This window comes from Nitratireductor sp. XY-223, from assembly GCF_004959855.1.
Taxonomy (GTDB): Bacteria; Pseudomonadota; Alphaproteobacteria; order Rhizobiales; family Rhizobiaceae; genus Hoeflea_A.
In genome coordinates this window covers 688074-1147505 of sequence record NZ_SPNT01000001.1, presented here as the reverse complement: position 1 = coordinate 1147505, position 459432 = coordinate 688074, and the positions used below count along the sequence as shown (strand labels likewise).

The following is a 459432-nucleotide window of genomic DNA, read 5'->3' as shown; positions in this document are numbered from 1 at the left end:
CCGACCTGGCTGAGCGCGCTTTCAAGTCTTTCGATCGAATGATTGAAATCCGTGCGCAGGCGCTCAAGCGATGGGATGAAAGGCGTTTCGATGCGCATCTGAAGGTCACCCTCGGCAAGGCTGTTCAGGCCGTCGCCGATTTCGTTGACTGCGCGAACTCTGCCGGTGATATCGGTCGCGAATTTCACAACCTTCATCACCTTGCCGTTCATGTCGAAGATCGGGTTGTAGGATGCCTGGATCCAGATTTCCTTGCCGCCCTTGGCGAAACGCTTGAATTCTTCGGATATGAACTCGCCGCCACCCAGACGCTGCCAGAACTGCTGATATTCGTGCGAATTGGCATATTCGGGATCCACGAACATCCGGTGGTGCCTGCCGACGATCTCGTCCAGGCCATACCCGACGGCTCCGCAGAAGTTCTCGTTGGCGGTCAGAATATTGCCGGTGACGTCAAACTCGATGACTGCCTGGGCACGCGAAATGGCCTCGATCTTACCGGCGTCATCGGCGGCTCTGAACTTTGCCTCCGTTATATCGGAGGCGAACTTGATCACCTTGTAGGCACGTCCGTTGCGTCCCAGCACCGGATTGTAGGTGGCCTGAATCCAGATTTCCTTGCCGTCCTTGCGGTACCGGCAGTATTCGCCGGCATCGAATTCGCCGTTTTTGAGCCGCGACCAGAAATCCTGATAGTCTTTCGATGCTGCTTCCTGCGGGTCGACGAAGATCCTGTGATGCCTGCCTACGATCTCGCTGTGGTCGTATCCGACCGCGCTGCAGAAATTCTGGTTCGCATCGAGAATATTGCCGTCGACATCGAACTCGATAATTGCCAGGGACTTGTGAAGCGCCGAAAGGACCGACGCGGAATCCGAAGAAAGAAAGCTTGTTTTGCCAATGCTCATGATGTCACCCCTTAGATCAATTACCGAGCATAACTTTCGGTAAGGTGACACCCGTATCCGTCCCGCAGTCAGCGACCGACACGCGGCACAATTGAATATCAATCATGCCGGGCGGTGCGTGCTGTGTGGCTGAAGATACTTGAGAGATGACCACCCAGTACCGAATGGCTCATCATGAACGTTGATATACTTTCGATCGATTTCATTCGACCGCATCCAAACCCGACCAAAGGCTAGCTTTATATTGGTAAATAAGAAGTTACCGAAGCAAACAAAACCAATACGCAGCAATTTTTACTTACTAATACTTGGTTGTATCTGGCGTATATTCAATTATCGGTTGGTGCATCGACAGGCGCGAGAAACCCCGCAGCGGGCATTGGAGGGCCTAGCTTTCGGGCCGCTCGATACGGATAACCTGTGGCTTGTCAATGAGATAGCCGTCAGAAGATATGGACTCGACGGCCTGGCGGACCGAGGCCTCCATCGTCGCATGGGTCACCAGGATGACGGTCTTCTTGTCGCCATTTCCGTTTTGGGTCGGACGCTGGACAATGGACTCCAGCGATATCCCGTTGTCCGACATGTGTTTGGCAAGGCTGGCGAACACGCCGGTCTTGTCCTCGACGGTCAGTCGAATGAAGTAACCGCCCTCATGGCTGCGCATGCGCGCCCGCACATAGGGATCGAGATGCACCGCCGGGCGCCCGAGGACGGGGCCGTGCTGGTGTCCCGGACGGCTCTTGGCGATGTCGGCGATATCGCCCATGACGGCCGACGCCGTTGCGTCGCCGCCGGCGCCCGGCCCGGACATCATCAGTTCGCCCAGAACGTCGGCATCGATCGCCACTGCGTTGGTCACGCCGTCCACCTGTGCGATGACGGAGTTCTTGGGCACCATCGTCGGATGGACCCGTTGCTCGATACCGGAATCGGTGCGCTGCGCAACGCCCAGCAGCTTGATGCGGAAACCCAGATCGTCGGCCGCACGGATGTCCTCGATCGAGATGTTGGAAATCCCTTCAAGGTAAATGTCGTCGGGGGCGATCCGTGTGCCGAAGGCAATGCTGGTCAGCAGCGCCAGCTTGTGCGCCGTGTCGTTGCCCTCGACGTCGAAGGTCGGGTCGGCCTCGGCGTAACCAAGACGCTGTGCTTCCTTCAGGCATTCCTCGAAGGACATGCCCGCCCGCTCCATCTCGGTAAGGATGTAGTTGCACGTTCCGTTCAGGATCCCGAATACACGCGAAATGCTGTTGCCGGTCAGCGATTCGCGCATCGCCTTGATTACCGGAATTCCGCCGGCGACGGCGGCTTCGAAATTCAGCAGGACGCCGCGCTCTTCGGCAATGCTGGCAAGGTCGACACCGTGACGCGCGAGCAGCGCCTTGTTGGCGGTTACCGCATGGCAGCCGCGTTGCAAAGCAGCGCGCACCGACGCCAATGCCGGATCCCCCTCCCCGCCGATCAGTTCGACGAAGACATCGATCTCGGCATCGCGCGCCATTTCGACCGGATCGGCATAGAACTGCGCACCCGAGAGGTCGACGCCACGATCCTTGCCCGGATCGCGTGCACTGACGGCGACGATGTCGATCGGCCTGCCGCAGATATCCGCCAGCTTGTTGTGGCGGCTCATGAGGATTCGGGCCAGCGACGCACCGACGGTTCCGAGGCCCGCAATGCCGATACGGAGGGCATCTGCCATAGTCACGCGATCCAATTGTTCAATTGCCGCGCCGCATTGCGCAATGCCGGCGCGCGAAGGGTTGATAAGTCTCGGCTAGCGCCGCGTGTTCAATTGGACGACGTTTTGCATGCTTTCGTCTTTGGACGCAAGAAAACGTTTGATGTTGCGCGCCGCCTGGCGGATGCGATGCTCGTTCTCGACAAGCGCGATGCGCACATAATCGTCCCCGTACTCGCCGAAACCGACGCCGGGAGCCACGGCGACGTCCGCCTTCTCGATCAGCAACTTGGAGAATTCCAGCGAGCCGATCTCCCGGAAACGCTCCGGCACCGGCGCCCAGGCGAACATGGTCGCCTGCGGTGCGGGTACGTCCCAGCCGGCATTGGCGAAGGATTCGACCATGACATCGCGGCGGCGGCGATAGGTGTCGCGCACCATCTCTATTTCCGATCCGTCGCCATTGAGCGCCGTTGTCGCCGCGACCTGGATCGGTGTGAAGGCGCCGTAGTCGAGATAGGATTTCACCCGCGACAGGGCCGCGATCAGACGTTCATTGCCGACGGCAAATCCCATGCGCCAGCCCGGCATTGAGAACGTTTTCGACATCGAGGTGAATTCCACCGCGACGTCGATGGCACCCGGAACCTCCAGAACCGACGGCGGCGGCGTATCGCAGTAGTAGAGTTCGGCATAGGCCAGGTCGGAAAGGATGATGATGTCGTGTCGACGCGCGAACGCGACAACGTCCTTGTAGAAATCCGGATCCGCCACATGCGCTGTCGGGTTCGAGGGGTAGTTGAGGATCAACGCCAGCGGTTTCGGGATCGAATGGCGCACAGCCCGTTCCAGGGAATAAAAGAAGCTGTCGTCCGGTTCGACTGTCATCGACCGGATCACGCCTCCCGACATGATGAATCCGAACGCGTGGATCGGATAGGTGGGATTGGGACACAGGACCACGTCGCCCGGCGCGGTGATCGCCTGCGCCATGTTGGCGAAGCCTTCCTTGGAGCCGAGCGTCGCGACGACCTGGGCATCGGGATCGAGCTTCACGCCGAAACGCCGCTCGTAATAACGCGCCTGCGCCTTGCGCAACCCCGGAATGCCCTTGGAGGTGGAGTAGCGGTGGGTGCGCGGGTCCTGCACGACCTCGCACAGCTTGTCGACGATCGATTGCGGCGTCGGCAGGTCCGGGTTGCCCATCCCCAGATCGATGATGTCGGCGCCGGCCGCTCGCGCGCTTGCCTTCAGGCGGTTGACCTGTTCGAAGACATAGGGCGGCAGGCGGCGGACTTTGTGAAACTCTTCCATGACATTCTCGATTGGTTTGAACGGCAAGGCCGGCTTATGCGCTTATTATGGCATAAAATGCAACATCACGCCGTTTCGGGGCCTATTCGTTCTCGATTTCGTCTTTTGTTTCAATACCGTGGGACTCGGCGATTTTCTTCAGCTCGTTGTAGCGCGCATTGTAGGCGGTGCTGGCGTCGCCGCCTCGACCGCGTGCCGCCTTGATGGCTTCCATTTCGGCCTGGATGGCCCGCTTGTCCGCTTCGCTCAGCTGTTCGGTCGCGCCTCTCGGCATCACGGCGAATGTCGGGAACGCCTCGTTGCGCAGCGCGCCCTCACTGACGAAACTGTTGTCGCGGACCGTCCGTTGCCCCTCGGGGCCGGATACGGAACCGTCGGCCTGCTTCGAATTGTCGCCGGTCTCGGCGAGCGGATCCGTGTTATCGGGGATGAAAGCGGACGGCGGCGCCGCCTCCTCCAGGTTGGCGGAAACGCAGCCTGCGAGAATCGCCATCGGGAGCAGTATCGCGCCAAGGATGGGACCGGCGCCTTTGTTTGCGGGCTTTTTCGACACGTGCATTGATCCGTTTTGTTGCAAAATACACCATTCGGCAGTGATTTGGGTGTATTATATTATTGTCCTAATTGCAGAATAAAGATGTCGGTCAAACAACCGGCCGTCGATATGGGGCGATGTCAGCTCCGGGGAGGAATAAGTGGCAGAGAAGAAGGACCGCACGCGCCGCGGAAATTCAAAGGGCGAGACCGCCGCCGGAAAACAGAATTCCAAGACTGCCAAGCGTGGGGACGCAAAGACGAAGGGTCAGACGGCGAAGCCGCGTGCTGCCAAGCCGAAGACTGCCGCGCGGGACACGGTCAAGCGCAAGACGGCCAAACCACAGGCGGCCAACACCCCGGCCGCCGAGCAGATTTCAGCCACGCAACGGAGCGAGAAGAAGACCGGCAACGGGCCGGACATCACCAGCCTTTCCGCGATCGAGCCCTTCGTCGTCAAGGATCCCGAGGCGATGGCCCGGAACATGGCGCACGTGGTCGAGGAACTCGGGCGCGCAGCCTCCGCCTGGGTGTCGCCCCGCGAAACCGGTGAAAAGAGGGACAGCATTGCCGGTCCCGCGACCGACATGGTCAAAACCTTCTCGAAACTCTCGGAATATTGGCTTTCCGATCCGAAACGCGCCGTCGAGGCGCAGACGCATCTTTTGGCCAGCTATTTCGACATCTGGTCGAGCTCCATCCGCAAAATGTCCGGCGAGGAGACCGAAGACCCGGCCGCCAGCCATCTCGGCGACAGGCGGTTTGCCGACGAGGACTGGCAGAACAACGCCTTTTTCAGCTTCCTGCGCCAGGCGTACTGGGTGACGGCCGACTGGGCCGACAAGCTCGTCAAGGACGCCGACGGGCTGGATGACCACACGCGGCACAAGGCGCAGTTTTACGTCAAGCAGCTGACAAGCGCGCTTTCGCCGACCAATTTCGTGCTGACCAATCCGGAGGTCTACAAGGAGACCGTCGCGCAGAGCGGCGAGAACCTGGTGCGCGGCATGCGCATGCTGGCCGAGGACATTGAGGCCGGCCACGGCGATCTGCGGCTGCGCCAGTCTGACTACAACAAGTTCGCCGTCGGCGAGAACCTCGCAATGACGCCAGGCAAAGTGATCGCCCAGAGCGATATCTGCCAGGTCATCCAGTACGAACCCGTCACCGACAGGGTGCTGAAACGGCCGCTGCTGATCTGTCCACCGTGGATCAACAAGTTCTATATTCTCGACCTCAATCCGCAAAAGTCCTTCATTCACTGGGCCGTCGAGCAAGGCCACACGGTCTTCGTGATATCGTGGGTCAACCCGGATGAGCGCCACGCGGACAAGGACTGGGAGGCCTATGGCCGCGAGGGCATTGGCTTTGCGGTGGACACGATCGAGAGAGTCACCGGCGAGGACAAGATCAACGCCATCGGCTACTGCGTCGGCGGCACGCTTCTGGCGGCGACGCTCGCCCTGTTGGCGAAGGAGGGCGACGACCGCATCGCCTCGGCGACATTCTTCACCACCCAGGTCGATTTCGTGAATGCCGGCGACCTCAAGGTGTTCGCCGATGCCGAAAACATCGATTCCATCGAGGCAAGCATGAAGGAGCACGGTTATCTCGACGGCTCCAAGATGGCGACCGCCTTCAACATGCTGCGCGCCTCGGAATTGATCTGGCCCTACGTGGTCAACAATTATCTGAAGGGCAAGGAGCCGATGCCCTTCGACCTGCTTTACTGGAACTCCGACGCGACCCGCATGCCGGCGGCGAACCACTCCTATTATCTGCGCAATTGCTACCTGGAGAACAACCTCTCCAACGACCGCATGGTGCTCGGCGGCAAGAAGATATCGCTGAAGGACGTGACGATCCCCGTCTACAACCTGGCGACCCGCGAGGACCATATCGCGCCGGCCAAGTCGGTCTTCATCGGCTGCCGCTCCTTCGGCGGCAAGGTCACCTATGTCATGGCGGGATCCGGTCATATTGCCGGTGTCGTCAATCCGCCCGAAAAGAAGAAATACCAGTACTGGACCGGCGGCAAACCGGCCGGCGATTTCGACGCCTGGGTTGAAAAGGCCAAGGAGCACCCCGGCTCCTGGTGGCCGCACTGGGACGCCTGGATCCGCAAGCAGGACGACGAGGAGGTCGATGCGCGTCAACCGGGCGGCGGCAAGCTGAACGCCATCGAGGACGCGCCGGGAAGTTTCGTGCGGGTGCGCGTCTGAGCGGTTCCCCTTGCGCCCCTCTTATAATATGAGGGGCCATGAAGTTCCCGAATCCGCTCGTTCCCGCTACGCTGATCAAACGCTACAAACGCTTCCTCGTCGATGCCGAGCTGGCGGACGGCAGCGCCATCACCGGCTCGTGCCCCAACACCGGATCGATGCTTGGCCTGACAACACCCGGATCGCGCATCTGGCTGTCCGAGCACGACAGCCCGACGCGCAAGTACCGCCACGCGCTGGAACTGGTCGAGGCCGATGGAACCACGGTCGGCATCAATACGGGGCTGCCCAACAAAATTGTCGAGGAAGCAATTGCCGAAGGCGCCGTCGCGCCGCTGGCTGACTACGGCGACATGCGGCGCGAGCAGAAATACGGCAAGAATTCCCGCATCGACCTGCTGCTGACGGACAGCGCTCGCCCGCCCGCCTATGTCGAGGTCAAGAACGTGCATTTCATCCGCTCGCCCGGGCTTGCCGAGTTTCCGGACAGCCCGACGAAGCGCGGCGCCAAGCACCTCGAGGAACTGGGGAACATGGTTGAAGCCGGCAATCGCGCCGTTATGGTCTACCTGATCCAGCGTTCCGACTGCGAAAAGTTGAAAATCTGCCGCGATCTCGATAGCAATTACGGGACGGCATTTGACAGGGCCATCGCGCGCGGGGTTGAAGCCATTGCCATGCGATGCCACATCACGCCCGAGGAAATCCGTTTCGACCGGCTGGTACCCATCGATGAGCCGGGTCTGTGAGGACATAAAGTGGTCAGTTACATCGAAGCCATCGCGGCACCGAAGAAGAACAACGGACAGGTCAAGCTGCACGGGCCGGAGGGATTTGCCGGCATGCGCAAGGCCGGCCAGCTCACGGCGCGGTGCCTCGACGAACTTGTGTCCATCGTCAAGCCGGGCGTGACCACGGCGTCGATCGACAGGTTCGTGTTCGAATTCGGCATGGACCACGGCGCCGTCCCCGCGACGCTAAACTATCGCGGCTACACGCACTCCTGCTGCACGTCGGTGAACCACGTGGTCTGTCACGGGTTTCCCAGCGAGAAGCCGCTGCGCGAGGGCGATATCGTCAATATCGATGTCACCTACGTCCTCGACGGCTGGCACGGCGATTCAAGCCGCATGTATCCGGTGGGCCAGATCAAACGGGCCGCCCAGAGGCTGATGGAAGTCACCCATGAATCGCTGATGCGCGGCATCGCGGCCGTGCGGCCGGGCGCCCGCACCGGCGCCATCGGCGAGGCGATCCAGCGCTATGCGGAAGCGGAACGCTGCTCGGTCGTCCGCGATTTTTGCGGACACGGTCTCGGCCAGCTTTTCCATGACGTCCCGAACATCCTGCACTACGGCCGCGCCCACGAGGGTGTCGAGCTGCGCGAAGGCATGATCTTCACCATCGAGCCGATGATCAATCTCGGCAAGCCGCATGTGAAGGTGCTGTCTGACGGCTGGACCGCGGTCACGCGCGACCGTTCGCTGACGGCGCAGTACGAGCACTCGGTCGGTGTGACCGCCGATGGCTGTGAAATCTTCACCCTCTCACCCGCCGGCCTGTTCGCGCCCGGTCTCGAACTTTCCGAAAAGTAGGAGACGCCCCTGCCCGAGCCCGCTGACAGTGCCCGGCACAAGGGTCACCGGGATCGGCTGAGGCAGCGTTTCCAGAACGCCGGGCCGGAAGCGCTGGCGGACTACGAGCTGCTGGAACTGCTGCTCTTCCGCCTGATTCCCAGGCGCGACACCAAGCCGGTCGCCAAGGCTTTGCTTGAAAAATTCGGCTCGCTTTCCGAAGTTCTCGGCGCGCCGGAGACCCTGTTGCGGGAAGTGCCGGGTGTCGGCGACACCGTGGCGGCCGATCTCAAGGTGATAGCCGCCCTCACCCGGCGCATGCTGCAGGCGCGCATCCTCGACCGCCCGGTTCTCGCTTCCTGGTCCGCGGTGGTCGAATACTGCAAATCGGCCATGGCTTATGAGCGGCGCGAGCAGTTCCGCATCCTGTTTCTGGACAAGAAGAACCGGCTGATCGCCGACGAGGTTCAGCAGAGCGGAACGGTCGATCACACGCCGGTCTACCCGCGCGAGGTCGTCCGCCGGGCCCTGGAGCTATCCGCAACCGCAATCATTCTGGTGCACAACCATCCGTCGGGTGATCCGACGCCGTCCCGCGCCGACGTGGAAATGACCCACCGCATCATCGAAGCCGCGAACCCGCTGGATATAACCATCCACGATCACATCATCATCGGCCGCGACGGCCATGCCAGCCTCAAGGGCCTGTCGCTGATTTGAGACGGGCACAAAAAAGGCCGCTGTCGCAAGCGGCCTTTTGTTTCCATTGCCCGACGCTTATTCCTTGTCGGCGGCCTTCTTGGCCGGTGCCTTTTTCTTTGCCGGCGCCTTCTTCTTCGGCGCGGCCTTCTTCTTGGCCGGCTTCGCCGCGGCTTTCACTTCCTCTTCGTCATCGGCCATCAGCTCTTCCTTGCTGACGGTCTGGTCGGTGACGTCCGCCTCGGCGATGATGTGGTCGATGACCTTTTCCTCGAAGATCGGCGCGCGCAGCTGGGCGACGGCATCCGGCGTCTTCTGGAAATACTCCATGACCTGCTGTTCCTGGCCCGGATACTGGCGCACCTGGTCGTAGACCGCGCGCTGCATTTCCTCGTCGGTTACGCTGATTTCGGCCTTCTCGCCGATCTGCGACAGAACCAGTCCGAGGCGAACCCGGCGCTCGGCCAGCTTGCGGTAATCTTCCCGTGCTGCCTCTTCGGTCGTGTCCTCGTCCTCGAAGCTCTTGCCCGACTGTTCCAGGTCCTGCGTGATCTGGCCCCAGATGTTGTTGAACTCGACTTCGAGCAGGCCTTCGGGCGTGTCGAACTTGTACTCTTCGTCAAGGGCATCGAGGATCTGGCGCTTGATCTTCTGGCGGGTGAACTGGCCGTACTGGCTCTCGATCTGCTCGCGCACGACCTCACGCAGGCGTTCTGCCGATTCCAGGCCGAGCGTCTTGGCAAGCTCGTCGTCGATGACCAGCTCGCCGGCCGCTGCAACGTCCTTGACCGTAACGTCGAAGGTCGCCTCCTTGCCTGCGAGATGCGCCGCCTGGTAGTCCTCGGGAAAGGTCACGGTGATGGTCTTCTCGTCGCCGGCCTTGACGCCGACGAGCTGCTCCTCGAAGCCGGGAATGAAGCTGCCGGATCCGAGGACGAGATTGGCGTCGTTGTCGGCGCCGCCGTCGAACGGCTCGCCGTCGACCTTGCCGACATAATCCATCGTCACACGGTCGCCGTCGGCGGCCTTGCCCTTCTTGGTCTCGTAGCTGCGGGCGCTCTCGGCAACCCGCTTAACCTGTTCTTCGACCTCGTCCTCGGGAATATCGACGACCTGGCGGTTCAGCTTCAGCTTGGAAACGTCGCCGACCTCGAACTCCGGGATCACCTCGTAGGACATGGAGAACTCGAAATCGGCCTTGGCGTCGAGAATCTCGTTGGCCTCGGCTTCGTCCTCGGTCATGGTGATCTGCGGACGCGTCGCCGACTTCTCGCCGCGCTCGGAGAGGATCTCGGTCGGCTTCTCGTTGATCATCTCGTTGACGAGTTCGGCCATGATCGACTTGCCGTAGACCTTGCGCAGATGGGCGATCGGCACCTTGCCGGGGCGAAAGCCGTTGAGACGGACCTTATCCTTGGCGTCGATGAGACGCTCGTTCATCTGCGTTTCCATGTCCTTGGCCGGAACCACGACCTTGATCTCGCGCTTCAGTCCTTCAGACAGCGTTTCTGTAACCTGCATTTTCCAACCTTCAATTTCCTGGCCGCCGCGACCGGCCGTTGCGGCGGCCGGTGCGATGCCCTTTTGCCTGCCAAGTGCGGCAGCGGTTTGTCCGGACGCCAATACCCGGGCATTCGCGGTACAGCGTCGTTGAATTTATTGACTTTTTCCACGTTGCGCCTGCCGGATCAAACGATCCGGCCACGCTTCTCGCGGTTGCCGCCAACGGGCGTTCGCCGGGCAATAGCAAATTGGTTGCATGCCCGCAACGTTAAACCGCCGCCCGACAGTCGCAGCGGCCAGTTTTTCCGCGTTACCGGGCGAGGCAGGTTATTGTAACACAGCGTATCGCCAGCCGCCGTAGCCAAGCTACGCTTCTTGGAGCAGCTGACTCTTAATCAGCGGGTCCAAACATCTACCGTCTTTCAGAGGGCTTTTCGTTTTTACGAAACCAGTCGGCAAGTGTCTTTTCGTCGACCGAACCATCGGCAACGCCCATGATCATTGTGAAAATGTCGCGTTGATCGGGAGCGCAGGTAACGCCGTTCCTTTGCAGGAAAGAGACGGCCACAAGATAAGCGACACGTTTGTTTCCATCGGTGAAGGGGTGTGTTGTGGCTATGCCGAAACAATACGCCGCCGCAAGGTCAAACAAATCCGGCGACGGCGTTTCGTAGAGCCACTTGTTCACGGGTCTGAAAAGAGCTGCATTGAGGCGGTTGTCGTCGGCGATATCCGGCGGTGCGCCGCCAAAAAGACGATGTGACTCCAGACTGATGCCTATTGCGGCGCTCGACGGAACCCAGTTCGGTTCTTTGGCGCCCGCCATCTATTTGGCGAGTTCCCGCAGTGCTTCACGGTCACGAGCCATGATGTCCCGCGCAATCTCCATATACTCAGCCAATTCGGGATCGTAGGGCGTCAGGAGCACACCGTCCCGCGTTTGTATTCCAAATAGCGTATCGCCCTCTTTTACATTCAGCTGACCAAGGATTTCCTTCGGTATCGTCGCAACGACGGAGTTACCTGCCTTTCGAAGTTTGAATTCGAGCATAGTTCCACCTCATTTGTATATACGAATAGTAATACAAATGTATATACAAGGCAAGGCCGGACCATTGCCGGTCGCCGCGGAATCTATCAGGCAAGCCGGGCCGGCAGCCGGCTGTAGCCGCGGAAACGGATGCGGCCGCTGCGCTCCGCACCGTCCGCGATGGTGTAATCGGGATAGCGCTCAAGGAATCGGCCGATGCCGATGCGGCCCTCCATCCTTGCAAGGCTCAGCCCGACGCAGGTGTGCGGGCCACTGGCGAAGGCGAGATGACGGTTCGGCCGCCGGTCGAGCATCACCACATCCGGATCGTCGAACTGTTTGGGGTCGCGGTTGGCGGCACCGATGCACAGATGCAGGTCCGTGCCGGCGGCGACCGGCTCACCGCCGATCGTCACTTCCTCCGTCGTCAGCCGGTTGCCGAACTGGTTGGGGCTTTCGAGCCGCAGGAACTCGTCCACCGCCGTCGGCATCAGTCCGGGGTTGTCGATCAGCGCCGCCCGCGCCTCCCGGTTCCGGTCGAGCAGCGCCAGCGCATTGCCGATCAGATTGGTGGTGGTCTCGTGGCCGGCATTCAGAATGAAGATGCAGTTCTGGTAGAGCTCGACCTCGCTGAGACCGCCGTCGATATCCGACTGGATCAGCCGCGTCAGCACGTCGACCTCCGGATCGCCCGGACGCGCCCGCCGTTCGGCGACGATCTCGCGCAGCAGGGCGACGAAGTCGGTGACCGCGCGGTTGCCCCTTTCGTGCTGTTCCGGCGTCAGCCTCGGCTCCAGCGCGCCGAGGATCGCCAGAGACCATTCGCGCAAGGGCTCGCGCGCCGGGCGCGGCAGGTCGAGAAGGTTGCCGATCACCTCGATCGGGATCGCCCCGGCAAAATCCGCGATCAGTTCGACGCTTTGCCGGCCCTCCATGCGCTCGAGCAGGTCGTCGACCAGGGCGATCAGCCCGGGCTCCATGTGTTTCAGCGCCCGCGGGTTCATCGCCCCGACCATCACCTGGCGCACGCGCGTGTGCAGCGGCGGGTCGTTGAACACCAGCGACGTGGTGTGGTGCTCGTAAAGCGGCGTCTCGGCGCCGTATTTGGGCGCGAATACCTTCTTCTTGTCCGAGATGAAACGCCGCGTGTCGCGGTAGATCGTCTCGAGATCGTCAAAGCGAGACAGCACAACCGACCCGTCGGCCTGGCGGCAGACCGGTGCCTCCTCGCGCAGGTACCGGTAGGTCGGATAGGGGTTGTCGACGAATTCAGCCGATGGCTTTGTGATATCAAACATGTGTCGCCAGTATTACCGTGCGCGGCCGGCCTCATCCCGCCGCGCGCCCAGCGAATACGACACATTTGCAACCGTCAAGACCGGAGGGATGGTGCGGGCGGAGGGACTTGAACCCCCACGCCTTGCGGCGCCAGATCCTAAATCTGGTGCGTCTGCCAATTCCGCCACGCCCGCACGGCAAAGAGCCGGTGATGTGCCACAGCTTTCCCTTGCTGGTCAAGCGTGCTTTGACGGCTCCGGCCGCCCCTCGAAGTACGCAATGGCGCCGCTACGCGGCTTTGACGTACCAATCGTCCATGTGGGACAGATCGGGATGCTTTCTTGCGTAACCCCTTGAGGACAGCATGTTGTGAATGTCCTCGCGTACAGGCGAGAATCCGTGTTCGCAGGCGATGACGCGGACATCGTAGGCGTCGAAGTCAAAGCTCTTCAGGATCTCGAATTCGCTGCCTTCCGTGTCGATCGACATGAAGTCGATCCGCTGCGGTGCGTCATGCGACTTCAGGAGGTCCATCAGGGAGATTGTCTCCACCTGATATTCCGTCGCGTCCTGGCGCAGGTGGTTCATGGTGTCGTCGCGCACAAACTGCGAGATTGCCGACAGCTGCGCCGCGGCATGCTCTCTGAACGTCAAGGTCTCGCCCGTTTCTCGCCAGACGCAGCGCGTGTCGATCGCGCACTTCCGGTATCGCTTGAGCTTGCGGTGCCAGCAGCGGGCCGGCTCGGCCAGAATGCCGGTCCACCCGTAAGTGTGCTCGAGCAGATGCGAATTGCTGTGCACCACCCCGTCCGCCGCACCGAATTCGACGAAGAACCCGTTTCGCTTGAAATCCAGTTCCATCAGCGCAAACAGGTCCTGCCCGCCCTGCGATTTGGATTTGCGCAAATCGGCAAGTGTCTTGACGAGGCGGCGCTGACCCAGGGTGCTGAGATAATGACGGCCCATTTCTCCGCACGGGAAACCGTCGTGGACATCCAGACGGTCGAAGCCTCGAACCGCCCCCTGGATCCCGATTCGGTAGATTTTGGCTGCCCTTGCGGAAGACAGCATCTTTTTCTTCAAGCGGCTCATGAATATTCCGTCTTTATACGGCCTGCATCATCAGGTCCGTTGCCTGGAGCGCTCTAGCAGGTGTGCCGCAATTTTTCACCCGGAAAATCGGCAAATCGCGGTTTCCCGCCGGCCCTCGCCTCGTGGAAATTGCCCTTTCGCAGGATCGAACGGGGAAACGGAACGATTCGGCGATTTGTGTCGGTTCTTGCATGGCTTGCCATGCAAAAAACGCAGAGCTCCTATGCGCATATTGCGCTGCACAATTTTTTTGAAACCACTATATTTTTACCAAGTGGACAATACGACTGCGGCAACGAGCAACACGGGGGATTGAAGACATGAACTTGATGCTTACATACCAGAAGTGGCGGAACTACAACCGCACCCGCGAGGCACTGGAACGCCTCGGAGACCGCGAACTGGCGGATCTGGGCATTGCTCGCGACAAGATTGACGATATCGCCCGCGGACGGGCGCTGTAAATAGAACACCGAGTTTCGCCGGGACATACTCCTCCTCCCAATGTCCCTGCGGATCGACTGGCAGCACTCCTCCTCCCAGCTGTCAGTCCACATAAATGACGCCCGCTGGACCTCCTCCCCCGGCGGGCGTTATTTTTTGCGCGATCGCCGGTTCCGGCAGTCGCAAACCCTCGCAAAAACGCATAGCGCATCTGCAAATATTGCACTGCACAATTGGAACGGATGTTCCTATATTGGGCTCAACGAAAAACCGCGGTGACGACACACCGCCCCCACACAGTGAAGGATAAAAAGATGGTATCCCTGAAACAGTCATTCAACAACTGGCGCCAGTACCGCAACACCTGCAACGAACTGTACCGGCTGTCCGACCGGGAACTGAACGATCTCGGCCTTTCGCGCGGCGACATTCCCTTCGTTGCCCGCCGCGGCAACTGACGCAGACAAAATACCGGGCCAATCCTCCTCCCATGGCCCGGATATAAGGCTGGCGGCATCTCCTCCTCCCAATCTTGCCGCCAGTCCTTCCTGAAACGCCCGCCGGACCTCCTCCCCCGGCGGGCGTTTTCTTTTACTCAGGCCTTTGACGAATCGGCCGAATTCACGGCCGGCGCAGTGCAATTTTCGCATAGCTGGTTTGCTGAAAACGGACTAACTCAGCCGCGCGAAATCGCTACATAGGGCGTGTTGTCAAACCCTGAGGAAGGAGAGAGAAATGAGCATCCTCAAAGACTACCAGAACTGGCGCAAGTACCGCCGCACCGTTGAGCAGCTCCGCAACCTGCCGGACAGCGTCCTCAGCGATATCGGTGTCGACCGCTACGCCATCGACGATTATGCCCGCAAGGCTTCGAAATACTGACCATGTCTGACAGCGGTCCTATTGGGGGCGCTGATCCGGTTCGATAAGTCACGGCAACGAACTTTACGACCGGCTCGGCGCCCGAATTGTATCCGGCCGCACTCCACGGACCAGACCCTCCCATTTGATTGGACGACGCCGGTCAAAGTGATAAAACCGCCGGCATGAAAAAGACCGAAAAGACACTTCACGTCATCGGCGGCGGTCTCGCCGGTTCCGAAGCCGCCTGGCAGGCGGCCCGCATGGGCGTTCCGGTGATCCTCCACGAGATGCGCCCTGTTCGCGGCACCGACGCCCACAAGACCGACGGTCTTGCCGAACTGGTCTGTTCCAACTCCTTCCGCTCCGATGATTGCCGCGCCAATGCCGTCGGCGTCCTGCACCAGGAAATGCGCCTGGCCGACTCGCTCATCATGGCGAGCGCCGACCGTCATCAGGTTCCCGCCGGAAGCGCCCTCGCCGTCGACCGCGACGGCTTTTCCGATGCCGTGACGAAAGCGCTCCAGGAGCACCCGCTCATCACCATCGAACGCGGCGAGGTCACCGGCCTGCCGCCCGCCGACTGGGAACAGTCCATCATCGCCACGGGCCCGCTGACCGCCCCTTCCCTGGCCGAGGCCATTCGCGAGGCGACCGGCGCCGAGGCTCTCGCCTTTTTCGACGCCATTGCGCCCATCGTGCATTTCGACAGCATCGACATGGATACCTGCTGGTTCCAGTCGCGCTACGACAAGGTCGGCCCCGGCGGCACCGGCAAGGACTACATCAACTGCCCGATGAGCGAGGCTCAGTACAACGCCTTCATCGATGCCCTGCTCGAGGGCGAGAAGACCGAGTTCAAAGAATGGGAGGGCACGCCCTATTTCGACGGCTGCCTGCCCATCGAGATCATGGCCGAGCGCGGCCGCGAGACCCTGCGCCACGGACCAATGAAACCGATGGGCCTGACCAACGCCCACGATCCCGACGTCAAACCCTACGCGGTCGTCCAGCTTCGCCAGGACAACGCGCTCGGAACGCTCTACAACATGGTCGGATTCCAGACCAAGCTGAAATACGGGGCCCAGAAGGACATCTTCCAGATGATTCCCGGACTTCAGAATGCCGAGTTTGCCCGCCTCGGCGGCCTGCACCGCAACACCTACATCAATTCGCCGCAGCTTCTCGACACAACGCTGCAACTCAAGGGCCGGCCGGGCCTGCGTTTCGCCGGCCAGATCACCGGTTGCGAGGGATATGTGGAGTCGGCGGCCATCGGCCTCATGACCGGGCGCTTCGCCGCCAGTGAACTGCTCGGCCGCGACATCTCCCTGCCGCCCCCCACAACGGCGTTCGGGGCGCTCATCGGCCACATTACCGGCGGCCACCTTGCCGCCGACGACGAGCCCGGCAAGCGTTCGTTCCAGCCCATGAATGTCAACTTCGGCCTGTTCCCGCCGGTCGAAATCGTCAAGCCGGAAGGCGTCAAGCGCTTCCGCGGCAAGGAAAAGGCACTGGCCAAGAAACATGCCATCGCCGCGCGGGCGCTCAACGACTGCAGTCGCTGGCTCGGTGTCGACAACAGCACCGCCGCGGCGGAATAGGAGACGTCATTGTCCGAACTCGATTCCTCATTTTTTCTTGTCCAGCGGCATGGCCCGGTCGTGCAGCTTTCCATGAACCGGCCGCAGAAGGCCAACGGCATGACCCCGGATTTCTGGACCGAGTTGCCGCGCCTGCTCGGCTTGCTGGATGCCGATGAGACCGTGCGGGCGGCCATACTGACCGGCGAAGGCAAACACTTTTCCGGAGGCATGGACCTGGCGTCGTTTTCCACGATCGCGGCGCTCTTCCAGCAGGAACCAGGTCGTGCGGCGTTCGCGTTCCGCAAGAAGATCATGCAGTTGCAGGATGCCTTTACCGCGATCGAGCGCGCGCGCTTCCCGGTCATTGCCGCGATCCACGGTGCCTGTATCGGCGGCGGCATCGACATGATCTCGGCCTGCGACATGCGCATCGCCAGCAGCGACGCCTATTTTGCGATCGAGGAAATCAATATCGGCATGGCCGCCGATGTCGGCACGCTGCAACGCCTGCCGAAGCTTATCGCGCCTGCCGTCGCCGCCGAACTTGCCTATACGGGGCGGCGCTTTGACGCTGAGGAGGCCCTGCGGATCGGATTGCTGAGCGCGGTTGCTGATAGCCGCGAACAGATAATTGAGCAGGCGCTTGCCCTCGGCGACCGCATCAGTTCCAAATCGCCGCTGGCGATGGCCGGCATCAAGGCCAACCTGACCTACAGCCGCGACCACGGCGTCGTCGATGGCCTCGACTACATGGCGACATGGAATGCCGGCATGCTGCGGCCGGAGGACATGATGAACGCGGTCCAGGCGGCCATGGCCCGGAAGGAAGCCGCGTTCGCAGATCTGCTTGCCGAGGACTCACTCGCGATCTGAATGCCCGGCCTGTCCCGTTGCCTCGGCCCCGGCTGCCGCGAACTCGCCGCAGAGCCACAGCGAAACCTCGGCCGCGTCCTCGACGCTCGCGAACTCGAAGTGTCCGTTGCCACCGGCCGCGCCGGGAAACGCGACATTGACCGTTCGCGTGTCGGACGATGGACCGACCGCAAGCTCCCGAGGCTCAAGCAGGCGCGCCGCTGCATGCAGCGCCGTGTGCTCGACGAAGCCGACGCGGCCGTCGGCAAGCCGCAGGAATGCGCTGTGCCCGTCCTTCGTCATGACGACATTCCGGACTGGAAGTTCGGGAAAGGCACGGGAGAACGTAACAATGGCTGATCCGGTATCGGCCATGCCATCGCCGGCCTCAGCCTCGCTGCGGCGCAGGCGCAGGTAAAAGACGATGGCGCCGCCGATGACGACGATGGCCGCGAGCAGCCAGAATCCGTCCGGAAATTCCATTGTTCCGTATCCAGATATCAGACACCGCCATTATGCGGCCGGCCGGAGCGATTAACAATCGCGCTAGAACCTGCCGCGACGCGCTGCACGCCAGTAGCGCAACTGGCGCCGCCACTGCGGCAACTGGAGCGGTTGCGTGAGCAATGCCGCGCCCATCCGGTCGGCACGGTCGAACGCCGGTTCGGCCATGGCAAGCGGCAGGAAGGCGGGAAAGCAGGCCGGCGGCAGCGTATCCGACTGTTTTCGCGCAGCCGCCAGGTGTTCCCGGCCCAGCGAAACATAGGCGGACAGGGCCTGGCCAATCGTGCGTCCATCCTGCCCCGCGAGGAACGTCTCCCGGTCGAGCCCTGTCGCCCGCAGGATGTCTCCCGGAATGTAGACCTGTCCCCGGGACCGGTGCACCGGGAGCAGCAGCAGTGTTCCGGCGACGAGCTGCGCCACACCGGCATGACCCGCGGCATCCGCCGAGCCGCTCGCAGCGTCCCGGTCAAGGACGGCGATGCAAAGCTGGATCAGGGTCGACGCGGTTTCGCCCGCATACCCCTCGAACGCGTTCCGGTCCGGCATCGGATCGTCGTAGAGATCGAACTGCCGCGCGGTGATCATGTTGAGAAACGGAGCAACGGAAAGCCCGTATGCGTCGATGGTCGCGGCCAGCGCGGCGGCGATCGGATTGGCCTGCGCCGCGCCGTGCGGATTGCCTTCCAGGAAATCGCGCCACCATTGCAGGCGAACCTCGCCCATGGTCGGCTCGGTGATGTTTTCGCGTATGCGGGCTATCTCCAGATTGAAGCCATAGAGCGCGCTGACGGCGCCGCGCGCGCCGTGCGGTGTAAGCAGCGCGCACAGATAGCGGTCCCGGTCGCCGGCGCGCAATGCGGCAAGGCACGCATCCTGGTGTGGAATCTCGCTTTCGGCCAACGGAGCCGGCTCACACCGCAATCAGTGCCGCGGCAACCGCGCGCGATTCCGCAAGCATGACATTGTAGGTCCGCACGGCAGCGCCGGTGTTCATCGGATCTGAAATGATGCCGGCATCCCGCAACCGGATCTTCAGTTCCGGCGGCAGGCGGCGGATTTCGGTGCCGGTGCCGACAAGCAGCACCTCGATATCGCCGGCTTCCTCGAGGACGCGCGCGAAGAGTTTCGGGTCAAGCGCACTCGCCTCAGTGGCGTCCCATCCGTGGATCCCGGAAGGCAGGCACAGCAGCGAACCGCGGTGCGACATGTCCGCGAACCGGAAACCGCCATTGCCATAGGCATCGATCGGCGCCCGGTCCGGGAAATGCGCATCACGAATTTCTATGCCTTTGCGCATCGCATCACGCGGTATCCGGCGCCGGCCCCTTGGTTTCCTTGTCGTCCTCCCCGGACCCCATGCCGGCCTGGAACGTCTCGCCGCGCAGCTTGAAGAGGATCAGCACGGGTGCCGCCACGAAAATCGACGAATAGGTGCCGATGACGACGCCGAATATCATCGCGAAGGTGAAGGACCGGATCACCTCTCCGCCGAAGATGAACAGCGACGAGAGCGCCAGCAGCGTGGTCACCGAGGTCAGCACGGTACGCGACAGCATCTGGTTGACAGAAAGGTCGAGCAGGTCGGGCAGCGGCATCTTCTTGTAGCGTCTGAGATTTTCCCTGACGCGGTCGTAGACCACCACCGTATCGTTGAGCGAATAGCCGATGATCGTCAGCACGGCGGCGATACTCGACAGGTTGAACTCGATCTGGGTGATCGCAAACATGCCGATAGTCAGCACCACGTCGTTGACGGTCGCGATGATGGCCCCCAGCGCAAACTGCCACTCGAAGCGGAACCAGATGTAGATCAAGATCGCAAAAAGCGCGGCCAGAAGCGCGATGGTGCCGGCGCGCGCCAGCTCGCCCGAGACGACCGGCCCGACGGATTCCACGCGAACGATGTTGTAATCGGATTGGAGGTCCGCACGGACCTTGGAGACCACCGTCTGCTCGGCGTTCTCGCCTGCGCCCTGCGACTGCACGCGGATCAGGACATGTTCGGGCGATCCGAACTCCTGGACCTGGACATCGCCGAGATTGAGACCGGACAGCCTGCCCCTTATGTCGCCGACATTGGCTGCACCGGATCTTGATTCCACCTCGATGACGGACCCGCCGGTGAAATCGATGCCGTAGTTCATGCCGACTGTGCCGAAAAGCACAAGCGACGCCAGCGCGGCCGCCGCGCTGAACATGAAGGTGAATTTGCGCAGCCACATGAAGCGGTAGTGTGCGCCGCTGAAGAGGTCCGTCAAAAGCCCATTGGGCAACTGCTTGGGGCGACGCCTGCGCACCCATTCGGCAATCATCCAGCGGGTGACCGTAAAGGCGGTGAAGACCGTGGTGACGATACCGATGGCCAGCGTGACCGCAAAGCCGCGCACCGGTCCCGATCCCAGGTAGAACAGGATCACGGCGGCGATCAGTGTCGTGATGTTCGCGTCGAGGATCGTTCCGAAAGCCCGCTGGAAGCCGGCGTCGATCGCCTGGACGAGCGAGCGCCCGCCGCGCCGTTCCTCGCGTATGCGCTCGTATATGAGCACGTTGGAGTCGACCGCCATGCCGACCGTCAGGACAATACCGGCAATGCCCGGCAGCGTCAGCGTCGCGCCGATGACCGTCAGAACGGCGATGATCATGATCACGTTGAAGATCAGCGCCAGATTGGCGATCAGGCCGAGGAAACCGTAGGCGACGAAGATGAAGGCGACCACCAGGATCGCGCCGATGATACCGGCGGTTTCGCCGGCGGCGATGGAATCGGCGCCGAGACCAGGCCCGACGGTCCGCTCTTCCATCACGGTCAGCGTTGCTGGCAGCGCACCGGCGCGCAGCAACACCGCCAGGTCGTTGGCCGATTCAACGGTGAAGTTGCCGGAAATCTGGCCGCTGCCGCCCAGGATCGGCTCATTGATGACGGGCGCCGTGATGACTTCGTCGTCGAGCACGATGGCGAACGGGTAGCCGACATTCTGCTGGGTGACCTGTCCGAAACGCTGGGCTCCTGCCGTGTCAAACCGGAAGGTGACGATCGGCTCGTTGGTGCGCTGGTCGAAACCGGCCTGCGCATCGACCAGGTTGTCACCGGAAAGCAGCGCCCGTTTCTGCAGGAGGAACGGGATCGGCGGATCGTCGTTCGAGAAAACGATTTCGGATGTTACCGGCGGTCTGCCGTTCAACGCTTCTTCCGCCGACATGGACCGGTCGACCAGGTGGAAGGTCAGCTTTGCCGTCTGATTGAGGATCAGCTTGAGACGTTCGGGATCGTCGAATCCGGGCACCTGGACCAGGATTCGGTCGGCGCCCTGGCGCGCGATAACCGGTTCGGTCGTGCCGAGTTCATCGACCCGTCGGCGCACCACCTCGATGGATTGCGAGACGGCCGAGGAGACCCGGTTGTTGATGCCCTCCTCGGTCAGCGTGATGCGCAGCAACCCGGGCTCGGGCTCCGAAAGCTCCGCCTCGCGGATGGCGCCGCCACCGAGCAGGCCGGCATTGACAAGCTGCGTCAGCTCGGAGAGCGCTTCCTTGGCGCGGTCGATGTTATCCGGATCGCGTATTCTTGCCTGGGCGGACATACCGCTGCCGGAAAGGCCCGTATAGCCGATACCCTCATCGCGCAGCAGCCGCCGCATGTCGTCGACCAGGGTCTCGAGACGTTCCTTCTCGATATCCTCGCGCTCGATACGCAAAAGGATGTGCGAGCCGCCCTGTAGGTCGAGGCCGAGTGTCAGTTGCTTTTTCGGCAGCCAGTCCGGGAGCGCGGCGAGTTGCTGCTGCGTGAACAGGTTAGGCGCCGCAAAGACAACGCCTGCCAATACGGCGAGCCAGATAAGGGTGGTTTTCCAGCGGGAAAAATACAGCATTGCGTTCTCAGCTCATCGGGCAATTATGCCAGTCAACCGACTGTTGGCGGCAATAGATTGACGCCACGTATCGATTTACTTTTTTTGTGCCGATTCTTGGACAGGCTCGCCCTTCACTTTCACGTCAGCCAGAAGCGAGCGCACGACACGGACTTTCAGGCCATCGGCGATCTCGACTTCGACCTCGTTGTCGTCGACGACCTTGGTCACCTTCCCGGTAATACCGCCACCCGTCACCACCTGGTCGCCGCGCCGCACGTTGTTCAGCATTTCCTGGCGCTTTTTCATCTGCTGGCGCTGCGGCCGGATGATCAGGAAATACATGATAACAAAAATCAGGATGAACGGCATGATCGACACGAGTATGTCGCCGCCGCCACCCCCTGCAGCCTGCGCATATGCCGGTGTTACAAACATCGAGTGGCTCCTTTTGGGAATTCTCTATTATTGACATCGAGGCGGTCACGACCGGCCCTTTGTTGTGCCAGATATAGTGTCGCGGCCGCTATTGCAACTGCCGACGAGAGGTCTCAACCCTTTTCGTATGCGTGCCTTCGTGCTACCGCACCTTGCGATGACGACAAAAGGGAAATGTCTTGGCAAAGGCAACACTGCAAAATCTGCTTGAGGAAATCCAAAGGCTTACGGCCGCGGTCGAGTCTCTCGGGACGCCGCAGCAGGCGACAAACGACTTTGCCGCGGCCGATTGTTTCATCTGGGAACCGGCCAGCGGATACCTGCAACCGGTCGCCAAGCCCAACCGCATCGACATCGGCCTGATACGCGGTGTCGACCGCGTCCGGGACATTCTGCACGACAACACGCAGCGCTTTGCCGGGGGCTATCCGGCCAACAATGTGCTGTTATGGGGCGCGCGCGGCATGGGCAAGTCGTCGCTGGTGAAGGCGACGCATGCGGCGATCAACGAGGAAGGGCCGGTCGATGCCTCGCACCCGCTGAAACTCGTGGAAATCCACCGCGAGGACATCGACAGCCTGCCGCAGCTGATGACGCTGCTGCGCGACCGTCCGGAACGCTTCATCCTATTTTGCGACGACCTGTCCTTCGATCACGATGACACCACCTACAAATCGCTCAAGGCCGCTCTTGAGGGCGGGTTGGAGGGCCGCGCCGAGAATGTTGTCTTCTACGCGACATCCAACCGCCGTCATCTGATGCCGCGCGACATGATGGAAAACGAACGCTCCACCGCCATCAATCCTTCGGAAGCGGTCGAGGAAAAGGTCTCGCTGTCGGATCGATTCGGCCTGTGGCTCGGCTTTCACAAATGCAGCCAGGACGAATACCTGGAGATGATCGACGGTTACGCGAGATACTACGGGCTCGAAATCGATGACGATCGGCTGCGCGCCGAGGCGCTCGAGTGGGCAACCACGCGCGGCGCACGCTCCGGACGTGTTGCCTGGCAGTACATCCAGGACCTTGCCGGCCGCCTCGGAAAGCGCTTCAGCGATCCGTAAGCCGTTGATCGTAATGCATTATTTATCTTCCAGCTGCCACACGCCGTGCCAGTCATCCGGCGCACCCTCCCGCCGGATGATCGCCAGTCTGTCCAGATAGGCTTCCGCGGCGGGATCGCCGAACTCCCGGCAGCCTTTGAAGCCAGCCTCTGCCTTCATCCAGTCTCCGATCCGGAACGCCTCCAGCGCTTCTTCGAAACGTTCCTTGATCTCGATAGCCGATTCCCGCAGGGCAGAATGCCAACCCAGCGGCTCGTAAATGGAAACCGGCTCTGTCTTTCCCTTGACGATCAGATTGTCGATCTTCCGGAATTCGAACTCCCCGGAGGCCATCGCACAGGTCCGGCTGCACACAAGCACGTTCGTTCCGTAAATCTTGTTCGCCGCCTCCAGGCGCGCGCCGAGGTTCACCGTGTCGCCCATGACGGTATAGTTCTTGGTTTTCTCCGAACCGATCGATCCCACCACCGCCTCGCCCGTGGCGATGCCGATGCGCATATTGACCTCCGGCAGGTCGCGGCGCAGGCCCGTCAGGTCGGGCAGTTCCTTGCGCAGTGTTTCGATAAGGGCTTCGTCCTTCAGTGCCGCGGCGACCGCAAGCGACGCCTGCCGGCCGTCCTCGCAGAACGGCGTTGTCCAGAACGCCATGATCGCATCGCCGATATATTTGTCGATCAGACCGTGCTGCTCGGTGATCGGCTCCGACATCATCGACAGGTACCGGTTGGTCAAGTTGACCAGGCCGCCGGGCGTGAAGCGTTCCGAGATGCCGGTGAAATTGGCAATATCGGCGAAGAAGACCGAGACCACCTTCTTTTCGCCGTTGACGAGTTCCGTGTTCGCATCGCCGATCAGGCCGGAAACCACCCGGGGATCGACATATTGCCCGAACGTGTCCTTGATTTCCTCGGTTTTGCGCAGGCCCTCGACCATTCCGTTGAAGCTGCGGGCAAGATCGCCGATCTCGTCGCTGGTCGATGCCTCGAGATGCCCCGACAGGTTGCCCGCCTCGACCTCGTGTGTCCCGGCAATGAGCTCACGCAGCGGCTTCAGCATGTTCCTGATCACGATGCTGCACAGAATCAGCGCAAGAACGCCGGAGACCGCGGCCAGGACAATATTGATCCAGAGCGCTTCCCGCTCATGTTCCTCTGCGCTGAGCGCGGCTTTCTCCGTGAACCGGGCGATCGTCTCCCAGGTCTCGCGCATGTGGGCGGCCAATTGGTCCTCTTCCTGCTCGATAAGCCGCTCCAGTTCGAACCGCATCGGGCTGTCCTGGCGGAATGCCTCGATCAAGAGGGTTAGCTGCGCGTGCAGGTTCGAGTGCTGCTGGTCCACCGACTGCAACTGCGGCAGCAGCGTCTTGAGTGTGTCGCGCCCCTCCTCCGTATGGGTGGTGCTGACAGCTTGAGCCACGAGCGCCTCAGCCCGCTTGATTGCATCGTCGACCTTGGCCTCGCGCGTCTCGAACTCGCTCTGCTCCCGATCTACGACCGTCTGCAGTTCCGATCGCTCCGCCTCCAGCCGCTCGGTCTTCTCCTCGATGGTCTCGAATCCGCTGATAAGGTGTCTCGGCACGATGCCCGACGCCAGTTCCTGAAGCTCCTCGTCGATCAGCTTGATGCTGGTCATATGCTTCTCGAGCCGTTCGACGTGGATTTCCTGCTGCGCGATTTCCAGATCGATCTCGGCAATCCGGTCGGAGAGCGGAATGAAGACCTCGGCAAGGTCTGTCACTTCCTTGCTGACGAGATAGAGCTTGTATGTGGAATAGGTGATTGAGGCGCCCATGATCACAAAAACCAGGGCCGCAATGCCAAATATCTTGTGCGGAATTTTCATGAAGTATCGGCTCCGGAACCAGCCATTTGCCCGATTCGCTTTGAAAATGGTCGGGCGAGGATCGCCCATTTTCCCCTAAAGGCAAAATTCCAATTCGCTAAATGAATGAAATTTAATGCAATCCCGTCAATGCCGCTTGTCCCGGGGAACGACGGATTTCCGCGCATTTTCCGCCGGACAACGTAAAACCGGGCCCGCAGGGAACAACGGACCCGGTCTTTCCTGCCTGAGACTGGAGAGCCTCTATTCGAGATATGTCAGCGGATCGACAGGTTTGGCGTCTTTCCTGATCTCGAAGTGCAGCTTGGGACGGGTCGCCTGCCCGCTCATTCCAGACAGCGCCACAACCTGACCCCGCGAGACCTGGTCGCCGCGCTCCACAATCAGTTCGCTCGCGTGACCGTAAACGCTCACCAATCCGTTTCCATGACGCACGAGCACCGTCTTGCCGAACTCCTTGAGGCCGGTGCCCGCATAGATCACAACACCGTTTTCCGCGGCCTTGACCGGCGTTCCCTTGGGAAGGGAGATATCGATCCCGTCGTTTCGCGCTCCGCCGTCAACCGAGCCGAACGAGCTCATGATCTGACCCCGCGCCGGCCATCTCAGCTTGTCGATCCCGGTGGTTTTCGGCGTCGGAGTCGCGACGGTGGTTGCCTGCACCGGCCTGTCGTCGGCGTAACTTTTGACCGTCGATGCCGCGTCGCCATTGGCCGGAACGCTGGCGGTCTGCAGGCCATCGACACGGCCGCCTGAACGCGGCACGACCAGGGTTTGCCCTATCCTGATCGTCGAATTGTCAAGGCCGTTGGCATTCTTGAGCGCGTTGACACTGATACCGGCGCGCGAGGCGATTGTACTCAGGGAATCGCCGGGCTGAACCTTGTAGGTTTCACGCGACACGGGCTCGCCGTTTCGCTCCGAGGCGGCATTGTTTGCCGTAAACAGCTGCGTGGTCGGCCTTGGCGTCGGAGCCTTCGGCAAAACGGCGACCTGCTGGCGGGCCGGCGCCGGCGTCGGAACGGGTACGTTGCCCGGCTGCGCCTCGCCTTGGTAACCGATGCTCGCACGTGCGGCCCGGGTCTTCGGATTGTTGTCGGGCGCGGAAACCGGTGTCGTGCGCGAATAGACGTAGGTCGGGATGATGACGACTTGGCCGGCGTTGACCCTCGATGGGTCGGCGATGTTGTTGGCCTTCATGATTTCGCGGGCCGGCACGCCGTAACGCCGCGACAGGTTGTAGAGCGTTTCTCCCGGCGCGATCTTGACGCGCGTTCCGCCGGTGGTTGTCCAGCCGCCGATTGTATCGGACGAAGCATGATTGCGCGCCGCGGCGCTCGTCGGCGTCGTCCCGGTGATGATCGGGTCCGGCTCATACGACGCATAGTGTTTGGGCGCCGAGACCGGGGTCGGGATCCGCTGAACAGGTATTTCGACCGTCCTGGTCTCTGTCGGGCGCGGTGCTGATCTGGGTGAAACCACGGGCACCGGCGCCAGTTTCACGTCCTGGACGGGCGGCTCGATGGCCGGTGCCTGCCGCAGCGGCCTGCGCTCCACCGCGGGCTGCGGCACAAAGACGGGCTGCTGCTGGCTGGTTGCCGGATAAGGCTGCGCGATCGATCCAGTGTAGGTGCGGTCATAGCCGGGCGCGGTATCCCCGGGATAGGGCTGCGCCAGCGCCGGCTCGCCTGGGGCCGGCCCCTCAACGGGCGCGCGCGCTGCGTTTCTTTCTCCGACTGGCTCCGGCACGGTGCCGGTAAACAGGCCGTGGTCGAAGCGCGTTGCCTCCGAGCTGCAGCCTGCGGCAAGGCTTGCCAAACAGACAGCGCCCGCCAGCCGTCTGGCGGATTTCGACGAGATGGCTGATAGTCTGATACGCATCATACGAGCCCATGTACGCAAAACAACACGGGCCCATTTAACTGAGTTAAGGTTACTGCCGGGTTAAGCCGATTGTGAAATTTTCAATGGCCTGAATCACCTGTTTTGCCGGGAATCGGTAAAATGCTGACGGCCGCGAGGCGGCATCAAAGGACCGCCGCACCGCCCTTCAACAGCGGCTGGAAGCGGACCGGAAACAGATCTTCCTTTTCGAAGCGGCTGCCGATCTTCGTCAGCCGGACAACGGTCTGCGGCTGGTCGGCCTCGCCGATCGCCGCGATCATTTTTCCGCCCGAGACCAACCGTTCGGCAAAGGCGCGGGGCATGTCGTTGAACGCCGCCGTGACCAGGATACGGTCGAACGTGCCTTCCTGCGGCGTGCGTTCCTGACCGTCGCCGGTTTCCACGACGATGTTGGAGAAGCCGAGACGGGAGAACCGCTGCGCGGCATATTGCGACAGGGTCCGGTAGCGGTCGACCGTCACGACCCGCTCGACGATCCGCGACATCGCGGCGGCTGTAAAACCGGAACCCGTGCCCACTTCGAGGACGCGCTGGCCTGCCTCGAGCTCCATGTTGTGCAGGAGACGCAGGCTGAGATCGGCCCCCTCCATGTACTCGCCGCATTCGATGGGAATACTGCGCGGCGAATAAGCGAGGTCCAGATAGGCAGGCGGCGTGAACATGCTGCGCGGCGTCTGTTCGACCGCCGCAACGAGGCGATTGTCAGCAATGCCTTCCGCGCGCAGCCGCAGAACGAGCGATGCTAATCCTTCTTTTTCACTCAGGGCGCCGTTCAACCAAGGGCCTCCGCAATCCGCTGCTGGACGGAATAGTCGGTGAAATCCAACTTGAGCGGCGTTATCGAGATCTTGTTGTCGCCCAGGGCTTCCAGATCCGTGCCGGCCTTGAACTCCTTGGTCCTGTGAGAAAACCGAAGCCAGTAGTAAGGAACGCCACGGGCATCCTCGCGGCGGTCCAGATCAATTCCGTGAACCAGCTTTCCCTGCGACGTCACCGCGATACCGTCGATGTCCTCGGGCCGGCTGTAGGGAAAATTGACATTCAAAAAGGTGCCCGCGGGCAGGTCTATGTCAATGAGTTTGCTCAGCAATTCCGGTGCCACGGCCTCGGTCGTCTCCCAAGGCACGATGCGCCCGTCGTCCCACTTGTAGGCCTGGCTCAGGGCAATCGAGCGGATACCCAGGAGCGTGCCTTCGATGGCGCCCGCGACGGTGCCGGAATAGGTGACGCCATCGGCGACGTTGACCCCGTCATTCACCCCGGAAAGGACAAGATCCGGCGGCGCATCCATCACGTCCCGCACGCCCATGATGACGCAATCGGTCGGCGTTCCGCGAAGCGCGTAGTGCCGGTCCGACACCTCGCGCAGCCGCAAGGGCTCCGAAAGTGTCAGCGAATGCGCAAGACCGCTCTGGTCGGTTTCCGGCGCCACCACCCAAATATCATCCGACAGGGTTCGCGCGATGCGCTCAAGCACGGCGAGACCCTCCGCGTGGATCCCGTCATCATTGGTCAGCAGTATCCGCATCCGAACATCTCTTTCCCGCTACGTTCCCGTCAATCGCCACGCTCGATGCGTGTCAGCCCTCCCATATAGGGCAGCAGAGCATCGGGCACCGTGACGGATCCGTCCTCGTTGAGATAGTTTTCCATGACCGCGATCAGCGCGCGCCCCACGGCGACGCCCGAACCGTTGAGCGTGTGCGCGAACTGAACACCTTTTTCACCCGCCCTACGGTACCGCGACTGCATGCGGCGTGCCTGGAAATCACCGCAAACCGAGCAGGACGAAATCTCGCGATAGGCGCCCTGCCCCGGCAGCCAGACCTCAAGGTCATAGGTCTTGCGCGCCGCAAAGCCCATATCGCCGGTGCACAGCGCCATGACGCGGTAGTGCAGGCCGAGGCGCTTCAACACCTCTTCGGCGCAGGACGTCATGCGCTCCAGTTCATCCCCCGACGTGTCGGCATCGGTGATCGAAACCAGCTCGACCTTGTTGAACTGGTGCTGGCGCAGCATGCCGCGCGTATCGCGGCCGGCGGCACCGGCTTCAAGCCGGAAACACGGCGTCAGTGCCGTGAAGCGCAGCGGCAGTTGTTCGTGCTCGAGAATTTCCTCGCGCACCAGATTTGTCAGCGAAACCTCCGCCGTCGGGATCAGCCAGCGGCCATCGGTCGTGTGGAACAGGTCGTCGGCAAATTTGGGGAGCTGGCCGGTGCCGAAGGCGACTTCGTCACGCACCAGCAGCGGAGGCTGGACCTCCGTATAGCCATGCTCGCTCGTGTGCAGGTCGAGCATGAATTGTCCAAGCGCGCGTTCGAGGCGCGCAAGCTGGCTCCGCAGCACCACGAAGCGGCTGCCGGAGAGCCGCGAAGCGGTCTCGAAATCCATCTGGCCGAGCGCTTCACCGATATCGAAATGCTCCAGGGCGGCGTGGTTCCAGCCGGGTTTCTCGCCCACTGTCCGCTCGACGACATTGTCCGCCTCGTCGGTGCCCACCGGGACATCGTCGAGCGGTATGTTCGGTATGGCGGCCAGCGCGTCCTCCAGCTGCGTGTCGAGGACCCGCGCCTCTTCCTCGGCGGCCTGCAGCGCAGATTTCAATTCGGCGACCTCGGCCTTGAGTTTATCGGCCGTCTCAAGGTCCTTGCGTCCCATCGCGGCGCCGATTTCCTTGGACGCCGCGTTTCTGCGTGCCTGCATGTCCTGCAGCTTCTGCACGTGTTGGCGGCGCTCCTCGTCAATCCTGATCAGTTCAGCCGCCGCGGGCTCTGCGCCCCGGTTGCCTAGGGCCGCATCGAGCGCACCGGCGTTTTCGCGTATCCATTTGATATCAAGCATGGTCGTGGCCTAGAGCCTTCGTTTCAGGCGAAGTGATCGAATGTCATCTTGCAGAACCGGTCTCGGACACCGGAATTCCGCCGCTAGGGAGTGGAGGCCTCGGAGGATGCGTCCTTGTCGTCCGACTGCGCGTCGGATTCATCCTCCGCCTCGCTCTCGGCGCGCCGTTTTTCCACGAGTCGGGCTGCATAGATGGCAATCTCGTAGAGAAGGATGGTGGGAAGTGCAAGACCGATCTGGCTCGCCGGATCGGGCGGGGTCAATATGGCGGCGGCGATAAAAGCGGCAACGATGGCGTATTTGCGTTTGGACGCAAGCCCGTCCGCTGTGACCAGTCCGACGCGCGCCAGCAGTGTCGTGACAACCGGCAACTGGAAGACCAGGCCGAAGGCGAAGATCAAGGTCATGATCAGGTCAAGATATTCCGAGACCTTCGGCAGCAGTTCGATCGCCACCTTGCCGCCTTCCGCCGGCTGCTCCATGGACAGGAAGAACCACAGCACCATCGGCGTGAAGAACAGGTAGACCAGCGCGCCGCCAAGCAGGAACAGCAGCGGAGAAGCGATCAGGAAGGGCAGGAACGCCGACCGCTCGTTCTTGTAGAGACCCGGCGCCACGAACTTGTAGACCTGTGCCGCGATCATCGGAAACGCGATGACAAGGCCGCCGAACATGGCGATCTTGATCTGGGTGAAGAAGAACTCCTGCGGCGCGGTGTAGATGAGCTCGATCTGGCGTCCCTCGAGTCCGGCCCATTCGACGGCCCAGGAAAACGGCACCACCAGCAGGTTGAATATCTGTTTGGCAAAGAAGAAGCAGATCAGAAAGGCGACAAAAAAACCGCCCACGGCCCACATCAGGCGCTGGCGCAGCTCGATCAGATGCGCAAGCAGCGGCTGCGCCGTGTCGTCCAGTTCCTCGGTTGTCACGCGGTGTCTCCGCTGGATTTCGCGGCCTTGGCAGCCGGGGCAGCCTTGCGGGTCGCCGCGCGCCGTGCCGGTTTTTTCGCCTCAGACGCCGGCTTTGCCGTGCTGTTTGTTTTCTTCGCGGCGGGCTTTCGCGTCGTACTCCGAGCCGGCTTCCCGGCTCCGGTTTTCGCGGTCTTGGACGCCGCTTTGCCGGTGGAAGGCTTCTTCGCGGATTTGGCTGCTTTCTTGCCGGCCGGTTTCGGCGCTTTGTCGGAACCCGGTTCCGATTTTACATTCGTCGCCGCTAGCTCGGGCTTGGCCGGTTCAGCCGGCTCCCTCATGGCCTTGTCGAGGTCCGCCTTGATTTCCTTTCCGGCGTCACGGATCGGATCGATCGCCTCTTTCAGGATGTTCTTGGGATTGAGCTGCTTGGCCTCGTCAAGGACATTCTTGACGTCTTCCAGTTCGGCTTCCTTGAGCGCCTCGTCAAACTGGCTGCGGAACTCGCCGGCCATGGAGCGGAGCTTGCGCGTCGTGCGCCCGAACGTGCGCAGCATTCCCGGCAGGTCCTTCGGCCCGACGACAATGATCAGCACCAGCGCTACGACCAGAAGTTCCGGCCAGCCAAGATCCAACATAGATGTGCCTCCCCGCAGCGTTTGCCGCGGTCAACATGCATGTGAAGAAAGCGTATTATCCTGTGGCTGCGCCCCGGTCAGCTTTTTTCCGCTTTTTCATCGGCCTTGTGTTCAACCGTCTTGGCGTTTTCGGAGGGCTCCTCTTCGCCCATGCCCTTGCGGAAGTTCTTGATGCCCTTCGCAACGTCGCCCATCAGTTCCGGAATCTTGCCTCGGCCAAACAGCAACAGCACCACGACCAGCACGATCAGCCAGTGCCAAATGCTAAAACTACCCATACTCTTTTCTCCCTGAGGATCTCATCGACTGATGTAGGTTCTTTCTACCCACTTTCAAACATCATTATGTCATGGTCGTTAACGCAAAGCATCACCTCGCGCAATCCTGTCGGCAGTTGCCCGGCCTTCAATCTGGCCTGTATCACCTGCTCGGTGCCCGGCACGGCAAGGCCCAGCTGTTCAACCACACCCAGAAAACGCCGGAACACCACACGCGCCGGAATGTCGCCGTCCCGCTCCCTGACCTCGACGCTGGGAAGCCTGACGGCAACCTCCAGCCGGTCTCCCTCGCGGGCGCCGTTCGCCTTGAACGTACCAAGCGGTGTTTCGACGCGTCCTTGGCGAACCCTGGCGTCAAACACGTTCAGCTCCGAAAAGAAAGCCGCGGTGAAAAGGTCTACCGGGTTGCAGTAAAGGTCCTCGGCCGACCCAACCTGGATCAGCCGCCCGTCCTTCAGCAGCGCGATCCTGTCAGCGACGCGCATGGCCTCTTCGGCATCGTGGGTTACCATCAACGCGGTCGCCCGCGTTTGCCGCAAAATGTCCAGGGTCTCGTTGCGGACCGTGTCTCTCAGGCGCGAGTCCAGGCCCGAGAATGGTTCGTCCATCAACAGGACCGACGGGCGCGGCGACAGCGCCCGGGCCAGCGCAACCCGCTGCTGCTCGCCCCCGGACAGGGCATGCGGATACTGGTCGGAGTAATGTGTAAGCCCGACCCTTTCCAGCGCGACCGTTGCCTCTTCTTTTGCCTCCGCCTCGGACAGGGCATTCAGGCCGAAGCATACATTCTCGAAGACGGTCATATGGGGAAACAGCGCAAAATCCTGGAACATCAGCCCGACGCCCCGCCGTTCCGGTGGAACGAAAACGTGCGGTCCGGAGACTTCCTGGCCGTTCAGCAATATGCGCCCTTCGCGCGGCACTTCCAGGCCCGCCGCCAGTCGCAACAGGGTCGTCTTGCCGGAGCCGGACGGCCCCAGTAGGCACAGCACCTCCCCCGGCGCCGCTTCCAGCGATACGCCGTCGAGCGTCGACTGGCCCTGGTAGTCGTGCCTGATATTCTCGAATGCCAGGTCGGCGGCGAAAGTCACGCCGGCGCTCGGCTGTACGCGAAATTGTGCTGAAGCTGGAGTCAACTGCTGCCTTCTGTCCTGGACTTAGAGCGGGTTCGGCCGTGGTTCAGCCTACTACTCGTCTCCTTCACCCAGCGGAGTCAAGAGGCCCAGCTCCTCCAAATCCATCTCGGTGATCGGATCCTCGTCCTCGGCAAGGTCGTCATTTGCCGGCGGAACCGGCACTTTGAAATTGGACGGAATCTGGGAAGACAGCAATCCGGCACCCTTCAATTCCTCCAGTCCCGGCAGATCGCGCAGCTCCTCGAGACCGAAATGGTCGAGGAAATCGAGCGTTGTTCCGTAGGTCACCGGCCGCCCCGGTGTCCGGCGTCGCCCGCGCATCTTTATCCAGCCGGATTCAAGCAGCACGTCGAGCGTCCCGCGTGAGGTCGCGACGCCCCGGATTTCTTCGATCTCGGCGCGCGTCACCGGCTGGTGGTAGGCGACGATGGCGAGAACCTCCAGCGCAGCCCGCGACAGTTTGCGAATGTCGGTCTGTTCGCGGTGGATCAGGAACGAAAGATCGTCCGCGGTCCGGAAAGCCCAGTGATCGTCAACACGGCGCAGATTGACACCGCGCAGGCTGTAAGACCCGGCGAGCCGTTTCATCACCGCCGAGACATCGGTTCCCTCGGGCAGCTTTTCGGCAATCGCCTTTTCCGACACCGGCTCCGCCGACGCGAATACCAGCGCCTCAGCGATGCGCTCCGCCTCGTGCAGGGCGCGCGGCGCGCTGCCTTCGTCCTCGGCCGTCCCGCCGACGGCGACCGCATCCTTGTCAAAGGGCACAATATTGGCCTGTGTTCCTTCCGACATCTTATGCCGTCTCCTCTGTCCCCTCCGGATCGGAGGTGTTTTGCCCGCGCCGCAGGTAGATCGGCGCGAAGGGAACTTCCTGCCGCATTTCCAGGCACCCTTCCCGCACCATTTCAAGCGAGGCCGCGAAGGAGCTTGCAATCGCCGTCGCCCGCTCCTCCGGATCGCTCAGGTAACGCACCAGGAAATGGTCGAGCGCCGTCCACTCGTGCATGTCGCCGATCATCCGCTGCAGGATGACGCGCGCGTCGCCCAGCGACCACACGCGGCGCTTCGAAATCGTCACCTGGGTGACCGATTGCCGCTGGCGCAGTCCCGCATAGGCGTTGAGCAGATCGTAGAGCGTTGCCTGGAAATCGGACTTGCGTTCGATGATGACCGGCTCCGGATCGCCGCGGACAAAAAGCTCGCGGCCGACGCGATTGCGGTTGACCAGCCGCGTGGCGACATCGCGCATGGCCTCGAGCCGCTTCAGCCGAAACGCCAGCTGCGCCGCCATCTCCTCGCCCGTCGGCTCGTCGCCGTCGCTTCTTTGTGGTATCAGCAGCTTGGATTTCAGGAAGGCAAGCCACGCCGCCATGACAAGGTAGTCGGCGGCAAGTTCGAGCCGCAGCCGCCGTGCGCTGTCGACGAAGGCCAGATATTGCTCGGCGAGCGCCAGAACCGATATGCGGGCCAGGTCGACCTTCTGGTTGCGCGCAAGATGAAGCAGCAGATCGAGCGGCCCCTCGAAGCCGTCGATGTCGACGACCAGCGCCGGTTCGCTCACACCGCGATCGGTCTTTTCAGGGTCTTCCCACGGCTGATCCGCGGAGCCATTCGCCTCCGCCGGACTTTGCTGTTTGCGTAGCGCGTCTACCATGGCAGGACCTCAGACAAGCGACATCTTCCGTGCAATCAGACCGTCGAATTCAGCACGCAATTCGGACGGATCGGCTGCATCGCCATCGTTGAAAAGAGACATGACGAAGCGCGCCCTGTCCGCTGCGGCACCCGCCAGCTCGGGCGTATGGGCACAAACTTCCGTCATCTCCTGCATCGAGCCGTTGCAGTGGAGCACTACATCGCACCCGGCCCTGAAGATTGCATCCGTCTTTGCGGCGAAATCCCCAGAAAGTGCCTTCATCGAGATGTCATCGGTCATCAGCAGTCCGTCGAACCCGATTTTCCCGCGGATGATCTCGTTGATGACGGTCGGCGACGACGTCGCCGGGTTCTCGGGGTCCAACGCCGTGAAGACGACATGTGCGGTCATCGCCATCGGTGTTTTCGAAAGTGCCGCGAACGGCACAAAGTCGCTTGCCTCCAGTTGCTCAAGCGTCGCGTCGACGACAGGCATGCGGTGATGGCTGTCGACAAGGGCCCGCCCATGGCCCGGCATGTGTTTCATTACCGGCTGCACGCCACCTGCGGAAAGCCCGTCGATCATCGCCCGCCCCAGTTTGGCGACCGCGCTGGGGTCCGCCGCCAGCGCCCGGTTCCCGATAACCTCGTGACCGTTCTGGGCGGGAACGTCGAGCACCGGAATGCAGTCGACATTGATGCCGTACGCCGACAGATCGCAGGCATGCAGGCGCCCCATCAGCCAGGCCGCACGCAGACCTTCGTCGTTGCTGTCCTCAAAAAGCGATCCGATCACCGAAGCCGGCGGATAGGCCGGAGCGAGAGGCGCCTTGATGCGCTGAACCCGTCCGCCCTCCTGATCGATCAGCACCGGCGCATCGCGCCGTCCCACGCAGTCGCGAAAATCGGCAACAAGATCTGTCAGTTGGTCATGTTCTTGGATGTTGCGGGCGAACAGGATCAGACCCCATGGGCTCTCCGCCCTGTACAAGGCCCTTTCCTCATCCGTTAGCGCTAATCCGCCGCATCCAAGGATCATCGCTTTTGATTCGGTCATGGACGAATCATACACCGCTGTCACACAAAGGATAGCCCACTAAAATATCCGCGGCGCTGCACGCCGCGGCCACCTTGGGAGGACGTGTCAGCGGGCGACGAAGCAACTTCCGCCCGCCGCCTTGTACTGGGCACAAAGACTGTTCGCCTCGGCTTTCGATCCGGCGGGTATGCGCACCCGGTAAAACACTCCGCGATTGGGTATGTCCGCGCGCTGGAAATCGACACCCTTGCCGCCGATGATCGAGGCATATCTCTGCGACAGGTTCTGATAGGACTGGCGTGCCGCTTCCTCGGACGGCTGCGACGAAATCTGCATCATGTATCCGCCCGGATTGGCGGTGGCAGTCGTGCCTGCCAGGTTGCCGCGTTCGGTAACGGCCTCGACGATATTGACCGGCTGTTCCGCAGGCCGCGTCTCCGGCACCGGTGCGGCGACGGCGGCGCGCAGGTCGGAATTGTTCGTCGTGGCTGCCGATGCCACCTGCGTCGGTTCCGCCGCATTGGCGGACGGGCGGCTGACCGGAAGCGGCAATGCGCCGCTGTCGCGCAGATTCTCATCGATAGGCGGCAGGGCGGCCGCCTGGTTCGTCGCGGAACTGGAATTCGTCGTGGCGGCCTGGCCCTCGGTGGCGGTTGCGGAAGGCAGTGCCGATGCAACGGCAACCGGTGCCTGCGCGGCAGTGCCGTTCGTTGCCGCCGTATCCGCATTCGCCGAGCCGTTTTGCGTCGCCGCGGCATTCCCCTGCTGGGTGGCCGCCGTCGTGGTGGCGGTGGCCGCGGTATCAGCCGGCGGCACTTCGCGCGCGACGATCGTTCCGTCGGGTTTTACGATCAGGGTGCGAACCTTGCGCGGCGCAACGCCGTTTGCCCCGCTGTCAGTCGCGGTTGGATCCGGATCGAGTTGCTCGGACGATGCAAGCCGCTCTTCGGATTTAGCCGCCGGCTCGACGGCATCGCCCCGGCCTTCCAGTGGCAGCGTTTCCGGATCCAGCGTACGCTGCACGACATCAACGGGCTCTTCTGTGGTCGTTACCAGGTTCTGGTCGGAATTGCCGGACGTGTCGTTTCCGGCGACTTTTTCGTAAACGGCGAGGTCCTGATTCGGGACTGTCTTGCCACCGGGATCTTCCGGCTTGATCTTAACGGGATCGTTGTCGGCCGAAATAATGGGCGGACCGTCGGATGCGCTGTCGCCGCCGAGCGAGCTGTTCCACAGATAGAAACCGCCGCCGCCGACCACTGCTATGCCAAGCACGACCGCGGCGGCGACGAGGCCGCGGCGGCCGGAGCGGTCGCCCTGTTCGTCCGACATGTCGTCAAAGGACGGCGCAGCCAGATCGTCGACGGTGAAATCGTCCCCGGGAAAGACATCGGACTCGTAGTCGTCCTGATAGCCCTCCATGCCCGGCTCGTCGTCATATTCCATCCGGGCCGCCGTTTCGCCCGAATCACCATAGGCCGCGGCGGGGTCGAGCGCGGTCGGCTCAAGGCTCGGATCCGTGTGCTCGGCCGGTGCCTGCCCCTGGTCCACAGCGGACGCGCTCGCCGCCTCGGACGGCTCAGGCGCGGTGAGAACATCCAGATCGTCCTCAAGCGGCAGTCCGAAATCGTTGTCCCGCGGGTCGGGTTCCGGCACTTCTTCTTCCGCATATTCGGGCACGCTGAGATTTGCCATGGCCTCGGGTGCCGAGTCCGTTTCCGCGATGCTTGCCGGATCAAACGGCATCGCCGATGCATCCGCGGTGGCTTCGGCTGCCTGCGCCTCGACTTCCGCCATCTCCGCCAGCAGCATTTCGGTCAATTCGCTGCCATCGCTGACCGGTGCTTCCTCCGGCTTGGCGGCATCGATGTCCTTCTGCAGCCGATCGTACGCTTCCTTCAGTTCATCGCTTTCGGAGATTGTATCGATCAGAGCCGCGGAAGCGGCCGGCATCCGGACTTCACCCGCAGGCTGCTGTGGCTGCGGCGGTTCCTCCTGCAGGACCGGCTCCGGCACGTGTTCGGGCTCAGGTTCGATTTCAGGTTCCGGCTCCAGCTTGGCGGTCCGGCCTTCGAGCGCGGAGAACGCGGCCTGTAATTCCGCCTCAAGGCTTGTCATCTGCGCTGCAGCGCCGACCGTCGCATGCGGCCAGGATTCCTTGGCGCCACCTGCCGCGCCCGCTTCGATGTCGGGCTGAATCGGCGTAACCTTTTCATTCATCTGTTTGGAAGCCGTCGTTTGGATGTCCTGCCGGACCTCTTCGTCCCTGGTGTCTTGCGGTTCGGAAGCGTCGTTGCCCTCGGGATCTTTCCCGGCCGTCACGTCAATCTCGAGTTTGCGCATCAATTCCGCTTCGAGGTCGAATCCCGAACCGGCCTGCTCGGTCCCGCTTTGGTCATCGGCAGCACTGTTGCCTTCGTCTTCAAATCCCACGATTCGCGCCAGTTCTGAAAGCGGATCATCGTTCTTTTGATCCTTGTCCGCCGGCTCGCGCGTCTCAGAAATTCGATTGTCGGCCATTCCGTTCACTCGCTACATTGAGCGTACTGTCATGCCAGCACATTGTGGGCAAAAGGTGACGCTCAACGCATCTCAATCGGGGCGTTTGTCCCGGCTATTTCAAGCCCTGACTTTAACACCGCGGCAACTGCTCTAACCAGTCCCAATCTGGCCAAGCTCAATTTTGGTTTCGTATTGTTAATAAACCGTAATTCCGCCGTTTCCTTGCCTCTGTTCCAGTGAGCATGAAACGCGCTCGCAACATCGTAAAGATAAAACGCTATCTTGTGCGGCTCGTGCGCCGCTGCAGCACTTTCCACGATCCTGGGGAATTCCGCAAGTTTTGCAACCAGCTGAATTTCATTTTCGTCCGTGATGAGACCATTCACCGCGTCCGCATAGTCCACGTTTTCGAGATCGATGTCCGTAAACGCTTCCGCTGCCTGGCGAAATACGGAGTGGCAGCGCGCATGCGCATACTGCACATAAAAGACCGGATTGTCCTTGGACTGTTCCGTGACCTTGGCGAAATCGAAGTCCAGCGGTTCGGAGTTTTTGCGGTAGAGCATCATGAAACGCACCGAATCACTGCCGACCTCTTCGACCACGTCCCGCAAGGTTATGAAGTCTCCCGACCGCTTGGACATGCGTACCGGTTCGCCGTCCCGAAAGAGCTTGACCAACTGGCAAAGCAGAACGGTGAGTTTCGCCTCGCCTTCCGAGACCGCCTTGGCAACGGCCTCCATGCGCTTCACATAGCCGCCGTGATCGGCGCCCAGCACATAGATCATTTCCTTGTAGCCGCGCTCGAACTTGTCGTGGAAATAGGCGACATCGGCAGCGAAATAGGTGTAGGAGCCGTCCGACTTGATCAGCGGCCTGTCGATATCGTCGCCGACATCCGTGGACTTGAAGAGCGTCTGTTCGCGATCCTCCCAGTCCTCCGGCTTCTGCCCCTTGGGCGGCGGCAGCTTGCCCTTGTAGACATGCCCCTTGAACGTCAGGTCGTTGATCGCCTCGCGGATCGCCTTGGCGTTGTTGCCGTGCAGCTTGCGCTCCGAATAGAACACCTCATGCGCGACATTGAGCGCCGCCAGGTCCTCGCGGATGATCGCCATCATCGCGTCGATCGCTCGGTCTTTGACGATCGGCATCCATTTGTCTTCCGGCATGCCGCGCAGCTTGGACCCGAACTCGTCTGCCAGCGCCGTGCCAACCGGCTTCAGATAGTCGCCCGGATAGAGACCGGCGGGGATCGCGCCGATGTCCTCGCCAAGCGCCTCGCGATAGCGCAGGAAGACCGAGCGGGCCAGAATGTCGATCTGGGTCCCGGCATCGTTGATGTAGTATTCCTTCGTTACGTCGTAGCCGACGAAGGATAGGAGGTTGGCGAGCGAATCCCCGACCACCGCGCCGCGGCAGTGTCCGACATGCATCGGCCCGGTCGGATTTGCCGAGACGTATTCGACATTGACCTTCTGGCCCTCACCCAGCGTGCTCCGGCCGTAGTTCTCGCCCTCCGCAATCATGGCCGACAGTGTGCGTTGCCAGTAGGCGGCGGAGAGCTTCATGTTGATGAAGCCGGGACCGGCAACGGAGATGCGTTCGATATCCGTGTCCTTTTCCAGGATGCCGGAGATCTCGTCAGCCAGTGCGCGCGGATTTGTACCCAGCGATTTGGCGAGCACCATGGCCGCGTTGGTTGCTACGTCGCCATGGCTCGGATCGCGCGGCGGTTCGACCGAGACCCGCGACAGGCTGATGTCGTCCTTTTTTTCCTGGATCCGCTCCAGTGCCTCAAGTGCACTGAGAACACGACCTTCAAAGTCTTGGAAAAGATTCATTTTTATTTCATCCGGGAGGCGCCGAGGCCGGGAACAATCACATGCTGTGGCCGGCAAGAGTTGCCGCTGACTATCTCAAATCGGGTGTTCGGTCAAACAGGGTTCGGTGCTGTTTGACCGCGTAGTTGTCGGTCATGCCGGCCAGATAGTCGGCGACCCGGCGGCAGATTTGCGCCTCGTCGAATCCGGAGACGCCCGTCCTCCAGTGGCCACCCATCAGGGACGGATCGCGTACATAGGCATCAAACAGGTCACGGACAATACCCGCCGCCTGCTCCCGCACCCGCATGACATCCGGATGCCGGTACAGATTGGCGTAAAGGAATGACTTTATGCTTCGATCCGCATCCTGAAGATCCGGTGAAAACCGCGCGAAGGCCTGTCCGGCCGACCTGATATCATCTGCATTCCGCGGTTTCAGGTGGGCGAGTTTGGCCTGGGCGACGGCGATCACATCCTCGACCATCAGCGTTATCTGTCGACGCATGATTTCGTGGATCATCCGGCTCTGCTCGAGCTCCGGGTACCGGTCTTTAACCTCTCGCAGCAATTCGCACAGGAACGGAACCTCCTCGAGCATCTCGAGCTGCAGCAGCCCGCTTCTCAGCCCGTCGTCGATGTCATGGGTGTTGTAGGCAATGTCGTCGGCGATGGCTGCGACCTGTGCTTCGAGGCTTGCAAAGGTCGCAATGTGCAGGTCCTGACGGGCGCAGTAGTCGAGGATCGGCTGTGGAACCGGCCCGTCCAGGCCATTGCCGGATTCGTCGGTCAGCGGGCCGTTGTGCTTGACCAGCCCCTCGAGGCTTTCCCAGGTGAGGTTGAGCCCGTCGAAGGCCGCGTAGCGGCGCTCCAGCTGGGTGACGACCCGCAGTGATTGCGCGTTGTGGTCAAACCCGCCATGGTCCTTCAGCAGCTCGTCGAGCGCATCCTCGCCGGTGTGGCCGAACGGCGTGTGGCCGAAATCGTGGACCAGGGCGACCCCCTCGGCGAGATCCTCGTCGATCCTCAGCGCCCGGGCCAGCGCCCGTGCGATCTGCGCCACCTCGATCGTGTGGGTCAGGCGCGTGCGGAAATGATCGCCCTCATGGGCGACGAAGACTTGGGTCTTGTGCTTCAGCCTGCGGAACGCCGTCGTATGGATAATGCGGTCCCGGTCGCGCTGGAACTCCGAGCGTGTCCGGCTGGTCTCTTCCGCATGCAGCCGCCCCCTGCTCTTTTCCGGGTCGCTTGCCCACACCGCCCGCGCGCCGGAACCGAAGCCGAGCGCACTCTCGTCGATGGTCATTGTTCCGCCTTCCCCGTTGACGCGGCCTGCCGTTGTTCATACCTATAGACCAACGATGACCAATCACAATCTCTCCGAGCCTTTAACTCGGTGAGGAGGTTGCATGACACAGACAAATGAAGTGACGCTGTCGGACGCCGCGGCCACCAGAATTGCCGACATACTGGCATCAGAAACCGGGAAATCGGCCCTTCGGGTTTCGGTCGAGGGTGGCGGCTGTTCCGGCTTCTCCTACAAGTTCGATCTCGCCGACGAGGCGGAAGACGACGATCTGGTGCTCGAAAAGGGCGATGCGCGGGTGCTCATTGATTCGCTGTCACTCGTCTACATGGGCGGTTCCGAGATCGACTTCGTCGACAATCTGATGGGCCAGTCCTTCCAGATCAACAATCCGAACGCCATCGCATCCTGCGGCTGCGGCACGAGTTTCACCATCTGAAGGCAGGTTCATGAAGGTCGCCAGCTGGAACATCAACGGCATCAAGGCGCGCCTTGACAATCTGGTTACCTGGCTGTCCGACAGCAGCCCGGACATTGCCTGCCTGCAGGAGATAAAATCCGTCGACGAGGCCTTCCCGCGCGAGGCCATCGAGGCCATCGGCTATCACGTCGAAACGCATGGCCAGAAGGGATTCAACGGCGTCGCCATCGTTTCCAGGAAGGCGCCGGACGAGGTCAACCGCGGCCTGCCGGCTCTGTCGCCGAATGACGAGCCCGACGAGCAGGCGCGCTTCATCGAAGGCGTCTTTTCGGTCGAAGGCGGTGTGCTGCGCGTGGTCTCGCTCTACCTTCCCAACGGCAACCCGGTGGATTCGGAAAAATTCCCTTATAAAATCAACTGGATGCAGCGTCTCGAAAAATGGGCTTCCGAACGCCTCGCCCTGGAGGAGCCGCTTGTTCTTGCCGGCGATTACAACGTCATCCCCGAACCGTACGACTGCTACGATCCGGCCGCCTGGGAGGGCGACGCCCTGTTCCGGGACGACACGCGTTCGGCATTCCGCCGGCTGGAAAATCTCAGCTTCACAGAAACACTCCGCAACGCAACGGATGAGGCCGGGATCTACACATTCTGGGACTATCAGGCCGGCGCATGGCCGAAGAACAACGGCATCCGCATCGATCACCTGCTTTTGTCGCCCGAGGCGGCAAACCGGTTGCGGTCGGCGGACGTCGAAAAACACGTGCGCGGCTGGGAAAAACCGTCGGATCACGTGCCGGTCGTCGCCGATTTGGCCTTTCAGTCCGCATAAACCGCGTGGATGTTCACAAACGCGCAGAATCCCCAATTCGCTGATCGCTTGCGGTACGCGGCCATTGGGTGCATCATATGCGCATGTTTGAATACCGCAGCCTACACCGGCCCGCAGCCGGTTTCCGGTCAATCTGCCGGCGATCCGCGGTCCTTGCCGGCGGCGTGCTTCTGACCTGCAGCCTTCTGACCGCATCGCCGGTAGCGGCCGGCGACGGCATCAACTGCAGTTGTGTGGCCAACGGCCAGCGTGTCCAGCTTGGCGAACTATTCTGCATCAGGACGGCATCCGGAAAGCAGTTCCTCGCCCGTTGCGAGCGGGTCCTCAACAACACGTCTTGGAAACGCCTCCAGGACGGTTGCCCGAGCGCACGCAACTGGAGTGAAATCCAGATAAGGCCGGTTCTCTAGCAGGAAATTCCCAGCGGCGCATTTGCGCCGTTTGGTGCCAGCCGGACGATCCGCCGGCCGGGCAGACGCCTAGTTCTTGCCCTTGGCGAGCATGTCCTCGGCAAGCGCGATTGCCGTGCGGCGGTCAGCTTCATCGGCGATCGAAAAGGCCTGTTCCTGTATTTCCCGGATCCAGCCGCGGTCGCCAATCGCCGCCCGCTCGAGCGCGACCGTCATATAGGCCAGGCCGCGCACCGTGTGGCCTTCCTGGAAGATCGTGTCGCCGAACAGGGCACCGGCACCCGGATGCCCCGACTTGCGGGCGCGGTTCAGCCACTTCTTGGCCTGCCGCAGGTCCGTGCGACCGCCCTCGCCCGCCAGCATCATGCTGCCGAGCTGATACTGGGCTTCGGGTATGCCGAACACCGATGCCGCCTGGAAATAGAGCTGCCTGGCCTGTGCAGGATCGGCGGTGACAGGGCTGTCGGGAATGCCGCGGCGGTAGTAGCTGGCAAGCTGAACCAGCGCATTGACGAAATAGCCGGTATCGCTGGAACCCGGCTCGATGCCCTCGCGGGCAATCCGGTCATAGATCTTGAATGCCTCGTAGTCGTCCTCGACGACGCCGTCACCGGCGGCATACATGTTGGCAAGTGCCCAGCGCGCGCCCGGGTGCCCCTGCTCGGCGGCGTGGCGATACGCCTCAACGGCGTCATCCTTCTGGCCCTTCTTGTAGGCGGAGAAGCCGAATTGGAAGAGGACGCGCGGCCCGGATTTCTCGTCGACACCAGCGTCGGGATCGAACGACAGTGCCGGTCCGGCAAAGCCGATCGTCAACGCAATCATGCAGGCAAATACGCGCCCTGCCGTCAAACTAGATATCTGCATAGCACTGTTTTTCTTTTGCTCCGCCCGGATGCGTTACCGCGCCCTTCTGCGCGGTCCCGACTGTCTGGGCGTATTTCCACAATACACCGGATGTGTAATCCGTTTCACGTGGTTGCCAGGCCCTACCCCTTTCGGCCAGCTCCTCGTCACTCAACTGCACATTGATCGTGCCTTCAACGGCGTCGATCTCGATGATGTCACCATCCTTCAACAGGCCGATGGGTCCGCCTACGGCGGCCTCGGGTCCGACATGTCCGATGCAAAAGCCCCGGGTTGCCCCGGAAAAGCGTCCATCGGTAATCAGTGCGACCTTGTCGCCGACACCCTGCCCGTATAGCGCTGCGGTCGTCGCCAGCATCTCTCGCATACCGGGTCCGCCTCTCGGCCCTTCGTAGCGAATGACCAGGACCTCACCTTCCTTGTATTGGCGTTTTGTCACGGCCTCGAAGCATTCTTCTTCGGAATCGAAACAACGCGCCGGCCCCGAGAAGACCTGATTGGCCATCCCGGCAACTTTCACGATCGCGCCTTCGGGAGCAAGATTGCCTTTCAGCCCTACCACGCCTCCGGTCTTGGTGATCGGATCATTGGCCGGACGAACGACATCCTGCTGGTCGTTCCATTCAACATATTCCATGTTTTCGGCAATTGTGCGGCCAGTCACCGTCATGCAATCGCCGTGCAGGTAACCGTGATCGAACAGCGTCTTCATCAGCAGCGGAATGCCGCCCGCTTCGAACATGTCCTTGGCGACGTACCGGCCACCCGGTTTCAGGTCGGCGACGTAAGGCGTCTTGCGGAAGATCTCGGCAACATCGAACAGATCGAATTCGATACCGCATTCGTGGGCGATCGCCGGCAGGTGGAGCGCCGCGTTGGTCGAGCCGCCGGAGGCGGCGACAACGGCTGCGGCATTTTCCAGCGCCTTGCGTGTAACGATATCGCGCGGGCGTATATTGCGCGCAATCAGCTCCATCACCTTTTCGCCGGATGCATAGCAGAAGCGGTCGCGGATTTCGTAGGGTGCGGGTGCGCCGCAGGAATAAGGCAGCGCCAGTCCGATGGCTTCGGCGACGGTCGCCATGGTGTTTGCCGTGAACTGGGCGCCGCAGGAACCGGCCGACGGGCAGGCCGCCTGCTCGATTTCGGAAAGGTCTTCGTCGGACAGGTCGCCGACGGAGTGCTGGCCGACCGCCTCGAACACGTCCTGCACCGTGATCTGCCGCCCCCTGAAGGTGCCCGGCAAAATCGATCCGCCGTAGATGAACACGGACGGTACATTGAGACGCACCATCGACATCATCATGCCCGGCAGGGACTTGTCGCAACCGGCAAGACCGACCAGCGCGTCATAACAGTGGCCGCGCATCGTCAGTTCGACCGAGTCGGCGATGACGTCGCGCGAGACCAGCGACGATTTCATGCCCTGGTGCCCCATGGCAATGCCGTCTGTCACGGTAATGGTGCAGAATTCGCGCGGTGTGCCGTTGGCCGCAGCCACACCTTTCTTGACCACCTGGGCCTGCCGCATCAGCGAGATATTGCAGGGCGCGGCCTCGTTCCAACAACTGGCGACGCCGACCAGCGGCTGTGCGATCTCCTTGGAGGACAGACCCATGGCATACAGGTAAGAGCGGTGCGGGGCCCGCGCCGGGCCCACCGTTGTGTGACGGCTCGGTAGCTTGGATTTGTCGAAAGTCTTGGCGTCCATCAAGGTCCTCAAAATGCAGAATGCGTATTCGCTTACACCGCGCAGGTCCGCATGGCAGACGGATGCGCCCGGTTTGTGGCCGGATATTGGCACCCGCTTCACACTGCGGTCATAGCAAACCTTTGACAAAAAAGTGTTGCCAATTCGTCACAGCTCAGATTCACATGGGGTTTTTGGAGTAAAAATTAAAGACCGGTGCACAGCCCGGTCCCCAGTTTATTTACCGTTCAACAATAGGTTGAAATCAACTCGCTTCTTCAACGCGGTCAAGCGCGACAGTCAGCTTTTCCATCTGCCCCTCGATTTCAGCAAGCCGATCCCGCTCGGCCTGCACCACCTCGGGACGTGCATTGGCGACGAATTTCTCGTTCTCAAGCTTCTTCGCGATCTTTGCCTGCTCGGCGGACAGCTTGCCGATCGCCTTTTGCAGACGTGCCTTTTCGGCATCGACATCGATCAGTGTTCCAAGCGGCAGGCAGTAGGTCGCCTCGCCGACGACGATCTGTGCGCAGCCCTTCGGTGCTTCCTGTTCGAGCACGATGTCCTCAACCCGCGCCAGGCGCTTGATCGCGGGATCGTGGCGCAGCAGCCTCACGCAGGTTTCCTCGCCCGCGCCGACAACGACAAGCGGCGCGACGGCTGACGGCGGAACGTTCATCTCGGCCCTGACGGAACGCAGCCCCGACACAAGGTCCACCAGCCAGTTGATTTCGTCGGCGGCCTCGTCGTCCTGGTAGCCGGGCGTCGGCCATGGCGCGTGACACAACAATCCCTTGCGGCCGGGGGTCTGGTCCCAGAGTTCCTCGGTCATGAACGGCATGAACGGATGCAGCAGCTTGTAGATCTCGTCGAGAACATAAGCGGCGCAGCCCTGGGACTCCTTCTTGGCCGCCTCGTCCTCGCCGCTGAAGACGGGTTTCAGGAGTTCCAGATACCAGTCGCAGAACTGGTTCCAGACAAACCGGTAGGCGGCGGCCGATGCCTCATTGAACCGGTAGCTCTCGATGCCGGAGGTGATGGCATGGACCGTGCGCGCCAGCTCGGTCAGGATCCACCGGTTGATCGTCAGATTGACCTTCAGCGGATCGAAGTCCTTTTGCAGCGCGACGCCGTTCATCTCGGCAAATCGCGCCGCGTTCCACAGCTTGGTGCCGAAATTGCGGTAGCCGGCAACCCGCTGCGGGTCGAGCTTCACGTCGCGGCCCTGCGCCGCCATGATGGCGAGCGTGAAGCGCAGCGCGTCGGCACCGTATTCGTCGATCAGCTCGAGCGGATCGATGACATTGCCCTTCGACTTGGACATCTTGGCACCGTGCTTGTCGCGCACCAGCGCATGCACATAGACCGTGTGGAAGGGCTCGATCGGCGTTCCGTCCTCATCCTTCATGAAATGAAGGCCCATCATCATCATGCGTGCAACCCAGAAGAAGATGATGTCGAATCCCGTGATCAGCACGTCGGTCTGGTAATACCGCGCAAGCTCCGGCGTCTCTTCGGGCCAGCCCAGTGTAGAAAAGGGCCACAGCGCCGAGGAGAACCAGGTGTCGAGCACATCCTCGTCGCGCGTCAGTTCCACCGGCTCATCGTAGTGATCGTTCGCGGCAGCCCTTGCCTCATCTTCGGTGCGCTCGACAAAAACGGTCCCGTCCGGTCCGTACCAGGCGGGAATCTGGTGCCCCCACCACAGCTGGCGCGAGATGCACCAGGGCTGGATGTTCTCCATCCACTCGAAATAGGTCTTTTCCCAGTTCTTGGGGACGAAATCCGTCCGCCCTTCCCGGACCGAAGCGATCGCCGGCTCGGCAAGGACCTTGGCGTTCACATACCACTGGTCGGTCAGGTACGGCTCGATGGGAACGCCGCCCCGGTCGCCGTGCGGGACCTTGTGACGGTGATCCTCGACCTTGTCCAGCAGTCCGAGTTCTTCCATGCGCGCGACGATTTTCTTGCGGACCTCGAAGCGCGGTCCGCCGTCACACTCGTCCAGCGTCCGGCTCAGTGCCTCGCTCTCCTCCAGTCCCTCGAGAAAATCGTCATTGCCGTTCAGCGTGATGTGGCCGTCCCTGGTCATGACGTTGACGGCCCGAAGGCCGGCGCGTTTGCCGACCTCGAAATCGTTGAAATCGTGGGCCGGTGTCATCTTGACCGCGCCGGTGCCCTCTTCCGGGTCCGGATACTCGTCGGCGACGATCGGGATGCGCCGGCCGACCAGCGGCAGGATGACGTGCTTGCCGACGATCGACGTGTAGCGCTTGTCGTCGGGATGGACGGCAACGCCGGTATCGCCGAGCATCGTTTCCGGCCGGGTCGTTGCGACGACCAGATAGTTCCGCGTCTCCCATTCGGTCGGCTTTCCATCATCGTCGAACGCCACCGGATGCTCGTAGGTGACTCCCTCTTCCAGCGGATAGCGGAAATGCCAAAGGTGGCCCTTGGTGTCGACCTGCTCGACCTCCAGGTCCGAGATCGCGGTCAGAAGTTTCGGATCCCAGTTGACCAGCCGCTTGTCCTTGTAGATCAGCCCCTCCTTGTAGAGGGAGACGAACACTTCAAGAACCGCCTTCGACAGCCCTTCGTCCATGGTGAAGCGCTCGCGCGACCAGTCGCAGGAGGCGCCCAGACGCCGCAGCTGATTGAAGATCGCGCCACCGGATTCGTCACGCCAGCGCCAGACCTCCTCGACGAATTTCTCGCGGCCCAGGTCGCGCCGGTGCTGTTGTTTTTCCATGAGCTGCCGCTCGACGACCATCTGCGTCGCGATGCCCGCATGGTCCATGCCCGGCTGCCAAAGAACGTCCTTGCCGCGCATCCGTTCGTAGCGCACCAGAATGTCCTGCAGCGTGTTGTTCAGGGCATGCCCCATGTGCAGGGAGCCAGTGACATTGGGGGGCGGAATGACGATGCAGAAGGTCTCGGCGCCGTCCTTGGCACCGGCGCCCGCCTTGAAGGCGCCCGCCGCTTCCCAGCGCTGGGCAATTTTTGGCTCGCTCTCGGCAGCGTTGTAGTTTTTTTCAAGCATTTGAACGGTCATCTGTGAGGGAGTGTCGCTGTGCGGTGTACCCTCACTGTCCGCGCCGTTCAAGCCATATTCCCGGACCGCCGTTCGGCAGTCCGGGATTCACCGGCAGGATAAGCAGCAGCGGCGGCGGCCGTTAGCGCCCGCGCGCAACCCGCTCGATTTCCTCGCGCACCAGCCGCTCCACGAGCGTCGGCAAATTGTCGTCGAGCCATTGCTGCAGCATCGGGCGCAGCATGTCCTCTGCGATTTCATCGAAAGAGCGGCTGGGACCATTCACGACAGCGTGGCTGAGATTGTCGAACGAAGCCGCCACCTTGTCGCCTGCTTCCTGCGAAATCAGCGCGCGGGAGTCCCGCGCATCGAGGAGGCTTGTATCCGATTGGGTTGTCATGGGTTCCTGGCCCTTTCCTGCCCCGGTTTTCTTCTCGGCGGCTCCGGCATGTTTCCGCGCTGTCGGCAGGACCTCGACTGCCGGTGGGTCGTTTGCCGGCTTCCCGCCGCCGAATTCGTCGTCCGATTCAGCCTCTCTTTCCACCTGCGCGGCCAGGTGCGCGAGAGACACGGGACGGGCCTGAGGCGCCGCGCTCGACTTTGTCGAACGACCTGGATCGCCCGGCAGGCCGCGTGGGGCAGTCGCCTTTTTTTCGTCCGTAGGTCGCGCCCCGGTGCTTCCGGCCTGCCCGTGCAAGGCGGTGTCCGACGCGGCAGGGGCCGCCTGTGCCGGCTCGCGTTTCTTCGCTTCGTTCGCCGCCTTGATAACGGCAACCGGAGGCTCCGGCTGATCGCCGGAATCCGTTTCGCCGGTTTTCATGGCAGCGGCCGCAGCGCTCGCCGCCTCGGTGCTTTCGGGATCGTCGTTGTCTTCAATGATTTTACGAATGGAGGCTAGGATTTCCTCCATACTCGGCTCTTGTGCCACATTTGCCTGTGCCATACCGTTCCTCGTAAATCTGCCGCATCAGGACCCGGGCCCGGTATGTCGGTCCCGAATCACAGCCTAAGTTTATGCTATTGAATTGCGGATGAGAATCCCACGCCGAGAAATGCGGATTCCGTTGCACAGATTTGTAGGTGAATTATCGGCGGCTGCGCCGGTTCAGCGGCCGTCCACGGTGCGCAGTCCGAACCACTTGTCCTTGACGGCATCGTAGTGTTTTTCGGGCCGGTATTTGGCCACCCTCAAGCCAAGCCGCGACACCGTCAGCCGGCCCATGGAACTCAGCAGGCTGTAGCTGGCGACGACCGCGTCGCGCTGGGACTGGGCAAGGCTTTCCTGCGCAGACAGCACATTGGACTGCGTCTCGAGCACATCGAGGGTCGTGCTTTGTCCGACCTTGCGCTCCTCGACAACGCCCTGCAATGCCAGTTGCGCGGCCTGGACCTGCGCAACGTTTGCCGCGATCGATGCCTTCGATGCTTCCAGTTGAGCCCAGTCGGTGACGATATTCTGCTGCACTTCGCGGCGCGCCGAATCGACCAGTATGCGCGCCTGCCCGAGCGTCTCCTTCGCCTGCCGCACGGTCGCCGAAGCGGCGCCGCCCTGGTAGATCGGAACGCTGAGCGCCGCCGAAACGCTGCTGGATGTCGTGCCGCCGTCTGCGTGGCTGACCGATCCCGAGAGCGAAACGCTCGGCAGCAGCGCGCCTTCCGCGGCCTTCACCGTGAACGCGGCCGCGTCTACCGAATATTGGGCGCTCAGAATGTTGGGATGCTCGCGCAGCCCGATCTCGACCGCACTGGACGACGATCCTGGAATGGCCTTGCGCGTCGGGCTCGGCGATTTCAGGTTCTTCGGCGCGATGCCGATGATCTGAACATAGACCGCAACGCTCGATTTGTACTGCGCCTGTGCGGAGAGCAGGGACGCGCGTGCCGATTCCAGCTGCGCCTGGGCAAGGGCGATGTCGGTTCGCGTGCCCTCGCCGACATCGAACCGCGCCTGCGCCGCGTTGCGCTGCTCGCGCAGGAATTCGAGATTCTGCCGCCGGACACGGACGATCTGCGCGTCGCGCACGACATTGGCATAGATCTGCGCCGCCGACAGCAGGATTGTCATTTCCGTGTTCAGCAGGCTCTGCTGGCCGCCGAACACATTGGCCTCCGCCGCGCGGACATTGTTTCTGGTCTGAAATCCGTCGAACAGCGATTGGGTGAACGTCACGCCGACCGACGAGTCGACGCTTTTCAAGGTGATCGGAGCACCGCCGACTTCGGTCCGGGTTCCGGAAACGCTGGCCGAACCGGTAATGACCGGGCGATACCCGGATTTTGCGATGGCAACGCCCTCGTCCGTAGCGCGAAGTCCGGCGCGCGCCGCGTTCAGGTCCGGGTTGTTTTCATAGGCTTTGGCCATGGCGCCGAGGATTGTTTCGGCTGAGACATTGACGGGTGCCAGTGCCGCCACGCTGAGTGCAGCGGTTAGCAGCAGTGTTCGACGCAATTTGGACAAAGCGAAATTCCCCTCAAGCGGCTGCATCAAAATCCTAGCACGGCAGCCATGTCCCATCTATCCGTACCCGTTGATATTATATGTTCGACCGGTGGTTACAATGGCCCTGTCGATTTCGCGATTACTGGCCCGCGTCCTGTGGCCGATAAAGCACAGTCACGGTTGTCTCAGAATATGAACTCTGCCGTCTTCTCAAACCCAGGCAAGGGCTTAACGGATGTGTTGAAGCCCCTGCGCGCCGATGTGTGACCGCCTTCGCTGACATAGAGCTTGGCTTTCGAGGCGTTCCCCTGCCCCTCTACGACGACCAATCGGCCGCCATCGCGCAGTTGATCAAATAATGTGTGCGGCAGTTGCTCTACGGACCCGCCGATGAAAATGACGTCGTAGGGCGCTTCCGGTTTGTAGCCTTCGGCCAGTTCGCCAGTCACCACGGCGACATTGTCGTAACCGAGTCTCGAAAGTGATTCGACCGCGGTCTCGGCCAGCGCCGGATCGGATTCCAGCGCTACAACCGAATCGGAAAGCAGCGAGAGCAGTGCCGATACGTAACCCGTGCCGCAACCGATCTCGAGCACGACGTCGCTCTTGCGGACTTCGGCGAGTTGCAGAAGCTTGGCAAGCGGCGACGGTTCCATCAGATAGCGGGCCGGTGTGCCGTCGTGGCCCGGTGCGATGCGGATGTCGTCGTCGATATAGGCAAGTTCCCGCATGTTGCTGGGCACGAAATCCTCGCGTGCTACCGACAGGAAAGCCTGGAGCACCGGATGGGACGTCACGTCAGTGGTGCGAATCTGGTTGTCGACCATTCTGGTGCGCGCCAGATCAAAATCGATGGTCATTCAACGACTCCGAATTGTTTGTTTTGCTAATAAAGCGCACCGGCGGCCGTTTCAAGCAGCCATTCGAATTCCGGGCAATTTGTCCCGACGGGAAAACGTGCGACGACATCCCCTTGGCCGACAGGCCCGTGTTCGAGCCGGAAATCGATGACCGGAAAATGGCCGTTACCGCCGTCAAGCCTGTCTTATCTCTGCGGTCCGCAGTGCCGCCAGGTTTGCCGATCCGGTGCAGAAACAAACGATGCGCAACTGGCGAACGGCATTCTCGAAATGCTGGATCAGCGTATCGGGCGAAGCGTTCGCCGCATGAACGAGCCCCGCCGCCTGACCGGCAATGTCGGCGCCGGCGCGTATCGCCTTGGCAACATCGATACCCGATCTGATGCCCCCGGAGGCGATGATCGTCGCATCCGGACAGGCCCCGCGCGCTTCGAACACGGCATCGGCCGTCGGTATTCCCCAGTCGGAAAAGGCGTTGGCAAGAGCTGCTTCGTTGGCGTCCGTCATGCGCGCGGCCTCGACGGCAGCCCAGTTGGTTCCGCCGGATCCGGCCACATCGATGATTGTTATCCCCGCGTCGACAAATCGGCGCGCAATCGCCGCGGAAATGCCCGATCCCACCTCCTTCACTGCAACCGGAACCGGTAGCGCCTCCGCGACCGTCACGATCTTGTCGAACAGGCCCGACCAGTCGCGGTCGCCCTCGGGTTGAACGGCTTCCTGCAGCGGATTGAGATGGATGTAGAGCGCGTCCGCCTCGATCATCTCGACAGCCTTGAGCGCCTCCGCCGGACCAAAACCGCGATTGAACTGGGCTGCGCCGAGATTGCCCAGAATGGGTACCGACGGGGCGAGCGAGCGCAGGCTGCGTCCCAGCCCGCCATCCTGCCCGTCCTCGATCGCGACGCGTTGGGAACCGACGGCAAACGGCAGTCTCAGGACCTCGCAGGCGCGGGCGATGTTCTCGTTGATCGTCACGGCGCGTTCCGGACCGCCGGTCATGGAACTCACCAGGATCGGCGCACTGATCCGTTTGCCCAAAAAGGACGTAGTAATGTCGACGTCGTCCAAATTGATTTCCGGCAGCGCACAATGGACAAACTCGATCTTCTCAAATCCGTTCGTCCCGGTGGATTTCTTCTGCCGCTGTCCGAGGACAATCGAGAGATGTTCGTCTTTTCTATTTGTCGGCATACGGCCCGAAATCCCGGTTATACTTCATCGAGGGCAAAAACCATTGCACACTGTTTCCAGGCCCGGCCCTTTGTGATCTGGCAGACAGTAGGTGTAAAAAATAGTTTGGCGGTCAAGTGCGATTGTGCATTGCTCCATCACTCGGCCATCGTTCGCCCTATAATGAACGGACGGGGTCAGGGGCGGCGAGCACCAATTGTTAGGGCAGTCGTTGGGATTGGAATTCGGAGGGACAGGACTATCAGCACATTCGCACAATCGCTTAAGCGAACCGGCCTTCGGTCTCCCGACAAGCACCTTGAAACTCTCCGCTTCGAGGTCAATGAATGTCTGGAACAGCTGCTTCCCGATTCGGCAAAGCATCCGACGACCCTTCATCGCGCCATGCGTTACAGCATTCTGGCAGGCGGGAAGCGTGTGCGGCCCGTCCTTTGTCTCCTCGTCAGCGAAGCGTCGGGCGGGCGCGGGCGCGATTTCGCGCTTCGTGCCGGCTGCGCCATCGAGTGTGTCCACACTGCCTCGCTGATTCTCGACGATCTGCCGAGCATGGACGATGCCGAAATGCGCAGGGGGCGCAGGACGACGCATCGGGAGTTCGGCGAGGCCACCGCGATTCTCGCCTCCATCGGTCTGCTGAATCTGGCCTACGCAATCGTCAACGAGCACCCGGAAACGGATCCCGCAGTCAAGACGCAGGCACTCGACGTTTTGTGCGCGGCCGTCGGATCGGAAGGGATGGTTGCCGGCCAGGAAATCGACCTGCATGAACGCCACCGCTTCAGCGAAGCGTCGCCGATTGAGAACATGAACTGGCTGAAGACCGGCGCCCTCTTTGTCGCCACGGCGCATATCGGCGCCCTTGCGGCGGGATTGCAACCTGCATCCGTGGAAGCGGTCAAGGACTTTGCAAAACATGTGGGCCTGGCGTTTCAAACGGCCGACGACATTATCGATCATTCCGGCGATACCGAAACAATCGGAAAGGACATCGGCAAGGACAGGGACGTACCGACGCTTGTGTCGCTCTCCGGGGACGAAGCGGCCCGCCTGTCATGCGAGCAAAATCTCGCTCTTGCACAGGAAGCGCTGCAAAGGGCCGAGTTGGAATCCGACGGACTGATGGCGCTTGTGGACAGCATCTTCGGTTCCAAAATATAATCCCGTCCCGACATGTTCGTGACCAGACAACCGACCGAGGGGACCCAGACGGATCACCCTCTGGAAGCGGCACCGCCGGCGCTCGAGATCAGCGGCCTGTCCGTCCGTTACGGCACACGCCGCGTAACAGACGCGCTTGACCTGACAATCGCGACCTCCGAGATCTTCGGACTGCTGGGCCCCAACGGATCGGGCAAGACAACGCTCGTGCGCGCGATCTGCAGGCGCCTCAAGCCCGCGGCCGGCCGAATCCGCATTGCCGGAGAGCAAAACACAAAACGCCGCGCATTGCGCCGCGTCGGTCTGGTGCCGCAGGAGATCGCCCTTTACCCGCATCTGACCGCGCGAGAGAACCTTGTGACTTTCGGACGGCTCTCGGGACTTTCCCACCAGCAGGCGATGAGCGCACTGGATTTCGCGGTCGAGGCGACCCGCCTGACAAAACATCTGGATGACGCCGTCCATACGCTCTCCGGCGGCTGGAAGCGCCGCGCCAATATAGCCGCCGCCCTCTTGCACGGTCCGTCTCTGCTGATCCTCGACGAGCCGACCGTCGGCGTCGATATCGACGCCCGCAACGCCCTACACACCGTGATCCGCAACCTGGGTCGTTCGGGCCTCGCCGTGCTGTTGACGACGCACGATCTGGACCAGGCCCAGGCGTTGTGCGGGCGGGTCGGGTTCCTGCGCGACGGGAAAGTCTCGCCCGTCGGCCGGCCGGTCGATCTCCTGAAGGACGCCTTCGGGACCCGTTGCGAACTGCTGGTCGATCTTTACGAACCGGCACGGACGGCGACGCGCGACATGCTCAAACGCCTCGGGTTTGCCAGCCGACAACTGGGCCTTGAATGGAGCCGGATGATCGACGCGTCCCCCGAGGCACAGGCCGGGCTGACCGACGCGCTTCACCGTACGGATCTGCGCATCAAGGAAATCCGGTTTCGCGAACCCGATCTCGACAGCCTCTTCACCAGGCTGACCGGCGAGGACACCCCTTCATGACCGGCGCTATCCTGAAAGTCATGGTGCTCGGTCTGTTACGCGACCGCGGTGCCTTTGCCATGGCGTTCATCCTGCCGCCGCTGATCTTCGTCATATTCGCCGCCATTTTCTCCGGCACGAGCGGCGATGAAATGCGGCTCAAGGTGGCCGTGCTCGACGACATCGGCACGGTCGAGACGAAAATGCTGATCGCGGCGATCGACGCCGAACCGGCCCTGCGGCTGCATGAACGCGAGTTCGATGACGAGCAGAGCCTGCGTGACGCCGTGCTTGCGAGCACCGCAGACGTCGGCCTGATCATCCGCGGACAGCTCTATGGCGAGGAAGGGGAAGCGCCCGTTCTCGTCATCGCAGACGCCGGCCGGGCCATGACCGGGCCGATACTTGCCGGTCATGTTCAGCGTCTCGTCGCCCGGGAGCTTCCCGGCGTATCGATGCGCCGGGTCGCCCCCACCATCGACGCCATGGCCGGTGGCCTTTCGCCGCAGCAACAAGCGCAGCTCGACAGCGCGATCGACGCGATGGGCAACGAAGGGTCCGCGGATGAATCCGGCGACGGAGCACTGGTGTCCGTCGAAACGATCGCCGGCCGCGGCGGTGGTGTCACGGTCAGCTACTATGCCGGCGCCGTCGCCGTGATGTTTCTGTTGTTTTCCGCCATGCAGGGCGCCGCCACGCTCATCGAGGAGCGCACATCCGGCATTATCGACCGCATCGCCGTCGGCCGGGCCGGAACCGACGTGATCGTTCTCGCCAAGTTCCTGTTCCTGACCATCCAGGGCATCTTCCAGGTCTCCCTGATTTTCCTCGTCGCATGGCTGGCCTACGGTGTCGACGTTCCATCGCACTTCCTGGCATGGCTGGCGACGACCGTTCTGGCCGCGACGGCCGCCGCGGGACTGGCGCTCGCCATGGCCTCCGCCTGCGTTTCCAGGCAACAGGCCAACACGATTTCCAGTTTTCTCGTGCTCGTCGCCTCCGCCGTCGGCGGCTCCATGGTCCCGCGTTTCATGATGCCGCCATGGCTGCAGGAGATCGGCTGGTATACGCCGAATGCGTGGGCGATCGAAGCCTATCAGGGCGCCCTGTGGCGGGGTGTCTCGCTGCAGGCGCTGCTGCCGACTTTCTGGCCGCTGGCGCTGACGGCACTCGCAGGGCTGGCGGCGGCGCTGATCCTGTCGCGGCTGCGGCTCCGGCTGGCGTAAGCCATGCGACGTTTGCCCACCTGCCGGCCGCGCGTTATTTTCGCTATAGTGCGCCGGACGATCCGCCCACGCGATCTCAACCGAAATGAGCGTCCGAAATGGTCTCGTTCCTGATTGCAGCAGCCCTGGTTTTGGCAACCATTGCCGGCATGGAGCTCTTTGCCTGGTGGGCGCACAAATATGTCATGCACGGCTGGGGATGGAACTGGCACCGCTCCCACCACGAGCCCCATGACGACCGGTTTGAAAGAAACGATCTCTATGCGCTTGTCTTCGCCAGCGTGGCGGTGCTGCTGTTCTGGATCGGTACCACCTATTGGGTGGTCTGGTGGATCGCGGTCGGCGTCACGGCCTACGGAGCGCTTTATTTCATCGCCCATGACGGGCTGGTCCATCATCGCTGGCCGTTCCGCTACGTTCCCAAAACAGGCTACCTGAAGCGCCTCTACCAGGCACACCGGCTTCACCACGCCGTCAAGGGTAAGGACGGATGCGTCTCCTTCGGCTTTCTGTGGGCGCCGGGTCTCGACGGCCTCAGGGCGCAACTGCGAAAGAACCGCGACGCCGAGGATCTGGAATTCTACGAAAGCGAGCGAGACGCCTTGGCGGACTGATCGGACTTGCACCGACACGCGCAGCATAGTAATCGTCCGCATATGGCGACGGAGTTCCTGTTCACGGCTCGAATATCCTGACGTCCGTTTTTCGGGCGTCAGCACTGGATGTGCGGGCGGGGTTTATACTCCTGTAGAAGCGCCAGATCAGCGTGCACGGCTGGGTTCGATTCCCAGGGCGCCTACCAACCATATTCGATTGAATGGTCCTTGAGCCCGCTCCCGCGGCGGGGAAGTCACGGCCTTTTGTAAAGACCGTTTCGCGGCGGGCCGCTGTCAGCGCCCCTGAACCGGGTGGTCAGCACATCGCCCAGCGACAACGCCAACAGCCAGGCCTTGCGACCCTTCGAGGTTGAAACCCGTTGCTCCCAGGCCTGCGGTCCCCGTGTTCGCAACACCTCGCCGATTTCCCGGTAGACGCGCCGCGCCGCCGCCACCGCCCAGGCCGAACGGAATGGCAGCGCCGACAGCCCCGCATAGGAGGACTCGTAATAGGGTTCGGCATGCTGGAGCAGGCGCAAGGCAAGCCCATGCAGCGCCGGCCATTGTTCCCGCCGCTCCGCGCTCACTTCGGAAAGGCCGACTTCGTCGAGCCATTCGGCCGGAAGATAAACCCGCCCTGCCCGCGCATCGTCGATGACATCGCGGGCGATGTTCGTAAGCTGGAAGGCAAGCCCGAGGTCGGATGCTCTGTCAAGAACAGCCTCATCGCGGACGCCCATGATCATCGCCATCATCACACCGACGACCCCGGCAACGTGATAACAATAGTCCAGCGTATCGTCAGCCGTTTGGTAGGCGCGCTGCCGGACGTCCATCTCGAAACCCGCCAGCAGTTCCTGCGGGTGGCGATGCGGTATCCGGTTGCGCGCCACCACCTGGCGAAGCGCCTCGAACACGGGATCGTCCGTCGCGGCGCCGTTGAGCGCCGCCTCCGTTTGTCGCTTCAGTTCCAAAAGCCGCTCGGGCTGACCGTCCGAAGCGGCGGTCCCCAAAGCGCCAGCGTGGCCCAGTTCCTGGCCGTCAATGACATCATCGGCATGCCGGCACCAGGCATAGAGCATGACCGCATCGGCGCGGGTCTGCGGCGCGAAAAGCCGGGCCGCCGCGGCGAAGCTCTTGGAGCCGTTGGCGATCATCTCCTCGCTGACCCGCAGGACATCGGCGTTCGCGGCGTCCTGCCCGATTTCCACCGTCATGACGAAACCGCCCGCGCCTGTTCGACGTCGCTGAGCATCAGCCCCGCGGTCGCCTTCGCGGACCCGATAACGCCCGGGATACCGGCGCCCGGGTGCGTGCCCGCACCGACGAGGTAGAGGTTCTCGATAACGTCGTCGCGGTTGTGCGGCCGGAACCAGGCGCTTTGCGTCAGTAGCGGCTCGACCGAGAAGGCCGATCCCAGATGGGCGTTCAACTCGTCCCGGAAATCGAAGGGTGTGAATATGCGGCAGGTCACGAGATCGCGTTTGAGGCCCGGTATGTAGCGGGCCTCCAGGTAGTCGAGGATCCGGTCCCTGTATCGCGGTCCTTCGACGTCCCAGTCGATGTCGGCCGTGCCGAGATGCGGCACCGGCGACAGGACATAGTGGGCACTGTGTCCGGGCGGCGCCAGGCTGTCGTCGGTGACCGACGGGCAGTGCAGGTAGAGCGAAAAGTCATCCGCGAGGATGTCCGTTTTGAAGATGTCGTCGATCAGCTCCCGGTAACGCGGACCGAACAACACCATGTGGTGCTTCAGATCGGCCGGCTGTCCGCGCAATCCGAAATAGATGACAAAGAGCGACATTGAAAAGCGCTTTTTCTTCAATGATTTCGCCTGTTGCGCACCGCGCGGGTCACCACGCAGGAGTTGGTCGTAAAGGTGCACGACATCTGCATTGACGGCAACCATTTCGGCATCCAGCCGATTGCCGTCGGCGACGACCCCGCGTGCCCGGCCGTTCTCCATCACGATCTCGTCGACGGGCGCGTTCAGCCGCAAGGTCCCGCCGAGGTCCTCGAACAGTTTTGCCATTGCCCGCACCAGCGCTCCGGTCCCGCCTTTGGCGAACCAGACGCCGCCGCGGCGCTCAAGCGCATGGATCAGCGCGTAGATGGAGGATGTGTCGAACGGGTTGCCGCCGACCAGAAGCGAATGGAAGGAAAAGGCCTGGCGAAGCTGCTCGTCCGAAATGAAGCTCGCCACCTTGGCATAGACGCTGCGATAGCTCTCCAGCCGGATCAGCTGCGGCGCGGCCCTGACCATGTCCCTGAAACTCAGAAACGGAACCGCGCCGAGCTTCTCGTAGCCTTCGCGGTAGACTTCGTTCGAATAGTCCAGAAACCGCTTGTAGCCCTCGACGTCACGGGGCGATTTTTGTCCGATCTGGCGGTCCAGCGACGCCTGATCGTTCGTGTAGTCGAACCGGAACCCGTCTTCCCAGCAAAGCTGGTAGAACGGATCGACCGGCAGCAGCGTGACGTAATCCTCCATGTCGCGGCCCGCCTCTGCCCACAACTCCCGCAATGCGGCGGGATCGGTGATGACGGTGGGGCCCGCATCGAACACGAATCCCTTGTCCTCGTAGACATAGGCGCGCCCCCCGGGACGGTCACGCTTTTCGAACACCGTGGTCGCAATGCCGCTGCTTTGCAGGCGGATCGCCAGCGCCAGACCGCCAAACCCCGATCCGACGACCACCGCTGTTCTGGCATTCTCCATCGCCGGCCCCCTATTTGCCTGCAAGCGCGCGTGTCTCACTTACGCAGCGAACCGCCTTTTGGATCGGTACAGGCGGCTTGCCGGCAATAATTCTGAGTTTGTCGGTGGGGCGGATGCGGCCGGCATAAAACCGCTGGATCAGCGATTGCGGCAGACGGTAGAACCGCTGCAGCACGAGATAACGCTTGCGCGGCGTTGCGGCGCGAAACAGCATCCGGTTCAAAAAGCGGTAGAAGGCCTGCTCCTGGTTGCGGTTGAGGGCATAGGCGTAAATCGCCTTGCGAACCGCCGCGGTCGTCAGCGGGCGGCCGAGGCCGGCGATCAGGTTGGCCGTCTCCACCGCGATCGGCAGGCTGTAGCCGGTGGTCGGATGAAACAGTGCCGCGCGCAGGCCGATCGGCGCCGAATGGAGCGGAACGCGGTCCCAGAATGCAAGGACGTCATGCGCCAATGCGATGGGCAGAATGCCCTTTTCCGTCCGTTTGAGCTGTTTGACGACCCAGCCGCGATTGGCCGCATAGGCAAGAACGTCCGAATGCAGCGCCTCGAAGTCCAGCGAGCCATCGTCGCTGTACCGCGTGTCTTCGATGAGCACCCGGGTGGGCGACAGCGGCAGCACGTAGAAGAAGCGGTATCCGTCCTTCTGATCGACGGCGGCATCCATGATCGTGGGCACGTCCTCGCCGTGCGGCCGGCCCAGTTCGACCTCAACGCCGACGAATTTCTGAAAGCCGAGCTTCAAGCCGTCGTCGGGTGCAAATCCGCGGCCGTCGATGACACAGGGCGCGTCGATCTCCACGCCTCCGTCCAGCACGACGCCGCCGGCGCGGATTTCCTCGACTTTCGCATTCTCGTGGGTTCGGATTTTTTCACAATCGTACACAGCCTGCCGCAACGCGTCTGATGTGATCGACGCGTAGGGGGTCGTCAGGCTGCGGGCAAAGCGCGGAAAGACCACCTTCTGGCCGGACCACTCGTGTGCGATGAGCGGTTGCAGGCGCGCGTAGTCGCCCGGCTCCAGATCGGTCCGGTGGAACGACCATGTGTGGTTGCCGCAGATCTGCTCGCCCGCTTCGACAATCGCAATGTGATGCCCGAGTTCCGCCAGCCGCAGGGCGACGATGCACGCGGCCAGGCCGCCGCCGGCTATCACGACATCGGTTTTGCGGTTCAGATTGGAATTGGTGTTACCCAGAGCCGAAGTTCCCTCTTGTGCCCGGCCCGTTGTTGTTCGGTTATCGGCCGAATTTTCGGTTCGCCTGCTTAAGCAGACCGCTGCCGCTGTAATATGGCTGAACACGCGACTTTCTCAACCCGGCATCAGCAACACCCAACTTAGACGTTTGTTGGGCCGACATCCAAACGAATTGCAGCGCTGCGAAACATTTGTTGCCCCACCCGAGCGCCGGTGCACGCGGTGAGTGCGACAGCGCTGCGTTGGGTCAGCCTTGGACAAGGGATCGCTAGGGAGCGGTGTCCCTCCCGCTGCCCGAAAGGCGGGGCAACTAAAACCGATGTGGGAAGGAAAATCCGCTCCGGCAACCACGAGTCGCCGTAAATGAGGCTTTTGCCGGATCACATTTTCGGGATCGTGGCCGGCATGAATTCAGCGCCTGTCGGGCAAAGGCAAAACACCACCAATACAGCACCTTGAAACGATCGCGCTTGCTCCCACTCGGTTCGATATGCTTCAACCGGATTCCGGAAACGGCAGCCCGGGGCCACACGGCTGACAGGATCGGGCCCGACAATCCGGCGATGGCGGCAATGCCGTTCGAGATATGACCAAACGTCGCGCACAACCACACGAAAGGAATTTCGCAGATGAAGGAACTCATTGATCACTTGCGCAATGTCGAGGAGAACGCTTCCCTCGATTGGCAGCACCATGTCACGCAAGCACGAGCGGCGGCGGATACGATTGAGCGCCTTGCAGCGGAACTGGAAAAGGCCGTCGAAGTCGCATTCGAGCACGGCGCCGCCGACTGGGTGAAAAGCAACCACCCCGACCACTACGGCCGGCTCAGCAAATAACCCGGCAGCGCCGGACGTGAACGCGTCAGGGAAGCCGCAGGCGTGATGCGCCGCGCCAGACTGTCAACTGTTTTGGAGGAATATGGAGGCCTGGCCCGGTCTTCCACACCCATTGTTTTCATTGGATTTTTTGTGTAACGTTGCTCTATTTTTTCGGGCCATTTTTTATAGATTGTGTAACGTGATGCAACCAGAAAATGAAAGCTGCGCCACCTGCAAATACTGGCTTCCGAATCCTCGGAACAAGCCGATCATTCTTGCAAAGATAACGGATCGACGCCTGCCCGTGGGCGTGTGCCGCCGATATCCGCCACCACCGCAAGGCTTCTGGCAAAAGGGCGTGCCGGTCGAAACCAATATCATGCAGTGGTGCGGCGAATGGAGCAATAAGCCGGGATATCCTGGCGACAGCGCCGTCACGCGCCCAGAAAAGGCCGCAGGCTGATGTGGGCTGCGATTGTCGCGATCGGGGTTTCATTCGCGGCGCTCGGCGTCTCGATCCTGTCTTGGCGCGCGATAGTGCAGACCAACCGGGCCTCGGTCTTCGAACACCGGATGCAGGTCTACCAGGACGTCGAGACATTTATCAGGCGATGGAGACAGCTCGGAACGCCCGACATGGCCATTCTCGCCGATCTCACAAATGCCCATCAGCGATCGAAATTTCTGTTTCCGGCCGAGGTCACAGAGGAAATCCGAACGCTCTGGACCGATGCCGTGCAGGCCGATTTCGACGCGATGGTCATCAACGGCGACACGCCGGGCGACCGGGACGAGGCGATCGAGCGCCGACAGGCCCTGACGCTCAAGCACACCGAGGACGGCAGCAGGATGCAGACACTGTTCGAAAAACAATTGAAGGTGCGGACGTAGGATCGATCAGAAAAACTCTCATGCCCTACTTCTGATCTTCCATCAGCCGCTCGATCCGCTCAAGGATCTTGGTGTTGTATTTGACCGAGGCGTCGGTGCCCTGCTGCTTGACGCGGATGTCGGAGACGTCGTCCTGAATCTCGTCGATCTTGCCGCGCAGCTCCCGCTCGATCATTTCGATCGTCTTGGCGTTCTCGGCGGGCTTTTCCTTGTTATTGGCGGCCTGGATCTGCAGGCCGCCATAGTCGATACCGGCGCCGACGATCGTCACCGCCAGGCCGATGGATATGTACCTCGGGGCACCGTTGCCATCGGTGGGCATGTGACGTCTCCTTTAGGCCGGTTCTTCGTCCGGATTTTCTTCCATCTGAGCTGATGGCCTATTTCGGCTGGAAGGACCGGAAGGAAGCGCGGCCCTATGTGAACGCCGCGGATCGGGAAAGCCTGGCTGAATCGGCCAGCGGAAAAGTACAATGTGTAACGTCTGAGCAATGATTGTGTAACTATGCGTGTAACGCGAGACGCTATATCATTGAAAATACGAAAGAATTCGGAGGAATATGGAGGCCTCGCCCGGAATCGAACCGGGATAGAAGGATTTGCAGTCCTCTGCGTAACCATTCCGCCACGAGGCCCCGATCGGCCGATCAGCCCGACCGAAGCACGCACTTAAAATGAAATCCACCGTTGCGCAAGGGGTGGCATTTGGAAATTTCCGCGTTTTGCCGTCTCACGGTTGCCGATTGGTTAGGGCGCGTGCAGCACATGCGCGCACCGCAGGCTCGCGGGTCTCAGACAAGCGCCCGGTAGATGTCGTAATTCTCATCGTCGAAACAGCAGAAAGTGACTGTGTCGACCGCCCCGGCCCCGGCAAAGTCCCGCACAATGCGAACCGCGATTTCGGCGGCGGGGCGTTTGGGATAGCCGTAAATGCCGGTGCTGATATTCGGGAACGCCACGGTGCGCAGGCCATGGTCGACGCAAAGCTGCAGGCTCGACGCGTAGCAGCTTGCCAGCAAAGCCGGCTCGCCGGCCTCGCCGCCGCGCCACACCGGACCGACCGTGTGGATGACATGGCGCGCCGGCAGGTCTCCCGCCGTGGTGATCACCGCCTGCCCCGGCTCGCACGGGCCGTTCTTTTCGACGATCTTGATGCATTCTTCCAGGATTTGCGGCCCGCCGCGCCGATGGATGGCGCCGTCGACCCCGCCGCCGCCGCGCAGCGAACTGTTCGCCGCATTGACGATCGCATCGACCTCGAGCGTGGTGATATCCGCCTTCAACAACTGCACTTCCATCAGCGCCTCCATGCGTTCCAGTACCGGCCGAACCGGACCGCGAGCCGGCGCCTCCCGCGCCTTACCGCGGGCAGATCATGAGACAGGATCAAAAGGCCGAGCGGGATCATCCAGAACCCGAGCACCGGCAAGAAGCCCAGGATGCCGCCGAACACCAGCGCGATGCCGAGCGCCATGCGCAGCATGCGGCTTTCCGGAAGCCTGATGCTGTGCGAGCCGATGCGCAGCACCCGTCTCGGCGCTTCCCCGGCCGTTTCCCGGTTACTGTTCAGCGAGCTCGTCAAAAGGCAATTCCCGGCGTTCAAACCCGCCACCATCATAGGCACATCCTGTTCCATTTGGGCACCGCCCGCGCGGAACGCAAGATCGAAAAATTTTTGACAAAATGGCTTGGCAACGGCGCAATTCTTTTCTATACGCCGTCCCACGCCACGATGTGGATCGTTCCCCGGTAGCTCAGTGGTAGAGCAGTTGACTGTTAATCAATTGGTCGCTGGTTCGAATCCGGCCCGGGGAGCCACTTTTCTTCAATCATTTCTGTAGCGTCCGCCTTGGGCGCAAGCCGTCAATCGTCGAGTTTCTTCCGCAGGATCTGGAAATCGGTGTCGAGATCGATTTCGTAAAGTGACTGGCCGCACACCACGTTATCGACCTCGTAGCGGTTGTCGTCATAGTCGAATTCCGCGATGCCGCCCGAACAGCCCTCGGCAGTCAGCACCGCGTCGATGCGCGCCCGCTCCTCAGCGTTCACCGGCCGTTCGCCGTCGACGATCACGAAATCCGTATTCAGTTCGAAGTCGTAGGTCTTCCCGTCGTCGCCGCAGCGTGCGTCGTCCACCTCGTAGCGGTTGTCACCGGTGTCGAATTCCAGGTCGGTCGCATGGCATCCGATGGCTGCGAGCGCCGCATTGATCTTCTCCCGTTCCGCTTCCGTGACGGGCCGGTCGGCAAGGGCCGGAAGGCACATCATTGCCAGTGCCGTTGCAGATAATATCGCTGTTCTCATCGTGCGTACTCCAATCGTTTTCGCATATGTTGCGCTGCAACCAATGTAGGAACGCCGCCGCCCCGATCCCACATCGACCGGGCCTCAAAAAACATTAAATTTCGGTCATTTATGCCCTTTGCGTACATAGGCAATACCGCAGAATCAGGTGCCCGGGGCCGGCGTTGCGGCTGGCCGTCTCCCCAATGCCGCCCTAATTTTCATCTCAGTGTGAGCGACCCGTGCGTTGACAAGTCGAGACACGGCTTGACCTGCATCAACACACCACGGGCCGACTATGGCAATATGGCTCCCAAGCGACGGAGGAGACGATGAAAGCCACGATGATTGTCGAACACGCGCGTCAATTGCTTGATGCCCACGGCGACAAGGCCGAGGCCGAGGCCGCGCAAAAAGCCAATGAACTGGATGCCAAGGGCAAGTCGGAAGATGCCGCGAACTGGCGGCGCGTCCGCGCAGCGATCCATGAGTTGCGCCCGCCGCACGTCAGTTGACAACCTGACTTTTCGGGGACGGCGGACAGCCGTCCCTCTCTTAAAGGCCTGCTGAAGCAAGTCCGTCCGAAATACGAAAAGCCATAGCCCGCGGAGTGTTTTCCAGCGCCGCGGCAAAGCTTTGCGCGGTCGGTGCGCAGTCGTAAATTTTCGCAAATACGTATAGTCTGCGAAAATGCATGATAAACGCCCAGTTCTATCAAGTCGTCTCGAAGAACTGATCCCGCCGGAGATCAACAACAATTCGTTTTACGCCGACCTGAAAGCTTTTGCGCGCCGACCGGATCTTATGACATTTCTTGAAATTGGCTCGTCCAGCGGCGAAGGAAGCACACACGCCCTTGTTAGCGGGATTCGCCAGCGCCCGGACAACAGGGATGTCCGCCTGTTTTGCATGGAAGTCAGCCGGCAGCGCGCGAAAGCGCTGACACGGCACTACAGGGATGACGGGTTCGTGCACTGCTACAACCTGTCGTCCGTGCCGGCTGCCTCGTTTCCCGATGACGAAGAGCTCATCCACTATTTCTGCAAGGTGCGTTACCCATTCAATCGCCGCAAGGCGGCAGCCAAACTCGGCGTGGCAAGGCGGGACCTGCGCAGGGACATTGAGTACATTGCCGAGAGTGGAAAAGACGGCCACGGAATCCGGACAATCAAGTCCGAAAACGGCATACGGCATTTTGATTTCGCACTGATCGACGGATCCGAATACACGGGGGAACGGGAGCTTTGGGAAGTCATCGGCGCGCGGATCATCGCGCTGGACGACATTCGAACCTTCAAGTGCTGGAATGCACATCGCATTATGAAGGCACACCCCGGCTACAAGCTTTTCCGGATGTCCCGCCGGGTTGGCAACGGATACTCCATTTTTGTTCGTAACCACTGACCGTCGACGCGGTTTCGGGCGACCGGCCTCAGGGGCCGTTGTCACCGCTTGTCACGATACGATTCGAAAAGTGCTGCCAAAGCGCGGCCAATTCCGTTGACTTCACCCCCAACTCTGATTGTCTGAACCGGTTCGGCGCCCAGCCGAAGCCTGTCTCCGATCTTGTCGGCGCCCCAGAATACTTGCGGCGACCGGCATCGCCGGTCCGCCGTTTGAGGGCTCGGGCGGACCGGCACGATGAACACAACCCGGTCGCAAAAAAAGTGGAAAAACCAATATCTTCGCGCCGCCACTTGCATATGCGCGCGCGTCCATGAAAGATGGTTGGTGGTAGCGCCCTGCCCGCACACGCTGATCCAACTGGTCAGGCTGATTGACTGCAGGGTTTGTATGCAAAGGCATCGGAGGCATGCAAATGACCGGGACAACGACAAATGCGGCGGATGACGGCGCTGTGGAACTGGTTTCGGCAAGCAATGTCGGCGAGCATCTGAGCGGACTGCCCTTCAAGGCCCAGCTGGCGCTGCGCGCCATCTCGCGATTGCGCCGCGGTGCGCTTGACCTGAAGCTCCCGGACGGTCGCCAATGGCGCATAGAGGGGCCAGAAAGCGGCCCGCGCGCCACCGCAGTGCTGCACAACTGGAACCTGCCCTATGCCGCCTTCCGCCGCGGCACGATCGGTGTGGCGGAATCCTACATGGACGGCGACTGGGAGAGCCCCGACATTCCGACCTTTCTCGAACTGTTCCTGGTCAACACCGATATCGGCAACCACATAGCCAGCGGCGCGAAGGGGCTGGCCAGCCTGATGGAGCGCCTGCGCCACCTGTTCCGCGCCAACACCAAGGCCCAGGCCAGGAAGAACATCGCCGCGCACTACGACCTTGGCAACGCGTTCTACGAAAAATGGCTCGATCCGAGCATGACCTACTCCTCGGCGCTGTTCCAGACCGGGGCCAACGACCTGCACAGCGGCCAGAAGGCGAAATACAAGGCGCTGGCCGATGCGATCGGCATCACCCCGGACAGCCACGTCCTTGAAATCGGCTGCGGATGGGGCGGCTTTGCGGAATATACGGCGAAGGAAATCGGTGCGCGCGTCACCGGCCTGACCATCAGCCGCGAACAGCTCGACTATGCGCAAAAGCGCATTCACGATGCCGGCCTGTCGGACCGGGTCGAACTCAAGTTCCAGGACTACCGCGAAGAGCGCGGCGTCTACGACCACATCGCCTCCATCGAGATGTTCGAGGCGGTCGGCGAAAAATACTGGACCGGCTATTTCTCCAAGCTGAGCGAGTGCCTGAAACCCGGCGGCCGCGCCGGGCTGCAGATCATCACCATCCATGAGGATGCCTTCGAAAACTACCGGCGCAATCCCGATTTCATTCAGCGCTACGTCTTTCCCGGCGGCATGTTGCCGACCTTCGAGATACTCGAGGAACTCGGCCGCAAGGCCAATCTCAAGCTCTCCGGTCACCGCGCCTTTGCCCAGGACTATGCGCGGACACTGTCCGAGTGGTGTTCGCGGTTCTGGGACGCCTGGCCGAACATCCGGCCCATGGGCTTCGACGAACGGTTCAAGCGGCTGTGGGAGTTCTACCTGCATTATTGCGAGGCTGGGTTCCGGGCCGAGAACATCAATGTGCGACAGATCATCTACCAGCGCGGCTGAACAGCAAGCGTTCCGACGCTCTGCAGCAGGTCTTCCCCGACCGGTTTGAAATTCTATTTTGCCAAACGGCAGCAGCGGCAAACGTCATTTCTTGCCGTTGCCCTTGTTGATAATCCACAACCGTCAAAATACTGTTGCAGCGACCCTAGTGAGGCAATCAGATGACCACGTTACAAACTGTGCTGGACGGCATCGGCAATACACCGCTGATCAAACTGAAGAAGGCGTCGGAGCTGACCGGCTGCACGATCCTGGGCAAGGCCGAGTTCCTCAATCCGGGACAGTCCGTGAAGGACCGCGCGGCGCTTTTCATCGTCCAGGACGCCGTCAAGAAGGGGCAGTTGCGGCCCGGCGGCGTTATCGTCGAGGGCACCGCCGGCAATACGGGCATCGGGCTGTCCATGGTGGCCAAGGCGCTCGGCTATCGCACGGTCATCGTCATTCCGGAGACCCAGAGCGAGGAGAAGAAGGACGCGCTGCGCCTTCTCGGTGCCGAGCTGGTCCAGGTGCCGGCCGTTCCCTATCGCAACCCCAACAACTACGTGCGCTTGTCGGGGCGCCTTGCCGAGCAGATCGCGCGCGAGGATCCGAACGGCGCCATCTGGGCCAACCAGTTCGACAATGTCGTCAACCGCCAGGCCCATATCGAGACGACGGCGCCGGAGATCTGGCACGACACGGACGGCAAGGTGGATGGCTTCATCTGCGCCGTCGGTTCGGGCGGCACGCTGGCCGGCGTCGCCGTCGGCCTTCGCGACAAGAACCCGTCCGTCAAGATCGGCATCGCCGACCCGATGGGCGCCGCGCTCTTCAACCACTATAAAAACGGCGAGATGAAGGCCGAGGGAAGCTCGATCACGGAAGGGATCGGCCAGGGCCGCATCACCGCGAACCTCGAGGGTTTCACGCCGGACTTCGCCTACCAGGTTCCGGACGCCGAGGCGTTCCCTTACGTCTATGACCTGATCGAGGACGAAGGCATGTGCCTTGGCGGCTCGTCCGGCATCAACATCGCCGGCGCGGTGAAGATGGCACAGGAGATGGGTCCCGGCCACACAATCGTCACCGTGCTTTGCGACTACGGCAACCGCTATCAGTCCAAGCTCTTCAATCCCGAATTCCTGCGCTCCAAGGAGCTGCCGGTTCCGGAGTGGATGGAAAAAACGCCGGATATTTCCGTGCCTTACGAAGAGGTGTGAGCCTTGCAGGAAACGCTTCCGCTGTTTCTCGACGACCCGTATCTCTCCACGGCCGAGGGCCGCGTCGCCGCCGTCAACGACCGCGGCGGCATCCTGCTGGACCGGACCTGTTTCTACGCGACGTCCGGCGGGCAGCCCGGCGATATCGGCTTCTTCGAGCGCGAGGACGGATCGAGGATCGAGATCGCGGCGACGGTCAACGGGCAGTCGAAAGCAGAGATCGTCCACGTGCCGTCCAACGAGCAGGCGGTGCCGGAGATCGGCGAGACCCTGGCACTTCATATCGACTGGCCGCGCCGCTACAAACTCATGCGCATGCACTCGGCCTGCCACCTGCTGACGGTGGTGTGCCCCTTTCCCATTACCGGCGCCTCTGTCGGCGAGGATGAGAGCCGCGTCGATTTTGACATGAGCGAGGCGATCGACAAGGCCTCGGTCAGCGAGAAGCTGATGGAACTGGTCGAAGGCAACCACCCGATCTTCGCCAAGTGGATCGACGAGGCGGAGCTTGCGGCCAATCCCGGCCTGGTGAAGTCGAAGAATGTGCGCCCGCCCAGCGGCAGCGGCCGCATCCGGCTGGTCTGTATCGGCGACGAGGCCGGTGTCGACAGCCAGCCGTGCGGCGGAACCCATGTTTCGGAGACCGCCGAGATCGGCGCGATCCATATCGGCAAGATCGAAAAGAAAGGGCGCGAGAACCGCCGCTTCCGCATTCGCTTCGGCGAACTGCCCGGCTGACGGTCGCGCGGCAAGTCCATGACAGAAAAGAGCGCATTCGTGGTTTCGGCCGACTGGCTGGAAGAAAGGCTGGGACAGGAGGGCCTGCGCATCGTAGACGCCTCCTGGTACCTGCCGGCGCAGGAGCGCGACGCCAGGGCCGAATACGACGCGGGCCACATACCGGGCGCCGTGTTCTTCGACCATGACGTCGTCGTCGAACCGGGCGTCGACCTTCCCCATGCCCTGCCGAGCCCCGGCGTCTTCGCGCAGCATGTGAGCGCGCTCGGCATTTCCGACACCGACACCATTGTCGTGTGCGACGGGCTCGGCATGTTCACCGCACCGCGCGTGTGGTGGAAGTTCCGCGTCATGGGCGCAGCCAATGTCCTTGTGCTCGACGGCGGCATCGACGGCTGGAAACGCGACGGGCGGCCCGTAAACACGGAGACGCCCTCACACCCGGAAGGCACGTTCAATCCGGTATTCGATGAGGAAGCGGTGGTCCGCATCGCCCAAATGCGCGAGGTGGTGGCCTCCGGCTCGCACCAGGTCGCCGATGCGCGCGGCGCCGGCCGCTTTACCGGCGAGGAGGCCGAACCGCGCGCAGGCATGCGCTCGGGCCACATGCCGGGCGCCTGCAACGTGCCGGTGTTCTCGCTTTCCGAGAACGGCCACCTCAAGCCGCTCGACGCCCTGCGCACGACGCTGGAAGAGGCCGGCATCGATCCGCAAGGACCGGTTGTCACCACCTGCGGCTCCGGCGTCACGGCGGCGGTCATCACGCTCGCCCTGCACTCGCTCGGCAACGAGAACACGCGCCTTTATGACGGATCCTGGTCCGAATGGGGCGCGCGGGACGACACGCCGGTGGCGACCGGAGACCCCTGATGGCCCGTGGACGCGCACCGAAAAAGGCGATCGTCACCTATCTGGAGCAGACCCAGCGACCGACGCAGCTCTGCCCGATGCCGGTCAATCTCCACGTCGCGCTGATGCGGCAGGCCGAGATCCCGCTGCATTTCTACCGCTACCTGCAGCTGCGCACCGGTCGTGAGTGGCACTGGGTGGCGCGGCTGCGCCTCAGCGACGACGCGCTGTCGAAGATCGTCCACGCGCCCGAGACATCGATCCACGTGCTTTACCTCAACGGCGCGCCTTCCGGCTTTTTCGAGCTGCGGCAGGTCAATGCCGAGACCGTTAATCTCGAATATTTCGGCCTGATGCCGCACGCACACGGCCACGGGCTCGGCCGCTGGCTGCTGGCGCAGGCGCTGGAAGCGGCCTGGGAGACGAGCCCCTTGAAGGTGACGGTCAACACCTGCACGCTCGACCACCCCGCCGCACTGCCGCTCTACCAGAAGCTCGGCTTCACCCCGATCGGCCAGAGCGAGACCTTCATCCATCCGCTCACCGACGCGGACCTGTTGCGCATCGTCAAGTCCGTCTAAGGCTTTCCCTTATCTGAACGGCCCGTTCATCGCAGCTTCAGCGACGCCCGACTACGCTTCCTCCATCAGATCAGCGGCCGGATGGTCCGGCCGGGACGAGAGAGGAAGACCGTTATGAAACGCCGCACGTTTTTGACCGCATTCGCCGCCGCGGTCGCCGCGCCCGCCGCGGCGTCTGCCGCACAGTTCAAGCTGACCATCGACAACGGCAAGATCCCCGAGAAGGTCTTTTATGCCAAGAAGATCAACAAGAAGGTGCCCGACGCGCTGACCATCGAAAAGAGCCTCAGCGCCCCGCCGGCCATGAAGATCAAGCCCTCGATGAAGGGCTCGGTGAAAGACGTCAAGCGCCGCCGGGCGCTGCGCCACATCGCGCCGTCGATCGAGATCCAGGCGATCAACTTCGCTTTCGGTTCGCCCCGCATCTCGTCGAACCAGCACTGGAAGGTGGAGCAGATTGCCGAGGCCATGCACAACATGCTCGGCCACAACCCGCACGAGCTGTTCCTGATCGAGGGTCACACCGACGCCGTCGGCTCCTACACCGCCAACCAGGTGCTGTCCGAACGCCGCGCCGCCTCGCTGCAGCGGGTGCTGACCGAATATTTCGGCGTGCCCTACCATGCGTTGGAGACCGTCGGCTACGGTGAAGAGGACCTATTGGTCGACACCCCCTACGCCGACTGGCGCAACCGCCGCGTTACGCTCCGCCGGATCACGGATATTGTTTATCAGTGAGTGAGCAAGAGGCTGCCCCGCCTAACGGTGGGGCGGCTATTTTGAAGTTGAGGTCAACGAATACACCCCGCTGAGACTTCAGATGCGATTCTGCTCGCCACGCTGGTTGAGACGATTGGCGACTGCTTTGTCCAGAATTTCTATGAGCGCTCTCGCTCGATTCTTAGCAGACTCGGGAAAGTGATCTGGATCTACAACTCTCTCTATGTCTTTTACATCTATATTCAGGGTCACTCTGTGTGATTTTTCAACTACGAAAAATTTCTTGGTATCGCCTTCTGGCGTAATACTAGCCAGACAAGAGAATCGACCGGTGACCTCATAATATGCAACAGTAAATTGAGCCCCATCTCCAAGAGAGCCGTAATGCGTATAACAGGTAACTATACCGTCAATATCGAAACTTAACCTTATTTGCGGCTCTTCTACTTTCACACCATGTGATTGGCCCCTAAAGTAACCTACCTCTTCTATCGCAATATTTGAGTCGACGTATTTTTTGTTGTTTTTCAGCTCGATGCGAACGTCAGGTGTTCCCGTTTTGTCAATATTCGTGCCACGAAACTCGTCCGAAAGAATGCTTGATATTACAAATACCTTCAGTTCCTGATGGTTCATATCAATCTCACATACTTATTCCAGACGATCTAGATCACACCGCGGTACGAAGGCCTTTTGTAGATGAGGCTTTTTGCCCAAAATACAACCCACCATTGTGACCAAGTCGTATGTCGCTCACTGTACATTTGGTATGGCGGCTCGGTTTAAGTCAATTACTGAATCAGTGCATATGTTCATATTATCTAGTCTACCTATGATTGAACAGGTCTGCGTAGTCCGTATGTTGAATTTACTACAGACCGGAACTTAGCGTCTCCGACGTTACAATAAGAGACAAATAAACCGATGAACTATAGAACAAGGCACAATTGGGGAGACCAATATGACGGGTTCAACAAACTTGGAATTCTGGCAACTAATGACCGTCGCACTGGGACCTGCGCTACTGACTAGTGTTGTCGCGATTTACGCACCTATTGCGGTAGAGTTTTTCAAATCCCGTTCGTCCAAAACCGAAATTCGAGAACAAAAGTTTCAAGAACTAGTAACGGCAGTTTTTGAATTCGACGACTGGTTATCGACGTTCATTACGAATACTGCAGGCTCTGAATTTCAAATACTCGAGTCTTCAGCATTAGCAAAAATGTACGCAATTTCAATACTGTATTTTCCTCAGTTTGAACAGAGCATACGTTCGCTTGAAGATTCGTCACTAACTGCCCGCAGAACTGCTGCTCGCTTACAGTATGACCGGATAGAAGGAAAAAACCATTCCTGGGATACGTTAAGTGAACCTCTGGAAGCGTACAACAAACACAAGCACCAGCTTTTACTTGAACTCTCACAGTTTGCTCGCAAAACCATCGCCGTCAAACACTTCAAATAGCACGGAAAACAAAATTCAGGCTAAGACCAAACAGCACCACAGCTATCACCTTCGGCCTCTCAGAATTAACTCTCGCATACGACATATTAAAGGCATCAAGCGGGACTTTCCTGTTGTGTAAACGCAATGCACCGAATTTATTACCCTGCCAACCGCACCCGCTCCCCGCTACCGCGCGCCCGGCCGTAGAACTCCAGCGTCTCAGCGTCGAAATAGACCCGGTCCGCAAGGGCCGAGCCGCCGCAATAGGTGAAATAGATGGGCCGATTGCGGTGGGTGCGCGATTTCGCCCAGCCGCCGCTCTGCCTAAGGTCGTATTCCGAACAGATGCCGGCCTCGTAGAGCCAGCGCGCCGCACCGCTGAAGGCGGTGCCGTAGCGCTCGAGGTCGTCCGACCGCGAGACCAGCGCTTCAAAGTCCCCTTCGGTCAGCGCGCGCGGCGGCAGGTTGGCGGCCGCGCCGACAAGGGCGGCGCCCAACAGGCCGACTGCGATGAACGAACCGATATTCACTAGACAAGCCCCCCATATCTAGTACATCGCAAGATTGTACCCGAGGGAGTTGAAGGTCCGATTGACGGATTGATTCAAATTCGAACGAAATAAGTGCAGGAATATCAACCGCCAGACCAGCGCCGATGACGCAAAAAACCGCCCGGCCCCGCGGCCGGACGGTTTCGTTCGAATTCCTGCAAAAGGCCTAGGCGACCTTGAGAACGGTGTCCGCTTCGGCAAGCTCGTAGCCGAGCGCATCGGCAACCGGCTTGTTGGTGATGCGGCCGCGATGGACATTGAGGCCGGCGCGCAGGTGCCGGTCCTCGGCAATCGCCTTCAGGCCCTTGTCGGCAAGCTGCAGTCCGTAGTGCAGCGTCGCATTGTTGAGCGCATGCGCGGACGTCACCGGAACGGCGCCCGGCATGTTGGCGACGCAGTAGTGGATGACCCCGTCCACCTCGAAGGTGGGTTCCGAATGCGTGGTGGGATGCGAGGTCTCGAAACAGCCACCCTGGTCGATGGCGACATCGACGATGACCGAGCCCTTCTTCATTCCCGAAAGCATCTCGCGGGTGACGAGCTTCGGCGCCGCGGCGCCGGCGATCAGCACCGCGCCGATCGTCAGGTCGGCCGAGAAGACCTCCTGCTCCAGCGCCTCGATCGTCGAAAAGCGCGTGCGGACCCGCCCGTTGAAGATATCGTCGAGCTGGCGCAGGCGCGGGATCGACCGGTCCAGCATCGTCACCTCGGCGCCGAGACCGGCGGCCATCTTGGCGGCATTCAGCCCGACGACGCCGCCGCCGATGATGGTGACCTTGCCCGGCAGGACGCCGGGAACGCCGCCCAGCATGACGCCGCGGCCCCCATAGACTTTTTCAAGGGCGGTCGCGCCGGCCTGGATAGCGAGCCGGCCGGCGACTTCAGACATCGGCGCGAGCAGCGGCAGGCCGCCGTGATCGTCCGTAACCGTTTCATAGGCAACCGCCGTGCAGCCGGATTCGACAAGACCCTTGGTCTGCTCGGGGTCGGGTGCCAGGTGCAGATAGGTGTAGAGGATCTGGTCCTCGCGCAGCATCGCCCATTCCGACGGCTGCGGCTCCTTGACCTTGACGATCATATCCGACTGGTCGAACACGTCCTTCGCCGTCGCCACGATCTTGGCGCCGGCCGCCTGGTAGACGCCGTCATCGGCGTCGATGCCGAGGCCGGCATTGGTTTCGACGATGACTTCGTGGCCATGGGCCACGTATTCACGCACCGATCCGGGCGTGAGACCAACGCGGAATTCGTTGTTCTTGATTTCCTTCGGGCATCCGACACGCATTGAGCGTCCTCCACATCTTTTCGCGCGATTCGCGCAACCTATTGTGGCTTATTGCACCACAGGAAGTGTGAAATGTCCTTGCGAAGTGCGCCTGTATAGGCGGATATTTTCGAATATTATTGCGAAAATCTAAAAAATATTGAAGAATCACCGAATGGATAAGCTTGACACAATCGATATCGCTATTTTGAGGACGCTGCAGGAGGACGGCCGAATCTCCAACGCCAACCTTGCGGAAAAGGTCGGCCTTTCGGCGTCCGCCTGCTCGCGCCGGCTCGATATCCTGGAAAAATCCGGCGTCATTCGCGGCTACCACGCGCGGCTGTCGAACAAGGCCCTCAACTACACGATGACGGCCATTGTGCACATCTCGCTCTCAGGCCAGTTCGAAAAGACGCTGAGCGAGTTCGAGGCCGCGGTCAAGCGTTGCCCGAACGTCCTTGTCTGCTACCTGATGTCGGGCGAATACGACTACATATTGCGTATCGCCGCCAAGGATCTGCAGGATTACGAGCGCATCCACAAGGAGTGGCTGTCCGCCCTGCCCCATGTCGTGCGCATCAATTCCGCCTTCGCGTTGCGCGAAGTCATCGACCGCCCGAATATCGACGTTGATATGCGCTAGTGTTCGCGCATAAGCTGTGAAAACCCAGACAGAGCCGGAGGTTGGCAATGGCGAAACGGTCTCGACTGACCAGGATTTTGTACGGCATAGTCGTACTGATTATCGCAGGCGCGATTTTGTATTACCTGGGACCGCGGACAGAAGTGAACGCAACCGTCAATTTCGATCCGGCCACCATCGGCGATGACGTCGAGGCGTTCCTCGAACGCGAGGAGGCCCGCTTCCAGGATATCAGGAACGGCCTGAACAAGCAGATTGTCTGGGCCTATCCGAACTCGCGCGCCAAGACGCCGCTCTCGCTGGTCTATATCCACGGCTTTTCCGCTTCGCCGGGAGAAATCCGCCCGGTGATGGACATCGTCGCCAAGGATATCGGTGCCAACCTCTTCTATACGCGGCTGGTCGGTCACGGCCGCACCAGCGACGCGATGGCGGAGGCAACGGTCGCGGGCTGGGTCAACGACGTGGCCGAAGCCATCGCCGTCGGCAGGCGGATCGGCGAACGCGTCATCCTCGTCGGAACGTCGACGGGCGGCACCCTGACGACCTGGGCCGCGACCCAGCCGGATCTCAGCGCCGATGTTGTCGGCATCGTCAACATCTCTCCGAACTACGGCATTCAGGCCGCCGGCGCCGGCCTGCTGACGATCCCCTGGGCGAAACAGATCCTCGGCATCATCGCCGGCGATCGTCGCTCGTTCGAGCCGAAGAACGAATTGCAACGGCACAACTGGACACACGAATATCCGTCCGAGGCCGTCCTGCCGATGGCCGAGCTGGTCAAGCTCGTGCAAAGCGCCGATATCGAGAAGATCACCGTCCCCGTGCTCTTCATCTTTTCGGAGAAAGACACCGTGGTGCAGCCGGACGCCACGAAGATCGTCGCCGGCCGATGGGGCGCCGACAGCGAGATCGTCATCGTCAATGACAGCGACGACAAGGACCATCACGTGATTGCCGGCGATTCCGTGTCGCCTTCGACCAACGAAAGCACCGTGAAGGTCATCGAGGAATGGATCGGAAAGCTGCCCGATGGCTCCTGATCAATCCGGTTTCTTGTCGGTCGAGAAGAAATAGATCGCGACGGTCACGGCAAGCAGAACGCCGTAGAAACCGAAGAGCAGCGAGAAGGTCGGCGCCGGATCGAGCGGATCGAAGTGCGCCTGCGCCATCTGCCCTGTCAGGAACTGGCCGAGGCCCACCCCGCCGATGGTAAAGAAGTTCATGAGCGTCACGCCGCGTCCCGTGAGCTCCCGCGGAAAGAAATCGCGGGCATGGGCCATCATCACACCGTAGCTGGCGCCGAAAAGGCCGACGGCGAACAGCAGCGCCGTCACCTGCCAGAGCGGCTGGATCGGGAAGGCAGCGAGCAACAGGAGCGCCACCGCTCCAAGAAGGTTGCCGAGGAACGAAACCCATTTGCGCGTTCCGAACAGGGTGTCGAGCGGACCGTAAAGGACGCTGCCGATGATCATCGAAATGGCCATGAACAGCGATATGGTCCCGATGAGCTGGGTCGACGCGCCGAACACATCCGCCAGATACGGTCCGACCCACAGGCCGCGCACACCGGCGGCAGGCGCATAGTTGATCGCGACGAGCGGAATGATCAGCCACAGCGCCGGTATCTTTAGCAAGGCCCAGTAACCGGCAAGCCCGATCCCGCCGGCCTCTTCCCGCTCAACCTTCGGATCTTTCACGAACACGTAGATCGCAATCGCAGTCAGCAGCGAAAGCACGCCGAGACCGAAGATCGTCTCCCGCCAGCCGAAGCTCTCGACGGCGATCGCCAGCGGTTTGGCGCCGATGACGTTGCCCGCCGTGCCCATGGCGACGAACCATGATGAGGCGACCGCGAAACGCGCCGGCCGGAACGTATAGGCGAAGATAAAGAACGCCGCCATCAGCACCGGCGAGCATCCGATGCCGATCAGGCCCATGGCGATGACGATTTCCAGTGGCGTGGTCGCCGCCGCGAACAGAAAGGCCCCGCCGCCGACGCCCACAGCGAACAGAACCGTGGCCGTCCGGCGCGGCCCGTACCGGTCGAGTGATACCCCGACGATGAACTGCATCAGCGCGAAGGTCAGGAACCAGAGGCCGGACGCCTGTGACAGGTCTGCTTTGCTGGTGCCCAGTTCCTCGGTGAGGATCGGCGTCAGCACGGCAAGGAACGAACGGTAGAACTGCGAAAAAATGTAGGCCGCGGCCAGCGCGGCGATTCCCGCCATCAGATTTGCCGGCTGTCGGCGGGCATCAGACCAGACCGTCCGCCAGAGCGTTCAACACCGCACGATGCGTCGATGGTACCGAGCATAATTCCCCCGCTCACAATGTTTGCCGGTTGGATAGTCAGGCTGGAAAGCACCTTCCTTACCGATTTTGTCCGCCGGCCGCAAACGCCGGGACGAAATCAGCCCAGGACGCCTTGAAACTGAAGCGATCCGCATCAGCGCGCTACATGCGGCGCGGGTTTTGCGGCCGCTGTCGGACCCGAAAAGGAATCAGGTCTTGCTGATTTCGCAGTGTTTTCTTGAACCAGGCGTCGGCGCGATTATGTTGGGCGGCACGGATGCGCCGCCGGATCGCCTTATTGCCGTTCCAATGCGGAATGGCGGAGTGAAATTCAGCGAAGCTCGACGGGACTCACGACAGGAAGCCAAGATGAAAGACAAAATCGCCAGGAAACGCGCCCACGCACCGTTGCCCAAAGGCGGGTTCGAACCGATTGATGTCCTGACGGCTGCCGTCGCCGGTTTCGCGATCATCTTCGCATTGCTGATGGCATGGGGATTCATCCAGGTATCCGGCCTTCGCGCACAACTGGCAGATGTCCGAACGGATCTCGAGGCGTCGCGGCAGGAGACCGCCACACTTCAGCAGAAGCTGGATGCGGTGACACAGAATCTGAGCACCGGCATCGCTCAGGATGCCGAGGATCTGCGAAACCAGATCGTCCAGTCGGCATCGGCCAAGCTCGACCACTCGATCAGCACGGCCATGGGTGAACTGTCCTCCTTCGGCAACTCCAATTTTATCTTCCAGATGGCCGAGTTCGAACGGCGTTCCTGCGTCAAGGGCGGCACGTTCGTCGGCGAGCAGCCGGACGGATCGCTCCAGGAAGAACCTTTCGACGCCAACCACATGGTTGAAATCCAGCCGTCTCACGAAGACATCCGCGGCATTCCGTTCTACCGGGTGACGATCAACGATCAGACATTGCAGTCCGGCGGCGGTCCCGGAGCCTACCGTCACGGAACCATGCGCATTTCGTGCAGCTGACGCGTTCTTTTAAAAAATGGCGTATAATCCCCCGTCGCTTGCATTCGGCAGCACGGGAGGAACGCCGATATGAAAAAGGACTCGATGAAACGCCGGCACCATCGCGCGAAGCGCGCCGCCAATGAAAAGAAGCGGAAAGCCAAGAAGAAGGCGAAATAGGAGCCGGCCGGCCCGACCGACCTGACGCCCGGGGATGCGAACGGTCGGGACCACCTTGGATCAGACCCTGTCAAGCGCTTCCCGGAGCTTGTCGCGCTCACCCTCGCGCATCTGGATCGACTGGCGCGCGTATGGAAACGTGCGGGCGTGCACTATTTTGTCCAGAGCTGCATGCGGCGCTGCTTGACCTCCGCATCGCCCTCCGGCGTTCCGTCATGGAAGGTTCGGAACCAGCCGTCCCACGGTGTTTCCCAGGTGCCGTAATTGCAGTCGAAGAACTTGTGGTGCAACTGGTGGAAGAAGTCCCCTACCTCGAAACTGTCGCGGCCGCCGACCTTCAGCCTCTCGAAGCCGGCGTGCGAGGTCGGTGCGCCGATGCCGTGGTGGAAGAGCAGGAAAAGCACATGGATCGGGTGCGCCGGCACGAGGAAAAAGATCATCGTGTCGAACATCAAAAAGAAGCTCTCGACCGGGTGCATCGCCAGACCCGACCAGGGGCCGGTATTGATGTTCTTGTGGTGCCAGGCGTGGACCCAGGTGTAGAGCCTGCCCACATGGAGCAGCCGGTGGAACCAGTAGAAATGAAAGCCCGCCCAGATGGGAATGAGCACGATGAGCGCGACGAACCATACCGGGTTGCGATCGAAGGTGATCATCGTCGCCCAGCCATTGGCGTAGGACCACCACATCAGGCACTCCCAGAATGTCCAGAACTGCAGGGCAACGAACGACCAGAACATGTTGTCGTAGACCTGGTTCTTGAAGGAAAACACCTTCGCGCCCCTGGCCATCGGCCGCAGGTCGTAGCGATAGTCGTCGCCCTGCAGCCTGAAACGCAGCAGGAAGAGGTGGAGACCCCCGGCAACGCCCGTCAGGATCAGGAAGTTGCGCAGCCAGACCTCGAACACCCAGCCGAACGCGACCGTTTTCGCTCGCTCGATATCCGGCGTGAACCAGAGCCACGTCGCGATGGCCGCGAGCAGCATGACAAAGCGCATGGCGACAGGGTTCCAGCTCTTCAGAAGATAAAACACCGATTCCAGCGGGCGCAACGGCCAGTCCCAGTAGGGCGCGAGCCGGATCGGCAGGGCCGGCGTGTAATTCCACGTCTTTCGGGCCGGCCGCTTGGCCGGTTGCACGGTGTCGCTCATGTCAGATCCTCAGGCTTCTGATCGCTCGGATGCGACGGCTGGATTCACCAGCGGTTCGCGCGCTCCGGGGCGGATGACATCCTTGTCGTAGGGGTCGCGGTCGAACACCGCGCGCACCATCGGAGCGAAGAATTCCAGCGGCAGGTCGTCATAGTCGGGATCGAAGCTCGCCTGGTCCCAGCGCTCGCAGAATTCGGCGCAGTCGTCGAAATACCGGTGGCCGCGGTGGCACTCGCGCTTGTGCTGGTCGAAGCCGTCCAGGTGATGGCCGTAATAGAGCATCTGGAAATCGCCGTGCGTCTGCACGCACCAGGTGCACTGCTCGCGCACGAAGGGCTTGAGGATGGCGGCCGCGTATTCGTCGTGATTATACGGCGCGTAGATATCGCCGATATCGTGCAGCAGGGCCGAGACCACCCAGTCGACATCCGCGCCGTCCCGCCAGGCGCGCGTCGCCGACTGTACCGAGTGCCCGAGGCGGGTGACCTGGTAGCCTGAAAGGCTCTCGTCAAGCTCGGTCATCGCCTTGAGCAGCCGGTCGGCCGTGTGCTTCGTGTGTCCGATTTCCTCGGCGACCAGGAACTCGTAGTCTTCCCGGGTGCCGTGCTTCATCTGGGTAAAGGTGACCTTCTTCATGGCGCGCGTATCCCTTGCGTTCCGTCACCCAAACATTAACGCATGGAAAAATTGCCGGATACGGCTGAAATTGATAGGCTGGCATAAGGAAATATTATTATGAGATCGGATCTCGCGATGCGCCGACGCCTGCCGCCGCTCAACGCCCTCCTCGCCTTCGAGGCTGCCGCCCGGCACAGCAATTTCACCCGCGCGGCCGAGGAACTTGGGGTGGCCCAGCCGGCCGTCACCCGGCACATCACCAACCTTGAAGCCTGGTTGGGCATCGACCTTTTTCACCGGACCGGCAATGCCGTCGCCCTGACGACAGAAGGCGAGACCGTCTCCGAGCTTGTCACCTCGGCCTTCGACCGTCTCGAGGTTTCCCTGGGCTCGGTCTCGGCACGCAAGAACAACGAGATCGTCATCGGCGCCTCGTTCGGCATCACCCATCTGTGGCTGATGCCGCAGATCACCGCGATGCGCGGCGCTGCCGGAGGCGCGGCCATCAACTTCGTCACCTCGGAGAACTACCACGATTTCGACGCGGGCAAGGTCGACTTCTCGATCCGCTTCGGTTCCGGCGACTGGCCGGGCAAGCGTGCGGATCTCCTCTTTACCGAGACAACCTACGTGATCGCCGCGCCGTCGTTCCTGGAACGCACGCCCGAGCTCGACCCCGACGACCTTGCCGCGACGCTGCAAACCGAATGGCTGCTCGAGCACGGCGACATGCACAATTACGGCTGGATGACCTGGAAGAAGTGGTTCGAGCACCACGGTGCGACGCTGCCCGGCGACCTGCGCAATGCCGATATCAGGAACTACCCGACCCTGCTCGACATGATCCGCTGCGGCGAAGGCGTCGCGCTAGGCTATGTCGGGCTGGATGACGATCTCGTCGAAGCCGGCGAGATCGTCCGCCTGGGAGAACCGGTCAGCCGCCCCGATCTCGGGTATTACATCCTGTCGAATGCCGGCGATGCCATGACCGGAGCAAGCAAGGAGCTTTGGCAGTATCTGACAGGCAACAGCATCTGACGGCAGGCACGTCAGACCGGCGGCGTTGTGGCAACCAAAATGGCTGGCATCACTTTCTAGTCCAGCACTCCCAAACGAAGTCATAGCACCAGACCATCTCATGGGTTTTGGCCAATTTCGACTGTATGTCCTCACGACGTGCCGCGGCGTTGTCCACAAAGCTGTGGAATTGTATCTGCAGGCGATCGATGTCTTTCACCATACCGACGTCAATCAGCCTGGGCAGCACCTCGTATTCGCCTCCTTCAATGTTGATTTCCATGAGATCAACACTTGAGATCCCGTTCTCTATGAAAGCCTCGTCAACCGCTCTGAGCCTGACCGTTTCAGCACCGCCATCGCTCCCCTTCGAACCACCGAATTCAGACGAACCATCGGCGTCTTGTGACAATGTGGTGTTTCGGTTTTGGCCTGAGAGACCATAGTTCCGACAAACGATCTTGGAGTTGGCCGCAAATCTTTCCACGCACTTTTGGTAGAATCGAGTGGATGGCTCAAACAAGAAAATATGACTGTTGAAGCAACGACTGATGGTGTCTGCGAAGTCCCCCAGATAACCGCCGGAGTCCACAACCGTCGAATTTGCATCCAACCTGTGGTCAAGCCGCAGCTTCTTGTCGCCCTCATCCTTGAACCAGCGCGAAAGCTCCAGAAGGTGAGGATCTCGGAGGATATTCTTCCTGTACGAACGAACAAGTTTTCGTGCAATTTTGGGTAGTGTGTTCATGCCGTTATGGAACAAAATGAACCGCTTCAGTCAAGGCGGATTTCTTCCCTGTTACGGTTCCCTCGCCTGCACCCGGGTCGTGGCCAAAACAACGATTGTTTGTTGATCGTCAATCACACTTTTAAAGGCTGGTGCCCCCTGCCGGACTTGAACCGGCAAACCCTTGCGGGTGACAGATTTTAAGTCTGTTGCGTATACCAATTTCGCCAAGGGGGCCCGCACCTACTGGTAATTATCCACGATAGGATTGCAAGTCCTTTAACGACCGACATCGCCGGGCCTGAGGCATCGCCGCGCCCGCGATCAATTTATTCAGCCAACTACGCAATGTGTTTTACTTCCACCGCGAATACGCATAGGATCACGCACAATGCATAATTCCTGAAAAACACCAAAAGTATATTCAACGGCTTCATAATTCCGCCATGTCTCATCTCAACACCAGACTGAAAGCCGCGCGGGAGGCGGCCGGATACAAGACCGCCGCCATCGCCGCCGAAGCGCTGGGCGTCAGCTACTCGACCTATGCATCGCACGAGAACGGTTCGCGCGGCGTAAGCCGCCCTGCCCTTACGCAATATGCGAAACGCTTCAAGGTGACGACCGACTGGCTGCTCTCCGGCAAGGGTGACGGCCCGGACGGCGATGCCGACGATTATCCGAACACCAGGCTGGTCTCCGCCAACGGGTCCGACACGGAGCTCGATCTCGAGCTGTTCGACCAGGCGACCCACGCAGCCGATATGATCATCGAGGACTACGGGCGGCAGGTCTCGCTGGAAAAGCGCCACAAGCTGATCCAGCAGCAGTACCGCCGGCTGCGCGCGCTGCGCTCGAAGAATCTAGTGAAGGACAGCAAATAGAAATTACCCTATCATCCAGGCGCCGGTAAATTTTTTGGGGAAATACAGGAAAACCATAAATGATAAAAAACATTAATGTGAACATGGTCGGATTTGACCATCCCGCCGCGCAAGCGATTTTCGACGCGCCTGACAGATACGGCAATGACCGCGAATATCTTGACGCGATGTGCGAGCACTACGGGTGTCACCTTTCGCGCGACATTATCGCCGTGACCGTCGCAAGCCACACCGACATCGAACGCTTCACCTCTGCCGAATGGGAAAGGTTTGCCGCTCTCTTCGGCCGCGTGATTGCCCAGTTCGTGGCCGCCGAAGAGGCAGGGTATGGCCGTCCACACTAAGCTCCTCGACGACTGCGTCTTCGACACGCCAGACGTTTCGAAGACGCAGCTCGAACTGTTCCAGACCTGGGATCGCAGCGGCGGCAGCGCTGATGAACGCCTGCACGCGAGCCTGTTCGGCATGGCCGACGAACTTGTTCTGTTCGGCATGCCCATGAAAACGGCGATTCCGGAGATCACCCATGTCGGAAAGCGTTCGCTGGCCGGACGGGTGATGGGAACAGGATGGCGCAATGACTTGAATGCCGGCGGCGGCAGCGACGCGGTCGCCGCCGCCTACTTGAAAGCCTGTGAAGGCGAGCCGGTCCTCGAGCACGTCACCTATGAAACGTTCCGGGACGGCAAGCGCTTTCAGCTGGAATACCGGCGGCTGGTCCTAATGATCAGGACACCAAAAGGTTTTCCATTTCTGGCGACATACTCGGAGCTTGAACAGCTGGACTGCGCAGTTCGTCCTTCAGCCAGCCCAGAAATTCGCTTCGGTTTATCGCACCGAGCCAATAATCATGTTTTGCTTGGCTCGGGTGCTGCACCCATTGCAGCGCATTCTTTATCTGCGTAGACAGTTCGATCGCCGCCATCAGGCCGCTGCGAACATCCTTGTTTTCCATGAAAATGTAGAAGAGATCCGTTTCGGGCCAGTAGCTCCAGGCAGCCGGCTTGATGTAGGCCGCGAGCAATTGTCCGATTCCCTGTTTCTGGAACTTCGGAAGCACCCGGTATTCGCCGCAATAACACAGCGTGCCGCGCATACGCTCCAGGAAAGGCTTCTGGTCCTTCTGGAAGACGACCGGGTTTTTCGAATCGGGCGTGTAGTAGCGCGTCCACGATCGCTTGGCGTAGCTGGCAAGCGTTTCCGAACCGAGCGGCTGGCGCTTGCAGGCCACCGTGGCAACGCACTTGGCCTGGTCGTAGATGCCGACCCAAAAGGCCTCGTCGCGGAAAAACGCGTTGAAGCGCGGCGCAAAATGCGGCGTCGGCTCAAAGCCCATGCGTTCGGTCTCGTCCATAAAGAGTTCGAAGTCGGTGGAATGACGCAACTCCAGACCAAGCTCTTCGATCTTCGAGCGGTAATGCCCCGCCACCCGATTTATCGGTTCCAAATATTCTTGCATAAAGGTCACCCAAACACGTTCGCTGAAGTATAGCCGTCTGGTAAAACCTGTACAATTTCAGGGGAGTTAAAGAATGGGCTTAACGTTAATTATGCATAATGCATAGAAACCGGAAGCGTTTGCATTTGAGATATTCCGGAAACCGGGAAGTCCACAAATCGGCGATTTGGCGGCGATTTGGGCGCCTCCGGTGCGATCTTTCTTAATGTGCGGCCGGGCGGACCGAGTCGGCCGGCGGGTTTAAAACCGGCATTGGGGCGTCGGGTCGCGCCCGGCCTTTCAACCACGAGACGGAAATAACGTGGTGTACTGTTTATGAGTGCGCAACCCCGGGTTGTCAAGACGCATTGTTTCCGCCCTTTCATCATCCACAATGAAACGTAAACCGCCGCATTTCGAACCCATCGCGGTCAGCCGACACCCCAGCCGCCGCCGCCCGGCGTCTTCATGCAGAACACATCGCCGGGCAGCACATCGGTGTGATCGTTGCCCGCCAGCGTCTGCTCCCGTCCGTCGCCCCGCAGCACGCTGTTCTCGCCGCAGGCGCCGTCCTCGCCGCCGTGCATGCCGAACGGATGCGTTTCGCGGTGCGAGGTCAGCGTCGTCACCGTCATAGCCTCGAGGAACCGCATCCTGCGGACGATGCCGTCGCCGCCCGAATGGGCACCACTGCCGCCGGATCCCCGGCGGATCGCGAATTCATCGACACGCACCGGGAACCGCTTTTCCAGGACCTCCGGATCGGTCATCCGCGTATTCGTCATGTGCGAGTGAACAGCGCTGGTGCCGGTGAAATCCGGCCCTGCCCCGGTTCCGCCGCAGATTGTCTCGTAGTTCTGCAGTTGGTCGTTGCCCCACACGAAATTGTTCATCGTGCCCTGCGAGCCGGCGATGACGCCGAGTGCACCGTAAAGGCAGTCGGCGATCGACTGGCTGACCTCGGTGTTACCGGCGATAACCGCTGCGGGATAGTCGGGATTGATCATCGTTCCGGACGGGGCGATGATCCTCAGCGGCTTCAGGCAACCTTCGTTCATCGGAATGTCGGCGCCGACCAGGGTGCGGAAGACGTAAAGGACCACGGCGGCGCAAATCGAAGCGGGCGCGTTGTAGTTATCCTCGTCCTGACGGGATGTGCCGGTAAAATCGATCATCGCCTCGCGGGCGTCCGGGTCCACCGTGATCGCGACGCTGATCTTCGCGCCGCTGTCCAGCGGATAGGTGAAGCGGCCGTTCTCCAGGCGCGTGATGACCCGCCGGACCGATTCCTCCGCATTGTCCTGGACATGCCCCATATAGGCGATCACCGCATCCTGCCCGTAGGTTCCGATCATCCGCCGCACCTCGCGCACGCCAGTTTCGTTGGCGGCGATCTGCGCCTCCAGGTCGGCCATGTTCTGGTCGATGTTGCGGCAGGGATAACGGCCCGATCCGAGCAGTGCCCGGGTCTCGTCGCCGCGCAGCCGGCCGGCCTCGACCAGCTTGAAGTTACTGATCAGGACGCCTTCCTCATCGATATGCCGGCTGTCCGGCGGCGCCGATCCCGGCGTGCGCCCGCCGATATCGGCATGATGGCCGCGCGATCCGACGAAGAACAGGATTTCCCTGCCCGCGTCGTCGAAGACGGGCGTTATCACCGTGACGTCCGGCAGATGCGTGCCGCCCTCGAACGGGTCGTTCAGCATGTAGCTGTCGCCGGGGCGGATCTTGCCGCGGTTCATCTCCAGAACCGTGCGCACGCTCTGGCTCATGGAACCGAGATGCACCGGAACATGCGGTGCGTTGGCCACCAGGCCGCCGGAGCCGTCGAACAGCGCGCAGGAAAAATCGAGACGTTCCTTGATGTTGACCGAATAGGCCGTGTTGGCCAGCGTCGCGCCCATCTGCTCGGCGATCGACATGAAGAGATTGTTGAAAACCTCCAGCATGATCGGGTCGGCCCCGGTGCCGAGTGCGGCCTGGCGGACCTTTTCGACCACGCGCGTCAAAACCAGGTTCCCGAAATTGTCGATGCGGGCCTGCCAGCCTTTTTCCACCACGTTGGTGCCCGTCCGCTCAGCGATGATGGCAGGACCCTCGACGATCTGACCGACGCAAAGGTCGTCGCGCTCGTAAAGCGGCGCATCGGTCCATTCCCCGTCGCTGCGCATGCGCACCGTCGCGCGCGGCATTGCATCTTCCAGCCGGCCGGCCGCCAGCGCATCGGACGCGGCCTCCGCCATCCCGATGGCTTCGGCGGCGAGCATGTCGACAATAAGCTCCCGGCTCGGCGAGGCGAAACCGTAGCGTGCCTCGTGCGCGGCATCGAAGCGGTCCTGCATTTCCGCCGGCGTACCGAACATCACCTCCAGTGTCTGGTGGGAACCGGCATAGCGCAGGTGCGCGCGCAACTCGGTGCGGATATTGCCTTCCCCAACTCCCTGTTCCGCCACCTCCGCGCGGACCTCACGCTCGATCCGGTCGAGCACCTTGCGGGCACGCCCCGCGTCACCCACTTCGCCGTCGAACTGCACCTCGCGCATCGCCCGGATTTCCGCAAGGCCCATGCCGTAGGCTGAAAGGACCCCGGCGAAGGGGTGGATGAAGACCGATGTCATGCCGAGCGCATCGGCGACGAGGCAGGCATGCTGTCCGCCCGCGCCGCCGAAGCAGTTGAGCGTGTATGCGGTGACGTTATAGCCGCGCTGCACCGAGATCTTCTTGATGGCGTTCGCCATGTTTTCGACCGCCACCCGCAGGAAGCCCTCCGCCGTCTCCTCGGCGGACAACGGCTCCAGCCCGGTCCGGTCGGCAATGTCCTGTGCCATTTCGGCGAATTTCTTTCGCACGATTTCACTGTCCAGCGGCTGGTCAGCGTGCGGCCCGAAGACGTGCGGAAAATGGTCCGGGTTGAGTTTGCCGAGCATGACGTTGCAGTCGGTGACGGTCAGCGGCCCGCCCCTGCGGTAGCAGGCCGGCCCGGGATTGGCGCCGGCGCTTTCCGGGCCGACCTGGTAGCGGCCGTCGCGAAAGCTCAGGATCGAACCACCGCCGGCGGCAACGGTATGAATGTTCATCATCGGTGCGCGCATGCGCACGCCGGCGACCTCGGTCTCGAAGCTGCGCTCGTACTCGCCGGCATAGTGGCACACATCGGTGGACGTGCCGCCCATGTCGAACCCGATCAGCTTGTCGAACCCGGCAAGCCCCGCGGTCTTGACCATGCCGACGACGCCGCCGGCAGGCCCGGACAGGATCGCGTCCTTGCCCTGGAAAAGCCGCGCGTCGGTCAGGCCGCCGCTGGACTGCATGAACATCAGCCGTTCGCAGGCCCCGCCCTCGACATCGAGCGCATCGGCAACCTGGTCGACATAGCGGCGCAGGATCGGCGTGAGGTAGGCGTCGACCACCGTCGTATCGCCGCGCGAGACCAGCTTGATCAGCTTGCTGGTGTCATGGCTGGTGGAAACCTGCGTGAAGCCCATCTCGCGCGCCAGAGCGGCGACCGCCTGCTCGTGCCGCGGGTTGAGGTATCCGTGCATGAAGGCGATGGCGACACCGCGCACGCCGTTGCCGTAGGCGCGCTCGAGCGCGATGCGCGCGGTCTCGAGATCAAGCGGCGTCACCACGTTGCCCTCGGCATCGAGGCGTTCGCGCACCTCGCCGACGTCGCAATAAAGGAGTTCCGGCAACTCGATCTTGAGATCGAACAGGCGCGGACGGTTCTGGTATCCGATGCGCAAAAGGTCGCCGAGCCCCTCGGTGATCAGCAGCAGAGTCGGATCGCCCTTGCGCTCAAGCAGTGCGTTGGTGGCAACCGTGGTGCCCATCTTGACGGCCGAGATGGTCGACAGCGGAAGCGGCGCGCCACCCGTTGCGCCGATCAGCTCGCGCACGCCCTGGACGGCGGCATCCTTGTACTGTTCGGGATTCTCCGAAAGCAGCTTGTGGGTGACGAGCGATCCGTCGGGCTTGCGCGCCACGATATCGGTGAATGTCCCACCGCGGTCTATCCAGAACTGCCACATATGGCATATCTCCATTCTTCGGCGGACCGTAACGTCCACCGTCTGCAATTTTTCGTTCTCGATCAAGCCTGTCGGCGCGCCGCCGGTATCAGTAGACCAGCGACGGAAGCCAGAGTGCCAGTTGCGGAAAGGCAAGCAGCAGCGCGATCATCGCGAACATGGTAATGACAAAGGGCGCCGCACCCTTCATGACGTCGACGATCTCGCCGCGGCCGCGAATGCCCTGAACGACGTAGAGGTTGATACCGATCGGCGGCGTGATCAGCGCCGTCTCCAAAAGCACCATCAGCAAGATGCCGAACCACACGGCGTCGTAGCCGAGCGCAATGACGATCGGCGTGATGATCGGCGCCGTCGTCAGCAGCATCGACAATGTCTCCATGAAACAGCCGAGGACCACGAGCACGGCGATGATCAGCAACATCGTCTGGAAGGGCGTCAGCCCGAGGCCGGAGACGAAGTCGGTGAGTGCCGTCGTCAGGCCGATGACAGACAGCACGAAATTCAGGAACACTGCCGCCAGGATGATGAGCATGATCATCGAGGTCGTTCGCATGGTGCCTTCGACCGCGTGGCGCAGCATGGTCAAGGTGAGCTTGCCGTTGAGTGCCGCGAGGATCATCGCCGCAACGACGCCCAGCGAAGCGGCCTCGGTCGGCGTGGCGAGACCCGCATAGATCGAGCCGACGACGACGAGAAAGATGCCGATCGGCGGAATAAGCGCCGGCAGCGCCGCCAAGCGCGCGCCCCAGTCCGTGCGGATCGCCTCACCGCCCCAGCCGCGCCGGACGAGGCACAGGAACACGACCGTGCCCATGAACAGGCTTGCCAGCAGGAAGCCTGGAATGAAGCCGGCCAAGTAAAGCTCCGGCACCGACGTGTCGGTCAGCAGCCCGTAAAGGATGAGATTGATCGACGGCGGGATCAGGATGCCGAGCGTGCCGCCGGCGGCGATCGTTCCCAGAAACAGCGGCTCGTTGTAGCCGCGCTTTTCGATCTGCGGGACGGCAACGGTGCCGATGGTCGCGGCAGTCGCAACGGACGAGCCGGACGTTGCCGCGAACAGGGCGCTCGATCCGATATTCGAATGCATCAGGCCGCCCGGCAGCCAGCCGACCCAGCGCACGATGCCCTCGTACATGCGCTCGGTGATGCCGGCGCGCAGCAGGATTTCGCCGAGGAGCACGAACATCGGGATGGCGACCAGCAGGAAGTCGGTGCCCGTCTGCCACACCATATCGCCGAGCGCCCGGTGCAGCGGCATGGGGCTTTCCAGATATTGCAGCGTCAGCCCGAGCCAGCCGAGCGAGGCGGCAACCGGTACGGCGAGCGCGATCAGCGCAATCAGAATGAGAAGGGTCTTGGCAAGCATGTCAGACCGCCTCGTCCTCGATCTGCTCTTCCACCGACTTTACGCCGATGAGCAGATTGGCGCCGGCGGCATCGCCGCGCAGCAGGCGCACCAGGGCGACCAGCCCCATCAGCACGCCGCAGAACACGAAGAACAGCCAGCCGAACAGCCACGGTATCTGCGGGATTGCCAGCGGCGTGCGCATCGGTGTGATCGACCGCGATCCGTGATCGAGCGTGTCGGCGACGAGCGACCAGGCCATGGCGGTCACGACCCCCGCGAAGCCGACCAGCAGGACGAGGCCTAGAAAATTGCTGAATGTCCGCAGCCATCCCGGAAAAAACGGAAACAGCGCATCGACACGAATGTGGGCCCGTTCGAAAAGGGCGAAGGAGAAACCGAGCGTCGTCGCGACGCCGAAGGCATAGCCCGAAAGCTCGTCGGCACCGCCGATGCTGACATTAAAGAGCTTGCGTAAGGCCACTTCCACGGTGACGAGCAGAGCCGAGCCGATGATCAGGACACCGCCGGTCCACACAAGGACCCGGCTCAGCCGCTCAGAAAGCAGCAACGACTTTTCCAACATGGTTTCCTCCCCGGATACACGGCCGGCGGAAAAGCCGGCCGTGGTCTTTGGCAGTTTGTTATTTGGCTTCGGCCTTCATGCCGAGAATGGAGCCGACGGTGTCGTTCCAGTTCCTGGCGCATTCCTCGCCGCAACGCTCCGCCCAGCGGGCAAGCACGACATCGCTGGCGATCTGGTCGCGCCGCTTCAGGTCGGCGTCGCTCGGGGAAACGAGCGTCATGGCGCCCGGCTCGCCGATCTCACAGGCCCCGCCTGTGATGCACGAAATCGCCACCTCGTCTTCCGTCGCCGTTTCCATCCACATGGCATCGGTCAGCGTGTCGAGTTCCTTCTTCAATGTCGCCTGCTGATCCGGCGAAAGCGAATTCCACTTGTCCATGTTCATGGCGCCGAACGCCAGGCCCCAGCCGACGCGCAGCGTGTAGGCATGGGTGGCCACCTGGTGCCACTTGGCCTTGTAGGCGGACATGGTTCCGGTGATCCCGCAATCGACGACGCCCTTCTCGAGCGCCGGAATGACCTCGGCGAACGGCACGGTCACTGAGGTGCCGCCGGCACCTTCGACAAAATCGCCCAGCGTCGTCGCATAGACGCGGATCTTCTTGCCGTTGAGGTCATCGAGGCCGGAAACCTCACCGTTGCACCAGAGCGTCTGGCTCGGAAACGGATAAAGCTGCAGGAGCTTGGCGTTGTAGATCTCGGCAAAGGCCTTCTCGAGGGTCGGGAAATAGGCCTCGGCAACTTTCCGCTGCGTCTCGATATCCTGGGTCAGCGACGAAAGATCGGCGCCCTCGAACACGGCGTTCTCCGCGGCCACGTAGCCCGGAAGGCCGAAGGCGTAGTCGAAGACGCCGTTCTTGACGAGACGCATAATCTCGAAGCCCTTCAGGCCGAGTTCCGTCTGCGGCCTGATCTCGCCGACGATCTGCCCGCCGGTCGCCTCGCTGATATGGTCGTTCCAGAACGGGCCCTCGTGTTTCTGGTAGTTCGTAAGGCTGCCCCAGGTGCCGACGGCCTTCACGGTCACAGGCTTGTCGGCAGCCTGGGTCGCCGTCGCGAGCATGGCGGCAAGGCCAACGCCGGCGGCGAGTGTTTTCAAGAGTTTCATGGGATGTGCTCCTTCCTTCATCATCCGGTTTCCTGTCATTTCACGTTGCTTCGTGGATTACGCATTTGCCGGCCTGTAGACCGGAACTTCCTGGCTCTCATCGATATCGGTGATCAGCATGCAGCCCGGCTTGTGGGTGATGCAGATCTGAGGACGGGCGTTCAGCACGGCGTTCTGCGGCGTCACCCCGCAGGCCCAGAAGACCGGCACCTCGTCGTCTCCGATCGTGCAGGCCTCGCCCCAGTCCGGCCGGTCGAGCGCATCGATGCCGATCGCCTCGGCCGGGCCGACATGCAGCGGCCCGCCATGGGCAAACGGATACCGCGCCGATATGGCGGCCGCCCGCTCGACATCGTCCCTCTTGATCGGCCGCATGGAGACAACGACGCCTCCGGAAAAAGGCCCGGCGGGCTCGGTCGGTATCGACGTGCGGTACATCGGGACCGTGATGTTCTTCTCGATATGCTGCAGGCGGATGCCATCCGCCATCAGCGCGCGCTCGAAAGTGAACGAGCAGCCGAGCGCGAAGGCCACGAGATCGTCGCGCCAGTACTCGCGAATGTCGGAGACTTCCTCCTGCGCCGTGCCATCGCGGTAAATCCGGTAGGACGGAACGTCGGTCCGGATGTCGATCTCGGCTCCCAGCGTATGCATCATCGGGTTCGCCCTGTCGGAGACGCCGACGAGCGGGCAGGCCTTGGCGTTGCGCTGGCAAAAGCGCAGGAAGTCGACGGCAAAATCCTCGGGCAGGATAACGATGTTGGCCTGCAGGCGTCCCGGCGCCAGCCCGGCCGTGTGGCCGCTGTATAGCCCGGACCGGATGATCTCGCGCAGCGATGCCGTCGGCAGGTTCCGCAGTTCGTCGTAGTTTTGCGCCAATGTCATGCGTGCCTCTGTGACGCCGGCCGTCCGGCTTTTGGTTGGTCACAGATCATTCGCAATTGGCATGATCACGTCAAATTGTAATTTTCTTTCACTTTTGATCGAAAATTGTGATCATCCCATATGGGCGGTCGCGACGTCCCGCGCGATATGCGCCGCCCGCTCCGCGAGGTGGCTTTTCGGCTCGCCCAGATACGATGCGGTGAACCGCAGCGTATCGGGCCGCCAGCCCGGATCGAAGGCCTCGAGCTCCCCGCTTTCGATCTGACCCCTGATCAGGTGGACGGGAAAGGCGCCGACGCCGAGGCCCGTCGCCACCATGCGGATACAGGCCGAAAGTGACGAAGCGGGAAACAGGCGCACATCGCCGCCATAGCGTTCGAGCAGCTTGACCTTCAGGTCCTGATAGGGCCGCGTGTTGCGGGCATAGGTAATGACCGGCGTGGTGCGCAGGATTTCCGTATCCGCGCCGTCGAAGCGCAGCGAAGGCGATTTGATCCAGGCAAGGTCGAACGACGGCAGCTCGATATTGTCGACGCTGAATTCGGAGATCGGCCCCATGAGGATTGCGAGGTCCAACGACCGGTTCAGAAGCTGGTCGCGCAGATTGTGCGAAACGTCAACGGTGATCTCGACATCGACCAGCGGGTATTCCGCGCGCAGGCCGGCCACGAATTCCGGGAGCCAGGACTGCACGACGGTTTCCGACACGCCGACCCGCAACTGGCCTTCGAGCCCCGCCGGATCGACGATATCGGCCTTGATGTCCTCCTGGATGCGGTGGATCTGTTCGGCGTAGCCCAGCAGCTTATCGCCGCGTTTCGTCAGGCGCATGCCGCTTTGCGCGCGGTCGAACAGCGTAGCGCCGAGTGCGGTTTCCAGCGCCGCGATCCGCGCCGAGACCGCGGGCTGCGAGAGGTTCATCTGCTCGGCCGCACGACGCACGCCGCCCAGGCGCGCCACCCACAGAAAAGTCCTAAGCTGCTCAAAAGTCATCGCTTCTTTCCGGTCGATATCGGCGCCGCCAAGATACACCGTTCCGCACATTCGGCCACATCTTCTTGCGGGCCGTCCCGATGCGCGCTACCTGTGAGGGCTGAACCGGCGTTGAGGACAAGGGTACGCATGTCAGAAAAAATCGTAACGGCGGCAATGGTCGCGATCGGCGACGAACTGCTTTCCGGGAAGACCAAGGACAAGAACATCGCGCACCTTGCCGACATGCTGACAACCGCGGGCATCGAGTTGAAGGAAGTGCGCATCGTCGGCGACGATGAGGCCGACATCGTCGCCGCGGTCAACGCGCTGCGCGAGCGCTATACCTATGTCTTCACCTCCGGCGGCATCGGCCCGACCCATGACGACATCACCGCCGAGGCGATCTCGGCGGCCTTCGGCGTTCCGTGCGAATATGACGACGAGGCGCTCAGGATCATGGGCGCGGTCTACGAGGCCCGCGACATGAAGTTCACCGAGGCCCGCAAGCGGATGGCGCGCATGCCGCGCGGCGCCGCCCATATCCGCAACCGCGTTTCCGTGGCCCCCGGCTTCACCATCGGCAATGTCCATGTCATGGCGGGCGTTCCCTCGATTTTCCAGGCGATGCTCGACTGGCTGCTGCCGCGGCTGGAAACCGGTGCGGTCATCCACTCTCGGATTGTCGACTGCCCCTACGGCGAAGGAACGATCGGCGAGGGCCTCGAGGCCATCCAGAACGATCATCCGGATACGGTCATCGGCTCCTACCCGAAATTCGACGGCGAGACCTATTCGACGCAGATCGTCGTGCGCTCCCGCGACACCGAGGCCATCGACAGGGCTGTGCTGGCGGTCAACGCAATGCTTTCCGAAATCAGCGCCGCGCAATCGACCAAGGTGCAGCGGTAGCGGACACAAAAAAACCGCCCAGCGAATGGGCGGTCTGATTGTGCAACTTTCATTGCCGGTTAGTCGAGGTGGCGGTTGCCTGCGACGACGCTCGGAATGTCGGCCCGGAAGATGCCGAGATCGGCAAGCTCGCGATCCGAGAGGTTGCTGAGTTCGCGGCAGGCCCGGTTGTGGGCGCGGCGCTGCTGCAGGTTCTTGAATACGGACTTCATTTTGTTTTCCTTTTCCGGCTGGTCCACGTTTCGTGTAATTCGTAACGCCATATGGGGCGTTAGGTGCTGAATTTGCAGTGTTTTGTCTGCAAGGGAGCTCTGCGTTTTTTGCATTGCACAACGCGCAGGCGCCGGCGCGGAGACCATGCGACGAAAGCACTAGGCCCGTCGTGCTCGAATTGACAGAAATCAACGCGCCGGAGGGCTATATCTGTAAAGGTACCGCCACCGGATCGCGGGGCGGACCGCCCGCAGCCGCGTTCTTATCTGAGACCCGAGGGAGACGAGCATGCCTTACAAGACCGTTTTGGTGATCCTGCGCAGCGAAGAGGATTGCGACCATGTTCTGGACGAAGCGCTGCAGCTGACACGCACCTTCGGCTCGCACCTGATCGGCTTGCATGCGGAAGCCGCGGTGAAGGTCTCCTACGCCGCGCCGATCGAGATCCCCGACGCCAGCGTCTTCAATGTCGACCAGGAAGAGATCGACGTGCGCATGAGCGAAATGGGCGCGAAGTTCAAGGAGAAATGCGAGCGCGAAGGCGTTTCCTGGGAATGGCGGCCGATCCGTTCGCTGTCCGGCGACAACGCCCTGTCGGCGCTGTCGAGCGCGCGCTGCGCCGACATCGTTGTGGTGCGCCAGCACGAGGAGGAAAAGGAAGAGGATTTCGCCGACCTGGAGGCATTGGTGCTCGAGGGCGGACGCCCGGTCCTGTTCGTTCCCTATATCAACCGCAAGGCCGAGCCCATAAAACAGGCGATCGTCGGATGGAACGGTTCGCGCGAGGCGGCCCGCGCGGTATGGGACGCCCTGCCCCTCCTCACCGCCGCCGAAAGCGTCGAGATCCTCTCCGTCGATCCGGAGGAAAACGCCGAGCAGAGCAAGGCCATGGCCGGCGCCGAGATCGCCGCGGCGCTGACCCGTCACGGTGCGAATGTGTCCGTCAACACGGAAATCTCCGATGGACTGCCGGCCGCCGCCATCATCCAGAACCGCATGGCCGACACGGGCGCGGACCTCCTGGTCATGGGCGCCTACAGCAAGTCGCGGCTGCGCGAATACCTGTTCGGCGGCGTGACCCGCACCATGCTGCAGTCGATGCCGAACCTGACGCTGATGTCACGCTGATCTGCGTGGACAGCTGATCCGGCAGGCCGGCCTGGCGGTTGACTGGGCCGGCCTCTTGCGCTGCTATTGCATTCCCGGCTAAAGCCGCGGCACGAGATCAACGCGGCTTTGACGCCAGATTTGCGCCAGGAGTGCCCCCGCCATGTCCCTTCCCGAAAAATCCTTCCCCGTATCCTGGGATCAGTTCCACCGCGACGCGCGGGCCCTGGCCTGGCGCATTTCGGGTTCGGAGAAAAAGTGGCGCGGCATCGTCTGCATTACCCGCGGCGGGCTGGTGCCGGCGGCGATTGTCGCCCGGGAGCTGAATATCCGCGTCATCGAGACCGTCTGCGTCGCCTCCTATCACGACTATACCAGCCAGGGCGAAATGACCGTGCTGAAGGAAATCTGCCAGGAGTTGTCGTCCGCCGATGGCGAGGATGTGCTGATCGTCGATGACCTGACCGATACCGGCAAGACGGCCGAAATCGTTCGCGCCATGTTGCCGAAGGCGCATTTCGCTACCGTTTACGCAAAACCCAAGGGCCGTCCCATGGTCGACACATTCGTGACGGAGGTTAGCCAGGATACTTGGATTTATTTTCCGTGGGACATGGGCTTTGCCTATCAGGAGCCCATCGCCAAGGACCACGCCGGTTAGTTTAAGTCTGGTTTAGCGTACCGTGAAGGGCACAAAGGCCTCTGTCGCATTCATATTCGTCGTCGTCGTCATCAACATGCTGGGCGTCGGCCTCGCCTGGCCGATCCTGCCCAAGCTGGTGCAGTCCTTCGAGGGCGGCAACATCTCGTCCGCCGCGTTCCAGTACGGCCTGCTCGCCTCGGCCTACGCGCTGGCGCAGTTTCTCTTTTCGCCCTTGATGGGCAATCTGTCCGACGCCTTCGGCCGCCGGCCGGTGCTGCTCCTGTCGCAGACCGGCCTTGCGATCGACTACGCCATCCTCGCTGTCGCACCCGACTACTGGTGGCTGCTGGCCGCGCGTCTCATCTCCGGTGTGCTGGGCGCGACCATCACCACCGCCAACGCCTATATGGCCGACATCTCGACGCCGCAGAACCGGGCCCGCAATTTCGGCCTTGTCGGCGCTGCCTTCGGCATCGGCTTCATCGCCGGGCCGGCGCTCGGCGGCCTGCTCGGCGAGATCGATATCCGCCTGCCATTCGTCGCCGCGGCGCTGCTCAGTCTTGGCAATACGCTCTACGGGTACTTCCTGCTGCCGGAATCGCTCGATCCTTCGAAGCGGCGCCCGGTCGGTCGGCTGTGGAAGAGCAATCCGGTCGGGGCGCTCGCCAACATGACCCGCTTCCCGGTCCTGCTGCCGCTCTTCCTGGCACTGTTCCTGACCGCCGTCGCCGCCCGGGGCCTGGAGGCGATCTGGGTGCTCTATACCGATTTCCGCTTCGGCTGGACATTGCGCGACTCGGCGCTGTCGCTGGCCTTTGTCGGCGTCATGTTCATCATCGTTCAGGGCCTGCTTGTCGGCCCTTCCGTGCGCCTGCTCGGCGAGCGCCGCGTGGTGCTGCTCGGCTATTTTGTCGCCATCGTCGCGCTCTTTCTGTTCGGCATTGCCGAGCGCGGCTGGATGCTGTTTCCGCTGACCGCGCTCTACATTGTCGGCGGCGCACTGGCGGAGCCGGCGCTGAAGGCCATCTGCTCACGCACCGTGCCGGACGATTATCAGGGCCTTCTGCAGGGCGTGCTTGCCAGCATCGGTTCCGTGGCGATCATCGCCGGGCCGCTGTCGGCTTCGATGATGCTGGCCCATGTCTCCGGCCCCTCGCCGATCGTCAACCTTCCGGGCATCTGGTTCCTGGTCGGTGCGCTGCTGTTCCTCATTGCGCTCGCCTCGGCCGCGCGGCGGGTCGTCCTCGCCCCGGCCGCGGACTGAGATCCGCACTGGCATTGTCGGCCGGCCAATCCTATCTATTTCAGGGTTGAACAAAATTGGGAGGAGTGTCATGGGCACCGCACGCGTCTTGCGCACGCCGGAGGACCGGTTCGAGAACCTGCCGGACTATCCGTTCGCGGCGAATTACCTGGAAATCGACGGCGGCGATCACGGCGCCCTGCGCATGCATTATGTCGACGAGGGCCCGAAGGACGGCCCGGCCGTGCTGCTCCTGCACGGCGAGCCGACCTGGTCCTATCTTTACCGCAAGATGATCCCGCCGATCGCCGCGGCCGGCTTTCGCGTGCTGGCGCCCGACTTCATCGGCTTCGGCAAGTCCGACAAGATCGACGACCGCGCCGCCTATTCCTATCTCGGCCATGTCGACTGGATGAAGCAGTTCATGGCGGCGCTCGATCTCAGGGACATTACCTTCTTCGGCCAGGACTGGGGCGGGCTGATCGGCCTGCGCCTGGTGGCCGAATCGCCGGAGCTCTTTGCCCGCGTGATGATCGGCAACACGGGGCTGCCGACCGGCGACCAGGATCTCGGCGACGCCTTCAAGCAGTGGCGCGAATACAGCCAGACGACGCCGGAGTTCAATATCGGCGGCATCGTCTCGCGCGGCACGGCGCGCGGCATGACCGAGGCCGTCGCTGCCGCCTACGACGCGCCCTTCCCCGACGAGAGCTTCAAGGCGGGCGCCCGCGCCTTCCCGATGCTGGTGCCGGCGAGCCCCGAGGATCCGGCGGCGCCCGCACAGCGCGCCGCGTGGGAGAGCCTGCGCCGGTTCGACAAGCCGTTCCTGACCTGTTTTTCCGACAAGGACATCATCATGCACGGCGGCGAGAAGGTTTTTCAGAAGCTGGTTCCGGGCACCGCCGGGCAGAATCACTTCATCACTGAAAACGCCTCCCACTTCCTGCAGGAGGATGCCGGGCCGCTGCTGGCGGGAAAACTCGTCGAGTTTGCAAGAAATAGCTGAATCGGACGGTAAATTCTTCTACCTTGAATTGAAAAGCGGCCGGCGGGTGATTCGCCGGCCCGCCCGCCCGGAACTGTCAAGGGACGGTGCGCACGCTGTGCATCACAAAATTTTTTTGGCCAACATATTTGGCTTCGAATCCGCTTGACGGGTGGCCAAGTGCGGGGTTTTCAAGGCATTGCGCTTTCCCCGCTTTCCACATCGCCCACCCACAACATCTGGTGTTCACAATTCTGTCTCAATCAAGCCCTTGACGGTCGAAAACGAGTCGCGTTGTACTGTACAGACGTTGTTCCAGCAGCGGCGGTCTGCGCGTTCAAGGCAGATCATCATCAGTTGTAATGTGTAAGGACATGAAGTCCCTGACGGGTCGGTTTCCAGTTCGGGACACGGGGAGTTTTTGCGCGTTTCACGGCTGAGGCTAATGGAAAAAACGTGATTGGCGAAAACAAGCTGTTAATACTATCTTTAGTGTTTGCAGCAAATATCGACACAAGATATAGCGTCATTAGCGAGGGGGGCTTCGCGAAACACGCTTCGATAGTTTAAGGTCTGCTGCAGTTCACTTTTGAGTAAACGGCACGCAGGAAGGGGAAATCGCGTCTTGTCGGCTTGGGCGGCGGCGAGGCAGTCTTGAGACGAGGATAGCAAGCATGCGCATTGAGCGTCGTTTTACAAAAGAAGGTCAGTCGCCATACGCGGAAATCGCGTTCCGCAAGGCGACGAGCGAAATCAAGAATCCCGACGGCTCCGTCGTCTTCCGCCTGGACAATATCGACGTGCCCACGCAGTTCTCGCAGGTCGCGAGCGACATCCTTGCGCAGAAATATTTCCGCAAGGCGGGCGTTCCCGCGCGGCTGAAAAAAGTTGAGGAAAACTCCGTCCCGTCCTGGTTGTGGCGCTCCACTGCGGACCTCGAGGCGCTGGAAGAGCTGCCCGAGGACGAACGCTACGGCTCCGAGACCGATGCGCGCCAGGTGTTCACGCGCCTTGCCGGCACCTGGACCTACTGGGGCTGGAAGGGCGGCTATTTCGACGGCGAGGACGACGCGCGCACCTTTTTCGACGAGCTTGCCTACATGCTCGCCACCCAGCGCGTCGCGCCCAACAGCCCGCAATGGTTCAACACCGGTCTCAACTGGGCCTACGGCATCGACGGCCCCGGCCAGGGCCATTTCTATGTCGATCCGTTCACCAACAAGCTGGTGAAGTCGAAATCGGCCTATGAGCATCCGCAGCCGCACGCCTGCTTCATCCAGTCGGTCGAGGACGACCTTGTCAACGACAACGGCATCATGGACCTGTGGGTGCGCGAGGCGCGGCTCTTCAAGTACGGCTCCGGCACCGGCTCCAACTTCTCGCACCTGCGCGGCGAAGGCGAGCAGCTCTCCGGCGGCGGCAAGTCCTCCGGCCTGATGTCGTTCCTGAAGATCGGCGACCGCGCCGCCGGCGCCATCAAGTCGGGCGGCACCACCCGCCGCGCCGCCAAGATGGTCGTCGTCGACATCGACCACCCGGATATCGAGGCCTACATCAACTGGAAGGTCAAGGAAGAGCAGAAGGTGGCGGCGCTCGTCACCGGCTCCAAGGTCGTGGCCTCCCACCTGAAAGCCATCATGAAGGCCTGCGTCAACTGCGACGGCCCGGACGGCGACTGCTTCGACCCGAAGAAGAACCCGGCGCTGAAGCGCGAGATCCGCGCCGCCAAGAAGGCGCAGGTTCCGGAGAACTACGTCAAGCGCGTCATCCAGTTCGCCGAGCAGGGCCACAAGGACATCGAGTTCACCACCTACGACACCGACTGGGATTCGGAAGCCTATCTCACCGTCTCCGGCCAGAACTCCAACAACTCGGTCTCGGTCAAGGACGATTTCCTCAACGCCGTCGAGGCAGACGGCAACTGGGATCTCATCGGCCGCATCTCGGGCGATGTGACGAAGACGGTCAAGGCGCGCGACCTGTGGGACCAGGTCGGCTACGCCGCATGGGCGTCGGCCGATCCGGGCCTCCACTTCAACACCACGATGAACGACTGGCACACCTGCCCGTCCGCCGGCCCGATCCGCGCCTCCAACCCGTGCTCGGAATACATGTTCCTGGACGACACAGCCTGCAACCTCGCGTCGCTGAACCTGCTGCAGTTCATGGAGAAGAAGTCCAACAAGTTCCAGATCGGTGAGTTCGAGCACGCAACGCGGCTGTGGACCGTCGTCCTCGAGGTCTCGGTGATGATGGCGCAGTTCCCGTCGAAGCAGATCGCCGAGCTCTCCTACAAGTACCGCACGCTGGGTCTCGGCTACGCCAATATCGGCGGCCTGTTGATGACCTCGGGCATTCCTTACGATTCCGAGGCCGGCCGCGCCATCTGCGGGGCGATTACCGCGATCATGACCGGCGTTGCCTACGCCACCTCCGCCGAGATGGCGGGCGAGCTCGGCCCCTTCCCCGGCTACAAGCCGAACCGGGCCAACATGCTGCGCGTCATGCGCAACCACCGCCGCGCCGCCCATGGCGAGACGGCCGGTTACGAGAAGCTTTCCACCAACCCGGTGGCGCTCGCCCATGACGACTGCCCGGACGAAGAGCTGGTGACCCACGCGAAGGCCGCCTGGGACAAGGCCGTGGAACTCGGCGAGAATAACGGCTACCGCAACGCCCAGGCGACGGTGATCGCGCCGACCGGCACGATCGGCCTCGTCATGGACTGCGACACCACCGGCATCGAGCCCGATTTCGCGCTGGTCAAGTTTAAGAAGCTCGCCGGCGGCGGTTATTTCAAGATCATCAACCGCGCGGTTCCCGAAGCCCTGCGCACGCTTGGCTATTCGGAAGCCGAGATCGCCGAGATCGAGGCCTATGCCGTCGGCCACGGCAATCTCAACCAGGCGCCGGCGATCAACCCGGCATCGCTGAAGGCCAAAGGCTTCACCGACGAAAAGATCGAGGCGCTGAACGGCGCGCTGGAGACGGCCTTCGACATCAAGTTCGCCTTCAACCAGTGGACGCTCGGCACCGATTTCTGCCGCGAGGTGCTGGAGATCTCCGAGGAGGCGCTGAACGATTTCGAGTTCAACATGCTGGATTACCTCGGTTTTTCGAAAAAGGACATCGACGCCGCCAACATTCACATCTGCGGGGCGATGACGCTGGAAGGCGCGCCGCACCTGAAAGAAGAGCACCTGCCCGTCTTCGACTGCGCCAACCCGTGCGGCAAGATCGGCAAGCGCTATCTTTCCACCGTAAGCCACATCCGCATGATGGCCGCGGCCCAGCCCTTCATCTCGGGCGCCATCTCCAAGACCATCAACATGCCGAACGAGGCGAGCATCGAGGACTGCAAGTCCGCCTACATGCTCTCCTGGAAGCTGGCGCTCAAGGCCAACGCGCTCTACCGCGACGGCTCCAAGCTCTCGCAGCCGCTCAACGCCGCGCTCATCGAGGACGATGACGACGAGGACGCGCTGGAGGAGCTGATCGAGGCGCCCGCCGCCGCCAAGGCCGTGGCCGTGACCGAGAAGATCGTCGAGCGGGTGGTGGAAAAGGTCGTGCGCGAGCGCGAGAAGCTGCCCAACCGGCGCAAGGGCTACACCCAGAAGGCGGTGGTCGGCGGCCACAAGGTCTATCTGCGCACCGGCGAGTTCGACGACGGCCGCATCGGCGAGATCTTCATCGACATGCACAAGGAAGGCGCCGCCTTCCGCGCCATGATGAACAATTTCGCCATCGCCATTTCGCTCGGCCTGCAATATGGCGTGCCGCTGGAGGAATATGTCGAGGCCTTCACCTTCACCAAGTTCGAGCCGGCCGGCATGGTCCAGGGCAACGACGCGATCAAGAACGCGACGTCGATCCTCGACTATGTCTTCCGCGAGCTTGCCGTCTCCTACCTGGAGCGCCACGACCTTGCCCATGTGGATACGTCCGACTTTTCCAACACGGCGCTCGGCAAAGGCATAAAGGAAGGCAAGACCGCGCCCGTCTCCAAGGGCTGGACCCGCGGCCACAAGCTCGAACTCGTCGCTCCCGGCGGCCAGCCGATGGGCGGCGCGCCCGCCGGCAGCGGCAGCTCCAACGTGACGGCGATCTCCGGCGGCGCGGCGCTCGTCTCCGAGGCCATCGCCGCGCAGAACGCCGAAGAGGCCCTCGCCTTCAAGCGCGACTATGAGGAGCGCGCCAAGCAGCTCTCCGAGGAGATCGCCGAGGAAGAAGAAGCCGACGAACTCTTCGACGGAGACGCCATCGAAGACGCCCGCGCCGACGCGCAAAAGGTCGAAGCCGACCGCCGCGCCAAGGCGATCATGCAGGGCTACACGGGCGATGCGTGTTCGGAGTGTTCGAACTTTACGATGGTCAGGAACGGGACGTGTTTGAAGTGCGACACGTGCGGGGCGACCAGCGGGTGTAGTTGATTAGGCGCTGAAATTTGCGAAACGAAAGAAACCCTCGCTGCGATGCGGGGGTTTTTGGTTGAACTGTCCGGCACCGAAATGCAACTTAGACGTAAAAATTGATCGGATATATACTCAAACGACAAGCAGGTGTATGTCATGGCCGCATGGTGGCAATCTGTTGAAACAGCTTTGCAGAACTTAAACGGAAAAGCACAGCTCAAACGCCTATATGAAGAAGTCAGATCAGTAAGAACAACCGCGGGGTTGAGCACGCCAACCAGCTTGAATGCAATAGTCAGAAAGGAACTTGAGTATAATTCTTCGGATTCCTCAAATTGGCAAGGCCGAAGAGATTTGTTCTTCAGTGTGGATGGTCTGGGAGCCGGGGTTTGGGGATTACGTAAATTGATCGAAGCCACACCCAGCGCGGTAGATTTAACCACCTCAGACAATAATTTGGAAACAGAGAGAGTTGAAACGAGCGTTTATCGAATACTACGCGACACCCCACTCGCTCGTAAACTCAAACTAGTTCATCAAAACAAATGCCAAATATGTGGTGAAACTATCCGTCTGTCCGATGGTCGAGAGTACTCTGAAGCACATCACATCATGCCACTTGGTAATCCACACAACGGCCCGGACATATCCACTAATATCATAATTCTGTGCCCGAACCATCACGTAATTCTGGACTACGGGGCAATGACGTTAGATCCAAAAAAAATAGTTTCAACATTGGGGCACAGAATTGGTGAACCTTATATTCAGTATCACAACGAGTTCGTCTGCGGAGCAAAAAAACCCTAAGTAAGTCTGGCAATCCTATTTATCTTTGCGTCTAACATTCGCCTATCAATCCTACGCCACAAACCTAACCTTCAGCCGGAACAACATACGATGATAGGGTGTCCCTAAGCAGGCGACTCTGTGCGTAAATTTTGTTCCCATGTGAATCCACTCTGCCATCAGATACGACTCCCCAGAAACTCAAAGGTCCACCTCTCCCACTGGTCGAATTCCATTTATCTATAAGAAGATTTTTCCAGCGAGTGCGTGGAGTTGGCTCTTTAGTGGAGACCAGTCGTTTACCACGTGATCGGGAATTAAGGTGACTAAATACACTCATCTTTGGCAACCACTCATCTTGCGGTAAGCAAAACTCAATCTTTTCGTTTGTCATTTGTCGCTTCAAAATTCCCAAGATGTTGCCCGAAAAGAAATTGCAATTATTCAGAAACAAATCTGCCGCATTGCAGCAAGAACTGAACTGATTCAGGTGCAAAAACTCGTTTTCCGCAAAACCAAACTTAAGTCCCATTGCGACCGCGTTATCCCGTAAAAAGAAAAGCCCTGGCGCTTTAACTTCGGTCGGCAAAACGAACTCTCTGCCTACTCTTTTCGCATCCAGAGAGTGGTAAGTATTCACTAAATCGGGAATGGCAGCAGAAAGGTAAGACGTTTGACGCGATCTACTTTCGATGGGCAGTTTAAGGTATTCAGCAGATACATGGCGCACGCCGGCTGAACCAGCAAGTTTGAGCACTCTCAGTGCATCTTCTTCTTGTCCAAATATTACCGGCTGAAATCTCAATGAAACCGGAATGCCTGTTGCAGAGAGGGCCTCAGCCATATCTATACGCGCGCTCAAGCTAGGTACGCCTTTTTCGATTTTTCGTACCGTGTCCAACGCCCCAACCGATATCGATATTCTTACATAGAAGTTTCCGGATTGTAGCACTTCAACATAGGGCTGTTTGGTCGCAAGATTGCCCTTTGTACTTATCAACGTTGGATACTGAAATTCCCTCAGCACCTTAAGCGTATCCAGGGTCCTCTTTCGATGAGCCTCCCAAGGACTAAATGGGTCATTCATTCCCCCGAGTTGCAGCGGCACTCTTCTAAGTAAAAATTCATCAACTGCACCAGAAAGTTTGCCGTTAAAGACACGTGCCAATCGCTTTCTAAGTTGTTCTGGCTCGATCTCTTGAAGTGTGTTTGAGGATACCGCACCCCCTCTCGCTTTGGAAAAACAGTAGGAGCAGGAAAACTGGCAGCCACTGTAAGTATCAATACGGAGCGGAACGCTACAAAAAGGAAGCTGACTGGTCAGCGCAAGATAGTATTTGTAAGACATCAGGACGTAAGAAATCGCAAAACAAACACGATGTTTTGCACAACGACAAGCGATACCAGAATCGCTGTTACTGCCAGAAGAATCCAAATTGTGTATCGAGCCCAAGAACGGCTCGCGGCATGTCTTGCCAATACCTCCCAGAACAGGTCTTTTTGCCTCTCAGCAGACATCGTTTCATCTATTCTTAACAACCGCTTGTGGTTCTTGTACTCAAAAACCCATTCAGTACCAGCACCTGTTACAGAAGGAGTGGTGTAGCACTGTGCCTCTGTCTCGCTTTCGCAGGAATAATTTTTTTCCGTCAAACGCCTGAATAACTTCAGTCTAGCTTTCTTTGAAATCGACTGCCATGCACGATAGACTTCCCACACCAACCATCGAGGCGAATGTCCTCTCTCTAGATAATCGGCATATTTCGGATATCGGCGAATAAATCCGGGACAAATAAGCGAGTGAATCACAAACGCAATCGCATATATCAATGATGCCCACCAAAGTACCGCCCAACTAAACGGCAACTCCAATGCTATGCTGTAGGTGTTTTGCCCGATGGAAACGTTGAGCGGGCTGGGCAAGCCATCAATGAACTTCACCGCAGCGGGCGCTAACGCAAACCACGAGATAAAAAATCGAGTAACCGCCGGCTTAAAGTACGAGTTGATGAACTGCCAATGGCTGGTTTCGTTGGCGAAGTTGGTGAAAAAATCACTAATTGACTTATACATTCAGTGGCTTTCTCCAATTGCTTTCTTGTTCTCGTATTGTTCCCACCGGAGCACAATAGAGTCAACGATTGTGTTTCATCGATGTGCCCGAGGGACATTTGGATGAAATCCAAAGACGTTGAATTTCATCAACATCAAACAATGGGCCCGCAATTTTCAGATTGCGAGGTCCGGATAACCAAAGTTGCCGGCCGCTATCTTTCACGCCGGACACCCTTAAATGGCTTCTTGTCTGCTTTCTGGTCCATGAACCTTCCGGTGGAAGTATCCCTTTTGGTCCAGTTTTCCGTTTTGGGATTATACACTTGAGACCGCTGCCGGACGGCACCCTTACGATGGCCATCTCCAATTGGTGGATTGGTTGCCATTTCTGAAATCTCCTATTGAGTGTGGCACAAGAGGCTGCAGTAAAAGCAACCATTTACCTGATGGAAGTACTGCCTTGCCTGCAGTACAGCCGATTGGCAGTTCGGATGATCGCCGAGATTGAGACGGTTTTCTGGTTCCGGTGGAAATGGACACCCCACAGTATGAACTTCATGATCGCCGTTCGGCTGTGCATTCCGATTCACAAAATACTGAGCCATGATCGGCCCTCCTTTTCTTTGTGAATTGATTTGAAGCCGAAGGCGTGCTGTTCTTGGATTGCGAGTCAGTACGCACGCTTCGGCAACTCGAGTCGCAGCTAGCTGCTGATTGTGGTCACATCAGATTGAGCTCTGATGTGACCATTTTTTATGTGCTCTTCTGTTCCTCCTTCAATCAAACAAATCCGGTTGAATGACATTTTCCTCTTCCTCAAGCAGGGCCGCTCCTCTCGGTGTCAAGTAATATGAACCGCGTTTCGAACCCTCTTTCGTTCGATACTCTGCAAGTCCCCTTTTTTCCAAAGTCCTGTGACTAACAAGATTTCGCACGACCTGACTGAAGCGGTCATCCTTTCTGCCGGTCAGGATCTCCCTATCGCCTACTGAAAGCGTAAGCTGCTCACGTAGCAGTTCATCCAATTTAGTCACGTTCAGACCGCCTTCATCATCTCCATGAAGCACAATCAACCGTAATACGGGTTCAATTAAGTCCCGTTCACGTATGCGTTGGTTTACCATATAAACCTATGTAATTAATGTGGTTTTTTCCAACGCCGCATTTACGAATCCGATTCGTTAAGGATTCATTTACCATGATTCTTTACGAAATTCAACCACGCTTGCAGTGACGGCGTTGTCGTCACTTGGATAGAATTTCGTATTCACGGAGACGTTCACTCAATCCATAATTGATGCCAACTTTCGGCTCATGGCACACTTGGCTTGCATCATTCATTGTTCGGTCCTCCCGCCACATCCCACTGAGCGAGCCGTAGCGGTAGCCGCACCGGCAAAGGCGTCTGATGCCACCGGGGCTTGGCCAGGAGTTATAGCTCCGTTTCATTTCGTCCTGCTGCGCACCCGGCAGGCGGCCCTTGCACAGCCCGGCGATACATTCGCAGAGCAGCGCCGCATGCAGGTTGACGGTGCCACTCGCCGGTTCTCAGCTATCGCCCGCTCGCACAAACCCGCCCCAAAATCCCACCCCCAACCCATCCTTGCCCTTGCCTGCGCACCCGATCTCCCTTAAGACCTTACTCAGCTATGTTACGTTGTAACATAACGACTTCTGAAACACGGATTGAGGTTCAAGATCATGCGTAAAAGCTTTGCCGGAATTTCCTGTGCGTTTCTTCTCAGTGGGGCGCTGCTGGCGCTGCCCGCGGTGGCGGAGACGAAGGACAGGTCTTCAGCCCACAGCCACAGCCACGGCGCGGAAAAGACCGTCTACAAGGGCTATTTCGAGGACGACCAGATCAAGCCGCGCCCGCTTGCCGACTGGCAGGGCGACTGGGCGAGCATCTATCCCCACTTGCAGGACGGCAAGCTGGACGAATGGATCGCGCACAAGGCCGAAAGCGGCGACAGCACCGCCGAGGAATACCGCGCCTATTATGACACCGGCTTCAAGACGGACGTGGAGCGCATCGTCATCGCCGATGGCAACGTGACCTTCTACCGGAACGGCGAGCCACTGCAGGCGCGCTATGAAAGCGACGGCTACGAGATCCTCACCTACAAGAAGGGAAATCGCGGCGTCCGCTTCATCTTCAGGAAGGCCGAAGGCGATGCCGCCGCGCCGCTCTTCATCCAGTTCAGCGACCACAAGATCGCGCCGGAGAAATCCGATCACTATCACCTCTACTGGGGCGACGACCGGGCGAAAATCCTTCAGGAACTCACCAACTGGCCGACCTACTGGCCGGCCGGCATGAGCGGCGACGCGATCGCCCATGCCATGATGGCCCACTGAGAGCCGACCATACACGCCTGACAGACCGCCGGCGGCCCGGTTCGCCGCCGCCGGCCAGTGGCGGGTCAACGCCGCCTTCCTACCCGCCCATCGGCAGGTTGGCGATCAACACCGCAACGGCGATGAAGAACAGCACGCTGCCCGCCAGCACGAAGACGTGCCAGATCGTGTTGTGGAAAGGCAGGCGCTCCGAAAGGTGGAACCCGACGCCTGCGGTGTAGACAATGCCGCCGGCGGTTACGATCCAGAAAACCGCCGGGGAAAGTCCCGCGATGATCGGGCCGCCGGCCAGCAAAACGGCCCAGCCCATGGCGAGGTAAAGCGCCAGCGCAAGCCACTTGAACCTGCCGGGTGCGAGCATTTTCAGGAGCGAGCCGACGGTCGCGGCGCCCCACAAGCCCGTCAGAAGCCCGGTCGCCGGAACGCCGGACACGAGCACGAAGGGCGTATAGGTTCCGGCAATTTTCATGTAGATCGCCGAGTGGTCGAGACGGCGGAGCAGGCCGGTCCACCGCGCGCTGTCGACCATGTTGTAGAGGGCCGAAAAGCACAGCATCGCCACCAGTGTCGTTCCATAGACCGAGACCCCGACAACGGGGCCGGGCTCCGAACGGAATAGGACCGTGAGCACGATCAGCAACGGAACCGCGATCATGGCGAGGCAAACGCCGACGACGTGAACCACGCCATCGCTGAACCGCTCGGCGCGGCTGTATGCGGGGCGGCTATGTGCGAAAGACAAATTCACGGGTCCCTCATTCTCGTTGCGAAGCGGCAGCAACTGCCGGTCCTTTCGATGGCCGTCGGCAAAACCGCGCCTCACCATCTGTGCAGCACCGCCATCAGATACCCGTTTTCGCCCAAGGGGCAACCGTTGGGAAATCACTTCAATGAAAGAAGGTGTCCACCCGCCCGACCTGCCGCCACATCTCGGCAACCGAGCCGTAGCGATGCCCGCGCCGCTAGAGGCGCCGGATGCCGCCGGAGGGCATCAGGCCCCTTTTCCGTCGTTGTGGTATTCTGACGCGTCCACAACCTTTTGGAGTGAGGGTGCAGATGGCGAGCGAAATCCCCGTTGAAATCGTCGAACAGATTACGTCGCAGTTCCCCGCTGCCGTCGTTCAATCGACCGAATTCCAGCTGTTGGCCCTGGCGGCGTTGATTGTCGTCACAGCCCTTGGCGTGTTCCTGGCGGCCTATCTGAAGGAGCTCGGCAAGAAATACGCGAGCAAGGAAGACATCGAGAAACTGCTGGACAAGACCGAAGCGCTCACAAAGGTGACCGAGGAGACCAAGCTTGAGGTCAAGGAGCGTTTCGACGACCGTCAATTGGGGCAGGAGCACATCATGCACCAGGAAATGGTTCTTCTTGAAGCAACACGGCTTGTCGCGCGCTTTGCGGAGATCTTCAAAAATCAACCCGATGAGGCCGGCGATTTCGCGGGTGACTACCTGAAACCGTGGAACCCCGCAACGGTTTCACGCACGTCGCTGGAGGAGAACAAGCGCGATACCTGCATATACAGGTTCCTTCGGTTCTTTTCCGCGATCGAAAGGTATCAGAACACGGTCACGGCCCTGCCCGCGCATCCGAAGCGCGGTTTCTTCGATTTCTACCTCACGCACAAGATAGACCCAGTCCTGGCCAACGATGATCTGCCGGGCGATTATGTCCTGTGGCGCGATGCGGCGATGGAGCTAGGCGAGGTGATCACCGAGAGATCGGCAAAGTGGGAGGACACGCGCCCCATCAGTTGGTCGATGTTCGTGGAGATCATCCAGAAAAACGACGCAACGGCCGATTTCATAAATGCCTATGCCGAGCGTATTTCCGCGTTTATTCGCACAAAGAACGTCCGCCTTGCCAATTTCGCGATCATCCTGATCGACCTCATTCAGGACACGCGCAACGAAGAGCCATGGGAAGATACCCGCAATCATCTTCTTTCCTATATCGCGGCCAAGGCACAGCCGAACCGGTTCTCCATCTGGGGCAGAACCGAGAACAAGGAAAACGACTGGGAGGTCATGGACATTGCCAGCGGCAAGGTTCCGCGAAATATCCGGTCTCCGCTGTTCAAGCTCGAGAATAACCTCGGCTATGCGCTGCCGAAATGGCTGATCGAAGCCAAGAAAAAACAGGCGGCCGATGAAGCCGCGGAGACGGGCAACGGAACCGCGGAGACCGCTGACGGAAGCCCCGCCTAATCCTGCATCCGCGCCCGCCCGACCTGCCGCCACATCTCGGCAACCGAGCCGTAGCGGTGGCCGCGCCGGTAGAGGCGCCGGATGCCGCCGGGGCTGGGCCAGGAATAGTAGCTCCGCTTCGTTTCATCCTGCGGCTCGCCCGGCACCCTGCCCCCGCGGAGTTTCGAAATGCATTCGAGCAGCAGGCCGGCGCCGCATTCGCTGCAGCGCTCGGACAGGGAAATCACCGATTCCCCTTCGTGAACGGGAACGCTGCCCTGCAGGATGATGTTGCCCGTGTCGAGGCTTTCATCCACCCAGTGGACCGTCGCGCCGGTGGTCGGATCGCCATTCGCCATCGCCCAGAAACACGGCATCAGGCCCCGGTTCCGAGGCAAGAGCGCCGGATGCATGTTGATCGTGCCGACCCTCGGGATCGCCAGCATCGGCCGGCGGATCACCTGGTTGAAATAGTTGGAGACGATCAGGTCCGGCGCCCACGACCGCACCCTTTCGAGGCACTCAACGCTGCCGGCGTCCCTTGTGGCGAACACTGGAATGCCCGCCTCCCGCGCCAGCGCCTTGAGCGAGCCGACACCGGCGGGCTTGCGCCGAAGGCGCAGGCTCAATGCACCGAGCCCTGCAAGCCACCGGTGAACCAGCCAGCTTCCGCCATAACGCCAACCCATGGCTTTCCCGAGACGCACGATTGCCACGCGGTCGGTCTTGCCGGCGATCATCGCGGTCGACGCGACGATGCCCGTCACCTCGCCGGGCAGCTCATGAAGCAGCGCGCGCGTGACGACATTCGCCTCCGGCAGATCGAAGGTCAGGATAACGATCTTCATGCAAGACCCTCCGCGCTGACAGTTTACTAATTTCCCGTTTAATGCCAGCCTCCCGCCATGGCACGGTTGCGGAATCGGAAAGACCGGTTTTTCCGACCGAAACACGGGAACGGGTAGATTCATGAAAGCCGATTTTACGGCAAGACTTGCGCTGGCCGTCGGCATGCTGCTTGCGGCGGTATCCGTGGCTCTCGCCACGGCGGACGGGCCCGACTTTTTCATGGTGCGCGGCGTCGCCGCAGATGACGTGCTCAATATCCGCCGGGAGCCGAACCCGAAGGCGGAGAAGATCGGCGAGATACCGCCGGACGGAAACGGTATCGAAAACCTCGGATGCGAGGGTGGACTGAGCTTTGCCGAATGGCTGGATGCAACCGAGGAGGAGCGCGAGGCGTCGGAACGCCGAACGTGGTGCAGGATCGCCTATGACGGCATCGAGGGCTGGGTGGCCGGGCGCTACCTTGAAGAAAGTGCCCAGCAGGCCCCCGCGAATGCGGCGGAGCAGCTGCGCTGGAGCCTGACGGCGCTCAACGGTGAGGCCCCGGTTGCCGAGGCCTTCGTGGCCTTCGCGCCCGACGGTGCGGTGTCCGGATCGACCGGCTGCAATCAATTCATAACCAGTGGCAGTTTCGACGGCCGAATTTTGCTGATCGACGGCCCGGTCACAATGACCAAGGCGGCCTGCCCCTCGGAGGCCCTGGCATCTCAGGAAAAAGCCATCCTGGCCGGTCTGCAGGGTCGGATTGACCAGGTGTTCAGCCCGTTTTCGCGGGAGCTGGTCCTATCCAATCCGGATGCCGGCGTGACCCTGCGCCTGTCGCCGCTGAGCCACTGAAGCAAGGTGGGACCGGGATCGATCACCCCCCGACGACGAAGGACGGCACGACGCTGCCCTCCTTGGAGACGTTGACGATCTCCATTTCCGAAACGCGCGTGAGATAACCGGCGAGCGTCCCCCTTGCGACCAGCGGGTCGGTGTCCTCGAACATCTCCCGTTCCGGCAGGCCGGGCTCGGCGGCGGGATAGGAGACGCTGCGCATCGGCACGCGCTCCTGGACAATGCAGTCGGCGTCGAGCGCCGCCCGCACCGCCGCTTCCCAGGAGGATGCATCGTGGTGCCAGCCGAGTTCGACACCCTCTCCCTTCGCCGCGTGGGTCGGCTTTAAAACGAGCGTCTCGCGGTTTTCCAGCACATGGTCGATCAGGTCGACCCGGCGCCCCTCGCGGTCGAGCGTCGCGGCCTCCCGCAATGGCCGCCCCCATGGCACGTGGTCGCGGACGGTCTCGCGCTCCGCCGCTGAAAGGCCGAGATCGACATCGGGATCGGTGATGAGGGCAAAGAGCGCCTTGTGGCCCATCAGCTCGGCACGGAACGGGTTCACCATGCACACGGCGTTCTTCCGCAGCGCCTCGAGCAGCGGCTTCAGCGTATCGCGTTGAACGAGGACGTCGCGCGTCAGCATGAGCCGGTAGACGAGATCGATCTCCGTCCCGCCGAGGCGCAATCTGCGGCCATCGAATTCAAGTGCTTCGGGATGGTCGGCGACAATGCCCGCGATCCCGGCATCGCGCAACGGCTCCGCATCGCTGGCGACGGCCTCGGCGGTGGTGCCGAAACTCTCGAACCATCCGATGATCCCCAGCACCGGCGGGCGGGCGCCGCCCCAGTCGCGCCAGGCATCCATCAGCGCCTTGCCCATGGCCGGCTGCAGCATCAGGGGCCGCAGGTCGAAATCGCCGCTAACGGCCTTGAAGGTCTCCAGCGCCTGGAAGACCTCCGCCAGCCCGTCATTGTGGCCGGCGCCGCCCGGGCAGTCGGCATTGAGTTCGATGAAATGCATCCCGGCACCGGCCCGGAAGCCGTCGAGGCGGGTGATCGCGCCGTGATCGGCCTCGCCCGGCTCCAGGTGCATGAGGTCGCCGATCCAGTCGTAATAGCGCCCGAGATGCGCGGCCTCGCGCTCGCGGTTGGCGACGACATAGTTGCGGGCATGGACCAGCGCGTTCGACAGGACGTTGACCACATGCCCGTGCCTTTGAAGTTCGCTGTCGCTGACAAAATGCGGCTTCGCCACCGTGCAGAGCGGGCGGTCGCGGATCAAAAGCCGCCTTTGCTGCTGCGTGCCGAGCAGGCGCTCGACGTCGCCCGGTCCGCTCTTCGCCAGTTGTTCGTTCCAGCGATCGCTCACGCGGCGGACCAGACTCATCTCAGCTCCGTTCCTGAATTGCGCCGACCGGCAGGTTGCATCGCCAGCCTGCGGCGAAGGTTAGCGGCGCAGAACCGGCGGATCAAGAAACGCGTCGGGTGGAGAAGCGCGGACGCTATGCTACAACTTCGGCAGACACGAAGAGGGAGGCAATCATGGGAACGATCGGCACCTTCTGGCGCGTGGCCTTGCTGTGGCTCGTCATGACCGCGCCGGGCATGGCGCAGCAGGAGACCGGCGTTATCGACGACACCGGCCGGATATTGCTGCCCTGCGACGCCGAAATCGGGCCCGGCTACGAGCTGCTGATCCTTTATGACGAAGACCTCAAGCCCAGTGACATGTGCCAGCTGGTTTATGTCGATGGGGTCGACATTCCCCTGCCTGATGTCGCGGAGAACCCGGTTGTAGAACTGCCGGCCGTCCCGGACGAAGGGCCGGAGGCGCTGGAAACGCTTGTTCATCTCAGCGAACTCGCCGTTTTTGCCGAGGAACTGGACCTTGAATTGCGGCCCTTGTTCAGCGACCTCGTTCCATTGCGCAGCCATGGGCATTTCCGGCGCTATCTGGCGCCGGCGATTTTGGCGCGCAATCCCGCCATCGACGGGCTGAACACGGGCGTGCAAAACTACTTTGACGAAATCACCAGGGCGCAAATCCGCGGGATGTTTTCGCTCGACAATTATTCGAACTTTATGGGGATCAACCAGAACTATCTGTCGCTGCTTTACGAGATGCGCGTCCTCGCGGATGCCGTGAGCGATGCCACCCTGTCGAGTGAATCGGGCATCCACGCAATCTGGCTGCCTGCCGCCGAGGCGGATCGCTACAAGCACGAGCTGAGGCTTTATGCTGACAAGATCAGCAAGGCGGCAAAGGACATTCACACCGCGTTCTACGAATGCGCCGCACCGGCAATCGCTACCGGTGCGAAATTCCTGGAGGCGGCGCAGGACGATCATGAAGGCAATCTGTGGGAGCGCGCGGGTCTTTATGCGTTTGACGACTTTCTTTTCTCCGACGGAGAAAAACAGGCATTCAAACACGCGGCAAGCAAGACAATCGAATGCATGCGCCCGTTCTTTCCGGAAACCGCCGGAGATATGAGCAAGGATGTCGGCAGCTTCACGCGCTACACCGAATTGCGCTATTGCAGAATGCCGTTCGACAAGGATGCCGACTGCACGCACCGGCCGCCAGGCGGCACATTCTAGGGCAGCTGAAAGCTGTCCGTGAAACCGGATGATCCGCGGGGGCTGTTGCCTGAGTGCCTAGAGCAGGGAAGTGGACAGAAAAGCCTGGCGTGGCGTAAAGGCCGCCTTCGACGCTGGGTTCCAGTTCGTGCGGATCCCGGCGGGCTCTGTCGGCTAAGACTTTGAAGTATAAGCACTAAAGCGCGCATGCACTGTCGGCCTGTCAGGAGCGACATCTCAAGACGCGGATCCGGCGATCACAAACGATTGCGCGTGGTCCATGGGCTCGCAACCGGACCGCCACGGGAATTAGGCACCCCACGTCAGCCGCGCACGGTCGGTCTGCATGAAGCGCGAGAGCTCCAGCCCGAGGTTCACCGCGATCCCGAAACGGATTTTCTCGAATTCGGATGGAATATCGGCGCCTTGTACTCGCTCGGATCCAGATCGGTTTTCCGGCAGTTGAGATAGCTGAATATGTTGCCATGCGGCAGATGAACGCCATCACTGTATTTCGGATCGTATATATCCGCGTATTTTTCGTCGGGCCGAATTCCGTAGTACAAGCCCTGTCTCAGGCCGGCCAGAATCAGGAAATCCAGACGCCCGTCCGCGTTGGCGTCGAGATCCTCGAGAATCGCCCTCGTGATTTCCTTGCCGGGTCTGACATCGTCGTGGGGCAGGAAATAGGCCTGCGGCGTGTAGTGGTCATCGATGACAAACAAACGGCAGACGACCTGCCCCTGCGAGCAGGAGAACAGGCCGTACATACGCAGCTTGATTTCCCTGGCTTTCCACAATTCCAGATAGGCGTTGGTTCCGTAGTGGGAGAACGTGTCGCCGAAGTAAAGCACCCAGCGCTCACCGCGTTGTTCTGTCGCCCAGATGATCCGGTTCCAATCGCAATTTGCCAGCGCCGGACCCGCCGACAGGACGAAAAGAAGGGCCGCGGATAAGAGGCGAAAGATTTTCGACATCCTCACAGTTCCGGAATGACACAATCTGCAATTGTTAGCACAAAGACCGCACTGCAACCAACACGGCCACCTCTGCCAGAGGCGGGGGCGTCCAATCAAGCAGGGTCGAAAATCGGCATAAAAAGTGATTGAGTAAGCAGCCGTTGCAATTGTACTGGGGGATGTTGTGCGAACAGAAGTAAAAGTTGCGCTCATTGCAGGCTTTGTTGCCATCGTCGTCGCGATAATTGAGAGTGACCGCATTTTTGAGCTGTTCGCGGGCGATCCGGATCCGGTGGCTCCGTCGCCCGACGAATTGACAATCCAGCTTGTCAACGACACCGCTCCGCAAGATGCGCAATTTGAGATGCAGCTCAGCATTGACGGCAAGAAATACACGTTCAACCGGCTTGGCAGCCACGTGGTTTCCGTTCCGTCACTCGGATATCACCGCATCGAATACTGGCAGCAATACAACGCCCCGAGCGAACACTTGTACTTTGTCGCGGAAGGCGATGTTGATTACGCCGGCCAGCGGACTCTGCGTGTTTACTGCCGCACTGCCGAGGATCCCGGAACCGACCGTTGCGACTTCACGTTACGGTAGTCTGCCAATTCGCGCCATCGGCTGAAGCACGGCCCAGCCCGCAATCGGGCCAGACCTGAAGACACCCTTCGAACCGGTACCACTATGGCGTCACATCAGCCGCGCGCGGGCGGTCTGCAGGAAGCGCGAGAGCTCCAGCCCGAGGCTCGCCTCGATGTCGACCTCGAGGCGCATGTCCTTGTCAAAAAGGGCCTCCAGCGCATCGAACCGCCATGCGATGATGCGGGTCTGCTCCGTCGTCGTGACGCTCACCGGCGCATCATAGGCACTGCCCCTGTGGAGAAACGCGTCGCCGCCGAGGAAACGGCCCTCGCCCAGCGTGTCCACTTCCTTGCCGTCCATCTCGACACTGACCTTGCCGGAAACGATGACCGAAAGATGCTTCACCGTCTCACCCTGGGTTAGAAGCGCCGTTCCCGGCCGGACGGATGACCAGGCGCCCATGCGGAAGAGCCGGAACGCCTCGCGCTCACGGATGTTGCGGAAGGCGATTCGGTAGATCCGCCGTTCCTCGTCGGTAAAGGGCACGGGCCTGCGGTCCAGCGCCAGCCGCACGATCCAGAAGAGATTGATCGTCATGAAGACGACGTTCCACCCGATCGGCGCCCAAAGCGGCGCCGCCTGGAGATAGTAGTAGGGCATTAAAAGCGTGGCGCCGACAACGGTCAGGATGCGCAGCCACAATATGTCCCGCACCGAATAGGATGCGAGATAAACGACGTTGGCGACGCTGACCAGTACATCCAGCCCAAACATGCTTTGCCCCCAATAACGGTTGTGTGCGGGACTCATCTTAGGTCAGCGTGTTCCGGGGTGATAGGGCGGTCGGCGGGGTGGAGCATCGGCAATGAGTGGTGTTGCAGCGTTTTGCGACAAGAGGCTATCGGAAGCAATTCAACAATGGGCTGCCAGCTTTCATATGTACTGATAAGTTGGTGGAATACCAAAGCCCCTACGCAACCACACCTGAAATTACTTATGCTGGCATTCAATCAAAATGGTATAGTTTTGGTTGCTGTACTATCCGCGCTGCAAATCTGCCGCTAACGAGTTTTGCTTGTACCGGCCAATTCCGACTACCCATTTCATTGAAGGGAAGGCAAATGGATAAAATTGTAGAGCTAATCAAAGACGCTTTGGAGATCGTGCATCAGGCCTTCCGTCCGTACGTTCTCGCAATGCTTGTTCTGTCGGTTATTACGTCCATGTTTTTATCTATGGATGTGATACTTTTTCCTTTTTTTGATTATCTACCAGCCACATTTTTAGCCGCGTTCCTTTTACTACTTATGATTGGGGTAGTATCCACAACTCATGAGGCCGAATATCGCCCAGCACTTGGCATGGTTTATGGATTTATTAGTGGAATTTTTGCATTTGCTGTTGGAGGTATACCGTACTATGCATTTGATTACGCTGGCGTTGCACCTAATGACTATTGGTGGGAAAAGATGCTCCGGTTATCATGGCTGGTACCTATCATGGGAACCTTTACGGGAATGGTAAACGGATTTATCGGCCTGCCTGTAATATTCCCTAAGTCTAAAACAAATGACTCTAATTTACGTTCCGATAATGCACAGTCTTCAAATCCTATACCAAAACGTTTACTGTACTTTATTTTTTCATTAATGTTTCTATGTCTGATAATGTATTTTATATATTTTATTGCTACAAATTATACTGATCACATTTCGAATCATTTGTATAGCGATGGAAAGAGGTTGCCAGATCAAGGGAACATTGCATACTGGCAGTTGCTTATTATTATCGGAGTATTTCAAGTTACATTTGTATCTTTTTGTGTATTTCAGAAAACAAATTATATAACTTTGGATATTTATAGCACGCCTATTGCACTTTATACGATATTTTCTTTGCTATCTATATTAAGTGTATTTGGCATAATTCTGTCTTTATTCCTATTCGATTGCGAATTGACGACAAAAAGTGACGTTAATCCTGGAAATGTATTTTGTAGAGGCTCAACTGGTCAGGACGTATTATTGATTCGCTTACTATTACTTGTTCTGTGGACTTTTGGTTCGTATCTATTAACTGTCCCCCACAATGCCCCGATAAAGAAGTTTTTGCTTCGAGCACTGGACGAGACGGCTGACTGATATCTCAATTGTGGGTAGCAAATGTACCAACTTCTGGCATCGACCCACGCTAGTCGCTGTTGTTGCTCGATCATTATGAAACTACCAGAGCAGTTTGACTTCCTTCAGCTGTAGGGAACGGCTGGCAGTTGGGACAAGCAGCTAGGTGCTAAACTGTTGATCGCCGCGCCAGTACCACGCACGAAATTCCCGCCGGCGGAATAAAACCCCTTCCCATCCGTTTTCCTTCCCGTCAGCGATCCGCACCCAGACGCGGAGCGTTGACTAACAGGGCGTTGGGCCGACCTCATGCACCGGTGTGAACGGCTCGGCGCCCGCAGCCGCCCCGATCGGGGCATGAAGGAGAACGTAGATGAAAAGGATATCCCGAATAGTCGGAGCGCTGCTTCTCGGCTCAGGCGCGGTCGCCCCGCCGGCGATGGCCGACGACGGCGGCAAGAACGGTCTTTCCCGCTTCATGAGCACATTCATCAAGGGCGGCGACAGCGATCGGCACCACCGCAGCGCGAGCAACACGAGCGCGGGTTCTAACGCGAGCTCGAATTCGAGCTCCAACTCAAGTTCTAACTCGAGTTCCAATTCCAGCTCGAACTCAAGCTCGAATTCCAGTTCCAACTCGAGCTCCAATTCCAGCTCGAATTCAAGCTCGAACTCAAGCTCAAATTCCAGTTCGAATTCCAGCTCAAACTCAAGCTCGAACAGCAGTTCGAATTCGAGCTCCAACTCAAGTTCGAACAGCTGAAGCGGGAACACACGCCTCCCCCGACTGGCCGGCGCAAGCCGGCCTTTTTTGGCCGGAGACCGTATACTCAGACCTGTTAAAATGCGGACTACGCGCGGCGTGCCCTGGCGTTGTCGCGATACCATCCGGGTGCGGCGCAGGTGCTGCGCAGGATGCGCTCGCGGTCGGCGCATTCACCCTCGGTTTCGGCCCGAATGTCCGCTTCGAGCGACGCCGCCTCCCGCCGGAACGGGATGACCTGAACGAGCGGTGAACCCCTCTCGATGACATGAAGGCCGTCGGCCCCGGTCGCCAGAAACGGGAAATGGATCTCCGAGACGTAGGTGTCGGTATCGACGACCCCGGAGATGACCTCGAATACGCCGTTCGGCCGGTTCAGCGGATCGACGAACAGGCAACTCCAGCCGGGCGGCGTGCGGATCGTCCAGTAGTTGTGGAACTTGCACGGCGGCAGATGGCTCTTCGGGTGCCCCCTGATCTGATGGGCGCCGTGGCCGCTCACCATTTCCCGGTCGAAATCCCATCCGGAATTCACAGTCGTTCCGCCATCGGCGATCTCGAGGCGGACCGTGGCCGCGAGCGGCAGTATCCAGCCCGTCGTCATGGCATCGAGAAACGGCATGCAGCGCTTGACCGTCAGCCCGCTGCTGGTCGGCGAGGCCGCCGCCTCGGTGATCGGCTTCAGCCTGCGGAACCAGTCCGGCAGGTATGACTTCGCCGGCACGGGCACCGGGATGACGCCCTCGTCCCGCGGCCGGCACAGGAATTCGATCTTGGGTTCGTCCACTCGGAAAAACATGTCGGCAGACCTTTCGCGTCACGCTGATCCGGGGAAAACGGTCGGCAAGGTAGTTTATTCCATCGCGGTGCGCCAAACCTCGCAACGCGGCGATGGCGTGGGGCACGGCCTGGCGGCAACCATTTGACATCCTTGCCAATTTGACCATCATCATTGGCGGTGCGGCACGGCTGGCAGTGGGGACGAGCAGCTTGGGTGCTAAACTGTTGATCATCGCGCTTGATGGCGCGGATTGCGGCATGCTCCTTGCGCTTGCCGAGGCTGGCCGGCTTCCCAACATCGCAAAATTGATGGCGCGCGGCTCCTTTTCCCGCATGGACAATTCAGGCGAGTTCACGGACGATTCCCCCTGGGCATCGTTCTGTTTCGGGGCGCCGCCGTCGAGCCACGGCCGCTTCAGCTTTCTGGAAAGGCGCGCGAACGGCAGGAACCGGATGGTCTTCCAGAGGGAAGACGGCCGCGCGACGTTCTGGGCGAAACTGTCGGGCGGCGGCAGGCGGGTCGCCGTCATCGATGTTCCCAAATGCCCCGACCCGGTGGAACTCGACGGATTCCAGATCTCGGACTGGCTCGTACACGGCAAGTATCGCGATGAACCCGTGAGTTTTCCCGCATCGCTCGCCGGCGAGACCGTCCGCGATTTCGGTGCCTCGCCGGAAAGCCGCTGCGACTATTATTCCCACGCGATCGACGGCGACGAAGGCCGCGATTTCGCCGATCACCTCAAGCGGACCGTCCGGCAGAAACTGCAATGCGGCCTGCACCACCTCGGCCGGGAGGACTGGGACCTCTTTATCATCGGCTTCAAGGAGGCCCACTGCGCCGGCCACATGTTGTGGCATCTGCACCGGCCGGGCGAAAAGCCCGATTACGATCCGGTTGCCGACATCCATTGCGCGCTCGACGAAGCGGTCGGAGAACTGGTGGATGCCGCGGGAGAAGATGCTGGCATCATGGTCTTTTCGCCCTACGATATGGTTCCGAACGGTTCGGTCTGGCATTTGAGCGAAGCGCTGTGCGCCGGTCTGGACACCGAATTGCGGCGCCGGTTCGAACGACCCGGTCTGGCGAGTGTTCAGGCGCTTGCAAGGCGGCTGAGAAAGCGGAGCACTGCCGTCTGTGAGCCGGTAACGGCCAACGACAACCTGTTGGCGGTCCACATCGCGCAGCCCTGGGGCAGCAGGAAAAGCGAGGTCTGCGTTTTTGCCGAGACCCTGCTGCGAGAATTACGGGACAAGGAGACCGGCGGGGAAGTGTTCGTCTCGGTTGAGCGCCCGCTGTGGAATACGCAGGGCAGGACTGACATTCTTTTCCCGGACATCGTCGCGACATGCGCCCCCGGCCGGTTTCCACACACGGTCTATTCCGCCGCGCTCGGCGAAATCACCGCCGATGCGCCGGCGATGCGGTCCGGCAACCATGTTTCGGGCGGCGCCTTGATCCTCTGCGGCGATACACTGAAGGAGGCCGGCGACGGCGTCAGCAACCTGTACCAGCTTGCCGGGCTGATCGAGACCGCCGTCGGCCGTTGACAGGGGCATGCCCTTTCCGGCGTACGCCCCGAGGCGTCTGCCTCTAGCACTTATAGGCGATCGTGCAGCTGTTGCTGTCGCTTGTGATCACCGATACGGGGCGGGCCGTGTTGGTGCGTCCGCAGCGTAAAAACCGTCCTTTCGCCTCCGGCACGCCGCCGTAGATCGGCAGCACAGTGCCGGTGCGCGTGCGCGTCTGCACGCGGCCCTGGGCCTCGTACATCGCCTTGGCCTGGGCGCAGGTCATGTTGTTGGTGAGCTGCTGCGCCTGGGCGTGCCCGGTCGCCGCAGTTCCGAGGAGGATTGTCGCCAGTGCGGCTGACGCCGAAGTCAGAACTTTCATTGCACATCTCCGTCGTCGGGAACGTCGATTGAAAGATACGGATGGGCCCGGCCAACGGATCAGTGCCGGGCAGTCCCTGACAGCAGTAACAGGACGGCTTACTCCAGCGCCCGTTTCGCGATCGCCGCGAACACGCCGTCCAGCTCCGCCGCGAGCGCCCGAAGATCCGCGCCGCCTTCATCCATATAGGGCGCGAAGACGAAACTCGGCGTTTTCCACGCAAGCGTTGCCCCGCCGTCCGGATCCTCGACGATGTAGAAACGGATGGGCGCCTCGATCCCGGCGGCGATGCTGGCTTCGAGCATGCGCCGCGCGTAGTCGTTGCGGTAGACGCCGATCACCCGGTTGCCGGCGATCTCGAAGCCTTGCGCCCTTGCACCCGCCGAGGCGCTCGCCTGGGTGACGAGGCCCATGTTTTCCGCCTTGATTGCCGCCTCGAGCCGCTCGACCAGTGCCGAAAAGGAAAGATCCGTGTCGAAGACCTGCCAGCCTTCGCGCGGCGCGATCGGCTGCGCATAGGCAAGGCTCGACGACAAAAGGAGGGCAAAAAATCCGCACAGCACAATTCGCATGGTTCCACCTCTTATACACCGCGGCTTCGGGTCGTCCGGATTATAGGGGCAGCAATGTGGCGGAACGCCGAAATCGGCTGGGACGGAGATCAACTCTTTGCGATTGGCGACGCACGCCGACAAACGGCATGTTTCCGGCCACCAGGGACCGGCACGGCTTCGCGGCCTCTAACGCGCCAACGTGGCGTAGGCAATGCGAAAACTGGCCGCGAGCAAGTCGTCTTCCTGGGCTGTCCGTTTCCGCCCGAGGCTCATGAGCCGTTCAACATTGTGCTGCGCGGCGCGCCGGCGCAGTTCCGAAACCGGTGTCGTCATGGTCGTGATCCGTATCCCTGGTTGCTTGCACGGGATGTGTTGATCGGATGGCGGAAGTTCAAATTAAAAATATGTAACGGGCACCGACCAGCCGGAACGGCCAAGCCCGGCCGCCGGCGATCGCTTCGCCGCGTGGGTAAAAATGAAAACAGCTGCCGTTTGGCTGCGCGCCCGGTTAGTGCGGCTTGACCGCGACGAGCACGACGCCAAGCCGCGATTCCAGTTCCTGCAGCTTCTTCAGCTTTTCGTCCGGCAGCGCGGCGGTCTCGGCGTCGACGCCCTCCAGCGCCACCACCGGGCTGCCGATTTCCTTCTCCAGTTTCTGGATCGCCTTGAGTTTGTCCGTTTCAAGATGGGCAAGCGAATAAAGCATGGCATCCTCCAGTGCGTGGATGTCGCCGCGACAACCGGCTGACCGGCGACCGGTCCTCCGGGCGACAATGAACAGCGCGATCAGGTTACCATAGCACCGTCCGGGAAATCCCGGAACATGCGCCTGGAATGTCGCGCGTTTCGCAATGGCCGCGGTACGGCGATCGTGTAAGATCGCCGTGCGGGCAGTTCAAAAACCGGAGGGCGATATGGAAGCAACAGCGGCTACGGATGCGGCCACACAGGCAGCCGGAAACATCTCCGCTTCAGGCATGGGCTGGAATGCCGTATTGCTGATCTTGGTCATGCTGCTGGCCGGTCTGCTGGGCGGCACGGTGAACTATTTTCTGCGCGTGCCGGAAAAGCCGGAAAACAAGGACGACGACGGAGCCGAGGACAACCGGAACTGGTGGCGGCGTTTTCGGGCAAACCGCCTGCTGCACCAGTGCCTGCTGATGGGCGTCGCCGCTTCCTTCGTTATTCCCGTATTCCTGCAGATCGCGGCGCTTGGGGTCGACAAGAACATACTGACGAATTTCCTCATGAGCGCAGGAAATACCAAAAATGCCGAAGCTTTGGCGTCAGCCTACACGAGCCTTGCTCTTATAGGCGGCTTTTGCGTCCTGGCGGCAATTTCATCGCCCACTTTTCTGCAGAACCTGTCAGCGAAGATTTTGCAGCAGGCGGCCGAGGCTTCTTCAGAGGCAAAGCAGGCCCGCGATGAAGCCGAAACCGCGCAGCAGCGCGCGGAGCTTCTGGAACAGGCGCGCGAGCCGGAAATCGATGCCCGGGTGGATGCCTTGCGCCAGGAACTGACGCGGCAATTTTCGGGAGAAAAGGTACAGCACGATGATCCCGACGACGACACAGGAAATGCCAATGAGCCGACCGACGAGGAACGCGCTGCCGAGCAACGAGCCCAAGCGGAGCAGAAGCAAGCCGACCAGATCCAGGGTTTCCAGCTCAGCGATTTGGACCGCCTCATTCTGAAGGCACTCGCTGCCAAGCCCAACACCCGGCGGTCCATCAAGGGAATCCGAACCGACCCCGTGCTAACCGAGACCGCCAACCACGCGAACGAGACCTACCGCTCCGTGCGCACGCGTCTTTTGCGCCTTGCGAGCGCCGGCTATGTCCGCGAGCTTGAGAGCACAAGACGCGGCCTGCCGCGATGGAAGCTCGCCACCAAGGGCTGGGCGGAAATGAAATAGCGCGCCCGTCCAGTCGCTCTGGCGGGTTCAGTTTTCGATGCGGATGGGCGCCTGGCTGCCGTCTCCTCCGACGGAGGAAAGCATGCGCGTCGGCAAAAGGATCAGCAGCGAGGCGGCGTCGCCGGCGTCGTTGACCACCGTCGCCGTCTGCTGGTTCTGCGCCGCGCTGTCAAAAGTCTGCCGCAACGCGTCGCTGCGCACCATCTCGATCAATGCCTGCGATCCGGCGAATGTCTCGTGGCCACCGCCATCGAGATCGGAGACATCGAGCACGATGATGCCCCGTTCCTGCAGGAACGCAGCCGTCTCGCTCTGGCCGACCCTCGGATGGCCGCCGCGCAGGGTGCTCGAGAGATTCAGCGCCCTGTCGTTATCTGAGACAAGCACCGCGAATTCCCGCGGCCTGTTCGGACCGATATCGGTGATCACGGCATCGAAGACATCGATATCGACATCCGGAGCCGCCAGCACCACTGTGTCGATCCCGGTCAGCGTGCGCCGGTCGCCGGCGGTCACCAGCGAACGCAAAGCCTGCACGGTGACGAGCGAACCCATTGAATGGGCGAACACGGTCACGTGCTCCGCGCGTGTCGAAACCGCAAGCCGCAGCACGTCGACCAGCCCGTCCTGCGCGAAGATGGCGCTGTCGCGGTCATAGACATAACCCTCGGGCCGGCTGGCCGACGGCCATGAATAGTTGAGCGCAACCACCTGCGCGCCGAAGTCGGTAAGCATCTGCGTCTGGCGGAACACGCCGCTCGGAAAACTGTTGTTGAAGCCGTGCACGAAGACGAAGAGCTCCCGTTCGCCGGCCGGAAGCCGGCCGAGTTCCCGGTTGAGATCGCGTCGCAGGGCCGCTTCGCCGGCGATGCTTCGCCGGTTGACCAGGGTGAAGTGCTTTGCCGGGTCGGGTTCCGTGGTCGCGCTCTCGACCCTTCCGGGCCGGTGTCCCTTCGGAATACCGACTTCGAGCTCCACATAGCTGAGCGCCTTGGACCGTTCCTCTGAGAACATCTGCGCCGGATCGCCGCTCGCCTTGCGGCTTGTCGCCGCGAACACGGTCTTGACCGCGGCCACCTCGGAGGCGTCCACATGTTTGGTGTTGAAGACGGCGGGGTCGCTCACGCAGCCCGAGACCAGGACCGAAAGCAGTATCACCAGTGCCGGAAGAAACCTTGGAGCGGTGAAGGCGGTCATGGTTGCGATCTACATCCCGGCGGGTATCAAACAAAACACTGTCTTCGAGATTGCACACGCCGCCCGCGAAATCAATGCACACCGGCAATGCGGCGTTGCCAAAGCCGCCGCGACCACCGAATATGCGTCCATGGGGGAATCCGTTGAACTGCCGCTATGGCTCGTGATGCTTGCCGGGGTTCTGGCGCTGGTCGGTCTGGTCGACCGGCTGCTGATCACAACCAAAATGTGAGATCGAAGGATGTTGCAGAGCATATTAGTTGTCATCTGCCTCATCGCTGCCGTATTGGTCGCCGAAAAATATTTAATTAAATCAAAAGCTAAAGGGAATTTTCTTAACAGAGAAATTCGGAAATTCGCTGACATGGTTAGAGCACAGTTCGCTGTCGTGCGGTTCCTTTCACCGCTGATCATTGCTTTGATAATCATTTTCTTTGTGGTGCGGTGCATCGGGCCAAGCGACCCCATGTAGTCGGATATGCGTAATAGCTGCCGCTCCAACAACACACGCCGTTGCCAAACGCGCGCCGCCAGCCGAATATGCGCCCCATGGGGGAATCCGTTGAACTGCCGCTGTGGCTCGTGGTGCTTGCCGGGGTTCTGGCGCTGGTCGGACTGGTCGACCGGCTGCTGACACCGTCGGTGCGCTGGTATCTGCACCGGCGCGCCAACCGCGCAATCGACGAGCTCAACACGCGCCTGAAGCTGAAGATCAGGCCGTTCCGCACCACCGGCCGGAGCATCGTCGTCGACCGCGTCGCGCATGATCCGGATGTGCTCGCCGCCGCCGAGGAATATGCGCGCGAGGAAGGCATGCCGGTCGAAGTCGCCATCGACACCGCCGAGCGCTATGCCCGCGAGATCGTGCCGGCCTTCAACGCCTATGTCTATTTCCGCATCGGCACCCGCCTTGCCCGCTGGCTATCGACCGCGCTCTACCGGGTCCGCCTTGGCTATTCCGATTCCGAGGCATTGTCCGCGGTCCCCGCCGACGCCTCGGTCGTCTTCGTCATGAACCACCGCTCCAATATGGATTATGTGCTTGTCACCTACCTCGCCTCGGCCACGTCCGCGCTGTCCTACGCGGTGGGCGAGTGGGCGCGACTGCCGGTGCTGCAGACGCTGATCCGCGCGACCGGCGCCTATTTCATCCGCCGCAACGCCCGCAACCGGCTCTACCGGCGCGTGCTGGCAAGCTATGTGCGCATGGCGACGGAATCGGGCGTCACCCAGGCAATCTTCCCCGAGGGCGGCCTGTCGCGTGACGGCAAGCTGCGGCCGGTCAAGCTCGGGCTCCTGTCCTACATATTGTCGGCCAGGGAAAATGCCCCGTACGACACCGTCTTCATCCCGGTCGGACTCAACTACGATCGCGTTCTGGAGGACCGCTCGCTGATGGCCGCGGACGACGGCAGCGCTCCGCGCACCACCAGGCAGAAGACGGCAACGACGCTGGCTTTTCTCTGGAAGAACCTGCGCCTGCGCCTCGCCGGCCGCTGGCACCGCTTCGGCTATGCCAGCGTCTCCTTCGGCCGGCCCGTCTCGCTGACGGCTTTCCTCAAAGAAAGGGATGTGACCCACTGGGCGGCGCTCGACGAAGCGGAGCACGCGGCACTGACGCTGGAACTCGGCGAATTGCTGATGGCGGATGTCGGCAAGCTGATTCCCGCCCTGCCCGTCTCGCTGGTTGCGCTGGCGCTCGATGAGGCCGGCGGTGAAAAGCTGGACCGGCTGGCTCTGAAGGCGCGTGTCGACGCATTGATCGACCGGCTGATCGAGGCCGGTGCCCATGTGCACATTGCCCATGACGATCGGGATTACGAGGTTTCCGTCGGCCTGCGCATGCTCACCCTGCGCCGGATCGTCACCGAGGATGCCGACGGCATGCTGCACATCGCACCCGGCGACGCCCCGCTGGTTGCCTATTACGCCAACGCCGTCCGGCATCTGGCTTGAACCGGACTAATCTCGGACTGTACTGCAGCAACCTCTGTTTACGTTAATTTGCAATAATACAAACACCGGTTGCACAACTTAAAAATTCACTGTTACCTGTCGGCAAGCAGTTATTACTGCAAACCAGATGCAGCGAGCCGCCAGGTCGGATGGCTTGGCAAATGGGCTCCTGCACGGCCTAAGGGGGAACTCATGGACAAAATGAGCGCCACAGCGATCGGCATTGCCATGATCGCAACGACCGCCATTACCGGATGCACAACGACCGGACCAAAGGGCGAGACACTTTCGGCACGGCAAATCAGGTCGGAAATTATCGGTACGGAGTTCTCGTACTTTGCGGGCGCCTATTCCGGCAGGCTGAAATACAAATCCAACGGCGTCATGAACTACAGCGCAGCCGGCAGAGCATACGGTGGCACCTGGAGGATGGACGGCGACCAGATGTGCACTGTTCTCGGAAGTTCCTTTCGCGCCGGACGGGAAGACTGTTTCCACTGGTATCGGACGGCGCCGGGGGAATACAGGACCGGATTCGGCTACAAGGTCTGGAAGGATTGACCCAGCCGGAAGTCACGACGGTTACCGCACGACGCCGCGAAGCCGCTCGACGATATCGGGGTTCGCCATTTCCCACGCCTTGAAGCGCTCGTAACCCTTTAGGGAAATCATGTAGCGTTCCGCCAGGGGCCGCCCCCGCATGTCTTCGATTTCGTTTGACGTCAGAAACCGCATTTTCACGGCCTCCTGATACTGCCCGCACTCGGTAATCTGCTGACGCGTCAGCGGCCCCTGCTCCGCCAGCAGGTTGCAAACGTAGAGCGCCCCGATCAAGTTCAGCATTTCCGGCATGGTTCGCGCATCCCGTCCTGTTCCACGGATTGAGAAGCCGGCTTCTTGTTTTTCGGCACGTAACGGATGCCGACGGCCGTTATTCGCCCGCCAGCACCTGGCCTGGGGCATGGCTTGCGGTTCCACGAACCTTAGCACGCGGTAAGCCGGCCTGGAAAACACTGGCCTGGTGGACCGATCATGGCTTCCATGAAAAAGCGTCCGTGCTAATGTCGCCGCCATGTCGCCCACGATCCGCGTGTTTTTGACGGCCGTTCTGCTCTTCGCGCTCGCAGGCTGCGAGAGCATCTCCTACTATTCCCAGTCGCTGGGCGGTCATCTGAGCCTCGTCAATGCCGGCCGGCCGGTCGATCGCCTGATTGACGATCCGGAGAGCGGGCCGGACCTCAGGGCCCAGCTCGGCGAAGCCCGCGCCATCCGCGCCTTCGCCTCAGAGCGCCTGGCCCTTCCCGACAACAGGAGCTACCGGTCCTATGTCGATACCGGGCGCGAATATGTCACCTGGGCCGTGTTCGCGACCCCGGAACTGTCGCTCGAGGTGCGCACCTGGTGTTTTCCGGTCGTCGGATGCGTGCCCTATCGCGGTTATTTTTCGAGGGAAGAGGCGTTCGAATACGCGCAGGGACTGGCCGACCAGGGCGACGACGTCTATGTCGCCGGCATCCCGGCCTATTCAACGCTCGGATGGACCAGCGATCCGCTATTGAACACCATGTTTCTGCGCGGCGAGACCTACCTCGCCAGCGTCATTTTCCACGAGCTTTCCCACCAGGTCGTCTACGTGCAGGGAGACAGCGCCTTCAACGAGGCGTTTGCCGTTTCCGTAGAAGACAGCGGCACGGTCCTGTGGCTTGAGCACAAGGGCGATACGGCCGCGCTCAGGCGTTATCGCCTGAGCCAACAACGCAATGCGGATTTCCAGGCGCTGATCGCGGAAACCCGTGAGGAACTCCACCGCATCTACACGGGCGGCGGCTCCGACGCGGACAAGCGCGCCCGAAAAGCCGCCGCCATCGAGCGGCTGCGTGCCCGCTACCGGCGCTTGAAGGCACGCAAGTGGGGCGGCTACAACGGCTACGACGCCTGGTTCAACGATCCGATAAACAACGCGAAGCTCGCGACCATCGCGGTCTACAACGAGCTGGAGCCCGCGTTCTCGCGCCTTCTCGAACTGTGCGATGGCGACTACCAGCGCTACTACGGCGCCGTCGAACGCATCGCCCGGCTTGGAAGCGACCGCCGCGTCCAGGCGCTGGAACGCGCGACGCGCTGCGAGAGATGAGCCGCCTCATCATCAGACCCGCGACGCCGTCGGATGCAGAGGAAATCGCGCGCATCCACAGGTCCGCCCGGTCGGCTGCCATGCCGTGGCTTCCCGATCTGCATTCGCCGGAGGAGGATTTCCGGTTCTTTGCGCACAACGTCCTGCCCGGCCAGGCGGTCAGCGTGGCCGAATTCGACGGCGCGCCTGCCGGCTTTATTGCCGTCAACGACGGCTGGATCCATCATCTATACGTGGCGCCGGCGTATTGGCGCCGGGAAATCGGCACGCGATTGATTCAGCACGCGATGCGCGATGCATCGTCGCTGCAGCTCTGGACGTTCCAGAACAACCGGGCGGCCCGCAAATTCTATGCGAAGTTCGGTTTCGAGGAAGTGGAATTCACCGACGGATCGGGAAACGAGGAGCGGATGCCGGACGTTCGAATGGTCTGGAAGTAGCCGGTGCCGCAAACGAAAAGGGCCACCCGAAAGGGTGGCCCCGCATTTTTCGTGTTCGGAAGGGACCGAACGCGGTCACCAGGTGACCCGTATCCGGTTTTCAGGCTGTGCTAGGAGGCTGCTCCTTCGCAGTACCCATAAACACTGTCCCAACGCGACACGTTAAAACGCTAGACATTGGACCACCTCCTTCCGTTGAATTGAACCTGACGGCCTTATACGCGGATTCCCGCCGCTGGTCCACCCGGACCACGCCCACCGCGGTTTGTGCGCCGCGCCTGTGGCGCTTTCCATTTTGCCGGCAATCGGATTAGTGTGGCGCAGTCGATCAAATGCCGGGGGTTCCCATATGATCATGTATTCTCGCGAACTAACGGTGAACTGGGGTGAATCGGACCCGTTCGGCCTGGTCTACTTCCCGCTCATGCTGGCCTGGTTCAACGACACGGAGCACGAACTCCTGCGCGCCATCGGCTTCCCGACGAACAGGATGATCGCCGAAAACCGCAGCGCCTTCGTCATGGGCGACGTGCACTTCAAGTTCATCGGCCCGGCGGCCTATGGCGACCGCGTCCGCACCGTCATCCAGCTTTCCAAGATGACACGCTCGACCTTGCACTGGGATTGCCGGGCCGAGCATTCCTCATCCGGCGACCTGATCACAATGGGCCGCGCCATCCGCATTCACGCCCAGATCCAAGAAGACGGCAACATCAAGTCGATCCCGATTCCCGAAGACATCAAGGACGCGCTGTCGAAGCCCGGCGCCCTCGTCGACATGGACAGCGGACACCCGCAGTCGGACTAGATCGGACTGGTTCACCGGTAAATCGCGTCAATGCGCCGCCCGTGTGCCGCGCACAGGCGGTGTCCGGCCCCGATTCCGTGCTAATGCGGGCAGAACGCATCAGGAGACGACAATGGCGAAATCCAATGCCTATAAGGGCCTTTCGACAACCGCGATCCACGCCGGGGAAGGCCCGGATCCGGCGACCGGCGCCTCGGCGCCCAACATTGTCATGTCGTCGACCTATGTTGCCGACGAGGTGGCCGGCTTTTCCGCGCATGATCTGACCGACGACAGCCCCTTCATCTACGGGCGCTGGGCGAACCCGTCGGTGCGTTCCCTCGAGGACAAGATCGCGGCGCTCGAGGGAACCGAGGCGTGCCTGTGCCTCGCCTCGGGCATGGCCGCGGCCAGCGCCATATTCCTCACCGTTCTTTCGGCCGGCGACCATGTCATCGTCTCGGATGTCTCCTATGCAGGCGTCGCCGAACTCGCACGGGACACGCTTCCGCGGCTCGGCATTGCCGTTTCGCTGATCGACATGACCGATCTCGACGCGGTCGCCGGGGCCGTTCGGCCGAACACGCGGTTGATCCATACCGAGACCCCGGCCAATCCGATCATGCGGCTGACCGACCTGGCGGCGATCTCCCGGATTGCCCGCGACGCGAACGCGAAGCACTCCTGCGATGCCACGTTCGCCTCGCCCATCGGTCAGCGGTCAGCCGAGCTCGGCGTCGACTATGTGATGCATTCGATCACCAAATATATAGGCGGCCACGGAGACGCCATCGGCGGCGCCGTCTGCGGGCGCGCCGAGGACATCAAGGCGCTGACCGTCGAGGCCGCCATCCACCATGGCGGCATCCTGTCGCCCTTCAATGCCTGGCTGATCGCCCGCGGCACCTCGACATTACCGCTGCGCATGCGCGCCCATCAGGAAGGCGCCATGGCGGTTGCGGCTTGGCTTGAGGATCACCCGAAGGTGAAGCGTGTCCTCTATCCGGGCCTTGCCAGCCATCCGCAGCATGAGCTCGCGGTGCGCCAGATGAACAATTTCTCCGCCATGATGGCCTTCCAGGTCGGCGATGCGAAAGCCGGCGACGCGCTCGCCGCGCGCATGGCCAATGAGTTGCAGGTGATCCACCACGCCGTCTCGCTCGGCCATCACCGCTCGCTCATCTGGTGGCTGCCGACTGACGGCATGATGGAAACGTCCTTCCGGCTGTCGGGAAAACAGTTCGCGCGCTACCGCGACTATGCCGGCGACGGCATCTTCCGCCTGTCGGTCGGCCTCGAGGACGCCGAGGACTTGATCGCGGACCTGGACCGGGTGCTGGGCTGATACGTCCTGTCACACACCCCGCCAAGCCCTGATCAGCCGGAAATTCGCTTCCTTGTTGATCGAGCAGGCGATCGTGTGGACCGGATTGGTCTTGTCGTCGCCGCCGAGCGTCTCGTTGAGTGCCTTGCCCTTGTCCGCCAGGTCGTTGTAGTTGGCGATATACTGCGAGGCATTTCGTATGCCCAGCTTGCGTAGTTTTTCGACTGTTGTATCACCCTTGTCCGCTTTTCCGTGTTTGGTGCCGAGCACACTGTACAGGATCGCCTGATCGACCCATGAGACCAGCCTTTCCGGCGGGATCTGGGTGCGCAGCATGACGTCGACCACGTCGACCGTCGCCATGTTGCCGACATTCTCGACGTCCTCCTCCTCCAGCCGCGCCGCGTGCCAGATGGTCAAGCCGTCGAGCTGGCTAAGCGGCTGGTCCTGGTCTGTCTCGGGCACAGCGACGGAGACGATCTTCGCTTTGGTGAACATCGCCTTGATGACCTGCCAGAGGACCTGCGGGAAAAAGCCAATGACGAAGGCGAGGACCAGCAGGAACGCCGGCCACTGATACTGGTTGCTCGACTGCGCGAGATTGGTCGCGATATTGGCATATGCGTTGGTTTCGCTGCCGAACGATCCCAGTATCTGCAGGCACAGGGCCGCCACCCAAACCGCGATCACGGAAAGCACGATGCGCACGGCGAAAGCCATGAAGGCGTTGGGGCTGAGGTCGCGGATGACGAAACGCCGGAAAAGCATCTGGATGCCGAAGAAATAGGCGCCGAAGAAGGCGAAATTGACCGGTGTCAGTTCGAGCGTCAGCCGGAAGTCTTCGGGGTTTGGCGTTCCGCCCGCGCCGCTGGTTGCAGCGGGAACCCAGGCCGGGTGGATCGACAGCATCCAGCCGACACCCGACAGGATGGTGACGAGGCCGATGGGGATGACGAGGTTGGCCTGGAAGATGTCGGCGATCCGCACCTGGCTTTCCGGCATGAAGATGCCGCCGTCCCCGGTGCCGGTCCGCTTGTCGGCTCCGCCCTTGTCGGAGGCCTGTCGCGGCTGCGACGCCTCGATGAGAGACGTCGCGAAACTGCGCAGATTGCGGCCGTCGTCAAAGCGCAATTGCCCGTACATCGCCTCGAAGCGCTGCAGATAGCCCTCGATGCGAAGCTGCCTTTCGCGGTTGGATTCGTGGCGCAGTGCCCGTCCAGCCTCGCCGTTCTCCTCCTGCTGCTCCCTGTCCGGATCATAGATCAGGCGGGGCTCGTAGAGCGAGAAATGGCCCAGATTGCCGATGAACTCGTTGAGAATGCCCAGCCGGCGCGAGCGCAGGAAGAGGTAATAGGTGGCCGCCGGAAGAATGCACACGACGGTGATGAACGTCGATTCGATGACATATTTCTGCTTGATCGGGTCGAGGAAAGTGATGCTGCCGAGCGCGATGATGATCAGCGGAATCGCGCCGAAAACCAGCACGAAATTCCTGGTGTTCTCCGACCATTGCGGAAACTTCTTCTCCGCCGCATTGACCGCCACGCCCAGAAGGGCAAATGCCGCCGTGCCGATTATGACGGTCAGCCAGTTGTCGCCCCAGAACGTGCGCGCGTTCCAGGCGTCGAAGAGCGCCCCAACCCGTGGATGACGAAAAACCAGAAACCGAGTCCGGCAATGATGATGAAGATCATCGTCAGCGCCCCCGGTTCGTCCTGAGCACTGATCTTCGCCTTCAGTTCCGTCGCTTCAATGGCTTGCGGACTATCCGGGAATTCCTCGATGACGCGCTCGCAGAGTTCTTTCGATTCAACCCGGTTGCCGCGCGTGAAGGCCGCCGTGGCGGCGCGCATGATATCGGCCGCCGTATTCAGGGTCGTCTTTTCGGTTGCCTCTTGTGTTCCGGCGCCCGTGCCGGTCTCATCTGTTACGCTTGTTGTTCCGTCGCCCGTGCCGGATTTACTCGGTTTTTTCGCATCCATCACACGCTCTCCGGTTGCCGCATGGAAATCTAACCGGCAAACGGAATATTACCAAGGTCGCGTGGCGCACCTTAGTTAAAATATACTTTAGATATTGAAATCAACACATTGTTATTACTGAAAATATTCTCCAGGGAGAAATAGAAGAGTCCCTCGCTTGCCAGAGCGAGGGTATCTTTTTTCAGGTCCGGCTATCGAGATCAGCCCATGGGGCCGCCATCCTTACGGGTGATGGCGATCACGGCCGAGCGCGGCACGGCGTCGCCGCCCTCGGGCCAATGGCTGCCGCCACGGTCACCCGGGTGCTGGATGCCGACAAACATGGTGCGCAGATCCGGGCTCCAGGTCAGGCCAGTGACTTCGCATTCCCTCGGGCCGACCAGGAAGCGGCGGATCTCGCCGGTCACCGGATCACCCGCAAGCATCTGGTTGTTGCCATGGCCGGCAAAGCCTTCCTCGTTGGAATAATTGCCGTCGGTCTGGATCCACAGGATACCGTTCGAGTCGAACTTCAGCCCGTCGGGCGAGTTGAACATGTTGTCCGCGTTGACGTTGTCCGAACCCCTGTTGGCGTCCTGGTGAACCGCCGGATTGCCGGCGAGCACGAAGAGATCCCAGGTAAAGTCCCTGGACGTATGGTCGCCGTCCTTCGGGCGCCAGCGCACGATCTGGCCGTAGTTGTTGGCCTCGCGCGGATTGGGTCCGCCGACCGGTGTCGGATCGCCGCCGGCGTTCGGCTTGATGCCGCGGTTCTTGTTGTTGGTCAGTGCGCAGTAGACCTCGGCCGAATTCGGATTGGAGGTCACCCATTCCGGACGGTCCATCGTCGTTGCGCCCACGGCCGATCCGGCCTGGCGGGTATGCACACAGATCTCGGCCTTGCTGCCCATGCCCGTGGTTTCCGGTGTCAGGTCCAGCCACTGGCCGGTGCCGTCATCGGCGAACTTGGCGACGGAAAGCGTGCCGTTGTTCAGCAGATCTTCCGTCGACGCGCCCGGCGCGAAGACGCCGTCGGAGACGTAGCGATAGAGGAACTCGCCGCGCTCGTCGTCACCCATATAGACGACGATGCGGCCGTCATTGTTGACGACGGTCTCGGCGTTTTCGTGCTTGAAGCGGCCGAGCGCCGTGCGCTTTTTCGGTACTGCGTTCGGGTCGCGCGGATCGATCTCGACGATGTAGCCGGCCCGGTTCGGTTCATTCGGATGCCTGGAGACGTCGAAGCGCTCGTCCACGCTGGCCCAGCCGTAACCCCGGTCTTTCGCCGACACGCCGTAGCGCTTGAGCTCGGGGGAAACCTGGTGATTTTCATCCACGGCGGAGAAGTAGCCGTTGAAGTTCTCCTCGCAGGTCAGGTAGGTGCCCCAGGGCGTGGAGCCGTTGCCGCAATTGTTCCAGGTGCCGAGTGACTTCGTACCCGTCGGGTCGGCGGCCGTCTTCAGAAGATCGTGACCCGATGCCGGTCCGGTGAGTTCCATCTCGGTATCCGGCGTAATACGGCGGTTGAACGGGCTGTCCTTGACGATGCTCCAGCCGCCGCTTTCGGGCCTGATCTCAACGACCGTCACGCCATGGGCCATCTTGCCCTTGTTGATGTCGTCGTCATTGACGGTCTCGCCTTCCTTGCGATTGCCCCAGATGATCCCGCGGTTGGTGTATTCATTGTTGACGACCAGCACCATCTTGTCGCCGACGGCGTAGACCTCCATGCCGTCGATATTGTCGCCGAACGCCGCCGCCTGGCTCTTGGCCGTGCCGCGCGTGGCAGGGTCGAACTCGGCCCCGTCGGACCACAGCGGATCGCCCCAGCGCACCAGCACCTCGGCGTTGTAGCCCTCGGGCACGGTGACTGTATCTTCGCTGTTGGCCGGAATCTGCGAAAATGCGAAACGGTCCGATGCGGCTCTTGCGCCGGCCGGAACCAGCGTTCCCCCGAGCAGCGCGAAGCTGCCGAAGGCGAGTGAGCCGCCGAGGAACCCGCGGCGTTCGATGGCGGCTTCGACGATGCGGTCGAAGTCGTTTTCTTCCGGACGCGGACTGACGATTTCGTCGAAATCGTCGAATGACAGGTTTTCGCTACGCGATGAAGACATGCGGGCTCCTCTCTGTTGGTCTACTCTATTCATGCCGATCCCGGCATCCGAGTTGCGGCGTGGTACTTTCCGCCGGCTCCTCCAGGGTATTGGGGGCATTTTTGCGCACAATTAGGGTCGGTCTCGTTACAGATTTACGACAGTTTTGCGACATAAGTTCATTCCCGGCGACAGAATAGCCCATGAGGTTGGGGTTGTGGCCGTTGAACTATCTTTGAATTGGTGAACCGGGCGCTTTGCCATAGGCTGATCTCCCATGATCAAGACCCTGCCCGTCATGCTGGTTTTGCTGATGCTGTGGCCCGCGGCCGCTTCGGCACAGGTTGAAACCGATCTGGAACTGGTGCTGCTGGCAGATGCGACCGGTTCGATCGACGACGCCGAGATCCTCTTCCAGCGCCGCGGCTATGCCGAGGCGATCACCAGCCAGCAGGTCCTCAACGCCATTGCCAACAACGCGCTGGGGAGCATAGCCGTAACCTATGTCGAATGGGGCAATGATGTCTGGCAGGACGTGGTCGTCGAGTGGACATTGGTGGACGGCGCGGACTCGGCACAGTCCTTTGCCGATAAGCTGATGGCCGCGCCACGCCGGGCGCGTGGCCGCAATGCCATCGGCTCGGCGCTTCTGTTCGGCAAGGCGTTGATCGAGGAGAATGATTTTGCCGGCCTGAGGCGGGTCATCGACCTGTCGGCCGACAGCGCCAACAACTGGAACGGACCGCCGATCGGTTTTGCCCGGCAGCAGGTGCTGGATGCCGGGATCGTGATCAACGGCCTTGCCATCCTGTGCCGACAGTGCAGCGGCCGTCCGGTCAGCTACGACCTGGAAGCCGCGTTCGCTGAGCGCATCATCGGCGGCCCGGGTTCGTTCATAATTACGGCGGAAAACGCCGCTAATTTCGCCGTTGCGGTACGGCGCAAGCTGGTGCTGGAAATCGGCGACACCGCTCCGGCCTCGCGCTACGCGCTAAGGAACAATGCCCCCGATACATTGCAACAGGGAGAGCGGCAATGACATTACAGACGCAAGCAAAACGATTGACGGCAGCGGATTTCGACCAGGAACTCCTCGATCTTTACGACTTCTACGCCCACGGGCTGATCACCAAACGCGAATTCCTCGACCGGGCCGGAAAATTCGCCGTCGGCGGCGTAACCGCCCTGGCGCTGCTGCGGACTCTGAGCCCGGACTACGCGCTGGCCCAGCAGGTCGCAGCGGATGATCCCGCGATCAGCACCGAATACGTCACCTACGACTCGCCGGAAGGCAACGGCGCCGTGCGCGGCTATCTCGTCAGGCCCGCCGATGCAACCGGTCCGCTTCCGGCCGTGCTGGTCGTCCATGAGAACCGCGGTCTCAATCCCTATATCGAGGATGTCGCCCGCCGCCTGGGCAAGGCCGGCTTCATGGCGCTCGCACCCGACGGGCTGACATCCGTCGGCGGATACCCCGGCAACGATGACGAAGGCCGGGCGCTGCAGCGGACCGTCGACCGGGAAAAGCTGATGAACGACTTTTTCGCCGGCTACGAATACCTCGTGGCCCGCGACGACAGCACGGGAAAGGTCGGCTGCGTCGGCTTCTGCTACGGTGGCGGGGTATGCAACGCGCTCGCCGTTGCCTATCCCGAGCTCTCGGCCTCGGTCCCATTTTACGGGCGCCAGCCACGCCCCGAGGACGTTGCGCGCATCCAGGCGCCGCTGCTGCTCCACTACGGCGAACTCGACCAGCGCATCAACGAGGGCTGGCCTGCCTACGAGGAAGCGCTCAAGGCGAACGGCAAGGAATACACCGCCCATTTCTACCCCGGCGCCAATCACGGCTTCCACAACGATACGACGCCGCGATACGACAATGATGCGGCCTCGCTGGCTGAGGAACGGACGATCGCGTTCTTCAGAGAGCATCTGAACTGACCCGGGGAGCGGCGGCGCATCAGGGCGGCGTCGCCACCAACACGACGATCTCTTTCACTCTGCCGTCGCGGTATTGGGAGAAAAAATCACGCGACGGATCGCGGTGCATGCCGATGCGGCGCGCGACCGCTTGCGATCGCTCGTTGTCCGGCGACGTCATAGCGATCACTTCCGTCAGCCCGGCGCGCGAAAAGGCGTCGCCCAGGGCCGCATGCGCCGCCTCCGGCGCATAGCCGTGGCCCCAGGCATGCCGGTTCAGCCGCCAGCCGATTTCGTCATGATCGCCGAGCGGATGCGGTCCGCGTCTCGGCATGACGCCGACGTAACCCAGAAACGTTCCGGAACGGTCCTCGACGGCCCAGCGGCTGAAACCGAATTCGTCGAGGGCCGCCAGGTACCGGTTGTACTTCCTGTCGCTGTGCGCGCGGCCGATCGGCCCGCCGAGATCGGCCATGACGACCGGGTCCGCATTCAAGGCGGCAAAGGCATCCCGGTCCGCGTCGCGCCACCAGCGCAACCTGAGCCGTGGGGTTTCGATCAGTGATTTTTCTGCAATCATTTTTCACTCCGCCCTTGCCGCCGCTGGTTTCACTCAACCTGCCCGGGATGTGCCTCCGCCCAGTCGGCAAGCAGTTCCGCCATGTCTTCGACGCCACAGAGGTCGATCTCCGATTGCCTTAGCACCGCGCCCTTTGCAAGCACCAGCCGCGCGCACGCCAGGTGATCGCGGCTGGCCCGCGCCGGGCAGAATTCCGCACCGTGGATAATCGTGCCGAGCAGGTCGCCGCCGTAATCGTTCTTGTGATTGTGGTCCGGATCAAGCGTCAGAAGCCATTCTACCGCGTCCGCATGCCCCTCCCAGCCGGCAACATGGATTGCTGTCATACCCATCTCATCGGTCCAATTCGGATCGATGCCGATCGCCTGAAGACGTTTGATGTGATCAAGCCGTCCGTCCATGCCGATCATGCGCGTCATGATCCGTCGCGATTCCGCCGTCAGCGCTTTCGGATCGACGCGCGAGGCAGTCCCGCCGTCTGCCGCATCGGCGAGTACGGCCTCGGCAGCGTCGAGCCTGGTCGCCTGACCGGCCCCGTCGATGACCCTGGCCACTGCGTGGTTTCCGAACATGCGCGCGAATGCATAGGCCGAATGACCATTGAAGCGCGCTGTGCCGTCCGCCCCGTGGTCGATCAGCAGTTGGGCGATTTCCCCGCTGCACATGCGCCGTGCCGCCTGATGCAGGGCATAGACAGTCATCATCGGTTGTCCCGAGGGATGAGGCGTAATGCCTTCATTGGGATCGGCGCCGCCCTCGAGGAGCAATTTCACGGCCTCAAGGTCGTTGAAGTCGAGTGCCCGCGGCAGCGCGTTCGTGCCGTCCGCGACGGCGCCATGCTTCAGGAGCAGCTTCAGCCCCTCGTGATGACCGAGTTCGGTCGAGTGATAGAGCGACTCGTTGTCGTTGGGATCGGCGCCGTTTTCCAAAAGCCATTGCGCCAGCCGCATATTGTCACCGTGGCCGAGCGCGCCGTAGAGGGCTGAGAGCCGGTGCTCGGCGCCGGGTTCGAACGGGTAGCTGTCATTGACATCGGCACCGCCGCGCAACAGTGCGTCCGCAATGGCGATCATATCGTCGGCGCGCGCAGGCTCGGCATGGATGTGTTTGGAAAAGGCAAGATGCAGGATGGGGCTTCTGATCCCGACCTGGCGGGTCGCCGCCTCCGGATCTTCGGCAAGCACGGCGTCCACGGCCGCGCGGTCGTAGAGCGCCACCTTAAGCCCGAAATTGGCGCTCCCAAGATCCGGATCCGCCTGGAGCAGCGCCTTCGTCACCCAGTGCTGTCCGTGATAGAGCGCGATCCTGAGCCGCTCGGCCTTCTGCTCGCGGTTCATTTTCGCGGTTTCAGCGGCAAGCTTGAGCCGCGGCCAGCTCTGATAGCCCTGCTCGCGTGCGATCACGTGCAGCGCCTGGGCGTGCTTGAGCGCCTCTGCATCCGGCAGAACGGCTCGCGTACGGGTGATCGCCTCTCGATCGCCCGCCGCATGGCTGCGTTTGAGTTGCTTTGCCTGACGGCGCAGATAGTCGATTGAATGGTTCATCGGTTCCCTCGCTTGGCCCGTCGATCCGCTGTTCGAGCCCGAGTTGACCGATTGAAGAGGTCAGTGTCTTGCGAGGTGCCGATACGGCTTTCCGCGGATCCGGATGCCGCCCCGAGCGGCAGCCGCAGACTAAGCGAAACGCTCCGGGCGGGCAAGCCGCACCTTCCCTATTTTCCTCCGTCGAGCACGCTGAAGATGCCGCTGGCCCTGGCGATGCGTTTGTCGCCGACATGCGCATAGGTATTGGCGAAGGCGACCATGCGGCCGACCTTTTGAACATCGGTCCTGAAGACCACCCAGTCGCCGAGCCTGGCGCTGCCGGCGAAGTCGATCGTGATGCTGGTTGTAACCATCGGCCTGTTGCCGTCGGGGAAATCGCCGGCGCTGTAGCCGAGTGCGATATCGGCGGCGGTGCTGAGCATGCCGCCATGCACGAACCCTCTCGAGTTGCAGTGTTTTTCCTCGGCGCGGAAAGCAACGAGAAGTCCCTCGTCCGATTGGCGGTAATAGAGCGGACCGACCATGTCGATATAGGGGCTGCTGCGGGATATGACCTGAAAGCCGGCAGGTATGTCGTCGGACATGGAGGTTCCTTCGCTGCTCGGGAAAAGAAAGGAGCGCCGACGAAGGTCGGCGCGCCCATTATTCTCCGGATCGACGAAACGTTGCAAGCCGCTGCCTCGGTCAGGTGCGGCCGGCGATGCCTACCACCACTTTTCCGCAGCGAAATGGCCGGCCGCCTGTTCGACGATGTGAGCCAGCCGGAAGAGCGTTTCTTCCTCGAACGGTTTGCCGATGAGCTGCAGGCCGAGCGGCAGGCCGTGGTCGTCGAGACCGGCCGGCACGGCAATGCCAGGAAGGCCGGCCATGTTGACGGTCACGGTGAAGATGTCGTTGAGATACATCTTGACCGGGTCGGCCGCCATGTCCTGGTCGGCAATGCCGAAGGCCGCCGACGGTGTTGCCGGCGTCAGGATCGCGTCGACGCCCGCATCGAAGACGGTCTCGAAGTCGCGCTTGATCAGCGTGCGGACTTTCTGCGCCCGCAGGTAATAGGCGTCGTAATAGCCGGCCGAAAGCACATAGGTTCCGATCATGACCCGGCGCTTGACCTCGGGCCCGAAGCCCTCAGCACGGGTCTTTTCATACATCTCGACAATGTCGCCGCCAGGCTCGCGCAGGCCGTAACGCACACCGTCGTACCGTGCCAGGTTGGACGACGCCTCGGCAGGCGCGACGATGTAGTAGGCCGGCAGGGCATATTTCGTGTGCGGCAGGGAGATCGGCACGATTTCCGCGCCCGCGTCCTTCATCCAGCCGATGCCCTTCTGCCACAGCGTCTCGATCTCGTCCGGCATGCCGTCCATGCGGTATTCTTCCGGGATGCCGATGCGCATGCCCTTGACCGATTGCCCGATCGCCGCCTCGTAATCGGGCACCGGCATGTCGACCGATGTGGTGTCCTTCGGGTCGCTCGAAGCCATGGACTTGAGCAGGATTGCCGAGTCCCGGACGTCGCGGGTGATGGGCCCAGCCTGATCGAGCGACGAGGCGAAGGCGACGACGCCCCAGCGCGAGCAGCGTCCGTAGGTCGGTTTGAATCCGACGGTTCCCGTAAACGCCGCGGGCTGACGGATCGAGCCGCCGGTGTCGGTTGCGGTCGCCCCGGCGCAAAGATGTGCGGCAACGGCAGCGGCCGAGCCGCCGGACGAGCCGCCGGGCACCAGCGCCTTGTTGTTGTCCTTGCCGCGCCAGGGATTGGTGACGGGTCCGTAGTAGGACGTCTCGTTAGACGATCCCATGGCGAATTCGTCCATGTTCAGCTTGCCGAGCATGACGGCTCCGTCGGCCCACAGGTTGGACGTCACCGTCGATTCGTAGCGCGGCTTGAAGCCGTCGAGGATGTGGCTGCAGGCCTGCGTATGCACGCCCTCGGTTCCGAAAAGGTCCTTGATGCCGAGCGGAATTCCCTCGAGCGCCCCGCCCTCACCCTTGTCGAGCCGCGCATCGGATCGCGCGGCCTGGCCTTTGGCATGCTCGCCGGTCACCGCCACATAGGCATTGAGGGCCGGGTTTGCCGCCTCGATCGCGTTCAAGTATGCGTCGGTCAGTTCAACGGACGTTATGTCCCTGTTTTTCAGCTTGTCCCGCGCGTCCGCGATGGTCAGGCGTGTCAGTTCGCTCATGTTTGTCTGGTCACTTTTCAGGCAACGGGCTTGTCCGGCCTCAGCCGGCGCATTCGGGTATCGGCGGTGCCGGTACTATTCGACGACCTTCGGGACGAGGAAGAAATTCTCGTCGCTTTCCGGCGCGTTGGCGACGATATCGGCCGCCTTGCCGCCGTCATTGACGACGTCCTGGCGCTTTTTCATCGGCATCGGCATGACCGACGTCATCGGCTCGACGCCGTCCACGTCCACCTCGTTCAATTGTTCGACGAAGCCCAGGATGGTATTGAGCTCGCCTTCCATTTTGGCCGCCTCCTCATCGCTGACAGCGATGCGGGCAAGGTGGGCAACGCGTTTGACGGTTGCAAGATCGACTGACATCAGGGTCAACTCCGGACGATGGATATTCAGCCCGTGGCTATAAACGCGCCTTGACGGAAGGGCAAGAGCATCCCGCCCTTCCGGTTCGCCGGCCTTAGACGTCAAGCACCCCGCCGACTTCCGGTGTTTGCACCAGCCCGGCGTCGCTTTCCATTGCGGCGATGAATTTGTCGGCCGTCTGGTCGATGATCGGAAATGTGCCGAAATGGCACGGGATGACGTTCGAGAACTTGAAATAACGTCGGCAGGCGAGCGCCGCCACGGCTCCGCCCATGGTGAACCGGTCGCCGATCGGCACGATCCCGATATCCGGCTGATGCAGTTCGTGGATGAGTGCCATGTCGGAAAAGATGTCGGTGTCGCCCATATGAAGCAGCGTCGGCTCGTCATCGATGTGCAAGACAACGCCGTTGGCGTTGCCCAGGCAGTGCGAAACGCCGTCGCTGGTGATGTGCGCCGAGGAATGCAGCGCGTTGACGTAGGTCACGGTAAACCCGTCATGGCCGACGGTGCCGCCGGTATTGGTCGGATCCAGTTTCTCGACGCCGCCATGGTGTCCGAGCCACATGGCCAGATCGTAATTGGCGATCACGGTCGCGCCGGTCTCCTTTGCGATATCCGCCGTGTCGCCGACATGATCGCCGTGACCATGGGTCAGGACGATATGGGTAACGCCCTTTGCCGCCGCCGCCCTGTCCTGCCCCTCGAAACTCGGATTGCCCGAAAAGAAGGGATCGATCAGGATGGTCGCCTTCGCGGTCTCCAGCCGAAACGCCGAATGTCCCAACCACTGGATTTTCATCAGTTCGCCTCACAAATCACTATGTAACTGGCGACAGCTTATGGGTTGACAGCGCCGGTGAAAAGCACCAACCCGACCAAAAAGGGATCGCAAAGCATGGGTGTAAAGTCGCTGCAAGAGCTCGCTGAAGACCTGCCGGAGGGCATGGTGCTCGCTGGACTCGATCTCGGGACCAAAACAATCGGCATCGCCGTCAGCGATCTCGGCCTGTCGCTCGCGACGCCACGCGAAGTGCTGCGACGCACGCGCTTCACGAAGGACGCCGACAAGCTGCTGGAACTCCTCGAGGCCGAACGGGTCGGAGGCTGCGTGATCGGACTGCCTGTCAACATGGACGGCAGCCACGGGCCGCGGGCTCAGGCGACCAGGGCTTTCGTGCGGAACCTGGAGGCGCGAACCGATCTCGGCTTTGCGTTTTGGGACGAGCGTCTTTCGACCGTGGCCGCCGAGCGCGCGCTTCTGGAGATGGATGTTTCGCGCAAGAAGCGTGCGCAGCGCATTGACGCCGCTGCGGCTGCCTTCATCCTTCAGGGTGCCCTGGACAGGCTCTCTTCGCTTTCGACGGGCAATTCGGAATAGACGGCCTCGACAGACGGCTCGGCTTCGACGGGCCACCGGCTCTGGACCCAGGCGATGATCTGCCGGCGCCAGCGGAAACAGGCGATACCGAGCACGATCAGGCTGTCCACGATAATGGCTTTGAGAAGCAGCGGCGGAATTGAGTCCGGCGGCATGCCCAGCATATCGCCATAGACCTGGAACACCAGGTCATGGACCTGCCGTGACAGCATGATAAATCCGAAATTGATGTCGTGATAGGAAAGACCGTACCACGACCCGATGAGCGCGACCGGCACAAACCACAATATCAAGAACCACTTCATGCGGCCTGCCCCCTTGCGAAAAGCCCCGTACATGGCAGGGCGGCATTGCTTATTCTCTGAAGCCGCCGCGGGCGCCTATCAGGGCACACGCGGTTAATAAAATTTGGAGCCTTTTGTATCCCGGCGCAACGTAAACCATTTGTTAAGGTTAATATTCACAGGCCCCGAAAACGGCCGGCGCTTGTGCACGCGGCGCACCGGCGCTAAGAGAAGGCACCCCTTCCGGCCGCGATTTTCCCGATGTTACCGATATTTGAGAGTATTCTGCCCATATTCCTGATTGTCCTTCTGGGTGTGATCCTGAAGCGGCTGCCGATTGTCGACCGCAATGTCTGGCACGGGCTCGAGGAAGTCGGCTTCTACGTTCTTTTTCCGGCACTGCTGTTTCTAACGCTCTACCGCGCCGACTTCAGCGGCCTGGAACTGACCGAGGTCAGCATCGGCACCTTCGTCACGCTGGCGATCATGTTCGCGCTTATGCTGGCGCTTTGGCCGATCATGAACAGGAGCGGCGTATCGGGCGCCGCCTATTCGACGGTCTTTCAAACCGCGACGCGGTGGAATGGCTTTGTTGCCCTGGCCATCGCCAACAAGCTCTTTGGCGAAACGGGCCTGGCGCTGACGGCGCTGGTGATGGCGCTCATCATCATCCCGATCAATCTGGGCAATGTCCTGATGTTGGCCTGGTTTGCCAGCCCCAACCGCGATTTGAAACAGCTTGGGTGGCGGCTGTTGACCAACCCGCTCATCATCTCCAGCGCCCTCGGACTTGTGTTCAACTACTTCTCGTTTCCGATCTATGCGCCCATCGAGCAGACGGTCGATCTGGTCGCCAGCGCCGCACTGGGAATGGGGCTTCTGATGGTCGGCGCGGGCCTGCGCATCCGCGACACCGTCAGGCCGAAACCGCTGGCCATCCTGCCGGTCTTCCTCAAGCTGATTCTGTACCCGCTGGCGCTCACCGTCATCTGCTGGCTCGCCGGAGCACGCGGCGACGAACTGGTGATCCTGGCGATCTGCGGCAGCGTTCCAACGGCCATGAACGGCTACCTCCTCGCCCGGCAGATGGGCGGCGACGCGACGCTCTACGCGACCGTCGCGACCCTTCAGACCGCGGCAGCCTTCTTCACGATACCGCTGGTCATCTACGCCGCCCGCTATTTCGCTTCCGGATAAAGCAGGGAAACGATCTGTCCGGCATCGAAACGCATGTCCAGCATGCCGTAGGTCGTTCGCCAAGCGCCGGCGAGACGCGATTCCGCGAAGGCATCCGCGATCCGTCCGGCACCCATTCTGTAGAGTTCGGCCGCAGCCGCAGAATAGGCAAGCTGCTCCGCGAGCAGTCGCGCGGCACTCTCATCGCGCTGGCACAGCGCGGTGGCCGCTGTCAGGACATCGACGGTGCGCTTCGAGAACGGTCCGAGATCGGCCGCTATCGTCGTAACCACGGCCTCGAGCTGGCGCGGGTCGGCGCTGAGCGTCCGCAACAGGTCGAGCGCCATGACGTTGCCCGACCCCTCCCAGATGGCATTGACCGGCGCCTCGCGATAGTGGCGCGCCAGCGCGCGCTCCTCGACATAGCCCGCGCCGCCCATGCTCTCCATGGCCTCGTAGATGAGCGCCGGCGCCATCTTGCAGATCCAGTATTTGATCACCGGCGTCATGACCCGCGCATAGGACGCCTCCTGTTCGTCATTGCCGGAATTGTCGAAGGCACGCGCCAGCCGCAGGACGAGCGCCGTCGCGGCAGCGACATCGAGCGCCATGTCCGCCTGCACCCGGGCCATCAGCGGCTGATCCGTCAATGCCTTGCCGAACACCTTGCGCTGCCTGCAGAAATGCACGGCCTCGGCCAGCGAGGCGCGCATGATGCCGGCCGACGCCAGCGCGCAGTCAAGGCGAGTCAGCGTCACCATCTCCAGGATCGTGCGCACGCCCTTTCCCGGCTCGCCGAGCAGGTAACCGTAGGAATTGGCGAACTCCACTTCGCTCGACGCGTTCGAGCGGTTGCCAAGCTTGTCCTTGAGCCTTTGGAACTGCAGGCCGTTCGCCTTGCCGTCCTCCAGGTATCGCGGCACCAGGAAGCAGCCGAGTCCCTCGGGCATCTGCGCGAGCATCAGGAACGCATCGCTCATCGGTGCAGACATGAACCACTTGTGCCCGGTCAGCCGGTAGACCCCCTCACCCGCCTTTTCGGCCCGGCTGGTATTGGCGCGCACATCCGTGCCGCCCTGTTTTTCCGTCATGCCCATACCGATCGTCACGGCATTCTTCGAGGCAACGGGCCGCTGCGAGGAATCGTAATTGCGCGTCAGCACCTTCGGCGCCCAGATCTGGTAGACGGCAGGGTTGACCCGAATGGACGCCAGCGAGGCGTTGGTCATCGTGATCGGGCACAGATGGCCGCTCTCGAGACCCGCGGTCATGAAGAACTTGATGGCCCGTACCTGCTGCGCGATGCCCTTTTCCTCCGGCCGGCCCTCCCAGATCGAACAATGGAGGCCGTTGCCGCAGGATCGCCGCATCAGCGCATGATAGGCGGGATGGAAATCCACCTGGTCGATACGGTGTCCGGCCGCGTCGAAGGTGCGGAGCTGCGGTGTCGATTCATTTGCGATGCGCGCCAGGTCCTGGGCCTCGGGCGAAGTGACGAAGCGCCCGAGCGCCGAAAACTCGTCGCGCACCTTCTTCGGCATCTGACTCGCAACCTCGTAAAGCATCGGATCGGACTGGTAGGCGTTGATGCCCGAATACGGCATCGGCTGGTTGAGAACCTCGTGCGTCGCGCGGTTCACGGTCGGCTTGGACATATGTGTCATGTTCCTGCTGGGGCTTCCCCCGGTTCTTTGCGGCAAGGCGGTCGTTTGATTCGGCCCGAACGCATCCCGCAATGCGGACTGGTAATAGGATGGGGATCATCCACACCCGGTGTGTCGTTTTCTTGCCCATTTCGACTATGACGCCTATAGAAGCGCCAAACAGCAAAATTTGCGAGTACTATCCATGGTTTTTCCCCATCGCCACCTGCTTGGCATAAACGGGCTTTCGGAACTGGATATCTCGTTTCTTCTCGACAAGGCGGACGAAGCTGTCAAGCTCAGCAGGCAGCGCGAGAAAAAAACCTCGACGCTGCGCGGCCTCACCCAGATCAACCTGTTTTTCGAGGCATCGACCCGCACCCAGGCCTCCTTCGAACTCGCCGGCAAGCGCCTCGGAGCCGATGTCATGAACATGTCGGTCGGCAACTCGTCGGTCAAGAAAGGCGAAACCCTCATCGACACGGCGATGACACTGAACGCCATGCACCCCGACATCCTTGTCGTGCGGCACTCCTCGGCCGGCGCGACCGCGCTGCTTGCCCAGAAGGTTGACTGCTCCGTGGTCAACGCAGGCGACGGCGCACACGAGCATCCGACACAGGCACTTCTCGACGCGCTGACCATCAGACGGGAAAAGGGATCCATCGCGGGGCTCACCGTCGCCATTTGCGGCGACATCCTGCACAGCCGGGTCGCGCGCTCGAACATGATCCTGCTCGGCGCCCTCGGTGCACGGCTGCGTGTCATAGCGCCCTCGACACTGCTGCCTTCCGGCATCGAGCGGATGGGTGTCGAGGTCTTCCACAACATGGAGGACGGCCTGCGCGACGCCGATGTCGTCATGATGCTGCGCCTGCAGCGCGAACGCATGTCCGGCTCCTTTGTGCCGTCCGTGCGCGAATATTTCCGGTTTTTCGGCCTCGACGCCAGCAAACTCGCGCTCGCGAAGCCAGATGCGCTGGTCATGCATCCGGGCCCGATGAACCGGGGCGTCGAGATCGCCTCGGAAATCGCCGACGGCCCGCAAAGTGTCATCGAGGCACAGGTCGAGATGGGCGTCGCGGTCCGCATGGCCGTCATGGAGGCCCTGTTGCTCTCCGGGAACGGAGGGCCGGCGCTATGACCGCAATTGCATTGAAGAATGCCCGTATCATCGATCCTTCGCAGGATTTGGACGAGAAAGGCGCGGTTCTGGTCAAGGGCGACCGTATCGCGGCCTTGGGCGACGTCGACATCCCGGCGGGCGCGCGCCAGATCGACTGCGGCGGAAAAATCATCATTCCCGGCCTTGTCGACGCGCGGGTGTTCGTCGGCGAACCGGGCGCCGAGCACCGCGAAACGATCGCATCCGTCAGTCAGGCGGCGGCGGCGGGCGGCGTTACGTCCCTGATCATGATGCCGGACACCGCGCCGCCGATCGACGATGTCGCGCTGGTCGAGTTCGTCATGCGCACGGCGCGCGAGCAGGCCTGCGTGCATGTCTATCCGTCGGCGGCCATGACCAAGGCGCTGAAGGGCACGGAACTGACTGAGTTCGGCCTTCTGCGCCATGCCGGCGCCGTCATGCTGACCGACGGCCGGGCATCCGTCGGCAACACGCTGGTCTTGCGGCGTGCCATGACATATGCCCGCGATTTCGGACTGGTGTTGGCCTGCGAGACCCAGGATCCCTACCTCGCCGCGCAGGGCGTGATGAACGAAGGCCTGTTTGCAAGCTGGCTCGGCCTTGAGGGCATACCACGCGAGGCGGAGATCATACCCCTGGAACGCGACCTGCGGCTCGCCCGGCTGACCGGCGCGCGCTACCACGCCGCCAAGATCTCGACCTCCGATTCGGTCGAGGCGATCCGCACCGCCCGCGCCCGCGGTGCCGACGTGACCTGCGGCGTTTCGATCAATCATCTGTCGCTGAATGAAAACGATATCGGCGAGTACCGCACGTTTTTCCGCCTGTCACCGCCGCTGCGCAGCGAGGACGACCGCCAGGCCATGGTCGCGGCGCTCGCCAGTGGCGATATCGACATTATCGTGTCGTCCCACGACCCACAGGACGTGGACACCAAGCGCCTTCCCTTCGACGACGCCGCCGACGGCGCCATCGGCCTGGAAACCCTGTTGGCGGCAGCGCTGCGCCTTCATCACAACGGTGACGTTCCCCTCATGCGGCTCATCGACGCGATGTCGACGCGTCCGGCAAACATATTCGGTCTTGAGGCGGGCTCGCTGAAAGCGGGCTGCCGGGCAGACCTTGCCATTGTCGATCCGGACGAGCCCTGGGTCGTCTCCAAGGACGATCTGCGCTCCCGGTCGAAGAACACGCCATTCGAGGATGCGCGGTTCCAGGGCCGCGTTTCGGCGACGATGGTCGCCGGCAGCTTTGTCTTCGGCGATCCGTAGGCATCGCCGGTGGATCGCCGGTATCGTGCGCTTTAAATGAGGCCGATCTTGCTCTAGGTTGCCCGCATTTCGAATTGCAGCTCACGCTTGTCAGAGTTTCACGGGAAGAGCGCCATGCCGGATCCGATCAATTGGCAACTCAGCCTGCCCTATTTCGCCGCGGCACTGGTCTTCGGCTACCTGCTCGGATCGATCCCGTTCGGACTGATCCTGACCCGCATGGCCGGCCTCGGGGACGTGCGCAAGATCGGTTCGGGAAACATCGGCGCGACCAATGTGCTGCGCACGGGAAACAAGGCGCTTGCGGCCGCGACACTGATTCTCGACGCACTCAAGGGCACGGCCGCCGTTCTGGTCGCCAGCATCTGGGGACCGGACACGGCCGTCATCGCCGGATTCGGCGCTTTCATGGGACATCTGTTTCCCGTTTGGCTGAAATTCCGCGGCGGCAAGGGTATCGCCACCTATGTCGGCGTGCTGCTCGGGCTCGTGCCGATCGGCGTCGTCATTTTTGCCGTCATCTGGCTGGCAACCGCGGCGATCACGCGCTACTCGTCGCTGGCCGCCCTGATATCCGCGATCGTCGTGCCTGTCGCCCTGTTCCTGCTTGGCCATATCCAGGTCGCCGAGCTCTTCACCGTCATGAGCGCCATGACCTTCATCAAGCACCGGGCGAACATCGCCCGTCTTCTGTCCGGCGAGGAAAGCCGGATCGGGGAAAAGGGCTGATGGCGGCCGGCGATCCCGGAATTCAGCCACTCACCGACGAGGAGCGCCTGGCCTGGTTGCGCCTCACCCGCAGCGAGAATGTCGGACCGGTGACGTTCAGGCGACTGCTTGGCCGGTTTGGAACGGCAGGCAGGGCGCTCGAACAGCTTCCAGACCTGTCGCGCCGAGGCGGCTCGAACAGGACGCTGCGCGTCTGCTCCGCCGAAGCGGCGACGCGCGAGATGGAAGCCGCCGACGAGTTGGGTTACCGTTTCATTTGCCTTTGCGAGCCGCAATATCCGGCGGCGTTGCGCGCCAGCGACGGCGCACCGCCGGTCCTGGCCGTTAGAGGCTCCGACAAGGCGCTGGCACGGTCGTGCGTCGCCATCGTCGGCTCCCGCAATGCATCGGCGGTCGGCGGGCGCATCGCCCGAACGCTCTCTGCCGATATCGGCCGGTCGGGTTACGGGATTGTCTCGGGCCTTGCCCGCGGCATCGACGCCGCCGCCCACGAGGCGGCATTGGAGACGGGCACCATCGCCGTCATGGCGGGCGGCCTCGACCGGCCCTACCCGCCGCAGAACGTCCCCCTGCTGGATGAGATCTGCACCAACGGCAAAGGCGCTGCAGTCAGCGAAATGCCGCTTGGCTGGGAGCCCCGCGCCCGCGATTTTCCGCGCCGTAACCGCATCATCGCGGGCCTGGCGCTGGGTCTCGTCGTCGTTGAGGCGGCAAAGAAATCGGGATCGCTTATCTCCGCGCGCCTGGCCGGGGAAATGGGCAGGCTTGTTTTCGCCGTGCCCGGTTCGCCGCTCGATCCGCGCGCCAGGGGCACCAACGACCTGATCAAGGACGGCGCCATCCTCACCACCGACGCCGAAGACGTTCTTGCCGCCCTGGCGCCGATGGACGGAAATATGCCGCGTTCCGGCAGCGAGCGGTTTGCTCTCGAGGAGGAACAGATTGCCACGGTGGCGCAGGACGGGCCGACGACCGAGGATCGCTCGCGGGTGACCGAAGCACTTGGCCCGGCGCCGGTCGCGATCGATGACATCGTACGTCACACCGGTCTTCCTCCGGCCGGAATTTATGTCGTTCTGCTCGAGCTCGATCTTGCGGGCAGACTCGCCCGGCATCCGGGCGGTCTGGTTTCGCTCCTGCCCGGTTCCGCGCATTAATCCTGTCGCGCGGAATTGCGGCAAGCCGGTTTCAATTGACGCGATCATGCATTAGGAATGCTGCTCAAACCCTTTGCCGGCAAGGGCTTACCCCTATGGCGTGCAAAGTGTTGCAAACGGGTTATCAGGGCAAAAATTCCGACGTCAGCCCTTGACCCGCGGCAATTCGGTGTTCATTTCGGAGCGATGAATTGCCGATTCAATTGGAAATCACGCAGCGGAATTTGCCCCTCGGGCACCACATCAGAGTTGATATATGAACGTAGTTGTCGTTGAGTCACCCGCCAAGGCCAAGACCATAAACAAGTATCTCGGCCCGGGTTACAAGGTCCTGGCGTCGTTCGGTCACGTCCGCGATTTGCCGGCCAAGGACGGGTCGGTCAACCCGGACGAAGACTTTGACATGACCTGGCAGGTCGACTCCGCATCCAACAAGCGGCTCAAGGAAATCTCCGACGCCGTAAAGTCTTCCGACGGTCTGATTCTGGCGACGGACCCAGACCGCGAGGGCGAGGCGATTTCGTGGCACGTGCTCGAAGTCCTGCGCAAGAAGCGCGGCGTGCTCGACGACAAGCCGGTCAAGCGCGTCGTCTTCAACGCGATCACCAAGCAGGCCGTTCTCGACGCTATGGCCCATCCGCGCGACATCGACGCATCGCTCGTCGACGCCTATCTCGCGCGCCGGGCGCTTGACTACCTCGTCGGCTTCAACCTGTCGCCGGTTCTGTGGCGCAAGCTGCCCGGTGCGCGATCAGCTGGCCGCGTACAGTCCGTGGCCCTGCGTCTGGTCTGCGACCGCGAAAGCGAAATCGAGCGCTTCGTGTCCGAGGAATACTGGCAGTTGGTCGCCCACCTGCAGACGCCGCGCGGTGACGGTTTCGAGGCACGCCTTGTCAGTGCCGACGGCAAGCGGCTGCAGAAAATGTCGATCGGCAACGCCGAACAGGCCGAATCGCTCAAGTCAATGCTCGAGGGCGCGCAGTTTTCCGTCGTCAGCGTCGAGGCGAAGCCGACACGGCGCAACCCGGCCCCGCCCTTCACCACCTCGACGCTCCAGCAGGCCGCGTCCTCCAAGCTCAGCTTTAATGCATCGCGGACGATGCAGGTCGCTCAGCGCCTTTATGAGGGCCTCGATATCGGCGGCGAGACCGTTGGCCTGATCACCTATATGCGGACCGACGGCGTGCAGATGGCGTCCGAGGCCATCGACGGCGCCCGCGTTGTCATTGCGTCCCATTTCGGCGAACGCTACCGTCCCGACGCGCCCCGCCACTACGCGACCAAGGCGAAGAACGCGCAGGAAGCGCACGAGGCCATCCGGCCCACCGATTTCAGCCGCACGCCCGAATCGATGAAGCAGTATCTCGACGGCGACCAGTACCGGCTCTACGAATTGGTCTGGAAAAGGGCGATCGCCAGCCAGATGGCACCGGCGGAAATCGAACGCACGGCCGTTGAGATTTCGGCCGACAACAATGGCGAGCACGCCGGCCTGAGGGCGACCGGATCGGTGATCCGGTTCGACGGCTTCATCGCCGCCTATACCGACCAGAAGGAAGATTCGGAGGCATCGGACGACAATGACGACGCCCGCCGGCTGCCGCCGATCAACGCGAACGAGGAGCTGGCGCGCGAGAAGATAAACGCCACGCAGCACTTTACCGAGCCGCCGCCGCGCTATTCGGAAGCGTCGCTCATCAAGAAGATGGAAGAGCTCGGTATCGGCCGGCCCTCCACCTATGCGGCGACCCTGGCGACCTTGCGCGACCGCGAATATGTGGCGATCGAAAGCCGCAAGCTGATCCCGGAAGCGAAGGGACGGCTGGTGACGGCGTTCCTGGAGAACTTCTTCGACCGCTACGTCGAATATGATTTCACCGCCGATCTTGAGGAAAAGCTGGACCGCATATCCGCCGGCGAACTGCAGTGGAAGGACGTTCTGCGCGATTTCTGGCGCGAATTTCTCCACCACATCGAGGGCACCAAGGAACTGCGCGTCAGCAATGTCCTCGACGCGCTCAACGAGGAACTGGCGCCTCTGGTGTTCCCTGCCCGCGAGGACGGCTCCGACCCGAGGATCTGTCCGAAATGCGGTACCGGAAACCTGTCGCTGAAACTCAGCCGCTACGGCGCCTTCGTCGGCTGTTCGAACTATCCCGATTGCGGCTACACGCGGCAGCTCTCGGCGGACGCGGCGTCCGACGAGGCGGCCGCCTCCAACGACCCCAAGGATCTCGGCAAGGATCCGCTGACCGGCGAGCAGATCACGTTGCGAACCGGCCGTTTCGGGCCCTATGTCCAAAGGGGCGACGGCAAGGGCGCGAAGCGTTCCAGCCTTCCGAAGAACTGGAAGCCCGAGGACATCGACCACGAAAAGGCGGTGGCGCTGCTCTCCCTGCCCCGCGACGTCGGCACCCATCCGGAATCCGGCAAGATGATCTCAGCCGGCCTCGGCCGCTACGGACCGTTCCTGCTGCATGACGGTGTCTACGCCAATCTGGAGACGATCGAAGACGTGTTCTCCATCGGCCTCAACCGCGCGGTCACCGTGCTGGCTGAAAAGCAGGCGAAAGGTCCCGGCCGCCGCGCAAAACCGGCAGCCCTCAAGGAACTGGGCGACCATCCGGACGGCGGCCCCATCACGGTGCGCGACGGACGCTACGGTCCCTACGTCAACTGGGGCAAGATCAACGCGACGCTGCCCAAGGACGCCGATCCGCAATCGATCACGGTCGAAAAGGCACTGGAACTGATTGCCGCCAAGGCTGCCAAGGGCGGCGGCAAAAAATCCGGTTCGACCCGCAAAAAGGCGTCGACGACGCGCAAGAAGACTGCAAAGAAGCCGGCCGCGCGCAAGAGCAAGACGGTCAAGGCCGAGGAGTAGACTTGCCCAAAAGAACGGCTCCCGGGAAAAGCAACCGGCCTGAGCGCGGCGTGCCTGACCGGGAGACGATCCTACGCTTTATCGCCGAGCACCCTTCCCGCGCCTCCAAGCGCGACATCGCCAAGGCATTCGCGGTCCGCGGCCACGACCGCGTTCTGCTGAAGGGCATTTTACGCGATCTCGAAGACGAAGGCCTTCTGGCACGGCGGCGCAAACAGCTGATCCGGCCCGGCGCCCTGCCCCCGGTGACCGTGCTCGACATCACCTCCCGCGACGACGATGGCGCCCTGATCGGCCGGCCGGCGGAGTGGCAGGATGACGGCACGGTGGCGCCGGCGGTCCTGATCCGGCAAACGAACCACAAAAGGGGCAAGGCCAGAGCACCGGCAGCGGGCGTGGGGGACCGGGTATTGGCCCGCATTTCAGCATCCGAGGACGGGGTCGGCCCGGCCCATACGGCCCGCATCATGAAGGTTCTGGACCATCAACGCGGAACGTTGATGGGCGTGTTCCGCGAAACGCCGGGCGGCGGCGGCCGCATGGAGCCGATCGAGCGCCGCGGCAAGGAGATCGTCATCGATCCCGAATTGGTCGGCAAGGCGAAAGACGGCGATCTTGTCGAGGTCGAGCCGAACCGGGGCGGCCGTTACGGAATACCGCGCGGCAAGGTCCTCAGCGTCGTCGGATCGGTCGCCAGCGAAAAGGCGATCTCGATGATTGCCATCCACGCGCACGGCATACCGTACCGGTTTCCCGCCAATGTGCTTGCGGAAGCCGAAAAGGCCAAGCCGGTGACGCTCGCAAAGCGCGAGGACTGGCGCAACCTTCCGCTGATCACGATCGACCCGGCGGACGCCAAGGATCACGACGACGCGGTGTTCGCCGAGGCCGACGACAATCCGTCCAATACCGGCGGCGTCGTCGTTTACGTGGCGATCGCCGATGTCGCCCATTATGTCCGCCCCGGGTCTGTGCTCGACCGCGAGGCGCTGAAACGCGGAAACTCGGTCTATTTTCCCGACCGGGTCGTGCCGATGCTGCCGGAACGCATCTCGAACGACCTTTGCTCCCTGAAGGAAGGCGTCGACCGGCCGGCACTCGCGGTGCGCATGGTGTTCTCGGCCGAGGGCCGCAAGATCGGCCACACGTTCCACCGGATCATGATGAAGAGCTTCGCCAGGCTGAGTTATGCGCAGGCGCAAGCGGCCGCCGACGGTGCGCCGGACGAAAAGACCGGGCCGCTTTTGAAAGACATCCTCAAGCCGCTGTGGCAGGCCTACGCCGTCCTTTCGCGCGGCCGCGACAGGCGTCAGCCGCTCGAACTCGACATTCCGGAACGCAAGCTGCGCCTCAATGAGGACGGCCGGGTCGACACGGTGGTCATTCCGGAGCGGCTCGACGCACACCGGCTGATCGAGGAATTCATGATCCAGGCCAACGTCGCCGCTGCCGAGACGCTGGAAAACAAGCGCCAACCGCTGGTGTACCGCGTCCACGACGCACCGTCGCTTGCCAAGCAGGAGGCGCTGCGCGATTTCCTCAAGACGCTGGACATACCGCTCGCCAAGGGCGGGCATCTGCGGGCGAACAGCTTCAACGGCATTCTCACCAAGGCGCGCAACAAGCCGCACGAGACCATGGTCAGCGAAATGGTCCTGCGCACCCAGAGTCAGGCAAACTACAGCCCTGAAAATATTGGCCATTTCGGCCTAAACCTGATGAAGTATGCGCATTTCACCTCTCCCATCAGGCGTTATGCGGACCTGATCGTACACCGGGCGCTGATCGGTTCGCTCGGGCTTGGCGAGGGCGGGATTACGCCGGAGGAAGAGGCCGCGCTGGAAGAGATTTCGGCGGAAATCTCAACCTTCGAGCGCCGCGCCATGGCGGCCGAGCGCGAGACGGTCGACCGGCTGATCGCCCACCACCTGGCCGACCGTGTCGGCGAGGAGTTCGAGGGGCGCGTATCCGGCGTCACCAAGGCAGGTCTCTTCGTCTCCCTGCAACAATTTGGCGCAGACGGCTTTATCCCGGTTTCAACACTCGGGCTGGACTATTATATCTACGACGAAGCGCACCAGGCCCTGGTCGGCGAGAAGACCGGCAGAGGCTATCGGTTGGGCGACGGCGTGGAGGTCCGGCTTGCCGAAGCCATTCCCCTCGCCGGAGCGCTGCGCTTCGAAATGCTGAGTGAGGGGCGCAAGCTCTCAGCCGCCACCCGGTCATTTCACAAGGCAAAGCGGGGTGCATCGCGTGGAAACGGCACCCGGAGAAAAAAACGCAGAGGATACTGACTTTGGCCGATCAACACGTCTATTCACAACGTCCCGCACCCGTCCGCCCATCGCGCGATCTGTGGCGCGCCATTGCCAAGGGCTGGTCGGGCCGCTGTCCGCATTGCGCCGAGGGCCGCTTGTTCCGGTCTTTCCTGAAGCCGGTGCACAACTGCGAGCGCTGCGGTGAGGAGATGCACCACCACCGGGCCGACGACCTGCCGCCCTACCTGGTCATCTTTATCGTCGGCCATATCGTGGTAGGCGGCTACATGATGGCTGAACCATTTCTCGACTGGAACAGCTGGCAGCATCTCGCCATGTGGATTCCGCTCACCCTTGTCATGGCGCTTGCCATGATCCAGCCCGTGAAGGGTGCTGTCATCGGCCTGCAATGGGCCAACTACATGCACGGCTTCGGTGGCGAGGAAGAGGATGCGGTCGAGATCGTGAGCGGCGGATAGCCGGCGCATCCGGGGGGTAACAAAAGACGATGGCGGAGCCGAAGAACGCAGAGCAGAACACCGATCCCGGTCTCGATAAAGAAGCCCGTCGCGGTTCCGGAAACGGCCCGAAACTGCGTCCAAGGGACGCGGCGACCCTGATCCTGATCGACCGGTCCGGCAGCGAACCCACCCTTCTGATGGGCAAACGCCACACCGCTCACGCCTTCATGCCCGACACTTACGTCTTTCCCGGCGGCCGGCGGGATCGCGGCGACGGATACATTGCGGCGGCCGACAACCTGCACCCTGCTGTTGAGGAGAGGCTTCTCAACAGGATGCCGAAACCGGCCAGCGCCTTTCGCGCCCGCGCATTGGCGATAACCGCCGTACGCGAGACCTTCGAAGAGGTCGGAATTCTGATGGGCGGACCCGGCCCGGTGAGCCGGCACCCGGACTGGTCGGGCTTTGCCAGCCGCCGGATGGCGCCAAGTATTTCACCGCTCCGCTACGTCGCACGGGCCATTACGCCACCGGGCAGAACGCGCCGCTTCGACACCCGTTTTTTTGCTTGTTTCCGCGACGAGATCGGCAATTCGGACGCCGAATCGAGCAACGAACTCCTGGACCTGAAATGGGTCGGGCTCTCCGAGGTCGGCCAGATCGAAATGCCGCGTATCACCCAGGCGATCATCACCGAGCTGGTGAACGAACTGAACCACGACCGGTCGCTGCCCTTTGGTCGCCCCGTTCCCTTCTACCAGGCACGCTACGGGCGCTTTGTCCGTGAACTGCTGTAGTCGTTTCGCCACATAGCGGCAAATCCGCTCGCGACGGGACTTGACATTTTCACCGCGAATTGTAGTTTCCGCGCAGATTTTCGCCGTGGAGGCTTCTAGGCTGTCCGCGGCTTCGTTTTTGCAAGGCAGGTAGATCAATGGCCAAAGCCACCACAATCAAAATCAAGCTGCAGTCGACTGCAGACACCGGCTACTTTTACGTGACCAAGAAGAACAGCCGCACGATGACGGAAAAGATGGTCAAGACCAAGTATGACCCGGTTGCCAGGAAGCACGTCGAGTTCAAGGAAACCAAGATCAAGTAGCAACAGGCTGCCGATTGGACAAAAAAAGGCCGCTTCGTTGCGAAGCGGCTTTTTTAATTGGGGGCTGGTCAGCACAGGTTGCGGTACGAGGAGGCCACATTTCCTTGTGCCGACCAGCCGACCCCACGACCCAGGAGATGCGGCGGACCTGAGCACCATGGGGTAGACGATTCGATAGGCTGTGCGCAGAACGGAATCCGTTCCACCCTCACCCCTATCCACAACATTTGCTCATCGGAGCAAAAAAATCAACGTTTTCTTAACCGTTTTGCCGCCGCAAATAAGCACATGGTAAACGGCGGAAACCGAGAAACCTGCGATAAATCTTAAGAATCAGACTTTTGTGACAGGATACGCTGACTTACCATCAGCGTCGAGACAAGGGCGCCATTGCACCGCCCAATGGCGTGAAGAGTTACGCTGCCTGCGCGACGACCCGGTTTCGACCCCTCGCCTTGGCCTCAAACAGCGCATTATCGGCCCTTTTAAGCAGTTGCGCGGGTGATTCGCCGGCTTCGGACAGCGATGCGACGCCGACGGAGGCGGTCACGGTGAGCTCCGGTCCTTCCGGTCCCGCCCGGAACGGCACCTCGGCAATCTCGCGGCGCAGCCTCTCGGCGATCGATTCGGCCACGGAACCTTCCGTATCGGGAAGAACGATGACGAATTCCTCGCCGCCGAGCCGGCAGGCCAGGTCGATGCCCCTGATTGCCGCGCGAACCCGGTTGGAAAACTCGCGCAGAACCTCGTCGCCAACATCGTGGCCATAGGTGTCGTTGACCGCCTTGAATCGATCAAGATCAATGGCCAGCACCGACAGCACCCGATCCCTCGCGACCGAGCGCTCCAGCAGGATGTGCATGTGCGAATCAAGATAGCGCCTGTTGTAGAGTCCGGTCAGCGGATCGGTAACGGCAAGCTCGATGGAATGCTGGACGCTGGACCGCAGGTAGTCGTTGTAGCGCTTGCGGCGGAACTGCGTGCTGCACCGGGCCACCAGTTCGTTCGGATCGATCGGACGGATGATGTAGTCGTTGACGCCGAGCTCAAGCGCCCGGTTGACGATATCCTCCTCACCCTGATCGCAGACCAGCAGCAGCGGCACGAAACGGGTCCGGTCGAGCGAACGCAGCTGCGAACACAGGCGCAGCGGATCGGAGTTCGAGAAATTCGAGCTGACCAGGATCAGCTCGTATGGGTTTTCCGCTGCCTCGAACAACGCGGACTGCGGATCCGACATGACTGTCAGGTCGGCCGTCTTGCGCAGGATCTGGGTGATGCGGTCCTGGGAGTTGCGGCGCTCGTCCACGAGCAGCGCCCGTCCCATGCCGTCTTCCATGGCCTTGCTGCCCAGAAGGCTGTTGATGCCGACATCGTGGGCGGCCTGGGCGCGAATGCGCAGCTCGTCGGTCAGTGCCTTCAGCCGCACCAGGCTCTTGACCCGGGCAAGCAGTTGCAGGTCGTTGACCGGCTTGGTCAGGAAATCGTCGGCGCCGGCACGAAGGCCCCTCACCCGGTCTGACGGCTGATCGAGCGCCGTGACCATGACGACCGGAATATGCGTCGTGGCGCTGTCGGCCTTCAGGCGCTCGCACACCTCGAAGCCATCCATGCCCGGCATCATGATATCGAGAAGCACCAGATCCACCTGGCCGTCGGCGCAAATCGCCAGGGCTTCCTCACCGTTCACCGCGGTAATGACATCGAAATATTCGGCCAACAGGCGCGCTTCCAGCAATTTTACATTGGCGGGAATGTCGTCCACGACCAGGATGCGGGCTGTCATCAGCAATCTTCCTCAGGTTATCCGTCGCCGAGATAAGTTTTTATGGTTTCAACAAATTTGGGGACCGATATCGGCTTGGACATATAAGCCTCGCAGCCACCCTGACGTATTCTTTCCTCGTCGCCCTTCATGGCAAAGGCGGTCACGGCGATAATCGGTATCGAATGCAGTTCGTCGTCCTCTTTCAGCCACTTCGTGACTTCAAGGCCGGAAACCTCCGGAAGCTGGATATCCATGAGGATGAGATCGGGCTTGTGCTTGCGGGCAAGATCAAGCGCTTCAAGCCCATTGCGGGTCTGAACCGTCTCGTAACCGGATGCTTCAATGAGATCGCGGAACAACTTCATATTCAGCTCGTTGTCCTCAACGATCATAACCCGTTTAGGCATTTACCACACTCAGCCCCCGTCAATCTTGCTCTTCCACCACCAGACATTATGCTGCCGCCGGACAGATTCTCAAAACTGATCCGATTTCAAACTAGCGCAATTTGGTTGAAGAAAAGCAAACCCGTGGGCTCAAATCGTAATCAATCGCACAAGGAAGCCGAAACCCAGGAACTGGCTGTCGATGTGCTGTCGTGGATTGCCAGCGACGGTGAGATGATGTCGCGGTTTCTGGCAATTTCCGGCCTGAGCGTCGACAATCTGCGCGCGGCTTCCTCTGAACCCGGATTTCTCGCCGGTGTTCTCGGTTTTCTGATGGCACATGAGCCGACCCTGCTCGCCTATTGCAGCGCGCGCGACATCGATCCCGAAACGGTCGTCGAAGCCTGGCGTGAGCTCGGCGGCGAGCAGCCCTTTGAAGGGAGCACCTGATGACCACGCAGGCAACGGTTGGTCATACGCAGATCGCGCTCGAGGACAAGCCGCTCGTTGTCTGCGACGTGGACGAAGTGGTTCTCGAGTTCCTGACGCCTCTCAACGCCTTCCTGAATGCCAATGGATACGAACTGTTGCCGCGTTCCTTTCGCCTGACGGGAAACATCATCGCCCTGGACAGCGGCGAGGCGGCCGAAAACGATGCCTGCCGGGAATTGCTGGAACGCTTCTTTTCGGAACAGCTGGATTGGCAAACGCCGACCACCGACGTCGAAACCGTCCTGTCTAGCCTTTCCGAACTGGCCGATATCGTGTTTCTTTCGGCCATGCCGCCGCACCACTACGACATCAGGCGGACGCTGCTCGACCGGCACGGCCTTACCTACCCGCTCGTTGCGACGAACGCCGAAAAGGGCCCGCTTATCCGCGAGATCCATGGCGAGCGCGAGCTGCCGCTGATCTTCATCGATGACATGATCTACAACCTGCATTCGGCGAAGAAACATGCACCGACCACGCAAGCCATCTACTACATGAGCAACGCCCAGTTCCGCTCCATGGCGCCGCATCCGGGTGACGATGTCATCGAGGCCGAGGACTGGCCCCATATCGAGCAGATCATTCGCGCCCACATGGGCGCTTGATTGCTACGCCGATGCGGCGTAAACCGAATATGTTCAATCTTTGTTCCGAACCGGTGGAGCAATGTCGGCCAACAACCGGGATCCGAAATTCGGCTTTTGCCGCGACTGCCTGACCTACCAGGAGGACAGTCAGCCCCGTTGCACGCAATGCGGCAGCCCCAGGGTCTTGCGGCACGACGAGCTCTATTCGCTGACGGTCGCCCATGTCGATTGCGACGCCTTTTACGCAACCGTCGAGAAGCGCGACAATCCGGAACTGGCGGACAAGCCGGTGATCATCGGCGGCGGCAAGCGCGGTGTGGTCTCGACGGCCTGCTATCTCGCCCGAATCCACGGCGTGCGCTCCGCCATGCCGATGTTCAAGGCCCTGAAGGCTTGCCCGCAGGCCGTGGTGGTCAAACCGGACATGGAAAAATACAGCCGCGTCGGCAAGCAGGTTCGCAGGATGATGGAGGAACTGACGCCGCTGGTGCAGCCGATCTCCATTGACGAGGCGTTCCTCGAACTCGCCGGTACCGAGACACTCCACCGCAACCCGCCGGCACGCACCCTCGCCGCCTTCGCCAGGCGCATCGAGGAGGAGATCGGCATCACGGTTTCCGTCGGCCTTTCCTATTGCAAGTTCCTGGCAAAGGTCGCCTCGGACCTGGAAAAGCCGCGCGGTTTCTCGGTGATCGGAGAAGCGGAAGCCATCGATTTCCTGAAGGACATGCCGGTCACGACGATCTGGGGCGTCGGCAAGGCCTTCGCGGCGACACTCGAGCGCGACGGAATCACCCGGATCGGCCAGTTGCAGGAGATGGAGGAAGGCGACCTGATGCGGCGTTACGGCGCCATCGGACAACGCCTTTTCCACCTCTCACGCGGTGAGGACGCGCGCCAGGTCCATACCCGCGACAGCGCCAAGAGCGTTTCGGCCGAAACGACCTTCAACAGCGACCACGCCGATCGCGAGACCCTGGTCGCCGTGCTCCGCTCGCTATCGGAAAAGGTATCGCGTCGTCTGAAGAAGAGCGACATTGCCGGCCAGACCATCGTGCTGAAACTCAAGAGCGCCGACTTCAAGATCCGCACGCGCAACCGCAGGCTCGACGATCCGACCTGCCTTGCCGACCGCATTTTCCACACAGGGCTTGCCCTGCTGGAAAAGGAGCTCGACGGCACCAGGTACCGGCTGCTCGGAATAGGCGTTTCGGACCTTTCCGCCGCCGACCTCGCCGATCCGCCCGATCTTGTCGACACCAAGGCCACCCAGCGGGCGGTCGCGGAGAAGGCGATCGACAAGGTCCGCGACCGTTTCGGCCGCGACGCCGTCGAGACCGGATACACGTTCGGCCGCCAGCGCAGCGCGCGGCCGCAGCGCGATCGCGACGCAACCGGTCCCAAACAGCGATAAACGCCTTTAGGGGATCAGAATCGTGCTTCCGGTGGTCTTGCGGCCTTCCAGCGCATCATGCGCGCTCGCCGCATCGCGCAGGCCGAAAGTCTGGTTCACATCGACCTTGATCGTGCCCTCGCCAATCAGCGCAAAGAGCTCCGATGAAGCCCGGTCGAGCCAACCCGGCAGAGCGGTGAAATGGAAGAGGATCGGCCGCGTCACGTGGAACGAGCCGGCCGCCAGGTCGGCGAGCTTGAAGTCCACGGCGACGCCCGAAGACTGTCCGAAGCTGACCATTGTTCCGTGCATTTTCAGGCAGTTGAGTGATCCGGGATAGGTGTCCCTGCCGACTGAATCATAGACCACCTCGACACCGTCCGGCACGAGCGCTCGCGTCTTTTCGACGAAGTCCTCGGATCTGTAGTCGATGACCTGCGCATAGCCGTGCTTCAGCGCCAGCGCGCATTTCTCCGGCCCGCCCGCCGTGCCGATCGCGCGGATTCCCATGGCGGCGAGCCACTGCCCGGCGATCTGTCCGACGCCGCCGGCGGCCGCGTGGAACAGCACGTTGTGGCCCTTCTCGACCTTGAAACTGTCGTGCAGCAGGTAGCGGGCCGTCAGCCCCTTGACCATGCAGCCGGCCGCCGTTTCGTCCGAAACGTTGTCCGGAAGCCGCACGAGCTGCGAGGCCTCGATCGTCCGGTGGCTTGCATAGGCCCCGTTGGCCGAAACATAGGCCACCCTGTCGCCCACTGAAAAGCCGTCAACATCCCGACCCACATCTTCGACAACGCCGGCAGCCTCGGCGCCGAGCACCAGGTCGCTGTCGACGGGCCACGGATAGAGCCCGGTCCGGAAGTAGGTGTCGATAAAGTTGACGCCGATGGCGGTGTGACGCAAAAGCACCTCGCCCGGCCCCGGTATCGGGGCCATGATCTCCCGGACTTCGAGAACATCACTTCCTCCGGCTTTCGACGCTACGACGGAATAGGCCACTAGCTCGTCTCCCTGTTGAATTGCGGATCGACCGGTATCTGCAAACCGTTCAGCAGCGCGTTGGTCTTCGAAGCCGTTGCGACGACGCGCAGCAGATCCGCATGTTCCTCGTCGCTCATCCCCTTAGCCCTTGCGGCCGCCGTGTGCGAATGGACGCAGTAGCTGCAGGAATTGGCGATCGATACCGCAACATAGATCATTTCCTTGGTCTTCGGATCAAGTGCCGACGGCGTCGCCATCACCGCCTTGACGTCCTCCCAGACCTGTTTGAGCAGCGGCGGATCGAAGGCCAGGTACGTCCAGAGCAGATTGACGAAATCACTGCCGCGCGTGGCGCGGATGTCGTCAAAAACCTGTTTGACGACCGGATCCGCTTCCGGATCGGCCGGCGGTGGTACAGTGGACATGGCTGGCACTCCTAAACGAGTTCGACGTCGACGATACCCTTGGCCGTTTTCAGCGCCGATGCAATCTGCGGCGATATCCGGTAGCGCTTCGGAAGTTCCACCTCGATCTCCTTGCGGCCGTCCTCCTTGATGACCACAAAGGAGACCAGCCCGTCGCCGCTGGCATTGAGATGGCCGGCGATCTGGGCGATCGGCGAACTGTCGCGCACGAAGATGCGCAGCGCCTTTTGCGTCTGCACGGCCCGCTCCTCCAGCGACTGGACAGTCTGAATGCGCAGGCTGATGCCCTCCGGCCGCTCCTCGGCGTCGACCGTGATCACCAGGGACTTGCCCGGCTCCAGGAGATCGCGGTACTGCGCAAGACCCTCTGAAAACAGGACCCCTTCGTATTGGCCGGACGAATCGGAAAAGACGATGATCCCCATCTTGTTGCCCGTGCGGGTCTTGCGCTCCTGCCTCGACGTCACCGTCCCGGCCAGCCGGCCGGCGGTGGCACCCTGCCGGACTGCATTGGAGAATTCCGCGAAGGTCTGGACCCGCATCTTTTCAAGAAGCTCACCGTAGGTGTCGAGCGGATGGGCCGAAAGATAGAAGCCGAGCGACTGGTATTCCCGATGGAGTTTTTCCGAAGGAACCCAAGGCGTTACGCCGTCCAGTTGAATCACTTCCGGACCGGTCCCGGCGCCGGCGCCGAACAGGGCGCCCTGCCCGGTGTCGCGGTCGCTGGCAGCCGTCTGGCAAAAGCCGAGCAGCCGGTCGATGCCGTTGACCAACTCCGCCCGGTCTCGGCCGAAACAGTCGAAGGCGCCGGCACAGATGAGATGCTCCAGCACCCGCCGGTTGATCAGCTTCGGATCGACGCGCAGGAAGAAATCCTCGATGCTCTCGAACGGTCTGTCGCCCCGCACCTCCACGATATGGTCGACAGCCGCCTCGCCGACGCCCTTGATCGCGGCGAGCGAATAGTGGATCCGGTTCTCCCGGGTCTTGAAGATCCGATGTGAGGTCTGCACGGATGGCGGCACGACCTCGATGCCGAGCCGGGCGGCGTCCTGACGGAAATCGTTGATCTTGTCCGTGTTGGACATGTCGAGCGTCATCGAAGCTGCGAGGAACGCGACCGGGTGGTGCGCCTTCAGATAGGCGGTCTGATAGGAAACGATGCCGTAGGCCGCGGCATGCGACTTGTTGAAGCCGTAATTGGCGAACTTGGCCAGGAGATCGAAGATCAGGTCGGCCTGCGGCTTGGTAACGCCGCCCTCCACCGCGCCGCTGACGAAGCGGCTGCGCTGCTTGTCCATCTCCTCCTTGATTTTCTTGCCCATGGCGCGGCGCAGCATGTCGGCTTCGCCGAGAGAATAGCCGGACAGCACCTGGGCGATCTGCATGACCTGCTCCTGGTAGACGATGACGCCCTGCGTCTCTTCCAGCAGATAGTCGATCTTCGGGTGGATGGAGGCCACCTCCTCCTCGCCGTGCTTGCGGGCATTGTAGACCGGGATGTTCTCCATCGGCCCCGGGCGGTACAGCGCCACCAGGGCAATGATGTCCTCGATGCGGTCCGGTCGCATACCGATGAGTGCCTTGCGCATGCCGGCGCTTTCCACCTGGAACACGCCCACAGTCTCGCCCCGCGCTAGCATCGCGTAGGTTTCATCGTCGTCCAGCGGCAGCGCGTTCAGATTGACCTCAACGCCCTGCTCGGCGATGAAATCGACCGCCGTCTTCAGAACGGTCAGCGTCTTGAGGCCGAGGAAATCGAATTTGACGAGGCCGGCCTGCTCGACCCATTTCATGTTGAACTGCGTGACCGGCATGTCCGAGCGCGGATCGCGGTACATCGGCACCAGTTGCGACAGCGGCCGGTCGCCGATGACGATACCTGCTGCATGGGTCGAGGCGTGCCGGTAGAGACCCTCGATCTTCTGGGCGATATCGAGGAGCCGTCCGACCACCGGCTCCTTTTCCGCCTCCTCGCGCAGTTTCGGTTCTTCCTCGATGGCCTTGTAGAGTGGTGTCGGATTGGCCGGATTGTTGGGTACGAGCTTGCAGATCCGGTCCACCTGCCCGTAAGGCATCTCGAGAACGCGGCCCACATCGCGCAGCGCAGCGCGCGCCTGCAGCGAACCGAAGGTAATGATCTGCGCGACCTGCTGGCGACCGTATTTCTCCTGGACGTAGCGGATGACTTCGTCGCGCCTGTCCTGGCAGAAATCGATATCGAAATCGGGCATCGACACGCGTTCCGGGTTGAGAAAGCGCTCGAATAGCAGCGAAAAGCGTAGCGGATCGACATCCGTCACCGTCAGCGCGTAGGCCACCAGCGATCCGGCGCCGGATCCGCGGCCCGGTCCCACCGGAATGTCGTGCGCCTTGGCCCATTTGATGAAGTCGGCAACGATCAGGAAGTAGCCGGGAAAGCGCATGCGCTCGATGATACCGAGTTCCACGTCGAGGCGTTCGCGGTAGTCCTCCTCCGAGAACCCCTCGGCAAAGCCGAGGTCTTTGAGGCGCTGGTCCAGTCCCTCCTCCGCCTGCCGCCGTAATTCCGCGGCCTCGGCGCGCTCGGCTTCCTCGGCATCGCCGGACCCGCCGGTAAAGCGCGGCAGGATCGGCGCGCGCGTGTTCAGCAGGAACGAGCAACGCCTGGCGATCTCGACGGTATTGTCCAGCGCCTCCGGCAGATCCTCGAACAGCGTGCACATGTCGGCACGGCTCTTCAGATAATGATCGGGCGTGAGCTGGAATCGGCTGTCGTCGGAAACCATCGCGTTGTGGGCCACCGCCATCAGCGCGTCGTGGGCATCGAAATCCGCCGGTGCGGGAAAGAACGCCTCGTTTGTCGCGACAATCGGCACCGCTTTCTCATAGGCAAGCTCGAGCATGTGGTTTTCGTGCGCGCGATCGAAACCCGCTTGCCGCTGCAGCTCGATGTAGAATCGGTCGCCGAACACCTCCATGAACCGGTCGATCCGCGTTTCCGCAAGATGCCGCTGATCCTGCGAGACGGCCTCGTCGACCGGTCCGCCGGAACCGCCGGAAAGGCAGATCAGGTCCTGCGCGCCGCCATCAGCGAGCCAGGAGAAGCAGATATGCGCCCGGTCCGCACCGGACCCGTCGAGATAGGCCCGGCTTACCAGTTCGACCAGCCGCCGGTACCCGTCCTCATTCATGGCGATGAGCACGACGGACGGCCGTTCCGCGACGTGTTCGCGATGGCCCTGGCGTCCCTCGTTGCCGCCGTCCTGCATGTCGATGTCGAGCTGGCACCCCAGGATCGGCTGCAGTCCCTCTTCCACGGCCTTGACCGAGAATTCCAGAGCGCCGAACAGATTGTTGGTATCTGCGATCCCGATGGCCGGCTGTCCGTCGGCGGCGGCCATGGCGATGATCTTCTTGAGTGGCAATGCGCCTTCCAGCAGCGAATAGGCCGAGTGCACGCGCAGATGAACAAATCCGGGGCCTGCCGGTTGTTCGCTCGCGGTCCTCGTTGTTTCCTCGGTCATGTCATCATCCCTGCTTCGCGGCTGCCCGATTGTAGAGCATCGGGCCCTTGTCCGCATGCGGTCCTGTAGTGGAATCCACACAGTAATGTCCCGATTCGGACGGAATGATAATCCCCCGATCGCCGCCTCCCGGATTATCGCTGGCACCCGATTTGGAATGGCGCTAGCTTCGCAATCTCTAATCGGGGGAATCCATGCGCGCTTCTGTTGTCATATCGGCGCTCGTCGCCGTGCTTGTCGGGTTCGGCAGTTCCGTTGCCATCGTCCTTGCGGCCGCCGAGGCGGTCGGCGCCGATGCGGCGCAGACCTCCTCCTGGATCGCGTCCATTTGCCTGGCCACCGCCGCGACAACCGCGATATTGAGCTTTCGCTACCGCATGCCGATCGTCGCCGCATGGTCGACACCGGGCGCAGCCCTCATCGCGCAGTCATCGGGCGAAACGATCGAAACCGCCGTCGGCGCGTTTTTCTTCGCCGCCGTTCTGACACTGCTGACCGCCATCTTCAAACCGATCGCGGCGATGATCGAGCGCATCCCCGGTTCCGTTGCCTCCGCCATGCTGGCCGGCGTTCTGTTCAGCTTCGTCCTGGGAGTGTTCGATCATCTGAAATCGGCGCCCGAACTGGTGCTGCCGCTTCTCGTCCTGTTTGTTTGCATCCGCCTGTTTTCACCGATCTGGGCGGTGCTGGCGGTTTTGGCGAGCGGCATTGCCCTGACCTACATCCTCGGCCTCGCCGGGTCGGTTGAGGGCCTGCGGATATCGCATCTTGTGTGGGTCACGCCGAAATTCGACATCGAACCGATGATCGGCCTCGGCCTGCCCCTCTACCTGGTCACCATGGCATCGCAGAACCTGCCGGGCTTTGCGGTCCTCAAGGCTTCCGGCTACGCGCCGCCGTCACGCCCCGTGCTGACGGTCACCGGACTTGCTTCCCTGGCATCGGCCGGGTTCGCAGCCCATGCCACCAACCTTGCCGCGATCACGGCCTCGATCTGCACCGGTCCCGACGCCCATCCGGACAAGGACAAACGCTGGCTGTGCGGTCCGTTCTATGCCGGCGGCTATGTTGTCATCGCCGCCTTCGGCGCGTCGCTCGTGGCGCTCTTCAACAGTTTTCCGAAAGCGTTGATTGCCACCGTGGCCAGCATCGCGCTGATCGGCGCGCTGGCCAACGCGCTCGGCAACAGCCTGGCCGAGAACGAGGACCGTTTCGTCGCCGTCGGAACGTTTGCCGTCACCGCCTCGGGTCTATCCGCGTTCGGCATCGGCTCCGCCTTTTGGGGATTGGCCGCGGGTTTGTTCATCTACGGCCTCGATCAGCTCTACCGGCATTATCGCACATAGGACGACACCGCATCGTTCCTGGCGGCTCATTGCGAACGCATTCGCGCAAGCCGTTCGAGGCCAAGCACGAAAAGGCCGGCCACCAGGCCCCAGAAGGCGGAGCCGATGCCGAACACCGACAATCCCGAAGCGGTGACGGCGAAGGTGACGACCGCAGCGAAGTGACCGTCCGTCGCGACCATGCTGCGGCTGAGCGACGTGGCAAGGGCGCTGACCAGGGCAAGCCCTGCAACGCTGATAATGAGCGCCTTCGGAAAACTGTGAAACAGCGTGACGAGCGACGCGCCGAAGAGCGCGAGGATGACGTTTCCGCCGGCATAGAACGGACCGCACATCCAGCGCTTGTCCTTGTCCGGATGGGCATCCGGACCGGAGCAGACCGATGCCGTGATTGCCGCAAGGTTGGATGCATGCGCGCCGAACCCGGCGGTCACAAGCGAAACAAGTCCCGTCACCGAAAGGACCGGCCGCCACGGCAATTCGTAGCCGGAGGCTTTCAGGGCGGCAAACCCCGGCAGGTTCTGAGACGTCATGGTCACGAGATAAAGCGGCAGGCCGAGACCGATGACCGCGTTGAGTTCGAACTTCGGTGCGATCCAGACAAGCCACGACACATGCAGCTGACCGACCGGCTGCGTCATACCAAGGAAATAGGCCAGGCCGATGCCGCCGACGAGAACGGCGAGGACGGCCCAGATCGGCGAGAAAACGCGGACAACCGCGAACAGCACAACCAGCGGCACGACCAATTCGGGCGCCGCCCTGATGTCCTCGAACACGGCGACAACGAAAGTGAACAGAATCCCCGCGAGCATCGCCGAGGCAATGGCACTCGGTATGCGTTCGACCAGCGTGCCGAGTTGCCGAATGGCGGATGTCAGGATCGTCAAAATGGCGGCGACGAAAAACGCCCCGACCGCCGTGGCGATAGTCTCCCCGCTTGTCGCGGCTATCACCGCGGCGCCGGTGGTTGAACCCGCGGCGATAACGGGCGCGCGGTAGCGCACGCTCAGCACCAGCGTTATGGCAGCTTTCGCAAGGAACAACGATGCCACCCAGGACGCGGTCTGTTCCGCATTGGCTCCGACGGCGGCAGCCGCGGCGAGGACAATCGCGATTGAACTGGTGAAACTGATGACCAGGGCCACCAGCGCCGATATCACAATGGACGGACGCATCGAATCCCTTCTGAAACAGCCCGAGGCTACCGGCAATTCACCTGGGACACCAGTTCGTTCCGCAATCGGCCGCGGCGGCGCGCCGATGGTGCGGTATGCGCCCGGCAGTCGAACAAAGGCGTGCTGCCGCTATGGGCTGAACACCGCCTATGTCATACGTTCATATGACAGAAATTCCATACGTTTGCTGCGATCCTTGAAGCAACAAGGGAGGAGCGCATGCGCAGTCTTTTTGCAGCCGTGCTGGCGGGTGCCGTCATTCTTGCGGCGTCCGCCCAGGCAACCGAGATCAAGCTTTCACATTTCATGTCGCCTCAACATCCCTTCCACGGAATGATATTCGAGTGGTGGGGCGACAAGGTCAGCGAGGCCACCGGTGGCGAGGTCACCGTGCGGATCTTTCCGGCCGGAGAGCTCGGCCAGGGGCCGCTGGAACAATACAGCCGGGCGATCGATGGAGTGGCCGACGTCGCCTTCGTCGTGCAGGCCTATACACCGGGCAATCCGTTCCCGCTGTCGCTGATTGCCGAGCAGCCGGGCGCCATTCAGCAACCGATGAAGGCGACAGAAGCGATGAACCGGGCGCAGGATCTGTTTGCCGACGAGTACAAACGGGTCAAACTGCTCGCCACCTGGGCAATGCCGCCGGCCGTACTCTTTACCCGTGATAATCCGGTGCAATCGATCGACGACGTCAAGGGTCTGAAAATCCGCGCCGGCTCAAAGGAAGCCGGCAGGCTGATCGAAGCCTGGGGTGCCACGCCGATTTTCATGCCGGTGACCGAGGTCTACACGGCCATGCAGACCGGTGTCGTCGACGCTGTGCTGATCAATGCCTCTGGTGCCGCCGGGTTCAAGCTGACCGAAGTCTCCCGCTACATGATAACCGGGTTCGACAGCCTGCCTGCAGTGTTCACGCTGGTGATGAACCGCGATACATATCGCGGCATGTCCGATGCCCAGAAATCGGCACTGGACTCGGTGTCCGGCGAGATGCTGGCTGCGCAGGCCAGTGAGGTCGGCAACCGCATCACACTCGGTTCGATCAAGGCATTTCTTGGCACCGACGGCCGCAGTGAAATCCAACTGACCGCGGAGGCCGCCGCTCCCTTCAACGAAGCCGCGGCCGTGGTTCTGGAAGAGGCGATGTCGAAACTCGAGAGCGAGGGGCTGCCGGCCCGTCAGGTCCTGGCGAAAATGCGCGGCGGGTAGAACCGCTTGCCGTTCGAAACCATCGACCGGATCATGCGCGCCGTATCGCTGCGTCTGGCGCAGTGCGCCTGCGGCCTGCTGCTTGCGATCATGTTGCTTACCGTTGCCGATACGGGCTTGCGCTATCTCGCCGGCCGGCCGATCGGCGGCAGCAACGAAATGATCGAGATCATGCTGTCCTTCCTGATCATGCTTGCGATCCCCTTCTGCACGGTCGAACGGGCCCATATCCGGGTTGATCTTCTCAGTAGCGCCCTCGGAACCGCCGGCCGCCGCCTCGGCGATCTGATAACCGGCGCGGTCGGTATCGTCACGTTGGCCTTCCTCAGCCGGCGCGCCTGGCGCAAGGCGGTCGATGCCTGGGCCTATGGCGACGGCACGATCTTCCTGGAGTTTCCGTTATGGACGCTCTACGGCGCCATCTGTGTGTCGATGGCGCTGTTTGCCGCGATACTCCTGTGGCAAACGTTGTGCTCGCTTCTGGGACGCGCCGATGACTGAGACCGGCGCCGGCATCCTCGGCATGATTGTGCTGGTTGGGCTGCTTGCCCTGAGAATGCCCGTTGGCCTGAGCCTGCTCGCCGTTGGTTTCGGCGGCATTTCGGTGCTCAACGGGATGCCGGCGGGAACCGCGACGATGGCATCCACCGCTCAAGCCCTGAGCGCCAACTACCTGTTGGTCATCGTGCCGCTGTTTGTGCTGATGGGAAACATCGCATCGGTGTCGGGTATGAGCCGCAGCCTTTTCGACGCTGCCTTTGCCTGGATCGGCGGGCTTCGCGGCGGCATGGCCTCGGCGGCAGTCGTGGGCTGCGCCGGCTTTTCCGCAGTGTCCGGCTCGTCCGTCGCGACGGCGCTGACCATGGGCCGGGTGGCGCTGCCGGAAATGGACCGGGTCGGCTATTCGCCGCGGCTCGCGACCGGTGCCGTGGCGGCCGGCGGGACCCTGGGCATCCTCATCCCGCCTTCCGCCGGCTTTGTAATCTACGCGCTGCTCACCGAGGCCAGCATCGGACGCCTTTTCATGGCGGGGATCGTGCCCGGGCTGCTCCTGACCCTGCTGTTCGTCGCCACCATCAGCCTGAATGTGCGGCTCAATCCGGAGATCGCCCCGCGTGCGCTCGCCATACCCTGGTCGGAGCGCTGGCGCACCCTCGGCGGTGCCCTGCCGCTGGTCTTCGTTGTCTGCGTGTCGATCGGCGGCATCTATCTCGGGGTATTTACACCGACCGAAGCGGCCGGCGTCGGCGCCTTCCTGATCACCGTTATCGCCTTCGCCATGGGCCGGCTGACGTTGCGGACCTTCGGGCCGGCGCTGCTCGACAGCGTCAGGACGACGGCGGCAGTATTCCTGATCGCAATCGGCGCCAGCGTGCTCGGCCCCTTCCTGGCACTCACCCACCTGCCGTCCGACCTATTGAACCTGCTGGTGGAGGCGGGTTTCGGACCGTACACGACACTGCTGCTCATCCTGGCGTGCTACATCCTGCTCGGGACGTTTCTGGAGGCCTTTTCGATGCTGGTCATAACGGTGCCCGTGTTCCTGCCCATCGTGGCCGGATACGGCTTCGATCTCGTCTGGTTCGGCGTGCTGATCGTCGTTGTCGTTGAAATGGGCCTGATCACGCCGCCGGTCGGGCTGAACGTGTTTGTCGTGAAGACCGTCGCCGAACGGACTCCCATGAGCGAGATATTCATCGGCGTCATGCCGTTCTGGGTGGCCATGGTTGTCGGCCTGGCGCTGCTCGTCGCCTTTCCGCAACTCAGCCTGTTCTTGCCTGACTCGATGTTCCGCTGACGGCCCGCAGGTTAGTCCGGTCGTTGATGATCAGTGCCATTAGTTCGCCGGCCGAGTTGATGCCGAGCTTGCGGTAGGCGCGCTGGCGCAGGGTGCGCACGGAACTGCCTGCAATGCCGAGTTCGATGGCGGTGCCCTCCACCGTCAGCCCGCGCACGATGCAGTCGCAGATCTCCGATTCCCTGCGCGACAATATCTCAAACGCCTGCACGCCGCGTTCGCGCAGGCTGGAAACGCTGAGCCCGGATGTGAACTGGAACGCTTCGGACCCGACGATCCTGTGGCGCAGGCCGATCAGTTCGTGGGCGACCGGCAATACATCGCGCAGCCGCTCGATCTCCTGCGGCTGCAGCGATCCGTCGGCGGCACTGCGCAGGAAAAAGCTCTGATATCCGGACCTGCCGCGCCTGGAAGCAACGGCAATGCGCTCCAGCATTCCCACGCGCCTGTACATCTCGTGACGGAAATCATCTTCCGGCGGCCGCCAAAGCTCGAAATGGACGCCGTCGGCCGGCGCCAGGGCGATCCGCTGGCGGATCTCCGCCTGGAATTGCGGCGAACTCAGAATATCCGCCGCATTGTTGCGGAACCAGTAGTCGCTGATTTTGCCGGACCACACCGACAGCACCGGGCGCGGGTCGCGCAGGTCCGCGAAGTAGAACGTGCCGAAATTGCGGATGACCGCCGCCGTCGAGACATAGTCCAGAAGCGCCTTTCCGAAATCGTCCGTGGACACCGAGGCTATAAGCTTCGCCTGGTCGCCGAGTGTCACGATATTGGGGTCCGTTTTGTCCGTCATGCGGATGACAGATTAGCCGTTTTGCCGTTCCCATAATAGTCCGCGTTCCAGGAGGAGACGGACATGAAACAGCAGTCGCTGCAACAAAAGATCGACGCCCACGGTGACGTTTTCGACATGATGTACAACGCCCGTGGCAGGCCGTTCGGTTTTCCCCTTCAGCCGGAATTCAGCAACTGGCAGGACGAGCAGCGGGCCTGGCGCCACGCGGCGATTTTTCAGGACATGTCCTACCACATGTGCGACGTCACCTTCGCGGGGCCGGACCTCTACCCGCTGCTTTCGTACCTCGGCATCAACAGCTTCACCGGATTCGGCGCGATGCAGGCCAAGCAATATGTCGTGTGCAACCCTGACGGCCACTATATCGGCGACGCCATCCTGTTCTGCGAGGAGGAAAACCGGGTCAGCATCGTCGGCAAGCCGGCGGTTGCCAATTGGGTGGCGTTCCATGCAGAGACCGGCCGTTACGACGTCCGGCTTGAACATTTCGACCCGCCGTCGCCGGACCTGGCGGCCCGCCGCCGCTTCCGTTTCCAGGTCCAGGGACCGAACGCCGACCGGATATTCGAGATCGTCAATGGCGGCCCGCTGCCGGAGATCGGGTTCTTCAAGATGGGAAAATTCAGGGTCGGCCCGCACGAAGTCACCGCGCTGAACCACCGTATGTCGGGCGCGCCCGGGCTGGAGTTCTGGGGACCGTCAGAAGACGGACAGGCGGTGAAGGACCTCATCATGGAGGCCGGCGCGGAATTCGGACTGCAGCCCATCGGATCGCGCATCTATCCCGTCACCGCGGTGGAGTCCGGCTGGGCCGGGTCTGTCGTTCCGGCGATCTACAGCGGTGACGCCATGCGGGCCTACCGCGAATGGCTGCCGGCCAACGGCTTCGAGGGATCGATGTCGGTCGGCGGCAGCAACAAGACAGGACGGATCGAGGCGCTCTACCAGACGCCCTACGAGCTCGGCTACGGCTTCATGATCAAATTCGACCACGACTTCATCGGCCGCCGGGCTTTGGAGGAGATGGCGCAGGCACCGCAACGCCGCAAGGTCCGGCTGGTCTGGAACGACAGCGACGTGGTCAATGTCTTCGCCAGTACGCTGGGCGGCGGCGAGCGCTACAAGTTCATGGAAATGCCGATGGCTAATTACACGACATCGCCGCAGGACAAGGTACTGCTCGATGGTCGCCAGGTCGGCGTATCCTATTACCCGGTCTACACCGTCCACCTGAACAGCTGGTTCTCGCTGGCGGCGATCGAATCGGATCTGGCGACAGACGGTCGCGAACTGACACTGATCTGGGGCGAACCGGACGGCGGCTCGGCCAAACCCACCGTCGAGCGCCATGTGCAGAAGGAGATCCGGGTGACCGTCGACGCCCGCCCGGTCAAGCGGGACTGACCGGCATCGGCCGGTCGCATCCCCTCGATTTGGCCCGCGCTTCCTGACCCGCGCACGACGACCGGGCGCGATGAAAAGCAGCGAAGCAAGAACGCGTGAAACCAGGCCGGAGATCAGCACGATTCCTGGAACTTTGAGCTTTCAGTTTCGGAAGAAATTGAGGCCTGAACAAAGTGGTCAGGCTTCAGCCGGACGGCCTGATGCCGCCCCGGCAATTACAGTGCCATCACCACCAGTGTAAGGCTTGTCACAAACATGAGCATGGAGGCGAACGCGGCACAGTCTTTTGCAAAGTCGAACATATGTTCCTCCTTATTCCGTCTATGTTTGTAGTTTGTTCCTTTCTTGTTCTCATGTCAAGCGAATAGCCTATTGTGCTTAAGGAAGCCTTAAGTCGCCACGACCGACCGGCTGCGGCGTTAACCGGCGGCTTGCAAATGCAACCGGAAACCGTCGTGATTTTGCTGTTTGCGGAGGGTTCTTCGTCTGAACGCTCAGTACTCGACCACCCTGCCCTCTTCGAGCGTCACCCGCCGGTCCATCAGCGAGGCGATATCGTGGTTGTGGGTTGCAATAAGGGCCGAGAGACCGGACTGACGCACCAGCGCCTCGAGCGCCTCGAAGACATAGCCGGCGGTTCCCGGATCGAGATTTCCGGTCGGCTCGTCGGCCAGGAGGACAAGCGGCGCATTCGACACCGACCGTGCGATCGCCACCCTCTGCTGTTCACCGCCCGACAGTTCAGCCGGACGGTGCTCGGCCCGGTGTCCGATGCGCATGTAGTCCAGCAACTGGTGCGCCCGTTCGGAAGCGGCCTTTTGCGTTAGGCCGGCGATCATCTGCGGCATCATGACATTCTCGAGCGCCGTGAATTCCGGCAGCAGGTGGTGGAACTGGTAGACGAAGCCGATATCGGATCTGCGCATGGCGGTGCGCGCGTCGTCGCTCAGCCCGCTCGACGCCTTGCCGTTCACGAAGACCTCGCCGCCATCGGGATGTTCCAGCAGGCCGGCGACATGAAGCAGCGTTGATTTTCCGGCGCCCGAGGGCGCGACGAGTGCGACAGTCTCGCCCTTGCGCAACGCGAATTCGGCGCCTTCGAGGATCGAAATGATGTTGTCGCCCTGCTGGTAATGCTTGCGCACGCCGTCGATCTGAAGAACCGTGTCAGCCATCGGATCGCCCTACTCGTAGCGCAGCGCGTCGACCGGATCGAGCCGCGACGCCCGCCAGGCCGGAAACAGCGTTGCAAGGAACGAAAGGCCGATGGCCATCAGCAGCACTGCGACCGTCTCTCCGGCATTCATGTCGGCCGGAAGCTGGCTGAGGAAATAGAGCTCGGGATCGAACAGCGTCGTTCCCGACAGCCAGGAGAAGAACTGGCGGATGGATTCGATGTTCCAGCAGACGATGACGCCGAGCAGGAATCCGGCAATCGTGCCGGTTACGCCGATGGCGGCACCGGTCATGAAGAAAATGCGAAGGATCGCGCCGGACGTGGCGCCCATGGTTCTGAGGATGGCGATGTCGTGTCCCTTGTCCTTGACCAGCATGATCAGGCCGGAAATGATGTTGAGCGCGGCCACCAGGACGATCAGGGTCAGGATCATGAACATGACGTTGCGCTCGACTTCGAGCGCCGAGAAGAATGTCCGGTTCTGCTGCCGCCAGTCGGAGATGTAGACCTGCCGGCCGGCCGCCGTCTCGAGCAGCGGCCGCACCGCGTCCACCGTATCCGGATCGTCGATAAAGAGTTCGATCGCCTGTACCAGCCCGTCGGAATTGAAATAGAGCTGGGCCTCCTCCAGCGGCATGAAGACCATCGACCCGTCATATTCCGACATGCCGATTTCGAAGATGCCGGACACCGGGTAGGATTTGATCCGCGGCGTCACGCCAAGCGGCGTCACATCGCCCTCCGGCGATATCAGCTTGATCGTATCGCCGACGCCAAGCCCCAGATTGGATGCCAGCCGTGAGCCGACCAGAAGTCCCTCGCCCGATGCGAAGCCGACAAGGTCGCCGCTCAGGATGTTGTCGGCAACCCCGCCGAGGCTGGTCAGGTCATCGGCGCGGATGCCGCGCACCAGCGCGCCGGTGCCGACGTCCCGGTATCCCGAGACAAGCGCCTGCCCGTCGATCATCGGGATTGCCGCGCGAACGCCCGGGACATCGGCAAGCCGGCCCGCGAGCGCATCGTAGTCATCGAACGGCTCGTCGATGGGCTGCACCAGTATGTGACCGTTGACACCCAGGATGCGATCGATCAGTTCGCCCCGGAACCCGTTCATCACCGCCATGACGATGATCAGCGTCGCCACGCCGAGCATGATCCCGAGAAAGGAGAAGCCGGCGATCACGGAGATGAAGGCCTCCTTGCGCCGCGAGCGCAGGTAACGCCAGGCGATCATACGCTCGTAGGCGCAGAACGCGCCGGCGAACGGCCGGCCGTTGCCCTTGGAAGTCCTGGTCGCCTCTGCGATGTCGCCGCTCATCGCCACTCCTTAAGTTTCCGAAACCAGCCGATTGACGGCTGCCTCAAGCGTGACATTTTCCCGTTCACCGGTCTTTCGGTCCTTGATCTCGACTTCACCGCCCGCGATCGACCGCGGCCCGACCACGATCTGTTGCGGAATTCCGATCAGGTCCGCCGTGGCGAACTTGGCACCCGCCCGCTCGTCCCGGTCGTCATAAAGCACGTCCAGCCCCGCCGCGCCCAGCTCGCGATAGAGCTTCTCGCTGGCGCCGTCGCACGCGTCATCGCCGACCTTCATGTTGATGATGCTGACATCGAACGGCGCGACGCTCTTCGGCCAGACAATGCCGTTATCATCGTGGGAGGCCTCAATGATCGCGGGAACCAGGCGTGTCGGTCCGATGCCGTACGATCCCATATGCACGAGATGCTCCTTGCCGTCCGGTCCCATCACCTTCGCGCCCATGGGCTCGGAATATTTGGTTCCGAAGTAGAAGATATGGCCGACCTCGATTCCCCGCGCCGACAGCTTAGCGTCATCGGCGACGGCGGCAAATGCTTCCGCGTCATGCATGTCGGACGTGGCGGCATAAAGCGACGTCCATTTGTCGACGATCGCCTGCAGCGCGCCGGCATCCTCGAAATCGGTCGTCTCGTCGGGAATCTCGAAGCCCAGGTAGTCGCGGTGGCAGAAAACTTCGGATTCGCCGGTGTCCGCGAGGATGATGAACTCGTGACTGAGGTCGCCGCCGATCGGGCCCGTATCGGCGCGCATGGGAACCGCCGACAGTCCCATGCGCGAAAAGGTTCGCAGGTAAGCAACGAACATCTTGTTGTAGGCACGACGGGCCCCTTCCTGGTCGATATCGAAGGAATAGGCATCCTTCATCAGGAATTCGCGCGAACGCATGGTGCCGAAGCGCGGCCGGATCTCGTCCCGGAACTTCAGCTGGATGTGATAGAGGTTGAGCGGCAGGTCCTTGTAGGAGCGGACATAACTGCGGAAAATGTCGGTGACCATCTCCTCGTTCGTGGGTCCGTAGAGCATGGGCCGGTCCTGACGGTCCGTGATGCGCAGCATCTCGCGGCCGTAGTCGTCATACCGCCCGCTTTCCTGCCACAGTTCGGCGGACTGGATCGTCGGCATCAGGATCTCGATGGCACCGGTGCGGTCCTGCTCCTCGCGGATGATCGTGTTGACCTTCTCCAGCACCCGCTTGCCGAGCGGCAGCCACGAGTAAATACCGGCGGCCTGCTGGCGGATCATTCCTGCGCGCAGCATCAGCCGGTGTGAGACGATCTCCGCCTCTTTGGGGTTTTCTTTGAGAATGGGTAGGAAATAGCGGGAAAGGCGCATCTTCGTGTCCGGTCGGGATTTGTCGCCCGATTCAGGAATCAGGCGATACAGCTATAAAACGACAGTTGTATTAGCGGCTTGGCGGTTGGAAGGGAAGCCGAACGCCCCATTGGCATGTCCGCTTATTGCAACGGTCTATGGTCAGATTACGCTTCGCTTAAAAAAAATTCTCGACAGCGATAAAAATGTCACTTTTCGGGTGACATCGAGCAAACAATGGGCTAGTTTCCACCACCAATGAGGCAGGGGCAATCGATCACTGTCCGTTTCGCGGTCAAAGTCTTGGGAGGATGGATCTAAGGCGCGGGTTGACCTGCAGCCGCCGAGTAACACCGGTTAAACGATCAACGCGATACTTACCATACAAGGCTTTATGCCTTGTTTTTTTTTGCTTTATCAAAATTCATTCTGAGCGTGCGCGGGATTTGTGTGACTGCGGCAGCGTCACTGTTTCTTCGCGGTATTCTCAGGCCGCGGCGCGGCGTTGATTGGACTGCGACAGTTTCTCGACAAATCCCACAAAGGTCCTGAGCGGCAGCGGCTTGGAAACGAGGAATCCCTGCCCCTTGTCGACACCCAATTGCGTGAGCGCCTCCAATTGCTCTTCGGTCTCGATGCCTTCCGCCACCGTCGTCATGCGCAGGTCGCCGGCCAGGCGCACCAGCATCTTGATGAGCGAGCGGGCGCTCGGATCGTGCACCACCTGGTCGACGAAGAAGCGGTCGATCTTGATGATATCGGCGCCGAGTTTCTGTATGTGGCTGAGCCCGCTGTGGCCGGTTCCCGCGTCATCGATTGCAATGTGGAACCCGTGGTCCTTCACGCGAGCGATGATTGCGGCGGCCACATCCATGTCGTTGAACTGTTGCCGCTCCGTCACCTCGATTGTGATCTGCCGGGACCCGAGGCGTGCTTCGCGCACATGGCTGCGCAGGTCCGAAATGAAGTCGGGCTGCATCAATTGCTGCGCGCCGACGTTGAACGCTGCCGTGAAGTGCTTGTTCTGCCTGAGGAAGGTACGCAGTCCGTTCAGCGCGTCATCCATCACCTGCCAGGTGATCGGTGCGATTTTGCCGGTCTGCTCCGCCAGCGGAACAAACTCGCTGGGCGGAATGACTGTTCCGTCTTTCAGCAATCTGCGCGCCAGGATCTCACATCCTGTAACGGCGCCGCTTTTCAGATCGAATATGGGCTGCGCATAGGCCTTGAACTGGCATTCCTTGAGGGCGTCGTCGATTTCGGCGGCAATGCCCCGGGGCTGCGAAACCGCGCGTATGGCAAGCAGGCCGAACAGGAATCCGAAAACGCCGCCGGTCAACGGATAAGCCGCGCCGATATGGTTGTTCCACTGCATCGCGAGATGATCGGATATCCGGATTTCGGCCCGAAGCGGATAACGCGCCGATTTGGCCTGGAATTTCAGCATTTGGGCGCCATCGCCCGAACTCCCGACCGAGCCGTGAACCACGCCGGCGTGGGATGCGATCGAGGGTCCTTCTCTCAGAACAACGCGAACTTCGTTGCCGGACCTGAGCGCCCGCGGCAGCACGTCGTAAACCAGCGTCCCGGTGCTGACCGTGGCAAGCAATATGGTATCCCGGTTCAGGATCCAGGCGACACCGAGCGCCATCTGTCCATGCAATTGCAGCGGCAGTAGCTTGATCTGCTCGTTGCGGGAGGCTCTCATGGTGTTGAGGTCGACGCGGACATCCGCGCCTCCGAGGACTTCCGGAAACGCCGCGCAGCGGGTAACCCCTTGCGCGTCCAGCATGCGGATATCCTTGACGATCGACCGTTGGTGTACCTGCGTCCGGAACATCTCCAATGAACTCTTGCCGCAGCTGATTTCGGAACGTTCCAGCAGCTCCGTCAGTGCGATGAACGCATAATCGGCCCCGAGTTCCGCTCGATTGAGCGTCGAATTGGCCAGTTCCTGAAGACGCGCCCGGTTCTGCGCCGCGTGAATGGACTGAACGACGGAATTGGTCGTATAGGCAAAGAAAGCCGCGCTCGCCAGTACCATGATGATCAGCGCCAGCAACTTCAGCGGCTTTAGTTTGTGCAACCGCATGCCCGCAAAAGTCCGCGGCCCGCGCGAGTCCCCAGACTTCCGCAGCATCCTCAAAACCGAATACAGCTTTTTCCTCTGTTTCAAGTCCGGCTGCCCGCTCTGGTAAAAATGCAATCAATTCAAGGTAACAGGGATGTCTTTCTAGTTCCTGAATCCGTTTGGTTGCCGCGAATAAGCTGCTAGTTTCAAAAAAATCCCATTTGAACGGACCGATAGCCGCCAGCATGACCACCCTCCGCCGCGCCGAAAAAGACGATGAGAATTCGATCGCCCTCTGCGCACGCAAGGCATATCAGAAATATGTCGAGCGGATCGGCCGCGAACCGGCGCCCATGACTGCTGATTTCGCCGCGCAGATTGCCGACGGCATGGTGTTTGTTCTGGCGGACGACGACGTTCTGTACGGCTTCGTCGCCTTTTATGAGGACGGGGACAGTGTCTTCCTGGAGAACATCGCCGTTGACCCGGTCCATCACGGCAAGGGTTTCGGGCGTATGCTCATCGACTTCGTCGAACAGTACGCCCGCAAGGGCAAATTCTGCTCGGTCAAGCTCTACACGAACATCCATATGTCCGAGAACCTGTCCATCTACCGGTCGCTGGGCTATTGCGAGACCGGACGCGGCCTGCAGGAAGGGTTCCACCGGGTTTTCTTTGAAAAGCGGATCTCCCGCTGACGGCGGGCCGGATCAGCGGTTGGAAAAGTCCGGAACGATGCGCGGTATCGAGTCGACGGACAGGCCGAACGCCACAGTCAGCACGAAATAGACCCCGAAGATCAAAGCCGACACCAGGCTGGTCAGCAGGACCTTCTTTCGCATCTGCAATTTGACCGGTGCGCTCTCGGTCGTTCCCAGTGTGACGTCCTGTTCCTCGGCTTGCGTGCGAACACCGATCGGCAGGATCGCGAACAGTGTGATCCACCAGATGATGAAATAGACTGCGAGGGCCGTAAGCAAACTCATTGGCGGGATTTGATCCGTTAGACCTGTTCCAGTTCCACAAGGGTGCCGCAGAAATCCTTGGGATGCAAAAAAAGCACCGGTTTGCCGTGCGCCCCGATCTTCGGTTCGCCGTCGCCGAGCACCCGCGCACCGCCGGCCTTCAGCCGCTCGCGCGCCGCAATGATGTCGTCCACCTCGTAGCAGATGTGATGCATGCCGCCGGACGGGTTCTTTTCGAGAAATGCCCCGATCGGCGAATTTTCCCCAAGCGGCTCCAGCAGTTCGACCTTGGTGTTGCCGAGTTCCACAAAGACAACGGTCACGCCGTGTTCGGCCAGCGCCTGGGGTTGCGAAACGGAAGCGCCCAACGTGTCCCTGTATTGTGCCGTCGCCGCCTCCAGATCAGGCACCGCAATCGCGACGTGGTTCAGCCTTCCAATCATTCCAGCCCGCTCCCTCTGGTTCCGGTCAGACGCGATTGACGAACACGGTCATGACCGGCTTCTTGCCCCACACGTCGCGCGCCGCCGCCCTGACGGCGCGGCGCACCGATTCATGAACGACGTCCAGGTCGCGCCGCCGCACGCGCGGGATGCTCTGCACGGCGCTGGCCGCTGCTTCCTCCAAACGGTCCGTGAGCAGCTCGCCTTCCTCGTCGGCCTCCGGTATGCCGTGCGCCCGCACCACCGGCTCGCGTACCAGTTCATGCTTGCCGTTGAGCAGCACATTGACCGCGATGTGGCCGACATACGAGAGTTTGCGCCTTTCGCCAATTCCCATTTCGTCGAAGCCGCCAATCAGGTCTCCGTCCTTGAAGATCCGGCCGTGCGGCACCGCGTCGATCACTTCCGCCGGCCCCGGCGCCAGACGCAGCAGGTCGCCATTGCGCACATGCGGCACCGTCTTGATGCCGCACTGGCGGGCAAACGCCGCGTGCCCGGTCAGATGCGCCGCCTCGCCATGCACCGGCACCAGGATTTCGGGCCGGATCCACTCGTACATGCGCTTGAGTTCATTGCGCCGGGGGTGTCCGGAAACGTGCACCAGGGCCTCGTCGTCGGTAATAATGTTGACGCCCTGGTCGATCAGACCGTTCTTGATTTCCAGGATCGCCTTTTCATTGCCCGGAATCGTCCGCGACGAGAAAACGACCGTGTCGCCGGCATTGAGCATCACATTGCGCATTTCGTCGCGCGCGATCTTGGCCAGCGCCGCACGGTTCTCGCCCTGGCTGCCGGTCAGGATGATGACGATCTTGTCGCGGTCGATCGTGTTGAACTCGTCTTCATCGATGAAGGGTGGGAGGCCCTCCATGTATCCGAGATCCGTCGCAACATCGACGACACGCTTTATGGAACTGCCGAGCAGGAGTACTTTCCTGCCCGCGTCCCTTGCCGCTTCGGCGACGGACCGGATGCGCCCGACATTGGAAGAAAACGTGGTCATCGCCACCCTGCCCCTGGCGGCGCTGACGATGTTCTCGAGGCTCTCGCTGACCTCTTTCTCCGAGGGCGATACGCCGTCGCGCAGCGCGTTGGTCGAATCGCAGATGAGCGCAAGGACACCCTCGTCGCCGATTTCACGGAACCGTTTTTCATCGGTCAGCGGTTCGAGCGAGGGCGCCTCGTCGATCTTCCAGTCGCCGGTGTGGATCACGCGCCCGGCCGGCGAAGAGATCACAAGGGAAACCGGCTCCGGTATGGAATGGTTGACCGGCACCGCCTCGATCGAGAACGGTCCGACCTCGAAGGTGTCGCCCGCCCTGTATATGGTGACCGGCACCTCGTTCATGTCGCCCTCATAGGCGCGTTTCGCCTCGAGCATGCCGGCAGTGAACGGTGTCACGTAAACCGGCGCGCCGAGATAGGGCCACAGCTCCGCGACGGCGCCGTAGTGATCCTCATGCGCATGGGTGATGATGATCGCCTTCAGGTCGATCTTCTCGTCCTCGATATAGCTGATGTCCGGCAGGATCAGATCGACGCCCGGCAGTTCCGGGCCGGCGAATGTGACGCCGCAATCCACCATGATCCATTCGCGCCGGCCCTTGGGGCCATAGCCGTAAAGCGCGAGATTCATGCCTATCTCGCCAACGCCGCCGAGCGGCAGGAATACCAGTTCGTTCTTTGAAGCCATTATGCTTTGGTCTGTTGTCGGAATGCCGTGCCCAACTCAGGGCCGCCCGAAGAAGACATCGCCAGCGGCGACGGTTTGAATATTGTTGTCATCGTCGACGAGAACGAGGCAGCCCGATGCATCGATGTTCCTGAAGGTTCCCGACAAGGTGCTGTCGGGCAGGTTTATCGTGATGGGACCGCCAATCCCTTCCGCCGCGTCGAGCCACGCCTCACGCACGGCGGCAATGCCTCTTCCCCGGTCCCAGCGCGCCAGTTCCTCCTGCATGGCCTGAAAGAGCCGTGCAAAGAGCTCGTCGGGCGAGACCGCGGACCCAGCGGCATGCAGTGTCGTGACGGGGTACATCACCTCGTCGGGCGCGTGTGCCACGTCGACACCGCAGCCAATAACAACGGCTTGCGTGCCATCAGGCAGCGCCTCGCTCTCCAGCAGGATGCCGGCAACCTTCTTGCCGCCGACCAGGATGTCGTTGGGCCACTTGATCGAGGCTTTGTTTCCGCCGGGGGGCAGGACTTGCGAAATCGCCTTGTAAACGGCGACGCCGACCGCAAGCGGCAGGCTGGCGAGCGCTTCCTGCGGCGCGACATCGATCAACAGCAGCGAAGCATAGAGATTGCCGGGCTCGGACACCCAGCCGCGGCCGCGCCGGCCGCGGCCCTTCAGCTGGCGATTGGCGGTGATCCAGAGATTACCCCTGTCGCCCTGCCGGGCGCGTTCCAGACATTCCAGATTGGTCGAATCCAAATCGCCCAGTGCTTCGTGCCTGTATTCTCCACCCGCGCTGCTCATCCAGTCATCCTGCCACGAACAGGGTCTGGGCCGCAACGCCGGCTGCCCGGCCGACCGGACCGCCGACCAGCACATAGCCGAGCACGAACAGACCAGAAACGCCCATGACGACGCGCAATTCTCCGGCAACCGGCACGAAGGATACGCCCGCCTCGTCGAACCACATGATCTTGACGATGCGCAGGTAGTAATAGGCACCGACTACCGATGCCAGGACACCGATGACCGCGAGCGCGTAGAGTCCGGATTCGATGGCCGCAAGGAATACGAAATACTTGGCGAAGAAGCCGGCAAGCGGCGGGATGCCGGCGAGCGAGAACATGAAGATCGTCAGGATCGTCGCCATCAGCGGATTGCTGGAGGCAAGGCCGGACAGATCATCGATCTGCTCGACATTGCCCTCTTCCTTGCGCCGCATGGCCAGGATGCAGGCGAATGTGCCGAGCGTGGTGATCATGTAGATCAGCATGTATATGACGACACCGCGCACCCCGACCTGGGAGCCGGCCGCGAGTCCCACCAGGGCGTAGCCCATATGGCCGATCGAGGAATAGGCCATCAGCCGCTTGATGTTGCGCTGGCCGATGGCAGCGAACGCACCAAGCACCATCGACGCGATCGACACGAAGACGATGATCTGCTGCCAGTCGGGCGCCACCGGCTCGAACGCACTGATCACCACACGCACCAGCATCGCCATCGCCGCGATCTTCGGCGCGGCGGCGAAAAAGGCCGTGACCGGCGTCGGCGCGCCCTCGTAGACGTCCGGGGTCCACATGTGGAACGGCACCGCCGAGATCTTGAAGGCGATACCGGCGAGCAGGAACACCAGTCCGAACACGACGCCGATCGAGCGCTCGCCCTCGGCTACGGCGGCGGCGATTTCCGGGAAACCGATGTGCCCGGTAAAGCCGTAGATCAGCGACGCGCCGTACAACAGCATGCCCGAAGACAGCGCGCCGAGGACGAAATATTTGAGGCCCGCTTCCGTCGAGCGGGTGCTGTCGCGATTGATCGCCGCCACCACGTAGAGCGCCAGCGACTGCAATTCGATGCCCAGATACAGCGCGATGAGATCGTCGGCGGAGATCATCAGCATCATGCCGAGCGTCGCCAGGACAATGAGCACCGGAAACTCGAACCGGTCGATCTGCTCTTCCTGCGCGTGACCGACGGCCATCGCCATCGCGGTGATCGAGCCGATCAGCGTGAGGACCTTCATGAAACGCGCGAAGGGATCCTGAACGAACGAGCCGCCATAGGCGACGCCCAGGTCGGATATCAGAACCATCCACACACCGGCCGCGATCAGCAGGGCGACCGCCAGCCCGGTCACCAGGGTCGAGGACTGCCGGCCGGAAAAGACCCCGATCATCAGGAGCACCATCGACCCGACGGCCAGGATGAGTTCCGGAGTGGAGAGCTGCAGGCTCGATACGAGGAGTTCAGCTGTCATATGGCCAGTGTCCTTCGTCAGTCCGCGAGCGCCAGGCCGTTGGCGGCCTCAAGCGCGATATTGTAGTTGTTGATCAGCGCATCGACCGTCACCGTCGTTACGTCAAAGACCGGCAGCGGATAAACGCCGAAGAAGATGATCAACGCCGCCAGCGGGTAGAGAATGATCTTCTCGCGCTGCGACAGGTCGAGCAGCGACTTCAGGCTCTCTTTCTCAAGCGGACCGAAGATCACGCGCCGGTACAGCCAGAGCATGTAGGCGGCCGACAGGATCACGCCGAGCGTCGCCAGGATGGCGATCCAGCTGCTGACCTGGAAAGCGCCGATCAGCACGAGGAACTCGCCGACAAAGCCGGATGTCCCCGGCAAGCCGACATTGGCCATGGAAAAGACCATGAAGACCACGGCGTATTTCGGCATGTTGTTTACCAGCCCGCCATAGTCGGCGATTGCGCGTGTGTGCATGCGGTCGTAAATCACGCCGACGCAAAGGAACAGCGCGGCGGAGACCAGTCCGTGCGAAAGCATCTGGAAAATCGCGCCGTTGACGCCCTGTGCGTTGGCCGAGAAGATCCCCATCTTCACGTAACCCATATGGGCGACCGAGGAATAGGCGATCAGCTTCTTGACGTCGTCCTGCATCAGCGCGACCAGCGAGGCCCAGATGATGGCGACGACCGACAGCGTGAAGATCAGCGGCCAAAGCTCGACCGAGGCGATCGGGAACATCGGCAACGAGAACCGGATGAAGCCGTAGCCGCCGAGTTTCAGCAGGATGCCCGCCAGCACCACGGACCCGGCCGTCGGCGCCTCGACGTGCGCATCCGGCAGCCATGTATGGACCGGCCACAGCGGCAGTTTGACGGCAAAGGATGCGAAGAAGGCCAGCCACAGCCATATCTGCATGTTTGCAGGGAAATTATGCGCCAGCATTTCCGGGATCGAGGTGGTGCCTGCATTCCAGTACATCGCCATGATGGCCAGCAGCATCAGCACCGAGCCGACCAGCGTATAGAGGAAGAACTTGAAGGCCGCGTAGATGCGCCGCTTGCCGCCCCACACCCCGATGATCAGGTACATCGGGATCAGCCCGCCCTCGAAGAAGACGTAGAACAGGACGATATCGAGCGCGCAGAAGGCGCCGATAACCAGCGTTTCCAGGATCAGGAACGCGATCATGTAGTCCTTGACGCGGTGCTGCACCGATTCCCAGCTTGCCAGGATGCATAGCGGCATGAGGAAGGCGGTCAGCACGACGAACAGCACTGAGATGCCGTCGACCCCCATGTGGTAGGAGATGCCCTCGCCCAGCCATTGCGCCTGCTCGACGAACTGGAAGCCGACTTTCGAGTCGTCGAAATTCGCCCAGATGAACAGCGAAAACAGGAAGTTGAACGTCGTGACGATCAGCGAAACATTCCGGATGTTTCGGCGGCCCGTCTCGCTGTCATCGCGGATCAGCAATATCAGGAGCACACCGACAAGCGGCACAAATGTGGCCACGGAAAGGATCGGCCAGTCGGTCATTACACAGCACTCCCGAGCATCATCCAGGTGACAAGTGCGGCAACACCAATCAACATCGCAAAGGCATAGTGATAGAGATATCCGGTCTGCAGCCGGACAATCCGGTTGGTAATCTGATGCACGCGTGCCGCGATGCCGTCAGGCCCGAAACCGTCAATCAGCCAGCCGTCACCCTTCGTCCACAGCAGATGGCCGAGCCACTTCGACGAACGCACGAACATCAGGTCGTAAAGCTCGTCGAAATACCATTTGTTGAGCAGGAACTGGTAGAGGCCGTTGTGCTGGGCGGCGAGCGCCTTCGGCGTCTCCGGCGAGCGTATGTAGAACTGCCATGCGAACAGGAAGCCGACGACCATGGCGGCAAACGGGCTCAGCTTCACCCAGGCCGGCACGTTGTGGAATTCATGCACGATGTGGTTGTCAGGCAGCGTGAACAGCGCCCCGTTCCAGAATTCCTCATAGTGGTGACCGAAGAAATCGCCGACGAATAGCATGCCGGCGAAGAGCGCACCGGCGGCGAGGATGTAGAGCGGCGCAAGCATGACCAGCGGCGATTCATGCACGTGGTGCATGACGTCGGACGACGCGCGCGGCTTGCCGTGGAAGGTCATGAAGATCAGCCGCCAGGAATAGAAGCTGGTAAAGGTCGCGGCGATCACCAGCAGCACGAAAGCAAATCCGGCGGCCGGATTATGGCCCACGAAGGAGGATTCGATGATCGCGTCCTTGGAGATGAACCCGGCGGTGCCGATCGGCGTGAACGGAATGCCGAAACCGGTCAGCGCGAGGGTTCCGATGACCATCAGCCAGTAGGTTATGGGAATGTGCTTGCGAAGCCCGCCCATGCGGCGCATGTCCTGCTCGTCCGACACGGCATGGATGACCGATCCGGCGCCAAGGAATAGCAGCGCCTTGAAGAAGGCGTGCGTGAACAGGTGGAAGATGCCGGCGCCGTATGCACCGACGCCGAGCGCGACGAACATGTAGCCGAGCTGCGAGCAGGTCGAATAGGCGATGACGCGCTTGATGTCGTTCTGCACCAGTCCGACGGTCGCCGCGAAGAACGCGGTCACCGCGCCGACGATCGTGACAACGGTCAGGGCGTCGGTCGACAGCTCGAAGATCGGCGACATGCGGGCGACGAGAAAGACACCGGCCGTAACCATCGTCGCGGCATGGATCAGGGCCGAGACCGGGGTCGGGCCTTCCATCGCATCCGGCAGCCAGGTGTGCAGCAGGAACTGGGCCGACTTGCCCATCGCGCCCATGAACAGGAGCAGGCAGACCGTGGTCAGCGCATCGCCCTTGTCCATCTCGATGCCGAAGAACTCGAAGAGCGCATCCGAATTGCGTGCCTCGGCGGCCGGCATGAAGTCCGCTGTGCCTGCGAAGATGACATCCATCGAGACCGAACCGAAGAGCACGAACAGGCCGAAGATGCCCAGCGAGAAGCCGAAATCGCCGACACGGTTGACGATGAAGGCCTTGATGGCAGCCGCATTGGCGGACGGTTTCTTGAACCAGAAGCCGATCAGCAGATAGGACGCGAGGCCGACGCCCTCCCAGCCGAAGAACATCTGCACCAGGTTGTCCGACGTCACCAGCATCAGCATGGCGAAGGTGAACAGCGACAGGTAGGAGAAGAAGCGCGGCCGGCTCGGATCGTGATGCATGTAGCCGATCGAGTAGATATGCACCAGGGACGAGACCGTGTTGACCACCACCAGCATCACCGCCGTCAGCGTGTCGATACGGAAGGCCCAGTCGATATTGAGCGTTCCGGCGACGATCCACGGCAACACCTCGATCTGGATGAGATCGCCATGGCCCAGCGCCACCTGGAAGAACGAGATCCACGACAGGAACGCCGCGATCACCATCAGCCCGCAGGTCACATATTCCGAAGCCCGCGCCCCGATCGAGCGGCCGAACAGCCCGGCAATGATTGCTCCCAAAAGCGGGAAGAAAACAATTGCGTGATACATGGTCCGCTCAGCCCTTCATCATGTTGATGTCTTCAACCGCGATGGAACCGCGGTTGCGATAAAAGACGACGAGGATCGCAAGCCCGATGGCCGCCTCGGCCGCGGCGACCGTTAGCACGAACAGCGCAAAGACCTGGCCGACAAGATCGTTGAGGTGCTCGGAGAACGCCACGAAGTTCAGATTGACGGCGAGCAGGATCAGTTCGATCGACATCAGGATGACGATGACGTTCTTGCGGTTCAGGAAAATGCCGAACACACCGAGCGTGAACAGGATGGCGGCAACCGTGAGATAATGGGAAAGTTCGATTTCCATGTCTGTTCCTAACCCCGCCTAGATGCCCTTTCCGGGCTTGACATCGACCACCTCGATGGCCGTTTCCGGCGTGCGGGCAACCTGCCTGGTCACATCCTGGCGTTTGACATTTTCCTTGTGGCGCAGTGTCAGGACGATCGCGCCGATCATCGCCACCAGGAGGATCATTCCTGCGGCCTGGAAGAAATGAATGTAGTCGGTGTAGAGAATGTCGCCGAGCGCCTGGATATTGGGCACTTCATTGAGATCGGGAATGGGCTGCGTCGGATCGGCCACCGGCTCGACGGTGAAGGCGTTGCCGGCAAGGACAAGGACCAGCTCGGCTGCCAGAATGAAACCGATCAGCGCGCCGACCGGGGCATATTCCATAACCCCGGAACGAAGTTCCGTGAAATCGATGTCCAGCATCATGACCACGAACAGGAACAGCACGGCGACGGCACCGACATAGACAACCACCAGGATGAGGGCGAGAAATTCCGCCCCGGTCAGCAGGAAAAGCCCCGCCGCGTTGAAGAATGTCAGGATCAGGAACAACACCGAGTGCACGGGATTGCGCGCCGAAATGACCATGAAGGCCGAGGCAATGGCAATCGCCGAGAACAGGTAGAAAAACAGAGCCTGGAGACCCATGATCTGTGCCTTTTTATTTCCCCCGAAACCCGCTGGGGACGCGGATTTCCGTAGATGAACCGCCGGTAAGCCCGGCGGCTGATTTCAGTTCCCGGCCCTGATGGACCGGTTGGATGTCGGACCGCCGCCTCCGCGGTCCGTTTCGACACTCACCGGTAGGGAGCGTCCAATTCTATGTTGCGGGCGATTTCCCGCTCCCACCGGTCGCCATTGTCGAGCAGCTTGTCCTTGTCGTAGTACAGCTCCTCGCGGGTCTCGGTGGCGAATTCGAAATTCGGTCCCTCGACGATCGCATCCACCGGGCAGGCCTCCTGGCAGAAACCGCAATAGATGCATTTGACCATGTCGATGTCGTAGCGAACGGTGCGGCGCGTTCCGTCATTGCGGCGCGGCCCGGCTTCGATGGTGATCGCCTGCGCCGGGCAGATCGCCTCGCACAGCTTGCAGGCGATGCAGCGCTCCTCGCCGTTCGGATAGCGGCGCAGCGCGTGCTCACCGCGGAAACGCGGACTGACCGGGCCTTTCTCGTAAGGGTAATTGACCGTCGACTTGGGCGCGAAGAAATAGCGCATCGACAGCAGGAATGCCTCGACGAACTCCTTCAGGAAGACGGACTTGGCGGCTTGTGCGAGCGACATTTCCCTTGATCTCCCGGTTCAGGCGGACCAGCCGGTCAGTTTGAGGACGAAAGCGACGATCACGACCATCGCCAGCGACAGCGGCAGGAACACCTTCCAGCCGAGCCGCATGAGCTGGTCGTAGCGGTAGCGCGGCACGAATGCCTTCACCATGGAGAACATGAAGAAGACGAAGCAGACCTTGAGGACGAACCAGAAAACACCCGGTATCCAGTTCAGGAACCAGATGTCGACCGGCGGCAGCCAGCCGCCGAGGAACAGGATCGTCGTCAGTGCGCACATCAGCACGATGGCTGCATATTCGCCGAGCATGAACAGCAGGTACGGCGTCGAGCCGTATTCGACCATGAAGCCGGCGACGAGTTCGGATTCGGCCTCCGGCAGGTCGAATGGGGGGCGGTTGGTCTCGGCCAGCGCCGAAATGAAGAACACGATGAACATCGGGAACAGCGCGAGCCAGTGCCAGTCAAGAAAGCTGTTGGGCAGCCCGAGCATCGTTCCGAGGCCGGTTTCCTGCGAAAGGACAATGTCGGTGAGATTGAGCGAGCCGACGCACAGGAGAACCGTGATGATCACGAAACCGATGGAAACCTCGTAGGACACCATCTGAGCCGCAGAGCGGAGCGCGCCCAGAAAGGCGTATTTCGAGTTCGACGCCCAGCCACCCATGATCACGCCGTAGACTTCCAGCGACGATATGGCGAAGACGTAAAGGATGCCGACATTGATAGACGCGACCGCCCAGCCCTCTGCAACGGGCACGACCGCCCACGCCGCCAGCGCCAGCGTGACCGAGATGAGCGGCGCCAGAAGGAAAACACCCTTGTTGGCGCCGGCCGGAATGATCGGCTCCTTGAACACGAATTTGAAGAAGTCGGCGAAGGACTGGAGCAGCCCGAAGGGGCCGACGACATTCGGCCCGCGCCGCATCTGCACCGCCGCCCAGACCTTACGGTCGGCGTACAGGATGTATGCGATGAAAATCAGCAGAGCGACCAGCAGCAGCAGCGACTGGCCGATCATGATCAGGGCCGGCCAGACATAGTTTGTGATGAACGCGTCGAATGTCATCGTGTCTCAGTTCCTATTCGGCCGCGACCTTGCCGGCGTCGCGGGCGAGTGCCGAGCACTCCGCCATCACCGCTGACGCGCGGGCTATCGGGTTGGTCAGGTAAAAATCCGCTACGGTGGATTGGAAGCCGGCCGTATCGAGCTTGCCACCCGCGGCTGCCAGCTTCGCGATATCGGCGCTGTCGGCCGGTACGGCGACATCGGCATCGGCGAAATGCGGATGCGCGTCGAAGAGCGCCGAGCGCAATTGGTGCAGCGAGTCGAATGGAAGCCTGTGGCCCAGAACGTCGGACAAGGCCCTCAGGATCGCCCAGTCCTCCTTGGCCTCGCCGGGCGCGAAGGCGGCGCGCACACCGTACTGCACGCGGCCCTCCGTATTTACATAAATGCCGGCTTTTTCCGTGTATGCCGCCGCCGGCAGGATGACATCCGCATGGTGGGCGCCGACATCGCCGTGGCTGCCGATATAGACCGTGAATCCGCTCTGGCGCTTCGTCATGTCCAATTCGTCGGCACCGAGAAGGAAGAGCACATCCGTATCCGCAAGCATGGACTGCGCCGGAATTCCGCCGCTGCCTGGTACGAAACCGACGTCAAGGCCGCCGACACGCCCGGCAGCCGTGTGGAGGACGGCGAGACCGTTCCAGTCGCCGGAAACCGCGCCGACCGCCTCGGCAAGCTTGGCCGCTTCCGCGAGGACTGCGACGCCGTCGGCGCGTGACAGGGCACCCTGGCCGACGATGATCATCGGCTTTTCGGCCCGTTTCAGCTTGGCTGCGAACTTGTTGATGCCGCTGGCGACCTCGGACAAGGTCTCGGCACCCGCGCCGAGATACTCGTACTCATAGCGCAGATCGGCATTCTCGCCGATCACGGCTATCGGGAAATCGCCCATGCGCCAGCGCTTGCGGATTCGCGCGTTAAGGACCGACGCCTCGTAGCGCGGATTTGCGCCGACGATAAGCAGCGCGTCGGCGTCCTCGATGCCTTCGATGGTCGGATTGAACAGGTAGCTGGCGCGACCAAACGACGGATCCAGCCTTGATCCGTCCTGCCGGCAGTCGACGTTTTGCGAGCCGAGCGACGCCATCAGTTGCTTGAGCGCGTACATCTCCTCGACGGTCGCGAGATCGCCGGCGATGGCACCGATGCGATTACCAGGAACACCGTCCACGGCGGATTTCACGGCGGCGAAAGCCTCCTGCCAGCTGGCCGCTTGCAGGCGGCCGTCCTTCTTGACGAAGGGCCGGTCGAGACGCTGGGTCTTGAGACCGTCCCAGACGAACCGCGTCTTGTCGGAGATCCACTCCTCGTTGATCGTCTCGTTGATGCGCGGCATGATACGCATGACCTCGCGGCCGCGCGTATCCACGCGGATCGCCGATCCGCAGGCATCCATCACATCGATCGTTTCCGTCTTGTTGAGCTCCCAGGGGCGCGCCTGGAACGCGTAGGGCTTTGAGGTCAGAGCGCCGACCGGACACAGGTCGATGACATTGCCCTGCAGCTCCGACGTCATGGCATGCTCGAGATAGGTCGTGATCTCGGCATCCTCGCCGCGCCCGATGAGCCCCAGCTCGGAAATGCCCGCGACTTCCGTTGTGAAGCGGACGCAGCGCGTGCAGTGAATGCAGCGGGTCATGATGGTCTTGACCAGCGGCCCGATATATTTGTCCTCCACGGCGCGCTTGTTTTCCTGGAAGCGCGAAGAATCGACCCCGAAGGCCATGGCCTGGTCCTGCAGGTCGCACTCGCCGCCCTGGTCGCAGATCGGGCAGTCCAGCGGATGGTTGATCAGCAGGAACTCCATGACGCCTTCGCGCGCCTTCTTGACCATCGGCGTATTGGTGAAGACTTCCGGCGGCTCGCCGTCCGGCCCCGGACGCAGGTCGCGCACGCCCATCGCACATGAGGCGGCGGGCTTCGGCGGTCCGCCTTTCACCTCGACGAGGCACATGCGGCAATTGCCGGCAATCGAAAGCCGCTCATGAAAACAGAAACGCGGAACCTGCGCACCCGCCTCCTCGCACGCCTGCAGAAGCGTGTAGTGGTCCGGCACCTCAATCTCGTTCCCGTCAACCTTGATCTTTGCCATCGTTCGTCCAGTTCCGCGGTCGCCCGCCTTCACCCCGTCCCCTGCCCGCGGCGCCTATTCGGCGGCCTCGAGCGCCGGCGCGTCGCCGGCGTTTTTGCGCGTATATTCGTCGATGCGCTTTTCCATCTCCGGCCGGAAATGCCGGATCAGTCCCTGGATCGGCCATGCGGCGGCATCGCCGAGTGCGCAGATCGTGTGCCCCTCGACCTGTTTGGTCACGTCGAAGAGCATGTCGATTTCCTTCTTGTGCGCATTGCCCTTGGCCATGCGCTCCATGACGCGCCACATCCAGCCTGTGCCCTCGCGGCACGGCGTGCACTGGCCGCAGCTTTCATGCTTGTAGAAATGGGCGAGGCGCGCGATCGCCTTGATGATGTCGGTGGACCTGTCCATGACGATCACCGCGGCCGTTCCGAGGCCCGATTTGAGATCGCGCAGGCTGTCGAAATCCATCGGGCAGTCGATGATCTGATCGGCCGGAACGCAAGGCACCGAGGAGCCGCCGGGAATGACAGCCAGCAGGTTGTCCCAGCCGCCGCGAATGCCGCCGCAATGGCGCTCGATCAGCTCCCGGAACGGGACCGACATGGCTTCTTCGAACGTCGAGGGCTGATTGACGTGACCGGATACGCAAAAAAGCTTGGTGCCGTGGTTGTTCGGCTTGCCGAAGCTTGCGAACCAGGCGCCGCCGCGGCGCAGGATGGTCGGCGCAACGGCGATGGATTCGACGTTGTTGACCGTCGTCGGACAGCCGTAAAGACCGACATTCGCGGGAAACGGCGGTTTCAGGCGGGGTTGGCCCTTCTTGCCCTCAAGGCTTTCGAGCAGCGCCGTCTCCTCGCCGCAGATATAGGCGCCGGCGCCGTGGTGGACGTAGACATCGAAATCCCAGCCGCACTTGTTGTTCTTGCCCAGCAGGCCGGCATCGTAGCACTCGTCGATCGCCGCCTGCAGCGCCTCGCGCTCGCGCATGTATTCGCCGCGTATGTAGATATAGGCGGTATGGGCGCCCATGGCGAAACCGGCGATCACGCAGCCCTCGATCAGCGTGTGCGGATCGTTGCGCATGATGTCGCGGTCCTTGCAGGTGCCGGGCTCGGACTCATCCGCATTGACGACAAGATAATGCGGCCGGCCATCGGATTCCTTCGGCATGAAGGACCATTTCAGGCCGGTCGGAAAACCGGCGCCGCCACGGCCGCGCAGGCCCGACGTCTTCATCTCGTCGATGATCCAGTCGCGGCCCTTCTCGATGATCCCCCTGGTGCCGTCCCAGTGGCCGCGCGCCATCGCGCCCTTCAGGCTCTTGTCCTTCAGGCCGTAGATATTGGTAAAGATGCGATCCTTGTCCTGCAGCATGCCTTGCCCCTTTACCGCGGTTTCTTGCCGAAGACGCGGACATATTCCTCGACGCCGCCCCTGGCGAGCGCGTCGGCCTGCTTGACCCATTCCTCGCGTTCGATGCGGCCCTTGAATTTCAGGAAGCCGTCGACCCAGGCACGCTCCTCCTCCTTCCAGCCGGCGATCTGCTCGAATTTGTAGATTCCGATGGAATGGAGCAGCGTCTCGATCTTCGAACCGACGCCGGAGAGCATCTTGAGGTCGTCCTTTTCCTCCGGCTCTTCCATCGCCGCCGGCTGGGTGCCTTCGCCGGGCTCGCCTGGCGCAGCGGGTGCTGCCTTGGCCACGCTTGCCGGTGCCGGTGCGTCTTCCTCGGTCAGGGTCGTCAGCCCGCCGGCCGGAGCCGAAAGGTGCCGGCCGTTCTGCGGTCCCGGGGTTACGGAATCGCCCTCGCCCGCCTCGAACCTGTCGATGATGTCTGCGAGCTGTTCCGCAGTCAGATCCTCGTAGGCATCCTTGAATATCATCACCATGGGCGCGTTGACGCATGCGCCCTGGCACTCGACCTCCTCCCAGGAGAGCGTGCCCGCATCATTCGTCTCGAACGGCTCGGCGTTGATCTTTTCCCTGCAGATCCGGATCAGGTCTTCCGATCCGCGCAGCATGCACGGCGTTGTGCCGCAAACCTGGACATGTGCCTTGGTGCCGACCGGCTTGAGCTGAAACTGGGTATAGAACGTCGCCACCTCCAGCGCACGGATATAGGGCATCTTCAGCATGTCGGCGACGTGTTCGATCGCCGCTCGCGTTACCCAGCCATCCTGTTCCTGCGCGCGCATGAGCAGCGGTATGACAGCCGATTGCTGGCGGCCCTTCGGATACTTCTTAATGGTCGCCTTTGCCCATGATGCATTGTCGCGGCTGAACCGGAACTCTGCGGGCTGGACGGCGTCTTCTGCAAGGCGGCGGACGGACATACTTATTCGGTTCCACTGTTGATGGCGCGGCACCGCGACTAGGTCACCGTTACGAATTCACACGCATAGGCCGCCTTGCCCTTTTGCAGCAGCACAACATACTGGCTGCCATTCGGTGCCATGGCCCTGATCTCGTACCCGTCCTGAAGCAACGCCTGCATTGTTGAATCCGCGCCGCCGGAAGACTGCGCCGCCGCCAACGGGACGGCGCCTGTCAGCGCGGCCGTGCAAAGGGCTGCCTTGAGAATTGTTCTGGTCATTAGCGGTCCACCTCTCCGAACACGATATCGAGCGAGCCGAGGATCGCGGACACATCGGCCAGCATGTGGTTGCGGCAAATGAAATCCATTGCCTGCAGGTGAGCGTAGCCCGGCGCCTTGATCTTGCATCGATAGGGTTTGTTGCTTCCGTCGGAAACAAGGTACACGCCGAATTCGCCCTTCGGCGCCTCCACCGCGGCATACACCTCGCCCTCCGGCACGTGATAACCCTCGGTATAGAGCTTGAAATGATGGATCAGCGCTTCCATCGAGCGTTTCATCTCGCCACGCTTCGGCGGCACGATCTTGCCGTCCGTCGAGGAGACCGGACCGGTGCGGTGGGCACCGAGAAGCAGCTCGACACATTGCTTCATGATCTTGACCGACTGGCGCATCTCCTCAACGCGGATGAGATAGCGGTCGTAGCAGTCGCCGTTCTTGCCGACCGGAATCTCGAACTCCAGATCGCTGTAACATTCATAGGGCTGGGCGCGCCGGAGGTCCCAGCGCGCGCCCGAGCCGCGGACCATCACACCAGAAAAGCCCCAGGCCCAGCAATCGTCCAGGCTGACCACGCCGATATCGACATTGCGCTGCTTGAAGATGCGGTTGTCGGTCAGCAGGCCCTCGATGTCGTCGCAGACCTTGAGGAACGGATCGCACCACTTGCCGATATCCTCGACCAGCTCCGGGGGCAGGTCCTGGTGAACGCCGCCCGGCCGGACATAAGCCGCATGGAACCTCGCCCCGCAGGCGCGCTCGTAGAACACACACAGCTTCTCGCGTTCCTCGAAGCCCCACAGCGGTGGCGTCAGCGCGCCGACATCCATGGCCTGGGTCGTGACATTGAGAAGATGCGCAAGGATGCGGCCCATTTCGGAATAGAGAACACGGATGAGCTGTCCGCGCATCGGGATCGTAACGTCGAGCAGCTTCTCGACCGCAAGGGCAAAGGCATGCTCCTGGTTCATCGGTGCGACATAGTCGAGCCGGTCGAAATAGGGAACGGCCTGAAGATAGGTCTTTGTCTCGATGAGTTTTTCGGTTCCGCGGTGCAGCAGGCCGATATGCGGATCGACGCGCTCGACGATCTCGCCGTCAAGTTCCAGGACAAGGCGCAGCACGCCGTGCGCAGCGGGGTGCTGCGGGCCGAAGTTGATGTTGAAATTGCGTACGCTGTGTTCCGTCATCGTGCTATTCCTGGCCCTCGGCGAACATGGCGAACACCTGCGCCCCGGTCAGTTTCTTGGTGTCGTTGGCAAACGCGTAGCAGTCCGGTTTTTCGTCGATGAAGATCTCATCGGTGAATTTTGCATCCGGCCTCGGCTCGAAGGCCGTCAGCGAGACATGGTAGTCCGCCTTGCCGCGCAGATTCCAGAACAGCGAGGTGCCGCACTTGCGGCAAAAGCCCCGTTCCGCCCACTGTGAGGATTCGAAGCGCTCCAGGTCGTCGCTCGTTTCGAATTCCACGGTGTCCCGGCAGTGCACGCCGAAGAAGGGACCGGCAGCCCAGCGCTGGCACATATGGCAATGGCACACGCTGGTGTTGGCGTTTGCCGGAACCGCGGAGAAGCGAACGGCCCCGCAAAGGCAACGTGCTTGCAGGCGTTCGCCGTCGGCAGTTGACTTTGTATCGGTCATATCCTGGCCTCGCTCAACAATGTCCTATTCATCCGCCTTCTCGTCCCCCGGAAGCACGTATTCGGCACTTTCCCAAGGCGACAGAAAATCGAAATTGCGAAATTCCTGCTTCAGTTTGACCGGCTCGTAGACGACCCGCTTGACCTCGTCGTCATAGCGGACCTCGACGAATCCGGTCGTCGGAAAATCCTTGCGGAGGGGATGCCCCTCGAAACCGTAATCCGTCAGGATCCGGCGCAGGTCCGGATGGCCGGTAAACAGGATGCCGTACATGTCGTAGGCCTCCCGTTCGAACCAATCCGCCCCCGGATAGACCGGTGTTGCAGAGGGAACCGTCTCTTCCTCGCCGACTTCGAGCTTCACCCGCACGCGCATGTTCTGTCGCGGCGAAAGCAGATGGTAGACCACATCGAAGCGCCGCATTCTCGACGGCCAGTCCACGCCGCAGATATCGGTGAAGTTGACAAACTGGCACTGGGCATCGTCGCGAAGGAATGTCAGCAGCGACAGCACGTTCTCCGGCGTGGTAACGACGGTCAGCTCGCCATAGCTGATTTCGGACGACACGATGCACTCGCCCCTGCGCTCGGCGAGATAGGATGCCAGTTCGTTCAGCGCTTCACTCATGGAACCGGCCTCTCCTATCGCTCGATCGTGCCGGTGCGGCGGATTTTCTTCTGCAGCAGCAGCACGCCGTAAAGAAGCGCCTCCGCCGTCGGCGGGCAGCCCGGAACGTAGATGTCGACGGGGACCACGCGATCGCAGCCGCGAACGACCGAGTAGGAATAGTGGTAATACCCGCCGCCGTTCGCACACGATCCCATGGAGATGACATAGCGCGGTTCCGGCATCTGGTCGTAGACCTTTCGCAGCGCCGGCGCCATCTTGTTGGTCAGCGTCCCGGCGACGATCATCACGTCGGATTGCCTGGGCGAAGCGCGCGGCGCGAAACCGAAGCGTTCCGCATCGTATCGCGGCATCGACATCTGCATCATTTCCACGGCGCAGCATGCCAGGCCGAAGGTCATCCACATCAGCGACCCGGTCCGCGCCCAGTTGATGAGCTCGTCCGTGGACGTGACCAGGAAACCCTTGTCCGCCAGCTCGTTGTTGATTTCACCGTAGAAAGGATCGTTCGAACCCGCCGGTTTGCCGGTGGCCGGGTCGATGATGCCGCGCGGTTGCGGTGCAACCAGGGTGGAACTGCCGTCGCCTACTGCCATTCCAGCGCTCCCTTCTTCCATTCGTAGATGAAACCGACGGTCAGGATCGCCAGAAACACCATCATGGACCAGAAACCGAACCAGCCGATGCCGTCAAAGGAAACCGCCCAGGGGAACAGGAACGCGACCTCAAGATCGAATATGATGAACAGGATCGCGACCAGGTAGAACCGGACATCGAACTTCATTCGGGCATCGTCGAAGGCGTTGAAGCCGCACTCGTATGCTGAGAGCTTTTCCGAATCGGGCGCCTTGTACGCAATCAGAAACGGAGCAACCAACAGCGCCAGTCCGATTACCAGGGAAATGCCGAGAAAAACCACAATCGGGAGATATGAACTCAACAGTTCAGTCATCTTGGTTTCCTTGCTGCTTCACGGCTGTTGCAGTCGCGAATGGTTCCAATGTGCCGGTTTACACATAAAGCCCGCCCAGTCAACGCAAATGCCCCCGGTCAAACACATAAATGCGACGAATTGACCCTCGCCATAGTGCACCGCAAAATTAACGCAAATCCGATGGCCCCGCACCCCCGATTGTGCACAGCCGTGCTGCCACTAAGCGAGTCCGAATCCCGACCTCGGCGTTTGGTGAGAAGCCCGGTCCGACACGCCGAGACGGATATCGCCTTCGCGGGCAGGCTACGTGCCGCACGAGGATCGCTCGCGCCACCGCAATAAAAAAGCGCCCGCCGAACAACGGCGGGCGCTTCTTTTTCGGTTTGGCTTCGGTGTCCGTTTCACCGGCACCGATGCCTGTTTCGCTCAAGCTCTAGCGGCAGTCGATTGTGCCGTCCGTCTGGAACCGTTCACAGTCGACCGGCTGGAGCTGAGGCGCAACGGGCTCCGGCCGCGGCTTCTTGCGACGGTGCTTGCGCTTCTTCTTTTTCTTCTTGGCATATTTACGCTTCTTTTTGTGCTTCTTGGCGTGCTTCTTCTTTTTCTTGTGCTTGTGAGCGTGCTTCTTCTTTTTCTTGTCGTACTTGTAAGCGTACTTCTTCTTTTTGCCGTCGCGCTTGTGAGCGTGTTTCTTCTTTTTGTCGTGGTGCTTGTGGGCATGCTTCTTCTTAGGCCCATGCCGCTTGCCGTACTTCTTCTTGGGACCGTCTTTCTTGTAGGCATATTTGCCTTTCTTGCCACGTTCCCATTCTTCACCACGTTTGCGGTCGCGTTTTACATCATCGCGCTTCTTGCGGCCGTCCTTCTTGGCGTAGTGCCGATCACTGTTCCAGTCTTTCTTGCTGAACTTCTGACCGCCTTTCTTCTTGCCGGAGCGATGCTTGTAGTGATGCTTGTCAGCGTAACGCTTCCATTCATCCTTCTTCTTGCCACGGCGCTGTTCGTTGCGCGGTGAATCATCGCGTTTCTTTTTCTGGCCGTATTCACGCTCACGCTTCTTCTTCTGGCCGTTTTCACGCTCGCGCTTCTTCTGGCCGTATTCACGCTCGCGCTTCTTCTTCTGGCCGTTTTCACGCTCACGCTTCTTCTGGCCGTATTCACGCTCGCGCTTCTTCTTCTGGCCGTTTTCACGCTCACGCTTCTTCTGGCCGTATTCGCGCTCGCGTTTTTTGTTCTGGCCGTTTTCGCGCTCACGCTTTTTATTCTGGCCGTATTCGCGCTCGCGCTTTTTGTTCTGGCCGTTTTCACGCTCACGCTTTTTGTTTTGACCGTATTCGCGCTCGCGCTTCTTGTCGCGGCCCGAACGGTGCTTGTAGTGATGTTTGTCGGCGTAGCGCTGCCATTCATCATTCTTCTTGCCACGGCGCTGTTCATTGCGCGGTGATTCACCGCGTTTCTTTTTCTGGCCGTATTCACGCTCACGCTTCTTCTTGCTCTGGCCGTTTTCGCGCTCGCGCTTCTTGTCGCGGCCCGAACGATGCTTGTAGTGGTGCTTGTCTCGGGTCTTAACCCTTGCGCCACCCTTCTTGGTGTAACGACCACGATCGCCTTTGTCCCAGCGGTCGCGATCCTTGTCTTTGTTATGCCAACCGGGTGTCCGATCGTCTTTTCCCCAGCCGCCATGTTTATTGTGCCTGCCGGCTCGGCCACGTTTGCCTTCACCGCCATTGCGCCGACCTTCCCGGCCAGCACGGTCACCACCGTTTCTGTTACCGTATCTGCCGTTTTCTTTGCCGCCACCCTTGTTATTGCGGCTTTCATTGTTGCGGCCACGGTTGCGGCTTTGTTCGTTGTCGCGGCCACGGTTACGGCTTTGTTCGTTGTTACGGCCGCGGTTGCGGCTTTGTTCATTGTTGCGGCCACGGTTGCGGCTTTGTTCATTGTCGCGGCCGCGGTTGCGGCTTTGTTCGTTGTTACGGCCGCGGTTGCGGCTTTGTTCGTTGCTGCGGCCGTTGTTGTTGTTTGCACCGCTGTTGCTGCTCGCTTGACCTGCAGAGCTTTCGGCACTGGCCGAACTCTCTGCACTTGCCGAGCTTTCGGAACCAGCGGAACTTTCAGAGCTCGATGCTCCTCCACTATTCGCTAGGGCACTACTAGGCCATACGACAGCGTACGCCGCGCCGAACAGCACGGCAGCCGCCAGCATGGCCGGCAGCTTTAATCGCCTGGAAAACTTCATGGCACTCCCCTTTCACGCTTCCCATCCGCGTGGCCTCCCCGCTGCAGAACGTTAAATTCTTCGCTTTATCAACAATTAATTCCCGCCTGACGATTTATAACAACTCTTAGTACTCTATAAGTCAATATTGACAGGCATTAATATTTAGAAGACTGAAATAGATAAAATTTTAATCAAATTTTATACATATTTTTATTATATATGTACTTAGCGATATTGACTTGTATGGTGATATTAACGTAAGACAGGTAACCAAATAAAATTAACTGCTTGAACTGCTTTATTCATCTCAATTGTGAGAAATGGATTGCGAGCGGCCGGGCGAAGACGGCTGCCGGGCGGCAGTATTCGCATCGCGACAGACAACGCCGCCGGCAAGCATTGATCCTCAAATGTTGGCCGGTGAGAGGCTGTTTTTGGCTCCCATCTCAAATATGTGATGTGTTTGTTTTTGCGGAAGATTGCCGAACACGACTGCCGGGCCGCCAATGCGGCGGGGCCGGCGCGTTAACCCTGTTTCTCAATATTTGCGGCCCAACCCCGAATTTGACCGACGCAAAAAGGCAGGACAATCAGTTTGCGTGTCGTCAGCACGCAAATCCTTCAAGGATGGAAAAGAGGTGGCTGTAATCATATACAGCACCGGAACAACACAGAACCAGACAGTCGTCGAACCGATATCTGACGACCCGATGAAATAGGAGTTTTCCGTTGGAGATCACCGGAAAGACACTGATCAAATGGGGCTTCAAGCCGGGTAAGTGGTTCCCCGATGCGATCGCCCATGCCAACAGGATGCGCTCCCAGGGCAACGACGACAACGAGATCTTTGCCGCCCTGCAGGACCTGCAACCCGTTGAAGTTCTCATGCGGACCAACGGGCTGGCCTATCAGGCGTTCATCGAGCCTGAGAACGATGTCGAGCGAGAGAATGTCGCCGCGGTCCACAAGGCAATGGACGAACTGATGCGGGTCCCAACGGTCAAGGCCGGCGCCATCATGCCGGATGCGTGTCCGGCGGGAACAATTCCCGTCGGCGCGGTCGTCGCGACCGAAAACGCCATTCACCCTGGATATCATTCGTCGGACATCTGCTGTTCGATGGCCATGACGGTGCTCAAGCGTGCGGACGATCCCGCCCGACTGCTGGATACGATCAATGAATTCGCACACTTCGGACCCACCAAACGCGCAAAGCATCCGATCACCGCGCCGGCGGAATTCCTGTCGAAGATGGAGAGCAATCCCTTCACGAATGGACTCGAGGATATCGCCTGGGGGCACTTCACCACCCAGGGCGACGGAAACCATTTTTACTACGTCGGACACCTGCGATCGACCGGTCAGCTGACCATCGTTTCACATCACGGCTCGAGGGGATTTGGGGCGCATCTGTACAAGCGCGGGATGTCCGCAGCGTATCGTCATACGCTGGCAATCGCGCCTCGTGTGTCGAAGGCCAATTCCTGGCTCGCGGCTGACACACGGGAAGGTCAGGATTACTGTCAAGCGCTTCAACTGGTCAGAGAATGGACCAAGCTCAACCACCTGTGCCTTCATGATGCCATCGCCGCGAATCTCGGGAACAAGATAGAAGACCAATTCTGGAATGAGCATAATTTTGTCTTCCAGAAGTCTGATGGCCTGTTCTATCACGCAAAGGGCGCCACACCGTCCTATGCCGGCTTCTCGCCGGACGACGATGGCCGCACGATCATCCCGATGAACATGGCTGAACCGATCCTCATCACGCAGCACGCGGACAATCGCGGTGCATTGGGTTTCGCGCCCCATGGAGCCGGTCGCAATATGAGCCGGACACGATTTCTGAAGGAATACGAACCTGTCATTCCGGCCGATATCGACGTGCGGTTCTACTGCGGAATTCCGGACAAGAGCGAACTTCCCGACGCATACAAGAGTGCTGATCAGGTCCGTGAACAGATTCGGAAGCACGAGCTCGCCAACGTTGTCGACATGGTGGATCCCTTCGGCTCGATCATGGCCGGCGATTGGGAACGGGATGCGCCCTGGCGGAAGAGGAAAAGACAGAAATAGTCGAAACCCGGCCTGGATTCCAACTATTCGAAATTTCGGGATTTGCTAAGTGCTTGATTTAATGGCGCGAGTGACGGGGCTCGAACCCGCGACCTCCGGCGTGACAGGCCGGCACTCTAACCAGCTGAGCTACACCCGCGCTTGGCTTTGCAAGTCTGCAAAACGTGAGCGGTGGATTAAGCTGTTCCCCCGATCCTGTCAAGCACCCATCCAGTGCTTTTGTCTCAAAACGGGCGACAAATTTTTGATTGCCCAAACGAGCTGCTGGTCGGGACAAAAACTTTGGCGTTTGCACGTCTTTTTCCTTGCACTCAACGGACGAAGCGCATAAACGGTGCCAAGATTTTCGACGGGCGGTTAGCTCAGCTGGTAGAGCGCCTCGTTTACACCGAGGATGTCGGGAGTTCGAGTCTCTCACCGCCCACCATTCGGTTTCGGAACAACCCTCCCCCAACCTTCAGTGAAAGCCGCGCCTTCGGCGCCAAGGGCGATACGTGCTTCTCTTCGCCGAGCCGTCCGGCACGCACAGCCGCCAAGGCAAAGAGAAGCACGCAACAGGCACCCAGTTGTTGCGCAAGGCCGGCGGAAGTGTTTTCTACAGGTGGCTCACCCGTGGACCCCGGATACAAGGAACAATGCCGCATCAGCATCGCATAACGCGGATCGAGGCGCTGTCCTGTCGCTGCCCGATCCACACGCCATTGGAAACGTCCTTCGGCCGCATGTCGGATCGTCCGGCGGTGTTCGTGCGGCTCGAGGCATCCGACGGCTGCTGCGGCTGGGGCGAGGTTTTCGCCAACTGGCCCGCGGCGGGAGCCGAACACCGGGTGAACCTTATTGCACGTGACATCGCGCCTTTGGTGCTTGGTCAAACGGTCGCAGACCCGGCCGCGTTCTTCCGCGACATCGAGGCCAAAACCCGCCTCATGGCCCTGCAAAGCCGCGAATGGGGGCCGTTCAGTCAGGCTATCGCCGGAATAGACACGGCACTCTGGGACATCAAGGCGCGCGCGGTGGGCCTCCCATTGCGCAAGCTTCTCAATCCAGACGCCGCCGACAACGTACGGGTTTACGCGAGCGGCATACATATCGATGCGGCGGACGCCGAGTTGGCACGGGCGCGAGATGCCGGATTCAACGCGTTCAAGGTCAAGGTTGGTTTCGAGCCGGGCCGCGACGCATCGGCCGTTCGATCGCTCATTGAGACGCTCGGGCCGGATGAGTCCCTCTTTGCGGACGCCAATCAGGCGTTTGACGCTGAGCGGGCCAAATCACTCCTGTTCGCATTGGCGGATACCCCATTGGGGTGGCTTGAAGAACCCATCGCCGCCGATGCGCCTGAGGCCGCCTGGAAAGACGTCGCCGCATCGACACAGATTCCGCTGGCCGGAGGTGAGAACATCGCCGGAACTGAAGCGTTCACCGATGCGATCAATGCCGGTTTCCTGACGTTCCTGCAGCCTGATGTCGCCAAGTGGGGCGGCATTTCGGGATGTTATGCCGTTGCCCGCGCGGCGACCGCGGCCGGCAGGACCTATTGCCCGCATTTTCTGGGCGGCGGCATCGGCCTTTCCGCCTCGGCCGAACTGCTCGCGGCGGTGGGCGGTAACGGTCTGTTGGAGGTGGACATCAACCCGAATCCGCTCCGCGAGGCGTTTCCAACCCCGGATATCGACAGCGCCACCGGGATGCGACCGGCCGTGTCGGGATCGGGTCTCGGCTGCGATGCTTTGCCCGCGGACCTTGACCGCTACGTGACCCACCGGATTGAGGTCAACATCTGACGGCAGATGCCGACGAGAACAGGAAACCATGCCTCAGGAATTCGACTACGTCATCGTTGGCTCGGGAACCGCCGGTTCGGTCCTGGCAACCAGGCTGAGCGAGGACGAGCGGTGCCGCGTCCTGGTGCTGGAGGCCGGCGGATCGGATCGCGGTTTCTGGCAGCGGCTTCCGGTCGGCTATTTCAAATCCATCTATGACAGCCGCGTCTCGCATCTCTACAGGGGCGCCCCAGATGACGGCATCGCCGGGCGTCGCATGGATGTGCCCCGCGGCCGCGTTGTTGGCGGTTCAAGCTCAATCAACGGCCTGATCTATATCCGCGGTCAACAGGAGGACTTCGACGACTGGGAGACGCTTGGTGCCAGCGGTTGGAGCTTCCGGGATGTCCTGCCCCATTTCAGGAGCATCGAAACCTATTCCGGCCCGCCATCCCAGTTTCGCGGCGCCCACGGCCCGCTGCAGGTCTCGGACCTTCGCAACGAAAACGCCGCCTGCGATGCCTGGCTGGAGGCGGCACGGCAGACCGGCCTGCCGGACAATCCGGACTTCAACGGCGTGTCGTCCTACGGCCTCGGCCGGTACCAGTTGACCCTGCGCGGACGCTGGCGCGACAGCGCGGCAACAGCATTTCTGAGGCCGGCGCTGCGCCGGGATAACCTCGAACTCAGGACGCACGCGCATGTGGTCGGCCTCGACTTCGACGGCGACCGGGCCATCGGCCTGCGCTACGCGCGCCGTGGCGCTACCGAAACCGTCCGGGCCGCGCGTGAGGTGATTCTGGCGGCCGGGTCGGTGCAAAGCCCCCAGATTCTGCAATTGTCGGGGATCGGGCCGGCTGATCTGCTGCGCGCGCACGGCATTGGCGTGCGTGTTGATGCGCCGGAGGTGGGCGCCAACCTTGCCGATCACCTGCAAATGCGCACGATCGTGGAACTGTCTTCGGGCAGGGACTGCCTGAACGACCACGTGCGCAATCCGCTGAAGCTCGCCAAGATGGGGCTGGACTGGCTGCTTTGGTCAAGGGGGCCGCTGACCGTCGGTGCGGGCCAGGTCGGCGGTGCGGTCTGCACACGTTATGCCGACGGGAACCGTCCGGACCTTCAGCTATTCGTTATGCCGCTCTCCGTCGACAGGCCCGGAACCCCGCTTCATCGGTACTCGGGCTTCACCACCTCCTACTGGCAGTGCCACCCGCAAAGCCGCGGCTCGGTCGCGATCACCTCGAGCGACCCGTTCGCGGATCCATTGATCCGCACCGACTACCTCAGCACCCAGTTGGACAGGGATGTGATGATCGAGGGCATGAAGATCGTGCGCGACATTTACCACCAGCCGGCATTCGCCGGCCTTTGGAAGAACGAGGTCGTCCCGGGCGCCGATGTGCGCTCTGATAAAGAAATCCTCGCCGCCATCCGCGAGCACGCAAGCACCGTTTATCACCTGGTCGGAACCTGCCGCATGGGAAATGACACGGCTTCCGTCGTCGATCCGCAACTGCGGGTCCGTGGCGTTGACGGATTGCGTGTCGTGGACGCTTCGGTGATGCCGAAGATCACATCCGCCAACACGAACGCGCCCACTTTCATGATTGCGGAAAAGGCGGCGGCGATGATCTGTCAGGTCTGACCACCGACCAGCCCGAGCCGTTCGCGCTGCTGGAAGCGCCAGTTCATCAGGATCGCGGCCAGCAACAGCCCGAGGGCCAAACCCCACCACACGCCGACGGCACCCAGATCCCAGTAGAAGGCAAGGAGATATGCGGCTGTCATGCCAAACGCCCAGTAGCTCAGCACCGCGAAAATCATCGGCACCTTCGTGTCCTTGAGGCCACGCAGCAAACCGGCGCCGATAACCTGCAGTCCGTCCACGGTCTGGAAGGCCGCCGCGACGGCCAGCAATGGGACCGCATGCTGCAAGACCACAACCGCGTCCTCGTTGTTTTCATCCAGATAGAGGCCGATCAGCGTTTCGGGAAAAATCCAGAAAACCGCCGCCAGGGACAGGGTGATGACCACAGCGAGCGCGATCGCCACCGTGCCCGCGCGGCCGAGCCCCACCCAGTCTCCGCGGCCATAGGCATTGCCGACACGCACGGTCGCGGCGCCGGAAAGGCCAAGCGGGAACATGAAGGCGATCGATGCGAGCTGCAATGCAATGCCGTGCGCCGCCAGTTCGATGGTCCCGATCCATCCGATCATCACCGAGGCTGCCGCGAAAAGGCTCGTTTCCGCCAGGATCGTGGCACTGATGGGCCACCCGAGCCGCAACACCTCGAAGAAGGCCTGCCAGTCCGGTCGCCAGAAACGCACCAGCAACTCATAGCGTCGCAGGTCTCCACGCGTGACTGTGTAGAGCGTCAACAGGACAAAAGTGACGGCCGCCGTGCCCACGGACGCCACCGCCGCACCGACGACCTCCATCCGCGGCGCACCGAAATTGCCGAAGATGAACATGTAGTTCAGGAAGGCATTGGCGATTGTTCCGGCAACCGTTGCCCAAAGCACCACCTGTGCACGCTCCAGTGCGCTGAGATATGACCGGAAAATCATGATCATCAGGCTGGGCGCCATCGCCCACTGCGCAACCCGCATGTAGTCGCCGGCGAGCGCCGCCGTCGCCGGCGGCTGTCCGAGCGCCAGCAAAATGGATTCCGTCATCCACAACGGCACCATGATGATGGCGCTGTAGATAAGGATGACCCACATGCCCATGCGCACGGAGCGGCGCACGCCCCGCACGTCGTCGCGGCCGTGCGCCTGCGCAGCAAGGGGCATGACGGCCAGCGTGAAGCCGGTGCCGAAGATAAAGAACAGAAAGAAGGACTGCGCGCCCAGGACCGCGGCCGCCAGTTCCGGCGCGCCGAGCCAGCCGATCATGACCGTGTCGGTCACGCCGATCGCCATCTGGGCGAGCTGCGCGCCGATCAGCGGCAGGCCCAGCACAAGTGTCGCCCGTGTGTGTCCGGCCCAGGAAAGGGTTTTCTGACTGCCCTTCCCGTTTGGGTCGCGCATGCTGTCCATGTTTCACCGAAGGATGAGTGCTGCTACCGGGTGCGCGCGATGCGCCGCACCCCGGTTCATCCATAGTGCAAAGACTGTTAGTCGGCAATCGCGCAGAACACAGGAAAGAAAAAGCCCGGCACGAATGCCGGGCTGAATGTCGAAAGAACCGTTTTTCGGGTTCGGGTCTAGCTGTTGACAGCGTCCTTCAGGCCCTTGCCAGCCGAAAACTTCGGAACATTACGGGCCGGGATGTCCACTTCCGCGCCAGTCATCGGATTGCGCCCCTTCGATGCTCCGCGGTGCGACACGGTGAAGTTACCGAATCCTACCAGACGAACGTCCCCGCCACCCTTCAGCTCGGATGTGATGGTGTCGAATACTGCTTCAACTGCAGAGCCGGCATCAGCCTTGCTCATACCGCTTTTGTCAGCAACGGCAGCCACCAATTCGTTCTTGTTCATTTTCCAACCCTCTCAGTGTGTAAGAATCGACTCACGCAAAGTCGAAGGGGATTGTACGTCGCAAACACAAAATCACAATGATTCAGTGCGGAAAACCCCCGTAATCCGGCGTTTTTTATGGGTTTTTACCCTTTAAAACGACGGAAACGGGCTTTCGCCCGTCCCCAAATCGCTTTGCCGGTTGAATTTTGACAGAATCAGTGGGCCACCGACGCACCCGTTTCATCACCGTTATTTTCGGTCGGAATCGGTGTTTCGGCCTCGTCCCAGTCGATCGGCTGGGGCTGACTCGTCAGCGCCCGCTCGAGAACCTCGCTCATATGCGAGACCGGAATGATCTCAAGCTCGTTCTTCACATTGTCCGGAATCTCGGCCAGGTCCTTGGCGTTCTCTTCCGGAATGAGGACCGTCTTGATGCCGCCGCGCAGCGCCGCGAGCAGCTTCTCCTTCAGCCCGCCGATCGGCAGCACACGGCCGCGCAGCGTGATCTCGCCGGTCATCGCGACGTCCTTGCGGACCGGGATCGACGTCATGGTCGATACAATGGATGTCGCCATCGCGACGCCGGCCGACGGACCGTCCTTTGGTGTCGCGCCCTCGGGCACGTGTACGTGGATGTCGCGTCGGTCGAACATCGGCGGCTCGATGCCGAAATCGACGGCACGCGAGCGCACGTAGGACGCGGCTGCTGAAATCGATTCCTTCATCACGTCGCGCAGGTTGCCGGTGACCGTCATCTTGCCCTTGCCGGGCATCATGACGCCCTCGATGGTCAGCAGCTCACCGCCGACCTCCGTCCAGGCAAGACCGGTAACGACACCGACCTGGTCGTCGCGCTCGGCCTCGCCGTAGCGGAACCGCGGCACGCCGAGATACTTGTCGAGGTTCTCTTCCGTCACGCTGACGGCTTCAACGCCGTCCTTGAGAATCTCGGTGACGACCTTGCGGGCGAGCGACATCAGCTCGCGCTCGAAATTGCGCACGCCTGCCTCACGGGTGTAGCGGCGGACAATCTCGCGCAGCGCGCCGTCGCTGACGGCAAATTCCTCGGACTGGAGCGCATGGTCGCGCAACGCCTTCGGCAACAGGTGACGGCGGGCGATCTCGAGCTTTTCGTCCTCCGTGTAGCCGGCGATACGGATGATCTCCATCCGGTCCATCAGGGGCGGCGGGATGTTGAGCGTGTTCGCCGTGGTGATGAACATCACGTTCGACAGGTCGTATTCCACTTCCAGATAGTGGTCCATGAAGGTGGAGTTCTGCTCCGGATCCAGCACCTCAAGCAGCGCCGAGGACGGATCGCCGCGGAAATCCATGCCCATCTTGTCGATTTCGTCGAACAGGAACAGCGGATTGGCCTTCTTCGCCTTTTTCATCGACTGGATGACCTTGCCCGGCATGGAGCCGATATAGGTCCGCCGGTGTCCGCGGATTTCCGCTTCGTCGCGAACGCCGCCCAGCGCCATGCGCACATATTCGCGGCCCGTGGCCCGGGCGATCGATTTGGCCAGCGACGTCTTGCCGACGCCGGGAGGTCCGACAAGGCACAGGATCGGGCCTTTGATCTTGTTCGACCGGCTTTGAACCGCGAGGTATTCGAGGATCCTCTCCTTGACCTTCTCGAGGCCGTAGTGGTCAGCCTCGAGAATGCCCTCGGCCTTGTTGAGATCGACCTTAATCCGCGATTTCTTGCCCCACGGAATGCCGAGCAGCCAGTCCAGGTAATTGCGCACGACCGTCGCTTCGGCCGACATCGGGCTCATCTGCTTCAGCTTCTTGAGCTCCGCATCGGCCTTTTCACGGGCTTCCTTGGACAGTTTCGTCTTCTCGATGCGCTCTTCCAGTTCGCTCATTTCGTCACGGCCTTCCTCGCCGTCACCGAGCTCCTTCTGGATCGCCTTCATCTGTTCGTTGAGATAGTACTCGCGCTGGGTCTTCTCCATCTGCCGCTTGACCCGCGAACGGATGCGCTTCTCGACCTGCAGGACGGAAATCTCGCCCTCCATGAAGCCGAGCGCCCGCTCAAGCCTTTCCTTGACGCTGACGGTCGCCAGCATCTCCTGCTTTTCGGGGATCTTGATCGACAGGTGCGATGCGACCGTGTCGGCGAGCTTGGAGTAGTCGTCGATCTGGCTCGCGGCCCCGACGACCTCGGGAGAGATCTTCTTGTTCAGCTTGACGTAGTTCTCGAATTCCGAAACCACGGAACGCGACAGCGCCTCGATTTCGACGGCATCCTCGTCCGGCTCCGGCAGGATATCGGCAAAGGCCGCGTAATATTCCTCATTCTGCTCAAATCCGGTGATCTGGGCACGCGCCTTGCCCTCGACCAGCACCTTCACGGTGCCGTCCGGCAGCTTCAGCAGCTGCAGAACGTTGGCAACCGTTCCGACCTCGTAGATATCGTCCGTCGCCGGATCGTCGTCACCGGCGTTGATCTGCGTCGCCAGCAGGATCTGCTTGTCAGCGCCCATGACCTCTTCAAGGGCGCGAATGGACTTTTCCCGACCCACAAACAGCGGCACGATCATGTGCGGAAACACAACGATATCGCGCAGCGGCAACACCGGATAGGTGGCCGCATCATTTTGCTGGGTGGCTATTTCATTCATCTTGTTTCCTTTCGGCCGCCGATTGGAGCATTTGAGAAGCTTCGCGGCCCCTTTTCACTTGTTCCTAAGTGGAGTGTTCAAATAGCCGTTTCAACCCCGCACGAACGCCACAAGACTACACCGACCGTACAATCGCACTCGAATCTCAACCTGTATGTATAGCCACCAGCTTTAGCGCAGCGCCGCCCCGAGTCAAACGCACAGAAACAAGAATTGACCGCATATTGCGCGCAAGGCCCGGAACCTCCGGAATTGCTGTGGAAAATCCAACGCACGTTCTATTTTCCGTGCACGCCTCGTTGTCAAGGCCGGGTCGTGACCGCCCGGCCACATGGCGGAACAAAATGGACCGTTTCGACGCTTTTCGAGGGGGTCCAGACAAAAAAACCCGCCCTTGCGGGCGGGTCTTGCAAATCACGTTGGGCCGGCTATGCCGTGGCGTTGCCCTTTTCCTCTTCCCGCTCGGAATAGATGTAGAGCGGACGCGCCGATCCCGACACCACCTCGTCGGAAATGACGACCTCCTGGACACCTTCCAGGGACGGCAGTTCGAACATGGTGTCGAGAAGGATCTTCTCCATGATCGAGCGCAGCCCGCGGGCGCCGGTCTTGCGCGCGATCGCCTTGCGCGCGATGCCGCGGAGCGCGTCCTCGTGGAAGGTCAGTTCGACGTCTTCCATCTCGAACAGGCGCTGATACTGCTTCACCAGCGCGTTCTTCGGTTCCGACAGGATCGAAATCAGCGCATCCTCGTCGAGGTCCTCGAGCGTGGCGATCACCGGCAGGCGGCCGATGAATTCCGGGATCAACCCGAACTTGACCATGTCCTCCGGCTCCAGCTCCCGCAGGATTTCGCCGACGCGGCGTTCGTCCTGCGCCTTGACCGTCGCGGCAAAGCCGATGGAGGTTCCCTCGCCCCGCGCCGAAATGATCTTGTCGAGGCCGGCGAAGGCGCCGCCGCAGATGAAAAGGATGTTGGTCGTATCGACCTGCAGGAATTCCTGTTGCGGGTGCTTGCGGCCGCCCTGCGGCGGAACCGATGCAACGGTGCCCTCCATGATCTTCAGGAGCGCCTGCTGGACCCCCTCGCCCGAGACGTCGCGGGTGATCGACGGATTGTCCGACTTGCGCGAGATCTTGTCGACCTCGTCGATATAGACGATGCCGCGCTGCGCGCGCTCGACATTGTAGTCCGCGGACTGAAGCAATTTGAGGATGATATTCTCGACGTCCTCGCCCACGTAACCGGCTTCGGTCAGCGTCGTCGCGTCGGCCATGGTGAACGGCACGTCGATGATACGGGCCAGCGTCTGCGCCAGGTAGGTCTTGCCGCAGCCGGTCGGACCGACCAGCATGATGTTGGATTTCGCGAGTTCGATATCGTTGCTCTTGCTGGCATGGGCAAGGCGCTTGTAGTGGTTGTGAACAGCAACCGAAAGGACGCGCTTGGCCTGGCCCTGGCCGATCACATATTCATCGAGCGTGTCGATGATTTCCTGGGGCGTCGGAACCCCATCGCTGGACTTCACCATCGAGGACTTGTTTTCCTCGCGGATGATGTCCATGCACAACTCGACGCACTCATCGCAGATGAAGACCGTCGGTCCCGCGATCAGCTTGCGAACCTCATGCTGGCTCTTGCCGCAAAACGAACAATAGAGCGTGTTTTTAGAGTCGCCGCCGCTACCACCGCTGACCTTGCTCATACTTATTTCCTTCCACCGGCCGCAACCAATGCCGGACCAAGTCCTTATGCCATCCGTCTCGATTGGCCATCGAACCTGCCAACCGGGACACTTTTTGACGGTGCCCCAAGGAGATATCCCATCGTCAATATACAGAGCACCAATTACAAAGCTATGCGCTTTGTCTTGAAAAATACCTTAACACTCAGAATTAACGTATCTTCCGAGCCGTTCCACCCCCATATACGTCAATATGTTGCTGTTTTGCAGCACCATTGTGTTGATCTGGCGGCAAGGACCTACTCCTTGGCCTCGTCCTCCATGGCCTCGCGCGACGATATTACCCGGTCCACGATACCGAAGTCCTTTGCCTCCTCGGCAGTCATGAAGTGGTCGCGGTCGAGCGTCGTCTCGATGGTGTCGTAGTCCTTGCCGGTATGCGCGACATAGACCTCGTTGAGCCGACGCTTCATCTTGATGATGTCCTGCGCGTGACGCTCGATGTCCGATGCCTGTCCCTGGAAACCGCCGGACGGCTGGTGCACCATGATGCGCGCGTTCGGCGTCGCGAAGCGCATGTCCTTGTGGCCGGCGCAAAGCAGCAGCGATCCCATGGAGGCCGCCTGGCCGATGCACAGTGTCGAGACAGCCGGCTTGATGAACTGCATCGTGTCGTAAATGGCCATGCCGGACGTCACCACGCCGCCGGGCGAATTGATGTAGAGCGCAATTTCCTTTTTCGGATTGTCCGCTTCCAGATAGAGGAGCTGCGCGCAGACCAGCGTCGCCATGGCGTCCTCAACCGGGCCGGTGATGAAAATGATGCGCTCCTTCAGCAGCCGTGAGAAAATGTCAAAGGCGCGCTCGCCACGGTTGGTCTGTTCGACCACCATGGGGACAAGCGACAGTGCGGTATCGACGGGATTGGACATTGCGTGGCCTTCTGTGCTGACCCCGTCTTTCGGATGAAGCGGGGAATCGGATCAATATTTGTCCCATACATAGGATGGCAAGGCGTTTCGGTTCAAGCCATGTTGACATCCGCGGGCCTTTGCCGTCCGTAAAGCGTTGAAGATAGTTAAGGCAGCGCGGCGTTTCCAGGCGCTGTTGAAATGGGGAAAAGAGGCGCCGAATGAAAATCGACAGACATGCGAAAACCGTGGATCTCGATCCGCGCGATCCGGCGTTTTTCAACGATCCCTATCCCGTTTACGAAGAGATCCGCACCGTCTCGCCGACATTTTTCTGGAACGAGTACGGCATGTGGTGTTTCACCGGCTTTGCCGACGTCAGCCGTCTCCTTCGCGACAAACGCTTTGGACGCCAGATCCTGCACGTCGCGACGCGCGAGGAGCTGGGACTTGCGCCGCCCAAGCCGCATCTTTCCGACTTCGATGCCGTCGAGGCCCACTCGCTGCTCGAGCTCGAGCCTCCGGCGCACACGCGGCTCAGGACCCTGGTCAACCGCGCGTTCGTGTCGCGCCAGGTGGAAAAGCTGCGGCCGGAAATCGCCGCCCTTACCCATGCGACGATCGACCGGTTCGCCGCCGACGGCGAAGTGGAACTCATCAAGGCCTTCGCCGAGCCGATCCCTGTATCTGTGATCGCGCGCATGCTTGGCGTTCCGCAGGAGCGCTGCGACGACCTGCTGGACTGGTCGCACGCCATGGTGCGCATGTACATGTTCGAGACCGACGAGGCCGCCGAGCACGCCGCCAACCAGGCGGCGCTGGACTTTGCGGACTGCCTCACTGAACTGATCGCCGAGCGGCGGCGCCATCCGACCGATGACCTGCTGAGCCACATGATCACTTCCGAGCGCGGCGGCGACCGGCTCAGCGATGCGGAACTGATATCGACGAGCGTGCTGCTGCTGAATGCCGGGCACGAGGCGACGGTCCACCAGACAGGCAACGCGGTGAAGGCGATCCTGGAAAACGGCCTCGACCACCAGGATCTGTTCAAGGACGACGGATCGACGGCGGCCGCGATCGAGGAATCGCTGCGCTACGACGCGCCCCTGCACATGTTCACCCGTTACGCGCTGGAAGATGTCGTCCTGGACGGCGGGATCGAGATAACGAAGGGCCAGGAAATCGGGCTGACGCTCGGCGCCGCCAACCGCGACCCTCGGCAATTCGCCGAGCCCGCCTCCTTCGTCGCCGGCCGGCCGGACCAGGCCAACGTGACCTTCGGCGCCGGAATTCACTTCTGCATCGGCGCGCCCCTCGCCCGGCTCGAACTGCAGGTGTCGCTGCCGATCCTGTTCGAGCGCCTGCCGGGATTGCGCCTCGCCGATACGCCACGTTATCGCGACGCCTATCACTTCCACGGCCTCGAGCGTCTCGATCTCGCCTGGTAAAGCGGGCCCCGCCTACTGGATCAGTGCCCGGAGCCGGTCGGTCACGAATTCCATCACCAGCACGATCACGAAGATCGCCAGGATGATGGCGGACGCGTTCTGATACTGGAACAGATCGAAAGCGACCTTCAGTTCCTGGCCGATGCCGCCGGCGCCGACGAGACCGAGCACCACCGATGACCGCACCGCCATTTCCAGCGCGAACAAGCCGGTGTTGATCATCGACGGCATGGCATCGGGAATGACGGCGCTGCAAAGGATGGAAAAGCGGCTGGCGCCATGGGCGGCAAGCGCCTCCTGGGACTGCTTGTCCGCGTCCTCCATGGCCTCGGCGAAGAAACGGCCGCAGAAACCGATCGTATCGACGATGATCGTCAGCGTGCCGGCCACCGCCCCGAGTCCGACCGCCGCCACGAACAGCAATGCCCAGACGAGATCGGGCACGGTTCTGAACAACGAAACCAGCGCCTTGAATGCATATCCGAAGACGCCGAACGGCGTGACGCCGCGCGCCGCCAGCCACGCGATCGGCAGGCTGATGATCAGACCGATGGCCGTGCCGACTAGGGCGATCTGAAAGGTCTCGAGGATGCGCCAGAAAATCCGGACCAGGAAAGCCGTGTCGGTGTTCGGCGGCATCATCCGGTCGACCAGGCTCGCCAGTCTCGGAAAACCGTCCGCCAGGCGTTGCACGGACGGGGCCACGTCGCCGGCCGAAACGATGATCAGCGCCCCCACCGCCACCGCGATTGTGAAACCGCCGGCCGAGATATTGGCGGTTCGTCTCGGCAAGACGCGCTCAACCATCGAACACCTCTGCCAGCATGGCCCGCGACACGGTAGAACTCGGCCGGTCGAAATGGACACGGCCGTCTCGCAGCGCGATGACCCGGTCGGAATAGCTCACCGCGTGTTCCATGTCGTGGGATGTATATAAAAGGGTGATTCCCTGGTCGCTGGCGAGGCGGCTGAAAACGGTCATCACATCGCGCCCCGCCGACGGATCGAGGCTGGCGGCCGGCTCGTCCGCGATCATCAGGCGCGGCCGGCGGACGAGCGCGCGGGCAATCGCCACACGCTGCTGCTGTCCCCCCGACAATGCATCGGCGCGTTCCAGCGCCTTCGCTTCGAGGTTGACGGCGGACAGGGCCTCCATGGCCCGCATCCGCCATTCGGCCGGCGCCATCATCTGGATCGCGGCGCGCCACGAGCCGGGATAGCCGAGCATTCCGTGGGTCACGTTCGAAAGCACGGACAGTTGCCGGACCAGCCCGTGATGCTGGAAGACAAACCCGATCTGCAGCCGGATGCGCCGAAGCTGCATCCTGGTCGGAGCGCCGCTGAAGGTCTCGCCGAGCGCCGTCACCGTCCCGCCGGTGCCCGGCAGCAACCCGATAAGGCATTTGAGCAATGTCGATTTTCCGGTTCCATTGGCACCGATCAGAGCGATGCGCTCGCGCGGACGGATATCGATATCAAGATCGCGAAGCACCGGCGTGCCGGAGCTGTAGCTTTTGGAGAAGCCGCTAGTGCGGATAATGCTGTTCTGTTCCATGGGAACCACCGGTGACGGAATAGAGGTGGAGAGGACCGGCCGGCCCTCTCCAAGGCATTTGTCTGCTTAAGCCGGCTTAGTTGCCGATAAAGTTCGAGAATGTGTCGACACCGATTGTCTTGTACATCGAGCGGACATAGTCGTAGTCGCTGTCCTTGACCTCGGTCAGGAAGAACCCGCCGGAGTATTTCTGGTTGTCGTCGCCCTTGAGAATCGCGGCCATCAACTCCGCGCCATTGTTGAGGAAAGCGCCGCGAACCTTGTCGACAACGTCCGCCGGAACGTCCTTGCCGGCAACGAGGATATCGTTCGGCAGATCGCGACCCCGCGCGACGACGGTAAAGGCCTGGTCCGGAAACGCATCGCGAATCTTGCGCAGGTGCCCGAGATTCATGCCGACGCCGGCAACGTCGCCGCGAATGAGCGCCTCGATGGCGACATTGCGCGAAATGATCTGCGGCTCGTAGTCCTTGCCGTAGTGGAGGCCCAGATCAGCCAGCGATTGCGCCGGTCCGAGATGCTGGGATGTCGAGCCGACGGAACCGAAAGTCACTTTCTTGCCCTTCAGATCGTGGGCCGCCTTGATCGGGCCGTCCGCCAGCACGACGATCTGCGCGAAATAGTCCGGACGCTGCCAGGCGACAACGATCTCGGGATCGGTAAGCTGCTTGATGACAACATACTCGGCCGGGCCGGTGAGAACGAAATCGACATGCCCCGCATTCATTGCTTCGACAGCGGCGGTCCTGGAATTGACCGGAAACAGCTCGATATCCATGCCGGCCGCCTTTTCGAGTGCGCTTTCGAAGGCGCCGAACTCCTGCTGCAGGGCCTCGAGCCCCTCAATATCGGTTACAGCAAATTTCACCGTGGAATCGGCCATGGCCGAAGCAGCCATCGCCACCGTGGCGAAGGCCGAAATAATCAGTTTACGAAACATTTTTCATCTCCCCACTTTCAAGCCTAGCCTGTCTAGACAGGTGGGGTGTCAATACGTTATGGACATGACGCGTATATGACAGGAATGCGATGGACACGTATTCTGCACCGGGCACGCTCTGTCCCGGATGTCGGTTGTTCGACCCGGAACCAACTCACGCGGCGGGGAAAGATGCGTATGGAGTCCCTGGATGAAGTCGAAAATCCGGACGTAATCGGCAGTCATGGTGCGTCGGACCTATCTCCGTGGCTGAGGATTTACCGGGCGTTACGCTCTGAGATCCTGTCGGACGATTTACCCAGCGGCAGCCGGCTGCCCAGCGAGAAGCAGCTTTGCGACCGGTTTTCGGTTACCCGCATGACCGTCCGGCGTGCGCTTCAGGCGCTGCAGCAGGAAGGCATGTTGATCGCCCGCAAGGGGGTCGGCGTCTTTGTGCGGCGGACACCGCCCTGTTACCAGATCACCGACGGCAACCGCTTCATCGACAACATCACCGCAGCCGGCGATACGGTCGGAACGACGACCCTGTCGATCGTGCGCGAGCGCGTGCTGGCGGAGCCGGCCGAGGCCCTCAAGGTGCCACGCGGCTCCCGCGTGATCGTCATCACCCGGCTCCGCCTCATCAACAATGAGCCGACATTCCTCAACTGCAAGCAGTTGCCGGCGCCCCTGTTTCCCGATTTCGACGCCGTCTACGCAAAACGCCAGTCGGTCGACGACGTATACCGCCACCACGGCATCGACAGCTACAGGCGCAGGGAAACACGAATCACCGGCGGGTTCGCCACCGAGGAAGAGGCTCGAATTCTCGGTTTGTCGGTCGGAGCGCCGCTGTTGCGCAGCCGTTCGGTCAACGAAGATGACCCGGGCACCCGAATAGAGTACAGCAACGGGTGCTGGCCGCTGACGGCGGTGGAGTTCGTGTTCCCCGGTCCATCGGAAAATATTCATCAACCGAACGGCAGTGGTGTCCAGGAATGAGCGAATTCTCGATTATCAACGGCCGGGTGCTTCTGCACGACGGTATCGCGGAGCTGCCTGTTCGTATCGCAGACGGCATCATTGCCGGCCTCGATGAAACAGGCGGCAATGTCATCGATGCGAAGGGCGCCTATGTCCTTCCCGGTATCGTCGACGTCCATGGCGACGCTTTCGAGCGTAATCTGATGCCGCGGCCGAAGGTCCATTTCCCGCCCGAGATCGCGCTGCAGGAATCCGACCGACAGCTCGTCTCCAACGGCATCACCACCGCCTATCACGGCCTGACGGTCTCCTGGGAGCCGGGATTGCGCAGCTTCGACCACACGCGGGAAATGTGCGATGCGATCGCGCGCAATCGAAAGACCCTCTCCTGCGACACGCTGGTGCATCTGCGGTGGGAGACATTCGCGCTGGATGAAGCGGAAGGTGTGCTGCAGATCCTTGAAGGCCAGCCGCACGCGATCCTCGCGTTCAACGACCACACGACCAAGTCGGCCCTCGGCAGGGAGAAACCGCACAAATTCGCGCAGATGGCGGAACGCTCCGGGCTGTCGCAGGACGAATTCCGCGCACGCCTCGAGGGTGTGTGGGAGCGGCGGGACGATGTCGAGCCGATGATTGCGCGGATGGCGCGGCGGGCCCGCGATGCCGGCGCCACGCTGCTTGCGCATGACGAGGCGAGTGTCGAGCAAAGGCGGTGGTTCCGCGGTCTCGGTGTGGTCGCCAGTGAATTCCCCCTCACCCACGAGACAGCGGAGGACGCCCGCGCCCATGGCGAGCATGTCGTGCTTGGCGCGCCGAACGTCGTGCGCGGCGGCAGCCACAACGGCGCAACGGACGCGACCTGGGCGGTGTCGGAGGGCCTGTGTTCCGTTCTTGCGACCGACTATTATTATCCCGCGCCGATCCTCGCCGCTTTCAAGCTGTCGCGCGAGGGCGTCTGCGATCTTGCAGTTGCCTGGGCGCTGGTTTCCAAAAATCCCGCCGAGGTCGCCGGCCTCGCCGACCGCGGCACAATCGCCCCCGGCCTGCGGGCCGACATGATCATGGTAGAGGCCGCCAAGGGAAACCAGCCGGCCGTAACGGCGACGTTCGTTGGCGGCAATCAAGTCTATGGCCGAAACTGAAGCGGCGCGTTATCCGCTCTTTTCGAGGTCCTCGATGAGCCTGTACTCCGTCGGCGGATCGGCACATACGGTCGGTCCGCATTCGATCAGCGTCGAAAACGCGTTGCCGACGGTCAGGACCAGCATCAGGAAGAACGCGAAGAGCGCCAGCTTGTGGCCCCCGAATTTCTCGTGGCCCGGCTCGTCCTTGAGGCCCTTGTACTGGCCCTCGAACAAGAGCATGACGGCGGTGCCGACCAGGACGAGGAAAAAACATATGCCGGCCCACGTGTAATAGTGAAGGCCCAAGACGGGTGACCCGTAGGCGCCGGTTCCCGGCACAATATGCAGCAGAATCTGCCGCACCGAGACGGATCCGCCGTAGAGCGCACCGATCAGCATGATGCCGTAATGGTGCGGCTTGGCCCCGTAGATCAGGTTCAGGCTGAGGCCGAATCCGACCATGACGAGTCCGACCCGCTGCAATAGGCACAGCGGACAGGGAAGCTCATCGAGTGCGAACTGGAACACGTAGGCGAATATGAGAACCCCGCAGATGACCAGCAGGCCGATCGAATTCAGTGTTCTTGATGGATGAGGTGCAACGATCATGGACCGGTCCTCAGAGGATGATCTTGAGTGGCGTGGTGGCGTGGTAGTCGAGCCAGTAGATGCTCAACAGCAGCGTCACGGCGAAAAGGATGTAGGACCAGCGCCAGTGATCGATCCAGGCAAGCACCATGGCAATCGCCAGCAGCGCGAACAAAAGGGCTATCATCGCCGGAGCCTCCCTGAGCGAATCGTGCAGGACCGATGATAGCAGATGCCGGCAGCCGCAAGAACCGGCACCGCACCGAATGGGGTGTTCCGGCCGCCGTGTGGGCGGCCGGATCCTCTCGTCGGGTTCCGGAGGCTCAGGCCTTGTCCAGCGCCTGGCTGAGATCGCCGATGATGTCGGCCACGTCCTCGATGCCGATCGACAGCCGAACGACGTCCGACCCGGCACCGGCGGCGACCTGCTGCTCCGGCGATAGCTGCCGGTGCGTTGTCGATGCCGGATGGATGACCAGCGAGCGCGTATCGCCAATATTGGCAAGGTGCGAGAAGATCTCCAGCGCTTCGACGAACTTCACGCCGGCCTCGTAACCGCCCTTGAGCCCGAAGGTGAAGACGGCGCCGGCGCCCTTCGGCGAATAGGCCTTCATCAGCGCGTGGTTGTCATCGTCCTCGAGGCCGGAATAGGAGACCCAGGCGACCTTGTCGTGGTTCTTGATCCAACTGGCGACCTCCAGCGTATTGTCGCAGTGACGCTGCATGCGCAGCGGCAGGGTCTCGACGCCGGTGAGGATGAGGAACGCGTTGAACGGCGAGATCGCCGGGCCGAAATCGCGCAGGCCAAGCACGCGGCAGGCGATCGCAAAGGCGAAATTGCCGAATGTCTCGTGCAGCACGATCCCTCCGTATTCGGGCCGCGGTTCCGACAGCATCGGGTAGTTGCCGGAAGCCGTCCAGTCGAAGGTGCCGCCGTCGACGATCACGCCGCCCATCGAATTGCCGTGGCCGCCGATGAATTTCGTCAGCGAATGAACCACCAGGTCCGCGCCATGCTCGATCGGGCGCACCAGGTAGGGGCTCGCCATCGTATTGTCGACAATCAGCGGAATGCCGTGCTTGTGCGCGATGTCCGCGAAGGCCTTGATGTCGACGAAGGTGCCCCCGGGGTTGGCGAGGCTTTCAATGAAGATGGCACGGGTTCGGTCGTCGATCTGGCTCTCGACGGAGTCCAGGTCACTCGGGTCGCACCAGCGCACGTGCCAGTCGAAACTCTTGAACGCATGGCCGAACTGATTGATCGAGCCGCCGTAAAGCTTGTTTGCCGCGATGAAGTTGTCGCCCGGCTGCATGATTGTGTGAAAGACCAGCAACTGGGCGCCATGTCCGGAGCCGGTCGCCAGGGCCGCGGTGCCACCCTCGAGCGCAGCGATGCGCTCCTCCAGGACGGCCTGTGTCGGATTCATGATCCGGGTGTAGATGTTGCCGAAGGCCTTCAGTCCGAAGAGCGAAGCGGCATGATCGGTGTCCTCAAAGACAAAGCTCGTTGTCTGGTAGATCGGCGTAGCACGCGCACCCGTGGTCGGATCCGGCTGCGCGCCGGCATGAATGGCCAGGGTGCTGAAACCCGGTTCGCTGTTCGACATGTAAAACCCCTCTGAGACAAAGACGCGAAAGCATGTTTATCCCGTAGGTGGGCCCTGAGGTCAAAGGGGTTTTTTTGACGCCGTATGCTGGCGCCGCGAGCCCTCACTGGGGGCGCGCACGTATCCCGAGCGCCTGGTAACCGCGCTGCAGGACCGGCTTCCTGGCCGAAATGATGCGGCTGTTGACGCCGTTCCACCCGATTTCTCCGGAGTGCCTTCCGTATTCGATTTTCGGACAGCGGTTCATGACCACTTTCAGGCCCGCCGCTTCCGCTTTCTCGGCCGCCGCGTCGTTGCGGACGGTCAGTTGCGCCCACAGCACCTGCGGTCTCGGGTCCAGGGCGAGCACATCGTCGACGATCGACGGTAGGGCATCGGAACCGCGGAACACGTCGACCATGTCGACCGGTTTCGGAATATCGGACAGCTTTGCATAGACCAACTGCCCGAGGATCTCCTTGCCGGCCTGGCCCGGATTGACCGGGATGACCTCGTATCCCTTCGCCAGCAGATACTTCATGGCGATGTAGCTCGGCCGGACATCCTTCGCCGACGCGCCGATCATGGCGATCGATTTGACCGAGTGCAGGATATTGGCAATATAGCTGTCGGGGTAACGGTCGTGGTTCATGAATATCTCAGTCATTCTGCAATCAAATTGCCCGCCGGTTTCTTATACGTGCGATCAACCGTTCGGAAAAGCACGCATGGGCGCTTGTCCGGAACCGGCAAGTCTTGTTCTGTTGACAGCCGCCGATGGCCGCACCATAAGGTCCCCCGGCCACACTGCCAATTGGCATAGCGGCACGGGAGGAGATCGCAAATGATGAAAAAGATACTGCTGTCATTATGTCTGCTTGTTGTCAGCCTGCCTGCCCACGCCATCAGCCGCTATGCGACACCGACCCTGACCTGCGAGCGCATACAGCAAATTCTCAAGGCTGAGAATGCCGCGATATTGCGTTATCCTTCTCCGCGCATTTCAGATCTGACACTATACGACATTTATGTCTCTGAAAGTCGCTTTTGCGCCGCCGGCGAACGCGGCGTCACGGCCTATGTCCCCGCCCGGGACACGCGGCAATGCCGCGTTCTGGAGTGCAAGCAGCGCACCGATGACGACCGTTAGCGCCGGCTAGATCAGCGGTCGGTCCATTTCGGATCGCGTTTGTCCAGGAAGGCACCGATCCCCTCCTCCGCATCGCGCGCCATCATGTTCTCGGTCATGACCCAGGCCGTGTAGTCATATGCCTCGGCCAGCGGTCTTTCGATCTGCTGGTAGAAAGCCTCTTTCCCGATCTTCAGTGTGAGCGAGGATTTCGACGCGATGGTGGACGCGTATTTGTCCGATACGGTGCGCAGGTATTCGCGCGGCACAATCCGGTTGACCAGACCGAATTCCTTGGCCGTGGACGCGTCGATCGCCTCTCCCGTCAGCAGCATTTCCATGGCCTGCTTGCGGTGAGCACCCCTGGAGACGGCAACCATAGGCGTCGAGCAGAACAGGCCGATGTTCACGCCCGGCGTGCAGAAGGTCGACGTATCGGTGCAGATGGCGAGATCGCAGGTCGCCACGAGTTGGCAACCGGCCGCCGTCGCCAATCCGTCCACTTCCGCGATCACCGGTTTCGGAAGCCGCGTGATGGTCATCATCACCTCGGAGCACTGCCGCATGGTCTTTTCGAAAAAGGCGCGGCCGCGATCCTCGTCGGCGCGGTGCGCAGTCAGTTCCTTAAGGTCGTGACCGGCGCAGAACACTTTTCCCGCGGCCGCAATGACGACCACACGGACGTCCGTGTCGGCTCCCGCATCGTCCAACGCCGTCTTCAGCACATCCAGCACGGCGATCGACAGCGCATTGGCCGGCGGGTTGTTCAATGTCAGTCTGAGGATGCCGTCGCTCAACTGGCGAACAACCAGCGCGCCCTCATCCGTGACTGGTACTGCGGTGGCTTCCGACATGACGTTCTCCCGCAAATTCGGTGGCAGCCGGTGCGGCCGCATTTCCATTTACTGGTATATCGCCGACGGCCCGCTTGGCAAGCGCCCCGCTTGCTTTTACGTTTACGTCAACGTTAGAGAGCAGAAATCGACTCGGGGAGGATATTTCGATGGCAAAGGTGGTGTTTGAAAAGGATGGCCGCATCGGCCGCATTACGCTCAACCGGCCGGAAGTGATGAACGCCATCGACGACGACCTGCCGTACGAACTGGAAGCCGCCGTTGCCCGCGCCAACGAGGACGACGGCGTGCATGTCATCGTCTTATCCGGCGCCGGCAAGGGCTTCTGCGCCGGCTATGATCTCGCCTATTACGCGGAGGCGCGCGAAGGCAAGGGATTCGAGGCCACCCAGGAAATGCCCTGGGATCCGATGAAGGACTACGCCTTCATGATGCGCAACACCGAAGCCTTCATGTCGCTGTGGCGGTCCCACATTCCGGTCATCGCCAAGGTTCACGGCTTTGCCGTCGCAGGCGGTTCCGACATCGCCTTGTGCGCCGACATGATCGTCATGGCGGACGATGCCCGCATCGGCTATATGCCGACCCGTGTGTGGGGCTGTCCGACGACCGCCATGTGGGTCTACCGGCTGGGTCCCGAGAAAGCCAAGCGCATGCTGTTTACCGGCGACACCGTCGACGGCAAGGAGGCCCAGGAAATGGGCCTGGTGCTCAAATCGGTTCCCGGCGAACAGCTGGACGAGGAAGTCGATGCGCTGGCCGAGCGCATGGCCGGCGTTCCGCTCAATCAGCTCATGATGCAGAAGCTTGTCGTCAACCAGGCCATCGAGGCAATGGGGCTGAAACAGACGCAGATGTTCGCAACGATATTCGACGGCATCACACGGCATTCGCCCGAAGGGTTGAATTTCAAGCATCGCGCCGAGGGGGTCGGCTGGAAACAGGCGGTCCGAGAACGCGATCTCGGCACATTCGACTGGACGAAGAACCGGCCGATCAACTCCGTCAACGACAGCTAGGACCAGGAAACGCCCATATGCATAAAGCCAATCCCGCACCCGTGATGACGGCCGAAGACCTCAACAAGTTCCTTTCGCAGGTCTATCCGCAGCTGAACGATCATCTCGCCGGTTACAGCGTGACCGAAGTCAGCCCCGGTGGCTGCACGGTCCGGCTGCATGCCACCGACCGGCACCTTCGGCCCGGCGGCACGGTGTCGGGGCCGTCCCTGTTCGCGCTTGCAGACATCGGCGGCTACGCCTGCGTGCTCTCCCATCTCGGTCCGGAAGCGCTCAGCGTGACCACCAATTTGAACATCAATTTCATGCGCAAGGCCGAGGCCGGGATGATCGACGGCCACTGCCGCATTCTGAAACTAGGCAAGTCGCTGATGGTTTTCGACGTCGAGATGACGACACCGGATAACGGCTTGACCGTCGCCCACGCCACGGGCACCTACTCCATTCCACCGCAAAAATAGGCCAAACGCTGGCGGCAATTGTGTGGTAATATAATACCTAAATTGCAAAATATTGATTTTAAAAGCTTTTCATGGATGCTTGCGCAAAAATTTCGCTTGCGCAGCCAAAAGGCATGCTCTATAACGCGCGCCATTATCGGTCCCTTTCGGGGCCGATCTGTTTTTGCCGGCCCCGGCCGGCAGCAAGCAACAAGAAGCGCCTTTGTCTCAAAGGTCCGAAGGAAAGAGCAATCCGATGAAAACCTTCTCGCAGAAGCCTGCCGAGGTGGAGAAGAAATGGGTGCTGATCGACGCCGAGGGTCTCGTCGTCGGACGCCTCGCTTCTCTCGTCGCCCTGCGCTTGCGCGGCAAGCACAAGCCCACCTATACACCGCATGTCGATGACGGCGACAATGTCATCATCATCAACGCGGACAAGGCCGTCTTCACCGGCCGCAAATACACCGACAAGAAATATTACTGGCACACCGGCTATCCCGGCGGCATCAAGGAGCGCACCGCGCGCCAGATTTTCGAGGGACGCTTTCCCGAGCGTGTCGTCGAGAAGGCCATTGAGCGCATGATCCCGCGCGGACCGCTCGGCCGTCGCCAGATGAAAAACCTTCGCGTCTATGCAGGTTCCGAACATCCGCATGAAGCACAGCAGCCGGTCGTCCTCGACGTCGCGGCGCTCAATGCCAAGAACAAGAGGAATGGCTGATCATGGCTGAACTCAACTCCCTCGAGGAACTCGGCGAGGCAACCGAGGCCGCAGAAGTCCAGGCACCGGTCCACGTCCAGAAGATCGACGAGCAAGGCCGCGCCTACGCGACCGGCAAGCGCAAGGACGCCGTCGCTCGCGTCTGGATCAAGCCAGGCACCGGCAAGATCACCGTGAACAAGAAAGATTTTACGGAGTATTTCGCACGGCCCGTCCTGCAGATGATCCTGCAGCAGCCGATCGTCGCGGCAGCCCGCGACGGCCAGTTCGACGTGATCGCCACGGTCACCGGCGGCGGCCTCTCAGGCCAGGCGGGCGCTGTCCGCCACGGCATCTCCAAGGCGCTGACCTACTACGAGCCGGCCCTGCGTGCCGTTCTCAAGAAGGGCGGCTTCCTGACCCGCGACAGCCGCGTCGTGGAGCGCAAGAAGTACGGCAAGGCCAAGGCCCGCCGCTCCTTCCAGTTCTCCAAGCGCTAAGTCACGGACGCCCCACAGATTTGCGAAAAGGCGCTGCCCCGGCAGCGCCTTTTCTTTTGCGCGCCGCCGAACAAGCGCGGCGAACCGGTCAGATTTTACTTGCCTTTCGAACGATTTCCCGCCAATCGCTCCCTATGCGCATGGTGCTGCGGATACTGATGGTTGCCGTGGCGGTCCTTGCAGTTGCCGGGACCTTCAGGCTGTCTTACGCCTATTTCCAGTCCGAGGAACTGTCCAAGGCCGACGAGAGGCTGTCGCTCTACCGCAGTTCGGTGGTTGCGGCTCTGGAGCGATTTTCCCACCTCACCTATGTGCTCGCCCGAGACCCGTTCGTGATCGCCACGGCCGGCGGCGACAACACGGACCGCCTGAACAGGCGGCTAAAGGGATTTGCCGAGCAGGCGGGACTCGACGCGATCTATCTGATGGCGCAGGACGGCGAAACGGTCTCCGCATCGAACGCAGGGGAACCGTCCAGCTTTGTCGGGCAGAACTACGCCTTCCGCCCCTATTTCAAGGACGCGATGTCAGGCCAACAGGGCCGCTTCTACGGCATCGGGGCCACGACGGGCGAACCGGGCTATTTCATCGCCGACGCGGTGCGCGGCGGCAACGGCACGGTGCTCGGCGTGATCGCCATCAAGATCGACCTGTCCCGGCTTCAGGAAAGCTGGCGCCGGGGCGGCGAGCAGGTCTTCATGACCAACGCTGACGGCGTGGTGCTTCTGTCCTCCGACAGGGCCTGGTCCTATCGCGTGCTGGCGCCGCTGACGGCCGAACAGCGCGACCTGATCCGCACGACCCGCCAGTTTCCCGGCCAGGATCTCGACCCGCTGGACTGGACGCCGCTTCCATCGCGGCGGGCAAGGATTAATGACATCGAGCGCCTGCACCTGACGGAGACCGGCCTGCCGCACGGTTGGCAGCTGCATTATCTTGCGAGCGACGACCGCGCAATCACCCGGGCCTGGCTGGCAACCGGTACCGCCGTGATCCTCGCCGGCCTCGTTTTGCTGCTGATGCAGATCCAGCGAACGCGGCGCATGAAGGCGGCGCTGAGGCGTTCCGAGGAAGAGGAAGCGCAATTGCGGCTGGCCAACGAGCGCCTGGCTGTCGAAATCGACGAACGCCGCACCGCCGAGCGCCGGCTCAAGCGCACCCAGGGCGAACTTGACCGGGCCAGCCGCCTGGCCGCTCTCGGCCAGCTCGCCGCTTCCGTCACCCACGAGCTCGGGCAGCCGATTGCTGCCATGCGCAACCACCTGGCCGCCGCTGAAATGTCCACACAAGGCAATGTCGCCCTCACCGGCGGATTGAGCGGGCTGGTCGAACGCATGGAAGGCATCACGCGCCAGCTCAAGTTCTTCGCGCGCACGGAAATGGAGAACTTCGAGAATGTCGATCTGCGCGAGGCAATGCAGGCCTCGATGGCACTGGTTCAGCCCAATCTTTCCGAGATCGACGCGAAGGTGGTGACTTCATTCGTGGGGCAAGCCGTTGTCGTGCGCGGAAACCGCCTGCGGCTCGAGCAGGTGATGACCAACCTGCTGCGCAACGCCGTCGATGCGATGGAGGAAACGGACGGCCCCGAAATCGACATCGGAATCGGCGTCGACGGGTCGACCGCATGGTTCGAAGTCCGCGACAACGGCCACGGGCTCGGCGAAGCGACATTGGCCGATATCAGGGAACCCTTTGTCACCACCCGCGAGAGCGGCCGCGGAATGGGCCTCGGGCTTGCCATAACCTCGACAATCGTCAATGACCACGGGGGTGTCATGACCGCCAGGAACGCCGAGGGCGGCGGCGCGGTGTTCCGGGTCGAGTTTCCGCTCTCCACCGACAGCGAGTCCCAATGACTGAGCAGCCCCAATTCTCCATTCTGATCGTCGACGACGACAAGTCGATGCGTCATTCCCTGATCGCGCTGCTTGAGGCCGCGGGCTGGCGCACGGATGCCGTCAACCGCGCCACCCTCGTTGCCGGCAGACTGGAAGAGGCTCGGCCCGATGTCATTCTTTCCGATGTGCGCATGCCGGGAATGTCCGGACTGGACCTGCTCGCATCGATGGACGTGAGCGCATCGCCGCCATTGGTGCTGATCTCGGCACACGGCGACATACCGATGGCCGTGCAGGCCATTCAGGACGGTGCCTACAGCTTTGTCGAAAAGCCGTACGAACCGCGAAGGCTGCTGACCATCCTTCGCCATGCGGCCGAACAGTCGCGCATGCGGCAAAGCAATTACCGTCTGAAAAACCGTCTACTGCAGCTCTCGGGCCTCGATCGGATCATGCTCGGCGAGACGGAAGAGATCCGGGACCTTCGCCGGAACATTCTGAACCTGGCGGAAACGGAAGCGGCGGTTCTCATCCAGGGTGAAACCGGAACCGGCAAGGAACTGGTCGCCCGCGCGCTGCACGACCTCGGGCCGAACGCCGACGGTCCGTTCCTGGCCCTGAATTGCGCTGCGCTGCCGCCCGACGGTTTTGAATCGGAGATGTTCGGCGTCAATGAAGGACCGGGCGGGCGTTTGCTCGCAGCATCCGCGGGAACCCTCTTTCTGGACGAGATCTGCGAATGCCCCGTCCCTGTCCAGGCCAAGCTGCTGCGCGTGATCGAGGACAAGCAGATCATGCCGGCCGGCGGTTCGGTTCCGATTCCGCTGAGTTTCCGGGTAATTTCGGCCACGAACGAGGATGTTCACGAGGCCGTCGAACAGAACCGGTTGCGCCAGGACTTTCTGTTCCGCATCAACACGGTGGTGCTGGATATTCCCGCACTGCGCCAGAGGCGTGATGACCTGGTGCTGCTGATCACCCACTTCCTTCAGGAATACGCCGATCTTTACGAGACCGCCGTTCCGGATTTGACACAGGACGACATCACAGCGCTGCTCGCGCATGACTGGCCCGGCAATGTGCGTGAACTGCGAAGCGTTGCTGAGCGTCGGATCCTGGCATCGCGGCGCGGCGGCGGAACCGTCGCGCAGGCCATCGCCACCGACCACCCGGTCGAGGACGTGCCCGACACGCTTCGCGAGGCCGTGGCCGCCTTCGAGCGCGAGTTGATCGGCAAGGCGATCAGGGCCCACAACGGGCGCATGGACGCCGTGGCCGAGGCGCTCGGCATCGGCCGGCGAACGCTCAACGACAAGATCGTCAAACTCGGCCTCGACAAGGAAGCACTGCTCTGATCCGGGCGCTTGCGGAAATCCGCAGGACACGGCGCAGACCGCGCGCGAATTTCTTCATAGGCAGATTGCACCCCCTCCTTGATGCTATAGTCGGGACAATCACAATCATCCGGGAGGATTATCATGCGCAAATTCTTTGGCCGCACGGCCGTTGCGGCACTCGCCGTTTCCATGGCTTCGGAGGCGCTGGCAACCGAGTGGAACGTTTCTTTGTGGGGCAAGCGCCGCGCGTTCACCGAACACGTCGAGAAGCTGGCTGAACTCGTCAGCCAGAAGACCAACGGCAATTTCACGCTCAACATCAGCTATGGGGGTCTTTCGAAGAACCGTGAGAACCTCGATGGCATTTCCATCGGCGCCTTCGAAATGGCGCAGTTCTGCGCCGGCTATCACCGGGACAAGAACCCGTCGATAACGGTGCTGGAATTGCCGTTCCTCGGCGTCGATTCCCTTGAGAAGGAGCGCGACATCTCGATGGCGCTCTACAAGCACCCGGCAGCCGTCAAGGACCTCGCCCGCTGGAACGCGACGCTGCTGATGCCGTCGCCCCTGCCCCAGTACAATCTCGTCGGCGTCGGCGACGCACCGAAGAGCCTTGCTGATTTCGACGGTCTGACGGTCCGTGCCACCGGCGGTATCGGCGCCGCGATGAAATCCGTCGGCGCGGTACCCACCTCCATGTCCGCGACCGAGGTGCGCCAGGCAATCGACAGCGGTGTTGTGAAAGCGGTCGCCTTCGCACCGCATGCCCACATGTCGTTCGGCGTCATTGAAAGCGGCAACTGGTGGACGACCAACCTCAATCCCGGCACCGTTAACTGCCCGGTTGTGGTCAATACCGACGCACTGAACGCCCTGTCCGACGAGGAGCGCGATGCGCTGCTGAGCTCCGTTGACGAGTCGCTCGACCACTACATCGACAATTACAACAACAAGACCATGAAGGCCTGGGGACCGGCTCTCGAAGAGCGCGGCATCGAACAGGTCACGTTCACGCAGGAAGAGATCGATGCATTCCGCGAGGCAGCAGCCGCGCCGGCCGCAGCGGCCTGGATCGAGGAAAACGGAGGGCGCGGGCTCCCCGCACAGGAGCTCTATGATTTCGTTGTCGAACAGATCAACCAGGGCAGCTAGGCCCTAAGCATGCCCGCGCCGCATTGGTTGCGGCGCGGCTCTAGCTCCAGATCCGATTTGCCGCATTCTGGGAGGTGGTTGTGGCAGGCTCATCCCTGGTGCTGTCCGACGGCAGCACACTCAGCAAAATAGACCGCCGGCTCTACCGGTTGGAAACGTTCATGGCGCTGCTCAGCGGCCTCGCGGTGTTCGCGCTCATGCTGCTCGCCGTCGTATCCGTCAGCGGCCGCAATTTCCTGAACCAGCCGCTACCCGGCTATGTCGACTGGATCGAGCAGGCGATGCCGCTCATCGCCTTCCTGGGAGTCTCATTCGTACAGCGCGACGGCGCCCATATCCGAATGGACATCGTCGCCGCCTCGCTTTCCGGCCGGACCCTCTACCTCGTCGAATTGATCACGACATTCGCGATCCTTGTCCTGATGGTGCTCATGGTCTGGGGAAGCTGGTCGCATTTCCTGCGCAGTTTCGATTTTGCCGCGCCGCTCTGGAGCCGGGACAGCTCGATGGACATCGCGCTGCCGATCTGGCCCGCCAAACTGCTTGCCCCGATCGCCTTTTCCGTTCTGTCCCTGCGCCTTGTCCTGCAGATCTATGCCTACGGGCTTGCCTTCTGGCGCAACGACGAACGTCCGGTGGCGGTGCCGTTGATCGCCGACGCGGCCACACAGGCAGCCATGGAAGCCGAGCATGTCTCCGGACGTGACGACTAGGGACACATTAAGTCATGGAACCCATTGAAATAGGCCTAATCGTCTCCGGCGGACTGCTGGTCCTTGTCCTGTTGGGCATGCGCGTCGCCTTTGCCGCTGGCCTTGCCGGGCTAGTCGGCCTGATATGGATCTTCTGGGCAAGGAAAGACTATGGCGCCGATGATTTCGGCTGGGCCCTGACCGTTGCCGTGAAAACCGCCGGACAGGTGCCGCATTCGAAGATTTCGAGCCAGGCGCTGAGCCTGATCCCGACCTTCATCCTGATCGGCTATCTCGCCTACTACGCCGGGCTGACCAAGGCCCTTTTCGAGGCAGCCAAGCGCTGGCTCGCCTGGGTCCCCGGCGGCCTCGCTGTCGCCACGGTGTTCGCCACCGCCGGCTTTGCCGCCGTCTCCGGCGCCTCCGTCGCGACGTCGGCCGTCTTCGCCCGCATTGCGATTCCCGAAATGCTGGCCATCGGATACGACAAGCGCTTTGCCGCCGGCGTCGTAGCCGCGGGCGGCACGCTCGCCTCGCTGATCCCGCCATCGGCAATCCTGGTTATTTACGCAATCATCGTCGAACAGGACGTCGGAAAACTGCTGCTCGCCGGCTTTATTCCCGGGGCATTCTCCGCCCTTATCTATGGCCTGCTGATCATAGGCCTGGCTCTGAGCATCCGCGGTTTCGGCCCGGCCGTGAAGGGCTTCACCTGGAAACAGCGCATCGTCTCTCTGCCGCCGGTGCTGCCCATATTCTTCGTTGTCATCACCATCATCTTGTTCGTATACAACCCCTTCGGCGGCGATGCCTGGGGCACGCCGACCGAGGGCGGCGCGATCGGCGCATTCGTAGTCTTCCTGATGGCGGCCTTCCGCGGCATGCGCTGGCCCGAGCTGAAGGACGCGCTCCTGGAGACGGCAAAGCTCAGCGTGATGATATTCACCATCATCTGGGGGGTGCTGATTTACGTCCGTTTCCTCGGCTTTGCCGACCTGCCCGGCGCCTTTGCCGACTGGATCACGTCCCTGACCATGTCGCCCATCCTGATCCTCATCTGCATCCTCCTGGCCTATGCGGTGCTCGGGATGTTCATGGATGCCATCGGCATGCTGCTGCTCACGCTGCCGGTTGTCTATCCCGCTGTCATGGCGCTCAACGGCGGGGAAGCCGTTTCGGCAGCCGAAAGCACGTTCGGCATGAGCGGCCCCATGTGCGCCATATGGTTCGGCATCCTGGTGGTGAAAATGGCCGAGTTCTGCCTGATAACGCCGCCCATCGGACTGAACTGCTTTGTCGTGGCGGGAGTCCGGGAAGATCTCAGCGTTCAGGACGTGTTCAAGGGCGTGACGCCCTTCTTCATCGCCGATGCGATCACCATCGCGTTGCTCGTCGCATTCCCGGCGATCGTCCTGTGGCTGCCGATGCGGGTCTGACAAGATATCGTGCGACGCGTCAAAGCCCCACGAGTTCCGTTCCGAAAAGATCCGGGCTATTCTGGCATGGTGCCTTCGATATAAAGTCGGCAGGCTATCAACCGGCGGATTGCGGAAACGATGCTGACAACTGCTGCGGTACTCTGCTTTGACACTGGCCGGGAAACCGGCAGTCCTCGAGCCCATGGCCAGCCTGCCGCGACCATGATTGGATCGACCTCGGTCTTCTTGTGGGCCCTGTGGCCGGCACTTGCCGTCTATTCCGCGCCGGCGCCGACTTTCCAGATCCTTGCGATGGGATTGACCATCGGCTTCATTCTGCTCGCCGCCCTGCGGATCGGCCGCGGAGAACCGCTCCGGGACATGTTCCCAAAGTCCTGGGGACTGCTGCTGGCCGGCATCATCGGCATACTCGGTACAAACGCCTTCAACTTTATTGCCGTGACACGCATTTCACCGGCCCAGGCAAGCGTCATTGCTTATCTTTGGCCAATGCTGGCGCTGGTGCTCGCGGCAGTGCTGGGGCTCAAGGCTCTACACCTGAGACATTACGCTGCCGTGATCCTCGGTTTCCTGGGCGCTGTGTTGGTGGTCAACCCGTTTTCCGGTGTCCAGCTGGACCTGATCGGCATCGGTTGCGCCTTTCTCGCCGGTCTGTCATTTGCCGCCTACACGACCTATCGCATGATCGACGATCGGTCTGCTTCGGATTCCGTTGGGGTTTATGGTGCGGTCGCGGCCCTCGTATGTGTTGCTATACACATGAATATCGAAACCACCCAAAGTCTAAACACAACGCAGATCGCAGCCGTAATCGCCTTGGGCGTGGCACCGATGGGGCTTGCAAATGCGGTTTGGGACTACGGCGTCGCGCGCGGCGATGCGCGTACGCTTTCGGTCCTCGCCTACGGCACCCCTCTGGTCGCGACCTTTCTGCTCGTCTTCCTTGGTCTTGCTGAAATCACGTATCTGCTTGTTGCGGGGGCGCTGTTGATCGTCCTCGGAGCAGCAATCGGTACCTGGCCCACACGATCCGACAGGTAGGCCGCCCGGCGGCGCCGTCGACCATCAGAAAACCGGTCTTTTTTGTCTAGGGCATTTGCTCGAGATACCGGGCGGAAACATAACCGCGCCCGCCGTTTTCCAGCCGGATCGCGGCCCAGCCGTTCTTCACTGTTTCGACGGCCACCAGGTCGCCCGTCGCGAGCCCGCCGATCCGGTCGAACGCCGTTCCGGGGCCGCGGCGGACATTGACCGCCGTTGTCGCCTTGAAGACCGTTCCCGGCTCTGCCTTTTCGATGAGTTCGGTCGCGTCCTGGGGCCGCCCCACCCTGGTGGCGCCGTCGCCCAGGAACCATTCCGAGAACGCCGCGTCTATTTCCTCCAGACTGCGGTCGTCCAGACTGGCCCGGACCACCGCCACGGCGTGGTCGCGCGGATCGACCTCGTAATCCTCTATTGCCCCCGGATCGCTCCGCTTCATCTCCTCGAAGATCCGCTTGAGCTTGCCGGTCTCCTGTAGATACATGGCGAAATAGCGAGCCGTCGCCATCATCGCGGCCTGGCGCGCCGACTCGTCCTCGCGGTAGATCAGTTCGTTCGGATTGCCCGCCGCTGCCTCGACCGCCTCGACCTGGGCCGGATCGTCGAAAAGGAACCAGTCGCTGCGGACAAGCTGCTCGACCGTCGGCCGGTACTCGCCCCACAGCCTTTTGAGGACGTTGCCGCGCCAGTTGTCGACACCCCAAAAACGCGTCCCGTTGCTAACAGAGACTTCGTAAAGTGAGGCTATGCCCTCGTCGAGCCATTGCGGGATGTTTCCGTATTCCGTCCGCACCATCAGGTGAAAGAGCTCGTGCAGCACCGTGCCGGACGCTGTCTCGGGAACGAAGGCGACCAGGCTGAGATCGTCCGCATAGGCGTATCCCAGCGTCGCCGCGCTGACATCCAGCCCGTGCAGATCGAGTGCCCGGTCCCTGAGCTGTTCCCGGTCGCCGACAAGGTGGATGGTCACGTAATGGTCGAGATTTCCGATACCGTATTCAGACGTCAGGAAGTCCGCGTAACGGTTCAGGGTCGATCCGATCTCTTCGAATTCAGCCCGCTCGTGGTCGTTTTCACTGACCAGGATCATCCGGCCCGATACCCACACGCGTCCGCCGGGCGACAGCCCCTTGGCCATCCGGTAGGCCGCCTCCTCGTCGTCGAGCCTGACAAGACGGTCGGTGAAATACGACCGCTCGAAATTCTCCACGCGTCGCATCGGATAGGACGTTACGGGCTGTGTGTCGTTGTCCCAGTAAAAGACCTTGAACACGGCACTCACGCCCGCGGGCGGCCAGTCGATCAGGGCGAGACGCAGCCGGTCGTCATCGCCGGCGGCAGCGCCCCCGCGGCATAGATCCAGCTCGCTCCTGACAACCTCCCGGCTCTCTGGAGTCAGCGGATAGGCGTAGAGCATCGCATTCAGCATGTTGACGCCGAAGGTCTGAAGGCCGTCGATACGGCAACCGCTGGTGCCGAGCATGTAGTCGACATCGGGTCGCCTGCCGAAATTGATCAATCTGTATTCGCGCAGCGGTGCATAGGCGCCCGGCCAAGCTTGCTGTTCCCATTCGTGCTTGCCTTCGTCGTAGAGCGCCTCGCCTTGTGCCCAGGCCGTACCGTGGCCGCCGAGCAGGCTGATGCAAAGAATGATCAGGACATGGCGCATCGCATTGCCTCCCATCGACAATCGCCTAGTTGCCGCCGTTCTCCGTGGGCGCGACCGGCAGAGGCGGCGGCACCGGCAGGTCCACCGCTCCGTTCGGTTGAAAGACCGGCTGGCCCGTCAGGAGCGGGCGAAGATAGACCGGGCTGTCGGTGGTCGCGATCCGTCCCGGAACAGCGATGGTCATGCCCATCAGTATCGCACCGAGCGTGGCCAGCACGATACCCGGGGAGGTCGTCGCCAGAGCCCCCGAGACCATGCCGCCTGCGGTTTCCGGACCCTGTCCCTTGGCGGACAGCGTCGTTTGCTTCACCTCTATGCGCCCCAGGATGAAGGCCGATCCGATCAGCGCCATCAGCATCCCGGTCAGAAAGCCCATCTGCCGTGTCCAGATCCGCGAGAGCATTGCAGCGTTGGCTTGCCGGTAACGGCTCTGCAGCGCATCGGCCTCGAGCAGCGTCAGGGTCTTGAACCTCAGGTACTCCAGATCTGCTGCCGCTTCCGGGCGTTCGGCTTCGAAGCTCTCGAAATACCCGGCGATCTCACTCGGCTGATGTTCCAGCCGGGGATAAAGGGTCCGGATTTCCTGAATGATCGCAACGGCGAAGAATATCCCGGCACCAATGACAGCGAACACCATGACGGGCAGCACCAGTCGCTGCCACCGCGCCAGCTCCTTGGGATCGGGCGGTTCCGGATCCTCGCGCTTCGCCTCTTCTGGGATTTGCTGATGCACTTTTGTCTGCAATGACAGCTCCCGGTTTCAACCGTAGATCAATGTAGCACAGTCGCATCTTTCCCAAAACGGACCCGCGGCGAGCGGTCCCGGTTGGGTGCCGGACGCCTTGGCGCGCCGGTGTTTACTGCCTTAGTGCATCCAGCACCTTAGGCAGGTTCTCCACGTATTTTCTGACATCAGCCAGCCTGCCCATGCTGACCCGGGAATAGTGCGTGTAATCGCGATAGATCCCATGAATGATCACGCCGCGCTCCTTCATCGCAACGCGGAAATTTTCAGCGTTCAGGGTACCGAGATTCACGAATATGAAGTTGGTGTGCGAGGGAATGTAGTCGAGGCCGTTCGCCTTGAGACCGTCCTCGACGATCTGCCGTGCTTCGAGGATCTCCTGCCTGGAGCGCTTTATGAAATCTTCGTCTTCATAACACGCCAGCGCGGCCGATATGCCGGCCTGGTTCATGACGTAGTTGCCGATATTGTACTGCTCCACCTTCTCGATGATCTCGGGCGTGCTGATCATGTATCCGATACGCATTCCGGCGAGCCCGTAGATCTTCGAGAACGTGCGGGAGACGGCCACCGAATGACCGTCGCGCACGAGATCGACCATGCTGTTGCCGTCCGGGTCCTCGGTAATCTCGTTGTAGGCTTCGTCCACCAGCACGATCGTCTTCTTGGCAGCGGCGATGCAGAACTGCCTGAGACGGGCCGGGTCGAGCAACAGGCCTGTCGGGTTGTTCGGATTGGTTACCTGGACCAGGCCCGTCCCGTCGATCCGCTCAAGCATTCCGTCGATGTCGATGGCGAAATCCTGTGTCTGCGGCATGCGCTCGAGTTTGGCGCCCTGGCGCTCGGCGGCCTTGCAGGTCGTGTCCCAGAAGAGGTTCGGCATCAGGATATGGCCGTTGCGCGAGGCGGCGACCGTCAGTTGCGTCAAGACGCCGCTGGATCCCGCGCTGAGGGCCACGTGATCGGTCGTCAGGCCGTGCCGCTCGGCAATCATCTCCGCAAGGCGCTTGAAGTTGTTGGTGATATATCGGGACCCATAGGTCGCCGATTCTTCAATCGCCCTTTTGGCCGCGGGACTGGGCCCGAACGGATTCTCATTGGCATTCAGCTTTGCGACACCCGGTGCCGGTTCCGCCAGCGCGGCCAGGGATTCGGCACTTTCCAAGGCGTTGGAGGTTATCGGCTGCACAACACCACCTGCCGCCGCCAGCGCGCCAGTGAGGAATTGTCGCCGGTTGGATCTCCAGATCATGATGTCACCATTCGATTGAGTGCAGGGATGGACTGGCGTCGACGGTAGCAGACAAGGCCGGACCCTGTAACCATGACTTGACCGAGATTTGATTGGCCGGCTTACGGCCTTTTCGCTCCAGCGGCCCTGTCCTCGAAGGTGTGTCGGCTTATTCCCGGAACGGACGCCTAGCGCTTGCCCTCGAGCAGATGCTCGTAGCGCGCATCGGTCAGCGTCTTCAAGAACGCCACCAGCGCATCGATACGCTGGTCGTCGAGTGCCGGGCCGACAGTCAGTTCCTCGACCGAAAGGGTCCTCGGGAACTGCGTGCGGCCCCAGGGGCGACCGGTTTCGGGATTGATCTTCGCGGACTCAGCCGTGGTGTTGTACTGATTGTAGAACGCCACCACGGTGCGCAGGTCCTTGAAGACCCCGTTATGCATATAGGGCCCGGTCACCGCCACATTGCGCAGTGTCGGCACCCTGAACTTGCCGGCATGCTCGACGCTGCTGACGGCAGTGTTGGCCAGCAGTCCGAGATCGGCGAACCGCTCGCCGCTGCCATTGGCAGCGCGCACCGCGGTGTGCACCGGCGTTCCGATATTGTGGAACTCGTAATTGGTGAAGGTCTCGCGTTCGGCGCCGGGTATCTGCCTCAATTGGTGGCACTCGTTGCAATTGCTGAACTGATCGGAAAAGAACAGCGTCCGCCCCAGTTCCTCTTGCTTGGTGAACTTCACCTCGCCCTTCAGGTAGCGGTCGTAGCGGGAATCGAAAGGCGCGAATTCGTCGGTCCGCTCGAAGGCCGCGATGCTCTTTGTCATTGCACCGTAGGCCGCTTGCGGATCTTCAAAAATGGAATCGCCGAAATAGACCTTGAATGCCGCGACGTAATCCGCATTTTCCTGCAGGCGCGCGACAACGTCCTCTTTGCTCGCCATGCCCATTTCAATCGGGTTGAGCGGCGGCCCACCCGCCTGGCCCTCGAGATCCGCCTCGCGGCCGTCCCAGAACTGCCCGCCGACATATTCGCCGTCTTCGCGAAGGTGGAATTTCGGGCTGAAGCGCGCATAGCTCGCTGTCGGCGCATTGCGGTCGCCGATCGACGTTCCGTCGTCGCCGAGCGAAACGGCCCGAGAGACCGGATCGTCAAATCCGTTGTTGCGCGGATCGGTGAAGCCGGCCTCCGGTGCATGGCAGGTGGAACAGGACTGGGTCCGGTTCCTGGACAGATTGGCATCAAAAAACAGCGCCTTGCCGAGTTCCTCGATCGAGCCGATCGACGGCCCGTCGGCACGGGTATCCTGTTGCGCAAACAGCACAACTGCTCCAAACAACGTAACATAAATGGCGCTTTTGACTGCCCGCATGGAACCAACCCTATTGAGTTTTGGCGCCCGTATAAATATAGGGGAGCGCGCACGAATGAAACGTTGTTATCGCCCAGTAAATACAATGTGTAGGCCATTCTCGCCGGCCGGGACATTGGCCAATTGACGCAGTTGGCGTATGGTTGCGGGTCTGCACGGCAAAATGGCGTTTGGCAGGAAACAGAAATCGAGACGGATATGAAACCGAAGATTTTCATTGATGGTGAGCATGGCACGACCGGTCTGCAGATCAGGACCCGTCTGGCCGGCCGCGATGATATCAACGTCATTTCGATTCCCGAAGCCGAGCGCCGCAACGAAGCCCTGCGCGAGGACCGTCTGAACGAGGCCGACATCGCCATATTGTGCCTGCCGGATACCGCGTCGAGGCAGGCCGTTGGCATGCTCGGCGGAAGCAACTCGACGCGGGTGATCGACACCAGCACCGCCTATCGCACGGATTCCGGCTGGGCCTACGGTTTCGCCGAGATGGAACGGGCCCAGGCAGAGCGGATCGCCAATGCGCGCTTCGTCGCCAATCCCGGATGCTATCCGACCGGGGCAGTTTCACTGATCCGGCCGCTGCGGATGGAAAACATCCTGCCCGCCGACTATCCGGTGACGGTCAATGCCGTATCCGGTTACACGGGCGGCGGTAAGCAGCTCATCGCCAAGATGGAGGACGAGAGCAGTCCGGACCATATCGCAGCGCCCCATTTCGCCTATGCGCTGACGCTCAGGCACAAGCACCTGCCGGAAATGCAGGAACACGGCCTGCTCGACCGCCTGCCGCTGTTTTCGCCGAGCGTCGGACGGTTCCCCCAGGGCATGATCGTCCAGGTTCCGCTTTTCCTCGACCTGTTGTCCGGAGGGGCGAGCATGGAAAAGATCCATGCGGTCCTTGAGGCGCATTATGCGGGCCAGCCGTTCGTCGAGGTGGCCTCGCCGGAAGAAAGCGCCTCGATAGAGCGGATCAACGCCGAGGAACTCGCCGGAACCGACGGCATGAAACTGTTCGTCTGCGGCAGTCCCGACGGCGCACATGTCAACCTGGTCGCGCTGCTGGACAATCTCGGCAAGGGCGCTTCCGGCGCCGCCGTCCAGAACATGAACCTGATGCTCGCAAGCTGATTGAGGGCGGCCCCGCCCTCGCCTTCACGCTATTGCACCGGCACTGAAGGGTCCGTTACGCGTGCCGCAATTCGGCGGCCGGCAGCGCGTAGCTGCCGTGAAATGCCCGCCAGTGCGCCACCGCAAAGCCGAGGACAACAAGGGCCATACCCTGATGCACCAGCGCCCAGGACACGGGCACCCGCTGCAACAGGGTCACGATGCCGAAAGCGGCCTGCAGGGTGACGAGGCCGAAAAGCACCACCGTGCGCCGTGCGTGGGTGGTGTTCGCCGCTCGGGCAACACTCGCGATCATGTGGATGAGAACAACCAGCCAAAGCAGATAGCCGAAGACCCGGTGCGTGAACTGTACGGTCTTGGCGTTCTCGAAGAAATTCGCGATGGCCGGCTTCATGGTGAACAGGTTGGACGGCACGATCGCGCCATCCATCAGCGGCCACGTGTTGTAGGCAAGTCCCGCGTCAAGGCCGGCGACAAGACCGCCGAGATAGATCTGGACGAGCACCATGATGGCGATCAGCCCGGCAGTCCTGGCCGATCCCGGGGAAGGCGCTGGATCGTCGCTGTAGTGCGCGAGCCCCCGGGAAACCCAGATGATGGCCGCGAATATGACGCAGGCGAGCGTCAGGTGCGTTGCGAGGCGGTATTGGCTGACATCCACCCTGTCGACGAGCCCGGACGTGACCATCCACCAGCCGATGAAACCCTGCAGTCCGCCGAGGGCCAGTATGCCGACAAGCGGCAGCCTCAGGCGCGGCTCGATCCGGCCGGCGAGCCAGAACACCGCCAGCGGCACTGCGAACAGCACCCCTACCCCGCGGGCAAGCAGCCGGTGCGCCCACTCCCACCAGTAGATATATTTGAACTCCGACAGGCTCATGCCCTTGTTGATCTGCTGGTACTCCGGAATTTGCCTGTAGAGCTCCAACTCCTCTTCCCACTGTGCTTCGCTGAGCGGCGGGATGACGCCGTGAATGGGCTTCCATTCCGTGATCGAAAGGCCGGAATCGGTCAGCCGTGTCGCCCCGCCGACGATGACTAGCGCGAAGATCGCGAGGCAAACGATTGCCAGCCAGATGCGAATGGCGATTCGGTTCGCGTCGGCATCACGGGGTGAAATGGACGTTGTCATCGGCAAATGGGCGACCCTGTGCTGTTGTCTGCGCACATTTGTAACAGTCCGCCAAAGAACGCAAGACACAGGTTGTCGGGAAGGATGCGGCAAAATAGGCTATCGCCATGGGAAAATAGGGCTTGAACGGCGCGCCGTTTCCTTTACTTGCAGCAGCAGACCAATAGCCGCAGAGCTCGAATGCCCGTTCGCCTCAGAAAACTGATCGGAATGATTGTCCTGATCGCACTGGTGGTGCTTTACGCCCTGATCGCGACCACCGTCGCGTCCTACAGGCTCGCCGAATCGCCCTGGTGGGTGCACCTGTTGTATTTCCTGGTGTCCGGCCTTTTGTGGATATTGCCCGCTATGCTTGTCATTCGCTGGATGGAAAGGCCTGCCGGCGGAGCACGCCGCGAACGCTGAACCGCCGCCGTCGATGCCAATTTACCCTGCAATCAGAGTTTTTTAAGTTCAATCGGTTAATATCGGTTGGGGCAAGAATTTGACCCTCCGGTTGAGAAGCCCAATTGTCGATGCACGCGCCTGTCGCGATGGATCGCGGAGAGGCTTGCGGGGGAGCAGGGTCGGCGGAGACGATTTCGATGCGAAAACCGGTTGAGGCAACCAGTTTTTCCCTCCAGTGTTCGAATGAGCTGGAGTCGATAGAGCCCGTGTGGCGCGCGCTTGAAGCAGCCCCCGAGTGCCCGGTACACCAGACCTACGACTGGTGCCGCGGCTGGATAATCGAGACCGGGGCCAAACCGCTGATCATCACGGCCGTATACGGATCCGGCGCCCGCTCCGGCGAGACGGCATTCATTTTGCCGCTTTACATCACGCGCCACGGTCCGCTGAAAGTGGCGAAGTACATTGCCGCGCCTTTCAACAATGTCAATTTCGGTGTGTTCTCGTCGCATTTCCTGGACGATGCCAACCCGGCAACCATGCTGGAACTGCGCAGAGAGCTCGCCAAATTGCCGCTTGGTGTGGATTTCGTGCACCTGGATCGGCAGCCGCTTGAATGGCACGGCTACCGAAACCCCTTCTCCCACTGGCCGAGTGTTGAAAACCAGAACCGCTCCTTTCATGTGACGTTGGACGGCGATTTCTCCGCCGTCCTGTCGCGCGGCAACGCCAAGCGGCGCCGCAAGCGGTTCCGAAAGTCCGAGCGAAAGCTCGATGAGATCGGCGGGTACGACTTCATCAAGGCGGGTACGGCCGACGAGGCCCGTGAGCTCCTCGAAGAGTTCTACCTGCAGAAATCCGCGCGCTTCGCCTATCAGGGATTGCCCGAGATTTTCGGCGATCCCGACATCCAGGCCTATTTCCACCGCCTGGCGCAGGAAAGTGTCGGCCAGGAGCGCAAGATGATCGAGATGTACGCAATCCGGCTGCGTCAGCACGACGGCCTGATCTGCGCGCTCGCGGCATTGTCGAGCAAGGGGCGCGACATCATCTGCCAGTTCAGCTCGATAGCCATGGGACCGACCGAACACGCAAGCCCCGGCGAGCTCTTGTTTTACCTCATCATCCGCGACGCCTGCGAATCCGGCGCGAACATGTTCGATTTCGGAGTCGGCGACGAGCCCTACAAGCGCAATTGGTGCGACGTGGAAACACGGCACTACGATACGTATCTGGCAGTCACGGCTGCAGGCCGCGTCGGGACGCTCTCGGCGCGTATAGCCACCGATGTGAAACGCTTCGTCAAATCGCGCCCGGGCGTGTTCAAACTGGCGAAAGCCGTCAGGCTCTGGATCACCAACGCCAGATAACGTCCTGTTTTGAAATGGCGACTACGCGGCGCTCCGGTCGGGCCGGTTCGGTGCACCGGCGCCCGGGCTCATCATCAGCAGCTCGCTGAAGCCTTCTGAATAAAAGTCCGTCAAGTACTCGGTCATCAGCGATTCGTCCGGCTGCACGACGGAAAAGATCATATCGACCTCCAGGCCGTCGAGCAGTCGCTTGACCCCGGCCGAGTTCGCCGGTCCGCATTCGATGACGACGATGTCGTAAACCTTGGAGACCTGCGAGATCACCTCCGGAAGACGCTCAGCATTGTGCATCGCCTCGGCCGGATCGATCCCCCCCTGTGGAAGGATGTGCGCGTTCGAGAGGCGGTCCGCATGCAAAGCCTCTGGAATTGTGCAGGCGTCGATCAGGACCTCGGTGATGCCCGGCAGATTCGACTGGGGAACCATCATGCGGCTTGGGCAGGCGGATCCGGTCATATCGATCAAGAGGGTCTGGCGGCCTTCATTGGCAAGCATGCGCGCCAGCATGACCGATGTGGTCGACCCCTTGTCGCCCTCCGGCGACACGACCACGGCGATATCAGTCCTTGCCGCGATCAGATGTCCGGTGATCGCACTGACGCTGTGCTCAGCCTCCCGGTCGACGATCAGCTGGTGCCCGCCGTCGAATTCGTCATTCGCTGCCGTGAGCGTTTCTCCGCCGTCTTCGGCAACAAGCTCGGCAAGATCGGCCGGGTCCGTTTCGTCTTCATGTGGCATCAGCACGTCGTCCGGCTGGATATCCTCGACCACGCCCTCTTCCGGCACGACAGCGTCGAAAACGGGAACATCCGGCTCTTCCTCGGGCGTCAAAGGCTCAGTCGGCGTCGCCGCTTCCGGCGGGTCCGCCGGGGGATCTTCCGCCAATTCGCCCACCGGGCTTTCGGGCAAATCGTCCGCCGGGCCGTCCGGCAGGCGCCTTTCGGTTGCCCGGGCGATGCGATCCGCCGCCAGAACCGGTGTGGTCGCCGCGACCTTTTGCGGTTCGGGTATCGCCGGTGAACTGTCAGGATCGCGGTCGTGCGCCGGCTTGAACACCCTGCCGCGCTCGGTCGGGCCGTAATCGACCGGTTTCAATGCCCTGCCGGAAAAGAGTTCCCGCAGCATGATGGTGATAGACGCTATCAGCAAAGTGATCAGACCGGCGATGACCGTGATCGGTATCGGCTTGGGAAAGTAGGCGCCGGTCGGAACCAGCGCTTCGGAGATGATGCGGGCATCGGCGGGCAGATTGCCCCGGTCGGACCGCGATGCCGCTTCGCGGTATCGGCTGAGATACACCTCAAGCAGCTCGCGCTGTGCGGTCGCCTCGCGTTCCAGGGCGCGCAGCTCGACCTCCTCGCTTCCCGCCCGCGCGGAATCGGCTTTCAGGTCATTGAGCTGAGCGGCAAGCTCATCCTCGCGCAACTGCGCAATCTCAGCCTCGTTCTCGAACCCGCGCAGGATATTGCGCGTTTCCGCCCGGATCTGCTTGTCGATATCCCGCAGCTGCGAACGCAGCCCCTTGATGCGCGGGTGGGCATCCAGCAGCGTGACCGAGAGATCCGCGATCTCGGCCTGGACCGCTGCCTGCCGCTCACGCAGGCGCTGGATCACCTCGGACTGGACCGCATTGGCGAAATCCCCGGTCGAGCGGCCGCTCTCGATGGCGTTCCTGACCGCGGTCGCCCGCGCCAGAGCCTCGGCCTTCTCGCCGCGCACGCGGCTGAGCTCGGTGGATATCTCGGCAAGCTGCTGGGTCGCGAGCGTCGCGGTATCGTCCACCAGCAGCAGGCCCGACTTCGCCCGGTAGTCGGCGACTTTCGCCTCGGCCACGCGGACTTTCTCGCGCAGGTTGGCGATTTCCGGCTCCAGCCACGCGGTGGTGTCGGCATTGGAAAGCAGTTTGGCGCCGCTCTGCATCGCCAGATAGGTTTCGGCCATCGCGTTGGCCACCTGCGCCGCAAGCTTCCTGTCCGTCGACCAGAACGCGATGACGATGACCCGCGAATTTTCCACCTGGAAAACCGTCAGATGCTCGCGGAACGTTTCGATGAGGCGCTCCTCGGGCGGCGCGTCATAGGGATCCGAAATCAGGCCCGCGCCCATGAGCACGCTGGTGATCATGGACGGTTTGGCGACCCCGCTGAATTCCCCCGTGTCGGCAAGATCGAGCTGGTCGGCAACCGATTTGATCAGGTTCGTGGAATTAATGATCTCGACCTGGCTGGTGATGCCCTGTGCGTCGAGGAATTGCGATTGTCCGGTATCCTGCTGCCCGCTTTGCGTGAACAGCGGTTCGCGCGCCTCGATCAGAATGCGGCTCTCGGCGCGGTACCGGGGCGCGATGTTCCCGGAGATCACGAACGCCGCGGCGCAAACGATCAGCATCAAGGACAGGATCGCAAGGCGGCGCTGCCAGACGGCAGCGAACAGCCGCGCTATATCGATATCCGCATCGTTGCCGTTTGACGGTTGGCGCGACATTACGTTGTTCTCCCTCTTAGCAGCCGAAGAGGTAAACAATTATGGTAACATAAGGGTTAAGCGCCTCTTTACGGATCATTTACATCTTCGCGCCGAAAACCCGCCATCACCGCCAATTGCACGTTGCAGCACGAAAATCGGATGCACTTTACCGGCCATTAACCTTAACCGGACGATAACAGGGCCACTTCGTTCGTCTCGTGTTGAAAGAGTAATTGCTGAATATGGCGCTTGAAAAACTGAGAACTGCGGCTGCCCTTTGCCTTATCGGCCTTGCGCTGACGCTATCCGGCTGCTCCGGATACCGGCCGGCGCCGGACGCATTTCACAAGGCGGTTGTCCAGCCCTATCGGCTCGATTCGGGCGACAATCTGCGCATAACGGTTTTCGAGCAGGACGATCTGACAAACACCTATGTGGTCGACCAGGCCGGCTACGTCTCGTTTCCGCTGATCGGTTCGGTGAGCGCCCGCGGCGACACGATCCAACAGCTCGAGACCAAGATTGCCGGCCAGTTGCGCAAAGGATACCTGCGCGATCCCGATGTATCCATCCAGGTCGACCGGCACCGGTCCTTCTTCATACTCGGCGAGGTCAACGCGGCCGGCCAGTATTCCTACGTTCCGGGGATGAATGTGCAAAACGCTATTGCAATCGCGGGCGGCTACACCGCGCGCGCCAACCAGTCAAACGTGGACATAACAAGAAAGGTCAGTGGCGAGGTCCTGACCGGGAGGGTGCCGATTTCGGATCCGATCCTGGCGGGCGACACCATCTACGTTCGCGAACGTCTCTTCTGACCGCAAAATCGGGACGGCAATGTCGGATTCGGATTCCTTGCGCATTCTGCACTGCTTCCGCTCCCCGGTGGGCGGAATCTTCCGGCACGTGCGCGACTTGACCGAACAGCATCACAAAGCCGGCCACAAGGTGGGGATCCTCTGCGACAGCACCACCGGAGGCGCCCATGAGGACGCGCTGTTCGATGGCATTCGCCCGTATCTGGACCTCGGACTGACGCGCACGCCCATCCGTCGCTCGATCGGGCCATCCGACTTTATCGCTCTTGCGAAATGCACCAATGAAATCAAGAAATTGCAGCCGGACATCATACACGGCCACGGCGCCAAGGGCGGCGCCATCGCCCGTTTGATCGGCTCAAGGTTGCGGGTTTCCAGGTCTCGCGTAGCCCGCTTTTACTCACCGCATGGAGGCAGCCTGCATTACAGCAGCGCCCGCCTGTCGGGCAAATTCTATTTCCTGCTGGAACGCCTGTTGGAGCGCTTTACCGACGGGCTCGCCTTCGTCAGCGACTACGAGCGCAGGGCCTACCTGGACAAGGTCGGCCGGGCGGCACCGCCCAACCGCCTGGTCTATAACGGACTGCTGGAATGCGAGTTCGAGGACATCCAACCGGCCAACGACGCGGCTGATTTCCTCTATATCGGCATGATGCGCCGGCTGAAGGGCCCGGACCTCTTTATCGAGGCCGTTGCCCGGGCAGAGCGCATTGTCGGCAGGCCGCTGACCGCCGTAATGATCGGCGACGGCGACGAGAAGGAAAGCTACCGGCAGATGCTTGTTCAGAGCGGCCTGCTGGAGCGTGTCACGCTGCACCCGGCCATGCCGGTTCGCGAGGCGCTGCGACTCGGCAAGACCGTAATCGTACCGTCTCGGGCGGAATCGCTTCCCTACCTGGTGCTGGAAGCGCTTGCCGCCGGCAGGCCCATGATTGCCGCCGATGTGGGCGGCATACCGGAAATCTTCGGCTCGGACAGCGGCGCGCTCGTCCCCGGAGACGATGTCGAAGCGCTTGCCGGCGCCATGGCACTGGCGGTCCGGCAACCGCACGACATCGAAAGGCACATGCCGACCAAGGCGGCGCTGCACGAGCGATTCTCTGCCGGGAAGATGGCGACCGACATGGTCGATTTTTACAGGGCCTGCCTTGCCTGAGGGGAGCCTCATCGGCCTCGCCCGGGATCAAACAATAATTAACAGCTCGGTGGTAGTCCTGTTCTCAGGAAGCCAGGAACCATAGCTGAGAACATGACCGCAGAACGTTCCATGAAAGCGGACGCGACAGACACGCAGCACCCTGATCAGGCCGGCACCGGCGGAAACGCGGCCGGTGAACCGGCGGAGAAGGTCAGCAAGCTGGCGCGACAGATTGCCCGGCAGCTTGGCGACGACAGCTATTCGCCGGCCATGATCACCGGTTTCACCCGGTTGTTCGAGATCATCGGCCTGAGTCTTTGCGGCATCGCCGTTTTCCTGTTCTACGTCCTGCCGAAATCCGGCTTCGAAACGTACTACCTGTTCACGACCGTCGCCGGTGCGCTGTTTGCATTTCTGCTCTTCCAGCTCTGCGATGCCTATCAGGTGCAATCATTGCGCAGTGTCTTCAGAACGCTCTCCAAGCTCATCCTGTGCTGGACGATTACGTTCGCGACGATGACGGCGGTCGCATTCTTCCTGAAGATCGGTGCCGAGTACTCCCGCGTCTGGTTCGGTTCCTGGTTCCTGTCCGGGATTCTCTTTCTGTTCGCCAACCGCTACTTCGTCGCCTTCGCCATTCGCCGCTGGGCCCGCGACGGAACCATGGAGCGCCGCGCGGTCATCGTCGGCGGCGGCCCGGCCGCCGAACACCTCATCCGCGCACTGGAGCAGCAACCGGACAACGATGTCAGGATCTGCGGCATCTTCGATGATCGCAGCGAGCGGCGGTCGCCTGCCATTGTCGCCGGGTACCCGAAGCTCGGCAATGTTTCCGAACTTGTCGAATTCGCTCGTTTGGCGCGCATCGACATGCTGATCCTGTCGCTTCCCCTGACCGCCGAAAAGCGCGTCATGGAGCTTTTGAAGAAGCTATGGGTGCTGCCTGTCGACATTCGCCTTGCAGCCCATTCAAGCGAGCTGCGCTTTCGACCCCGCGCCTATTCCAGCATCGGCTCGGTCCGCATGCTGGACATATTCGACCGGCCGATCAACGACTGGGATTCGGTCGCCAAGCGCATGTTCGACATCGTCTTCAGCATTCTCGGCATCATTGTGTTCTCGCCGGTGATGCTGGCAACGGCGATCGCCGTCAAGGCGACCTCGAGGGGACCGGTTTTCTTCACGCAAAAGCGTCACGGTTTCAACAATGAGGTCATCAATGTCTACAAGTTCCGCTCGATGTACGCGGATCAGTCGGATCCGACGGCACGCAACGCAGTCACCAAGAACGACCCGCGCGTGACCCCGGTCGGACGGTTCATCCGCCGCACCTCCATCGATGAACTGCCGCAGTTCTTCAACGCGCTCAAGGGTGATCTTTCCCTTGTCGGACCGCGACCACACGCCGTTCACGCCCAGTCGCATGACCGTATGTTCGCCGAGGTGGTCGACGGCTATTTCGCCCGCCACCGCGTTAAGCCGGGCGTGACGGGATGGGCCCAGATCAATGGCTGGCGCGGCGAGATCGACGACGACGAGAAAATCAAGCAGCGCACCGCCTACGACCTCTACTACATCGAAAACTGGTCGCTGCTGTTCGATCTCAAGATTCTGTTCCTCACGCCGATCCGGCTGTTCGGTTCGGAAACCGCATACTAGGCCGATGCACGAAGCAGCGATCGACCACAGGACCCACCCGGCCGTCATAGCGGCCGTTGCGAAGTTCTCCCTGGCGATAGGCGCATTCCTTGCCGGCTTCGTCATCTACGAGCCGGCGCCTTACGAAATCTACATGGTCGCACTGATCGCGATCTGGTTCATATTCGGGCTGCGGCTGTCGCGTAACAGTGCCATCCTTCTCGCCATTCTCATGTGCTTCAACATCGGCGGTCTCATTTCGCTGACGACCGTCGGCGAGCTGGGCACCAAGCTGCCGCTCTACATGGCCGTGTCGGTCTTTCTTGCTTTGTCCTCTGTCTTCTTCGCCGCCGTCATCGAAGCGGACGACCGGCGCCTGAAGGTGATCTTCACCGCCTATCTGGTCGGTGCGCTGGCGACGGGCCTGCTTGGTATTCTGGGGTATTTTCAGCTGTTGCCGAACAGCGAATTGTTCCTGCGCTACGGCCGCGCCAAGGGCGCCTTCCAGGATCCGAACGTCTTCGGCCCGTTCCTGGTGCTGCCCGCCTGTTTTCTTGTCCACCAGACCCTGACCGGGGGATTCGCCGCCAGCATTCCGCGCATCGCCGCGCTCTTTGTCCTGACGCTGGCCGTTTTCCTGGCGTTTTCCCGCGCTGCGTGGGGTCTTTACGCCTTCTCCATGCTGCTGCTGGTCTTCCTGATGCTGATCAAGGAACGCTCGACCGCCTTCCGCATGCGCATCCTCTTCGCCGGCGCGATCGGTTTTGTCCTGCTCGTCGTGACGCTGTTGATCCTCCTTCAGTTCGAGCAGATTTCGGAGCTCTTCACAACGCGCGCGCAACTGGTCCAGGAGTATGACGCCGGCCAGTTCGGCCGGTTCAATCGCTACTGGCTGGGACTGCAGGTTGCCATGCTGCACCCGCTCGGCATCGGGCCGCTCGAATTCGGCAAGATGTTCGGCGAGGACACCCACAATATCTGGCTCAAGGCGCTGCTCGACTACGGGTGGCTCGGTTTCGTGTCCTACCTGACGCTCACGGTCTGGACCTTGTTCGCCGGGTTCAAGTGCTTGCTGCGCGAGCGCCCATGGCAGCCCTATTTTCTGTGCACCTATGTTGTCTTTGTCGGTCACGTCCTCGTATCGACCTTCATCGATACCGACCATTGGCGGCACTACTACATCCTGCTCGGAATCCTCTGGGGCTGTATGGGCCTTGAATACCGGTACATGCGCGAACGGCGTCGCAACGGCTGGTAAGCCTCAGGAATCCGCTGCCCGGACCAGCTCGAATGCATCGACATCGAACATGCCGTGGTCGGTGATCTTGAGATGCGGGATCACCGGCAACGGCAGGAACGCCACCTGCAGGAAAGGCTCCTCAAGGACCGTACCCAGTGACTTTGCCGCCTCCCGCAGCTTCACCAGCTTCTCGTGCACCGCCTCATACGGCTCGATGCTCATGAGTCCGGCGACCGGCAGGCTGATTTCCGCAAGCACCTTTCCGCCGTCGACCACGACAAATCCGCCTTCGATCTCCCGCAGACGGTTGGCCGCCGCGGCCATGTCGTCCTCGTTCGCGCCGACCACGCAGATATTGTGGCTGTCGTGGCCGACCGTCGAGGCGATGGCGCCGTGCCTGATGCCGAATCCCTTGACGAAACCGACGCCGATATTGCCGGTCTTGCCATGCCGCTCAATCACCGCGGTCTTGACGACATCCTGCTCGAGATCGACCTGCGGCCGCCCCTCTTTCAGGGGAAGGTCCATGCGCAGGTGCTCGGTGATGATCTTGCCGGGTATGATGCCGATGACGGGAATGTCGCCATTATAGGCGGGAGAGACGAGCTGGCCCGCGCCGACCGTTTCCGCCTTGACGCTGTTGCGCCCGATCGGCGGCACGGTCTGCCGTTTCTCGAATTCGGCATCCGTCACGACGACGCCGCCGCAGATCACATCGCTCACAGCGCAGTTTTCCAGGTCGTCGAGTATGACCATATCGGCGCGCCAGCCCGGCCCGACGAGACCCCTGTCCCGCAGGCCGAAGATGCGGGCACCCGAAATACTCGCGGCCCGGTAGATGGCGAGCGGCTCGACCCCGGACGCGATGGCCGTGCGGATCATGTGGTCCAGATGGCCCCACTCGCCGATATCGAGCGGGTTCCGGTCGTCCGTGCACAGCGCGATGAAGGGCGAATTGCGCTCGGTGATGATCGGCATGAGCGCTTCGAGATCCTTGGAGACCGAACCCTCGCGCACCAGGATATGCATGCCCTTGCGCAGCTTTTCCAGCGCCTCGTCCGCGGTCGTCGCCTCATGATCGGTGCGGATGCCGGCGGCCAGGTAACCGTTGAGGTCGTATCCGCGGACCTGCGGCGCGTGGCCGTCGATCGGCACGTCGGAGAAAGCCGCGATCTTCGCAAGGCACGCCGGGTCCTTGGCCAGGACACCCGGATAGTTCATGAACTCGGCAAGCCCGATCACCTTCGGATGGTCCCTGAAGGGCAGCAGGTCGTCGATTTCAAGAACGGCTCCGGCGGTTTCGAAAGCGGTGGCGGGCACACAGCTGCTGAGCTGTATGCGCACGTCCATGAGCGTGTTTTCGGCGCAGTCGAGGAAATAGCGGATGCCGTCTGACCCGGTGACATTGGCGATCTCGTGCGGGTCGCAGATCGCCGTCGTCACGCCGCGCGGCAGAACGCAGCGATCGAACTCGAAGGGCGTCACCAGTGACGATTCGATATGAAGGTGCGTGTCGATGAAACCCGGCACCACGGTCTTGCCGGCAATATCGATCTCCGTTGCGCCGCTGTAATTTCCGCATGTTCCGACAATCGTGTCGCCGCACACCGCGACATCGGTTTCGATCATCTCGCCGGTGACGAGATCGAAGAGCGTCCCGCCCTTGAGAACGAGGTCGGCCGGCTCGTTGCCGGCACCCTGGTCGATACGCCGCCTCAATTCCTCGCTCATGGATCACCCCGCTGCTCGAATGCCGCCCGCTTCAGGCCGGCAACCTGCATTTGCCATATATGCCAACAATTTAAGGGGATATTGATAGCAATTTGATGACCGCCGCAACAGCGCAAAAGGCGGCGCGTCAGTAATCACGCTCGAAAAATATGCCCGCCTTGGAGTTGCCGTCGGTATCGGCTTCGCCGCGGGCCTTGAGATGGTCCGTCAGGTCCATGTCGATGGTAACCCGGCCCGAGCCACCCGACACGCCCTGCTCGACATTCAGATAGGTCCGGTCGTTGATGTAGCGGCCGATGCCGATGGACGTGCTGCCGTCCTCCTGGTCCGTGTTGATGTCGATATCCGCAAGGCCGGTCAGATTGCGCAGACGGTCAAGGACACCGCCGCGCGTGTTCGCACCGCCCAGCGATGCGAGCGCGTTGGCGATCTGCGCGATCTGGATGGCCGACAGGTTGGAGAGGCTCTTGCCGAAAAAGAGATTGGCGAGAATCTCGTCCTCGGGCAGCGACGGTGACGACGTGAAATTGATCTCGGGATCCGACGCCGTTCCGGTGACGACGATTGAATAAGATGTGCTGCCGCGCGTGGTCGTTGCGGTGAAGTTGAGCGACGGATCGAGCGGCCCGGCAAAAGTGATCGAACCGCTGTCGAAACTGAAGCGCTTGGTCAGAAGGTCGATGCGGCCCCTGACCATGGTGAAGGTTCCCTTCACGCGCGGCGCGCGGCTGGAGCCGGTCACATCGACGGAGCCTCCGAACTCGGCGTCGATGCCGCGGCCGCGCAGGAATATGCGCGCCGGCGAATTCACGCTGATGTCGAGTTGCAGGCCGCCGGCGTCCGCCTCCGTGCCGCCGGACTGGGATTCCCGCGGCTCCAGTTCCCGGGCCTGCTCAACCACCCGCCGCGGTGCATGAATGTGCTTGACGTCGATAAAGGGGATGGACGCCGGAAGCTTGTCGGGAATGCTGATATCCGTCCGCTCGAGCGAAATCGTGCCGCCGATCTTGCCGGACCGCAGCAGCGCGCCCTCCACTTTCAGATCGGCGTCGAACTGCGCCGTGACGATCTCGCTGTTCGTGTAGGTTCCGTTTCGTACGGTAATGGTCAGATCGGCAGGAAGACCGGTCGACGGATCGGTCTGTACCGATCCCGTAACCGTGATCGTGCCCCCCGAGCCGAGCCGGCCGGTCAGTTGCGAGACCCGGGCGGTGGAGCCGTCAAACGTGATATTCGCGTTGATATCCCGGATTGTCAGCGCCGTGTTGGTCTCGATGAAGTCGGCACCTGTTGTGGTCAGCGTTCCGCTGATCGCCGGGCTCCGCGCGGAGCCGGTGATCGCCACCGAGACCTGCGCGGTTCCTTCGAGCTGCACGCCGGCTTCGGCCGCCGGCAGGGTCGCCAGTTCGAGCGGCGCCTTGCCGCTCACCTTGAGATCAAGCCGCTGGCCGTCCGCGATATCCACGCTTCCGGTGATATTAAAATCGATGCCGCTTCCGGACGCCTGGGTGTTCAGCGTCAGCCGGTTTGACTGGTAGCGTCCGGACGACTGCACCGACAGCGACGGCATGCGTGCGCCCCGGCTCGCCTCGACCGAGAAATTGGCGACCCTGAGATCGTAGGAGACCGTCGGGTCCGAGGCATTGCCGGAGATTGTGGCGGTGCCCGACAGGGTGCCGTTCTGCCCGAGGCCCGTCGGCGCGACGTTTTCAAACAACGCCACCGGGAAGCTGTTCACCGCGACGTCGAAATCCAGCTCGTCCCCTGCCGTTCCCTTGACGACGATCGTGCCGCCGCCGACCCGCAGCGTCGCGGTTTCCACGTTGGCGCCGCTTTGCGCGATGGTCAGCGAGACCGGCTCGGAAAGCCGCACCGGGACCGACCGGAAGGTGGCGCTCGCCTCGCTGACTTCGACCGTCGTCGTTCCGTGCTGCGAGGACAGCTCACCCTCCATCGACATGGGGGCATTGAACACGGTGCCGGACACCGAAAACGGCATCTGTTCCGGCCCGCCGCTGATGCTCGCCCTGGCATCGCTGATCTCGGTTCCGGAAATTGTCACGCTGCTCGCCGTCGCCGAGGCCGAAAGGTCCCGCGCCTCCCGCAGGTCCTCCAGGACCACGTCGAGAACAAGGCCGTTGGCGGAAACCGGGCCGGTGGCGAAATCCGGCGACGTCAGCTTCGCTGTGACATTCTGTTTCCCGTCAACGCCCGCAAATGTCACGGTCCCGGAAGCCGATCCGCTGAGCCCTTCCTGCAGGATCAGCGGCCCCAGCTCCTCCAGCGACGTGATGTCGACATCCAGTTGCCCGGTGAGGATGCCGCTGGTATCGGCGTTCACCTTGCCTGTCGCGCGCGCTCCCGGCACCGTCAGGTCGAGCGTTTCGACGACGGGTACGCCATCGCCGCCGGAAACGCTCGCCGACACGGTGACTGGATGTCCTTCGTAACGCCCGTCCACCTTGAGATCGGCGCGTGGCCGATCAGCGGACGCGACGCCGCTGGCCGAAACCGAGAAGTCCTCCAGCGGCTTGTCGAGCAGCGAAATATCGACACCCTGCGCGTTCAGGCTGAAATCGGGCGCCGCCGGCTGGCCGGAAAGGCCGAGTTCAATGTTGAAGCCGCCTTGCAACTCCTGGCGGAACCGCGACAGGTCGGTCAGCGACATCCTGGAATTGAAGGCGATCGATCCGTCGCCGAGTTCGCCGCTCCCGCTTGCCGTCAGGTTATCGCTTTCGAGGCTGAGATCGGTCAGGACAAGCGCGCCGTCGCCCTGCCTCGTTGCCCGGCCTGAAAGATCCGCCTGCCGCGACCCCAGCAGCGCGGGCAGCGGCGTATCGGTCGGCGCGTTGACCTTCGCCTGGAGGCGCATGTCGAAATAGCGTTCCGCCACATTGACCTGCCCGGTCGCCGTCGCATCGACCGAAGACGTGACAAGATCCAGCCGCTTGAATGTGATTTGGCTGCCCTGGAGGGTTCCGTCGGCCGAAATGCGCGGCGAACCCGCGATCAGCCCGTCGACCGTATCCTGACCGGTCGTCACCGATTGCGCGGACAGTTCGACCGTCGCCTCCCCGGAAACCGCCAGGAAATTCACATTCGACGAACGGCCGCTGACAACGGCGTCCTCGACCGAGATCCGCCCGTCCGACAGGGACTTCACCGAGCCGTTCAGGCTCCATTCGGCCTCCTCGAGACTCCCCTTCAGGGAGGAACTGAGCTGAACATGGCCGATATCCAGCGATTGGTCCTCTGCCACCTGGAATGCGACCTGCGAACCGTCGCTTCCGAATTCGATATCAGCGGTCAGGTCGACGGAGTTTTCGCTGGCCAGGACATTGCCCGAGGCAGCGATCGACAGCAGCGCCGAACGGGCATTCAGCTTTTCCAGCCGGACCGTGTTCTCGCCGTCCCGCTCGGCAGTGAGTTCTATCTGCGTGTCGCCCGCAAAAAGCGGCGCAAGCCGCCGCGGCACGAGCGGCGCCAGATAGCCCTTCAATACGCCGTCAACCGCCTGCCGCTGATCGGTGATGGACAAGGACACGTCGCCTTCCACCGTTTTTTCACCATCAAGCTCGACGGCGAGGTTTGCCTGCCATGCGTCGAGCGGCCCGCTGCCCGAGAGATCGACGTTGACGGCAGGAAGGCCGTAAATGTTGAGAGCCCGCGCCACGAGCCCGTCCGCGGGCTCGCTGGCGTTCAGTTTCAGTTCGAGTTCATTGCTGTCCGGCGAGATCTTCCACGCCGCCGAGACCTCGCCGGCGGTTCCGTCGATGCGCAGGATGTCGAGCGTGCCGGACATATCGACAGGCGAATCCCGCAGAAGAACGGAACCCGTCAGTTGAAGCGCGGCCTTCTCGCCGAGCACCGGCTCGGCCAGGTCGATCGAGCGCAGGAAGATATTGTCGACCCGGATGGGAATGGCCGGCAGCGAGGGAGCACCTCCCCCGGTTTGCGCGTCCCGTGAAGCAACCGGCCGCCGCGATACCGCGACGGTTCCCGCATGCAGGCGACTGACATCGACTGCCCCCGTCAGCAACCGGCCGAGCGCGATATCGGCCTCGACATCGTTAGCCACCAGCCAGGTGCCGGTTTCATCCGCGACCGTGATCTGGCCGATGCGGGGCGAACCGCCGATCACACCCTCCAGATCCGAGATGATCACTGTCCGCCCCTGCCCGCTTGCCGCAGATCCGATCATGGACGCCGTCAGGGACAGTCCCGGCCCGGTCCCGACCAGCGCCAATGCCGCCAGCAACACTGCGGCGACGATGAGGATCAGGACGATCAGGAGGCGAAGGACGGTTTTCATTCTGCCGTTCCGGAAAAGGGATTCGCGTAACTATTATAGCGCATTAAGAAAAAATAGCGCAGTGCGGTCAGAATGCCTGTCCGAGGCCAAGATAAATGCCGAAGTCCGGATCGCCGCTGATCTTGTCGAGCGGCACGCCCACATCGACGCGCAGCGGCCCGACCGGTGTCAGGTAACGACCGCCGACGCCGACGCCGGTAAACCAGCGGCCGCCCTGCCCGGGCGTCGAGGAGGTGAAGGCTCCGCCGCTGTCGACAAAGGCCGCCAGTCCGAATTTCTCCGTAAGCCGGTAGCGCGCCTCGACCGACGTTTCGATGACCGACAAGCCGCCCGTCGGGCTGCCGCCGCTTCGCGGACCGGCATGCTGGAATTCATAGCCGCGGATCGAGCCGCCGCCGCCTGCATAGAACCGCCTGTCCGCCGGCACCTCCGTCAGGCTGGCACCGAGAATGGAGCCCACGGCGACGCGGCCCGCCAGCACCAGCCTGTCGTCCTCACTGACGGACCGGTAGATGCTGAATGCCCCTTGCGTTTTGAAAAACGCGTTACCGTTGTGCACGTCGTAGGTCGGCTCCGCCGCCAGGAGCACCCGGTAACCGGTGGTCGGATTGAGCCTGTTGTCGCGCGTGTCCAGCACCAGTTGCCCGGGAACAGAGACAAGCACGCTTGTCGATGGGCCGCTCGTGTCTTCGAATCGGGCATATTCGACCACGACATCGACCTGGCCGGTCAGTTCGTCGCTGAACTCGCGCTCCAGGCCTGCGCTGCCGCTGACCGAATTCTTGTTGAACGCATCGGTGTCCTGGACCTGCGCTTCGAGACGCGAGCGGAAAGACGTGGTCGGTCCCCAGACACCGGGCTTGGTGAAGGTCGCCGCGACATGATAGTCGAGCGATGTCGAGAAATTGTTGCGGCCGATCCCCGAAACCGCGCCCTCGATGCGAAGCGTCTCGGCCCTGCCGAACAGGTTGCGGTGCACCCAGAAGGCCTCGGCACCGAGGCCGTCCTCGGTGGCCGCTGTGACACCGACACCGATCGTGCGGGGCTTGCGTTCACTGACCTCGATGGAAATCGGCACCGAGTTGTTCGGCCCGGGCGTTTCCGATTCGACGATGACAACGCTGTCGAACACACCCAGCCCGCGCAGACGCGTGCTGGCATCCTTCAGCCGCTTCGGATTGTAGACGGTCCCGACGGGAATATTGGCCTGCTGGATGATAAAGGCCGGGTCCACATCCTCCGCGCCGGAGACCGTTACCGTACCGAAAACCGCGAGCGGCCCGGGTTTGAGCCGCAGGTCCACCTCCAGCGTCCGGCTTTCGTGGTCGGCGATCATCTCACGGCTGGCGATCTTCGAAAAGGCATAGCCCTGCTCATGCCAGGCAACGACGAGCTTGCGCTCGGCCTCGACGATCAGGTCCGAGCGCGCCGGCTGTCCCGCGACGACGCCGTATTGCGAAAGATCGATCGGCTCGCCCGTTGTCGTCGCCGCATTCGGCTGGGCAAACGTGAAGGACGGCCCCGCCTGCACGCGAATGGCGACATTGACCGGCGCACCGCTGTTGAGAACGGCATCGATCGGCACGTCTTCAAACGGCGTGCCGTTTATTAGTATGTTGACGGTTCCGCCGTAGCGGGCCACGGAAAACAGCGCCGCAACCAGCCGCTTCTTGTCGTTCTTGGAACGCGTGAGCAGTCCGATGGTACCCGATGGCGGCGTGTCCTTTTCCGACACGAGGATCGAAACCGAATCCAGCAGCTCCTTCAGCTCCTGATCGTCAACCGTCAGCGCCACGTTATAGGGAACCGCGTCGGGCACTGGTTCGGCAACCTCCTGCGGCTGCTCGCGGCCCCAGAGCCGAATCCCGAACAGCTCGAAGGCTGCCACAGGGGTGGAATAAATGAACAAAGACAGGAGGGCGCCGGCGAGACAGGCCGCCGTGTACGGGGATTTGGACGTGGAGCGCCGATCGCTGTTCATGGTCCCGTCAGCAGGAGCAGCCCCGCGCCGGCTGGCAGGTTGGGTTCCAACCTGCCCGATTCGGCTCGGACGCAAGGCCGCCAGCCTGCAACACCCTTCCTCACACCACACATTTGCTGCCGCACCACCGCGCGACGAAACGCGATTCCCTACCCGGAAGAGGCACTGCGGCCAGTGTTCCGGAACGCTGCACACATCCGAATCGGCCACTTTCGCGACCGTAACTCAACGCAACACAAATGATAGGCCCCAATCCTCACCAAATCCTAACCGAATTCGATAAGCAATTGTTAACTCATATCTTCAAAGAATTCGAGCTTTGGTGACAGGGCTGAAACAATCCGTCAGCGGGCCGCCTTGATCTCCTCCTCCCAATTGTCCCACTGGGCGTGGTCTCCCTTCAACCCGAGAATGCCTTCCGTGATCTTGGAGATGCCGAAGCCCCAGGCCTGTTTGACGTCCACATGCGGCGGCATGACCAGTTCCCCGGCGGAGACGATGGCGTCGATCAGGAACGGCTTGTCGGACTTCGATGCCGCTTCGATCGCCGGCAGGATATCGGCGGCTTTTTCGACGCGCGCACCATCGCCGCCGCAGGATTTCGCGTATGCGACAAAGTCCGGGTTGTCGAGATGCGTTGCCGCGCGGTTGTAGGCGTATCCCGCGACCTCCATCTCCATCTTGACGAAGCCGAGTTCGCTGTTGTTGAAGACCACGACCTTCAGGGGCCAGCCGTAGCGCACCGCGGTGACGAAATCCTGCATGGCCATGCCGAAGCCGCCGTCGCCGCACAGCGTCCACACCTGTCGGTCCGGGTGAGTGGCGATGGCGCCCAGCCCGGTCGGAAAGCCCGATCCGAGCGAGCTGTGGTTGAAGGATCCGACAAGGCGGCGCCCGCCCCTGAGCCGCATCTGGCGCGCGATCCAAACAACGCAAAGGCCCGTGTCGGTCGCGAAGATCGCATCGTCATCGGCATGTTCCGAGATGGCCTTGGCGACAAGCTGCGGATGCAGCGGCTCGCTGTCGTTGGACAGGTCCCCCTGCTCGTCCATGGCCGCAAGCCATTTTCCCGAGCGCTTCCTCTGCAGGTCGAGATAACTGCCGTCCGTCTTGTCCTTGACCAGCGGTGCCAGCAGCTCGACGGTTTCCTTGACCGTCCCGACCAGGCCGACCGTCAATGCGGCACGGCGTCCGACATTGCCCACGCGCCGGTCGATCTGAATGATCTCCGGCCCGTCCTTGATGAACCAGTCATAGGGGAAATCGGTCCCGAGCATCATCATGACGTCGCAGTCGCGCAATGCGTGATAGCCGCCCGGGTTGCCGATCAGCCCGGTCATGCCGACGACCGGGCCGTCGTCATAGTCAAATATGTCCTTGCCCTTCAAGGTGTGAACAATCGGCGCGTTGATGCGCTTGGCAAGTTCCAGGATCTGATCTTTCGCCTCTCGGCAGCCGGCACCGCAGAAGAAGGCAACCTTCTTGCCCTTGTTGATGACCTTGGCCGCCCGTTCGATCTCCGACCGCGGCGGGACCGTCGTGGACGGCAAGGTGACCAGGTGGTGCTTGCTGCGCGGTGTCGGCACCGGGTTTTCCGACACGTCGATCGGCAGTTCGATCCGCACGATTTCCTTGTCGATAATGGCCCGCTGGATGGCGATCTGAACCAGCCGCGACGTCTGCTCCGCACTGTCGATGACCGCCTGGAAATGGCAGACCTCATCGAACATCTTGGTGAGGTTGACCTCCTGGTGGTACTCCGTGCTGCGCTGCTTGTGCGAGATCTGACCGGTGATGGCGACAACGCCGGCGAGCTCGCGTTTTGCGTTGTAGAGGCCGTTGATGAGGTGCAACGCGCCCGGACCGACGGTCCCTGCACAAACACCGATGCCGCCCGTCAGCGCGGCCTGGCTGCATGCCGCGAAGGCCGCGTTCTCCTCGTGCCTGACCGCGATCCACTCGAACCGGCCGTCCTTCCGGATTGCCTCGAGAAAAGGGTTGAGGGCATCTCCGGTCACGCCGAAGATCTGCCGCGCACCGGCGGCATGCAGATTGTCGAGCAGAACTTCGCAAACATTCTTTGTCGATGCCATGATTGATTCCCTCTGATTACAGGTTCAGATCCTCGCACAGGTGCCGATCCGACAGCGATGCGGCGACCGATGCGGCAGCGCGCCCAGTCTTCGGCCATCTTCGCGAAAGTTCAAACCCCGTTGCAAGAAAATTCGTTGCACAACCTGCGACATGCGCCAAACCGCCCCGGGCGCGGATCGGCGCATTGCGCTTGACGTGCGTTGTCCGGCGGGGCATTCGTTGCCGCAGCCGCGCAGAAAGCGCAATGACGCATTACAGGGGCAGGACATGACGCAGACGGCCGCTTACGACGACGAGAACATTTTCGCCAAGATCCTGGCTGGAGCCATGCCTTGCCACAAGATCTTTGAGGATGAAAATACATTCGCTTTCATGGACATCATGCCGCGGGGCACCGGTCATTGCCTCGTGATCCCCAAGGCCCGGGCCCGAAACATCCTCGATGTGGAGGTCGGCGACCTCGCGAAGGTCATGGAGACCGTGCAGAAACTGTCCCGCGCGGTCATGAAGGCGTTCGATGCCGATGGCGTGACCATCCAGCAGTTCAACGAACCGGCCGGCGGCCAGGTCGTCTTCCACCTGCATGTTCATATTATTCCCCGCTTCGAGGGGGTCAAACTGGGCCCGCCGGCGAGCGTGATGGAAGAACCCGAGACCCTCAAGGCCAATGCCGAGAAAATCCGCCAGGCGCTGACGGACTAAGCCATTTCTGTCCGGGGATAACGGGCAATCAGCGGTCAATTCCGCTTCGCCGATTGCCCGGCGCGAAAAATCCCGAATGCGGGATTCAGCTTGTAATATAGGCCTTTATCTCCTCGGCCTCACGTTCCACTTGCTCAATCTTCATGCGCACGACGTCGCCGATGGAGACGATGCCGCCGATTTTTCCGTCGATTTCGACGGGCAGGTGCCGGAAGCGCCCCTTCGTCATCATTTCCATCAGTTCGTTGACCGAATGGTTCTCGTTGCAGACCTTGACCTTCGAGGTCATGACGGACGAAACGGGGTTGTCCAGGACGGCCGGACCGTTTTCCGCTAGGGCGCGCACAATGTCCCGCTCGGACAGGATACCGCAAATCCTGTCGGCAGAATCCACAACAACGATGGCACCGATCTTGTGCCGCGACAGCTGAATCCCGGCGTCCGCGACCGTAATGTCCGGCCCAACCGTAAAGACATCCCGGCCCTTTTGATCCAAAATCGTTTTAACTGTCATCGTGACCTCCTTTTGCCGAGGAACGCGACGCGGAACACACGCGGAAATTGCAAGTTTGCCGTTCCTCGAGGGCTATGGTGCGCGGACTGAATGTGAATTGCAAGCCGTAGGTGTGCACCGAATGACAACGGTGTAAATACCTCGTCAGGCCCCCTGGCGGCCGTCAAACAGCGGGAATACGAAGAAACCGAACAAAAAGCCGCCGATATGGGCTTCCCAGGCGATCTGTGCGCCCTCCGAGACGCCGCCCGAAAAACCGAATGCTGCCAGCGCGTTGATCCCGAACCAGATCGCCACATAGGTGATGACGGTCCTGTTCATCATCGCCTCGGCCAGCGTCAGGCGGGGCAGCAAATGCGCATACATGCGGTTGAACTGGCCGTTCATCGGAAAGGCAAAACGCGCCGCCGCTCCCATCAGCGCCGAAACGACCCCCGACGCGCCGATCATCGGAACATTGCTGCCCTGGTTGAATATCCAGTAGAGGGCGGCGGATGCGATCGCTGAAAAAAACCAGAAAATCAAGAACTTGTTGGGACCGATCCGGCGCGCGACGACAGCCCCGAAGGCCATCAGCCAGACCGAGTTGACGATCAGATGGGCAAAGCCGCCGTGCAACAGTGAATAGGTCAGAGGAGTCCACAGCCAGGCAAGGCTCTGTTCCGACGCGTCGATCGAGTAGCGAAGTGGAATGAACCCGCCTTCAATCAGGACCTGGACGTCCTGGGCCCGGGTCAGCAGAAAGTCGCGGATCAGCTGCAGCGCCCACATGAGCACGAGCACCCAAACGATCACCGCCGGCAGGTTGAACATCGGCTGGCCGGCGCCACGCCGGTTCGGAATGCCCCCCTCGTCGCCGGACCGGTCGGTCGCGTGACTGCTTGTCATGAATGCGCCTCTTCATCGTGTCGACGGTCTTCATATATCAGCAACGGGCAAAAAAGAAGCCGTCTGACAGCACTGTCAAACGGCTTGGGTCGGGCCCCACCCGAACCACGAATTTGTGCTGAACTGCCGCGCCGAATGCGGCGGGAAATTCGTTGTTTGATCTATGCCACACCGCTGGATCGCGGACAATGTAAACCGGCTGTTAACCTTAATCCGGCCTGCGATCGGCAAAAGCCTTCCAAAGGCGCGCTCAAAAACAGCCCGGTATTTTTGACTTTCCCGGTTTTCCGGAGGATTGCGATTACCGCTTGTTAACCAGAACATCCTATTGTGAGTTCATGTTTTCTCGGATCGGATATTAACCACATGCAATTCGCGAACGGGTCGGCGCAACAGCTAGTGATGGAACCGGAAGAAGATACGGCGTTTCAGAACGTCGCTGTCAATCTTCACGGCCGGCTGATGTGCGCCGATTTTACCGAATACGAGTGTGTCGCGGTTGACATGTCCCCCGGCCATGTGCGCTTCAAAACGTCGGCGCTGCCGCGCGTATCGGAACGTATCGTGTCCTACATCGATCATATCGGCCGGATCGAGGGCAAGGTTACCGAGCTGCTGGATGACGGTTTCATGATCGCCGTTCAGGCGCCGGACCGCAAGCGCCAGAAACTGGCGGCGCAACTTACCTGGTTTGCCAACCGCAACGAGCTTGGCCTGCCGGAAGACCGGCGGCACGAGCGCATCGTCCCGCGCAATCCGAATGCCGAGATCCGGCTGCCGGACGGCGATACGTTTGCCTGCCGCATCGTCGATCTTTCGATGTCCGGCGCCGCGCTCGAGTTGGAAATCCGGCCGGAACTGGGCACGCAGGTCATTCTCGGCACGATGCGCGCACGCGTCATTCGGCATTTCGATGATGGAATCGCCATCGAATTTGCGACCATCCAGCCGCCCGAATCGCTGGAAAACTTCATTTAGCAGCCTGCCGGAATCCGTAGAACTACGTTCCGCCGGCCTCGTGGCCTGACGGGCGACGCCGCCTGCACCCGCTGCGCGGCCGATGAATTGCGCGTATTGCGCTCTCCAGAACAAACCAACCCCGACACGAACCGCAAAGAGTGGCGATAAAGACTGCCGCAACGGCTTGTCGCCGCGGGGCGCCTGTCTCCCGCGGACCGGCCCGGTCCGACAGTTCGGCTGCCACGTCCGTTGCCCGCAACATCGCGTTCGTGGGGATCGCGTTCCAGGGGTCCTATTTCGTTCAAATTTGAATCAATTTTTATACTTGTTTTAATTGGATTTTATATTCATTTTATTATAAATAAAGCCAAATATTACAACAATTTGCGCTTATTTATACTGGTAATATTTGCCTGATATAAAAACATAACTGGCATGATCGCTCCCAAATTGACGGGGAGACGATCAATGAAAACCGCGACGCTTGTAAAATGTGCCCTCATCAGCACGCTTTACCTGCTGCCGGTGCAGGCACAGGCCGAGCAGTTGAACATGAAGACCGCCGGCCTCACCAGCCAGCCGATCGGCCATTACAATTTCTGCCAGACCAATCCCGGCGAATGCAGCCAGCGTTCGGGCCGCACCAGCCCGATGACGCTGACCCGCAAGGCTTGGCGGCAGATGCTGGAAATCAATCACTCGGTGAACCGCCAGATCGAGCCGCGCACCGATATGGAGATCTTCGGTGTCGAGGAACACTGGACCTATCCGCAATCCGTTGGCGACTGCGAGGACTATGTGCTCTTGAAGCGCAACAGGCTGTTGCGTGCAGGCTTCAAGGCGGCCGACCTGCTGATCACCGTGGTTCGTCAGCCGGATGGTTCCGGCCACGCGGTTCTGACGGTCAGGACCGATCTCGGCGACTACATTCTCGACAATATGCGCGACAAGGTGCTGCTGTGGTCCGACACGGAATACACATACCTGAAGCGGCAGTCATCGCGCCATTCGGGACGCTGGATCAAAATCAAACAGGGCCGGCCGACCTCGGTCGGCAGCATTCGCCGCAACTAACCGGAACCGTTCCGGTTGCAGGCGGCAACCACGGAATACATGCGGGGCACGCATAAAGTTAGGCCACGGTCAGTCCCCACCCTTCCCGTCTCAGACCTTGGCCTGGGGAGTCGGCTTTGCCGGCTCCCCAATCATTTCACCTGGTCGTCGATCCGCTCCAGGTCGCGGGCAAAGCGGCGGGCGTTCTCGACATAGTGTTGCGCCGACCACCTGAGCATTTCGACGGCCTTCTCGTCGAGTTCGCGCACCGGCTTCGCCGGGGAACCGATCACCAGGCTGTTGTCGGGAATCTCCTTGCCTTCGGTGACAAGGGCACCGGCTCCGATCAGGCAGTTATCGCCGATCCGCGCGCCGTTGAGAACGGTGGCGCCCATGCCGACAAGGCTGTTGTTGCCGATGGTGCAGCCGTGAAGCATGGCCTTGTGTCCGATCGTGCATCCGTTGCCGATGGTGAGCGGGTAACCCATATCCGTATGCAGGACGCAGTTCTCCTGGATATTGCTGCCGGCGCCCACCGTGATCGGCTCATTGTCGCCGCGCAGCACGCTGCCGAACCAGATACCCACATCCTCTTCGACGACGACCCGGCCTATTAGGACCGCCGTGTCCGAGATCCAGTGAAAGCCGTCCGGGATCGTGGGGCGTTCAGATCCGAGCCTGTATAGCGGCATGGGTTCCTCCAAAGCGAAATTACGATGCGGCACCGGTTTCCCGGTTACGGCCGCAATCCGGTTTACCGCCCCTTAACCATAATCCTGAATGATCGCCGATAGACATACGAACCTGCGATCTGCCCAAGGCGGCCGGACTTCTATTCATGAACCAATCAGTCCCGTCAACACCAACGGACGAGTTCAAGCCGCTCATTTCGCCGCAGCTCATCCGCAAGATCATGTTGTTCATAGCCGTGGCCGGACTGCTGACGCTGGCGCTGAGCGTCGCCGGCCGTTGGGTCGGCGAGCGCATTGTCATGGGTGGACACAGCACCGACAGCACGCCTGTCCGTGTCACGGTCGGCAACAGCGCCCTCGCCTTGCCTGCCAACATGCTTCGCTTTGAGAACCAGCGCAAAACCGGCGTGTACGAACGTGTGGACGCCTATTTCACCTGGCCCGGACTGAAAGGGTATTCCCGTTCCAACCATCGCAGCTTCAACCAGATCGAAAATGCCGACCAACTGATATTCCTGACACTGTCGGCCCGCACGATGCCGCTCGACATGTCGGCCCGCCTCGAACCGGTTTACGGGCGTCTTACGCAAAATCGGCTGTCCGCCGGGCAGACGGACCTGAGCGTTCTGGAGTTCGGTGCCGACACGCGATATGCCGGCGAACTCCTATATGTGGGTGAACGTCCGGGCCAATTGCCCTTTGTGGTTCGGTGCCTGCGGGACGACAATCTGCCCGCCGGTTCGCGCTCGTGCATGCGCGACGTCAATATTGCACCCGGCCTTACGATGACCTACCGCTTCTCCCGGGATCTGCTGCCCGACTGGAAGAATCTCGATCGGGCGATCAACGGATTTGTCGACGCGGCGCTGAAGGCTGCCGAGAGACCGGCTTCTTCATAAAATAAAGCCGCCACGGGGGCGGCTTCTGCTGCTCCGCGATCGCGCGGGCCGGTCAGTGGTCGTCGAGATCGATATCCAGGATCGCCATCGAGAAATTGAACGACAGGTCGCCGTCCTCATCGTCCCGGAAGAGGACACCGAGAAATTCGTCGCCGATATAGACTTCGGCGGAGTCGTCCTTTCGCGGCCGTGCTCGCACCGCCATGTTCGGATTGAATGTCTTTTTGAAATAGGAATCCAGCTTGCGCAGCTCTTCGGGCTTCAAGGCACTCTCCGTATGATTGTTTCCCGGCCGGCTTTCTGCCTGTCAATCCGCCGGGTGTAAAGCCCCGCGGCGCCAATCCACCGAATTGACGCCGCGCATGTCAGGCTTTTCGGACCCGTTATTCGTCGCCGAGGATCTGGTCCATGGAGCGGGCCGGCTCCTTGCAGCCCGCCTTGCCGACCACGCGGGCTGGCACGCCAGCCACCGTCGTCGCCTCGGGAACCGGCTGCAACACCACGGATCCGGAGGCGATGCGCGAGCAGCAGCCGATCTCGACATTGCCGAGGATCTTGGCGCCCGCCCCGATCAGCACACCGTGGCGGACCTTCGGGTGGCGGTCGCCCGGCTCCTTGCCGGTTCCGCCGAGCGTCACGCCGTGCAGGATCGACACATCGTCCTCGATAACCGCCGTTCCGCCGATAACCAGTCCGGTCGCATGGTCGAGGAATATGCCCTTGCCCATGCGCACGCCCGGATGGATATCCGTCTGGAAGACTTCCGACGACCGGCTCTGAAGATAAAGCGCGTAGTCGCACCGCCCCTGCTCCCACAGCCAATGGGCCAGCCGGTGCGCCTGGATCGCATGGAATCCCTTGAAGTAAAGAACCGGTTCAATGAAGCGGTCGCAGGCCGGATCGCGGTCATAGACGGCCTGCACGTCGACGCGCAGGACCGAGCTCCACTCCGGCCAGTCCGCGAGCATTTCCTCAAAGGTCTGCCGCAGCAGGTTTGTCGGCATGTCGGGATGATCGAGACGCTCACAGACGCGGTGGATGACCGCATCTTCCAGCGTGCGGAAATTGAGTATGGTGGAATAGTGATAGGTGGCCAGAACGGGATCGTTCTCGGCCGCCTGGAGGGCTTCGGTACGAATGGCATCCCAAATGGGGTCCATCGTTTTGACCTGCTCGGCCGTCAGGGCCTTGCCAGCAACCATGTATTCATCCTCCGACGATTGCCCCACCGGGCTCCAATGATTCTGGGGCACCGAGGCCCCGGTCAGTTCAATTCCGTGCAATCCCTATCGCACCCCGAACAACATCCGGTAAAGATAGGCCAGATAGATTGAAATTCAAACGGATATATTTTTGATGAAATCACGCCATAGTTTTGCGGATGGTTCCCTGAACGCGGCTACTGACGGCCATGCGGGTTTCCTGAGCTTCAACCGTCCGCAACGTAAGAACGCCATCAGCTTCGATATGTGGCGCGAAATTCCGCCTGCGCTAGACTGGCTGTGCGCACAAGGAGACATTCGCTGCATCGTCATGCACGGAGAAGGGGGAACGGATTTCTCCGCCGGCGCGGACATTTCGGAGTTCGACCGGGTACGGCAGGACAGCGGCACCGCACAGGACTACGAACTGTCAAACGCGACAGCCTTTCGCGCGGTGCGGGAGTGCCCGGTGCCTGTCGTCGCCATGATCAGCGGCGTGTGCTTCGGCGGCGCCTTCGGGCTCGCCGCGGCGGCTGATCTGCGGATCGCCAGCAACGATGCGATATTTTCGGTCCCAGCCGGGCGCCTTGGCCTTGCCTATCCGGTCGACGCCATGAGCGACATCGTCGAGGCGCTGGGGCCGCAAATGGCGCGCGTTCTGCTTTATACCGGCAGGCGCATTACGGCGCGCGACGCCCACTCCGCCGGACTGATTCTGACGGTGTGCGGTGTTGCGGACCTGCGCGATACGACGCTGGAACTGGTCGAGCGGATCTGCGCCAACGCGCCGCTCTCCAACCGCGCCTCGAAGGCCTCGATCCGCGCGGCGCTGACCAGCCGCGAAGAGGACCGGTCGCTGGCCGAGAAGATTGCGCAATCGACCTTCACAAGCGCGGATTACGAGGAAGGCCGGCGTGCATTCCGAGAAAAACGACGCCCGGAATTTACCGGAAAGTAGCCGGGCGCCCTCGGCAAGTTCTATTTATCCAGGCCGTTCAGGAATTCCATGATCGCCTGCAGGAATATGTCATTGCGGTCGCCGGCGACCATATGGCCTGCGCCCGATACGTCCGCAAGCTTGGCATGCGGCACCAGTTTCAGGAACTCTTCGGCGTTTTCCTCCGATACGAGTTCCGATTGCCCTCCGCGCACCAGCAGCGTCGGAATGGTCAGCGCCCTGGTCGCCGCGAACCGGTATTCATCGCTCCGCAGCTTGCCGGAATTGACGGGATGCGGCCCGCTGATGAATGCCGGATCCCAGTGCCAGCGATAGCGCCCGTCTTCGCCCAGCCGCAGGTTCTTGGACAGGCCGTCCAGCGATTTCGGCCGGCCGCGGTTCGGAAGATAGGCGGCGATCGTGTCGGCCGCTTCCTGGAGCGATCCGAAGCCGTCCTGCATGCGGTCGGACATGAAACCGAGAATGCGGTCGACGCCGTCGCGCCGCATCCGGGGGGTCACGTCGACAAGGATGAGTGCCGAAAAGAGCGATTGTCCGGATTCGTACTGCGCCACCAGCGATGAAATGCCGCCGAGCGAAGCGCCGACGGCGATCGGACGATCGCCGCCATACGTGTCGAAAGCCTGACCGGCGACAGCCGCGATATCGGCGGCATAGTCGTCGAAGGCATAGCGCTGGTCGGAAACCCACTCGCTGTCGCCGTGGCCGCGAAGATCGACGGTGACTGCCGTGTAGCCTTCCCGCTGCAACGCCCGCGCGGCATTGTCCCAGGCGTGCCGTGTCTGTCCGCCGCCATGAAAGAACAACGCCGTTCGCGCGCCGCCTTCATAGATGCTCGCGGTGAGCCGGTTGCCTTGTGCGCCAGTGAATTCATGGGTTGCTACACCCGTCCCGATACTCCGCACCGCGTCTGCTTCAGTCGTCAATTGGCATGCTCCTTGTAAAACTCGATCACCGCGGCCTTGTAGGTCTTGTCCCCGACCGCCAGCATGTGATCCCTTCCGGCAATATCGAACGCGCGCCCGTCGGGCAGCTGTCGCGCTAGCTTTTCGGCCGAGCCGGCGATGGTGTCCCGGCTGCCGACCGCGACCAGCGCCGGCATATCAAGTCCGGCCAGTTGGTCCTCCGTGACCAGTGTCCGCGAGGCCTCGATGCAGGCCGCAAGGGCAACCCGGTCGGATTTTGTCTGGTCGGCGAAGGCGCGGAAGGCCCTGCCGTTCTCATCCGCGACATCATCGATGGACGGAGCCAGCAGCGCCGCCGCGATCGGCCCCCAGTCGCCGACGCCCTCGGTCATGCCGGAACCGAGGCCGCCGAACACCAGCGTACTGACCAGCTCCGGCGCGGCGATGGCCAGGAACGCGCTCAGCCGCGCCCCCATTGAATAGCCCATGACATGGGCGCTGCCGATTGCGAGGTGGTCCAGAAGCGCCAGCGAATCGGAGGCCATTTTTTCCGGTTTATAGAATGCCGGGTCGTGGAACTTCTCGCTGCCGCCGTGTCCCCGGTTGTCCAGCGCAATGACGCGGTATCCAGCCCGGTTCAGTGTATTGACCCAACCGGTGAATACCCAGTTCACGTGGGCAGTGGATGCAAAGCCGTGGATGAGCAGGACGGGATAGCCGTCGCGCGGGCCTGCGTCGAGAAACGCAATGCGCGCGCCCTCGTTGCTGAATTCGCTCATCGGCAGGCGATCGATATCCATGGTCCCGGCTCCGTCGGCTTTCGATTAGTGCATTAGGACAATCTTGAACATTTCTCAACAGCCGGTGAAAAATGGCCGGCCAGGTTAGCGTCACGGATATCGCGATCGATCATGATTGACATGGTGTGTTGTGGAATTGATAAGCATGCGCGACTTTAATAAGCTCTTCCCGGGGGAAATCTCGTATAGAAGTGCAAATTTTCTCTACACATGTGACAACCATGCGTATATGTTCCGCGTGAACTGCGACAATATGGAGTATAGAAATGGCCGGGCATCCCATCCCGCATTTCCAGAACGATGCCGGACATCCCCTGATCGAGGTCGGCGTGAAGAAATTCATGTGTGTCGGCGCCAATGCACCATTCGACCATCCTCATGAATTTCTCGACATGGGTGACGAACAGGAAATAATTTGCCCATATTGTTCAACACTTTACCGCTATAACAGCGAACTGGACGCCCAGCAGACCCAGCCGGATGGGTGCCAATTCGTCGTCCCGGCCGAGTAAACCCCATGCCGGGCTGCATCCCGGCCGGGCTGGCGCCCCATTCCGGTATTTGGTAGGTTGCGTGCGCTTGACCGCGTTGTTTCCTCACGGCTCCGGCGCATTTCCGACCAGTGAGCAGCTCTGATACGTAATGCAACCAAAAATTGCCATTGTCGGCGGCGGCATAGCCGGCCTGTGCGCAGCGCTCGCATTCGCGCGGTGCGGCTGCCGCGTGGACGTTGCCGAGTTCAGCGACACGCTCGATGAAGTCGGCGCCGGACTGCAGCTTTCCCCGAATGTGACCCGCCTGCTCGCCCGGCTGGGAATTGAGCGTGAGCTTGCCCGGGTCATGGTGGAGCCGCCCAGCCTTGCGTTGCTCTCGGGCAGCGACCTTCATGTGTTCAACGCGATTCCGGTCGGCCGCATTGCGGCGGAGCGCTGGAACGGGCCCTATGGGGTGGTCCACCGGGCCGACCTGCAGCGGATCCTTGCCGACTCGGCGCAGTCGGCGCCCGGGGTTCGGTTGCATTTGGGCACAAACATCTCGGCCAACTCGGAGGACGCGCTGCTCGCTCAGATGATGGAACTGTGCGGCGAACAGCCCGACATGATCGTCGGCGCCGACGGCGTCTGGTCAACCATCCGGAAATTCGCGCCGGGCGGCGGCCCCGCGACTTTCTCGGGCGCAATCGCCTGGCGCGGCCTGCTGCAGCTTGATGAGCTGTCCGGCCTTGCGCTTCAGGACAACGTCAACGCCTTCCTGGCGCCGCGCACGCATCTGGTCACCTACCCGCTCGGCCGCCGTGGATTTCTCAACGCGGTCGCGGTCACCCCGGGCGCGGTCACGGACCGCAACTGGGACAATGTCGGCGACACGGCAACATTGCTCGATCTGTTCAGCGGCTGGGACGACTCGATAAGGACCGCGCTTGCCGGCGCTTCCTGGCGGTACTGGCCCCTGTTCGAAGTGCGCGACACCACGTTCATTGCCGGCGACCGGACAGTCCTGATCGGCGATGCGGCACACGCCATGACACCGCACGCGGCCCAGGGCGCAGCTATGGCGATCGAGGATGCCTGCGCCCTGGCCGCCTGCTTCGAGGCAGCGAGCGGAAAGGTCCGCGAAACCCTGGACCGTTTCGATACCGTCCGCTCACCGCGCATCGCGAAGGTGCGCAAGCGCGGCGATTTCAACAAGTTCGCCTATCACGCCGGCGGTCTTGTCCGCATCGCGCGCAACGCGGTTTTGTCGGCGCGTTCGGGCGAAAGCCTGGCCGCCGATCTCGACTGGCTCTACGGCCACGACGCCGGCACCGTTTCTAGCCACGGCTGAATCAAAACGGCCGGCGAACAGCCGGCCGAATTTTGAAAGATGAAGTTCCCGCCTAGTGCAGGATCTGGCTGAGGAACAGCTTCGTGCGCTCGTGCTGCGGATTGTCGAAGAACTCGCCGGGCTCGTTCTGTTCGACGATCTGGCCCTGGTCCATGAAGATGACGCGGTTTGCCACCTGTCGCGCAAATCCCATTTCGTGGGTCACGCACAGCATCGTCATGCCTTCCTCGGCAAGGCCGACCATGGTGTCGAGCACTTCCTTGATCATTTCCGGGTCGAGCGCCGATGTCGGCTCGTCGAACAGCATGATGCGCGGATTCATGCACAGCGACCGCGCGATGGCGACTCGCTGCTGCTGACCGCCGGAGAGCTGTCCCGGGAACTTGTGCGCCTGTTCGGGGATCTTGACCCGCTCGAGGAAATGCATCGCGATATCCTCGGCTTCCTTCTTCGGCATCTTGCGCACCCAGATCGGCGCCAGCGTGCAGTTTTCGATAATGGTCAGATGCGGAAACAGGTTGAAATGCTGGAACACCATGCCGACTTCGCGGCGCACCTCGTCGATCTTCTTAAGATCGTTGGTGAGCTCGATGCCGTCGACGACGATCGTCCCCTTCTGGTGCTCCTCGAGCCGGTTGATGCAGCGGATCATCGTCGATTTTCCGGAACCGGACGGGCCGGCAATGACGATGCGCTCGCCGCGCATGACCTTCAGGTTGATGTCCCGCAGCACGTGGAAATCGCCGTACCACTTGTTCATGTCGGTGATCTCGACCGCAACGTCCGTCTCGGACACGGTCATTTTGGAGCGGTCGACCTCGCCGACTTCGTGGACTGACTCATCAGACATGGATCTTCCCCTAACTTATGATTTGTGACCGGTATCGAGCCGGCGTTCCATATAGGCCGAATAGCGCGACATGCCGAAGCAGAAGCAGAAATAGACGAATGCCGCGAACATGTAGCCAGAGACCAATTGCACCGGCGACGCCCAGGTCGGGTCGGTGAAGCTCGACTGAATCTGCCCGAGAAAATCGAACAGGCCGATGATCAGCACCAGCGTCGTGTCCTTGAACAGGCCGATGAAAGTGTTGACGATGCCCGGAATGACCAGGGTCAGTGCCTGCGGAAGGATGATCATGCGCATCATCTGTCCGAAGCCGAGACCGAGCGCCATGGCGCCCTCGTACTGTCCCTTCGGGATCGCCTGCAATCCGCCGCGCACCACCTCGGCCATATAGGCGGCCGAGAACATCGCAACGCCGATCAGCGCGCGCAGCAGCTTGTCGAAATGCACGCCTTCCGGCAGGAAAAGCGGCAGCATCACCGACGACATGAACAGCACGGTGATCAGCGGCACGCCGCGCCAGAACTCGATGAAGATCACCGAGAACAGCTTGACAATCGGCATGTTCGAGCGCCGGCCGAGAGCCAGCGCAATGCCGATGGGCAGCGACACCGCGATACCGGTGATCGCGATCACGAGCGTTACGAGGAGCCCGCCCCACCGGTCCGTTTCCACGGGCTGCAAGCCAAACGGTATGGCGAACAGCGCCAGCACCACCGCCAGGCCGCCCATGATCCACAGCACCATCGTGATCATCGGGCCGGGATCGGAATCGGTGCCCCTCGAGACACCGTAACCGATCGCCAGTATGATGAGTGTCACGATCACATAATCGACCCAGAAGCGGGTGGCTGAGGCCTCCATGATGAAGTTCGGCAGCAGGAATCCCGTGTAGTGCAGGTTACCGCCGGTCAGCAGGACGAACGAGGCTACCGGGAAAACGATGCTCAGGAAAATGATGTTTGCCTGCTTGAAGGGTACCGCCGGAATGAGAAGCGGCGCCAGTCCGCCGAAGAACATCACGAACACGATGTTGACGCGCCACTGCTCGGCGTCCGGATAGCGGCCGTAAATGAATTGGTTGAAATAGGCGTCAACATAGGCCCAGCAACCGCCGAACCAGTCGGGCTCCCTGACGCCGCCCTGCGCTTCCGTCGTGCACGCGGCCCGGTCTGTGCCGGACCAGATCGCATCGAAAAACGCGAAATTCATAAGCGGCGGAATGATCAGGTACAAAACGTACAGGATCAGCAGCGTAATGATCGAATCGACCCAGTTCGAGAACAGGTTGCCACGCAGCCAGGCCACCAGGCCGACAGCTCTCGTCGGAGCTGCCGACTCCTCGACCATTTCCTTTCGGACAAAGGCGACGGAGGTATTGTCAGCTGAATTTGCCATGGTCCTACCTCTCCACCAATGCCATCTTGGCGTTGTACCAGTTCATGAACGCTGCGGTCAGAAGCGACAGCCCGAGATAAGTCAGCATGGTCATGCCGAGGATCTCGACCGCCTGTCCCGTCTGGTTGAGCGCCGTACCTGCAAACACCGACACGAGGTCCGGGTATGCGATCGCGACGGCCAGCGACGAGTTTTTCGTCAGGTTCAGATACTGGCTGGTCAACGGCGGGATGATCACCCGCATGGCCTGCGGAATGATTACCAGCCGGAGGGTCGGACCATGACGCAGCCCGAGCGCGTGCGACGCCTCCGTCTGACCTTTGTTCACGGCCATGATGCCCGCCCGCACGATCTCCGCGATAAAGGCCGCGGTATAGGTGGACAGGGCCAGCAGCATGGCTATGAATTCCGGGATGACCGTCATGCCGCCGCTCGGACGGAAGCCGCCGGCGACCGGATAGTCGAACTCCAGCGGCAGCCCGGTGACCAGGAAAACCAGTACCGGCAGTCCGAGGATCAACCCCATGCCGGTCCAGAAAACCGGGAACTGCTGCCCGGTCTTGGCTTGCCGCTGACGCGACCAGCGCGAGATGAAAATCGTGACGACAATCCCGACAATAAAGGCGATGGCGGTAATGAAGAACAATTCCTGCGGCAGCGGTTTCGGTGCAAACCAGCCGCGGTTGTTCAACAGGCCAAGCCAACCGAGATCACCGCTGTTGCGCGGGTGCGGCAGAAGGCGCAGAACGCCGAAATACCAGATGAAGATATGCAAAAGCAGCGGGATATTGCGGAATATCTCCACATAGACTGTTGCCACGCCGCGCACGATGAAGTTGTGCGACAAGCGCGCGATCCCGATCAGAAAGCCCAACACGGTTGCCAGTAAGATACCGATGAAGGCGATCGAGATCGTGTTGAGAAGGCCGACGATATAGACCTTGCCGTAACTCGATTCAGCCTGGTTGTATTCCAGCAAAGACTGGCTGATCGCAAATCCGGCATTGCGCCCGATAAAGCCGAATCCGGATGCGATGTTTTGCGCGGCCAGGTTCGCAAACATGTTCTGGACGCCGACGACGACCAGGTAGACGATGACCACCAGCAGCACGACCTGGTAAACCCAGCCGCGTACCTTTGGATCGTTAAACAGTGCGACCTTTGGCTGACCGACGTCCTGCGAAACGTCTTGCAAAGCCATTTCGAAATCTCCCACCCGTGTCGCGCAGAAGACGGCAACCGGGCCCTTTTATTCCCCACGTCCGCCTTGCCGGCGGATCAATTCATTGTTCTTGATAAGGTCTGCCCGGCGGTTGGTATGACCGCCGGGCAGGGATACCGTTCGCTTAGCGGATCGGCGGACCGTACTGAAGGCCGCCGTCGTTCCACTGCGCGTTCACGCCGCGCGAGATTGCCAGCGGTGTGTCAGGACCGACGTTTCTGTCAAAGGATTCGCCGTAGTTGCCGATTTCCTTGATGACATTGTACGCCCAGTCGTTGCTGAGACCGATGGCACCACCGAACTCGCCCTCGGTACCAAGCAGGCGCTTAATGGAGGGATTGTCGCTGTTTTTCATCTCGTCGACATTTGCCTGCGTGACGCCGAGTTCCTCGGCATTGAGCATGGCGAAATGCGTCCACTTGATGATGTTCAGCCACTGGTCGTCACCCTGGCGCACGACCGGTCCGAGCGGCTCCTTGGAGATGATCTCCGGAAGAACCACGTGAGCGGCCGGATCTGTCAGCTTCAGACGCTGCGCATAAAGGCCGGACTGGTCAGTCGTGTAAACGTCGCAGCGGCCGGCGTCGTACGCGGCAACCACTTCGTCGGCCTTCTCGAATGCCACCAGCTCATATTCCATGTTGTTGGCACGGAAATAGTCGGCAACGTTGAGTTCTGTCGTCGTGCCGGTGTTGGTGCAGATCGATGCGCCGGAAAGTTCAAGCGCCGAATTGACGCCGAGATCCTTACGCACCATGAAGCCCTGACCGTCATAGTAGTTGACAACCGAGAAGTTCAGTCCGAGCGCTGTGTCGCGGCTCATGGTCCAGGTGGTGTTGCGGGAAAGGATGTCCACGTCGCCGGACTGCAGCGCCGTAAAGCGCTCCTTGGCCGACAGCGGCGTGAATTTTACTTTCGAAGCATCGCCGAAAATCGCAGCGGCGACTGCGCGGCAGAAATCAACGTCCAGACCAGACCAATTGCCGTCCTGGTCCGGGTTGGAAAATCCGGGCAGTCCCTGGCTAACACCACACTGCAGCGAATCTTTCGATTTCACATCATCCAGCGTCGCGGCGGATGCGGTTCCGGCAGCAAAGCCCAATACCGCTGTGCCGACGATCGCCGACAGGATTCTTTTTTTCATTGTATACAAACCTTTTCTATTGCCCTGTGTGTCACTCCCAATAAGCCCGACAGGGAAAGCCTACACAATGCGGCGCCATGCTTGAATACGGCGCCATGCTTTCCCGACCGCGCTTACGACGCCGCTATCACATTCCGAAATCGCCGCTGCGGTCAAGTGCCTATGTCCAGAATCCGACATTTCGTGCCCAATTTGGTTAAATGCGCCAACGAGATGGCGAGACTGGACAGAATGTCCGAATTTGAATTCGTGGCGACAATATTGCCCTTTGAAATGTGTTGGCTGACAGGTTAAACGGACGTGGCCACGACTGACATGCAAGGGACCAGTATGACCAAGAGCAACAACCGGGCAGGCTGGGGTGTCAATACCAGGCTCGCTCATTCGGGCAACGACCCGCACGAATACCACGGCTTTGTCAATCCGCCGGTTGTACACGCGTCGACCGTACTTTTCCCGGATTCGGCGACCATGGAAGGTCTCAACCAGAAATACCGCTACGGCACGCATGCCACCCCGACAACCGATGCTCTGGCCGACGCGGTCAATGAACTCGAAGGTTCGGCCGGCACCATCATCGTCCCCTCGGGACTGGCCGCCGTCACGGTTCCCCTGTTGGCGTTCCTGGGCAGCGGCGATCACGTCCTTGTCGTCGATTCCGTATACAATCCGACCCGCCGCTTCTGCGACAACATGCTGCGCAAGCTGGGTGTTGAGGTAACCTACTACGACCCGTTGGTGGGTGCCGGCATCGACGCACTGATAAAGCCCAATACCAAGGTGGTCTTTACGGAATCGCCCGGGTCCAACACCATGGAAATCCAGGATATACCGGCCATTGCGGAGGTGTCACACAAACACGGTGCCGTGGTGATGATGGACAACACCTGGGCGACACCGCTTTATTTCAAGCCGCTTGATTTCGGCGTCGATATCAGCATCCACGCGGCAACCAAATATCCGGCAGGCCACTCGGATGTCCTCATGGGGCTCGTCTCGGCGAACGAAAAGCACTGGCGGCAACTCGAGGACGCCAAGACCAATCTCGGCGTTTGCGCAAACCCCGACGACACCTATCTTGTGCTGCGCGGCCTGCGCACCATGGGCGTGCGTCTTGCCCAGCATGAAAAATCCGCCCTTGAAATCGCCCGCGAGATCGAGGGGCGCGAGGGCGTTTCCGGCGTCCTCCACCCGGCTTTGCCGAATTTCCCGGGGCATGAGATCTGGAAGCGCGACTTCAAGGGGGCGAGCGGCCTGTTTTCAATCGTGCTTGACGGCGGCCCGTCCCGCGCCGTTCAGCGCAAGAAGGCGCACGCCTTCCTCGACGCGTTGCAGATCTTCGGTCTCGGCTATTCCTGGGGAGGCTTCGAGAGCCTCGCCGTCCATGTCTGGCTCGAGGACAGGACGATTGCCGAAGGCCCTGCAATGGGACCCGTGATCCGGCTGCAGATCGGGCTTGAGGATGCGGCTGACCTGCTCGCCGACATCGAACGCGGCCTTGAAGCGTCGAAACGGGTTGCCGGCTAGTCTATCCCCTCAAAACCCCGCCCGCATCCAGAACCGCTTGCCTGGTGTCGACATCGACCAGCGCGGCATCGCCGATATCGACATCGATAACCTGCAGTCCGGCGGAGGCGATGATCTGGCGGGCACCCACATCGCCCTCCAGCCGCATGACGGCGTCGAAAGTCTCGCGCGGCAGGACCACCGGGTTTCCGCGGACCTGGCCGCTGGCCGCGCGCACGACGACATTTCCGCCGGCCGCGCGAAATGCATCGATCAGCGCATCGAGGTGCGCGCTCGTGATGGCCGGCATGTCGGCAAGCATCACCAGCACGCCGCGCGCCTGCGGGCTGAGGGCGGAAACGCCGCGGCGCAGCGACGAGGCCATGCCCTCTTCGTAGTCGGGATTGTCGATCAACGACACATCGAGGCCGGCGAGAGCGCTCCCCATGTCATTGCCGCGAAAGCCGGTGACCACATGGACCGCCCTCGCCTTGCTCGCGAGCGCGGTCTCGCAGGAGCGCCGGATCAGCGGCACACCGTCGAATTCGGCCAGCAGCTTGTGCGGCGGTGTGGCGGCCCGATCCGCATCGCCGGCGGCCACGCCCATGCGGCTCGCCTGCCCGGCCGCCAGCACCACGATCTCCACGGGCGGTTCCTCCTTTTGTGTCGGTCTGCCGGCGAGCCGGGGCTGCGGCCGGCTGGGAATTTCCTTCAACAGACCGCCGACACCCATTGCGGTGATGACGTCCGAATCAGGCCGCTCCCCTGCAAGGATCCGCGCCAGGATCCAGTCGAAACCGTTTTCCTTCGGGCTGCGCGCGCACCCGGGCGCACCGATGACGGGCACGTCGCCGATATGGGCCAGCACCAGCAGGTTGCCGGGATCCACCGGCATACCGACGTGATCGACGACACCGCCCGCAAGCCGGATGCCGGCGGGAATGACATCGTCGCCGTCGACGATCGCCGACGCGCCGAAAGCGATGATGATGTCCGACTTCTCCTTTAGCGCCGCAACCGCCTCGCCGACCGCTTCGGCATTGTGCGCAGTCCTGACTTCTTCGATCAGCGTGCTGTCCGACGCGTTCAGCCTTTCCTGGAGCAGGCGTGCCGTCTTGTCCATGACCGATGTCTTCAGCGAGGGAAGCTCGGTTGCGACCAATCCGACGCGCGCGCTGTCGAACGGGCGAACACCCATCGTTCCGGGGCTGGCGATGGCCTCCGCCGCCCGCTCCAGGCTTGCGCCGCCGACGGCGAGCGGAATGATCTTGACCGTCGCAACCATGTCGCCGGCGGAAACCTGCTGGTGGTCGGCGATGGTTGCCAGGGTAATCGCCGGATCGATGCGGTTGAAACGGTCCACCTTCACTGATTCCGCGCGGAACAATCCGCTCCGCTCGGCAAACAGATTGACCCGGCCTGTCGCCGCGGGACCGGCACGCACAAGCGGTGCGTCGAGCGCGTCGGCGAGCCGCGTCGCAGCTTCGTCCTCGCCGACATCGCCGGGTTCGAGTTGCGCTGCGATCACTTCGGAGACGCCCGCCGCCCGCAACGCTTCCAGGTCGACGGCGCCAAGAACCCGTCCCTTCTTGAGCCGCAGTTTCCCCGTCTTCAGCGAATGCGCCAGAACGGCGCCCAAGGCGTCATCAGTCTTGACCGCGCCGAACTTCAACGGACCGCCACCTGCCGCTTGCGCAGGGCGGCGATAACTTCGGCCAAAATGGCGACCGCGATCTCCGACGGGCTTGAGGCTCCGATATCGAGACCGATCGGCGCGGAGATGCGGCCGATCCTGTTGTCGTCTAGTCCCAGTTCCTTCAGCCGCTCCACCCGTTTCGCATGCGTCTTGCGGCTGCCGAGCGCGCCGACATAGAAACACCCGGCCTCCAGCGCGCATTTAAGCGGAAAATCGTCGATCTTCGGATCGTGGGTTACGGCGGCAAGTGCCGTGTAGGCATCGAGCGGTACGCGTTCGAGCACCTCATCGGGCCACTCCGCGAGCAATTCGACACCGCTGAAGCGCTCCTGCGTTGCAAAGGCGGTCCGCGGATCGATGACGGTCATGTCGAAGCCGGCGATACGGGCCATCGGCGCCAGCGCCTGCGATATGTGCACCGCGCCGATGACGACGAGCCTGGCGGGCGGCAGGTGCACATTGAGAAAATAATCACGGCCGTCCGCTTCGACGACAGCCGACTTGCCGCTCCGGAAGGCGCGCTCGGCAGCGTCGCCGAATGCGTCGCCGGCGCTCTCGCCCTCGCGCAGCAGGCGTCCGCTGCCATCCCCGAGATCGGTGATCAGGATCGCCGCCCGGCGCGCCTGCCGCTCCTCGTTCAACTGCTTTAAAAGGTCCGTGTCCACGAACTACCTCAGCTTTTCGACAAAAACGCGGATCCGCCCGCCGCAGGAAAGACCCACCTGCCACGCGGTCTCGTCGGCAACGCCGAACTCCAGCACCCGCGGTCTGCCTTCCGACATCACGTCAATGGCCTCGCTGACGACCGCGCCCTCGACGCAGCCGCCCGAAACCGAACCGTGAAAATTGCCTTCGCCGTCGATGACGAGGTGACTTCCGACCGGCCGCGGCGCCGAACCCCAGGTCTCGACAACGGTGGCGATCGCCACGTCCCTTCCCTCGCCCGCCCAGCGTTCGGCCACGGTCAGCGGGTCCAGCGGTTCTTGAGTATCGTTCATCGCATTGCTCCCTAGGCTGCGCGAGACAGAAACCGTCGCGGATCGGTCGACACATTGCCCTGTCCTTCCAGCGCGTCGACCAGGTCCGACAGGGCTTCTAGATTGTGCACCGGCCTGAACTCGTCAACATGCGGCAGCATCGCCCGCACGCCCATGGCGCGCGCCTCGAATCCCTCGAAGCGCAGCAACGGATTGAGCCAGATCAGCCGCCGGCAGGATTTGTGTAGCCTCTCCATCTGATGCGGCAGGTCGCCGACGCCTTCGCGTTCGAGCCCGTCGCTGATCAGCAGCACGACCGCCCCCTGGGACAGGACACGGCGCGACCACAAGCGGTTGAACTCGGAGAGCGTATCGGCAATGCGTGTCCCGCCCGACCAGTCCTCGACCGCCGCGGCGCATTCCTCCAATGCCTCATCGGGGTCACGGTAACGCATCTGCCGCGTGACGTTGGTCAGACGCGTCCCGAACAGGAAGGTGTGAACCCGGCGGCGTTTCTCGGTCAGCACATGGAGGAAGTGCAGAAACACCCTTGTATACTGGCTCATGGACCCCGAGATGTCGGCCAGCACGACGAGCGGCGGATGCACCATCCTGGGCTCGCGGAAGCGCGGCAGAATCAACGACCCGCCGGTCTTCAGGGCCGTCCGCATCGTGGCGCGCGGATCGACTTTCAACGGCCGGTGGCTTGGCGCGTAGCGGCGGGTGCGGACCCGGTCGAAAGGGAGGATCAGGCGCGACAGGGCCCGCTTGGCCTCGACGATTTCTTCCGCGGTCATCTGCGCGAAATCCATTTTTCTGAGCACCTCCCGCCCCGAACTCGTGAACCGCGCGTCGATCTCGATTTCCGGCTCGTCCCGTTGCGGACGCCGTTCGTCCCGTTGCTGCATCGCCTGGCTCGCCCTGGTTTCTCCGGCGCGCTGCTTTTCCCGTTCGCGCTGCTCCAGCGCCACCGGCGAGAACATCGCGATCATCTTTTCGATGAGATTGCGCGATCGCCAGAACAGGCGGAATGCCTCGTCGAAGACCGCATGATCCTCGTGCCGGTTGACGAAAATCGAGTGAAGCGTCCAGTAGAAATCCTCGCGCGAACCGATGCCGGTTATCCGGACGGCCTCGACTGCGTCGGTGACCGCGGCCGGGCCGACACGCATGCCGGCGCGCCTGAGGGCGCGGGCGAAAAAGACGATGTTGTCGGCGAGCCGTCCGTCCGGTTTCGGCTTGGCGATATCGGTCATGCTTTGAACCCTGTCCGGTTCGCCCGCTCAGACGGCGGCGAGCTCGGACTTCACTTCCTCCAGGAGTTTCCTGCCTTCGCCCTCTTCGATACGCGCGATATCGTCCTGGTACTTCAACAGCGTTCCGATCGTATCGGAGATCACTTCGGGATCGAGCGCGACGCTGTCGAGTTCCGTCAGGGCACTGGCCCAGTCGATGGTCTCGGCGACACCCGGATTCTTGAAGAGGTCGAGCGTTCTGAGCTTCTGCACGTAGCCGACGAGTTCCTTCGACAAGGCGGCATTGCATCCCGGCACCTTGCGCTGCACGATCTCGAGCTCCGCCTCCGCGGTCGGATAATCCACCCAGTGATAGAGGCAGCGGCGCTTGAGCGCGTCGTGGATCTCCCGGGTCCGGTTTGTCGTGATGATCACGATCGGCGGCTCGTCCGCCTTGACGACTCCGATCTCCGGTATCGACACCTGGTATTCGGAAAGCAGTTCGAGAAGATAGGCTTCGAACGCCTCATCGGTGCGGTCGAGCTCGTCGATAAGGAATATCGGCGCGCCGCCCTGCTTGGCGGACAGCGCCTGCAGGACCGGCCGGCGGATCAGGTAGTCGTCGGAGAAAATATTGCGCTCGATGGCCGATCGATCGGTCTCGCCGGAGGCTTCCGACAACCGGATCTCCAGCATCTGCGCCGGATAGTTCCACTCGTAGACGGCCGTCGAGATATCGAGGCCCTCGTAGCACTGGAGTCGGATCAGCGGACGGTTCAGGCCCCGCGCCAGGATCTTGGCGATCTCGGTCTTGCCGACGCCTGCCTCGCCCTCCAGCAGGAGCGGACGCTTCATTTTCAGGCTCAGGAACAGAACGGTCGCCAGAGCGCGGCTGGCGACATAGTCCTGGCTGTCCATCAATTCGAGTGTTTCGTCGATCGAGCCTGGAATGGGTTTCGGCTTGTTGGTCAAGGCATGATCCTCAAGAAATTGGTCGGGGCCGGCAACTGGCGGTCGTCAAAGGCTTCGCCACTGCCGATCCAGAAACAGCAGCGACGACTGCATCTCGCCAATGCGCAATCCGACGACCTCTCCGAACAGCACCATGTGCGTGGCCATGACTTTGTGGTCGGAGAGATTGCAATCGAACACCGCCATGGCATCGCTCAGGGTCGGACTGCCGGTCGAAATCGTGTCCCACTCGGCCATCGCGAAGCGCTCGTCGGCGCTCTTTTGATCGAAACCCGCGAAAGCGGCCGCCATCGACTGGTGCTGCACGGCCAGCGTGTTGAGCGCGAAGCGCTTGCTTTCCAAGAAAATCGTGTTGTTGGGATTGGACTTGTTGAGGCACACGAGCACGATCGGCGGCTCATCCGAGACCGAACAGGCCGCCGTCACGGTGACACCGCGCCGCACGCCGCCGAGTTCGGTCGTGACGAGCTGCACGTGGCCCGCGTAATGGGCCATGGCATTCCTGTAGTCCTCGGACAGAACGGTCCTTCGTTCCAACACGCAACGTCTCCAGTGGCATTCGGGCATGTATCGGCGTGATCGCAATACATAGACACATCTGTGTATATTGGAACCATTTTGCCGAATTTCTCCTAATTTTCGGTGCAGGGATGGTGAGGCTGCCACGCCGGCCGACCGGATACCGCGCAACCCGGTGCGCCCAAACGGCAAAACTGCAATGTACGACTTGGTCGCCGTTTGCTGATCTGGTATCGCTGTGAGTACGGCCCACTTCGACCAGGGGAAAGGAATCCGATGAGGCTGGCACGACTGCCCCTACTTTCTGCGCTGTTCCTCGTGGGTTTCCATTCTTGTCTTACGGCCGCTTCCGCCCAGGAAACGGAGGACAGCCTGCGACTCGGCGTCTTCGTGCCCACCGAGGGCAATTTTGCCATCCTCGGAGAACAAATCGTCAATGGAATCAATGTCCTGAAGGATAATTCGGGGGTTGCTATTGCTGAGGTTCTCGAGGAACCGGACACCTGCGATACCGAGGGCGGCGAGGATGCAGCCAGCGCGTTCGCGGAAGCCGGCGTCGATGCCGTTGTCGGATTCTTGTGCATGGAAAGCCTTGCGGCGGCGCTTCCGATCCTGTCCGCCTCGGATATTCCATCCATATCGCTTGGCGTTCGTTCCGCGATCATCGCCGAGGATGCCAGCCGCAACGACTGGCTGTTTTACCGCCTCGCGCCGCGGGACGACGACGAGGCCAAGATGGTCACCCGTGTCATCTCGACGGACTGGCTCGGCAAGCCGCTGGCGCTGGTCGAAGATGGTACCATTTACGGCCGCGAACTGATGGAATCCGTTCGACTGATGCTTGAAGAAATTGGCATAAGTCCAATTTTCGTTGACAATTTCCGCCCAACGCAAGACCGGCAATTTGGCCTGGTCAGACGATTGCAGAAGTCCGGCGCAACACATGTTTTCATCGGCGGCGACCGCCAGGACGCGGCAACGATCGCCCGCGACAGCGCCGAGGCCGGTCTCGGCCTTGTTTTTCTCGGCGGCGATGCGCTCAACGCCGCAGAAGGCGATCCGGCGCTGGCCGACGGGTTCCTGGCCGTCACCCTGCCCGAGCCGCGTTTCCTGCCCAGCGCGACGCGCGCCGTCAAGCAGTTCGACGACGCCGAAATCAGCATAAGCGGCTACGCCATTCCCTCATATGCCGCCGGACAGATCCTCCTCGCGGCAAAGCGGGCCGCGGCGGTCACGCAGGCGCCCCTGGGCGATTATCTGACCGGGCGCGAGTTCTTCACCGCGCTCGGCCCGATCGAGTTCGACGATTTCGGCGAGCGCAAGGACAACCCGTTCGAGCTGATGGTCTGGCATGACGGCACGTTCGTGCCGGCCAACCTGGCCGAGGACGTCCGGTCCGGCATCAACGAGGAAACCACGCAATGACGATAGCCGGCCCGCGCAATCTCATCACCGATGTCGACGGCCTTGTCGTCGGCAATGCGCAGGATGCGAAACTCAAGTCCGGCGTCACCGCGATTTTGTGCCAGGACAGCGCCGTCGCGTCCGTGCAGGTTCTCGGCGGCGCGCCGGGAACCCGCGACACCGACCTGCTGGAGCCGCACAACACCGTGGAGAGCGTCAATGCGATCGTCCTGTCGGGCGGTTCCGCCTTCGGTCTCGATGCGGCCTCCGGCGTACAGGCGGCCCTGCGCGAGAAACGTGTGGGTTTTCAGATCGGCGATGCGGTGATCCCGATCGTGCCCGGCGCCATCCTGTTCGACATGATCAACGGCGGCGACAAGGACTGGGGCCTCTATCCGCCCTACCGGGAACTCGGATACGAGGCGGCGCTCGCCGCCGGGCCGGACTTCGACACCGGAACCGCTGGCGCCGGTGCCGGTGCCGTGACGGCCGAACTGAAGGGCGGGCTTGGCTCGGCCTCCGCCGTCCTCGACAACGGCGTGACGGTCGGGGCGCTGGTGGCCGTCAATTCGGTCGGCACGGTGAACGTTGCCGGCGGCGCCCATTTCTGGGCCGCGCCGTTCGAGATGGGCAGCGAATTCGGCGGCCTCGGCCTGCCGTCGCCGCTGCCGGAAAGCACGACCGATCTGCGCATCAAATTCCGCGAGCGGCAGACACTTGAGGGAGCCAACACCACCATCGCGGCAATCGCCACGGACGCGATCCTCACCAAGGCGGAAGCCAAGCGCCTCGCGGTCGCAGCCCATGACGGTTACGCCCGAGCGATCTGGCCCGCCCACACGCCCTTTGACGGCGACCTGATATTCTGCCTCGCCACCGGCCGCAGCGGAAAACGTCTCGAGGTCGACGGCTTTCTCGACCTGTGTGCCGTGGCCGCGTCGACCATGTCCCGGGCGATTGCGCGCGGCGTCTACGATGCAACCCCGGAGCCTGGCGACCTGTGGCCGACCTGGCAGGACAGATACGGGAATGGCGGCTGATGCGAACCGGCGGTGGAAACCTTCATGGTCCGATTGTCCGGGCCGGCGGGAAATGCTAATTGCGCCCCAATCTCCCGACCACCGGAGCAGCCGATGACCCGCCCAATCACCATAGCGCCGTCCATTCTTGCCGCCGACTATTCGAAACTCGGCGACGAGGTGCGGGACGTGACCGCAGCCGGCGCCGACTGGATCCATCTGGATGTCATGGACGGCCATTTCGTGCCGAACATCTCCTACGGCCCGGACGTGATCAAGTCGCTGCGCCCGCACAGCGACCTCGTTTTCGACTGTCACCTGATGATCGCGCCCTGCGATCCCTATATCGAAGCCTTCGCGAAGGCCGGCTGCGACATCATCACGGTCCATGCCGAGGCCGGCCCGCATCTGCACCGCTCGCTGCAGGCCATCCGGTCGCTCGGCAAAAAGGCCGGCGTCTCCCTCAATCCCGCCACGCCTGAGGATGTCATCGAATATGTCCTCGACGAGCTCGATCTCATCCTGGTGATGAGCGTCAATCCCGGGTTCGGCGGTCAGAAATTCATTCCCGCGGTGCTGGAAAAGGCGCGCCGCATCCGCGCCATGATCGGCAACCGGCCGATCGACCTGGAAATCGACGGCGGCGTGACGCCGGACACCGCACCCGACGCCGCCGCCGCCGGCATCAATGCACTGGTTGCCGGATCGGCGGTCTTCAAGGGCGGCACCGCGGAGGCCTACCGCAAGAATATTTCGGCGATCCGGGGTGCCGCGCAGGCGGCGCAAAAATAGCGTGTCGCGCATCGGGACCAGCGGCCCGATTGTCAGCCGATGACCGCAATAGCCCGAATCGGCAAAAAGCGTCCCGGCTTGCGATTCCTGCTCGCGTGGGCACCGATATGGGGCGCGGCGATGGCATTGTCCCTTTTCGGCGGGCTTGAACTGTCCATCGGCGGGCTCACGGCCAACCGCAACGCCCTGTTGCTGCTCTATTTCGCCGGAGGAACGGTCGCGTTCACTCCTGCTGTATGGATGGCCTTTCTGCTTGCCGGCCGGCGCCCAGGAGAAACGCGCTTCGCGGCCATTTTTCTGTGCCTAGGCGTGTTGACCGTCGCCGTTACCGCCGGCCTGTATGCGGTCACATACTGGATCTTCTTCGCTTCGTGGCACGGCGAGTTCCTGACGACGCTGTGGCTTTATCAGCTTGCTTTGACACTGGCATCGGCGCTCTACCAGTTTGCCGTTATCGGCTTGAGGAATTATCTTCCGCTCGGACCGGTCCTTGTCGCAGCGGCAAGCTTCTGGCTTGTCAAAAGCATGCGTTGAGATCGCCGGATTTTTCTGCTAGCAGGCTGCCATGCGGCGCGCGCTCCCCCGAATTCTTCTCACCCGTGAGCACAATTTATGATCCCTCGATATTCCAGACCTGAAATGACCGCCATCTGGTCGCCGGAATCGAAGTTTCGCATCTGGTTCGAAATCGAGGCCCACGCCTGCGACGCGCTCGCGGAACTCGGCGTTATTCCGAAGTCGGCTGCAAAGACCATCTGGGAAAAGGGTGGCAAGGCCGTTTTCGATGTGGCGCGCATCGACGAAATCGAGGCGGTCACCAAGCACGACGTCATTGCCTTCCTGACGCATCTTGCCGAGATCGTCGGACCGGACGCACGCTTCGTGCACCAGGGCATGACCTCATCGGACGTGCTCGACACCTGCTTCAATGTCCAGCTCGTCAAGGCGACGGATATCCTGCTCGCGGACATGGACAAGCTGCTGGCCGCGCTGAAGGAGCGCGCCCACGAGCACAAGGACACGATAACGATCGGCCGCAGCCACGGCATCCACGCCGAGCCGACCACATTCGGCGTCAAGCTCGCCCTCGCCTATGCCGAGTTCGAGCGCTGCAGGAACCGCCTCGTGGCGGCACGCGCGGAAATCGCGACCTGCGCCATTTCCGGCGCCGTCGGGACATTCGCCAATATCGATCCGCGCGTCGAGGAACATGTCGCCAGATCGATGGGCCTCGCGGCCGAACCGGTCTCCACGCAGGTCATCCCGCGCGACCGGCACGCCATGTATTTCGCCACCCTTGCAGTGATCGCCTCGTCGGTCGAGCGGCTGGCGGTCGAGATCCGCCACCTGCAGCGCACCGAAGTGCTGGAGGCCGAGGAATATTTCTCGCCCGGCCAGAAGGGATCGTCGGCAATGCCGCACAAGCGCAATCCCGTGCTGACCGAAAACCTGACCGGCCTGGCCCGCATGGTTCGCTCCTACGCGATGCCCGCAATGGAGAATGTCGCCCTTTGGCACGAGCGCGACATCTCCCATTCTTCGGTCGAGCGCATGATTGGCCCGGACGCAACGGTGACGCTCGATTTTGCACTGGCGCGGCTGACCGGTGTTGTCGAGAAACTCGTCGTCTATCCCGAGAACATGATGGCAAACCTGAACAAGTTCAGGGGCCTTGTGCACTCGCAGCGGGTCCTTCTGGCCCTCACGCAGGCGGGTGTCAGCCGCGAGGACGCCTATCGTCTGGTTCAGCGCAACGCCATGAAGGTCTGGGAAGACGGCAAGGATTTCCTCGAGGAACTGCTGGCCGACGACGAAGTCCGACAGGCGCTTGCGGAAGACGAAATCCGGGAAAAATTCGACCTCGGCTACCACACCAAACATGTCGACACCATATTTGCCCGTGTCTTCGGGACCGAAGACTGAGTTCCTGAATTCGTTTCATGGGTGAAGAATGAAAGCTTCCGACGCCGACATCTTGATTGTTCCCGGCTATAAGAACTCGGGCCCGGACCACTGGCAGAGCCGGTGGCAGGCCAAGCTGTCGACCGCGCGCAGGGTCGAGCAGCAGTCCTGGGCAAAGCCCGAGCGGGAGGAATGGACGGCCAACATCGCGGCGGCGGTCAACCGGGCGACCAGACCGGTGGTGATTGTCGCCCACTCGCTGGGCACGGCAGCGGCAGTCCAGGCAGTTTCGGAATTCGACAACGACGTTGCCGGTGCACTGCTGGTGGCGCCGCCCGACGTAAGCAATCCGAAGATTCGGCCGAAACACCTGATGACGTTCGGGCCGTATTCGCGCGACCCGCTGCCGTTTCCGTCGCTGGTGATCGCCAGCCGCGACGATCCCTACAGCAGCTTTGACACCGCGGACGATACCGCCCATGCCTGGGGTGCGCTGTTCATGGATGCCGGCAAGGCCGGACACATCAATGCGGAATCGGGATTTGGCCCCTGGCCGGAAGGCCTGATGGTGTTCGCCCGGTTCCTGAGCAAGCTAGAGCCGTGAAACGGCCCCGCCTGTGATAGGCGGAGCCGGGACCAGAGCAAATCTCCGTTAAAGCATATGCGACGTAACTCGCTGCCGCCCCGGACATGGCGTTTGGGATGATCCTCCCACTTCGGATGACACGATGGATCGGTTTCCAATGCTGATTACGACAAATTGCAACCGGTTGCAAAACGGATTAATTTGGGTAATATCACCCTAGGGAAGGCTGAGGGAGGGTCGATACACAAGCCTGCACAATGTCGATGGCAGTCCCGTTGAGGGGTCATGCGTTTGCTTGGTCGCCAACCGGAAAACGGCAACATTGACTGCGTGAGAATCAACCTCCGCATTTTCCTGTCGTGTCGCATGCCCCCGACCAGGGGCAATCCGGAAATAATGGGTGAACCGGACACCGCAAAGGGAGGAAGTACATGAAGAGAGTATTGGTCACGGCCGCAATGGTCGCATCGATTGCGACAGGCGCAATGGCTCAGGAGATCGGTGCAACCATTGCTCGGTTTGACGACAATTTTCTGACCGTTATGCGCAATGGCATGGTCGAACACGCACAGGGTCTGGATGGCGTTTCGCTGCAAGTCGAGGACGCAACAGACGATATCTCGAAACAGATTGACCAGGTGAAGAACTTTGTTGCCAGCGGCGTTGACGCCATCATTGTGAATATTGTCGACACCTCGGCAGGCGCCGCTGTCTCGGCCGCGGCAGGAAATACTCCATTGGTGTATGTCAACCGCGAGCCCGACAACGTCAACGAGCTTCCGGCGACACAAGCCTTTGTTGCGTCGAATGAAATCGAGTCTGGTACGCTCGAAGCATTCCAGATTTGCCGCAATCTGCGGGCCGCGGGCAAAGCGGGCGGCGCGAAGGGCTATCTGATGAATGGCCAACTGTCCAACCAGGCGGCGGTTCAGCGCTCGAAGGACGTCCATGACGTGATTGGCATGGACATGTGCAACTTCATGACTTTGATCGACGAACAGACCGCCAACTGGTCGCGCGATGAAGCTCAGGACCTGATGACCAACTGGCTGTCGGCCGGTGAAGACTTTGACTTTGTCATCGCCAACAACGACGAAATGGCCATCGGTGCGATCCAGGCCATGAAGGCTGCCGGTATTGACATGGCAGCAGTGGAAGTGGGTGGCGTTGACGCAACTCAGGATGCTCTCGTCGCCATGCAGGCAGGCGAACTCGACGTCACGGTGTTCCAGGACGCCTTCGGTCAAGGCCGTGGCTCGGTTGACACCGCACTTGCGATTGCCGCCGGTGACGACGTCGACCAGAAGGTCTACATCCCCTTCAAGCTTGTCACGCCCGACAACATATCGGACTTTATCGACAAGAACTGACTGTACCACACCGCCTGGCAGCAACTATTGTTGCCAGGCGGTTTCTGGCCCGCATTGTTGGGGGACACAGCGGAAAACAGAAGGAATCCTGCATAAATGGCGGACACATCCCACGGCACCGGCGGACTGTCATTCGACAAAAGCAAACGTGCGTGGCCCAACGAGGCCAACATTTTTATCGCGCTGATATGCATCATTGGGATGTTCGAAATTCTTGGTCAGCTTCTGCCTTATATGAACAACCAGAGTTTCCTGTTCGATACCAAGGACCGCTTCGATTCCGTCTTCAACGAGGCACGCCTGAAGATCATCATTCTGCAGGTTGCCATTATCGGAATAATCGCGCTTGGCGTAACCCAGGTCATCATCTCCGGAGGGATTGACCTGTCCTCCGGTCCCCTCGTCGGGGCAGCCGCGATGATCGTGATGTCGTTTGCCCAGACCGAGTTGGTAAACGGCAATCCGAACCCGAAAGCCGTCTTTGGAGATTGGGCATTTGATTTGCCTGTTCTCATACCCGTGGTCGTTGGCCTCCTGTTCGGCGCCTTTATAGGTGCGATTAACGGCTCGCTGATTGCATTTACGGGTATTCCGCCGTTCATCGCGACCCTCGGCATGTTTCTGGTTTGCCGTGGCATCGCTCAGTGGTGGACACGGGGCCAGCCTGTATCGTTCCCGACCGAGAGTTTTGCCTGGCTGGGATCGGGCATGATGCCGGTTATCTGGTTTCTGCTTCTTGCAGTCCTGTTTCACTTCATTCTCAGATTCACGGTCTACGGCAAGCACACCTATGCCATCGGCTCGAACGAAGATGCTGCCAGAATGTCAGGCATCAACGTCAAGCGTCACAAGGTGCTGGTCTATATGATCGCCTCGATGCTTGCCGCCTTTGCGGCAATAATCCTGAGCTCCAAGAACCTTACGGCGCAGTCTGGAATGGGACAGTTCTACGAACTTTTCGCCATCGCAATGGCCGTTATTGGCGGGGTAAGTTTGACGGGGGGCCGAGGCTCGATAATCGGCACCGTACTCGGCGCAATGGTGTTTGGCGTGATCCAATCGGGATTCACCTATGTGAAACTCGACGCGTTCTATCAGCTCATGGCGATGGGCGCGATCATCATTGGTGCTGTTGTCCTTGACCAGTGGCGGCAGAAGCAGGCTGCGGCCAGGGCATAGGGAATACGAGATGGAAAACGACATCGTTCTGAAGACCGAGGATCTCACCAAGCATTACGGTGGCGTCCAGGCGCTCGAGGGAGCCAACTTCGAGCTGAAAAAAGGCGAGCATGTTGCCATCATGGGCGACAACGGCGCCGGCAAGTCGACCTTCGTTCGACAGATCACCGGCGTTGAGCAGCGCACGCGCGGCACAGTCTGGCTGTATGGCGAAAATGTCGCCTTTGGCGGCCCGCTCGATGCCCGTGAGGCCGGCATTGAAACCGTCTTCCAGACGCTCGCGCTGGCCGACGATCTGGACGTGCCCGACAATTTGTTCCTCGGCCGCGAAAAAACCAGGTTGGACTGGCTTGGGCCGTTTCGTCTCCTCGACTACAAGGCCATGAGGCGTGCCACGATTGAGGGACTTGAAAAGACAGCCGTCAAGATCCCCAACATCCGGAACACCATCCGGAACATGTCTGGCGGCCAGAGGCAATGCGTGGCCATTGCTAGGACCGCAACATTCCACTCTCGGCTGACCATCATGGACGAGCCCACCGCCGCGCTTGGTGTGCAGGAAACCGCGCAGGTCGAGAACATCATCAGGACCTTGAAAGAACAGGGTGAGCCGCTCATCCTCATCAGTCACAACATGCGGCAGGTGTTCGATCTGGTTGACCGGATCGTTGTTTTCCGGCGCGGCAGAATCTGCGCGAATCTCGACATCAAGAACGGCGATATCACCGGCGAAGACGTTGTGGCCTACATTACAGGCGCCAAGACCCAGCCGGAGTACCAGGAAGCCGCATAACGCAATCAGACACTGCGCTGCATCTGAAGCAAACCTCCACCAAAGTCAGTGCGTGGCCGGTGGCGGAACGCTGCCGGCCACGAACGCGTTCGATGCGGCGCAACGGCGGCCCGTCCCTGCGAATTCGTCGATAGGAGGAATTCGAGGGCGAACGATAGGCCGTATACCCTGCCCGGCTATTCGGTCAGAACCTGCTGCATCGCTTCCTGCATGTATTCGTCCATGCGGCGGCGGATCTGGTGGTCCGACTGGTCGACACCGGCTTCGTCGAAGTCGCGGCGCACCTTGCGGAACACGTCCTCGTCGCCGGCCTCTTCGAAATCGGCGACAACGACCTCCTTGGCATAGGCTTCGGCGTCTTCGCCTTCCTTGCCGAGCAGTTCCGCGGCCCATAGGCCCAGCTTCTTGTTACGGCGGGCCTCCGCCTTGAAGCGCAGCTGCTCATCGTGGGCGAATTTGTTCTCGTAGGCTTCGCTGCGTTCGTCCATGCCGCTCATGTTCAGTTCTCCAGGACATCCAGTTACTCTGCACCGGTTCCATTATACCAAAGGAACCATGTCTCTTATATGTGTAAATCAAATGCCCAAGAAAAGATCAATCGTCGCGGCGCGCCGCCGCAAATTATCTTTGCTTTGCGCGAATGGCGGCCGCGCCTTGGCCTAATGCCTGCAAAAGCCAAAAATTCCAGCATGGCTGCAATTGTGATATCCGGCAGATTCAGATAGATGATAGCCGAATTTCACGCTAACGGGCGCAGCTTGCGAAGTCAGCTGCAGGAACAGAGAAAATCATGAACCGACGCCGCCGAATCTACGAAGGCAAGGCCAAGATCCTTTACGAGGGCCCCGAGCCCGGCACGCTTATCCAGTTCTTCAAGGACGATGCCACCGCGTTCAACAACAAGAAGCACGATGTTGTCGAGGGCAAGGGCGTCCTCAACAACCGTATTTCGGAGTTCGTGTTCGAGCACCTCAACCGGATCGGCATACCGACACACTTTATCAAGCGCGTGAACATGCGCGAGCAATTGATCAAGGAAGTGGAGATCATCCCGCTTGAGGTCGTGGTGCGCAACGTCGCCGCCGGTCAGCTGTCCAAGCGGCTCGGTCTCGATGAGGGCACCGTGCTGCCGCGCTCGATCATCGAGTTCTACTACAAGGCCGATGCACTGGACGATCCCATGGTCTCCGAGGAGCACATAACCGCGTTCGGCTGGGCGAGCCCGCAGGAGATCGACGACATCATGGCGCTCGCCATCCGCGTCAACGACTTCCTCTCCGGCCTGTTCCTTGGCGTCGGCATCCAGCTCGTCGATTTCAAGATCGAATGCGGCCGCCTATTCGAGGGCGATATGATGCGCATCGTCGTCGCCGACGAAATCTCGCCCGACAGCTGCCGGCTGTGGGACGTGGAAACAAAGGACAAGCTGGACAAGGACCGCTACCGGCGCGACCTCGGCGGCCTCGTCGAGGCCTACCAAGAGGTGGCCAGGCGACTCGGCATCGTCAACAAGAACGAGCCGCCGCGGGGAACCGGGCCGGTTCTGGTCCAATAGCAGTTTGCCGAAGAACGAGGAACAGGCCGTGATCAAGGCGCGCGTGACCGTCACACTGAAGAACGGGGTGCTCGACCCGCAGGGCAAGGCCATCGAGGGAGCGCTCGGTTCCCTCGGCTTTGAAGGCGTCGACCAGGTAAGGCAGGGCAAGGTGTTCGACCTGGAACTCGAATCGGCCGATCCGAAGAATGCGGAAAAGCAGATCGCCGATATGTGCGAAAAGCTGCTCGCCAACACGGTTATCGAGGACTACGCCGTCGAACTGCTCTAAAGCTCGGTCCTGACAGCCCACAATTCCGGAAAGAAGGTCCGGTCGAGCGCGGTCTTGAGGAACCCGACACCCGACGAGCCGCCGGTTCCCTTCTTGTATCCGATGATCCGCTCCACCGTTTTCATGTGCCGGAAGCGCCACTGCTGGAAACGGTCCTCGACATCGACGAGTTCCTCGGCCAGCTCATAAAGCTCGAAATAGCGCTCCGGCTCCCGGTAGACGGTCAGCCAGATATCGCGCAGCGCATCATTGTTTTCGTGCGACTTGGAAAAGTCGCGTTCCAGCAGGCTCTTCGGAACGTCGAGACCGGCGCGTGCGACGAGCGCGATCGCCTCGTCATAGATGCTCGGGCCATTGAAGGCCTCCAGCAGGCGCGCATGGATCTCTGGGCGGTGCCGGTGCGGGGCAAGCATGCGCTCGTCCTTCGCGCCCAGCAGGATCTCCACCAGCCGGTACTGGTAGGACTGGAAGCCAGAGGCCTGGCCCAGCTGGTCGCGGAAGGTCATGTAGTCCGACGGTGTCATTGTCGACAGTACGTCCCATGCCGTGACAAGCTGCTCCTGGATGGCGGAGACCCGGGCCAGCGCCTTGAAGGCGATACCGGCCTTGTCCTCGCGCAGGTTGCGCATGGCGAACTCGATCTCGTGGATGATGAGGCGAAGCCATAGCTCCTGGACGTGGTGGACAATGATGAAGAGCGTCTCGTCCTGCTTGTCGCTCAGCGGCGCCTGGGCCGACAACAACGTGTCGAGCCGCAGATAGTCGCCATAGGACATGCGCCCTTCGAAATCGAGGGAAATACCGCTTTCGACCCGGCTTTTCGGTTCCGCCAATTCGCTCTCCCTTGCGCCGCCGGCCCGCACTGGACACAACTTGCAGCCGGTTGACATAAATATTTTAAGCCTAAAATATTTATACGGCACGCGACACTGGATAGCAAGGGATCGGCTATCGCTATTTGCAGGCATTTGCGCTACAAGGCGGCGCATATGCGATCCGCGCAGCATCCTGCTTTGACATCATCCGTACTGGAAACATGAAATCAGCAGTTCTTCTTCTCCCCGGCCTCAACCGCGACCGGGACATGATTGCCGCATTGACCAGGATTTCGGGCGAGCCGCCGGTCACCGTCTGGCAGACGGAGACTGAGATTCCCGATGTCGACCTGATCGTCATTCCAGGCGGGTTTTCCTATGGCGACTATCTGCGCTGCGGCGCTATTGCCGCACGCATGCCGGTGATGGAGGCGGTGCGGAAGAAGGCGCAGGCCGGCACGCGCATTCTGGGTGTCTGCAACGGTTTCCAGATCCTCGTCGAGGCCGGTCTCCTGCCCGGCGCACTGATGCGCAACGCCTCACTTAAATTCGTCTGCCGCGAGGTGCTGCTTGAGGTCGTCAACGCCGATACCGTCTTCACCGGCCGCTACGGCAAAGGCGATATCATCCGCTGCCCGGTCGCCCACCATGACGGAAACTACTTCGCCGCGCCCGACGATCTCAAACGGCTCGAAGACCGGGATCAGGTGGTTTTCCGCTACGCAAAAGGCACCAATCCGAACGGATCGATCAACGACATTGCCGGCGTCGTCAACGAGGCCGGCAACGTTCTCGGCATGATGCCGCACCCGGAGAATCTCATCGAGGCCGCCCACGGCGGAACCGACGGCGAGGCACTGTTCGCTGCGGCGCTCGAGATCGCCGCATGAGGTCATTGGGATCAGCCGCCGCTTTGCCGCTTCTTGCCGGGCTTTTGTCCGCCTGCCAGACCGGCGGTCCCGGCCCCGGGGGCGTGACGGTCAAATCCTCCGATTCCGCCCTGCCCGCCATGGAGCGCATCGCCGTTTCGGCCAGCAATTGCTGGTTCAAGTCGGGCGACCGCGGGTTTCGGGCCTACCGCCTTGCGCCCGAGCTCAATTCCTTTTCCGGCCGCCCGCGTATCCTGATCGTGCCTGCAAACCGGCCGCAGGACCGGCCGCTCGCCGTCGTCGAGGGCCAGGGCAGTCCCGCGACAATCAGCGCCTACGGTCCGCTGATGTCGGACCCGGTCGGCAACCGCATTGCCGCCGACGTCAGGCGCTGGTCCGGCGGCGCCAAATCCTGTTCGTCCTGAATTTGAACCAACGTCTGTCGAAATGACCATCCAGAACGAAATACAGATCACGCCGGACCTCGTCGAAGCCCATGGACTCAAACCGGACGAGTATGAGCGCATCCTCTCGCTGATCGGCCGCGAACCGACCTTCACCGAACTCGGTATATTCTCGGCCATGTGGAACGAGCACTGTTCCTATAAGTCCTCGAAAAAGTGGCTGCGCACCCTGCCGACGGACGGACCGCAGGTGATCCAGGGGCCCGGTGAAAACGCCGGCGTCGTCGATATCGGCGACGGGCAATGCGTGGTCTTCAAGATGGAGAGCCACAACCACCCGTCCTATATCGAACCCTATCAGGGCGCGGCGACCGGCGTCGGCGGCATCCTGCGCGACGTCTTCACCATGGGCGCACGGCCGATCGCCGCCATGAACGCCCTGCGTTTCGGCGAGCCGGACCACCCAAAGACCCACCACCTGGTTGCCGGCGTGGTCGCCGGCGTCGGCGGCTACGGCAACTCCTTCGGCGTCCCTACCGTCGGCGGCGAAGTCGAGTTCGACGCCCGCTACAATGGCAACTGCCTGGTTAATGCATTTGCCGCCGGCCTCGCCAACACGGATGCGATCTTCTACTCCAAGGCGGAAGGTATCGGGCTTCCCGTCGTCTATCTCGGCGCCAAGACGGGCCGCGACGGCGTCGGCGGCGCCACCATGGCGTCCGCGGAATTCGACGAATCGATCGAGGAGAAGCGCCCGACCGTCCAGGTCGGCGATCCGTTCACGGAAAAATGCCTGCTGGAGGCCTGCCTCGAGCTGATGCAGACCGGCGCCGTCATCGCCATCCAGGACATGGGCGCGGCGGGCCTGACCTGCTCCGCCGTCGAGATGGGCGCCAAGGGCGATCTCGGCATCGAGCTCGACCTCGACAAGGTGCCCGTGCGCGAAGAGAACATGAGCGCCTACGAGATGATGCTCTCCGAGAGCCAGGAGCGCATGCTCATGGTTTTGCGCCCCGACAAAGAGGCCGAGGCCGAGGCCATATTCCACAAGTGGGGGCTGGACTTCGCCATTGTCGGCAAGACCACCGGCGATCTGCGTTTCCGCATTTTTCATCAGGGCGACGAGGTCGCGAACCTGCCGATCAAGGAGCTCGGCGACGAGGCTCCGGAATATGACCGCCCGTGGCGGGAGACCGGGCTCTATTCGCCGCTGCCGGCCGATCAGGTTGACGAGCCGGAAGATTACGGCGCGGCGCTCCTGTCCCTGGTCGGCTCCGCCAACAACGCGTCGCGGCGCTGGGTGTTCGAGCAGTACGACACGCTGATCCAGGGCAACAGCCTGCAACTGCCCGGCGGCGATGCGGGCGTGGTGCGCGTCGACGGCCATCCGTCCAAGGCGCTGGCCTTTTCATCGGACGTCACCCCGCGCTATTGCGAGGCCGACCCTTTCGAGGGCGGCAAGCAGGCTGTGGCCGAATGCTGGCGCAACATGACGGCGACCGGCGCCGAGCCGCTGGCCGCGACCGACAACCTCAATTTCGGCAATCCGGAACGCCCGGAGATCATGGGACAGCTCGTCAAGGCCATCGAGGGCATCGGCGAAGCCTGTTCGGCACTCGGCTTCCCGATCGTTTCCGGCAACGTGTCGCTCTACAACGAAACAAATGGCGAGGCGATCCTGCCGACGCCGACGATTGCCGGCGTGGGTCTCATCCCGGACTGGTCGAAAATGGCGACCATCGGCGGTGCCAAAGAAGGCGACGCGGTGATCCTGCTCGGCGGCGACGGAACCCATCTCGGACAGTCCGCCTATATGCGCGAGTGTCTCGGCCAGGCCGATGGTCCGCCGCCGCCGGTCGATCTCTATGTTGAGCGGCGCAACGGCAAGGTCGTCCGCTCGGCCATCCGCAACGGCCAGTTCACCGCCTGCCACGACATCTCCGACGGCGGCCTCGCGCTATGCCTCGCCGAAATGGCGATTGCCTCCGGCAAGGGCATGCAGCTCGACATCGATACCGAGATCGGACCGGCACACGCGCAGCTCTTCGGTGAGGATCAGGCGCGCTACGTTGTGACGGTCTCTCCGGACCTTGCGAACTTCGTCTGCATCAACGCAGAAGGCGCCGGCGTGCCGTTCCGGCGGCTTGGAACCATCGGCGGCGACCGATTGACGATCGGCGGTCTGCTTTCCATATCTGTAGAAGAATTGCGCGGCGCCTATGAATCATGGTTCCCTGACTATATGGATGGGACGGCCGCACTGGCTGGTGAAGGCTGACTGCGCGCAAACCGAAAAGACAAGAATACGGGGAGATTGCCATGCCAATGAGCGCCGGAGACATTGAGGAGATGATCAAGGCCGCGATTCCGGATGCGCAGGTGACGATCCGCGACCTCGCCGGCGACGGCGATCACTATGCCGCGGAAGTGGTGTCGGAGAGCTTTCGCGGCAAGACCCGGGTGCAGCAGCACCAGATGGTCTACAAAGCCCTTCAGGGCAATATGGGCGACGCGCTTCACGCCCTCGCGCTGCAGACGAGCGCACCGGACTAGCAATGCGAAATGACGCCATGAATGCCGCCTGAACGGGGCATTCGAAAAGCGTTCAGACGGTCTTTCCTATGGTCACAACGCTCCCGTCGAAGGGGGTGACAACACATAGGAGAGACAAATGAAATTCGCCAATCCGACCGTTCTTGCCATTGCAGCCGCACTTTCCGTTGCCACGCTTTCCGCCGCCAATGCCGACGGACCGAGCCGCGCGAACACGCAGACCGCATCCGGCCCGATGAAGATCCAGTCGAACACGAAACCCACCGCCCAGCCGTTCGACAACACAGCCTATGCCTGGACGGCCGCCTGTTACGCCGAATTCGGCCCCGACGCCAATTATCCGGACGCCGACCTTCTGGACAAGTGCCTGAACTTCTGAGTTCGGCAAAATATCCCACAAAAGACCGCGGCTCGTTCCGCGGTTTTTTGTTTGGGGAAAGCATATTTGCGTGCCATCGCCGAATAAACGTGACGCTGCCGGCGCGGGGACTGGAAATCCGCAGGCTTCGGAGTTATTTACGGGGCAAGCCAACTCCGGGCCTTTTCCCCGGTAGAGACAAGGAATAACCCATGACAGCCATCAACGAATTCATCGACAACGAGGTCAAGAATGCCGACGTCGTCCTTTTTATGAAGGGCACGCCGGCTTTTCCGCAATGCGGCTTTTCCGGCCAGGTGGTTCAGATCCTCGACTACCTCGGCGTCGAGTACAAGGGCATCAACGTGCTTGCCGATGACGACCTTCGCCACGGCATCAAGGAATACTCGAACTGGCCGACCATCCCGCAGCTTTATGTGAAGGGTGAATTCGTCGGCGGCTGCGACATTATCCGCGAAATGTTCCAGGCCGAGGAACTGCAGGGACACCTTGCCGACAAGGGCATCGCGTTCAAGGGTGCCGCCTGATGCGTAACTGGAACGTCTACCTGTCCGGCGAAATCCACACCGACTGGCGCGAGCAGATCGAAGCCGGCGTCAAGGCCGCTGACCTGCCCGTCAGATTCAGCGCGCCCGTCACTCACCACGAAGCCTCGGACGATTGCGGCGTCTCCATTCTCGGCGAGGAACCCGACAAGTTCTGGCACGACCACAAGGGCGCCAGCGTCAACGCGATCCGGACCCGGACGCTGATCGGCGACGCCGACGTCGTCGTCGTGCGGTTCGGGGAAAAGTACAAGCAGTGGAACGCCGCCTTTGATGCCGGTTACGCGGCGGCGCTCGGAAAGCCGCTGGTCGTCATGCACGGCCCCGACCATCAGCACGCGCTGAAGGAAGTCGACGCGGCTGCGCTCGCCGTCGTCGAGACGCCGGACCAGATTGTCCGCATCCTCGATTACGTGATCAACGGCAATCTCGCCGGTTACACGAGCTAGCCCGATTTCAGGGTATTGACGCCGCCGACGGAGACCATCCCGGCGGCGTCGTAATTCCACCGTATTGTCTTTACGGCGTTTTCACGATAGGCGGATATTGCAGGTCGGCTCTATTGCAGCCCTGAATTGCATGTCAGGCGCAGCCGGCCCGGGCGCATGACGCCCGATTGACCACCAGACGCATTGCACAGGCCATTTCGCGGCCCGCAGACGTGCAGGACCAAGGGCAGCAAGATGGACACCAGAAGCGAACCCGAACCGGGTCGACAATCCGCCAATGCAAAGGGCCGCATTGAACGGGTTGAACGCGCCGGCGTCGGTTTCGTCGAGTTCATCGTCCTTCTTGCGGCGCTCAGCTCGATTGTCGCCCTGTCGATCGACATCATGCTGCCCGCGCTGCCGATGATCGGCGACAGTTTTACGATCGTCGACGACAATGACCGCCAGGCGGTGATCACCGTATTCATGCTCGGTTTCGGATGCGCGCAGATCCTGTTCGGACCGGTATCCGATCGCTTCGGGCGCAAGGTCGTCCTGATTCCGGCAATCCTGCTTTATTCCGTCGCCGCCGTCGCAGACGCCTTCGCCGGCAGTTTCACGACGTTGCTGCTGCTTCGGCTCGCGCAGGGTGTGTTCGCCGCTGCCGTACGCATTGTCGTCACCGCAATCGTGCGCGACTGTTTCGGCGGACGCGACATGGCGCAGGTCATGTCATACACATTCACCATATTCATGATCGTACCGATCGTCGCACCCGCCATCGGCCAGGGCATCGTCGATATCGCCTCATGGCAGTGGATCTTCGTGTTCCTCGGCGTCGCCGGTCTTGGCCTCGCCGCATGGAGCGGCGTCCGCATGCGCGAGACGCTGCCGAGGGAAGAACGCCTGCCGCTGTCCTTCGCAGCCGTCGGCAACGCTTTCCGGGAAGTGGTCACAAACAGGCTTGCCATGGGCTACACGCTCGCATCGACCCTGTGTTTCGGCGGTCTCATTGCCTTTATCGTCTCGGCCCAGCAGATCTTCCAATCGGTCTACGATCTCGGGCACTGGTTCGTTATCGTCTTTGCACTGAATGCAGGCATCATGGCCGTTTTAAATTTCGCCAACGGAACACTCGTGCGGCGGGTCGGCATGCGGCTGATCTCGCACAGCGCACTCATTGCCTATGCGGTACTCGGCACGATCCTGCTGCTTATCTGTCTGTCGGGAACGCCGCCCTTCGTACTGGCCTATCTCATGCTCGGCGCCATCACCGGCGCCTTCGGTCTCGTGCCGCCCAATTTCAACGCGCTCGCCATGGAGCCGCTCGGCCACATTGCCGGCACGGCATCGTCGGTCATGGGCGTCATCAGTTTTACCGGCGGCGCGGTGCTCGGCGCCATTGTCGGCCAGGCGTTCAACGGCACGCTCATACCGCTCGCGGCGGGCTACGCGATCTTCGGTTGGACGGCAGTCGGCATCATCGTGTGGACGGAACGGGGTAGACTATTCTATCGCCCGAAAGAACCTGCGTAACCTATAGCCCGAAGATCTCCCGGCGAATCAGCGCCCAGCTCTCGGGGTCGGTCGCGGTGATCAGGCCGCCATCGACGATCCCGGGCCGATAGGGTGAGCCGTCGAGGCACGCCGTGTACCCGCCCGCCTCGGAATGGATGAGCACACCGGCGAGATGGTCCCAGGGCATCAGGTTCTGCGCGCCGACGAAATGCGCCCTGCCCGTCGCCGCCAGCCGGTATTCCCAGGCCGAACAGCGAAAGCCGAACGACATGCCGATCTTCGACAATCCGCCCGCGACACGGCTCCTGAGCGGCTCCTCCATGAAGCCCCACGACACCGTGCCGACCATCTGATCGAGCGCGACCGGCTCGGACACCCGAACCGGCCGCTCGGTCCCATCGGCCTCGACGAGGCGGCTGCCGGCTCCGGAAACGCCCATCAGGGTCTCGCCGCCCGCCGGATAGTGGATCATGCCCGCCACGCATTCGCCGCCGGCGACCACTGCCAGGATCGTCCCGAACGTCGGCATGCCGGATGCGAAATTGTATGTTCCGTCGACCGGGTCGATAACGAAGGCGAGATCCGCCTCCGCCAGGCCGTTCATGATCGCGGGTTCACCGGCCACTGCCTCCTCGCCGACAATCAGCGCCCGCGGATAGCGCGCCGACAGAACGTTCGCTATGCATTTTTCCGCTGCCGTATCAGCCTCCGTCACCACGTCCCATGACGCCTGCTTCTGTTTGATCTCGGCATCATTGACGCCGGAAAAGCGCGGCATGATTTCCGTCTCGCCGGTCTCTTTCAGGAGCGAAACCAGCGCTGATATTTCCGAATCGGATAGGGTCATTTGGTCTTTTCTTCAGGTGGCTGTGCCAGTTGATCGAGACCGGCAAAATCGAAGATCTGCCGGTCCATTAGATGCGAGGGGCGCACATTGGTGAGCGCCCGGATCATCGCCTCCTTGCGGCCGGGCATGCGGCGCTCGATATCGGCGATCATCGCCTTCATGGCGTTGCGCTGCAGGCCGTCCTGCGAACCGCACAGGTCGCAGGGGATGATCGGGAAGGCCATTGCCTCGGCAAATTTCGCCAGGTCGTCCTCGGCGCAGAAAGCAAGCGGCCTCAGCACCATCACGTCCCTTTCGTCATTGAGCAGCTTCGGCGGCATGGCCGCCAGGCGCCCGCCGTGGAAGAGGTTCATGAAGAGCGTCTCGAGGATATCCTCGCGGTGGTGGCCGAGGACCAGCGCGTCACAGCCCTCCTCGCGGGCAATGCGGTAAAGATGGCCACGCCTCAGCCGTGAGCATAACGAGCAGTAGGTGCTGTTTTCGGAAAGCTTGTCGGTGACGATCGAATAGGTGTCCTGGTATTCGATGCGGTGCGGAACGCCGTTTCGTTCGAGGAACTCCGGCAGAATGTGTTTCGGGAAGTTCGGCTGTCCCTGGTCCAGATTGCAGGCGATGAGGTCGACCGGCAGAAGGCCGCGCCACTTGAGGTCGAGCAGAATGGCGAGCAGCCCGTAGGAATCCTTGCCGCCCGACAGCGCCACCAGCCATCGCGGCGTGCGCCCGCCGCCGACCATGCCGAATTCGGCAATGGCCTGCCGCGCCTGCCTCAGCAGACGTTTGCGCAGCTTGTTGAAGCCGACCGAAGACGGAACGTTGGTGAACATCGGGTGGCAGGCATCGCCTTGCGGCGCATCGGCAAGTTCCGCCTCGGCAGACTTCTTCACTGCGGGGTCGTGAACGTTCATGCGTGGATTCCCGTGCTGCGCACTTCCTAACGCGTTGCAATGCGCAAGAAAACAAAAAAAGCCGCCGGATTGCGCCGGCGGCCTGATCGCATGAACTGTGCCCGCGCCTTAGCGCGAATAAAATTCGACGACGAGGTTCGGTTCCATCTGAACCGGGTACGGGACATCCGACAGGGTCGGAATGCGTACATAGGTGGCAACCATCTTGTTGTGGTCGGCCTCGATATATTCGGGGACGTCGCGCTCGGCGAGCTGCGTGGCCTCGAGAACCAGTATCATCTGCTTCGACTTCTCGCGCACTTCGATCACATCGCCCGGCTTGCAGCGATAGGACGGGATGTTGGTGCGCACGCCGTTGACCGTGACGTGGCCGTGATTGACGAACTGCCGTGCCGCGAAGATCGTCGGCACGAACTTGGCGCGGTAGACGACCGCATCGAGGCGCGATTCCAGAAGACCGATCAGGTTCTCCGGCGTGTCGCCCTTGCGGCGGTTGGCTTCTTCGTAGATCTTGCGGAACTGTTTTTCGCGGATATCGCCGTAGTAGCCCTTCAGCTTCTGCTTGGCGCGCAGCTGCACGCCGAAGTCGGAAAGCTTGCCCTTGCGGCGCTGGCCGTGCTGGCCCGGGCCGTATTCGCGGCGGTTGACCGGGGACTTGGGACGGCCCCAGATATTCTCGCCCATACGGCGATCAAGTTTGTATTTGGACGAATCGCGCTTACTCATCGCATTCCCTTTCAACAGGTTTAACCGGCCTGATTCCAGACCGGTCGAAGGAAACGCGCCCTCCTCTGCCGGCTGTTTTTGCCGACTGACAGAATGGCCTGCTTGGCGTGCGGACATTCACGGGACACGTAATAAAAACCGGGCGCTGTGCCCGGTGACCGCGCGGATGTATGACAATCGGGCGACCTTGTCAATGGCGCATCGGCGCCAGCGCCAGCCCGAAGCCGTTCAGCAGCCGCCTGACGGCGAAATCCGGCTCGTTGGAGGTGAACACGGCAATGTCCGGCTCCTCGGAAACCGCGTCCTGCGGCGCAAGCAGCGACTGGGCGCGCTTGGCGATTGCCTCCGCCGGATCGAGCCAGTCGACAGGCCAGGGCGCCAGGCGGCGGAACTGGTTGGCCAGGAAAGGATAGTGCGTGCAGGCAAGCACGACAATATCGGTCTTTTGGCCGTCCTGTTCGACGAAACAGGGCTCGATCTCCGCCAGGATTTGCCGATGTTTGACCGGATCGCCGCGAATATAGGCTTCCGCCAGCCCGGCGAGGTACTCCGAACCGACCAACCGCACATGGCACTGGGCGGCAAAGGACTGGATGAGGTCGCGCGTATAGGCACGCCGCACCGTCCCCGGCGTAGCCAGGACGCTCACCAGCCCGGATCGCGTCCGCTCCGAGGCCGGCTTGATGGCCGGCACCGTGCCGACGAAGGGCATATCGGGAAACGCGGTGCGCAACGGCTCGAGCACCAGTGTCGATGCCGTGTTGCAGGCAATCACGCATTGTGCCGGCTCATGGTCCGAAATCAGTTGTTCGAACATCGTCACGATGCGTTTGGTGAGATCGCCCTCGCCCCACACGCCATAGGGAAAACCGGCATCGTCCGCGACATAGACGAAGCGACGCTCCGGCATCAGGACCCGCGCCTCGCGAAGGACGGTCAGGCCTCCGATCCCGGAATCGAACAGCAGGATCGGCCCGCCGCTCACTGCTCCAGCTCCCCGGGCCCGGCCGGCTCGTTGTCCCGGCCCGCCGGTCCGCTACCCTTCGGCGCCTGCCGGCTGAAATGGTCAAGCGAACGGATAACGCCGCGCAACAGTCGGATTTCGGGCTTGAAGAAGCCCTGCCGGCTCAGCACCGCGCGCAGGTTGTCGACCATTTTCGGTTTCTTGTCCGGCGGACGGAAATAGCCCCGCGCCTCCAGCGCCTCCTCGAGATGGTCGAACAGCCCCTGCAGGTCGGCCTTTGTCGCCGGTTGCATCTCGGTCTGGGTGAACGGCGTCTGCGAGCCGCCCTCTGGGCTGGTCTTCATCCATTCGTAGGACATCAGCAGCACCGCCTGGGCGATATTGAGGGACGCAAAGGCCGGATTGACCGGATAGGTGACGATCTCGTCCGCCAGTCCGACCTCCTCGTTGCTCAGCCCCCAGCGCTCGCGGCCGAACAGAACGCCGCATTTCTCGCCGGCGTCGATCCTGCGGCGCAGGTCGGCAGCCGCATCGACCGGACCGCGAACCGGCTTGAAGCCGTCCCGCTCACGCGCGGTCGTGGCAAAAACGAAATTGAGATCCGCGATCGCCTCTTCAAGGGTTCCGTACACCGACGCCCCGTCGATCACGTGGTCGGCCTTGCTCGCCGCGGCGCGCGCCGTCTCGCTCGGCCACCCGTCGCGCGGATTGACGAGGCGCAGCTCCGACAGCCCGAAATTCGCCATCGCCCGCGCCACCATTCCGATGTTCTCGCCGAGCTGCGGCTCGACGAGGACAACCGCCGGCCCGCCGGTCATCAATTCCCTCTGTCTGTCGGTTCCTGCCATGGTCTTACCGGTTCATGCATCGCATCTGGCGTAACTGACACATCCCGATGGCGCAAGGAAGGCCAGATCGGTGCCGGTCCTCGCCATCAGTCCAGCCTCGAAAGCCAGTTGCCGACGATATGCGAGACCTCGGCGGGCCGCTCGTGCAGGATCCAGTGACCCGTGCCCGGGATCGTTTCGACCGCCAGATCGTCGGCAAACCGGTCGAGGCCCTCGAGACAGGAAGGCCGCAACGCCTCGTCGGCATCGCCCCACACCACCAGGTGCGGAACATCAACCCGCAGGGCATCGGCGGGAAGCGCATAGACCGGTATCGTCCCCTCCAGTTCTGACGCTGCCTGCTCCACCGGCGGCACGACGACCGGAGAAGAGCGGTACCAGTTGAGCATCGCCCGCATCGCTCCCTCGCCGCTCCAGGCCGCGCGGTAGTCGGCCTTGACGGCATCGCTCATCCAGCCGGCTGCGGAAAAGCCTGAAATCATGTTCAACGTTTTGGCGAAATCGTCGGCGCGCATGACAGCCTCGGCGCGATCGCTGCGCAGGAAATTCATGTACTGGCTGGCTGCCCGCTGGGCTGGATCTTCGATGATCGCCTTCTGAAAGCAATAGGGATGCACGCCATTTGCGACGATCAGGGCTTTCAGCCGGTCGGCGCGGCTGAAGGCGAAGGAATAGGCGACGGCCGATCCCCAGTCATGGCCAAAAAGGACGAACGGCGCGTCCGGGGACAGGTGGTCGGCAAGCGCCGCCATGTCGGCGACCAGATGGCGGGTCTGGTAGGCTTCCTCGCCTTCGGGCTTGAACGATTTTCCGAAGCCGCGCTGATCGGGAGCCACCACGTTATGGGTTTCGGCCAGATACGGCATGATGTCGCGCCAGCCGCCCCAGTATTCCGGAAAGCCGTGCAGGCACAGCATCAGCGGCTTCGAGGGATCGCCGGCCGACATGTAGTGGATGCGCCGGACATCGTCCTCGAACGTGGCCGAATTGAATTCCATGCATTTATCTCCTGCTGCAAAGGCCCTGATAGCACAAACGGTGCCGGCGGGAAGGCCCTGACCCGTTCTAATACAAATTGAGGGGTGGCCGCGCCTTTGCCTTCCGCCACCACAATGGTATAGGAGCCGCGAACATCACGGCTTTCCCGTGGGCGGGGTCCCATTTTTTCAGTAACGAGGCTTTTTCATATGGCAAAAATCAAGGTCGAAAACCCGGTCGTCGAGCTGGACGGCGACGAGATGACCAGGATCATCTGGCAGTTCATCAAGGACAAGCTGGTACACCCCTATCTGGACATCGACCTGAAGTATTACGACCTCGGCATCGAGAGCCGCGACGCGACGAACGACCAGATAACGGTCGACGCTGCCAACGCCATCAAAGAGTACGGCGTCGGCGTCAAATGCGCGACGATTACGCCCGACGAGGCCCGTGTCGAGGAATTCAGCCTGAAGAAGATGTGGCGTTCGCCCAACGGCACGATCCGCAACATCCTCGGCGGCGTCATCTTCCGCGAGCCGATCATCTGCAAGAACGTGCCGCGCCTCGTGCCCGGCTGGACTCGTCCGGTCATCGTCGGCCGCCACGCCTTCGGCGACCAGTACCGCGCCACCGATTTCAAGTTCCCCGGCAAGGGCAAGCTGTTCATGAAGTTCGTCGGCGAAGACGGCAAGGAGCAGGAATACGAGATCTTCGACGCGCCCGGCGCCGGCATCGCGATGGGCATGTACAATCTCGACAAGTCCATCGAGGATTTCGCACGCGCCTCCCTGAACTACGGCCTGCAACGCAAGGTGCCGGTCTACCTCTCCACCAAGAACACGATCCTCAAGGTCTATGACGGCCGCTTCAAGGACATCTTCCAAGCCATCTACGAGGCCGAGTTCGAGGACGCCTTCAAGGAAGCCGGCATCACCTACGAGCACCGGCTCATCGACGACATGGTCGCGGCCAACCTCAAATGGTCCGGCGGCTACGTCTGGGCCTGCAAGAACTACGACGGCGACGTGCAGTCCGACACCGTCGCCCAGGGCTTCGGCTCGCTTGGCCTGATGACCTCCGTGCTGATGACGCCGGACGGCAAGACGGTTGAAGCGGAAGCGGCCCACGGGACGGTCACTCGCCACTACCGCCAGCATCAGAAGGGCGAGGAAACCTCGACAAACTCGATCGCCTCGATCTTCGCGTGGACCCGCGGCCTCAGCCACCGGGCCAAGCTCGACGACAATGCCGAGCTCGCCCGCTTCGCCAGGACGCTGGAAGAGGTGTGTGTGGCCACCGTCGAGGGCGGCCACATGACCAAGGACCTGGCGCTCCTGATCGGTCCCGACCAGCCGTGGCTGTCGACCATCGGCTTCCTCGACAAGGTCGACGAGAACCTGCAGCAGGCAATGGGATCCTGACGCCTTTTCGAATTGCACCTTGAAGAAACCCCGCCGCTTGCGGCGGGGTTTTTCGTTTGCGCTACCGGTTGGCCTCGACGCTGACGCCGAGCAGTTCCGGCAGCATCTGCGGCGCTGTCATCACGCCGGCCGCGACCTGCGATACCGGGATGGAGCGCCCGGGCGCGATCGTCAGGCTGAGATTGCGCGGATCGTCAATGAACGCCTCGGCGGCCTCCATCACCATCATGGTGAAGTCCTCGTTGTCGATAACCGCGAGTGCCTGCCTGAGCTGTTCCAGAAGCAGTTCGGCCATCAGGTTCTCGCTGACATCCGATTCCTCGGCCATCAGCGCGAGTGCCGTTTCGACCCCGCCCTCATTGACGAGTTCCAGCTCGAATGCCTTGATGTTCAAGGTCGCGATCAGCGCCTGGAACTGCTGCGGGTTCTCAAGCACCGACCTTGCCAACCCGCCGAGCCGCGCGCTGGCCCGCACCTTGCCGATCTGTCCGAGTTCGACCACGAGGTTCTCGATGATCAGGTCCTCGGTGTCCGGGTCCCAGCGCATCCTGATTTTCTCGGTCAGCCGCAGCACATCGATGCCGACGGCCTGGAGCACATCGATGACTTCCTGGTCGTCGAGCGCGGCAACGGGCATCTCCAGACCCTCCGTCGATACCTCGAACGATGTCGGGATCGGCGGCACGACCGACTTCATGTCCATGTAGTATCTGTCGAGGCTGAAATCGCCTTCCGGAACGACGCCGACAAGCGCCAGGCCCGCAATCTCCGCGGCTATGGAACGCGGCGTGAATATCCGAGCCACCTCGAGCGGATCGGGCTCGTCCAGATTGTCCAGGTCAGAGGCGAACGCCTTGATCGGTCCATAAGGCGCGAATTCGATGTCGCCGAAGAAGAACCTGCCGAGCGAGAACGACCCTTCGGTGCCCAGATCGATCTCCATGGATGAGATGGAGAACTCCTCCAGCCCGTCGGCGCTCACGTTCGAAAGGACGATCTGGCCGATGCCGCCCGATCCGGTGACGTCCGGGTCAATGTCGAAGCCGAAGGATATGCCGTCGGCAAATGCCCGCCCCAGCGAAATCGACCGGTAGACGTCGACCACCATGAGGATGACGGTCGCCGGGTCCGGCTCCTCCCCGGATGTGACAAGCCGGTCCAGCGTCGCCAGCAGATCGGTCTCGGGCGCGCGCAGCTGAACGTTTTCATAGCCGCTGAGGTCGACCGCGGCATCGTAGTACGGGCTTTCCACCCTGTAGCCGTTGCTCGACACCGAACCTATGAACTGTTTGAATTCGCCGGAGCCGCGGGCCTGCGGGTCGATGAGCGCCAGCAATGCCGTATAATCAAGCCCGGTCATCGCGGTGCCTGCAATGGTGGTGGTTTCCGTATAGGTTTCTCCGTCTTCCATCGGAAAGGTGGTTTCCTGCCGGACCTGTCCGGTGCCGTATTCGGCGATCCGGCCGTCATGCATGTCCCGCACGACCAGGTCCTCGACCACCGATTCCACCTTCGCGCCCTCAATGCTGTCGCCACCGTGGAAATCGAATGTCAGACGGCTGACGCGCTCTTCCTCGAAGGACGTGTCCTTGATCGTACGCAGCAGCGGCAGCCACCTGCTGAAGGGCCGCTGCGGATCTTCGGCCAGTTTCGGCAGGGCCGGCCAGGTTCCCTTGATCAGTTCGAACCCGTCCATGCGCGATTCAAGAACGATGTCGTCATCCTCGCCCTCGGGATCGAGGCGAACGGAAAAGAGGCTGCCGTCGGCGATCGTCATCCTGTCGACGCTGAACAGGTTCCCTTCCGCGGTCATGTTCGTGGCAACGACCTGCTCGCTCGTCCAGGAAAAGTCGATATCCAGCGTCAGGTCTTCTCCGTCCTCGTCCGGATCCGGGATCGAGAACGTGGTTTCAAACGAGAGGTCGAGCCCGGTGACGGTCAGCGTCCCGCCGCTATCCCTGGCCGAATCGTAGGACGCCGTCGCGCCCAGATCGCGATAGGACTGCAACCAGGCATCGAAGGCGGCCTGTCCCGTCTGCTGGGCCAGTGCCGGGCTTGCCGTCGCCATCAGGATGCCGATTGACCATGCGAGTTTCCTGTTCATTTTGAGCCGCTCCCTAGTGTCCATACCCAAGCTTATAGGCATCCCATGTGACATCACAACCGCACCGTTTTTTGACGGCACGCGCGCGCCGGCAACGCTTTGCGCAATGATGAAGGAACAAAGAAACGTCTCGAGTGGCTGGCTTGCGGCCCGCTATCCGGCGACCGCCTCGGCGACCGCCTCGACGGCGGCATCGGCCTTGCCCGCGTCCGGGCCGCCGGCCTGCGCCATGTCCGGCCGGCCGCCGCCGCCCTTGCCGCCAAGCGCGGCGGAAGCAACGCGCACCAGATCGACGGCGCTGTAGCGATCCGTCAGGTCGTCGGTGACGCCGACGACGGCGCTCGCCTTGCCCTCCTCGGATATGCCGATGAGCGCGACGACGCCGGAGCCCAGCGTGTTCTTGGCATCATCGACCAGCCCTTTCAGGTCGCGCGGCGCGACGCCCGAAACCGTCTTGCCGAGGAATTTCACGCCGGCGATCTCGCGGGTCTCATCGGCTTCCCCGGGGCCGCCGCCGAGCGCCAGTTTCTTCTTCAGGTCGGCGATCTCGCGCTCCAGCTTGCGGCGCTCGTCCACCAGCGTCTCGACCCTGGAGACGACCTCGTTCGGCTGGACGCGCAGGGACGAGGCCAGCGCCCGGACCCTGCCGTCCTGCTCGGTCAGATACCGGCGCGCGGCCTCGCCGGTCAACGCCTCGAGACGGCGCACGCCCGCGGCGACGGCGCTCTCGCCGATCACCCGCACGAGGCCGATATCGCCGGTGGCGCCGACATGGGTGCCACCGCAAAGTTCCACCGAATAGGTCTGGTCCTTCTTGTCGCCATGCAGGCCGGTGCCCATCGAGACGACCCGCACCTCATCGCCGTATTTCTCGCCGAAAAGGGCCATCGCGCCCTCCGCGATCGCATCGTCCACCGCCATCAGTCGCGTCGTCACCGGGCTGTTCTGCAGGACGATCTCGTTGGCCATGTCCTCGACGCGGGCAACCTCCTCGTCGCTCATCGGCTTCGGATGCGAAATGTCGAAGCGCAGCCGGTCGGGCGCGACGAGCGAGCCCTTCTGCGTGACATGGGTGCCGAGCACCTCGCGCAGCGCCTCGTGCAGGAGGTGGGTGGCCGAATGGTTGGCCCGCAACTGGCTGCGCCGCTCGTGGTCGACGCTCAGCACGACCTCGGCGCCCGTCTTGAGCGTTCCCTCTTCGACGATGCCGATATGCACGAAAAGCCCGTCGGCCTTCTTCTGCGTGTCGGTGACGCGCAGCACGAGACCGTCGGCCGAGATCGTTCCGGTGTCGCCGACCTGGCCGCCCGACTCGCCGTAAAACGGTGTCTGGTTGACAATGACCTGAACCGCGTCGCCCTTGCCGGCCTCGCCGGCCTCTGCGCCGTCCTTGACGATGGCCTGCACGACGCCCTCGGCACGCTCGGTGTCGTAACCGAGGAAATCGGTCGCGCCGAGCCGGTCGCGCAGCTCAAGCCAGATGGTCTCGGTCGCCGCCTCGCCGGAGCCCGCCCAGTTGGCCCGTGCCTCGGCCTTCTGGCGCTCCATCGCGGCGTTGAAGCCTGCATCGTCAACGGAAATGCCGCGCTGGCGCAGCGCATCCTGCGTAAGATCCAGCGGAAAGCCGTATGTGTCGTAGAGCTTGAACGCCGTCTCGCCGCTCAATTCGTCCCCCTCGCTGAGATCGGCGCTCGCTTCGGCAAGCAGGTTCAGGCCGCGCTCCAGCGTCTTGCGGAAGCGCGTTTCCTCCAGTTTCAGCGTCTCGGAGATCAGGGCTTCCGCCCGCACCAGTTCCGGGTAGGCGTGGCCCATCTGGCCGACCAGCGCCGGCAGCAGCTTCCACATCAGCGGCTCGCGCGCGCCGAGGAGCTCGGCGTGGCGCATGGCGCGGCGCATGATGCGGCGCAGCACATAGCCCCTGCCCTCGTTTGAGGGCAGCACGCCGTCGGCGATCAGGAACGCCGAGGAGCGCAGGTGATCGGCGATCACCCGGTGGCTCGCCCGCGCCTTGCCCTCGGCGGCGATGCCAGTGAGTTCGACGGAGGCGCCGATCAGCGCCTGGAACAGGTCGATGTCGTAATTGTCGTGCTTGCCCTGCATGACGGCGGCGATGCGCTCCAGCCCCATGCCGGTGTCGATCGACGGCCGCGGCAGGTCGATGCGCTCGTCGGCGGACACCTGCTCGTACTGCATGAAAACGAGGTTCCAGATCTCGACGAAACGGTCGCCGTCCTCGTCCGGCGATCCGGGCGGCCCGCCCGGAATACCCTCGCCGTGATCATAGAAGATCTCGGAGCACGGCCCGCACGGGCCGGTATCGCCCATCGCCCAGAAATTGTCGTGCGTGGGAATGCGGATGATGCGGTCCTCGGGAAGGCCGGCAACCTTCTTCCAAAGGTCGAAGGCCTCGTCGTCCGTATGATAGACGGTGGCCAGCAGGCGGTTCCTGTCGAGCCCGAACTCCTCGGTGATCAGCTTCCAGGCAAGTTCGATGGCAACGTCCTTGAAATAGTCGCCAAAGGAAAAATTGCCGAGCATCTCGAAGAACGTGTGATGCCGCGCGGTGTAGCCGACATTGTCGAGATCGTTGTGCTTGCCGCCGGCGCGCACGCATTTCTGCGCCGTCACGGCGCGCGTGTAAGGCCGGTGCTCGAGGCCGGTGAAGACGTTCTTGAACTGGACCATGCCGGCATTGACGAACATCAGTGTCGGATCGTTGCGCGGCACCAGCGGGCTCGAGGCAACGATCTCGTGCCCGTTGCCGCCGAAATAGTCGAGAAAAGCCGTGCGGATCTCGTTTACGCCATTCATGGAACGCCCTTTGATTACAAATTCATGCCCGCCGCCGCCGCGACGGGCCCGTTCGGCTTTTATCCGCCCCGCGAGGGACTGTCCAGCCGCAGCCTCCGGCCACCCCGCGATTTCCATTGCGGCAAACGAAATCGGCCGGCGGCATCGTCAATGCCGCCGGCCGCGTCGGAATTGCGGTTGGGGAATTCTAGCCCTCTGCGGCGTCCGCGTCGCCCTCGTCGCCGTCGTCGGGATGGCCCTCCTCGAGCAACTGATCGGCGATCAGCCCGGCGTTCTGGCGCAGCGCCAGTTCGATCTCCTGCGCCACCGCCGGGTTTTCCTTCAGGAACAGCCTGGCGTTCTCGCGGCCCTGCCCGAGGCGCTGGCTGTTATAGGAGAACCACGCTCCGGATTTTTCGACGATGCCCGCCTTGACGCCGAGATCGATCAGCTCGCCGGTCTTGGAAACGCCCTCGCCATACATGATGTCGAACTCGACCTGCTTGAAGGGCGGCGCCATCTTGTTCTTGACCACCTTGATGCGGGTCTGGTTGCCGACCACCTCGTCGCGGTCCTTGACCGAGCCGATGCGGCGGATGTCGAGGCGCACCGAGGAATAGAACTTCAGCGCATTGCCGCCCGTCGTCGTCTCGGGCGAACCGAACATGACGCCGATCTTCATGCGGATCTGGTTGATGAAGACGACCATGCAGTTGGAGCGCGAGATCGATGCCGTCAGCTTGCGCAGCGCCTGGCTCATCAGCCGCGCCTGCATGCCGGGCAGCGAATCGCCCATCTCGCCCTCGATCTCGGCGCGCGGCGTCAGTGCCGCCACCGAGTCGATCACCAAAACGTCGATGGCGCCGGAGCGCACCAGCGTGTCGGTGATCTCCAGCGCCTGTTCGCCGGTGTCGGGCTGTGAAATCAGAAGGTTTTCAAGGTCGACGCCCAGCTTGCGTGCATAGACCGGGTCGAGCGCGTGTTCGGCGTCGATAAAGCCGCAGATGCCGCCCTTTTTCTGCGCTTCGGCGACCGTATGCAGCGCCATGGTGGTCTTGCCGGAACTCTCCGGCCCGTAAATCTCGATGATGCGCCCCTTGGGCAGGCCGCCGACGCCGAGCGCAATGTCCAGCCCCAGCGATCCGGTCGGGACGGTCTCGATCTCGACGACGTTCTCGTTGGAGCCGAGCTTCATGATCGAGCCCTTGCCGAAGGCCCGCTCGATCTGTGAGAGCGCCGCGTCGAGTGCCTTGCTTTTGTCCACCGAATTTTCCTCTACAAGCCGCAAAGAGTTCTGAGCCATTCCGTCCACCTTTAGGTTATATACGCATCACTGGCAATGAAAGCCGCACGGAAAAAATGTACTGCATTTGTTCTCAATTTGCAACAGGCATATAAACTATTGAATAATATACATTAAAAATGATTTGTTCTCATTTTGTCTGAATCAATGTGCGTCAGATATATCCCTCACAGACATGTAATTGGGAATAGGTGTATAGATGCTTGAGAATCGAATCGATGCAGTAGCCGAAATATATGCAGATGAACCCCTGCCGGGTGATTGGCTTGTCACTTGTGTCGAACCGACAGGAGACGGTGGCATTTACACTACAATCTTCTCCGGCGTTGAGGCTGAAGCCCGCGCTGCCGAATACGCCCGCCAAAAGTTTCGCGAACTTCGGCACTGTGATCGCCGTCAACTACAGTATCCATACGGTCGATGCACGTTTGCTCGCCCCGACCGAAAACAAATCCCCGATGCCATACGCCCGGACGCTGTGCAATTTGATCAAGGTCGATCAGTTCCATGCATCGCCAAGCCCCTTCTGGTGGTAATCCCTTTTCTGAAAGGCCGCCAAACTGCCACACCAGAGTGTTCCATTTGCCGTTTTTGGTGCCGAGCGCGTGGGGGCAGAATTCTCGGGGATATTGATTGCACAAGCCGGTGACTTGTTGGTGGTCCCGTATTGCGTCTCGAATTAATTCGATCTTTTCTTCCAATAACATATGCGTGTTCCTTCAAAGGTCGAAGGCACACCGCACTTGCCCGAGTCGTTTAGGAACGCTATACTTCTCTATGTTAACGGAGGGCATAGATTCCCTTTTGACCGAGTGACCTGCGTGCGGTGTACCGAAATCGTTTTGCAGGTCATTTTGATTCTGAGATCGGCTCTGGTTGCAGCCAAAGCCGATCTCAGTTTGCTTGCGGCGAATCAACCGCAAGGCGCATTTTACGATAAAACGCAACAGGCTTGTACCGGCTGCAGCCAGCGTGCCCGCTTTTCACATTTGCACCCGGTGTTTCCATATCCCATAGGTTGTGAATAGTACCCTTTTGACGACTTACACGTGTCGGGAGGGCATTGCGGATATATATGTCCCACATCGGATATGTCCCGGATACATGTAAAATGATTCCCAGGGATGATGGGAACGAAACAGTTATTCGGGATATGAGAATCGGGAATGGCCAGTCTGGTATTACTCCGGACTGAAAATCCTCGATCTTGCGCAGCTGAGAAATCGATACGGACGCGCCCTCGCCTGAATTCAGCGAAACAGCGCCTCAAGCAGAGCCCGCCTGCCATGGGCGGCGCTGCCTTTCAGCGTCGCCAGCACGATTTTCCGTGTCGGTTCGAGGCCCTGCGGCGTCCGCGTGGCGAGCCGCTCATCGGCGTATCGACCGATATCGGCAGCGGGCAACAGTGTCAGGCCGAGGCCCGATTTGACACATTCCACGATGGCCTCGACGCCGTCGAGCACGATGGTGTTTCGTGGGCGCAGGCCATCGGGACGGCCGATATAGGCGGCGATCAGCTTGCCGATGCCGGTGCCCGGCGCGAAATGCAGAAACGGCATCTCTTCGACAAGGTCGTCAAGCGGCCGGTCCCGGGCCGCCGCCGGCAGGGCATAGACCAGGGGTTCGACGCGCAAGGTCAGATAGTCAAGCTGCGGGTCAGGTTTGCCGGAAGCCGTGACGACGGCCGCGTCGAGCTGACCGCCAAGGACCTTTTCCTCCAGCGCTTCCGACAATCCGGTTTCGAGATCGAAACGGGCCCGCGGCGCCCGGATGCCGGCATGGCGCAGGAAATCCGGCAGCAAGCGAACGCTTGCCGTGGCGATGAAGCCGATACGGAAACGGCCGACCAGTTGGTTGCCGGGACTGCACAACTGCAGCAGTTCGTCCTCGGCGGTAAGCAGTCGTTCGGCGCGGCCAGCGATGGCACGACCCTGTGGCGTCAGTTTCGGCGGCCGGAAGGATCGGTCGAACAGCGCCACATCGAGGTCGCGCTCCAGCGTTTTCATCTGCATGGAGACCGCCGACAGTGTCATGTTGAGCTGCTCCGCCGTCGCGGCGAAGGATCCGATCCGGGCGATTTTCGCCAGCGTTCGCAACGATCTGGTCTGCATAAATCAATAAATCCTGTATTTGATATCAATATTTATTCGATTGTGGTGAATTTAATACGCTTTAGGATGGTTGTCATCCCGCCAAAGGAGGCCTCGATGACCACCAACCCATTCCAGGAAAGAGCCCGTGAATTGGCCGTTAAATTTGCACCGCGTGCCGACCATTGGGACAAGAAACGCAGCTATTGCTGGGACAATGTCATCGACCTGACCGAGGCCGGGCTGATGGGAATGACCCTGCCCCGCGAGTATGGCGGCCAGGGCGCATCGTTCCACGATGCGGTGCTGGCGATCGAGGAGGTCGCCAAGGCCTGCACGCTTTCGGCACGCATCGTGGTGGAGGCCAATATGGGCGCGATCAGCGCCATCATGGCCTATGGTACCAAGGACCAGAAAGCCTTCTGCGCACCCATTGTGCTCTCCGGCGACAAGCCGGCGATCTGCATCACGGAGCCGGAGGCCGGCAGCGCCGCCACGGAAATGACGACGACGGCGCGCAAGGTCGGCTCGACCTATCGCATCACCGGCCGAAAGCACTGGATTACCGGCGGCGGAATTTCGAGGCTGCATTTGATCTTCGCGCGGGTCGTGGACGAGGACGATCGCGAACGCGGCATCGGCGGCTTCATCGTGCTCCGCGATCCCGAACGCGGCATCGAGCCGAAGGGTTTCGAGATCGTGCGCCGCGAACGGACAATGGGGCTGTGCGGCATGCCCGAGGCCGAGCTGGCGTTTGACGGCCTGGAGGTCGATGAGACAATGGCGCTGGTGCCGCCCTCCGGATTCCGGCGCGGCTTCGCCGATCTGATGAATGCCTATAACAGCCAACGCGTCGGCGCCGGCGCGGTGGCGATGGGGGTCGCGGCGGGGGCGCTCGACCACGCCCGGCGATATCTGCTCGAGCGCCAGCAGTTCGGCCGGCCGCTGGCTGAGTTCCAGGGCCTGCAATGGATGCTCGCAGACATGGACACCGCGGTCCATGCCTCGCGACTGATGCTGCACGAAGCGGCGCGCTCGCGCGGGCCGCACGGCAGCCCGTTCCCCGACATGACCATGGCGGCACGGGCGAAACTGTTCGCCTCGGAAGCGGCGATCAAGGTGGTCAGCGACGCACTGCAGATATTCGGCGCTCGCGGGTACGGCGACAGGGAGCCGCTGGAGCGCATGTATCGCGACGTGCGCATGTTCACCATCGGCGGCGGCACGGCGCAGATCCTGCGCACCCAGGTCGCCGGCAACCTCCTGGGGATCAAGACGCCACAGACCCGCAACGGCCATGCGCGGAACGCGGGGACGACATCATGACGGGCGATCTGCGCGCCGCCGACCTGCTGGCGCGGCGGCTTTACGAGGCCGGTTGCCGCCATGCCTTCGGCATGCCGGGCGGCGAGGTGCTGACCATCGTCGACGCTCTGCGGAAGGCGGGCATCGACTTCGTGCTCGCCAAGCACGAGAACAATGCCGGCTTCATGGCCGAGGGTGTGCACCACCGTACCGGCGCGCCGGGCATCCTGGTCGCGACCGTCGGACCGGGGGCGCTCAACGGCGTCAACGTCGTCGCCAATGCGGAACAGGACCGGGTGCCGCTGATCGTGCTGACCGGCTGTGTCGATGCCGACGAGGCACTGACCTACACGCATCAGATCCTCGACCACCAGGCGGTGTTCGCGCCGATCACCCGGGCGACGTTCATGCTGACGGCCGAAGGCGCCGACACCATTGCCGACAAAGCGGTCGGCATGGCGACGGAAGGCCGCGCCGGGCCGGTGCATATCGACGTTCCGATCTCGGTCGCCGATGCGAAGCCGGGTGCCGTGCGGCCACGCCGGCGGGCAGCCGCCTCGCCCACGGCGCCCGCCGAGGGCCCTGACCTCGACCGCGCCAGAGAGTGGTTGCGCCGCGCCAGACGACCGGTGATGATTGTCGGGCTCGATGCGCTGAAGGACGAGGCCGGCGACGCCGTCCGGGCCTTTGCCGAAAACTACCGCGTGCCGCTGGTGACCACCTACAAGGCCAAGGGAATCGTTCCCGAGAACCATCCACTGTGCCTCGGCGGCGCAGGCCTGTCACCACTCGCCGACAGAACGCTGATCCCGTTCGTTCAGTCAGCCGATCTCATCCTGTGCGTCGGCTACGATCCGATCGAGATGCGTACCGGCTGGCGCGAAGTCTGGGACCCGGCAAAGGTCAATGTCGTCGACATCACCGCCGGGCCGAACCATCACTACATGCACCAGGCATCACTGCATTTCGTCAGCGATGCCGGAGCGACGCTCGCGGCGTTGCAGGCGGGCGTCGCGGCGGGAGAGACCTGGGCAAACGGCGAAATCGAGACGGCGAAAGCACGGCTGGCCGGGAATTTTCCAAGCGACGGCGACTGGGGGCCGGCGGCTATCGTCGACGAATGCCGGCGTACGCTGCCGCGCGACACCATCGCCACCGTGGATTCCGGCGCTCACCGCATTCTGTTGTCGCAGATGTGGACGTGCTACGAGCCGCGCAGCCTGCTGCAGTCCACGGCGTTTTGCACGATGGGATGCGCCGTACCATTGGCGATCGGGGTCAAACATGCCGATCCGGAGCGACCGGTCGTATCATTTTCCGGCGACGCCGGCATGCTCATGGTCGCCGGCGAACTGTCGACGGCGGCCGAACTCGGCAGCCGCGCCATCTTCGTCGTTTTTGTCGATTCCAGCCTGGCGCTGATCGAGCTGAAGCAGCGGCAGCGGCAACTGGGCAACGCTGGCGTCGATTTCGGCAGCCACGATTTCGCAGCCATCGGCCGGGCGTTCGGCGGATACGGGCACACCGTGACCAGCCGAAGGGAACTGCACCAGGCCCTGGTCGAGGCGCTGGGGGCAGACCGGTTCTCAGTCATCGCGGCGGTCATCGACCCGCAATCCTATGACGGACGCATTTAGGGAGTGACCATCATGGCAGGTGCATTGGATGGGCTCGTCATCCTCGATCTCAGCCGCATTCTCGCCGGCCCGACCTGTACCCAACTGCTGGGCGATCTCGGGGCCGAAGTGATCAAGGTCGAAAACCCCAAGACCGGAGGCGACGATACCCGTACCTGGGGGCCGCCCTTCGTCAACGGCCCTGACGGCGAACGAACCGGTCTCAGCGCCTATTTCATGAGCGCCAACCGCAACAAGAAGTCCGTCGCGCTCGATATCAGCAATCCTGAGGGGCAGCAGGCCGTGCGCGCGCTTGCGGCCTCGGCCGACGTGCTGATCGAGAATTTCAAGCCGGGGTCGCTGGCCAAATACGGCCTCGACCACGACACCATGCTGCGCGACTTCCCGCATCTGGTCTATTGCTCGATCTCCGGCTTCGGCCAGACCGGGCCCAACGCCTCCAAGCCCGGCTACGACCTGATGGCGCAGGGCTATGGCGGCATCATGAGCCTGACCGGCGCGCCCGACGGCGAGCCGATGAAGGTCGGCGTCGGTATTGCCGATGTCATGTGCGGCATGTACGCGGCGGTCGGCATCCTGGCGGCGCTGCGCCACAGCAACCGCACCGGCGAAGGCCAGCACATCGACCTGGCGCTGGTGGACAGCCAGATCGCCTGGCTGATCAACGAGGGTGTCAACTTCCTGACCACTGACGCCGTGCCGCAGCGGCGTGGCAACGGCCATCCCAATATCGCCCCCTACCAGGTGTTCGAAACCGCCGACGGCCACGTCACCGTCGCCGTCGGCAACGATGCGCAGTTCGAACGCTTCGCCGGTTGGCTGGGCCGGCCGGAACTGGCCACGGACCCGCGGTTTTCCACCAACCCGGCGCGACTCGAGAACCGGGCGGAGCTGATCCCCATCGTGCAGGAGATCCTGCGAGCGAGAGCCACCGACACGGTGATTGCCGGCCTTGAGGCCCTGAAGGTTCCGGCAGGACCGGTCAATACGCTCGACCGGGTGTTTTCCTCCGACCAGGTGGCGGCCCGTGACATGCGGATCGACATGGACACCGCGGCAGCCGCGGACGGCCGGGTGTCGCTGATCGGCAATCCTCTCAAACTGTCGAAGACGCCGGTGACCTATCGCCGCGCGCCGCCTGTCATGGGCGCCGACACGGACGAGGTTCTGACGGACGACCAGCTTAATCTCGAACGACCAGGACAGACTGTCCAGCGTGGCGCATGACGCGCGCGGCGTTGGGACCAAGCAGATAGTCCTTCAACTCCGGCCGGTGGGCAGCCATGACGATGGCATCGCATTGCAGCTCGTCCGCCACCCGCAGGATCTCCGCATAAATGGTTCCGTGCGCAACGTGAATGCGATGGTCCACACCGTCGGGAACATGGTCCGCAGTCCAGGCCTCGAGCTGCTTCGCAACGTCATCGAGGGCATTCTTTTCGAAGCCCTCGTCGAAATAGGATCCGACGATCGACATGCCGAAATCGGGTACAACCGTCATAACGTGCAGCATGGCGCCGCCGACCGCCAGTTCCAGCGCCAGATTCAGCGGACGCTTCCAGCTCGGTTCCGACGCCAGGTCGATCGGCAGCAGGATCGACTTGAAAGTACCATCGCCCATCACGAGACCTCCCTTGCCGCGCGGCCGCGCTGCAGAATTACGATGACGACCAGCACCAGCAGCGCCGGTATGTAGAACAACTCCTTGGGCCTCCGCTGCTTGGCGACCTGCACCATGCTGACGGTGACCGGATCGTCGGCGTAGAAGTCGAACTCCCGTCCAAGGCTTTCGAAAGGCGTTCCGGGGAACGGTTCCTCGAGCACAGCCTGGCCATTGTCGACCATGACCAGGATGCCGCTTTCTTCAAGACGTGCCTCACCGTCACCGACAGCGGCGAGGGGCACGACGATGGTGGTCTCGATACGCTTGTCGGGATCGTTGAAATCAGGCCCGGAGATGGAAGCGCGCAGTTGGGAGTCAGCTGGTTGCGCTCCCACCACCTGGTGGATCTCCGCCCCTGGACGGTCGATATAGGGCGGGTCGATCTGATCCAGCCAGAAGCCGGGCCTGAACAGGGTGAACGCCACGACAAGCAGAGCGGCCGTCTCCCAGATGCGGTTGCGTGTCAGGAAGAAGCCCTGCGTCGCTGCTGCAAATAACAGCATGGCGATCACCGCCGTGACGAAGACGAACACGCCCTTGAGGGGCGATACGTCGATGAGCAACAGTTCGGTATTGAAAATAAAGAGGAAAGGCAGCAGCGCCGTGCGGATATCGTAGGCAAAGCCCTGAATGCCCGTCTTTATCGGGTCGGCTCGCGATATCGCGGCGGCAGCGAAGGCGGCGAGCCCGACCGGCGGTGTGTCGTCGGCGAGAATGCCGAAGTAGAAGACGAACAGATGCACCGCGATCAGCGGCACGATCAGTCCGCTCTTGGCGCCGAGTGCGACGATCACCGGCGCCATCAGCGACGACACGACGATGTAGTTCGCAGTCGTCGGCAGGCCCATGCCGAGGATCAGGCTCATGATCGCCACAAGGACCAGCATCAGCAGCAGATGACCGCCGGACAGGAACTCGACAAACTCACCGACCACCTGGTGTGCGCCGGTCAGCGAGATGGTACCGACGATGATGCCGGCAGCGCCCGTGGCGACGCCGATGCCGATCATGTTGCGCGAGCCGGCAATCATGCCGTCGACCCATTCGGAAACGCCGCGCCGCGCCGCCGCACCGACATCGGCATTGCCGCGCATGATCGCCTTGATCGGGTGCTGTGTCAGCGCCACGGTGATCATGGCGATGGTCGCCCAGAAGGCCGACAGCGCCGGCGACAGCCGCTCGATCATGATGCACCAGATCAGGATAACGATCGGGAGAATGTAGTAGAGGCCGGTGATCGCCGTGGCGCCGGCGCGCGGCAGCTCGGTGATCGGCGCATCCGGCGGGTCGACTTCGAGGTCCGGGTGCCGCGACGCCAACCACAGCAGCACGAGATAGGTCGCGGCGCTCCCCAGGACGACCACCGTGAAGGCGGCGCCCGGAATGGCGACCTTTATCCAGCCCATGCCGTAATAGACGATAATACCGAGTACCGAGATTCCGATAAAGCCAGCGAGGAAACCCATCAGTTTGCCGGCGAAGTTGATCGACGACGGCGGTTTCGGCAGGCCCCTGAGGTCGAGCTTCCGAGCCTCCAGGTGGACGATGTAGAAGAGCGCGATATAGGAGACCAAAGCCGGCACCAAAGCATGCTTGATGATCTCGGTGTAGCTGATGCCGGTGAATTCGGAGATCAGGAAGGCCGCAGCACCCATGACGGGCGGGGTGAGCTGGCCGTTGGTCGACGAGGCGACCTCGACAGCGCCGGCCTTTTCCGGCGGGAAGCCGGTGCGCTTCATAAGCGGGATGGTGAAGGTACCGGTCGTCACCGTGTTCGCGATGGACGAACCGGAATAGAGCCCGCTCAGCGCCGAAGCGACGACGGCGGCCTTGGCCGGGCCGCCGCGCAGGTGGCCGAGCAGGGCGAAGGCGATCTTTATAAAGTAATTGCCGGCGCCCGCCTTTTCGAGAATGGAGCCAAACAGCACGAACAGGAAGATCAGCGTGGCCGAGACGCCGAGCGCCACGCCGAACACGCCCTCGTTCTGCATCCAATAGTGCCACATGGCCTTGCCGAAGGACGCGCCCTTCCACTGGACGACATCGGGCAGGAAGTCGCTGTGGCCGAAGAATACATAGGCGATGAAGACCATGGCGACGATAACCAGCGGCAGGCCGAGCGCCCGGTAGACGGAGATCGCCAGCACGACCATGCCGATGGACGACATGACCAGGTCGGACGTCGTCGGCAGGCCGGCCCGGTCCGCGATTTCGTTGCGGAAGACGAGAATGTAGAGGCAGGCCGCTACGCCCAGCAGCCCGAGCAGCCAGTCATAGAGCGGTATGCGGTCGCGCGGCGAGGCGCGGAAAAGCGGGAATGCCATGGCCGCCAGGAACATGGCGAAGGCCAGGTGGATCAGCCGGGCGTTTGAATTGGTGACTATGACGCTTATGCCGGTCACGTCAGTCAGGTAAAACGGCAGGTTGGAGGCGATATAGAGTTGGAACAGCGCCCAGACGAAGGCGGTCACCGGTATCAGGTTGCGTTGCCAGTCGGCCGGATGTCGGGCCCCGGTATCGACCTGGGCTACGAGGTCGTCAGCCTCGTGAATTGCGGCGTGCTTTTCGGTCATCTCCTCCCCCCTTCGACCCCGCGGTGACCCGTCTCCTCTCGGGCCGCCGCGGGGTGCTCACTGCCCCCGGCAGGTCGGACGGCTACATCCAGCCGCGTTCCTTGTAGTATTTGACCGCGCCGTCATGCAGCGGCGCCGACAGGGAGTCGGTGATCATCTCCTGCTCGCTGAGATTGGCGAAGGCAGGGTGCAGCTTCTTGAACTGGTCGAAATTGTCGAACACGGCCTTCACGACCGTGTAGACGACCTCGTCCGGCACGTCGGTGCTGGTGACGAAGGTGGCGCCCACGCCGAAGGTGTCGATGTCCTCGGCATTGTTGTACATGCCGGCAGGAATCTTTGCCTTGCGGTAATATGGGTTGTCAGCGACCAGCTTGTCGATGGCCTCGCCGGTCACGTTGACCAGGCGCGCGTCACAGGTGGCGAGCGATTCCTGGGTCAGCGCGGACGGGTGGCCGACAAGCCAGAAATAGGCGTCAATCTTGCCGTCGCAGACCGCCTGGCCGGTTTCGGCCGACTTCATTTCGGCTGCCAGCTTCAAGTCGCTGCGGTCCCAGCCGAGCGCCCCTTCCAGCACCTCCCAGGTGCCGCGGGTGCCTGAACCTGGATTGCCGATGTTCAATCGCATGCCCTTCAGGTCGGTGATGTTCTCGGCGCCGGTGTTGGAATGCGCGATCACGGTGACCGGCTCGGGGTGTACCGAGAAGATCGACCTCAGCTTGTCGAACTTGCCCTGGTCCTCGAATTTCGAGGTGCCGTTATAGGCGTGGTACTGCCAGTCCGACTGGGCGACACCGAATTCCAGTTCGCCGCCGCGAATGGTGTTGATGTTGTAAATCGATCCGCCGGTCGATTCAGCTGAGCAACGGATTCCGTGCTCCTTGCGATCCTTGTTGACCAGCCGGCAGATGGCGCCGCCGGTCGGATAGTAAACGCCGGTGACGCCGCCCGTGCCGATCGACACGAATTGCTGTTCGGCCGCCGTCGCGGCACCCGTCAGCAACAGGGCTCCGGCAAAGGCAAGGTTGCCAAGATGGCGATTGATGGACGTTTTCATCTGGATCCTCCCATTTCATCCAACAGTCATGCGGTTCATACTGCGACGCTGCCCTGCGGCAGCACTTCGCCGTTTTCGCTTCCCTCCGGCACCAGATCGTTCTGGTAGGCGAAGATCGCCGGAGTACCTCCGGTGTGAATGAAGGCAACGGAGGCGCCGGGCTCGATCAAGCCGCGCTCGACAAGCGAAATCAGGCCCGCCATGGTGCGGCCGCTGTAGACGGGATCGAGCAGCAGAGCCTCGTCCCGCGCGGCGCGGCGGATGGCCGACGAAACCGCGTCGTTGATCCGGCCGTAGCCGGGCGCCAGCGTCGTGTCGTCAACCAGGATGTCCTGCGGTGTCAGCGTCGCCCGATTGTCGAGCATGGCGTTGATTTCGGCAGCCCTTGTGGCGATCCGCACGGATTGCAGTTCGGCGGCGCGGCGCACACAAATGCCGTGGACCGGTACATCCCAGCCGATGGCACGGGCGCCGACCAGAAAACCGCCATGGGTCAATCCGCTGCCCGAGGGGATCACCACATAATCAGGCATTGTACCGAGATCCTGGAATTGTCGCCAGGTTTCGAGGGCTGCATAGACGTAGCCCAGGGCGCCGATCGGCTGACTGTCCATGCCGAGATGGATGACGTATGGCTTGCGGCCACGTTGCTCGCATTGCTCTGCCAGACGATCGAGATTGGCATCGGCGCCTGCCTCGTTCTCGCCTTCGGGAAAGCGGTGGATCTCGGCACCCAGCAGCTGGCTGAGAAGGACATTGCCTGACGCGGCGTAAACCGGGTCGTTTTTCGGCACGCGGTCCTCCAGCTGCACCAGCGCATGCCAGCCCAGACGCCGGGCCGCGGCGGTGGTGGAGCGGACGAAATTCGATTGGACTGCGCCGGTGATCAGCACCGTGTCGCAGCCCTGCTCGGCACCCAGGCCCAAATAATACTCCAGTTGTCGTGTCTTGTTGCCGCCCATCGCAAGCGGCTGGGTATCGTCGCGCTTGGCGTAGAGCGTGATACCGAGGCTGTCGCCAAGCCGTCGCAGCGGGTCGAGGCCGGAGCGTATCAGACCCAGATCGACGCGCGGGTGCCGGCCGAGTTCCGGTAGCAGCTCGATATCGGCTAGGCGATCAGACGGCATCGAGGAGTCCCCTGCTCAGCAATGAAATTCCCATGATCACAAGGACGACCTCGAGAAGCAGGCGCAGGCGATCCGACCCGATGGCGTTGCGCCCTGCCTGGCCCAGCCCGATGCCGATGGCGACGGCGGGCAGCAACACCAGGCTGAGGCTGAAGCTGCCTTCCCCGCGTTGCGTCATCAGCAGATGAATGAGCAGCGCCACGGTATAGGCGATGAAGAAATAGGCGCGCAGCGTAGCGCGCACGGCGGCCGGATTGAGCCCGCTGCTCAGCAGCGTCCACAGCGCGATGGGACCCGGCACCGCCAGGGCGCCTGTCATGCCGCCCGACACCGTACCGCCGACTCGGACCACCCATGAGTGAGACCCCGGACCTACCGCCTGCGGCGCCGGAAAGAAGCGCAATTGGACCACAGCAAGCAACACCACCAGGCCGCTGGCGATCTTCAAGCTGGTCGAATCCGCCATCAGCAGCAGAACCGTGCCAACCGGAATGCCGATGCAGGCCCACAGGCACATATGCGCCAGCGGCCGTCCGGCAACGTCGCGCAGTTCCGTCGGCAGCAGGCAGGCCGTCAGCACCAGGTTGAGAATGATGGCCGTCTGTATCGCCGCCGCACTGTCCAGAAAGAGCAGCAGCGATGGCCCGGCAATCAGGCCAAGCCCGACGCCGGTCGCCACCTGCAGGGAGGAGCCCAGCAGTACCAGACCGAAAGCCAGGCCGAATTCGGTAACGGGCAACTCTGTCAGCTCGAAAGTCCACATGCCGTCAGCTTAGGACGCCCGTCCGATAAAACAATTGACTTTTTTGTTCTTAATATATTAAAGAACCTAATGTAATGTTGAATGACCGTCTCAGCCTTCGGGCCATTCACGCCTTCCACGCGGTCGTCACGCTGGGCTCGGTGGCCGCCGCAGCGGAGCACCTCAACGTCACCCAGCCGGCGATCAGCCACCTGCTGAAATCGCTGGAGGCCTGGACCAATCTGACGCTGTTTCGCAAGATCGGCCGGCGGCTGGAGCTGACCGAGGACGGCCAGGTGTTCTTCGGCGACGTCGCCTCGGCCCTGCCGATCATCTCAAACCTGCAGGAATCGGCCGAAGCGATCCGCAACGCCAGGCGCGGGCATGTGCGCATCGTCGCCATTCCGGTGGTCTCGGAATATCTGTTGCCGGCAATGCTCGGCCGCTTCATGCGCGACAATCCGTTCGTCGAAATCACCCTGGAGGTCGCTGACACCCACCGGGCGCTGACCCTGCTCGAAGCCGGAAACGTCGACCTGGCGTTGGTCTCGGGCGTGCGCGACAAGACCCATACGGTGCATGCCGAGCTTTCCACCCGCTCGGTGCTGATCGCGCCGGCGGGCTGGCGTACCGCCTGCACCCTTCCGATCGAGCTGGCGTCGATCCAGTCCGAGCCGTTCATAGCCCTGAACACGGGCAGCCCGTTCCGATATGCCCTGGACCAGCATCTGGCCCGCGCCGGACTATCGGTGAAAATCCGCGCTCAAGCGCGCACCCAGAGTGCCATTGCCGGTCTCGTCGCCAGCGGCGTCGGCATCGGCATCGTCGACCAGATCGTCGCAGCCCGGGCGATCGAGGGAACCTGCGCCCTGGCCTTCGAGCCGGCGCTTCGCTGGTCGTTCCATCTGGTATCGCGCAGCTCGGGAACGCTTTCGACGTCGGCGCAGCGCCTGGCGGAGTATTTGCGGGAGCAACTGGCCAAGCGGTTTCCAGAAGCCGCTTGAAACAGCAATGGCGCGCGTTGAAACCGCAAATTGTGCCGGCCCGGCAAGGAGGCTAACCTGCGCCGCGGGCTGAAGGAGGTGGACCCGATGCGTATTCCGATGCTGCATGCGGCACTCATGACGATTATTTTCGTGAACGGTCCCGCCATCGCGCAGGAGCCGTCCGAGGAACTGTTGAAGGAACTGCAGATCATGGCGGCCCAGATGCACGATGTCGGCGCCCGGTACGGGCGCAGGCTCGTCCAGCTCGGCGGCGCTTTCGGCACGGTCAATGCCGGCCGGACCGGCAGCATGAACCTGGGCGAGCTTGGACCCGACGACTACCAGGTAGCGGTTGCCTGCGCCAATTGCAGCGGCCTGTCGGCGGAGCTGGTGGACGGGGACGGCACCGTGATCGATGCCAAGCCCGACGATTTTTCCGCAACCTACTTCATCTTCGATCTCGAGGCCGCGGGCCGGCGCGTCGTCCGCATCACGCCCAAGGATTGCGCGGCGCTTTCCTGCGAATATGGCGTCGTACTATTTCGCGACACGCCGGCAAACTAGCACCCCGCATGTCGCACCCGCCATAGGAAATTGAATTGCCGGGCCCCTTGCGCTAAGCCAACCCCTAGAATCGCGGCGATGGCCGCCGCGGCGAACAGGCAGTTCCACATGGCTCGGATTCTCGTCCTCGGAGGGGCGCATATCGACCGGCGCGCGACGATCAGCGGCACCACCGCGCCGGGCGCCAGCAACCCCGGCCACTGGCGCGAGGAACCCGGCGGCGGCGGCTTCAACGCTGCGCGCAGCCTGGCGCGCCTCGGTCATGATGTCGCGATGGTCTCGGTGCGCGGCGGCGACAGCGCCGGCGAGTGGGTCGGCGCGGCGATGGAAGCGGCCGGTATCGCCGACATGGCGCAGGTCTTTCTCGACCGCGCCACGCCGAGCTACACGGCTGTTCTTGAAAGCGACGGCAACCTCGTGATCGCCGTCGCACACATGGATCTCTACGATCATTTCGTCCACCGCCAGCTGTCGCGCAAATCGATCCGCGAGGCCGTCGCCGACGCCGACCTCGTGCTGTGCGATGCCAATCTTCCCGCCGATACGCTCGCGGCGCTGGCGGCGATGACGGCCCGGAACGGCAGGCCGCTGACGGCGATCGCCATCTCGCCGGCCAAGGTCGCGCGCCTGGCAGGCGCATTCGACGGACTTGAGGCGGTGTTCATGAATGCCGCCGAAGCCGCCGCGCTCTGCGGCACAGACACGCCGCAGGAGGAGTGGCCGAACAAGCTGCGGGAACTCGGAATCCGACGCGGCGCGATCTCGCGCGGCCAGGGCCCGGTCCTCGGCTTTGACGGCGCCGACCTGTTCCAGATCGCCCCGCCGCCCGTCGATACGATCGTCGACGTGACGGGCGCCGGCGACACGCTGGCCGCCGCCACCCTGCACGCCTACCTGGGCGGCAACGGTTTCAGCGCATCGCTGCGCTACGGCGTGGCGGCCGCCGGTCTGGCCGTCCAGGCGGCCGAGGCGGCGCCGCGGCAGCTAAGCACCGCGGCTGTCGAAGCCATATTGCATCGCGTTCCCGAGCCGGAACCCTATCCGTAATTCACCGCCACCGGACAGAAACATCCATGACCAAGCCCCCCTTCCCCCTGGCCTATTCGACCGAGGTCCGCGCCGCGCTCGACGCAAGACGGCCCGTCGTCGCGCTGGAATCGACCATCATCACCCACGGCATGCCCTGGCCCGACAATCTTGAGATGGCCCGCGAGGTCGAGGCAATCATCCGCGCCGAGGGGGCTGTCCCGGCGACCATCGCCGTCATCGACGGCTGCCTGCATATTGGCCTGGAAGAAGAAACGCTCGAGGTCCTGGCGAAGACCACGGAGGCGCTGAAAGTCTCGCGCGCCGACCTTGCCTTCGCGGTCGCTGCCGGGAAAACCGGCGCGACGACGGTGGCTGCAACGATGATCGCGGCGGAACTTGCCGGCATCGGCGTCTTCGCGACCGGCGGCATCGGCGGCGTTCACCACGGCGCGGAAAAGGATTTCGACATATCCGCCGATCTCGAGGAACTGGCAAGGACGCCGGTTATCGTCGTCAGCGCCGGCGCCAAGGCGATCCTCGATATTCCGAAGACGCTGGAAGTGCTGGAGACCAGGGGTGTGCCCGTCGTCACCTACGGCGCCGACGAACTGCCGGCGTTCTGGTCGCGGCGATCGGGCCTTGAAAGTCCGCTGCGCCTCGACGATCCGGCGGACATCGCGCGTTTTCACAACACGCGCGCCGCCATGGGCATCGGCGGCGGCATGCTGGTGGCCAATCCCGTGCCCGAGGAGCACGAGATACCGCGCGAGGAAATGAACGGCCATATCGGCCGCGCCCTCGACAGGGCACGGGAGGAAGGCATCGCCGGCAAGGCGGTCACACCGTTCCTGCTGAACGAGATACTTGCGATCACCGAAGGCCGCAGCCTGGCGACCAATATCGCGCTGGTCCACAACAATGCGCGCTTAGCTGCACGCATCGCCGGTTCCCTCAACGAATAAGGCGCCGGAATGACCGGCGCCCTTCGGATTTCGCTGATGGTTCCGGCTAGCTGAGCGGAACGATCTGGATTTCGACGCGCCGGTTCTGCGCCCGCCCGGCTTCCGACGCGTTGCTGGCGATCGGCCGCTCCTCGCCGAAGCCGACGACATACATGCGCCGCGGGTCGATGCCCTGCGCCGAAAGATAGGACGAAACGGATTGCGCGCGCCGCTGCGAAAGATCGAGGTTGTACTGGGCCGAGCCGGTCGAATCCGTGTAGCCGTAAACATCGACGAGCGTCTGGTTGTATTTCGACAACACGATCGCCACCGAATTCAGCGTCTGGAAGAAACTCGGATCGATCTGCGCCTGGTTAAGCGCGAACGTCACGTTGGATGGCATGTTGAGAACCAGGTTGTTGCCGTTGCGCGTGACCGAAACGCCGGTTCCCTGGAGTTGCGCCCGCAGCTCGGCTTCCTGCCGGTCCATGTAGTTGCCGATGGCGCCGCCCGCGAGCAGGCCGATACCGGCGCCGACGAGCGCGTTGCGCCGGTCGTTGCCGCCGGCCAGCAGCCCGAGCCCCGCGCCGGCCGCTGCGCCGAGCGCCGCACCCGTGGCCGTTCGCGTCGGACGCGGATCTCCGGTATAGGGATCGGTTGTCATGCAACCCGCCAGGAAGGCGCCCGCCACCGTTGCGACTGCGATTTTCTTGTACATTTAGCTTCCCCCGTCCAAGGTGAATGAGATTTGAACTGGCTTCAATATCAATATTGCGGCGCCATTGTGTTCTTTTCGATTGCCGATAGATGGGAACGCAATATGGCGAATTCCACACCCGGCGCACCAAATAACGAATCGTTGTCCTACAGTTAGCTGCATTTTCCCGACTGCGCCAATCCCGTCACCCGACCGGGGCCTGGGCCAATGCGGCTAGCTGTCGATGACCTCCTTGACCGCCGTTGCCAGCTGCTTGAGCGAGAACGGCTTCGGCAGGAACCCGAACTGGGCATTCTCCGGAAGGTTCTTCGCAAAGGCGTCCTCCGCATATCCGGAGACGAATATGAACTTCATGTCCGGATATTCCTTGCGCAGCTCGCGCAACAGCGTCGGCCCGTCCATCTCCGGCATGACGACGTCGGAGACGACGATGTCAACATCGCCTTCCAGTTCCTTGATCACGTCGAGCGCCTCGACGCCGGAGCCGGCCTCGTGCACCGTGTAGCCGCGCGTCTCCAGCATGCGCTTTCCGCCGCGCCGCACCGCCTCCTCGTCTTCCACCAGCAGAACCGTCGCCGAGCCCGTCAGATCGGTGGGTTCCTTCTGGCCGCCCGACCCGTTGGCACCGCCCGACGCCGCGGGCTTGTCGGCGGCGGCTTCGGGTGCGGCCTCCTCTTCCGTCTCGACATGACGCGGCAGGTAGATGCGGAAGATCGATCCCTTGCCGACCTCGGATTCAGGATAGATGTAGCCGCCGGACTGCTTGATGATCCCGTAGACCATGGATAGTCCCAGTCCCGTGCCCTTGCCGACATCCTTGGTGGTGAAGAACGGCTCGAAGATCTTGTCGAGCAGGTCCGGTGCGATGCCCGTTCCTTCGTCCTCGATGGCGATCATCACATAGTCGCCGACCTCCATGCCGCGGTTGTTGAGCGCCGCCACCTCGCTGCTCTCGACATTGGCCGTGCTGAGCTTGATCGTCCCGCCGTCCGGCATGGCGTCGCGGGCGTTTACGGCAAGGTTGATGATCACCTGCTCGAACTGGCCGAGATCCGTCTTCACCGGCCACAGGTCCTTGCCGTAGCCGATGTCGAGCTTCACATGGGTTCCGGTCAGCCGGTCGACCAGCATGCGCAGGTCGCCGATCACGTCGGTCATGGACAGGACGGTCGGCCGCATGGTCTGCTTGCGCGAAAAGGCGAGCAGCTGGCGCACGAGGACTGCGGCACGGTTGGCATTGCGCTTGATCTCCATGAGATCGGCGAAGGCGGAATCGGAGGGGCGCAGCGACAGCAGCAGGTGGTCGGCCGAAAGCAGGATGGCCGTCAGCACGTTGTTGAAATCGTGTGCGATGCCGCCGGCCAGGGTGCCGACGGCGTTCATCTTCTGGGTTTCCGCCATCTGCGCCTCGAGCGCCTTCTGCTCGGTGGTCTCCACCGCGTAGACGATGGCGGTTTCCTTGCTGTCGCCGTCGTCGATGACGGCGGTGACATAGAAGCGGAAGAACCGTTCCTCGTCCGCGGCATGACGGGTGTCCACCGGCGCGATGTCCCCCTGCCCTTCGCTCGCCGCCTCAAGCGCCGATGCAAAGAGTTTCCTATCGGCCTCGTGCACGACGGTTTCGAAGCGCGCGCCTTTTTCCAGGTCGTCCCGCGACACCGCGCCGGAGAACATTTTCAGGAAAGGCGCGTTGGTGCGGACGATCTTGCCGCCCCCGTCCACGGAGGCGATGGCCATCGGTGTGTTGTTGAAGAAGCGCGTGAAGCGCATTTCCGCCGCCGCCTCGCTCGGGCCGCTCGACTCGCCGCCCCGCAAGAGCACGATGGTCCGGCTTTCGCCCGGTGCGCCGTCACGCGGCGCGCTGACCCGGTGGACAAGCCGCACCGGCATGCTTTTTCCGTCCCGGCGCAGCATGTCGAGGTCGAGCGTTGCCGTCCTGTCGAGCCCGGGCGCCGCCTCGACGGATTCGATCAGCGCCATGCCCTCGCCGGCGATCAGATCGTTGAGCGCGATGGAGCCCGGCGTGAACTGGGTGAGGTCGAGGCCGATCCAGTCGGCGAGCGTCGCGTTGATATAGACGATCGCGCCGTTCTGGCCGGTGGACATGAACCCCGCGGGCGCGTGATCGAGATAATCGATCGCGTGCTGCAGCTCGCGGAAGAACTTCTCCTGGTCTTCGCGTTCCGCGGTGATGTCGGAGAGCTGCCACGCATGCAGCTGTTCGCCGGCATCGCCGATGTCGAGCGGCCGGGCACGCAACCGGTACCAGCGCGGCCCTTCGGCGCCCGGGGAATTGCCGCCGAGGCCCTTGAGCAGGCGGAACTCCTCCTGGCCCTCCTTGCCTTCGCGGATCTGGTTGGTCAACCGGTAGACCGCTTCGGCCGCCTGGTTGTCGTTCGACATGATCGCTTCGATGGACAGGACATCGGCCGGGCTGTTGGCGCCGATGAGGTCAGCATAGGTCCGGTTTGCGTAAACGACGCGCCCCTTGTTGTCCGTCACGACGGTGCCTTCGGGATGGCCGTCGATGAAAATGCGCGACAGGATGTCGCCGCCGCCGCGCGGCATGATCTGAACGAACCCGATCACGGTTGAGACAAGATAGAAGATGCCGATCATCGCCAGCATGCCGAGCAGGCCGAGACCGAGATTGGTGTTGACGCGTCCTTCGAGATAGACAAACGCAATCGCCGCGCCGACGAGGACGATTGCGAGAACGGTCAGGCGAACCACGGTCCCGGGTTTCGAGTGCCGGTCTATGATCGGCGTCGGGTAGTCTCCCGACTGGTTGTCTCGCGCCATCACCGTCCTCTTGAAGCGAGCATGATTCCCTTGAAATACAATATCCCGTTTGGACCACATTCGTTAACACATTGAAAGAGAGAGCGGGATTTGCACGCAGCCTTTACACTGCTAATGCCGCCATTGCTTTGAACCGGCTGACATATATGGGTAAAACCGGTGCGCAAATTGTGTGTAGTTTGAATTTTGGCGGCCCCAAGCTTGCAAGCGCCACAATCGGCATCTACGCTTTACCGCAGCGGCGGTTTCGCCGACTCGCAGCGGTGAAGCGAGAGTGTGGGACGTTTATGAAGTTGAATACATATGGGTGATGCGCTTTTCAGCACGGACGGCATGTCCCTTTATTCCATGCTTGCGGTGGGCGTGGTCATTCTTATCGCCATCGGCCTTCTCGTTTGGAACCTGAGGCGGCGCGGTCACATGGCATTCATACGCGGTGGTGGCTCCCGCCAGCCGCGACTCGCGGTGCTCGATGCGACGGCGGTTGATGCGCGCCGGAAGCTCGTTCTGGTGCGCCGCGACAATATCGAACACCTTCTCATGATCGGCGGTCCGAGCGATATCGTTGTCGAGCGCGGCATCAACCGCGCTGCCATGCGCGCCGCGCAGCAGGAAGCCGCGGCCCAGCAGTCCGCGGTCTCCCAGCAGCCCGCAGCCGCCCAGCAGCCATCGGCACCGCCGGCGCCGAAGCCGCAGCAGCGCCCGCAGCCGCAGAAAGCCCCGCCGCCGCCTAAGTCGGCCGAGCCGATCACAACGGAGCCGCTGAGCGTGCCGCCGTCGAAGCCGGCCGACAAGCCGCCGGCGCCACCGGCCAAGGAAGTGGCGGCCAAGCCCGAACCCACACCGGCTGACAAGCAAAAACCGGCCGGGGAACCGCCACGGCCCGTTACGGAGGCGAAACCGGCGCCCGCGCCCGTGATCGAACCGCCGGCGCCTGAACTTGCGGCTGTCGCTGTCTCCGCGGCTGTGTCCGATGCGGTCGAACCGCCGAGCGAGAAGAAAGACGACCCGGCGATCACCGCAGAGCTCGAAGACGTTCTGGAAGCGGCACGGGACCTTGTTCTGCCGGAAAAAGACTTGGTTCTGCCGGAAGAGGATGCGGCGCCGACCGTGCAGCCGGAAGCCGATGCGCCGTCGAAGGAGGCCGAAAGCAAACCCTCCCAACCGCCGGAGGCAACCGTTGTCGCTGCCACGGCCGGCATCCCCCTCGTCGAAACGGCCGCGAAACCTGCGGACAATATCGAGGCCCCGGCGCCGACCGTAACCGCCGACGAGCTGATTGCCGACTTCGACAGGGTGCTGGAGGCCGAGATGAGCAAGGCCGAGCAGCAGAAACTGTCAGCGGAAAAGGAGGAGCCGGAAGTGCAGCCTGAATCCGAGAAGGATGATACGGTGAAACCGCCGGCCGCTTCTCTGGAAGACGAAATGAAGAAACTGCTCGGTGACCTGACCGTGAAACATTAGGGCAGCGCTTTGCGCCCGCCTGTTGACCTCGAAACAAAAAAGGCGGCACCGGCCGCCTTTTTCATTTGCTGCTTCTTCGTGCGTTATTCGTCGCGATAGACTTTTTCGCGACGCTCGTGGCGTTCCTGGGCCTCGATGGAAAGAGTAGCGATCGGCCGCGCGTCAAGACGCTTGAGGCTGATCGGCTCCCCGGTTTCCTCACAGTATCCGTAGGTGCCTTCGTCGAGCCGCCGCAGGGCCGCGTCGATCTTGGAGATCAGTTTGCGTTGCCGGTCCCGCGCGCGCAGTTCTATGGCCCTGTCGGTTTCCGACGAGGCCCTGTCCGCGATATCGGGGTGATTTGCGCTGTCTTCCTGAAGGTTGCCGAGCGTTTCCCGCGCCTCGCGCAGAATCTCGTTCTTCCATGCATTCAACTTGGCTCGAAAATAGGCACGCTGCTTCTCATTCATGAACTCCTCGTCGTCCGAGGGAACATAGGAACCAAGATCGATCATGTCATTCATGGTGATTCCTTAGTTAGCAGTGCTTTTCGGGCGTGTGTATAGCCACACCGACCTGCGCTTACAAGCGCGAATTCATCGGTCAGTTCAGTTTTTTGTGAGGATCCGGGAATAAGTAAGCATCTAGTTTGAATTGCGAAATTGTCATAGCAAGTTCACAATTCTGCTTGGCTTATATTTCGTCGATATAGTCAACAAGTCTTAACCGCATGTATTCGATCTGCGTGGCGATCCGGCCGAGCGCGCCGCCGCCCCAGGCGGTCCTGTAGTCCTCGAACAGCGTCAGTTGCTCCTTCGAGCCGGCAATTGCATCGGCAACCGCCAGGCCGGCAGCGGCAGTCGTGTTGAGACCGTGGCCGCCGAATGCGGTCGCCGCGAACAGCCCGGGGCTGATCTCGCCGACAATCGGCATCTTGTGGCGCGCGTAGCCCATCAATCCGGACCAGGTGTACTCGATTTCCAGGCCTCGAAGCTGCGGATAAATGCGTAAAATGTCGCCAAGCAGCATGCGCGAAAGGCGCGCCGGCTCGGAGCGCCGGGTGGTAATGCGCCCGCCCCACAGCAGACGCAGCCCGGTTTCGTCCCCTACCACGCGGTAATAGTCGCCGGCGCGCCGCTGATCGGTGATGCAGCCGCGATAGCGGATGACATCGCCGATGCGCTCACCTGCGGGACGGCTGACAACGACATAGGTCGCCACCGGCAGAACGCTGCGTTCGACCGCCGCGACCGGGCCGCCATAGGCACTGCTCGCAACCACCACGGAAGGCGCCCTCACCTCGCCACCGGCCGTTCGCACATGAAAGGTCGCGCCGGACTTGCGCACGTCGATGGCACGCGTTCCCTCGTGAACGCGCACGCCGGCGTCGCGGCACAAATCGAGCATCAGTTCGGCATAGGCCAACGGGTCGATATGAAAGGACCGGGCATCGATGACGCCGGCATGATACCGGTCGGTGTCGAGCAGCGCCCGGATCGCGGTGCGGTCGAGAAACGCGAGCTCGGCGCCGTATTCTGCAGCCATCTTGCGCTGCCATTGACGAAGGGCATCCGTTCGTCTGTGGCGGATGAGATGCAACCAGCCCCGCCCGCCGACAATGTCCTCGCGCCCGGCATCGAGTATGGTCTTCTCGATGTAGTCCACGCCCTTGACGGAAAGCCGGTGAAGCCGCATCGCGCGCGCCTTGCCGACGCGACGTTCGATGGCATCGACTCCTTGCGCATATCCCGGAGACACGAAACCGCCATTGCGTCCCGATGCACCCCAGCCGATCCGGTTGGCCTCGAGAACCACGACCGAAAACCCCCTTGCCGCGACTTCGCGCGCTGCGGTCAGACCCGCGAGCCCGCCGCCGATCACGGCGACATCGGCCTCCACCAGGCCGTCGAGCGGCTGGCACTGGGGACGGGGCCGCATTTTGGCGGCGTAGTAGATGGCAGCGTGGCCGGTCGATTGCGGCAAAGAGGCACCCTTGTGTTTCGGACTAAACATCCGTCGCAGGCAGAAGCATTCGCACGAATGCGCGGTGTCCGACAGACCGCAATGCGCGGCGGCCGCCGTTTTCCCCACCCCGGGCACCATTTGCACGCCACCCTCTCGCGTCGCCGGTCGAATGATGCTTTAAATGCCGGGACACGGGGCCGTACCGGCCCCGCATACGGCAGAAAGCGCGCATGGACAAGAAAACACCGAAACCCGCGATCGTCTACTTGCTTCGGCATGCCCATTCCGCCTGGGCGCGCCCCGGCCAGCGGGACTTCGACCGCCCGCTCGACGAGCGCGGCATCGAAGACGCGCAAATCGTCGGCGCCGCGCTTTCAAAACTCGATCGCCCACCGGAACTTGTACTGTGCTCGACCGCAGCGCGGTGCCGGCAGACCTGCGACATCGTTCTGTCGAACCTGGCGAGCCCGCCGCGGGTTGAAAACGTGGATGCGCTGTACAGCAACGATTACCGTTACTACGTCGACCTCCTGTCGCAACAGTCCGCGTCTCCGGTCCTGCTGATCGGACATAACCCGATGATGGAGGACACGGCCCGGTTCCTGAGCGCCACCGCCAAGGACCGGCCGGGCGAACGGCTGCAAAAGGGTTTTCCGACCGCCGGGCTCGCTGTCCTCAAGTTCGAAGGCCCCCTGGCAACAATCGGCCGCGGCGGGCATCTGCGTGAGTTTCTGTCGCCCAAACGGTTGCGCAAACTGGCGCAACGGGTCGAAGGATGAGTGCCGCGTCGGCAATGAACCTGCTGTTATAAAAGGCAAATTTTGAATATCCTCCAGCCGTGTCGGCGAACGGAACGACAACGGCGGGTGTTCGGAAAAAACGCGGCGTATCGGCATCGGGTTGAACAGCCGCCGGGTGGGTTCTTATATCCCCTCCAACGATCACGCGAAGCAGGTGACAATTGGGTTCTGCTCTTTCCCGCATTTCGGATGAGGCCCTGATCACGGTCGACAATCTTGTCGACCGGGCCGGCGATTTGCTGCGTCCGACCATGCGCTTCGGCGTGACGGGACTTTCGCGCGCCGGAAAAACGGTGTTCATCACCGCACTCGTTCACAATCTGATGCATGGCGGCCGTTTGCCGTTGTTCAAGGCGCAGCAAAGCGGCCGCATCGCTGCCGCCTATCTCGAACCCCAGCCCGACGACGGGGTCCCGCGCTTCCAGTACGAGGATCATGTGCGTGCCCTGGTCGACGACCGCCTTTGGCCGCAATCGACGCGCGCCATCTCCGAACTGCGCCTGACCATCGAATATGAATCCGCCAGCGCCTGGAACAGGCTGCTCTCCTCCGGAAAGCTTTCCATCGACATCGTTGACTACCCCGGTGAATGGCTTCTTGACCTGCCGCTCCTGCAGCAGGATTTCGCCGCTTTCAGCCGCATGGCCGTCGGCCTCGCACGCTCGCCCGCCCGCGTCGACCTGTCCCGCCAATGGCTTGATACCGCAGCGAATATTGACGTTCGCGCCGCCGCCGATGAAACGCATGCACGCGGCATTTCCGGCCTCTTCGCCGAATATCTGCGGAACTGCCGCAGCGACGAGCGGGCATTGTCGACGCTGCCGCCGGGCCGCTTCCTGATGCCGGGCGACCTCGAAGGCTCCCCGGCCCTGACGTTCTCGCCGCTCCCGGACCTGCCGGAGGGCTCGGCGCCGTCCGGATCGCTGTGGGCAATGATGGAACGGCGCTACGAGGCCTATAAGAGCCTTGTCGTCAAACCGTTCTTCCGCGAACATTTCGCGCGGCTCGACCGTCAGATAATCCTTATCGACGCGCTTCAGGCGATGAATGCGGGTCCCGAAGCCGTGCAGGACCTCGAACGCGCCCTGGTCGACATTTTGTCGTGTTTCCGCCCCGGCCGCGGTAATTTTCTGACCTCCCTGATATCCCGGCGCATCGACCGGGTGCTGATCGGCGCCACCAAGGCCGACCATCTGCACCAGGAAAGCCACGATCGGCTCGAGGAGGTGGTCAGGCGACTGGTCAACCGCGCAACGCAACAAGCCGGCTATGCGAGGGCCGATATCGAGGTCATTGCCCTGGCGGCTGTGCGCGCCACGCGCGAGACCACGGCGAAACACGGCAGGGACACGCTGCCCCTGATCGTCGGGACACCCATGAAGGGCGAGAAAATTGATGGAAAGACCTTCAACGGAAATACCGATAAGCGCATATTTCCCGGTGACTTACCGGAAGATGCGGATTCATTTTTTCAGCAGTTGGGCACGCAATCGGCCACGCTGCCGCATCTGAATTTCGTCCGCTTCCGTCCGCCCCGGCTGGAACGCACGGCCGAGGGCGTGACCCTTTCGCTGCCGCACATCCGCCTGGATCGGGCATTCGAGTTTCTGTTCGGGGACTGGCTGGCATGACTAAAAAGCAACGAAAACCGGCCGCATTCGACATCGAAGAGAGCGAAGACGAGCTGCTCCCGCTGGAATTCGCGGATCCCGGCGGCGAGGCCCTGCCTGTCGAAATGCTGACGCCGCCCGTGGCGGAACCGAAACGGCGGGGATTTTCCTTCGGCAAACTCGCGCTCGGCGCCTTCGGCCTCCTGTTCTCAATGGCATTTGCGCTGTGGCTGGACGGGCTGATCGCCGGCTTTTTCGCGCGGTCCGTCTGGCTGGGTTGGATGGCCACGGCTCTTACTGCAATCGCAGTCGTCTCGCTCGTCGGAATTGCCCTGCGTGAAATCCGCTCATTGATGCGGCTCGACGCAGTCCATTCCATACGGGAAGAGGCGGAAAAAGCCCGCCAGGAGAAGCTGCCGAAACATGCGCGCTCCGTTCAGGCGCGACTGATGCGGATATTCGCCGACCGGCCGGAAACGGCCCGCGCCCGGCGACAGCTCAAGGAGCTCGACGGCGAGGTCATCGACGGGCCGCACCTGATGGATTTGATCGAGACGCAACTGCTCGGTCCGGTCGACCAGGAAGCGCGCCGCCTCATCGTCAATGCATCCAAGCGGGTTTCGGTGGTGACCGCGCTCAGCCCGCGCGCACTGATCGATATCGGCTATGTTCTGTTCGAGTCCATGCGCCTCATTCGCCGGCTGGCGACGCTGTACGGCGGCAGGCCTGGCACTTTGGGCGCCATTCGGCTCGCCCGCGACGTGGTCGGCCATCTGGCGGTGACCGGCTCGATGGCGCTCGGTGACGGGATGATCCAGCAACTCATGGGACAAGGGCTGGCCAGCAAGGTGTCCGCGCGGCTCGGTGAAGGCGTGGTCAACGGGCTGATGACGGCGCGCATCGGCATCGCAGCGATGGATCTGTGCCGGCCGCTCGCGTTTCACAGCCTCAAACGTCCCGGCATCGGCGAATTCGTCGGCGACCTGACCCGCCAGGCCGCGGGCGGCAAGAAGGAAGAAAAGAACAAAAACTGAACGCTCTAGGCTGCGCTGTCCGGCTGGCTCAAGCCGACGCAGCATTCCTTGGTCAGGAAATCGACCAGGTCGGTGACGACATCGTAGTCGGCATAGTTGCGGATTTCGCGGCCAAAGCGTTCCTGCCGCACCAGCCCGGCATCGACAAGCGCCGAAAGGTGATGGGCAAGCGTGGACGGCGGGATCGAAAGGTGCTGCACGATATCGCCGACATTCAACCCGCCCTCGCCCGCTTTCACAAGCAGGCGGAACACGGCCAGACGGGCTTCGTGCCCGAGCGCGGAGAGCGATTTTGCTGCGTTGGATTCGTTCATAGGCGGAACATAATCCCTGATCCCGCGCCGTCAACATGGGCAGCCCGGAAACGGCGGACGGGCCGCCGACGGTCTCAACATAGCCGGCTATCGGCCCAGAATCGGCCTGATTTAGATATTTCACTGCCCTCTGGTACAATCCGCGCGACTTTCAACCGGCCCTTAACCATTCCGGTTGATGGTGGGATGTCCCCAATTTGCTGCAGGCTGGATCATGTTGTTTCGTTTGTCCCTGACCGCACTTGCCCTGGTATTCGCAGGTTTCGCATCTCCGTCATTGGCCGGACCGAAGGACAAGGTGTTCTTCGATTCCGTCACCGGCGTGTGGCACGGTCCGGGGGAAATCGTCGCCGGCAAATACAAGGGCACCAAATTCGTCTGCAAGTTCAAGGGCGCGCCGTCTGAGGAGCACGCGGTCGGCGTTGCCATGGACGGCCACTGCCGCGTCGGCATCTTTTCGCAGAAGATGTCGGCCTTCATCGGCGGCCGCCGCGGCGAGTATCGCGGCCAGTTCCAGGACGGTGCCAACGGCGAGGGCCTGGATCTGACGTCCGGCCAGGTCAGGGGCAACAAGATTGTTGTCGGTCTCAACCGCAAGAAACTCAACGGTGCGATGGTCGCGCATCTGGAAGAGCCCGACGTCATGAACGTGACGATATCCGTGCAAGTCCGCGAACGGCTGATCCCGGTTATCGGCATGACGCTGTCGCGCGATCAGCGCATCGGCTCCTCTAACACGCAGGACCACCTGCGCTAGCGCGCCCCGCCGCTTTGTTTCCACCACGCACCGTCTTCGCTGACGATCTCGATACCGGCGCCGTCGGCCTGTTTCGCCCAGTCCGACAGCGGCCGGCCCCGCACCTGAATCGTTGCGGCGATATCCATCAGCGGCAATAGCACGAATGCGCGTTCGTGCATGTGCGGATGCGGAACGACCAGCCCTTCCTCATCGATCATCCTGTCTGCGAAGGTCAACACGTCGATATCGATGATACGCGGACCCCAGCGCTCGCGCCGTCTGCGTTTGAGCCGCCGCTCGATGTCCAGGCATGTTTCCAGCAGGTCGCGCGCCGCGATCTTCGTCTCGACCATCGCGCAGCAATTGAAAAACCAGTCCTGATCGGTCTTGCCCCAGGGCGGCGTGCGATAGAGACGCGACACCGCCGACACCGCGATTCCGTCGGTCTCGTCGAGCATGCGCAAGGCCCTGGCCATGCTTACCGGCGGATCGCCTATATTGCCGCCCAGTCCCAGCGCCGCCATGGACGGCTTGGACAGTGCCTCACTCCGGGACATAGGCGACGCTGACCTCAGCATGATCGAAGATGCCTGGAATGGGCGCGCTTGGCTTGCGGATGGTCACGACGACCCTCGTGATCGTCGGAAACTGGGCGCACAGGTCCTTGCCGATCCGGTGGGCAAGCGCCTCGATGAGCTTGAAGCGCTCCTGCGTCACGATTTGCTGGAGTGCCGTGTGGACGGCACCGTAGTCGACGGTGCTTTCCGGCGCGTCGGTTGTCAGCGCGTCACCGGCGAGCACGTCCATTTCGACATCGATGTAAAAACTCTGGCCAAGCTGCGCTTCGGCCTCGAAAACGCCGTGTCTGGCGAAGAAGACGCAGTTTTTCAATCCGATACGGTATGTCTTGCTCATCTGCCGGCTCCGGAATAACGCCGGGCCAGGACCGCGTCGGCCATGGCAAGGGCGTCCTTGTTCGCTGGAATATCGTGGACCCGGAATATGGCGGCGCCCTGCAGCCGCAGCATGGCGGTCGTCGACGCGGTCGCGATATCGCGCTGGTCCATGTCGCGACCGCTGACCGCACCGATGAAACGCTTGCGCGAGGTTCCCGCCACGAGCGGGTGCCCCAGGGCGTGCAACTCCGCGAAACGGGCCATCAGCTCGACATTCTCGTCGGCATCCTTGGCGAAGCCGAATCCGGGATCGAGCACGATCGCCTCATGCGCCACGCCCGCATCCCGCGCCAGTTCCAGCGAGCGCCCCAGGAAAAGATGCTGGTCCTCGACGACATCCGCCGCCTTCTGGCGTTCGCGGCCGGTATGCATGATGCACAGGCCCGCCTCGAGTTCCGCTGCGGTGCGCGCCATTTCGGGGTCCCGCTGCAACCCCCAGACATCGTTGATCACGTGGGCACCCGCCTCGATGGCCCGCCGGGCCGTATCGGCGCGATAGGTGTCGACCGACAGGATGGCGTCACTGCGTCGCGCCAGCGCCTCTATGACCGGCAGCACCCTGGATTGCTCCGTCTCCGCATCGACGGGGTCCGCGCCGGGGCGTGTCGACTCGCCGCCGATATCGACGATCGCAGCTCCCTCGGCGACCATGGCTTCTGCCGCCGCGACCGCCGCATCGATGTCGTCGAACCGGCCGCCGTCGGAAAAGGAATCCGGCGTCACGTTGACGATGGCCTTGAGATGGCCGCGCGCACCCAGTTCCAGGGACCGGCCATGGGCCAGTCGCCAGACACGCGGGCTGAAATCGTGGTGCGGCTTTGCCAGGTTCGTTGCGGCCTCTGTCATCGGACCAAACCTATTTGACGCCAAGCTTCTTCTGCAGGCTGGTGGAGGACGTCGTGTACTGGAAAATCACCTTCTCGTCGGGCCGGACGATCTTCCGCGCGGCCTGCGACATCAGCGCCGCCTCGTGGAAACCGGACAGGATCAGCTTCAGCTTGCCAGGATACCAGTTGATATCGCCGATGGCGAATATCCCGGGCTCGCTGGTCTCGAATTTCTCCGTGTCGACCGTGATCAGGTTCTCGTGAAGGTTCAGTCCCCAATCGGCGATCGGACCGAGTTTCATCGTCAGGCCGAAGAACGGCAGAAGCCGCGTGCATTCCAGCTCGATTTCGCTCTCGGGGCCCTTGAGGGTTGCCGACCGCAACTGGCCGTCCTCGCCGCTCAGAGCCGAGATCTGGCCCATCTCGAAACGCAATGCGTCCTCATCGCGCAGGGCGAACATCTTGTTGACGCTGTCGTCGGCCGCCCGGAACTGCGGGCGTCGGTGGACCAGCGTGACGGAATTCGCGATCGGCTGCAGGTTCAGTGTCCAGTCGAGTGCGGAATCGCCACCGCCGACAATCAGCAGGTCGTGGCCGCGAAATTCCTCCATCCGCCGCACGGAGTAAAAGACGCTCTTGCCCTCATAGGCCTCGATGCCGGGAATCGGCGGCCGTTTCGGCTGGAAGGAGCCGCCGCCGGCCGCAACGACGATAACCTTGGCGCGCAGCACTTCGTTCTCGTCCGTTTCGACCTCGAAACGGCCGTCGTCGAGCCGCCTGAGCGCCGTGACCATCCGGTTGAAATGGAACTCCGGCTTGAACGGCTTGATCTGCTCCATCAGTTTCTCGGTCAGGTCCTGGCCCGATATGATCGGCCAAGCCGGTATGTCGTAGATCGGCTTTTCGGGATAAAGTTCGGCACACTGGCCGCCCGGCCGGTCGAGAATGTCGATCAGGTGGCATTCAAGGTCATAAAGGCCGAGTTCGAATACGGCGAACAGGCCAACGGGACCCGCGCCAACGATCACGACATCGGTTTCAACGGCTTCGGTCATTGTCGTATCCTGACCTTCCTGAGCGAGACGAGGTCGGCGTTCTGTCAGGCCTGGCGTTCGGGAACGAAGACAACCAGCCCGTCCAGCTCGGGCCTGACCTTGATCTGACATGATAGTCTGGAAGTGGGCCGCACGTCATAGGCAAAATCCAGCATGTCTTCTTCCATGACATCCGGCGTTCCGACGATTTCGCTCCAGTTGTCGTCGACATACACGTGGCACGTTGCGCAGGCGCAGGCGCCGCCGCACTCTGCTTCTATTCCGGGGACTGCATTGCGGATCGCGTTTTCCATGACCGTCGAGCCGTCTTCGGCATCGACTTCGAAATTCGTGCCGTCATTGGCCACAATTGTCAGCTTGGTCATTCGGCAGGCTCCGCATTCAAGAACAACAATGCGGAGTTAAAGACACTTGCGCGGAAGTCAAGCGTTGTTGCTCGAATTGCACGCGCCCGGAGTGGATTGCGGCGTTTCCCGCCGCAATTGCGATGCTGTCGGGAAAGGACTAGCGCGACAGGCCGAAGATGAAGTTCTCGACGTCGACGACCGCATCCGTCAGCGCGTCGTGGAGCACGCCGTCGCTCGGATCCTTGACCAGGCTCTCGGCCGCGCGCGACACGCAAAATGCGCCGACGCTGCTGGCCGATCCATGCAATGTGCGGACCACCGCAAGAAGGTCCTTCTTGTCGGTCAGGTGATTCGTTCCGCACAGCTGGTTCACGCATTGGCGCGCCTGACGCGCGAACAGGCAAAGGACCTGGGTCTCCGCCTCCTTGTCCCCGGACGTTTTCCGCGCCAGGTGAACAAGATCGATCGGTCTTTCGCTCGACGGGCTCTGTAAGTGCCCATGCTCCGGCGGCTCGAAGATTTCCCGATGTGCGGCCATAGCCTATCCCTTTCCCGTTACTGTAAAAAACAGTGCACATCAGAATCTTCGGTAAGCACTTAACGGGTCCAGATTAAAGGCCAAAAAATTGCTTTTATGGTTAACGCAACGTAAATACCGGATTTGCGGCAAAATTTAACTGTGGGTATCGTTGGGCACAGTTGTTCTTTGATCAGGCGAACTCATTAATCGTGCTGTAGAATTTGTTTCCAGCCGTTAACTGTGCCAGAAAAGGAAGCTGGCACACGGCAAGTCCCTGAAAAAGGGGACAGCGCGTGGGGAGTGCCCTGTCAATTGCGGCCGGTTTACCGGATGCATGCGGCACCGTTTGCGACGGCGGTCATTCCCTCCGGATCACCGGACCGGAAACCCAGGCAGTGTCCCGGGAAAAAGGTACAGAGTACGAGGCATTGATCAGTATGGCGAAGAGAACCGCTCAAAGTAAAACGGCCAGTGACGATCCGCTCAAGGCACTAGAAGACGCTTTGCGCCTCGACCTTGAAGGGGATGAGGGTACGGATCTGGCCGACGAGCCGTCGCTGGAGGACCTGGAGGCCCAGGTCGCTTCCGCCGCGGCCGAGTTGGCCAAGACCGACTCGGAAGCCAATGCCAAGAGCTCATCGGGAGGCACACGCCAGTCGCGGCGCCAGTCTTCCAAGTCGACGCAGTCGCGCAGCGCATCTGCCAAGCCCGCGCAAAAGCAGACGCCGGCACCACAGGGCCGCGTCAGCCGCGTTCAGCCGAAAACCCAGACCCGGGCGCAAAAGCGCCAGCAGAACGCGCAGCAGAAGGACGCGCGGGCGCCTTCGCCGCTGTTTGCACCGGCCAACGACGACAGCCGGGAATCCCGCGCGGCGATCATGCGCTCTCTGGACGGCAAGGGCGGCCGCTCCGCGCGCATTGTGACCTATGTCTTGGCCGGCCTGTGGGTGCTCGGCGGTCTTGGTCTGTTCAATCTGGTCTATGGGGACAGCTTCGCATCGGCGGCCGATCTTGCCGACAGCCCGCAGTTCATGATGATGATCCTTGCGATTGTCCTGCCGGTCATGATCATCCTCGCATTCGGCATGATGATCGCCCGCGCCCAGGAAATGCGCGCCGTGGCCAAGTCGATGGCTGAGCTTGCCGTGCGCCTGTTCGAGCCCGAGACGATGGCAACCGACAACATCATGCGTGTCGGCCAGGCGGTCCGGCGCGAGGTGTCCGCCATCAATGAGGGTATCGAGCGGACGATTGCCCGCGCATCGGAGCTCGAAACGCTGGTCCACTCCGAGATCAACGCGCTCGAGCACAGCTATTCCGACAATGAGGTCCGGCTCCGCAGCCTCGTGGAAGGCCTGGCGAACGAACGCGAAGCGATCGTCAGCCACTCCGAGCGCGTGCGCGCCTCGATCGTCAGCGCGCACGAGCAGCTGCGCGAGGAACTCGAAACCGCCGGCGACGAGATCTCCAGCCGCCTGACGACCTCCGGCAAGGCGGTTGCCGCGCTGCTCGATACGCGCACCACGAAACTCTCCGAACAGGCCGATGAGCTGACACAGTCGGTGTCCGATCTTCTGCAGAAGCGCACCGAGGCGCTCATGCTGTCCTTCGGCAATTCCGGCCGGGCGCTCGCGACAGAGTTCGACAACCGGCTCGAGGCGCTGCAGTTCAACCTGACGGAGCACGGCCAGGCGCTGCTGTCCGAGTTCGAGACCCGTGCCTCCTCGCTCGACAACAACACCAAGAAGCTCAACACCATCCTCAACGAGCGGGCCCGCCAGCTCAATGAGACGCTTGTCACACGCACCAAGGAAATCAGCGAAAGCCTCAGCGTGGGCGAACAGGCGCTCAGCGGCGGCCTCGACAGCGTCATCGAGTCCCTGAACGCCAAGCTCGACGAAAAGGCGGTGAATTTCCGTCAGAGCCTGCAGCATCATGCCGAGGACGCGATGAGCGACCTCGACGTCCGCTCCGGCTTTTTCCAGGAGCGGATGCAGAGTTCCATATCGCAGCTCAACACGGCCTTCGACGAGCGCGTATCGGAATTTACCGCGGCATTCGAGCAGCGCAGCGGCGCACTGAAGGACAAGCTGGGCGAGAGCCTCGCGGGCATCGCCGACACACTGTCGTCAAATGCGGACCGCATTGCCGGAACGCTTGCCGAACGGTCGAATTCGCTTGAAGAGATGCTGGCCGGCAGCAGCGCCGAAATCGGATCCAAGCTGGAGGCCAAGGCCGGTGCCGTCGAGACGGCGCTCCGGGATACTTCCGAGCGGGTCGACCAGTTGATGGTCGGCGGGACCGAGGCCATAGCACGGGCTGTCGACGATCGGACGGCCGCCCTGACCGCTTCCCTCGAAACCAGCGCCCAGAACATTGCCGGGCTGATCAACGAAGGCTCGCAGACGATCAACAATTCGGCGATCGACAACGCCCAGAAGATGGAAGAGACGCTGACCGCCAGCGCCGAACGCCTTGAAGGCCTGATCGGCTTTGGAACGGCGGCGATCAACAACGCGACGTCCGACAGTGCGGACAAGCTTGAATCGACCCTCGGATCAAGCGCCGAGCGTCTTCAGAACCTGATCCGCGAGGGCACCCAGGCGATCGGCAATATCTCCAACGAGAGCACGCAGACCCTGGCCGGTACGCTGGGATCGAATGCCGAGCGGCTCGAGACCCTTCTGTCCGAAGGCGCCGATACCGTCGGACGCGCTGTGACAGAAAACACCCATGCGCTTGCCGTCACCCTCGGCTCCAACGCCGAGCGGATCGACAATCTCCTGCGCCAGGGAACCGGCTCGATCGCCAAGTCCATTACCGACCATACCCAGTCGCTTGAAAACGCGCTGGATTCGGGCGCCGAACGGATCGACGGCCTTGTCAGCAACGGCACCGGCTCCATCGCCACGGCCGTGACGGAATCGACACAGCAGCTCGCAGAGACTCTCGATGCGAATACCAGCCGCATTGACGGGCTGATCCGCGACGGCTCGGAGGCGATTGCCAATTCCGTGACCGGCAACACCGAGGCCCTGGCGAGCACGCTCGGCACCAACGCCGAGCGCATCGACGCGCTGATGAGCGCCGGCAACGAGAAGATTTCGGAAACGCTGTCGAGCGAGTTCATTTCGCTCTCCGGCAAGCTCGACGAAGCCGTTTCGGCCATGGACACGACGCTGTCGGCCAACGTCGATCGCATCGGAGCGACGATCGACGAGCGTACCGCCAACATGCAGGAGCGCCTTGAGACCATGGACACGGCGCTCGGCGCCGGCCTGGAGAGCGTCACAGCCACCATCGAAACCCAGGCCCTCGGCATGGCCACGACCCTGCGCGAGACCGTCGCCCAGACCGTCGAGCACATGGATTCCGAGGCGCAGCGTTCCTACCAGTCGCTGCAGGGCATCGGCGAAGGCTTCTCGGCCCGCCTCAGCGAAGCCGCGGCGGCCTATTCCGATGCGATCGAGGTTCGCCTGAACGAGCGGACGGAGTCGCTGAACAAGCAACTGGCGGAACTTACCAACCGGTTGAACGACAGCGAGTCCGGTATCCTCGGCGCCGCCCAGGCGATCACCAACGCCGCCGCGGAAGCCGGCGAGAAGGTCGGCGAACAGGCGCAGACCATAGCCTCGCAGTTCGCCGACAGCGAAAAGGCAATGGATGCCCGCAACCTGGCCATCAAATCCACGCTTGAAGAGCATACCCGCGAACTCAACTCGATGCTGTCGAGCCGTTCGGCCGAGCTGTCCAAGCTGATCGACGAACAGGCCACTCCGCTGGTCGAGGCCTATGCCGAACGCGGGCATGCGATTACCAGCGACCTGAAGCACATCACCGAGGCGAGCGCCGAGGAACTCAGAGCCCAGAGCGCTGCCCTTGTCGAAGCGCTGACGTCGCGCACACGCGAGACGCTCGAAGCCATCGACAATGCCGGCAACAGCCTCAAGACCGAGGTCACCGAGCTAATTTCGGAACTCGGCCGCAGCAACTCGGCCATATCGAATCTCGTCAACAACACCGCCAATACGCTGGAAGAAGTCGATTCCCGCCTGACGAACACGACCGAGAAGTTTGCCGACACGGCCGGCCGCGCCGCCGAGATGTTCGCCGGATCGACCCAGATGCTGCAGTCGAATATTTCGCAGCTCGATTCGATCTCCAACGATACGCTGTCGCAGGTGAGCGCGATCTCCGGCAGCTTCGAGGACCATTCCAAGATGCTGTCGACGGCATCGGACCTGCTCGGATCCGCGCAATCCAGCCTGGCAAGCACCCTGGAAGAGCGCAAGGATGCGCTCGAGGGCCTGTCGAGCGGCCTGGTCAAGCGGTCCGAGGAAATCGAGAAGAACATGCGTTCCCTGGAATCGATCGTCGAGGACGCATTCGAAAAGGCGCAGCAGCGCGCCAGCAGCACCGCAAAGGAACTGTCCGGCAGCCTGTCGTCATCGCTGGATTCCATCGGCAGCCTGCTGTCGGACACCGAGAGCCGCTCCTCGTCCACGGCGGACACCATGAAGAGCGCGATCAAGGAAGCGGTGGAGGACGCCATCGGCCGGTTCTCCGGTGCGACCGACGAAATCCGCCAGCTGGCCGGCGCCATCCGCGAGGAACTTTCGGAAACGCGCTCGGAAATCAAGAAGGGCGTCTTCGATCTTCCGGAAGAGACGCGCGAGAGCACCGCGGCCATGCGCAATGCCGTTTCGGAGCAGATCAAGGCGCTGCAGGACCTGTCCTCCATCGTCCAGCAGTCGTCGCAGGTGCTTGACCACTCGAGCCCGCGGACAGCCGCACCGGAGCCCCGGCCCGCAGCGTCTCCGGCCGTTGAGAAGCCGGCGGCAGAACCGCCTGTCGCGGAAACGCCGCGCAGCGTGCAGCCGGCCAAGCCCGCGTCGAACAAGAGCGACCTTCGTGGCGGTCTCGGCGTGATGCAGAGCGGCTCGCAGCCGGCGGCCAGGCAACCGAAGACCCGCAAGCCCCAGAGCGAAGGCTGGGTCAGAGACCTGTTGCGCAGCGCCTCCCGCAAGGAGGAAGAAGACGAGCAGCCGCAGCGCAGCGCCGGCGGCAGTGCCGCCAGCAATTCGCGCGAGCGCAATCCGCGTCAGGTGGTGGAGTCGCTGAACTCGCTTTCGGTGGATATCGCCCGCGCCATCGACCACGATGCCTCTGTCGACCTGTGGCGGCGCTACCAGAGCGGCGAGCGCGATATTTTCACCCGCCGGCTCTACACGCTCAAGGGACAGAAGACCTTTGAGGAGATCAAGAACAAATACGCGCAGGAGCCGGAGTTCCGTTCCGCCGTCGACCACTATATCGCCGACTTCGAAAAGCTTCTGGCGGACGTTGCCAGGAACGATCGTGACAAGGTGGTGACGCAAACATACCTGACATCGGATACCGGCAAGGTCTACACAATGCTCGCCCATGCCAGCGGCCGGCTGAAATAGACCCCGGCTATATCCAATCCGATGCCGCCGGCACCTTGAGGTGCCGGCGGCATTTTTCGTTGATGGCGGAAAATGACGGCTATGCCGGCGCGGTCAGACGATCTTCAGAACCCAGGCGACGATGTCGTTCAGGACCTTTCCATTGGCCTGGTCCAGCGCCGAGATGAATCCTTCGTTGTCGTTAACGAGCACCGGCGCAGTTGCCTGGAACACCCTTTGCGCGCGCACCACGCCGTTGCGGTCGTTAATGATCCTCACGGAAATCTCGACGACGGCGGTGTCGCCGCCGCCGGCGATGATCTCGAAGGCCCGTATTGTCGGGGAAATCAGGTAGTCAACGGCGATGCCGTCTCCCGGCTTGCCGACCCCGCCGAGCCGCCCCGAATCCTCAAGGGCTTCGACCAGCTTTTCCTGGATGATCTCCGGAAGGTTGTCGTTCCACTGGGATTTGGCCAGATACTGGATCGACGATGGCGACGTGCGGATGACGATGTTCGCGCCGTCAAGCGACTTCAAGGCCCCCGGATCCGTTACAACGACCTGCCGGCCACGCGAGTACGGACCCTTGACCGGCGGGATGCTCGACAGCTCGTAGGTATCCTTCTTGGCGCCGCCGCCAAGCGCGGCGCAGCCGCCGAGCACGGCGAGACCGGCCATCAAAGCCGCTAGTGCAAAGGATTTACCGGTCCCGTAGCTCAATGTCCCCTCACTCAAGCTGTCCCCACAGCATCTCTAGCTATCAGTGCCCGGACACGCAAAGTCAACGCCGACGCCGCCCGTCGAAGGTCTTTACGTCGCCGGATGTGCCGAAAAGGATACTCTGCGGATCGTTCCCGATCTTGGTGAACGTGCGTTCGATCCGCGTAATCGAGCGGCGGGCCTCGTTGACGAGGGCCTCGAAGTCGCGCAGGCCGGTGCCCGTGAACTGCTGCAGATTGGTTGCGATCGGGCCGATATGGGCGTTGATCTTCTCGCCGACCTCCTGGAACGTTTTCAGCGTCTTCTTCGCCTCGGCGATCAGACCGGAAGCGTCGCCCTGCCCCAGGAACCCGTCCAGCTTGTCGAGCGTCGTCTGCACTTTCTTGGCTGCCTCGTTGAGACTCGCTGAAAGCTGTTCGACATTGGTGATGATCTGATTGATGTCGTCGTTTCGATTTTCGATCGTGTTGGCAACCGTGGTCAGACTGGCAATGCCCTCGCGCGCCTGGGCGCTCGCGGCGGCGACATTGTCGACCGTTTCGCTGACCTTCTGCGCGTCCACCGCGGCAACCAGCTCATCGATCCTGCCGAGCGTCTTGTTCGCGTTCTCGCCGAACTCGGCAAAGCTCGCGGCGGCCTGCCTGATGTCCTCAACCAGCGGCTCGAAATCCGTTGATGCATCGGCCACGGCGGCCGTCACGGTTTCGACGTTGTCGACGATCTCGGTCACCTTTTCAGGCTCCACCGCGGCGAGGATCTCTTCGGCCCGCGTCACGGCGGATTCCAGCTTACCCGACACGCTCTCCAGCGTCGTCGAAAGCGACGACACGTTCTTCAGGAAATCGTCTATGCCGTCGGAATTGGCCGCCAGCGCATTGGAGAACTCCTCCACGTTGTCGACGGTCTTGGTCAGCGGCCCCTTCGCGGTATCGACAAATTCCTCGATGCCTTTCACCGCGTTGTTGACCCGGCCGAGAATGTCCTCGGCGGTCGCCAGGATATTGGTGACGCTCGATTCGTCCGCCGTCAGGATCGCGTAGCTGCCTTTCTCGACCGCCTCTTCCAGGATATTGACGCCGCCCGTGTCGCCGCCGCTCAACTCAATGTGCGATTGACCGGTCAGTCCCTGGATCCCGAGCTTGGCCTTAGTCGTGGCATAGACCGGAGCGGACGCGCGGACCTCCGTCATGGCAAGGACAAAGTTCGGGTCAACGCCGTCGATCGTCAGCGACTGAACGGAACCGACGCGGATCCCGTTGAAGAGCACCGGCGCGCCGACGCTCAAGCCGCTTGCCGAGCCGGGAATGCGGATCTCCAGTTGCGCCATCTGTCCGGACTTGCCGAACGTCGCCATCCAGTAGACAAAGCCGAAGGCCGCAGCCATCACGAGAATCGTGAAAAAGCCGACAAGCGTGTAATTGGCCTTGGTTTCCATTGTCGATTATCCGGTTCAGCCTCATCCGCCGGTGATTCTTGAACAATCCGGTGCCCGACTATGGCCCAATTCACTTCTTGCGCACAAGCGAACGGGCCCGTTTACCCCTGAAATAAGACTTAACCCATGGTTCGTCACTGGCCAGCATGTCCTCAATGGTCCCCTGAACCGCTATTTTCCGGTTGCCGAGCACCGCGATGCGGTCACAGACCGAAAACAGGCTGTCGAGGTCGTGCGTCACCATATAGACCGTCAGGCCCAGCGTGTCCCGCAATTTGCTGATCAATTCGTCGAACTCCGCCGCGCTGATCGGATCGAGGCCCGACGTCGGTTCATCCAGGAACACGAGATCAGGATCGAGTGCCAAGGCCCGCGCGAGGCCGGCGCGCTTGATCATGCCGCCGGACAATTCGGATGGGTACAGATCCGCCGTCTCGGGACGCAACCCGACAAGCTCGATCTTCAGGAGCGCCAGTTCGTCCATCAGTTCCTTTGGCAGATCGAGATATTCGCGCATCGGCACCTGGATATTCTCAAGCACCGTCAGCGCCGAAAACAGCGCGCCGTGCTGGAACAGCACGCCAAGGCGCATGTCCAGCGCAATGCGCTGCTTCGGCGTTGCCTTGTCGTAGTCGATGCCGAGGATCTTGATGGTGCCGGCCTGACGCGACGAGAGTTGCAGGATGGTACGCAGCAGGACCGATTTTCCCGCGCCGGACGCGCCGACGAAGCCGAGGATTTCACCCCGCCAGATATCGAGGTTGAGATTTTCAAGCACCTGGTGCGTGCCGAAGGCGACACTGATGTCCCGCGCCTCGAGGATACACTCGCGTCCCTCCGCGCTTTGCCGGGTGGTGCCGTCGAGCTCGTAGTGGTTGTGGGTACTTGCCGCCATTATACCTTAGAAATCGATCGCACCGTAGAAGATGGCAAAGAGGCCGTCGACGAGAATAACCACAAAAATCGCCTTGACGACAGCCGAAGTGACGTGCCGCCCCAGCGATTCCGCACTGCCGCCCACCTTCAGCCCCTCGACGGACGAAACGATGCCGATGATCAGCGCCATGAACGGCGCCTTTATCATGCCCGATACGATGGTCGACATGTCGATCGCCTCGCGCAGCCGCGTCATGAACGTATCCGGCGTGATTCCCGAATAGACCCACGTCGTCAGCCCGGCGCCGATCAGGGCGGCGAAGTTCGCGACGACGGTCAACGCCGGCAGCATGACGGTCAGGGCCACAAGACGCGGGAAAACCAGCACGCCGACCGGATTGAGTCCCATCACCTTGAGCGCATCGACCTCCTCGCGCATTTTCATCGAGCCGATTTCGGCCGTGATCGCGGATCCGGACCGGCCTGCGATCATGATCGCCGTCAGCAGCACGCCGATTTCGCGCAACTGCAGGATGCCGACAAGGTCGACGACGAAGATCTCGGCGCCGAAATAGCGCAGCTGGAAGGCCCCTTGCTGCGCGATGATACCGCCGATCAGAAACGACATCAGCGCGATGATCGGAACGGCCCGCACGCCGGTATGATCCATCTGGCTGACAATGGCCGCCGGTGATACGCCCGCGGACCGATCGAGCTTGAGCTGCGTGCCGCGCACGGCCGACCCGAGAATATACATGGCGGCGACGAAGTCTTCCCAGAAGGAAATCGTCAGCCGCCCCACCGGCGCAAGGATCCGGTCGACGATGCCCGGCCCCGCCCCGTCGCTTTCCTCCTCGTATTCGACGCGAAGCGCATTGCCCACCGCGTCGAGAAGCGTGTTGAGGTCTTCGCCGACCGATTGATACACGACCTCCAGGCCGCGCTGTTCGAGGTGATCGCGCAGTCGCTCGACGATCAGCGCACCGGATGTGTCGACCTTGCCGACATTGGCGAAATCCACGATCACCTGTTTCGATGATATCGATTGTTCAAGGTCGCGCATCGTCGCATCGATTTCCGAGACGCAATAGAGCTGCCAGTCCCCGGCCAGCGCGACGCTGGTTCCGCTCTCGGTCGAACGCACATCGACCCGCGGCTCGTTCGGCTCATCGACCGCCCGGTTCAGTTCCAGGGCGGAAGCCGCATTGTCAGAATCGCTGCGTGGTGGCAATGGCATAGTTGACAAATACCGAGTTCTGCGCCCCCTGTCACCGCTAATCCAACGCCGGCGCGACAAAGATCACAGGGCTTTTCGCCCGTGAATTCAGCGTCGGGCAGCCGGTTTGAAACGCCGAATGAATGCATGTATGGTCGCGCCGAATGAGGCGGTTTTCATCGCCTGGATTGCTATTCTTTGCTGCCGCTGAAGGTTCGACCCACCCGTTGTCAGTCGGGTGAACCGCGGTGCATGTGCACCGGCGCAGACATGGGAGAAACGAATTTGAAAGCGCATGAGATCGCCGAAACGCTCGGTGGAGAGGTCGACGGAGACCCCGATCTTGAAATCGAACGGGCCGTGCAGCCGGACATCGCCGATGGCAATGCCGACCTTGCGGTCGCCTTGATGCCCGAGTACCTGGCCGGTCTCGCCTCGACAAAAGCCGCCGCCGCGCTGGTTCCCGCCGGTGTGACGGGCATCGAGATCGCGGCTCGCACCGTGATCCGGGTTCCTGCCGATCGCCGGACCTTGCCGGTACTGTCCGCCCTGCTTCGCCGGCGGCCGAACGTTGCCGAAGGCGTGCACCCCTCGAGCACAATCGGCGAAAACGTCCGGCTGGGTGAGCGTGTCAGGATCGGACCGCTGTGCGTCATCGGCGATAATGTCGTCATCGGCGACGACACGACGATCGTATCTCAGGCCACCCTTTCGGATGGCGCCAGGGTCGGACCCGGCTCCCTAGTCTGTTCGGGCGTACGTATCGGCGTCGATGTGCAGGTCGGCGCGCGCGCCGTCATTCATCCCAACGCCGTGCTGGGTGCCGACGGTTTCAGTTTCCATCCGGTCGATCCCGGCAATGTCGAGGCCGCCAAATCGACCGGAGATGTCTCGCATGACAAGGATCGGGACTCGACCCTGTTGAAAAACGAGAGCCTCGGTTCCGTCATTGTCGGAGACGATGTGGAGATCGGCGCGTCTTCGGCCATCGATGCCGGTACGCTCAAGCCGACGCGCGTCGGCCGCGGAACGAAAATCGACGACCTCGTCATGATCGGGCACAATGTCGAGATCGGCGAAGACTGCATCTTGTGCGCCCAGGCCGGCATAGCCGGCAGCACGATCGTCGGCGACAGGGTCACACTGGGCGGACAGGCGGGTGTGGGCGATAATCTGACAATCGGCAACGACGCGATCATCGGGGCCACGGCCTCGGTCGGCACGCCAGTGCCGGAAGGCGGTATCTACTACGGGACACCGGCCGTTCCCAGAAAACAGGCCGCGCGCGATCTCCACAATATTCGCAGGCTCGATCGGGTTCTAAAGAAATTGGAAAGCAAATAGCTGCTTGCCCTGCCGGTGCGAAACCGCTATCCCATTTCTTCGTGGTCGCCGGTTGGTCAACAGCCGCGGCTGCCGAACCTTGTGAACTAAAAGAATAGATAGCGATACTGAAGAGACCATGGCACTCGATCCAGAACGCACGATCGCAAAGATCATTGGCGAGCAACTCGGCCATGATCCGGACAAAATCGACTCCTCGACAACACTGGATTCGCTCGGGGTAAATTCCCTCGAACTGATCGAAATCATTATGACGATCGAGGAAGAATACGATATCGCCATCGACATAGACACCGTCTCAGCCGCCGAGAACATCAAGACCGTTGGCGACTTGCTGGAACTGGGCAAGTCAATGGGAATCGGGTCCGCCAAGGCATGAGTGCAGCCAAAGTTGCCATCACGGGGATGGGATGCACCACGGCACTCGGGAACAATGTCGACGAAACCTGGTCGGCAATGAAGGACGGCGTGTGCGGCATACGGCCGTTCGAACAGATCGAAACCTATGACCTCAAGATCGGTATCGGCGGCGAAATCCCGAAACCGGTGACCGCCGGCGTTCCGGACCGCTACATGTCCGCGTTCGACCGTTTCACGCTTCTCGCCATGGAAAGCGCCCGCCAGGCCATCGAGCAGGCCGGGCTTGATTTCAGCGATGTCGATTTTGCCAACCGCTCGGCCTGCATCATCGGCGCCGGCAATTGTGGCTGGGAAATCGTCGAATCCGGCTACCGCCGCTGCTTCGTGGATGGTGCGAAACGCATTCATGTCATGGCCGTGCCGCGCTCCATGTCGAGTGCACCGGCAAGCCAGATCAGCATGTGGCACGGAATCAAGGGACCGGTCTATGGTGTGACCTCGGCCTGTGCCTCGGCCAATCACGCGATCGTCGCCGGTTACCAGGCGGTCAAGAGCGGAGAGGCCGATGTGGCCGTTGTGGGCGGGACGGATGCACCGCTGATCTGGGGTGTCTTGAAGGCCTGGGAAGCGTTGCGGGTTCTGGCGCCGGAAGTCTGCCGCCCGTTCTCGGCCAACCGCCGCGGGCTGGCGCTCGCAGACGGCGCCGGCGTCGTCGTCCTGGAAAACGCCGAGCACGCGAAGGCGCGCGGCGCCAATATCCTGTGCGAGATGATCGGCACGGGAATAACCGCCGATGCCGGAGATCTGGTCAATCCGACCGTCGACGGCCCGTCTCGGGCGCTTGAACACTGCCTGCGGTCGGCGCGGCTTTCGCCGCAGGATGTCGACTACATCAATGCCCACGGCACCGGAACCAAGGCCAACGACGCGACCGAGACGAAGGTCATCCGACAGGTCTTCGGCAGCCATGCCGATGAACTGGCCATCTCGTCGACCAAATCCATGCACGGACACGCGCTGGGCGGCAGCGGCGGCATCGAGCTGGTTGCCTGCATCAAGGCCATCCAGGAAGGCATAATCCCGCCGACGGTCAATTACGACGAGCCGGATCCGGAATGCGATCTGGATGTCACCCCCAATGTGGCCAAGAAGCGCAATGTCGATGTCGCGGTCAGCAATTCGTTCGCCTTCGGCGGCACGAATGCGGTTGTGGCAGTACGCAAGGCGTCCTGATAGCGAATTTTTCCTGCTAGTGCGCCCGGTCATCCCCGACGGCGCCGGCGATTTCTGCGTCTTCCTTCAGCCCAAACCAGGCGTAGAGGAAAACCACGACTGTCAGCACGGTGACGACGGCGAACACCGCTTGATAGGAATGGGTCGTCGTAAAGACCGCGCTGCAGGTCGCCATTCCGACCGTTCCGCCCAGCATCTGCGCCGACATGGCGATCCCGCCGGCCTGTCCCTTTTGCGTCCCGGGCACCGCCCGCATGACGGCCTTTCGCGGCGGAGTAAAAAGCATTGGAGCCATGAAGCTCCAGAACACAAAGGCCGGAAAGATCGCCCAGTAAGTCTGCAGCGGAATCACCAGCGTTACCGCGAGCATGGCCACGAGCGCTCCGCCGATACCGACGAGCGAGGTCTTCCGGCACCCGTGTTTGTCCGCAAGTGCGCCGACAGGTGCGGCCAGAAAGGGCTGCGCCGCGACCGCCGGGACAATCGCTGCGCCGGCCAGGACCGGGCTCAATCCGAGCACGCGCTGGAAATACAGAACCGCGAAAATGAAGATCGCCATCTTGATGAACTGCGCCGTGAAGATGATGGCATTCGCCGCGCCGAACGTCGGATCGCCGAACAGTGCGATGTCGATAAGCGGCGCCCTGCTGCGCAGTTCGCGCACCACGAATGCCGCCGACGCGGCAAGGCCGATCACGGCGGGCATCAGGATCAGCCAGTGCAGCCAACCGTAGTCCGGACCCTGCATGAGCGCGAAAACCAGGCAGCCGACGCCCGTGCACAGGAGCACAAGTCCCGGGAAGTCCAGCGGCCTGCGGTCCTTGTTCTCCTCAATTCCCGCCCAGGCCTTGATGACGATAATGATCATCGCCGCGGTGAGAAAAGGATTGACCCAGAAAATCCAGCGCCACGATACGTAGTCGGAAAGAAAGCCGCCCACCAACGGCCCGAGCGCCAGGAACACGGTCCCGACCATGCCGTATATGCCGAGTGCCCTTCCGTGCTCCTCGACCGGAAACATCAAGGTGACAATGGCCAGCGACAGGGGAAATACGAGCGCCGCGGCGACACCCTGAACCGCCCGCGCCGCGATCAGGACCTCCGCATCGGGCGCAAACCCGGCGACAATGGACGAAATCCCGAACAGGGCGGTCCCGCCGATGTAGAGGGTTTTAAGCGGCAGCACATCCCCCAACCGGCCGCCTATGGCGACGAGGCAGGCAAACACCAGCAGATAGGAATTGACGATCCAGTGGGACGCCAGGACCGATATGCCCAGTTCCTTCTGAATGACGGGAAGCGCGACACCGACCACCGTCTCGTCGAACAGGACCAGGCCGAGCCCGCCGGCCAGCGCCGTCAACAGCCACCATTTGCGATTGTCGTCAGTTATCAACGTCTTGTTCCCTCGCCGGTCTCAAGGTTGCCGAGCCTCCGCGGCGGGCTCGGCATCGCCCTCACCCAGCGCCAGCCAGATATAGACAAGCGTGGCGAAGGCCAGCAATGTCAGCGCCCAGAAAATCGCCTGGTAGCTTTGGGTCGTCGAGAATATCGCGCTCGCGACGGCCATGCCGATGGTCCCGCCAAGCATCTGGCCGGACATGATGATTCCGCCCGCCTGCCCCCGGTTTTCCGGCTTGACGGAACTCATGATGGCCTTCTGCGGGCCGATGAAGAGGAAGGGCATGGCGACGCTCCACAAAAGGAAGGCAGGCAAGATCGGCCAATAGGTCTGCCCGGCTATGGCCAGCGTGAACCACAGGACGGAGACACAGGCGATCGCGACGCCCAGCACGGACGGCAGGCGCGTTCCGAAACGGTCGACGATAATGCCAGTCGGCGCCGCCAGAAACGGCTGCAGGGCCACGGTCGGCAGGATTGCGAGCCCGGCGACAAACGGGCTCATGCCGAGTTTTGCCTGAAAATAGAGCGCCCCGAACACAAAGGTGCAGACCTTCATGAATTGCGCCAGGAAAATGATCGCGTTGCTGGCGGCAAAGGTGGAATTTGCAAAGAGCTCGAGATCGATCAGCGGTGCCCTGTTCCGCAGTTCGTACACAGCAAACAGGACCGAGATCACCAGACCCGCTGCCAGCGGAACAACGATAACCGGGCTGATCCAGCCGAAATCGGGCGCCTGCATCAGTGCGAAGACTACAAGCCCGAGGCCGGCGCACAGCAGCACGACACCCGGCAGGTCGAGCGGACGCGTATCCTTCGGTTCATCGACATCGCTCCAGGCCCGCGAAACGATGAAGATCATGGCGGCGGTCAGGAACGGATTGATCCAGAAGATCCAGCGCCAGGAAACGAAGTCGGCAAACAGACCGCCCACAAACGGCCCGAGTGCGAGGAATACCGTCCCGATCGTGCCGTTGAGGCCAAGCGCGAACCCGCGCTGCTCCGGCGGAAAAATCAGCGTTATAATGGTCAGCGACAGCGGGAAGACGATCGCCGCGCCGACGCCCTGGATACCGCGAGCGATGATCAGCGTCTCGGTATTAGGCGCAAAGCCAGCAGCGACGGAGGAAAGGCCGAACAGAGCCGTTCCGGCCAGGAACAGCGATTTCAGCGGGAACAGGTCACCCATTCGCCCGCCGATCGCCACCAGCCCGGCAAATACCAGCAAATAGGAATTGACGACCCAGTGGGAAGCGATTTCCGACATGCCGAGTTCCGACTGGATGACCGGCAGCGCGACACCGACAACCGTCTCGTCGAACAGGACCAGGCCGAGGCCGCCGGACATCGCGGTCAGCAGCCACCATTTGCGGTTGTTGTCGTTGACATTCAGCATTCGGTCTCTTCGCTCCGCCGCGCGGTATCCCGGAAAGCTTCGAAAATCCTAGCAGATTCCTCCCTTTGCGAAACGTATTTTCCCGGAAAAGGATTTATCCTATTGTCTTGACAGGAGTTTTTGTAACGGTATGTGGTAATTCGTTCGCTTGTGAGCGTGTAGAGTATGACCAGTATCAAGTACAGAGTTCAGTTGCTGACACTTCGGCTGACCATGCAGAAGCATTTCGCCAGCCCTGAATCGCTGCATCGCCAGATTGCCGTGGCGAGGCGCAACCGGGATTTTGACCCCCCGCGCCATGTGCGCGAGAACTTCAGTATGGTCGAACATGAATGGCACGGCCACCCCGTCTTCGAGATGGCTCCGTTGGGTAGAAGACCGAACCTGCATATTCTCTATCTGCACGGCGGAGCCAACGTATTCGAACTCGGACCCATGCACTGGAATTTCCTTGCGGCGCTGGCCCGTCGCAAAGACGCGCGGATAATCGTTCCGGTCTATCCGTTGGCGCCTGAACACAATTGGCACGACGTGCACGCCATCCTGAAGCCACTCTACGCCAAGGTCGCCCGGCAGGCCGGTGACGGCACGCTTGTCCTCATGGGCGATTCCTCCGGCGGCGGCCTGGCGGCATCGCTGGCGTTGGAACTGGCCGAGGACGGACAGCGGCCGGCGGATCAGCTTTTGCTGCTAAGCCCTTGGCTCGATGCCAGTCTTTCAAACCACAGCATCGCCGAATTCGCCGCAGACGATCCCTGGCTTGGGATCGAGGCGATGCGCGAGGCAGCGCGTCTTTATGCCGGGAGCGACGATCTCAAGGATCACCGCATCAGCCCGATCTACGGCAATCTCGAAGCACTTCCGCCAACGCAGATCTATATCGGCACCCATGACATTCTCTACCCGGACTGCGTCTCTTTTGCGGAGATAGCCTATGCCTGCGGTGCAACGATCGACCTGATCTATGAACCCGAGATGTTTCACGTCTGGATGATGTTCGACATGCCCGAGGCACGGAGGACGCTTGACGAGATGGCCGCAGGCCTTCCGACCCGTCCCGCGGTTGCCTTTGCCGGCTAGGCCGCCTTGGCCGGAATGCTTTTTACCGTTTCGCTCTCGGGAACCTCGCCCGCAACGGCCTTTCGCGGCGCCAGGCCGACATGGTGGTCCCATCTCAGCAGGTGCATCTTGCCGTCGAAATCCTCACCGACGGCCGTGCAGCTTTCCACCCAGTCGCCGGTGTTGATGTAGCGGACACCGTCGAAATCCTCGATGGTCGCGTGATGGATGTGACCGCAAATCACGCCCTCGACGTCCCGCTTGCGCGCCTCTTCGACGACAACCCGCTGAAACTCTCCGATGAAATTGACCGCCTGCTTGACCTGCAGCTTGGCCCAGGCCGAGAACGACCAGTAGGGCAGCCCGAAGCGGCGCCGCACGCTGTTGAGCGCCCGGTTGACGAAAATCGCAAGATCGTAGGCCCAGTCGCCAAGATGCGCGAGAATGCGGGCGTGACGGACGATGATGTCGAACTCGTCACCGTGCAGCACCAGATAGCGCTTTCCATCAGCACCTTCATGGACCGTTTCGAGCGCCACCTCTATGCCGCCGAAATGGGTGCCGGGAAAGTCGCGCAGGAATTCGTCGTGGTTTCCCGGGATGTAAATGATGCGCGTTCCCTTGCGCGCCTGGCGCAGCAGCTTCTGCACAACGTCGTTGCAGTCCTGCGGCCAGTTCCAGCTGCGCCGCAGACGCCACCCGTCGATGATGTCGCCGACCAGGATGATCTGGTCCGCCTCGTGATAACGCAGAAAGTCGATCAGGTAGTCCGCCTTGGCGGCTTTCGATCCCAGATGAATATCCGAGATGAACAGGGTCCTGAATCGTTTCGCTGTCTCATCCATCGCCGTCACCGCTTCTGCAGTTCTGTTGCCGCTGGCTAACCAGACTCGTGTCACAGTCTGATGACAATGGCGCTTGCGCGGGCCTCGCCCGGCCGTTTGTGGCGGGCGTTTTCTGGCGTAAAGCGGGCACCCGCGTGCGCAGTCATGGCGACGGAGCCGCGGCAGATTGCATCAATTGCCCGGACCGTCGCTCGAAAGGCGGCCTTTATCCGATCGTGTTTTCGGGTAAATAGGGTTGAGGCAACCATACGACGCAGGCGAATCAGAGGACCGACCCCAATGAATGCGAAGAACGGCAAATCCGGCGAAACGGATCATGGCGATCTTGACGAAAGCGCGCTGTTCTTCCACCGGCATCCGCGGCCGGGCAAACTGGAAATCCAGGCAACCAAGCCGCTCGGCAACCAGCGGGACCTGGCGCTCGCCTATTCGCCCGGTGTCGCCGCGCCCTGCCTTGCCATCAAGAACGAGCCGCACACGGCCGCGGACTACACCTCGCGGGGCAACCTGGTCGCCGTCGTTTCCAACGGTACGGCGGTGCTCGGACTGGGTGCGATCGGCCCGCTCGCGTCAAAGCCGGTGATGGAAGGCAAGGCGGTCCTGTTCAAGAAATTCGCCGGCATCGACGTTTTCGACATCGAGATCGATTCGACCGAAGTCGATCATATGGTTTCGGTCATTTCCGCGCTCGAGCCGACCTTCGGCGGAATCAATCTGGAAGACATCAAGGCGCCGGAGTGTTTCGAGGTGGAAGCAAGGCTTCGGGAAAAGATGAACATTCCCGTCTTCCATGACGACCAGCACGGCACGGCGATCATCGTTGCCGCCGCTATTCTCAACGGCCTGGAACTCGCCGGCAAGAAGCTCTCGAACGCCAAGATCGTCACCAGCGGCGCCGGCGCGGCGGCCCTCGCCTGCCTGAACCTGCTGGTCGAGCTCGGCGCCAAGCGCAAGAACATCTGGGTCCATGACATCGAGGGTCTGGTCTACCGCGGCCGCACGGTTCTGATGGACCCGTGGAAGGAGCACTACGCCCAGCAATCCGACAAACGCGTGCTCGACGAGAGCATTGCAGGCGCCGACGTGTTCCTCGGCCTTTCCGCCGCCAATGTCCTGAAACCGGAAATGCTCACCCAGATGGCGGATAGACCGCTAATCATGGCGCTCGCGAATCCGGTCCCGGAGATCATGCCCGAAGCGGCCCGCAAGGCGCGGCCCGATGCGATGATCTGCACCGGCCGATCCGACTTCGCCAACCAGGTCAACAACGTGCTGTGTTTTCCGTTCATCTTCCGCGGAGCGCTCGATTGCGGGGCGCGGACGATAAACGAGGAAATGAAAATGGCCGCCGTGCGGGCCATTGCCGATCTAGCCCGCGAAGAGGTCTCCGACGTGGCCGCCAAGGCCTATTCCGGCGAGACTCCCGTCTTCGGCCCGGATTATCTCATCCCCTCCCCGTTCGATCCTCGCCTCATTCTGCGCATTGCGCCGGCCGTGGCCCGGGCAGCGGCGGAAAGCGGCGTCGCCGCGCGGCCGATCGCCGACATGGAGGCTTACCTCGACATACTGAACCGCTTCGTCTTCAAGTCCGGGCTGATCATGAAACCCCTGTTTGCCGCGGCCAAGACAGCAGCGCACAAGCGGGTCATCTTCGCGGAGGGCGAAGACGAGCGCGTGTTACGCGCCACGCAGGTACTCGTCGAGGAGGACATTGCCCAGCCGATCCTGATCGGCCGGCCCGATATCATCGAAACGCGGCTCAAGCGATTCGGACTGAAAATCCGTCCCGAAAGGGATTTTCAGGTCACGAATCCGCAGGATGATCCGCGTTACCGGGACTATGTCGATCTCTATTTCTCCCTCGTCGGCCGCCAGGGCATCAATCCGGAGGCCGCGCGCACGATGGTGCGGACCAACGCCACGGTGATCAGCGCCCTTGCCGTCAGGCGCGGCGATGCCGACGCCATGATCTGCGGTGTCGAGGGGGGCTACGCAAAGCACCTGCGCGATGTCGAGCAGGTGATCGGCCGGCGGGAGGGCGTGCGGGACTTCTCCGCCCTCAGCCTGCTCATTTCCCAAAGGGGCGCGACATTCTTCACCGACACCTATGTCTCGCTCGAGCCGTCGGCGGAGGAACTGGCGGAGACCACGCTGATGGCAGCCAAGGAAATACGGCGGTTCGGAATCACGCCGCGGGCGGCGCTGGTTTCCCATTCCAATTTCGGCTCCCGCGAATCGGACAGCGCCAGCAAGATGCGCCGCGCAATAAGTCTGATCCGGGAAATGGATCCCGAGCTCGAGGCGGACGGCGAGATGCACGGTGATTCGGCGATTTCGGAAGAATTGAGACAAAGGGTGATGCCGGATTCCGTTCTGACCGGGGAAGCCAATCTCCTGGTTTTCCCGACTCTCGATTCGGCGAACATCGCGCTCGGCGTCGTCAAGACCATGACCGATGCGCTCCATGTGGGGCCGATTCTGCTTGGCGGCGCCAAGCCCGCGCATATACTGTCGCCCTCTGTAACGTCCCGCGGCGTGGTGAATATGGCAACGCTCGCCGTTGTCGAAGCCTCTGTTCCGGAGTAACGGCGCGGGCTCCATTCGTAACCGTCTCGAAAGAGCCGGCAGTTAACCGGTGTTCGCAGGCACGTGGGATTCGGCGCGGGCCGATCCCTGAATCCACTGGACTCAGCCTCGGGACACTCCGACAATGTCGCCACCCGAAGACTCTGGGGGTTGTTCGATATGTCAGTCCGACAAGTTTTCTACGACCTACTCGACGAGCTCGAACACGAAGGTCCCAAGGATACAGACGAGATATTCGCAAAGGTGCAGACGCACTATGGAATTCGCCATCAGTGCTACATCAACATGTCGCTCGCGGCCGGGAAACAGGATGTCCTCGATGTCATCCATTCCTTTCCCGATGAATTCGTCAGGGTCTACAAGACGAAACTCTATTTCGTCGATCCGGTGATGCATACGGCGCTGATCGGCATCAAGCCCGTCGACTGGCACGAACGCCGCAGGAACGATCCGGCAGCCGAGAAAATCTTCACGGCAGCGGCGGAGTTCGGGATCAGCGACACCGGCATGACCATTCCGCTCGTGTGCCGGGGCAACCAGGCGGCGATGTTCTCGATCAATGTCGACATGGGCCCGGGCGAATGGGCGCGCTACCGAAAAGAGGTCATCGGCGAACTGCAAGTGCTTGCGACCTACCTGCACTCGGCCAGGCAGGAACGGGCGCAGGACAGCGTGGTCGTGGACCTGACCGCGCGCGAATCGGAAGTCCTCACCTGGACGGCCGCCGGCAAGAGCTATTGGGAAATTTCCATGATCCTGGGCATTTCCGAAAGAACGGTCCGCTTCTTCATGACCAATGCGCGGCAGAAGCTCGGGGTCGTCACCAATTCGCAGGCCGTCGCGCTGGCCGTGTCGAAAGGCATCATCCCGCTCTGACCGTCGCTGAAATTCGGCGTGCTGCAGACGGTTTGCGTCAACCGGAAATCCAATCACATTTCGGGGGTCCTTGAAAACTGTCACTACCGACAGTACCGGGTGGCAGCGGCCGGATCACATACTTCCTGAGTCCTCAAACGACTGGAGAAGTATCATGATCCGAATTTTCAACAGCACGGACAGGAAGACCAGGCCCGAAGAAACGGCCGAGATTTTCCGCCTGCGCAAGCGTGTGTTCCACGACGCGCTCGAATGGGATGTCAAGGTAACTGGCGACCAGGAAATCGATGCCTTCGACGATGCGAACCCCTTGTACGTGACCTCCATCTCGCCGGTCAGCGGAAAGATGCGCGGCGCTTTGCGCCTGCTTCCGACGCTGGGGCCGAACATGCTTGCCGACACGTTTTCGCAACTGCTCGACGGAGAGCCGGAAATCCGTAGCGCGGCGGTTTGGGAATCCAGCCGCTTTTGCATCGATCCGGATCTTGCCCAGGACCGCTCGTCGAACCAGGTCACCGTTGCGGCGGCGGAACTGATGTGCGGGGTTGGGGAAATGGGGCTAACCTCCGGCATCACGCACATCATCACGGTCACCGACGTTTTCCTCGAGCGCATGTTCCGGCGCATGGGATGCCCGGGAGAACGAATCGGCAGACCAAAGAGGATCGGCTCGGTGATCGCCGTTGCTGTCGGTTGGGAGGTCACGGAAGAACTGCTTGACCACATGAAATCGGTGGCATCGATATCCGGCCCGGTGCTGGAGACGCCGATGACCATCCACGAGGCACGCCAGGCCGCCTAGAGCGATCCAACGACATCAGCCAAGGCTGCGTCGAAAAGCGACTTAATTGGTGGGTCACAGGCTGCATGTACAACTTAATCGGTGTATGATTCCGCGGCTCGACAAGGGAATTGGATTTGACGCAGATTCGCAACCGGTTACGGCGCCTGTCCGCCATTTTCGTCGCCGGGATCGCCCTGTCGATCCCGGCCGGTTCCACGGCGTTTGCGCAGGACGCGGAGGTGTGTTCGCGCCTGCGATCGCAGTTGGACCGCTATAGCAATGAAGAAATCAGCGCGGTTCCCGCTTATCGATACGACGCCGAAATCCGGCAACAACGTCAGAAGGTCGATAAGATCCGCACGGACCTTTACAGCCTGGACTGCTCGGGCGGCAGCATCATCGTGTTCAACAACCGGACACAGTCCATGTGCCGCCGGATTGCGGCGGCTTTGACCCGCGAAGAGGCCGAACTCGACCGCCTGTTGCGCCAGCGCAATCAGGCAGCTGCGCCCGCCCGCGGCGGTTCGGCGGCCAGGCAGCGCATTCTCGCGGCCCTCAGGGCCAATGGCTGCCCGGAGGACGACGGCGTGCGTATTCGCCAGTCGCTCGATCTCGAGGGCGATGAGGACCTTATCGATCTCGGTGACCCCTACAGCCGGTTCCGCACGATGTGCGTGCGCACCTGCGACGGGTATTATTTCCCGGTTTCCTACGCCGCCTCGCCGATGCAGTTCGGCAGTGACGCAAAACGCTGTGCCGAGATGTGCCCGGCCGCGGATGTCGACCTCTATTTCCACCGGGTACCGGACCAGGAAAGCGAGGACATGGTTTCGGTTGTCGACCAGACACCCTATCGCGACCTGCCGACGGCATTTGCCTACCGTACCAACGGCCGGACCGATGACCCGCAGTGCACATGCCAGTCACCGGGGCAGATCGAGGACGCGGCCGTGGTGCCGGACGACGGCCGTTCCATCGTCATCATCACGCCAAAGCCGAAACCGGATCAAACCGAAGCGGATCATCAGGACACCGCCGAGGAGGCGCCGTCACGCGAGATAGACCCGACCCGCCGCGTCAGGGTCGTCGGGCCAAAGTTCCTTCCCGACCAATCAGAGGCAATAGATCTGCGAGCTCCGGTCCCGAGCGAATCCCAGTAAGCGCGATACGAAGCGGCATGAACAGCGCCCTGCCCTTGCGGCCTGTGGCGGCCTTGGCGGCATCGGTCCAGTCCGACCATGTCGCACCGTCCCAGGGTTCGGGCGGCAGAAGCGAAAACGCCGTTCGTACAAATTCCAGATCATCGCCGTCCAGCGTCTCCTCGTCCGCAGGCCCCTCTTCGACGACCGCCCACCAGCGCGTCGCCTCCCTGACGAAGTCGATATTCTTGCGGACCGCATTCCAGAACGGCTCGGCCTTCGGCCCCGATATTCCGAGATCGGAAAGCCGTCCGGAAACGGAATCGAAGGAAAGGCCGTGAACCAGGGCACGGTTGAGCGTGGTCAGTTCCGACGGATCGAATTTTGCCGCTGACTTGGAGGCGAATTCAGGCCTGAAAAGCTCCAGGAGTGCGGTCATCGACGGCATGGCCGCGACACTCTCGGATGTTCCGATCAGCACCGCCAGGCTGTTGATCGCCATCGGCTCGTAGCCTGTTTCGCGCAGCGCGCCGATCGAAAGCGCACTCGACCGTTTCGACAGCCCCTCCCCGGTTGCCGTGGTCAGGAGATTGTGGTGACCGAACGCCGGCGCTTCGCTTCCCAGCGCCCTGAACAGGGCGATCTGGGCACCCGTGTTCGTTACGTGATCGTCGCCGCGTATGATGTGCGACACGCCCATTTCGATATCGTCGACGACGGACGGCAGCGTGTAGAGATAGGTCCCGTCCTCGCGGATCAGCACCGGGTCGGACATGGACGCGAGATCCACCGTCTGCGGCCCGCGAACGACGTCGTCCCAGTGGACCTCGGTGCGCCGGGTCTCGAAGGGGTTTTCGGCAAAATTCGGCAACAGGAACCGCCAGTGCGGCCTGCGGCCCTCGGCCTCGTAACGCTTCCTGTCATCGTCACTGAGCTTCAGGGCCTCGCGCCCGTAGACCGGCGGCAGCCGCCGCGCCAGTCGCAGTTTCCTGCGGCGTTCAAGCTCCTCGCCGGTTTCGTAACATGCATACAGCAGCCCGGCTTCGCGCAACCGGTTGGCCGCGGCGGCGTAGGCTTCGCCTCGCTGCGACTGCCAGGCGACGGTGTCGGGGACGATGCCCAGCCAGTCGAGGTCGGCGCGGATTGCCTCGGCGAACTCGGTCTTCGAGCGGGCCTCGTCGGTATCGTCGAACCGCAGGATGAACTCGCCGTGGTTCTGCCGGGCGAACAGCCAGTTGAACAGCGCCGTGCGGGCATTGCCGATATGGATGTAGCCCGTCGGCGACGGCGCGAACCGGACGGTGGCTGGGCGATTGTCTTCGAGCTCGGTCATGATGGCGGGTTACTCAAGCGAACGGCGATTGGCAAGGAGTTTGTGGCCTTATTTGCCTATGCGCCGGCAAGCGACAGGTTCCTGGCGGCAGCGCGCCGTCCGACAAAGGCCATGAGGAAACACGTCGCCAGGCAATAAAGGCCCATGATCAAAATCTGCAATGGATAGTCGACGCCGAAATCGATGAGAAAACCGGTCACGCCAGGCCCCATGGCGGTTGAAAACACCATGAGCGCAATGACCACGGCGCGAATGGAGCCGAGGTGACGGGTGCCGTAAATCTCCGGCCAGAGCGCGCCGAAAAGGGTCGAGGAAAGGCCGTAGGACACGCCTAGCAGCGCCATGAACGCAAATATCCCCCACTGGACTTCCACGCCGGCGAGCAGGAAACAGGATACGGCCAACGGAAGGAGGAACGACGGCAACAGGCGAATGGCGGAATAGCGGTCGATCAGCACGCCGCCGACAAGCGCGAAACAGACCGTCATGGCCGCCATCAGCGCAAACGAGCCGGCGAAGGCCGGCAGCGACCATCCGCGCAGCTCGACAAGATAGACCTGGTGGAAGAAGATCGTGGTGCCGATAAAGCCCGGCGCCAGTATGCCGAGCAGCACCAGCCAGAAGATGGGATCGCGCATCACCTCGCGTCGCTGCCAGTGCCGCGGTGCGCTGTTGACCTCGAGGCCGTCGCTCGACCGTGGCTGACGCTCCACCCGCATGAGCGCGTAGATGACCGGCAGCGCGACGCAGACCAGGAACAGGGCCGAAAGCAGCCATGTGTTGCGCCAGCCGATGCTGACGACGATGGAAACGTAGATGAATGGCAGCAGCGCCTCGCCGGCCTGGAGCCCCAGCGTCGCCACCGAAACCGCGCGGCCGCGCTGTGCAACGTACCAGCGGCCCATCGCCGTGATCGCGTTGTGGGTCATCATGCCCTGTCCGAAAAGGCGCAGGCCGAAGATGGTGAATACCAGCATGGCGAGGCTGTCGACATAGGCCATCGAGACGGAAAACAGCGCCAGAAGCGGAATGATCAGGAGTGCGACACGCGAGACGCTCAGATAGTCGACGATCTTGCCGAGCTGCGTCAGTACGAGGGCGCTCGCGAGCGTGGCGGCCATGTAGATCGTGCCGAACTCACCGTGGCTGAGATCGAACGCATTGCGAATGTCACCCGCCGAAAGGGCGATGAAGAAGGTCTGTCCGAAACTCGAAAAGCAGGTGAGCAGAAATCCACCGGCAAGCCAGCGGACATTCTCCCGCAAGAAGGCAACGAACGACATGATCGGCTCGCCATTGGATTAAAGGACGTGCCCGCTGGCTGAAGTGGGCAGATGAAAAAATCAACAAATTCCGGATTTGGACTTTAACGCTATGCACCGAAAGGATAATCCGGGTCAAGTTCCCGTTCCACCCAAGGCCACCCCACCGGCCCGAGACATTTTTTTGACCGATGCCCGATTACACGACCCTCGCGATTGTCTTCTCGATATTCCTGCTCGCCGGCTTCGTGAAGGGATTCGTCGGCTTCGGTTTGCCACTTGTCGCTATCGGGCTGCTCACCACCGTCGTCGGCCTGCAGGCCGCCATCGCGCTGTTTCTGGTGCCGGCGCTCGGCACCAATCTCTGGCAGGGTTTCGCCGGTGGCCACACGGGGCCGCTGTTCAGGCGCTACTGGACGTTCTTCGTTCCGACGATGGTCTTTACCTTTCCCGGCACGCTGGCCCTTTCGCGTTTCGACACCAACTATATGTCCGCCCTCCTCGGACTGCTTCTGTGCCTTTTTGTCGTGCTCAGCTTCAGCCGACCCAATTTCGTCGTCCCGGTGCGGCTCGAAAGACCGTTGAACCCGGTGATGGGCGTCATCAGCGGTGTCCTTGCCGGCATGACCGGCGCGTTCACCATGCCGGGCGTCGTTTATCTGCAGGCGACCCGGCTGCCGCGCGATCACCTGGTTCAGGCCTTGGGCATGCTGTTCACGCTCTCGACCGTCGGCCTCGCCGTTTCGATGGGCTCGCAGAACCTGTTGAACTGGAACCTGGGCCTGGCGTCGTTCGCCGCCTTCCTGCCGACATTCATCGGACTGATTATCGGGACGAGGCTGCGCAAGCGCACCACCGAGGAAGGATTCAGGATCGTTTTCCTGCTGGCGCTCGGTCTCCTCGGCCTCTACATCGTCGGCCGCTCGCTGACGGCGCTCTACCTCTAGAGCAATTCTGGGTCAGCTCCGGTCCCGGAACCGGTTGGTGATCGGGTAGCGCCGGTCGCGGCCGAAGTTCTTGCGGGTGATCTTGACCCCGGGCGCCGACTGGCGGCGCTTGTATTCGGCGATGTAGAGCAGGTTCTCGATGCGGTTGACGAGTTCGCGCGGGTGGCCGCGCGCGACGATGCCGTCGACATCCATTTCCTTCTCGACAAGGCATTCAAGGATATCGTCAAGCACAGGATATTCGGGAAGCGAATCCTGGTCCGTCTGGTCCGGCCGCAGCTCAGCCGACGGCGCCTTGTCGATAATATTGACGGGAATGACCTCGCCGGACGGCCCGAGCGCGCCGGGCGGCACGTTGCCGTTGCGCCAGCGCGACAGCCCGTAAACCTGCATCTTGTAAAGGTCCTTGATCGGATTGTATCCGCCGTTCATGTCGCCGTAGAGCGTCGCATAGCCGACCGACATTTCCGACTTGTTGCCGGTCGTCACCACCATCGAGCCGAACTTGTTGGAGATCGCCATCAGGATTGTGCCGCGGGTCCGGCTCTGCAGGTTTTCTTCCGTCACGCCCTCGTTGGTTCCGGCGAAGAGGGACGAGAGAGCGCTCGAAAAGCCCTCGACCGGTTCGGCGATGGGCACGGTGTCGTAGCGACAGCCGAGCGCCCTTGCGCAGTCCTCCGCATCGCGCAGCGATTCGTCCGAGGTGTAGCGATAGGGCAGCATCACGGTCCGCACCCGCTCCTCGCCGAGCGCGTCCACCGCGAGCGCCGCGCACAATGCGCTGTCGATGCCGCCGGAAAGGCCGAGCACGACATTGGAAAAGCCGTTCTTGTTGACGTAGTCGCGCAGCCCCAGCATGCAGGCCCGGTAGTCCGCCTCGTCGCGGTCCGGGATCTGCGACATCGGTCCCTCCGAACAGGTCCATCCGTCCGCGGTCCTGCGCCAGGTCGTCACAACGGTCTGCGCCTCGAACTGGCTCATCTGGAAGGCGAGTGTCTTGTCGGCGTTCATCGCGAAGCTGGCGCCGTCGAACACCAGCTCGTCCTGTCCGCCGAGCTGATTTGCGAAGACGATCGGCAGTCCGCTTTCGATGATCTGGCGCAGCACCACCTGCTGGCGTACGTCGATCTTCTCACGATAGTAGGGCGAGCCGTTGGCGACAAGAAGCAGTTCGGCGCCGGTTTCCGCGAGCGTCTCGCAGACGCCGAAATCGCCCCAGAGGTCCTCGCAGATCGGCAGACCGAGGCGCACGCCGCGAAAATTGACCGGCCCGGGCATCGGCCCGACATCGAAAACCCGTTTTTCGTCGAACTCGCTGTAGTTCGGCAGATCCACCTTGTAGCGCTCGGCGGCGATGCGGCCGCCGTCGAGCAGTGCGACGGCGTTGAACCGGCCGTCGGCGTTCTGCCGCGGCACGCCGATAACAACGCCCGGCCCGCCATCGTCCGTCTCCTCGGCAAGCGCCAGCAGCGCGCTGTCGCAGGCTTTCATGAAAGCCGGTTTGAGGACCAGGTCTTCGGGCGGATAGCCGGAGAGGAAAAGCTCGGTAAACAACACCAGATCTGCGCCTTGGCGCGCCGCGTCAGCGCGCGCCAGCCGGGCAAGCTCAAGATTGCCGGCAATATCCCCCATGGTAGGATTTTGCTGGACGACTGCGATGCGGATGACGTTGTTCAGTTCCTGTTTGTCGCTCATGAATTGCCATGTATCGTGCAAGGCTTCACAAGGCAATGCCCGGCAGGACCCCGCTCATGCCGATGCCAGGATGCCGACTTTTTGCGCGATCACCGACAGCCAGATAATGCCGGCGAGTGCAATGGTCAGGGCAACGGCCGCTGAACCGCAATCCTTGGCGATCCTGATCTCGTCCATGTCGTCGCGGCTAAGCGCGTCGCAAAGCGCCTCCAGGCCGGTATTGAGGAGTTCGGCAACCAGCATGATGACAAGCGATCCGGTCAAAAGCAGATAGACAAGCGCGCTGTCGGCCAGAAGATAGGCCACCGGCAGTGAAACCAGTAAAACGGCCGCTTCCTGCCGGAACGCGGTCTCGTTCCTCATCACATGGGAAAGTCCGTTCCAGGAATTGCGGAACGCAAGCAGAAGCCTGTTCATGCGGCTCTCCCGAATCAATTGCCAGACCGGGCGCACGCTAAACCGATTATGTGAAGAAGAAAAACATCCCTATTCGAAGGCGTAGGCGTTCATCGACAACACGCCGAAGTCGCACGAACTGTGCAGTTTTCGCGCTTTCCAGCCCTCTCCGGCGGCTCCGACCGCGCTGAACAGCGGCATAAGGTGCTCGTCGGTCGGATGGTTTTCGACGGCATAGGGCGCCCGGTCCCGGTATGCGAGCAGGGCTTCCAGGTCGCCCGTTTCGAGCTTGCTGTCCATCCAGTCGACATATTGGGAAACCCAGGCCGGCGTGGCGGCGGCGCGCTCGCCGCAGCGAAACGCGGCAAACGCCTTCTGCAGATTGTGCGTCATCGAACCGGAGCCGGCGATCAGGATGTTCTCGTGCCGCAGCGGCTCCAGCGCCCGCCCCAGCCGGTGGTGGTGCTCCGGCCCCGCATGCGGATCAACCGACACCTGGACAACCGGTATATCGGCATCCGGATAAAGGAGATGCAGCGGCACCCAGGTCCCGTGGTCGAAGCCGCGGTCGCGGACAACGCCCGCCGCCAGCCCGTCATTGCGCATCATGCACGCAAGACGCTCCGCCAGTGCCGGGCTGCCGGGCGCAGCGTATTCGATCTCGTAGAGTTCCTTCGCGAAGCCGCCGAAATCGTGAATGGTCGCCGGCACTTTGTCGCCCGAAATCGCCACGCCTCCGGCTTCGAAATGGGCGCTGACGACGACAATGGCGTCCGGTCGGGGCAATTCACGCCCCAGCTTGCCGAGAAAGGTGTGCGCCTCCGTATCGGCAATCGCGATGTCGGGCGAGCCGTGGGAAAGGAACAGGCTGGGCAGTGCAGTCATGGGCAAACCTCTTTGCCCAACAACTAACGCGAAACGGCCTAATCGGAAGACCGCGATTGCTGGACACATCTTCCAGCAATTGTGAACGCAATATCCGAGGGGGCTGTATCAGCGGCTGTAATCGTCCTCGATGCGGACAATGTCCGATTCCCGCAGTCGCTCTCCGGTTTGCACCTCCAACAGCACAAGCGTCTCCGGACCCGTGTTATGAACCCTGTGAGTGGCGGATTTCGGAACAAACACGTAGCTTCCGGTCTTCACAGTCCATTCCCTTCCATCGACTGAGACGGCTCCCTTGCCGCCGACGATAATCCAGTGTTCGGAACGAAATGCGTGATATTGCAGCGACAGGCGCTGACCCGGATTGACTTCAATGCGCTTCACCGCGAAATCCGCTCCTTTGTCGACCACCAGCCAGCGGCCCCATGGTCGCACATCCGATTGGCCGGTGGCATAGGCTGCGCAATCACGCGGATCGTTCATCACTGGTTCTCCTTCCGGATTGTCTGTCGTACGCGTCGGCAAAGGGCGGTCCATTCAGGATGCGCCTCACCTTGTTCGCGGTTAAGGGTTTGGCGGCAAAGACGATCCTTCCCGCCAGTTCATCCGGCACATCGACATCGCGGCCACCGCCGGAGGTGACGATAATTTTCCTGCATTCAGTCCGGTCAAGGCTCTTGCGCGCCAGGTCCCAACCGGATGCCCCGTCGTCGAGCTGCAGGTCGGTTACCAGCGCATCAAAGTATCGACCGTGTTCGATATATTCACTTGCCGCACCGAATGTACCGACCGCGACAACATCGTTTCCCATCTTGCGAAGAAGTTCCGATGTCCTGGCAAGAGTAGACGCGTCGTCTTCCACCAGGAGGACGGTTCCGGCATGGGGGCTCGATGCGGACGGCTGCTCAGTCCTGCCGGCTGTGCACAGCGGCAACGTCAATGTGACGCGGGTTCCCTTTTCCGGCGCGCTTTCGATTTGCATGTCTCCGCCGGACTGCTTGATAAAACCGAAGACAGAACTCAATCCAAGGCCGGTGCCCTGCGCGCCCCGACGGGTAGAGAAGAACGGCTCAAGCGCCCGCTCAAGCACTTCGGGAGACATTCCGCAGCCATCGTCAATGACGGACAGAGACGCTTCCCCGCCGTCGGTGCTGGCGACAGCGAACCGGACGGCACCCTGTCCCGCGATCGCATGACGGCTGTTCAGGCTGAGGTTCAGCAGCGCGCTTTCCAACTGGCCCGGATCGATTTTGACATGCAGTTCCTCCGGCCAGTAATCGGTTTCCAGCTTGATGTCGCGTCCAAGGCTGAATGCTATCAGCTCGGCAATGCCGGATACGAGTTCGTTCAACTCCACCGTCTCGGGCGCCAGCACCTGTTTCCTGGAAAACGCGAGCAGGCGTTGTGTCAGCGACATTCCGATTTCCACGGCGCTCGCCGTCCTCTCCAGTATTTGCGTCGCGCGTTCATCGCCAGTGCTCCTCCCACTCAAAAGATGAATGTTGCTGGCTATGGACGTCAGGATGTTGTTGAAGTCGTGCGCGACTTCCCCGGTCAGCTGGCCCAGACTTTCCAGGTGCCGAATTTTTCTCAGTCTCTCCTCGATGCGCTTGCGCTCCGTCACGTTTGAGAAAAGCCAGATGGAGCCTCCACCCGGGAGATCGCTGCGCCGCGTTTCGATGACCGCTCCATGACCGTCGCCGAGTTCCGCATAGTTGCCGAAATCAGTCGGCTCGCCGTTTCCGGACGAAGCTTGCGCGCGAAACTCGGACAAGCCCAGGACGTGGGTCAGGGTCAGGCCCCGGGACAGCGCTGCCTTGTCCAGTTTCAAAACATCGGCGAATTGCGGATTCCAGGTTTCCAGCCGCCCGCTGTCATCCGCAATTGCGATACCGTCGGAAATGCTGTCAAACGTCGTTTCAAGCAGCGCCGTCTTTTGCCGGTGCTGCCGGTTCAACCGGTCAAGCCTGAGGGCATTTGCCCTGAAGACACGGAACGATTGAAGGAATTTGGCGATTTCATCCCGTCGATTTGAAGCGCGCGGAAGAGCCGCCGAATAGTCGCCATCGGCGAGCCGCTCCATTGCCACGGATATGGTGTCGATATGCCTTGCGACATAGCGGGAGACGTAAAAGGCTGACGCGAGCGCCAGCGCAACGCTGGCGAGACAAATGACAACAATGGTAACCTGCGCGAATTGGATGAAGTTGGCCGCCCGCATTCGGTTCAGATGAATTTCCTGCTCTCCCGCGCGAACGAGCGTCGCAATCATATTATTGAAATCGTTCGTGTTATTTCCGATTCGCCGCAGCATGTTGTTGGCGTTGAGACGCTGCGTGAGTGCTTCATGCTTCAGCGCGAAGAGCCCCTCGGGCCCGCTGGCAAGACCAACCAGTTCCTGGAATTCGCGTCGGTCGCCGCGGGCGGCAGCAAGCTCCTTGGAACGTACCGAAAGCTGCACATAACGCCGTCTGTATTCACCCAGGCCAAGAAGGTTCTCAGAACCGTTGGCGGCGATTAGCGTGCTGGCGATTGTCTGCATCAATCGCAGAAATCTCAATTCCACGGCGTCGTCGTCACCCTGCAGGGTGATCCGTTGGTCGATCGCCCGCTCCATGACACGCAGCCGACCTGAGATGAGCCTTGCCCTGTCATCCGCATCCGCCAGCCGGCCCGATATGGCGGCGAGATCCGCGACATCCGATTGCAGAGATGCGAGCAGTGGATTGGCCTTTTCAACGAGCGGGGCGGGAACCAGTCGGGCATTTTGTTGTCTGGGAAGGTTTTCCCACAGATGCTCTATTGCCGAAAACTGCTCGGCCAGTTCGGAAGCCTCATCCACGATCATGTAGGAAGAACGCAAATTCAACAGGAATGGAGCTGTCGTCGCAAGGTCGGACGTGCGTCGCACCAGGTCGAGCGATCGCGCCACAACAGTCAGCGTTTCCTCATGGAGGCTTTCAAGGCGCGTGTCCGCCCGCTCAAGCCAGAAAAGCGCAATTGCCCCGACCAGCAAGGTGGCGAGGGTCAGAACGGCAACCGCCATCAGCAGACGGACGCGAATCGTGGCAAGCGGCCCGGTGTTCGGCAGAAGTGCCGATATCGATTTCAACATCCTACCCGGCATCGGTCACAAATATGTACCCAAGCCCCCTGCGTGTTTGCAGATGAACCGGTTTTGACGGCACCTGTTCGATCTTCCGGCGCAACCGGAGAATCAGAACGTCGATTGTCCTGTCGACATAGCGCGACAGATCGCTGCCAAGCACATTCAGGAGCAACTCGCGCTCGATGACGCGATTGGGGTTCTTGACGAAGAACTCAAGCAACCGGAATTCCGAATTGGTGAGCGGGATTTCCTCGCCATCGCTGGTGAAGAGGCACCGTAGCCCGACATCCACATAGTAGCGGCCGAAATGGAAAACGCTGCTTGGGTGGGGCGGCTCCTCCCGGATCAGTGTCGCATGCGTTTCCGAATAACGCCGAAGCACCGCGCGAATGCGCGCGATCAGTTCCCTAGGGCTGTACGGTTTCATGATGTAGTCGTCCGCACCGGTTTCAAGGCCGACAATCCGGTCCACTTCATCACCTGTACCCGTCAGCATGATCACCGGAAAGGAAAGGCTCGCCCGGATATCCTGCACGAGGCTCAATCCGCTTTCGCCGTTCAGTCGCAGGTCAACAATCGCGAGACTGACGTCTTCCTTGTTCTCAAAAGCCCTGAATTCATGCCCGCCGGCAAATGGTGCCGCGGCATAGCCGTGATCGTGCAACAGCATTGTCAGTGCATCGCGGACATCCGGATCGTCATCGATCACAGCGATCAGGTCGGCAATCGGGTGTGTATCAGACATATTCGGCCCGGACTCCTCCATCCGCAGCGAGACCTCCCAGTATCGGCCTGGATGGCTGCATTATACCATACGCACAAGCACACCTTTTTGGCGCCGGCAATCCAGTTTCAATTGTTACGATTATTTCAATCCCCTAACCGGCATGTAAGAAACCAAACACAAAACGGGCTGCCGGTATTTGTATTAACAGGCAAAGGCTGGATCGGCCTACAAAGACGCTCCTACGCTTGCGTGCACGGATTTCGAGGCCGGCCGTTGACCGGCTTCCTGTCCGCTTTCGGCACAGGCCGAACTGACATAAAGTGGAGGACACAATGAATTTCAGACTAGGTGCAAGCATTGCCGTTCTGGGGCTGGCATTATCCGGCCAGCAGGCGCTATCGGCGGACAATCTCAACGTCGTCTGCAGCAACGAGCAGGACTGGTGCGATCTGATGGTCAATGCCTTCGAGGGCAAAACCGGCATCGACGTGGCCATGGTGCGCAAGAGCACCGGCGAGACCCTGGCCCAGATACGCGCTGAGGCGAACAACCCGAAGGTCGACGTCTGGTGGGGTGGCACCGGGGATCCGCATCTCATCGCCGCAGCCGAAGACCTGACCCAGCCGTCTGGTGTCGACACATCCGAGCTTCTCGGCTGGGCAGTCAATATGGCCGAGATCACCGGCGGCAAGACTGTCGGTGTCCATGCCGGCGCCCTCGGCATCGCTTACAATGCGGATGTGATAGCCGAAAAGGGACTGGCTCCGCCGGCTTGCTGGAAAGACCTCGCGGACCCGGCCTACAAGGGTGAAATACAGGTCGCCAATCCGAACAGTTCAGGTACGGCCTACACGGAACTGGCAACGTTCGTTCAGCTTTTCGGCGAGGACGAGGCTTTCCGGCTGCTGGCGGAAATCGGAAAGAACGTAAACCAGTATACCAAATCCGGATCCGCCCCCAGCAAGGCCGCTGCCCGTGGCGAAACGACGATCTCCATCGGCTTCATGCATGATATGGTGAAACTCGCCAAAGCCGGCTTTCCCTTGAAGATCGTGTCCCCCTGCGAGGGCACCGGGTACGAGGTCGGCGGTGTCAGCATCATCAAGGGGGCAAAGAACGTCGATGCCGCGAAGCGATGGGTCGATTTCGTATTGAGCGCCGAAGCGCAGTCGCGTGGACCCGAGGTCGGCACGTATAACGTACCATCCAACAGTCGCGCGACAGTGGCCCCGGAGTCGCCGGATCTCGCGTCGATCAAACTGATCGACTACGACTTTGCCACTTATGGAGCATCCGACACCCGCAAGCGTCTGCTCTCCAGGTGGGATAAGGAAGTCAAGCCGACCGGCAACTGACTGAAAACCGGAGCGCAACCTCTCCCAAGCGCGTTTCGGTATTTTGGCCGGCACACAGTGCCGGCCACCTCTTTGCACAAGGAAACAATATGCGACGCACAACAGGCCTATGGCTGATTGTGGGGTTCTTCGGCTATTGCCTGCTCCCCTGGTACATGGTTGGCGACGGATTTCTGTCATTCTCATGGCTATCCGAATTCGGTGCCGGCGACACCGCGCCCGCCGCATTCCTGGCAACCGCGCAAGGCCGACCATGGCTCGCTCCCGCCGGACTTTCTCTGCTCGCAACCATTCCGATCGTCCTGGCAAACGGCGCTTCAACGCGCCGCGCCTGGGCGCTCATCGCGATTGCCGGGACCGGCCTGGTCATGACCATGCTTCAGGGATTCATGATCCAGCACTTTCCCGACTTCCCGTTCATCGCACCTTTCCTTTCAGGCGCAGCTCAGATGCAGCCGGGGTTTGGCGCGGGTGCCGCCGTTACGTTGATCGCCCTCCTCTTCATGATTACGACCGGCGTGGCATATCTCGGGAAAGGACGCGCAGATGCATTTGTTGTCGGCCTGATCGGCCTGATCGTGGCGCTAGTCGGTGTTTTCGTCTTCTTTCCTCTTTCCCAGGTGCTCGTAAGGGCGTTCGAACTGCCGGACGGCAGCTACGCGCTTACAGAGTTCGTACCGAGGTTCTTTTCATCGGATATCTGGAGCCTGAAATGTCTCGTCGGTTCCGGTTCTTGCGGCCCGGCCGTGAACTCGGTCCTTCTCGCCACCATGACCGGTACCGGCACGACGCTGCTCGGACTGGCCTTCGCGCTGGTATTCACCAGAACATTTTTCCCGGCCAAGCGCCTTTTGCGTGTTCTAACCGTCATCCCGATTATCACGCCGCCTTTTGTCATCGGTCTCGCCCTGATTCTGCTGTTCGGCCGGTCGGGCGCCGTGACCGAGCTGGTTGCGGATCTGTTCGGAGCAGAAAAGACCCGCTGGATCTACGGCTTCTGGGGCATCTATCTGGCGCAAATGCTGTCCTTCACGCCGATTGCGTTCCTTGTTCTCATCGGGGTTGTTGAAGGCGTCAGCCCGTCCATGGAGGAAGCATCCCAGACCCTCAATGCGGATCGCTGGCAGACCTTCCGTGACGTCTCCCTGCCGCTGATGCGTCCAGGCCTTGCCAATTCCTTCCTGCTCGGTTTCATCGAAAGCCTCGCCGATTTCGGCAATCCGCTGGTCCTTGGCGGCAACTACAACGTTCTTTCAACCGAGATCTATTTTGCCATCGTCGGCGCCGTTGCCGATCCGGCCAAGGCCGCCATTCTTGCCATTGCGCTGCTTTCGCTGACACTCGGCGCATTCGCGATTCAGCGGCGCTGGGTGGGCGGAAAATCCTACACGACCGTCACCGGCAAGGCGGATTCGGGTCAGCATGCGGACTTGAGTCCGGCCGTCAAAGCCGCCTGTTACGGCACTGCGCTTCCCTGGGCGGTGTTCACGGCAATCGTCTACGGCATGATCATATTCGGAAGCTTCGTCAAACTCTGGGGTTACGACAACAGCTTCACGCTTGACCATTACATCCGCGCGTTTTCCGTCGATTTCACCAACGGCATCCGCTGGACCGGTGTTGCCTGGGACAGCTATTTCACAACGCTTTCCATCTCTACGATCGCGGCGCCTTTGACCGCTCTTGTCGGCCTTTCAACCGCGTATCTTCTCGTGCGGCAGAATTTCGCCGGAAAGAACGCGTTCGAGTTCGGTACGATGCTGAGTTTCGCGATCCCCGGTACGGTCATAGGCGTCAGTTACATCATGGCTTTCAATGTCCCGCCCATCGAACTGACGGGGACGGGCATTATCCTGATCATCGTTTTTGTCTTCCGCAACATGCCGGTCGGCGTGCGTGGCGGAATCGCCGCCATGTCACAGATCGACCGGAGCCTGGACGAAGCGTCGATCACACTGGGCGCCAACAGCTTCACCACCGTACGCCGCGTTATCGCTCCCCTGTTGGGGCCGGCGATGCTGGCCGCCCTCACCTACAGTTTCGTAAGGGCAATCACCTCCGTCAGCGCCGTAATCTTCCTCGTCAGCGCACAGCACAACATGGCGACATCCTTTATCGTCGGGCGCGTGGAGAACGGCGAATTCGGACTCGCGATCGCATACTCCACCGTCCTGATCATCACAATGCTGAGTGCAATCCTGCTGCTGCAACTGGCGATCGGCAGGCGGCGCTTGCGCAGGCGGGATCGTCTGCAAAGTCCGGCGCCTGTCCGGTCGCGCCTTCCCTCACTTCTACCCGCCGGGAGAACCAAATGAACGCAAGCGAAAAAGCCGGCTCGATACGGTTTGAGAATGTCATCAAGAACTACGGCCAGGTCACGGCGGTGAAGGACCTGTCGCTGGACCTGGAGCCGGGCAAACTGATCACGCTCCTGGGACCCAGTGGCTGCGGCAAGACCACGACCCTGCGCCTCATCGCCGGGCTCGAAATGGCAAGCGCCGGAAGCATATTCGTTGGTGGAAAGGATGTTACCAATCTGACAGCGACCTACCGCAACGTGTCCATGGTCTTTCAGTCCTACGCCTTGTTCCCGCACATGTCGGTCTTCGAAAACGTGAGCTACGGCCTGAAAGTCAGTGCGGTTCCGTCTGCAGAAACAAGGGAACGGGCGCAGGATGCGCTGGCCATGGTCGGTCTTGCCGGCTTCGGGGAAAGGCTGCCCAGCGAGCTTTCCGGGGGCCAGCAGCAACGCGTCGCCGTCGCCCGGGCTATCGTGCTCGAGCCGGAGGTCCTGCTTCTTGACGAGCCGCTGTCGAATCTTGATGCGAAACTCCGCCGCAGCGTGCGCGAAGACATCCGGGCCATTCAGCAGAAACTGGGAATAACCGTGGTTTATGTTACGCACGACCAGGAAGAAGCCATGGCCGTGTCCGACCAGATCATTGTCATGCGCAATGCCGGGATAGAACAAATCGGCTCACCGCGCGATCTGTACCTGCAGCCCGTTTCGGCATTCATCGCCGACTTCATCGGAGACGCCAATGTGGTCGACTGCGACATATCCGATGTGAAGGACGGCATTGCGGAAATCCAATTTGGCAGCGCCTCGTATCGGATCGCAATCGAGGGTGAGATCCCCACGCAGTCGAGGCTTGTCATCAGGCCGGAAACCATCCGCCTGTCATCCTATTCCGAAAGCTGCCGAATATCGGGAGAAGTCGGCTATGCCGCCTATCTGGGCAATCAGGTACAATACACGATTCACACCGAACTCACCGATCTGTTTGTCATCGACAATAGGATGGACGGCTACTTTCCGATCGGAAGCAGGGTATCTCTCGATCTGGACGACAGCAGGCTCTGCCTCGTCGAAGTCTGATGGAAGCCACCCCTGAAATTTCGCACGGTGTGGGCGGTTTGATCGGATCGCTCACGGGTGTTGCGGCAGGCCGTCGGCGATCTCGTAATAGTCGCCCTTGTCAGCGCAATAGATGTGCTTTTCGAGCTTCAGCCCGGTCGCGCCGTCGAGACTGCCGGCCAGGATGGAAGTATGCGGATCGCTGTGGCGCTTCCAGAAAAGGGCCGAGCCGCAGATCCTGCAGAAGCCGCGCTTGGCATCGTCCGAGGCGTGGTACCAGGTGATGTACTGAAGCCCTGTGACCTTGAGCTGCTCATCGACGATATTGGTCGTGGCGTAGTGGTGGCCCGTCTGCTTGCGGCACTGGGTGCAATGACAGGCGATCACGTCCCTGATCGGCCCACCGGCGGTGTAGTTGACCGCTCCGCACAAACACGATCCCTTGTATGTTTTCGCCATTTTTCGCCTCCGTTGGTTGACGAAAACAAGCAGATTGCCTCGGCGTCGCGCAAGCCAATAATATTGATGGATTTGTTTAGTGCGCTGAACAGAAAAAGGCAGCGGCCGAAACCGCTGCCTTCCGAAAAGCCGGTTGGTGCCGCGATCAGGCCGACGCAGCCACCCTGGTTTCCTGGTCGCGCCCGCCCTTGAGCAGCTCGGCGACGAGGAATGCCAGCTCCAGCGCCTGGTCCGCATTGAGGCGCGGATCGCAGTGCGTGTGGTATCGGTCGGAAAGATCATCGGCCGTCACGGTGCGCGCACCGCCCGTGCATTCGGTCACATTCTTGCCGGTCATCTCCACATGGATACCGCCCGGATGCGTGCCTTCCGCGCGGTGGATCTGGAAGAAGCTCTCCACCTCGGACAGGACCCGTTCGAACGGCCGCGTCTTGTAGCTGTTGAGCGTGATCGTGTTGCCGTGCATCGGATCGCACGACCAAACGACGTTCTTGCCCTCGCGTTCGACTGCGCGGATCAACTGCGGCAGGTGGTCCGCGACCTTGTCGTGCCCGAACCGCGCGATCAGTGTCAGGCGACCGGCCTCGTTCGCCGGGTTGAGCAGGTCGATCAGTTCCAGGAGGCCGTCCGCCTCCATGGACGGGCCGCATTTCAGGCCAAGCGGGTTCTTGATGCCGCGGCAGAATTCGACATGCGCATGATCCGGCTGGCGCGTCCTGTCACCGATCCAGATCATGTGCCCGGAAGTGCCGTACCAGTCGCCCGACGTGGAGTCCGTGCGGGTCAGCGCCTGCTCGTATCCGAGCAGCAGCGCCTCGTGGCTGGTGAAGAACTCCGTTTCGCGCAAATTGGGATGGTTGTCGGCCGTGATGCCGACGGCGCGCATGAAATCCATCGTTTCGGAAAGCCGGTCGGCCAGCTTGCGGTAACGCTCCGCCTGCGGGCTGTCCTTGACGAAGCCGAGCATCCACTGGTGCACATTTTCCAGGTTGGCATAGCCGCCCTGGGCGAAGGCCCGCAGGAGGTTCAGCGTCGCCGCCGACTGGCGGTAGGCCATGACCTGGCGCTGCGGATCGGGAACGCGCGACTTTTCGTCAAAATCGATGCCGTTGATGATGTCGCCGCGATAGCTCGGCAGTTCCAAATCGCCCTGACGCTCGACATTCGACGAGCGCGGCTTGGCGAACTGGCCGGCGATCCGCCCGACCTTGACCACCGGCTGCTGCGCCCCGAAGGTGAGCACGACCGCCATCTGCAGGAAAACGCGGAAGAAGTCGCGGATATTGTCGGCGCCGTGTTCCGCGAAGCTTTCGGCACAATCGCCGCCCTGGAGCAGGAAGCCATTGCCGCTGGCGACGTCGGCAAGGCGGTCGCGCAACTGTCTGGCCTCACCGGCAAAGACCAGCGGCGGATAGGAGGCAAGACGCGCCTCCGTGTTTGCCAGTGCCTCCTGGTCCGGATAATCCGGCACCTGGAGGATTGGTTTGCTGCGCCAGCTTTCCGGTGTCCAATTCTGTGACATGTTACTCACCTGCGTTGATACTCTTGGGGCGCTGTCGCGCCTCGACGGCGGGCTTATAGCCTCAATTGCCGGGAATTGCCAGCTTCATTCGCACCCGCAAAAACACAGTTTACACCAGACCCGTCGGGATCGGAAAATTCACTCGTTTTCAAGTTCCTGCATCATTTCCATCCGCCGCTTGAGGACCAGGTATCCGATCGGCCAGAGCACCGAGACGAACAGCGACGCGATGAATCCGATCGGAACGCCGAGCGGGATAAAAAACAGCCAGGCGCACAGGACGAAAATGACGAGACTCGGAAGACCGTAAGGAAAGGCCTTGATCACCGTATAGGCGTCCTCGGGCGTGTAGCTGAACTGCATGATGATGAGCAGCGGAAATAGCGTGATCGGAAACCCGGCGAGCAACCCGGACCAGCGTGGGCCGATGGTCGCGGCAATTCCGGTCACGGTGACCACCACGGCAACCGCGACACCAGCCCTGGCGGCCATCACCAGCCAGGTCATCCTCACCCGGTTTTCAATTCGCGTATTGCCGTGGGAGCGCATCGCAAAAAGCGAAATGCCGGCCGTCACCGCGACAAGCACCGTGGCCGACCCGACATTCAAGGGCACGGCGGCGATCGCCACGGCTGCAATGGCGTAGGCGAGAAGTGCGCCGGCAATCGCCAGGGTGAAACGGTGGTTCCGCACCCGGCTCGAGATCACCCAGTAGCCCAGATTGAAGAACAGTGTCGCGGCGAAACCGCCGATCGTATAGGCCGCCGCTTCGACAATGAAATCCGGCCCCTGCTCGATGCCGATAAAGAAGAAGACGATCGCGACGCCGAGCGGAAGCCCCGCCAGTGTGCCCGCCAGGGCCGGGCCGGCCCGTTCGGCAATGCCGGACAGCCCCAGTACAACGATCGTGGTCGATACGATCTTGGCAATCAGCAAGGACATCGTCAGCCTCCCGACCGGCTGCGCGGTTCACACGAAGCGCATGCCGCGTTCTTCAAGGACACCGTCGATGAAGTGTCTTTCGTGTTCCAGGAGGTCGACGGCGCGCGGATAGACCGGATCATGCCGGTCTGCATGCACGGAGCGCTCGAATCCGTCGGTCGTGTTCAGGAATGAATGGACGCCGGCCTTGCCGAACTCCCGCAGGAAGCCCTGCAGCACGGCATCGAGGTAGGATTGCAGGATGGGATGGTGCGGATCATGTTCGGCCCGGTTGGTCCGCGCCTCGTAGACATAGACCGGGCAATCGGGCGGCCCGCCGTCCAGAACCTCTAGCGCATCGGACGGAACCTCGATCCGGTCATAGGTCCGCTCCCGCTCATCGACAGCCGGGAGATTCTGCAACCGGTCGAAGACCAGCAGTCCTTCAATGGCGCTGCCTTCGACCCGGCGCGCGCTGAGCAGCGAAGTCCTGCGCTTTGACCGGATCGGGTCGCCTTTCATGCGCGGACGCCAGCAGCGCCGCCATCCGCTCAGCCGGACCCGCTGAGCCGACACGTAGTCTGTCCGCAGCGTTGTCCGGTTGACCAGCGACCCGTAGCCGAAATAGGCGACAAGCCCGTCGCCCCCTGAATTGCTGACCGGCGCATCCTCAGTCGGCATCCCTTGCATCCTCCAGTATCCCTTTCTCCGCTATATCGCGCCGGGTGGAATCTTCAAGTCGCAAAAGGTTATTGACTTTGACGTAAACGTAAATGGTAGATTGGCCCAAACCACTGCCGTATGCACGGAATTTCCGGATTCATCAAATGAACATGTCCTCGCAAGCCACTGAGAATGAAGCCCGTTTCATCGAAGATCGCGGCCATGCCGCGAAACAGGACGATACGATCGACGAACACGAGATCCGGATTTCCGCTTCGGACGGATTCGTTTTCACTGGAACAATGTTCACCGCAAAACAGGGCTTGCGCCCTGGCGACGGTCCCCTGGTCCTGATTTCATCTGCAACAGGGGCGCCGAGAGGATTTTACCGGTCCTTCGCCCGCGAACTGGTGGCCAGGGGCAGCCGCGCCGTCCTGACCTATGATTACCGCGGCATGCCGGACTCCCCCCGTCCCGAGGGTTTCAAGGGACGCATAAACATGCGCGACTGGGCGCACAAAGACATGCCCGCCGCCATGCAGCGGCTCGACGAGCATGCGCCCGGACACCCGATGGTCGGGATCGGCCAATCCTTCGGCGGCCAGGCGCTCGGCATTTGCGGCCGGCCGGACCGGTTCGAACGCTACTGCATGGTCGCCACGCTGTCGGGCTACTGGCGCAACACGGATACGCCCTGGCAGAACCTCATCATGATGCATGTCGTCGGCCTGCCGGCCACGGCGCTTTTTGGCCGGACCGCCCGCTGGATGGGACTTGGCGAGCCGATCCCGGCAACGGTCTACCGCGACTGGGCCCGATGGTGCTTCCATCACGAGTATTTTTTCGACGATCCCGCTGTCGGCGCACGCGACGGATACGCGACCGTGCGCATGCCGATCCTGTCGCTTGGCATGACCGACGATCCCTGGGGAACCCCGAAGGCGATCCACGGCCTGATGAAACACTACGTCAATGCCGCTATCACGGAGCGCTGGCTGGCGCCGGAGAATGCCGGCGGCCAGCCCATCGGCCATCTCGGGTTCTTCCGGTCGCGGTTCCGCGACACGCTGTGGCCCGGCGTGATCACCTGGCTCCTTGAAGGACGGGAGTCCCCTACTCCACCCTGACGCCGTCTTTGACCCGGAAACTCGGCTGGTACATGGTCACCAGCTCCTCGGCCGCCGTCGGATGGACGGCCATCGTGCGGTCGAAATCGTCCTTGGTGCAGCCCGCCTTCAGCGCAATCGCCAGGAGCTGCGCCATCTCGCCGGCATCGGGGCCGAGAATGTGCGCGCCCACGACCCTCCGGTCGGCGGCGTTGACGACCAGCTTGGTGATCATCTTTTCCTGGCGGCCCGACAGCGTGTGCCGCATCGGCCGGAACGTGGCGCTGTAGACTTCAAGCTCGTCGTATTTCCGCGCGGCCGCATCCTCGGACAATCCCACGGTTCCGATTTCGGGCTGCGAGAACACGGCGGTTGCGATCATCTCGTGGTCGGCCTTGGTCGGATTGTCCTTGAAAAGCGTCTCCACGACGCACATGGCCTCGTGGATCGCAACCGGCGTGAGCTGGATGCGGTCGGTGACATCGCCGACGGCGAAAATGTTTTCGACATTGGTGCGCATGTAGTCGTCGACAACGACAGCGCCGTTTTCGTTGGTCCCGACACCGGCATTCTCAAGTCCGAGGCCGCTGGTGTTGGGAATCCTTCCCAGCGCCATCATGACCTGATCGACCTTCAGGTTCTTTCCGCCCGACGTCGTGACGTCAAGCCGCGCATCGGCCGATCGCACCACCTTGGTGATCACCTCGTGGCACAATATGCGGATGCCCTTCTCCTCCATGGTCCGGTGCAGCGTGCGGCGCAGGTCCATGTCGAAGTTCTTGAGGATCTCGGGACCCCGGTAGATCAGGGTCGTCTCGACGCCGAGACCGTGGAAGATATTTGCGAATTCGACCGCGATATAGCCGCCGCCGGCGATCAGGATCGATTTCGGCAGGTTTTCCAGGTGAAACGCCTCGTTGGAACTGATGGTCAGTTCCTGCCCCTCGAGCTTGTCGACACTGTTGACCCGTCCGCCAACGGCGATGAGGATCTTGTCGGCGGTAACGATCTGGTTGCTGCTGATGATGCGGATCCGGTGTTCGTCGACCAGCTCGGCCCGGCTGTCGAAGATTTCGGCGCCGGCATTGCTCAGACCCTTGCGGTAAAGGCCCTCGAGCCTTGCGACCTCCCTGTCCTTGTTGGCGATCAGCGTCTGCCAGTCGAAATGGCTCTCGCCGACCCGCCACCCGAACCCGGCCGCATCCTCGAACTCCTCTGAAAAATGCGAGGCATAGACGAACAGCTTTTTGGGCACGCACCCGCGAATGACGCAGGTCCCCCCGTAGCGGTATTCCTCCGCAATGCCGACGCGCTTGCCGAGGCTCGCCGCAACGCGCGCGGCGCGTACGCCTCCGGATCCGCCGCCGATCACGAAGAAATCATAGTCGAACTCAGTCATTTTTTGGCTCTTGCACTGGCGATGCGGCGATTGGATTTGCAACCGCCATGGTCGGGAGAAACGGAATTTAGGCACCGCATAACAAAAGAAAAGCCCGGTTGAAACCGGGCTTGCTCAATAAAACGTGAGATCGCTTATTGCGTGTCGGCTGAATTGTCTTCCGCAGGAGCCTCGCCGACACGCGCCCGCAGCGCCTCGTCGGTCGCCACCGCGAGATCGCGTGAGATGCCGTTGGACCAGACCTCTGCCGCCTGCAGCAGCTGGCGCGTCGCGATCGGCCCCAGTTCCAGCAGCTTCTTTCCCGAATCGCTGTTGTAGAAGGCCTGGATGTCGGTCAGCTCCTGTTCGGTGAAATTCCGTGCGTAGATCAGCGCCGCCTCGCGTTCGAGGTCCGCCCGCCGCCCGGCCATTTCAATCGCGGTCTCGTCCACGGTGACGGAGATCACCTCCTGAAGGTTGGGTGCCGTCTGTATGAGCGAGGTTTTCAGGTTCTGGGCGGCATTCGGCAGAATGGCGTCGAACTGATCGGTCGCATTGATCGCATTGATCGCCGCGCGGGCCGCGGCCAGGTGCTCTTCGGTCGGTTCCTGAGCCTGTGCGGAGGTACCAAGGCCGATTGCCGCGGCAATCGCGGCAGCAACGCCGTAACGGCGAAGGCCTGAGGCCATGCTCATCTGTTTCATATCTCTTGATTTCCTCTGCTTTTCATTGTCGTAACGCCAGACGGTCCGGCGATTATTGCTTCGCATGCGACACCGAGAAATAGACCGTGCTCGACGACCCCCGGTATGGAGTTGAGCGCACCAGAAAGCGCTTCTGCATCGGGAATACGGCCAAATGATGCATCCAGTATAAAATGACCGCCGTCGGTTTCGAAGGGCACATCCCGGTCCATTCTGAGGTTCATGGCGCCGGTCAGTCCAAGCGCGGAAGCCGCCTTTTCGACGGCTATGCGGGTCGCGGCAAGTCCGAACGGGCTGACTTCGACCGGAAGCGGGTAACGGCCGAGCGTATCGACCACTTTCGTTTCATCGGCGATCACGATCATGCGCTCCGAGGCAAAAGCGACGATCTTTTCGCGCAACAACGCTCCGCCGCCGCCCTTGATGAGACGAAGATCGTGGTCCACTTCGTCGGCACCGTCGATGGTCAGGTCCAGCTCCGGCAGTTCGTCCAGCGCGTGGATCGGAACGCCGAGCTCGACGCACAGCCCGGCTGTACGCTCCGAGGTCGGCACGCCCCGGATTTCAAGGCCGGCCTCGACCTTTTCCGCCAGCAGCCGCACGAATTCCTCGGCCGTGCTGCCCGTGCCGATTCCCAGCCGCATGCCCGGCCGCACATGTTCCAACGCAGCGCCTGCGGCCTGGATTTTTAGTTGTCGGGCGTCCATGCGCCACAAACTCCCGTAAAAGACCTGACGCTGTTACCATGTCGCCGTCGCCAAGCAAAGGCGTATTTACCGACTATGCTTACCGGCCGGCTCAATTTCGGTTCCCCAGTGTTTCACCAGCTTGACACCGCACTCCCACCGGCTAGGACTGCCCGCTATCCGCCACGTCAAAAAGGCCGACACCATGCCATCGCCGCTCGTCATATTCGATCTCGACGGAACGCTGTTTCACACCGCGCCGGATCTGATGGACAGCCTGAACCATGTCATTGGCAGCGCCGGACTGGCACCGGTAAGTTACAATGACATGACATACCTGGTCGGAAGCGGCGCGCGGGCCATGATCGCCAAGGCGCTGGAGTTGCGCGAAACGCAAATCGAACCCGCCGCATTCGAGCAGATGTTCGACCGATTCCTCGAGCATTACAGCGCATCGATGCCTGGCGGTTCGCAAACCTATCCCGGCGTGGTCGATGCCATGGACCGCCTCGAACTGGCGGGCTATTCGCTCGCCGTGTGCACCAACAAGACCGAGGCCATGGCGCGCCGGCTGCTCGAGCTGACCGGACATCTGTCACGATTTGCGGCCGTTACCGGCGGAGACACATTCGCCGTGAAGAAGCCGGACGCCGGTCACATTCACGGGACGCTGGACCTTGCCGATGGCGACCCGGCCAGATCGGTCATGATCGGCGATTCCGTCAACGACATCAGCGCCGCCCGCAATGCCGGAATCGTATCGATCGGCGTGCCGTTCGGCTACAGCGATACGGCCATGGAGGAACTCGGTCCCGACCACGTCATAGGGCATTTTGACGAATTGACGCCCGAACTCGTCGGGCGTCTGTTGAACAACGGCCGTCAGGCTGCCGGATAGCTGCGTTGGCTAGCTGCGCGCCTGCCGGGACTGCGCCGTACGCTGGATCGCCTTGTCCAGATGGGCATCGCGGCCATACATGTCGGCATAGTAGCCGACGGATCCGTCTTCGTTCGGCCATGCGGTGAAATAGGACACATAGACCGGTATTTTCACCGGCACCGGTTCTGCAAGGTTCTGCCCCTGCGCGATCTGCTGTGCGATGTGCTCGCGCGACTTGCCGAGGACGGCAGCTGCCATCCCGCGCGGGTCGTGAAGCCGGATGCAGCCGTGGCTGAAGGCGCGGGCATCCCTGTCGAAGAGGCTTTTCGCCGGTGTGTCATGCATGTAGATGGCATGCTTGTTCGGAAACAGGATCTTCAGCTCGCCGAGCGCGTTCTTGCGCCCCGGCGGCTGCCGGACGTCCGGCACCGTGGTCGAACCGACCGTGAACCAGTCGATGTTGCGCGACGAGACGCGCCGCCCGCGACGGTCGGTCAATTCGTAGCCGAGGCGGTCGAGATAGGACGGGTCCTGCCGCAGCTTCGGCAGCATCTCGTTGACGATGATCGAGCGCGGCACGCCCCAATAGGGATTGTATTCGACGGTCTCGATCTCGTCCTGGAAGAAGCTCGTCTGGTTCGACTTCTTTCCGACGACGACGCGCATGGAAATCTCGTCCTTGCCGTCCTTGACGAAGGTTGCACGATAGGCCGGCTGGTTGACGAAGACGTGGCGTGTTCCGAGATTGCGCGGCAGCCAGCGCAGCCGCTCCATGGCCAGGACCACCTTGTCGATCTTGTCCGCATTGGACACACCGGCAAGTTTCCCGATCGTCATCTTGCCGACGATGCCGTCCGCCGCAAGGCCGTTTTCCCGTTGAAACGCGCGTACGAGTTCGACCAGGTCCGGCGTGTAGAGATCGGTTCCCGCGGTTTCATATTCGATAAGTGTAAGGCCGTGGTCGACCAGCAGGGCGTCGGAGCCGCGCTTGCGGATTGCCGCCACGATGTTCTTCAACTCGGGGCTCTCGCGTCCCGGTTTGAGAAATGTGCCCTTGGCAATCTCGATATGGTCTTCCTTTTCGGCGGAGCGCAAGGCTGAAAGCTCCTGCGTCAGGGCCGTGAACTGGCGGTTGCCGGGATTGCTCCCGCGCAGATATTTGCCGGCATCGGCGGTAGCCGCCAGATTGCCGAGCGCCGAGACGAGATCCACCTCCTTGCGCTTGAAATCGTGGTATCCGGAGAGCCGGTTCGGATCGACCCGGCCGCGTGTGGCATCCAGCGCATAGCTGAGCGCCTTCGCACTCATCTCCATTTCGAACTGAATGAGCTCTTTTTGCCGCAGCTTGCGATCGGCGCGATCGTAATCAGCAGCCGGCAGCGTCACCGCGTAGTCCGTGGCCGACAGTCCCACCTCGTCGGCTGCCGCCATGACCTCCAGCGCCGCTTTCGCTCGGTCGTTGGGTGCCATGTCCGTCACCCAGATGAACTCGTGATTCGACTTGTAGTGCTCGATGAGCGTGTCGCCGACTTCCTTGAGCGCCTGGACCTTGTAGCCCTTCAGGTGGCGCAGCGATTGTTCGAAATCATTCTTGGGAAACGGCGGAATGATGAAAGGATCGGCGGACGCGATCTTGACTTCCGCCAGCGGCGAAAGATCGACCGTCTTCATCACATCGGGCTTGTAGGTGTAAAAGCTCGGTCCCTTGATCTTGGGGGCCGGTACGCTGGCCTGATTGGCCCGATAGCGCTCGATCTGCCGCTGCCGGTGATAGCGGCTGCGGTGCTTCTGGCCGAATATAACCTCAAACAGTGAACTCTGGGCGAAGGCCGGTGGGGCTGTCGGCGCGACCGCTCCCACCGCAAACACACATGCCAGCGCTACCAAGCTTTTGCGCATCATCAAACTCCTGGTCTTCACTCCAGCCCCCTTCGTCCGCATTCCAGCCTTACCGCGCCCCCCGCGGCGCGATTTTTCGCAAGAGCTATTGCTACGACCTGTTAAGGGCGATGTGCAACAGTCCGGTGTCGGAATTTCATAAAATACAACAGAATTCCTAAAAAATTGATCAATGTTTAAAAATTTGATCAGCGTTGCTTGAAAGCATCTGTTTGCCGGTTTGCAAGCAACCAGTTGCAGAACCAAAGAGCGATGAGGCCGGCTGCAAGCTGGGCACAGACAAAGGGCAGCACGTCCTGCGGTCTTATGCCGGCGAAGCTGTCGGACAGACCGCGCGCGATGGTGACGGCCGGATTGGCGAAGGACGTCGACGCGGTGAACCAGTAGGCAGCCGTGATGTAAAGTCCGACGGACATAGCGACAGCGCTCTCGCGCGCCCGAAGCGTCGCGAGGATCGTGAACACCAGGCCGAACGTGGCCACGCCTTCGGCAAACCATTGCGCCGGGCCGGTGCGCACCTTCTGGGAAAACTGAAGCAATTCAAGGTCGAACATGATGTGAGCGGCCCACACGCCGATGATGCCGCCGGCCACCTGCGCGATGACATACGCAACGGCGTCGCCACCGGTAATGTCCCGCTTGACCGCGAACACGAGCGTTACCGCCGGGTTGAAATGCGCGCCGGATATCGGTCCGAGCATGGTGATCAGCACGACCAGGATTGCGCCTGTCGGGATCGTGTTGCCAAGCAGTGCGATCGCCACATTGCCGTTCGCAAGCGCCTCCGCCATAATTCCGGATCCGACGACGGTCGCCAGCAGGAAAGCCGTTCCGACGAACTCCGCCCCGAGGCGCTGGCCAAGATTGTCATTCATGTTCTGTCCCCCAATTGACCGGCTTGCGACAACCTGATTTCCGCAGACCTGTTCACGTAAATTTGACGACGGGACCGCGGCAGGACGCACGCAGAAACATCTGGAAATCATGAAATATGGATAAATGCAAGGGCAGCGCATGAAGCGGGAACGCCCGCGAACTGCGAGCCGCCGGCGGACCGCCGACAGGGGACAACCGCGGCTGTATATTTGACCTGAACCGAGAATAATTCCAAAAAAGAACAACAAACGATGGGGATAGGACTGTTCGGATGAAGCGAAATCTGCGGATGATCTCGGGGTCGGTCCTGTTTTTGTTTCTGACCTGCCATCTCCTGAACATGGCTTTCGGGCTGATATCCGTCGAAGCTGTGGAAAGTGCCCGCCGCTTCCTCACGGTGCCCTGGACGGTGCCGCCCGTCTCCCAGTTGCTCGTCCTTTCGTTGCTGGTTCACGCCGGATTGGGGCTGAACGCCATCTACCATCGCAACACGCTGAGGATGTCGGGCTACGATCAGGTTCAACTGATATCCGGACTGCTCGTGATTCCGCTGCTCGCCTCGCATGTCATCGGCATCATGGGCGCCAAGCAGCTTTTCCAGTTCGACCCGGACTATCGCTACATTCTCGGTTATTTCTGGCTCGACGCCCCCGGTGAAGGCCTGCGCCAGGTCATGGTGGTGATCGTCGCCTGGCTGCACGGCAGTATCGGTATGTTCAGCTGGCTGCGTCTCAAGGCATCCTGGGATCGGCTCTCGCTGTTCATCTACCCGCTTGTTGTTGCCGTTCCCGTGCTTGCACTGGTCGGTTTTGTCGATGCGGGGAACGAAGTCATCGCCGAGCGGCAGGCGGCTGCGGCAGAGCCGGTCGAGCAGGCGCCGGCGCAGGATTTGACCGAGGAGGAGCAACTGGCGCTCGATGAAGCCATCGCCGCGCGGCAGCAGGACATTCAAGACAAGCTCGACCTTTTGTCGACGATCCTGTGGACCATCATCGGCATTTATTCGGTTCTGGTCGCCCTGACATTCATTGCACGCGGCGTCAGGCTCTACCGGGCGCATCGGAAATCGGTGACGGTTCGCTACCGGCACGGACCGGACTTCACGACCCAGGCGGGCGCCAGCATGCTTGAGATCGCCCGGCTCAACGATGTGCCGCACGCCAATCTGTGCCGGGGTCGCGGCCGCTGCGGTACATGCCGCCTTCGCATATTGCAGGCCGATCCGCCCCTGCCGGAACCCGGCAAGGTTGAGGCGGCGACGCTGAAGCGGCTGGATCTGGGACCCGATATTCGCCTCGCCTGTCAGCTCGTTCCGCAACCGGGATCCCTGTTGGTCGAACGGCTCGTGGCGCCGGACATCGAACCCGGCGATCTGCACGCGGATAAATCCACATCGGACGCGCAAGACGCCGCGGAGGCCACCCATGCCTGAGACGCGCGCCCTCACCTGTCTGACGCTGCTTGCTGGGCTGCTCCTGTTTTCGGTTCTGCACATCGAGGCGGCAACCGCCCAGGTCATGCCTGGCACATTGCCGGACACGACCGTGCAGGAAGGAAACCGAACCGCCGCCGCCCTCACCCAACGATATACGCGAACTGATGCGCCTGCTGTCGGACCAGAGCATGATCGAATGGCTGCGCGCGCAAAGCCGGGAAACGGCGGAAACAGGCGGTCCCGAGGCATCGGAAAGCTTCCGCCGGGAATTCGCGGAACGCGTGACGCACATGCGCCAGCGGCTTGTGGACCTCGCCGTCAGCTGGCGCAACCTGCCGATGGCACCGGCTTTCCTCGCCGATACGTGGCGTGCCCAGATGACGGCGGACCAGACGCTGCGAAGCATCACCTATGTCTTGATCTTCCTGGTCGTCGGCGGAGGTCTTGAATGGCTTTACCGGCAATATGTGCAGGTGATCCTCGTTCGGCTTGAACTGCGTCAACGCGATACACTGTGGAGCCGGGTGCGGGCCGCGCTCATGCGCGCCGTCCTGCTGCTCGGCGGGCTGGCCGTCTTTTCGGTCGGCGCGATCGGCGGTTTCCTGAGCTTCGACTGGCCGCCCTTCGTCGAGGGTGTGGTCCTCAACATGCTGATCGTGTTTATCACGATCCGAAGCGCCGCCACGCTCTCGGTTTTCATTCTGGCGCCGCGCGTGGCCGCCTTGCGTCTGGTGCCGGTGAAGACGCGGCTCGCCAGGCCGCTTCACGCCTGGATCGTCACGCTCGCGTCGGTCACGACCATCGCATTCGCCGTCGCGGATATCTTCCGTCAGCTGGCCGGCGACACCGACGCAGTCGGGGCCACGCTCGCCGTGTCCGTTGCTTCCGGAATCGTGTGCGCGCTTCTGCTGCTCGCGGCGATTTGGCATATCGCTTCGATCGTGCGAGCGCTTTCAGGCGAAGCCGCGACGAAGGACAAGCGCCGGCGCAGATTCTGGCCGGGTTACCTGACCGTGCTGGTGCTGGTCGCGCTGGTGCTTTGGTTGCTCGACGCAACGACGGTGATGTGGACCGTGGTGATCGCCGGCCTCGTCATACCGGTCACACGGCTGCTGAACGCCCTGGTCGACCACTTGTTCGACCAGGCGGAGGGGCGCAGCCTGCAGAGCCGCCCGCCGGCGGCATCGGCCCTGTCGGCGGCCGCCGTGACCGTCGAAGAACAATCGGCAGATCCGGAGGCTCCTCCCGTCGTTCCAACCACGGATCCGGACGCGGACAACGACACAGAGGAAGACGAAATCGTCGGTCCGTTCGAGCTCTACCGGCCGGTTGCCCGGCGCCTCGCCCGCTTCGTCATCCTGATCGGCGCCATCTTCGCCCTTCTCTACGTGTGGGAAGGCAACATTCTGGCGCTGTCCGAATCGCAGACCATCACCGGCCGTTTCGTCGTCATCCTGGCCGACATCCTGGCCGCGGTGCTGATCGCCGACCTCATCTGGGTGTGGGCCAAGTCCGCCATCGACAGGCGCCTTGCCAACTATGTTCCCCCGCAGGGCAGCGAGGCACCGGGCCCGGAGGCACGCATGGCAACACTTCTGCCGATCCTTCGTGTCACGTTGCTGGTGTTCCTCATCGTCATCGTCGCGATGACGATACTCGCCTCGCTCGGCATCAATATCGGCCCGCTATTGGCCGGTGCCGGCGTCATCGGCATCGCCATCGGCTTCGGCGCGCAGGCGCTTGTCCGCGACATCGTTTCCGGCATTTTCTTCCTGATCGACGACGCATTCCGCATCGGCGAATACATCGAGATCGGCGAACTGCGCGGCACCGTGGAATCCATGTCGATCCGTTCACTGCGCGTGCGGCACCATCTTGGCGCCATTCACACCATTCCCTTCGGGGAACTGAAATCGCTGACCAACTACAGCCGCGACTGGGTCATCATGCGGCTCGAATTCCGCGTTCCCTTCGACACCGATATTAAGCTGGTCAAGAAGATCGTCAAGAAGATCGGTGCCGAGATGCTGGAACACGAGGGCTACGGAGACAGCATCATCCAGACGCTGAAATCGCAGGGCGTGCGCCGCATGGAGGAGTTCAACATGGTCGTCGGCGTCAAGTTCATGTGCAAGCCCGGTGCGCAATGGCTGATGCGCCGCGACGCCTACCAGAAACTGCGCGACGCATTCGAGTCCAACGGCATCAGCTTTGCGCAGCGCAACGTGACCGTCGAGGTCAAGGGCGAAGGCGCGCTCGACGAGGAAGCCAAGAAGGCCATCGCCGGCGCCGTGCAGCCGGCGATCGAGAGCACTCAGCCCGGCGTGGTGCCGGACGAACCCTAGAGCAAGGTGCGGCTGCAATCCGCTCCGCTCATGCGGCGTCGTGAAAAATCAGGCCGAGCACATGCCGCCGGCCCGACTTGACCCGGCTGACGCCGTGCCGCATGCGCACCCTGTAGACACCGCGACTGCCTTCGACAGGGCGCTCGTTGACCGCGAAGACAACCGCCTCGCCCTGCGCTAGCGACACCACCTCCGCCCTTGACTGCATGCGCGGGCGCTGTTCGGTCAGGACGAATTCGCCGCCGGTGAAATCCGCCGCCGGATCTGAAAGCAGCACCGCCACCTGCAGCGGAAAGACGTGCTCTCCGTAAAGATCCTGGTGCAGGCAGTTGTAGTCGTCCGTTTCGTAGCGAAGCAGCAACGGCGTCGGCAGTTTCTGACCGGCATTGTGACAGCGGCGCAGGAACGCCCCGTGGTCCGGGGGAAACCGCACCGCCGCGCCGGTCATCTCCTGCCACTGATTGGCGACCGGCACGAGCCTGGGGTAGAAGGCCGCGCGCATTTCCCGAACGGCATCCGGCAGCGGATAATTCAGGTATTTGTATTCGCCGCGCCCGAAGCTGTGCCGCGCCATGACCACCCGGCTCCGGAACAGGGCATCGTCATCGTAAAGCGCGGACAGCTCGCGGCAGTCCTTTACATCCAGGATCGGACCGGTGGTCGCGAACCCGCGGGTGTGAATGTCCGCGCGGATCCGCGACCAGTCCAGCCGGTCGACAGCATCTGCAAACGCATCGCTGTCGGCCCTTATCACCGGCGCGCTCACTGTCCGGTCTCCCGCTCAAGCAGCGCCTGCTTCCGTTCGACGCCCCAGCGATATCCGGAAAGCGCGCCGTCGGTGCGCACCACGCGGTGGCAGGGAATGGCCACGGCGATGCGGTTGGCACTGCAGGCCTGTGCAACGGCCCGGACGGCGCGGGGTTTTCCGATATCGCGTGCAACGTCCGCGTAGGACACCGTCTGCCCCGCCGGAATCGAGCGCAACGCGTCCCAGACCTTCTGCTGGAAGGCGGTGCCGCGAATATCGAGCGGCAGGTCGAGGCCCGCGTCGGGGTCCTCGACAAAGTCGATAACAGCCGCTGCGGTCTCCTCGAATTCCGGATCGCCGCCGATCAGCTCGGCCTTGGGAAAGCGATCCTGCAATTGGCGCACGAGCAGCTCCGGATCGTCACCGAAATCGATGGCACACACGCCCCGCTCGGTCGCGGCGATGAGAATGGAACCCAATGAGCATTCACCCACCGCAAATTTGATTTCGGTGTCGCGACCGCCGTCGCGAAACTGGGTCGGGCGCATCCCGAGTCGCCTGTCTGCTTCCTCGTAGAACCGGCTGCTCGCATTGTAGCCCGCATCGTAGATCGCGCCGGTCACCGATGTGCCCTTTGCGAGTTCGCCGCGCACCCGTGCCGCGCGGCACGCGGCGGCATAGGCCTTCGGCGTAATTCCGGTGACTTCCTTGAATATGCGATGGAAGTAGAACCGGCTGATGCCGGCCCTGTTCGCCAGTTCGTCCAGGCTCGGCGGCTCTTCCGCCTCCTCGATCGCGCGGCAGGCATCCGCGACCATCTGCGCGCGGGCGCTCCTCGGGCCGTCACGGTTTGGCTTACAGCGTTTGCACGCCCTGAAGCCTTCGGATTCGGCCTGATCGGCGTTTTCGTAGAATGCCACGTTCTTGCGAAGCGCCGGGCGCGATGTGCAGGACGGGCGGCAATAGATGCCGGTGGTCCTGACTGCAAAGACAAACTGACCGTCGGCGGCGTTGTCACGCCGCTGAACTGCTTGCCAGCGCTCTTCGTCCGTCCAAGTGGATTTATTCATTTCAACGATCTCCAAAGACATCGTCACACTCCTTTATTATGTAGATAGATCATCATGGACGCCATAATAAGGGCGGCGACGGACGGCCACACTCCGTCCCTTGCTCTGTAATTCGCATACGCTATTTGTGATCGAATCAGCGCCTCGGCTCATGCGATCGTGAACTGCAGGTTGCGAAAATTCGTGTAAGGTACCGCAACAATCAACCGCCAGAGGGATACCGATGAAAGGTACAGCCATCTCAACCGCACTGTTGCTCTCAGCAGGGCTCATGCTGACGACTCCCGTTTTCGCTGCAGGAAGCGGCGGAGGATCGTCATCGAACAACCCGTGTAACGCGGGCTGGGTGTGGGACAAGACCGAGAGGAAATGTGTCAGACAGTCCTCCGAAGTGGATCAGGAAAGCCTCTTCGAAGCCGGAAGAAGCCTGGCGCATGCGGGGCGCTACCAGGAAGCCATCGACGTGCTTGAACTCGCCTCGGCGGACGACAAGCGCGTCCTCAACTACCTTGGCTTTGCCAACCGCAAGCTCGGGCGCGTGGATGTCGGCCTTGAATACTACCGCACGGCCCTCGCCATTGATCCCGAATACACGCTGGTGCGCGAATATATGGGTGAAGCGCTGCTGCAGAAGGGCGACCTTGAGGGCGCGCTCGAACAGCTCGCCGAGATCAGGCGGCTGTGCAATGGACGCGGCTGCAGCGAGTATGCGGAACTTTCCGGCCAGATTGCCGACTACATCAACAAGCAGGACGGCTAGGCCGCATACCGGCGAATTTGAAAGACCGGGCGCCGGCGACGGCGCCCGGTTTTGTGTTTGGCGCATCGCTTACGATTGCTTTTGCCTGTGGCCGGGAATAATGAATTGCCAGCCAGATGCCATCAAGGGACGAGCCAGATGCCAGACATGCCCACCGCCGAGCTGTTTCCGCTAGCGGAAGATTCAACACCCTACCGACAGATCAGCGGCGATTTCGTCTCGGTCGACACCTTCAAGGGACAGGAGATTCTGACGGTCGAGGCCGAGGGCATGCGTCTTCTTGCCGAGAGCGCATTCGCCGACATCAACCACCTGTTGAGGCCGGCGCATCTCAAACAGCTCGCCGCGATCCTGGAAGACCCGGAAGCAACGGAAAATGACCGCTTCGTTGCCTATGACCTGCTGAAAAACGCCAATATCGCAGCCGGCGGCGTTCTGCCGATGTGCCAGGATACCGGAACCGCGATCGTCATGGGCAAGAAAGGCCGCCGCGTATGGACGGAGGGCGGCGACAGGAACGCTTTGGCGCAAGGGGTCCGCGACGCCTACGAGCACAAGAACCTGCGCTATTCGCAGCTCGCGCCGCTCGCGATGTTCGAGGAAAAGAACACCCGCAACAATCTCCCCGCTCAGATCGATATCTACGAAGAGGGCGAGGACGCCTACAAGTTCCTCTTCGTCGCCAAGGGCGGCGGATCGGCCAACAAGACGTTCCTGTACCAGGGAACGCCGTCGCTGTTGACCCATGACCGGTTGGTGGCGTTCCTGGAAGAGAAGATCCTCACGCTCGGCACCGCCGCATGTCCGCCCTACCACCTGGCCATCGTTATCGGTGGAACTTCGGCGGAAATGAACCTCAAGACCGTCAAGCTGGCATCGACCAAGTACCTGGACGATCTGCCGACCAAGGGCTCGGAACAGGGTCACGCCTTCCGCGACATTGAAATGGAGGCGGAAGTCCACAAGCTGACCCAGCAGATGGGGATCGGCGCCCAGTTCGGCGGCAAGTATTTCTGCCACGACGTGCGGGTCATCCGGCTGCCGCGCCATGGCGCTTCGCTGCCTATCGGGCTCGGCGTTTCCTGTTCGGCCGACCGCCAGGCGAAGGGCAAGATCACCCGTGACGGGATTTTTCTCGAGGCCCTGGAGACCAATCCGGCCAAGTACATGCCGGAGATAGACGAATCGGCGCTTACTGAAAACGTGGTGCGGATCGATCTCAACCAGCCGATGGATGAAATTCTGAAGGAACTATCCCAACATCCTGTAAAGACGCACCTTTCTCTGAGTGGAACAATCATCGTCGCCCGCGATCTCGCCCATTCCAAAATCCGCGAGAGGCTCGAAAACGGCGAGGATATGCCGGACTACTTCAAAGATCACCCGATCTATTATGCCGGGCCGGCCAAGACACCCGAGGGCTATGCCTCCGGCTCGTTCGGCCCGACGACCGCCGGCCGCATGGACAGCTACGTGGACCAGTTCCAGTCCTTCGGCGGCTCGAAGGTAATGCTGGCGAAGGGCAACCGCTCGCGCGCGGTGCGCGAGGCCTGCGCGCGTCACGGCGGCTTTTATCTCGGCTCGATCGGCGGTCCGGCCGCAAGGCTCGCGAAGGACTGCATCAAGAAGGTCGAAGTGGTCGAATATCCGGAACTCGGCATGGAGGCGATCTGGAAGATCGAGGTCGAGGATTTCCCGGCCTTCATTGTCATCGACGACAAGGGCAATGACTTCTTCAAGGAATTCAATCTCGAATGAGCGGATCGATCCTGCCGGAAACACTTCGCCGGGCCTTTGCGCGACAGCAACGGGCCTGCGACGGGCTTGGATCCCCCTTCACCGCCCTGTTGTGCGGGACAATTGCCGAGAACGGCCTGCCGGCGTCGCAGGTGCACCAGATGGTGAGCGCCTGGCCTGGCGATCCATCCTCAGATGGTGATTCCGTGCCGCTTCGCCTGTGCGGCGCATTGCACGAAATCGTCTTGTCGAACCGCAGCGACCCGCTTGCCGATGTTTATCCGCCCAACCAGGCGCAAATCGATTCAGGCAGGCTTTTTGCGGCGGTCGGCAAGGCCGTGCAAAGGCACGACACACGGATCTGCGAACGCCTGCGCTTTGCACCGCAAACCAATGAAATACGGCGCGCAGCGGCGGTCTATGCCGCCCTTCTGCACATCAACGAAGCAACCTCCAAACCGATTGTCCTTTCGGAGATCGGCGCCAGTGCAGGCCTCAACCTGCTGCTCGACCGGTTTGAATTTGATCTTGGGGGAACAGGCCACGGCCTCGACGGATCGGAGGTGCGGCTTGCGCCCGACTGGTCCGGACCGCCGCCACCTGCCGCAAAGCTCTCAATTGCCGAGCGGCGCGGTTGCGACCTGAGCCCGTTCGACCTGACCAGTGAGGCTGACCGGCTGCGTCTGTTGTCCTACGTGTGGCCGGATCAGATCGATCGCCTGGACCGGCTCCGCGCCGCAATTGCCCTGCAGGAAGAGCACCCGGTTAAGGTCGATGCGTCTGACGCGGTCGCCTGGCTGGAAAGCCGATTGCAAATGGTGCCGGACGGGCACGCCCATGTCGTTTTTCACACCATCGCCTGGCAGTACCTGCCCGAGGCAAGCCGCCGCAGGGGCCGCGCGATCATCGAGGCGGCGGGAGCCGCAGCCACCGCCGACTCGCCATTGTTCCTGCTTGGCCTGGAAGCGGACGGACAGTCGCCCGGCGCGGCCCTGACCCTGCGTTCCTGGCCGGGCGGCCTGGAACGGGAACTGGCGAGAGTGGACTTTCACGGCCGCTGGATCCGCTGGGCCGACGACGGTCACGCAATATTACGCAACGAAATATAAACGGTTGCAGGTTTTACTGGGTTTTACTGAATTGTCGGCGTTCCTTCATGAAATTGTTGTAGGGTTGCGTCTTGTTAGTGTTTTGGTCATCGGGGGACGACTGATCCATGAAATCCATCGCGATCGCCGCATTGGCGGCCCTTGTCACATTGCATCCGCTGGGCGGGACGGCGCTTGCCGAACGCAGCTCGGATAAAAAGACGCTGTTGCAGATTCTGTTTCCGCCGTCGCCGAACTACCAGAAGGGCAAGTACAGGTCGGACAAGTCGCCGATTCCCAGGAAAGTGGTCCGCTTCAACGAGAGCTTTCCCGAAGGGACGATCATCATCGACACTTCGGAGCGCCGGCTCTACCACGTCATGAGCAACGGCAAGGCGATGAAATACGGCATCGGCGTCGGCCGCGAGGGCTTCACCTGGCAGGGCCGGAACCGTATCAGCCGCAAGGCCGAATGGCCCGGCTGGTCGCCGCCCGAGGTCATGCGCCGCCGCGAGGCCGCCAAGGGCCGCATCCTGCCGAAATACATGGAAGGCGGGCCGAACAATCCGCTTGGAGCGCGGGCGCTTTACATCGGATCGACGGTTTACCGTATCCACGGCACGAACCAGCCCTGGACGATTGGCAAGGCCATGTCGTCCGGCTGCATTCGCATGGCCAATGACGATGTTCGGCACCTTTACGAACGCGTCGACATCGGCACGCGCGTTGTCGTGAGAAACTAGCAGATCGACCGGCCCGCATGCGGGCCGGTCAACGCTTCAGATCATTCGAACCACCAGCGCTCCGGCGCCCGGAAACCATCCAGGGTCCAGTTGGCACCAACGGTTTCGGGTGTCTTGACATTGTTCTTGTGGGCCATGACGTAGCTTGCGAACATCGGAACAATGACACCGCCGTCGGTGCGCACGATGTCCTGCATCCGGCCATACAATTCGCGGCGTTTGCCGTCATCCAGTTCTGAACGCGCTTCCAGCAGCAGCTTGTTGAATTCTTCGTTCTCCCAGAAGCTGTCGTTCCAGGCGGCTCCGCTGGCATAGGCGGTGGTGAACATCCAGTCCTCGGTCGGGCGGCCGCCCCAGTACACAGCCGAGAATGGCTTTTTCATCCACACATCCGACCAGTAGCCGTCATTGGGCTCGCGCACCACTTCGATATTGATGCCGGCGGGCTTGGCGTGTTGGGCAAACAGGATCGCGGCGTCCACCGCTCCGGAATAGGCCGCGTCAGCTGCAGACAGTGAAATGTCCAGGCTGTCCAATCCGGCCTTCTTCAAATATTCCTTCGCCTTAGCCGGATCATAGCTGTTTTGCTCCAGATCGGCATGGAACTGGTTCGATTCTCCAATCGGGTGATCATTGCCGACACCGCCGTAACCGAAAAGGATCTTGTCGACGAGTTCCTGCCGGTTGATGGCGTGTTTGAGCGCCATGCGCACATTGGGATCGTTGAACGGCTCCTTACGGGTGTCCATCGCAAACGTGTAGTGCTGGGTACCCGTTGTGGACAGAACGGTTACATCCGGAACGCGTTGGAACAGGTGAACGGTTTTCAGATCGACCTGGTCGATGACATCAACGTCACCCGTGCGCAGCGCGCTTTGACGGGCTGCCGGGTCGAGAATGGTCAGCAATTCAATGCCGTCGAAATGCGCCCGGTCGGTTTTCCAGTAATTCGGATTGCGCTCGAGCATGGCCCTGACGCCCGGCTCGTATTGCTTGACGATGTAGCCGCCGGCGCCGTCGGAGCTCGAAGGATCGATCTTGCCGTCGGTGGATGGCATGATCGGCAGATGGTAGTCGGACATGATGAACGGGAAATCGGCGTTTCCGCTCTCCAATGTGATGACCACGTTGTTGCCATCGACTTTCATGTCGATGATCGGATCGACAAAGGGCTTGGCCGCAGAAGTACTTTCGTCACCGCGGTGGTAGTCCAGGGAGGCGATGACATCTTCCGGTGTCAGATCCTTGCCGCTGTGGAATTTGATGCCCGGGCGGATCGCGAATGTCCAGACGGATGCGTCCGGCGAGCTTTCCCAGCTTTCGGCGACCTCGCCGACAAGAGATCCGTCAGCGGCGACTTCGGTCAGATATTGATGACGCGCATGTGCAAAGACCTGGACATAGGCGTGCGTCCAGGAACCCGGATCGTATTTGTCCGAGGTGTTGCCGTGGGCCATTGCGACGCGCAAAATCCCGCCCTTCTTGGGCTGAGCCGCCGCGCTCGTCGCAGCCAGCGGGCCGATCAGCGCGGCCGTGCCGAGTGCCGCACCGCCCTGCAGAACGTGTCGCCGTGATATACCCGTCGAACCGGGCAACCTTGTTCTTGAGCCTTTCATGTGTTCCTCCCAGTCTGGATTTGGTGCCTTCATTATTGTTCGCACAGCCGCATTCGCCAAATAATTGCGACGGCGTCCGGCATTGTGGGCGCTTGTCCGTCATATGGCAATGAAAAAATCGGCGATTGTTTCACGGAGTTGTCACAAACGGCTGTTGGCCGGCTACCACATCGTCTTGTGCGCGCGGTCCTGCCAGGCATCGTCGTAGTGCTTTCCGCCGACGCTCCCGCCGGACATCGCCTCGAGGATTTCTCCAGGCGTGGGCAGCGTTTGCAGGTCGGCGTGGTTGTCGGGATTCCAGAGCCCGGAGCGCACGATGGCCCGCGCGCATTGGAAGTAGATCTCGTTCACCGTGATCACCAACACGCTGCGCGGTGGTTTGCCCTTGACGGCGAAACTGTCGAGCAGTTCCGCATCGACGCTGATGGCGCCCCGGCCGTTGACCCGCAGCGCATTGCCCGATCCCGGCACCAGGAACATCAGCGCCACGCGCGGATCGCGCACCACATTGCGCAAGGAATCGATGCGGTTGTTCCCGCGCCGGTCGGGCAGGAGAAGCGTCCGCTCGTCGCCGATCCGCACGAAACCCCTCAGATCGCCGCGCGGGGAACAGTCAAGTCCTTCCGGCCCGACGGTCGCCAGGGCACAAAATGGCGAAGCAGCAATGATGCGCGCGTAAAGATCGGTCACGCGATCGGCAACCTTGGCAAGCGAGGGTTCCCCGGCCTCGCCATAGATGGCTTCCAGTTCCTCGACAGTTTGCACGATTGTCATCGGCCGATCGCTCCGCATTGACGGCCGAGGGCGGCCGCGCCTGCCGCGCGACCGGATGCGTAGAGCAGCACTGACGGTCAGACGATCATGCTGCCATCGCTTTGCGTTCACGGTCGGAAAACCGGATGACCGCCTGCAAAACCCCCGGCGCTTTGAGAATACGCCGGTGACCATATCCCTCGGCCCACAGAACTTCAACATGGGCGCCGGCGGAGGCGAAGGCCGTGGCGCTGTCGGCGGTCACTTCCCGGTCTTCCGGATCGTGAACGATCAGCGCCGGTGTGCCGAGCGCGGCCAGCTGCAGCGTGCCGACAAACGCGCTCAGCGGATGGCCGGTCAGTTGCTCGACGCGGTCATACATGCTCCGGCGACTGATCGCACGAAGCCCCAGGAAGTCGGCGAACCAGGCGAAGACGGCTGGAAGTGAATTCGGAGCCGAGATGAGCACGAGTTTGTCCGGGTTCCTGGGCGCAAACCCTTCGACGGACCCGGCCGCGGCGTTGAGCACCACCGCGCCCCCGAATGAGTGTCCGAGCATGACCGAAAACGGACCGTATTGCCGCCAGGCCGCGTCAACCGCCTCGACGGCCGAGGCCATGGTCAGGGTCCGGCCGCTGGAAGCGCCATGGCCCGGCAGGTCGATGGCAACGACGGCCTTTCCGGAGTTTTGCAGCGCATGGATCATGTCCAGCATGTATTCGCTCCGCGATCCCCAGCCATGGACAACGAGCACCGTTTGCGGCGCGTCGTTGGCGAGCGCGGGAAAATACCAGGTCGAAACCGATCCCCCGCTGATCGGAAGCACGATGCGTTTGGCGGTATCCATCGCCGGTCTTACCAGTTCAAGCGCCCGGCGGGCCTTCCTTTTCGCCGGCCGGCGCGGCGGCGTGAGGCTGAAAAGTCTGAATGCGGCGCGCCCTGCTGTCACCGGGGCAATTCGTCCTGTGATATCAAAGCCGAAGTGGATGACCTTTTGAATGATTGATGTCATAGTCGGAATCCATGGGTAAGTTCAACTATGAACAATATTGTACAACTATGAACAAAAATCAAGCGCTTCCGTGGGACAACCCGCGTTTCAAGAACTGGATCGCCGTGGCCAGGGCCAGCCAGTTGATCCACCAGAAGCTGGGGCGGGCGCTGGCGCCGCTGGATATCAAGGTTCCGCACCTCGACATCCTAGCGAATCTCTACCGGTTCGAAGGCATTTCACAGCAGGATCTTGCCCACAAGCTCCTCGTCGGGCGCTCGAACATCAGCATGCTCCTGCCGCAGATCGAGAAACGCGGCCTCATCGAACGGCGCAAGGATGAAACGGACAAGCGCATATTGCGGCTTTATCTCACCGACAAGGGACGGGAAATCACGTTGAAGGCGCTGGCCATCGAGCTTGAACTCATCGAGCACTCGATGTCGACCACCGACACGGACGGCTGCAATTTTGTCGGCGAGGTCATGAATCGCATGATCCGTCAGATGGAACACTGGGAATCGGAAAGGGAGTCCCAGGAAGGCTGATCTCTCTAGCGCGGCATCTCGGTGCGGTCGCGGCTCATGCCCTTGGCTTCCAGTTCGGCGAGATAGCCCGACCAGTGACGGTCGAAATCCCGCCCGAGATCATCCAGGTACACCCAGGTGTATAGGCCCGTATTGTGGCCGTCGTCGAACACAATCCGCACCGCGTAATTGCCGACGGGCTCAATGCCCGAGATTTTGACCTGCCGCTTCCCCGGAACGGTTACGCGCTGGTCCGGCGAGTGTCCCTGGACTTCCGCCGACGGCGACAGCACGCGCAGGGCCTCGGCCGGAATCGCGTAGCTGCCCGCCTCTCCGAACGTTACGGTCAGTGTCTGCCGGTCCTGCGATACGCGCAGTTCTGTGGGGCGAATGCTGTCCGGTTCCGCCATGGTCTTTTCCGTGTTCCGTGTTTCAGCCGTTGGCCTTTTCGGCACTGAGCACGACCAGGTTCGGATTGTCCAGATACCAGTGCAGCGACGGTGTCAGGTCCTTCCGGTTTTCCGGCTGGGCGAGCGCGTGCCAACAGACATTGACCAGACCCGCCCGGCCAAGCCCGTGGACACCGGAATCCGCAGCCGCAACGCCGCATTGGTATCACGGCGCAGAAAGGCCGCGGCGAAATGCGCCTTGACGAAGGCGCCTGAGAGCGCAACATAACATGCTTTCGAATTGCGTCCGAAAGGGCAAGGCCGGGAATTGTCGGCATCAGGGGTGATTCCAGTGAGTGAACGGACAACCAACAAATCCGCGGATATGTCCGGCAACGGGCCGGCACAAGCGCCGATGATCGATCCGTTCGGGCGCGCGATCAGCTACCTGCGGGTCTCGGTCACCGACCGCTGCGATTTCCGCTGCACATACTGCATGGCGGAAAACATGACGTTCCTGCCGAAGAAGGACCTGTTGACGCTGGAGGAACTGGACCGCCTGTGTACCGTCTTTGTCGACAAGGGCGTAAGAAGGCTTCGCCTGACCGGCGGCGAGCCGCTGGTCCGCAAGAACATCATGCATTTTATCCGCGGCCTGTCCCGTCATCTTGAGTCGGGCCGGCTCGACGAGGTTACCATCACGACCAACGGCTCGCAGCTTGCACGGGTTGCCGAAGAGCTGGTGGATTGCGGCGTGCGGCGCATCAACGTTTCGCTCGACACGCTTGACGCCGACAAGTTCCGCAACATCACCCGATGGGGCAATCTCGACCGTGTCCTGAGCGGTATCGAGGCAGCCAGGGCCGCCGGTCTGAAGCTGAAAATCAACACCGTCGCCCTCAAGGGCTTCAACGACCGGGAAATTCCAGATCTGCTGCGCTGGGCGCACGGGCTGGGCATGGACATGACCGTCATCGAAACCATGCCGATGGGCGAGATCGACGAGGACCGGACGGACAACTACCTGCCGCTCTCGCTGCTGCGCGCACAGCTTGCCGAACAGTTCACCATGAACGAGATCGACTACAAGACCGGCGGACCGGCGCGTTACGTGGAAGTGGCAGAGACCGGCGGCCGCCTGGGCTTCATCACGCCGATGACCCATAATTTCTGCGAAAGCTGCAACCGCGTGCGCCTCACCTGCACCGGCACCCTCTACATGTGCCTCGGACAGGACGATGCAGCGGATCTGCGCGCGCCGTTGCGCGCGTCCGAGGGCAACGAGCTGCTTTCGCAGGCCATTGACGAGGCCATACTGCGCAAACCGAAGGGTCATGACTTCGTCATCGACCGGCGCAGCAACAAACCGGCCGTCTCCCGCCACATGAGCGTGACCGGCGGCTGACCATGCATTTTCCCGGGCGCGAACCGCGCGGATCAGGCCGGACCTGATGCTGCGATCGACCAACATGCGCGGCGCCTTCTACATGGTGCTGGCAATGGCCGGCTATGTCTTCAACGACGCACTGATGAAACGCCTGTCCGAAGACATGAGCATGGGACAGGCCATCTTCCTGCGCGGCATTGTCGCCTCCGTGCTGATTTTCTTCATCGCCTGGCACAGTGGCGCGCTCAGGCCCTTGCGGACGATCCTCAAACCCATGCCACTGCTGCGCACGGCGAGCGAGGCGCTGGCGACGGTTCTGTTTCTTACGGCGCTCGCGCGCATCCCGCTCGCCAACGCGGCGGCAATCCTGCAGGCGCTTCCGCTTGCCGTGACCGTCGGCGCGGCCGTGTTCCTCAACGAACCGGTCGGCTGGCGCCGCTGGACGGCGACCCTGGTCGGGTTCATTGGCGTCCTTCTGGTCATCCGCCCGGGCCTGTCGGGCTACAATGTCTATTCGCTGCTGGTGGTGGGCGCGGTCATCTGCGCCGCGTCCCGCGATCTGGCGACCCGGCGAATGAACGAGGACATACCGTCTCTGTTTCTGTCGGTCCTGACAGCCCCGGTGGTCGCACTGACGGGCCTGGTCATGTGGAGCGTCAGCGGAACCGTTGCACCGGTCGATGCGGCAAATTTGGCGGAGATCCTGGCTGCGGCCGTCTTCATCCTGGTCGGCTATCAGTTTATCGTACTCGCGACCCGCGACGGCGACATCGCTTTCATTGTCCCGTTCCGCTACACCAGCCTGCTGTGGTCCATCCTTCTCGGCGTCCTGATCTTCGCCGAAATTCCCGATGGGTTGACCATCGCCGGAAGCGCAATCATTGTCATGACCGGCCTATATACCCTATATCGGGAACGTCGCACACGGCTGCGGGGTGCAACGGCATCGCAACTTGAAGAGGCGGTCTAGCCGCGTTCCGCAACCGAAATCCGGGCAAATCCTCGGTTCAAGCCAAATTCGAATCCGGTCAGCGGTTCGCCATTGATTCGGAAAAAGGAAGCCACAGTGAGTCAAACCAGCAGGTTCTTGGACAGACAATCCCCGCCGCACATCGCAACGCTGGTCATCGTGACCGGCGCCGGGGCTCTGAACATGAACGTGCTGCTGCCGTCGCTGCCCGGCATCGCCGAATACTTCAACGTCAGCTATTCCTTCGTACAGCTCCTGATCTCCGCCTATCTCGCCGCAACCGCAGTGATGCAGCTTGTGATCGGCCCGCTGTCGGACCGGTACGGGAGGCGCCCGGTGATGCTGGCCTGCGTCGGCATCTTCCTGGCGGCGACCGTGGTTTGCATATTCGCGCCCAATTTCGAAACGCTTCTCGTCGCCAGGCTCGTTCAGACATTCGTCGTTTCAGGGCTGGTCCTGTCGCGGGCCGTTGTGCGCGATATCCACGAGCCCAACAAGGCCGCCAGCATGTTCGGCTACATCACCATGGGCATGGCCCTGGTTCCGATGGTCGGACCGATGATCGGCGGCGTCCTGGACGAAATATACGGATGGCGGGCCGCCTTCTCCGTTTCCTTGGCATTCGGGGTTCTGGTACTGGCGCTCGTTTATCTCGACATGGGCGAAACCAACCGGCATCCGTCGAAAAACTTCGCCGCCCAGTTCCGCGCCTATCCCGAACTGTTCCGCTCGCGCCGGTTCTGGGGCTATGCGCTGTCGGCCGCGTTCACCTCGGGCTCCTTTTTCGCGTTCCTTGGCGGCGCGCCTTATGTGTCCGTCAATTACCTCGGCCTCAGTCCTTCCGAACTCGGCGCCTATTTCGCCCTGACGGCCCTCGGATACATGGCCGGCAATTTTCTTTCCGGCCGCTACACGCAGCGCATCGGCATCAATTCCATGCTGCTCGCGGGCAATCTTATCGTTGCACTGGGCCTGCTGGGCTCGATCGCCACTTTTGCCGCCGGCTTCACCCACCCGATGTCGTTCTTCGGCTACATGATCTTCCTCGGGCTCGGAAACGGCATCGCCTTGCCGAGCGCCAATGCCGGCGTCGTCAGCGTCAGGCCGCATCTTGCCGGATCGGCGGCCGGCCTCGGCGGTGCGTTGATGATTGGCGGCGGGGCGGTTCTGTCGGTGCTTTCCGGCGCGCTGCTGTCGCCGCAGTCCGGTCCCTACCCGATGCTTTACCTTATGCTCCTGTCATCGATTGCAGGCGCGCTGACGGCGCTCTACGTTATCCATGTGGCGCGCCAGGTGGCGCTTGAAGCGGGTGAACCGGCCGGTGAGTGATTGGCATGGTGAAGGATCCGACATTGGAGAAGAACGGGCTTTTGCTCGGTCCAGACCCGGGCGACGCTCGCCTTTCGCGTGAAGTCGGCGGTGTGGACCAGGACGGCAATGCCGTGCGTACCCGGGTCGTCACCGAAAAGCCGCTGACGCTCTACCTGAACCGCCAGGAGATCGTCACCATGATGACCATCGGCGACTATCCCGACCTGCTGGCCGTCGGTTATCTGCTCAACCAGAATATGCTGTCGCCCGACGACGAGATTACCGACATTGACTACGATGACGAACTCGACGTCGTGGTCGTGCGGACCGATCGCGAAACCGACTACGAGGACAAGCTGCAGAGGAAGGTGCGCACCTCCGGCTGCGCACAGGGCACGGTCTTCGGCGACGTTATGGAGGGTTTCGGCTCCATTGCGCTCGATCCGGACGCGGTCCTCAAGACGTCGTGGCTTTATGCGCTGACCAAGGCCATCAACACCGCGCCGTCGCTTTACCTGGAGGCCGGCGCCATTCACGGCTGCGTGCTTTGCAAAGGGGGCCGTCCGCTTGTCTACATGGAGGATGTCGGCCGTCACAATGCCGTCGACAAGATCGCCGGCTGGATGTTCATGAACGGTGTCGAACCGCATGACAAGATCTTCTACACGACCGGCAGGCTGACATCCGAAATGGTCATCAAGACCGCCATGATGGGCATACCGATCCTCATCTCCCGGTCCGGATTCACCGCTTGGGGCGTGGATCTCGCCCGCGAGGTCGGGCTCACACTCATCGGCCGTGCCCGCGGCAAGCGCTTTGTCGCACTCTCGGGCGAGGACCGGATCGTTTTCGACACCGATCCCGGCAGTGTCGCCGAAGAGGATGCCAGGCATGCGCGCAAGGGCGGAAAACAGAGATGACGCCTCAACGCGGACCGATTGCCGGCTGCATACTGGCCGGCGGCCTGTCGCGCAGGATGGGTGGCGGCGACAAGGCGCTGCTGCCGCTCGGCGGCACATCGATGCTCGCCCGCGTCGCCGCGCGCCTGAGCCCGCAGGTGGACGCGCTCGTCCTCAATGCCAATGGCGACCCCGCCCGTTTTTCCGCGCTCGGCCTGCCCGTGGTCGCGGACGAGGTGGAGGGTTTTGCCGGTCCGCTCGCCGGCGTCTGCGCCGGGATGGGTTGGGCGGCCGGCAACGTGCCCGGCTGCACGCATATCGTCACCGCCGCCGCCGATACGCCGTTCTTTCCGTTGGACCTTGTTACCCGCCTTGTGTCCGGCGCCGGGTTGGAAACGAATACGATCGTCATGGCCGCTTCGGACGGCAACAGGCATCCCGTCTTCGCCCTTTGGCCGGTGGGATTGCGCGACGATCTGGCCGCTTGGCTGGACCGGGCGGAGACGTTTAAGGTGATGGCATGGGCCGGTCGGCATGATCTTCAGATGGTCGATTTTCCGTTTGGCGAGTCTGCCGGTGGCCCGTTCGACCCGTTTTTCAACGCCAACACGCCGGAAGATTTTGCGATGGCCGAGGAAATTCTCGCCAACATGCGAGACCAGCAAATCACCGGAGGCCGCCGGTGACACAGAAGGTCTTCGGCATCACCGGCTGGAAGAATTCCGGCAAGACCGGTTTGACCGTCCGCCTCGTCGAGGAACTGACCGGGCGCGGACACCGCGTGTCCACGGTCAAGCATGCCCATCACGCTTTCGACATCGACCATGAGGGCACCGACAGCCACCGCCATCGCACCGCCGGCGCAACCGAGGTCGCCGTGGTGTCCGGCAAGCGCTGGGCACTCATGCACGAACTGCGCGACGAGGAAGAACCGGACATGCAGGCGATCCTGGGCCGGCTCTCGCCTTGCGACCTTGTGCTGATCGAGGGATACAAGACCCAGAAGCACCCGAAACTCGAAGCGCGTCGCCGCGAGGCCAAGAGCCATGATGCGCTGGCGGCAAGGGATCCGACAATCGTCGCAATCGCGTCGGACTATCCGGTCGACGATGCCGCGATCCCGGTCTTCGATCTCGACGACACCGCGGCGATCGCCGATTTCATCGAACGTCATGTCGGGCTCGTGCGATGACCAAGGCGCCGCACCTGATCGACGATTGCTTCATGCACGACAAGGACCGCATGCGCCACGACGAGGTCGTTGCCCTGATAACATCGCGGCTCAGCCGCGTTGTCGGTTGGGAAAGCGTGCCGCTTGAGGGCCTGAACGGCAGGCTGCTCGCCGAGGGAATCGAAGCGCCGCGAAATGTCCCCCTGCACGACAACAGCGCTGTCGACGGCTATGCGTTCGCCCATGCCGATTACGAAGCCAGCGCAACGCTGGCGGTCAGCCAGCGCGTTGCCGCCGGCGACCCGGCGCCCGCGCCGCTGGCAAATGCGGCCGCGGCGCGGATTTTCACAGGCGCCGTCATGCCGCCGAACGCCGACACCGTTGCCATGCAGGAAGACTGCACCGTGTCCGAGGATGGAACGTCCGTCATTATTCCGCCCGGTCTGCGCCAGGGCGCCAACCGACGGCGCGCCGGCGAGGACGTGCAGGCGGGCGAACCGTTGCTTGCCCCCGGTCAGCTCATTCGCCCGCAGGACATTGCCGCCCTCGCGTCGCTCGGAAAACCTGCCGCTCAAGCGTTCAAACGGCTTCGCGTTGCACTCGTCTCGACGGGCAACGAACTCGTCGAGCCCGCTGCTTCGCGGGAGCTTGTCAAAGGACAGGTCTTCGACACGAACCGCCACATGCTCGCCGCGCTGTGCCGCGGCCTGCCGCTGGAGATGTCCGACCTTGGCATTCTGGATGACGACGAGACCGTGATTTCAGCAGCCCTTTCTAAGGCGGCAGCAGAACACGACGTCATTCTCACCACCGGCGGCGCCTCGCGGGGCGAGGAAGACCATATCGTCAGGACCATCGACAGTCTCGGCAAGCGCCATCTGTGGCAGATCGCCATCAAACCCGGACGCCCGATGTCCTTCGGACAGATCGGCGATTGTGTCTTCCTCGGGCTGCCTGGAAATCCTGTCGCTGCCTTTGTGTGCTTCCTGCTCTACTGCCGTCCGGCGCTTCGGATTCTCGGCGGCGGCATCTATCAGGAGCCCCGTCGTTACCGGCTGCCGGCCGGCTTCGAGATAAAGTCCAAGAAACCCGACCGCCGCGAGTTCCTGCGCGGCTGGCTGGACACGGACGAGAGCGGCCTGACGGTGGTCCGAAAGTTCGCGCGAGACGGTTCGGGGCTCATTTCAGGCTTGCGGCAGTCCGGCGGTCTCATCGAGCTGGGTGAGGATGTGCGCAAGGTCGCACCCGGTGACCTCGTCAGCTACATCCCCTATTCCGAGTTGGGGATCGGCGACGCATAGAGCCGTTCGATATCGCTCGGCGCAGTGGCACTCGATTGAAAGCAATTTGTCGGTCTGATGGCCACATTTTGCTAAGAATCCGGGCATTTGCTGTCAATTTTGCTGTTGCAATTTGTTCAAAAACAGTGGGAATATCGCCGCCTGAGCGGGACATAGGGGACCCGCGCCAATGTGCCGCCAACATCAACGAACAAGGCACGACATCAGGAAGGATAAACATGCGTATTTCCAAGTACCTAACTCTTGCAGCTTCGGCGGTCGCGCTGACCCTTGCGGTCGGTGCCGCGCAGGCCGACAGCCACCTCAAGTCGATCAAGATCGGTACCGAAGGCGCCTACCCGCCATTCAACAATCTGACGTCGGACGGCAAGCTGGAAGGCTTCGACATCGACATCGCCAACGCGCTCTGCGAGCAGATGAATGTCCAGTGCGAGTTCGTCGTGAACGACTGGGACGGCATGATCCCGTCGCTGATTGCCGGCAAGTTCGACGCGGTCATTGCGTCCATGTCGATCACGGAAGAGCGCAAGGAAAAGGTCGACTTCTCGGATAAATACTACAACTCGCCGCCGGCGATAGCCGTTCCAAAGGATTCCGACATCACCGAAGCGACCGATGCCGGTCTCGACGGCAAGGTCCTCGGCGCACAGAGCTCGACCACCCACTCCAACTACGCCGAGGAGAAGCTCTCCTCCGCCGATATCCGTCTTTATCCGACTCCGGACGAATACAAGCTGGACATCGCGAACGGCCGCGTCGACGCTGTCATCGATGACGTGATTGTGCTTTCCGAATGGCTCAAGTCGGACGACGGCGCCTGCTGCAAGTTGCTCGGCACGCTGACGCCCGACCTGGTGATCAACGGTCCGGGCGCCGGCATCGCGATCCGCAAGGGCGAGGATGATCTCCGCGAGATGTTCAACGAAGCGATCATCGCCATTCGCGACAACGGAAAATACAAGGAAATCAACGACAGCTACTTTGAATTTGACGTTTATGGCGAGTGATCGCCAACCTTGTTCGCGATAGAAAACGGCGGGATAATTCCCGCCGTTTTTTTAAAGGGGATCACGCGGCCCGGGCCGTGAAAATACGAATATGGAACAGACCCTAACACTGCTGAGTTTCGGCCCCGACGGATGGGGCGATCAGATCGCATCCGGCGTGCTCGTGACGGTCAGCCTGGCGCTTGCAACATTGCCGCTCGGGCTGGTGGTCGGATTTCTGCTCGCGCTGGCAAAGCAGAGCGACGAAAAGGCCCTCAAGATGGCCGCCGAAATCTACACCACCATATTCCGCGGCCTGCCGGAACTGCTCACGCTCTTCCTGGTCTATTTCGGCCTGCAGATCGGTATCCGTGAGGCGGTCGCCGCGCTCGGTTTCGAATCGCAGATCGAGATCAACTCGTTTCTCGCCGGCATGATCGCGCTGGGAGTCGTCTTTTCGGCCTTCGCCAGCGAGGTGTTCCTGTCGGCCTTCCGCGCCATCCCGGCGGGCCAGTACGAAGGCGGCTATGCGCTGGGCCTCGGCAAGGTCCAGACGATGATCAAGATCATCCTGCCGCAGCTCATCCGCATCGCCCTTCCCGGCCTCGGTAACCTGTGGATGATCCTGCTCAAGGAAACAGCGCTCGTCTCTGTGATCGGCCTGCCCGACATCCTGCGTCAGGCGGGCATCGCGGCGCGGGTCAGCAAGGAAGCCTTCCTGTTTTTCGGGACCGCCTGCCTGCTGTTCCTCGTCCTCGCCATCCTGTCCTCCATCGTCATTCGCTATATCGAGCGTAGCGTAGAGCGGTCGGAGGTGCGGGTATGAGCGTCACCAGACAGATGATCGAGGCACAGGCGCCGCCGCCGCTGCAGGCACGGCCCTGGTCGACCGCCCGCGTTTCCGGTCTCGCCGCCATGGCCCTTTGGCTCGTGGTCGGCGTCGGCATCATCCTGTTCCTCGTTGCGGAATGGGATCCCGAAAAAATCGATCGCTATGCGCCGCGCTATTTCTCGGGCCTTTGGGTGACGCTTACGCTCGTCGGCATCTCCATCGTGCTGGGTGCCCTCGTCTCGATACCGGTGACCGCCGGCCGCATGTCGAGCAGCAGATGGGCGTCCGTGCCCGCCTATTGCTATGTCTATTTCTTCCGCGGAACGCCGCTGATTGCGCAACTGTTCCTGATCTACTACGGCCTAGGCGAATTCCGGCCGCAATTGCAGGCGATCGGCCTGTGGGGCTTTTTCCGCGATCCTTGGAACTGCGCGATCCTTGCCTTCACGCTGAACACGGCGGCCTACCAGGCCGAGATCCTGCGCGGCGCCCTGCAGAGCGTTCCGAAAGGCCAGTTCGAGGGAGCGCAGGCGCTTGGCCTCACGCGCCTGCAGACCTATCGCAAGATCATCCTGCCGCAGGCGATGATCGTGGCACTGCGCCCCTACGGCAACGAGATCATCCTGATGGTCAAGGGATCCGCCATCGTCGCCATCATCACGGTGTTCGACCTGTTCGGCGAGACACGGCGCGCCTATTCGCGCACCTTCGATTTCCAGACCTACATCTGGGCGGCGATCTTCTACCTCATCATCGTCGAGGCGCTGCGCAATTTGTGGAACCTGCTGGAGGACCGCCTGACACGGCACCTGAAGCGCTAGCCGGGCGTCAGCTGCCAGGTTCCGACGATATCCGGCTCATAAAGCGCCGGATCGGACGGTATCGTGATGCCCTCCACATCCGACCAGGGAACGGCGAAGTCCCGGTAGTGCCGCGAGAACGGGTTTCCCGATTGTCCGGTCGTCTGGATATAGGTTGACTTGTCGAGATCCTCGAAATCGTAAATGCCGCGGAAGCTGGACCCGCTCGCATTGATGAACGGCGTATCCGGGTCCGCAAGCCGCGTCTTGCCGCGGTCGAGCGTGAACGGGCCGCCGGGGCTGTCCACCTGGACGTCGAATATCGAATTGAGCATGGGAACCTCCGAAAACGGCGAATGGGCGCCCGCCGACTTGTGCGCCGCCCCCCAGTTCCATTTGTCGCGGTCCGCTCCGTAACGTTCCTTCAGGTCGGCAACCGCGCGGTCGAGGCTGGCTGCGAGGATGTCGCCGCAGCTTTCCTTGCCCGGCGTCGTGCCGTCGTCGCACCAGTCGCGCTGCGTCTTGCCGTCGAGCAGATTGAGCATCACATTGCCCCGCGCCTCGAACCACCGATCGAAAGCCGGTCCCAGGTCGTCGCTGTAAATGCCGATCATGCTCTCGCGCAGCCAGGCCATGAAGATGAGCGGCGCGCCGCTGTCACGGACCATCTCGAAGTCCCATGCCTTGAGTGTCGCCACGGCCGCGACGTCAACATCGTCGCGTCCATCGACCAGGGCCAGCATTTTTGGGCCGATATCGGCGAAAGCGAGAGACCGGACATCGGCCTGCGCATCGCGGCTCATGGCGAAAGTCTGCGGTGTCCGGTTGTTGACGATCAGTTCGTCCACGCGTTCCTGCCGCCACGGTTCTTCCCAGTCGAGCGTAAGAAGGTACGGATAATCGGCGCCGACGATCTTCGTATTGGCGGTTCCGATGGCCCCGATGGGCGGGTTGTTTTGCCGCGGCAAACGCGAGAACGGAATCGTTCCCTTCCAGTCATAAGTGGCGTCCCAGCCGGGCACCGGCGCCCGCCCCATGACGGCGTTCAGTGGATCGCGGATCGGAACTCTGCCCGGCGCAATCAGCCCGATATTGCCCGAAGCGTCCGCAATGACCATGGACTGCATGGGTGTAACATAGCTGGACATGGCCGCCTGGAATTGCTCGACGCTCGACGCTTCGAGGGCCTTCAGACCGGCATTCATCGTAAGGTCGTCCGGCGCCAGCGCGACCCATTGAAGAGCAGCAACCGTATTGTCCGGCAGATACTGCCCGATATCGAGGTATGTCGGCGGCAGGACGGGCCCGTGACGTGTCCACCGGCGGGTAAACACGCGCTCGTCGCTGCCGCCGCGTATCTTGATTGTCTCCTCGGCGCTGCCGAAGGCCTGCCAGCCGTCCGGTGTCAGGTATTCGCCGTCATTGTCCGGATTGACTTTTTCAATGAAGATATCCTGGACGTCCGAGCCGGTGTTGGTCAGGCCCCAGGCGAGCGTGTCGCTGCGGCCGAGCAGCACGAGCGGCGAGCCCGGCGTGGTCGCGCCGATGAAATTGCGGACCCCGTCATCGGCCTCCACCCGAAGATGCGCCAGGTACCAGATCGACGGCGCCGACAGCGAAAGATGGGGATCATTCGCCAAAATGGGCTGGCCGCTTTCAGTACGCGATCCGGAAATCACCCAGTTGTTGGATGCGCCCTTTCGCGTCCGGTCCTGGTGCGGCACCACAAGGGCATCGCGGTCTTCCTCTTTTCCCGATATCTGCAACGGACCGGAGGAAAGCTCCAGCAGCGCGGTGAGGTCCGGCAGCGGCGGCGGATTGTCGCTCGGCAACAGCGGCAGAAGTTCGGCAATGTCCTGCGACGAATACCCGAGCCGCGCGAAGGACAGGCGCATCACCTCGTCGGCGGCGTTCTTGGCGAGCGTAACGGACATCATCTTGAGTGCCGCGATGGTGTGCGCCGGCTCCCAGGGCTCGGGCGTGTGGCCCAGGATGACGAATTCCGGCGGCAGTTTGGAGGCAAATGTGCGCCCCTCCCGCGACAGCCATGCATTGATGCCTGCGCTGTATGCATCGACCGCCGCACGGGTGTCGTCGGACAGCAGTTCGTAGGACGCCTTCGATGCCTCGTAGAGCCCCATGCTGCGCAGCCAGATGTCGCTGTCGACAGTCGTTTCGCCGAACAGTTCGGAGAGCCGGCCCTGCGCCGCGATGCGCACGACCTCCATCTGCCAGAGCCGGTCCTGCGCATGCGCGAACCCAAGCCCCATAAAGACATCGTCCATGGTGGCGCCGCTGATATGGGGAACGCCGTTCTGGTCGCGGGCGATCGTCACGGTATCGGACAACGGCGCAACGGCCAGCGTGCCCGAAACCGGCGGCAGCGAGCGCGCCAACCAGATGAAACCGGCGCCGGCGGCGACGATGAGCAACGGAACGGCGACAAAAATAAAACGGACAAGGGCTTTGATGATCCGCCGCATTGATCTATTCCCTCCAGCAAAACAATCGAATGATCGGGCAGCACTTTGCAGAAGGGCGAATGATATGGCAACAGCAGCATTTATCGGACTGGGCGTGATGGGCTATCACATGGCCGGGCATCTGCGCACCCGCGGCGGCCACGAAGTCCGCGTTTACAACCGCACCGCCGCAAAGGCGGACAAATGGGTGGCCGAGTTCGGCGGTACATCGGCGAAAACGCCCCGCGAGGCAGCCGAGGGGGCGGAGTTTGTCTTTGCCTGTGTCGGAAATGACGACGATCTGCGCAGCGTGACGACCGGCCCGGACGGGGCTTTCCACGGCACGGCGCCGGGCGCGATCTTCGTCGACAACACCACTTCATCCGCGGAAGTTGCCCGTGAACTGAGCGAAGCCGCAGAGGCAAAGGGCTTCGGCTTCCTGGATGCGCCCGTCTCGGGCGGCGAGGCCGGGGCGCAGAACGGCATGCTGACGGTGATGGTCGGCGGCAACAGCGACACCTTCGAAAGGGCGCGGCCGGTCATCGAATGCTACTCAAAAATGGTCGGGTTGATGGGCGATGTCGGCAGCGGCCAACTCACCAAGATGGTCAACCAGATCTGCATCGCCGGCCTCGTCCAGGGCCTGGCGGAAGCAATTCATTTCGGCAAGGCCGCCGGTCTCGACATCGAAAAGGTCATCGACGTCATATCCAAGGGCGCTGCCGGCTCGTGGCAAATGGAAAACCGTTACAAGACGATGAATGAGGGGCACTATGAACACGGCTTCGCTGTCGATTGGATGCGCAAGGACCTGGCCATCGTCCTCGGGGAAGCGCGCAACAACGGCGCCAGCCTGCCGGTGACGGCGCTGGTCGACCAGTTCTACCGCGACGTCCAGAAGATGGGCGGCAGCCGATGGGACACATCTTCGCTGCTGGCGCGGCTTGAGCGCTGACTTGACCCGAGGCGAGCCCGCTCCCGGCTGGAGCTGCGACGATGTCCTCGGCTGGCTCCGCGCCCACGCATCGCCTGACGATATCTCCGGAATGGCCCGCTACGGGATCGACACCGGCCATGCCCTCGGGATACGCAACTCGGAGCTGCGCCCCCTCGCCCGCAAGATCCAGCGGGATCACGACCGGGCGCTTGCCCTCTGGGATTGCGGCATCCGCGAAGCGCGGCTGCTGGCCTGTTTCACCGACGAGCCCGCCAGGGTCACGGCGGAACAGGCCTGGAGCTGGGCCGCGGAATTCAATTCCTGGGAGGTTGTCGATCATGCGGCGGCGCTGTTCGTGGAGGCCGGGCTGCATGACGACATCATCGCGCCCTTTGTCGCCGACGACCGCGAATTCGTCAGGCGCGCCGGGTTCGCAACCATGGCCTGGGGTGCCGTACACCTCAAGAAGCAGCCGGACGATGTCATGATGGCCTGGCTGCCGCTCATCGAGCGTCACGCCACGGATCAGCGGAACTTTGTCAAAAAGGCCGTCAACTGGGCGCTGCGCCAGATCGGCAAACGTTCGTTGAGGCTGCACGGGCCGGCCCTGGCGCTGGCGGAAAAGCTCGCGGCCAGCGAGGACCGGACGGCGCGCTGGGTCGGCAAGGACGCGGTCAGGGAGCTGACCGCCGCAAAGACGCTCGAACGACTTGCGGCGAAATCCGGTTAGAATCGAGCATGGTCCGGCCTAGGCCGGCTCCGACGTGCGGCTGCCGTCAAGCACCAAGTAGTCGAGCGGCAATTCCGTCGTGTATTTGATCTGCTCCATCGCGAAGGACGAGGAAACGTCCCGGATCTCGATCTTCTTGATCAGCCGCTGGTAGAAGGCGTCATAGGCCGCGATGTCCGGAACCACCACGCGAAGCAGGTAGTCCACTTCGCCGCTCATCCTGTAGAACTCGACAACCTCGGGGAACTGGGTGATAACCTCGGAAAAGCGCATCAGCCATTCATGCGAATGCGAGTTCGTGCGGATCGCCACGAACACCGTTACGCTGGCATTGATCTTCGACTGATCGAGCAGCGCCACCCGGCGGCGGATCACGCCCTCTTCCTCCAGCTTTTGAATGCGCCGCCAGCACGGCGTGGTCGACAGTCCGACCTTTTTGGCGACATCCGCCACCGCAAGGGTCGAATCTTCCTGAAGAAGCCGCAGTATTTTTCGATCAAGCCGGTCCATCCCGGTTCTCCTCGTTGCGCGCCGTGCGTTCCATGCAGTGGCCGGCTGGCATAGCAGCCAATGCATCCGCACTCAGTACGGGCTTTTCGTGTTGTCTCTAAATCGCATGAATTTTCGGAATTTCAATCCCCTGAACGTAAATTCACGAAATTTATTTCTAAAAAAAGTTAGAAGGCGTCGTATTGGCGGCAGCTATGTTCGCAACGTCTCGGCGACGTCGCCGCGCAGTTCCGGTAAAAGTTCGCGTTCGAACCACGGATTCTTTTTGAGCCAGGCATTGTTGCGCCAGGAGGGATGCGGCAGTGCGTAGACGCGGTATGGACGCGCCTGGTCGCGGATATGGCGCCAGTTTTCAACGGTCCGCGTCAGGGATTTCTCTCGATAAGTTCCCAGGTGGTAGGCATGTGCGTACTGGCCGATCACCAGTGCCAGCCGGATTTCGGGAAGCGCGCCGACAACGCGGTCATGCCAGGTTTCACGGCACTCGCGCCGGGGCGGCAGATCGCTGCCCTTGGCATCGAGGCCGGGGAAGCAGAAGCCCATGGGAACGATGGCGATGCGTCGCTTGTCGTAGAATGTGTCCCGGTCGATCCCCATCCAGTCGCGAAGCCGGTCGCCGGACGGGTCGGTGAATGGAATGCCGCTCGCGTGTACGCGCGTTCCCGGTGCCTGGCCGGCGATCAGGAGCCGCGCCGACGGTGAAGCAGCAATGACCGGCCTTGGTTCATGCGGCAGGGCCTTGCCGTATTCCGGCGTATCACGGCAGATCCGGCACTTGCCGATGTCGCGCAGCAAACCGTCAAGGATCATCGCCGGCCTCCGCCGCTCAGGCCGATGCGCTGGGCCGCAACGACACCGCCTCATACCAGCGCATGAGGTTCTTCAGGTGCACCGGCCGCTCGATGCGCGCCGGTTTCAGCATGTCCACCCCCATCATCGCCGTGATATCGGCAATCGTGTACCGGTCGCCGGCAATGAATTCGCGCGATTTCAGTTCTTCATCAAGAAACTCCATTGCTTTCAGCGCTTTGGGCCGGTTTGCTTCACCAAATTCTTTAATTTGCGGCACCTCCCACTCCACCATGGCCGGATGGGTGTGCCGGAAGGCCTGCGCGACGAAATAGGAAAAATTGAGTTCGGCGCGGCGGTTCCACATTTCGACCGTGGCCTTGTCGAGCGCATCGACACCCATCAGCGGCGGCTCCGGGTAGAGTTCCTCGAAATAGCGGCAAATGGCGACGGTTTCGGTCAATACGGTACCGTCATCGAGCACAAGCACGGGAAGGCGCTGCAACGGGTTGAGCGCCGTGATTTCCTCCGAACGGTGGCCGAGCGCTGTCATATCGATGGATTTCATCGGGACTTCAATTCCCTTTTCCGCCAGAAAAATACGCACCCGGCGTGGATTGGGCGCCCGTCCTCCATCGTAAAGCAGCATTGTTTTCTCCTGTTTTCTGCGGTTTTGCACCGGACTTCGTCGAAGGCAGATTTCTTTCGTTAAGTAATCTTTCAGTATGCGGTTGGAAGGTTCTTTTTAATCATTCGCGCCTAATGTCCAAACCATCGGTAAATGTTTCTAGTGGTATGAGTTCGGTAAACCAAAGCGCAGACAAAAACATCGTCGACCGGTCGCGCATCCTCCGCAACCCCGAAATGACGAGAGCGGTCAAGGCCACGCGCGACCGCCTGCAGTCCGATGGGAAGCGCGGCGCGCAGTACGACCGCGAGCTCATGGCGATGTATATCAGCTCGGCCGTGCAGGGCGCAGCCGCCATGCCTGTGCTTGTTTTGCTGACCGCCGGAATCTGCATTGCCTTTTTTCACGGACAGAATGTCCTGACCTGGACGGTGGCGGCGCTGTTTGGATACGCGCTTCAGGCCGTTCTCGCCCGGCACGCGTCCCGCCAGGAACTGACCGCGGAATATGCGCGCCGCCTGGAACTCCAGTTCACCGCGACCCACGCGCTGACCGGGCTTGGATGGGCGATCTTCGCGCTCCAGCCCTGCGTGGAGTGCACCGGGCTCGACTTTGCGTTTTTCAAGGGCATCGCCCTGCTGATTGCCATGGCGGTGACGGCGATGTCGAGTTTCACGCTTCAGCGGCTGCCGCTGCTGGTGTTCTCGACGCCGATCCTCATGTTCTACCTGGCCGGCTCGCCACCCAACAGCCCGTTCCAGATTTCGATCCTTGCCATGCTGCTCGGAACGCTGGTCTTTTTCATTTTCGTTTCCGGCCGCCTCTACAACGCCAACCTGAGCATGCTGGCCGTTCAGGCGGAGAAGGACTGGCTGATCGCCGAGCTCGAACTGGCCAACTCGACATCGGACGAGGCGCGCCGCCGCGCCGAAGAGGCGAATCTCGCGAAATCGCGCTTTCTGGCCTCGATGAGCCATGAACTGCGCACGCCGCTCAATGCGATCCTGGGCTTTTCGGAGGTGATGAAAAACGAGGTCCTCGGCCCGCTCGAGAACGAGACCTATCAGGAATATGTCGCCGACATCCACCGGTCGGGAGACCATCTGCTGCGTCTGATCAACGAAATCCTCGATCTGTCGCGCATCGAGGCGGGACGGTACTCGCTCAATGAGGAACCGGTCAGCATGCGCAACATTGCCGAAGACTGCATCGCCATGGTCGAGTTGAAGGCAAAGAACAGGAACATCACCATCGCGTCCCAGTTCGAGCGCGTGCTGCCGCTTGTGTGGGCCGACGAACGTTCCATGCGCCAGGTCATTCTCAACCTGCTGTCGAATGCCGTGAAATTCACGCCGCCGAAGGGAACCGTTACGCTGAAGGTCGGTTGGACAGCCGGAGGCGGCCAGTATGTCTCTATCAAGGACAACGGCCCGGGCATTCCCGAGGAGGAGATTCCGGTTGTGCTCTCCGCCTTCGGTCAGGGCTCGATCGCGATCAAGAGCGCCGAACAGGGAACCGGCCTAGGCCTGCCGATCGTCCAGGCCATCCTCGCCGAACATGGCGGTGAATTCGTCCTCAGATCCAAACTGCGCGAAGGCACCGAGGCGACGGCCATTTTGCCGCGCGACCGCGTGCTGATGGACGCGCCGAGCATCGAAACGCCCGACCCCGACAAGACGAAGCGCCGATCCTTCGCCTAGCTTGACAGCGCTCCGTCCGGCATGACACACGGGCTGCCGGTCAGGAGTGATTTATGGTTCCCTTGCAAGAGCTGTTGTGGTTTGTCTCTGTGCTCGCCGTCGCCGGCGCCGTCGCCGGTTTTCTGGCCGGCCTGTTCGGCATCGGCGGAGGCGCCATCCTCGTGCCGGTTCTCTACCAGGCCTTCACGCTGCTCGACACGCCGGATTCAGTGCGCATGCACCTTTCCGTCGGCACCTCCCTCGCGGTCATCGTCCCCACTTCGATAAGCTCGTTCCGCGCCCACTATAAGCGCAAGGCGCCGGATATGAACCTGCTGAAAAGCTGGCTCTTTCCAGTTCCGCTGGGGGTCATCGCCGCTTCGATCATTGCCGCCTGGGTGTCCGGCTCCGTCCTTCGCATCGTGTTCGCCGTTGTGGCGGTCCTGGTCGGCGTCCGCATGATCTTCAACAGGGAGAGCTGGCGCCTCGGCGACGATCTTCCGAAGAACCCGCTGCGCGCCCTGTGCGGCTTCCTCATCGGCCTGTTCTCCGCGCTCATGGGTGTCGGCGGCGGCGTCCTGAACAATACGTTCATGACGACGTATGGCCGGTCGGTGCACCAGGCGGTCGCAACCTCCTCCGGCGTCGGCATCCTGATCTCCTGGCCGGGCCTGATCGGTTACCTGTGGGCCGGATGGGGCAACCCGGATCTGCCGATCTATTCAACCGGCTATGTCAACTGGATCGCCGTCGTCCTGACGATCCCGATCACCCTTCTGATGGCACCTTTGGGCGCCGCGGCGGCCCACGGTCTCAAGAGCCGGCAGCTGGAAACGGCATTCGGCATTTTCATGCTGATCGTGGCGGGGCGCTTCTTCTGGAGTATTTTCTGAGCTTCAGGCCCGGAATCAATCGCGCAACACCAGTTCGTCACGGCTCATGTGGAACGACGAAAGGGTCTCCAGGAAGCTCATGCCAAGCAGGCTTTCGGACAATTTGCCCGGCTCCAGCACCCCGGCGCGGACATTGCGCCGCGTGATGTCGCCGATCGACAGTTCCGGCAGCGTGACCGGTGCCGCCATGCCGCGGCCGTTCGCGGTCATGACAGGCTGAACGAACCGCAGGCTGTCCATGTCGAGACCGATGCGCTCCGCGTCGCGGTAAGACAGCGCCACGGTGCTCGCGCCCGTGTCCACCATCATGTTCACCCGCTCGTCATTGATGTCGGCCCGGACCTGGAAATGACCGCCCCGGCCCTTGGTCAGGATCACCTCGGCCCGGCCGTCGGATGACAGCCTGCTGATCGGCATCCCGGGCAAAAGGCCGCCGGCGAGGCGATAGCCGACCTCCTGCAATTCGAAGCGGTACACGTAAACGGTGCTCAGAAGCAGGATTGCGATAAGCCATATCAGCGCGTTGCGCGCCAGCTCGCCGATCCGCATGCCCGACCCGACGACCGCAGCACCCACCACGGCGCCCCAGATGCCGAGATAGAGAACGCTCGCGAAACTGTCGTTGGGCATGCCCAGCGTTTCGCCGGAATTGTGATTGATCAGCAACAGCAGCAACCCGAAGCCGATAATCCCGAATATGATCCATAAGGGACGGCCCACTTTTCAGCTCCCGGCGCGTTCCCGCGCCATTTTTTGCCGGCGTGTCTCGCGGCGGGGCTTGCGCTCGATGGTTTCGAGCCTTGCCGGCAGCGAGTCCATGACTTCGCGCCGCTGCCCGGGCGTAAAGGTCAGCCAGCCGGCGATCTCATCGCCCGTACGGCCGCATCCGAAGCAGTAGCCGGTTTTCATGTCGATCGAACAGACCAGAATGCAAGGCGATTCCACGTAGCTCATCTTTCACAATGCCGAGACCTGTGTTTGCCCTGCATATTGGGGTGTCAGATCCAAAGGGCAAGTCCCAAAAGCGACACGATTTCGCAAATCTGCTGCGTTGCGCCGATCGTGTCGCCGGTATGCCCGACGATCCTTGTGCTCGTCATACGCGTGAATCCTGAACAGAGTATGGCGGCCAGCAACAATGCCGTGATCGCACCGCCGGGACCGGCGGCCGGAAGGCTCAGCACGCATCCGATCGCGGCGCCGCTCACAAGGGCAAAGGCCGCGGCCTCGCTGCCCGGCTGTCCGGCCGTGGCGGCCACGCCGTCGGGTCTTGCCGCCGGCAGTACGTGCCAGTGCCATACCATGGCAGCACGGCTGATCGCTGCGACGGCGATCACCGCCAGCGCCGCGCCGAGTGCATGGGTGCCGGAAGCAATGGCCGCGATGCCGGCCACGCGCAACAGGACGGAGATCACGAGTGCGAGACAGCCATAGGCGCCGACGGCGCTGTCCTTCATGATCGCAAGCACCTTGTCCCGGTCCCGCCCGCCGCCGAAGCCGTCGGCGCAGTCGGCGAGCCCGTCCTCGTGCAGCGCCCCGGTCGTCAGCATCAGGACCGCCACGGCCAGCGCCGCGGCGAAAAAGGCATCGAGCCCGATCGACCGCAACAGGAAAAGCGTCACAGCGGCGGGCAATGCCACGACAATCGCCGCCAACGGGTAGGTTCGTGCCGATTGTGCTGCCGCCTCCGGAGCGTTCTCGAAATAGCGGTCCGGCACCGGCAAGCGGCTCAGGAAAGCAACGGCGCGGGCGGTTTCGGCGACGATCTCTTTCATGGTGTCCCCCGTGCGGCACGAAACGGCGATGCGACGAAGGCCACCGCACCGGTTTGCAATTATCACCAATTAGCCTATTGCGGGAGCGCATTGAATAAACAAGGACTATTTTTGATGTCGACCAGCGGCCTTCCCTTTGACGATATTCGCGAACTTCTCTCAAACATGCCCGGCCCCGACGAGACCGCTGTTGCGGCCGTCCGCGAGCGCGACCGTTTCCTGACCAAACCGCCCGGCGCACTCGGCCGGCTCGAGGAGATCGCCGAATGGCTGGCGGCCTGGACCGGCCGCCCGCCCGCCGTGACCCGTCCGCTGGTCGCCGTATTTGCCGGCAACCACGGCGTAACGCGCCAGGGTGTCTCCCCCTACCCGTCCGACGTGACGGCGCAGATGGTCGCCAATTTCGCCTCCGGCGGCGCCGCCATAAACCAGATCTGCATCGCCAATGATCTGGGTCTGAAGGTCTTTGACCTGGCGCTGGAACTGCCAACGGGCGATATCACCGAGGAAGCGGCGCTCGACGAGCGCGCCTGCGCTGCGACCATGGCATTCGGCATGGAGTCGATCGCCGGCGGCACCGATCTGCTGTGCATCGGCGAGATGGGTATCGGCAACACCACGATCGCCGCCGCCATCTGCCACGGGCTCTATGGCGGCAACGCCGAGGAGTGGACCGGTCCCGGCACCGGCGCGCAAGGAGAAGGCCTGACGCGCAAGATCGCCGCCGTCGAACGTGCGGTCGCGCATCACAAAGCCCATCTCGGCGATCCCCTGGAACTCCTGCGCCGCCTTGGCGGCCGCGAGATCGCCGCCATGGCCGGCGCGATCCTCGCTGCGCGGATGGAGCGTATCCCGGTGATTGTCGACGGTTATGTGGCAACGGCTGCAGCGGCCGTTCTTCATGCTGCCAACGACACGGCGCTCGATCATTGCATGATCGGACATGTTTCTGCGGAGCCTGGACACATCCGGCTGATCGAGAAACTGGGCAAGCAGCCGCTCCTGACGCTCGGCATGCGCCTAGGCGAGGGAACCGGCGCGGCACTGGCCGCCGGAATCGTCAAGGCCGCTGCCCAGTGCCACACCGGCATGGCGACCTTCGAACAAGCGGGTGTCAGCGACAAGGACTAAAACCGGATTACCTGCAGTACCGGGAGCCGTTGCGCCGCTGGGCGGTGTCGAAGTGGAAATGTGTGCTGTGGTATTCGTCGCTGCCGGGTCCGAGCACGGTCGTGAAGAAAGTGCAGCCCGCATCTCTGAGTGCCTTGAGGAAACCGGCATTGGCGGTTCCCTTGCGCGGCCGCGACGCCACGTCCACGACGGTGCCGTCCGACAGGTGGAACCGGCCGAGATCGACGGCATTGCCCTTGGCATGTTCCGAAAGCTTGGTCCCTTTCAGGGAATTGCGCGTCCGGCAGTGATAGGTGGCGTACTGATCGATCTGCGTCAGTTCGGCACCGAGCCGTTTCCGGGCTTCGGGCGCGGCGACCTTCGACGTCCATCCGGCCAACGCCTCGCCGGTCCTGCAATTGAGGATCGTGCGCCCGGACAGTTTGATGCCCCCCGGAAGCCGCGAGATTTCGATGGGATATCGGATGCCGCATCCGTTTTTTCCGGAAATGCGTTTAACGGGCGCGAAGCTTACGCCGAGATCCTCAAGGCGCCTTCGGCAGGCGATCTCGTCCTTCGGCAGGCCCGCATGCTTCTCGGGCTTTGCCGCAACGGTTCCCGCGTCGCTGTTCGCCGGCCTCGGTTTCGGGACCGGCACGGACGCCGCATCGCTCGCGGACGGTGCGGCGAACGCGGTCAATACGATAAACGGAATTGCTGTGGGCCATCTCATGCGGTTCCGATAACACGGCGAATCCGGCAAGAAAACGCCCGATTGTAGCAATGGTATACGCGGCAAGGGCCCGACCGGCCGTCAAGCCGTCTCGACACGTCTGTTGACCCACCGGTTAAGCGGGCTGAGGGCTTCAAGGATACCCGTCAGATAGGCAATGGCATCCGGGCCGAACAGCCGCTCGTCGTAAGCCGGTTTGTCGTGGGTGCGGGCAACGATGCCCTTGCGCCGCAGATATTCGGCCGCCGGACTGTCGGTGTCGAAACCGCGCGGCACGCGCTGCAGTTCCGGTTCGCCCGGCGTACAGCCCACTTTCCCGGCCGACGCAAGGGCGGCATCCAGTTCCCGCCGTGCCCCGTCCTCCTGGACGGCGGCGCGGTATCGCTCCAGCCCGTCCCCGGAAAATGCCCAGTGGCCGGAACCGAAACCGAAATGGTCGTCGGAAAACACCAGATGGGTGCCCGCCGAACGGTTCGGGTGGTCGCCCGTCCACAGCACGATGTGCATATGCGTGTGGTAGGGTGTCTTGTCCTTGGAGAACCGTGTGTCGCGGTGGATCCGCCGTAGCGACTTGTTGAGCTTCGGGATGGCCTCGTGCGGCGGATCGAGCGCCGCGGCCACCGGCGACAATGCCTCGATAAGCCCGAGCGCCGGCTCGACGAAATATGTGTCGTAATCCTCGCGGTGCGCCTCGAACCATTCGCGGTTGTTGTTGGCTTTCAGCTCTTTCAGAAACGCGACCGTTTGCTTCGGAATACCGTTGAACATGCGGACCCTCCCTATTTCGGCGGCAGCGCGCCGACGAATTGCGCCGTGAAATCAAGCCACGTTTTCAAGCCCGCGTCGATTGCCGCATCGGCATCGACCCAGATCAGCCCGCCCATCTTGCGGCCGGTGAAGTCCATCGGCTGCGCGCCCGGCCGGGTGAGCGCTTCGGTCTCCAGATCCTTGCCGACGCGGAACATGAAGCGGTCCTTGTTAACTCCGGCGAACATGTTGCCGTTGAGCATGAAGCAGATGCCGCCGAACATCCTCTTTTCTGCAATTCCCGGCCTGCCTTCGAGGGCCTCTCGCATCAATTCGGTCAAGTGCGGATCGGGTGCCATGATATCCTCCGGTTTGCCTTGTCCCTGAATTTTCAAGCCATCAGCCCGGAGCCGCGGCCGATGAGATAGATACCGAAAACGGTCATCAGCAGGAATGTCAGCCCGGCGCCCAGCAGACGTGCCGGCTTGCCGGCATAACCCAGCATATAGGCCGCATGCGAGACGCGCGCGACAACCAGCACCCAGCCGCAGGTTCAGATGAACCATGGCGCGGCGCCGACATATTCGCTCACGCCCATGGCGATCAGCAGAATCGGCACATACTCGATGAAATTGCCCTGCGCACGGATGGCCTTGAGCATGGCGAGGTTGCCGCCGTCGCCGAAGTCGACATCGTATTTCGCCCTGTGGGCACTGGTCGTCGCCGACAGCGCCGTGTGCATCAGCAGGAATATGCCGGTAAAGATCATCGTGATCGTAATCATGCCACGTCTCCGTTAATGCGGCTGGAAACCGGGCGGCGCGGCCGACACGGCCGCGCCGGACCAGCCTAGCCCTGCATACTCTCGTAGGTGATGAGTGAGATCGACGCACCGTACGGGTCGCGAATCTTGGCCATCCGGCCGACGCCCGGAAAATCGGCCGGCTCATCGATACCTTCCGCACCGTTATCGAGCGCCGATTTGAAACGTGCGTCGACGTTGTCGACGGTGATGTAGATCGTCCATTCGCCTGCCGGCACCGGCATGGGCATGAAACCGCCGATGGGGTTCTCGCCGACGACGATTCCGGAATAGGACGAACCGTCCTGCATCGGCATGTCGTTGACCGTCCATCCAAGTACGGTCTCGTAGAACTTGCGCGCGCCGGCCGGGTCGCTGCCGCTGTGCTGGATCCAGCTTGCCGCACCGTGAGTCTGCATCGGATTTGTCATCGTTTTCCTCCTTGGGATAGCGGTTGCAATGACCCAAGAACGAATAGGCTGACGCCGATCCTACATCGGCCCGGATTTTTTTTCAGAAGATCTGCACCGCGCGATCCTTTGCTGGATATGAGCAGCCTCCTGCTCGGTCGGATCGAGTTCAAGCGCACGCTCATAGGCGGCGACGGCCCGGTCCAGGTCCCCGGCCTCTTCCAGGAGCGACGCGCGTGTCGAGTGGAAATAGAGATAACCGGAGAGTGCTTCAGACACGCCCTCCAGGTATATCAGCCCGGCCCCGGCATCCTTCACTTTGGCAAGCGCCACCGCGCGGTTGAGCGACACAACAGGCGTCGGCTGAACCTGTTCGAGCGCCGCGTAAAGACGCTCGATTTCGCCCCAGTCGGTTCCATCCGGGGTCTCGGCGACACAGTGCACGGCCGCGATCGCCGCCTGGATCTGGTACGGACCAGGACGCCCGTGCCGGAGCGCTTTTTCAATCAGCACCTGCCCCTCGGCGATTTCCTGCCGGTTCCACAGGCTGCGGTCCTGTTCCTCCAGCGTTATGAGGCTTCCGTCGGCATCCAGCCGGGCCCGCCGCCGCGAATGCTGGAACAGGCACAGGGCAAGCAGGCCCATGACCTCGGCCTGCGATGGAAACAGCGCCAGCAGCAGACGCGCAAGCCGGATGGCCTCATCGCACAATTCGGTTCGGATATGCTGGTCTCCCCCGCTTGCCGAATACCCCTCGTTGAAGAGCAGATAGGCCATGGCGCAGACGGCATCGAGCCGCGCCGAGCGCTCCTGCAGGCTTGGCGTGTCGAGACGCTCGGCCACCGACGCGGCCTTTTTCTTGGCACGGGTGATGCGTTGCTCCATGGCCTTCGGCTTCACCACGAAGGCCCGCGCGATCTTGTCCACCGAAAACCCGCCGATAACCTTGAGCGCCAGCGCAAGCTGATCCTTCAGGTCCAGTTCCGGGTGGCAGCACATGAACATGAGGCGCAGGACGTCGTCGCGTAGCTCGGACATGTCGATCCGGTCGACGAGCGCGGTTTCCACATCGTCCTCGTTCGCCGGATTGTCCGGAACGGCGTCCGTGAGCACGATCCGCCTGTCGCGCCGGAACCGGTCGATCGTCGCGTTGCGCCCGGTCATAATCATCCAGCCGGTGGGATCCCGCGGCACCCCGTCCGCGGCCCAGCGCTCCATCGCGCGTACGCAGGCCTCCTGATAGGCCTCCTCAGCGGCGTCGAGATCCGAAAACTGGCGGGTCAGCGCCGCGAGGACCCGCGGGCGCGCGACGGCAAAATGCGCAGCGATCTCGCTGTCGGACGACACGGTTTCAGCCGGCCCCGCCCGTTTCCGCGATTGTTCCGCCACCCCAGCCCACCGGGCGTATCTCGTAGGCCGCAACACCCTGGGGAAGCTTTTTCGCCTGCTCGATCGCGTCATCCATGCTGGCGCACTCGATGATATAGAGGCCGAGCAGCTGCTCCTTCGTCTCGGCAAAGGGGCCATCGAGCACAAGAACGCTCTCGCCGCGCTTCCTGACGGTCATCGCGGCCGACGTGTCCATGAGCTTGGCCACCGCGCCGAGCGTTCCCTTGGCGTTGTGCTCCGCCTGAAGCTGCCGGTGGTGATCCATTGCCGTGTCCTGCTCGTCCTGCGGCAACCGCTCGAAGAAACCCTCATTGGCGTAGATCAGAATTGCATATTGCATGACTTGCTCCCGGTTCAATTGTCCTATCCAGAACGATCTCGTCCGCTCCAATCCGACAGGTCATCACAATGAACGCGCCGTTCGCCAAATTGCAACCCGGGGCGCCGGTGCGGGCGCCATGCGGATCACGCCTTGTTGCCAAGTGATAGCAAATCCGTGAACGGCACTGTCCGCGTGAAAGGGTTGCCATAGTTAGTTTCCCAGACCGCAGGAAATGACTGCGGCAAGGCTTCATCTGCGTGACGGAACCGGGAGGAATACCCCATGAAAAGCGTTTTATTGGCACTTTGTATTGTTTCGGTCAGCTTTCCCGCACTGGCGATCAACCGGTACAACGTGCAATCCATGAGCTGCGCCTCTGTTCAGCAGGCGGTCGATCGGGACGGTGCGGCGATTTTGCGCTGGCAGTCGGCGCGCAGTCCTTCAGTGCCGATATACGACCGCTACGTTCGTAATTCCCTGTTCTGCGACAAGGGGCAGTTTCCGGAAAGGGCCTATGTTCCGTCGAGCAACACGGCCCACTGCCCGGTCAAACGGTGCGCCGATGGGACGTTCGAGCGTTCGTTCGACTGATTGAGCACCGCGAAATCGGACCGATTGTCGGGAACTGCCTTGAATACGCCCAATTGATCAATGGCAATCGGTCCCGGCCATGCCTACATAAGCATGGCACTGATCAGGCGCGCGGTGACCCAAGGGAGAAACACGGTATGAAAAGCGTTCTATTGGCCCTTTGCATCGTTTCAGTCAGCTTTCCCGCGCTGGCAATCAATCGGTACAATGTGCAGTCGATGAGTTGTGCGGCGGTACAGCAGGCTGTCAACCGGGACGGTGCCGCAATCCTGCGGTGGCGATCCACACGCAATCCCTCCCTGCCGATCTATGACCGCTATGTCCGCAACGGCCTCTATTGCGATCCGAACGAATACGCCCAAAGGGCCTATGTTCCTTCGAGCAACAGGGCGAATTGCCTGGTTTATAAATGCGCTGACATCAGTGACAATCTCCTGTTCGACGATTGATGTCCTGACCGTTTCGAACGGGGTGTTTGCGGCCCGGCGGTGAGCGCCGGGCGATGCGTGCCGGACTTCGTGCCCGGCATCCGCTGTGCCTCCATAACCCGATACGAGGGTACCATGATGAGATTGATACTGTCGCTGACAGCCCTGCTTGTTGCAGCCCCCGCCTGGGCCGTACAGACCTACGATATCGGCAACATGACGTGCAGCCAGGTTCAGGCGATCGTCAAACGCGACGGCGTCGCGCAGCTGCGCTACAACTCGAAGAGCAAACCGTCGGTCCCGATTTACAACAGGTATGTTTCGGGAAGCACATTCTGCGGTTCCCGCTCGATCGCCAACCTGGCAACCGTTCCCACACGCGACAACTCGGCCTGCCGGGTCAAGATCTGCAAGCGTTTCGGCGATCGTTAATCCAACCCGGCCCTGCCGTTGCGGTTGCAAACTGCGGCAAAGCCGGTATCAGTCCCCCGACAAGGTCGAGAATCGGAGGGGACCATGACATCAGCCGACACCGGCGAACCGACGGGCGAGCTGACGCTTCGCACACTTGCCATGCCCGGAGATGCAAATGCCGCCGGCGATATATTCGGCGGCTGGGTCATGGCGCAGATGGATCTCGCCTGCGGCATCAGGGCCGCAGAGCACGCCGGCGGCAGGGTGGTGACCGCGGCCGTCAATGAAATGGTCTTCGAAAAGCCCATGCATGTCGGCGACACGCTCTGCGTTTACACCCATATCGAGAAAATCGGCAACACATCGATGACGCTGGTGGTCGAGGCCTGGGCGCAGCGCTATCTGCGGCCGCACCGCGAGAAGGTCATTGTCGGCCGCTTTGTCATGGTCGCGCTCGACGAAGACGGCAAGCCGACGCCGATTCGCAAATAGCAACGGATGTCCGCAGCGGGGGGTGAGCCATGCTTGCGAAAGTCGTTACGATCCTGATGCCCATATTTGTCATCATGGCGCTCGGATACGCGTCCGGCAGGCTGGGCATCCTCGGCGACAACAGCGCGGCCATCCTCAACCGCTTCGTGACCCACTTCTCGCTTCCGCTGCTGCTGTTCGGCGCGCTGGCCGGCTCACCACTCGAGAGGATATTCAATCTGCCCTTTGTCGTGTCGCTGGGGACGGCGGCGGTCGTCTGTTTTGTCCTGCCTCTCGTGCTTGTGCGGCGGAACAGCGACGTGCAGCAAAGGGCCATGCACGGTCTGGGCGCATCCTTCTCGAATGTCAGTTTTGTCGGACTCCCCCTCCTCACGCCGATTGTCGGCGCGCTGGCGCTTCCGGCCGTGGGCGTCGGGAACATCATCCTGCTGACGATTTTGGCGATCACCATCCTGATCCTGGAACTCGCCCGCAGCGGCAACGGCAGCCCGTTCGCAGCGCTTCGGACCGCGCTGCTGCACACGTTCAAGAACCCCATCATTTTCGCCATGGTACTGGGCGTTGCCTACTCCCTAAGCGGGTTTCCCCTTCCGGGCTGGGTCCACCGGACAACCGAGATCGCCGGCGCGGCGACACCCGCCGTTGCGCTTTTTGCCATGGGCGAAGCGCTGGTCAGATCGCGGCTTGCAAACCTCGGGGAAGTCGGTCTGCTCAGCGCGGTCAAACTCGTTGCGATGCCGCTCATCACAATCGGCATTTTGCTTCTGTTTCCGGATGTCGAGCCCAAATGGGCGGTTTCAGCAGTCCTCACCGCGGCACTTTCGACGGCGGTGCTCGATTACATCGTCGCCACCGAATACCGGGAAGACGTTAAGGAAGCGTCCGGCCTCGTCCTGGTGACAACGCTCCTGTCCGCGGCAACGCTGCCGGTTTTCATCATCCTGAGCCTGCGGCTCTGGCCGCTTTCCTGAAGCGCCCGAACGGCCGAATGTCGAGCCAGCCCGCGTAACCGCGTGAGCGGCTGGGCGTCGGGCTGCGGAAGAAGAAGGCGAGGACCGCCAGGCCGAACGTGCAGAAAGCCATATATTGTGCGATTTCGAATATGGTCTGCAATTGCGACTGCTTTTGAAGCAGTTCGGCCACATAGGCCATTTGGGTGTCATAGCTGACACCGCCGAGATCGTTCAGATATTGCTGAAGTGCCGGATTTGCCGGGTTGATGTCACCGACATGGCGCGTCCAGTTGGCAAGCTGTCCGTTGTAGTAGAGCGTGCCGACCGCTGTCGTTCCGAACGAGAAACCGAGCGTCTTGGTCAGATTGAACAGACCCGCCCCTTCATCGCGCCTCTCGGGGGAAAGATTTGCAAAAGCCCGTGCCGCGAGGATCGGAAACACCAGCATCATGCCGAACACGATCAGGACACCGGGCGGGACGGCCTCCCACTCGCTGATGTTTTCATTAAGCCGGCTGAACCAGTACCAGCCCGATCCCATGATCACACAGGCAAGGATGTAACTTTGCCGGAAGGACAGGAACGACTGTAGCCGGCCGGCGACAAAGCTGCCTGTCACACCGCCGGCCCCGTAGCATCCGATCACCACGCCCGCCGTCGATGCCTGCCACCCGAGACCGTCGACGAAGAGCTGCGGGGCAAGGATCATCAGCGCCAGGAAGGTACTGCCCATGGCCGTCACCACCAAGCAACACAGTGTGAAGTTGAGGTCGGCGAAGAGCCCGATGTCGATTATGTGGCGTTTGCCGAGATAGATGCCGCGACCGGCAACGACCAACGCCGCCACGAAGGATATCAGGAACAGGTGCACGATCGTGTGCGAACCGAACCAGTCGAGCTTGTCGCCCTGGTTCAGGCCGATCTGCAGCGTCGAAAGCATGGCCACGAGAAATCCGAGGCCCAGCCAGTCGGTTCGCATCGGTGTGTGCGGCGTGCGCCGCACAAAAGTCAGTATGAGGATTGTCGCCACGGCTCCGACCGGGATATTCACCCAGAAATTCCACCGCCAGTCCAGATCCTGCGCCAGATAGCCGCCCAGCATCGGTCCGAGCGCCGGCCCGCCCATGACGCCGACGACCCAGAAAGCGAGGACCTTGGCCCGTTCTTCCTCTTCGACCGCGTCGATCAGCATCGCCTGCGACAGCGGGATGAGCGGCCCGGAAAACAGCCCTTGGATGAACCGGAACGCGACGATCATGTCGAGGTCCTGCGCAAGCCCGCAGGCGACGGATGACACGACGAAGCCGATGACCGCCGTGAGGATGAGCACCTTCCGGCCCAGCATGCGCGACAGGTGCCCGGTGATCCCGATGACGATCGCCTGCCCGACGGCGAACATGGTCACCACCCAGGTCACCTCGTCCGTCGTCGCGTTCAGATTGCCCGCCATGTAAGGCAGCGCCACCGTAACGATCGTCAGGTCGATCGACGCCATCAGCGAGATGAACAGCGTCGTGACGATGATCATCGTCCGGTGGAAGCCGGGTGGCAGCGGTTTGATCTGGTGGGCTGGCTCCTGGGCCATCGGCGTTCCCTATCGCCCTATTGGGACTGGGCCGGGGTCGGATCGTCGGTATTGACCTCGACCGAGGCGCTGGCGCCGATCCGGTAGGGAAACTCGTCCTGCATGGCCGAAAGCGAAATGCGAACCGGGATACGCTGGGTGACTTTCACCCAGTTGCCGGTCGTATTCTGCGCCGGGAGCAGCGAGAAGGACGCGGCGGAACTGAAGCCGATGCTCTCGACGGTGCCGTCGAACGTCTTGTCGTCATACATGTCCAGCGTCACCGTCACCGGCTGTCCGGGCCGGATCCGGTCGACATTGGTCTCCTTGAAATTGGCGTCGATCCACCAGATCGCGGATTCGATGAACGGAAACAGCTGGTCGCCCGATGTGACGACGTCGCCCCGGCGCAGTGACAGGTTGGTCACATAGCCGTCGGCCGGCGCGACGATGGTCGTCCACTGTTTGTTGAGCTTGGCTTCGGTCAAGGACGCTTCCGCTTTCTGGATCTTTGCCTCGATCGATTCCGGTGTTCCGTATTCCTTTTCGGCCACCGTGAGGTCGGCCATCAGCGTGTCCAGCTTGGATTTGGCTTCGGCCAGGCTGTTTTCCACCTCGACACCCTTCAGCACCGGCTCCACGCCGTCGCGAACCAGCGGTTTCGTGGCCTTCGTCAGTTGCTCGGCCGTTGCGACGAGGGCCTGCTGCTCGGCCACCTGCGCCTTGGCCGCATCGACGCGCGCCTTGCCGGCCTCGATACCCTGGTGGACAAGCACGAGCGCGGCCTCGGCGGCGCTGAGTTCGGCGTCATAGAGACTGGAATCGATCGCAAACAGCTTGTCGCCCTGCTTGACGAGCTGATTGTCGGTGACGAAGACCTCGCTGATCTCGCCGTCGACGCGCGGCGATATCCACACGAAGTTCGCGTTCAGGTAGGCGTTGTCGGTGCCGGGATGATCCCTTTCGAAATTCCAGTAGAGGTAGATGCCGAACAGGATCAGGCCGCCGACGGCGAGCGCCGCGACGACGATCAGCCCCTCCCGCAACTTGCTCGGGGGCTTGTTCTCCTCGGCGGTTCCCGCGTTTTGGTCCGGCTCCGCATTCATGAGCGATTCCCCTCATAGCACTGGTTGGCCCGGCACTTGTTTGCCGGCATGTAGATTCGCAATAGGATTTCACATTATTGGCACACTGCACAATTGCAAATTGCCATGACGCATCCAACGACTTCACACCGGGCCGGTCTCCTGACACAACACTGTCAGGATGGCTGTTTTTCGGCACGCTCAGCCCTTTCCATTTCTGCATTCACTCGCCATATTCGCTGCATGGGATCCGATCGGAAGAAGAAACCTGCGAGCGGCTTCGAAGAGAAGCCGCAGGAGCCGCTTGAGGGAACACCGCTGACCGGCGGTGTCGGCGAGTGGGCAAAGGAAATCGCCGAAGAGGCGAAAAAGCCGCCGCGCAAGACGAAACGCGACCGCAAGGCGACGGCCGGGCGTACTGCCCGCGGCACCTCGATCGGCGGCAGCACGGATCCGAAAACCAGGGCCGCGGCAGGTCTCAATCCGGTGGCCGGTCTCGACATATCCCTTGAAGAGGCCGAGGAACTGAAGCCCGGCGCGAAGGCGCGTCCGACCGACGAAAAGGCCGGCTCATCGGGCGTCACCGCCACGGTCGAGGCGCTGAGCAAGCTGATCGAATCCGGCGATCCGCGCTTCAAGGACGGCAAGGCCTGGGTACCGCACAGACCGGCCCGTCCGGAAAAGTCCGAAGGCGGCATCACCATCCACATGAAGACCGATTTCGAGCCGAGCGGCGACCAGCCGACGGCCATCGGCGACCTCGTGTCGGGACTCGGCGACGATGACCGCACGCAGGTGCTGCTCGGAGTCACCGGCTCCGGCAAGACCTTCACCATGGCCAAGGTCATCGAGAAGACCCAGCGCCCGGCCCTGATCCTCGCGCCGAACAAGACCCTGGCGGCGCAGCTCTACGGCGAGTTCAAGAATTTCTTCCCTGAGAACGCTGTCGAGTATTTCGTTTCCTACTACGACTACTACCAGCCGGAAGCCTACGTGCCGCGCTCGGACACCTATATCGAGAAGGAGTCCTCGATCAACGAGCAGATCGACCGGATGCGCCACTCCGCGACGCGCGCGCTGATGGAGCGGGACGACGCGATCATCGTCGCGTCCGTGTCCTGCATCTACGGTATCGGCTCGGTCGAAACATACACGGCCATGACCTTCCAGATGCAGATCGGCGACCGCATCGACCAGCGGCAACTGCTCGCCGACCTGGTGGCGCAACAATACCGCCGCTCCGACATGAACTTCGTGCGCGGCACGTTCCGTGTACGCGGCGACACGATCGAGATCTTCCCGGCGCACCTGGAAGACCGTGCCTGGCGCGTTTCGCTCTTTGGCGACGAGATCGACGCGATCACCGAGTTCGACCCGCTGACCGGGCAGAAGACGGATGAACTCAAATCCGTGAAAATCTACGCCAATTCGCACTATGTGACGCCGCGCCCGACGCTCAACCAGGCGATCAAGTCGATCCGCCAGGAACTGGTCCACCGGCTGGAGGAACTGGAGCGCGCCGGCCGCCTGCTGGAGGCCCAGCGGCTCGAGCAGCGCACGCGATACGATCTCGAGATGCTGGAGGCGACCGGCTCCTGCCAGGGCATCGAGAACTATTCGCGTTATCTCACCGGCCGCGCGCCGGGCGAACCGCCGCCTACCCTGTTCGAATACATCCCCGACAACGCGCTGATCTTCCTCGACGAGAGCCACGTCACGGTGCCGCAGATCGGCGCCATGTATCGTGGCGACTTCCGCCGCAAGGCAACGCTCGCGGAATACGGTTTCCGGCTGCCCTCCTGCATGGACAACCGGCCGCTGCGCTTTGAGGAATGGGACGCGATGCGGCCCCAGACCATCGCCGTCTCGGCAACACCCGGCGGCTGGGAACTGGAGCAGTCCGGCGGTGTCTTCGCCGAACAGGTGATCCGCCCGACCGGCCTGATCGACCCGCCGGTCGAGGTGCGCCCGGCGAAGAATCAGGTCGACGACGTGCTCGACGAGATCCGGCTGACGACACAGAAGAGCTACCGGACGCTGGTGACGGTGCTGACCAAGCGCATGGCCGAGGATCTCACCGAATACCTGCACGAGCAGGGCGTGCGCGTGCGCTACATGCACTCCGACATCGATACGCTCGAGCGCATCGAGATCATCCGCGACCTGCGGCTCGGCGCCTTCGACGTGCTGGTCGGCATCAACCTGTTGCGCGAAGGTCTCGACATCCCCGAATGCGGGCTTGTCGCCATTCTCGACGCCGACAAGGAGGGCTTCCTGCGTTCCGAGACCTCGCTTGTGCAGACCATCGGCCGCGCAGCGCGCAATGTCGACGGCAAGGTGGTGCTTTACGCCGACACGGTCACCGGCTCCATGGACCGGGCGATGACCGAGACGAACCGCCGCCGCGACAAGCAGATGGCCTGGAATGCCGAGCACGGCATCACGCCGGAGAGCGTCAAGGCGCAGATCGCCGACATTCTCGACAGCGTCTACGAGCAGGATCACGTGCGCGCCGACATCTCCGGTTTCAAGGAAGACGGCGTGATGATCGGCAACAACCTTGCCGCCCATCTGGAGGATCTGGAAAAGAAGATGCGCGATGCGGCCGCCGATCTCGATTTCGAGGAGGCAGCGCGCCTGCGCGACGAGATCAAGCGGCTGCGCGAGACCGAGCTGGCCGTCCTGGACGATCCCCTCGCCCGGCTGGAAAGCGACATGGACGCAAGCCCCAAGGCGCGGCGGGAGAAACAGAAGCGGCGCGGGCCGCTGCCACGCAGCGAGCGTGGCACCGGTTACTTCAAGAAGCCCTCGCTCGACGACATGGGACCGGGCACCGATGTGGCGCGACCCGTGGGCTCGGGCGAGAAGCCGGTGAAGCGCGGCAAGATCGGCGCGGGATCCCATGAAGAGAGCGGCGGGCGGCGGCGCCAGATGACCCGCGGCAAGACCGGCAAACCGGGGCACTAGGCGTTTATGTCCCAGGCAATCAAAGACGTCGTCATCGTCGGAGCGGGCTTTGGCGGTCTTTCGGCCGCCAAAGAACTGGCAAAAGCTCCGGTCAACGTGACGATCATCGACCAGCAGAACCACCACCTCTTCCAGCCGCTTCTGTACCAGGTCGCCACCGCGTCGCTGACGCCGGCCGAGATCGCGGTGCCCATCCGCCACGTGCTGCGCAGCCAGCGCAACGCCCAGGTCATCATGGACAGGGTGGTCGGTGTCGATAAGGACGCACAGACGGTGGCGACGGAGAGCGGCAGGGTCCTGCCCTATGATGCGTTGGTGATCGCGACGGGCGCGCGCCACAGCTATTTCGGCAGGGATGACTGGGCCCAATTCGCGCCGGGTCTCAAGACCCTGAACGACGCGCTGGGCTTGCGGGAGAAAATCCTGACGGCCTTCGAAAAGGCCGAAATCGTGGTCGACGGCGACCCCGACGCCGCCAGGCGATTCCAGACATTCGTCGTGGTGGGCGCCGGCCCGACCGGCGTGGAGCTGGCCGGCGCGATCGCCGAGCTGGCACAGTCGGTGATGCGCGATTTTCGAAAAATCAGCAAGGAAAACAACAGGATAATCCTGCTAGAGGGCGGGCCACGCGTGCTCCCCTCCTTCGCCGAGGACCTGTCGCAGCGGGCTGCGCGGGATCTTGAGGCGCTCGGCGTCGAGGTGAGAACCGGTGCGATGGTGACCGACATCGCCGCCGGAACCGTGACGACGGACCAGGGCGACATCGCCGCCGAAACCGTCGTCTGGGCCGCCGGCGTGCAGGCTTCCCCGGCCGGCATATGGCTGTCGCTGCCGGTCACCCGCAGCGGGCATGTCGAGGTCGACACGACGCTGAGGCCCGACGGGCTCGAAAATGTCTACGTCATCGGCGACGCCGCCCGCCACGAGGCGAACGGCTCCCCGTTGCCGGGCATCGCGCCCGTCGCCAAGCAGATGGGGATCTATGTCGGCCGCCGGCTGGCGGCGCTGGCCCGCGGGCGGACCCCGACAAGGGGTTTTCGCTACGCGGACGCCGGGACGCTGGCCACGATCGGCCGCAACAGCGCAGTGGCCGAAATTTACGGCATCAAAATGAAGGGATTTCCGGGCTGGCTGCTGTGGGGCGCGGCCCACGTGTATTTCCTGATCGGCTTCAAGAACCGGCTCTTCGTCATGCTGCACTGGCTGTGGCTATACGTGACCTGGCAGCGCGGCGTGCGCCTCATCATGCACCGCGAACCGGGTGGCGACGTGTAGCCCCGGCGCATTCGGCAACAGCGATCACGCGCCCGCTGGCTTCGAACCGAATTGTGGTAGAGGCTCCGCGCCGCCGGCCCAATCACCGGCGGCGCGGCTGGAGGTCGGGCCCTTAACGCGCCCGGACTTCTTCCGGAAGGAAGAAGAGATAGTCGGCGTCCTCAGCGCCGGTGTGGCAGTCGTGGCAGAAGGTCATGGCATCGCTGCCCGGCCCTCCGGTCAGACCCACGGTCTGGCCGCCCGGCATCACCATCGCGTAGCGCCAGTCGGCGGTCGCCGCGTTGAAGCCGCGCGTCATCTTTTCCATGATGAACAACGGTCCGAGCGAGGCCTGCCCCTTGGCGTCGACGATAAAGCTCGCCTTGGCCGAGGTGGTGCCGATCGGCGCACTGCCGATCTCTTCGTATTTGGCATAGGCCTCCGCGCCGATATTGTTGGTGTAGTTCACCACGAAACGGTTGCCGTGCGTGGCGCTCGGATACGGGTACTTGGAGAAGTGAACGAAGTTCTCCCACCGGTTGACCGCCCAGTGCCCGCCGCCCTTGTAGGTCTTGACGAGTTCCGACTTCAGGCAGTCATAGAGTGCCGTGACCTCCTGCGGTCCCAGATTGAGGTCATCCGGATCGGCTGCCGCCGAGCTTGCACCGCACGGATTGCACGGGTTGCACGGATTGCAGGCCGCTGCCGCGCAGGGATTGGCTGCAGCGCACGGGTTCTTGGCCGCGCACGGGTTGCAGGCCGCCGCGGTCTTGGTTGCCGCGCAGGGATTGCACGCACCGCAGGCAGCCTTGGCGGCGCACGGGTTGCAGGCGCCGCAGGCCGAGGCTTTCTTGGCAGCGCACGGGTTGCACGGATTGCAGGCAGAAGCCGTCTTGGCCGCGCAGGGATTGCACGGATTGCAGGCAGCGCACGCCGCTTTAGCGGCACACGGATTGCACGGGTTGCACGCGGATGCCGTCTTGGCCGCGCACGGGTTGCAAGGATTGCAGGCGCCGCAGGCGGCCTTGGCCGCGCAGGGATTGCACGCACCGCATGCGGCCTTCGCCGCACAGGGGTTGCACAGCGCGGCCTGCTGCAGCCGCGGAACATAGCATTCCGTTGCCGCCGATCCTGCACCGGCCGCGCAGGGATTGCACGGGTTGCAGGGGTTGCATGCCGCAGCGGCGCAGGGATTGCACGGATTACACGCACCGCAAGCAGCCTTGGCCGCGCAGGGGTTGCACGGGTTGCACGCAGATACCTTCTTGGCCGCACACGGGTTGCAGGCGCCGCAGGCCGCTTTCGCTGCACACGGGTTGCAGGCGGCGGCGGTTTTCTTCGCTGCACACGGGTTGGCTGCGCACGAGGCGGTGCTCGGTGTCGAAAGGCCCGCCGATAGAAGCAGCGTCCCACCCGCCGCCCCCGCCAGCGCCAATGGCACCACGGCAACCGTTGTCAGCAATTTCGATTTGATTGTCGCCATTCGTATCTCCTCCGCCTGACCGGACGTACGAGCGCCGGCTGGGTGCGTTTCTCATCCACGATTCAAGCTTAAGATGTCGGCGGTAACCTGCGTGTCACAATCGCTTGATCGCCCCGTCAACAATTCGAGAGGTGGAATTTACTTGGGCAATCCGTCGAAACGCGAATGGCGGGCCTGAACGGGCGGTCGCGGCGCCTGCGGCAGCCTATTTCTGGCGGGCGCGGCGAAGCGCTTTCTTCAGCTCGTTTGTCTGCCGTTCGATGCTGATGTCCACGATCGACGTGATCTCCAGTTTGCGGTCTTCGTAGATATCGCGGTCCGGGTGCAGCTTCGCCCAGGCTTCGAGCGTCGTGTCACGCTGTTTGAGCAGCGCAACGACCTGTGGCCTAAACAGCTGCATCAGCGCCGAGAGCGCCCGGTTCGTCGCCAGGCACGGATAGCTCTGCTCCACGTCGAAGCGGTCGATCATGGCGATCACGTCGTCACAGGAATAGAACGTTTCGCCCGTCACCCAGCGGTTCGTCGTGAACATGCCGATGGGAAGGCCCGGACGGTTCATGGAGATCGCCACGATATGCGACAGCGCGTCCTTGCCGGAGGGTCTTTCGGTCTCGCCCGTGTAGGGCACGGGCCGCGTCTTGCGGGGCATGCCCTTGGCCCGCAGGAACGTATGGAAATGTCCGTGTTCACCGCTTTCGGGCCGGTGGGCATGATAGTAGTACTGCGCGTGGGATTCCGCGTCGTAGACGTCCCCCTTCGGATAGTGCTCCTCCTCGTAGAAGGTGCCCTGGTGGGCCAGGCACTGCCCGACGAGGTTCTGCCCGGATTTCTTCAGCAGCCTCAGGTTTTCCCGCACCGCATCGGCGGCTTCGGTCATGCGTTCGAGCGCCTCTGTCGGCAGTTCGGCAAGGGCCTTCGGCAGATCGAATTTCAGCGGTGTGCTGTCCATGGCGTTCCGGTCCGGTCATTGTGCAATCGGCAGGGCCTGTTTGACCAAACTAGGCGCGCGCCATCAAGGGGCAAGCAATAACAAGCGCTTGATCGCCCGACCTTCAGGCGACAAGCGGCTCGCGCGGCCGTATGGCGGCAAAGGCCTCGGCGATCACCTCGACACCGGCACCCTCCCGGCGCGCGTCGTCGGAAAGGATCTGCCGGTAGCGCCGTGCGCCGGGCTGGCCATGGAAGAGCCCCACCATGTGGCGGGTCACGTGAATGAGCCGGCCGCCCTGCCCCATATAGCGATCCGCGTAGGCCATCATGGCATCGCGCACCTCGTTCCAGCCGATGGCAGGATGGGTGTCGCCGTAAAACAGCCGGTCCACGTCAGCGAGCAGACCGGTATTGTGGTACGCGGCGCGCCCCAGCATGACGCCGTCGACGGGCCGCGACAGCTCCAGCGCATGATTCAGATCCTCAATACCGCCGTTTATACCAATGAATTCATTCGGAAAATCCGATTTCAGGCGAAACACACGGTCGTAGTCCAGCGGCGGAATATCGCGGTTCTCCTTGGGACTGAGCCCCTCAAGCCAGGCCTTGCGGGCATGCACCCACAGCGCGTCGGCACCGGCGGAGAATACCCCCTCGGCCATGGTGCTGAGAGCGGCTTCCGGATCCTGGTCGTCGACGCCGATACGGCATTTAACCGTGACCGGAACCGGCAGCGCCGCCTTCATGGCGCCGACACATTCGGCGACGAGCACCGGCTCGCGCATCAGGCAGGCGCCGAAACGGCCCGATTTGACGCGGTCGGACGGGCAGCCGACATTCAGGTTGATCTCGTCATAACCCATGTCGGAAGCGATGCGGCCGGCGGCAACCAGCTTGTCCGGTTCCGATCCGCCGAGCTGCAACGCGACCGGATGCTCGACCAGATCAAAGCCGATCAACTTCTCCCGGTCGCCATGGATCACCGCATCGGCCACCACCATCTCGGTATAGAGCAGCGCCCGCTTCGTCAGCAGCCGGTGCAGATAGCGGCAATGCCGGTCCGTCCAGTCCATCATCGGCGCAACGGCGAAGACTTTATCTTTTTCTTTCAACGCGTTATGATACATTCTGTCAGATTAGGCCGTAAAAAATCCCGTACAAACTGGACACACCTCACGCGTTAGTACTCCGTTTGCACGAAAATTGCACGGACTGAACAAGCGTGATCCTAAAACGGACCGGAACGATCAGAATTTGTCGAAGAGCGCCTCGAGTTTTTTCATGAAAAGCTCGGGTCGGTATGCCTTGAGCGCGTGTTCGCGACCGGCAAGACCCAGGGCGCGGGCGTACGACCGGTCCCCGATCAGGCCTTCCAACTGGTCTGCCAGCATCGCCTGGCCCGCTTCGCCGACCGGAAACAGCAGCCCGGTTTCCCCGTGGCGGATGATCTCCGGCGTTCCGCCGGCCGAAGTTCCCAGAACGGGCACACCGTATGCCATCGCCTCGGTCGTTACCCGTCCGAAATTTTCGCCGCTGCGATTGTCGACACCCTGGGTGTTCATGACGAAGGCATCGGATGCAACAAGGTAACGGCCGGTATCGGGCGTCGCGGTGAAAAGCCGCTTCCTCGAAAGGACACGATGCTCACTCAGGGAGCGGGACAGGAGAAAGCGCCTCAACCGGCTTTCGCTTCTAAAGCCGATAAGCAGGAGCTTTACCGGCAGCTTCCTTTCTGACGCCAACGCGCCCAGGGTCCGTGACAGCAGCAACTGGCCTTTTCGGGTTTCGAACGTGCCGATGTTGGTAACGAGGAAATCGTCCGGCCGCACGCCGAGTCGAGCGCGGATCATTTGCCGTGACGCACCGGCGCGGATTGCGGTCCCGTCACCCGACGCCAGGTCCTTTTCGACCCTGGCCATGAAAGCGGCGCTGAAAGCCGGATTGATCGTGTGGGTTTCCGGCAGTTCGATCTCGTTGGCCCAGCTGCACCGGCCGGCATCGCTGTCAAACAAAACCCCTGCCGACTTTCCGACCAGTCCGGCGTTCGGCCGAAAGAACTCGACGTCGATTTCATGGATCCACCACAACAGGCGTTTCAACAGGCCTGGGACATGCTCGAGGCAGGAGCGGACCCATGTCTCGGTGCGCTGATCAAGCGTGTTGGCGACAACGAAGTCGGCTTTGGCGGCAAGGTCGAAGCTGCTTTCAATCGGCACGACCGGAACATCGTATTCGGCTGCCAGATCGAACCCACGAACTTTGTCATCGGCACTGACTAGGCGCACATGCGCGCCCGCCCGACAGAGCATCTGCGCGGTTTCCAGAAGCACCAGCGGCGCACCTGTCCGGGACAGCTCGTGCGCGACCAGCAGGATTGACTTGCCGGCAAACCGGTTCGGCCGCGGCATCGCATAAACCGGCTGGTCCCGCCTCTTCAGTGTCAGTTCCAGAACATCCGCCGAGATCGGCCCGGGGCGGTCGGACCCGATAACGGCGCGTTGCCCGCCGACGCATATCAGACGATCATCCCGGATTCCCGCGCATGGAATCTTAAGGCGATAGGGCAGCGTGCCGAAGATTGACCAGTTGCCTGTCTCCGGATCGAACTGCTGTACGGCATCCGTAAGGCGCAAATAGAACTCCTCCGGGTGCTTGTAGATCTGGCCGCCTACGACGAGAATTTTTCCGTCGTGACTGAGGACCGAGAAATCAACATGGGAAGCGGCAACGGGCAGATCGGCAATGCGGACCCACTCGCCGGTCGGCGTATCCAGCCTGAAACACTCGCCGATATAGTCCTCACGCGTTTCACCGGTGCAGGTGAACTCCGGGTCGCCAGCGATGGCGACAAAATCTCCCTGCTGCCCGCCGATCACATAAAGGCTGTCATTCAGCAGAACGCTTCCGCGGTGCATGCCGGGAACTGGTATCGGTGTTTCGGTCCGCCAGTCTTCCTCGGCGGCGCGGCCATTTTCAATGGCGATGCTCCAGTGATCGGCGCAGGGTGTCCAGCGGTCCTTTTCCGCCCCGCCGACAAAGTGAAGCCGACCCTTCCAAAGCTGCATCGTCCCAGCATAGCGCACATCCGGGAGGTCCGGCAGCCCTGTCCAGGACCCGGCCTGCGAGTCATAGCAATAGACGCGTGCACATGCCGGCCGGCATTGCGGACCGACCTGACCGCCCGCCGAATAAATGTACCGCACGCCGTCCGCGGCAACGGCAGTATGCGAATTTGGAAATTCAGGCGGCAGTTCAATGGACGACGTCCACGCGCTGCGCGCGCGGTCGAACACATGCGCCGTATCATTGACAGTGCTTAGGTTCGTGTATCCTCCAAACAGGTAGAAATGGTCGCCGATCTGAGCACAGGCCGCGTCATAGGCATAAACCGGGCAAACCGGCCCGAACCGCCATTGAAGATTATTCGGCCGCCGCAAAGACCGTTCCACCTGTGCAAGTTCGCGTCGTTTTCTTATGCTTCGCTTTATTTTGCCCAGCACTTGGGAATTCCCGGTCCAGCGTTGCAAATTATCGTCAGGAGTCAGATACAGGGCGGCCTCTTTGACCGTTTCTCACTCTATGCCGCGCTCAAATGCCGGAGCAAGCGCCGGATGCCTGTTCTCCAGTCTCAAAACGTCGACGCGAACGTTTGCCGCCTGCCGGGTCGGGAGTCGACAGCCCGGCGCTTCCAGCCGTATTATGGCGCGCAAAGGTGAGACGCTTTTGTTTTCGCCAACGCCGACGGCATGATCTCAATCGTCCACCCCGTATTCCAGCAGCCCCCGCATGAAACCGACCCCACTTTGGAAACTGAAACGGGAACTGCGCCGGCTTCTTCTGCAGATCGTCTCCTGGCCCGCATATTTCATCGAGTACGTGTTTGCGACGCCGATATACGATTTGGCGCACCGTGGGAAAATACGGCGTCTGGAGGGCAATGTCGGTATCACACGCCGGATCGCCATATATGTGATCTACCCAAGCGATGGCCTGCTGGAGAGCCACCTGATCGCGCTCAGATATATGGTTTCGAAGGGAGTGGCGCCTCTGGTCGTGTCAAATCTCCCGCTCTCCGATATGGAACGCACCGCCTTGCGGCCTGTGACGTGGCGATGTCTTGAGCGGCAGAATGTCGGTTACGATTTCGGCGGGTACCGGGACGGCGTTCTGGAGCTGGCGGAACAGCGCACGCACCTTGATCGTTTGTATTTCCTCAATGATTCAACCTGGTTTCCGCTTCCGGATTCGGACGACTGGTTCGACGATGTCGAACAGCTCGATGTCGATCTGTGCGGTGCCGCGTCAAATTGGGGAATAGCGCGGTTCAACTACAGCGAACTTGATGATGCCGTCTGGAGCTACGACTCCGGCCACAGGAAATTTCACTATTGCTCCTTCGCGCTGGCCTGCTCGGGGCGTCTTGCCCGAGACCGTCAGTTCCTGCGCTTCTGGGAACACCTCAGGATGAGTGGAACCAAGAAGCGTGTCGTACGACGAGGCGAGGTCGGATTTACGCAATGGGCGCTGCGAAACGGATACTCACATGCATCAACCCTGAATGTCGCCTCGGTCAATCAGTTGCTCGCAAGTCTTGATGACGATCGGACGTGGGAGTTGGCGCGCAATCTGATCATTCCGGAAGACAAGCGTCTGCTGGCCCTGAAGAAACAGGTTCTGGCGGATCCCACCACTGACCGGACCCGCCTCGAAAAACTGATCATGTTGGCAATATCGCGTCAGGGTATCAGCTATGCCGGCATCGACCTTATCTGCAGCGAGGCAGGGTTCCCCTTCGTCAAGAAGTCACCGTTGTGGCTCGATGAGGAAGCGTCAGCGGTCCTGGTCGCATTTCTTCAAGCACGCGAGGATTGCAGGACGTTCCATGACGAGGCGGCTGCTTTGCGCCGGTTGAGACTGAAGCCCCAGAAAGCGAGCGCCGGCGAGCATCGGATGTCCACGTAACCGACCGGCACGGCTCTTCGGTCGCCTCACATCCATCCGAACCGGTTGGGGATTTTTCCTCCAAGCGCCCTGTTTCCGGGTGAGGCTTGCCGGACCGGCGCACGCGGCTTGCGCGCAGACCAAACACCATTCAAAAAACCAAGGTTCTCGGACCGTTTTCGGGCCGAAAGCACGTTGATCGGAGACAGCACCCTGAGAAGTCCCGAGGCCGAGGCCTTTGCATATGCGTAGGGAACGCCGTGTTTTCGTGTGGCGTATACGCGGGACTGACCCATATACATCGCCTTTTGCCTCGCGGTTTGGGCGTTCCGCAGGCTCGACTGGCCGCGCGCGTGACTGACAATTGCATCGCTCAGGCACAGGAGAGCACCACACTGATGTTTGAGCCGAAGGCTTATGTCGTCGTCCTCGTGGTACAGGAAGATCTGCTCGTCGAATCCTCCGACCGCTTCAAAGGCGGAGCGGCGCACAAAGAGTGCGGCACCTGAGAGGACGGGAAGCCTCCTGTCCCGCGCCGAGCCACCCTCGACTTCCCAATTCCGGCGCGGCAACAGGACACTGGAGCGCTTCAGCAGCCGTTTCCTGCCATTGCACAGATCGATCGGATTGAACGCACAGGCCTCGGGATGAATGTCGGCACCTTTCAGCAGGGCCTGGATTGCTCCCGCCTGCAGCTTCGCGTCGGGGTTCAGGAAAAGCAGGAACTCGGTTTCAACGCCCCGCGCTCCAATATTGCAGGCACGCCCGAAACCAAGATTCTTGCCGTTTTCGATTAAACGGATAGAAGTCCGCGCGCAAAGCGACCGGACACGCTGTATATCCTCTGACCCGTTGTCCACAATGACGACTCTTACGTCATCGGGCAAAGAAGCGAGCATTTCCGGTAAGATCTGGCTGCTATTGAAGCAGACGCTGATTACTGTAACACGCTTTGAGGCTGTGCCACTTGTAGGCCTCGTTTCCATTTATTCGTCTCAACCAAAACAACGAACGTTGGATCTGCAATACACCAACTGCAAAGCCTACCTTTTGTCACCGTTAAATACAAACGTCCTCTTCATCACATCTTGTGGTTATGAACCACGATTCTCGGCTACTTCGTGCCGCACCAAGGGCGCAGGCAAAGCACGGCAAGGCTTTGGCGCGCAAAGATCCCGGCGCCGCATGCCACAAGGAATCACGTGCCTTCCGCGGCCCTACCGTCGAGCCGGGAAATCGCCTCTATTCGTTTGGTTTGAGGATGATCTTCGGGGCCTCCACCCGGCCGGCGAGGATGTCCTCGAAAGCGGACTGTCCGCCGCCGAGTGGGCGCCGCTCGACCCAATCGAGCGGACCCATGCGGCCATCACAGATCGCCCGGGCCGTCTCGCGAAAGTCCTGCTTCGTATAGGTATAGGTCCCGATGAAGGTGATTTCCTGAAGCGTCATGCGGCGAAAATCGGCTTCGCCGCCGCTGCCGCCGAGCCCGATATGCGTGATCACGCCGCCGGGCCGCGCATGCGCAATCGCCTGCGACCGCGTCGCGGCAAATCCGACCGCATCGACAATCAGATCGAATTGTTCGTCCTCGCCAAGTTCCTCCGGGGCGATCGCGGCCAGCCCGCATGCGTCGCGAAGATAGGCCCGCCGCCCGGGATTCGGCTCCGACAGGGTGATGTCCGGGGCGCCGGCGGCCTCGAGGCTGAGCGCCGCGCCGACGCCGATCGCACCGCCGCCAATGACGAGCACCCCTGCCCGGTCGATTTCAGCAGACATCGCCCGCCGCGCCAACCGCACGGCGTGCCAGCCGCAGGCAAGCGGTTCCGCCAGTGCGGCAACGTCAAAGGAAATATTGTCGGGAATTTCAAAGAGATTGGCGGGCGGCACGGCGATCATCTGGGCGAATGCGCCCTCGCGCGGCTGCATCGAGAGGATTTGCCTGCCGGGGCAGATATTATCCCGGCCCGACCGGCAGACGGGGCATTGGCCGCAAGCCACAAGCGGATTGACGGTGACGCGCCTGCCGGCAAGGCTCCCGGTCTTGACGACCCCGGCGGCTTCATGGCCGAGGATGAGCGGCGGCGGCCGGCGCTCGTCATGGCCGAGAAACGCGTGCATGTCCGACCCGCAGATTCCGACGCTCTCGACGGCGACGATGACCTCTCCGTCCGCCGGCGCGGGCTGCGGCACCTCCCGGCAAGCGAGGCGTCTTTCTCCCTGGTAGACCAGCGCCTTCATTTTGCGGTGAACCCCCCGTCGACCATCAGCACCTGACCGGTGACGTAGCGGCAGGCATCGGAGCACAGGAACAGCATCGGACCGTCCAGGTCTTCCGCCTCGCCGTTGCGGCCGATGCAGGTCTGCGCGGCGTTGCGCTCGGCGCGCTGCGGATCGTCAAAGACGGCGGCGGTGAGCTCGGTCCGGAAGAAGCCCGGGCCGATGGCGTTGACGTTGATGCCGTATCGCGACCAGCTCTCGGCCATGGAGCGGGTCAACTGGGCGATTGCGGCCTTCGATGCACCGTAGGACACCCCGCCCGGAAACGCCCGTGTCGTCTGAAGCGAAGCGAAATTGACGATCCGTCCCCACCCCTTCTCCCGCATGGCCGGCACCAGCGCCTGGCTGAGGAAAAACGGGACCGCGAGATTAAGGTCCAATGTCCGGTCCCACCCCTCGGGCGTCACCGCGTCGGCGGGCTCCCGCGGGTTGATGCCGGCGGCATTGACGAGGATGTCCGGAGCGCCGAACCGGTCGGAAACCGCCCCGGCCAGTTCAGACAGCCGCCCACGCTGCGCGAGATCGAAGGCCACCGATGCAGTGTCGCCCGCGGTATCCGATTGCCATTTCTCCAGCGCGTCCTTCCGGCGCGCGACGCCGACGACCTGTGCACCGGCCCGCGCGAGCGTCTCGGCGGCGCGGCGCCCCAGCCCCGAACTTGCACCGGTCACGCAGGCGACCTTGCCCGTCAGATCGAAGAGCCCGGCAAATCCGTGTTCCATCGTCCTATTCATCCACTGACAGGTCAAAGGTCTCGCCGGGAAAGTATTTGCGCAGGCGAATATCGGCGGTGCGTGCGTGCCCCTCCATGCCTTCAAGGCGCGAGATGCGGGCGGTTGCCTCCGCCACCGGTCTGGCGCCGTCCCGCGTCGCCTTCTGCCACGTGACGATCTTCATGAACTTGTGGACCGACAACCCGCCGGTGTAGCTGGCCGCCCCCGATGTCGGCAGCACATGGTTGGTGCCCGAAGCCTTGTCCCCGAAGGCGACGGTCGTCTCCTCGCCGAGAAAGAGCGAGCCGTAGCATTGCAGCCGGTCCAGCCACCACGGCAGGTCCGCCGCCTGGACCGTCAGGTGTTCGGGCGCGTATTCGTCCGCCGTCGCGGCCATCTCCTCGCGGTCGCCGCAGACGATGACTTCGGCATAGTCGCGCCAGGCAGCCTCCGCGTTTTGCCTGTTGGTTTCGGGCAGATCCGAAATGAGCCCGGGCACCAGCTCCATGACCCGCTCGCCGAGTGCCCGGTCGTCCGTGACCAGCCAGACGGGCGAGTTGTAGCCGTGCTCGGCCTGCCCGACGAGATCGGCCGCGACGATCGCCGCGTCGGCTGTCCCATCGGCCAGGATCAGGCTGTCCGTCGGCCCGGCGAACATGTCGATCCCCACCCGGCCGTAGAGGATCCGCTTTGCCTCCGCCACGAACTGGTTTCCCGGGCCGACGAGGATATCCGCCCTCGGCAACCCGAACAGGCCGAAGGTCATCGCCGCGACCCCCTGCACCCCGCCCATTGCGAGGATCGTATCCGCCCCGCAAAGATCGGCCGTATAGACGATTGCCGGCGCGATGCCGACGCCGGGACGGGGCGGCGAGCAGGCGACGATGTTCCGGCACCCGGCGACCCTGGCGGTCGTCACCGTCATTATGGCCGAGGCGATATGGCTGTAGCGCCCGCCGGGCACGTAGCAGCCGGCCGTGCCGCACGGGATGCTCTTCTGGCCGGCGACGAGCCCCGGAACGATCTCGACCTCGATATCCTTCAGCGTCTCGCGCTGCGCCTCGGCGAAACGGCGGACATTGTCGTGCGCGAAACGGATATCGTCCTTCAGCTTCTCCGGCACGAGCGCCACCGCCGCATCGATCTCGTCGCGGCAAAGGACGACATTGCCGTCGTAACGGTCGAACTTCGCGGCATATTCGAGCGCTTTCGCGTCGCCGCCCGCTTCTATGGCATCGAGGATCTCCTGCACCGTGGCGCGTACGTCCGTCGTGTCGCTGGTCGAGGTCAGTTCTGCCTTCTTCAAATATGTGCGTGGCATCGAGGCTCCTGAATGACTGTGCTCCTCACAGGAATGTAAGCGCTTGCATTGCCCAATGTAAAGGCTTGCATTTTGATATGCCGCGCCATTATCTTGGCACGGTTCGAATCCGGGAGACGTCCTTGGAGAAATTTCAGCTTCCGACGCTGGAAGATGTCGCCCGTCAGGCAAAGGTCTCGACGGCAACGGTCTCGCGCTGCCTCAGCAGGCCCGAGACCGTCAGGCGCTCGACCCGTGAGCGGGTCATGCAGGTGGTCGGCGAACTCGGCTACACGCCGAATTTCGGCGCCCAGGCGATGGCGGCGAAGCGCACCAACACCATCGGCGCCGTTATCCCGACCATGGACAATGCGATCTTCGCGAAAGGCCTGCAGGCCTTCCAGGAGGAAATCAGCAATCGCGGGGCCAGCCTGCTGGTCGCCAGTTCCTCCTACCGAAAGGACGTTGAGGAAAAGCAGATCAGGTCGCTGATCGCGCGCGGGGTCGATGCCCTGCTGCTGATCGGCGATGACCGCGACAATGAGGTCTACGATTATCTGGCGAAGCGCCGGATTCCCTATGTGCTTGCCTGGAACCACCGCAAGGGCGCGCGCCACACCTTTGTCGGCTTCGACAATTTCCGAGCCGCGTACGAGATGGCCGAACGCGTCGTCGGATACGGGCACCGCGACATCGCCATGATCGCCGGCGTCACCGACAGCAACGACCGGGCGAGAGACCGGCTGTCCGGCGTGCGACAGGCGCTGTCCGACCATGGAATACCGGGCCTTGCGGTGACGGAATGTGCCTACAGCATCGATGCCGCCGGTGATGTGTTCGAGACAATCGTCAGCGGCGACAGGCGCCCGACCGCCATCGTCTGCGGCAATGACGTTTTGGCAGCCGGCGCGATCATCAGGGCCAAATCGATGGGTGTTGAGGTTCCGCGGGACATCTCGGTGACCGGTTTCGACGACATCGAACTGGCAACGGTCGTCGAACCGGGTATCACGACCGTTCATGTCCCGCACGGCAGGATGGGCCGGTCGGCGGCGACCGCTCTTTTCACGGCCCTCGAGAACCGCCGGCCGCGAAGCCGGAGGCTTGAAACCCGTATCGTGGAGCGGCAATCGCTGGCGGCGCCGCGGCAATAGAATTTGCCGAGCGTTTCGACGACGGCATGCGCATGTGGCGACTACATAAGCGGCGGCACGTTGAACTTGTAGTTCAGCCCGACCCGGAAGATATGTGCGTCGAAGCCGAATTCCACTTCCTGGCCGTTGGTCGTGTCGTAGACCAGGTTCTTGTCGGCGGTGACGAGATAGAGATATTCCGACTTGAAGGACCAGCGATCCGAGAGCCGCGCCTCGACGCCGGCGCCAGC

The 459432-nt window shown here is 61.7% G+C and carries 429 protein-coding genes, 6 tRNA genes and 3 pseudogenes (2 of these 438 running past the window's edge); 192 read left to right on the top strand and 246 right to left on the bottom strand.

The genetic code is table 11. The features are described from left to right. From E4M07_RS05175 to E4M07_RS05160, 4 genes are all read right to left on the bottom strand, one after another. Nucleotides 1-908: the 5' portion of a methyl-accepting chemotaxis protein gene (locus tag E4M07_RS05175; protein ID WP_136657196.1), read on the bottom strand. It extends 871 nt beyond the left edge of the window; 908 of the gene's 1779 nt are visible here — the first part of the coding sequence; its start codon is at nt 906-908; its stop codon lies beyond the left edge, outside the window. Between the two features lie 388 nt (nt 909-1296). After that, entirely contained in the window at nt 1297-2613 is a 1317-nt protein-coding gene (locus tag E4M07_RS05170) for a homoserine dehydrogenase (protein ID WP_136657195.1), read from the bottom strand. A gap of 75 nt (nt 2614-2688) precedes the next feature. Then, nucleotides 2689-3906, bottom strand: coding sequence for an LL-diaminopimelate aminotransferase (locus tag E4M07_RS05165; protein WP_136657194.1), 1218 nt, complete (start codon nt 3904-3906; stop codon nt 2689-2691). A gap of 82 nt (nt 3907-3988) precedes the next feature. Continuing rightward, nucleotides 3989-4399 carry a hypothetical protein gene (locus E4M07_RS05160; protein WP_136657193.1) on the bottom strand — a complete coding sequence of 137 codons (411 nt, stop codon included), beginning with the start codon at nt 4397-4399 and terminating at the stop codon, nt 3989-3991. A 463-nt stretch (nt 4400-4862) separates the two neighbouring features. Between E4M07_RS05160 and phaC the strand changes: the two genes are divergently transcribed. From phaC to radC, 4 genes and pseudogenes are all read left to right on the top strand, one after another. Beyond that, nucleotides 4863-6662: a class I poly(R)-hydroxyalkanoic acid synthase gene (phaC, locus tag E4M07_RS05155; protein ID WP_246660381.1), complete on the top strand. Its 1800-nt coding sequence runs from the start codon at nt 4863-4865 to the stop codon at nt 6660-6662. Between the two features lie 38 nt (nt 6663-6700). Then, nucleotides 6701-7411 carry a DNA/RNA nuclease SfsA gene (sfsA, locus tag E4M07_RS05150; RefSeq protein WP_136657192.1) on the top strand — a complete coding sequence of 237 codons (711 nt, stop codon included), beginning with the start codon at nt 6701-6703 and terminating at the stop codon, nt 7409-7411. 9 nt (nt 7412-7420) lie between these two features. Beyond that, nucleotides 7421-8257 (top strand): type I methionyl aminopeptidase, encoded by an 837-nt coding sequence (gene map, locus E4M07_RS05145; protein WP_136657191.1) that lies wholly within the window; start codon nt 7421-7423, stop codon nt 8255-8257. 15 nt (nt 8258-8272) lie between these two features. Next, nucleotides 8273-8956, top strand: a pseudogene (gene radC / locus E4M07_RS05140) (DNA repair protein RadC); the annotation flags it as partial. A 57-nt stretch (nt 8957-9013) separates the two neighbouring features. Here radC and tig read toward each other — a convergent pair. The 6 genes from tig to E4M07_RS05110 all read right to left on the bottom strand — a co-directional run bounded on the left by tig (nt 9014) and on the right by E4M07_RS05110 (nt 13838). Next, nucleotides 9014-10456 carry a trigger factor gene (tig, locus tag E4M07_RS05135; RefSeq protein WP_136657189.1) on the bottom strand — a complete coding sequence of 481 codons (1443 nt, stop codon included), beginning with the start codon at nt 10454-10456 and terminating at the stop codon, nt 9014-9016. 394 nt (nt 10457-10850) lie between these two features. Next, nucleotides 10851-11264, bottom strand: coding sequence for a type II toxin-antitoxin system death-on-curing family toxin (locus tag E4M07_RS05130; protein ID WP_136657188.1), 414 nt, complete (start codon nt 11262-11264; stop codon nt 10851-10853). Next, entirely contained in the window at nt 11265-11489 is a 225-nt protein-coding gene (locus E4M07_RS05125; protein WP_136657187.1) for an AbrB/MazE/SpoVT family DNA-binding domain-containing protein, read from the bottom strand. It abuts the gene before it with no gap. A gap of 86 nt (nt 11490-11575) precedes the next feature. Beyond that, nucleotides 11576-12766: a cytochrome P450 gene (locus E4M07_RS05120; RefSeq protein WP_136657186.1), complete on the bottom strand. Its 1191-nt coding sequence runs from the start codon at nt 12764-12766 to the stop codon at nt 11576-11578. Between the two features lie 89 nt (nt 12767-12855). Next, nucleotides 12856-12940, bottom strand: a tRNA-Leu gene (locus E4M07_RS05115). Between the two features lie 94 nt (nt 12941-13034). Then, nucleotides 13035-13838, bottom strand: coding sequence for an FkbM family methyltransferase (locus E4M07_RS05110; RefSeq protein WP_136657185.1), 804 nt, complete (start codon nt 13836-13838; stop codon nt 13035-13037). A 320-nt stretch (nt 13839-14158) separates the two neighbouring features. Here E4M07_RS05110 and E4M07_RS05105 point away from each other — a divergent pair, with 320 nt between their 5' ends. The 5 genes from E4M07_RS05105 to E4M07_RS05085 all read left to right on the top strand — a co-directional run bounded on the left by E4M07_RS05105 (nt 14159) and on the right by E4M07_RS05085 (nt 17602). Next, nucleotides 14159-14302 (top strand): DUF1127 domain-containing protein, encoded by a 144-nt coding sequence (locus tag E4M07_RS05105; RefSeq protein ID WP_136657184.1) that lies wholly within the window; start codon nt 14159-14161, stop codon nt 14300-14302. Between the two features lie 294 nt (nt 14303-14596). Beyond that, nucleotides 14597-14740, top strand: coding sequence for a DUF1127 domain-containing protein (locus E4M07_RS05100; RefSeq protein ID WP_136657183.1), 144 nt, complete (start codon nt 14597-14599; stop codon nt 14738-14740). A gap of 277 nt (nt 14741-15017) precedes the next feature. Continuing rightward, nucleotides 15018-15164: a DUF1127 domain-containing protein gene (locus E4M07_RS05095; RefSeq protein ID WP_136657182.1), complete on the top strand. Its 147-nt coding sequence runs from the start codon at nt 15018-15020 to the stop codon at nt 15162-15164. A gap of 164 nt (nt 15165-15328) precedes the next feature. Beyond that, on the top strand, nt 15329-16747 hold the full coding sequence (gene trmFO / locus E4M07_RS05090; RefSeq protein WP_136657181.1) for a methylenetetrahydrofolate--tRNA-(uracil(54)-C(5))-methyltransferase (FADH(2)-oxidizing) TrmFO: 1419 nt from the start codon (nt 15329-15331) through the stop codon (nt 16745-16747). 9 nt (nt 16748-16756) lie between these two features. Further along, a complete protein-coding gene (locus E4M07_RS05085; protein WP_206057173.1) occupies nt 16757-17602 on the top strand; it encodes a crotonase/enoyl-CoA hydratase family protein in 846 nt (281 codons plus the stop codon). Here E4M07_RS05085 and E4M07_RS05080 read toward each other — a convergent pair. From E4M07_RS05080 to yajC, 5 genes are all read right to left on the bottom strand, one after another. Beyond that, nucleotides 17588-18064, bottom strand: coding sequence for a hypothetical protein (locus E4M07_RS05080; RefSeq protein WP_136657180.1), 477 nt, complete (start codon nt 18062-18064; stop codon nt 17588-17590). The two genes, E4M07_RS05085 and E4M07_RS05080, sit on opposite strands and share 15 nt — an antisense overlap. 63 nt (nt 18065-18127) lie before the next feature. Further along, nucleotides 18128-18985, bottom strand: coding sequence for a phytoene/squalene synthase family protein (locus tag E4M07_RS05075; RefSeq protein ID WP_136657179.1), 858 nt, complete (start codon nt 18983-18985; stop codon nt 18128-18130). Nucleotides 18986-18995: 10 nt separating this feature from the next. After that, nucleotides 18996-19382, bottom strand: a complete 387-nt coding sequence (locus E4M07_RS05070) for an Mth938-like domain-containing protein (RefSeq protein WP_136657178.1) — start codon at nt 19380-19382, stop codon at nt 18996-18998. A 4-nt stretch (nt 19383-19386) separates the two neighbouring features. Beyond that, nucleotides 19387-21954, bottom strand: a complete 2568-nt coding sequence (gene secDF / locus E4M07_RS05065; protein ID WP_136657177.1) for a protein translocase subunit SecDF — start codon at nt 21952-21954, stop codon at nt 19387-19389. Between the two features lie 75 nt (nt 21955-22029). Continuing rightward, complete coding sequence (yajC, locus tag E4M07_RS05060; RefSeq protein WP_136657176.1) at nt 22030-22371, bottom strand: preprotein translocase subunit YajC; 342 nt, start codon at nt 22369-22371, stop codon at nt 22030-22032. A gap of 179 nt (nt 22372-22550) precedes the next feature. Between yajC and E4M07_RS05055 the strand changes: the two genes are divergently transcribed. Beyond that, nucleotides 22551-23435, top strand: coding sequence for an ATP-binding protein (locus tag E4M07_RS05055; protein ID WP_136657175.1), 885 nt, complete (start codon nt 22551-22553; stop codon nt 23433-23435). A gap of 18 nt (nt 23436-23453) precedes the next feature. Here the strand turns inward: E4M07_RS05055 and E4M07_RS05050 are convergent, their stop codons facing one another. From E4M07_RS05050 to E4M07_RS04980, 15 genes are all read right to left on the bottom strand, one after another. Continuing rightward, a complete protein-coding gene (locus tag E4M07_RS05050; protein ID WP_169054091.1) occupies nt 23454-25277 on the bottom strand; it encodes an adenylate/guanylate cyclase domain-containing protein in 1824 nt (607 codons plus the stop codon). 243 nt (nt 25278-25520) lie between these two features. Beyond that, nucleotides 25521-27158: a LysM peptidoglycan-binding domain-containing M23 family metallopeptidase gene (locus E4M07_RS05045; protein ID WP_169054090.1), complete on the bottom strand. Its 1638-nt coding sequence runs from the start codon at nt 27156-27158 to the stop codon at nt 25521-25523. Nucleotides 27159-27304: 146 nt separating this feature from the next. Continuing rightward, nucleotides 27305-27958: a protein-L-isoaspartate(D-aspartate) O-methyltransferase gene (locus tag E4M07_RS05040; RefSeq protein WP_136657172.1), complete on the bottom strand. Its 654-nt coding sequence runs from the start codon at nt 27956-27958 to the stop codon at nt 27305-27307. Beyond that, nucleotides 27955-28710: a 5'/3'-nucleotidase SurE gene (gene surE / locus E4M07_RS05035; RefSeq protein ID WP_136657171.1), complete on the bottom strand. Its 756-nt coding sequence runs from the start codon at nt 28708-28710 to the stop codon at nt 27955-27957. The genes E4M07_RS05040 and surE overlap by 4 nt, the downstream gene beginning before the upstream one ends. A gap of 29 nt (nt 28711-28739) precedes the next feature. Further along, complete coding sequence (serS, locus tag E4M07_RS05030) at nt 28740-30023, bottom strand: serine--tRNA ligase (RefSeq protein ID WP_136657170.1); 1284 nt, start codon at nt 30021-30023, stop codon at nt 28740-28742. Between the two features lie 83 nt (nt 30024-30106). Further along, complete coding sequence (tatC, locus tag E4M07_RS05025; protein WP_136657169.1) at nt 30107-30952, bottom strand: twin-arginine translocase subunit TatC; 846 nt, start codon at nt 30950-30952, stop codon at nt 30107-30109. Beyond that, nucleotides 30949-31569 (bottom strand): Sec-independent protein translocase protein TatB, encoded by a 621-nt coding sequence (gene tatB / locus E4M07_RS05020; RefSeq protein ID WP_136657168.1) that lies wholly within the window; start codon nt 31567-31569, stop codon nt 30949-30951. Before tatB ends, tatC begins: the two co-directional genes overlap by 4 nt. Nucleotides 31570-31646: 77 nt before the next feature. Then, a complete protein-coding gene (locus tag E4M07_RS05015) occupies nt 31647-31847 on the bottom strand; it encodes a twin-arginine translocase TatA/TatE family subunit (RefSeq protein ID WP_136657167.1) in 201 nt (66 codons plus the stop codon). A gap of 44 nt (nt 31848-31891) precedes the next feature. Then, nucleotides 31892-32983: an ABC transporter ATP-binding protein gene (locus E4M07_RS05010; protein WP_136657166.1), complete on the bottom strand. Its 1092-nt coding sequence runs from the start codon at nt 32981-32983 to the stop codon at nt 31892-31894. A 51-nt stretch (nt 32984-33034) separates the two neighbouring features. Further along, nucleotides 33035-33778 carry an SMC-Scp complex subunit ScpB gene (scpB, locus tag E4M07_RS05005; protein WP_136657165.1) on the bottom strand — a complete coding sequence of 248 codons (744 nt, stop codon included), beginning with the start codon at nt 33776-33778 and terminating at the stop codon, nt 33035-33037. Nucleotide 33779: 1 nt separating this feature from the next. Beyond that, complete coding sequence (locus E4M07_RS05000) at nt 33780-34640, bottom strand: ScpA family protein (protein ID WP_136657164.1); 861 nt, start codon at nt 34638-34640, stop codon at nt 33780-33782. 9 nt (nt 34641-34649) lie between these two features. Then, on the bottom strand, nt 34650-35678 hold the full coding sequence (gene nagZ / locus E4M07_RS04995; RefSeq protein WP_136657163.1) for a beta-N-acetylhexosaminidase: 1029 nt from the start codon (nt 35676-35678) through the stop codon (nt 34650-34652). Between the two features lie 87 nt (nt 35679-35765). Continuing rightward, nucleotides 35766-38180 (bottom strand): SPOR domain-containing protein, encoded by a 2415-nt coding sequence (locus E4M07_RS04990; RefSeq protein ID WP_136657162.1) that lies wholly within the window; start codon nt 38178-38180, stop codon nt 35766-35768. Between the two features lie 62 nt (nt 38181-38242). Further along, nucleotides 38243-40003 carry an arginine--tRNA ligase gene (gene argS / locus E4M07_RS04985; RefSeq protein ID WP_136657161.1) on the bottom strand — a complete coding sequence of 587 codons (1761 nt, stop codon included), beginning with the start codon at nt 40001-40003 and terminating at the stop codon, nt 38243-38245. Nucleotides 40004-40073: 70 nt separating this feature from the next. Then, nucleotides 40074-41288, bottom strand: coding sequence for a deoxyguanosinetriphosphate triphosphohydrolase (locus E4M07_RS04980; protein ID WP_136657160.1), 1215 nt, complete (start codon nt 41286-41288; stop codon nt 40074-40076). 103 nt (nt 41289-41391) lie between these two features. On the opposite strand from E4M07_RS04980, the gene erpA reads away from it, so the two are divergent. The 3 genes from erpA to E4M07_RS04965 all read left to right on the top strand — a co-directional run bounded on the left by erpA (nt 41392) and on the right by E4M07_RS04965 (nt 42951). Beyond that, nucleotides 41392-41727 (top strand): iron-sulfur cluster insertion protein ErpA, encoded by a 336-nt coding sequence (erpA, locus tag E4M07_RS04975; RefSeq protein ID WP_136657159.1) that lies wholly within the window; start codon nt 41392-41394, stop codon nt 41725-41727. Nucleotides 41728-41737: 10 nt separating this feature from the next. Continuing rightward, nucleotides 41738-42541: an exodeoxyribonuclease III gene (xth, locus tag E4M07_RS04970; protein WP_136657158.1), complete on the top strand. Its 804-nt coding sequence runs from the start codon at nt 41738-41740 to the stop codon at nt 42539-42541. A 77-nt stretch (nt 42542-42618) separates the two neighbouring features. After that, the gene (locus E4M07_RS04965) at nt 42619-42951 is read left to right on the top strand and encodes a hypothetical protein (protein ID WP_136657157.1); all 333 of its coding nucleotides are present in this window, start codon (nt 42619-42621) and stop codon (nt 42949-42951) included. Between the two features lie 69 nt (nt 42952-43020). Here the strand turns inward: E4M07_RS04965 and E4M07_RS04960 are convergent, their stop codons facing one another. From E4M07_RS04960 to fni, 7 genes are all read right to left on the bottom strand, one after another. Continuing rightward, nucleotides 43021-43776 carry a tetratricopeptide repeat protein gene (locus tag E4M07_RS04960; RefSeq protein WP_246660361.1) on the bottom strand — a complete coding sequence of 252 codons (756 nt, stop codon included), beginning with the start codon at nt 43774-43776 and terminating at the stop codon, nt 43021-43023. A gap of 28 nt (nt 43777-43804) precedes the next feature. Next, nucleotides 43805-45529 carry a dihydroxy-acid dehydratase gene (gene ilvD / locus E4M07_RS04955; protein ID WP_136657155.1) on the bottom strand — a complete coding sequence of 575 codons (1725 nt, stop codon included), beginning with the start codon at nt 45527-45529 and terminating at the stop codon, nt 43805-43807. A gap of 244 nt (nt 45530-45773) precedes the next feature. Beyond that, complete coding sequence (locus tag E4M07_RS04950) at nt 45774-48548, bottom strand: valine--tRNA ligase (RefSeq protein WP_136657154.1); 2775 nt, start codon at nt 48546-48548, stop codon at nt 45774-45776. A 133-nt stretch (nt 48549-48681) separates the two neighbouring features. Further along, complete coding sequence (locus E4M07_RS04945; protein WP_136657153.1) at nt 48682-49449, bottom strand: PopZ family protein; 768 nt, start codon at nt 49447-49449, stop codon at nt 48682-48684. A 195-nt stretch (nt 49450-49644) separates the two neighbouring features. Then, nucleotides 49645-50997, bottom strand: a complete 1353-nt coding sequence (locus E4M07_RS04940) for a TolC family outer membrane protein (RefSeq protein WP_246660360.1) — start codon at nt 50995-50997, stop codon at nt 49645-49647. Between the two features lie 167 nt (nt 50998-51164). Further along, entirely contained in the window at nt 51165-51833 is a 669-nt protein-coding gene (locus tag E4M07_RS04935) for a protein-L-isoaspartate O-methyltransferase (RefSeq protein WP_136657504.1), read from the bottom strand. A gap of 180 nt (nt 51834-52013) precedes the next feature. Continuing rightward, complete coding sequence (gene fni, locus E4M07_RS04930; RefSeq protein WP_136657151.1) at nt 52014-53033, bottom strand: type 2 isopentenyl-diphosphate Delta-isomerase; 1020 nt, start codon at nt 53031-53033, stop codon at nt 52014-52016. On the opposite strand from fni, the gene E4M07_RS29480 reads away from it, so the two are divergent. From E4M07_RS29480 to E4M07_RS04910, 4 genes are all read left to right on the top strand, one after another. Next, nucleotides 52932-54191 (top strand): polyprenyl synthetase family protein, encoded by a 1260-nt coding sequence (locus E4M07_RS29480; protein WP_136657150.1) that lies wholly within the window; start codon nt 52932-52934, stop codon nt 54189-54191. The genes fni and E4M07_RS29480 overlap by 102 nt on opposite strands. An 18-nt stretch (nt 54192-54209) precedes the next feature. Next, nucleotides 54210-55193 (top strand): ABC transporter ATP-binding protein, encoded by a 984-nt coding sequence (locus E4M07_RS04920; RefSeq protein ID WP_169054088.1) that lies wholly within the window; start codon nt 54210-54212, stop codon nt 55191-55193. Continuing rightward, entirely contained in the window at nt 55190-56398 is a 1209-nt protein-coding gene (locus E4M07_RS04915; protein ID WP_169054087.1) for an ABC transporter permease, read from the top strand. Before E4M07_RS04920 ends, E4M07_RS04915 begins: the two co-directional genes overlap by 4 nt. A 98-nt stretch (nt 56399-56496) precedes the next feature. Further along, a complete protein-coding gene (locus E4M07_RS04910; protein WP_136657147.1) occupies nt 56497-57012 on the top strand; it encodes a sterol desaturase family protein in 516 nt (171 codons plus the stop codon). A gap of 236 nt (nt 57013-57248) precedes the next feature. Here E4M07_RS04910 and E4M07_RS04905 read toward each other — a convergent pair whose 3' ends face one another. The 3 genes from E4M07_RS04905 to crtY are packed head-to-tail and all read right to left on the bottom strand — an operon-like array spanning nt 57249 to nt 60866. Continuing rightward, nucleotides 57249-58211: a phytoene/squalene synthase family protein gene (locus tag E4M07_RS04905; protein ID WP_206057172.1), complete on the bottom strand. Its 963-nt coding sequence runs from the start codon at nt 58209-58211 to the stop codon at nt 57249-57251. Next, entirely contained in the window at nt 58208-59713 is a 1506-nt protein-coding gene (locus E4M07_RS04900) for a phytoene desaturase (RefSeq protein WP_136657146.1), read from the bottom strand. The genes E4M07_RS04905 and E4M07_RS04900 overlap by 4 nt, the downstream gene beginning before the upstream one ends. A gap of 10 nt (nt 59714-59723) precedes the next feature. Continuing rightward, nucleotides 59724-60866 carry a lycopene beta-cyclase CrtY gene (crtY, locus tag E4M07_RS04895; RefSeq protein WP_169054086.1) on the bottom strand — a complete coding sequence of 381 codons (1143 nt, stop codon included), beginning with the start codon at nt 60864-60866 and terminating at the stop codon, nt 59724-59726. Nucleotides 60867-61537: 671 nt separating this feature from the next. On the opposite strand from crtY, the gene E4M07_RS04890 reads away from it, so the two are divergent. The 3 genes from E4M07_RS04890 to E4M07_RS04880 all read left to right on the top strand — a co-directional run bounded on the left by E4M07_RS04890 (nt 61538) and on the right by E4M07_RS04880 (nt 62620). Continuing rightward, entirely contained in the window at nt 61538-61747 is a 210-nt protein-coding gene (locus tag E4M07_RS04890) for a hypothetical protein (RefSeq protein ID WP_136657144.1), read from the top strand. Between the two features lie 82 nt (nt 61748-61829). Further along, entirely contained in the window at nt 61830-62192 is a 363-nt protein-coding gene (locus E4M07_RS04885) for a hypothetical protein (RefSeq protein ID WP_136657143.1), read from the top strand. After that, a complete protein-coding gene (locus tag E4M07_RS04880) occupies nt 62192-62620 on the top strand; it encodes a hypothetical protein (RefSeq protein WP_136657142.1) in 429 nt (142 codons plus the stop codon). The genes E4M07_RS04885 and E4M07_RS04880 overlap by 1 nt, the downstream gene beginning before the upstream one ends. Nucleotides 62621-62645: 25 nt before the next feature. Here the strand turns inward: E4M07_RS04880 and E4M07_RS04875 are convergent, their stop codons facing one another. The 4 genes from E4M07_RS04875 to E4M07_RS04860 form a co-directional block, all read right to left on the bottom strand. After that, complete coding sequence (locus tag E4M07_RS04875) at nt 62646-62942, bottom strand: hypothetical protein (RefSeq protein ID WP_136657141.1); 297 nt, start codon at nt 62940-62942, stop codon at nt 62646-62648. A 239-nt stretch (nt 62943-63181) separates the two neighbouring features. After that, a tRNA-Cys gene (locus tag E4M07_RS04870) sits at nt 63182-63255 on the bottom strand. 156 nt (nt 63256-63411) lie between these two features. Next, entirely contained in the window at nt 63412-63918 is a 507-nt protein-coding gene (locus E4M07_RS04865; protein WP_136657140.1) for an O-acetyl-ADP-ribose deacetylase, read from the bottom strand. Continuing rightward, nucleotides 63918-64202 (bottom strand): hypothetical protein, encoded by a 285-nt coding sequence (locus E4M07_RS04860; RefSeq protein WP_246660359.1) that lies wholly within the window; start codon nt 64200-64202, stop codon nt 63918-63920. Before E4M07_RS04860 ends, E4M07_RS04865 begins: the two co-directional genes overlap by 1 nt. 161 nt (nt 64203-64363) lie before the next feature. Here E4M07_RS04860 and E4M07_RS04855 point away from each other — a divergent pair. Next, nucleotides 64364-64438, top strand: a tRNA-Asn gene (locus tag E4M07_RS04855). Between the two features lie 45 nt (nt 64439-64483). Here E4M07_RS04855 and E4M07_RS04850 read toward each other — a convergent pair. Then, complete coding sequence (locus tag E4M07_RS04850) at nt 64484-64924, bottom strand: hypothetical protein (protein ID WP_136657139.1); 441 nt, start codon at nt 64922-64924, stop codon at nt 64484-64486. A 311-nt stretch (nt 64925-65235) separates the two neighbouring features. Here E4M07_RS04850 and E4M07_RS04845 point away from each other — a divergent pair, with 311 nt between their 5' ends. The 8 genes from E4M07_RS04845 to E4M07_RS04815 all read left to right on the top strand — a co-directional run bounded on the left by E4M07_RS04845 (nt 65236) and on the right by E4M07_RS04815 (nt 72087). Then, nucleotides 65236-65418 carry a hypothetical protein gene (locus E4M07_RS04845; RefSeq protein ID WP_136657138.1) on the top strand — a complete coding sequence of 61 codons (183 nt, stop codon included), beginning with the start codon at nt 65236-65238 and terminating at the stop codon, nt 65416-65418. A gap of 289 nt (nt 65419-65707) precedes the next feature. Then, complete coding sequence (locus E4M07_RS04840; protein ID WP_136657137.1) at nt 65708-66307, top strand: hypothetical protein; 600 nt, start codon at nt 65708-65710, stop codon at nt 66305-66307. A gap of 415 nt (nt 66308-66722) precedes the next feature. Continuing rightward, a complete protein-coding gene (locus tag E4M07_RS04835; protein ID WP_136657136.1) occupies nt 66723-67982 on the top strand; it encodes a cyclopropane-fatty-acyl-phospholipid synthase family protein in 1260 nt (419 codons plus the stop codon). 161 nt (nt 67983-68143) lie between these two features. Then, the gene (locus E4M07_RS04830; RefSeq protein ID WP_136657135.1) at nt 68144-69181 is read left to right on the top strand and encodes a cysteine synthase A; all 1038 of its coding nucleotides are present in this window, start codon (nt 68144-68146) and stop codon (nt 69179-69181) included. Nucleotides 69182-69184: 3 nt separating this feature from the next. Continuing rightward, entirely contained in the window at nt 69185-69919 is a 735-nt protein-coding gene (locus E4M07_RS04825; protein WP_136657134.1) for an alanyl-tRNA editing protein, read from the top strand. 18 nt (nt 69920-69937) lie between these two features. Further along, entirely contained in the window at nt 69938-70789 is an 852-nt protein-coding gene (gene sseA / locus E4M07_RS29030) for a 3-mercaptopyruvate sulfurtransferase (RefSeq protein WP_169054085.1), read from the top strand. After that, entirely contained in the window at nt 70789-71349 is a 561-nt protein-coding gene (locus E4M07_RS29025; protein ID WP_169054084.1) for a GNAT family N-acetyltransferase, read from the top strand. Before sseA ends, E4M07_RS29025 begins: the two co-directional genes overlap by 1 nt. A gap of 114 nt (nt 71350-71463) precedes the next feature. Continuing rightward, nucleotides 71464-72087: an OmpA family protein gene (locus tag E4M07_RS04815; RefSeq protein WP_136657133.1), complete on the top strand. Its 624-nt coding sequence runs from the start codon at nt 71464-71466 to the stop codon at nt 72085-72087. A gap of 78 nt (nt 72088-72165) precedes the next feature. On the opposite strand, the gene E4M07_RS04810 is transcribed toward E4M07_RS04815, so the two are convergent. Next, entirely contained in the window at nt 72166-72705 is a 540-nt protein-coding gene (locus E4M07_RS04810) for a hypothetical protein (protein ID WP_136657132.1), read from the bottom strand. Nucleotides 72706-73030: 325 nt separating this feature from the next. Here E4M07_RS04810 and E4M07_RS04805 point away from each other — a divergent pair, with 325 nt between their 5' ends. Continuing rightward, nucleotides 73031-73534, top strand: a complete 504-nt coding sequence (locus tag E4M07_RS04805; protein ID WP_136657131.1) for a hypothetical protein — start codon at nt 73031-73033, stop codon at nt 73532-73534. Nucleotides 73535-73674: 140 nt separating this feature from the next. Here the strand turns inward: E4M07_RS04805 and E4M07_RS04800 are convergent, their stop codons facing one another. Both E4M07_RS04800 and ald read right to left on the bottom strand, forming a co-directional pair. Then, the gene (locus E4M07_RS04800) at nt 73675-74046 is read right to left on the bottom strand and encodes a hypothetical protein (protein WP_136657130.1); all 372 of its coding nucleotides are present in this window, start codon (nt 74044-74046) and stop codon (nt 73675-73677) included. A 187-nt stretch (nt 74047-74233) separates the two neighbouring features. Continuing rightward, nucleotides 74234-75352, bottom strand: coding sequence for an alanine dehydrogenase (gene ald / locus E4M07_RS04795; protein WP_136657129.1), 1119 nt, complete (start codon nt 75350-75352; stop codon nt 74234-74236). Between the two features lie 154 nt (nt 75353-75506). Here ald and E4M07_RS04790 point away from each other — a divergent pair, with 154 nt between their 5' ends. After that, nucleotides 75507-75977: an Lrp/AsnC family transcriptional regulator gene (locus E4M07_RS04790; protein WP_136657128.1), complete on the top strand. Its 471-nt coding sequence runs from the start codon at nt 75507-75509 to the stop codon at nt 75975-75977. Nucleotides 75978-76024: 47 nt separating this feature from the next. Then, on the top strand, nt 76025-77020 hold the full coding sequence (locus E4M07_RS04785) for an alpha/beta hydrolase (protein WP_136657127.1): 996 nt from the start codon (nt 76025-76027) through the stop codon (nt 77018-77020). Here E4M07_RS04785 and E4M07_RS04780 read toward each other — a convergent pair whose 3' ends face one another. Next, on the bottom strand, nt 77021-78208 hold the full coding sequence (locus tag E4M07_RS04780) for an MFS transporter (protein WP_136657126.1): 1188 nt from the start codon (nt 78206-78208) through the stop codon (nt 77021-77023). It lies immediately after the preceding gene. A gap of 433 nt (nt 78209-78641) precedes the next feature. Between E4M07_RS04780 and E4M07_RS04775 the strand changes: the two genes are divergently transcribed. Further along, on the top strand, nt 78642-79259 hold the full coding sequence (locus E4M07_RS04775) for a hypothetical protein (RefSeq protein WP_136657125.1): 618 nt from the start codon (nt 78642-78644) through the stop codon (nt 79257-79259). A gap of 311 nt (nt 79260-79570) precedes the next feature. Here the strand turns inward: E4M07_RS04775 and E4M07_RS04770 are convergent, their stop codons facing one another. Then, nucleotides 79571-80569, bottom strand: coding sequence for a sterol desaturase family protein (locus tag E4M07_RS04770; protein ID WP_136657124.1), 999 nt, complete (start codon nt 80567-80569; stop codon nt 79571-79573). A gap of 9 nt (nt 80570-80578) precedes the next feature. Further along, nucleotides 80579-81205, bottom strand: a complete 627-nt coding sequence (locus E4M07_RS04765) for an HD domain-containing protein (protein ID WP_136657123.1) — start codon at nt 81203-81205, stop codon at nt 80579-80581. Nucleotides 81206-81304: 99 nt separating this feature from the next. Between E4M07_RS04765 and E4M07_RS04760 the strand changes: the two genes are divergently transcribed. Then, on the top strand, nt 81305-82225 hold the full coding sequence (locus E4M07_RS04760) for a LysR family transcriptional regulator (protein WP_136657122.1): 921 nt from the start codon (nt 81305-81307) through the stop codon (nt 82223-82225). A 49-nt stretch (nt 82226-82274) separates the two neighbouring features. On the opposite strand, the gene E4M07_RS04755 is transcribed toward E4M07_RS04760, so the two are convergent. Beyond that, nucleotides 82275-82952, bottom strand: a complete 678-nt coding sequence (locus E4M07_RS04755; protein ID WP_136657121.1) for an FkbM family methyltransferase — start codon at nt 82950-82952, stop codon at nt 82275-82277. A 129-nt stretch (nt 82953-83081) separates the two neighbouring features. Continuing rightward, nucleotides 83082-83168, bottom strand: a tRNA-Leu gene (locus tag E4M07_RS04750). A 209-nt stretch (nt 83169-83377) separates the two neighbouring features. Here E4M07_RS04750 and E4M07_RS04745 point away from each other — a divergent pair. Both E4M07_RS04745 and E4M07_RS04740 read left to right on the top strand, forming a co-directional pair. Further along, nucleotides 83378-83815: a helix-turn-helix transcriptional regulator gene (locus E4M07_RS04745; protein WP_136657120.1), complete on the top strand. Its 438-nt coding sequence runs from the start codon at nt 83378-83380 to the stop codon at nt 83813-83815. A gap of 59 nt (nt 83816-83874) precedes the next feature. After that, nucleotides 83875-84159, top strand: coding sequence for a hypothetical protein (locus E4M07_RS04740; protein WP_136657119.1), 285 nt, complete (start codon nt 83875-83877; stop codon nt 84157-84159). A gap of 383 nt (nt 84160-84542) precedes the next feature. Here E4M07_RS04740 and E4M07_RS04735 read toward each other — a convergent pair whose 3' ends face one another. From E4M07_RS04735 to E4M07_RS04705, 7 genes are all read right to left on the bottom strand, one after another. Next, nucleotides 84543-85283, bottom strand: a complete 741-nt coding sequence (locus E4M07_RS04735; protein WP_136657118.1) for a hypothetical protein — start codon at nt 85281-85283, stop codon at nt 84543-84545. A gap of 401 nt (nt 85284-85684) precedes the next feature. Next, complete coding sequence (locus E4M07_RS04730) at nt 85685-89281, bottom strand: hydantoinase B/oxoprolinase family protein (RefSeq protein WP_136657117.1); 3597 nt, start codon at nt 89279-89281, stop codon at nt 85685-85687. An 88-nt stretch (nt 89282-89369) separates the two neighbouring features. Continuing rightward, nucleotides 89370-90653, bottom strand: a complete 1284-nt coding sequence (locus tag E4M07_RS04725) for a TRAP transporter large permease (RefSeq protein ID WP_136657116.1) — start codon at nt 90651-90653, stop codon at nt 89370-89372. A gap of 1 nt (nt 90654) precedes the next feature. Next, on the bottom strand, nt 90655-91218 hold the full coding sequence (locus E4M07_RS04720; protein ID WP_136657115.1) for a TRAP transporter small permease: 564 nt from the start codon (nt 91216-91218) through the stop codon (nt 90655-90657). Between the two features lie 58 nt (nt 91219-91276). Further along, nucleotides 91277-92326: a TRAP transporter substrate-binding protein gene (locus E4M07_RS04715; RefSeq protein WP_136657114.1), complete on the bottom strand. Its 1050-nt coding sequence runs from the start codon at nt 92324-92326 to the stop codon at nt 91277-91279. Nucleotides 92327-92383: 57 nt separating this feature from the next. Further along, nucleotides 92384-93211, bottom strand: coding sequence for a putative hydro-lyase (locus tag E4M07_RS04710; RefSeq protein WP_136657113.1), 828 nt, complete (start codon nt 93209-93211; stop codon nt 92384-92386). Between the two features lie 111 nt (nt 93212-93322). After that, a complete protein-coding gene (locus E4M07_RS04705; protein WP_206057169.1) occupies nt 93323-94255 on the bottom strand; it encodes a LysR family transcriptional regulator in 933 nt (310 codons plus the stop codon). A 78-nt stretch (nt 94256-94333) separates the two neighbouring features. Here E4M07_RS04705 and E4M07_RS04700 point away from each other — a divergent pair, with 78 nt between their 5' ends. Next, nucleotides 94334-95095: a competence/damage-inducible protein A gene (locus E4M07_RS04700; protein WP_136657112.1), complete on the top strand. Its 762-nt coding sequence runs from the start codon at nt 94334-94336 to the stop codon at nt 95093-95095. 59 nt (nt 95096-95154) lie between these two features. Here the strand turns inward: E4M07_RS04700 and E4M07_RS04695 are convergent, their stop codons facing one another. Further along, nucleotides 95155-95307, bottom strand: a complete 153-nt coding sequence (locus tag E4M07_RS04695) for a DUF1127 domain-containing protein (protein WP_136657111.1) — start codon at nt 95305-95307, stop codon at nt 95155-95157. A 289-nt stretch (nt 95308-95596) separates the two neighbouring features. Between E4M07_RS04695 and E4M07_RS04690 the strand changes: the two genes are divergently transcribed. From E4M07_RS04690 to E4M07_RS04665, 6 genes are all read left to right on the top strand, one after another. Beyond that, nucleotides 95597-96436 carry a universal stress protein gene (locus tag E4M07_RS04690; RefSeq protein WP_136657110.1) on the top strand — a complete coding sequence of 280 codons (840 nt, stop codon included), beginning with the start codon at nt 95597-95599 and terminating at the stop codon, nt 96434-96436. A 142-nt stretch (nt 96437-96578) separates the two neighbouring features. Further along, the gene (gene gpt, locus E4M07_RS04685; RefSeq protein WP_136657109.1) at nt 96579-97076 is read left to right on the top strand and encodes a xanthine phosphoribosyltransferase; all 498 of its coding nucleotides are present in this window, start codon (nt 96579-96581) and stop codon (nt 97074-97076) included. A 22-nt stretch (nt 97077-97098) separates the two neighbouring features. Continuing rightward, nucleotides 97099-98322 (top strand): TCR/Tet family MFS transporter, encoded by a 1224-nt coding sequence (locus E4M07_RS04680; protein WP_136657108.1) that lies wholly within the window; start codon nt 97099-97101, stop codon nt 98320-98322. A 70-nt stretch (nt 98323-98392) separates the two neighbouring features. Then, nucleotides 98393-99307, top strand: coding sequence for a haloalkane dehalogenase (locus E4M07_RS04675; RefSeq protein WP_136657107.1), 915 nt, complete (start codon nt 98393-98395; stop codon nt 99305-99307). Between the two features lie 653 nt (nt 99308-99960). Next, on the top strand, nt 99961-103716 hold the full coding sequence (locus tag E4M07_RS04670) for a vitamin B12-dependent ribonucleotide reductase (RefSeq protein ID WP_136657106.1): 3756 nt from the start codon (nt 99961-99963) through the stop codon (nt 103714-103716). A gap of 138 nt (nt 103717-103854) precedes the next feature. Continuing rightward, nucleotides 103855-104508 (top strand): HNH endonuclease, encoded by a 654-nt coding sequence (locus E4M07_RS04665; RefSeq protein WP_136657105.1) that lies wholly within the window; start codon nt 103855-103857, stop codon nt 104506-104508. A 64-nt stretch (nt 104509-104572) separates the two neighbouring features. On the opposite strand, the gene E4M07_RS04660 is transcribed toward E4M07_RS04665, so the two are convergent. The 3 genes from E4M07_RS04660 to E4M07_RS04640 form a co-directional block, all read right to left on the bottom strand. Beyond that, nucleotides 104573-105835, bottom strand: coding sequence for a radical SAM protein (locus E4M07_RS04660; protein ID WP_136657104.1), 1263 nt, complete (start codon nt 105833-105835; stop codon nt 104573-104575). After that, entirely contained in the window at nt 105835-106560 is a 726-nt protein-coding gene (locus E4M07_RS04655; protein ID WP_136657103.1) for a hypothetical protein, read from the bottom strand. The genes E4M07_RS04660 and E4M07_RS04655 overlap by 1 nt, the downstream gene beginning before the upstream one ends. Nucleotides 106561-107318: 758 nt before the next feature. Next, nucleotides 107319-107666, bottom strand: coding sequence for a hypothetical protein (locus E4M07_RS04640; RefSeq protein WP_136657100.1), 348 nt, complete (start codon nt 107664-107666; stop codon nt 107319-107321). A 577-nt stretch (nt 107667-108243) separates the two neighbouring features. Between E4M07_RS04640 and E4M07_RS04635 the strand changes: the two genes are divergently transcribed. Further along, nucleotides 108244-108900 (top strand): metal-binding protein ZinT, encoded by a 657-nt coding sequence (locus tag E4M07_RS04635; protein WP_136657099.1) that lies wholly within the window; start codon nt 108244-108246, stop codon nt 108898-108900. Between the two features lie 79 nt (nt 108901-108979). Here E4M07_RS04635 and E4M07_RS04630 read toward each other — a convergent pair whose 3' ends face one another. Continuing rightward, nucleotides 108980-109642: a hemolysin III family protein gene (locus E4M07_RS04630; RefSeq protein ID WP_206057168.1), complete on the bottom strand. Its 663-nt coding sequence runs from the start codon at nt 109640-109642 to the stop codon at nt 108980-108982. A 314-nt stretch (nt 109643-109956) separates the two neighbouring features. Here E4M07_RS04630 and E4M07_RS04625 point away from each other — a divergent pair, with 314 nt between their 5' ends. Further along, a complete protein-coding gene (locus E4M07_RS04625) occupies nt 109957-111108 on the top strand; it encodes a hypothetical protein (RefSeq protein ID WP_136657097.1) in 1152 nt (383 codons plus the stop codon). Here the strand turns inward: E4M07_RS04625 and E4M07_RS04620 are convergent. Then, entirely contained in the window at nt 111105-111935 is an 831-nt protein-coding gene (locus tag E4M07_RS04620) for a formyltransferase family protein (RefSeq protein WP_169054083.1), read from the bottom strand. The genes E4M07_RS04625 and E4M07_RS04620 overlap by 4 nt on opposite strands. 121 nt (nt 111936-112056) lie before the next feature. On the opposite strand from E4M07_RS04620, the gene E4M07_RS04615 reads away from it, so the two are divergent. After that, a complete protein-coding gene (locus E4M07_RS04615; protein ID WP_169054082.1) occupies nt 112057-112770 on the top strand; it encodes an META domain-containing protein in 714 nt (237 codons plus the stop codon). 22 nt (nt 112771-112792) lie between these two features. Here E4M07_RS04615 and E4M07_RS04610 read toward each other — a convergent pair whose 3' ends face one another. Beyond that, nucleotides 112793-114142, bottom strand: a complete 1350-nt coding sequence (locus tag E4M07_RS04610) for a circularly permuted type 2 ATP-grasp protein (RefSeq protein WP_136657094.1) — start codon at nt 114140-114142, stop codon at nt 112793-112795. A gap of 155 nt (nt 114143-114297) precedes the next feature. Between E4M07_RS04610 and E4M07_RS04605 the strand changes: the two genes are divergently transcribed. Continuing rightward, the gene (locus tag E4M07_RS04605; RefSeq protein ID WP_136657093.1) at nt 114298-115356 is read left to right on the top strand and encodes a hypothetical protein; all 1059 of its coding nucleotides are present in this window, start codon (nt 114298-114300) and stop codon (nt 115354-115356) included. Between the two features lie 353 nt (nt 115357-115709). Here E4M07_RS04605 and E4M07_RS04600 read toward each other — a convergent pair whose 3' ends face one another. After that, the gene (locus E4M07_RS04600; protein WP_136657092.1) at nt 115710-116312 is read right to left on the bottom strand and encodes a hypothetical protein; all 603 of its coding nucleotides are present in this window, start codon (nt 116310-116312) and stop codon (nt 115710-115712) included. A gap of 166 nt (nt 116313-116478) precedes the next feature. Here E4M07_RS04600 and E4M07_RS04595 point away from each other — a divergent pair, with 166 nt between their 5' ends. After that, nucleotides 116479-116898, top strand: coding sequence for a hypothetical protein (locus E4M07_RS04595; RefSeq protein WP_136657091.1), 420 nt, complete (start codon nt 116479-116481; stop codon nt 116896-116898). Nucleotides 116899-116988: 90 nt separating this feature from the next. Here the strand turns inward: E4M07_RS04595 and E4M07_RS04590 are convergent, their stop codons facing one another. Continuing rightward, entirely contained in the window at nt 116989-117654 is a 666-nt protein-coding gene (locus E4M07_RS04590; protein ID WP_169054081.1) for a cyclic nucleotide-binding domain-containing protein, read from the bottom strand. Between the two features lie 95 nt (nt 117655-117749). Between E4M07_RS04590 and E4M07_RS04585 the strand changes: the two genes are divergently transcribed. Beyond that, the gene (locus tag E4M07_RS04585; RefSeq protein ID WP_136657089.1) at nt 117750-119021 is read left to right on the top strand and encodes a hypothetical protein; all 1272 of its coding nucleotides are present in this window, start codon (nt 117750-117752) and stop codon (nt 119019-119021) included. Between the two features lie 264 nt (nt 119022-119285). Here E4M07_RS04585 and E4M07_RS29020 read toward each other — a convergent pair whose 3' ends face one another. Together E4M07_RS29020 and E4M07_RS04575 are read right to left on the bottom strand one after the other, a co-directional pair. Further along, on the bottom strand, nt 119286-119774 hold the full coding sequence (locus tag E4M07_RS29020; protein WP_169054080.1) for a hypothetical protein: 489 nt from the start codon (nt 119772-119774) through the stop codon (nt 119286-119288). A gap of 77 nt (nt 119775-119851) precedes the next feature. Further along, on the bottom strand, nt 119852-120562 hold the full coding sequence (locus E4M07_RS04575) for a DUF6065 family protein (protein WP_136657088.1): 711 nt from the start codon (nt 120560-120562) through the stop codon (nt 119852-119854). A 191-nt stretch (nt 120563-120753) separates the two neighbouring features. On the opposite strand from E4M07_RS04575, the gene E4M07_RS04570 reads away from it, so the two are divergent. Next, the gene (locus tag E4M07_RS04570; RefSeq protein ID WP_169054079.1) at nt 120754-122094 is read left to right on the top strand and encodes an alkaline phosphatase family protein; all 1341 of its coding nucleotides are present in this window, start codon (nt 120754-120756) and stop codon (nt 122092-122094) included. A 43-nt stretch (nt 122095-122137) separates the two neighbouring features. Here the strand turns inward: E4M07_RS04570 and E4M07_RS04565 are convergent, their stop codons facing one another. From E4M07_RS04565 to E4M07_RS04555, 4 genes are all read right to left on the bottom strand, one after another. Continuing rightward, on the bottom strand, nt 122138-122437 hold the full coding sequence (locus tag E4M07_RS04565) for a hypothetical protein (protein WP_136657086.1): 300 nt from the start codon (nt 122435-122437) through the stop codon (nt 122138-122140). Nucleotides 122438-122535: 98 nt separating this feature from the next. Continuing rightward, nucleotides 122536-123009, bottom strand: coding sequence for a DUF302 domain-containing protein (locus E4M07_RS04560; protein ID WP_136657085.1), 474 nt, complete (start codon nt 123007-123009; stop codon nt 122536-122538). 168 nt (nt 123010-123177) lie between these two features. Then, complete coding sequence (locus E4M07_RS29015; RefSeq protein ID WP_169054078.1) at nt 123178-123324, bottom strand: hypothetical protein; 147 nt, start codon at nt 123322-123324, stop codon at nt 123178-123180. A 175-nt stretch (nt 123325-123499) separates the two neighbouring features. Further along, nucleotides 123500-123697, bottom strand: a complete 198-nt coding sequence (locus tag E4M07_RS04555; RefSeq protein ID WP_136657084.1) for a hypothetical protein — start codon at nt 123695-123697, stop codon at nt 123500-123502. A gap of 145 nt (nt 123698-123842) precedes the next feature. Here E4M07_RS04555 and E4M07_RS04550 point away from each other — a divergent pair, with 145 nt between their 5' ends. After that, complete coding sequence (locus E4M07_RS04550) at nt 123843-124907, top strand: YEATS-associated helix-containing protein (RefSeq protein ID WP_136657083.1); 1065 nt, start codon at nt 123843-123845, stop codon at nt 124905-124907. Nucleotides 124908-124934: 27 nt separating this feature from the next. Here the strand turns inward: E4M07_RS04550 and E4M07_RS04545 are convergent, their stop codons facing one another. Then, entirely contained in the window at nt 124935-126104 is a 1170-nt protein-coding gene (locus E4M07_RS04545; RefSeq protein ID WP_136657082.1) for an alpha/beta fold hydrolase, read from the bottom strand. Between E4M07_RS04545 and E4M07_RS04540 the strand changes: the two genes are divergently transcribed. The 3 genes from E4M07_RS04540 (at nt 126103) to E4M07_RS04530 (ending at nt 128621) form a co-directional block, all read left to right on the top strand. Then, complete coding sequence (locus E4M07_RS04540) at nt 126103-126336, top strand: hypothetical protein (RefSeq protein WP_136657081.1); 234 nt, start codon at nt 126103-126105, stop codon at nt 126334-126336. The two genes, E4M07_RS04545 and E4M07_RS04540, sit on opposite strands and share 2 nt — an antisense overlap. Before the next feature lie 317 nt (nt 126337-126653). Further along, nucleotides 126654-128060 carry a 1-acyl-sn-glycerol-3-phosphate acyltransferase gene (locus tag E4M07_RS04535; protein WP_136657080.1) on the top strand — a complete coding sequence of 469 codons (1407 nt, stop codon included), beginning with the start codon at nt 126654-126656 and terminating at the stop codon, nt 128058-128060. A 201-nt stretch (nt 128061-128261) separates the two neighbouring features. Further along, nucleotides 128262-128621, top strand: coding sequence for a hypothetical protein (locus tag E4M07_RS04530; RefSeq protein ID WP_136657079.1), 360 nt, complete (start codon nt 128262-128264; stop codon nt 128619-128621). Between the two features lie 21 nt (nt 128622-128642). Here E4M07_RS04530 and E4M07_RS04525 read toward each other — a convergent pair whose 3' ends face one another. Beyond that, entirely contained in the window at nt 128643-128912 is a 270-nt protein-coding gene (locus E4M07_RS04525) for a hypothetical protein (protein WP_136657078.1), read from the bottom strand. A gap of 220 nt (nt 128913-129132) precedes the next feature. On the opposite strand from E4M07_RS04525, the gene E4M07_RS04520 reads away from it, so the two are divergent. The 4 genes from E4M07_RS04520 to E4M07_RS04505 all read left to right on the top strand — a co-directional run bounded on the left by E4M07_RS04520 (nt 129133) and on the right by E4M07_RS04505 (nt 132766). Further along, on the top strand, nt 129133-130194 hold the full coding sequence (locus tag E4M07_RS04520; protein WP_136657077.1) for an aminopeptidase: 1062 nt from the start codon (nt 129133-129135) through the stop codon (nt 130192-130194). Then, complete coding sequence (locus E4M07_RS04515) at nt 130191-130634, top strand: GNAT family N-acetyltransferase (protein WP_136657076.1); 444 nt, start codon at nt 130191-130193, stop codon at nt 130632-130634. The genes E4M07_RS04520 and E4M07_RS04515 overlap by 4 nt, the downstream gene beginning before the upstream one ends. A 349-nt stretch (nt 130635-130983) precedes the next feature. Next, entirely contained in the window at nt 130984-131442 is a 459-nt protein-coding gene (locus E4M07_RS04510) for a thioesterase family protein (RefSeq protein ID WP_136657075.1), read from the top strand. Nucleotides 131443-131554: 112 nt separating this feature from the next. Then, entirely contained in the window at nt 131555-132766 is a 1212-nt protein-coding gene (locus E4M07_RS04505; RefSeq protein ID WP_136657074.1) for an aminotransferase class I/II-fold pyridoxal phosphate-dependent enzyme, read from the top strand. Nucleotides 132767-132775: 9 nt separating this feature from the next. On the opposite strand, the gene E4M07_RS04500 is transcribed toward E4M07_RS04505, so the two are convergent. The 3 genes from E4M07_RS04500 to E4M07_RS04490 form a co-directional block, all read right to left on the bottom strand. Further along, nucleotides 132776-134290 carry a hypothetical protein gene (locus tag E4M07_RS04500; protein WP_136657073.1) on the bottom strand — a complete coding sequence of 505 codons (1515 nt, stop codon included), beginning with the start codon at nt 134288-134290 and terminating at the stop codon, nt 132776-132778. A 38-nt stretch (nt 134291-134328) separates the two neighbouring features. Then, nucleotides 134329-134727, bottom strand: a complete 399-nt coding sequence (locus E4M07_RS04495; protein WP_136657072.1) for a hypothetical protein — start codon at nt 134725-134727, stop codon at nt 134329-134331. Between the two features lie 200 nt (nt 134728-134927). Beyond that, nucleotides 134928-136820, bottom strand: coding sequence for a PhoX family phosphatase (locus tag E4M07_RS04490; RefSeq protein ID WP_136657071.1), 1893 nt, complete (start codon nt 136818-136820; stop codon nt 134928-134930). 256 nt (nt 136821-137076) lie between these two features. Here E4M07_RS04490 and E4M07_RS04485 point away from each other — a divergent pair, with 256 nt between their 5' ends. Next, nucleotides 137077-137838, top strand: a complete 762-nt coding sequence (locus E4M07_RS04485; protein ID WP_136657070.1) for a DUF1194 domain-containing protein — start codon at nt 137077-137079, stop codon at nt 137836-137838. Next, the gene (gene yghX, locus E4M07_RS04480; protein WP_136657069.1) at nt 137835-138740 is read left to right on the top strand and encodes a YghX family hydrolase; all 906 of its coding nucleotides are present in this window, start codon (nt 137835-137837) and stop codon (nt 138738-138740) included. The genes E4M07_RS04485 and yghX overlap by 4 nt, the downstream gene beginning before the upstream one ends. A gap of 19 nt (nt 138741-138759) precedes the next feature. Here the strand turns inward: yghX and E4M07_RS04475 are convergent, their stop codons facing one another. From E4M07_RS04475 to E4M07_RS04450, 6 genes are all read right to left on the bottom strand, one after another. Then, entirely contained in the window at nt 138760-139299 is a 540-nt protein-coding gene (locus E4M07_RS04475) for a GNAT family N-acetyltransferase (protein WP_136657068.1), read from the bottom strand. A 29-nt stretch (nt 139300-139328) separates the two neighbouring features. Further along, nucleotides 139329-140843, bottom strand: coding sequence for an ankyrin repeat domain-containing protein (locus tag E4M07_RS04470; protein ID WP_136657067.1), 1515 nt, complete (start codon nt 140841-140843; stop codon nt 139329-139331). A gap of 167 nt (nt 140844-141010) precedes the next feature. Further along, nucleotides 141011-141427: a PaaI family thioesterase gene (locus E4M07_RS04465; RefSeq protein WP_136657066.1), complete on the bottom strand. Its 417-nt coding sequence runs from the start codon at nt 141425-141427 to the stop codon at nt 141011-141013. 120 nt (nt 141428-141547) lie between these two features. After that, nucleotides 141548-143029 (bottom strand): Asp-tRNA(Asn)/Glu-tRNA(Gln) amidotransferase subunit GatA, encoded by a 1482-nt coding sequence (gene gatA, locus E4M07_RS04460; protein ID WP_136657065.1) that lies wholly within the window; start codon nt 143027-143029, stop codon nt 141548-141550. Nucleotides 143030-143104: 75 nt separating this feature from the next. Next, complete coding sequence (gene gatC, locus E4M07_RS04455; protein WP_136657064.1) at nt 143105-143392, bottom strand: Asp-tRNA(Asn)/Glu-tRNA(Gln) amidotransferase subunit GatC; 288 nt, start codon at nt 143390-143392, stop codon at nt 143105-143107. Between the two features lie 94 nt (nt 143393-143486). Continuing rightward, on the bottom strand, nt 143487-144194 hold the full coding sequence (locus E4M07_RS04450) for a metal-dependent hydrolase (protein WP_136657063.1): 708 nt from the start codon (nt 144192-144194) through the stop codon (nt 143487-143489). A 96-nt stretch (nt 144195-144290) separates the two neighbouring features. On the opposite strand from E4M07_RS04450, the gene ruvX reads away from it, so the two are divergent. After that, entirely contained in the window at nt 144291-144773 is a 483-nt protein-coding gene (ruvX, locus tag E4M07_RS04445) for a Holliday junction resolvase RuvX (RefSeq protein WP_136657062.1), read from the top strand. Here ruvX and E4M07_RS04440 read toward each other — a convergent pair. Further along, nucleotides 144722-145078 (bottom strand): DUF6105 family protein, encoded by a 357-nt coding sequence (locus E4M07_RS04440; RefSeq protein ID WP_136657061.1) that lies wholly within the window; start codon nt 145076-145078, stop codon nt 144722-144724. The genes ruvX and E4M07_RS04440 overlap by 52 nt on opposite strands. A gap of 240 nt (nt 145079-145318) precedes the next feature. Here E4M07_RS04440 and E4M07_RS04435 point away from each other — a divergent pair, with 240 nt between their 5' ends. Then, nucleotides 145319-146254: an AEC family transporter gene (locus E4M07_RS04435; protein WP_136657060.1), complete on the top strand. Its 936-nt coding sequence runs from the start codon at nt 145319-145321 to the stop codon at nt 146252-146254. Here E4M07_RS04435 and E4M07_RS04430 read toward each other — a convergent pair. Further along, entirely contained in the window at nt 146236-147897 is a 1662-nt protein-coding gene (locus tag E4M07_RS04430) for an acyl-CoA dehydrogenase family protein (RefSeq protein WP_169054076.1), read from the bottom strand. The genes E4M07_RS04435 and E4M07_RS04430 overlap by 19 nt on opposite strands. A gap of 184 nt (nt 147898-148081) precedes the next feature. On the opposite strand from E4M07_RS04430, the gene E4M07_RS04425 reads away from it, so the two are divergent. The 9 genes and pseudogenes from E4M07_RS04425 to rpmG all read left to right on the top strand — a co-directional run bounded on the left by E4M07_RS04425 (nt 148082) and on the right by rpmG (nt 158885). Further along, the gene (locus tag E4M07_RS04425) at nt 148082-149020 is read left to right on the top strand and encodes an aspartate carbamoyltransferase catalytic subunit (protein ID WP_136657058.1); all 939 of its coding nucleotides are present in this window, start codon (nt 148082-148084) and stop codon (nt 149018-149020) included. Further along, nucleotides 149017-150294 (top strand): dihydroorotase, encoded by a 1278-nt coding sequence (locus tag E4M07_RS04420; RefSeq protein ID WP_136657057.1) that lies wholly within the window; start codon nt 149017-149019, stop codon nt 150292-150294. The genes E4M07_RS04425 and E4M07_RS04420 overlap by 4 nt, the downstream gene beginning before the upstream one ends. Nucleotides 150295-150408: 114 nt before the next feature. Then, entirely contained in the window at nt 150409-151023 is a 615-nt protein-coding gene (gene plsY, locus E4M07_RS04415) for a glycerol-3-phosphate 1-O-acyltransferase PlsY (RefSeq protein WP_136657056.1), read from the top strand. After that, nucleotides 151023-152180 carry a DNA-processing protein DprA gene (gene dprA, locus E4M07_RS04410; RefSeq protein ID WP_136657055.1) on the top strand — a complete coding sequence of 386 codons (1158 nt, stop codon included), beginning with the start codon at nt 151023-151025 and terminating at the stop codon, nt 152178-152180. The genes plsY and dprA overlap by 1 nt, the downstream gene beginning before the upstream one ends. Before the next feature lie 256 nt (nt 152181-152436). Continuing rightward, nucleotides 152437-155064 (top strand): type I DNA topoisomerase, encoded by a 2628-nt coding sequence (gene topA, locus E4M07_RS04405; protein ID WP_136657054.1) that lies wholly within the window; start codon nt 152437-152439, stop codon nt 155062-155064. Nucleotides 155065-155114: 50 nt separating this feature from the next. Then, nucleotides 155115-157358 (top strand): annotated as a pseudogene (gene rnr, locus E4M07_RS04400) (ribonuclease R); the annotation flags it as partial. A gap of 2 nt (nt 157359-157360) precedes the next feature. After that, nucleotides 157361-157801, top strand: a complete 441-nt coding sequence (locus tag E4M07_RS04395) for a DUF983 domain-containing protein (RefSeq protein WP_136657052.1) — start codon at nt 157361-157363, stop codon at nt 157799-157801. 29 nt (nt 157802-157830) lie between these two features. After that, nucleotides 157831-158580, top strand: a complete 750-nt coding sequence (locus E4M07_RS04390; RefSeq protein ID WP_136657051.1) for an NUDIX hydrolase — start codon at nt 157831-157833, stop codon at nt 158578-158580. A 137-nt stretch (nt 158581-158717) separates the two neighbouring features. After that, entirely contained in the window at nt 158718-158885 is a 168-nt protein-coding gene (rpmG, locus tag E4M07_RS04385) for a 50S ribosomal protein L33 (protein ID WP_136657050.1), read from the top strand. 415 nt (nt 158886-159300) lie between these two features. Here rpmG and E4M07_RS04380 read toward each other — a convergent pair whose 3' ends face one another. Further along, on the bottom strand, nt 159301-160671 hold the full coding sequence (locus E4M07_RS04380) for a PleD family two-component system response regulator (RefSeq protein ID WP_136657049.1): 1371 nt from the start codon (nt 160669-160671) through the stop codon (nt 159301-159303). Nucleotides 160672-160688: 17 nt separating this feature from the next. Further along, nucleotides 160689-161060, bottom strand: coding sequence for a response regulator (locus E4M07_RS04375; protein WP_136657048.1), 372 nt, complete (start codon nt 161058-161060; stop codon nt 160689-160691). A gap of 123 nt (nt 161061-161183) precedes the next feature. Here E4M07_RS04375 and E4M07_RS04370 point away from each other — a divergent pair, with 123 nt between their 5' ends. The 3 genes from E4M07_RS04370 (at nt 161184) to E4M07_RS04360 (ending at nt 163532) form a co-directional block, all read left to right on the top strand. After that, entirely contained in the window at nt 161184-161489 is a 306-nt protein-coding gene (locus E4M07_RS04370; RefSeq protein ID WP_246660358.1) for a DUF3572 domain-containing protein, read from the top strand. Next, nucleotides 161489-162136, top strand: a complete 648-nt coding sequence (locus tag E4M07_RS04365) for a hypothetical protein (RefSeq protein WP_136657046.1) — start codon at nt 161489-161491, stop codon at nt 162134-162136. The genes E4M07_RS04370 and E4M07_RS04365 overlap by 1 nt, the downstream gene beginning before the upstream one ends. A 61-nt stretch (nt 162137-162197) precedes the next feature. Then, a complete protein-coding gene (locus tag E4M07_RS04360; protein WP_136657045.1) occupies nt 162198-163532 on the top strand; it encodes a DNA polymerase IV in 1335 nt (444 codons plus the stop codon). A gap of 6 nt (nt 163533-163538) precedes the next feature. Here E4M07_RS04360 and E4M07_RS04355 read toward each other — a convergent pair whose 3' ends face one another. Genes E4M07_RS04355 through dnaE form a run of 3 tightly spaced genes read right to left on the bottom strand, consistent with a single transcriptional unit; the run spans nt 163539 to nt 168423 of the window. Next, a complete protein-coding gene (locus E4M07_RS04355) occupies nt 163539-164510 on the bottom strand; it encodes a quinone oxidoreductase (protein ID WP_136657044.1) in 972 nt (323 codons plus the stop codon). Continuing rightward, entirely contained in the window at nt 164510-164917 is a 408-nt protein-coding gene (locus tag E4M07_RS04350) for a carboxymuconolactone decarboxylase family protein (RefSeq protein ID WP_136657043.1), read from the bottom strand. Before E4M07_RS04350 ends, E4M07_RS04355 begins: the two co-directional genes overlap by 1 nt. Before the next feature lie 11 nt (nt 164918-164928). Then, nucleotides 164929-168423, bottom strand: a complete 3495-nt coding sequence (dnaE, locus tag E4M07_RS04345) for a DNA polymerase III subunit alpha (RefSeq protein WP_136657042.1) — start codon at nt 168421-168423, stop codon at nt 164929-164931. A gap of 194 nt (nt 168424-168617) precedes the next feature. On the opposite strand from dnaE, the gene E4M07_RS04340 reads away from it, so the two are divergent. Further along, complete coding sequence (locus E4M07_RS04340; protein ID WP_136657041.1) at nt 168618-169769, top strand: benzoate/H(+) symporter BenE family transporter; 1152 nt, start codon at nt 168618-168620, stop codon at nt 169767-169769. A gap of 26 nt (nt 169770-169795) precedes the next feature. Here E4M07_RS04340 and E4M07_RS04335 read toward each other — a convergent pair whose 3' ends face one another. Next, complete coding sequence (locus E4M07_RS04335) at nt 169796-170947, bottom strand: benzoate/H(+) symporter BenE family transporter (RefSeq protein ID WP_136657040.1); 1152 nt, start codon at nt 170945-170947, stop codon at nt 169796-169798. Nucleotides 170948-171166: 219 nt separating this feature from the next. On the opposite strand from E4M07_RS04335, the gene E4M07_RS04330 reads away from it, so the two are divergent. The 3 genes from E4M07_RS04330 to E4M07_RS04320 are packed head-to-tail and all read left to right on the top strand — an operon-like array spanning nt 171167 to nt 173957. Next, nucleotides 171167-172159, top strand: coding sequence for a TRAP transporter substrate-binding protein (locus E4M07_RS04330; RefSeq protein ID WP_136657039.1), 993 nt, complete (start codon nt 171167-171169; stop codon nt 172157-172159). Nucleotides 172160-172165: 6 nt separating this feature from the next. Further along, entirely contained in the window at nt 172166-172660 is a 495-nt protein-coding gene (locus E4M07_RS04325) for a TRAP transporter small permease (protein WP_136657038.1), read from the top strand. Then, complete coding sequence (locus tag E4M07_RS04320; protein WP_136657037.1) at nt 172653-173957, top strand: TRAP transporter large permease; 1305 nt, start codon at nt 172653-172655, stop codon at nt 173955-173957. Before E4M07_RS04325 ends, E4M07_RS04320 begins: the two co-directional genes overlap by 8 nt. Here E4M07_RS04320 and E4M07_RS04315 read toward each other — a convergent pair. After that, on the bottom strand, nt 173923-174756 hold the full coding sequence (locus E4M07_RS04315) for a LuxR family transcriptional regulator (RefSeq protein WP_136657036.1): 834 nt from the start codon (nt 174754-174756) through the stop codon (nt 173923-173925). The genes E4M07_RS04320 and E4M07_RS04315 overlap by 35 nt on opposite strands. Nucleotides 174757-174819: 63 nt before the next feature. On the opposite strand from E4M07_RS04315, the gene E4M07_RS04310 reads away from it, so the two are divergent. Next, a complete protein-coding gene (locus tag E4M07_RS04310) occupies nt 174820-176163 on the top strand; it encodes an aminomethyltransferase family protein (protein WP_136657035.1) in 1344 nt (447 codons plus the stop codon). Nucleotides 176164-176657: 494 nt separating this feature from the next. Here the strand turns inward: E4M07_RS04310 and E4M07_RS04305 are convergent, their stop codons facing one another. The 4 genes from E4M07_RS04305 to E4M07_RS04290 all read right to left on the bottom strand — a co-directional run bounded on the left by E4M07_RS04305 (nt 176658) and on the right by E4M07_RS04290 (nt 182067). Then, nucleotides 176658-177338: an ABC transporter ATP-binding protein gene (locus tag E4M07_RS04305; RefSeq protein ID WP_136657034.1), complete on the bottom strand. Its 681-nt coding sequence runs from the start codon at nt 177336-177338 to the stop codon at nt 176658-176660. A gap of 9 nt (nt 177339-177347) precedes the next feature. Then, on the bottom strand, nt 177348-178658 hold the full coding sequence (locus E4M07_RS04300; protein WP_136657033.1) for a lipoprotein-releasing ABC transporter permease subunit: 1311 nt from the start codon (nt 178656-178658) through the stop codon (nt 177348-177350). 9 nt (nt 178659-178667) lie between these two features. Next, on the bottom strand, nt 178668-179996 hold the full coding sequence (gene proS / locus E4M07_RS04295; RefSeq protein ID WP_136657032.1) for a proline--tRNA ligase: 1329 nt from the start codon (nt 179994-179996) through the stop codon (nt 178668-178670). Nucleotides 179997-180462: 466 nt separating this feature from the next. Further along, a complete protein-coding gene (locus E4M07_RS04290; RefSeq protein ID WP_169054075.1) occupies nt 180463-182067 on the bottom strand; it encodes an EAL domain-containing protein in 1605 nt (534 codons plus the stop codon). Between the two features lie 224 nt (nt 182068-182291). Between E4M07_RS04290 and E4M07_RS04285 the strand changes: the two genes are divergently transcribed. Beyond that, on the top strand, nt 182292-182744 hold the full coding sequence (locus E4M07_RS04285) for a GNAT family N-acetyltransferase (protein WP_136657030.1): 453 nt from the start codon (nt 182292-182294) through the stop codon (nt 182742-182744). Between the two features lie 12 nt (nt 182745-182756). Here E4M07_RS04285 and E4M07_RS04280 read toward each other — a convergent pair whose 3' ends face one another. The 21 genes from E4M07_RS04280 to E4M07_RS04180 all read right to left on the bottom strand — a co-directional run bounded on the left by E4M07_RS04280 (nt 182757) and on the right by E4M07_RS04180 (nt 203675). Then, entirely contained in the window at nt 182757-183032 is a 276-nt protein-coding gene (locus E4M07_RS04280) for a DUF1467 family protein (RefSeq protein WP_136657029.1), read from the bottom strand. Between the two features lie 17 nt (nt 183033-183049). Then, nucleotides 183050-183454: a methylmalonyl-CoA epimerase gene (gene mce, locus E4M07_RS04275; protein ID WP_136657028.1), complete on the bottom strand. Its 405-nt coding sequence runs from the start codon at nt 183452-183454 to the stop codon at nt 183050-183052. A gap of 25 nt (nt 183455-183479) precedes the next feature. After that, nucleotides 183480-185147: a ribonuclease J gene (locus E4M07_RS04270; RefSeq protein ID WP_136657027.1), complete on the bottom strand. Its 1668-nt coding sequence runs from the start codon at nt 185145-185147 to the stop codon at nt 183480-183482. Nucleotides 185148-185183: 36 nt separating this feature from the next. Continuing rightward, nucleotides 185184-185936 (bottom strand): biotin--[acetyl-CoA-carboxylase] ligase, encoded by a 753-nt coding sequence (locus E4M07_RS04265; RefSeq protein ID WP_136657026.1) that lies wholly within the window; start codon nt 185934-185936, stop codon nt 185184-185186. 4 nt (nt 185937-185940) lie between these two features. Next, nucleotides 185941-187392, bottom strand: coding sequence for an NADH-quinone oxidoreductase subunit NuoN (gene nuoN / locus E4M07_RS04260; protein WP_136657025.1), 1452 nt, complete (start codon nt 187390-187392; stop codon nt 185941-185943). Between the two features lie 17 nt (nt 187393-187409). Then, complete coding sequence (locus E4M07_RS04255) at nt 187410-188918, bottom strand: NADH-quinone oxidoreductase subunit M (protein WP_136657024.1); 1509 nt, start codon at nt 188916-188918, stop codon at nt 187410-187412. Beyond that, entirely contained in the window at nt 188918-190903 is a 1986-nt protein-coding gene (gene nuoL / locus E4M07_RS04250; protein WP_136657023.1) for an NADH-quinone oxidoreductase subunit L, read from the bottom strand. Before nuoL ends, E4M07_RS04255 begins: the two co-directional genes overlap by 1 nt. A gap of 7 nt (nt 190904-190910) precedes the next feature. Continuing rightward, nucleotides 190911-191219: an NADH-quinone oxidoreductase subunit NuoK gene (nuoK, locus tag E4M07_RS04245; RefSeq protein WP_136657022.1), complete on the bottom strand. Its 309-nt coding sequence runs from the start codon at nt 191217-191219 to the stop codon at nt 190911-190913. An 18-nt stretch (nt 191220-191237) separates the two neighbouring features. Then, nucleotides 191238-191852 carry an NADH-quinone oxidoreductase subunit J gene (locus E4M07_RS04240; protein ID WP_136657021.1) on the bottom strand — a complete coding sequence of 205 codons (615 nt, stop codon included), beginning with the start codon at nt 191850-191852 and terminating at the stop codon, nt 191238-191240. 149 nt (nt 191853-192001) lie between these two features. Beyond that, the gene (gene nuoI / locus E4M07_RS04235; RefSeq protein ID WP_136657020.1) at nt 192002-192490 is read right to left on the bottom strand and encodes an NADH-quinone oxidoreductase subunit NuoI; all 489 of its coding nucleotides are present in this window, start codon (nt 192488-192490) and stop codon (nt 192002-192004) included. Nucleotides 192491-192508: 18 nt separating this feature from the next. Continuing rightward, on the bottom strand, nt 192509-193561 hold the full coding sequence (gene nuoH / locus E4M07_RS04230; protein WP_136657019.1) for an NADH-quinone oxidoreductase subunit NuoH: 1053 nt from the start codon (nt 193559-193561) through the stop codon (nt 192509-192511). Between the two features lie 13 nt (nt 193562-193574). Further along, nucleotides 193575-195656, bottom strand: a complete 2082-nt coding sequence (gene nuoG / locus E4M07_RS04225; protein ID WP_136657018.1) for an NADH-quinone oxidoreductase subunit NuoG — start codon at nt 195654-195656, stop codon at nt 193575-193577. A gap of 54 nt (nt 195657-195710) precedes the next feature. Beyond that, nucleotides 195711-197015 carry an NADH-quinone oxidoreductase subunit NuoF gene (nuoF, locus tag E4M07_RS04220; protein ID WP_136657017.1) on the bottom strand — a complete coding sequence of 435 codons (1305 nt, stop codon included), beginning with the start codon at nt 197013-197015 and terminating at the stop codon, nt 195711-195713. A gap of 11 nt (nt 197016-197026) precedes the next feature. After that, on the bottom strand, nt 197027-197974 hold the full coding sequence (nuoE, locus tag E4M07_RS04215) for an NADH-quinone oxidoreductase subunit NuoE (protein ID WP_136657016.1): 948 nt from the start codon (nt 197972-197974) through the stop codon (nt 197027-197029). Between the two features lie 38 nt (nt 197975-198012). Then, nucleotides 198013-198234, bottom strand: a complete 222-nt coding sequence (locus E4M07_RS04210; protein WP_136657015.1) for a hypothetical protein — start codon at nt 198232-198234, stop codon at nt 198013-198015. After that, entirely contained in the window at nt 198234-199424 is a 1191-nt protein-coding gene (locus tag E4M07_RS04205; RefSeq protein WP_136657014.1) for an NADH-quinone oxidoreductase subunit D, read from the bottom strand. The genes E4M07_RS04210 and E4M07_RS04205 overlap by 1 nt, the downstream gene beginning before the upstream one ends. Nucleotides 199425-199428: 4 nt before the next feature. Further along, on the bottom strand, nt 199429-199875 hold the full coding sequence (locus E4M07_RS04200; RefSeq protein WP_136657013.1) for a GFA family protein: 447 nt from the start codon (nt 199873-199875) through the stop codon (nt 199429-199431). A 24-nt stretch (nt 199876-199899) separates the two neighbouring features. Next, entirely contained in the window at nt 199900-200502 is a 603-nt protein-coding gene (locus E4M07_RS04195) for an NADH-quinone oxidoreductase subunit C (protein ID WP_136657012.1), read from the bottom strand. 14 nt (nt 200503-200516) lie between these two features. After that, complete coding sequence (locus E4M07_RS04190) at nt 200517-201098, bottom strand: NADH-quinone oxidoreductase subunit B (protein WP_169054074.1); 582 nt, start codon at nt 201096-201098, stop codon at nt 200517-200519. After that, entirely contained in the window at nt 201089-201454 is a 366-nt protein-coding gene (locus E4M07_RS04185; RefSeq protein ID WP_136657010.1) for an NADH-quinone oxidoreductase subunit A, read from the bottom strand. The genes E4M07_RS04190 and E4M07_RS04185 overlap by 10 nt, the downstream gene beginning before the upstream one ends. 415 nt (nt 201455-201869) lie before the next feature. After that, a complete protein-coding gene (locus E4M07_RS04180) occupies nt 201870-203675 on the bottom strand; it encodes a hypothetical protein (protein ID WP_136657009.1) in 1806 nt (601 codons plus the stop codon). A gap of 711 nt (nt 203676-204386) precedes the next feature. Here E4M07_RS04180 and E4M07_RS04175 point away from each other — a divergent pair. Beyond that, nucleotides 204387-205733: an RtcB family protein gene (locus tag E4M07_RS04175; protein ID WP_348640515.1), complete on the top strand. Its 1347-nt coding sequence runs from the start codon at nt 204387-204389 to the stop codon at nt 205731-205733. A 62-nt stretch (nt 205734-205795) separates the two neighbouring features. On the opposite strand, the gene E4M07_RS04170 is transcribed toward E4M07_RS04175, so the two are convergent. Beyond that, nucleotides 205796-205872 (bottom strand) — tRNA-Asp (locus E4M07_RS04170). A 212-nt stretch (nt 205873-206084) separates the two neighbouring features. On the opposite strand from E4M07_RS04170, the gene E4M07_RS04165 reads away from it, so the two are divergent. The 3 genes from E4M07_RS04165 to E4M07_RS04155 all read left to right on the top strand — a co-directional run bounded on the left by E4M07_RS04165 (nt 206085) and on the right by E4M07_RS04155 (nt 209144). After that, nucleotides 206085-206160 (top strand) — tRNA-Val (locus E4M07_RS04165). Between the two features lie 67 nt (nt 206161-206227). Beyond that, nucleotides 206228-207517, top strand: a complete 1290-nt coding sequence (locus E4M07_RS04160; protein WP_206057167.1) for a mandelate racemase/muconate lactonizing enzyme family protein — start codon at nt 206228-206230, stop codon at nt 207515-207517. A gap of 28 nt (nt 207518-207545) precedes the next feature. Then, nucleotides 207546-209144: a GMC family oxidoreductase N-terminal domain-containing protein gene (locus E4M07_RS04155; protein ID WP_136657007.1), complete on the top strand. Its 1599-nt coding sequence runs from the start codon at nt 207546-207548 to the stop codon at nt 209142-209144. Here E4M07_RS04155 and E4M07_RS04150 read toward each other — a convergent pair. The 5 genes from E4M07_RS04150 to E4M07_RS04130 all read right to left on the bottom strand — a co-directional run bounded on the left by E4M07_RS04150 (nt 209135) and on the right by E4M07_RS04130 (nt 216210). Beyond that, nucleotides 209135-210529 carry an MATE family efflux transporter gene (locus tag E4M07_RS04150; RefSeq protein WP_136657006.1) on the bottom strand — a complete coding sequence of 465 codons (1395 nt, stop codon included), beginning with the start codon at nt 210527-210529 and terminating at the stop codon, nt 209135-209137. The two genes, E4M07_RS04155 and E4M07_RS04150, sit on opposite strands and share 10 nt — an antisense overlap. A gap of 176 nt (nt 210530-210705) precedes the next feature. Next, a complete protein-coding gene (gene hupB / locus E4M07_RS04145; protein ID WP_136657005.1) occupies nt 210706-210981 on the bottom strand; it encodes a DNA-binding protein HupB in 276 nt (91 codons plus the stop codon). Between the two features lie 197 nt (nt 210982-211178). Next, the gene (gene lon / locus E4M07_RS04140) at nt 211179-213593 is read right to left on the bottom strand and encodes an endopeptidase La (protein ID WP_136657004.1); all 2415 of its coding nucleotides are present in this window, start codon (nt 213591-213593) and stop codon (nt 211179-211181) included. 428 nt (nt 213594-214021) lie between these two features. After that, nucleotides 214022-215299 carry an ATP-dependent Clp protease ATP-binding subunit ClpX gene (gene clpX, locus E4M07_RS04135; protein ID WP_136657003.1) on the bottom strand — a complete coding sequence of 426 codons (1278 nt, stop codon included), beginning with the start codon at nt 215297-215299 and terminating at the stop codon, nt 214022-214024. Between the two features lie 278 nt (nt 215300-215577). Continuing rightward, complete coding sequence (locus tag E4M07_RS04130; RefSeq protein ID WP_136657002.1) at nt 215578-216210, bottom strand: ATP-dependent Clp protease proteolytic subunit; 633 nt, start codon at nt 216208-216210, stop codon at nt 215578-215580. Nucleotides 216211-216410: 200 nt separating this feature from the next. Between E4M07_RS04130 and E4M07_RS04125 the strand changes: the two genes are divergently transcribed. Continuing rightward, nucleotides 216411-217640 (top strand): cytochrome P450, encoded by a 1230-nt coding sequence (locus E4M07_RS04125; RefSeq protein WP_136657001.1) that lies wholly within the window; start codon nt 216411-216413, stop codon nt 217638-217640. A 12-nt stretch (nt 217641-217652) separates the two neighbouring features. Here the strand turns inward: E4M07_RS04125 and phnE are convergent, their stop codons facing one another. The 3 genes from phnE to E4M07_RS04110 form a co-directional block, all read right to left on the bottom strand. Next, a complete protein-coding gene (gene phnE, locus E4M07_RS04120) occupies nt 217653-218447 on the bottom strand; it encodes a phosphonate ABC transporter, permease protein PhnE (RefSeq protein WP_136657000.1) in 795 nt (264 codons plus the stop codon). Next, nucleotides 218440-219195, bottom strand: a complete 756-nt coding sequence (locus E4M07_RS04115; RefSeq protein ID WP_136656999.1) for an ATP-binding cassette domain-containing protein — start codon at nt 219193-219195, stop codon at nt 218440-218442. Before E4M07_RS04115 ends, phnE begins: the two co-directional genes overlap by 8 nt. A 76-nt stretch (nt 219196-219271) precedes the next feature. Further along, a complete protein-coding gene (locus tag E4M07_RS04110; RefSeq protein ID WP_136656998.1) occupies nt 219272-220135 on the bottom strand; it encodes a PhnD/SsuA/transferrin family substrate-binding protein in 864 nt (287 codons plus the stop codon). Nucleotides 220136-220312: 177 nt separating this feature from the next. Here E4M07_RS04110 and E4M07_RS04105 point away from each other — a divergent pair, with 177 nt between their 5' ends. Further along, nucleotides 220313-221116, top strand: coding sequence for a GntR family transcriptional regulator (locus E4M07_RS04105; RefSeq protein WP_169054073.1), 804 nt, complete (start codon nt 220313-220315; stop codon nt 221114-221116). Then, nucleotides 221113-222243 (top strand): alpha-D-ribose 1-methylphosphonate 5-triphosphate diphosphatase, encoded by a 1131-nt coding sequence (locus E4M07_RS04100; RefSeq protein WP_136656996.1) that lies wholly within the window; start codon nt 221113-221115, stop codon nt 222241-222243. The genes E4M07_RS04105 and E4M07_RS04100 overlap by 4 nt, the downstream gene beginning before the upstream one ends. Before the next feature lie 9 nt (nt 222244-222252). Here E4M07_RS04100 and E4M07_RS04095 read toward each other — a convergent pair whose 3' ends face one another. The 4 genes from E4M07_RS04095 to E4M07_RS04080 all read right to left on the bottom strand — a co-directional run bounded on the left by E4M07_RS04095 (nt 222253) and on the right by E4M07_RS04080 (nt 225051). Beyond that, nucleotides 222253-222834 (bottom strand): disulfide bond formation protein B, encoded by a 582-nt coding sequence (locus tag E4M07_RS04095; RefSeq protein ID WP_136656995.1) that lies wholly within the window; start codon nt 222832-222834, stop codon nt 222253-222255. 10 nt (nt 222835-222844) lie between these two features. Then, nucleotides 222845-223000, bottom strand: coding sequence for a DUF5993 family protein (locus tag E4M07_RS04090; RefSeq protein WP_206057166.1), 156 nt, complete (start codon nt 222998-223000; stop codon nt 222845-222847). Nucleotides 223001-223136: 136 nt separating this feature from the next. Continuing rightward, nucleotides 223137-224420, bottom strand: a complete 1284-nt coding sequence (locus E4M07_RS04085) for an O-acetylhomoserine aminocarboxypropyltransferase (RefSeq protein ID WP_136656994.1) — start codon at nt 224418-224420, stop codon at nt 223137-223139. 103 nt (nt 224421-224523) lie between these two features. Next, nucleotides 224524-225051 carry a CoA-binding protein gene (locus E4M07_RS04080; RefSeq protein WP_136657497.1) on the bottom strand — a complete coding sequence of 176 codons (528 nt, stop codon included), beginning with the start codon at nt 225049-225051 and terminating at the stop codon, nt 224524-224526. A gap of 192 nt (nt 225052-225243) precedes the next feature. On the opposite strand from E4M07_RS04080, the gene E4M07_RS04075 reads away from it, so the two are divergent. Continuing rightward, nucleotides 225244-225549 (top strand): hypothetical protein, encoded by a 306-nt coding sequence (locus tag E4M07_RS04075; protein ID WP_136656993.1) that lies wholly within the window; start codon nt 225244-225246, stop codon nt 225547-225549. A gap of 11 nt (nt 225550-225560) precedes the next feature. Here the strand turns inward: E4M07_RS04075 and E4M07_RS04070 are convergent, their stop codons facing one another. Beyond that, complete coding sequence (locus E4M07_RS04070; RefSeq protein WP_136656992.1) at nt 225561-226382, bottom strand: enoyl-CoA hydratase; 822 nt, start codon at nt 226380-226382, stop codon at nt 225561-225563. A 149-nt stretch (nt 226383-226531) separates the two neighbouring features. Here E4M07_RS04070 and E4M07_RS04065 point away from each other — a divergent pair, with 149 nt between their 5' ends. The 10 genes from E4M07_RS04065 (at nt 226532) to E4M07_RS04020 (ending at nt 236543) form a co-directional block, all read left to right on the top strand. Then, nucleotides 226532-227401, top strand: coding sequence for a crotonase/enoyl-CoA hydratase family protein (locus E4M07_RS04065; RefSeq protein ID WP_136656991.1), 870 nt, complete (start codon nt 226532-226534; stop codon nt 227399-227401). Between the two features lie 17 nt (nt 227402-227418). Further along, nucleotides 227419-227862 carry a PaaI family thioesterase gene (locus E4M07_RS04060; RefSeq protein WP_246660357.1) on the top strand — a complete coding sequence of 148 codons (444 nt, stop codon included), beginning with the start codon at nt 227419-227421 and terminating at the stop codon, nt 227860-227862. A 235-nt stretch (nt 227863-228097) separates the two neighbouring features. Beyond that, nucleotides 228098-228562, top strand: a complete 465-nt coding sequence (gene rplM / locus E4M07_RS04055) for a 50S ribosomal protein L13 (protein ID WP_136656990.1) — start codon at nt 228098-228100, stop codon at nt 228560-228562. Between the two features lie 2 nt (nt 228563-228564). Then, entirely contained in the window at nt 228565-229041 is a 477-nt protein-coding gene (rpsI, locus tag E4M07_RS04050) for a 30S ribosomal protein S9 (protein ID WP_136656989.1), read from the top strand. Nucleotides 229042-229199: 158 nt separating this feature from the next. Continuing rightward, on the top strand, nt 229200-230900 hold the full coding sequence (locus E4M07_RS04045; protein ID WP_246660356.1) for an ATP-binding protein: 1701 nt from the start codon (nt 229200-229202) through the stop codon (nt 230898-230900). After that, nucleotides 230897-232237: a sigma-54 dependent transcriptional regulator gene (locus E4M07_RS04040; protein WP_136656987.1), complete on the top strand. Its 1341-nt coding sequence runs from the start codon at nt 230897-230899 to the stop codon at nt 232235-232237. The genes E4M07_RS04045 and E4M07_RS04040 overlap by 4 nt, the downstream gene beginning before the upstream one ends. 123 nt (nt 232238-232360) lie before the next feature. Next, complete coding sequence (locus tag E4M07_RS04035; RefSeq protein ID WP_136656986.1) at nt 232361-233371, top strand: C4-dicarboxylate TRAP transporter substrate-binding protein; 1011 nt, start codon at nt 232361-232363, stop codon at nt 233369-233371. An 80-nt stretch (nt 233372-233451) separates the two neighbouring features. Then, nucleotides 233452-234084 (top strand): TRAP transporter small permease, encoded by a 633-nt coding sequence (locus E4M07_RS04030; protein ID WP_136656985.1) that lies wholly within the window; start codon nt 233452-233454, stop codon nt 234082-234084. Nucleotides 234085-234098: 14 nt separating this feature from the next. Beyond that, the gene (locus E4M07_RS04025; protein ID WP_136656984.1) at nt 234099-235499 is read left to right on the top strand and encodes a TRAP transporter large permease; all 1401 of its coding nucleotides are present in this window, start codon (nt 234099-234101) and stop codon (nt 235497-235499) included. Between the two features lie 120 nt (nt 235500-235619). Continuing rightward, nucleotides 235620-236543, top strand: coding sequence for a DMT family transporter (locus E4M07_RS04020; RefSeq protein WP_136656983.1), 924 nt, complete (start codon nt 235620-235622; stop codon nt 236541-236543). 46 nt (nt 236544-236589) lie between these two features. On the opposite strand, the gene E4M07_RS04015 is transcribed toward E4M07_RS04020, so the two are convergent. The 4 genes from E4M07_RS04015 to E4M07_RS04000 all read right to left on the bottom strand — a co-directional run bounded on the left by E4M07_RS04015 (nt 236590) and on the right by E4M07_RS04000 (nt 241510). Beyond that, entirely contained in the window at nt 236590-238227 is a 1638-nt protein-coding gene (locus tag E4M07_RS04015) for an SH3 domain-containing protein (protein ID WP_136656982.1), read from the bottom strand. Between the two features lie 10 nt (nt 238228-238237). Beyond that, nucleotides 238238-238945 (bottom strand): hypothetical protein, encoded by a 708-nt coding sequence (locus tag E4M07_RS04010; protein WP_136656981.1) that lies wholly within the window; start codon nt 238943-238945, stop codon nt 238238-238240. 124 nt (nt 238946-239069) lie between these two features. Further along, nucleotides 239070-240209 carry an aminotransferase class I/II-fold pyridoxal phosphate-dependent enzyme gene (locus E4M07_RS04005; protein ID WP_136656980.1) on the bottom strand — a complete coding sequence of 380 codons (1140 nt, stop codon included), beginning with the start codon at nt 240207-240209 and terminating at the stop codon, nt 239070-239072. Between the two features lie 167 nt (nt 240210-240376). After that, nucleotides 240377-241510 carry a cytochrome c peroxidase gene (locus E4M07_RS04000; protein ID WP_246660355.1) on the bottom strand — a complete coding sequence of 378 codons (1134 nt, stop codon included), beginning with the start codon at nt 241508-241510 and terminating at the stop codon, nt 240377-240379. A 246-nt stretch (nt 241511-241756) separates the two neighbouring features. On the opposite strand from E4M07_RS04000, the gene argC reads away from it, so the two are divergent. Beyond that, nucleotides 241757-242689 (top strand): N-acetyl-gamma-glutamyl-phosphate reductase, encoded by a 933-nt coding sequence (argC, locus tag E4M07_RS03995; protein ID WP_136656978.1) that lies wholly within the window; start codon nt 241757-241759, stop codon nt 242687-242689. Nucleotides 242690-242744: 55 nt separating this feature from the next. Here argC and E4M07_RS03990 read toward each other — a convergent pair whose 3' ends face one another. Further along, complete coding sequence (locus E4M07_RS03990; RefSeq protein WP_136656977.1) at nt 242745-243821, bottom strand: COX15/CtaA family protein; 1077 nt, start codon at nt 243819-243821, stop codon at nt 242745-242747. Nucleotides 243822-244001: 180 nt separating this feature from the next. Between E4M07_RS03990 and E4M07_RS03985 the strand changes: the two genes are divergently transcribed. Both E4M07_RS03985 and E4M07_RS03980 read left to right on the top strand, forming a co-directional pair. After that, entirely contained in the window at nt 244002-244226 is a 225-nt protein-coding gene (locus E4M07_RS03985; protein ID WP_136656976.1) for a DUF2842 domain-containing protein, read from the top strand. 179 nt (nt 244227-244405) lie between these two features. Then, entirely contained in the window at nt 244406-245578 is a 1173-nt protein-coding gene (locus E4M07_RS03980) for a GNAT family N-acetyltransferase (RefSeq protein ID WP_169054072.1), read from the top strand. A 21-nt stretch (nt 245579-245599) separates the two neighbouring features. Here E4M07_RS03980 and E4M07_RS03975 read toward each other — a convergent pair whose 3' ends face one another. Continuing rightward, complete coding sequence (locus E4M07_RS03975; RefSeq protein ID WP_136656974.1) at nt 245600-248062, bottom strand: Wzz/FepE/Etk N-terminal domain-containing protein; 2463 nt, start codon at nt 248060-248062, stop codon at nt 245600-245602. A 224-nt stretch (nt 248063-248286) separates the two neighbouring features. Between E4M07_RS03975 and E4M07_RS03970 the strand changes: the two genes are divergently transcribed. From E4M07_RS03970 to E4M07_RS03955, 4 genes are all read left to right on the top strand, one after another. Next, nucleotides 248287-248862, top strand: coding sequence for a polysaccharide biosynthesis/export family protein (locus E4M07_RS03970; RefSeq protein ID WP_136656973.1), 576 nt, complete (start codon nt 248287-248289; stop codon nt 248860-248862). A 19-nt stretch (nt 248863-248881) separates the two neighbouring features. Next, a complete protein-coding gene (locus E4M07_RS03965) occupies nt 248882-250018 on the top strand; it encodes a glycosyltransferase (protein WP_136656972.1) in 1137 nt (378 codons plus the stop codon). 93 nt (nt 250019-250111) lie between these two features. Next, nucleotides 250112-251659: an undecaprenyl-phosphate glucose phosphotransferase gene (locus E4M07_RS03960; RefSeq protein ID WP_246660354.1), complete on the top strand. Its 1548-nt coding sequence runs from the start codon at nt 250112-250114 to the stop codon at nt 251657-251659. Nucleotides 251660-251663: 4 nt separating this feature from the next. Next, the gene (locus E4M07_RS03955; protein WP_136656971.1) at nt 251664-252896 is read left to right on the top strand and encodes an O-antigen ligase family protein; all 1233 of its coding nucleotides are present in this window, start codon (nt 251664-251666) and stop codon (nt 252894-252896) included. Nucleotides 252897-252899: 3 nt separating this feature from the next. Here the strand turns inward: E4M07_RS03955 and ade are convergent, their stop codons facing one another. The 4 genes from ade to E4M07_RS03935 form a co-directional block, all read right to left on the bottom strand. Continuing rightward, the gene (gene ade, locus E4M07_RS03950; protein ID WP_136656970.1) at nt 252900-254609 is read right to left on the bottom strand and encodes an adenine deaminase; all 1710 of its coding nucleotides are present in this window, start codon (nt 254607-254609) and stop codon (nt 252900-252902) included. 127 nt (nt 254610-254736) lie between these two features. Beyond that, complete coding sequence (locus E4M07_RS03945; protein WP_136656969.1) at nt 254737-258921, bottom strand: translocation/assembly module TamB domain-containing protein; 4185 nt, start codon at nt 258919-258921, stop codon at nt 254737-254739. Between the two features lie 67 nt (nt 258922-258988). Further along, the gene (locus tag E4M07_RS03940) at nt 258989-260902 is read right to left on the bottom strand and encodes an autotransporter assembly complex family protein (RefSeq protein WP_136656968.1); all 1914 of its coding nucleotides are present in this window, start codon (nt 260900-260902) and stop codon (nt 258989-258991) included. A 344-nt stretch (nt 260903-261246) separates the two neighbouring features. Beyond that, entirely contained in the window at nt 261247-262995 is a 1749-nt protein-coding gene (locus E4M07_RS03935; RefSeq protein ID WP_136656967.1) for a thiamine pyrophosphate-dependent enzyme, read from the bottom strand. Nucleotides 262996-263263: 268 nt separating this feature from the next. Between E4M07_RS03935 and E4M07_RS03930 the strand changes: the two genes are divergently transcribed. Continuing rightward, complete coding sequence (locus tag E4M07_RS03930; RefSeq protein WP_136656966.1) at nt 263264-263698, top strand: HIT family protein; 435 nt, start codon at nt 263264-263266, stop codon at nt 263696-263698. 85 nt (nt 263699-263783) lie between these two features. Here the strand turns inward: E4M07_RS03930 and E4M07_RS03925 are convergent, their stop codons facing one another. Both E4M07_RS03925 and E4M07_RS03920 read right to left on the bottom strand, forming a co-directional pair. Next, entirely contained in the window at nt 263784-264212 is a 429-nt protein-coding gene (locus tag E4M07_RS03925) for a CBS domain-containing protein (protein ID WP_136656965.1), read from the bottom strand. A gap of 144 nt (nt 264213-264356) precedes the next feature. Then, on the bottom strand, nt 264357-265100 hold the full coding sequence (locus tag E4M07_RS03920) for a rhomboid family intramembrane serine protease (protein WP_136656964.1): 744 nt from the start codon (nt 265098-265100) through the stop codon (nt 264357-264359). A gap of 366 nt (nt 265101-265466) precedes the next feature. Between E4M07_RS03920 and E4M07_RS03915 the strand changes: the two genes are divergently transcribed. Together E4M07_RS03915 and E4M07_RS03910 are read left to right on the top strand one after the other, a co-directional pair. Further along, nucleotides 265467-266078: a PilZ domain-containing protein gene (locus E4M07_RS03915; RefSeq protein WP_136656963.1), complete on the top strand. Its 612-nt coding sequence runs from the start codon at nt 265467-265469 to the stop codon at nt 266076-266078. Nucleotides 266079-266528: 450 nt separating this feature from the next. Continuing rightward, nucleotides 266529-267134: a transglutaminase-like cysteine peptidase gene (locus E4M07_RS03910; RefSeq protein WP_136656962.1), complete on the top strand. Its 606-nt coding sequence runs from the start codon at nt 266529-266531 to the stop codon at nt 267132-267134. Between the two features lie 131 nt (nt 267135-267265). On the opposite strand, the gene E4M07_RS03905 is transcribed toward E4M07_RS03910, so the two are convergent. Beyond that, the gene (locus tag E4M07_RS03905; RefSeq protein WP_136656961.1) at nt 267266-267805 is read right to left on the bottom strand and encodes a gamma carbonic anhydrase family protein; all 540 of its coding nucleotides are present in this window, start codon (nt 267803-267805) and stop codon (nt 267266-267268) included. Nucleotides 267806-267951: 146 nt separating this feature from the next. On the opposite strand from E4M07_RS03905, the gene E4M07_RS03900 reads away from it, so the two are divergent. Next, nucleotides 267952-268704, top strand: a complete 753-nt coding sequence (locus tag E4M07_RS03900) for a hypothetical protein (protein WP_136656960.1) — start codon at nt 267952-267954, stop codon at nt 268702-268704. Nucleotides 268705-268756: 52 nt separating this feature from the next. Here E4M07_RS03900 and E4M07_RS03895 read toward each other — a convergent pair whose 3' ends face one another. Both E4M07_RS03895 and cysE read right to left on the bottom strand, forming a co-directional pair. Further along, complete coding sequence (locus tag E4M07_RS03895) at nt 268757-268969, bottom strand: DUF3126 family protein (RefSeq protein WP_136656959.1); 213 nt, start codon at nt 268967-268969, stop codon at nt 268757-268759. 118 nt (nt 268970-269087) lie between these two features. Beyond that, nucleotides 269088-269906, bottom strand: coding sequence for a serine O-acetyltransferase (cysE, locus tag E4M07_RS03890; RefSeq protein WP_136656958.1), 819 nt, complete (start codon nt 269904-269906; stop codon nt 269088-269090). A 154-nt stretch (nt 269907-270060) separates the two neighbouring features. Between cysE and E4M07_RS03885 the strand changes: the two genes are divergently transcribed. Continuing rightward, a complete protein-coding gene (locus E4M07_RS03885; RefSeq protein WP_136656957.1) occupies nt 270061-270864 on the top strand; it encodes an enoyl-CoA hydratase-related protein in 804 nt (267 codons plus the stop codon). A 20-nt stretch (nt 270865-270884) separates the two neighbouring features. Here E4M07_RS03885 and E4M07_RS03880 read toward each other — a convergent pair whose 3' ends face one another. Then, nucleotides 270885-271790 (bottom strand): alpha/beta hydrolase, encoded by a 906-nt coding sequence (locus E4M07_RS03880; protein WP_246660353.1) that lies wholly within the window; start codon nt 271788-271790, stop codon nt 270885-270887. Continuing rightward, nucleotides 271787-272569, bottom strand: coding sequence for an alpha/beta fold hydrolase (locus tag E4M07_RS03875; protein WP_136656956.1), 783 nt, complete (start codon nt 272567-272569; stop codon nt 271787-271789). The genes E4M07_RS03880 and E4M07_RS03875 overlap by 4 nt, the downstream gene beginning before the upstream one ends. Before the next feature lie 266 nt (nt 272570-272835). Between E4M07_RS03875 and E4M07_RS03870 the strand changes: the two genes are divergently transcribed. Continuing rightward, nucleotides 272836-273081 (top strand): zinc-finger domain-containing protein, encoded by a 246-nt coding sequence (locus E4M07_RS03870; RefSeq protein ID WP_136656955.1) that lies wholly within the window; start codon nt 272836-272838, stop codon nt 273079-273081. A gap of 130 nt (nt 273082-273211) precedes the next feature. Next, entirely contained in the window at nt 273212-274393 is a 1182-nt protein-coding gene (locus tag E4M07_RS03865) for an FAD-dependent monooxygenase (protein ID WP_136656954.1), read from the top strand. Nucleotides 274394-274445: 52 nt separating this feature from the next. Here the strand turns inward: E4M07_RS03865 and E4M07_RS03860 are convergent, their stop codons facing one another. The 4 genes from E4M07_RS03860 to E4M07_RS03845 form a co-directional block, all read right to left on the bottom strand. Continuing rightward, the gene (locus E4M07_RS03860; RefSeq protein WP_136656953.1) at nt 274446-275243 is read right to left on the bottom strand and encodes an amino acid ABC transporter ATP-binding protein; all 798 of its coding nucleotides are present in this window, start codon (nt 275241-275243) and stop codon (nt 274446-274448) included. A gap of 15 nt (nt 275244-275258) precedes the next feature. After that, nucleotides 275259-276638: an amino acid ABC transporter permease gene (locus tag E4M07_RS03855; protein ID WP_136656952.1), complete on the bottom strand. Its 1380-nt coding sequence runs from the start codon at nt 276636-276638 to the stop codon at nt 275259-275261. 4 nt (nt 276639-276642) lie between these two features. Next, nucleotides 276643-277839, bottom strand: coding sequence for an amino acid ABC transporter permease (locus tag E4M07_RS03850; RefSeq protein ID WP_136656951.1), 1197 nt, complete (start codon nt 277837-277839; stop codon nt 276643-276645). Nucleotides 277840-277984: 145 nt separating this feature from the next. Next, nucleotides 277985-279004, bottom strand: coding sequence for an amino acid ABC transporter substrate-binding protein (locus tag E4M07_RS03845; protein WP_136656950.1), 1020 nt, complete (start codon nt 279002-279004; stop codon nt 277985-277987). A gap of 330 nt (nt 279005-279334) precedes the next feature. On the opposite strand from E4M07_RS03845, the gene E4M07_RS03840 reads away from it, so the two are divergent. Next, the gene (locus E4M07_RS03840) at nt 279335-280531 is read left to right on the top strand and encodes a cystathionine beta-lyase (RefSeq protein WP_136656949.1); all 1197 of its coding nucleotides are present in this window, start codon (nt 279335-279337) and stop codon (nt 280529-280531) included. A gap of 1 nt (nt 280532) precedes the next feature. Here the strand turns inward: E4M07_RS03840 and E4M07_RS03835 are convergent, their stop codons facing one another. The 6 genes from E4M07_RS03835 to E4M07_RS03810 all read right to left on the bottom strand — a co-directional run bounded on the left by E4M07_RS03835 (nt 280533) and on the right by E4M07_RS03810 (nt 285930). Next, nucleotides 280533-282182, bottom strand: coding sequence for a molybdopterin-binding/glycosyltransferase family 2 protein (locus tag E4M07_RS03835; protein WP_136656948.1), 1650 nt, complete (start codon nt 282180-282182; stop codon nt 280533-280535). Further along, nucleotides 282179-282871 carry an XdhC family protein gene (locus E4M07_RS03830; RefSeq protein ID WP_136656947.1) on the bottom strand — a complete coding sequence of 231 codons (693 nt, stop codon included), beginning with the start codon at nt 282869-282871 and terminating at the stop codon, nt 282179-282181. The genes E4M07_RS03835 and E4M07_RS03830 overlap by 4 nt, the downstream gene beginning before the upstream one ends. Before the next feature lie 3 nt (nt 282872-282874). Further along, a complete protein-coding gene (locus E4M07_RS03825; protein ID WP_136656946.1) occupies nt 282875-283204 on the bottom strand; it encodes an XdhC family protein in 330 nt (109 codons plus the stop codon). An 11-nt stretch (nt 283205-283215) separates the two neighbouring features. Next, a complete protein-coding gene (locus E4M07_RS03820) occupies nt 283216-284439 on the bottom strand; it encodes a VWA domain-containing protein (protein WP_136656945.1) in 1224 nt (407 codons plus the stop codon). Nucleotides 284440-284466: 27 nt separating this feature from the next. Beyond that, entirely contained in the window at nt 284467-285336 is an 870-nt protein-coding gene (locus E4M07_RS03815; protein WP_136657493.1) for a MoxR family ATPase, read from the bottom strand. Nucleotides 285337-285435: 99 nt separating this feature from the next. Continuing rightward, on the bottom strand, nt 285436-285930 hold the full coding sequence (locus tag E4M07_RS03810; RefSeq protein ID WP_246660352.1) for a flavin reductase: 495 nt from the start codon (nt 285928-285930) through the stop codon (nt 285436-285438). Nucleotides 285931-286185: 255 nt separating this feature from the next. Between E4M07_RS03810 and E4M07_RS03805 the strand changes: the two genes are divergently transcribed. The 9 genes from E4M07_RS03805 (at nt 286186) to E4M07_RS03765 (ending at nt 294954) form a co-directional block, all read left to right on the top strand. Further along, nucleotides 286186-287334 (top strand): branched-chain amino acid ABC transporter substrate-binding protein, encoded by a 1149-nt coding sequence (locus E4M07_RS03805; protein WP_136656944.1) that lies wholly within the window; start codon nt 286186-286188, stop codon nt 287332-287334. Further along, a complete protein-coding gene (locus E4M07_RS03800) occupies nt 287331-288353 on the top strand; it encodes a P1 family peptidase (RefSeq protein WP_136656943.1) in 1023 nt (340 codons plus the stop codon). Before E4M07_RS03805 ends, E4M07_RS03800 begins: the two co-directional genes overlap by 4 nt. A gap of 93 nt (nt 288354-288446) precedes the next feature. After that, a complete protein-coding gene (rpe, locus tag E4M07_RS03795) occupies nt 288447-289124 on the top strand; it encodes a ribulose-phosphate 3-epimerase (protein ID WP_136656942.1) in 678 nt (225 codons plus the stop codon). A gap of 120 nt (nt 289125-289244) precedes the next feature. Beyond that, nucleotides 289245-289658, top strand: a complete 414-nt coding sequence (locus tag E4M07_RS03790) for a hypothetical protein (protein ID WP_136656941.1) — start codon at nt 289245-289247, stop codon at nt 289656-289658. Nucleotides 289659-289736: 78 nt separating this feature from the next. Further along, a complete protein-coding gene (purB, locus tag E4M07_RS03785) occupies nt 289737-291047 on the top strand; it encodes an adenylosuccinate lyase (RefSeq protein WP_136656940.1) in 1311 nt (436 codons plus the stop codon). Nucleotides 291048-291075: 28 nt separating this feature from the next. Then, the gene (locus E4M07_RS03780) at nt 291076-291630 is read left to right on the top strand and encodes an alpha/beta hydrolase (protein ID WP_136656939.1); all 555 of its coding nucleotides are present in this window, start codon (nt 291076-291078) and stop codon (nt 291628-291630) included. Nucleotides 291631-292043: 413 nt separating this feature from the next. After that, nucleotides 292044-292982 (top strand): substrate-binding domain-containing protein, encoded by a 939-nt coding sequence (locus E4M07_RS03775; protein WP_136656938.1) that lies wholly within the window; start codon nt 292044-292046, stop codon nt 292980-292982. A gap of 96 nt (nt 292983-293078) precedes the next feature. Then, nucleotides 293079-294161, top strand: a complete 1083-nt coding sequence (locus tag E4M07_RS03770) for an ABC transporter permease (RefSeq protein WP_136656937.1) — start codon at nt 293079-293081, stop codon at nt 294159-294161. A 10-nt stretch (nt 294162-294171) separates the two neighbouring features. Then, the gene (locus E4M07_RS03765) at nt 294172-294954 is read left to right on the top strand and encodes an ATP-binding cassette domain-containing protein (protein WP_136656936.1); all 783 of its coding nucleotides are present in this window, start codon (nt 294172-294174) and stop codon (nt 294952-294954) included. A gap of 176 nt (nt 294955-295130) precedes the next feature. On the opposite strand, the gene E4M07_RS03760 is transcribed toward E4M07_RS03765, so the two are convergent. Further along, entirely contained in the window at nt 295131-295451 is a 321-nt protein-coding gene (locus tag E4M07_RS03760) for a DUF1476 domain-containing protein (RefSeq protein ID WP_136656935.1), read from the bottom strand. A 293-nt stretch (nt 295452-295744) separates the two neighbouring features. On the opposite strand from E4M07_RS03760, the gene purC reads away from it, so the two are divergent. After that, nucleotides 295745-296509, top strand: a complete 765-nt coding sequence (gene purC / locus E4M07_RS03755) for a phosphoribosylaminoimidazolesuccinocarboxamide synthase (RefSeq protein ID WP_136656934.1) — start codon at nt 295745-295747, stop codon at nt 296507-296509. Nucleotides 296510-296537: 28 nt separating this feature from the next. Beyond that, entirely contained in the window at nt 296538-296780 is a 243-nt protein-coding gene (purS, locus tag E4M07_RS03750; RefSeq protein ID WP_136656933.1) for a phosphoribosylformylglycinamidine synthase subunit PurS, read from the top strand. Here the strand turns inward: purS and kynA are convergent. Continuing rightward, nucleotides 296777-297613 carry a tryptophan 2,3-dioxygenase gene (gene kynA, locus E4M07_RS03745; protein WP_281404975.1) on the bottom strand — a complete coding sequence of 279 codons (837 nt, stop codon included), beginning with the start codon at nt 297611-297613 and terminating at the stop codon, nt 296777-296779. The genes purS and kynA overlap by 4 nt on opposite strands. 203 nt (nt 297614-297816) lie before the next feature. Between kynA and purQ the strand changes: the two genes are divergently transcribed. From purQ to E4M07_RS03705, 8 genes are all read left to right on the top strand, one after another. Then, nucleotides 297817-298485 carry a phosphoribosylformylglycinamidine synthase subunit PurQ gene (purQ, locus tag E4M07_RS03740; RefSeq protein ID WP_136656931.1) on the top strand — a complete coding sequence of 223 codons (669 nt, stop codon included), beginning with the start codon at nt 297817-297819 and terminating at the stop codon, nt 298483-298485. Next, nucleotides 298482-298889, top strand: coding sequence for a hypothetical protein (locus tag E4M07_RS03735; RefSeq protein ID WP_136656930.1), 408 nt, complete (start codon nt 298482-298484; stop codon nt 298887-298889). The genes purQ and E4M07_RS03735 overlap by 4 nt, the downstream gene beginning before the upstream one ends. Before the next feature lie 22 nt (nt 298890-298911). Continuing rightward, the gene (purL, locus tag E4M07_RS03730) at nt 298912-301146 is read left to right on the top strand and encodes a phosphoribosylformylglycinamidine synthase subunit PurL (RefSeq protein WP_136656929.1); all 2235 of its coding nucleotides are present in this window, start codon (nt 298912-298914) and stop codon (nt 301144-301146) included. A 41-nt stretch (nt 301147-301187) separates the two neighbouring features. Next, nucleotides 301188-301421, top strand: coding sequence for a BolA family transcriptional regulator (locus E4M07_RS03725; RefSeq protein ID WP_136656928.1), 234 nt, complete (start codon nt 301188-301190; stop codon nt 301419-301421). Nucleotides 301422-301539: 118 nt separating this feature from the next. Next, the gene (locus E4M07_RS03720; RefSeq protein ID WP_136656927.1) at nt 301540-301800 is read left to right on the top strand and encodes a hypothetical protein; all 261 of its coding nucleotides are present in this window, start codon (nt 301540-301542) and stop codon (nt 301798-301800) included. A 191-nt stretch (nt 301801-301991) separates the two neighbouring features. Further along, the gene (grxD, locus tag E4M07_RS03715) at nt 301992-302327 is read left to right on the top strand and encodes a Grx4 family monothiol glutaredoxin (RefSeq protein ID WP_136656926.1); all 336 of its coding nucleotides are present in this window, start codon (nt 301992-301994) and stop codon (nt 302325-302327) included. Further along, nucleotides 302327-302794 (top strand): YtoQ family protein, encoded by a 468-nt coding sequence (locus tag E4M07_RS03710; protein WP_136656925.1) that lies wholly within the window; start codon nt 302327-302329, stop codon nt 302792-302794. The genes grxD and E4M07_RS03710 overlap by 1 nt, the downstream gene beginning before the upstream one ends. A gap of 234 nt (nt 302795-303028) precedes the next feature. Continuing rightward, a complete protein-coding gene (locus tag E4M07_RS03705) occupies nt 303029-304309 on the top strand; it encodes a multidrug effflux MFS transporter (protein ID WP_136656924.1) in 1281 nt (426 codons plus the stop codon). Nucleotide 304310: 1 nt separating this feature from the next. Here the strand turns inward: E4M07_RS03705 and E4M07_RS03700 are convergent, their stop codons facing one another. The 6 genes from E4M07_RS03700 to E4M07_RS03675 form a co-directional block, all read right to left on the bottom strand. Beyond that, complete coding sequence (locus tag E4M07_RS03700; RefSeq protein ID WP_136656923.1) at nt 304311-305138, bottom strand: inositol monophosphatase; 828 nt, start codon at nt 305136-305138, stop codon at nt 304311-304313. Beyond that, nucleotides 305135-305962 carry a tRNA 2-thiocytidine(32) synthetase TtcA gene (gene ttcA / locus E4M07_RS03695; protein ID WP_246660379.1) on the bottom strand — a complete coding sequence of 276 codons (828 nt, stop codon included), beginning with the start codon at nt 305960-305962 and terminating at the stop codon, nt 305135-305137. The genes E4M07_RS03700 and ttcA overlap by 4 nt, the downstream gene beginning before the upstream one ends. 189 nt (nt 305963-306151) lie before the next feature. Next, nucleotides 306152-306769, bottom strand: coding sequence for a 30S ribosomal protein S4 (rpsD, locus tag E4M07_RS03690; RefSeq protein ID WP_136656921.1), 618 nt, complete (start codon nt 306767-306769; stop codon nt 306152-306154). A 190-nt stretch (nt 306770-306959) separates the two neighbouring features. After that, nucleotides 306960-307754: a glutamate racemase gene (gene murI / locus E4M07_RS03685; RefSeq protein ID WP_136656920.1), complete on the bottom strand. Its 795-nt coding sequence runs from the start codon at nt 307752-307754 to the stop codon at nt 306960-306962. Beyond that, nucleotides 307751-308581: an RNA methyltransferase gene (locus tag E4M07_RS03680; RefSeq protein WP_136656919.1), complete on the bottom strand. Its 831-nt coding sequence runs from the start codon at nt 308579-308581 to the stop codon at nt 307751-307753. Before E4M07_RS03680 ends, murI begins: the two co-directional genes overlap by 4 nt. An 86-nt stretch (nt 308582-308667) precedes the next feature. After that, nucleotides 308668-309579: an alpha/beta hydrolase gene (locus E4M07_RS03675; protein ID WP_136656918.1), complete on the bottom strand. Its 912-nt coding sequence runs from the start codon at nt 309577-309579 to the stop codon at nt 308668-308670. 189 nt (nt 309580-309768) lie between these two features. Here E4M07_RS03675 and E4M07_RS03670 point away from each other — a divergent pair, with 189 nt between their 5' ends. Beyond that, nucleotides 309769-310983, top strand: a complete 1215-nt coding sequence (locus tag E4M07_RS03670) for an NADP-dependent isocitrate dehydrogenase (RefSeq protein WP_136656917.1) — start codon at nt 309769-309771, stop codon at nt 310981-310983. Nucleotides 310984-311044: 61 nt separating this feature from the next. Here the strand turns inward: E4M07_RS03670 and E4M07_RS03665 are convergent, their stop codons facing one another. From E4M07_RS03665 to E4M07_RS03645, 5 genes are all read right to left on the bottom strand, one after another. Beyond that, a complete protein-coding gene (locus tag E4M07_RS03665; RefSeq protein ID WP_136656916.1) occupies nt 311045-313087 on the bottom strand; it encodes a hypothetical protein in 2043 nt (680 codons plus the stop codon). Nucleotides 313088-313240: 153 nt separating this feature from the next. Beyond that, the gene (gene alaS / locus E4M07_RS03660; RefSeq protein WP_136656915.1) at nt 313241-315898 is read right to left on the bottom strand and encodes an alanine--tRNA ligase; all 2658 of its coding nucleotides are present in this window, start codon (nt 315896-315898) and stop codon (nt 313241-313243) included. A gap of 187 nt (nt 315899-316085) precedes the next feature. Next, the gene (gene recA / locus E4M07_RS03655; protein ID WP_136656914.1) at nt 316086-317180 is read right to left on the bottom strand and encodes a recombinase RecA; all 1095 of its coding nucleotides are present in this window, start codon (nt 317178-317180) and stop codon (nt 316086-316088) included. 308 nt (nt 317181-317488) lie between these two features. Next, nucleotides 317489-317887 carry a hypothetical protein gene (locus E4M07_RS03650; protein WP_136656913.1) on the bottom strand — a complete coding sequence of 133 codons (399 nt, stop codon included), beginning with the start codon at nt 317885-317887 and terminating at the stop codon, nt 317489-317491. 543 nt (nt 317888-318430) lie between these two features. Continuing rightward, a complete protein-coding gene (locus E4M07_RS03645; protein WP_136656912.1) occupies nt 318431-319291 on the bottom strand; it encodes a LysR family transcriptional regulator in 861 nt (286 codons plus the stop codon). 96 nt (nt 319292-319387) lie between these two features. On the opposite strand from E4M07_RS03645, the gene acdA reads away from it, so the two are divergent. Genes acdA through E4M07_RS03630 form a run of 3 tightly spaced genes read left to right on the top strand, consistent with a single transcriptional unit; the run spans nt 319388 to nt 323439 of the window. Then, nucleotides 319388-320596 carry a 3-sulfinopropanoyl-CoA desulfinase gene (gene acdA / locus E4M07_RS03640; RefSeq protein ID WP_206057165.1) on the top strand — a complete coding sequence of 403 codons (1209 nt, stop codon included), beginning with the start codon at nt 319388-319390 and terminating at the stop codon, nt 320594-320596. Continuing rightward, nucleotides 320593-322212: a thiamine pyrophosphate-binding protein gene (locus E4M07_RS03635; RefSeq protein ID WP_136656910.1), complete on the top strand. Its 1620-nt coding sequence runs from the start codon at nt 320593-320595 to the stop codon at nt 322210-322212. Before acdA ends, E4M07_RS03635 begins: the two co-directional genes overlap by 4 nt. Nucleotides 322213-322224: 12 nt before the next feature. Further along, complete coding sequence (locus E4M07_RS03630) at nt 322225-323439, top strand: CaiB/BaiF CoA-transferase family protein (RefSeq protein WP_136656909.1); 1215 nt, start codon at nt 322225-322227, stop codon at nt 323437-323439. Here E4M07_RS03630 and E4M07_RS03625 read toward each other — a convergent pair. From E4M07_RS03625 to E4M07_RS03605, 5 genes are all read right to left on the bottom strand, one after another. Beyond that, a complete protein-coding gene (locus E4M07_RS03625) occupies nt 323396-323833 on the bottom strand; it encodes a universal stress protein (protein ID WP_136656908.1) in 438 nt (145 codons plus the stop codon). The genes E4M07_RS03630 and E4M07_RS03625 overlap by 44 nt on opposite strands. Then, nucleotides 323833-326448, bottom strand: a complete 2616-nt coding sequence (locus tag E4M07_RS03620; protein WP_136656907.1) for a TRAP transporter permease — start codon at nt 326446-326448, stop codon at nt 323833-323835. Before E4M07_RS03620 ends, E4M07_RS03625 begins: the two co-directional genes overlap by 1 nt. 82 nt (nt 326449-326530) lie before the next feature. Beyond that, complete coding sequence (locus E4M07_RS03615) at nt 326531-327505, bottom strand: TAXI family TRAP transporter solute-binding subunit (RefSeq protein WP_136656906.1); 975 nt, start codon at nt 327503-327505, stop codon at nt 326531-326533. A 35-nt stretch (nt 327506-327540) separates the two neighbouring features. Further along, nucleotides 327541-328632: a D-cysteine desulfhydrase family protein gene (locus E4M07_RS03610; protein WP_136656905.1), complete on the bottom strand. Its 1092-nt coding sequence runs from the start codon at nt 328630-328632 to the stop codon at nt 327541-327543. Further along, a complete protein-coding gene (locus E4M07_RS03605; RefSeq protein WP_136656904.1) occupies nt 328622-329395 on the bottom strand; it encodes a sulfite exporter TauE/SafE family protein in 774 nt (257 codons plus the stop codon). Before E4M07_RS03605 ends, E4M07_RS03610 begins: the two co-directional genes overlap by 11 nt. A 74-nt stretch (nt 329396-329469) precedes the next feature. Here E4M07_RS03605 and E4M07_RS03600 point away from each other — a divergent pair, with 74 nt between their 5' ends. From E4M07_RS03600 to E4M07_RS03585, 4 genes are all read left to right on the top strand, one after another. Next, the gene (locus tag E4M07_RS03600; RefSeq protein WP_136656903.1) at nt 329470-330378 is read left to right on the top strand and encodes a LysR family transcriptional regulator; all 909 of its coding nucleotides are present in this window, start codon (nt 329470-329472) and stop codon (nt 330376-330378) included. Between the two features lie 87 nt (nt 330379-330465). Next, a complete protein-coding gene (locus tag E4M07_RS03595; RefSeq protein ID WP_136656902.1) occupies nt 330466-330924 on the top strand; it encodes a hypothetical protein in 459 nt (152 codons plus the stop codon). 108 nt (nt 330925-331032) lie between these two features. Beyond that, on the top strand, nt 331033-331971 hold the full coding sequence (locus tag E4M07_RS03590; protein WP_136656901.1) for a carbohydrate kinase family protein: 939 nt from the start codon (nt 331033-331035) through the stop codon (nt 331969-331971). A 26-nt stretch (nt 331972-331997) separates the two neighbouring features. Continuing rightward, nucleotides 331998-332915, top strand: a complete 918-nt coding sequence (locus tag E4M07_RS03585) for a pseudouridine-5'-phosphate glycosidase (RefSeq protein WP_136656900.1) — start codon at nt 331998-332000, stop codon at nt 332913-332915. Between the two features lie 46 nt (nt 332916-332961). Here E4M07_RS03585 and E4M07_RS03580 read toward each other — a convergent pair whose 3' ends face one another. Both E4M07_RS03580 and E4M07_RS03575 read right to left on the bottom strand, forming a co-directional pair. Then, entirely contained in the window at nt 332962-333612 is a 651-nt protein-coding gene (locus E4M07_RS03580; RefSeq protein WP_136656899.1) for an OmpA family protein, read from the bottom strand. Between the two features lie 213 nt (nt 333613-333825). After that, nucleotides 333826-336414, bottom strand: coding sequence for a response regulator (locus E4M07_RS03575; RefSeq protein WP_136656898.1), 2589 nt, complete (start codon nt 336412-336414; stop codon nt 333826-333828). 303 nt (nt 336415-336717) lie between these two features. Between E4M07_RS03575 and E4M07_RS03570 the strand changes: the two genes are divergently transcribed. Continuing rightward, a complete protein-coding gene (locus E4M07_RS03570; RefSeq protein WP_136656897.1) occupies nt 336718-337878 on the top strand; it encodes a flagellar biosynthetic protein FliO in 1161 nt (386 codons plus the stop codon). Between the two features lie 83 nt (nt 337879-337961). Here the strand turns inward: E4M07_RS03570 and dksA are convergent, their stop codons facing one another. Together dksA and E4M07_RS03560 are read right to left on the bottom strand one after the other, a co-directional pair. Next, the gene (gene dksA / locus E4M07_RS03565) at nt 337962-338381 is read right to left on the bottom strand and encodes an RNA polymerase-binding protein DksA (protein WP_136656896.1); all 420 of its coding nucleotides are present in this window, start codon (nt 338379-338381) and stop codon (nt 337962-337964) included. 319 nt (nt 338382-338700) lie between these two features. Then, nucleotides 338701-339762, bottom strand: a pseudogene (locus E4M07_RS03560) (FAD-dependent oxidoreductase); the annotation flags it as partial. 290 nt (nt 339763-340052) lie between these two features. Here E4M07_RS03560 and E4M07_RS03555 point away from each other — a divergent pair. The 3 genes from E4M07_RS03555 (at nt 340053) to E4M07_RS03545 (ending at nt 343266) form a co-directional block, all read left to right on the top strand. Next, a complete protein-coding gene (locus E4M07_RS03555; protein WP_136656894.1) occupies nt 340053-340601 on the top strand; it encodes a histidine phosphatase family protein in 549 nt (182 codons plus the stop codon). Between the two features lie 182 nt (nt 340602-340783). Then, nucleotides 340784-342253 (top strand): YcjX family protein, encoded by a 1470-nt coding sequence (locus E4M07_RS03550; RefSeq protein ID WP_169054070.1) that lies wholly within the window; start codon nt 340784-340786, stop codon nt 342251-342253. Continuing rightward, nucleotides 342250-343266, top strand: coding sequence for a TIGR01620 family protein (locus tag E4M07_RS03545; RefSeq protein ID WP_136656893.1), 1017 nt, complete (start codon nt 342250-342252; stop codon nt 343264-343266). The genes E4M07_RS03550 and E4M07_RS03545 overlap by 4 nt, the downstream gene beginning before the upstream one ends. Before the next feature lie 5 nt (nt 343267-343271). On the opposite strand, the gene E4M07_RS03540 is transcribed toward E4M07_RS03545, so the two are convergent. Then, nucleotides 343272-343580, bottom strand: a complete 309-nt coding sequence (locus E4M07_RS03540; RefSeq protein WP_136656892.1) for a metalloregulator ArsR/SmtB family transcription factor — start codon at nt 343578-343580, stop codon at nt 343272-343274. A 214-nt stretch (nt 343581-343794) separates the two neighbouring features. Here E4M07_RS03540 and E4M07_RS03535 point away from each other — a divergent pair, with 214 nt between their 5' ends. Further along, on the top strand, nt 343795-344337 hold the full coding sequence (locus E4M07_RS03535) for a hypothetical protein (protein WP_136656891.1): 543 nt from the start codon (nt 343795-343797) through the stop codon (nt 344335-344337). Here E4M07_RS03535 and folK read toward each other — a convergent pair. The 6 genes from folK to E4M07_RS03505 all read right to left on the bottom strand — a co-directional run bounded on the left by folK (nt 344334) and on the right by E4M07_RS03505 (nt 348042). Then, entirely contained in the window at nt 344334-344876 is a 543-nt protein-coding gene (gene folK / locus E4M07_RS03530) for a 2-amino-4-hydroxy-6-hydroxymethyldihydropteridine diphosphokinase (RefSeq protein WP_136656890.1), read from the bottom strand. The genes E4M07_RS03535 and folK overlap by 4 nt on opposite strands. Continuing rightward, nucleotides 344863-345234, bottom strand: coding sequence for a dihydroneopterin aldolase (gene folB, locus E4M07_RS03525; RefSeq protein ID WP_136656889.1), 372 nt, complete (start codon nt 345232-345234; stop codon nt 344863-344865). The genes folK and folB overlap by 14 nt, the downstream gene beginning before the upstream one ends. Then, nucleotides 345231-346121: a dihydropteroate synthase gene (gene folP / locus E4M07_RS03520; protein ID WP_136656888.1), complete on the bottom strand. Its 891-nt coding sequence runs from the start codon at nt 346119-346121 to the stop codon at nt 345231-345233. Before folP ends, folB begins: the two co-directional genes overlap by 4 nt. A gap of 10 nt (nt 346122-346131) precedes the next feature. Continuing rightward, a complete protein-coding gene (locus E4M07_RS03515; protein ID WP_136656887.1) occupies nt 346132-347157 on the bottom strand; it encodes an NAD(P)/FAD-dependent oxidoreductase in 1026 nt (341 codons plus the stop codon). A gap of 44 nt (nt 347158-347201) precedes the next feature. Continuing rightward, entirely contained in the window at nt 347202-347522 is a 321-nt protein-coding gene (locus E4M07_RS03510; protein WP_136656886.1) for a 2Fe-2S iron-sulfur cluster-binding protein, read from the bottom strand. A gap of 139 nt (nt 347523-347661) precedes the next feature. After that, on the bottom strand, nt 347662-348042 hold the full coding sequence (locus tag E4M07_RS03505) for an Hpt domain-containing protein (protein WP_136656885.1): 381 nt from the start codon (nt 348040-348042) through the stop codon (nt 347662-347664). 419 nt (nt 348043-348461) lie between these two features. Here E4M07_RS03505 and E4M07_RS03500 point away from each other — a divergent pair, with 419 nt between their 5' ends. Then, nucleotides 348462-353471: a hypothetical protein gene (locus tag E4M07_RS03500; RefSeq protein ID WP_136656884.1), complete on the top strand. Its 5010-nt coding sequence runs from the start codon at nt 348462-348464 to the stop codon at nt 353469-353471. Between the two features lie 93 nt (nt 353472-353564). On the opposite strand, the gene E4M07_RS03495 is transcribed toward E4M07_RS03500, so the two are convergent. The 4 genes from E4M07_RS03495 to E4M07_RS03480 all read right to left on the bottom strand — a co-directional run bounded on the left by E4M07_RS03495 (nt 353565) and on the right by E4M07_RS03480 (nt 357718). Continuing rightward, nucleotides 353565-354185 carry an ABC-type transport auxiliary lipoprotein family protein gene (locus tag E4M07_RS03495; protein WP_246660351.1) on the bottom strand — a complete coding sequence of 207 codons (621 nt, stop codon included), beginning with the start codon at nt 354183-354185 and terminating at the stop codon, nt 353565-353567. Between the two features lie 46 nt (nt 354186-354231). Next, nucleotides 354232-355605 (bottom strand): MlaD family protein, encoded by a 1374-nt coding sequence (locus E4M07_RS03490; RefSeq protein WP_136656883.1) that lies wholly within the window; start codon nt 355603-355605, stop codon nt 354232-354234. A 70-nt stretch (nt 355606-355675) separates the two neighbouring features. Next, nucleotides 355676-356500, bottom strand: coding sequence for an ABC transporter ATP-binding protein (locus tag E4M07_RS03485; protein WP_136656882.1), 825 nt, complete (start codon nt 356498-356500; stop codon nt 355676-355678). 6 nt (nt 356501-356506) lie between these two features. After that, complete coding sequence (locus tag E4M07_RS03480; protein WP_136656881.1) at nt 356507-357718, bottom strand: ABC transporter permease; 1212 nt, start codon at nt 357716-357718, stop codon at nt 356507-356509. Between the two features lie 264 nt (nt 357719-357982). On the opposite strand from E4M07_RS03480, the gene E4M07_RS03475 reads away from it, so the two are divergent. From E4M07_RS03475 to E4M07_RS03465, 3 genes are all read left to right on the top strand, one after another. After that, on the top strand, nt 357983-359041 hold the full coding sequence (locus tag E4M07_RS03475) for a UDP-3-O-(3-hydroxymyristoyl)glucosamine N-acyltransferase (RefSeq protein WP_169054069.1): 1059 nt from the start codon (nt 357983-357985) through the stop codon (nt 359039-359041). Between the two features lie 118 nt (nt 359042-359159). Further along, on the top strand, nt 359160-359420 hold the full coding sequence (locus E4M07_RS03470) for a phosphopantetheine-binding protein (protein WP_136656879.1): 261 nt from the start codon (nt 359160-359162) through the stop codon (nt 359418-359420). After that, complete coding sequence (locus tag E4M07_RS03465; RefSeq protein ID WP_136656878.1) at nt 359417-360634, top strand: beta-ketoacyl-[acyl-carrier-protein] synthase family protein; 1218 nt, start codon at nt 359417-359419, stop codon at nt 360632-360634. The genes E4M07_RS03470 and E4M07_RS03465 overlap by 4 nt, the downstream gene beginning before the upstream one ends. Nucleotides 360635-360650: 16 nt before the next feature. Here the strand turns inward: E4M07_RS03465 and E4M07_RS03460 are convergent, their stop codons facing one another. Further along, complete coding sequence (locus E4M07_RS03460; RefSeq protein WP_136656877.1) at nt 360651-362030, bottom strand: DHA2 family efflux MFS transporter permease subunit; 1380 nt, start codon at nt 362028-362030, stop codon at nt 360651-360653. Between the two features lie 21 nt (nt 362031-362051). Beyond that, nucleotides 362052-363431: a DHA2 family efflux MFS transporter permease subunit gene (locus E4M07_RS03455; RefSeq protein ID WP_136656876.1), complete on the bottom strand. Its 1380-nt coding sequence runs from the start codon at nt 363429-363431 to the stop codon at nt 362052-362054. Between the two features lie 165 nt (nt 363432-363596). Between E4M07_RS03455 and E4M07_RS03450 the strand changes: the two genes are divergently transcribed. Further along, on the top strand, nt 363597-364511 hold the full coding sequence (locus tag E4M07_RS03450; protein ID WP_136656875.1) for an alpha/beta hydrolase fold domain-containing protein: 915 nt from the start codon (nt 363597-363599) through the stop codon (nt 364509-364511). On the opposite strand, the gene E4M07_RS03445 is transcribed toward E4M07_RS03450, so the two are convergent. Beyond that, nucleotides 364508-365335, bottom strand: a complete 828-nt coding sequence (locus E4M07_RS03445) for a UDP-2,3-diacylglucosamine diphosphatase (RefSeq protein ID WP_136656874.1) — start codon at nt 365333-365335, stop codon at nt 364508-364510. The two genes, E4M07_RS03450 and E4M07_RS03445, sit on opposite strands and share 4 nt — an antisense overlap. Before the next feature lie 279 nt (nt 365336-365614). Here E4M07_RS03445 and E4M07_RS03440 point away from each other — a divergent pair, with 279 nt between their 5' ends. From E4M07_RS03440 to E4M07_RS03425, 4 genes are all read left to right on the top strand, one after another. After that, complete coding sequence (locus E4M07_RS03440; RefSeq protein ID WP_136656873.1) at nt 365615-367921, top strand: NADP-dependent malic enzyme; 2307 nt, start codon at nt 365615-365617, stop codon at nt 367919-367921. A 159-nt stretch (nt 367922-368080) separates the two neighbouring features. After that, complete coding sequence (locus E4M07_RS03435) at nt 368081-368797, top strand: LuxR family transcriptional regulator (protein ID WP_136656872.1); 717 nt, start codon at nt 368081-368083, stop codon at nt 368795-368797. A gap of 154 nt (nt 368798-368951) precedes the next feature. Continuing rightward, on the top strand, nt 368952-369599 hold the full coding sequence (locus E4M07_RS03430; RefSeq protein ID WP_136656871.1) for an acyl-homoserine-lactone synthase: 648 nt from the start codon (nt 368952-368954) through the stop codon (nt 369597-369599). A 116-nt stretch (nt 369600-369715) separates the two neighbouring features. After that, entirely contained in the window at nt 369716-370741 is a 1026-nt protein-coding gene (locus E4M07_RS03425) for a DUF2865 domain-containing protein (protein WP_136656870.1), read from the top strand. On the opposite strand, the gene gltX is transcribed toward E4M07_RS03425, so the two are convergent. Both gltX and E4M07_RS03415 read right to left on the bottom strand, forming a co-directional pair. Further along, on the bottom strand, nt 370659-372053 hold the full coding sequence (gene gltX, locus E4M07_RS03420) for a glutamate--tRNA ligase (RefSeq protein ID WP_136656869.1): 1395 nt from the start codon (nt 372051-372053) through the stop codon (nt 370659-370661). The genes E4M07_RS03425 and gltX overlap by 83 nt on opposite strands. A gap of 56 nt (nt 372054-372109) precedes the next feature. Next, on the bottom strand, nt 372110-373336 hold the full coding sequence (locus E4M07_RS03415) for an MFS transporter (protein WP_136656868.1): 1227 nt from the start codon (nt 373334-373336) through the stop codon (nt 372110-372112). Nucleotides 373337-373506: 170 nt separating this feature from the next. On the opposite strand from E4M07_RS03415, the gene E4M07_RS03410 reads away from it, so the two are divergent. Beyond that, nucleotides 373507-374262 (top strand): sulfite exporter TauE/SafE family protein, encoded by a 756-nt coding sequence (locus E4M07_RS03410; protein WP_136656867.1) that lies wholly within the window; start codon nt 373507-373509, stop codon nt 374260-374262. Nucleotides 374263-374274: 12 nt separating this feature from the next. Here E4M07_RS03410 and E4M07_RS03405 read toward each other — a convergent pair whose 3' ends face one another. The 6 genes from E4M07_RS03405 to E4M07_RS03380 form a co-directional block, all read right to left on the bottom strand. Then, on the bottom strand, nt 374275-375957 hold the full coding sequence (locus E4M07_RS03405) for an NAD+ synthase (RefSeq protein WP_136656866.1): 1683 nt from the start codon (nt 375955-375957) through the stop codon (nt 374275-374277). Nucleotides 375958-376011: 54 nt separating this feature from the next. Further along, nucleotides 376012-376374 carry a diacylglycerol kinase gene (locus tag E4M07_RS03400; protein ID WP_136656865.1) on the bottom strand — a complete coding sequence of 121 codons (363 nt, stop codon included), beginning with the start codon at nt 376372-376374 and terminating at the stop codon, nt 376012-376014. Between the two features lie 69 nt (nt 376375-376443). Continuing rightward, nucleotides 376444-377238 carry a class III extradiol ring-cleavage dioxygenase gene (locus E4M07_RS03395; RefSeq protein ID WP_136656864.1) on the bottom strand — a complete coding sequence of 265 codons (795 nt, stop codon included), beginning with the start codon at nt 377236-377238 and terminating at the stop codon, nt 376444-376446. A gap of 108 nt (nt 377239-377346) precedes the next feature. Further along, nucleotides 377347-377721, bottom strand: coding sequence for a phosphomannose isomerase type II C-terminal cupin domain (locus tag E4M07_RS03390; RefSeq protein WP_136657489.1), 375 nt, complete (start codon nt 377719-377721; stop codon nt 377347-377349). Further along, a complete protein-coding gene (locus tag E4M07_RS03385) occupies nt 377705-380353 on the bottom strand; it encodes an ATP-binding protein (RefSeq protein ID WP_169054068.1) in 2649 nt (882 codons plus the stop codon). The genes E4M07_RS03390 and E4M07_RS03385 overlap by 17 nt, the downstream gene beginning before the upstream one ends. 1 nt (nt 380354) lies before the next feature. After that, nucleotides 380355-381092: a response regulator gene (locus tag E4M07_RS03380; RefSeq protein ID WP_136656862.1), complete on the bottom strand. Its 738-nt coding sequence runs from the start codon at nt 381090-381092 to the stop codon at nt 380355-380357. A gap of 314 nt (nt 381093-381406) precedes the next feature. Between E4M07_RS03380 and E4M07_RS03375 the strand changes: the two genes are divergently transcribed. The 3 genes from E4M07_RS03375 to E4M07_RS03365 all read left to right on the top strand — a co-directional run bounded on the left by E4M07_RS03375 (nt 381407) and on the right by E4M07_RS03365 (nt 385808). Next, complete coding sequence (locus tag E4M07_RS03375; RefSeq protein ID WP_136656861.1) at nt 381407-382429, top strand: ABC transporter substrate-binding protein; 1023 nt, start codon at nt 381407-381409, stop codon at nt 382427-382429. A gap of 89 nt (nt 382430-382518) precedes the next feature. Further along, on the top strand, nt 382519-384744 hold the full coding sequence (locus tag E4M07_RS03370) for an iron ABC transporter permease (RefSeq protein WP_136656860.1): 2226 nt from the start codon (nt 382519-382521) through the stop codon (nt 384742-384744). Further along, the gene (locus E4M07_RS03365) at nt 384741-385808 is read left to right on the top strand and encodes an ABC transporter ATP-binding protein (protein WP_136656859.1); all 1068 of its coding nucleotides are present in this window, start codon (nt 384741-384743) and stop codon (nt 385806-385808) included. The genes E4M07_RS03370 and E4M07_RS03365 overlap by 4 nt, the downstream gene beginning before the upstream one ends. 51 nt (nt 385809-385859) lie before the next feature. Here the strand turns inward: E4M07_RS03365 and E4M07_RS03360 are convergent, their stop codons facing one another. The 4 genes from E4M07_RS03360 to E4M07_RS03345 all read right to left on the bottom strand — a co-directional run bounded on the left by E4M07_RS03360 (nt 385860) and on the right by E4M07_RS03345 (nt 389370). After that, on the bottom strand, nt 385860-386246 hold the full coding sequence (locus E4M07_RS03360; RefSeq protein WP_136656858.1) for a GFA family protein: 387 nt from the start codon (nt 386244-386246) through the stop codon (nt 385860-385862). A 145-nt stretch (nt 386247-386391) separates the two neighbouring features. Next, nucleotides 386392-387768: a 3-deoxy-7-phosphoheptulonate synthase class II gene (locus E4M07_RS03355; protein ID WP_136656857.1), complete on the bottom strand. Its 1377-nt coding sequence runs from the start codon at nt 387766-387768 to the stop codon at nt 386392-386394. Between the two features lie 138 nt (nt 387769-387906). Beyond that, nucleotides 387907-388710: a hypothetical protein gene (locus E4M07_RS03350; protein ID WP_136656856.1), complete on the bottom strand. Its 804-nt coding sequence runs from the start codon at nt 388708-388710 to the stop codon at nt 387907-387909. A gap of 27 nt (nt 388711-388737) precedes the next feature. After that, nucleotides 388738-389370, bottom strand: a complete 633-nt coding sequence (locus E4M07_RS03345; protein WP_136656855.1) for a gamma-glutamylcyclotransferase family protein — start codon at nt 389368-389370, stop codon at nt 388738-388740. Between the two features lie 146 nt (nt 389371-389516). On the opposite strand from E4M07_RS03345, the gene E4M07_RS03340 reads away from it, so the two are divergent. After that, nucleotides 389517-390479, top strand: a complete 963-nt coding sequence (locus E4M07_RS03340; RefSeq protein WP_246660350.1) for an alpha/beta hydrolase — start codon at nt 389517-389519, stop codon at nt 390477-390479. On the opposite strand, the gene gor is transcribed toward E4M07_RS03340, so the two are convergent. From gor to rpiA, 3 genes are all read right to left on the bottom strand, one after another. After that, nucleotides 390466-391857, bottom strand: coding sequence for a glutathione-disulfide reductase (gene gor / locus E4M07_RS03335; RefSeq protein WP_136656854.1), 1392 nt, complete (start codon nt 391855-391857; stop codon nt 390466-390468). The two genes, E4M07_RS03340 and gor, sit on opposite strands and share 14 nt — an antisense overlap. A 134-nt stretch (nt 391858-391991) precedes the next feature. Continuing rightward, the gene (locus E4M07_RS03330; RefSeq protein ID WP_348640514.1) at nt 391992-392540 is read right to left on the bottom strand and encodes a DUF2059 domain-containing protein; all 549 of its coding nucleotides are present in this window, start codon (nt 392538-392540) and stop codon (nt 391992-391994) included. Beyond that, nucleotides 392537-393247 carry a ribose-5-phosphate isomerase RpiA gene (gene rpiA, locus E4M07_RS03325; RefSeq protein ID WP_136656853.1) on the bottom strand — a complete coding sequence of 237 codons (711 nt, stop codon included), beginning with the start codon at nt 393245-393247 and terminating at the stop codon, nt 392537-392539. The genes E4M07_RS03330 and rpiA overlap by 4 nt, the downstream gene beginning before the upstream one ends. Nucleotides 393248-393431: 184 nt before the next feature. Here rpiA and E4M07_RS03320 point away from each other — a divergent pair, with 184 nt between their 5' ends. Further along, complete coding sequence (locus E4M07_RS03320) at nt 393432-394124, top strand: HAD family hydrolase (protein WP_136656852.1); 693 nt, start codon at nt 393432-393434, stop codon at nt 394122-394124. A gap of 9 nt (nt 394125-394133) precedes the next feature. On the opposite strand, the gene E4M07_RS03315 is transcribed toward E4M07_RS03320, so the two are convergent. Together E4M07_RS03315 and E4M07_RS03310 are read right to left on the bottom strand one after the other, a co-directional pair. Beyond that, a complete protein-coding gene (locus tag E4M07_RS03315) occupies nt 394134-396005 on the bottom strand; it encodes a L,D-transpeptidase family protein (RefSeq protein WP_246660349.1) in 1872 nt (623 codons plus the stop codon). Between the two features lie 188 nt (nt 396006-396193). Beyond that, nucleotides 396194-396880, bottom strand: coding sequence for an MIP/aquaporin family protein (locus tag E4M07_RS03310; RefSeq protein ID WP_136656850.1), 687 nt, complete (start codon nt 396878-396880; stop codon nt 396194-396196). 272 nt (nt 396881-397152) lie between these two features. On the opposite strand from E4M07_RS03310, the gene E4M07_RS03305 reads away from it, so the two are divergent. Both E4M07_RS03305 and E4M07_RS03300 read left to right on the top strand, forming a co-directional pair. Then, complete coding sequence (locus tag E4M07_RS03305; RefSeq protein ID WP_136656849.1) at nt 397153-398313, top strand: 2Fe-2S iron-sulfur cluster-binding protein; 1161 nt, start codon at nt 397153-397155, stop codon at nt 398311-398313. A gap of 167 nt (nt 398314-398480) precedes the next feature. Next, nucleotides 398481-400661 carry a mechanosensitive ion channel family protein gene (locus tag E4M07_RS03300; RefSeq protein ID WP_136656848.1) on the top strand — a complete coding sequence of 727 codons (2181 nt, stop codon included), beginning with the start codon at nt 398481-398483 and terminating at the stop codon, nt 400659-400661. A 28-nt stretch (nt 400662-400689) separates the two neighbouring features. Here the strand turns inward: E4M07_RS03300 and E4M07_RS03295 are convergent, their stop codons facing one another. Together E4M07_RS03295 and ada are read right to left on the bottom strand one after the other, a co-directional pair. Beyond that, a complete protein-coding gene (locus E4M07_RS03295) occupies nt 400690-401427 on the bottom strand; it encodes a 2OG-Fe(II) oxygenase (RefSeq protein ID WP_136656847.1) in 738 nt (245 codons plus the stop codon). After that, nucleotides 401424-402479, bottom strand: coding sequence for a bifunctional DNA-binding transcriptional regulator/O6-methylguanine-DNA methyltransferase Ada (ada, locus tag E4M07_RS03290; protein WP_246660348.1), 1056 nt, complete (start codon nt 402477-402479; stop codon nt 401424-401426). The genes E4M07_RS03295 and ada overlap by 4 nt, the downstream gene beginning before the upstream one ends. A gap of 271 nt (nt 402480-402750) precedes the next feature. On the opposite strand from ada, the gene E4M07_RS03285 reads away from it, so the two are divergent. The 4 genes from E4M07_RS03285 (at nt 402751) to E4M07_RS03270 (ending at nt 406807) form a co-directional block, all read left to right on the top strand. Continuing rightward, complete coding sequence (locus E4M07_RS03285; RefSeq protein ID WP_246660347.1) at nt 402751-403239, top strand: tetratricopeptide repeat protein; 489 nt, start codon at nt 402751-402753, stop codon at nt 403237-403239. Between the two features lie 138 nt (nt 403240-403377). Further along, nucleotides 403378-404997, top strand: a complete 1620-nt coding sequence (locus E4M07_RS03280) for a fumarate hydratase (protein ID WP_136656844.1) — start codon at nt 403378-403380, stop codon at nt 404995-404997. Further along, nucleotides 404994-406085: a DUF2332 family protein gene (locus E4M07_RS03275; RefSeq protein WP_136656843.1), complete on the top strand. Its 1092-nt coding sequence runs from the start codon at nt 404994-404996 to the stop codon at nt 406083-406085. The genes E4M07_RS03280 and E4M07_RS03275 overlap by 4 nt, the downstream gene beginning before the upstream one ends. Nucleotides 406086-406192: 107 nt before the next feature. Continuing rightward, nucleotides 406193-406807 (top strand): L,D-transpeptidase, encoded by a 615-nt coding sequence (locus tag E4M07_RS03270; protein WP_136656842.1) that lies wholly within the window; start codon nt 406193-406195, stop codon nt 406805-406807. A gap of 41 nt (nt 406808-406848) precedes the next feature. Here E4M07_RS03270 and E4M07_RS03265 read toward each other — a convergent pair whose 3' ends face one another. The 3 genes from E4M07_RS03265 to E4M07_RS03255 form a co-directional block, all read right to left on the bottom strand. Continuing rightward, nucleotides 406849-408423: an ABC transporter substrate-binding protein gene (locus tag E4M07_RS03265; RefSeq protein ID WP_136656841.1), complete on the bottom strand. Its 1575-nt coding sequence runs from the start codon at nt 408421-408423 to the stop codon at nt 406849-406851. Nucleotides 408424-408585: 162 nt separating this feature from the next. Beyond that, nucleotides 408586-409197: a pyridoxamine 5'-phosphate oxidase family protein gene (locus E4M07_RS03260; RefSeq protein ID WP_136656840.1), complete on the bottom strand. Its 612-nt coding sequence runs from the start codon at nt 409195-409197 to the stop codon at nt 408586-408588. An 85-nt stretch (nt 409198-409282) separates the two neighbouring features. After that, nucleotides 409283-410188, bottom strand: coding sequence for an alpha/beta hydrolase (locus E4M07_RS03255; RefSeq protein ID WP_136656839.1), 906 nt, complete (start codon nt 410186-410188; stop codon nt 409283-409285). A 47-nt stretch (nt 410189-410235) separates the two neighbouring features. On the opposite strand from E4M07_RS03255, the gene E4M07_RS03250 reads away from it, so the two are divergent. Continuing rightward, the gene (locus E4M07_RS03250; protein ID WP_136656838.1) at nt 410236-410715 is read left to right on the top strand and encodes a MarR family transcriptional regulator; all 480 of its coding nucleotides are present in this window, start codon (nt 410236-410238) and stop codon (nt 410713-410715) included. Nucleotides 410716-410720: 5 nt separating this feature from the next. On the opposite strand, the gene E4M07_RS03245 is transcribed toward E4M07_RS03250, so the two are convergent. Beyond that, nucleotides 410721-411104: a DUF971 domain-containing protein gene (locus E4M07_RS03245; protein ID WP_136656837.1), complete on the bottom strand. Its 384-nt coding sequence runs from the start codon at nt 411102-411104 to the stop codon at nt 410721-410723. Between the two features lie 364 nt (nt 411105-411468). Between E4M07_RS03245 and moaA the strand changes: the two genes are divergently transcribed. The 10 genes from moaA to E4M07_RS03195 all read left to right on the top strand — a co-directional run bounded on the left by moaA (nt 411469) and on the right by E4M07_RS03195 (nt 420761). Beyond that, entirely contained in the window at nt 411469-412488 is a 1020-nt protein-coding gene (gene moaA, locus E4M07_RS03240; protein ID WP_246660377.1) for a GTP 3',8-cyclase MoaA, read from the top strand. 46 nt (nt 412489-412534) lie between these two features. Next, on the top strand, nt 412535-413440 hold the full coding sequence (locus E4M07_RS03235; RefSeq protein WP_136656836.1) for a DMT family transporter: 906 nt from the start codon (nt 412535-412537) through the stop codon (nt 413438-413440). Nucleotides 413441-413557: 117 nt separating this feature from the next. Then, nucleotides 413558-414769, top strand: coding sequence for a multidrug effflux MFS transporter (locus E4M07_RS03230; protein WP_246660346.1), 1212 nt, complete (start codon nt 413558-413560; stop codon nt 414767-414769). 5 nt (nt 414770-414774) lie between these two features. Next, nucleotides 414775-415671 carry a formate dehydrogenase accessory sulfurtransferase FdhD gene (fdhD, locus tag E4M07_RS03225; protein WP_136656835.1) on the top strand — a complete coding sequence of 299 codons (897 nt, stop codon included), beginning with the start codon at nt 414775-414777 and terminating at the stop codon, nt 415669-415671. Beyond that, nucleotides 415668-416336, top strand: coding sequence for a molybdenum cofactor guanylyltransferase MobA (gene mobA, locus E4M07_RS03220; protein WP_136656834.1), 669 nt, complete (start codon nt 415668-415670; stop codon nt 416334-416336). The genes fdhD and mobA overlap by 4 nt, the downstream gene beginning before the upstream one ends. Next, nucleotides 416333-416842 (top strand): molybdopterin-guanine dinucleotide biosynthesis protein B, encoded by a 510-nt coding sequence (gene mobB, locus E4M07_RS03215; protein WP_136656833.1) that lies wholly within the window; start codon nt 416333-416335, stop codon nt 416840-416842. The genes mobA and mobB overlap by 4 nt, the downstream gene beginning before the upstream one ends. After that, a complete protein-coding gene (gene glp / locus E4M07_RS03210) occupies nt 416839-418122 on the top strand; it encodes a gephyrin-like molybdotransferase Glp (protein WP_136656832.1) in 1284 nt (427 codons plus the stop codon). Before mobB ends, glp begins: the two co-directional genes overlap by 4 nt. 218 nt (nt 418123-418340) lie before the next feature. Further along, the gene (locus E4M07_RS03205; RefSeq protein ID WP_136656831.1) at nt 418341-419129 is read left to right on the top strand and encodes an ABC transporter substrate-binding protein; all 789 of its coding nucleotides are present in this window, start codon (nt 418341-418343) and stop codon (nt 419127-419129) included. Nucleotides 419130-419220: 91 nt separating this feature from the next. Next, complete coding sequence (locus tag E4M07_RS03200) at nt 419221-419934, top strand: ABC transporter permease (protein WP_136656830.1); 714 nt, start codon at nt 419221-419223, stop codon at nt 419932-419934. Next, nucleotides 419931-420761, top strand: a complete 831-nt coding sequence (locus E4M07_RS03195) for an ABC transporter permease (protein WP_136656829.1) — start codon at nt 419931-419933, stop codon at nt 420759-420761. Before E4M07_RS03200 ends, E4M07_RS03195 begins: the two co-directional genes overlap by 4 nt. On the opposite strand, the gene E4M07_RS03190 is transcribed toward E4M07_RS03195, so the two are convergent. Then, a complete protein-coding gene (locus tag E4M07_RS03190; RefSeq protein WP_136656828.1) occupies nt 420758-423223 on the bottom strand; it encodes a penicillin acylase family protein in 2466 nt (821 codons plus the stop codon). The genes E4M07_RS03195 and E4M07_RS03190 overlap by 4 nt on opposite strands. Before the next feature lie 64 nt (nt 423224-423287). Here E4M07_RS03190 and E4M07_RS03185 point away from each other — a divergent pair, with 64 nt between their 5' ends. Together E4M07_RS03185 and E4M07_RS03180 are read left to right on the top strand one after the other, a co-directional pair. After that, nucleotides 423288-424157 (top strand): NAD(P)-dependent oxidoreductase, encoded by an 870-nt coding sequence (locus tag E4M07_RS03185; protein ID WP_136656827.1) that lies wholly within the window; start codon nt 423288-423290, stop codon nt 424155-424157. Nucleotide 424158: 1 nt separating this feature from the next. After that, nucleotides 424159-424869: a DNA alkylation repair protein gene (locus E4M07_RS03180; RefSeq protein WP_281404974.1), complete on the top strand. Its 711-nt coding sequence runs from the start codon at nt 424159-424161 to the stop codon at nt 424867-424869. 18 nt (nt 424870-424887) lie between these two features. On the opposite strand, the gene E4M07_RS03175 is transcribed toward E4M07_RS03180, so the two are convergent. From E4M07_RS03175 to E4M07_RS03165, 3 genes are all read right to left on the bottom strand, one after another. Next, nucleotides 424888-425379: an Lrp/AsnC family transcriptional regulator gene (locus E4M07_RS03175; RefSeq protein WP_136656826.1), complete on the bottom strand. Its 492-nt coding sequence runs from the start codon at nt 425377-425379 to the stop codon at nt 424888-424890. 192 nt (nt 425380-425571) lie between these two features. Then, entirely contained in the window at nt 425572-426189 is a 618-nt protein-coding gene (locus tag E4M07_RS03170; protein ID WP_136656825.1) for a uracil-DNA glycosylase family protein, read from the bottom strand. Nucleotides 426190-426205: 16 nt separating this feature from the next. Then, nucleotides 426206-426817 (bottom strand): glutathione S-transferase, encoded by a 612-nt coding sequence (locus E4M07_RS03165; protein ID WP_136656824.1) that lies wholly within the window; start codon nt 426815-426817, stop codon nt 426206-426208. A 113-nt stretch (nt 426818-426930) separates the two neighbouring features. Between E4M07_RS03165 and E4M07_RS03160 the strand changes: the two genes are divergently transcribed. Further along, nucleotides 426931-428496, top strand: coding sequence for a HAMP domain-containing sensor histidine kinase (locus E4M07_RS03160; protein WP_169054067.1), 1566 nt, complete (start codon nt 426931-426933; stop codon nt 428494-428496). Between the two features lie 53 nt (nt 428497-428549). Further along, nucleotides 428550-429368, top strand: a complete 819-nt coding sequence (locus E4M07_RS03155; protein ID WP_136656822.1) for a sulfite exporter TauE/SafE family protein — start codon at nt 428550-428552, stop codon at nt 429366-429368. Between the two features lie 15 nt (nt 429369-429383). On the opposite strand, the gene E4M07_RS03150 is transcribed toward E4M07_RS03155, so the two are convergent. The 3 genes from E4M07_RS03150 to E4M07_RS03140 all read right to left on the bottom strand — a co-directional run bounded on the left by E4M07_RS03150 (nt 429384) and on the right by E4M07_RS03140 (nt 431143). Next, nucleotides 429384-429998, bottom strand: coding sequence for a TIGR02281 family clan AA aspartic protease (locus E4M07_RS03150; protein WP_136657483.1), 615 nt, complete (start codon nt 429996-429998; stop codon nt 429384-429386). Nucleotides 429999-430091: 93 nt separating this feature from the next. Beyond that, nucleotides 430092-430322, bottom strand: a complete 231-nt coding sequence (locus tag E4M07_RS03145) for a DUF1289 domain-containing protein (RefSeq protein WP_136656821.1) — start codon at nt 430320-430322, stop codon at nt 430092-430094. 44 nt (nt 430323-430366) lie between these two features. Continuing rightward, on the bottom strand, nt 430367-431143 hold the full coding sequence (locus E4M07_RS03140; protein ID WP_136656820.1) for an adenosylcobinamide-GDP ribazoletransferase: 777 nt from the start codon (nt 431141-431143) through the stop codon (nt 430367-430369). A 114-nt stretch (nt 431144-431257) separates the two neighbouring features. On the opposite strand from E4M07_RS03140, the gene cobT reads away from it, so the two are divergent. Then, entirely contained in the window at nt 431258-432274 is a 1017-nt protein-coding gene (cobT, locus tag E4M07_RS03135) for a nicotinate-nucleotide--dimethylbenzimidazole phosphoribosyltransferase (protein WP_136656819.1), read from the top strand. A 7-nt stretch (nt 432275-432281) separates the two neighbouring features. Here cobT and E4M07_RS03130 read toward each other — a convergent pair whose 3' ends face one another. From E4M07_RS03130 to E4M07_RS03100, 8 genes are all read right to left on the bottom strand, one after another. Further along, nucleotides 432282-432986, bottom strand: coding sequence for an extensin family protein (locus E4M07_RS03130; RefSeq protein ID WP_136656818.1), 705 nt, complete (start codon nt 432984-432986; stop codon nt 432282-432284). Nucleotides 432987-433067: 81 nt separating this feature from the next. Beyond that, nucleotides 433068-433754, bottom strand: coding sequence for a DUF2461 domain-containing protein (locus E4M07_RS03125; RefSeq protein ID WP_136656817.1), 687 nt, complete (start codon nt 433752-433754; stop codon nt 433068-433070). An 11-nt stretch (nt 433755-433765) separates the two neighbouring features. Then, nucleotides 433766-434092: a TfoX/Sxy family protein gene (locus E4M07_RS03120; RefSeq protein WP_136656816.1), complete on the bottom strand. Its 327-nt coding sequence runs from the start codon at nt 434090-434092 to the stop codon at nt 433766-433768. 32 nt (nt 434093-434124) lie between these two features. After that, nucleotides 434125-434274 carry a hypothetical protein gene (locus E4M07_RS29010; protein ID WP_169054066.1) on the bottom strand — a complete coding sequence of 50 codons (150 nt, stop codon included), beginning with the start codon at nt 434272-434274 and terminating at the stop codon, nt 434125-434127. Between the two features lie 12 nt (nt 434275-434286). Then, complete coding sequence (locus tag E4M07_RS03115) at nt 434287-434517, bottom strand: MAPEG family protein (RefSeq protein WP_136656815.1); 231 nt, start codon at nt 434515-434517, stop codon at nt 434287-434289. A 65-nt stretch (nt 434518-434582) separates the two neighbouring features. Then, nucleotides 434583-434966: a VOC family protein gene (locus E4M07_RS03110; RefSeq protein ID WP_136656814.1), complete on the bottom strand. Its 384-nt coding sequence runs from the start codon at nt 434964-434966 to the stop codon at nt 434583-434585. 60 nt (nt 434967-435026) lie between these two features. Continuing rightward, on the bottom strand, nt 435027-436334 hold the full coding sequence (locus tag E4M07_RS03105) for an RNA polymerase sigma factor (protein WP_246660344.1): 1308 nt from the start codon (nt 436332-436334) through the stop codon (nt 435027-435029). After that, complete coding sequence (locus E4M07_RS03100; RefSeq protein WP_136656812.1) at nt 436297-436674, bottom strand: YciI family protein; 378 nt, start codon at nt 436672-436674, stop codon at nt 436297-436299. Before E4M07_RS03100 ends, E4M07_RS03105 begins: the two co-directional genes overlap by 38 nt. A 264-nt stretch (nt 436675-436938) precedes the next feature. Here E4M07_RS03100 and E4M07_RS03095 point away from each other — a divergent pair, with 264 nt between their 5' ends. The 5 genes from E4M07_RS03095 to E4M07_RS03075 all read left to right on the top strand — a co-directional run bounded on the left by E4M07_RS03095 (nt 436939) and on the right by E4M07_RS03075 (nt 439552). After that, nucleotides 436939-437247, top strand: a complete 309-nt coding sequence (locus tag E4M07_RS03095; protein WP_136656811.1) for a hypothetical protein — start codon at nt 436939-436941, stop codon at nt 437245-437247. 137 nt (nt 437248-437384) lie between these two features. After that, nucleotides 437385-437696 (top strand): hypothetical protein, encoded by a 312-nt coding sequence (locus E4M07_RS03090; protein ID WP_136656810.1) that lies wholly within the window; start codon nt 437385-437387, stop codon nt 437694-437696. 114 nt (nt 437697-437810) lie between these two features. Beyond that, nucleotides 437811-438107, top strand: coding sequence for a hypothetical protein (locus E4M07_RS03085; protein WP_136656809.1), 297 nt, complete (start codon nt 437811-437813; stop codon nt 438105-438107). Between the two features lie 84 nt (nt 438108-438191). After that, nucleotides 438192-438581 (top strand): acyl-CoA thioesterase, encoded by a 390-nt coding sequence (locus tag E4M07_RS03080; protein ID WP_136656808.1) that lies wholly within the window; start codon nt 438192-438194, stop codon nt 438579-438581. A 29-nt stretch (nt 438582-438610) separates the two neighbouring features. Further along, nucleotides 438611-439552, top strand: a complete 942-nt coding sequence (locus E4M07_RS03075) for an AEC family transporter (RefSeq protein ID WP_136656807.1) — start codon at nt 438611-438613, stop codon at nt 439550-439552. Here the strand turns inward: E4M07_RS03075 and E4M07_RS03070 are convergent. Continuing rightward, nucleotides 439518-441119: a DHA2 family efflux MFS transporter permease subunit gene (locus E4M07_RS03070; RefSeq protein ID WP_136656806.1), complete on the bottom strand. Its 1602-nt coding sequence runs from the start codon at nt 441117-441119 to the stop codon at nt 439518-439520. The two genes, E4M07_RS03075 and E4M07_RS03070, sit on opposite strands and share 35 nt — an antisense overlap. Before the next feature lie 17 nt (nt 441120-441136). After that, the gene (locus E4M07_RS03065) at nt 441137-442204 is read right to left on the bottom strand and encodes an HlyD family secretion protein (protein WP_136656805.1); all 1068 of its coding nucleotides are present in this window, start codon (nt 442202-442204) and stop codon (nt 441137-441139) included. 222 nt (nt 442205-442426) lie between these two features. Between E4M07_RS03065 and uvrB the strand changes: the two genes are divergently transcribed. Further along, nucleotides 442427-445150 carry an excinuclease ABC subunit UvrB gene (gene uvrB, locus E4M07_RS03060; RefSeq protein ID WP_136656804.1) on the top strand — a complete coding sequence of 908 codons (2724 nt, stop codon included), beginning with the start codon at nt 442427-442429 and terminating at the stop codon, nt 445148-445150. A gap of 6 nt (nt 445151-445156) precedes the next feature. Then, nucleotides 445157-446425, top strand: a complete 1269-nt coding sequence (locus E4M07_RS03055) for an NAD(P)/FAD-dependent oxidoreductase (protein WP_136656803.1) — start codon at nt 445157-445159, stop codon at nt 446423-446425. Between the two features lie 112 nt (nt 446426-446537). Here E4M07_RS03055 and E4M07_RS03050 read toward each other — a convergent pair whose 3' ends face one another. From E4M07_RS03050 to E4M07_RS03035, 4 genes are all read right to left on the bottom strand, one after another. Then, complete coding sequence (locus tag E4M07_RS03050; protein WP_136656802.1) at nt 446538-447887, bottom strand: cytochrome P460 family protein; 1350 nt, start codon at nt 447885-447887, stop codon at nt 446538-446540. 205 nt (nt 447888-448092) lie between these two features. Further along, nucleotides 448093-448836, bottom strand: a complete 744-nt coding sequence (locus tag E4M07_RS03045) for a hypothetical protein (RefSeq protein ID WP_136656801.1) — start codon at nt 448834-448836, stop codon at nt 448093-448095. 103 nt (nt 448837-448939) lie between these two features. Then, complete coding sequence (gene dusA / locus E4M07_RS03040) at nt 448940-449944, bottom strand: tRNA dihydrouridine(20/20a) synthase DusA (RefSeq protein WP_136656800.1); 1005 nt, start codon at nt 449942-449944, stop codon at nt 448940-448942. Between the two features lie 120 nt (nt 449945-450064). Next, nucleotides 450065-451882 (bottom strand): glycosyltransferase, encoded by a 1818-nt coding sequence (locus E4M07_RS03035; protein WP_136656799.1) that lies wholly within the window; start codon nt 451880-451882, stop codon nt 450065-450067. A gap of 282 nt (nt 451883-452164) precedes the next feature. Between E4M07_RS03035 and E4M07_RS03030 the strand changes: the two genes are divergently transcribed. Next, nucleotides 452165-452533 carry a hypothetical protein gene (locus E4M07_RS03030; protein WP_136656798.1) on the top strand — a complete coding sequence of 123 codons (369 nt, stop codon included), beginning with the start codon at nt 452165-452167 and terminating at the stop codon, nt 452531-452533. A 70-nt stretch (nt 452534-452603) separates the two neighbouring features. After that, the gene (locus E4M07_RS03025) at nt 452604-453779 is read left to right on the top strand and encodes a rhamnan synthesis F family protein (RefSeq protein WP_136656797.1); all 1176 of its coding nucleotides are present in this window, start codon (nt 452604-452606) and stop codon (nt 453777-453779) included. A 26-nt stretch (nt 453780-453805) separates the two neighbouring features. On the opposite strand, the gene E4M07_RS03020 is transcribed toward E4M07_RS03025, so the two are convergent. The 4 genes from E4M07_RS03020 to hisD all read right to left on the bottom strand — a co-directional run bounded on the left by E4M07_RS03020 (nt 453806) and on the right by hisD (nt 458069). After that, nucleotides 453806-454744, bottom strand: a complete 939-nt coding sequence (locus E4M07_RS03020) for a glycosyltransferase family 2 protein (protein ID WP_136656796.1) — start codon at nt 454742-454744, stop codon at nt 453806-453808. Between the two features lie 256 nt (nt 454745-455000). Further along, nucleotides 455001-455996, bottom strand: a complete 996-nt coding sequence (locus tag E4M07_RS03015; protein WP_136656795.1) for an alcohol dehydrogenase catalytic domain-containing protein — start codon at nt 455994-455996, stop codon at nt 455001-455003. Beyond that, nucleotides 455993-456757 (bottom strand): SDR family oxidoreductase, encoded by a 765-nt coding sequence (locus E4M07_RS03010; protein WP_136656794.1) that lies wholly within the window; start codon nt 456755-456757, stop codon nt 455993-455995. Before E4M07_RS03010 ends, E4M07_RS03015 begins: the two co-directional genes overlap by 4 nt. A 4-nt stretch (nt 456758-456761) precedes the next feature. Then, the gene (hisD, locus tag E4M07_RS03005; protein ID WP_136656793.1) at nt 456762-458069 is read right to left on the bottom strand and encodes a histidinol dehydrogenase; all 1308 of its coding nucleotides are present in this window, start codon (nt 458067-458069) and stop codon (nt 456762-456764) included. Between the two features lie 122 nt (nt 458070-458191). Between hisD and E4M07_RS03000 the strand changes: the two genes are divergently transcribed. Then, entirely contained in the window at nt 458192-459202 is a 1011-nt protein-coding gene (locus E4M07_RS03000) for a LacI family DNA-binding transcriptional regulator (RefSeq protein ID WP_246660342.1), read from the top strand. A 41-nt stretch (nt 459203-459243) separates the two neighbouring features. Here the strand turns inward: E4M07_RS03000 and E4M07_RS02995 are convergent, their stop codons facing one another. Next, on the bottom strand, nt 459244-459432 hold the 3' end of the coding sequence (locus E4M07_RS02995) for an outer membrane beta-barrel protein (protein WP_136656791.1). Its footprint extends 1860 nt past the window's final position; only the last 189 of its 2049 coding nucleotides appear in the window; its start codon lies beyond the right edge, outside the window; its stop codon occupies nt 459244-459246.

Bases quoted from the DNA above. Each gene is read 5' to 3' on its own strand.
- E4M07_RS05170 (WP_136657195.1), bottom strand. From the start codon at position 2,613: ATGGCAGATGCCCTCCGTATCGGCATTGCGGGCCTCGGAACCGTCGGT.
- E4M07_RS05165 (WP_136657194.1), bottom strand. From the start codon at position 3,906: ATGGAAGAGTTTCACAAAGTCCGCCGCCTGCCGCCCTATGTCTTCGAA.
- E4M07_RS05160 (WP_136657193.1), bottom strand. From the start codon at position 4,399: ATGGCGATTCTCGCAGGCTGCGTTTCCGCCAACCTGGAGGAGGCGGCG.
- sfsA (WP_136657192.1), top strand. From the start codon at position 6,701: ATGAAGTTCCCGAATCCGCTCGTTCCCGCTACGCTGATCAAACGCTAC.
- tig (WP_136657189.1), bottom strand. From the start codon at position 10,456: ATGCAGGTTACAGAAACGCTGTCTGAAGGACTGAAGCGCGAGATCAAG.
- E4M07_RS05130 (WP_136657188.1), bottom strand. From the start codon at position 11,264: ATGGCGGGCGCCAAAGAACCGAACTGGGTTCCGTCGAGCGCCGCAATA.
- E4M07_RS05125 (WP_136657187.1), bottom strand. From the start codon at position 11,489: ATGCTCGAATTCAAACTTCGAAAGGCAGGTAACTCCGTCGTTGCGACG.
- E4M07_RS05120 (WP_136657186.1), bottom strand. From the start codon at position 12,766: ATGTTTGATATCACAAAGCCATCGGCTGAATTCGTCGACAACCCCTAT.
- E4M07_RS05110 (WP_136657185.1), bottom strand. From the start codon at position 13,838: ATGAGCCGCTTGAAGAAAAAGATGCTGTCTTCCGCAAGGGCAGCCAAA.
- E4M07_RS05105 (WP_136657184.1), top strand. From the start codon at position 14,159: ATGAACTTGATGCTTACATACCAGAAGTGGCGGAACTACAACCGCACC.
- E4M07_RS05100 (WP_136657183.1), top strand. From the start codon at position 14,597: ATGGTATCCCTGAAACAGTCATTCAACAACTGGCGCCAGTACCGCAAC.
- E4M07_RS05095 (WP_136657182.1), top strand. From the start codon at position 15,018: ATGAGCATCCTCAAAGACTACCAGAACTGGCGCAAGTACCGCCGCACC.
- trmFO (WP_136657181.1), top strand. From the start codon at position 15,329: ATGAAAAAGACCGAAAAGACACTTCACGTCATCGGCGGCGGTCTCGCC.
- E4M07_RS05080 (WP_136657180.1), bottom strand. From the start codon at position 18,064: ATGGAATTTCCGGACGGATTCTGGCTGCTCGCGGCCATCGTCGTCATC.
- E4M07_RS05070 (WP_136657178.1), bottom strand. From the start codon at position 19,382: ATGCGCAAAGGCATAGAAATTCGTGATGCGCATTTCCCGGACCGGGCG.
- secDF (WP_136657177.1), bottom strand. From the start codon at position 21,954: ATGCTGTATTTTTCCCGCTGGAAAACCACCCTTATCTGGCTCGCCGTA.
- yajC (WP_136657176.1), bottom strand. From the start codon at position 22,371: ATGTTTGTAACACCGGCATATGCGCAGGCTGCAGGGGGTGGCGGCGGC.
- E4M07_RS05050 (WP_169054091.1), bottom strand. From the start codon at position 25,277: ATGAAAATTCCGCACAAGATATTTGGCATTGCGGCCCTGGTTTTTGTG.
- E4M07_RS05045 (WP_169054090.1), bottom strand. From the start codon at position 27,158: ATGCGTATCAGACTATCAGCCATCTCGTCGAAATCCGCCAGACGGCTG.
- surE (WP_136657171.1), bottom strand. From the start codon at position 28,710: ATGCGGATACTGCTGACCAATGATGACGGGATCCACGCGGAGGGTCTC.
- serS (WP_136657170.1), bottom strand. From the start codon at position 30,023: ATGCTTGATATCAAATGGATACGCGAAAACGCCGGTGCGCTCGATGCG.
- tatB (WP_136657168.1), bottom strand. From the start codon at position 31,569: ATGTTGGATCTTGGCTGGCCGGAACTTCTGGTCGTAGCGCTGGTGCTG.
- E4M07_RS05015 (WP_136657167.1), bottom strand. From the start codon at position 31,847: ATGGGTAGTTTTAGCATTTGGCACTGGCTGATCGTGCTGGTCGTGGTG.
- scpB (WP_136657165.1), bottom strand. From the start codon at position 33,778: ATGTCGGAAGGAACACAGGCCAATATTGTGCCCTTTGACAAGGATGCG.
- E4M07_RS05000 (WP_136657164.1), bottom strand. From the start codon at position 34,640: ATGGTAGACGCGCTACGCAAACAGCAAAGTCCGGCGGAGGCGAATGGC.
- nagZ (WP_136657163.1), bottom strand. From the start codon at position 35,678: ATGACCGAATCAAAAGCGATGATCCTTGGATGCGGCGGATTAGCGCTA.
- E4M07_RS04990 (WP_136657162.1), bottom strand. From the start codon at position 38,180: ATGGCCGACAATCGAATTTCTGAGACGCGCGAGCCGGCGGACAAGGAT.
- argS (WP_136657161.1), bottom strand. From the start codon at position 40,003: ATGAATCTTTTCCAAGACTTTGAAGGTCGTGTTCTCAGTGCACTTGAG.
- E4M07_RS04980 (WP_136657160.1), bottom strand. From the start codon at position 41,288: ATGACCATCGACGAGAGTGCGCTCGGCTTCGGTTCCGGCGCGCGGGCG.
- erpA (WP_136657159.1), top strand. From the start codon at position 41,392: ATGACACAGACAAATGAAGTGACGCTGTCGGACGCCGCGGCCACCAGA.
- xth (WP_136657158.1), top strand. From the start codon at position 41,738: ATGAAGGTCGCCAGCTGGAACATCAACGGCATCAAGGCGCGCCTTGAC.
- E4M07_RS04965 (WP_136657157.1), top strand. From the start codon at position 42,619: ATGCGCATGTTTGAATACCGCAGCCTACACCGGCCCGCAGCCGGTTTC.
- E4M07_RS04960 (WP_246660361.1), bottom strand. From the start codon at position 43,776: ATGATTGCGTTGACGATCGGCTTTGCCGGACCGGCACTGTCGTTCGAT.
- ilvD (WP_136657155.1), bottom strand. From the start codon at position 45,529: ATGGACGCCAAGACTTTCGACAAATCCAAGCTACCGAGCCGTCACACA.
- E4M07_RS04950 (WP_136657154.1), bottom strand. From the start codon at position 48,548: ATGCTTGAAAAAAACTACAACGCTGCCGAGAGCGAGCCAAAAATTGCC.
- E4M07_RS04945 (WP_136657153.1), bottom strand. From the start codon at position 49,449: ATGGAGGAAATCCTAGCCTCCATTCGTAAAATCATTGAAGACAACGAC.
- E4M07_RS29480 (WP_136657150.1), top strand. From the start codon at position 52,932: ATGGACAAACTCGATCTTCTCAAATCCGTTCGTCCCGGTGGATTTCTT.
- fni (WP_136657151.1), bottom strand. From the start codon at position 53,033: ATGCCGACAAATAGAAAAGACGAACATCTCTCGATTGTCCTCGGACAG.
- E4M07_RS04915 (WP_169054087.1), top strand. From the start codon at position 55,190: ATGACCGGCGCTATCCTGAAAGTCATGGTGCTCGGTCTGTTACGCGAC.
- E4M07_RS04910 (WP_136657147.1), top strand. From the start codon at position 56,497: ATGGTCTCGTTCCTGATTGCAGCAGCCCTGGTTTTGGCAACCATTGCC.
- E4M07_RS04905 (WP_206057172.1), bottom strand. From the start codon at position 58,211: ATGACGGTGGAAATCGGGCAGGACGCCGCGAACGCCGATGTCCTGCGG.
- E4M07_RS04900 (WP_136657146.1), bottom strand. From the start codon at position 59,713: ATGGAGAATGCCAGAACAGCGGTGGTCGTCGGATCGGGGTTTGGCGGT.
- E4M07_RS04890 (WP_136657144.1), top strand. From the start codon at position 61,538: ATGAAGGAACTCATTGATCACTTGCGCAATGTCGAGGAGAACGCTTCC.
- E4M07_RS04885 (WP_136657143.1), top strand. From the start codon at position 61,830: ATGGAGGCCTGGCCCGGTCTTCCACACCCATTGTTTTCATTGGATTTT.
- E4M07_RS04880 (WP_136657142.1), top strand. From the start codon at position 62,192: ATGTGGGCTGCGATTGTCGCGATCGGGGTTTCATTCGCGGCGCTCGGC.
- E4M07_RS04875 (WP_136657141.1), bottom strand. From the start codon at position 62,942: ATGCCCACCGATGGCAACGGTGCCCCGAGGTACATATCCATCGGCCTG.
- E4M07_RS04865 (WP_136657140.1), bottom strand. From the start codon at position 63,918: ATGGAAGTGCAGTTGTTGAAGGCGGATATCACCACGCTCGAGGTCGAT.
- E4M07_RS04850 (WP_136657139.1), bottom strand. From the start codon at position 64,924: ATGAGAACAGCGATATTATCTGCAACGGCACTGGCAATGATGTGCCTT.
- E4M07_RS04845 (WP_136657138.1), top strand. From the start codon at position 65,236: ATGAAAGCCACGATGATTGTCGAACACGCGCGTCAATTGCTTGATGCC.
- E4M07_RS04840 (WP_136657137.1), top strand. From the start codon at position 65,708: ATGACATTTCTTGAAATTGGCTCGTCCAGCGGCGAAGGAAGCACACAC.
- E4M07_RS04835 (WP_136657136.1), top strand. From the start codon at position 66,723: ATGACCGGGACAACGACAAATGCGGCGGATGACGGCGCTGTGGAACTG.
- E4M07_RS04830 (WP_136657135.1), top strand. From the start codon at position 68,144: ATGACCACGTTACAAACTGTGCTGGACGGCATCGGCAATACACCGCTG.
- sseA (WP_169054085.1), top strand. From the start codon at position 69,938: ATGACAGAAAAGAGCGCATTCGTGGTTTCGGCCGACTGGCTGGAAGAA.
- E4M07_RS29025 (WP_169054084.1), top strand. From the start codon at position 70,789: ATGGCCCGTGGACGCGCACCGAAAAAGGCGATCGTCACCTATCTGGAG.
- E4M07_RS04815 (WP_136657133.1), top strand. From the start codon at position 71,464: ATGAAACGCCGCACGTTTTTGACCGCATTCGCCGCCGCGGTCGCCGCG.
- E4M07_RS04810 (WP_136657132.1), bottom strand. From the start codon at position 72,705: ATGAACCATCAGGAACTGAAGGTATTTGTAATATCAAGCATTCTTTCG.
- E4M07_RS04805 (WP_136657131.1), top strand. From the start codon at position 73,031: ATGACGGGTTCAACAAACTTGGAATTCTGGCAACTAATGACCGTCGCA.
- ald (WP_136657129.1), bottom strand. From the start codon at position 75,352: ATGCGTGTCGGATGCCCGAAGGAAATCAAGAACAACGAATTCCGCGTT.
- E4M07_RS04790 (WP_136657128.1), top strand. From the start codon at position 75,507: ATGGATAAGCTTGACACAATCGATATCGCTATTTTGAGGACGCTGCAG.
- E4M07_RS04785 (WP_136657127.1), top strand. From the start codon at position 76,025: ATGGCGAAACGGTCTCGACTGACCAGGATTTTGTACGGCATAGTCGTA.
- E4M07_RS04780 (WP_136657126.1), bottom strand. From the start codon at position 78,208: ATGGCGGGAATCGCCGCGCTGGCCGCGGCCTACATTTTTTCGCAGTTC.
- E4M07_RS04775 (WP_136657125.1), top strand. From the start codon at position 78,642: ATGAAAGACAAAATCGCCAGGAAACGCGCCCACGCACCGTTGCCCAAA.
- E4M07_RS04770 (WP_136657124.1), bottom strand. From the start codon at position 80,569: ATGAGCGACACCGTGCAACCGGCCAAGCGGCCGGCCCGAAAGACGTGG.
- E4M07_RS04765 (WP_136657123.1), bottom strand. From the start codon at position 81,205: ATGAAGAAGGTCACCTTTACCCAGATGAAGCACGGCACCCGGGAAGAC.
- E4M07_RS04760 (WP_136657122.1), top strand. From the start codon at position 81,305: ATGAGATCGGATCTCGCGATGCGCCGACGCCTGCCGCCGCTCAACGCC.
- E4M07_RS04755 (WP_136657121.1), bottom strand. From the start codon at position 82,952: ATGAACACACTACCCAAAATTGCACGAAAACTTGTTCGTTCGTACAGG.
- E4M07_RS04745 (WP_136657120.1), top strand. From the start codon at position 83,378: ATGTCTCATCTCAACACCAGACTGAAAGCCGCGCGGGAGGCGGCCGGA.
- E4M07_RS04740 (WP_136657119.1), top strand. From the start codon at position 83,875: ATGATAAAAAACATTAATGTGAACATGGTCGGATTTGACCATCCCGCC.
- E4M07_RS04730 (WP_136657117.1), bottom strand. From the start codon at position 89,281: ATGTGGCAGTTCTGGATAGACCGCGGTGGGACATTCACCGATATCGTG.
- E4M07_RS04725 (WP_136657116.1), bottom strand. From the start codon at position 90,653: ATGCTTGCCAAGACCCTTCTCATTCTGATTGCGCTGATCGCGCTCGCC.
- E4M07_RS04720 (WP_136657115.1), bottom strand. From the start codon at position 91,218: ATGTTGGAAAAGTCGTTGCTGCTTTCTGAGCGGCTGAGCCGGGTCCTT.
- E4M07_RS04715 (WP_136657114.1), bottom strand. From the start codon at position 92,326: ATGAAACTCTTGAAAACACTCGCCGCCGGCGTTGGCCTTGCCGCCATG.
- E4M07_RS04710 (WP_136657113.1), bottom strand. From the start codon at position 93,211: ATGACATTGGCGCAAAACTACGACGAACTGCGGAACCTGCCGACGGCA.
- E4M07_RS04705 (WP_206057169.1), bottom strand. From the start codon at position 94,255: ATGTGCGGAACGGTGTATCTTGGCGGCGCCGATATCGACCGGAAAGAA.
- E4M07_RS04700 (WP_136657112.1), top strand. From the start codon at position 94,334: ATGTCAGAAAAAATCGTAACGGCGGCAATGGTCGCGATCGGCGACGAA.
- E4M07_RS04695 (WP_136657111.1), bottom strand. From the start codon at position 95,307: ATGAAGTCCGTATTCAAGAACCTGCAGCAGCGCCGCGCCCACAACCGG.
- E4M07_RS04690 (WP_136657110.1), top strand. From the start codon at position 95,597: ATGCCTTACAAGACCGTTTTGGTGATCCTGCGCAGCGAAGAGGATTGC.
- gpt (WP_136657109.1), top strand. From the start codon at position 96,579: ATGTCCCTTCCCGAAAAATCCTTCCCCGTATCCTGGGATCAGTTCCAC.
- E4M07_RS04675 (WP_136657107.1), top strand. From the start codon at position 98,393: ATGGGCACCGCACGCGTCTTGCGCACGCCGGAGGACCGGTTCGAGAAC.
- E4M07_RS04670 (WP_136657106.1), top strand. From the start codon at position 99,961: ATGCGCATTGAGCGTCGTTTTACAAAAGAAGGTCAGTCGCCATACGCG.
- E4M07_RS04665 (WP_136657105.1), top strand. From the start codon at position 103,855: ATGGCCGCATGGTGGCAATCTGTTGAAACAGCTTTGCAGAACTTAAAC.
- E4M07_RS04660 (WP_136657104.1), bottom strand. From the start codon at position 105,835: ATGTCTTACAAATACTATCTTGCGCTGACCAGTCAGCTTCCTTTTTGT.
- E4M07_RS04655 (WP_136657103.1), bottom strand. From the start codon at position 106,560: ATGTATAAGTCAATTAGTGATTTTTTCACCAACTTCGCCAACGAAACC.
- E4M07_RS04640 (WP_136657100.1), bottom strand. From the start codon at position 107,666: ATGGTAAACCAACGCATACGTGAACGGGACTTAATTGAACCCGTATTA.
- E4M07_RS04635 (WP_136657099.1), top strand. From the start codon at position 108,244: ATGCGTAAAAGCTTTGCCGGAATTTCCTGTGCGTTTCTTCTCAGTGGG.
- E4M07_RS04625 (WP_136657097.1), top strand. From the start codon at position 109,957: ATGGCGAGCGAAATCCCCGTTGAAATCGTCGAACAGATTACGTCGCAG.
- E4M07_RS04620 (WP_169054083.1), bottom strand. From the start codon at position 111,935: ATGAAGATCGTTATCCTGACCTTCGATCTGCCGGAGGCGAATGTCGTC.
- E4M07_RS04615 (WP_169054082.1), top strand. From the start codon at position 112,057: ATGAAAGCCGATTTTACGGCAAGACTTGCGCTGGCCGTCGGCATGCTG.
- E4M07_RS04610 (WP_136657094.1), bottom strand. From the start codon at position 114,142: ATGAGTCTGGTCCGCCGCGTGAGCGATCGCTGGAACGAACAACTGGCG.
- E4M07_RS04605 (WP_136657093.1), top strand. From the start codon at position 114,298: ATGGGAACGATCGGCACCTTCTGGCGCGTGGCCTTGCTGTGGCTCGTC.
- E4M07_RS04600 (WP_136657092.1), bottom strand. From the start codon at position 116,312: ATGTCGAAAATCTTTCGCCTCTTATCCGCGGCCCTTCTTTTCGTCCTG.
- E4M07_RS04590 (WP_169054081.1), bottom strand. From the start codon at position 117,654: ATGTTTGGGCTGGATGTACTGGTCAGCGTCGCCAACGTCGTTTATCTC.
- E4M07_RS04575 (WP_136657088.1), bottom strand. From the start codon at position 120,562: ATGTTTTTCCGAGTGGACGAACCCAAGATCGAATTCCTGTGCCGGCCG.
- E4M07_RS04565 (WP_136657086.1), bottom strand. From the start codon at position 122,437: ATGAAAGTTCTGACTTCGGCGTCAGCCGCACTGGCGACAATCCTCCTC.
- E4M07_RS04560 (WP_136657085.1), bottom strand. From the start codon at position 123,009: ATGCGAATTGTGCTGTGCGGATTTTTTGCCCTCCTTTTGTCGTCGAGC.
- E4M07_RS29015 (WP_169054078.1), bottom strand. From the start codon at position 123,324: ATGACGACACCGGTTTCGGAACTGCGCCGGCGCGCCGCGCAGCACAAT.
- E4M07_RS04555 (WP_136657084.1), bottom strand. From the start codon at position 123,697: ATGCTTTATTCGCTTGCCCATCTTGAAACGGACAAACTCAAGGCGATC.
- E4M07_RS04550 (WP_136657083.1), top strand. From the start codon at position 123,843: ATGGCCGCGGTACGGCGATCGTGTAAGATCGCCGTGCGGGCAGTTCAA.
- E4M07_RS04540 (WP_136657081.1), top strand. From the start codon at position 126,103: ATGGTTGCGATCTACATCCCGGCGGGTATCAAACAAAACACTGTCTTC.
- E4M07_RS04545 (WP_136657082.1), bottom strand. From the start codon at position 126,104: ATGACCGCCTTCACCGCTCCAAGGTTTCTTCCGGCACTGGTGATACTG.
- E4M07_RS04535 (WP_136657080.1), top strand. From the start codon at position 126,654: ATGGGGGAATCCGTTGAACTGCCGCTGTGGCTCGTGGTGCTTGCCGGG.
- E4M07_RS04530 (WP_136657079.1), top strand. From the start codon at position 128,262: ATGAGCGCCACAGCGATCGGCATTGCCATGATCGCAACGACCGCCATT.
- E4M07_RS04525 (WP_136657078.1), bottom strand. From the start codon at position 128,912: ATGCCGGAAATGCTGAACTTGATCGGGGCGCTCTACGTTTGCAACCTG.
- E4M07_RS04520 (WP_136657077.1), top strand. From the start codon at position 129,133: ATGTCGCCCACGATCCGCGTGTTTTTGACGGCCGTTCTGCTCTTCGCG.
- E4M07_RS04515 (WP_136657076.1), top strand. From the start codon at position 130,191: ATGAGCCGCCTCATCATCAGACCCGCGACGCCGTCGGATGCAGAGGAA.
- E4M07_RS04510 (WP_136657075.1), top strand. From the start codon at position 130,984: ATGATCATGTATTCTCGCGAACTAACGGTGAACTGGGGTGAATCGGAC.
- E4M07_RS04505 (WP_136657074.1), top strand. From the start codon at position 131,555: ATGGCGAAATCCAATGCCTATAAGGGCCTTTCGACAACCGCGATCCAC.
- E4M07_RS04495 (WP_136657072.1), bottom strand. From the start codon at position 134,727: ATGGATGCGAAAAAACCGAGTAAATCCGGCACGGGCGACGGAACAACA.
- E4M07_RS04490 (WP_136657071.1), bottom strand. From the start codon at position 136,820: ATGTCTTCATCGCGTAGCGAAAACCTGTCATTCGACGATTTCGACGAA.
- E4M07_RS04485 (WP_136657070.1), top strand. From the start codon at position 137,077: ATGATCAAGACCCTGCCCGTCATGCTGGTTTTGCTGATGCTGTGGCCC.
- yghX (WP_136657069.1), top strand. From the start codon at position 137,835: ATGACATTACAGACGCAAGCAAAACGATTGACGGCAGCGGATTTCGAC.
- E4M07_RS04475 (WP_136657068.1), bottom strand. From the start codon at position 139,299: ATGATTGCAGAAAAATCACTGATCGAAACCCCACGGCTCAGGTTGCGC.
- E4M07_RS04470 (WP_136657067.1), bottom strand. From the start codon at position 140,843: ATGAACCATTCAATCGACTATCTGCGCCGTCAGGCAAAGCAACTCAAA.
- E4M07_RS04465 (WP_136657066.1), bottom strand. From the start codon at position 141,427: ATGTCCGACGACATACCTGCCGGCTTTCAGGTCATATCCCGCAGCAGC.
- gatA (WP_136657065.1), bottom strand. From the start codon at position 143,029: ATGAGCGAACTGACACGCCTGACCATCGCGGACGCGCGGGACAAGCTG.
- gatC (WP_136657064.1), bottom strand. From the start codon at position 143,392: ATGTCAGTCGATCTTGCAACCGTCAAACGCGTTGCCCACCTTGCCCGC.
- E4M07_RS04450 (WP_136657063.1), bottom strand. From the start codon at position 144,194: ATGAAAATCCAGTGGTTGGGACATTCGGCGTTTCGGCTGGAGACCGCG.
- ruvX (WP_136657062.1), top strand. From the start codon at position 144,291: ATGGGTGTAAAGTCGCTGCAAGAGCTCGCTGAAGACCTGCCGGAGGGC.
- E4M07_RS04440 (WP_136657061.1), bottom strand. From the start codon at position 145,078: ATGAAGTGGTTCTTGATATTGTGGTTTGTGCCGGTCGCGCTCATCGGG.
- E4M07_RS04435 (WP_136657060.1), top strand. From the start codon at position 145,319: ATGTTACCGATATTTGAGAGTATTCTGCCCATATTCCTGATTGTCCTT.
- E4M07_RS04430 (WP_169054076.1), bottom strand. From the start codon at position 147,897: ATGACACATATGTCCAAGCCGACCGTGAACCGCGCGACGCACGAGGTT.
- E4M07_RS04425 (WP_136657058.1), top strand. From the start codon at position 148,082: ATGGTTTTTCCCCATCGCCACCTGCTTGGCATAAACGGGCTTTCGGAA.
- E4M07_RS04420 (WP_136657057.1), top strand. From the start codon at position 149,017: ATGACCGCAATTGCATTGAAGAATGCCCGTATCATCGATCCTTCGCAG.
- plsY (WP_136657056.1), top strand. From the start codon at position 150,409: ATGCCGGATCCGATCAATTGGCAACTCAGCCTGCCCTATTTCGCCGCG.
- dprA (WP_136657055.1), top strand. From the start codon at position 151,023: ATGGCGGCCGGCGATCCCGGAATTCAGCCACTCACCGACGAGGAGCGC.
- topA (WP_136657054.1), top strand. From the start codon at position 152,437: ATGAACGTAGTTGTCGTTGAGTCACCCGCCAAGGCCAAGACCATAAAC.
- E4M07_RS04390 (WP_136657051.1), top strand. From the start codon at position 157,831: ATGGCGGAGCCGAAGAACGCAGAGCAGAACACCGATCCCGGTCTCGAT.
- rpmG (WP_136657050.1), top strand. From the start codon at position 158,718: ATGGCCAAAGCCACCACAATCAAAATCAAGCTGCAGTCGACTGCAGAC.
- E4M07_RS04380 (WP_136657049.1), bottom strand. From the start codon at position 160,671: ATGACAGCCCGCATCCTGGTCGTGGACGACATTCCCGCCAATGTAAAA.
- E4M07_RS04375 (WP_136657048.1), bottom strand. From the start codon at position 161,060: ATGCCTAAACGGGTTATGATCGTTGAGGACAACGAGCTGAATATGAAG.
- E4M07_RS04365 (WP_136657046.1), top strand. From the start codon at position 161,489: ATGACCACGCAGGCAACGGTTGGTCATACGCAGATCGCGCTCGAGGAC.
- E4M07_RS04360 (WP_136657045.1), top strand. From the start codon at position 162,198: ATGTCGGCCAACAACCGGGATCCGAAATTCGGCTTTTGCCGCGACTGC.
- E4M07_RS04350 (WP_136657043.1), bottom strand. From the start codon at position 164,917: ATGTCCACTGTACCACCGCCGGCCGATCCGGAAGCGGATCCGGTCGTC.
- dnaE (WP_136657042.1), bottom strand. From the start codon at position 168,423: ATGACCGAGGAAACAACGAGGACCGCGAGCGAACAACCGGCAGGCCCC.
- E4M07_RS04340 (WP_136657041.1), top strand. From the start codon at position 168,618: ATGCGCGCTTCTGTTGTCATATCGGCGCTCGTCGCCGTGCTTGTCGGG.
- E4M07_RS04335 (WP_136657040.1), bottom strand. From the start codon at position 170,947: ATGCGTCCGTCCATTGTGATATCGGCGCTGGTGGCCCTGGTCATCAGT.
- E4M07_RS04330 (WP_136657039.1), top strand. From the start codon at position 171,167: ATGCGCAGTCTTTTTGCAGCCGTGCTGGCGGGTGCCGTCATTCTTGCG.
- E4M07_RS04320 (WP_136657037.1), top strand. From the start codon at position 172,653: ATGACTGAGACCGGCGCCGGCATCCTCGGCATGATTGTGCTGGTTGGG.
- E4M07_RS04315 (WP_136657036.1), bottom strand. From the start codon at position 174,756: ATGACGGACAAAACGGACCCCAATATCGTGACACTCGGCGACCAGGCG.
- E4M07_RS04310 (WP_136657035.1), top strand. From the start codon at position 174,820: ATGAAACAGCAGTCGCTGCAACAAAAGATCGACGCCCACGGTGACGTT.
- E4M07_RS04305 (WP_136657034.1), bottom strand. From the start codon at position 177,338: ATGGCTGACACGGTTCTTCAGATCGACGGCGTGCGCAAGCATTACCAG.
- E4M07_RS04300 (WP_136657033.1), bottom strand. From the start codon at position 178,658: ATGAGCGGCGACATCGCAGAGGCGACCAGGACTTCCAAGGGCAACGGC.
- proS (WP_136657032.1), bottom strand. From the start codon at position 179,996: ATGCGCCTTTCCCGCTATTTCCTACCCATTCTCAAAGAAAACCCCAAA.
- E4M07_RS04290 (WP_169054075.1), bottom strand. From the start codon at position 182,067: ATGCGGTTGCACAAACTAAAGCCGCTGAAGTTGCTGGCGCTGATCATC.
- E4M07_RS04285 (WP_136657030.1), top strand. From the start codon at position 182,292: ATGACCACCCTCCGCCGCGCCGAAAAAGACGATGAGAATTCGATCGCC.
- E4M07_RS04280 (WP_136657029.1), bottom strand. From the start codon at position 183,032: ATGAGTTTGCTTACGGCCCTCGCAGTCTATTTCATCATCTGGTGGATC.
- mce (WP_136657028.1), bottom strand. From the start codon at position 183,454: ATGATTGGAAGGCTGAACCACGTCGCGATTGCGGTGCCTGATCTGGAG.
- E4M07_RS04270 (WP_136657027.1), bottom strand. From the start codon at position 185,147: ATGGCTTCAAAGAACGAACTGGTATTCCTGCCGCTCGGCGGCGTTGGC.
- E4M07_RS04265 (WP_136657026.1), bottom strand. From the start codon at position 185,936: ATGAGCAGCGCGGGTGGAGAATACAGGCACGAAGCACTGGGCGATTTG.
- nuoN (WP_136657025.1), bottom strand. From the start codon at position 187,392: ATGACAGCTGAACTCCTCGTATCGAGCCTGCAGCTCTCCACTCCGGAA.
- E4M07_RS04255 (WP_136657024.1), bottom strand. From the start codon at position 188,918: ATGACCGACTGGCCGATCCTTTCCGTGGCCACATTTGTGCCGCTTGTC.
- nuoL (WP_136657023.1), bottom strand. From the start codon at position 190,903: ATGTATCACGCAATTGTTTTCTTCCCGCTTTTGGGAGCAATCATTGCC.
- nuoK (WP_136657022.1), bottom strand. From the start codon at position 191,219: ATGGAAATCGAACTTTCCCATTATCTCACGGTTGCCGCCATCCTGTTC.
- E4M07_RS04240 (WP_136657021.1), bottom strand. From the start codon at position 191,852: ATGGGTCTCCAGGCTCTGTTTTTCTACCTGTTCTCGGCGATTGCCATT.
- nuoI (WP_136657020.1), bottom strand. From the start codon at position 192,490: ATGTCGCTCGCACAAGCCGCCAAGTCCGTCTTCCTGAAGGAGTTCGTC.
- nuoH (WP_136657019.1), bottom strand. From the start codon at position 193,561: ATGACATTCGACGCGTTCATCACAAACTATGTCTGGCCGGCCCTGATC.
- nuoG (WP_136657018.1), bottom strand. From the start codon at position 195,656: ATGGCAAAGATCAAGGTTGACGGGAACGAGATTGAGGTGCCGGACCAC.
- nuoF (WP_136657017.1), bottom strand. From the start codon at position 197,015: ATGCTGCAGGACAAGGATCGCATCTTTACCAATATCTACGGCCTGAAG.
- nuoE (WP_136657016.1), bottom strand. From the start codon at position 197,974: ATGTCCGTCCGCCGCCTTGCAGAAGACGCCGTCCAGCCCGCAGAGTTC.
- E4M07_RS04210 (WP_136657015.1), bottom strand. From the start codon at position 198,234: ATGACCAGAACAATTCTCAAGGCAGCCCTTTGCACGGCCGCGCTGACA.
- E4M07_RS04205 (WP_136657014.1), bottom strand. From the start codon at position 199,424: ATGACGGAACACAGCGTACGCAATTTCAACATCAACTTCGGCCCGCAG.
- E4M07_RS04200 (WP_136657013.1), bottom strand. From the start codon at position 199,875: ATGACCGATACAAAGTCAACTGCCGACGGCGAACGCCTGCAAGCACGT.
- E4M07_RS04195 (WP_136657012.1), bottom strand. From the start codon at position 200,502: ATGAGTGAAGCGCTGAACGAACTGGCATCCTATCTCGCCGAGCGCAGG.
- E4M07_RS04190 (WP_169054074.1), bottom strand. From the start codon at position 201,098: ATGGCAGTAGGCGACGGCAGTTCCACCCTGGTTGCACCGCAACCGCGC.
- E4M07_RS04185 (WP_136657010.1), bottom strand. From the start codon at position 201,454: ATGACTGAACTGTTGAGTTCATATCTCCCGATTGTGGTTTTTCTCGGC.
- E4M07_RS04180 (WP_136657009.1), bottom strand. From the start codon at position 203,675: ATGAAGTTTTCCAGGCGATTAAAGCTGCCGGCCATGCTGGCGGCTGCC.
- E4M07_RS04155 (WP_136657007.1), top strand. From the start codon at position 207,546: ATGCCTCAGGAATTCGACTACGTCATCGTTGGCTCGGGAACCGCCGGT.
- E4M07_RS04150 (WP_136657006.1), bottom strand. From the start codon at position 210,529: ATGCGCGACCCAAACGGGAAGGGCAGTCAGAAAACCCTTTCCTGGGCC.
- hupB (WP_136657005.1), bottom strand. From the start codon at position 210,981: ATGAACAAGAACGAATTGGTGGCTGCCGTTGCTGACAAAAGCGGTATG.
- lon (WP_136657004.1), bottom strand. From the start codon at position 213,593: ATGAATGAAATAGCCACCCAGCAAAATGATGCGGCCACCTATCCGGTG.
- clpX (WP_136657003.1), bottom strand. From the start codon at position 215,299: ATGAGCAAGGTCAGCGGTGGTAGCGGCGGCGACTCTAAAAACACGCTC.
- E4M07_RS04130 (WP_136657002.1), bottom strand. From the start codon at position 216,210: ATGTCCAATCCCGTCGATACCGCACTGTCGCTTGTCCCCATGGTGGTC.
- E4M07_RS04125 (WP_136657001.1), top strand. From the start codon at position 216,411: ATGAAAATCGACAGACATGCGAAAACCGTGGATCTCGATCCGCGCGAT.
- phnE (WP_136657000.1), bottom strand. From the start codon at position 218,447: ATGGTTGAGCGCGTCTTGCCGAGACGAACCGCCAATATCTCGGCCGGC.
- E4M07_RS04115 (WP_136656999.1), bottom strand. From the start codon at position 219,195: ATGGAACAGAACAGCATTATCCGCACTAGCGGCTTCTCCAAAAGCTAC.
- E4M07_RS04110 (WP_136656998.1), bottom strand. From the start codon at position 220,135: ATGTTTCGTAAACTGATTATTTCGGCCTTCGCCACGGTGGCGATGGCT.
- E4M07_RS04105 (WP_169054073.1), top strand. From the start codon at position 220,313: ATGGAGTCCCTGGATGAAGTCGAAAATCCGGACGTAATCGGCAGTCAT.
- E4M07_RS04100 (WP_136656996.1), top strand. From the start codon at position 221,113: ATGAGCGAATTCTCGATTATCAACGGCCGGGTGCTTCTGCACGACGGT.
- E4M07_RS04095 (WP_136656995.1), bottom strand. From the start codon at position 222,834: ATGATCGTTGCACCTCATCCATCAAGAACACTGAATTCGATCGGCCTG.
- E4M07_RS04090 (WP_206057166.1), bottom strand. From the start codon at position 223,000: ATGATAGCCCTTTTGTTCGCGCTGCTGGCGATTGCCATGGTGCTTGCC.
- E4M07_RS04085 (WP_136656994.1), bottom strand. From the start codon at position 224,420: ATGTCGAACAGCGAACCGGGTTTCAGCACCCTGGCCATTCATGCCGGC.
- E4M07_RS04080 (WP_136657497.1), bottom strand. From the start codon at position 225,051: ATGAACCACGACCGTTACCCCGACAGCTATATTGCCAATATCCTGCAC.
- E4M07_RS04075 (WP_136656993.1), top strand. From the start codon at position 225,244: ATGATGAAAAAGATACTGCTGTCATTATGTCTGCTTGTTGTCAGCCTG.
- E4M07_RS04070 (WP_136656992.1), bottom strand. From the start codon at position 226,382: ATGTCGGAAGCCACCGCAGTACCAGTCACGGATGAGGGCGCGCTGGTT.
- E4M07_RS04065 (WP_136656991.1), top strand. From the start codon at position 226,532: ATGGCAAAGGTGGTGTTTGAAAAGGATGGCCGCATCGGCCGCATTACG.
- E4M07_RS04060 (WP_246660357.1), top strand. From the start codon at position 227,419: ATGCATAAAGCCAATCCCGCACCCGTGATGACGGCCGAAGACCTCAAC.
- rplM (WP_136656990.1), top strand. From the start codon at position 228,098: ATGAAAACCTTCTCGCAGAAGCCTGCCGAGGTGGAGAAGAAATGGGTG.
- rpsI (WP_136656989.1), top strand. From the start codon at position 228,565: ATGGCTGAACTCAACTCCCTCGAGGAACTCGGCGAGGCAACCGAGGCC.
- E4M07_RS04045 (WP_246660356.1), top strand. From the start codon at position 229,200: ATGGTTGCCGTGGCGGTCCTTGCAGTTGCCGGGACCTTCAGGCTGTCT.
- E4M07_RS04040 (WP_136656987.1), top strand. From the start codon at position 230,897: ATGACTGAGCAGCCCCAATTCTCCATTCTGATCGTCGACGACGACAAG.
- E4M07_RS04035 (WP_136656986.1), top strand. From the start codon at position 232,361: ATGCGCAAATTCTTTGGCCGCACGGCCGTTGCGGCACTCGCCGTTTCC.
- E4M07_RS04025 (WP_136656984.1), top strand. From the start codon at position 234,099: ATGGAACCCATTGAAATAGGCCTAATCGTCTCCGGCGGACTGCTGGTC.
- E4M07_RS04020 (WP_136656983.1), top strand. From the start codon at position 235,620: ATGCTGACAACTGCTGCGGTACTCTGCTTTGACACTGGCCGGGAAACC.
- E4M07_RS04015 (WP_136656982.1), bottom strand. From the start codon at position 238,227: ATGGGAGGCAATGCGATGCGCCATGTCCTGATCATTCTTTGCATCAGC.
- E4M07_RS04005 (WP_136656980.1), bottom strand. From the start codon at position 240,209: ATGATCTGGAGATCCAACCGGCGACAATTCCTCACTGGCGCGCTGGCG.
- argC (WP_136656978.1), top strand. From the start codon at position 241,757: ATGAAACCGAAGATTTTCATTGATGGTGAGCATGGCACGACCGGTCTG.
- E4M07_RS03990 (WP_136656977.1), bottom strand. From the start codon at position 243,821: ATGACAACGTCCATTTCACCCCGTGATGCCGACGCGAACCGAATCGCC.
- E4M07_RS03985 (WP_136656976.1), top strand. From the start codon at position 244,002: ATGCCCGTTCGCCTCAGAAAACTGATCGGAATGATTGTCCTGATCGCA.
- E4M07_RS03980 (WP_169054072.1), top strand. From the start codon at position 244,406: ATGCGAAAACCGGTTGAGGCAACCAGTTTTTCCCTCCAGTGTTCGAAT.
- E4M07_RS03975 (WP_136656974.1), bottom strand. From the start codon at position 248,062: ATGTCGCGCCAACCGTCAAACGGCAACGATGCGGATATCGATATAGCG.
- E4M07_RS03970 (WP_136656973.1), top strand. From the start codon at position 248,287: ATGGCGCTTGAAAAACTGAGAACTGCGGCTGCCCTTTGCCTTATCGGC.
- E4M07_RS03965 (WP_136656972.1), top strand. From the start codon at position 248,882: ATGTCGGATTCGGATTCCTTGCGCATTCTGCACTGCTTCCGCTCCCCG.
- E4M07_RS03960 (WP_246660354.1), top strand. From the start codon at position 250,112: ATGACCGCAGAACGTTCCATGAAAGCGGACGCGACAGACACGCAGCAC.
- E4M07_RS03955 (WP_136656971.1), top strand. From the start codon at position 251,664: ATGCACGAAGCAGCGATCGACCACAGGACCCACCCGGCCGTCATAGCG.
- ade (WP_136656970.1), bottom strand. From the start codon at position 254,609: ATGAGCGAGGAATTGAGGCGGCGTATCGACCAGGGTGCCGGCAACGAG.
- E4M07_RS03945 (WP_136656969.1), bottom strand. From the start codon at position 258,921: ATGAAAACCGTCCTTCGCCTCCTGATCGTCCTGATCCTCATCGTCGCC.
- E4M07_RS03940 (WP_136656968.1), bottom strand. From the start codon at position 260,902: ATGAACAGCGATCGGCGCTCCACGTCCAAATCCCCGTACACGGCGGCC.
- E4M07_RS03935 (WP_136656967.1), bottom strand. From the start codon at position 262,995: ATGGCATCGACAAAGAATGTTTGCGAAGTTCTGCTCGACAATCTGCAT.
- E4M07_RS03930 (WP_136656966.1), top strand. From the start codon at position 263,264: ATGACGCAGACGGCCGCTTACGACGACGAGAACATTTTCGCCAAGATC.
- E4M07_RS03925 (WP_136656965.1), bottom strand. From the start codon at position 264,212: ATGACAGTTAAAACGATTTTGGATCAAAAGGGCCGGGATGTCTTTACG.
- E4M07_RS03920 (WP_136656964.1), bottom strand. From the start codon at position 265,100: ATGACAAGCAGTCACGCGACCGACCGGTCCGGCGACGAGGGGGGCATT.
- E4M07_RS03915 (WP_136656963.1), top strand. From the start codon at position 265,467: ATGCAATTCGCGAACGGGTCGGCGCAACAGCTAGTGATGGAACCGGAA.
- E4M07_RS03910 (WP_136656962.1), top strand. From the start codon at position 266,529: ATGAAAACCGCGACGCTTGTAAAATGTGCCCTCATCAGCACGCTTTAC.
- E4M07_RS03905 (WP_136656961.1), bottom strand. From the start codon at position 267,805: ATGCCGCTATACAGGCTCGGATCTGAACGCCCCACGATCCCGGACGGC.
- E4M07_RS03900 (WP_136656960.1), top strand. From the start codon at position 267,952: ATGAACCAATCAGTCCCGTCAACACCAACGGACGAGTTCAAGCCGCTC.
- cysE (WP_136656958.1), bottom strand. From the start codon at position 269,906: ATGGTTGCTGGCAAGGCCCTGACGGCCGAGCAGGTCAAAACGATGGAC.
- E4M07_RS03885 (WP_136656957.1), top strand. From the start codon at position 270,061: ATGAAATCACGCCATAGTTTTGCGGATGGTTCCCTGAACGCGGCTACT.
- E4M07_RS03875 (WP_136656956.1), bottom strand. From the start codon at position 272,569: ATGGATATCGATCGCCTGCCGATGAGCGAATTCAGCAACGAGGGCGCG.
- E4M07_RS03870 (WP_136656955.1), top strand. From the start codon at position 272,836: ATGGCCGGGCATCCCATCCCGCATTTCCAGAACGATGCCGGACATCCC.
- E4M07_RS03865 (WP_136656954.1), top strand. From the start codon at position 273,212: ATGCAACCAAAAATTGCCATTGTCGGCGGCGGCATAGCCGGCCTGTGC.
- E4M07_RS03860 (WP_136656953.1), bottom strand. From the start codon at position 275,243: ATGTCTGATGAGTCAGTCCACGAAGTCGGCGAGGTCGACCGCTCCAAA.
- E4M07_RS03855 (WP_136656952.1), bottom strand. From the start codon at position 276,638: ATGGCAAATTCAGCTGACAATACCTCCGTCGCCTTTGTCCGAAAGGAA.
- E4M07_RS03850 (WP_136656951.1), bottom strand. From the start codon at position 277,839: ATGGCTTTGCAAGACGTTTCGCAGGACGTCGGTCAGCCAAAGGTCGCA.
- E4M07_RS03845 (WP_136656950.1), bottom strand. From the start codon at position 279,004: ATGAAAAAAAGAATCCTGTCGGCGATCGTCGGCACAGCGGTATTGGGC.
- E4M07_RS03840 (WP_136656949.1), top strand. From the start codon at position 279,335: ATGACCAAGAGCAACAACCGGGCAGGCTGGGGTGTCAATACCAGGCTC.
- E4M07_RS03825 (WP_136656946.1), bottom strand. From the start codon at position 283,204: ATGAACGATACTCAAGAACCGCTGGACCCGCTGACCGTGGCCGAACGC.
- E4M07_RS03820 (WP_136656945.1), bottom strand. From the start codon at position 284,439: ATGACCGATATCGCCAAGCCGAAACCGGACGGACGGCTCGCCGACAAC.
- E4M07_RS03815 (WP_136657493.1), bottom strand. From the start codon at position 285,336: ATGGACAGCCAGGACTATGTCGCCAGCCGCGCTCTGGCGACCGTTCTG.
- E4M07_RS03805 (WP_136656944.1), top strand. From the start codon at position 286,186: ATGAGGCTGGCACGACTGCCCCTACTTTCTGCGCTGTTCCTCGTGGGT.
- E4M07_RS03800 (WP_136656943.1), top strand. From the start codon at position 287,331: ATGACGATAGCCGGCCCGCGCAATCTCATCACCGATGTCGACGGCCTT.
- rpe (WP_136656942.1), top strand. From the start codon at position 288,447: ATGACCCGCCCAATCACCATAGCGCCGTCCATTCTTGCCGCCGACTAT.
- E4M07_RS03790 (WP_136656941.1), top strand. From the start codon at position 289,245: ATGGCATTGTCCCTTTTCGGCGGGCTTGAACTGTCCATCGGCGGGCTC.
- purB (WP_136656940.1), top strand. From the start codon at position 289,737: ATGATCCCTCGATATTCCAGACCTGAAATGACCGCCATCTGGTCGCCG.
- E4M07_RS03780 (WP_136656939.1), top strand. From the start codon at position 291,076: ATGAAAGCTTCCGACGCCGACATCTTGATTGTTCCCGGCTATAAGAAC.
- E4M07_RS03775 (WP_136656938.1), top strand. From the start codon at position 292,044: ATGAAGAGAGTATTGGTCACGGCCGCAATGGTCGCATCGATTGCGACA.
- E4M07_RS03770 (WP_136656937.1), top strand. From the start codon at position 293,079: ATGGCGGACACATCCCACGGCACCGGCGGACTGTCATTCGACAAAAGC.
- E4M07_RS03765 (WP_136656936.1), top strand. From the start codon at position 294,172: ATGGAAAACGACATCGTTCTGAAGACCGAGGATCTCACCAAGCATTAC.
- E4M07_RS03760 (WP_136656935.1), bottom strand. From the start codon at position 295,451: ATGAGCGGCATGGACGAACGCAGCGAAGCCTACGAGAACAAATTCGCC.
- purC (WP_136656934.1), top strand. From the start codon at position 295,745: ATGAACCGACGCCGCCGAATCTACGAAGGCAAGGCCAAGATCCTTTAC.
- purQ (WP_136656931.1), top strand. From the start codon at position 297,817: ATGAAATCAGCAGTTCTTCTTCTCCCCGGCCTCAACCGCGACCGGGAC.
- E4M07_RS03735 (WP_136656930.1), top strand. From the start codon at position 298,482: ATGAGGTCATTGGGATCAGCCGCCGCTTTGCCGCTTCTTGCCGGGCTT.
- purL (WP_136656929.1), top strand. From the start codon at position 298,912: ATGACCATCCAGAACGAAATACAGATCACGCCGGACCTCGTCGAAGCC.
- E4M07_RS03725 (WP_136656928.1), top strand. From the start codon at position 301,188: ATGCCAATGAGCGCCGGAGACATTGAGGAGATGATCAAGGCCGCGATT.
- E4M07_RS03720 (WP_136656927.1), top strand. From the start codon at position 301,540: ATGAAATTCGCCAATCCGACCGTTCTTGCCATTGCAGCCGCACTTTCC.
- grxD (WP_136656926.1), top strand. From the start codon at position 301,992: ATGACAGCCATCAACGAATTCATCGACAACGAGGTCAAGAATGCCGAC.
- E4M07_RS03710 (WP_136656925.1), top strand. From the start codon at position 302,327: ATGCGTAACTGGAACGTCTACCTGTCCGGCGAAATCCACACCGACTGG.
- E4M07_RS03705 (WP_136656924.1), top strand. From the start codon at position 303,029: ATGGACACCAGAAGCGAACCCGAACCGGGTCGACAATCCGCCAATGCA.
- E4M07_RS03700 (WP_136656923.1), bottom strand. From the start codon at position 305,138: ATGACCCTATCCGATTCGGAAATATCAGCGCTGGTTTCGCTCCTGAAA.
- ttcA (WP_246660379.1), bottom strand. From the start codon at position 305,962: ATGTTCACCAACGTTCCGTCTTCGGTCGGCTTCAACAAGCTGCGCAAA.
- rpsD (WP_136656921.1), bottom strand. From the start codon at position 306,769: ATGAGTAAGCGCGATTCGTCCAAATACAAACTTGATCGCCGTATGGGC.
- E4M07_RS03680 (WP_136656919.1), bottom strand. From the start codon at position 308,581: ATGGCAGGAACCGACAGACAGAGGGAATTGATGACCGGCGGGCCGGCG.
- E4M07_RS03675 (WP_136656918.1), bottom strand. From the start codon at position 309,579: ATGGAATTCAATTCGGCCACGTTCGAGGACGATGTCCGGCGCATCCAC.
- E4M07_RS03670 (WP_136656917.1), top strand. From the start codon at position 309,769: ATGGCAAAAATCAAGGTCGAAAACCCGGTCGTCGAGCTGGACGGCGAC.
- E4M07_RS03665 (WP_136656916.1), bottom strand. From the start codon at position 313,087: ATGAACAGGAAACTCGCATGGTCAATCGGCATCCTGATGGCGACGGCA.
- alaS (WP_136656915.1), bottom strand. From the start codon at position 315,898: ATGAATGGCGTAAACGAGATCCGCACGGCTTTTCTCGACTATTTCGGC.
- recA (WP_136656914.1), bottom strand. From the start codon at position 317,180: ATGGCTCAGAACTCTTTGCGGCTTGTAGAGGAAAATTCGGTGGACAAA.
- E4M07_RS03650 (WP_136656913.1), bottom strand. From the start codon at position 317,887: ATGTTATTGGAAGAAAAGATCGAATTAATTCGAGACGCAATACGGGAC.
- E4M07_RS03645 (WP_136656912.1), bottom strand. From the start codon at position 319,291: ATGCAGACCAGATCGTTGCGAACGCTGGCGAAAATCGCCCGGATCGGA.
- acdA (WP_206057165.1), top strand. From the start codon at position 319,388: ATGACCACCAACCCATTCCAGGAAAGAGCCCGTGAATTGGCCGTTAAA.
- E4M07_RS03635 (WP_136656910.1), top strand. From the start codon at position 320,593: ATGACGGGCGATCTGCGCGCCGCCGACCTGCTGGCGCGGCGGCTTTAC.
- E4M07_RS03630 (WP_136656909.1), top strand. From the start codon at position 322,225: ATGGCAGGTGCATTGGATGGGCTCGTCATCCTCGATCTCAGCCGCATT.
- E4M07_RS03625 (WP_136656908.1), bottom strand. From the start codon at position 323,833: ATGGGCGATGGTACTTTCAAGTCGATCCTGCTGCCGATCGACCTGGCG.
- E4M07_RS03620 (WP_136656907.1), bottom strand. From the start codon at position 326,448: ATGACCGAAAAGCACGCCGCAATTCACGAGGCTGACGACCTCGTAGCC.
- E4M07_RS03615 (WP_136656906.1), bottom strand. From the start codon at position 327,505: ATGAAAACGTCCATCAATCGCCATCTTGGCAACCTTGCCTTTGCCGGA.
- E4M07_RS03610 (WP_136656905.1), bottom strand. From the start codon at position 328,632: ATGCCGTCTGATCGCCTAGCCGATATCGAGCTGCTACCGGAACTCGGC.
- E4M07_RS03605 (WP_136656904.1), bottom strand. From the start codon at position 329,395: ATGTGGACTTTCGAGCTGACAGAGTTGCCCGTTACCGAATTCGGCCTG.
- E4M07_RS03600 (WP_136656903.1), top strand. From the start codon at position 329,470: ATGTTGAATGACCGTCTCAGCCTTCGGGCCATTCACGCCTTCCACGCG.
- E4M07_RS03595 (WP_136656902.1), top strand. From the start codon at position 330,466: ATGCGTATTCCGATGCTGCATGCGGCACTCATGACGATTATTTTCGTG.
- E4M07_RS03590 (WP_136656901.1), top strand. From the start codon at position 331,033: ATGGCTCGGATTCTCGTCCTCGGAGGGGCGCATATCGACCGGCGCGCG.
- E4M07_RS03585 (WP_136656900.1), top strand. From the start codon at position 331,998: ATGACCAAGCCCCCCTTCCCCCTGGCCTATTCGACCGAGGTCCGCGCC.
- E4M07_RS03580 (WP_136656899.1), bottom strand. From the start codon at position 333,612: ATGTACAAGAAAATCGCAGTCGCAACGGTGGCGGGCGCCTTCCTGGCG.
- E4M07_RS03575 (WP_136656898.1), bottom strand. From the start codon at position 336,414: ATGGCGCGAGACAACCAGTCGGGAGACTACCCGACGCCGATCATAGAC.
- E4M07_RS03570 (WP_136656897.1), top strand. From the start codon at position 336,718: ATGGGTGATGCGCTTTTCAGCACGGACGGCATGTCCCTTTATTCCATG.
- dksA (WP_136656896.1), bottom strand. From the start codon at position 338,381: ATGAATGACATGATCGATCTTGGTTCCTATGTTCCCTCGGACGACGAG.
- E4M07_RS03555 (WP_136656894.1), top strand. From the start codon at position 340,053: ATGGACAAGAAAACACCGAAACCCGCGATCGTCTACTTGCTTCGGCAT.
- E4M07_RS03545 (WP_136656893.1), top strand. From the start codon at position 342,250: ATGACTAAAAAGCAACGAAAACCGGCCGCATTCGACATCGAAGAGAGC.
- E4M07_RS03540 (WP_136656892.1), bottom strand. From the start codon at position 343,580: ATGAACGAATCCAACGCAGCAAAATCGCTCTCCGCGCTCGGGCACGAA.
- E4M07_RS03535 (WP_136656891.1), top strand. From the start codon at position 343,795: ATGTTGTTTCGTTTGTCCCTGACCGCACTTGCCCTGGTATTCGCAGGT.
- folK (WP_136656890.1), bottom strand. From the start codon at position 344,876: ATGTCCCGGAGTGAGGCACTGTCCAAGCCGTCCATGGCGGCGCTGGGA.
- folB (WP_136656889.1), bottom strand. From the start codon at position 345,234: ATGAGCAAGACATACCGTATCGGATTGAAAAACTGCGTCTTCTTCGCC.
- folP (WP_136656888.1), bottom strand. From the start codon at position 346,121: ATGACAGAGGCCGCAACGAACCTGGCAAAGCCGCACCACGATTTCAGC.
- E4M07_RS03515 (WP_136656887.1), bottom strand. From the start codon at position 347,157: ATGACCGAAGCCGTTGAAACCGATGTCGTGATCGTTGGCGCGGGTCCC.
- E4M07_RS03510 (WP_136656886.1), bottom strand. From the start codon at position 347,522: ATGACCAAGCTGACAATTGTGGCCAATGACGGCACGAATTTCGAAGTC.
- E4M07_RS03505 (WP_136656885.1), bottom strand. From the start codon at position 348,042: ATGGCCGCACATCGGGAAATCTTCGAGCCGCCGGAGCATGGGCACTTA.
- E4M07_RS03500 (WP_136656884.1), top strand. From the start codon at position 348,462: ATGGCGAAGAGAACCGCTCAAAGTAAAACGGCCAGTGACGATCCGCTC.
- E4M07_RS03490 (WP_136656883.1), bottom strand. From the start codon at position 355,605: ATGGAAACCAAGGCCAATTACACGCTTGTCGGCTTTTTCACGATTCTC.
- E4M07_RS03485 (WP_136656882.1), bottom strand. From the start codon at position 356,500: ATGGCGGCAAGTACCCACAACCACTACGAGCTCGACGGCACCACCCGG.
- E4M07_RS03480 (WP_136656881.1), bottom strand. From the start codon at position 357,718: ATGCCATTGCCACCACGCAGCGATTCTGACAATGCGGCTTCCGCCCTG.
- E4M07_RS03470 (WP_136656879.1), top strand. From the start codon at position 359,160: ATGGCACTCGATCCAGAACGCACGATCGCAAAGATCATTGGCGAGCAA.
- E4M07_RS03465 (WP_136656878.1), top strand. From the start codon at position 359,417: ATGAGTGCAGCCAAAGTTGCCATCACGGGGATGGGATGCACCACGGCA.
- E4M07_RS03455 (WP_136656876.1), bottom strand. From the start codon at position 363,431: ATGCTGAATGTCAACGACAACAACCGCAAATGGTGGCTGCTGACCGCG.
- E4M07_RS03450 (WP_136656875.1), top strand. From the start codon at position 363,597: ATGACCAGTATCAAGTACAGAGTTCAGTTGCTGACACTTCGGCTGACC.
- E4M07_RS03445 (WP_136656874.1), bottom strand. From the start codon at position 365,335: ATGGATGAGACAGCGAAACGATTCAGGACCCTGTTCATCTCGGATATT.
- E4M07_RS03440 (WP_136656873.1), top strand. From the start codon at position 365,615: ATGAATGCGAAGAACGGCAAATCCGGCGAAACGGATCATGGCGATCTT.
- E4M07_RS03435 (WP_136656872.1), top strand. From the start codon at position 368,081: ATGTCAGTCCGACAAGTTTTCTACGACCTACTCGACGAGCTCGAACAC.
- E4M07_RS03430 (WP_136656871.1), top strand. From the start codon at position 368,952: ATGATCCGAATTTTCAACAGCACGGACAGGAAGACCAGGCCCGAAGAA.
- gltX (WP_136656869.1), bottom strand. From the start codon at position 372,053: ATGACCGAGCTCGAAGACAATCGCCCAGCCACCGTCCGGTTCGCGCCG.
- E4M07_RS03415 (WP_136656868.1), bottom strand. From the start codon at position 373,336: ATGTCGTTCGTTGCCTTCTTGCGGGAGAATGTCCGCTGGCTTGCCGGT.
- E4M07_RS03410 (WP_136656867.1), top strand. From the start codon at position 373,507: ATGCCCGATTACACGACCCTCGCGATTGTCTTCTCGATATTCCTGCTC.
- E4M07_RS03405 (WP_136656866.1), bottom strand. From the start codon at position 375,957: ATGAGCGACAAACAGGAACTGAACAACGTCATCCGCATCGCAGTCGTC.
- E4M07_RS03400 (WP_136656865.1), bottom strand. From the start codon at position 376,374: ATGAACAGGCTTCTGCTTGCGTTCCGCAATTCCTGGAACGGACTTTCC.
- E4M07_RS03395 (WP_136656864.1), bottom strand. From the start codon at position 377,238: ATGACTGCACTGCCCAGCCTGTTCCTTTCCCACGGCTCGCCCGACATC.
- E4M07_RS03390 (WP_136657489.1), bottom strand. From the start codon at position 377,721: ATGAACGATCCGCGTGATTGCGCAGCCTATGCCACCGGCCAATCGGAT.
- E4M07_RS03385 (WP_169054068.1), bottom strand. From the start codon at position 380,353: ATGTTGAAATCGATATCGGCACTTCTGCCGAACACCGGGCCGCTTGCC.
- E4M07_RS03380 (WP_136656862.1), bottom strand. From the start codon at position 381,092: ATGTCTGATACACACCCGATTGCCGACCTGATCGCTGTGATCGATGAC.
- E4M07_RS03375 (WP_136656861.1), top strand. From the start codon at position 381,407: ATGAATTTCAGACTAGGTGCAAGCATTGCCGTTCTGGGGCTGGCATTA.
- E4M07_RS03370 (WP_136656860.1), top strand. From the start codon at position 382,519: ATGCGACGCACAACAGGCCTATGGCTGATTGTGGGGTTCTTCGGCTAT.
- E4M07_RS03365 (WP_136656859.1), top strand. From the start codon at position 384,741: ATGAACGCAAGCGAAAAAGCCGGCTCGATACGGTTTGAGAATGTCATC.
- E4M07_RS03360 (WP_136656858.1), bottom strand. From the start codon at position 386,246: ATGGCGAAAACATACAAGGGATCGTGTTTGTGCGGAGCGGTCAACTAC.
- E4M07_RS03355 (WP_136656857.1), bottom strand. From the start codon at position 387,768: ATGTCACAGAATTGGACACCGGAAAGCTGGCGCAGCAAACCAATCCTC.
- E4M07_RS03350 (WP_136656856.1), bottom strand. From the start codon at position 388,710: ATGTCCTTGCTGATTGCCAAGATCGTATCGACCACGATCGTTGTACTG.
- E4M07_RS03345 (WP_136656855.1), bottom strand. From the start codon at position 389,370: ATGCCGACTGAGGATGCGCCGGTCAGCAATTCAGGGGGCGACGGGCTT.
- E4M07_RS03340 (WP_246660350.1), top strand. From the start codon at position 389,517: ATGAACATGTCCTCGCAAGCCACTGAGAATGAAGCCCGTTTCATCGAA.
- gor (WP_136656854.1), bottom strand. From the start codon at position 391,857: ATGACTGAGTTCGACTATGATTTCTTCGTGATCGGCGGCGGATCCGGA.
- E4M07_RS03330 (WP_348640514.1), bottom strand. From the start codon at position 392,540: ATGAAACAGATGAGCATGGCCTCAGGCCTTCGCCGTTACGGCGTTGCT.
- rpiA (WP_136656853.1), bottom strand. From the start codon at position 393,247: ATGGACGCCCGACAACTAAAAATCCAGGCCGCAGGCGCTGCGTTGGAA.
- E4M07_RS03320 (WP_136656852.1), top strand. From the start codon at position 393,432: ATGCCATCGCCGCTCGTCATATTCGATCTCGACGGAACGCTGTTTCAC.
- E4M07_RS03315 (WP_246660349.1), bottom strand. From the start codon at position 396,005: ATGCGCAAAAGCTTGGTAGCGCTGGCATGTGTGTTTGCGGTGGGAGCG.
- E4M07_RS03310 (WP_136656850.1), bottom strand. From the start codon at position 396,880: ATGAATGACAATCTTGGCCAGCGCCTCGGGGCGGAGTTCGTCGGAACG.
- E4M07_RS03305 (WP_136656849.1), top strand. From the start codon at position 397,153: ATGAAGCGAAATCTGCGGATGATCTCGGGGTCGGTCCTGTTTTTGTTT.
- E4M07_RS03300 (WP_136656848.1), top strand. From the start codon at position 398,481: ATGCGCCTGCTGTCGGACCAGAGCATGATCGAATGGCTGCGCGCGCAA.
- ada (WP_246660348.1), bottom strand. From the start codon at position 402,479: ATGAATAAATCCACTTGGACGGACGAAGAGCGCTGGCAAGCAGTTCAG.
- E4M07_RS03285 (WP_246660347.1), top strand. From the start codon at position 402,751: ATGCTGACGACTCCCGTTTTCGCTGCAGGAAGCGGCGGAGGATCGTCA.
- E4M07_RS03280 (WP_136656844.1), top strand. From the start codon at position 403,378: ATGCCAGACATGCCCACCGCCGAGCTGTTTCCGCTAGCGGAAGATTCA.
- E4M07_RS03275 (WP_136656843.1), top strand. From the start codon at position 404,994: ATGAGCGGATCGATCCTGCCGGAAACACTTCGCCGGGCCTTTGCGCGA.
- E4M07_RS03270 (WP_136656842.1), top strand. From the start codon at position 406,193: ATGAAATCCATCGCGATCGCCGCATTGGCGGCCCTTGTCACATTGCAT.
- E4M07_RS03265 (WP_136656841.1), bottom strand. From the start codon at position 408,423: ATGAAAGGCTCAAGAACAAGGTTGCCCGGTTCGACGGGTATATCACGG.
- E4M07_RS03260 (WP_136656840.1), bottom strand. From the start codon at position 409,197: ATGACAATCGTGCAAACTGTCGAGGAACTGGAAGCCATCTATGGCGAG.
- E4M07_RS03255 (WP_136656839.1), bottom strand. From the start codon at position 410,188: ATGACATCAATCATTCAAAAGGTCATCCACTTCGGCTTTGATATCACA.
- E4M07_RS03250 (WP_136656838.1), top strand. From the start codon at position 410,236: ATGAACAAAAATCAAGCGCTTCCGTGGGACAACCCGCGTTTCAAGAAC.
- E4M07_RS03245 (WP_136656837.1), bottom strand. From the start codon at position 411,104: ATGGCGGAACCGGACAGCATTCGCCCCACAGAACTGCGCGTATCGCAG.
- moaA (WP_246660377.1), top strand. From the start codon at position 411,469: ATGTCCGGCAACGGGCCGGCACAAGCGCCGATGATCGATCCGTTCGGG.
- E4M07_RS03235 (WP_136656836.1), top strand. From the start codon at position 412,535: ATGCTGCGATCGACCAACATGCGCGGCGCCTTCTACATGGTGCTGGCA.
- fdhD (WP_136656835.1), top strand. From the start codon at position 414,775: ATGGTGAAGGATCCGACATTGGAGAAGAACGGGCTTTTGCTCGGTCCA.
- mobA (WP_136656834.1), top strand. From the start codon at position 415,668: ATGACGCCTCAACGCGGACCGATTGCCGGCTGCATACTGGCCGGCGGC.
- glp (WP_136656832.1), top strand. From the start codon at position 416,839: ATGACCAAGGCGCCGCACCTGATCGACGATTGCTTCATGCACGACAAG.
- E4M07_RS03205 (WP_136656831.1), top strand. From the start codon at position 418,341: ATGCGTATTTCCAAGTACCTAACTCTTGCAGCTTCGGCGGTCGCGCTG.
- E4M07_RS03200 (WP_136656830.1), top strand. From the start codon at position 419,221: ATGGAACAGACCCTAACACTGCTGAGTTTCGGCCCCGACGGATGGGGC.
- E4M07_RS03195 (WP_136656829.1), top strand. From the start codon at position 419,931: ATGAGCGTCACCAGACAGATGATCGAGGCACAGGCGCCGCCGCCGCTG.
- E4M07_RS03190 (WP_136656828.1), bottom strand. From the start codon at position 423,223: ATGCGGCGGATCATCAAAGCCCTTGTCCGTTTTATTTTTGTCGCCGTT.
- E4M07_RS03185 (WP_136656827.1), top strand. From the start codon at position 423,288: ATGGCAACAGCAGCATTTATCGGACTGGGCGTGATGGGCTATCACATG.
- E4M07_RS03175 (WP_136656826.1), bottom strand. From the start codon at position 425,379: ATGGACCGGCTTGATCGAAAAATACTGCGGCTTCTTCAGGAAGATTCG.
- E4M07_RS03170 (WP_136656825.1), bottom strand. From the start codon at position 426,189: ATGATCCTTGACGGTTTGCTGCGCGACATCGGCAAGTGCCGGATCTGC.
- E4M07_RS03165 (WP_136656824.1), bottom strand. From the start codon at position 426,817: ATGCTGCTTTACGATGGAGGACGGGCGCCCAATCCACGCCGGGTGCGT.
- E4M07_RS03160 (WP_169054067.1), top strand. From the start codon at position 426,931: ATGTCCAAACCATCGGTAAATGTTTCTAGTGGTATGAGTTCGGTAAAC.
- E4M07_RS03155 (WP_136656822.1), top strand. From the start codon at position 428,550: ATGGTTCCCTTGCAAGAGCTGTTGTGGTTTGTCTCTGTGCTCGCCGTC.
- E4M07_RS03150 (WP_136657483.1), bottom strand. From the start codon at position 429,998: ATGCCCAACGACAGTTTCGCGAGCGTTCTCTATCTCGGCATCTGGGGC.
- E4M07_RS03145 (WP_136656821.1), bottom strand. From the start codon at position 430,322: ATGAGCTACGTGGAATCGCCTTGCATTCTGGTCTGTTCGATCGACATG.
- E4M07_RS03140 (WP_136656820.1), bottom strand. From the start codon at position 431,143: ATGAAAGAGATCGTCGCCGAAACCGCCCGCGCCGTTGCTTTCCTGAGC.
- cobT (WP_136656819.1), top strand. From the start codon at position 431,258: ATGTCGACCAGCGGCCTTCCCTTTGACGATATTCGCGAACTTCTCTCA.
- E4M07_RS03130 (WP_136656818.1), bottom strand. From the start codon at position 432,986: ATGAGATGGCCCACAGCAATTCCGTTTATCGTATTGACCGCGTTCGCC.
- E4M07_RS03125 (WP_136656817.1), bottom strand. From the start codon at position 433,754: ATGTTCAACGGTATTCCGAAGCAAACGGTCGCGTTTCTGAAAGAGCTG.
- E4M07_RS03120 (WP_136656816.1), bottom strand. From the start codon at position 434,092: ATGGCACCCGATCCGCACTTGACCGAATTGATGCGAGAGGCCCTCGAA.
- E4M07_RS03115 (WP_136656815.1), bottom strand. From the start codon at position 434,517: ATGATTACGATCACGATGATCTTTACCGGCATATTCCTGCTGATGCAC.
- E4M07_RS03110 (WP_136656814.1), bottom strand. From the start codon at position 434,966: ATGACAAATCCGATGCAGACTCACGGTGCGGCAAGCTGGATCCAGCAC.
- E4M07_RS03100 (WP_136656812.1), bottom strand. From the start codon at position 436,674: ATGCAATATGCAATTCTGATCTACGCCAATGAGGGTTTCTTCGAGCGG.
- E4M07_RS03095 (WP_136656811.1), top strand. From the start codon at position 436,939: ATGAAAAGCGTTTTATTGGCACTTTGTATTGTTTCGGTCAGCTTTCCC.
- E4M07_RS03090 (WP_136656810.1), top strand. From the start codon at position 437,385: ATGAAAAGCGTTCTATTGGCCCTTTGCATCGTTTCAGTCAGCTTTCCC.
- E4M07_RS03085 (WP_136656809.1), top strand. From the start codon at position 437,811: ATGATGAGATTGATACTGTCGCTGACAGCCCTGCTTGTTGCAGCCCCC.
- E4M07_RS03080 (WP_136656808.1), top strand. From the start codon at position 438,192: ATGACATCAGCCGACACCGGCGAACCGACGGGCGAGCTGACGCTTCGC.
- E4M07_RS03075 (WP_136656807.1), top strand. From the start codon at position 438,611: ATGCTTGCGAAAGTCGTTACGATCCTGATGCCCATATTTGTCATCATG.
- E4M07_RS03070 (WP_136656806.1), bottom strand. From the start codon at position 441,119: ATGGCCCAGGAGCCAGCCCACCAGATCAAACCGCTGCCACCCGGCTTC.
- E4M07_RS03065 (WP_136656805.1), bottom strand. From the start codon at position 442,204: ATGAATGCGGAGCCGGACCAAAACGCGGGAACCGCCGAGGAGAACAAG.
- uvrB (WP_136656804.1), top strand. From the start codon at position 442,427: ATGGGATCCGATCGGAAGAAGAAACCTGCGAGCGGCTTCGAAGAGAAG.
- E4M07_RS03055 (WP_136656803.1), top strand. From the start codon at position 445,157: ATGTCCCAGGCAATCAAAGACGTCGTCATCGTCGGAGCGGGCTTTGGC.
- E4M07_RS03050 (WP_136656802.1), bottom strand. From the start codon at position 447,887: ATGGCGACAATCAAATCGAAATTGCTGACAACGGTTGCCGTGGTGCCA.
- E4M07_RS03045 (WP_136656801.1), bottom strand. From the start codon at position 448,836: ATGGACAGCACACCGCTGAAATTCGATCTGCCGAAGGCCCTTGCCGAA.
- dusA (WP_136656800.1), bottom strand. From the start codon at position 449,944: ATGTATCATAACGCGTTGAAAGAAAAAGATAAAGTCTTCGCCGTTGCG.
- E4M07_RS03035 (WP_136656799.1), bottom strand. From the start codon at position 451,882: ATGCAGCTTTGGAAGGGTCGGCTTCACTTTGTCGGCGGGGCGGAAAAG.
- E4M07_RS03030 (WP_136656798.1), top strand. From the start codon at position 452,165: ATGGTCGCCGATCTGAGCACAGGCCGCGTCATAGGCATAAACCGGGCA.
- E4M07_RS03025 (WP_136656797.1), top strand. From the start codon at position 452,604: ATGAAACCGACCCCACTTTGGAAACTGAAACGGGAACTGCGCCGGCTT.
- E4M07_RS03020 (WP_136656796.1), bottom strand. From the start codon at position 454,744: ATGGAAACGAGGCCTACAAGTGGCACAGCCTCAAAGCGTGTTACAGTA.
- E4M07_RS03015 (WP_136656795.1), bottom strand. From the start codon at position 455,996: ATGAAGGCGCTGGTCTACCAGGGAGAAAGACGCCTCGCTTGCCGGGAG.
- E4M07_RS03010 (WP_136656794.1), bottom strand. From the start codon at position 456,757: ATGGAACACGGATTTGCCGGGCTCTTCGATCTGACGGGCAAGGTCGCC.
- hisD (WP_136656793.1), bottom strand. From the start codon at position 458,069: ATGCCACGCACATATTTGAAGAAGGCAGAACTGACCTCGACCAGCGAC.